The organism is Enterobacter sp. Y17 (assembly GCF_019730495.1).
Lineage (GTDB): Bacteria > Pseudomonadota > Gammaproteobacteria > Enterobacterales > Enterobacteriaceae > Enterobacter > Enterobacter asburiae_B.
Genome location: NZ_JAASKP010000001.1, coordinates 56,190 through 517,562, shown reverse-complemented (window position 1 = coordinate 517,562; position 461,373 = coordinate 56,190). Strand labels below are relative to the sequence as shown.

General features: G+C 55.9%; 389 protein-coding genes, 8 tRNA genes, 6 pseudogenes and 1 riboswitch (2 of these 404 running past the window's edge). Of the genes and pseudogenes, 142 read left to right on the top strand and 261 right to left on the bottom strand.

The genetic code is table 11. The features are described from left to right. The 7 genes in view from hisD to hisIE are tightly spaced (each overlapping or abutting the next) and all read left to right on the top strand, a layout consistent with a single transcriptional unit that may run on beyond the window. Positions 1-262 carry the 3' portion of a histidinol dehydrogenase gene (gene hisD, locus HCH49_RS02295; protein WP_221702112.1) on the top strand. It extends 1,043 nt beyond the left edge of the window, so only the last 262 of its 1,305 coding nucleotides appear in the window; the start codon falls outside the window, past its left edge; its stop codon occupies positions 260-262. Next, positions 259-1,320 carry a histidinol-phosphate transaminase gene (gene hisC, locus HCH49_RS02290; RefSeq protein ID WP_221702111.1) on the top strand — a complete coding sequence of 354 codons (1,062 nt, stop codon included), beginning with the start codon at positions 259-261 and terminating at the stop codon, positions 1,318-1,320. The genes hisD and hisC overlap by 4 nt, the downstream gene beginning before the upstream one ends. Continuing rightward, positions 1,317-2,384: a bifunctional histidinol-phosphatase/imidazoleglycerol-phosphate dehydratase HisB gene (gene hisB / locus HCH49_RS02285; protein ID WP_221702110.1), complete on the top strand. Its 1,068-nt coding sequence runs from the start codon at positions 1,317-1,319 to the stop codon at positions 2,382-2,384. The genes hisC and hisB overlap by 4 nt, the downstream gene beginning before the upstream one ends. Then, the gene (gene hisH / locus HCH49_RS02280; RefSeq protein ID WP_032636077.1) at positions 2,384-2,974 is read left to right on the top strand and encodes an imidazole glycerol phosphate synthase subunit HisH; all 591 of its coding nucleotides are present in this window, start codon (positions 2,384-2,386) and stop codon (positions 2,972-2,974) included. Before hisB ends, hisH begins: the two co-directional genes overlap by 1 nt. Continuing rightward, complete coding sequence (gene hisA / locus HCH49_RS02275; RefSeq protein WP_221702109.1) at positions 2,974-3,711, top strand: 1-(5-phosphoribosyl)-5-[(5-phosphoribosylamino)methylideneamino]imidazole-4-carboxamide isomerase; 738 nt, start codon at positions 2,974-2,976, stop codon at positions 3,709-3,711. Before hisH ends, hisA begins: the two co-directional genes overlap by 1 nt. Continuing rightward, a complete protein-coding gene (hisF, locus tag HCH49_RS02270; RefSeq protein WP_023330862.1) occupies positions 3,693-4,469 on the top strand; it encodes an imidazole glycerol phosphate synthase subunit HisF in 777 nt (258 codons plus the stop codon). The genes hisA and hisF overlap by 19 nt, the downstream gene beginning before the upstream one ends. Then, positions 4,463-5,074 carry a bifunctional phosphoribosyl-AMP cyclohydrolase/phosphoribosyl-ATP diphosphatase HisIE gene (hisIE, locus tag HCH49_RS02265; protein ID WP_039263829.1) on the top strand — a complete coding sequence of 204 codons (612 nt, stop codon included), beginning with the start codon at positions 4,463-4,465 and terminating at the stop codon, positions 5,072-5,074. The genes hisF and hisIE overlap by 7 nt, the downstream gene beginning before the upstream one ends. A gap of 39 nt (positions 5,075-5,113) precedes the next feature. Here hisIE and wzzB read toward each other — a convergent pair whose 3' ends face one another. Continuing rightward, on the bottom strand, positions 5,114-6,094 hold the full coding sequence (wzzB, locus tag HCH49_RS02260; RefSeq protein ID WP_143346779.1) for an LPS O-antigen chain length determinant protein WzzB: 981 nt from the start codon (positions 6,092-6,094) through the stop codon (positions 5,114-5,116). 192 nt (positions 6,095-6,286) lie between these two features. On the opposite strand from wzzB, the gene HCH49_RS02255 reads away from it, so the two are divergent. Continuing rightward, positions 6,287-7,291, top strand: coding sequence for an NAD-dependent epimerase (locus HCH49_RS02255; RefSeq protein WP_064672784.1), 1,005 nt, complete (start codon positions 6,287-6,289; stop codon positions 7,289-7,291). A 52-nt stretch (positions 7,292-7,343) separates the two neighbouring features. Here HCH49_RS02255 and ugd read toward each other — a convergent pair whose 3' ends face one another. The 36 genes from ugd to HCH49_RS02075 form a co-directional block, all read right to left on the bottom strand. Continuing rightward, positions 7,344-8,510, bottom strand: coding sequence for a UDP-glucose 6-dehydrogenase (gene ugd, locus HCH49_RS02250; RefSeq protein ID WP_039263831.1), 1,167 nt, complete (start codon positions 8,508-8,510; stop codon positions 7,344-7,346). A 225-nt stretch (positions 8,511-8,735) separates the two neighbouring features. Next, positions 8,736-10,142, bottom strand: coding sequence for an NADP-dependent phosphogluconate dehydrogenase (gndA, locus tag HCH49_RS02245; RefSeq protein ID WP_028013772.1), 1,407 nt, complete (start codon positions 10,140-10,142; stop codon positions 8,736-8,738). A 167-nt stretch (positions 10,143-10,309) separates the two neighbouring features. After that, positions 10,310-11,680, bottom strand: a complete 1,371-nt coding sequence (gene cpsG / locus HCH49_RS02240; protein WP_055703382.1) for a colanic acid biosynthesis phosphomannomutase CpsG — start codon at positions 11,678-11,680, stop codon at positions 10,310-10,312. Between the two features lie 18 nt (positions 11,681-11,698). After that, positions 11,699-13,126 (bottom strand): mannose-1-phosphate guanyltransferase, encoded by a 1,428-nt coding sequence (cpsB, locus tag HCH49_RS02235; RefSeq protein WP_039262644.1) that lies wholly within the window; start codon positions 13,124-13,126, stop codon positions 11,699-11,701. An 8-nt stretch (positions 13,127-13,134) separates the two neighbouring features. Continuing rightward, on the bottom strand, positions 13,135-14,244 hold the full coding sequence (locus HCH49_RS02230) for a glycosyltransferase (protein ID WP_039262630.1): 1,110 nt from the start codon (positions 14,242-14,244) through the stop codon (positions 13,135-13,137). After that, complete coding sequence (locus HCH49_RS02225; RefSeq protein ID WP_039262632.1) at positions 14,245-15,300, bottom strand: glycosyltransferase family 1 protein; 1,056 nt, start codon at positions 15,298-15,300, stop codon at positions 14,245-14,247. Next, on the bottom strand, positions 15,297-16,571 hold the full coding sequence (locus tag HCH49_RS02220) for an oligosaccharide repeat unit polymerase (RefSeq protein ID WP_221702108.1): 1,275 nt from the start codon (positions 16,569-16,571) through the stop codon (positions 15,297-15,299). Before HCH49_RS02220 ends, HCH49_RS02225 begins: the two co-directional genes overlap by 4 nt. A gap of 17 nt (positions 16,572-16,588) precedes the next feature. After that, the gene (locus tag HCH49_RS02215) at positions 16,589-17,482 is read right to left on the bottom strand and encodes a glycosyltransferase family 2 protein (protein WP_039262635.1); all 894 of its coding nucleotides are present in this window, start codon (positions 17,480-17,482) and stop codon (positions 16,589-16,591) included. Between the two features lie 18 nt (positions 17,483-17,500). Further along, the gene (locus tag HCH49_RS02210) at positions 17,501-18,958 is read right to left on the bottom strand and encodes a flippase (RefSeq protein WP_221702107.1); all 1,458 of its coding nucleotides are present in this window, start codon (positions 18,956-18,958) and stop codon (positions 17,501-17,503) included. A 2-nt stretch (positions 18,959-18,960) separates the two neighbouring features. Beyond that, positions 18,961-19,785, bottom strand: a complete 825-nt coding sequence (locus HCH49_RS02205; RefSeq protein WP_039262637.1) for an NAD-dependent epimerase/dehydratase family protein — start codon at positions 19,783-19,785, stop codon at positions 18,961-18,963. Next, the gene (gene rfbC / locus HCH49_RS02200; protein WP_039262638.1) at positions 19,778-20,338 is read right to left on the bottom strand and encodes a dTDP-4-dehydrorhamnose 3,5-epimerase; all 561 of its coding nucleotides are present in this window, start codon (positions 20,336-20,338) and stop codon (positions 19,778-19,780) included. Before rfbC ends, HCH49_RS02205 begins: the two co-directional genes overlap by 8 nt. 26 nt (positions 20,339-20,364) lie before the next feature. Then, positions 20,365-21,240, bottom strand: a complete 876-nt coding sequence (gene rfbA / locus HCH49_RS02195; RefSeq protein ID WP_039262639.1) for a glucose-1-phosphate thymidylyltransferase RfbA — start codon at positions 21,238-21,240, stop codon at positions 20,365-20,367. Positions 21,241-21,272: 32 nt separating this feature from the next. Next, on the bottom strand, positions 21,273-22,355 hold the full coding sequence (gene rfbB / locus HCH49_RS02190) for a dTDP-glucose 4,6-dehydratase (RefSeq protein ID WP_219939900.1): 1,083 nt from the start codon (positions 22,353-22,355) through the stop codon (positions 21,273-21,275). Between the two features lie 32 nt (positions 22,356-22,387). Then, positions 22,388-22,972 carry a DapH/DapD/GlmU-related protein gene (locus HCH49_RS02185; RefSeq protein WP_039262641.1) on the bottom strand — a complete coding sequence of 195 codons (585 nt, stop codon included), beginning with the start codon at positions 22,970-22,972 and terminating at the stop codon, positions 22,388-22,390. Next, the gene (locus HCH49_RS02180; RefSeq protein WP_221702106.1) at positions 22,972-23,565 is read right to left on the bottom strand and encodes a CatB-related O-acetyltransferase; all 594 of its coding nucleotides are present in this window, start codon (positions 23,563-23,565) and stop codon (positions 22,972-22,974) included. The genes HCH49_RS02185 and HCH49_RS02180 overlap by 1 nt, the downstream gene beginning before the upstream one ends. Positions 23,566-23,884: 319 nt before the next feature. Then, positions 23,885-24,778, bottom strand: coding sequence for a GalU regulator GalF (gene galF, locus HCH49_RS02175; RefSeq protein WP_023312389.1), 894 nt, complete (start codon positions 24,776-24,778; stop codon positions 23,885-23,887). Between the two features lie 176 nt (positions 24,779-24,954). Beyond that, positions 24,955-26,346 carry a colanic acid biosynthesis protein WcaM gene (wcaM, locus tag HCH49_RS02170; protein ID WP_047741609.1) on the bottom strand — a complete coding sequence of 464 codons (1,392 nt, stop codon included), beginning with the start codon at positions 26,344-26,346 and terminating at the stop codon, positions 24,955-24,957. 12 nt (positions 26,347-26,358) lie between these two features. Continuing rightward, a complete protein-coding gene (wcaL, locus tag HCH49_RS02165) occupies positions 26,359-27,579 on the bottom strand; it encodes a colanic acid biosynthesis glycosyltransferase WcaL (RefSeq protein WP_033145971.1) in 1,221 nt (406 codons plus the stop codon). Then, complete coding sequence (gene wcaK, locus HCH49_RS02160; RefSeq protein WP_221702104.1) at positions 27,576-28,856, bottom strand: colanic acid biosynthesis pyruvyl transferase WcaK; 1,281 nt, start codon at positions 28,854-28,856, stop codon at positions 27,576-27,578. The genes wcaL and wcaK overlap by 4 nt, the downstream gene beginning before the upstream one ends. A 17-nt stretch (positions 28,857-28,873) precedes the next feature. Continuing rightward, on the bottom strand, positions 28,874-30,352 hold the full coding sequence (gene wzxC / locus HCH49_RS02155) for a colanic acid undecaprenyl disphosphate flippase WzxC (protein ID WP_221702103.1): 1,479 nt from the start codon (positions 30,350-30,352) through the stop codon (positions 28,874-28,876). 1 nt (position 30,353) lies between these two features. Then, positions 30,354-31,748 carry an undecaprenyl-phosphate glucose phosphotransferase gene (wcaJ, locus tag HCH49_RS02150; RefSeq protein ID WP_033145973.1) on the bottom strand — a complete coding sequence of 465 codons (1,395 nt, stop codon included), beginning with the start codon at positions 31,746-31,748 and terminating at the stop codon, positions 30,354-30,356. A gap of 46 nt (positions 31,749-31,794) precedes the next feature. Beyond that, on the bottom strand, positions 31,795-33,165 hold the full coding sequence (gene cpsG, locus HCH49_RS02145; protein ID WP_023312395.1) for a colanic acid biosynthesis phosphomannomutase CpsG: 1,371 nt from the start codon (positions 33,163-33,165) through the stop codon (positions 31,795-31,797). A gap of 111 nt (positions 33,166-33,276) precedes the next feature. Then, positions 33,277-34,713 (bottom strand): mannose-1-phosphate guanyltransferase, encoded by a 1,437-nt coding sequence (cpsB, locus tag HCH49_RS02140; RefSeq protein WP_221702102.1) that lies wholly within the window; start codon positions 34,711-34,713, stop codon positions 33,277-33,279. A gap of 3 nt (positions 34,714-34,716) precedes the next feature. Then, the gene (gene wcaI, locus HCH49_RS02135) at positions 34,717-35,940 is read right to left on the bottom strand and encodes a colanic acid biosynthesis fucosyltransferase WcaI (protein ID WP_167819271.1); all 1,224 of its coding nucleotides are present in this window, start codon (positions 35,938-35,940) and stop codon (positions 34,717-34,719) included. After that, positions 35,937-36,416 carry a GDP-mannose mannosyl hydrolase gene (locus HCH49_RS02130; RefSeq protein ID WP_033145977.1) on the bottom strand — a complete coding sequence of 160 codons (480 nt, stop codon included), beginning with the start codon at positions 36,414-36,416 and terminating at the stop codon, positions 35,937-35,939. The genes wcaI and HCH49_RS02130 overlap by 4 nt, the downstream gene beginning before the upstream one ends. Before the next feature lie 2 nt (positions 36,417-36,418). Next, on the bottom strand, positions 36,419-37,384 hold the full coding sequence (locus HCH49_RS02125) for a GDP-L-fucose synthase family protein (protein WP_013097874.1): 966 nt from the start codon (positions 37,382-37,384) through the stop codon (positions 36,419-36,421). A gap of 2 nt (positions 37,385-37,386) precedes the next feature. Next, on the bottom strand, positions 37,387-38,508 hold the full coding sequence (gmd, locus tag HCH49_RS02120; RefSeq protein WP_014884502.1) for a GDP-mannose 4,6-dehydratase: 1,122 nt from the start codon (positions 38,506-38,508) through the stop codon (positions 37,387-37,389). 155 nt (positions 38,509-38,663) lie between these two features. After that, positions 38,664-39,224, bottom strand: a complete 561-nt coding sequence (gene wcaF / locus HCH49_RS02115; RefSeq protein WP_033145979.1) for a colanic acid biosynthesis acetyltransferase WcaF — start codon at positions 39,222-39,224, stop codon at positions 38,664-38,666. A 15-nt stretch (positions 39,225-39,239) separates the two neighbouring features. Continuing rightward, complete coding sequence (gene wcaE / locus HCH49_RS02110; RefSeq protein ID WP_023312400.1) at positions 39,240-39,986, bottom strand: colanic acid biosynthesis glycosyltransferase WcaE; 747 nt, start codon at positions 39,984-39,986, stop codon at positions 39,240-39,242. Between the two features lie 16 nt (positions 39,987-40,002). Further along, positions 40,003-41,223 (bottom strand): colanic acid polymerase WcaD, encoded by a 1,221-nt coding sequence (gene wcaD / locus HCH49_RS02105; RefSeq protein WP_029742034.1) that lies wholly within the window; start codon positions 41,221-41,223, stop codon positions 40,003-40,005. Continuing rightward, positions 41,198-42,415, bottom strand: coding sequence for a colanic acid biosynthesis glycosyltransferase WcaC (wcaC, locus tag HCH49_RS02100; protein ID WP_221702100.1), 1,218 nt, complete (start codon positions 42,413-42,415; stop codon positions 41,198-41,200). Before wcaC ends, wcaD begins: the two co-directional genes overlap by 26 nt. After that, positions 42,412-42,903 carry a colanic acid biosynthesis acetyltransferase WcaB gene (wcaB, locus tag HCH49_RS02095; RefSeq protein ID WP_032642828.1) on the bottom strand — a complete coding sequence of 164 codons (492 nt, stop codon included), beginning with the start codon at positions 42,901-42,903 and terminating at the stop codon, positions 42,412-42,414. Before wcaB ends, wcaC begins: the two co-directional genes overlap by 4 nt. Continuing rightward, positions 42,903-43,745, bottom strand: a complete 843-nt coding sequence (gene wcaA, locus HCH49_RS02090) for a colanic acid biosynthesis glycosyltransferase WcaA (protein WP_023312403.1) — start codon at positions 43,743-43,745, stop codon at positions 42,903-42,905. Before wcaA ends, wcaB begins: the two co-directional genes overlap by 1 nt. 151 nt (positions 43,746-43,896) lie before the next feature. Beyond that, entirely contained in the window at positions 43,897-46,059 is a 2,163-nt protein-coding gene (gene wzc, locus HCH49_RS02085; protein WP_048980161.1) for a tyrosine-protein kinase Wzc, read from the bottom strand. Between the two features lie 2 nt (positions 46,060-46,061). Beyond that, positions 46,062-46,505, bottom strand: coding sequence for a low molecular weight protein-tyrosine-phosphatase Wzb (gene wzb / locus HCH49_RS02080; RefSeq protein ID WP_023312405.1), 444 nt, complete (start codon positions 46,503-46,505; stop codon positions 46,062-46,064). A gap of 6 nt (positions 46,506-46,511) precedes the next feature. Beyond that, positions 46,512-47,651 carry a polysaccharide export protein gene (locus HCH49_RS02075; protein ID WP_221702098.1) on the bottom strand — a complete coding sequence of 380 codons (1,140 nt, stop codon included), beginning with the start codon at positions 47,649-47,651 and terminating at the stop codon, positions 46,512-46,514. Positions 47,652-48,343: 692 nt separating this feature from the next. Here HCH49_RS02075 and HCH49_RS02070 point away from each other — a divergent pair. Next, the gene (locus HCH49_RS02070) at positions 48,344-49,927 is read left to right on the top strand and encodes a TerC family protein (RefSeq protein WP_213787863.1); all 1,584 of its coding nucleotides are present in this window, start codon (positions 48,344-48,346) and stop codon (positions 49,925-49,927) included. Positions 49,928-50,036: 109 nt separating this feature from the next. Here the strand turns inward: HCH49_RS02070 and asmA are convergent, their stop codons facing one another. From asmA to udk, 3 genes are all read right to left on the bottom strand, one after another. Continuing rightward, positions 50,037-51,887: an outer membrane assembly protein AsmA gene (gene asmA, locus HCH49_RS02065; protein WP_048980158.1), complete on the bottom strand. Its 1,851-nt coding sequence runs from the start codon at positions 51,885-51,887 to the stop codon at positions 50,037-50,039. A gap of 22 nt (positions 51,888-51,909) precedes the next feature. Further along, positions 51,910-52,491 (bottom strand): dCTP deaminase, encoded by a 582-nt coding sequence (gene dcd, locus HCH49_RS02060; protein ID WP_023312408.1) that lies wholly within the window; start codon positions 52,489-52,491, stop codon positions 51,910-51,912. A gap of 91 nt (positions 52,492-52,582) precedes the next feature. Continuing rightward, a complete protein-coding gene (udk, locus tag HCH49_RS02055) occupies positions 52,583-53,224 on the bottom strand; it encodes a uridine kinase (protein WP_033145985.1) in 642 nt (213 codons plus the stop codon). Between the two features lie 343 nt (positions 53,225-53,567). On the opposite strand from udk, the gene HCH49_RS02050 reads away from it, so the two are divergent. Further along, a complete protein-coding gene (locus HCH49_RS02050) occupies positions 53,568-56,897 on the top strand; it encodes a diguanylate cyclase (protein ID WP_221702097.1) in 3,330 nt (1,109 codons plus the stop codon). Here HCH49_RS02050 and alkA read toward each other — a convergent pair. Continuing rightward, positions 56,862-57,734 carry a DNA-3-methyladenine glycosylase 2 gene (alkA, locus tag HCH49_RS02045; protein ID WP_087823003.1) on the bottom strand — a complete coding sequence of 291 codons (873 nt, stop codon included), beginning with the start codon at positions 57,732-57,734 and terminating at the stop codon, positions 56,862-56,864. The two genes, HCH49_RS02050 and alkA, sit on opposite strands and share 36 nt — an antisense overlap. A gap of 255 nt (positions 57,735-57,989) precedes the next feature. On the opposite strand from alkA, the gene yegD reads away from it, so the two are divergent. From yegD to baeR, 7 genes are all read left to right on the top strand, one after another. Beyond that, the gene (yegD, locus tag HCH49_RS02040) at positions 57,990-59,342 is read left to right on the top strand and encodes a molecular chaperone (RefSeq protein WP_087823004.1); all 1,353 of its coding nucleotides are present in this window, start codon (positions 57,990-57,992) and stop codon (positions 59,340-59,342) included. A gap of 200 nt (positions 59,343-59,542) precedes the next feature. After that, a complete protein-coding gene (locus HCH49_RS02035; protein WP_221702096.1) occupies positions 59,543-60,745 on the top strand; it encodes an MdtA/MuxA family multidrug efflux RND transporter periplasmic adaptor subunit in 1,203 nt (400 codons plus the stop codon). After that, entirely contained in the window at positions 60,745-63,867 is a 3,123-nt protein-coding gene (locus HCH49_RS02030; protein ID WP_221702094.1) for an MdtB/MuxB family multidrug efflux RND transporter permease subunit, read from the top strand. The genes HCH49_RS02035 and HCH49_RS02030 overlap by 1 nt, the downstream gene beginning before the upstream one ends. Continuing rightward, a complete protein-coding gene (mdtC, locus tag HCH49_RS02025; RefSeq protein WP_047060484.1) occupies positions 63,868-66,945 on the top strand; it encodes a multidrug efflux RND transporter permease subunit MdtC in 3,078 nt (1,025 codons plus the stop codon). Further along, entirely contained in the window at positions 66,946-68,361 is a 1,416-nt protein-coding gene (locus tag HCH49_RS02020; RefSeq protein WP_213729962.1) for an MFS transporter, read from the top strand. Continuing rightward, entirely contained in the window at positions 68,358-69,761 is a 1,404-nt protein-coding gene (baeS, locus tag HCH49_RS02015; RefSeq protein WP_023312417.1) for a two-component system sensor histidine kinase BaeS, read from the top strand. The genes HCH49_RS02020 and baeS overlap by 4 nt, the downstream gene beginning before the upstream one ends. After that, positions 69,758-70,480, top strand: coding sequence for a two-component system response regulator BaeR (gene baeR / locus HCH49_RS02010; protein WP_023312418.1), 723 nt, complete (start codon positions 69,758-69,760; stop codon positions 70,478-70,480). The genes baeS and baeR overlap by 4 nt, the downstream gene beginning before the upstream one ends. 55 nt (positions 70,481-70,535) lie before the next feature. On the opposite strand, the gene HCH49_RS02005 is transcribed toward baeR, so the two are convergent. Next, complete coding sequence (locus HCH49_RS02005; RefSeq protein WP_048976170.1) at positions 70,536-71,537, bottom strand: hypothetical protein; 1,002 nt, start codon at positions 71,535-71,537, stop codon at positions 70,536-70,538. Positions 71,538-71,956: 419 nt separating this feature from the next. On the opposite strand from HCH49_RS02005, the gene yegQ reads away from it, so the two are divergent. Then, the gene (yegQ, locus tag HCH49_RS02000; RefSeq protein ID WP_023312421.1) at positions 71,957-73,318 is read left to right on the top strand and encodes a tRNA 5-hydroxyuridine modification protein YegQ; all 1,362 of its coding nucleotides are present in this window, start codon (positions 71,957-71,959) and stop codon (positions 73,316-73,318) included. Positions 73,319-73,479: 161 nt separating this feature from the next. Here yegQ and HCH49_RS01995 read toward each other — a convergent pair whose 3' ends face one another. Further along, on the bottom strand, positions 73,480-73,980 hold the full coding sequence (locus HCH49_RS01995) for a DUF523 domain-containing protein (RefSeq protein WP_221702092.1): 501 nt from the start codon (positions 73,978-73,980) through the stop codon (positions 73,480-73,482). A gap of 141 nt (positions 73,981-74,121) precedes the next feature. On the opposite strand from HCH49_RS01995, the gene yegS reads away from it, so the two are divergent. Continuing rightward, on the top strand, positions 74,122-75,021 hold the full coding sequence (yegS, locus tag HCH49_RS01990) for a lipid kinase YegS (protein WP_033145995.1): 900 nt from the start codon (positions 74,122-74,124) through the stop codon (positions 75,019-75,021). Between the two features lie 68 nt (positions 75,022-75,089). Here yegS and fbaB read toward each other — a convergent pair whose 3' ends face one another. After that, the gene (fbaB, locus tag HCH49_RS01985) at positions 75,090-76,142 is read right to left on the bottom strand and encodes a class I fructose-bisphosphate aldolase (protein WP_221702091.1); all 1,053 of its coding nucleotides are present in this window, start codon (positions 76,140-76,142) and stop codon (positions 75,090-75,092) included. Between the two features lie 250 nt (positions 76,143-76,392). On the opposite strand from fbaB, the gene HCH49_RS01980 reads away from it, so the two are divergent. Genes HCH49_RS01980 through HCH49_RS01970 form a run of 3 tightly spaced genes read left to right on the top strand, consistent with a single transcriptional unit; the run spans position 76,393 to position 79,621 of the window. Beyond that, a complete protein-coding gene (locus HCH49_RS01980) occupies positions 76,393-77,670 on the top strand; it encodes a nucleoside permease (protein ID WP_221702087.1) in 1,278 nt (425 codons plus the stop codon). Further along, positions 77,667-78,671: an ADP-ribosylglycohydrolase family protein gene (locus HCH49_RS01975; RefSeq protein WP_221702081.1), complete on the top strand. Its 1,005-nt coding sequence runs from the start codon at positions 77,667-77,669 to the stop codon at positions 78,669-78,671. The genes HCH49_RS01980 and HCH49_RS01975 overlap by 4 nt, the downstream gene beginning before the upstream one ends. Further along, positions 78,668-79,621, top strand: coding sequence for a PfkB family carbohydrate kinase (locus HCH49_RS01970; RefSeq protein ID WP_033145999.1), 954 nt, complete (start codon positions 78,668-78,670; stop codon positions 79,619-79,621). The genes HCH49_RS01975 and HCH49_RS01970 overlap by 4 nt, the downstream gene beginning before the upstream one ends. On the opposite strand, the gene HCH49_RS01965 is transcribed toward HCH49_RS01970, so the two are convergent. The 3 genes from HCH49_RS01965 to thiM are packed head-to-tail and all read right to left on the bottom strand — an operon-like array spanning position 79,595 to position 81,951. Then, positions 79,595-80,341 carry a GntR family transcriptional regulator gene (locus HCH49_RS01965; RefSeq protein ID WP_221702080.1) on the bottom strand — a complete coding sequence of 249 codons (747 nt, stop codon included), beginning with the start codon at positions 80,339-80,341 and terminating at the stop codon, positions 79,595-79,597. The genes HCH49_RS01970 and HCH49_RS01965 overlap by 27 nt on opposite strands. Before the next feature lie 42 nt (positions 80,342-80,383). Continuing rightward, the gene (thiD, locus tag HCH49_RS01960; protein WP_167819284.1) at positions 80,384-81,184 is read right to left on the bottom strand and encodes a bifunctional hydroxymethylpyrimidine kinase/phosphomethylpyrimidine kinase; all 801 of its coding nucleotides are present in this window, start codon (positions 81,182-81,184) and stop codon (positions 80,384-80,386) included. Further along, on the bottom strand, positions 81,181-81,951 hold the full coding sequence (gene thiM / locus HCH49_RS01955) for a hydroxyethylthiazole kinase (protein WP_221702079.1): 771 nt from the start codon (positions 81,949-81,951) through the stop codon (positions 81,181-81,183). Before thiM ends, thiD begins: the two co-directional genes overlap by 4 nt. Positions 81,952-81,986: 35 nt before the next feature. Beyond that, positions 81,987-82,083, bottom strand: a riboswitch (TPP riboswitch). Positions 82,084-82,715: 632 nt separating this feature from the next. On the opposite strand from thiM, the gene HCH49_RS22155 reads away from it, so the two are divergent. The 4 genes from HCH49_RS22155 to HCH49_RS01935 all read left to right on the top strand — a co-directional run bounded on the left by HCH49_RS22155 (position 82,716) and on the right by HCH49_RS01935 (position 87,411). Then, positions 82,716-83,591 carry a YadA C-terminal domain-containing protein gene (locus tag HCH49_RS22155; RefSeq protein WP_260454017.1) on the top strand — a complete coding sequence of 292 codons (876 nt, stop codon included), beginning with the start codon at positions 82,716-82,718 and terminating at the stop codon, positions 83,589-83,591. Between the two features lie 210 nt (positions 83,592-83,801). Then, positions 83,802-84,236 (top strand): hypothetical protein, encoded by a 435-nt coding sequence (locus tag HCH49_RS01945; protein ID WP_087823014.1) that lies wholly within the window; start codon positions 83,802-83,804, stop codon positions 84,234-84,236. A 313-nt stretch (positions 84,237-84,549) separates the two neighbouring features. Next, entirely contained in the window at positions 84,550-85,926 is a 1,377-nt protein-coding gene (locus HCH49_RS01940; protein WP_014884533.1) for a diaminobutyrate--2-oxoglutarate transaminase, read from the top strand. A gap of 18 nt (positions 85,927-85,944) precedes the next feature. Beyond that, positions 85,945-87,411: an aspartate aminotransferase family protein gene (locus HCH49_RS01935; protein ID WP_167819176.1), complete on the top strand. Its 1,467-nt coding sequence runs from the start codon at positions 85,945-85,947 to the stop codon at positions 87,409-87,411. A 36-nt stretch (positions 87,412-87,447) separates the two neighbouring features. Here HCH49_RS01935 and HCH49_RS01930 read toward each other — a convergent pair whose 3' ends face one another. The 4 genes and pseudogenes from HCH49_RS01930 to HCH49_RS01915 form a co-directional block, all read right to left on the bottom strand. Next, entirely contained in the window at positions 87,448-87,963 is a 516-nt protein-coding gene (locus HCH49_RS01930; protein WP_193139682.1) for a protein disulfide oxidoreductase, read from the bottom strand. A 76-nt stretch (positions 87,964-88,039) separates the two neighbouring features. Then, a pseudogene (locus HCH49_RS01925) lies at positions 88,040-90,218 on the bottom strand (polysaccharide biosynthesis tyrosine autokinase). A 14-nt stretch (positions 90,219-90,232) separates the two neighbouring features. Continuing rightward, positions 90,233-90,667, bottom strand: a complete 435-nt coding sequence (locus HCH49_RS01920; protein WP_260454016.1) for a protein tyrosine phosphatase — start codon at positions 90,665-90,667, stop codon at positions 90,233-90,235. Continuing rightward, the gene (locus HCH49_RS01915) at positions 90,667-91,806 is read right to left on the bottom strand and encodes a polysaccharide export protein (RefSeq protein ID WP_221702073.1); all 1,140 of its coding nucleotides are present in this window, start codon (positions 91,804-91,806) and stop codon (positions 90,667-90,669) included. The genes HCH49_RS01920 and HCH49_RS01915 overlap by 1 nt, the downstream gene beginning before the upstream one ends. 485 nt (positions 91,807-92,291) lie before the next feature. Here HCH49_RS01915 and HCH49_RS01910 point away from each other — a divergent pair, with 485 nt between their 5' ends. Beyond that, positions 92,292-92,624 (top strand): RcnB family protein, encoded by a 333-nt coding sequence (locus HCH49_RS01910; RefSeq protein ID WP_023336316.1) that lies wholly within the window; start codon positions 92,292-92,294, stop codon positions 92,622-92,624. Further along, positions 92,575-93,054, top strand: a complete 480-nt coding sequence (locus HCH49_RS01905) for a GNAT family N-acetyltransferase (protein ID WP_033146561.1) — start codon at positions 92,575-92,577, stop codon at positions 93,052-93,054. Before HCH49_RS01910 ends, HCH49_RS01905 begins: the two co-directional genes overlap by 50 nt. Positions 93,055-93,149: 95 nt before the next feature. Here HCH49_RS01905 and apbC read toward each other — a convergent pair whose 3' ends face one another. After that, complete coding sequence (apbC, locus tag HCH49_RS01900; RefSeq protein WP_033146008.1) at positions 93,150-94,259, bottom strand: iron-sulfur cluster carrier protein ApbC; 1,110 nt, start codon at positions 94,257-94,259, stop codon at positions 93,150-93,152. Between the two features lie 166 nt (positions 94,260-94,425). Between apbC and metG the strand changes: the two genes are divergently transcribed. Then, complete coding sequence (gene metG, locus HCH49_RS01895) at positions 94,426-96,459, top strand: methionine--tRNA ligase (protein ID WP_064672824.1); 2,034 nt, start codon at positions 94,426-94,428, stop codon at positions 96,457-96,459. 108 nt (positions 96,460-96,567) lie between these two features. Here the strand turns inward: metG and HCH49_RS01890 are convergent, their stop codons facing one another. Genes HCH49_RS01890 through HCH49_RS01880 form a run of 3 tightly spaced genes read right to left on the bottom strand, consistent with a single transcriptional unit; the run spans position 96,568 to position 99,483 of the window. Beyond that, positions 96,568-97,038, bottom strand: coding sequence for a DUF1456 family protein (locus tag HCH49_RS01890; RefSeq protein WP_023312442.1), 471 nt, complete (start codon positions 97,036-97,038; stop codon positions 96,568-96,570). A 46-nt stretch (positions 97,039-97,084) separates the two neighbouring features. Continuing rightward, complete coding sequence (gene btsR, locus HCH49_RS01885; protein WP_023312443.1) at positions 97,085-97,804, bottom strand: two-component system response regulator BtsR; 720 nt, start codon at positions 97,802-97,804, stop codon at positions 97,085-97,087. After that, positions 97,798-99,483, bottom strand: a complete 1,686-nt coding sequence (locus HCH49_RS01880) for a sensor histidine kinase (protein ID WP_023312444.1) — start codon at positions 99,481-99,483, stop codon at positions 97,798-97,800. Before HCH49_RS01880 ends, btsR begins: the two co-directional genes overlap by 7 nt. 217 nt (positions 99,484-99,700) lie before the next feature. Between HCH49_RS01880 and mlrA the strand changes: the two genes are divergently transcribed. After that, positions 99,701-100,441 carry an HTH-type transcriptional regulator MlrA gene (gene mlrA / locus HCH49_RS01875; protein WP_033146010.1) on the top strand — a complete coding sequence of 247 codons (741 nt, stop codon included), beginning with the start codon at positions 99,701-99,703 and terminating at the stop codon, positions 100,439-100,441. Between the two features lie 69 nt (positions 100,442-100,510). Continuing rightward, positions 100,511-100,624 (top strand): protein YohO, encoded by a 114-nt coding sequence (locus tag HCH49_RS01870; RefSeq protein ID WP_008500895.1) that lies wholly within the window; start codon positions 100,511-100,513, stop codon positions 100,622-100,624. On the opposite strand, the gene HCH49_RS01865 is transcribed toward HCH49_RS01870, so the two are convergent. The 5 genes from HCH49_RS01865 to bglX form a co-directional block, all read right to left on the bottom strand. Continuing rightward, positions 100,599-101,336 (bottom strand): ABC transporter permease, encoded by a 738-nt coding sequence (locus tag HCH49_RS01865; RefSeq protein WP_033146011.1) that lies wholly within the window; start codon positions 101,334-101,336, stop codon positions 100,599-100,601. The two genes, HCH49_RS01870 and HCH49_RS01865, sit on opposite strands and share 26 nt — an antisense overlap. Continuing rightward, positions 101,320-102,270: an ABC transporter ATP-binding protein gene (locus HCH49_RS01860; RefSeq protein ID WP_221702072.1), complete on the bottom strand. Its 951-nt coding sequence runs from the start codon at positions 102,268-102,270 to the stop codon at positions 101,320-101,322. Before HCH49_RS01860 ends, HCH49_RS01865 begins: the two co-directional genes overlap by 17 nt. Then, positions 102,263-103,420 (bottom strand): ABC transporter permease, encoded by a 1,158-nt coding sequence (locus tag HCH49_RS01855; RefSeq protein ID WP_214579552.1) that lies wholly within the window; start codon positions 103,418-103,420, stop codon positions 102,263-102,265. The genes HCH49_RS01860 and HCH49_RS01855 overlap by 8 nt, the downstream gene beginning before the upstream one ends. Before the next feature lie 12 nt (positions 103,421-103,432). Continuing rightward, a complete protein-coding gene (locus tag HCH49_RS01850; RefSeq protein ID WP_221702071.1) occupies positions 103,433-104,350 on the bottom strand; it encodes an ABC transporter substrate-binding protein in 918 nt (305 codons plus the stop codon). Between the two features lie 145 nt (positions 104,351-104,495). Beyond that, entirely contained in the window at positions 104,496-106,793 is a 2,298-nt protein-coding gene (gene bglX / locus HCH49_RS01845) for a beta-glucosidase BglX (RefSeq protein WP_033146014.1), read from the bottom strand. Positions 106,794-106,982: 189 nt separating this feature from the next. On the opposite strand from bglX, the gene dld reads away from it, so the two are divergent. Together dld and HCH49_RS01835 are read left to right on the top strand one after the other, a co-directional pair. Further along, positions 106,983-108,731, top strand: a complete 1,749-nt coding sequence (gene dld, locus HCH49_RS01840; RefSeq protein WP_064672831.1) for a D-lactate dehydrogenase — start codon at positions 106,983-106,985, stop codon at positions 108,729-108,731. A 112-nt stretch (positions 108,732-108,843) separates the two neighbouring features. Then, the gene (locus HCH49_RS01835; RefSeq protein ID WP_033146016.1) at positions 108,844-109,398 is read left to right on the top strand and encodes a GNAT family N-acetyltransferase; all 555 of its coding nucleotides are present in this window, start codon (positions 108,844-108,846) and stop codon (positions 109,396-109,398) included. Between the two features lie 94 nt (positions 109,399-109,492). Here HCH49_RS01835 and pbpG read toward each other — a convergent pair whose 3' ends face one another. Continuing rightward, entirely contained in the window at positions 109,493-110,416 is a 924-nt protein-coding gene (gene pbpG / locus HCH49_RS01830; RefSeq protein ID WP_023312453.1) for a D-alanyl-D-alanine endopeptidase, read from the bottom strand. 167 nt (positions 110,417-110,583) lie between these two features. Continuing rightward, on the bottom strand, positions 110,584-111,171 hold the full coding sequence (locus HCH49_RS01825; protein WP_023312454.1) for a Yip1 family protein: 588 nt from the start codon (positions 111,169-111,171) through the stop codon (positions 110,584-110,586). Positions 111,172-111,328: 157 nt separating this feature from the next. Here HCH49_RS01825 and HCH49_RS01820 point away from each other — a divergent pair, with 157 nt between their 5' ends. After that, entirely contained in the window at positions 111,329-111,901 is a 573-nt protein-coding gene (locus tag HCH49_RS01820) for a DedA family protein (RefSeq protein WP_039263154.1), read from the top strand. Positions 111,902-111,995: 94 nt separating this feature from the next. On the opposite strand, the gene HCH49_RS01815 is transcribed toward HCH49_RS01820, so the two are convergent. Further along, positions 111,996-112,760 (bottom strand): SDR family oxidoreductase, encoded by a 765-nt coding sequence (locus HCH49_RS01815; RefSeq protein WP_221702070.1) that lies wholly within the window; start codon positions 112,758-112,760, stop codon positions 111,996-111,998. Between the two features lie 50 nt (positions 112,761-112,810). Beyond that, positions 112,811-114,229, bottom strand: a complete 1,419-nt coding sequence (gene mdtQ, locus HCH49_RS01810) for a multidrug resistance outer membrane protein MdtQ (RefSeq protein ID WP_221702069.1) — start codon at positions 114,227-114,229, stop codon at positions 112,811-112,813. A gap of 203 nt (positions 114,230-114,432) precedes the next feature. Between mdtQ and yohP the strand changes: the two genes are divergently transcribed. Further along, on the top strand, positions 114,433-114,516 hold the full coding sequence (gene yohP, locus HCH49_RS01805; protein ID WP_000698460.1) for a small membrane protein YohP: 84 nt from the start codon (positions 114,433-114,435) through the stop codon (positions 114,514-114,516). Between the two features lie 39 nt (positions 114,517-114,555). Here yohP and HCH49_RS01800 read toward each other — a convergent pair whose 3' ends face one another. From HCH49_RS01800 to HCH49_RS01775, 6 genes and pseudogenes are all read right to left on the bottom strand, one after another. Continuing rightward, positions 114,556-115,950 carry a glycoside hydrolase family 1 protein gene (locus HCH49_RS01800; RefSeq protein ID WP_221702067.1) on the bottom strand — a complete coding sequence of 465 codons (1,395 nt, stop codon included), beginning with the start codon at positions 115,948-115,950 and terminating at the stop codon, positions 114,556-114,558. 12 nt (positions 115,951-115,962) lie between these two features. After that, positions 115,963-117,929: pseudogene (gene bglF, locus HCH49_RS01795) on the bottom strand (PTS beta-glucoside transporter subunit IIABC). Between the two features lie 24 nt (positions 117,930-117,953). After that, complete coding sequence (gene licT, locus HCH49_RS01790; RefSeq protein ID WP_023616723.1) at positions 117,954-118,787, bottom strand: BglG family transcription antiterminator LicT; 834 nt, start codon at positions 118,785-118,787, stop codon at positions 117,954-117,956. Positions 118,788-118,953: 166 nt separating this feature from the next. After that, complete coding sequence (locus HCH49_RS01785; protein WP_221702065.1) at positions 118,954-120,300, bottom strand: carbohydrate porin; 1,347 nt, start codon at positions 120,298-120,300, stop codon at positions 118,954-118,956. Between the two features lie 301 nt (positions 120,301-120,601). Next, positions 120,602-121,534, bottom strand: coding sequence for a tRNA dihydrouridine(16) synthase DusC (gene dusC / locus HCH49_RS01780; protein ID WP_045888710.1), 933 nt, complete (start codon positions 121,532-121,534; stop codon positions 120,602-120,604). A 41-nt stretch (positions 121,535-121,575) separates the two neighbouring features. Then, positions 121,576-122,373, bottom strand: a complete 798-nt coding sequence (locus HCH49_RS01775) for an AraC family transcriptional regulator (protein WP_221702064.1) — start codon at positions 122,371-122,373, stop codon at positions 121,576-121,578. A gap of 59 nt (positions 122,374-122,432) precedes the next feature. Here HCH49_RS01775 and HCH49_RS01770 point away from each other — a divergent pair, with 59 nt between their 5' ends. From HCH49_RS01770 to HCH49_RS01745, 6 genes are all read left to right on the top strand, one after another. Beyond that, entirely contained in the window at positions 122,433-123,149 is a 717-nt protein-coding gene (locus HCH49_RS01770) for a type 1 glutamine amidotransferase (protein WP_221702063.1), read from the top strand. A gap of 191 nt (positions 123,150-123,340) precedes the next feature. After that, complete coding sequence (locus HCH49_RS01765; RefSeq protein WP_023312463.1) at positions 123,341-123,736, top strand: CidA/LrgA family protein; 396 nt, start codon at positions 123,341-123,343, stop codon at positions 123,734-123,736. After that, on the top strand, positions 123,733-124,428 hold the full coding sequence (locus HCH49_RS01760; RefSeq protein WP_029740398.1) for a CidB/LrgB family autolysis modulator: 696 nt from the start codon (positions 123,733-123,735) through the stop codon (positions 124,426-124,428). Before HCH49_RS01765 ends, HCH49_RS01760 begins: the two co-directional genes overlap by 4 nt. Positions 124,429-124,557: 129 nt before the next feature. Continuing rightward, positions 124,558-125,442 carry a cytidine deaminase gene (gene cdd / locus HCH49_RS01755; protein WP_029740399.1) on the top strand — a complete coding sequence of 295 codons (885 nt, stop codon included), beginning with the start codon at positions 124,558-124,560 and terminating at the stop codon, positions 125,440-125,442. 126 nt (positions 125,443-125,568) lie between these two features. Then, complete coding sequence (sanA, locus tag HCH49_RS01750; protein WP_008500918.1) at positions 125,569-126,285, top strand: outer membrane permeability protein SanA; 717 nt, start codon at positions 125,569-125,571, stop codon at positions 126,283-126,285. Positions 126,286-126,409: 124 nt separating this feature from the next. Next, positions 126,410-127,798, top strand: coding sequence for a glutamine synthetase family protein (locus HCH49_RS01745; protein WP_221702877.1), 1,389 nt, complete (start codon positions 126,410-126,412; stop codon positions 127,796-127,798). Positions 127,799-127,847: 49 nt separating this feature from the next. Here HCH49_RS01745 and mglC read toward each other — a convergent pair whose 3' ends face one another. The 7 genes from mglC to HCH49_RS01710 all read right to left on the bottom strand — a co-directional run bounded on the left by mglC (position 127,848) and on the right by HCH49_RS01710 (position 136,041). Then, positions 127,848-128,858 carry a galactose/methyl galactoside ABC transporter permease MglC gene (gene mglC / locus HCH49_RS01740; RefSeq protein WP_008500921.1) on the bottom strand — a complete coding sequence of 337 codons (1,011 nt, stop codon included), beginning with the start codon at positions 128,856-128,858 and terminating at the stop codon, positions 127,848-127,850. A gap of 15 nt (positions 128,859-128,873) precedes the next feature. Continuing rightward, complete coding sequence (gene mglA, locus HCH49_RS01735) at positions 128,874-130,394, bottom strand: galactose/methyl galactoside ABC transporter ATP-binding protein MglA (protein WP_023312467.1); 1,521 nt, start codon at positions 130,392-130,394, stop codon at positions 128,874-128,876. A 79-nt stretch (positions 130,395-130,473) separates the two neighbouring features. Then, positions 130,474-131,472 (bottom strand): galactose/glucose ABC transporter substrate-binding protein MglB, encoded by a 999-nt coding sequence (gene mglB, locus HCH49_RS01730; RefSeq protein ID WP_023312468.1) that lies wholly within the window; start codon positions 131,470-131,472, stop codon positions 130,474-130,476. A gap of 294 nt (positions 131,473-131,766) precedes the next feature. Further along, complete coding sequence (gene galS / locus HCH49_RS01725; RefSeq protein ID WP_029740403.1) at positions 131,767-132,789, bottom strand: HTH-type transcriptional regulator GalS; 1,023 nt, start codon at positions 132,787-132,789, stop codon at positions 131,767-131,769. A 155-nt stretch (positions 132,790-132,944) separates the two neighbouring features. Continuing rightward, positions 132,945-134,102: a DUF418 domain-containing protein YeiB gene (yeiB, locus tag HCH49_RS01720; RefSeq protein ID WP_193139708.1), complete on the bottom strand. Its 1,158-nt coding sequence runs from the start codon at positions 134,100-134,102 to the stop codon at positions 132,945-132,947. A gap of 19 nt (positions 134,103-134,121) precedes the next feature. Beyond that, positions 134,122-134,790, bottom strand: a complete 669-nt coding sequence (folE, locus tag HCH49_RS01715; RefSeq protein WP_023312471.1) for a GTP cyclohydrolase I FolE — start codon at positions 134,788-134,790, stop codon at positions 134,122-134,124. A gap of 102 nt (positions 134,791-134,892) precedes the next feature. After that, positions 134,893-136,041 (bottom strand): YbfB/YjiJ family MFS transporter, encoded by a 1,149-nt coding sequence (locus tag HCH49_RS01710; RefSeq protein ID WP_039263162.1) that lies wholly within the window; start codon positions 136,039-136,041, stop codon positions 134,893-134,895. A gap of 138 nt (positions 136,042-136,179) precedes the next feature. Here HCH49_RS01710 and fghA point away from each other — a divergent pair, with 138 nt between their 5' ends. Beyond that, positions 136,180-137,007, top strand: a complete 828-nt coding sequence (fghA, locus tag HCH49_RS01705; protein ID WP_221702061.1) for an S-formylglutathione hydrolase — start codon at positions 136,180-136,182, stop codon at positions 137,005-137,007. Between the two features lie 111 nt (positions 137,008-137,118). On the opposite strand, the gene cirA is transcribed toward fghA, so the two are convergent. From cirA to yieE, 3 genes are all read right to left on the bottom strand, one after another. Next, complete coding sequence (cirA, locus tag HCH49_RS01700; RefSeq protein WP_058841517.1) at positions 137,119-139,089, bottom strand: catecholate siderophore receptor CirA; 1,971 nt, start codon at positions 139,087-139,089, stop codon at positions 137,119-137,121. A gap of 224 nt (positions 139,090-139,313) precedes the next feature. Continuing rightward, on the bottom strand, positions 139,314-140,783 hold the full coding sequence (locus tag HCH49_RS01695) for an amino acid permease (RefSeq protein WP_023336352.1): 1,470 nt from the start codon (positions 140,781-140,783) through the stop codon (positions 139,314-139,316). A gap of 180 nt (positions 140,784-140,963) precedes the next feature. Beyond that, positions 140,964-141,830 carry a DNA-binding transcriptional regulator YeiE gene (gene yieE, locus HCH49_RS01690; protein ID WP_023312476.1) on the bottom strand — a complete coding sequence of 289 codons (867 nt, stop codon included), beginning with the start codon at positions 141,828-141,830 and terminating at the stop codon, positions 140,964-140,966. Between the two features lie 97 nt (positions 141,831-141,927). Between yieE and HCH49_RS01685 the strand changes: the two genes are divergently transcribed. Together HCH49_RS01685 and nfo are read left to right on the top strand one after the other, a co-directional pair. Beyond that, positions 141,928-142,974, top strand: a complete 1,047-nt coding sequence (locus tag HCH49_RS01685; protein ID WP_193139712.1) for a YeiH family protein — start codon at positions 141,928-141,930, stop codon at positions 142,972-142,974. A gap of 64 nt (positions 142,975-143,038) precedes the next feature. After that, positions 143,039-143,896 carry a deoxyribonuclease IV gene (gene nfo / locus HCH49_RS01680; RefSeq protein WP_045354228.1) on the top strand — a complete coding sequence of 286 codons (858 nt, stop codon included), beginning with the start codon at positions 143,039-143,041 and terminating at the stop codon, positions 143,894-143,896. Between the two features lie 75 nt (positions 143,897-143,971). Here nfo and fruA read toward each other — a convergent pair whose 3' ends face one another. From fruA to fruB, 3 genes are read right to left on the bottom strand one after another with little or no spacing between them, the layout of a single operon-like run. Next, complete coding sequence (gene fruA / locus HCH49_RS01675) at positions 143,972-145,657, bottom strand: PTS fructose transporter subunit IIBC (protein WP_048975798.1); 1,686 nt, start codon at positions 145,655-145,657, stop codon at positions 143,972-143,974. 16 nt (positions 145,658-145,673) lie between these two features. Next, entirely contained in the window at positions 145,674-146,612 is a 939-nt protein-coding gene (gene fruK / locus HCH49_RS01670; protein ID WP_014170919.1) for a 1-phosphofructokinase, read from the bottom strand. Then, on the bottom strand, positions 146,612-147,742 hold the full coding sequence (gene fruB / locus HCH49_RS01665; RefSeq protein ID WP_069303088.1) for a fused PTS fructose transporter subunit IIA/HPr protein: 1,131 nt from the start codon (positions 147,740-147,742) through the stop codon (positions 146,612-146,614). Before fruB ends, fruK begins: the two co-directional genes overlap by 1 nt. A gap of 361 nt (positions 147,743-148,103) precedes the next feature. Here fruB and setB point away from each other — a divergent pair, with 361 nt between their 5' ends. Beyond that, positions 148,104-149,285: a sugar efflux transporter SetB gene (gene setB / locus HCH49_RS01660; RefSeq protein WP_210867558.1), complete on the top strand. Its 1,182-nt coding sequence runs from the start codon at positions 148,104-148,106 to the stop codon at positions 149,283-149,285. On the opposite strand, the gene HCH49_RS01655 is transcribed toward setB, so the two are convergent. After that, a complete protein-coding gene (locus HCH49_RS01655) occupies positions 149,282-149,536 on the bottom strand; it encodes a YkgJ family cysteine cluster protein (protein ID WP_033146563.1) in 255 nt (84 codons plus the stop codon). The two genes, setB and HCH49_RS01655, sit on opposite strands and share 4 nt — an antisense overlap. 164 nt (positions 149,537-149,700) lie before the next feature. On the opposite strand from HCH49_RS01655, the gene yeiP reads away from it, so the two are divergent. Next, positions 149,701-150,273, top strand: a complete 573-nt coding sequence (yeiP, locus tag HCH49_RS01650; RefSeq protein WP_008500940.1) for an elongation factor P-like protein YeiP — start codon at positions 149,701-149,703, stop codon at positions 150,271-150,273. 117 nt (positions 150,274-150,390) lie between these two features. Here the strand turns inward: yeiP and uxuA are convergent, their stop codons facing one another. Then, positions 150,391-151,581, bottom strand: coding sequence for a mannonate dehydratase (gene uxuA, locus HCH49_RS01645; protein WP_045888643.1), 1,191 nt, complete (start codon positions 151,579-151,581; stop codon positions 150,391-150,393). 205 nt (positions 151,582-151,786) lie between these two features. Between uxuA and HCH49_RS01640 the strand changes: the two genes are divergently transcribed. The 9 genes from HCH49_RS01640 to yejF all read left to right on the top strand — a co-directional run bounded on the left by HCH49_RS01640 (position 151,787) and on the right by yejF (position 163,380). Next, positions 151,787-153,253 carry a mannitol dehydrogenase family protein gene (locus HCH49_RS01640; RefSeq protein WP_213787831.1) on the top strand — a complete coding sequence of 489 codons (1,467 nt, stop codon included), beginning with the start codon at positions 151,787-151,789 and terminating at the stop codon, positions 153,251-153,253. A 124-nt stretch (positions 153,254-153,377) separates the two neighbouring features. Next, positions 153,378-154,364, top strand: coding sequence for a GTP-binding protein (locus tag HCH49_RS01635; RefSeq protein WP_069303091.1), 987 nt, complete (start codon positions 153,378-153,380; stop codon positions 154,362-154,364). Positions 154,365-154,397: 33 nt separating this feature from the next. Beyond that, on the top strand, positions 154,398-155,111 hold the full coding sequence (locus HCH49_RS01630; protein ID WP_221702059.1) for a phosphatase PAP2 family protein: 714 nt from the start codon (positions 154,398-154,400) through the stop codon (positions 155,109-155,111). 415 nt (positions 155,112-155,526) lie between these two features. Continuing rightward, complete coding sequence (gene mepS, locus HCH49_RS01625; RefSeq protein ID WP_008500946.1) at positions 155,527-156,096, top strand: bifunctional murein DD-endopeptidase/murein LD-carboxypeptidase; 570 nt, start codon at positions 155,527-155,529, stop codon at positions 156,094-156,096. A gap of 127 nt (positions 156,097-156,223) precedes the next feature. After that, positions 156,224-157,780 (top strand): cyclic di-GMP phosphodiesterase, encoded by a 1,557-nt coding sequence (locus HCH49_RS01620; protein WP_039263175.1) that lies wholly within the window; start codon positions 156,224-156,226, stop codon positions 157,778-157,780. A gap of 74 nt (positions 157,781-157,854) precedes the next feature. Continuing rightward, a complete protein-coding gene (locus HCH49_RS01615; protein WP_143346726.1) occupies positions 157,855-159,660 on the top strand; it encodes an extracellular solute-binding protein in 1,806 nt (601 codons plus the stop codon). A 9-nt stretch (positions 159,661-159,669) separates the two neighbouring features. After that, positions 159,670-160,764, top strand: a complete 1,095-nt coding sequence (locus HCH49_RS01610) for a microcin C ABC transporter permease YejB (protein ID WP_024908182.1) — start codon at positions 159,670-159,672, stop codon at positions 160,762-160,764. Further along, on the top strand, positions 160,764-161,789 hold the full coding sequence (locus HCH49_RS01605; protein ID WP_033146047.1) for an ABC transporter permease: 1,026 nt from the start codon (positions 160,764-160,766) through the stop codon (positions 161,787-161,789). The genes HCH49_RS01610 and HCH49_RS01605 overlap by 1 nt, the downstream gene beginning before the upstream one ends. 1 nt (position 161,790) lies before the next feature. Beyond that, positions 161,791-163,380 (top strand): microcin C ABC transporter ATP-binding protein YejF, encoded by a 1,590-nt coding sequence (gene yejF / locus HCH49_RS01600; RefSeq protein WP_221702055.1) that lies wholly within the window; start codon positions 161,791-161,793, stop codon positions 163,378-163,380. Between the two features lie 3 nt (positions 163,381-163,383). Here the strand turns inward: yejF and HCH49_RS01595 are convergent, their stop codons facing one another. The 3 genes from HCH49_RS01595 to rsuA form a co-directional block, all read right to left on the bottom strand. Beyond that, on the bottom strand, positions 163,384-163,728 hold the full coding sequence (locus HCH49_RS01595) for a YejG family protein (RefSeq protein WP_028013883.1): 345 nt from the start codon (positions 163,726-163,728) through the stop codon (positions 163,384-163,386). Between the two features lie 278 nt (positions 163,729-164,006). Then, positions 164,007-165,203, bottom strand: a complete 1,197-nt coding sequence (locus tag HCH49_RS01590) for a Bcr/CflA family multidrug efflux MFS transporter (RefSeq protein ID WP_008500953.1) — start codon at positions 165,201-165,203, stop codon at positions 164,007-164,009. Between the two features lie 15 nt (positions 165,204-165,218). Next, positions 165,219-165,926, bottom strand: coding sequence for a 16S rRNA pseudouridine(516) synthase RsuA (rsuA, locus tag HCH49_RS01585; protein WP_221702054.1), 708 nt, complete (start codon positions 165,924-165,926; stop codon positions 165,219-165,221). Between the two features lie 281 nt (positions 165,927-166,207). Here rsuA and HCH49_RS01580 point away from each other — a divergent pair, with 281 nt between their 5' ends. Continuing rightward, on the top strand, positions 166,208-167,968 hold the full coding sequence (locus HCH49_RS01580; protein WP_221702053.1) for a DEAD/DEAH box helicase: 1,761 nt from the start codon (positions 166,208-166,210) through the stop codon (positions 167,966-167,968). Positions 167,969-168,093: 125 nt separating this feature from the next. After that, positions 168,094-168,378, top strand: coding sequence for a 50S ribosomal protein L25 (gene rplY / locus HCH49_RS01575; RefSeq protein WP_029740955.1), 285 nt, complete (start codon positions 168,094-168,096; stop codon positions 168,376-168,378). A gap of 52 nt (positions 168,379-168,430) precedes the next feature. Here rplY and yejK read toward each other — a convergent pair whose 3' ends face one another. Then, positions 168,431-169,438, bottom strand: coding sequence for a nucleoid-associated protein YejK (gene yejK / locus HCH49_RS01570; RefSeq protein ID WP_221702052.1), 1,008 nt, complete (start codon positions 169,436-169,438; stop codon positions 168,431-168,433). 134 nt (positions 169,439-169,572) lie between these two features. Here yejK and HCH49_RS01565 point away from each other — a divergent pair, with 134 nt between their 5' ends. From HCH49_RS01565 to HCH49_RS01555, 3 genes are all read left to right on the top strand, one after another. Then, on the top strand, positions 169,573-169,800 hold the full coding sequence (locus HCH49_RS01565) for a YejL family protein (protein WP_008500958.1): 228 nt from the start codon (positions 169,573-169,575) through the stop codon (positions 169,798-169,800). Between the two features lie 19 nt (positions 169,801-169,819). Further along, positions 169,820-171,580 (top strand): LPS biosynthesis-modulating metalloenzyme YejM, encoded by a 1,761-nt coding sequence (gene yejM / locus HCH49_RS01560; RefSeq protein WP_047060568.1) that lies wholly within the window; start codon positions 169,820-169,822, stop codon positions 171,578-171,580. A 72-nt stretch (positions 171,581-171,652) separates the two neighbouring features. Further along, positions 171,653-171,729, top strand: a tRNA-Pro gene (locus tag HCH49_RS01555). A 36-nt stretch (positions 171,730-171,765) separates the two neighbouring features. Here HCH49_RS01555 and HCH49_RS01550 read toward each other — a convergent pair. After that, positions 171,766-172,953, bottom strand: coding sequence for an MFS transporter (locus HCH49_RS01550; RefSeq protein WP_211438285.1), 1,188 nt, complete (start codon positions 172,951-172,953; stop codon positions 171,766-171,768). A gap of 138 nt (positions 172,954-173,091) precedes the next feature. Beyond that, positions 173,092-173,352, bottom strand: a complete 261-nt coding sequence (locus HCH49_RS01545) for a DUF2534 family protein (RefSeq protein ID WP_008500962.1) — start codon at positions 173,350-173,352, stop codon at positions 173,092-173,094. Positions 173,353-173,561: 209 nt separating this feature from the next. Here HCH49_RS01545 and eco point away from each other — a divergent pair, with 209 nt between their 5' ends. Beyond that, entirely contained in the window at positions 173,562-174,065 is a 504-nt protein-coding gene (gene eco, locus HCH49_RS01540; RefSeq protein WP_221702051.1) for a serine protease inhibitor ecotin, read from the top strand. A 135-nt stretch (positions 174,066-174,200) separates the two neighbouring features. On the opposite strand, the gene mqo is transcribed toward eco, so the two are convergent. Then, entirely contained in the window at positions 174,201-175,850 is a 1,650-nt protein-coding gene (gene mqo / locus HCH49_RS01535) for a malate dehydrogenase (quinone) (RefSeq protein ID WP_221702047.1), read from the bottom strand. Between the two features lie 187 nt (positions 175,851-176,037). Between mqo and HCH49_RS01530 the strand changes: the two genes are divergently transcribed. Continuing rightward, entirely contained in the window at positions 176,038-177,327 is a 1,290-nt protein-coding gene (locus tag HCH49_RS01530; protein WP_221702044.1) for a SulP family inorganic anion transporter, read from the top strand. Here HCH49_RS01530 and mgtE read toward each other — a convergent pair. The 6 genes from mgtE to HCH49_RS01500 all read right to left on the bottom strand — a co-directional run bounded on the left by mgtE (position 177,290) and on the right by HCH49_RS01500 (position 184,657). Beyond that, positions 177,290-178,726 (bottom strand): magnesium transporter, encoded by a 1,437-nt coding sequence (gene mgtE, locus HCH49_RS01525; RefSeq protein ID WP_021241530.1) that lies wholly within the window; start codon positions 178,724-178,726, stop codon positions 177,290-177,292. The two genes, HCH49_RS01530 and mgtE, sit on opposite strands and share 38 nt — an antisense overlap. Before the next feature lie 148 nt (positions 178,727-178,874). Further along, positions 178,875-180,518 carry a multidrug ABC transporter permease/ATP-binding protein gene (locus HCH49_RS01520; RefSeq protein ID WP_221702043.1) on the bottom strand — a complete coding sequence of 548 codons (1,644 nt, stop codon included), beginning with the start codon at positions 180,516-180,518 and terminating at the stop codon, positions 178,875-178,877. 69 nt (positions 180,519-180,587) lie between these two features. After that, on the bottom strand, positions 180,588-181,244 hold the full coding sequence (gene alkB, locus HCH49_RS01515; RefSeq protein ID WP_221702039.1) for a DNA oxidative demethylase AlkB: 657 nt from the start codon (positions 181,242-181,244) through the stop codon (positions 180,588-180,590). After that, on the bottom strand, positions 181,244-182,302 hold the full coding sequence (ada, locus tag HCH49_RS01510; protein ID WP_221702038.1) for a bifunctional DNA-binding transcriptional regulator/O6-methylguanine-DNA methyltransferase Ada: 1,059 nt from the start codon (positions 182,300-182,302) through the stop codon (positions 181,244-181,246). The genes alkB and ada overlap by 1 nt, the downstream gene beginning before the upstream one ends. A 72-nt stretch (positions 182,303-182,374) precedes the next feature. Next, positions 182,375-183,430: an FAD:protein FMN transferase ApbE gene (gene apbE / locus HCH49_RS01505; RefSeq protein ID WP_048975364.1), complete on the bottom strand. Its 1,056-nt coding sequence runs from the start codon at positions 183,428-183,430 to the stop codon at positions 182,375-182,377. Between the two features lie 114 nt (positions 183,431-183,544). Then, complete coding sequence (locus tag HCH49_RS01500; protein WP_033146057.1) at positions 183,545-184,657, bottom strand: porin OmpC; 1,113 nt, start codon at positions 184,655-184,657, stop codon at positions 183,545-183,547. A 744-nt stretch (positions 184,658-185,401) separates the two neighbouring features. Between HCH49_RS01500 and rcsD the strand changes: the two genes are divergently transcribed. Continuing rightward, entirely contained in the window at positions 185,402-188,074 is a 2,673-nt protein-coding gene (gene rcsD, locus HCH49_RS01495; protein WP_058841535.1) for a phosphotransferase RcsD, read from the top strand. Between the two features lie 16 nt (positions 188,075-188,090). Next, positions 188,091-188,741: a response regulator transcription factor RcsB gene (gene rcsB, locus HCH49_RS01490; protein WP_003859405.1), complete on the top strand. Its 651-nt coding sequence runs from the start codon at positions 188,091-188,093 to the stop codon at positions 188,739-188,741. A 90-nt stretch (positions 188,742-188,831) separates the two neighbouring features. Here the strand turns inward: rcsB and rcsC are convergent, their stop codons facing one another. Both rcsC and gyrA read right to left on the bottom strand, forming a co-directional pair. Next, positions 188,832-191,678: a two-component system sensor histidine kinase RcsC gene (rcsC, locus tag HCH49_RS01485; protein WP_033146061.1), complete on the bottom strand. Its 2,847-nt coding sequence runs from the start codon at positions 191,676-191,678 to the stop codon at positions 188,832-188,834. 135 nt (positions 191,679-191,813) lie between these two features. After that, entirely contained in the window at positions 191,814-194,450 is a 2,637-nt protein-coding gene (gene gyrA, locus HCH49_RS01480) for a DNA topoisomerase (ATP-hydrolyzing) subunit A (RefSeq protein ID WP_039263204.1), read from the bottom strand. A gap of 146 nt (positions 194,451-194,596) precedes the next feature. Between gyrA and ubiG the strand changes: the two genes are divergently transcribed. From ubiG to yfaE, 4 genes are all read left to right on the top strand, one after another. Next, positions 194,597-195,325, top strand: a complete 729-nt coding sequence (gene ubiG / locus HCH49_RS01475) for a bifunctional 2-polyprenyl-6-hydroxyphenol methylase/3-demethylubiquinol 3-O-methyltransferase UbiG (protein ID WP_058841537.1) — start codon at positions 194,597-194,599, stop codon at positions 195,323-195,325. Positions 195,326-195,672: 347 nt separating this feature from the next. Next, entirely contained in the window at positions 195,673-197,958 is a 2,286-nt protein-coding gene (gene nrdA / locus HCH49_RS01470; RefSeq protein WP_023312513.1) for a class 1a ribonucleoside-diphosphate reductase subunit alpha, read from the top strand. Positions 197,959-198,007: 49 nt separating this feature from the next. Then, the gene (gene nrdB / locus HCH49_RS01465) at positions 198,008-199,138 is read left to right on the top strand and encodes a class Ia ribonucleoside-diphosphate reductase subunit beta (protein ID WP_023312514.1); all 1,131 of its coding nucleotides are present in this window, start codon (positions 198,008-198,010) and stop codon (positions 199,136-199,138) included. Further along, positions 199,138-199,392 (top strand): class I ribonucleotide reductase maintenance protein YfaE, encoded by a 255-nt coding sequence (yfaE, locus tag HCH49_RS01460; protein ID WP_023294104.1) that lies wholly within the window; start codon positions 199,138-199,140, stop codon positions 199,390-199,392. Before nrdB ends, yfaE begins: the two co-directional genes overlap by 1 nt. 105 nt (positions 199,393-199,497) lie before the next feature. Here yfaE and glpQ read toward each other — a convergent pair whose 3' ends face one another. Both glpQ and glpT read right to left on the bottom strand, forming a co-directional pair. Beyond that, positions 199,498-200,556 carry a glycerophosphodiester phosphodiesterase gene (gene glpQ / locus HCH49_RS01455; RefSeq protein WP_221702037.1) on the bottom strand — a complete coding sequence of 353 codons (1,059 nt, stop codon included), beginning with the start codon at positions 200,554-200,556 and terminating at the stop codon, positions 199,498-199,500. An 11-nt stretch (positions 200,557-200,567) separates the two neighbouring features. Further along, positions 200,568-201,920 carry a glycerol-3-phosphate transporter gene (gene glpT, locus HCH49_RS01450; protein ID WP_045888627.1) on the bottom strand — a complete coding sequence of 451 codons (1,353 nt, stop codon included), beginning with the start codon at positions 201,918-201,920 and terminating at the stop codon, positions 200,568-200,570. A gap of 252 nt (positions 201,921-202,172) precedes the next feature. Here glpT and glpA point away from each other — a divergent pair, with 252 nt between their 5' ends. Genes glpA through glpC form a run of 3 tightly spaced genes read left to right on the top strand, consistent with a single transcriptional unit; the run spans position 202,173 to position 206,195 of the window. Continuing rightward, the gene (glpA, locus tag HCH49_RS01445) at positions 202,173-203,801 is read left to right on the top strand and encodes an anaerobic glycerol-3-phosphate dehydrogenase subunit A (RefSeq protein WP_167818407.1); all 1,629 of its coding nucleotides are present in this window, start codon (positions 202,173-202,175) and stop codon (positions 203,799-203,801) included. Next, positions 203,791-205,008, top strand: coding sequence for a glycerol-3-phosphate dehydrogenase subunit GlpB (glpB, locus tag HCH49_RS01440; protein ID WP_143346673.1), 1,218 nt, complete (start codon positions 203,791-203,793; stop codon positions 205,006-205,008). The genes glpA and glpB overlap by 11 nt, the downstream gene beginning before the upstream one ends. Continuing rightward, a complete protein-coding gene (glpC, locus tag HCH49_RS01435; RefSeq protein WP_221702035.1) occupies positions 205,005-206,195 on the top strand; it encodes an anaerobic glycerol-3-phosphate dehydrogenase subunit GlpC in 1,191 nt (396 codons plus the stop codon). The genes glpB and glpC overlap by 4 nt, the downstream gene beginning before the upstream one ends. Positions 206,196-206,228: 33 nt before the next feature. Here the strand turns inward: glpC and HCH49_RS01430 are convergent, their stop codons facing one another. From HCH49_RS01430 to HCH49_RS01385, 10 genes are all read right to left on the bottom strand, one after another. Beyond that, positions 206,229-207,428, bottom strand: a complete 1,200-nt coding sequence (locus HCH49_RS01430; RefSeq protein WP_221702034.1) for a nicotinamide mononucleotide deamidase-related protein YfaY — start codon at positions 207,426-207,428, stop codon at positions 206,229-206,231. Between the two features lie 93 nt (positions 207,429-207,521). After that, positions 207,522-208,061 carry a YfaZ family outer membrane protein gene (locus HCH49_RS01425; RefSeq protein ID WP_045354282.1) on the bottom strand — a complete coding sequence of 180 codons (540 nt, stop codon included), beginning with the start codon at positions 208,059-208,061 and terminating at the stop codon, positions 207,522-207,524. A 124-nt stretch (positions 208,062-208,185) separates the two neighbouring features. Next, a complete protein-coding gene (gene menE / locus HCH49_RS01420; RefSeq protein WP_033146070.1) occupies positions 208,186-209,547 on the bottom strand; it encodes an o-succinylbenzoate--CoA ligase in 1,362 nt (453 codons plus the stop codon). Further along, the gene (menC, locus tag HCH49_RS01415) at positions 209,544-210,509 is read right to left on the bottom strand and encodes an o-succinylbenzoate synthase (RefSeq protein ID WP_064672880.1); all 966 of its coding nucleotides are present in this window, start codon (positions 210,507-210,509) and stop codon (positions 209,544-209,546) included. Before menC ends, menE begins: the two co-directional genes overlap by 4 nt. Next, complete coding sequence (gene menB, locus HCH49_RS01410) at positions 210,509-211,366, bottom strand: 1,4-dihydroxy-2-naphthoyl-CoA synthase (protein ID WP_023312524.1); 858 nt, start codon at positions 211,364-211,366, stop codon at positions 210,509-210,511. Before menB ends, menC begins: the two co-directional genes overlap by 1 nt. Then, positions 211,363-212,139: a 2-succinyl-6-hydroxy-2,4-cyclohexadiene-1-carboxylate synthase gene (gene menH / locus HCH49_RS01405; protein WP_219939966.1), complete on the bottom strand. Its 777-nt coding sequence runs from the start codon at positions 212,137-212,139 to the stop codon at positions 211,363-211,365. The genes menB and menH overlap by 4 nt, the downstream gene beginning before the upstream one ends. Beyond that, entirely contained in the window at positions 212,136-213,806 is a 1,671-nt protein-coding gene (menD, locus tag HCH49_RS01400) for a 2-succinyl-5-enolpyruvyl-6-hydroxy-3-cyclohexene-1-carboxylic-acid synthase (protein ID WP_048975386.1), read from the bottom strand. Before menD ends, menH begins: the two co-directional genes overlap by 4 nt. An 88-nt stretch (positions 213,807-213,894) precedes the next feature. Next, positions 213,895-215,190 carry an isochorismate synthase MenF gene (gene menF / locus HCH49_RS01395; protein ID WP_087823054.1) on the bottom strand — a complete coding sequence of 432 codons (1,296 nt, stop codon included), beginning with the start codon at positions 215,188-215,190 and terminating at the stop codon, positions 213,895-213,897. Positions 215,191-215,276: 86 nt separating this feature from the next. Further along, positions 215,277-215,582: a stress response protein ElaB gene (gene elaB / locus HCH49_RS01390; RefSeq protein WP_008500219.1), complete on the bottom strand. Its 306-nt coding sequence runs from the start codon at positions 215,580-215,582 to the stop codon at positions 215,277-215,279. A 53-nt stretch (positions 215,583-215,635) separates the two neighbouring features. Beyond that, positions 215,636-216,097, bottom strand: coding sequence for a GNAT family N-acetyltransferase (locus tag HCH49_RS01385; RefSeq protein WP_033146075.1), 462 nt, complete (start codon positions 216,095-216,097; stop codon positions 215,636-215,638). A gap of 71 nt (positions 216,098-216,168) precedes the next feature. On the opposite strand from HCH49_RS01385, the gene rbn reads away from it, so the two are divergent. Then, a complete protein-coding gene (rbn, locus tag HCH49_RS01380) occupies positions 216,169-217,086 on the top strand; it encodes a ribonuclease BN (protein ID WP_221702032.1) in 918 nt (305 codons plus the stop codon). Positions 217,087-217,150: 64 nt separating this feature from the next. Continuing rightward, positions 217,151-218,155, top strand: coding sequence for a chemotaxis protein (locus HCH49_RS01375; protein ID WP_033146077.1), 1,005 nt, complete (start codon positions 217,151-217,153; stop codon positions 218,153-218,155). A gap of 198 nt (positions 218,156-218,353) precedes the next feature. Here the strand turns inward: HCH49_RS01375 and nuoN are convergent, their stop codons facing one another. The 14 genes from nuoN to lrhA all read right to left on the bottom strand — a co-directional run bounded on the left by nuoN (position 218,354) and on the right by lrhA (position 234,864). Next, positions 218,354-219,811, bottom strand: a complete 1,458-nt coding sequence (gene nuoN / locus HCH49_RS01370; RefSeq protein ID WP_029740937.1) for an NADH-quinone oxidoreductase subunit NuoN — start codon at positions 219,809-219,811, stop codon at positions 218,354-218,356. A gap of 6 nt (positions 219,812-219,817) precedes the next feature. Then, positions 219,818-221,347, bottom strand: coding sequence for an NADH-quinone oxidoreductase subunit M (nuoM, locus tag HCH49_RS01365; protein ID WP_023312532.1), 1,530 nt, complete (start codon positions 221,345-221,347; stop codon positions 219,818-219,820). A gap of 76 nt (positions 221,348-221,423) precedes the next feature. Beyond that, positions 221,424-223,265 (bottom strand): NADH-quinone oxidoreductase subunit L, encoded by a 1,842-nt coding sequence (gene nuoL, locus HCH49_RS01360; RefSeq protein ID WP_014884634.1) that lies wholly within the window; start codon positions 223,263-223,265, stop codon positions 221,424-221,426. After that, entirely contained in the window at positions 223,262-223,564 is a 303-nt protein-coding gene (nuoK, locus tag HCH49_RS01355) for an NADH-quinone oxidoreductase subunit NuoK (protein ID WP_003861496.1), read from the bottom strand. Before nuoK ends, nuoL begins: the two co-directional genes overlap by 4 nt. Next, positions 223,561-224,115, bottom strand: a complete 555-nt coding sequence (gene nuoJ, locus HCH49_RS01350; protein ID WP_023312534.1) for an NADH-quinone oxidoreductase subunit J — start codon at positions 224,113-224,115, stop codon at positions 223,561-223,563. The genes nuoK and nuoJ overlap by 4 nt, the downstream gene beginning before the upstream one ends. Before the next feature lie 10 nt (positions 224,116-224,125). Further along, entirely contained in the window at positions 224,126-224,668 is a 543-nt protein-coding gene (nuoI, locus tag HCH49_RS01345; protein ID WP_003861491.1) for an NADH-quinone oxidoreductase subunit NuoI, read from the bottom strand. Positions 224,669-224,681: 13 nt separating this feature from the next. Continuing rightward, positions 224,682-225,659, bottom strand: a complete 978-nt coding sequence (nuoH, locus tag HCH49_RS01340; protein ID WP_008500211.1) for an NADH-quinone oxidoreductase subunit NuoH — start codon at positions 225,657-225,659, stop codon at positions 224,682-224,684. Continuing rightward, positions 225,656-228,379, bottom strand: coding sequence for an NADH-quinone oxidoreductase subunit NuoG (gene nuoG / locus HCH49_RS01335; RefSeq protein ID WP_221702031.1), 2,724 nt, complete (start codon positions 228,377-228,379; stop codon positions 225,656-225,658). Before nuoG ends, nuoH begins: the two co-directional genes overlap by 4 nt. 55 nt (positions 228,380-228,434) lie before the next feature. After that, positions 228,435-229,772 (bottom strand): NADH-quinone oxidoreductase subunit NuoF, encoded by a 1,338-nt coding sequence (gene nuoF, locus HCH49_RS01330; RefSeq protein WP_023312536.1) that lies wholly within the window; start codon positions 229,770-229,772, stop codon positions 228,435-228,437. Further along, positions 229,769-230,269 carry an NADH-quinone oxidoreductase subunit NuoE gene (gene nuoE, locus HCH49_RS01325; RefSeq protein ID WP_006176513.1) on the bottom strand — a complete coding sequence of 167 codons (501 nt, stop codon included), beginning with the start codon at positions 230,267-230,269 and terminating at the stop codon, positions 229,769-229,771. The genes nuoF and nuoE overlap by 4 nt, the downstream gene beginning before the upstream one ends. A gap of 2 nt (positions 230,270-230,271) precedes the next feature. Beyond that, positions 230,272-232,074 (bottom strand): NADH-quinone oxidoreductase subunit C/D, encoded by a 1,803-nt coding sequence (gene nuoC / locus HCH49_RS01320; RefSeq protein WP_023312537.1) that lies wholly within the window; start codon positions 232,072-232,074, stop codon positions 230,272-230,274. 89 nt (positions 232,075-232,163) lie between these two features. Beyond that, positions 232,164-232,838 (bottom strand): NADH-quinone oxidoreductase subunit NuoB, encoded by a 675-nt coding sequence (gene nuoB / locus HCH49_RS01315; RefSeq protein ID WP_003861482.1) that lies wholly within the window; start codon positions 232,836-232,838, stop codon positions 232,164-232,166. 15 nt (positions 232,839-232,853) lie between these two features. Then, positions 232,854-233,294: an NADH-quinone oxidoreductase subunit NuoA gene (gene nuoA / locus HCH49_RS01310; protein WP_014171000.1), complete on the bottom strand. Its 441-nt coding sequence runs from the start codon at positions 233,292-233,294 to the stop codon at positions 232,854-232,856. Positions 233,295-233,925: 631 nt separating this feature from the next. Continuing rightward, entirely contained in the window at positions 233,926-234,864 is a 939-nt protein-coding gene (lrhA, locus tag HCH49_RS01305) for a transcriptional regulator LrhA (RefSeq protein ID WP_029741933.1), read from the bottom strand. Positions 234,865-235,801: 937 nt separating this feature from the next. Here lrhA and alaA point away from each other — a divergent pair. Both alaA and yfbR read left to right on the top strand, forming a co-directional pair. After that, the gene (gene alaA / locus HCH49_RS01300; protein ID WP_008500204.1) at positions 235,802-237,016 is read left to right on the top strand and encodes an alanine transaminase AlaA; all 1,215 of its coding nucleotides are present in this window, start codon (positions 235,802-235,804) and stop codon (positions 237,014-237,016) included. A gap of 94 nt (positions 237,017-237,110) precedes the next feature. Continuing rightward, a complete protein-coding gene (gene yfbR / locus HCH49_RS01295) occupies positions 237,111-237,710 on the top strand; it encodes a 5'-deoxynucleotidase (RefSeq protein WP_221702030.1) in 600 nt (199 codons plus the stop codon). Between the two features lie 81 nt (positions 237,711-237,791). Here the strand turns inward: yfbR and HCH49_RS01290 are convergent, their stop codons facing one another. The 4 genes from HCH49_RS01290 to yfbV form a co-directional block, all read right to left on the bottom strand. Next, positions 237,792-239,624 (bottom strand): SLC13 family permease, encoded by a 1,833-nt coding sequence (locus HCH49_RS01290; protein ID WP_221702029.1) that lies wholly within the window; start codon positions 239,622-239,624, stop codon positions 237,792-237,794. 75 nt (positions 239,625-239,699) lie between these two features. Next, on the bottom strand, positions 239,700-240,359 hold the full coding sequence (locus HCH49_RS01285) for a sugar phosphatase (RefSeq protein WP_213787812.1): 660 nt from the start codon (positions 240,357-240,359) through the stop codon (positions 239,700-239,702). A gap of 11 nt (positions 240,360-240,370) precedes the next feature. Then, positions 240,371-240,865, bottom strand: a complete 495-nt coding sequence (locus tag HCH49_RS01280; RefSeq protein ID WP_008502874.1) for a YfbU family protein — start codon at positions 240,863-240,865, stop codon at positions 240,371-240,373. A 92-nt stretch (positions 240,866-240,957) separates the two neighbouring features. Beyond that, the gene (yfbV, locus tag HCH49_RS01275; RefSeq protein ID WP_023312543.1) at positions 240,958-241,413 is read right to left on the bottom strand and encodes a terminus macrodomain insulation protein YfbV; all 456 of its coding nucleotides are present in this window, start codon (positions 241,411-241,413) and stop codon (positions 240,958-240,960) included. Between the two features lie 337 nt (positions 241,414-241,750). Here yfbV and ackA point away from each other — a divergent pair, with 337 nt between their 5' ends. Together ackA and pta are read left to right on the top strand one after the other, a co-directional pair. Next, positions 241,751-242,953, top strand: coding sequence for an acetate kinase (ackA, locus tag HCH49_RS01270; protein WP_033146081.1), 1,203 nt, complete (start codon positions 241,751-241,753; stop codon positions 242,951-242,953). Between the two features lie 76 nt (positions 242,954-243,029). Beyond that, complete coding sequence (gene pta, locus HCH49_RS01265; protein ID WP_023312545.1) at positions 243,030-245,171, top strand: phosphate acetyltransferase; 2,142 nt, start codon at positions 243,030-243,032, stop codon at positions 245,169-245,171. A gap of 74 nt (positions 245,172-245,245) precedes the next feature. Here pta and HCH49_RS01260 read toward each other — a convergent pair whose 3' ends face one another. The 5 genes from HCH49_RS01260 to HCH49_RS01240 form a co-directional block, all read right to left on the bottom strand. After that, positions 245,246-246,199 carry a transketolase family protein gene (locus HCH49_RS01260; RefSeq protein ID WP_221702028.1) on the bottom strand — a complete coding sequence of 318 codons (954 nt, stop codon included), beginning with the start codon at positions 246,197-246,199 and terminating at the stop codon, positions 245,246-245,248. Continuing rightward, the gene (locus HCH49_RS01255; RefSeq protein WP_033146083.1) at positions 246,192-247,022 is read right to left on the bottom strand and encodes a transketolase; all 831 of its coding nucleotides are present in this window, start codon (positions 247,020-247,022) and stop codon (positions 246,192-246,194) included. The genes HCH49_RS01260 and HCH49_RS01255 overlap by 8 nt, the downstream gene beginning before the upstream one ends. Then, the gene (locus HCH49_RS01250) at positions 247,019-248,410 is read right to left on the bottom strand and encodes a PTS ascorbate transporter subunit IIC (RefSeq protein ID WP_023312548.1); all 1,392 of its coding nucleotides are present in this window, start codon (positions 248,408-248,410) and stop codon (positions 247,019-247,021) included. The genes HCH49_RS01255 and HCH49_RS01250 overlap by 4 nt, the downstream gene beginning before the upstream one ends. Before the next feature lie 21 nt (positions 248,411-248,431). Beyond that, positions 248,432-248,704 carry a PTS sugar transporter subunit IIB gene (locus tag HCH49_RS01245; protein WP_003861447.1) on the bottom strand — a complete coding sequence of 91 codons (273 nt, stop codon included), beginning with the start codon at positions 248,702-248,704 and terminating at the stop codon, positions 248,432-248,434. Between the two features lie 80 nt (positions 248,705-248,784). After that, a complete protein-coding gene (locus tag HCH49_RS01240; protein WP_033146084.1) occupies positions 248,785-249,228 on the bottom strand; it encodes a PTS sugar transporter subunit IIA in 444 nt (147 codons plus the stop codon). Positions 249,229-249,462: 234 nt separating this feature from the next. Here HCH49_RS01240 and HCH49_RS01235 point away from each other — a divergent pair, with 234 nt between their 5' ends. After that, positions 249,463-250,482: a LacI family DNA-binding transcriptional regulator gene (locus HCH49_RS01235; RefSeq protein ID WP_029741925.1), complete on the top strand. Its 1,020-nt coding sequence runs from the start codon at positions 249,463-249,465 to the stop codon at positions 250,480-250,482. A gap of 3 nt (positions 250,483-250,485) precedes the next feature. Here the strand turns inward: HCH49_RS01235 and yfcD are convergent, their stop codons facing one another. From yfcD to yfcF, 3 genes are read right to left on the bottom strand one after another with little or no spacing between them, the layout of a single operon-like run. Next, positions 250,486-251,040, bottom strand: coding sequence for an NUDIX hydrolase YfcD (yfcD, locus tag HCH49_RS01230; RefSeq protein ID WP_023312551.1), 555 nt, complete (start codon positions 251,038-251,040; stop codon positions 250,486-250,488). Positions 251,041-251,095: 55 nt separating this feature from the next. Next, a complete protein-coding gene (gene yfcE / locus HCH49_RS01225; protein ID WP_032659187.1) occupies positions 251,096-251,647 on the bottom strand; it encodes a phosphodiesterase in 552 nt (183 codons plus the stop codon). A 56-nt stretch (positions 251,648-251,703) separates the two neighbouring features. Continuing rightward, on the bottom strand, positions 251,704-252,348 hold the full coding sequence (yfcF, locus tag HCH49_RS01220) for a glutathione transferase (protein WP_214538576.1): 645 nt from the start codon (positions 252,346-252,348) through the stop codon (positions 251,704-251,706). A 141-nt stretch (positions 252,349-252,489) separates the two neighbouring features. Between yfcF and yfcG the strand changes: the two genes are divergently transcribed. The 4 genes from yfcG (at position 252,490) to HCH49_RS01200 (ending at position 255,024) form a co-directional block, all read left to right on the top strand. Then, the gene (gene yfcG, locus HCH49_RS01215; protein WP_023312554.1) at positions 252,490-253,119 is read left to right on the top strand and encodes a GSH-dependent disulfide bond oxidoreductase; all 630 of its coding nucleotides are present in this window, start codon (positions 252,490-252,492) and stop codon (positions 253,117-253,119) included. Positions 253,120-253,194: 75 nt separating this feature from the next. After that, entirely contained in the window at positions 253,195-253,563 is a 369-nt protein-coding gene (gene folX / locus HCH49_RS01210; protein WP_023312555.1) for a dihydroneopterin triphosphate 2'-epimerase, read from the top strand. A 13-nt stretch (positions 253,564-253,576) separates the two neighbouring features. After that, entirely contained in the window at positions 253,577-254,470 is an 894-nt protein-coding gene (locus HCH49_RS01205) for a TIGR01777 family oxidoreductase (RefSeq protein ID WP_033146089.1), read from the top strand. 44 nt (positions 254,471-254,514) lie between these two features. Further along, positions 254,515-255,024: a GNAT family N-acetyltransferase gene (locus HCH49_RS01200; protein WP_221702026.1), complete on the top strand. Its 510-nt coding sequence runs from the start codon at positions 254,515-254,517 to the stop codon at positions 255,022-255,024. Between the two features lie 150 nt (positions 255,025-255,174). On the opposite strand, the gene hisP is transcribed toward HCH49_RS01200, so the two are convergent. The 15 genes from hisP to pdxB all read right to left on the bottom strand — a co-directional run bounded on the left by hisP (position 255,175) and on the right by pdxB (position 269,247). Next, on the bottom strand, positions 255,175-255,948 hold the full coding sequence (gene hisP, locus HCH49_RS01195; protein ID WP_023312558.1) for a histidine ABC transporter ATP-binding protein HisP: 774 nt from the start codon (positions 255,946-255,948) through the stop codon (positions 255,175-255,177). Positions 255,949-255,956: 8 nt separating this feature from the next. Next, a complete protein-coding gene (locus tag HCH49_RS01190; protein ID WP_008502590.1) occupies positions 255,957-256,673 on the bottom strand; it encodes an ABC transporter permease in 717 nt (238 codons plus the stop codon). Next, on the bottom strand, positions 256,670-257,356 hold the full coding sequence (locus HCH49_RS01185; protein ID WP_221702025.1) for a histidine ABC transporter permease HisQ: 687 nt from the start codon (positions 257,354-257,356) through the stop codon (positions 256,670-256,672). Before HCH49_RS01185 ends, HCH49_RS01190 begins: the two co-directional genes overlap by 4 nt. An 88-nt stretch (positions 257,357-257,444) precedes the next feature. Next, entirely contained in the window at positions 257,445-258,227 is a 783-nt protein-coding gene (gene hisJ, locus HCH49_RS01180; protein WP_023336423.1) for a histidine ABC transporter substrate-binding protein HisJ, read from the bottom strand. Positions 258,228-258,453: 226 nt separating this feature from the next. Beyond that, positions 258,454-259,236, bottom strand: a complete 783-nt coding sequence (argT, locus tag HCH49_RS01175) for a lysine/arginine/ornithine ABC transporter substrate-binding protein ArgT (RefSeq protein ID WP_023312560.1) — start codon at positions 259,234-259,236, stop codon at positions 258,454-258,456. A 291-nt stretch (positions 259,237-259,527) separates the two neighbouring features. After that, complete coding sequence (locus tag HCH49_RS01170) at positions 259,528-260,097, bottom strand: UbiX family flavin prenyltransferase (protein ID WP_221702024.1); 570 nt, start codon at positions 260,095-260,097, stop codon at positions 259,528-259,530. Between the two features lie 89 nt (positions 260,098-260,186). Beyond that, positions 260,187-261,704: an amidophosphoribosyltransferase gene (gene purF / locus HCH49_RS01165; protein WP_024908947.1), complete on the bottom strand. Its 1,518-nt coding sequence runs from the start codon at positions 261,702-261,704 to the stop codon at positions 260,187-260,189. 33 nt (positions 261,705-261,737) lie between these two features. After that, positions 261,738-262,226, bottom strand: coding sequence for a colicin V production protein (gene cvpA, locus HCH49_RS01160; protein WP_000262116.1), 489 nt, complete (start codon positions 262,224-262,226; stop codon positions 261,738-261,740). 228 nt (positions 262,227-262,454) lie between these two features. After that, positions 262,455-263,141, bottom strand: coding sequence for a cell division protein DedD (gene dedD / locus HCH49_RS01155; RefSeq protein WP_033146091.1), 687 nt, complete (start codon positions 263,139-263,141; stop codon positions 262,455-262,457). Continuing rightward, positions 263,131-264,399 (bottom strand): bifunctional tetrahydrofolate synthase/dihydrofolate synthase, encoded by a 1,269-nt coding sequence (gene folC / locus HCH49_RS01150; protein WP_221702023.1) that lies wholly within the window; start codon positions 264,397-264,399, stop codon positions 263,131-263,133. The genes dedD and folC overlap by 11 nt, the downstream gene beginning before the upstream one ends. 70 nt (positions 264,400-264,469) lie before the next feature. Next, positions 264,470-265,375, bottom strand: coding sequence for an acetyl-CoA carboxylase, carboxyltransferase subunit beta (gene accD / locus HCH49_RS01145; protein ID WP_003861408.1), 906 nt, complete (start codon positions 265,373-265,375; stop codon positions 264,470-264,472). A 154-nt stretch (positions 265,376-265,529) separates the two neighbouring features. Then, positions 265,530-266,189 (bottom strand): DedA family protein, encoded by a 660-nt coding sequence (locus HCH49_RS01140; protein WP_039263236.1) that lies wholly within the window; start codon positions 266,187-266,189, stop codon positions 265,530-265,532. Between the two features lie 28 nt (positions 266,190-266,217). Continuing rightward, positions 266,218-267,030, bottom strand: a complete 813-nt coding sequence (gene truA / locus HCH49_RS01135) for a tRNA pseudouridine(38-40) synthase TruA (protein WP_023312566.1) — start codon at positions 267,028-267,030, stop codon at positions 266,218-266,220. Next, on the bottom strand, positions 267,030-268,043 hold the full coding sequence (locus HCH49_RS01130; RefSeq protein ID WP_033146095.1) for an aspartate-semialdehyde dehydrogenase: 1,014 nt from the start codon (positions 268,041-268,043) through the stop codon (positions 267,030-267,032). Before HCH49_RS01130 ends, truA begins: the two co-directional genes overlap by 1 nt. Positions 268,044-268,110: 67 nt before the next feature. Continuing rightward, the gene (gene pdxB / locus HCH49_RS01125) at positions 268,111-269,247 is read right to left on the bottom strand and encodes a 4-phosphoerythronate dehydrogenase PdxB (protein WP_182931016.1); all 1,137 of its coding nucleotides are present in this window, start codon (positions 269,245-269,247) and stop codon (positions 268,111-268,113) included. A 113-nt stretch (positions 269,248-269,360) separates the two neighbouring features. Here pdxB and flk point away from each other — a divergent pair, with 113 nt between their 5' ends. After that, positions 269,361-270,365 carry a flagella biosynthesis regulator Flk gene (flk, locus tag HCH49_RS01120; RefSeq protein WP_029740201.1) on the top strand — a complete coding sequence of 335 codons (1,005 nt, stop codon included), beginning with the start codon at positions 269,361-269,363 and terminating at the stop codon, positions 270,363-270,365. 90 nt (positions 270,366-270,455) lie between these two features. Here flk and HCH49_RS01115 read toward each other — a convergent pair whose 3' ends face one another. After that, positions 270,456-271,634: an MFS transporter gene (locus HCH49_RS01115; protein WP_221702022.1), complete on the bottom strand. Its 1,179-nt coding sequence runs from the start codon at positions 271,632-271,634 to the stop codon at positions 270,456-270,458. A 208-nt stretch (positions 271,635-271,842) separates the two neighbouring features. After that, on the bottom strand, positions 271,843-273,060 hold the full coding sequence (gene fabB / locus HCH49_RS01110; RefSeq protein WP_023336433.1) for a beta-ketoacyl-ACP synthase I: 1,218 nt from the start codon (positions 273,058-273,060) through the stop codon (positions 271,843-271,845). Positions 273,061-273,218: 158 nt separating this feature from the next. On the opposite strand from fabB, the gene mnmC reads away from it, so the two are divergent. Continuing rightward, entirely contained in the window at positions 273,219-275,216 is a 1,998-nt protein-coding gene (mnmC, locus tag HCH49_RS01105; RefSeq protein WP_221702021.1) for a bifunctional tRNA (5-methylaminomethyl-2-thiouridine)(34)-methyltransferase MnmD/FAD-dependent 5-carboxymethylaminomethyl-2-thiouridine(34) oxidoreductase MnmC, read from the top strand. 97 nt (positions 275,217-275,313) lie between these two features. Here mnmC and HCH49_RS01100 read toward each other — a convergent pair whose 3' ends face one another. Genes HCH49_RS01100 through prmB form a run of 6 tightly spaced genes read right to left on the bottom strand, consistent with a single transcriptional unit; the run spans position 275,314 to position 279,862 of the window. Beyond that, a complete protein-coding gene (locus HCH49_RS01100) occupies positions 275,314-275,589 on the bottom strand; it encodes a YfcL family protein (RefSeq protein ID WP_032659220.1) in 276 nt (91 codons plus the stop codon). Between the two features lie 13 nt (positions 275,590-275,602). Further along, the gene (locus HCH49_RS01095; protein ID WP_033146101.1) at positions 275,603-276,148 is read right to left on the bottom strand and encodes an elongation factor P hydroxylase; all 546 of its coding nucleotides are present in this window, start codon (positions 276,146-276,148) and stop codon (positions 275,603-275,605) included. Beyond that, positions 276,148-276,957 carry a sulfite exporter TauE/SafE family protein gene (locus HCH49_RS01090; RefSeq protein ID WP_038417370.1) on the bottom strand — a complete coding sequence of 270 codons (810 nt, stop codon included), beginning with the start codon at positions 276,955-276,957 and terminating at the stop codon, positions 276,148-276,150. The genes HCH49_RS01095 and HCH49_RS01090 overlap by 1 nt, the downstream gene beginning before the upstream one ends. After that, positions 276,957-277,781, bottom strand: a complete 825-nt coding sequence (mepA, locus tag HCH49_RS01085) for a penicillin-insensitive murein endopeptidase (protein WP_024908935.1) — start codon at positions 277,779-277,781, stop codon at positions 276,957-276,959. The genes HCH49_RS01090 and mepA overlap by 1 nt, the downstream gene beginning before the upstream one ends. A gap of 2 nt (positions 277,782-277,783) precedes the next feature. Next, positions 277,784-278,869: a chorismate synthase gene (gene aroC / locus HCH49_RS01080; protein WP_029742149.1), complete on the bottom strand. Its 1,086-nt coding sequence runs from the start codon at positions 278,867-278,869 to the stop codon at positions 277,784-277,786. A 60-nt stretch (positions 278,870-278,929) separates the two neighbouring features. Further along, a complete protein-coding gene (gene prmB / locus HCH49_RS01075; RefSeq protein ID WP_039023972.1) occupies positions 278,930-279,862 on the bottom strand; it encodes a 50S ribosomal protein L3 N(5)-glutamine methyltransferase in 933 nt (310 codons plus the stop codon). 145 nt (positions 279,863-280,007) lie between these two features. Between prmB and smrB the strand changes: the two genes are divergently transcribed. After that, the gene (gene smrB, locus HCH49_RS01070) at positions 280,008-280,559 is read left to right on the top strand and encodes an endonuclease SmrB (RefSeq protein ID WP_033146105.1); all 552 of its coding nucleotides are present in this window, start codon (positions 280,008-280,010) and stop codon (positions 280,557-280,559) included. A 46-nt stretch (positions 280,560-280,605) separates the two neighbouring features. On the opposite strand, the gene sixA is transcribed toward smrB, so the two are convergent. The 4 genes from sixA to HCH49_RS01050 form a co-directional block, all read right to left on the bottom strand. Then, positions 280,606-281,091, bottom strand: coding sequence for a phosphohistidine phosphatase SixA (sixA, locus tag HCH49_RS01065; protein WP_032659231.1), 486 nt, complete (start codon positions 281,089-281,091; stop codon positions 280,606-280,608). Positions 281,092-281,300: 209 nt separating this feature from the next. Continuing rightward, positions 281,301-283,448, bottom strand: coding sequence for a fatty acid oxidation complex subunit alpha FadJ (gene fadJ / locus HCH49_RS01060; protein WP_221702020.1), 2,148 nt, complete (start codon positions 283,446-283,448; stop codon positions 281,301-281,303). Next, positions 283,448-284,758, bottom strand: a complete 1,311-nt coding sequence (fadI, locus tag HCH49_RS01055; RefSeq protein ID WP_221702018.1) for an acetyl-CoA C-acyltransferase FadI — start codon at positions 284,756-284,758, stop codon at positions 283,448-283,450. The genes fadJ and fadI overlap by 1 nt, the downstream gene beginning before the upstream one ends. 238 nt (positions 284,759-284,996) lie before the next feature. Next, positions 284,997-285,281 (bottom strand): YfcZ/YiiS family protein, encoded by a 285-nt coding sequence (locus HCH49_RS01050; protein ID WP_023336445.1) that lies wholly within the window; start codon positions 285,279-285,281, stop codon positions 284,997-284,999. 372 nt (positions 285,282-285,653) lie between these two features. Between HCH49_RS01050 and fadL the strand changes: the two genes are divergently transcribed. Continuing rightward, entirely contained in the window at positions 285,654-286,937 is a 1,284-nt protein-coding gene (gene fadL / locus HCH49_RS01045; RefSeq protein WP_033146109.1) for a long-chain fatty acid transporter FadL, read from the top strand. A gap of 44 nt (positions 286,938-286,981) precedes the next feature. On the opposite strand, the gene mlaA is transcribed toward fadL, so the two are convergent. Continuing rightward, positions 286,982-287,734 carry a phospholipid-binding lipoprotein MlaA gene (gene mlaA, locus HCH49_RS01040; protein ID WP_023312585.1) on the bottom strand — a complete coding sequence of 251 codons (753 nt, stop codon included), beginning with the start codon at positions 287,732-287,734 and terminating at the stop codon, positions 286,982-286,984. Between the two features lie 315 nt (positions 287,735-288,049). On the opposite strand from mlaA, the gene HCH49_RS01035 reads away from it, so the two are divergent. Both HCH49_RS01035 and HCH49_RS01030 read left to right on the top strand, forming a co-directional pair. Further along, the gene (locus HCH49_RS01035; RefSeq protein ID WP_221702014.1) at positions 288,050-288,979 is read left to right on the top strand and encodes a formate/nitrite transporter family protein; all 930 of its coding nucleotides are present in this window, start codon (positions 288,050-288,052) and stop codon (positions 288,977-288,979) included. A 75-nt stretch (positions 288,980-289,054) separates the two neighbouring features. Continuing rightward, a tRNA-Arg gene (locus tag HCH49_RS01030) sits at positions 289,055-289,126 on the top strand. Between the two features lie 49 nt (positions 289,127-289,175). Here the strand turns inward: HCH49_RS01030 and HCH49_RS01025 are convergent. From HCH49_RS01025 to HCH49_RS00895, 27 genes and pseudogenes are all read right to left on the bottom strand, one after another. After that, entirely contained in the window at positions 289,176-290,507 is a 1,332-nt protein-coding gene (locus tag HCH49_RS01025; protein WP_126327511.1) for a VasL domain-containing protein, read from the bottom strand. 103 nt (positions 290,508-290,610) lie between these two features. Next, the gene (locus tag HCH49_RS01020) at positions 290,611-291,081 is read right to left on the bottom strand and encodes a hypothetical protein (protein WP_221702013.1); all 471 of its coding nucleotides are present in this window, start codon (positions 291,079-291,081) and stop codon (positions 290,611-290,613) included. 14 nt (positions 291,082-291,095) lie between these two features. Further along, entirely contained in the window at positions 291,096-291,551 is a 456-nt protein-coding gene (tssE, locus tag HCH49_RS01015; RefSeq protein ID WP_126329846.1) for a type VI secretion system baseplate subunit TssE, read from the bottom strand. Continuing rightward, positions 291,551-292,096 carry a type VI secretion system lipoprotein TssJ gene (gene tssJ / locus HCH49_RS01010; protein WP_221702012.1) on the bottom strand — a complete coding sequence of 182 codons (546 nt, stop codon included), beginning with the start codon at positions 292,094-292,096 and terminating at the stop codon, positions 291,551-291,553. The genes tssE and tssJ overlap by 1 nt, the downstream gene beginning before the upstream one ends. After that, positions 292,074-293,159, bottom strand: a complete 1,086-nt coding sequence (gene tssG, locus HCH49_RS01005; protein ID WP_221702011.1) for a type VI secretion system baseplate subunit TssG — start codon at positions 293,157-293,159, stop codon at positions 292,074-292,076. The genes tssJ and tssG overlap by 23 nt, the downstream gene beginning before the upstream one ends. Further along, positions 293,123-294,877: a type VI secretion system baseplate subunit TssF gene (gene tssF, locus HCH49_RS01000; protein WP_221702009.1), complete on the bottom strand. Its 1,755-nt coding sequence runs from the start codon at positions 294,875-294,877 to the stop codon at positions 293,123-293,125. Before tssF ends, tssG begins: the two co-directional genes overlap by 37 nt. A gap of 63 nt (positions 294,878-294,940) precedes the next feature. Then, positions 294,941-295,213 (bottom strand): annotated as a pseudogene (locus HCH49_RS00995) (PAAR domain-containing protein); the annotation flags it as partial. Positions 295,214-295,244: 31 nt separating this feature from the next. Continuing rightward, complete coding sequence (gene tssA, locus HCH49_RS00990) at positions 295,245-296,846, bottom strand: type VI secretion system protein TssA (RefSeq protein ID WP_221702007.1); 1,602 nt, start codon at positions 296,844-296,846, stop codon at positions 295,245-295,247. Next, the gene (locus HCH49_RS00985; RefSeq protein ID WP_221702006.1) at positions 296,846-300,283 is read right to left on the bottom strand and encodes an ImcF-related family protein; all 3,438 of its coding nucleotides are present in this window, start codon (positions 300,281-300,283) and stop codon (positions 296,846-296,848) included. The genes tssA and HCH49_RS00985 overlap by 1 nt, the downstream gene beginning before the upstream one ends. Next, on the bottom strand, positions 300,280-301,404 hold the full coding sequence (locus HCH49_RS00980) for a hypothetical protein (protein ID WP_221702005.1): 1,125 nt from the start codon (positions 301,402-301,404) through the stop codon (positions 300,280-300,282). Before HCH49_RS00980 ends, HCH49_RS00985 begins: the two co-directional genes overlap by 4 nt. Positions 301,405-301,979: 575 nt before the next feature. Beyond that, positions 301,980-302,279 carry a hypothetical protein gene (locus tag HCH49_RS00975; RefSeq protein WP_221702004.1) on the bottom strand — a complete coding sequence of 100 codons (300 nt, stop codon included), beginning with the start codon at positions 302,277-302,279 and terminating at the stop codon, positions 301,980-301,982. A gap of 89 nt (positions 302,280-302,368) precedes the next feature. Continuing rightward, complete coding sequence (locus tag HCH49_RS00970; protein ID WP_221702003.1) at positions 302,369-302,647, bottom strand: PAAR domain-containing protein; 279 nt, start codon at positions 302,645-302,647, stop codon at positions 302,369-302,371. 63 nt (positions 302,648-302,710) lie between these two features. Further along, positions 302,711-303,799: pseudogene (locus tag HCH49_RS22335) on the bottom strand (T6SS immunity protein Tli4 family protein). A gap of 78 nt (positions 303,800-303,877) precedes the next feature. Then, complete coding sequence (locus HCH49_RS00960) at positions 303,878-304,969, bottom strand: T6SS immunity protein Tli4 family protein (protein ID WP_221702002.1); 1,092 nt, start codon at positions 304,967-304,969, stop codon at positions 303,878-303,880. After that, the gene (locus HCH49_RS00955) at positions 304,966-306,552 is read right to left on the bottom strand and encodes an acetyltransferase (protein ID WP_311775710.1); all 1,587 of its coding nucleotides are present in this window, start codon (positions 306,550-306,552) and stop codon (positions 304,966-304,968) included. The genes HCH49_RS00960 and HCH49_RS00955 overlap by 4 nt, the downstream gene beginning before the upstream one ends. A gap of 177 nt (positions 306,553-306,729) precedes the next feature. Beyond that, a pseudogene (locus HCH49_RS00950) lies at positions 306,730-308,334 on the bottom strand (DUF2345 domain-containing protein); the annotation flags it as partial. A gap of 29 nt (positions 308,335-308,363) precedes the next feature. Then, entirely contained in the window at positions 308,364-309,461 is a 1,098-nt protein-coding gene (locus tag HCH49_RS00945; RefSeq protein ID WP_221702001.1) for a T6SS immunity protein Tli4 family protein, read from the bottom strand. An 11-nt stretch (positions 309,462-309,472) separates the two neighbouring features. Continuing rightward, positions 309,473-311,002, bottom strand: a complete 1,530-nt coding sequence (locus tag HCH49_RS00940) for a lipase family alpha/beta hydrolase (protein WP_221702000.1) — start codon at positions 311,000-311,002, stop codon at positions 309,473-309,475. Between the two features lie 2 nt (positions 311,003-311,004). Continuing rightward, positions 311,005-313,506: a type VI secretion system Vgr family protein gene (locus tag HCH49_RS00935; RefSeq protein WP_221701999.1), complete on the bottom strand. Its 2,502-nt coding sequence runs from the start codon at positions 313,504-313,506 to the stop codon at positions 311,005-311,007. Continuing rightward, on the bottom strand, positions 313,496-316,156 hold the full coding sequence (gene tssH / locus HCH49_RS00930; protein WP_221701998.1) for a type VI secretion system ATPase TssH: 2,661 nt from the start codon (positions 316,154-316,156) through the stop codon (positions 313,496-313,498). Before tssH ends, HCH49_RS00935 begins: the two co-directional genes overlap by 11 nt. 158 nt (positions 316,157-316,314) lie before the next feature. Then, the gene (gene hcp / locus HCH49_RS00925; RefSeq protein ID WP_023325816.1) at positions 316,315-316,806 is read right to left on the bottom strand and encodes a type VI secretion system effector Hcp; all 492 of its coding nucleotides are present in this window, start codon (positions 316,804-316,806) and stop codon (positions 316,315-316,317) included. 5 nt (positions 316,807-316,811) lie between these two features. Next, positions 316,812-318,518, bottom strand: a complete 1,707-nt coding sequence (locus HCH49_RS00920; protein ID WP_221701997.1) for an OmpA family protein — start codon at positions 318,516-318,518, stop codon at positions 316,812-316,814. After that, positions 318,515-319,204, bottom strand: coding sequence for a type VI secretion system protein TssL, short form (tssL, locus tag HCH49_RS00915; RefSeq protein WP_221701996.1), 690 nt, complete (start codon positions 319,202-319,204; stop codon positions 318,515-318,517). Before tssL ends, HCH49_RS00920 begins: the two co-directional genes overlap by 4 nt. Next, a complete protein-coding gene (gene tssK / locus HCH49_RS00910) occupies positions 319,201-320,541 on the bottom strand; it encodes a type VI secretion system baseplate subunit TssK (RefSeq protein WP_047060680.1) in 1,341 nt (446 codons plus the stop codon). The genes tssL and tssK overlap by 4 nt, the downstream gene beginning before the upstream one ends. A 17-nt stretch (positions 320,542-320,558) precedes the next feature. Then, on the bottom strand, positions 320,559-322,103 hold the full coding sequence (gene tssC / locus HCH49_RS00905) for a type VI secretion system contractile sheath large subunit (protein WP_033146134.1): 1,545 nt from the start codon (positions 322,101-322,103) through the stop codon (positions 320,559-320,561). A 32-nt stretch (positions 322,104-322,135) separates the two neighbouring features. After that, a complete protein-coding gene (gene tssB, locus HCH49_RS00900; RefSeq protein ID WP_221701995.1) occupies positions 322,136-322,633 on the bottom strand; it encodes a type VI secretion system contractile sheath small subunit in 498 nt (165 codons plus the stop codon). A 632-nt stretch (positions 322,634-323,265) separates the two neighbouring features. Continuing rightward, the gene (locus HCH49_RS00895; RefSeq protein ID WP_162531704.1) at positions 323,266-323,406 is read right to left on the bottom strand and encodes a hypothetical protein; all 141 of its coding nucleotides are present in this window, start codon (positions 323,404-323,406) and stop codon (positions 323,266-323,268) included. A 12-nt stretch (positions 323,407-323,418) separates the two neighbouring features. On the opposite strand from HCH49_RS00895, the gene lpxP reads away from it, so the two are divergent. Then, positions 323,419-324,339 (top strand): kdo(2)-lipid IV(A) palmitoleoyltransferase, encoded by a 921-nt coding sequence (gene lpxP, locus HCH49_RS00890; RefSeq protein WP_024907634.1) that lies wholly within the window; start codon positions 323,419-323,421, stop codon positions 324,337-324,339. 357 nt (positions 324,340-324,696) lie between these two features. Next, entirely contained in the window at positions 324,697-324,768 is a 72-nt protein-coding gene (ypdK, locus tag HCH49_RS22290; RefSeq protein ID WP_099458937.1) for a membrane protein YpdK, read from the top strand. A gap of 52 nt (positions 324,769-324,820) precedes the next feature. On the opposite strand, the gene alaC is transcribed toward ypdK, so the two are convergent. Continuing rightward, positions 324,821-326,059 carry an alanine transaminase gene (gene alaC / locus HCH49_RS00880; protein ID WP_023308710.1) on the bottom strand — a complete coding sequence of 413 codons (1,239 nt, stop codon included), beginning with the start codon at positions 326,057-326,059 and terminating at the stop codon, positions 324,821-324,823. A 386-nt stretch (positions 326,060-326,445) separates the two neighbouring features. Between alaC and HCH49_RS00875 the strand changes: the two genes are divergently transcribed. Continuing rightward, positions 326,446-328,152 (top strand): sensor histidine kinase, encoded by a 1,707-nt coding sequence (locus HCH49_RS00875; protein WP_221701994.1) that lies wholly within the window; start codon positions 326,446-326,448, stop codon positions 328,150-328,152. Positions 328,153-328,155: 3 nt separating this feature from the next. Then, entirely contained in the window at positions 328,156-328,887 is a 732-nt protein-coding gene (locus HCH49_RS00870) for a LytR/AlgR family response regulator transcription factor (RefSeq protein WP_033146137.1), read from the top strand. Between the two features lie 35 nt (positions 328,888-328,922). Here HCH49_RS00870 and glk read toward each other — a convergent pair whose 3' ends face one another. Continuing rightward, positions 328,923-329,888, bottom strand: a complete 966-nt coding sequence (gene glk, locus HCH49_RS00865) for a glucokinase (protein ID WP_023308713.1) — start codon at positions 329,886-329,888, stop codon at positions 328,923-328,925. Between the two features lie 205 nt (positions 329,889-330,093). On the opposite strand from glk, the gene HCH49_RS00860 reads away from it, so the two are divergent. Then, positions 330,094-331,329 (top strand): ion channel protein, encoded by a 1,236-nt coding sequence (locus HCH49_RS00860; protein ID WP_047060687.1) that lies wholly within the window; start codon positions 330,094-330,096, stop codon positions 331,327-331,329. Here HCH49_RS00860 and ipdC read toward each other — a convergent pair whose 3' ends face one another. Continuing rightward, positions 331,330-332,988 carry an indolepyruvate decarboxylase gene (ipdC, locus tag HCH49_RS00855; RefSeq protein WP_221701993.1) on the bottom strand — a complete coding sequence of 553 codons (1,659 nt, stop codon included), beginning with the start codon at positions 332,986-332,988 and terminating at the stop codon, positions 331,330-331,332. Positions 332,989-333,172: 184 nt separating this feature from the next. On the opposite strand from ipdC, the gene mgrA reads away from it, so the two are divergent. Continuing rightward, on the top strand, positions 333,173-334,171 hold the full coding sequence (gene mgrA, locus HCH49_RS00850; RefSeq protein WP_221701992.1) for an L-glyceraldehyde 3-phosphate reductase: 999 nt from the start codon (positions 333,173-333,175) through the stop codon (positions 334,169-334,171). 127 nt (positions 334,172-334,298) lie between these two features. Then, positions 334,299-334,652, top strand: coding sequence for a DUF2502 domain-containing protein (locus HCH49_RS00845; protein WP_023308717.1), 354 nt, complete (start codon positions 334,299-334,301; stop codon positions 334,650-334,652). A 32-nt stretch (positions 334,653-334,684) separates the two neighbouring features. On the opposite strand, the gene HCH49_RS00840 is transcribed toward HCH49_RS00845, so the two are convergent. After that, positions 334,685-335,923 (bottom strand): Nramp family divalent metal transporter, encoded by a 1,239-nt coding sequence (locus HCH49_RS00840; protein ID WP_221701991.1) that lies wholly within the window; start codon positions 335,921-335,923, stop codon positions 334,685-334,687. Positions 335,924-336,271: 348 nt separating this feature from the next. Between HCH49_RS00840 and HCH49_RS00835 the strand changes: the two genes are divergently transcribed. Continuing rightward, positions 336,272-337,459, top strand: a complete 1,188-nt coding sequence (locus tag HCH49_RS00835) for a NupC/NupG family nucleoside CNT transporter (RefSeq protein WP_008501591.1) — start codon at positions 336,272-336,274, stop codon at positions 337,457-337,459. 44 nt (positions 337,460-337,503) lie between these two features. Here HCH49_RS00835 and HCH49_RS00830 read toward each other — a convergent pair whose 3' ends face one another. The 3 genes from HCH49_RS00830 to HCH49_RS00820 form a co-directional block, all read right to left on the bottom strand. Continuing rightward, positions 337,504-339,696 (bottom strand): EAL domain-containing protein, encoded by a 2,193-nt coding sequence (locus HCH49_RS00830; RefSeq protein ID WP_221701990.1) that lies wholly within the window; start codon positions 339,694-339,696, stop codon positions 337,504-337,506. 213 nt (positions 339,697-339,909) lie between these two features. Continuing rightward, positions 339,910-339,985: transfer RNA gene (locus HCH49_RS00825), tRNA-Ala, on the bottom strand. A gap of 41 nt (positions 339,986-340,026) precedes the next feature. Further along, positions 340,027-340,102 (bottom strand) — tRNA-Ala (locus tag HCH49_RS00820). A gap of 217 nt (positions 340,103-340,319) precedes the next feature. Here HCH49_RS00820 and HCH49_RS00815 point away from each other — a divergent pair. Further along, entirely contained in the window at positions 340,320-340,682 is a 363-nt protein-coding gene (locus tag HCH49_RS00815; RefSeq protein WP_033146143.1) for a YfeC-like transcriptional regulator, read from the top strand. Between the two features lies 1 nt (position 340,683). Next, positions 340,684-341,067, top strand: coding sequence for a YfeC-like transcriptional regulator (locus tag HCH49_RS00810; protein ID WP_033146144.1), 384 nt, complete (start codon positions 340,684-340,686; stop codon positions 341,065-341,067). Between the two features lie 53 nt (positions 341,068-341,120). Here the strand turns inward: HCH49_RS00810 and gltX are convergent, their stop codons facing one another. Then, a complete protein-coding gene (gltX, locus tag HCH49_RS00805) occupies positions 341,121-342,536 on the bottom strand; it encodes a glutamate--tRNA ligase (protein WP_033146145.1) in 1,416 nt (471 codons plus the stop codon). 258 nt (positions 342,537-342,794) lie between these two features. Here gltX and HCH49_RS00800 point away from each other — a divergent pair. The 5 genes from HCH49_RS00800 (at position 342,795) to HCH49_RS00780 (ending at position 343,699) form a co-directional block, all read left to right on the top strand. Beyond that, a tRNA-Val gene (locus HCH49_RS00800) sits at positions 342,795-342,870 on the top strand. 41 nt (positions 342,871-342,911) lie between these two features. Next, a tRNA-Val gene (locus tag HCH49_RS00795) sits at positions 342,912-342,987 on the top strand. Positions 342,988-343,016: 29 nt separating this feature from the next. Then, positions 343,017-343,092: transfer RNA gene (locus HCH49_RS00790), tRNA-Val, on the top strand. A gap of 4 nt (positions 343,093-343,096) precedes the next feature. Next, positions 343,097-343,172: transfer RNA gene (locus HCH49_RS00785), tRNA-Lys, on the top strand. A 188-nt stretch (positions 343,173-343,360) separates the two neighbouring features. Beyond that, positions 343,361-343,699, top strand: a complete 339-nt coding sequence (locus HCH49_RS00780; protein WP_047060695.1) for a FlxA-like family protein — start codon at positions 343,361-343,363, stop codon at positions 343,697-343,699. On the opposite strand, the gene HCH49_RS00775 is transcribed toward HCH49_RS00780, so the two are convergent. Beyond that, complete coding sequence (locus tag HCH49_RS00775) at positions 343,696-344,631, bottom strand: LysR family transcriptional regulator (RefSeq protein WP_033146568.1); 936 nt, start codon at positions 344,629-344,631, stop codon at positions 343,696-343,698. The genes HCH49_RS00780 and HCH49_RS00775 overlap by 4 nt on opposite strands. A gap of 89 nt (positions 344,632-344,720) precedes the next feature. Between HCH49_RS00775 and HCH49_RS00770 the strand changes: the two genes are divergently transcribed. After that, positions 344,721-345,716 (top strand): bile acid:sodium symporter family protein, encoded by a 996-nt coding sequence (locus tag HCH49_RS00770; protein ID WP_221701989.1) that lies wholly within the window; start codon positions 344,721-344,723, stop codon positions 345,714-345,716. On the opposite strand, the gene HCH49_RS00765 is transcribed toward HCH49_RS00770, so the two are convergent. The 3 genes from HCH49_RS00765 to zipA all read right to left on the bottom strand — a co-directional run bounded on the left by HCH49_RS00765 (position 345,713) and on the right by zipA (position 348,998). Continuing rightward, the gene (locus tag HCH49_RS00765; RefSeq protein ID WP_003861328.1) at positions 345,713-345,928 is read right to left on the bottom strand and encodes a DUF3820 family protein; all 216 of its coding nucleotides are present in this window, start codon (positions 345,926-345,928) and stop codon (positions 345,713-345,715) included. The genes HCH49_RS00770 and HCH49_RS00765 overlap by 4 nt on opposite strands. Before the next feature lies 1 nt (position 345,929). Next, a complete protein-coding gene (ligA, locus tag HCH49_RS00760) occupies positions 345,930-347,945 on the bottom strand; it encodes an NAD-dependent DNA ligase LigA (RefSeq protein ID WP_039263696.1) in 2,016 nt (671 codons plus the stop codon). 69 nt (positions 347,946-348,014) lie between these two features. After that, on the bottom strand, positions 348,015-348,998 hold the full coding sequence (gene zipA, locus HCH49_RS00755; protein ID WP_064673719.1) for a cell division protein ZipA: 984 nt from the start codon (positions 348,996-348,998) through the stop codon (positions 348,015-348,017). A gap of 230 nt (positions 348,999-349,228) precedes the next feature. On the opposite strand from zipA, the gene cysZ reads away from it, so the two are divergent. From cysZ to crr, 5 genes are all read left to right on the top strand, one after another. Further along, on the top strand, positions 349,229-349,990 hold the full coding sequence (gene cysZ / locus HCH49_RS00750; RefSeq protein ID WP_039263698.1) for a sulfate transporter CysZ: 762 nt from the start codon (positions 349,229-349,231) through the stop codon (positions 349,988-349,990). Between the two features lie 163 nt (positions 349,991-350,153). Continuing rightward, positions 350,154-351,125: a cysteine synthase A gene (gene cysK, locus HCH49_RS00745; protein ID WP_014884739.1), complete on the top strand. Its 972-nt coding sequence runs from the start codon at positions 350,154-350,156 to the stop codon at positions 351,123-351,125. A 317-nt stretch (positions 351,126-351,442) separates the two neighbouring features. After that, the gene (gene ptsH / locus HCH49_RS00740) at positions 351,443-351,700 is read left to right on the top strand and encodes a phosphocarrier protein Hpr (RefSeq protein WP_000487600.1); all 258 of its coding nucleotides are present in this window, start codon (positions 351,443-351,445) and stop codon (positions 351,698-351,700) included. 44 nt (positions 351,701-351,744) lie between these two features. Next, on the top strand, positions 351,745-353,472 hold the full coding sequence (gene ptsI / locus HCH49_RS00735; RefSeq protein WP_023332954.1) for a phosphoenolpyruvate-protein phosphotransferase PtsI: 1,728 nt from the start codon (positions 351,745-351,747) through the stop codon (positions 353,470-353,472). 40 nt (positions 353,473-353,512) lie between these two features. Continuing rightward, positions 353,513-354,022, top strand: coding sequence for a PTS glucose transporter subunit IIA (gene crr, locus HCH49_RS00730; protein WP_003861316.1), 510 nt, complete (start codon positions 353,513-353,515; stop codon positions 354,020-354,022). Positions 354,023-354,066: 44 nt separating this feature from the next. Here crr and pdxK read toward each other — a convergent pair whose 3' ends face one another. The 10 genes from pdxK to HCH49_RS00680 form a co-directional block, all read right to left on the bottom strand. Beyond that, on the bottom strand, positions 354,067-354,903 hold the full coding sequence (pdxK, locus tag HCH49_RS00725) for a pyridoxine/pyridoxal/pyridoxamine kinase (protein WP_033146151.1): 837 nt from the start codon (positions 354,901-354,903) through the stop codon (positions 354,067-354,069). Between the two features lie 5 nt (positions 354,904-354,908). Continuing rightward, positions 354,909-355,820, bottom strand: coding sequence for a cysteine synthase CysM (gene cysM / locus HCH49_RS00720; RefSeq protein ID WP_045355358.1), 912 nt, complete (start codon positions 355,818-355,820; stop codon positions 354,909-354,911). A 113-nt stretch (positions 355,821-355,933) separates the two neighbouring features. Next, entirely contained in the window at positions 355,934-357,028 is a 1,095-nt protein-coding gene (gene cysA, locus HCH49_RS00715) for a sulfate/thiosulfate ABC transporter ATP-binding protein CysA (RefSeq protein ID WP_008501607.1), read from the bottom strand. Then, positions 357,018-357,893, bottom strand: coding sequence for a sulfate/thiosulfate ABC transporter permease CysW (gene cysW, locus HCH49_RS00710; RefSeq protein ID WP_221701988.1), 876 nt, complete (start codon positions 357,891-357,893; stop codon positions 357,018-357,020). Before cysW ends, cysA begins: the two co-directional genes overlap by 11 nt. Beyond that, the gene (cysT, locus tag HCH49_RS00705; protein ID WP_004123378.1) at positions 357,893-358,726 is read right to left on the bottom strand and encodes a sulfate/thiosulfate ABC transporter permease CysT; all 834 of its coding nucleotides are present in this window, start codon (positions 358,724-358,726) and stop codon (positions 357,893-357,895) included. The genes cysW and cysT overlap by 1 nt, the downstream gene beginning before the upstream one ends. Then, positions 358,726-359,739, bottom strand: a complete 1,014-nt coding sequence (locus HCH49_RS00700; protein ID WP_023308734.1) for a sulfate ABC transporter substrate-binding protein — start codon at positions 359,737-359,739, stop codon at positions 358,726-358,728. Before HCH49_RS00700 ends, cysT begins: the two co-directional genes overlap by 1 nt. Positions 359,740-359,911: 172 nt before the next feature. Beyond that, complete coding sequence (locus HCH49_RS00695; RefSeq protein ID WP_039263701.1) at positions 359,912-360,811, bottom strand: Dyp-type peroxidase; 900 nt, start codon at positions 360,809-360,811, stop codon at positions 359,912-359,914. A 92-nt stretch (positions 360,812-360,903) separates the two neighbouring features. Beyond that, the gene (locus tag HCH49_RS00690) at positions 360,904-361,479 is read right to left on the bottom strand and encodes an RpoE-regulated lipoprotein (protein WP_211438343.1); all 576 of its coding nucleotides are present in this window, start codon (positions 361,477-361,479) and stop codon (positions 360,904-360,906) included. Positions 361,480-361,542: 63 nt separating this feature from the next. After that, the gene (locus tag HCH49_RS00685; RefSeq protein ID WP_029739985.1) at positions 361,543-361,992 is read right to left on the bottom strand and encodes a DUF2919 domain-containing protein; all 450 of its coding nucleotides are present in this window, start codon (positions 361,990-361,992) and stop codon (positions 361,543-361,545) included. After that, the gene (locus HCH49_RS00680; protein WP_023308738.1) at positions 361,979-362,404 is read right to left on the bottom strand and encodes a GNAT family acetyltransferase; all 426 of its coding nucleotides are present in this window, start codon (positions 362,402-362,404) and stop codon (positions 361,979-361,981) included. Before HCH49_RS00680 ends, HCH49_RS00685 begins: the two co-directional genes overlap by 14 nt. Before the next feature lie 212 nt (positions 362,405-362,616). On the opposite strand from HCH49_RS00680, the gene amiA reads away from it, so the two are divergent. Further along, on the top strand, positions 362,617-363,492 hold the full coding sequence (amiA, locus tag HCH49_RS00675) for an N-acetylmuramoyl-L-alanine amidase AmiA (RefSeq protein ID WP_023308739.1): 876 nt from the start codon (positions 362,617-362,619) through the stop codon (positions 363,490-363,492). Continuing rightward, complete coding sequence (hemF, locus tag HCH49_RS00670; protein ID WP_029739984.1) at positions 363,492-364,391, top strand: oxygen-dependent coproporphyrinogen oxidase; 900 nt, start codon at positions 363,492-363,494, stop codon at positions 364,389-364,391. Before amiA ends, hemF begins: the two co-directional genes overlap by 1 nt. A gap of 35 nt (positions 364,392-364,426) precedes the next feature. Here hemF and maeB read toward each other — a convergent pair whose 3' ends face one another. Then, positions 364,427-366,706, bottom strand: a complete 2,280-nt coding sequence (gene maeB, locus HCH49_RS00665) for an NADP-dependent oxaloacetate-decarboxylating malate dehydrogenase (protein ID WP_221701987.1) — start codon at positions 366,704-366,706, stop codon at positions 364,427-364,429. A gap of 289 nt (positions 366,707-366,995) precedes the next feature. Here maeB and tal point away from each other — a divergent pair, with 289 nt between their 5' ends. Both tal and tkt read left to right on the top strand, forming a co-directional pair. Next, positions 366,996-367,946, top strand: coding sequence for a transaldolase (gene tal / locus HCH49_RS00660; protein WP_221701986.1), 951 nt, complete (start codon positions 366,996-366,998; stop codon positions 367,944-367,946). A gap of 19 nt (positions 367,947-367,965) precedes the next feature. Beyond that, positions 367,966-369,954, top strand: a complete 1,989-nt coding sequence (gene tkt / locus HCH49_RS00655) for a transketolase (protein ID WP_221701985.1) — start codon at positions 367,966-367,968, stop codon at positions 369,952-369,954. A gap of 4 nt (positions 369,955-369,958) precedes the next feature. On the opposite strand, the gene HCH49_RS00650 is transcribed toward tkt, so the two are convergent. From HCH49_RS00650 to aegA, 3 genes are all read right to left on the bottom strand, one after another. Next, entirely contained in the window at positions 369,959-371,002 is a 1,044-nt protein-coding gene (locus HCH49_RS00650; RefSeq protein ID WP_143346626.1) for a DUF1176 domain-containing protein, read from the bottom strand. A gap of 101 nt (positions 371,003-371,103) precedes the next feature. Further along, positions 371,104-371,697, bottom strand: a complete 594-nt coding sequence (gene nudK, locus HCH49_RS00645) for a GDP-mannose pyrophosphatase NudK (protein WP_033146160.1) — start codon at positions 371,695-371,697, stop codon at positions 371,104-371,106. 66 nt (positions 371,698-371,763) lie between these two features. After that, complete coding sequence (gene aegA, locus HCH49_RS00640) at positions 371,764-373,740, bottom strand: formate-dependent uric acid utilization protein AegA (protein WP_221701984.1); 1,977 nt, start codon at positions 373,738-373,740, stop codon at positions 371,764-371,766. A 152-nt stretch (positions 373,741-373,892) separates the two neighbouring features. Here aegA and narQ point away from each other — a divergent pair, with 152 nt between their 5' ends. Together narQ and acrD are read left to right on the top strand one after the other, a co-directional pair. Continuing rightward, positions 373,893-375,587 (top strand): nitrate/nitrite two-component system sensor histidine kinase NarQ, encoded by a 1,695-nt coding sequence (gene narQ / locus HCH49_RS00635; RefSeq protein ID WP_221701983.1) that lies wholly within the window; start codon positions 373,893-373,895, stop codon positions 375,585-375,587. Between the two features lie 142 nt (positions 375,588-375,729). Then, positions 375,730-378,843, top strand: a complete 3,114-nt coding sequence (gene acrD, locus HCH49_RS00630; RefSeq protein ID WP_221701982.1) for a multidrug efflux RND transporter permease AcrD — start codon at positions 375,730-375,732, stop codon at positions 378,841-378,843. A gap of 109 nt (positions 378,844-378,952) precedes the next feature. Here the strand turns inward: acrD and ypfM are convergent, their stop codons facing one another. Next, positions 378,953-379,012: a protein YpfM gene (gene ypfM, locus HCH49_RS00625; protein WP_015572204.1), complete on the bottom strand. Its 60-nt coding sequence runs from the start codon at positions 379,010-379,012 to the stop codon at positions 378,953-378,955. A 387-nt stretch (positions 379,013-379,399) separates the two neighbouring features. Between ypfM and HCH49_RS00620 the strand changes: the two genes are divergently transcribed. Genes HCH49_RS00620 through HCH49_RS00610 form a run of 3 tightly spaced genes read left to right on the top strand, consistent with a single transcriptional unit; the run spans position 379,400 to position 381,110 of the window. Then, the gene (locus tag HCH49_RS00620) at positions 379,400-379,750 is read left to right on the top strand and encodes an ArsC family reductase (RefSeq protein WP_033146164.1); all 351 of its coding nucleotides are present in this window, start codon (positions 379,400-379,402) and stop codon (positions 379,748-379,750) included. Between the two features lie 10 nt (positions 379,751-379,760). Continuing rightward, positions 379,761-380,888: a succinyl-diaminopimelate desuccinylase gene (gene dapE, locus HCH49_RS00615; protein ID WP_033146165.1), complete on the top strand. Its 1,128-nt coding sequence runs from the start codon at positions 379,761-379,763 to the stop codon at positions 380,886-380,888. Between the two features lie 24 nt (positions 380,889-380,912). Then, complete coding sequence (locus HCH49_RS00610; RefSeq protein WP_014171111.1) at positions 380,913-381,110, top strand: YpfN family protein; 198 nt, start codon at positions 380,913-380,915, stop codon at positions 381,108-381,110. A gap of 78 nt (positions 381,111-381,188) precedes the next feature. Here the strand turns inward: HCH49_RS00610 and ypfH are convergent, their stop codons facing one another. The 6 genes from ypfH to dapA all read right to left on the bottom strand — a co-directional run bounded on the left by ypfH (position 381,189) and on the right by dapA (position 387,646). Beyond that, positions 381,189-381,884: an esterase gene (gene ypfH / locus HCH49_RS00605; RefSeq protein ID WP_033146166.1), complete on the bottom strand. Its 696-nt coding sequence runs from the start codon at positions 381,882-381,884 to the stop codon at positions 381,189-381,191. A gap of 73 nt (positions 381,885-381,957) precedes the next feature. Beyond that, complete coding sequence (locus HCH49_RS00600) at positions 381,958-383,904, bottom strand: tRNA(Met) cytidine acetyltransferase TmcA (protein WP_033146167.1); 1,947 nt, start codon at positions 383,902-383,904, stop codon at positions 381,958-381,960. Continuing rightward, complete coding sequence (locus tag HCH49_RS00595; protein WP_033146168.1) at positions 383,904-384,773, bottom strand: neutral zinc metallopeptidase; 870 nt, start codon at positions 384,771-384,773, stop codon at positions 383,904-383,906. Before HCH49_RS00595 ends, HCH49_RS00600 begins: the two co-directional genes overlap by 1 nt. Positions 384,774-384,893: 120 nt before the next feature. After that, positions 384,894-385,607 carry a phosphoribosylaminoimidazolesuccinocarboxamide synthase gene (purC, locus tag HCH49_RS00590; protein WP_023332985.1) on the bottom strand — a complete coding sequence of 238 codons (714 nt, stop codon included), beginning with the start codon at positions 385,605-385,607 and terminating at the stop codon, positions 384,894-384,896. Between the two features lie 109 nt (positions 385,608-385,716). Beyond that, complete coding sequence (gene bamC, locus HCH49_RS00585) at positions 385,717-386,751, bottom strand: outer membrane protein assembly factor BamC (protein ID WP_033146169.1); 1,035 nt, start codon at positions 386,749-386,751, stop codon at positions 385,717-385,719. Positions 386,752-386,767: 16 nt separating this feature from the next. Beyond that, the gene (gene dapA / locus HCH49_RS00580; RefSeq protein ID WP_033146170.1) at positions 386,768-387,646 is read right to left on the bottom strand and encodes a 4-hydroxy-tetrahydrodipicolinate synthase; all 879 of its coding nucleotides are present in this window, start codon (positions 387,644-387,646) and stop codon (positions 386,768-386,770) included. A 145-nt stretch (positions 387,647-387,791) separates the two neighbouring features. On the opposite strand from dapA, the gene HCH49_RS00575 reads away from it, so the two are divergent. Then, on the top strand, positions 387,792-388,361 hold the full coding sequence (locus HCH49_RS00575; protein ID WP_045888584.1) for a glycine cleavage system transcriptional repressor: 570 nt from the start codon (positions 387,792-387,794) through the stop codon (positions 388,359-388,361). After that, complete coding sequence (gene bcp / locus HCH49_RS00570; protein ID WP_032659360.1) at positions 388,361-388,831, top strand: thioredoxin-dependent thiol peroxidase; 471 nt, start codon at positions 388,361-388,363, stop codon at positions 388,829-388,831. The genes HCH49_RS00575 and bcp overlap by 1 nt, the downstream gene beginning before the upstream one ends. 96 nt (positions 388,832-388,927) lie before the next feature. On the opposite strand, the gene HCH49_RS00565 is transcribed toward bcp, so the two are convergent. Further along, positions 388,928-389,992, bottom strand: a complete 1,065-nt coding sequence (locus HCH49_RS00565) for an AI-2E family transporter (RefSeq protein WP_033146172.1) — start codon at positions 389,990-389,992, stop codon at positions 388,928-388,930. 221 nt (positions 389,993-390,213) lie between these two features. On the opposite strand from HCH49_RS00565, the gene bepA reads away from it, so the two are divergent. Next, a complete protein-coding gene (gene bepA, locus HCH49_RS00560; RefSeq protein ID WP_033146173.1) occupies positions 390,214-391,677 on the top strand; it encodes a beta-barrel assembly-enhancing protease in 1,464 nt (487 codons plus the stop codon). 18 nt (positions 391,678-391,695) lie between these two features. Next, complete coding sequence (gene arsC, locus HCH49_RS00555; protein ID WP_023308762.1) at positions 391,696-392,052, top strand: arsenate reductase (glutaredoxin); 357 nt, start codon at positions 391,696-391,698, stop codon at positions 392,050-392,052. Here the strand turns inward: arsC and HCH49_RS00550 are convergent. Beyond that, positions 392,049-392,873, bottom strand: a complete 825-nt coding sequence (locus HCH49_RS00550; protein WP_087823086.1) for a helix-turn-helix domain-containing protein — start codon at positions 392,871-392,873, stop codon at positions 392,049-392,051. The genes arsC and HCH49_RS00550 overlap by 4 nt on opposite strands. Positions 392,874-393,019: 146 nt before the next feature. On the opposite strand from HCH49_RS00550, the gene celB reads away from it, so the two are divergent. From celB to HCH49_RS00535, 3 genes are read left to right on the top strand one after another with little or no spacing between them, the layout of a single operon-like run. Continuing rightward, on the top strand, positions 393,020-394,339 hold the full coding sequence (gene celB, locus HCH49_RS00545) for a PTS cellobiose transporter subunit IIC (protein ID WP_024907562.1): 1,320 nt from the start codon (positions 393,020-393,022) through the stop codon (positions 394,337-394,339). Positions 394,340-394,342: 3 nt separating this feature from the next. Next, complete coding sequence (locus tag HCH49_RS00540) at positions 394,343-395,299, top strand: N(4)-(beta-N-acetylglucosaminyl)-L-asparaginase (protein ID WP_087823087.1); 957 nt, start codon at positions 394,343-394,345, stop codon at positions 395,297-395,299. After that, entirely contained in the window at positions 395,299-396,720 is a 1,422-nt protein-coding gene (locus tag HCH49_RS00535; protein WP_221702876.1) for a M17 family metallopeptidase, read from the top strand. The genes HCH49_RS00540 and HCH49_RS00535 overlap by 1 nt, the downstream gene beginning before the upstream one ends. An 89-nt stretch (positions 396,721-396,809) precedes the next feature. On the opposite strand, the gene HCH49_RS00530 is transcribed toward HCH49_RS00535, so the two are convergent. From HCH49_RS00530 to HCH49_RS00515, 4 genes are all read right to left on the bottom strand, one after another. Further along, positions 396,810-397,511 carry a DnaA inactivator Hda gene (locus HCH49_RS00530; RefSeq protein ID WP_211438414.1) on the bottom strand — a complete coding sequence of 234 codons (702 nt, stop codon included), beginning with the start codon at positions 397,509-397,511 and terminating at the stop codon, positions 396,810-396,812. A 96-nt stretch (positions 397,512-397,607) separates the two neighbouring features. Then, positions 397,608-398,897, bottom strand: coding sequence for a uracil permease (gene uraA / locus HCH49_RS00525; RefSeq protein WP_029739962.1), 1,290 nt, complete (start codon positions 398,895-398,897; stop codon positions 397,608-397,610). Between the two features lie 83 nt (positions 398,898-398,980). Next, entirely contained in the window at positions 398,981-399,607 is a 627-nt protein-coding gene (gene upp / locus HCH49_RS00520) for a uracil phosphoribosyltransferase (protein WP_023308769.1), read from the bottom strand. Positions 399,608-399,834: 227 nt separating this feature from the next. Next, positions 399,835-401,265, bottom strand: coding sequence for a 6-phospho-beta-glucosidase (locus HCH49_RS00515; protein WP_221701981.1), 1,431 nt, complete (start codon positions 401,263-401,265; stop codon positions 399,835-399,837). A gap of 266 nt (positions 401,266-401,531) precedes the next feature. Between HCH49_RS00515 and purM the strand changes: the two genes are divergently transcribed. The 4 genes from purM to ppx all read left to right on the top strand — a co-directional run bounded on the left by purM (position 401,532) and on the right by ppx (position 407,016). Then, positions 401,532-402,569: a phosphoribosylformylglycinamidine cyclo-ligase gene (gene purM / locus HCH49_RS00510; protein WP_221701980.1), complete on the top strand. Its 1,038-nt coding sequence runs from the start codon at positions 401,532-401,534 to the stop codon at positions 402,567-402,569. Then, positions 402,566-403,207, top strand: coding sequence for a phosphoribosylglycinamide formyltransferase (purN, locus tag HCH49_RS00505; protein WP_196354959.1), 642 nt, complete (start codon positions 402,566-402,568; stop codon positions 403,205-403,207). The genes purM and purN overlap by 4 nt, the downstream gene beginning before the upstream one ends. A gap of 206 nt (positions 403,208-403,413) precedes the next feature. Continuing rightward, on the top strand, positions 403,414-405,474 hold the full coding sequence (gene ppk1 / locus HCH49_RS00500) for a polyphosphate kinase 1 (RefSeq protein ID WP_033146179.1): 2,061 nt from the start codon (positions 403,414-403,416) through the stop codon (positions 405,472-405,474). 3 nt (positions 405,475-405,477) lie between these two features. Next, positions 405,478-407,016 carry an exopolyphosphatase gene (gene ppx, locus HCH49_RS00495; RefSeq protein WP_023308773.1) on the top strand — a complete coding sequence of 513 codons (1,539 nt, stop codon included), beginning with the start codon at positions 405,478-405,480 and terminating at the stop codon, positions 407,014-407,016. 4 nt (positions 407,017-407,020) lie between these two features. On the opposite strand, the gene HCH49_RS00490 is transcribed toward ppx, so the two are convergent. After that, entirely contained in the window at positions 407,021-409,261 is a 2,241-nt protein-coding gene (locus tag HCH49_RS00490; RefSeq protein WP_087823089.1) for an EAL domain-containing protein, read from the bottom strand. A 352-nt stretch (positions 409,262-409,613) separates the two neighbouring features. Between HCH49_RS00490 and HCH49_RS00485 the strand changes: the two genes are divergently transcribed. After that, positions 409,614-409,802, top strand: coding sequence for a YfgG family protein (locus tag HCH49_RS00485; RefSeq protein ID WP_029739958.1), 189 nt, complete (start codon positions 409,614-409,616; stop codon positions 409,800-409,802). Here HCH49_RS00485 and HCH49_RS00480 read toward each other — a convergent pair. Continuing rightward, positions 409,799-410,689 carry a LysR family transcriptional regulator gene (locus tag HCH49_RS00480; RefSeq protein ID WP_221701979.1) on the bottom strand — a complete coding sequence of 297 codons (891 nt, stop codon included), beginning with the start codon at positions 410,687-410,689 and terminating at the stop codon, positions 409,799-409,801. The two genes, HCH49_RS00485 and HCH49_RS00480, sit on opposite strands and share 4 nt — an antisense overlap. A 97-nt stretch (positions 410,690-410,786) precedes the next feature. Here HCH49_RS00480 and HCH49_RS00475 point away from each other — a divergent pair, with 97 nt between their 5' ends. From HCH49_RS00475 to HCH49_RS00465, 3 genes are read left to right on the top strand one after another with little or no spacing between them, the layout of a single operon-like run. Beyond that, positions 410,787-412,016, top strand: coding sequence for an MFS transporter (locus tag HCH49_RS00475; RefSeq protein ID WP_221701978.1), 1,230 nt, complete (start codon positions 410,787-410,789; stop codon positions 412,014-412,016). 50 nt (positions 412,017-412,066) lie between these two features. Then, positions 412,067-412,534, top strand: a complete 468-nt coding sequence (locus tag HCH49_RS00470) for a DUF6130 family protein (RefSeq protein WP_039263723.1) — start codon at positions 412,067-412,069, stop codon at positions 412,532-412,534. An 11-nt stretch (positions 412,535-412,545) separates the two neighbouring features. Beyond that, the gene (locus HCH49_RS00465) at positions 412,546-413,289 is read left to right on the top strand and encodes an alpha/beta fold hydrolase (RefSeq protein WP_221701977.1); all 744 of its coding nucleotides are present in this window, start codon (positions 412,546-412,548) and stop codon (positions 413,287-413,289) included. Positions 413,290-413,299: 10 nt separating this feature from the next. Here HCH49_RS00465 and HCH49_RS00460 read toward each other — a convergent pair whose 3' ends face one another. Further along, complete coding sequence (locus HCH49_RS00460; protein ID WP_247604354.1) at positions 413,300-413,743, bottom strand: helix-turn-helix domain-containing protein; 444 nt, start codon at positions 413,741-413,743, stop codon at positions 413,300-413,302. Between the two features lie 115 nt (positions 413,744-413,858). On the opposite strand from HCH49_RS00460, the gene HCH49_RS00455 reads away from it, so the two are divergent. After that, a complete protein-coding gene (locus HCH49_RS00455; RefSeq protein ID WP_260454010.1) occupies positions 413,859-415,073 on the top strand; it encodes an MFS transporter in 1,215 nt (404 codons plus the stop codon). Here the strand turns inward: HCH49_RS00455 and iolB are convergent. The 10 genes from iolB to HCH49_RS00405 form a co-directional block, all read right to left on the bottom strand. Further along, a complete protein-coding gene (gene iolB / locus HCH49_RS00450) occupies positions 415,039-415,863 on the bottom strand; it encodes a 5-deoxy-glucuronate isomerase (RefSeq protein WP_221701976.1) in 825 nt (274 codons plus the stop codon). The genes HCH49_RS00455 and iolB overlap by 35 nt on opposite strands. A 9-nt stretch (positions 415,864-415,872) precedes the next feature. Next, a complete protein-coding gene (gene iolE / locus HCH49_RS00445; RefSeq protein ID WP_087823096.1) occupies positions 415,873-416,763 on the bottom strand; it encodes a myo-inosose-2 dehydratase in 891 nt (296 codons plus the stop codon). An 11-nt stretch (positions 416,764-416,774) separates the two neighbouring features. Further along, positions 416,775-418,679, bottom strand: a complete 1,905-nt coding sequence (gene iolC / locus HCH49_RS00440) for a bifunctional 5-dehydro-2-deoxygluconokinase/5-dehydro-2-deoxyphosphogluconate aldolase (RefSeq protein WP_221701975.1) — start codon at positions 418,677-418,679, stop codon at positions 416,775-416,777. A 12-nt stretch (positions 418,680-418,691) separates the two neighbouring features. Next, complete coding sequence (locus tag HCH49_RS00435; RefSeq protein ID WP_221701974.1) at positions 418,692-419,825, bottom strand: Gfo/Idh/MocA family protein; 1,134 nt, start codon at positions 419,823-419,825, stop codon at positions 418,692-418,694. A gap of 8 nt (positions 419,826-419,833) precedes the next feature. Continuing rightward, positions 419,834-420,862: an ABC transporter permease gene (locus HCH49_RS00430; protein ID WP_013098254.1), complete on the bottom strand. Its 1,029-nt coding sequence runs from the start codon at positions 420,860-420,862 to the stop codon at positions 419,834-419,836. An 11-nt stretch (positions 420,863-420,873) separates the two neighbouring features. Further along, positions 420,874-422,421 carry a sugar ABC transporter ATP-binding protein gene (locus tag HCH49_RS00425; RefSeq protein ID WP_023308787.1) on the bottom strand — a complete coding sequence of 516 codons (1,548 nt, stop codon included), beginning with the start codon at positions 422,419-422,421 and terminating at the stop codon, positions 420,874-420,876. A gap of 48 nt (positions 422,422-422,469) precedes the next feature. Next, entirely contained in the window at positions 422,470-423,399 is a 930-nt protein-coding gene (locus HCH49_RS00420) for a substrate-binding domain-containing protein (RefSeq protein ID WP_033146190.1), read from the bottom strand. 31 nt (positions 423,400-423,430) lie between these two features. After that, on the bottom strand, positions 423,431-424,417 hold the full coding sequence (gene iolG, locus HCH49_RS00415; RefSeq protein ID WP_221701973.1) for an inositol 2-dehydrogenase: 987 nt from the start codon (positions 424,415-424,417) through the stop codon (positions 423,431-423,433). A 304-nt stretch (positions 424,418-424,721) separates the two neighbouring features. Then, positions 424,722-426,647 (bottom strand): 3D-(3,5/4)-trihydroxycyclohexane-1,2-dione acylhydrolase (decyclizing), encoded by a 1,926-nt coding sequence (gene iolD, locus HCH49_RS00410; RefSeq protein ID WP_221701972.1) that lies wholly within the window; start codon positions 426,645-426,647, stop codon positions 424,722-424,724. An 11-nt stretch (positions 426,648-426,658) separates the two neighbouring features. Continuing rightward, positions 426,659-428,164, bottom strand: coding sequence for a CoA-acylating methylmalonate-semialdehyde dehydrogenase (locus tag HCH49_RS00405; RefSeq protein WP_221701971.1), 1,506 nt, complete (start codon positions 428,162-428,164; stop codon positions 426,659-426,661). A gap of 292 nt (positions 428,165-428,456) precedes the next feature. Here HCH49_RS00405 and HCH49_RS00400 point away from each other — a divergent pair, with 292 nt between their 5' ends. Continuing rightward, a complete protein-coding gene (locus tag HCH49_RS00400; RefSeq protein ID WP_123923540.1) occupies positions 428,457-429,290 on the top strand; it encodes a MurR/RpiR family transcriptional regulator in 834 nt (277 codons plus the stop codon). A gap of 736 nt (positions 429,291-430,026) precedes the next feature. Here the strand turns inward: HCH49_RS00400 and HCH49_RS00395 are convergent. The 4 genes from HCH49_RS00395 to guaB form a co-directional block, all read right to left on the bottom strand. Next, the gene (locus tag HCH49_RS00395) at positions 430,027-430,710 is read right to left on the bottom strand and encodes a RelA/SpoT domain-containing protein (RefSeq protein ID WP_221701970.1); all 684 of its coding nucleotides are present in this window, start codon (positions 430,708-430,710) and stop codon (positions 430,027-430,029) included. Between the two features lies 1 nt (position 430,711). Then, positions 430,712-431,809, bottom strand: a complete 1,098-nt coding sequence (locus tag HCH49_RS00390; RefSeq protein WP_221701969.1) for a ParA family protein — start codon at positions 431,807-431,809, stop codon at positions 430,712-430,714. A gap of 269 nt (positions 431,810-432,078) precedes the next feature. Beyond that, positions 432,079-433,656 (bottom strand): glutamine-hydrolyzing GMP synthase, encoded by a 1,578-nt coding sequence (guaA, locus tag HCH49_RS00385; protein WP_033146195.1) that lies wholly within the window; start codon positions 433,654-433,656, stop codon positions 432,079-432,081. Between the two features lie 67 nt (positions 433,657-433,723). Next, positions 433,724-435,190, bottom strand: a complete 1,467-nt coding sequence (gene guaB, locus HCH49_RS00380; RefSeq protein ID WP_023333022.1) for an IMP dehydrogenase — start codon at positions 435,188-435,190, stop codon at positions 433,724-433,726. A gap of 158 nt (positions 435,191-435,348) precedes the next feature. Here guaB and xseA point away from each other — a divergent pair, with 158 nt between their 5' ends. From xseA to HCH49_RS00365, 3 genes are read left to right on the top strand one after another with little or no spacing between them, the layout of a single operon-like run. Then, a complete protein-coding gene (xseA, locus tag HCH49_RS00375; protein ID WP_221701968.1) occupies positions 435,349-436,722 on the top strand; it encodes an exodeoxyribonuclease VII large subunit in 1,374 nt (457 codons plus the stop codon). A gap of 58 nt (positions 436,723-436,780) precedes the next feature. Further along, positions 436,781-437,800 carry a M4 family metallopeptidase gene (locus HCH49_RS00370; RefSeq protein WP_221701967.1) on the top strand — a complete coding sequence of 340 codons (1,020 nt, stop codon included), beginning with the start codon at positions 436,781-436,783 and terminating at the stop codon, positions 437,798-437,800. After that, a complete protein-coding gene (locus HCH49_RS00365; RefSeq protein ID WP_006811517.1) occupies positions 437,801-438,151 on the top strand; it encodes a protealysin inhibitor emfourin in 351 nt (116 codons plus the stop codon). On the opposite strand, the gene HCH49_RS00360 is transcribed toward HCH49_RS00365, so the two are convergent. From HCH49_RS00360 to HCH49_RS00305, 12 genes and pseudogenes are all read right to left on the bottom strand, one after another. Then, positions 438,148-438,369, bottom strand: coding sequence for a zinc ribbon domain-containing protein (locus HCH49_RS00360; RefSeq protein WP_058841764.1), 222 nt, complete (start codon positions 438,367-438,369; stop codon positions 438,148-438,150). The two genes, HCH49_RS00365 and HCH49_RS00360, sit on opposite strands and share 4 nt — an antisense overlap. A 55-nt stretch (positions 438,370-438,424) precedes the next feature. Next, positions 438,425-439,956, bottom strand: a pseudogene (locus HCH49_RS00355) (peptide MFS transporter). A 300-nt stretch (positions 439,957-440,256) separates the two neighbouring features. Next, complete coding sequence (gene der / locus HCH49_RS00350) at positions 440,257-441,729, bottom strand: ribosome biogenesis GTPase Der (protein WP_023308811.1); 1,473 nt, start codon at positions 441,727-441,729, stop codon at positions 440,257-440,259. Between the two features lie 112 nt (positions 441,730-441,841). Then, entirely contained in the window at positions 441,842-443,020 is a 1,179-nt protein-coding gene (gene bamB, locus HCH49_RS00345; RefSeq protein WP_032659420.1) for an outer membrane protein assembly factor BamB, read from the bottom strand. Between the two features lie 10 nt (positions 443,021-443,030). Further along, positions 443,031-443,651 carry a YfgM family protein gene (locus tag HCH49_RS00340; protein ID WP_033146211.1) on the bottom strand — a complete coding sequence of 207 codons (621 nt, stop codon included), beginning with the start codon at positions 443,649-443,651 and terminating at the stop codon, positions 443,031-443,033. A 13-nt stretch (positions 443,652-443,664) separates the two neighbouring features. After that, on the bottom strand, positions 443,665-444,939 hold the full coding sequence (gene hisS / locus HCH49_RS00335) for a histidine--tRNA ligase (protein WP_032622984.1): 1,275 nt from the start codon (positions 444,937-444,939) through the stop codon (positions 443,665-443,667). Between the two features lie 80 nt (positions 444,940-445,019). Beyond that, a complete protein-coding gene (ispG, locus tag HCH49_RS00330; protein ID WP_023308814.1) occupies positions 445,020-446,138 on the bottom strand; it encodes a flavodoxin-dependent (E)-4-hydroxy-3-methylbut-2-enyl-diphosphate synthase in 1,119 nt (372 codons plus the stop codon). Positions 446,139-446,164: 26 nt separating this feature from the next. Continuing rightward, positions 446,165-447,178: a cytoskeleton protein RodZ gene (gene rodZ / locus HCH49_RS00325; protein WP_033146213.1), complete on the bottom strand. Its 1,014-nt coding sequence runs from the start codon at positions 447,176-447,178 to the stop codon at positions 446,165-446,167. A 293-nt stretch (positions 447,179-447,471) separates the two neighbouring features. Next, a complete protein-coding gene (locus tag HCH49_RS00320; RefSeq protein ID WP_014171168.1) occupies positions 447,472-448,638 on the bottom strand; it encodes a bifunctional tRNA (adenosine(37)-C2)-methyltransferase TrmG/ribosomal RNA large subunit methyltransferase RlmN in 1,167 nt (388 codons plus the stop codon). A gap of 169 nt (positions 448,639-448,807) precedes the next feature. Next, positions 448,808-449,239 (bottom strand): nucleoside-diphosphate kinase, encoded by a 432-nt coding sequence (gene ndk, locus HCH49_RS00315; RefSeq protein WP_003860625.1) that lies wholly within the window; start codon positions 449,237-449,239, stop codon positions 448,808-448,810. 156 nt (positions 449,240-449,395) lie between these two features. Continuing rightward, complete coding sequence (gene pbpC / locus HCH49_RS00310; protein WP_221701966.1) at positions 449,396-451,720, bottom strand: peptidoglycan glycosyltransferase PbpC; 2,325 nt, start codon at positions 451,718-451,720, stop codon at positions 449,396-449,398. Position 451,721: 1 nt separating this feature from the next. Next, the gene (locus HCH49_RS00305) at positions 451,722-456,674 is read right to left on the bottom strand and encodes an alpha-2-macroglobulin (protein WP_221701965.1); all 4,953 of its coding nucleotides are present in this window, start codon (positions 456,672-456,674) and stop codon (positions 451,722-451,724) included. 286 nt (positions 456,675-456,960) lie between these two features. Between HCH49_RS00305 and HCH49_RS00300 the strand changes: the two genes are divergently transcribed. From HCH49_RS00300 to HCH49_RS00285, 4 genes are all read left to right on the top strand, one after another. Further along, positions 456,961-458,505, top strand: a complete 1,545-nt coding sequence (locus tag HCH49_RS00300) for a PTS transporter subunit EIIC (protein WP_033146216.1) — start codon at positions 456,961-456,963, stop codon at positions 458,503-458,505. 12 nt (positions 458,506-458,517) lie between these two features. Further along, positions 458,518-459,885, top strand: a complete 1,368-nt coding sequence (locus tag HCH49_RS00295) for a 6-phospho-alpha-glucosidase (protein ID WP_221701964.1) — start codon at positions 458,518-458,520, stop codon at positions 459,883-459,885. 90 nt (positions 459,886-459,975) lie between these two features. Next, positions 459,976-460,824, top strand: coding sequence for a 3-mercaptopyruvate sulfurtransferase (sseA, locus tag HCH49_RS00290; protein WP_221701963.1), 849 nt, complete (start codon positions 459,976-459,978; stop codon positions 460,822-460,824). After that, on the top strand, positions 460,824-461,373 hold the 5' portion of the coding sequence (locus tag HCH49_RS00285; protein ID WP_045888294.1) for a MurR/RpiR family transcriptional regulator. The gene runs 221 nt beyond the window's last position; only the first 550 of its 771 coding nucleotides appear in the window; its start codon is at positions 460,824-460,826; the stop codon falls past the right edge of the window. Before sseA ends, HCH49_RS00285 begins: the two co-directional genes overlap by 1 nt.

Here is a 461,373-nt window from a genome sequence, read left to right as displayed (position 1 = left end):
GTTCCTCGGCGACTGGTCACCGGAGTCCGCGGGCGATTACGCCTCCGGCACCAACCACGTGCTGCCCACGTATGGCTACACCTCAACCTGTTCGAGCCTGGGCCTGGCGGATTTCCAGAAACGCATGACCGTGCAGGAGCTCTCCCGCGAAGGGTTTGCGTCACTGGCGTCTACTATTGAAACCCTGGCTGCCGCCGAGCGGCTGACCGCCCACAAAAATGCCGTTACGCTGCGCGTTGCAGCCCTGAAGGAGCAAGCATGAACATTGAAGAGTTAGCCCGCGAAAATGTCCGTCGCCTGACGCCTTACCAGTCGGCGCGTCGTCTGGGCGGTAAAGGGGATGTCTGGCTGAACGCCAACGAATTCCCGACGGCGGTGCAGTTTGAACTGTCGCAGCAAACGCTGAACCGCTATCCGGAGTGTCAGCCAAAGGCCGTTATTGAAAACTACGCGCAGTACGCGGGCGTGAAGCCAGAGCAGGTGCTGGTCAGCCGCGGCGCGGATGAGGGTATTGAACTGCTGATTCGCGCCTTCTGCGAGCCGGGCAAAGACGCGGTGATGTACTGCCAGCCTACCTACGGCATGTACAGCGTCAGCGCGGAAACCTTCGGCGTAGCGTGCCGCAACGTGCAGGCGCTGGAGAACTGGCAGCTGGATTTGCAGGGCATTGCCGACAATCTCGATGGTGTAAAAGTGGTATTTGTCTGTAGCCCGAACAACCCGACCGGACAGATTATCAACCCGCAGGATATCCGCACCCTGCTGGAGATGACGCGCGGTAAAGCGCTGGTGGTTGCCGACGAAGCCTACATCGAGTTCTGCCCCCGGGCGACGCTGGCAGGCTGGCTGGAAGAGTATCCGCACCTGGTGGTGCTGCGTACGCTGTCGAAAGCCTTTGCCCTTGCGGGTCTGCGCTGCGGATTCACCCTGGCAAATAAAGAGGTCATCGACCTGCTGCTGAAAGTGATCGCCCCGTACCCGCTCTCAACGCCGGTTGCCGATATTGCGGCACAGGCGCTGACGCCGCAGGGGATCAACGCGATGCGCGAGCGCGTGGCGCAAATCCTGGAGGAACGTCAATATCTGGTGACCGCCCTGAAGGATATCCCTTGCGTGGAGCAGGTATTCGACTCGGAAACTAACTACATCCTGGTGCGCTTCACCGCATCGAGTGCCGTATTTAAATCTTTATGGGATCAGGGCATTATCTTACGAGACCAGAATAAACAACCTTCTCTGAGCGGCTGCCTGCGCATTACCGTAGGCACCCGCGCAGAGAGCCAGCGCGTGATTGACGCCCTGAAAGCGGAGAAAGTATGACCCAGAAGATCCTTTTCATCGATCGTGACGGCACCCTTATTTCGGAACCACCAGCCGATTTTCAGGTCGACCGATTCGACAAGCTGGCTTTTGAACCGGACGTGATCCCGGTGCTGCTTAAGCTGCAAAAAGCAGGCTTTAAGCTGGTGATGATCACCAACCAGGATGGTCTGGGTACCGACAGCTTCCCGCAGGCGGACTTTGACGGCCCGCATAATCTGATGATGCAGGTGCTGACCTCTCAGGGCGTGGTATTTGATGACGTGCTGATTTGCCCGCACATGCCGGCCGACGAGTGCGACTGCCGTAAGCCAAAGGTGAAGCTGGTAGAGCGCTACCTGGCTGAAGATGCGCTGGATAAAGCCAACAGCTATGTCATCGGCGATCGCATCACCGATATCATGCTGGCGGAAAATATGGGCATCGCGGGGCTGCGCTACGACCGCAACAACCTGAACTGGGCGAAGATTGGCGAGCAGCTGACAAAACGCGACCGCTATTCCCACGTAGAGCGCAACACCAAAGAGACGCAGATTGACGTGAAGGTCTGGCTGGACCGTGAAGGCGGCAGCAAGATCCACACCGGCGTCGGTTTCTTCGATCACATGCTGGACCAGATTGCCACCCACGGCGGTTTCCGCATGGAAATTACGGTAAAAGGCGATCTCTACATAGACGATCACCACACCGTGGAAGATACCGGCCTGGCGCTGGGTGAAGCCCTGAAGCTGGCGCTCGGCGACAAGCGCGGCATTAACCGTTTCGGCTTTGTCCTGCCGATGGACGAGTGTCTGGCGCGCTGCGCGATGGACATCTCCGGCCGTCCGCACCTGGAATACAAAGCTGATTTCACCTACCAGCGCGTGGGCGACCTGAGCACCGAAATGGTGGAGCACTTCTTCCGCTCCTTGTCCTACACCATGGGCCTGACGCTGCACCTGAAGACCAAGGGCAAGAATGACCACCATCGTGTGGAGAGCCTGTTTAAAGCCTTTGGCCGTACCCTGCGCCAGGCAATTCGCGTGGAAGGTGACGCCCTGCCTTCATCGAAAGGAGTGCTGTAATGAACGTGGTCATTCTGGATACCGGATGCGCCAACCTGAACTCCGTGAAATCGGCCATTGCGCGCCACGGCTATGAGCCGGTGGTAAGCCGTGACCCGGACGTGGTGCTGCGCGCCGACAAACTCTTTTTGCCGGGCGTGGGCACCGCGCAGGCGGCGATGGATCAGATTCGCGAACGCGAGCTGGTCGACCTGATCAAAGCCTGTACCCAGCCGGTGCTGGGCATTTGTCTGGGCATGCAGATCCTGGGCCGCCGCAGCGAAGAGAGCAACGGCGTTGACCTGCTGGGCATTATTGATGAAGACGTGCCGAAAATGACCGATCGCGGCCTGCCTCTGCCGCATATGGGCTGGAACCGCGTCTACGCCAAAGCGGGCGACCGGCTGTTTCGCGGCATCGAAGACGGCGCGTATTTTTACTTCGTGCACAGCTACGCCATGCCGGTGAACGTGAATACGATCGCCCAGTGCACCTACGGCGAGGCGTTTACGGCGGCCGTACAGAAAGACAATTTCTTCGGCGTGCAGTTTCACCCGGAGCGCTCTGGCGCCGCTGGCGCGCAGCTGCTGAAAAACTTCCTGGAGATGTGATGATTATTCCCGCGTTAGATTTAATTGACGGTACGGTTGTCCGTCTGCATCAGGGCGATTACGGCCAGCAGCGCGACTACGGAAACGACCCGCTTCCGCGTCTGCAGGATTATGCCGCCCAGGGTGCGCAGGTACTGCACCTGGTGGATTTGACGGGCGCGAAAGATCCGGCGAAGCGCCAGATCCCGCTGCTTAAACAACTTGTTGCGGGTGTTGATGTGCCCGTCCAGGTCGGCGGCGGCGTGCGTACGGAAGATGACGTCGCGGCGCTGCTGGACGCTGGCGTGGCCCGCGTGGTGGTGGGCTCAACCGCCGTGAAAGATCCTGAGACGGTGAAAGGCTGGTTCCGCCGCTTTGGTGCCGATGCCCTGGTGCTGGCGCTGGACGTGCGTATTGACGAACAGGGTAATAAGCAGGTGGCCGTTAGCGGCTGGCAGGAAAACTCCGGCGTGACGCTGGAAGAGCTGGTCGATATCTACCTGCCCGTTGGCCTGAAGCACGTGTTGTGTACGGACATCTCCCGCGACGGGACGCTGGCGGGCTCCAACGTCTCGCTGTATGAAGAGGTCTGTACGCGTTATCCGCAGGTGGCGTTCCAGTCTTCGGGCGGTATCGGTGATATCGGTGACGTGGCTGCGCTGCGCGGTACCGGTGTGAAGGGTGTGATTGTGGGTCGGGCCCTGCTGGAAGGTAAATTTACTGTGACGGAGGCGATTCAATGCTGGCAAAACGGATAATCCCCTGCCTGGACGTACGCGATGGTCAGGTCGTGAAAGGCGTGCAGTTCCGCAACCACGAGATCATTGGAGACATCGTCCCGCTGGCAAAACGCTATGCCGATGAAGGCGCCGACGAGCTGGTCTTTTACGACATCACCGCCTCCAGCGATGGCCGCGTGGTCGATAAAAGCTGGGTGGCACGCGTGGCGGAAGTGATCGACATTCCGTTCTGCGTTGCGGGTGGGATTAAGTCCGCTGACGACGCGGCCAAAATTCTCTCGTTTGGCGCCGACAAGATTTCGATTAACTCCCCTGCCCTGGCCGACCCGGAGCTGATCACCCGCCTCGCCGATCGTTTTGGCGTGCAGTGTATTGTAGTTGGGATCGACACCTGGTATGACGCCGCAACGGGCAAGTACCACGTGAACCAGTACACCGGAGATGAAAGCCGCACGCGCGTGACGCAGTGGGAAACGCTCGACTGGGTGCAGGAAGTGCAGAAGCGTGGCGCGGGCGAGATTGTCCTCAACATGATGAACCAGGACGGCGTGCGTAACGGGTATGACCTCGAGCAGCTGAAAAAAGTCCGTGCGGTCTGCCACGTTCCGCTGATCGCCTCCGGCGGCGCGGGCACCATGGAACACTTTCTTGAAGCCTTCCGCGATGCGAACGTGGACGGCGCGCTGGCCGCGTCCGTGTTCCACAAACAGATTATTAATATTGGTGAGTTAAAAACGTACCTGGCCGACCAGGGCGTGGAGATCAGGGTATGTTAACAGAGCAACAACAGGCGCAGCTGGACTGGGAAAAAACGGACGGGTTACTGCCGGTGGTTGTCCAGCATGCCGTCTCAGGCGAAGTGTTGATGCTGGGGTATATGAACCAGGACGCGCTGGCGAAAACGATCGACAGCGGCAAAGTGACCTTCTACTCGCGTACGAAACAGCGCCTGTGGACCAAAGGCGAGACCTCGGGTCATTTCCTGAATGCAGTGAGCATAACGCCTGACTGCGATAACGACACCCTGCTGGTGCTGGCAAACCCAATCGGCCCAACCTGCCATAAGGGCACCAGCAGCTGCTTTGGCGAGGCGAGCCACCAGTGGCTGTTCCTGTATCAACTGGAACAGCTGCTGGCAGAGCGTAAAACGGCGGATCCTGAAAGTTCCTACACCGCGAAGCTGTACGCCAGCGGAACCAAGCGCATCGCACAGAAGGTAGGAGAAGAAGGCGTTGAGACAGCGCTGGCCGCAACCGTGCATGACCGCGAGGAGCTGACGAATGAAGCGTCTGATTTGATGTATCACCTGCTGGTGCTGCTGCAGGATCAGGAGCTGGATTTGACGGCGGTGATTGAAAATCTTCGCAAACGTCACAAATAATAAAACCGGGGAATATCCCCGGTTTTTTTAATCTGCAAATCAGACTTTTGGTTTGTAGTTGCGCAACGCGTTGCGGCCAAGCACAAAACCGGAACCAAGCAACCCGCCCAGCAGTACAGCAAGAATAAGAGTAATTGCTTTTTTCGGGCTGTCACGTCGCACAGGGAGTTCCGGCTTCATGACATAACGGTAAACGTGGATCGTGTCCGGGTTAACGCTCAGATTCTGGATGTCCAGCAGATTTCGCCTGGTCTGGTAATAAGCTCTGGGAAAGACCAACGGGAGAGAAGCTTCGTTGTCAATCATGGATTTCAGCCCCTCACTTCCCAGCAAGAACATCGTTTCCTGAGTCACCTCCTGGGTTTGCTGGAGGCGCGGCGAGGTAATTTTCGCTGCTTCAGCGTTCTTGAGTGCCTCAGCAATCTGTTTGATACGCAGATCTTTCTGTTCCTGAGCGACCTTCTCCTGGTTTTGCAGGGAATCATTCAGGGTCTTTATCTGCGCTTTGATGTTGTCATTAAGGTCAGCGGCGAGTTCTTTAGCCGTTTGCTCATCTACCTGCTGGATGAACTGTGCCAATTGCTTTTGCGCAGCTTCTGCAGATGTACTGGTATACGATACTATTAGCGGGAGCGGCTGCTCTTTAACCGTGGGCTCGATCGTCAGTTTTTCAGGCACTGCCTGGTTTTCAAGAGCCTGCGACAACGCCGAGAATGAGGAGCTAAAACGACCGATAGCGCGCGTTTGGTTGTCAAGCATTGTAGGTGCTGCGGTACCATAAAGGATGTTCAATGCATTAGAATAACTGGCAATCTGGGCCGCATCTGGTTGCGTAATAATCGCACTTGAGGTCCATTTTTCCTTTGCGACAGAGAGATATCCAATTGCCAGGGCGATACAAACAACAACAAAGGCGGCTATCACCCACTTCCCACGCCACAGCTGCAGCATTAAATCAAGTAAATCAATTTGCTCCGGGTCATTGCCTCGGCTGACCTGGCTATTGTTATTTTGCGTCATACAATCCCTAACTGATAAAAAAAGGGCAAACATAATTTTGTTTGTATAGTTTATCCATTACTGGCGATTTTTCTATAAGAATCCGATGAGTAATATCGGAAAGATGGGTTATGTAACTTACACCCTTCGCGCTATCATAGACGCCATGTGATGCGTTACGGCATCTATAGAATAGGGTTTATGAGGGAAGCTATGAAATTTTTAGTCACGGGCGCCGCAGGTTTTATCGGTGCGAATGTCAGTAAACGCCTCCTTGAGGCTGGTCATCAGGTTGTTGGTATCGATAACCTCAATGAATACTACGATGTCAACCTGAAGCTGGCGCGCCTGGAACTGTTAAAATCTGAGAGTTTCACCTTCCACAAGCTGGAATTAGCTGACCGGGAAGGTATGGCCACGCTTTTCGCCAGTGAGAAGTTTGATCGTGTGATTCATCTGGCCGCGCAGGCGGGTGTACGCTACTCTCTTGAAAACCCTCACGCGTATGCAGATGCCAACCTTATCGGCCATCTCAACGTGCTGGAAGGCTGCCGCCATAATAACGTGCAGCACCTGCTTTATGCCTCGTCCAGCTCAGTATACGGCCTCAACCGCAAGATGCCCTTCTCCACTGACGATTCCGTGGATCACCCGGTCTCACTCTATGCCGCGACCAAAAAAGCCAATGAGCTGATGTCGCACACCTATTCGCATCTGTACAACTTGCCGACCACCGGCCTGCGCTTCTTCACCGTGTACGGTCCGTGGGGACGCCCGGACATGGCGCTATTTAAGTTTACTAAGGCGATCATTGAAGGCAAAAGCATCGATGTCTATAACTACGGTAAAATGAAGCGCGACTTCACGTACATTGATGACATCGCTGAAGCAATTATTCGTCTGCAGGATGTTATTCCTCAGTCAGACACAAACTGGACCGTTGAGACCGGCTCCCCGGCAACCAGCTCAGCGCCTTACCGGGTCTACAACATCGGTAACAGCTCGCCAGTCGAACTGATGGATTACATTACCGCGCTGGAAGACGCGCTGGGTAAAAAAGCAGAGAAAAACATGCTGCCTCTCCAGCCAGGCGATGTTCTGGAAACCAGTGCCGATACCCAGGCGCTTTATGAGGTGATCGGATTTAAACCGCAAACCTCGGTTAAAGATGGGGTGAAGAACTTCGTCGGCTGGTACCGCGATTTCTACAAGGTTTGAAAATAAAAAACCCGGCAATTCAGCCGGGTTTTTTACAAAATAACGCAGAGAATCAGTCGCTACCAAACAGATCGCGGGTATAAACCTTATCCGCCACGTCAGCCAGCTCTTCCGCCATGCGGTTTGAAATGATGACATCGGCTTCTTTCTTAAAGGCATCCAGATCGCGGATCACCCGGGAATTGAAGAACTGATCGTCCGGCATGGCAGGCTCATAGATTACAACCTCAACCCCTTTCGCCTTAATGCGCTTCATGATCCCCTGAATGGAAGAGGCGCGGAAATTATCGGAGCCACTCTTCATGATCAGACGGTATACGCCGACCACTTTCGGTTGACGCGCAAGGATGGAATCGGAGATGAAATCTTTACGTGTACGGTTAGCGTCAACAATCGCCGAAATGAGGTTGTTCGGCACAGCCTGATAGTTTGCCAGCAATTGTTTAGTATCTTTTGGCAGGCAATAGCCGCCGTAGCCAAATGACGGGTTGTTGTAGTGGTTGCCAATACGCGGGTCGAGACACACACCTTCAATAATCTGGCGGGTATTCAGGCCAAGACTCTCTGCGTAGCTGTCGAGCTCATTGAAATAAGCCACTCGCATTGCCAGGTAGGTATTCGCGAAGAGCTTAATCGCCTCAGCTTCGGTGGAGTCGGTGAACAGCACCTGAATATCTTTCTTCACTGCGCCTTCCTGCAGCAGCGCAGCAAAGCGTTCAGCGCGCTCAGAACGTTCGCCAATAACGATACGAGAAGGATGCAGGTTATCGTAAAGCGCTCTCCCCTCACGCAGGAATTCAGGCGAGAAGAAGATATTATCAATACCGAACTTTTCTTTAATAGATTTGGTAAACCCAACAGGAATGGTCGATTTAATAACCATCACCGCGTCAGGGTTAATCGCGATAACGTCTTTGATAACCGCTTCTACAGTTGAGGTGTTGAAGTAGTTGGTTTTAGGATCGTAGTCAGTAGGCGTCGCAATGATGACGTAATCCGCATTGCGGTATGCATCTTCTTTATCTGTTGTGGCGCGGAAATTCAGCGATTTATTGCTGAGATAGTCCTGAATTTCTTTATCCACAATCGGCGATTTTTTCTGATTGAGCATATCCACTTTGGCCTGCACGATATCCAGCGCAACCACTTCATGATTCTGGGCAATCAGAATGCCGTTAGAAAGACCGACATACCCTGTTCCGGAGATTGTTATTTTCATTCGCTAATGACTTCTGTGAGTTAACTGTACTGATGGCCGCCAGACCATCGCGATAAATATAACTGTTGGGCTTTGTACCTCCTGGCAAACTGAACTGTCAAGGCAAACCAGGAGTAATCACTACGAGCGGGGCGAGATTCAGACTACTTCGAATAACAGGCGACACTTTTTGCATAAAAAACCCGGAGGCAAGCTCCGGGTTTTGATTACAGCGAGTAAGTTAACTTATTCCATCCATTCGGTATGGAACACGCCTTCTTTATCGGTACGTTTGTAAGTATGCGCACCGAAGTAGTCACGCTGTGCCTGAATCAGGTTAGCTGGCAGCACAGCAGCACGGTAGCTGTCATAGTAGGCTACTGCAGCAGAGAAGGTCGGAACCGGGATACCGTTCTGGACAGCGTAGGCAACCACGTCACGCAGCGCCTGCTGATATTCATCCGCAATTTTCTTGAAGTACGGTGCCAGCAGCAGGTTGGCGATACCGGCGTTTTCAGCATAGGCATCGGTGATTTTCTGCAGGAACTGCGCACGAATGATGCAACCCGCGCGGAAGATCTTCGCGATCTCACCGTAGTTCAGATCCCAGTTGTTCTCGTCTGACGCTGCACGCAGCTGAGAGAAGCCCTGCGCGTAAGAAACGATTTTACCCAGGTACAGTGCACGGCGCACTTTTTCAACGAATTCGGCTTTATCACCCGCTGGTTTAGCCTGCGGACCAGACAGCACTTTAGATGCCGCGACGCGCTGCTCCTTCAGGGAAGAGATGTAACGCGCGAAGACGGATTCGGTGATCAGAGACAGCGGTTCGCCCAGATCCAGAGAGCTCTGGCTGGTCCATTTACCGGTACCTTTGTTCGCAGCTTCATCCAGAATCACATCAACCAGGTATTTACCCTCTTCATCTTTCTTCGTGAAGATATCTTTGGTGATGTCGATCAGATAGCTGTTCAGCTCGCCTTTGTTCCACTCGGTGAAAGTTTCCGCGAGTTCTTCATTGGAAAGGTTCAGACCGCCTTTCAGCAGGGAATAAGCCTCAGCAATCAGCTGCATGTCGCCGTATTCGATGCCGTTATGAACCATCTTCACATAGTGACCTGCACCGTCCGGACCGATGTAGGTCACACACGGCTCGCCATCTTCGGCAACGGCAGCGATTTTAGTCAGAATAGGAGCAACCAGTTCGTATGCTTCTTTCTGGCCACCAGGCATGATGGATGGGCCCTTCAGCGCGCCCTCTTCACCACCAGATACCCCGGTACCGATGAAGTTAAAGCCTTCAGCAGACAGCTCACGGTTACGACGAATGGTGTCCTGGAAGAAGGTGTTACCGCCATCAATGATGATGTCACCTTTTTCAAGGTAAGGCTTCAGGGAGTCGATAGCTGCATCGGTACCTGCGCCTGCTTTCACCATTAACAGGATACGACGAGGCGTTTCCAGAGACTCAACGAACTCTTTCACCGTATAGAAAGGAACCAGTTTCTTGCCTGGGTTCTCGGCAATCACTTCTTCGGTCTTATCACGGGAGCGGTTGAAAACGGAGACGGTATAACCACGGCTTTCGATGTTGAGCGCCAGGTTGCGCCCCATCACTGCCATACCGACAACGCCGATCTGTTGCTTGGACATTACATACTCCTGTCAGGTGTGGTCACCACGGCTTATGCGCGGCTTGAAATGTGGTTGAGATGTTAACTCAGTATTAGGTGACATGAATAGCTTTTGCTGATCTATGTCACACTGATTGCACAATCCAGGTACAGTCAAGCCGCCAGAAATACGCCGGCGGCAGACCCTCACTTCCTGAGCAAAGCCAGAATTTCTTGCGTTTTCTCTTCCATCAGCGCCGTGTCAGCACGGGACTCCACGTTCAGGCGCACCACCGGCTCGGTGTTGGACGAGCGCAGGTTAAAGCGCCACTGCGGGAACGCCATACTGATCCCGTCCGTACGGTCAATTTCCAGCGCGTGGATCGCAAAGTGCTGCTCCACGCGGGCAATGGCCTCGGCCGGCTGCGCCAGCTTGCTGTTGATCTCCCCGCTCGCCGGGAACGCCGCCATGCGGTCGCGCACCAGCTCGCCCAGTGTCTGCCCCTTCAGGCACAGCAGCTCGGTCACCAGCAGCCACGGGATCATCCCGCTGTCGCAGTAGGCAAAATCACGGAAGTAGTGGTGGGCACTCATCTCGCCGCCGTAGATGGCGTCTTCTTCGCGCATACGCTCTTTGATGAAGGCGTGGCCGGTTTTGGACATCACCGGCGTGCCGCCTGCGGCAGACACCACGTCGACGGTGTTCCAGGAAAGGCGCGGGTCATGAATGATTTTCGCGCCCGGGTTTTTCTCGAGGAACGCTTCCGCCAGCAGGCCGACAATGTAGTAGCCCTCGATGAACTGCCCTTTCTCGTCGAACAGGAAGCAGCGGTCGAAGTCACCGTCAAAGGCGATGCCCATGTCCGCGCCGTGCTCAATCACCGCGTTGCGGGTGTCGTCGCGGCACTCCGGCAGCAGCGGGTTAGGAATACCGTTCGGGAAATTGCCGTCCGGGGTGTTGTGCACCTTGACGAAGGTCACCGGCACGTTCAGCGCCTTAAAGCGCGCTTCCAGCGCATCGACAACCGGACCGGCCGCGCCGTTACCGGAGTTGATGACCAGCTTCAGCGGCTTGAGGTTCGCCACGTTGATGTAGCCCAGCAGGTGGTCGATGTACTCTTTCTGCAGGTTGATTTTTTTGTAGCTGCCGCGCTTCGCGTCGTTCACCGGCGGGAAGTCGTTGGCTTCCGCCAGGCGCTGCACGTCACGCAGGCCGGTGTCGCCGCTGATAGGACGAGCGCCCTTGCGCACCAGCTTCATCCCGTTGTAGTCCATCGGGTTGTGGCTGGCCGTCACTTCGATACCGCCGTCCACGCCCAGGTGGAAGGTGGCAAAGTAAATCTCCTCGGTCCCGGAAAGGCCGATATCCAGCACGTCCACGCCCGCGTCCTGCAGCCCTTTCGCCAGGGCCAGCTTGAGGGATTCACTGGTCAGACGCACGTCGCCGCCCAGCACGATGGTCTGCGGTTTTAAATATTCGCCGTACGCGCGGCCAATGCGCCACGCGATGTCTTCATTCAGCTCTTCGCCCAGCTTGCCGCGAATATCGTAGGCTTTAAAACAGGTTAATTTTTCCATGATAATTTTACCGTAATCTCAAACACGACCATACCTGTCAGCAAAACGTACAATATCATCCTCTCCAAGATAAGAGCCTGAGCGAACCTCAATCAATTCCAAAGGGATCTTTCCAGGGTTCTCCAGACAGTGCGTTGCTCCAACAGGAATATAAATAGACTCATTTTCACCGAGGAGTTTGGTTTGCTCGTTAATTGTAACTTGTGCAGTTCCTGCGACGACAATCCAATGCTCAGCACGATGGTGATGCATCTGAAGAGAGATACCTTCGCCCGGCTTTACGGTCAATCGCTTAACTTGATAGCGGCTTCCCGTATCAATCGAGTCATATTTACCCCAGGGACGATAAACTTCGCGGTGAGTATGATGTTCATGACGGCCGTCTGCTTTGATCGATTCGACAATTTTCTTCACATCCTGGACGGCGTTACGATCGGCAATCAATACAGCATCCTTGGTCTGCACAACGACCAAATCTTTCACCCCAACAGTAGTCAATAGCCCGGATTCAGAATACAGGAAACTATTTTCGGTATTATAGGACAAGACGTCACCTGTAACGACGTTACCCTCTGGAGTCTTATGGCTAATATCCCAAAGCGAAGACCATGAGCCGACATCACTCCAGCCAGCATCCATTGGCACAACAACAGCATCTGAAGTCTGTTCCATCACAGCATAATCAATCGACTCATCAGGACAAGCTCTGAAAGCTTCCTCGTCAACGCGAATAAAGTTAAGGTCAGGATCAATAGAGCTCATGGCCTTTTCGCACGCCTTAAGAATATCCGGACGATATTTTTTCAGTTCCTCAAGATAGCGATCGGCGCGGAAGAGAAACATCCCGCTATTCCAGTAGTATTCACCGCAGGCAACATAGGCTTCCGCCGTTTCAAGATTAGGTTTCTCAACAAATTGCGCGACCTCAAATGCATCTGCATGCTCAACATCAACGCATGGCACACCTCGACAAATGTAACCATAGCCAGTCTCTGGTTTATGCGGGACGATGCCAAAGGTCACAAGCTTTCCATTTTCAGCATAAGGTAGTGCCTTACGAACTGAATTACGGAAAGCTTCTTCATCCTGTATGACGTGATCGGCGGCCAGAACCAGCATGAGCGCATTACCCTCGTGCTGGGTACGAACTGCAGCAAGTGCAGCCAACGCTATCGCCGGAGCTGTATTACGACCAACCGGTTCGAGGATGATATTCTCAGTGAGTTTATTCATCTGGCGCAGTTGCTCGGCAACGATAAAGCGGTGCTGTTCGTTACAAATGACGACGGGACTTTCGCATTCAATGCCCTGTAATCGGTTAATTGTCGCTTGTAACATTGTCAGTTCACCTTCCAGACAGAGAAATTGTTTTGGATAGAGAACACGAGAAAGCGGCCATAAACGACTACCGGAGCCCCCGGCCATAACAACAGGAAATAATGACATGATTGAACTCACTTTAATGATGAATATAAATTAATTATATTCTTAACCATCAACTCTTTAGTAAACATAGTATCAAATCTGGCTTTCGCGCCTTTACTATATGTCTCACTGCTTTGAATAACAGAAACAATTCCTTTAGCAAGTGCTTTAGCATCATTCGGCTCAACAACGATGCCAGTCTCGTTATGCTGATTAACCCAGGCCACACCACTTCGTGGAATATTTGTCGACACAAGCGGTCTGGAGAAACTCATAGCTTCTAACTGAACCACACCAAAAGCTTCAGATTCATGAATAGATGGCAGACAAAAAACGTCACATGCTTTATAATAAGAAGCCAAATCCGAATAATTGATACTACCAAGAAGAATTACTTTATCTGACAATCCATCATTAGCAATTTTTTGCATTAATGAATCAATCAATGGGCCAGTACCGCCAATAAGAACAATGTAATCTTCAGGAAGTTCTTTCGCAGCATCAATCAGGTATTCCATACCCTTATAATAAACAAGACGCCCCAAAGAAAAAATTATCTTTTTATTTTGATAACGTTGCTTGATACTTTTTTCAAGCTCCTCATTCAATGGCATAACACGGGTATCAACCCCAATTGGGATACAAACAATTTTATCCTGATAAGGCTGTAAAGTTGGAGAAGACTGCCCATACACAGGGCTAGTAACGATAATTCTGGTACACTTATCTAAAATCCATTTTTGTAGCGGAGCAAAAAGCATCAATAATTTTTTTTGCTTAACAATATCGCTGTGCCAATGGAGAACTATCTTACCTTTGGGCGGGAATAAAAACAGTGCCAAAACAGCCAGTGGATTTGGAAGATGGACATGGATAACATCATAATTATTTCTTATTGCTCTCCATCGGGATATTAAGGAAAATGACAGCGGTGTCGAAAAAAGCTGTGCAAACAATTTCTGACGGTAAACTTTATAACGGAGTTTGTCGTCATTCTTTCTTTCTCCAATTGGATCAACACAGAGTACATCAACAGGTTGGTCATTACTTTTTGCGATACCTTCACTTATATCGAATGCTACCTGTTCGATTCCACCATGTACTGGAGGGTAAAATTTGCTAAACTGTAAAACCTTCATTCAAATATTCCTTTGAGAGATCACATCCATAAGTTTCGATGCAACATCACGTACGTCAAATTTTTCTAACCTATGATATCCATTGCGAATCAATACAGGACTGAGCTCATCATAATTTTCAATCAATTCACGTAACTTAGAACTAAAATCTAATGAGTCCTCTGGATTAAAATAATATGCCGCATCGCCACAAACTTCAGGGATACTTGCGCGGTCAGAAGCCATTACAGGACAACCGCGTTGCATTGCTTCCAGAGGAGGAAGTCCGAAACCTTCATATAATGACGGATAGACAAAAATAGAAGCATCTCTGTATTTTAACTCTAAATCGTCATCTGATAGATATCCACAGAATACAATGTTCTCATGCTGTGAAAACGTCACTTTTGAGAAAGCTGTCCCTAACCCTCCCACCACGATGAGTTTATAATCTTCGATTTTTGAATTCAAAAAAGCATTAATAACAAACTCGATATTTTTTCTCGGCTCTAAGGTACCAACCAATAAAATCTCTTTATGCTTAACCGCTTCGCTTGCAATATGATTCTTGAGGTTAATAGATGTATCTACGGAGTTTGGCAATACAGTGATCTTATCTGGATCAACCGCCAGATATTTCTCTATCTCTGATTTTGAAAAGTCACTAACCGTAAAGATACCTCTCGCAATTTTCGACTGAATGGCATAGTTAACCTTGTATACAGCACGGTATAAGAAACGAAACCACTTTGGATATGCGTACAATGACATATCATGGATAGTAAAGTAACAGTTCTTGTAAAACGCAGGTGATAACCCAGTGAAGCAGAGCAGTAACGGGCTACCGACGCTTCTTAGATAACGAGGTAATTCGATTTGTTCCCAGAAGTGACCGTTACGATTTCCTATTTGAAGGATATTAAATTCCTTCCTCCATTTCTCATCAATGAGGTCAGTTTTCGGTGTCAAAAAACAGATATCAGGAACGTGTTTAACGAGTTCCCGACATAGTACCAATGCATATTGCTGTACACCAGTTTTACGTTGAGTCAAAAATCTCGCATTAATATAGATCATTTATTACTCGGCATTCTATAGATGTAACACTGAAACATAAAGAAGGAATAAAAAAGGATAAATCTAAAAGGTAATGTAAAAAGCATCGAAGCAACAATATACATTAGAATGATAAAGTGATTCTTATTTGCTTTAAGTCTGGCTGACAACAAACATATACCCAGGACAAATATGAGCAAGCCCGGCAGGCCGAAACTTAAAATAATAAAACTTAAGACATCTTTTGGTGCAAAACTTTCATAGGCACTGGGATCCGACGAAGATAAATAAGATGTCATCTCATTACAGTTTACGTCCAAACCAGAAAGAGCCTGACAATAGTCATGTATAAAAGGTGATAGCGTGCTCTTGAAACCATATACGCCACTGCCAAGTGGATAATCACTAAGATGCCATATGCTGACAATAGGGAAACCCAGACGAGTTACATACGTCATCGTTGCAGAATTTGACAAATTCGCTGCAATGAGTGCAAAAAGGTCATAATAGATGAATGCAAGACTGACAAAAAGAACAATAAAAGATAACGGAATGAGTTGGTATGTATAATTATAAAAGCCCTTCACCTTGAAAAAATAGACTAGCCCAAGGAGTACTGGAATTATCAGGAATGAAAATTTAGCACCTGAAATATAGGTGGTAATGGCAAACATACACGCAAGGATTAGTCTGTACTTTTGATTAGACAACATCACCATCAAGAACATTAGGCCATAAAAATAGCCATTTAAACTTGGCTCTGCAAAAGTGCCTGCAAATCGAAAGTTTTCATCATATAACCAAGCCCCACCTAATACTTTAACATGAAAACCAAACTTCGCCATGATGTAAAGTATCAGCGCCACGCCAAGAAATAAACTTGATATTTTGACACTAAAACGATATATATTAAAGTTACTTTCAAGTTCTTTAGCATAACTAAATATAACAATCCATAAGAGCATATTTAGTAAAAGTGCGAAGATTTTATCATATTCTGCACCATGATAGAATGCACCAAGCGCAGCACCTAAGAGAAGGATAAAGGCAGAAAAGAGTATCTTTGCAAGGTTAAGACTGCGAATCCTGAAAAGTAGGAGCAATACGATTACAAGGATGATCTTCAGGCCAAAATCAGCAATACTTGAAAGGCCTTTCATCAACCCAATCTGAGAAAAGTCAACACCACTAAAAAGCGAATTAATTAATAACAGTCCAACAAGTGATTTGACAATAAAAGTTGTAGATAAATTATAGTTATTGACAAGTGTGCTACTGGAAATTTCGCTCACCTTAACCTCTTAGTCATTTATTTTTTTAACATTAGTCCGTCGATAATCCCCCTGACAAAAGCCTTATAAACTTTATATGGCGTTTTGCGACAAAGTGGATAGACCAACCGGGTAACAATGGTAAAGAAAACGCTAACAATATAATAAGGAGCTTCAATATTTTTTCTGGCGAAAAATATACGGTTCCTTGTCAAATAATATGCACCAAATAGACTTAACCCCCCCCCAGTAGAAGTACTAACCTTATGAAACACTAGAGGTTCATTAATGATTCTAACTCGGCTGCCAGCTATGTTTGCACGATAGAGAAAATCAGTATCATCGTAATAAGCAAAGTAACGAGCATCCATCATACCTATAGTGGCAAACATCGAAGCATGTACAAGTAAAAAACATGTTGGTGCATAATCGCACTCTTCTGGAATATTAGCGTAAATTTCATCGTAGTCGGCTCCCTCAAAAAGATGAGGGGCAATAGCTTTTTTCTTATTAAAAAAAGCGCCTGCGTACCAGACTTTTTTTTCTGGATAACTGAATATTACAGGTGAAACAAGTTTGTATTGTCCCTCCTCAGCAACACTCATCATTTTGCTGAGGGTATCTTCCTGTTCAAAAAGTAGGTCGTTATTAGTGAGTAATATATACTCACACCCATCCTTTAAAGCTTCTTCAATGCCTTGGTTGTTGGCCTGCGCAACCCCAACATTGTTTCCGTCATTATTAATATAGGTATACTCTATGTCTTTCCTCAAGAGAATTTCTTGCGTTAAGTTAAAAGAATCCTGATTTGTACTGTTATCCACAATATAAAGGTGCTTGTTCTGATATTTTTGTTTTTCAACACTCGAATAAAAGTCAGGCAGCACACCTGGAGAATTGAACAAAACAGTAACGAGTCCAACTTTTTTCACACTTTCACCTAAGCAATATTAGTATTGATTTAACAGATTCTTGATGCTTTTTACTTGTTTTATTATGAAGACAGTAAATACAACTATAAAAGCCACCTGGATGCCATAAATAACACAATGGATAGTTACCGACTGAGTCATCACCAGACTGACCAGGCAGATGGCTATCATCACAGGTATTACCAGAAACGAGACAAATATCAGCTTTGACTTATACTCAGCTTCAGCCCGATACTTGCATGCGTAAACCGCCATGATTAATACGCCTGAAATAAACGTCGAATAGGCAATTCCAATCGCGCCATAGATACGAACAAAGAAAATCGACAACGCAAAGTTCAATAGTCCTTCGAGCACCGGCAGCCAGGCGATTGATAATTGTTTGCCGTAGGCGACTAACATAAGCCCGTAGGGCGCTGCAATCATTCGGATAAGATAAGCCGCAAGCAGCAAAGAAAACATTACGTGCAGGTTCGTCGCTTGCTGATAGCCCAACCAGACGCCAAGGATATGCACAGAAGCAAACCAGGCAATAAAGACACCGATAAAAACAATCATCGAGAAAATGAAGATAAGTTTGTTAACCAAGAATTCAACATGCTGGTTATTCCCGTGATTGTGCATCCTTATCATAGGTTGAATTATAGGATTAATCATGGCTCCCAAAATTCCCACTCCAGCATTAACAAGCGTCATTAATACGGCAAAACCAGCTAGTTCCTGAAATGAGTATTTACCGACGGTAAAGGTGCCTATACCGGAAATTAAGAACTGGGCTATATTCCATACTAAGAGCCCACTGAAAAAGACAACTATTGTTTGAAATAAATTTTTATCCAACGATAACTTTGTTCTTTGCGATGTATTTTTTAATTTATATAAAATATAAAATGCAATTTGATTAAAACTGTTTATTGCAAAATAAACCCATGCAATAACATCGAGACCATGGTGAACAAGCAACAGAATCGACGTACCCAGAATCACTTTAAAAAATATATTTATGCCAGCGGTAATATCATTGCGCTCTATACCAGTAAAATAACCAACAAAGGGTGAGAATACGTTATTAATGACAAATGAACTGCCAATTAATATAAGAATTAGTTTAGCATTAGCGTTGGTTTCTGAAACTTCAGGGAAAAATGAGAAAAAGAATTTTGCTAAAATAAATATTCCGCCCAAACATACCATGTTGAGCAGTAACGCAAAAAGCAATGACTGATGCATTGCCTTTTGAAGTTTCTGTGGGTTACTTAAATGAAGGGCGACAAAACGCCCTACCGTAACCTGAAGACCAATTCCAAAAATTCCGATCAAAACCCCGACCTGAAGTGTAAGGGACCAAATCGAAAAATCTACCTTTGAAAGATTGTGTAGTAAAACTGGAGAGATAACTATCCCAAGTATTACATTTGAGAAGCCATTTATTATGTTAGATAAAGAGTTTTTAAGTAACCGCTTAAAACCACTCATATTTATCTCGCCAGTTCTTCTTTATAACTAGCTATCATAATTTTCAAATCATCAAGCACATGTTGTGGTTTATAATCCGGAATTTCAGTAGATAACTTATTTATGCTGGTTACGGGGAACTCTTCACGAGGAAAATTACCGTCATGCCAGTTAACTTTACAAGCCGTCTCTTTTTCAATGACATCAGCGATTTGCTTAGCTGTTACGTTAAATCCAGATGCGACATTGTATATTTCTTTATTAGTGTTTTGGTTTTCAGCCAACCACACACATGCTTTAGCGACATCATTGACCGAAACATAGTCCTTAGCATATTCAGGCGCAACAAACATGTTGATTTCACCATTATTAATGGCATGACGAATAATGGACGGCAGGAATAATGTACTATTGAGCGCTAAACCATAGACATTGCTAGGTCGAACTACAGTAACATCACGTTCGCTCTTAAGGCACAATTCTTCTGCTACCAGTTTGGTCAGATTAAACAGCTTCCTGTTATCATCCGCAGTTACTACCAGATCGTCAGTTTCATTCGCGCTATGATGGTTCATATAAACTCGAGTTGAGGATATATATACCAGCTTTTCAAACTGTGCATCCTGCAGTAACTTTGCCAACAAAACTGTATTTGCTTCCAGCACAGAAAAATAGCTTTTGGCACAATCACCATTACCAGCACAATAAATGACTTTGCCCAACTCACCATTGAGAGAATTGCAGCTGTTGCGATCAGGAACAACGACATCATGCCCTTGCTCTTTAAGCAATGTAACGATATGTGAACCAATAAAACCGTTACCCCCAATAACTGTATACTTAGCCATTTGTCCAGCCTTTAAGAATCTGTTCTTTGATACTTGCAAGTGAAGGTAAAATACAATCTTTAGCAGAAACTACAGGATTAGAAACTGGCCATTCTATACCCAGATCTGGATCGTTCCAGATAAGACCACCTTCATCGGTTGGATCATAATAATCTGTGCATTTGTACTGGAAACTAGCAGTATCACTTAATACGCAGAAACCATGAGCGAAACCAGGAGGAATATAAAACTGAAGAAAATTATCTTCGGATAGAATGACTGAATGATGCTGACCAAATGTTGGTGATTCTGGGCGGAGATCAACGGCCACATCAAAAACAGAACCCTGGGTTACTGAGACTAACTTACCCTGAGGCTTTGTTTTCTGAAAATGAAGCCCGCGCAGAACATTTTTCGTCGATTTAGAACGATTATCCTGAACAAAGTCCAGACCAAATCCTAATTCCTGGTAACGTTTTTTCTGATATACTTCGAAGAAATAGCCACGTTCGTCACCAAAAACTTTAGGTTCAATAATTACAGCATCTTTTAAAGGCGTTTCAATAATTTTCATACTTTTTAGTACTTTATGTTGGATTTTCAGTCTTTAGCTAAATGCTGCAAATATTTGCCATAGTCATTTTTATTGAGTTCTTTGGCTAATTTTGCTAACTGTTTCTTATCAATGAAACCTTTGCGATAAGCAATCTCTTCCGGGCAAGAAACTTTGAGACCTTGACGTGATTCGATCGTCTGAATAAAGTTACCTGCCTCAATTAGACTCTCATGCGTTCCTGTATCAAGCCAGGCATATCCACGCCCCATAATAGCAACTGAGAGCGAATTTTTTTCCAGGTAGAGTCGGTTAATATCAGTGATCTCTAATTCACCACGCGCTGACGGTTTCAGCTGTTTAGCCATCTCAATGACGTCATTATCATAAAAATAGAGACCAGTCACAGCGTAATTACTTTTTGGCTTCAGTGGTTTCTCTTCTAAAGAAAGCGCTTTGCCATTCTCATCGAAATCTACCACGCCATAACGTTCAGGGTCTTTCACATGATAGGCAAAGACTGTAGCTCCTTTTTCCTGATTCATTGCCATTTCAAGTTCTTTTGGCAAATCGTGACCATAGAAAACATTGTCTCCAAGGACTAAAGCACAAGAATCGTTACCGATAAACTCTTCACCAATGATAAATGCCTGAGCAAGACCATCAGGACTTTCCTGGACTTTATATTCAATGTTCAGTCCCCATTTTTTACCGTTACCCAGTAATTGCTCAAAGCGCGGGGTATCCTGAGGTGTGCTGATGATGAGAATATCCCGAATACCCGCAAGCATCAGCGTGCTTAACGGATAATAAATCATCGGCTTATCATAGATTGGCAGCAGCTGTTTACTAACCGCCATCGTCACAGGGTAAAGGCGAGTACCTGAACCACCGGCTAAAATAATTCCTTTTCTTTTTGACATGTTCAATGCTTCTTATGACGGGGTTGAAAAGATTAGCGTTGCTCGTAATTTTTATTGATCCAGTCCTGATAGGCACCACTCATAATATTTTGGACCCAATCCTGGTTATCAAGATACCAATGAATCGTTTTCTTAATACCAGATTCAAAGGTCTCTTGAGGTTTCCAGCCGAGTTCCAGAGTGATTTTACTGGCATCGATTGCATAGCGTCGATCGTGGCCTGGACGATCGGCAACATAAGTGATTTGTTGACTATACGAGGTATTCTTCGGTTTTATTTCGTCAAGAATATTGCAGATAGTTTGTACTACTTCAATATTCTTTTTCTCATTATAACCGCCAATATTGTAGGTTTCACCTACGATACCTTCCGTAATAACGGTATAGAGTGCACGGGCATGATCCTCAACGTACAACCAGTCACGGATCTGATCACCTTTGCCATAAATAGGCAACGGTTTACCTTGTAATGCATTGAGAATTACCAACGGGATTAACTTTTCTGGGAAATGGTAAGGTCCATAATTGTTTGAACAGTTAGTCACAATAGTTGGGAAATTATAAGTCCGATGCCACGCGCGTACTAAATGATCGCTTGATGCTTTAGAGGCAGAGTACGGGCTGCTTGGAGCATAGGCGGTATGCTCAGTAAACAATGGAAGACTTTTGTTATTATCCCATTCATCAGGATGAGGTAGGTCCCCATACACTTCATCGGTTGAAATATGATGGAAACGAAATCCCTGTTTCTTTTCACCTTCCAGGTTTTGCCAGTATTTTCTGGCTGCTTCAAGCAAGACGTAGGTTCCAACAATATTCGTTTCAATAAACGCAGCCGGACCGGTGATTGAACGGTCAACGTGACTTTCTGCTGCCAGATGCATTACTGCATCAGGTTTATGAGTTGAAAAAATTGCGTCTAATACCTGTGCATCGCAAATATCAGCATGAACGAAAGCATAACGATCGCTGTTTTCAATATCTTTTAAAGATTGAAGGTTACCTGCATAGGTTAACTTATCAACATTTACCACAGAATCAGTTGTTGAATTAATAATATAACGCGCTAATGCCGAACCGATGAAGCCGGCAGCACCAGTAACTAATATTTTCATTTTTTATCTCAAATAAGTTAAAATGGATTGCATTAAGAAACACTGATCCATTCATTTCGTTCGAAACAGTATTTTTTGATAACTTTTGCAGGTACACCGGCACAAACAGAATAATCGGGGATATCTTTCGTAACTACAGAATTTGCTGCGATCACACTATTTTTACCAATGCAAGCACCTATGATGGAGACATTTTCCCCTATCCAAGCACCTTCTTTAATAACCACATCCCCTTTGAATATTACAGGTTGTTGGCTTACTGGAATATGAATATTTTTGTATTCATGAAGATTATCTGATATATATACCTTATCGGCGATAAGAACATTTTTTTCGATAATTACACGGCGCACACTTACGATATGTAAAAAGCGACCGATATAAACGTTATCACCTATATTCAGAATCGGATTATGGTTATCAATTTTTAATGCCAATGCCCACAACCCCGGTTGGATTACCACTCTATCTCCAACCTCTATATATCTCACCCCTTGCAATATATCAGGTTTAAAAATACCGCTTTTAATTCCGAATTTTTTAAATGAAATACGAAAAATTAATGAAGAAAAAAGAGTGGCTATTTTACGCCTGACCTTGAACATCAATTCGTACATTATAATCCCTTTTTAAAATTTGAGGAAAATTCTACAAGGGTATCTACATCAAACTCCCACCAGGAACATTTTATGTTATGCCTGTCCCTAATAAATTTCGCAGGAACACCACCTACAATTGTATAAGGTTGTACATCTTTGGTAACAACCGAACCTGCCCCAATGACGGCTCCATCGCCAATAGTCACACCATCCATTACGATGGCATTAACGCCAATCCAAACATCATTGCCTATGATGATTTTCTCGGATTCAGTAATAGACTCAATCACTTTTTTACTAACTCTGTGATTTTTCAATCTATAAGGGAAGCATGTATTTTCAGAGTAAAATATTGGATGTGTAGAAAATAAATCAACTGGATGTTTTCCAAGACCTATTTTGACACCTTCTGCAATCGAACAAAATTTACCGATCTGACAATTGTTGACAGAGGCGGCACCTGCGAAATACGTATAATCACCAACTATAGAATTAGTTATATTTGCACGACGAAATAAGACAGTGTAACGACCGAATTGTGTAGACCGATTTTTTCTTTTATAAAAATATGATAACAATTTTATTTTCATTCTCGATAAAGCTTGCTTCATATAGTGACCTACACTGTTTAATATCAATTTAGTTTGGAAAATCAACGCTACCGCCCCTGGCTCAACAGCTACCAGTTCACTGAAACCATGGGCAAATTGTTCAAAATCTATCTTTCTTACACATTGAGTATGAAAGATTTAATCTGATATTGTGGTCCTAATTGCACATCAAAACAAGAAAAAAACCACAGTTTAACTTAATGGCGTTTCTTAGCATCAGCACGTGACCCGCTGATTTTTAAATAAAAAACGGCAGAGAGCGATGAGAATGTATCATTTGCTCTTCTGCCGCCATTGTGTTTGTCTAATAACTAAACAGCTACTCAGCTAACAGTTGCTCGATTTTCTTACGGAACTTCGCCCCTTCCTTCAGGTTACGCAGTCCATAGTTCACGAACGCCTGCATATACCCCATTTTCTTACCGCAGTCATAGCTGTCGCCGGTCATCAGCATCGCGTCAACGGACTGTTTTTTCGCCAGTTCGGCAATCGCGTCAGTCAGCTGAATACGATCCCAGGCGCCTGGCTCGGTTTTTTCCAGCTCTGCCCAGATATCAGCGTTCAGAACATAACGGCCAACCGCCATCAGGTCCGAATCCAGCGTCTGTGGTTGATCCGGTTTTTCGATGAACTCAACGATGCGGCTCACCTGCCCTTCCGTTTCCAGCGGTTCTTTAGTCTGGATAACGGAGTACTCGGAGAGATCGCCCTTCATGCGTTTCGCCAGCACCTGGCTACGGCCGGTTTCATTGAAACGCGCCACCATTGCCGCCAGGTTGTAACGCAGCGGATCGGCAGAAGCGGTATCGATGATGATGTCCGGAAGAACAACAATGAATGGGTTATCACCCACAACCGGACGAGCACACAGGATAGAGTGGCCCAGGCCCAGCGGCTGCGCCTGACGCACGTTCATGATGGTCACGCCCGGCGGGCAAATAGACTGCACTTCCGCCAGCAGCTGGCGTTTGACGCGCTGCTCAAGCAGCGCTTCGAGTTCGTAAGAGGTGTCGAAGTGGTTTTCTACCGCATTCTTGGAGGAGTGCGTAACCAGGACGATTTCTTTGATCCCTGCAGCAACAATTTCGTCGACAATGTACTGAATCATTGGCTTGTCGACGATCGGCAGCATCTCTTTAGGAATGGCTTTTGTGGCTGGCAGCATATGCATGCCCAGGCCTGCTACCGGAATGACTGCTTTCAAATTAATCATTATTTCTTCCACCTTAAAATGGTTGACGAATTATAGCTCTTAAACCTGTTTTCGCCAGCATGATTTGCCGTAATCCTTGGGCAATGTTACGCCTTAGCATCACAAATTTCTGTAGTTGTAATCTGATTAGATCGCGCTTTTATGCCAGGAATAGTCTCAAAACTGATGATTGTCGATTATCTGTGCGGAAGCGCAAAGTTAAGCCTTTCCACATTCACTACCTGCTGGTCGACCCGGTCAATATCGACCGAGCTTTGCCCCTTCTCATTCACTGCTTTTATGTTCGCCAGCGACAGCAACGTCTCGTCTTTCGCCATGAATTTACCCCGCACATCCTTGCGCAGGTCGAAGTTGATTTTCAGGGCGGGCCCCACAGCGGCTTCCTGCATCACATTGATATTGCGTAAAAAAAGATGTTGCGGCTTGTTGTGCAGTTCCAGCGTCGCCCGCTGCATCTCCACGTTGGTTATCGCCACAAACGAGGTGGCGTTACCGGATGAAATCTGTATTCCGCGCAATTTATACGCAAGCTGACGATTATCGAGATGAATATTGTTGAGCTTGAAGTTCTGCGGGATGGACAAATAATCGCCTTTTATCACCCCATAGCCGATTAACATTCCCGCACTGTTCACCATATCGACATTATCAATAATGAAATTATCACAGCCATAGATGGCCACCGTGGCGTTGTCTATACCCGCCTTTTTACTGAAATCGGGGGTAATATTTTTGGCCTTGATATTGCGAATAACAAAATGTTTACCGTTTTCAACGTGCACCAGCTGGCGACAGTTGCTGCCGGTGATGTTTGCCACCACGAAGTTCTTGACGGTTTGCTTCTCCGGATAGTCATTATCGTAGGTGCTGCCGGCGAGGCCAATACCGATGCCCCAGTTGATCTTGCCGTTGGTGCAGTTGATGTTGTCGATGACATGGTCAGAGATCAGGATATTGCGATCGTTGATGGCGACGTTCCACTCGATCGCATCCCCCTGGAGATGGCTAAATTTGCTGTTGGTGATGCGGGCTCCGTCCACCTGGTTGTGGAAACCCTGGCGCAGGATGGCGTAGTTGGCCTGGCTTACGCTGATGTTATCAATCAGCAAATTGCGCATTACGCTCGGTTTCTTGCCGCCGATGTAGATCTGCGTCACCGGGCCAAAACCGCTCATGGCCAGCCCTTTGATAACGCAGTCAGATCCGCGAACGTCGAGCGTGATGTTCTCCGTGCGGCCAGCACCTTCGCCTATCACTTTGCTGCCTTCCTGCAAAACAAAGCGGCCGCGCCCGTTGCCGGTTAACGCCCCGCGGATCAGCAAGGTTTTACCGTCGGGAATGAAAATACCGGTATTGATGTTTTCGCAGGTGAGCCCGGCCGGGACCACGACGGTGTCGCCGTCATTAAACGCCTGCTTAAAAGCGGCGATCCAGTCGTTGTTATTGTACTGATTAACAGAGACCGTTCTGCCGCTTGCCGCCCGCGCGATGCGTGACGACAGCAGCGGCGTGGCCGCCAGAACGGAGAGAGAAGAGACAAAGGTGCGTCGGGTAATCTTTTTCAGCATACATCCTCGGCGTTACAACGTTTGCAGCAGGCTCGCTAACTGGCGGTTAATTACCTGCTGGTTAAAATCGGTTTCCACTTTTTGTCGGGCGTTCTGGAGCACGGGCTCCAGCGCCTGCTGGTCAATATCGCTGAAGGCTGCTAATCGGTCCGCAAGGGCCATCGCGTTATTCTCCGGCACCAGCCAGCCGGAGTGGTCAGACTTAATCAGCTCCGGGATCCCGCTGTGCAGGGTTGATACCACCGGAATACCTACGGCCATCGCCTCCATCAGCGCCACCGGAATGCCTTCCATATCGCCATCTGCGCCCGTTACGGAAGGCAGCAGAAAGACATCCGCCTCGTCGAGCATGGCCTTGACCTCGTGGCTCGGCTTGAAGCCCGGCATCTCTACGACATCTTCCAGCTGATACTGTTCGATAAGCGTGCGCAGACGACGCTCCCACGGCCCAATGCCGAGAATGCGATAGTGGAAATCCACCCCGCGCGCTTTCAGCTGGCGGCAGGCTTCAATGGCCACATGCAGGCCTTTCTTCTCGGTCAGGCGAGCAACGGAGATGATCTGCAGCGGTTTTCCCGGCACCTTGACAGGACGGCGAGTGAAGCGCGTTAAGTCCACGCCCATACGCGAAACGGCAATTTTCTCTCCCGGGCAGCCCATGTTTTTCAGGCGTCCGGCCCACAGGTCGCTGATAGGCAGCATCATGTCGCCGCGCCTGAACAGCTGCTGATACTCCGGCGTGTAGTGGTTCAGCACTTCGCGGCTGGAGATATCGATACCGTGGAAGATGGTCGCAATTTTGCCGTCAATCACGCCCAGCTCGCGCAGCTTGGCGGCGGTGACGCCCGCCGGGCCAAAGTGGGCGATAAACACGTCGGCACGATACGGCTGCGCGGTTTGCCCGCAGATGGCCGACAGGATCAGATTGCGGGATTCGGAACCATAGCGGGAAACATTCAGCGCCCGCCACGTCGACGCGCGGTGGATCCCGCGCAAGGTCTGGCTGGCCCGGTGGCGCAGCTTGCTCAGTCTCCCGGACGGCTCATCCTGCAGCCAGCGGGTTTTCGCCTCCAGCCCATACTGGGTATACGCCGCATGGGTATTTTTGGTATCGCCCTTTTGCAGGGCGATAATCTCCACGTCATATCCCATATCGATAAACGCGGTGATTTGGTTCAGGACAAACGTTTCAGACGACAGCGGAAATTTCAGTAAGAAGAAACCAACCTTCATTTCCCCTCCCGTACGCGGTCAAGTACCGATTTCACCATCCCAATGCCCTTCTCGCGCTCGGCTTTCACCGCCACCGCCAGGCGTTCATTGATCGCAGGCAGCTGGCCGAGCGTGTCGCCCACCATCGCACCGAGCGAACCATCGAGCAGATGACGGATATCCACGGCCATTTCCGGCATACCGAGCTGCTGCATGATGCCTGCTGATTTGTGTTCGTAGTTGATGGCAATGGCCGGCGTGCCAAAGTTCATGGAGATAATGGCGGAGTGCAGGCGCGTGCCGACGGTCAGGTCGCAGGCGGAGAGCAGCTTGCCCATCTCCAGATCGTTCAGTTCGTCCATCACCACGTGGTAGCGGGACGGATCGTTCACCAGGCTGCGCAGGTTCAGCGCCACCATACGGTCGTCTTTGTTGTAGCTGTCGATGCCGGTGCAGGTTGAGAGCGCCAGCACCTGGTACCCGCTGTCCAGCACGCGGTTCACCACGTCGGCGAAGGCTTTCTCATACGCCGCCTGGGTCGTACCTAAACGCTTATCGAAGGGCGCCAGCTCGCGCAGGGTAATCGCGACGGTTTTCTGTTTCGCCGCCACGTCGAGCCAGTGCTGCACCGCGTAGCTCGGCTGGAAGCTGTCGTCCTGGTGATCCACCAGCCACGCGGTGTCCACGCCGTGCTCAACTTTTGAGGTGTCAATTTCGCTGCGCTTCATCATGTCGAGGCTGACCGACTCGCGCAGGATCAGCGCGTCGCAGTGGCCGAACACGTAGTTTGCGAGCTGGTTAAACTGCGAATCCTGGAATGGCCCGACGCTGTGGCCAATCATAAACAGCGGCTTTTTCGCCATGAACGTACAAAGCGCATGCTCAAACTGCGGCACGCCGTAGAGATCGACGAAGAACGAACCGCCGACCTGAATAATCGCGTCATAGCCCGACAGCAGACGAACGAAATCGGTAAAGCCCTGCGCGATAGCAATATTGCGCAGCTTGCCGGTGTCGGTCACGCGGGAAAGCAGCACCTGGTGCTGGTAGCGACGGCGCAGCACTTTCTTCACGCGCCCCATCACGCCCGCGGCGTTGTTATGCTGTTTCATCTGGCTGTAGAGCGGGTCGCCCATCACCGGACGGTTCAGTAACCAGGATGAGCTGACCGGATAACGGCTCATCACGTCCACTTCGGTCTCAGGCTTAAGGGTGTTAATCGCATCCAGTAAACCGCGCAGGATGGCGCTGTCGCCACGGTTGCCGCAGGTATGGTTGCCAAGAATTAATAATTTCATAATGGCCTCTTAAATAACTAGCCTGCGCGAAGCAGCGTTTTCATTTTTTCGTTACGGCAAAACTGGCGCTTCATCTCTACCACCAGCGCATTGCGCGACAGCACAATCATCACGACGAAGGCCAGCGCGCCCGCGGCGACCTGCACCGCCAGCAGCGCGGCCAGCGGCAGATGGCCGCTGAGGATAATGCCCAGGCCGTAGCTCACCGCCAGGGTCGGCAACGAGAGATAGAACGGCAGCCACAGGCTCAGGATGTACTGACGGTAGCTGGAGCCCAGCACCGGCTTGATCATGATGAAGTAGCTCAGAACGGTATTGATTATCTGCACCAGCAGGAAGCCCAGCGTGACGCCGATGGCGCCCGCCATATGCCCGCCGACGATAATCGCCGGAATAAACAGGAAAGTTTTGAACACGTTGAACTTAAAGCTAATGTCGACGCGCGCTTTTGCCATCAGTAGGGAACCAATCGGATTCCCCACGGAGCGCAGCAGCCCCACCACGCACAGCAGCTGCAGGATCGGGATGATGCCGTTCCACTTCTCGCCAAACACCAGCGGCACGAAGTTGCTGGAAACCACCATCAGCCCCAGCAGCACCGGGAAGTTAATGATCCCCACAACGGAAAGCAGCTTGTAGAAGTTAATGCGCAGCTTCTCGGTGTCGTCCTGAATCTTGGCGAACGCCGGGAACAGGACGCGGGTGATGATCGGGTTCAGCTTCATCGGCGGCACCACCGCGACGTTGTAGGCCAGGTTGTAGCCCCCCGCCACGCTCGCGCCAAGAATACGCGCCAGCACCAGCGTCGACAGGTTGGTATTCACGTAGTTGATGATGCTGTCCGCCGTCAGCCACGCGCCAAAGCGCAGGTTGGACGAAACGGACGCGAGAGAGAAATGCAGCCCGGGACGGTAGATCTTGCGGCCAAAGTAGCCGAACAGCAGCGTACGCACGGCAGAGTTAACCAGGTATCCGAGGATAGCGGTCATCGCCAGCGGCCAGAAATGAGCGCTCACCACGGTGAAGGTAAAGCCCGCCAGCACCGCGCTGGTCTCGATCATGCCGATCTTGTTGAACTCCAGCTCTTTCTGCATCAGCGCGCGGAACTGCTGCCCGTGCGGGATCACCACGAAAGCAAACGACAGCGTGCGCATCAGCGGAGCCAGATCCGGGTTGTGCAGCACGCTGGCGATGGTATCGCTCAGCAGGAACACCAGCACGAACACGAAAATCCCCAGCCCCACGTTCAGCCAGTAGAGGGTGGTCAGCTCAAGATGGCTGATCTCTTTGCGCTGGATAATCGAATTGGCGATACCAAAATCAGACAGCGTATCGGCCAGCGCGATAATCACCAGCGAGACGGTCAAAAGGCCGAACTGGTGATTATCAATAATGCGCGCCAGCACGGTCATCTGCACCAGACCGAGGCCAATGATGACGATGGTCGCCATCGCTGACCACTTCGCCCCGCTGATGGTTTTTTCACGTAAGCTCATCTTAGTACGCCGCTTTGTTCACGAAACCTTTGAAGATGGTCAGAAAAACAATCTTGATATCGAACCAGATACTCCATTCACGGATGTACTCCAGATCGAATTCGATACGTTTTTCCATTTTTTCCAGCGTGTCGGTTTCGCCGCGCCAGCCGTTGATCTGCGCCCAGCCGGTAATGCCCGGCTTCACCTTATGGCGCAGCATGTAGCCTTCAATCAGCGAGCGGTACTGCTCGTTGTGCGCCACCGCGTGCGGACGCGGGCCAACAATCGACATGCCGCCGGTGAAGACGTTGATAAACTGCGGCAGCTCGTCCAGCGAGGTGCGGCGCAGGAAGTTCCCCACGCGGGTGACGCGCGGATCGTTCTGCGTTGCCTGGGTCACCACCTTGTCGTTTTCCATCACCTTCATGGAGCGGAATTTCCACACCATAATCGGCTTACCGTCCATACCGTAGCGGGTCTGGCGGAAGATAACCGGGCCGGGAGAGCTCAACTTCACCGCGAGGGCAATGCAGCACAGCACCGGGGAGATGAGCAGTAAAATCAGCGAAGAGAGCACGATATCTTCCGCGCGCTTCAGCACGCGGTTAATGCCCGACAGCGGGGTGTCGTACAGCGGTACCACCGGCACGCCGTTCACTTCTTCAATGCGTGAATGGAGGATGTTGAAGGTAAAGACGTCCGGGATCAGGATCACCGAACAGGTGGTGTCCGCCAGCTCGCGCATCAGTTGCTTAATGCGGGATTCGTCTCTCATCTGCATGGCGATGTAGACGTTGTGAATTTTACCGGCTTTCGCGTCTTCAATAAGCTGTTCGTAATTGCCCGCCCAGTCCGACGGCACGCCGCCCGGCTTCGCGTCGTGATAAATCCCGACCACTTCAAACCCTAACCACGGCTCTTTGCGGAAGCTGTCGAGCAGAACCTTACCAACCGGCAGATCGCCCGCTACCGCAACGAAGCGACGGTTATAACCGCGGTTACGCAGCCAGCCCGCACCGAAACGGATCAGGGAACGGCACACCACCATGCCGACGCTGGTGATCAAATACCAGCAGAGATAGGTGACGAGGCGATTATCAAAATCATGGCTGAAGGCCACCAGGCCTGCGCTGAAGATCAGGCTCAGGGTCCAGTTCTGCAGCAACAGCATCAGTTCGGTGGTCATTTTCACGCCGCGCCACGAGCGGTAGAAATCGGTCATCCCGCCGATCATCTGAAACACGACCAGCGCAATGAGTGCCATCAGCAGATGCATATATAAGAACGGCAGCCCGCCGATCCGACACACCGCCCACAATCCACCGACCATGATGGTGATATCAGAAAAACGCTGCACCATAGAGATTAACGATGCATTCGTTCTCGCTCGTTCGCGTTTTTTTAGATTCGTCATCGTTGTTCCTGTATTCGGTTCCCCCTCCCGCCGGGAGGGGCAATTGTTACTGATTCAACAGCGCCAGAATGTCCTTCGTTCGGGCTTCCATCAGCGCCGTGTCAGCACGGGACTCCACGTTCAGGCGCACCACCGGCTCGGTGTTGGACGAGCGCAGGTTAAAGCGCCACTGCGGGAACGCCATGCTGATGCCGTCCGTACGGTCAATTTCCAGCGCGTGGATCGCAAAGTGCTGCTCCACGCGGGCAATGGCCTCGGCCGGCTGCGCCAGCTTGCTGTTGATCTCCCCGCTCGCCGGGAACGCCGCCATGCGGTCGCGCACCAGCTCGCCCAGCGTCTGCCCCTTCAGGCACAGCAGCTCGGTCACCAGCAGCCACGGGATCATCCCGCTGTCGCAGTAGGCAAAATCACGGAAGTAGTGGTGGGCGCTCATCTCGCCGCCGTAGATGGCGTCTTCTTCGCGCATACGCTCTTTGATGAAGGCGTGGCCGGTTTTGGACATCACCGGCGTGCCGCCCGCCGCGGAGACCACATCGACGGTGTTCCAGGAAAGGCGCGGGTCATGAATGATTTTCGCGCCCGGGTTTTTCTCGAGGAACGCTTCCGCCAGCAGGCCGACAATGTAGTAGCCCTCGATGAACTGCCCTTTCTCGTCGAACAGGAAGCAGCGGTCGAAGTCGCCGTCAAAGGCGATGCCCATGTCCGCACCGTGCTCAATCACCGCGTTGCGGGTGTCGTCGCGGCACTCCGGCAGCAGCGGGTTAGGAATACCGTTCGGGAAGTTGCCGTCCGGGGTGTTGTGCACCTTGACGAAGGTTACCGGCACGTTCAGCGCCTTAAAGCGGGCTTCCAGCGCATCCACCACCGGACCGGCCGCGCCGTTACCGGAGTTGATGACCAGCTTGAGCGGCTTGAGGTTCGCCACGTTGATGTAGCCCAGCAGGTGGTCGATGTACTCTTTCTGCAGGTTGATTTTTTTGTAGCTGCCGCGCTTCGCGTCGTTCACCGGCGGGAAGTCGTTGGCTTCCGCCAGGCGCTGCACGTCGCGCAGGCCGGTGTCGCCGCTGATAGGACGAGCGCCCTTGCGCACCAGCTTCATCCCGTTGTAGTCCATCGGGTTGTGGCTGGCCGTCACTTCGATACCGCCGTCTACGCCCAGGTGGAAGGTGGCAAAGTAAATCTCCTCGGTCCCGGAAAGGCCGATATCCAGCACGTCCACGCCCGCGTCCTGCAGCCCTTTCGCCAGGGCCAGCTTGAGGGATTCACTGGTCAGACGCACGTCGCCGCCCAGCACGATGGTCTGCGGTTTTAAATATTCGCCGTACGCGCGGCCAATGCGCCACGCGATGTCTTCATTCAGCTCTTCGCCCAGCTTGCCGCGAATATCGTAGGCTTTAAAACAGGTTAATTTTTCCATGATGACCCCTTTTTCAGGCAACAGTCGGCCCTGACCACGTAATGGCCAAATTGATTTTTTTGTCATTCGCAGGCCCGGTAAGCACAGCGCCACCGGGCATAATGCAGAGTGCTACACCCGCCCGTAGCGGTCCTGGAAGCGCACGATATCGTCCTCTTCCAGATACGACCCGGAGCGCACCTCAATTAAGTCGAGAGGAATTTTCCCCGGGTTCTCCAGACAGTGCGTCGCCCCCAGCGGAATATAAATGGACTCGTTTTCACCGAGCAGTTTGACTTCACCGTCGATAGTGACTTTAGCGGTACCCGCAACCACCACCCAGTGCTCGGCGCGGTGATGGTGCATCTGCACCGACAGCCCCTCGCCCGGCTTCACGGTGATGCGTTTCACCTGATAGCGGTCACCGGAGTCAATGGAGTCATATTTCCCCCACGGACGGTAGACTTCGCGGTGAATATGGTGCTCGTGACGGCCATCGGCCTTGATCTGCTCCACCACTTTTTTAACGTCCTGCACGGCGTTACGGTCGGCAATCAGCACGGCGTCCTTGGTCTGGACAACCACCAGATCCTTCACCCCGACCGTGGTCACCAGGCCGGATTCGGCGTAGACGTAGCTGTTTTCCGTTTTGTGGCTAATAACATCGCCGTGGTGGACGTTACCCTCCGGGGTATGGGCGCTGATCTCCCACAGGGAGGACCAGGAGCCGACATCGCTCCAGCCCGCATCCATCGGTACCACGACGGCATCCGCCGTGCGTTCCATCACCGCATAGTCAATGGACTCTTCCGGGCAGGCGAGGAACGCCTCTTCATCCACGCGGATGAAGTCGAGATCCGGGTCCACCACCGCCATCGCTTTCTCGCAGGCATCCAGAATATCCGGGCGGTATTTGCGCAGCTCTTCCAGATAGCGTCCGGCGCGGAACAGGAACATCCCGCTGTTCCAGTAATACTCCCCGCTGGCGACATACGCCTGCGCGGTTTCCAGATTCGGTTTTTCAACAAACTGCGCCACGTCAAACGCCACGCTGTCGCCTTCACCCGGCGTCACGCTGCCGCGACGAATATAGCCATAGCCGGCTTCCGGCAGATCCGGCACGATGCCGAAGGTCACCAGCTTGCCGCTCTCGGCGTAAGGGATCGCCGCACGCACCGCATCGCGGAACGCGTCTTCCTGCTGGATAACGTGGTCTGCCGCCAGGACCAGCATCAGCGGGTCACAGTCCGGGCTGCTGCGTTTTGCCGCCAGCGCCGCCAGGGCGATCGCAGGCGCGGTGTTGCGTCCGGCAGGCTCCAGGATGATATTTTCGGTGAGCTTATTCAGCTGGCGCAGCTGCTCGGCAACAATAAAGCGGTGCTGTTCGTTACAAATCACCACCGGGCTTTCACACTCCACGCCGTGCAGACGGTTTACCGTCGTCTGCAGCATGGTGAGATCCCCTTTCAGGCAGAGGAACTGTTTTGGATAGAGCACGCGGGACAGCGGCCACAACCGGCTACCAGAGCCACCAGCCATCACAACCGGATACAAAGTGGTTTGACTCATGATTTATCCCCGTATATCTGCAATAAATTGGCTCAGCACGTTCTCTTTCTCGAGCGTGCGTTCGGCATATTCACGTGCCACCGTGTTCACTTTTGGCATGGCAAGTGCCTTCTCAATTCCGGTTACCAGCGCCGGGACCGATTCCGGCTCCACGCACACGGCAATTCCCGGATAGCTGTCGCACAGCTGGCCTAATTCTGTTTCGGCTTCTGCCGTGATCACCGCGTTACCGCCCACTGCCAGAATGTTGGTCAGCTTGGACGGCAGCACCGCGTCCGCGGCGCCGCGTTTTTGGACCACCAGATGGCAGTCGCCCATCTTCAGCAGCGCAGGCAATGTCTCGTAAGACTGAAGCGGGAAAAATTTCACGTTGGTCAGGCCGCGTTCCCCGGCCATTTTTTCCAGCCGCGCCTTTCCACCGCCCTGCCCGACAATCACAAACGTCCACGGATGTTCACTCAGCAGCTGGGCCGCTTCAATCACGCTTTCCAGCCCCTGCTTTTCGCCGATGTTGCCTGAGTAAAGAATGATTTTTTGATCTTCAGGCAAACCGAGCTGCGCGCGCAGGGCCTGAGCGTCTTGCTCAGTTACATCGCGAAAACGCGCCACTTCGGACCAGTTCGGGAAGAAGATCACCTTCTCTGCCGGAACGCCCTTCTCCTGCGCCTTGTTCATCATTGAGCGCGAGATAGTCGAGACGTAATCCACGTTGTGCAGGCCGCTGCGCTCAAACGCGCTGGCGAGCTTCGCCACCTTGCCGCCCTTGCTTTTGCCTGCCATCCCCAGGCCCAGCATGGCGTCAACTTCATAATCCTGAATGTGCAGCAGAGTGCGCGCGCCGGAGAGTTTGCCCAGCAGGCGCATGCCCGGCGTGCAAAACAGCGTCGGCACCACGCCGATGATGCGATCCGGCTTCCAGCGACGCTGCGCCATCAGCGGGAAGAAACTGCTCAGGGCAAAGCTGCCCAGATGAAGTAACCGCTTCAGCGTCGAGGGCTGCTTAGGCACATACAGCGGGCAGCGCCAGACGGTCGCTGCGCCCTCTTCGCGACGGTAGCGCCAGCTTGAGTAGCGCTCCCCGACTTTCCACTCCGGGTAGTACGGCGGCGCGGTAATGACCCGCACGTCATGTCCCTGGCTCGCCATCCACTCGACCATCTCGCCGGTGTATTTCCCGATGCCGGTTAGCTCCGGCGAGTAGTTGATTCCGTACACTAAAATTTTCATAAGCCCGGCACTCCGGACTGACGATCGGCCAGGAAATAGGCACGACTGTTGTCATGCACATTGTCGCTGGCAAGCAGCGCCTCTGGCGTCTGCCAGCGGTAGTCGTCATGCTGAGAATCAGGCAGACGCAGGTCTGCCTCACTCACCTTCAGGCGGAACCCCAGCACGATGTAGTGCGTGGTGAACCCGGTGCCTGAAAAGTTATCGTCATAGAAGTGCTGCCAGACCCCGTAAAACTGGCCCGCTGCCATCGGCAGCTGCAGGCCCAGTTCCGCCAGAGTGAGACGCTCAAACGCATCGCTGAGCCGCTCATCCTTCTGCACGCGCCCGCCGGGCACGAACCAGAAGCCCTGTGCAGGACGGTTGGTTCGTTTCCCCAGCAAGAACTCGCCGCGTTCGTTCTCCACGATCAAATCAATTGAGATGAGCGGAGTGGAACGCACTACCGTGGCAAAATCTTCCTGACTTAAAAACATCGTTACCCCCGGAAGCGGTGCTGGTTTTCCAGGAACCACTGGTAGGTACTGGCCAGCCCCTGCTCCAGTGACACCTCGTGATACCAGCCCAGCTGATGCAGACGGGTCACGTCCAGCAACTTGCGCGGCGTGCCGTCCGGTTTCGTCGCGTCAAACACCACGCGGCCTTTGTAGCCCACTACCTGCGCGATGGTTTGCGCCAGCTCGCGAATGGTGCAGTCCACGCCGGTACCGACGTTGATGTGCGACAGCATCGGCTCGGTGTTCTCCTGCCACACCTCGCGATCCAGCTCCATCACGTGAATGCTGGCGGCAGCCATGTCGTCCACGTGCAGGAATTCACGCATCGGCGTACCGCTGCCCCACACCACCACGTCCGGCGCGTTCTCGGCGGTCGCCTCGTGGAAGCGGCGCAGCAGCGCCGGGATCACGTGCGAGTTGCTCGGGTGGAAGTTGTCGTGCGGTCCGTACAGGTTGGTCGGCATCACCGAACGATAGTCGCGGTTGTACTGACGGTTGTAGGACTCGCACAGCTTGATCCCGGCAATCTTGGCAATCGCGTACGGCTCGTTGGTCGCTTCAAGCGTGCCCTGCAGCAGTTCGCTCTCGGCGATCGGCTGTTTCGCCATTTTCGGGTAAATACAGGACGATCCGAGGAACAGCAGCTTATTCACGTTGTGCAGATGCGCCGCGTGAATGATGTTGCTCTCGATCATCATGTTTTCGTAGATGAAATCCGCCGGGTAGGTGTTGTTAGCGACAATGCCGCCCACCTTCGCCGCCGCCAGATACACCTGGTCAATGCGTTCGTTAGCAAAGAAGTCCTGTACCGCGCGGCTGTCGAGCAGGTTCAGCTCGTCGCGCGTGCGGACAACCACTTCCACGTCACCGCGCTGCTCGAGCTGGCGAACAATCGCGGAACCCACCATTCCGCGATGACCGGCGACAAAAATACGTTGTTTTGTCATTCTCAGGACTCCAGCGCGATGGCAACCTCGTAGCCATGAGACTTGAGCAGGGAGTGTTTTTTCGCTGCTTCAAGATCTTTGGCTACCATCTCGGAAACCATTTCCTGCAGAGTGATTTCTGGTTTCCAGCCCAGCTTCTCGTGCGCTTTGGTTGGGTCGCCCAGCAGGGTTTCCACTTCAGCAGGACGGAAGTAGCGCGGGTCAACCTGGACAATCACGTCGCCTGGCTTCACGCCCGGTGCGTCGTGGCCGGTCACGGAAACCACGATACCCTTCTCTTCCACGCCGGTACCTTCGAAGCGCAGCTTGATGCCCAGCTGTGCCGCGGCCATTTCAACGAACTGACGTACGGAGTACTGCACGCCGGTTGCAATCACGAAGTCTTCTGGCTGTTCCTGCTGCAGCATCATCCACTGCATTTTCACGTAGTCTTTGGCATGGCCCCAGTCACGCAGGGAATCCATGTTGCCGAGGTGCAGGCAAGACTCCAGACCCTGCGCGATGTTGGCGATAGCGCGGGTGATTTTGCGGGTCACGAAGGTTTCGCCGCGACGCGGAGATTCGTGGTTGAACAGGATGCCGTTACAGGCGTACATGCCGTAGGATTCACGGTAGTTCACGGTGATCCAGTAGGCGTACAGTTTTGCTACCGCATACGGAGAGCGCGGGTAGAACGGCGTGGTCTCTTTCTGTGGGATTTCCTGCACCAGGCCGTACAGCTCGGAGGTGGACGCCTGGTAGAAGCGAGTTTTCTTCTCAAGGCCGAGGAAGCGGATCGCTTCCAGCAGACGCAGCGTACCCATGGCATCAACGTCGGCGGTGTATTCCGGGGATTCGAAGGAGACCGCTACGTGGCTCATCGCGCCCAGGTTGTAGACTTCATCCGGCTGAACTTCCTGCAGGATACGGGTCAGGTTGGAGGTATCGGTCAGGTCGCCGTAGTGCAGGTGGAATTTCGGGTTCGCCGCGTGAGGATCCTGATAAATATGATCCACACGTTCGGTATTGAAAGAAGATGCACGACGTTTAATACCGTGTACTTCATACCCTTTTTCCAGCAGGAACTCTGCCAGGTAAGAACCATCCTGCCCGGTAACGCCGGTGATGAGAGCGACTTTAGACATGTTTTATTCCTCTACTTATGAATTTAATCAGAGCCGTTAAGTAGGCTATCTTTTTTGTCATTTTGAACGTGGGCTGTGCTCGAAATCCTCACGTACCTAAGTACGTTCCGGTTTCTCCGCGCAGTCCGCGTTCAAACTGCCTGCAACGATTACGCCTACTTAACAAGGCTCTTCGTTTCAACGCGTTCGCGTATCACCACTGCGGGGTTGCCACGGCAAATTTTATTTGCCGGTAGCGATTTAAAAACGCTGCTGCGGGCACCGACTACCGTGCCATCGCCAACAGAAACACCCGGTGCAACAAAAACATCCGTTGCCAGCCAGCATTTTTCGCCAATCACAACAGGCGAAGCGGTAATATCAAAATGCTGACTCATAAAATCGTGGCTGCCGGTGCACAAATAACATTTCTGTGAAACCACCGAATTTGCGCCAATCGTAATTTCGCCCAGGGTATATAACACCGCGTCATCCCCAACCCATGCGTAATCCCCAAGCGTTAATTTCCACGGATAGGTAATTTTTACAGAAGGTCGGATGACTACGTTTTTTCCGATTTTTGCGCCAAACAGGCGCAATAAAAAAGCTCGCCAGCGGTACATTATTTGCGGCGACCAGGCAAATAACGTTGCCTGAACGGCCCACCACAGCTGTACCTTAATACCGTTCCCGCCCCGAAAACCTTTCGGCACGGAGAAACCTTTTAAATCCTGCATTGCGTTTCCTTATATTCAGGCTTTGTTATATAAGGTTTTCGTTTTGCCTGTGGTACGCAGGCGTAATAAATAGGACAATTCCGCCCAGAACCCCGGCACGCGTAATATTTTACGCTGCACGTTTTTGGCATCCTGGCACAATTCCAGATTATTAGACGTTGACACGCCGCCCATTGAGAATTCAGACACCAGCCCTTTAATTCGACGGAACGGGTAACCTGATTTATACAGGCTGGCTGCCAGCGCATAATCGGAAGACACTTTATACTGCAAATCGTAAGGCTGTTTTTTCAGACCTTTTACCGGGAAGAAAATGGCCTGATGGCTGGCCGGCAGGCTGTGATAGATATACCAGCCTGGCTTCGCGCTGCGGCACACTTTATGCCCGTCGCCAAAATCGAGCAGCGCGTCGCCAATATACATGGCGTCCTCTTTCTGGCGAGCCAGCTGACGGGCAAACAGCGCCACGTCTTCATGGAAAATATCGCCCGAGTTCAGGAAGATGGCATAACGGCCTTGCGCCATGCTGATGCCTTTATTCATCGCATCGTAGATGCCTTTATCTTTCTCGCTGATGTAGCGTAAGTTGAACTCACCGTTGAGTTTTTCCAGAAACTCCGCCGTGCCATCGTTCGAGCCGCCGTCGACCACAATCCACTCAAAGGTGAGGCTTGGATCGCGCGCCAGGTTGCGCAGCGAGCGCCAGGTTTTTACCACCCCTTCGTAATTACGAAAAGCGACAGTAATGACGCTAAGAAACATAAATCACCTCATTTCGTCATACGTTCGTAATATTAAGCGCCTTGCGCAGAATAAACGGACAGACAATCAAGAAAGCATATTCCGGGCTAAATATTGACCCGGTAAAAAACAGCGACACCGGAGTAAACAGATAAAGCTGAACGCGAAAGTTCTGGTTATCACCAAACGCGTTAATCATCATTTTGAAAACTTTAAACAGATACCACAGGGTCAACAGTACGGCAAACCACGAAAAATAAATAATTAACAGATACAGACCATTGTCTATGGTTTTACCGACATCCGCACCGTTAAAGATTCCGAATGATGCAACATATTCGTAAAGTGAGCCGAATCTTACTACCCCATCAATATGGGTTAAGGAATAACCCACCATCACCAGTGGCCCAATGATGCGATAATAGGATGAAGACCCTTCCGTTCCCAAATCTCCCAGACGTTCTGAGATGTACGGGAAGGCAAATATCACGCCTACCATAAATACCGTCAGGGAGATAATCGCCAGCGGCAGTTTTTTCTTAATCGCATCTTTGTTCAGGTACTGGAACGCCCACTCCAGCAGGTAAAACAGGATAAATGTCATTACCCCTGAGAACGATCCAGACAGAACAATTCCTGCAAGAATCATAGCATCGGTCTTAGGCGTTTTGATACCAAACTGTTTGATGCTGAGCCAAATTGAGATTAACGCCAGAGCGAAAAACGCCGGTTCAAAATAGAGGGCTGTAGTACGCTTCCCGCCAAACTTGATGAAGTTCAATACATAGCTGTTACTGTAAATGAGATATTTCGAAATTATCTCCATCAGGCTGCTGCCGCCGGTGAGAATAATTTGCGCCATCTCCAGTGCGGCAAGCATAACAATTAACGCAACGGCAATATAAAAGAACCTAAGGATTTTCCGATAATTGTGCGGAGAAATAGTTTTAAACCGAATACTCCAGACCATACCGATAATAATGACAATATAAACAAACAGCATGGTCGACGTGACGTATTTACTCGCATCCAGCGACTGGCCAAAGATGTAGTTAAACAGCGTCAGGCCCGTGCCCAGCCCTAAGGCAATCATCAGCTTCTTGAGGTTGATTTTATCGACATACAGCAGAAGCAGAACGGGCAGGAAGGTCACGATGGTTATCGGGAAGCTTTCGCCGAGCTGGGCAATTTTGACGTTGACCAGCAGGTAGATCAGCGGCAGCAGCAGATAACTACAGATTCTGATAGAACGAGACATATTCCTCCAGCATCTGTTGTCCACTGTAGGCCTTGCGGCTGCGGTTGCGGAACGATTCCAGGTCAGTGCCAAAAACGATCTCAGCAATCTGCGCCTTCGGCAGCTGTACCAGCGGCAGGACCTCCTGCTCCGTGAAGGTTTTCCCGCCGGACTTTTCCAGCACTTCGCGCGCCGCATCGCTGTGGGTGGCGATCACCGGCACGCCGATTGAGAGCGCTTCGCAGAGGATCAGCGGGTAGTTATCCACGCGGGAGCTGAACACCAGCGCGTCCATTTCATTCAGCGCGCTCATCAGCTTGCGCTTGTCGGTTTCAAACCCGTGGTTCACCACGTTGGTCCCTTCGAACGGCGAAAACTTGCCGAAGGTGTGAAGCTCTATCTTGTCACCCAGCGCCATCATGTCGCGCACCAGCTGCTGGTTGGTTTTACCGTCGTAACGCAGGTCATGCGCAACGATAGCGATTTTCGGTTTGCCCGCAGTTTCGGCCACCGGGGTTAGCTCGGCAAGAATGGCTTCCGTCGCCACGTCGATGCCGTTGTTGATAATCTGACAGCGCCCTGTCCCGTACAGGCTGTTGAAGGCATCGGCCACGTGCTTGCTCGGGGAGATAAACGTACAGCCGAGCGAGAGCATGTCGCGGAACAGCTGACGCTTTCCGGCCACCAGCTGATGCGCGCGATCCACCTTCACCGGCGGGTAGTTGCTTAACGTCGGGCACTTCTGGCAGTTATCTTTCCAGCCTTCACAGCCGTCGGTAAACGCGCAGCGTCCGGTCACGCTCCAGTGATCGTGCAGCGTCCAGACAAAGCGGGTATCGGGCTTGTGGGCCTGCACCTTCTGACAAAACGCCACCACCTCTTCCAGATTCAGCCAGTAGCTGTGCAGCACGTGAAAATGCAGCACAACCGGGCCCGTGGTGCGGGTAACCGTGCGATACAGCGTGTTCAGGTTGCCAAACAGGTCGCGGTTAAACAGACGGAACAGCGCAATGTTGGCCATCGAGGTCAGACGCGGCGTGTGCTTGTGCACCTGAGGGAAGTTATCGTGGCTGACGCTTTTCTTGCCGCCTTTGCCGTAGCCGTAAATAAACCGAGACTGAAGTCCTTTTTGCAGCGCGCGCTGGTGCAGATCCAGGGCCACGCCTGCCGCTCCGCCTTCTGCGAGGCGTACGTTAAATTGCAGAATGTTCATTTAATCACCTTCACGCGGGCTTTTTCTCCCACCACCAGCGCGTTATCCGGAATGCTGTCCAGCACCACGCTGCCAGCACCAATCGTGACGTTATTACCAATCGTAATGTCACCGACGATCACCACGTTCGCGCCCAGCTCGACGTTATTGCCGATGACCGGGCAGGCAAGGCTGTCAGGCCCGCGGTTGCCAATGGTGACCGCATGACGAATGGTGAAATCATCCCCGGCGACCACAAACTTGTTGATCACCACCGCATAGCCGTGATGGATGGTAAAGCGGCGGCCAATGGTGGCAGCGGCCTGAATTTCATAGCCAAAAAAGCATTCGGTGATGATGCGGTACAGCACCAGCACGGGCGCCGCCCAGATATTGTTCAGCACGTTTTTCTTACGCCACACCGAGCAAAAATGCGCGATGCGGTACGCCAGAACCATGCAGCACGGACGCAGGCTCCAGCTGTTAGCGCGGCAATCTTCCAGAAACATTATTTCCCCCGAAGTCCATCAGCCAGGCGCTTGCCGTTACGCACGGAAAGCAGCGTCAGCAGCGTGCGCCAGTTCATGCGCTTATTGCGGATCTGATAGAGGGTAAAGAGCTGATATTTACGGCTGGCACGGTCAAACTTGTCCTTGTGCTTGCGGTAAAAATGGAAGTAGCCGGAGAACTTCTTCGGCGAGGAGGTGATTTGCATCTCCCCGTGGTTGATGTGCAGGATCTGGGTGGCCTCTTCCACTTTCCACGGCTCGCCGTATTCCACCACCATGCGCAGGAAGATGTCGTAATCCTGCGCGGCCTTGAGTTCGGTATCGAACAGGCACTCTTTGAAGCGCCACGCCCAGGTGAAGACCTGGTTACCAATAATGTTGCGCTTGTAGAACAGGCGGCGAGAGTACGGCGATTTCGGGTACAGCGGCAGACTCGCGGGCTGCGAGTAAACCTCGCCCTGGCAAACATAGTCGTTGGCATACAGGAAAGCGTGCGTGACCAGCTGTTCTTTATGCGACAGGAAGATAGACAGGCGGTTCGGCGTCCATTCGTCATCGTCGTCGATCCCGGTCAGATACTGCCCTTTGGCCTGCATAATCGCCTGATTACGCACCGCGCACGCGCCGGAGTTAATGGCGTTATGCGTATAGACCACCCGCGGGTCGTTGAGGTCAGTCACAAACTTTTGCAGCTGTTCATACGAGGAAGAGCAGTCATCAACGATGATAAGCTCCCAGTTATCGTAATCCTGTCGCAGGACGGATTTGATTGCGCGGATCGCCAGCTGCTGACGATTCCATGTCGGCATATAGATTGAAACTAAAGGGCGTTGTGTGGTCATCTTTTCCCCTCACCCCGGCCCTCTCCCCAAAGGGGAGAGGGTGAAAGGCAGCCAGTGGTTATCATTACGTTCGTCCCCCACATCCAGCACCGAACAGTCCCCTCTCCCCTTTGGGGAGAGGGTTAGGGTGAGGGGTGTGGGGTATGTTTTGTTATTTACTGTCAGACTTATATTCGTACTCGTAATAGCCGTAATCCTGGTACCCGGTCGCGCGGCGGAAGATGGAGTTCAGGATCACCCCTTTCACCTCAATCCCGTTCTGCTCGAAGCGGCTCAGGCTGGTTTCCACCTCTTTCAGGGTGTTGACCGCGTAACGCGCCACCATCAGCGTGGTGCCAGCGTGGCGGCCAACAACCGCTGCGTCGGTCACGGCCAGAATTGGCGGCGTATCGATCAGCACCAGGTCGTAATTTTTGCTCGCCCACTCCACCAGCTCGGTAAAGCGCTCGCTCATCAGCAGCTCGGACGGGTTAGGCGGCACCTGACCGCGTGGGATCAGGTCAAATTTCGGCACCGTTGTAGGTTTCGCGCTCTGGCTGATTTCACCTTTGCCGAGCAGGATTTCCGACAGGCCGTTCACGTTGTTGGTGCCCAGCAGCTCGTGGGTGTAGCCCTTACGCATATCGCAGTCGATCAGCAGCACGCGCTTGTTGGTCTGGCTGACCACCGCCGCCAGGTTGGCGCAGACGAAGGTTTTACCGATTGACGGGCTTACGCCGGTTAACATCAGGACGTTGTTTTTGGCCTGCATCATGGCGAAGTGCAGACTGGTACGCAGGCTACGGATCGCTTCGATGGCGAGGTCGGTCGGGTTACCCACCGCCAGAAGCTGGCTCTGTTTGTAACGCTTGACGCCCTTGATGGTTTTGACGCTGTCGCGGGATTTTTGCCACTCGGACAGCGGAATGCTGGCATAGACGTTGATACCGCTCTCTTCCAGCACCTGCGGGCTTTCGATACCGCGGTTGAACAGGGAACGCAGCAGCACGCCGACGATGGAGAGCATCAGGCCGAGAATAATGCTGCCGAGAATAATCAGCGCTTTCTTCGGCTTCAGCACGCCAGGCTGGGTAATGGCCGGGTCGACGATGCGCACGTCACCGACGGTACTGGCTTCGGTGATTTTCAGCTCCTGCTGCTTGTTCAGCAGCTGCATGTAAACCTGCTGTCCTGACTCCACGTCGCGGGTCAGACGCACGATCTCCTGCTGCGTTTTCGGCATCGCGGTCACGCGGTCATTGAGCTTCGCCTTCTCTTCTTCCAGGGTACGGCGTTTCTCCAGCAGCGTGCGGTAGGCCGGGTGACGTTTGGTATAAAGCTTGGAAATCTCCGCCTCTTTGAAGGTCAGCTCGTTGAGCTGCGCATCAATGTTGACCATCGAATCGAGGACCGATTTCGCCTCCAGCGGCAGGTCAACGGAGTCTTTATCCTGACGATAGGCGTTCAGCTTGTTCTCGGCATCATCCAGATGGGCGCGCACTTCCGGGAGCTGTTTGGCGAGGAAGGCCAGGCTTTTCGCCGCTTCCGCCGACTTACGCTCAACGTTCTGCTCAAGATAGTTGCGGGTAATGCTGTTCAGGATGTCGCGGATTTGATCCTTATCTTCACCGGTAAAGGTCATGCTCAGCACGCCGGTGTCCTTACCGTTTTCGGTGACGGTCAGGTTGTTTTGCAGATTGTTGATCATCCCCAGGGTGGAGAATTTGGTGACGGTGAATTCGCCGCCCTCCTGGGCGTTAATCGCGCTGACCATCATGCTGACGCCGTCTTTGGTCAGCATCTGCCCCACTTCACCGCGGGCGCTAAAGCCTGCGTCGCTGGTTAGCTGGTACTGTTTCGGGCCTAGCACCGTCAGGGTAAACGTCTGATCGGCCGCCCCTTTCGGCAGCACGAAGTCAGTGACTTTCACCGTGTCGTTGTTGCGCCCCATCAGCCGATCCCAGCCGGCACCAAAGACTGGGAAGGTATTTTTGGTGACGGAGATATCGAGCCCGAGGTCGTGAACCGTTTTACCCAGCACCAGGCGTGACTGGATGAGCTGAATTTCGGCGTCGGATGCCGGCGGCTTGTTCGCCAGCGCGGAACCAATGTCCTGCACCAGCGAGTTGCCGGTATTCTGCTCGATCTGCACCAGCGCATCGGCGCTGTAGATAGGGGTGGCGAACAGCGTATAGACGACGGCCGCCGCGGCGAACACGGCGGTAATGCCCAGCACCCACCACTTTGCCTCTACAACAGTGCCGACCAGGCGCCCAATATCAATTTCATCACTGCCCGAAGTCGGGGCGGCAGAAGGTCTTGTTTTTTCTGTCATTGTTATCCCTGCTGAACTTTCAGTGCCTGCGCCCACTGTTGGGCAGACTGGTCAAGTAAGGTGTAAACCGCCTCAAAGGCCTCATGGCTTTTGCGATACGGATCGGGGATTTCACGTTCATTGTCCCAGTGACCAAACAGCATCACCTTGCCGCGCATCTCCGGAGCGATATCGCACAGCGCATGAATATGGCGTTTTTCCATCGTCAGGATCAGGTCATACTCCCGGCACATGCGGCCAGTGACCTGGCGGGCCACGTGGCCGTCGAGAGAGAGGTGATGATCCCGCGCCACGCTCGTTGCGCGCTCATCGGCACCCTTACCGACCAGTGCACCCAGCCCTGCCGAATCAACGGTCAGTTCGGGCTGGTAGTGTTTCAACAACCGTTCAGCCGTAGGGGAACGGCAAATGTTCCCCACGCATACCACCAGAATTTTGTTAAACATCGCGGATTACCAGGTATGAATGTCGCGCGCCGTATCCGTCATGTAGCGAACGCCACTGATGGTTGGCAGCAACTGGTTGATCAGACGGTTCCAGCGGGCAACCGGCGCGGTGGTGACATACACCACATCGTATGGCTGGAGACGGAACTCCGTTGCCATCACCAGAGAGGTCGCATCGGACATATCCAGCTGGTAGATGTTGGCAATCTTGCCTTTCGAACTGCCCTCACCTTTCAGCGGACGGATAACGAAGATACCGGTCGCGTTAGAGGTCGTCAGATCGATACCCTCAGCATTGCCCAGCGCTTCGGTCAGCGTCATACCGCTGAAGTCCATTTTGAGGGTGCTCTGTTTCTTCACTTCACCCATCACGAAGACTTTCAGATCGTCATTGCGCGGCACGTAGAGAATGTCGCCAGGATAGAGCAGGCGGTTCTGGGTCAGATCGCCGTTTTGCATCAGCGCCTGCAGCGAAATACGCTGCTCCTTCCCGTTGTGGGTGAGCACCACGTTGCGCCAGTCGGCACCGTCGGTTAACCCGCCCGCGGCGTTGATGGCATCCAGTACGGTCAGAGGAACGTTGGTGATGGCCTGCTGGCCGGATTTGTTCACCTGGCCGGAGATATAGGCTTTTTGCGAGCGGAATGCGGCGATATTAACGTCCACCTGCGGATCGGCGATGTACTGCGCTAAGCGGCCGGTAATATCACTACGGATCTCGGCAAGCGTTTTGCCTGCAACATGGACTTTACCAATGTAGGGATAGAACATAGTGCCATCTGACTGCACCCAGTTACCGGTATCGCTTGAGCTACGGTACTGGCCCGCTGGCGTGGTCAGTTCAGGGTGGTCCCAGACGGTCACGTTGATCACGTCACCCGGCCCCACGCGATACTGGTAGGACGCAATTTCCTGGTCCAGCGACATATTCGGCTGGGCAACATTCGGACGTGGACGTAATTGTTCGACCAGACGAGGCGTAAGTGGATAAACATTCACCATTTTGTCGAGATCAAAATCGGCATCCTGTTGCTTGATCACATCCTTACCCATTGTTGACATATTGCTGCCGGGAAAGACCGTGCAACCACTCATCAAGGTCACAGACACCAATAATGGCATCAATTTCATTTTGGATTTCATCATTGATTATTTATCACTTTGGCAGAGTAATTATCCTGTGCAATTTAAATAAGCTCGAGTCGTATTGGGTTTCAGCATGCAGTTAATCAAATAGAAATATAACTGGCATCAGTCCTAAAAAAAGCTTATTCATCCATTGGCTATTGACAGAATAATCGAGGCTGATTCACACGCTTTCAGGCACGCTACCGCCCTTGGCTTTCAGTTACCAATCCACTGACTAAACAATGTGTTATGGATAGACACCCTCTTGAGCAAGGTCTTCTGGAAATATATCAGTCGCTTGAGAAACCCGACGGATAATGAATAACCTTCCCTGAAGACCGAACATTAATAGCAACACCGAGATTTAACATTTGATGCTGGGAGAATTGTTGCAGCTAACCTAATAGCAGGCAAGGAGACAACCGTCCTAATATCGGTTTTTAAGATTAATATTAAGAGCAAATTTTTGACCTTTTAGGAATTTCTTTATATTGACAAAATGAGAGTAAAAATCATCACCTGCGATATATCCTAAAATGCATTCCTTGTAATTAAATATACGTATTTCGCTTATTTACACCCTATTGAGAATGCTCTCTTTTTTACCCGTCGTATTAAGAGAAATCTCAGCCCGGCATTGCAATTTCCCCCAGCTTTATCCATGATCGAAGTGTGACATTCGTCATATAACAGAAGGTATTGCTATTACTATGGAATGGATTGCCGATCCCTCAATCTGGGCCGGGCTGGTTACGCTGGTCGTCATCGAGCTGGTGCTCGGGATTGATAATCTGGTCTTTATCGCCATCCTCGCTGAAAAACTGCCCCCTTCCCAGCGCGACCGCGCGCGCGTGACGGGTCTGCTGCTGGCGATGGTGATGCGTTTACTGCTGCTGGCCTCTATCTCCTGGCTGGTGACGCTCACTCAGCCTCTGTTCTCCATTCACGGGCTAAGCTTTAGCGCCCGCGATCTGATCATGCTCTTCGGCGGGTTGTTCCTGCTGTTCAAAGCCACGGTGGAGCTCAACGAGCGGCTGGAGGGCAAAGACAGCGAGAACCCAACCCAGCGCCGCGGGGCGAAATTCTGGCCGGTGGTGGCGCAAATCGTGGTGCTGGATGCGGTCTTCTCCCTCGACTCGGTGATCACCGCCGTCGGGATGGTCGACCACCTTGCGGTGATGATGGCCGCGGTGATCATTGCCATCACGCTGATGGTGATGGCCAGCAAGGCGCTGACCCGCTTTGTGAACAGTCACCCGACTATCGTGATCCTCTGCCTGAGCTTCCTGCTGATGATTGGCTTTAGCCTGGTGGCCGACGGTTTTGGCTTCCATATTCCGAAAGGCTACCTGTACGCCGCCATCGGCTTCTCCGTCATGATTGAAGCGCTCAACCAGCTGGCGATATTTAACCGCCGCCGCTTCCTGTCCGCGAATCAGACCCTGCGTCAGCGCACGGCCGACACGGTTATGCGCCTGCTAAGCGGTAAGAAAGAGGATGCGGAGCTGGATGCCGAATCCTCCGCCATGCTGGCCGATCGCAGCGACGGGCTGATCTTCGACCCGCAGGAACGACGGATGATCGAGCGGGTGCTTAATCTGAATCAGCGGACGGTCAGCAGCATCATGACCTCGCGGCACGACATTGAGCATATCGACCTGACGGCACCGGAAGAGCACATTCGCGCCCTGCTGGATAAAAACCAGCACACCCGCGTGGTGGTGACCGGCGGTGAAGAGGAAGAGGAGCTGCTGGGCGTGGTGCACGTTATTGACCTGCTCCAGCAGCAGCTTCACGGCGAGGCGCTCAACCTGCGCGTTCTGGTGCGCCAGCCGCTGGTCTTCCCTGAGGGGCTACCGCTGCTTTCCGCCCTTGAGCAATTCCGTAACGCGCGCACGCACTTTGCCTTTGTGGTGGATGAGTTTGGTTCGGTGGAAGGGCTGGTCACGCTCAGCGACGTCATGGAAACCATTGCCGGTAATCTGCCTAACGAGGTGGATGAGATTGACGCCCGCCATGACATTCAGAAAAACGCAGACGGGTCGTGGACGGCTAACGGCCACATGCCGCTGGAAGACCTGGTGCAATACGTGCCGCTGCCGCTGGATGAAAAACGGGAATATCACACGATTGCCGGCCTGCTGATGGAGTATTTGCAGCGTATCCCGCAGCCGGGAGAAGAGGTTCAGGTGGGCGACTATCTGCTCAAAACGTTGCAGATTGAAAACCATCGCGTGCAGAAGGTTCAGCTCATTCCGCTGCGGGATGAGGAAGAGCTGGATTTTGAGGTTTAGGTAAAACAAAACGGCAACCCGGTTGCCGTTTTTAGTGTTTGCGCCCTCTCCCGTGGGAGAGGGCCGGGGTGAGGGCATCAGGCCGCAACGCCACCCGGCGCAACGGACATCAAAGCTTATCCAGCAGCTTCTTCACATCCTTACCGTCCTGTGAATCTTTATTACGATCCGCCCAGCCGCTAAGCCGACGTTTCGCTTCATCCTGCAGATGCTTGCGCAGGATCTGATCCACCTGCAGGCTGTAATTCAGGGCCTGCCATTTGCCGTATACGGTCAGCGGGACCGGCGTCTCTTTCAGGAAGTCGATGAGCTTGCTTTCACCCTGCCAGCCGGAAAGTACCCGCACGTTAAAGCGCGTATCCGCCGTCTCTTTCACCAGATCCAGCTTACCTTCACCGGTCATTGATAACAGTGAAGAGGCGCCCTGCATTCCGTCGAGAGTAAGTTGTCCGTTGTCCAGCGTCAGGTCCGTGGTGAAGCTGTCGAGGCGCGTGGCGCTGTCGTAGTTATCCTGGGCTTTTACATCGCTGCTGCGCTCAACCGCCTGCTGCACCAGCTGCTGGAAGTTAAGCCCTTCCATACGGGAATTCTTCAGATCAAGATGCGCCTGCCCCTGCCACTCGCGGCGGAAAGCATCGGCATCAATTTTCGTGCCTGAGAAGTCACCCGCGAGCGTCAACTGCCCCGTCAGGGATATCGGATAGTTAAACGCGTTCAGGATGGTGCCTATCTCAACGTTATCGAGACGCGGCTGGAATTCGGCGCTGGCAACGTCTTTACGGACGTCCAGCGTGCCGGGCAGCGAGAGGTTTCCTGCGCCCATCTTCCCGCTCAGTTCGGAGATCACCAGCAAACCGTTATGGTTAAACATCTGGCTGCTCACGTCGGTAAAATCAATGCCGCGCCAGCGCAGACTATTGGCTTTCAGCAGAATATCCGCCGTGAATCCGCGCAGCGCGTTATAGTCAGGCTGATCGAGATTAGACGAGATAACCGGACGTGATGCCGGTGCCTGGCTTTGCCCCGTCTGGGTAGCATCGTTGTCCGTGGCGCTGGCCGGCAGAGGCGGCAGCAGGTTTTCCAGATTGAGCTTGTCAAACTGCAGATTCAGCACCCACTTCGGTTTCTCTTCGAGCGTGACGCTCGCCTGCCCCTTCAGGCTACTGTCATTTGCCTGCAGGTTGAGATTATCCAGCTCGAGCTGCTTTTGCTCTTCGCGCCACACGGCCTGCAGCGTTCCCTGCCCGGTTATTCCCTGGGTGGGGAGATCGGCACCCGTCAGCTGCCAGTTCAGCTGCTGGATGTCGGCCGTGAGCTGATGCGGGTAGTCCGAGGCGTTCACATTAGCATTCAGCGACAGGGTCAAATCGCGCTGATCGCGGTTCACGCGCCCGCTAAATTCCAGCGACGCAAGATGGTGAGCATCCTGTTCCATCTGCAGGTTAATGTTGCGAATGGTCACCTGCTCCTGGTGCTCATGCTGGAAAACCAACACGCTGTCGGCAACTTTCAGCTTGCCGATATCAAAGGACCAGCCGGTATCGGACGGTTCATCGGGCAGAGTATTTTCGCGCGGCGCAACCGGCGCACTGGCATCACGCACGGCTTCGGTTTGCGGGGTGAGCTGAATCACCGCGCCTTTCAGCATCACCTGCTTAACCTGCAGCTGATGGGAAATGAGCGGGATCAGCGCCACATCGAGACGCATGTTGTCTGCGGACACCAGCGGCTGGGACGCCCCCGGTGCCGTGAGCGACATGCGGCCAGAGAGAATGCTGAGCTGCGGCCAGACGTGCCATCGCAGCGGCCCGTCAAGCTTCAGTTGATAACCACTGCGCGCCTCGACCTGCCGCACCATGTAAGCGCGGAAATCGTTGGGGTTAACCAGCAGAACCAACGCCGAAAGGCCAGCCACCAGCACCACCAGCAAAATCATCAGCGTCGTCAGAACTCTTCTCATGGCATCCTCAATGGACTAACGATCAGTCTTTATCAATACGGCTGGCAACCGCGCCCTGCTGGTCGCGATATTTTGCGTCCTGCCGACGGTTATAAGGACGATCTGCCGGGCCTGACAGCGGTTCAAAGCTTAACGCGCCGATCATCATGCCCGGACGCAGCGCCAGCGGCAATTTACCGGCATTGAAGAATTCCAGCACGATACGCCCCGACCAGCCTGGATCGATACGGTGCGCGGTCACGTGAACCATCAGCCCCAGTCGCGCCAGCGAAGAACGACCATCAAGCCAGCCGACCAGGTCCGGAGGCAGAGTGACGGATTCAAACGTCACCGCCAGGGCCAGTTCACCCGGATGCAGATAAAAAGCTTCGCCCTCGTCGATTACGATTTCGTCACTCATCACGCGATCGAGCGCGGCGCTGACTTCGTCCTTCGGCCCGCTGAGGTCAATGAACGGCGCAGTGTGGCCACTAAAGGTGCGGAATTTATTCCCCAGGCGGACATCAACGGTCACGCCATTGATACGCTCAACGGGTGGGCGCGGGGTAATAGACAAACGGCCTTCATCCAGCCAGGCTTCAATATCGCGATCGCAAAGACGCATGCCACTTTCTCCTTTCATGCATCGTACCCTGAGGCGGTAAGCGCTCAGGGTAAAACCAGGTTATCTCTGAACGGTACACAATTCACGCGGGTTATTCAAAAAACTGGCTGATTTTCGCTTTTAAGATATCAATAGCAATGCGGTTTTTACCCCCGCGCGGCACGATGATATCGGCGTATTGTTTGGATGGCTCAATAAACTGCAGGAACATCGGGCGGACCGTTTTCTGGTATTGAGCCATGACGGAGTCCATCGAACGGCCGCGTTCATTCACGTCACGCTTGATGCGGCGCATCAGGCAGATATCCAGCGGGGTATCGACGAAAATCGAGAAGTTCATGGATTCACGCAGGCGGGCGTCGGTCAGCAGCAGGATCCCTTCAAGGATAATGACCTTTTTCGGCTCGATGCGGATGGTTTCCCGGGTGCGGGTGTGTTCTACGTAACTGTAAACGGGCAGCTCAATCGCCTGGCCGCTCTTAAGCGCTTCTAAATGCTGGAACAGCAAGCTGTGATCCATTGCATTTGGGTGGTCATAGTTGGTTTTGACGCGCTCTTCCATCGACAGATGGGATTGATCTTTGTAATAGCTGTCTTCGGGAATGACGCCGATATGCTCATCACCTACTTGTTCACGCAGTTCGCGATAAAGCGTACTGGCAATTAGACTTTTACCTGAAGCCGATGCGCCGGCGATGCCTATAATGACGCATTGATGAGACTTATCAGTCATAAATTTAGCGACCTGATTAACCTGGATGTTAAGGAAGGACGACGCCGGAGCGTCAAACGCGGCAATTATAGGGATTTCGCGGGCGTGATACCAGTCGAAAGCACAGGTTCTGCGAGACTGGCCGAAAAGTGACGTCTTATTCCCTGAGTGAAATTTAAATGAACGTTTTTTCAGCGTTTAACCGTTTTTTTTCACGGAGCCTCTATTTAATAAGTCTGTCGTGTCAAATTCTGAGCGGTCACCATATGAATTGTAAATTGTTTGTACTAGCATAAACCAAATTATCAAATTCACGCGTTCGGACATCTTCCCTGACGGCATGGCGTCTCTGGATAAAGCGGTAATGAATAAACAATACCAGCGGGTTTTGGTTACCACCCCACATCCTTTAATACGACTTGTCTGTCTGGGCCTGGTCACCTTTATCTTTACCTTATTTTCCCTGGAGCTTACCCGGTTCGGCACCCTGCTGGCCCCGCTCTGGTTCCCCACCGCCATTATGATGGTGGCGTTTTATCGCCATGCAGGAAAAATGTGGCCGGGAATTGCCCTGGCCTGTTCGTTCGGCAATATTCTGGCCACCTGGATGCTCTTTTCGTGGGGATCGATAAGCCTCGCCTACACCTCGATTAACGTGGTTGAAGCCTTTACCGGCGCGCTATTGCTGCGCAAATTGCTCCCGTGGTACAACCCGCTGCAGAATCTGAATGACTGGATCCGCGTGGCCATCGGCAGCGCAGTGATCCCGCCGCTGGTGGGCGGCTTGCTGGTGTCCCTGCTGGCTCCCGGCCCTGAACCCCTGCGTAATTTCTTCGTCTGGGTGTTGTCCGAAGCCATCGGCGCGCTGGCGGTGGTTCCGTTGGGGCTGTTGTTTAAACCGCATTATCTGCTGCGCCACCGTGACCCGAGACTGCTGCTGGAAACCCTGACCACGCTGGCCGTAACGCTGGCCCTCAGCTGGGCAGCCATCACCTGGCTGCCGTGGCCTTTCACCTGCGTTATCGTTTTGCTTATGTGGAGCGCCGTGCGCTTGCCGCGAATGGAAGCGTTCCTGGTGTTTCTGGTCACCGTGATGGTTGTGTCGCTGATGATTGCCCGAAATCCTGTGGCGCTCACAACCCAGCACGTCGGGGCGATGCTGAACGCCCCCTGGCTGCCGTTCCTGATGCTGCTCCTGCCTGCCAACGTGATGACCATGGTGATGTATGCCTTCCGCGCCGAGCGCAAACACATCACCGAAAGCGAGGAGCGTTTCCGCAATGCGATGGAGTATTCCGCCATCGGTATGGCGCTGGTCAGCATTGAGGGCAAATGGCTGCAGGCTAACAAGGCGCTATGCAATTTCCTCGGTTACAGCCAGACGGAGCTCCAGTCGCTGACCTTCCAGCAGCTCACCTGGCCGGAAGATCTGCACACCGACCTGGAACAGCTCGAACAGCTGGTCAACGGCGACATCAATACCTATACCCTTGAGAAGCGCTATTACACTCGCGACGGGGAAGTGGTCTGGGCGCTCCTTGCCGTCTCCGTCGTGCGCCATGCCGACGGCTCGCCGCTCTATTTTATCGCCCAGATTGAAGACATTAACGACCTGAAGCAGACCGAGTGGGTCAACAAACGCCTGATGGAGCGCATTACGCTGGCTAACGAAGCGGGCGGCATCGGCATCTGGGAGTGGGATCTGGAGCCAGACATTATCAGCTGGGACAAGCGGATGTTTGAGCTGTATGAAATCCCGCCGCACATCAAGCCTACCTGGCAGCTCTGGCATGACACGATGCTGCCGGAAGATCGTGCCCACGCTGAGCAGGTGCTGCGGGACTCGCTGATTTCCCGTCTGCCGTTTAAGCTGGAATTCCGCATCCGCGTGAAGGAAGGCGTGCGCCACATTCGCTCCCTGGCGAACCGGGTGCTCAATAAGCAGGGTGAAGTCGAACGGCTGCTCGGGATCAACATGGACATGACCGAGGTGAAGCAGCTCAACGAGGCCCTCTTCCAGGAAAAAGAGCGTCTGCACATCACCCTCGATTCTATCGGTGAAGCGGTGCTGTGCACCGATATCAACATGAACGTCACCTTCATGAACCCGGTAGCCGAGAAAATGAGCGGCTGGCTGCAGACCGAGGCTATCGGCCAGCCGATCCTCAAGGTGTTGCACATCACCTTTGGTGAAAAAGGGCCGCTGATGGAGAATATTCACAGCGGCGATATGTCCCGTTCCGATATCGATCAGGACGTGGTGCTGAACTGCCGGACCGGCGGGAATTTTGATATTCACTACAGCATTACGCCGCTCAGCACGCTGGATGGGCAGAATATTGGCTCGGTTATCGTGATTCAGGACGTGACCGAGTCGCGCAAAATGCTGCGTCAGCTGAGCTACAGCGCCTCCCACGATGCCCTGACCCATCTGGCAAACCGGGTCAGCTTCGAAAATCATCTTAAACGCCTCCTGCAGACCGTTCGCGAAACGCGCCAGCGTCATGCTCTGGTCTTTATCGATCTCGATCGCTTTAAAGCCGTCAACGATACGGCAGGCCATGCGGCGGGGGATGCCCTGCTGCGGGAGCTCTCCTCCCTGATGTTGACCATGCTCCGCTCCAGCGACGTGCTGGCGCGTCTGGGCGGAGATGAGTTCGGGTTACTGCTGCCGGACTGCAATATTGAAAGCGCGCGCTATATCGCCGGGCGCCTGATCCACACGATCAATGACTATCACTTTATGTGGGAAGGCCGCCTGCACCGGATCGGCGCCAGCGCAGGCATCACGCTGATTGATGAAAATAACCATCAGGCGTCGGAGGTGATGTCGCAGGCGGATATAGCCTGTTATGCCTCGAAAAACAGCGGGCGCGGCATGGTGACGGTTTACGAACCCCAGCAGGAGCGGGATCACAACACGCGCAGCATGATGTCGCTTGATGAACAGTGGCACATGATTAAAGACAATCACCTGATGATGATTGCCCGCAGCGTCGCCTCCCCGCGCATCCCGGAAAGCAGTAATTTCTGGCTGCTCTCGTTACGCCTGTGGACCAGCCAGGGCGAAGTCCAGGAAGAGCATGCCTTCCGCTCGGGTCTGGCCGAGCCTGAGCTTTTGCACGCCCTCGACAGGCGTATTTTTAATGAGTTTTTCCGCGCCTCTGCCGCACAGGTCGCCAGTAAAGGCATGGGGGTGGCGCTGCCGCTTTCTGAGGCCGGTTTAGCCAGCGTAACGCTGGTCGATGAGCTTCTCGACCTGCTGGATAAAAGCCCGATGCCGGGTCGTCTCCTGCATCTGGTTATCTCTGCCGACGTGGTGTGTAGCCCGGATAAAAACCTGCAGCGGAGTCTGCAAAAGCTTCGCCAGGCGGGTTGCCGCGTGATCTTCAGCCAGGTGGGCCGCGACATGAACGTCTTCACCCACCTGACCGCCAATATGGCCGACTATCTGATGCTGGACGCAGAGGTGGTAAGCAACGTGTATGGCAACCTGATGGATGAGATGATGGTGACCATTGTTCAGGGCCACGCCCAGCGTCTGGGGATGAAAACCATCGCGGGCCCGTGCAATCAGCCCATCATGATGGATACGCTCTCCGGCATCGGCATTGATTTCATCTATGGCGACACCATCGCCGAGCCGCAGCCGCTGGATCTACTGCTCAACACCAGCTATTTCGCCATCAACTGACGGCGTCCAGCCGTCGGTATACCAGATGTGCAGCAGCGCGTAAGAGCGCCACGGCTGCCAGCGTTCGGCATAACGCCGAATCTGCGCGGGCGTCATCCCGGCAAAGCGTTGCTTAATCAGATAATCATCAGGCAGAAAGACATCTTTCGCCTGCCAGCCGCGCAGGGCCAGGTAGTTTGCCGTCCAGCGCCCTATCCCCGGCCGCTGCTGTAGCGCCTTCATCCCGGCCTCAATATTCTCGGGTGGGAAAAGCGGAAACGTCCCGTCGATGACCGACTGCGCCAGGTGAATTAACGACTCCGCGCGTTTTACCGGCATGCCCAACGCTTTCATCGCCAGCGGGTCCGCTGCCGCCAGCGCGTCCGGCGTGGGGAAACAGAGATACCCCGGACAATCCGCGATCGGCTCACCGCACAGCGCCACCACGCGCGACGTCAGTTTCGCCGCCATCGCCACGCTCACCAGCTGCCCGAGGATCGCCCGGACACCCTGCTCGTACGCATCCATCGCCCCCGGCAAACGCAAGCCTGGCCGGGCAGCGCCGAGATCGCCCAGCGTATCCGCAATGTGCTGCGGGTTACAGGTGAGATCGAACAGGCGTTCGATGCGTTCAAGGCACGTCTGCGCAACCGGGATTAACCCCGGACTGAGCGTCACGTTCAGCGTATGGGTAGCGATATCCGGCGTCACGCGAAATATCCCCTGATACCCTTCGCAGGCAAAACTGCGCTCGTAGTAGTCGTGCGTGACGGTTTCAATGCCCGTCACCGCACGCGCGCCAAGAAAGCCAAACATCCACTGCCAGTCGTAAGGGGGTTGCCAGTTCAGGGTGTACATCGTTGCTCCTTTTTCATTCTTATACCCTAAATAATTCGAGTTGCAGGAAGGCGGCAAGAGAGCGAATCCCCAGGAGCATAGATAACTATGTGACTGGGGTGAGCGAGCGCAGCCAACACACCTGCAACTTGAAGTATGACGGGTATATCAGCATAAACGGAAAGACCTTGTATTGCCTTGCTTTCATATTCCTGTTGTCGCCATGCGGACATTTCGTTAAAGTCTCGCCCCTTCTCACTGGCATGGGGATTAATCGTGTTTATTGGATTCGACTACGGTACGGCAAACTGCTCGGTTGCGGTTATGCAAGACGGGCAGCCACAGCTTCTGAAAATGGAAAAAGAGAGCACGCTGCTGCCCTCAATGCTCTGCGCGCCGACGCGTGAAGCGGTAAGCGAATGGCTGTTCCGCCACCATCAGGTTCCGGCCACGGCGGCGGAGACCCAGGCGCTGCTGCGCCGGGCGGTCAGCTTTAACCGCGAGGAAGACATCGACGTTACGCCCTCCAGCGTGCAGTTCGGCCTCTCTTCGCTCGGGCACTACATTGAAGATCCTGAAGAAGTTTACTTCGTTAAGTCGCCAAAATCCTTCCTCGGCGCCAGCGGCCTGAAGCCGCAGCAGGTGGCGATGTTCGAAGACCTGGTGTGCGCGATGATGCTGCATATTCGCACTCAGGCGCAGACACAGGTCTCCGATGCGATTACCCAGGCGGTCATTGGCCGCCCGATCAACTTCCAGGGGCTGGGCGGCGATGAGGCCAACCAGCAGGCGCAGGGGATCCTTGAACGCGCGGCGCACCGGGCAGGCTTCCGCGACGTGGTGTTCCAGTACGAGCCGGTTGCCGCGGGGCTGGATTTTGAAGCCACGCTGACGGAAGAGAAGCGCGTATTAGTCGTGGATATCGGCGGCGGCACAACGGACTGCTCGCTGCTGCTGATGGGACCGCAGTGGCATAACCGTCGCGATCGCGAAAATAGCCTGCTCGGGCACAGCGGCTGCCGCGTAGGCGGTAACGATCTCGATATCGCGCTGGCATTCAAGAGCCTGATGCCGCTGCTCGGCATGGGCGGTCAGACGGAAAAAGGCATCGCCCTGCCGATCCTGCCGTGGTGGAACGCGATTGCCATTAACGACGTACCTGCGCAGAGTGATTTTTACAGCACCGCGAATGGCCGCTTCCTGAACGATCTGGTGCGCGACGCGCAGGACGCCGAAAAAGTTGCCCTGCTGTATAAAGTGTGGCGTCAGCGCCTGAGCTACCGCGTGGTGCGTACTGCCGAAGAGAGCAAAATTGCCCTTTCCGATCGTACCGAGCATGCGGTCTCCCTGCCGTTTATCAGCGACAATCTGGCCACCGCGATTTCGCAGGACGGGCTGGAGACGGCCCTCGCGCAGCCGCTACAGCGTATTCTGGAGCAGGTGCAGCTGGCGCTGGAGAACGGTAAAGAGAAGCCGGACGTTATCTACCTGACCGGGGGTAGCGCCCGTTCGCCGCTGATCAAGAAAGCACTGGCGGAACAGCTGCCGGGCATTCCGATTGCCGGTGGCGATGACTTTGGCTCCGTTACCGCTGGTCTGGCGCGCTGGGCGCAGGTGATGTTTAGCTAGCGTTGTTGCGGTGCGGTCTGGTGCCCTCTCCCACAGGGAGAGGGAGAAAACACCAAAAACGGCAACGGATGTTGCCGTTTTGCGTTTACCTCCATTCAGACCATTCCTGACAGTCTTCCATATTTCCTCCATTTTTCCGCTGTGTTAGCTGACTAAACTAGTATCATTCCCCGAAGTCTTCAGGATGAGAACGTACAACGATGAAAGGCAGTAACAAATCCCGCTGGGCAATCGCCGCTGGCATCATTGTGGTGGTCCTTGCCGCCGCCTGGTACTGGCACAGTCAATCCGCGAACACCGCAGCCCCCGCCGGTGCCAATAGTCAGGCACAGCGCCCGGCAGGCGGAGGGCGTCACGGCATGCGCGGCGGCGCGCTGGCGCCGGTACAGGCGGCGACGGCAGTGAATAAAGCCGTTCCTCGCTATCTAACGGGCCTTGGGACCATTACTGCCGCCAACACCGTGACGGTACGCAGCCGCGTCGACGGTCAGCTTCAGGCCATTCACTTCCAGGAAGGTCAGCAGGTCAAAGCGGGCGATCTGCTGGCGGAAATCGACCCGAGCCAGTTTAAGGTCGCCCTCGCCCAGGCGCAGGGGCAGCTCGCGAAGGACAAAGCCACGCTCGCTAACGCCCGTCGCGATTTAGCGCGCTACCAGCAGCTGGTGAAAACCAACCTCGTGTCTCGTCAGGAGCTGGACACCCAGCAGTCGCTGGTCAGCGAAACGCAGGGCACCATCAAAGCCGACGAGGCCGCCGTGGCCAGCGCACAGCTGCAGCTGGACTGGAGCCGCATCACCGCGCCGATTGACGGGCGCGTGGGCCTGAAGCAGGTCGATATCGGCAACCAGATCTCCAGCGGCGACACCACGGGCATCGTGGTGATCACCCAGACTCACCCGATTGATTTAGTCTTTACCCTACCGGAAAGCGACATTGCGACGGTGGTGCAGGCGCAAAAAGCCGGTAAAGGCCTGGTGGTGGAAGCCTGGGACCGCAGCAACAAGCAGAAACTGAGCGAAGGCTCCCTGCTCAGCCTGGATAATCAGATCGACACCACCACCGGCACCATCAAGCTGAAGGCGCGCTTTAACAACCAGGACGATGCCCTCTTCCCGAACCAGTTCGTCAACGCGCGCATGCTGGTCGCCACCGAAGAGAACGCGGTGGTGATCCCAACGGCTGCCCTGCAGATGGGTAACGAAGGTAACTTCGTCTGGGTACTTAACAGCGACAATAAGGTCAGCAAGCACCTGGTGAAAACCGGTATCCAGGACAGCCAGATGGTGGTCATCGCCGCCGGCCTTTCCGCAGGCGACCGCGTGGTCACAGACGGCATTGACCGTCTGACCGAAGGGGCTAAAGTGGAAGTGGTTGAACCTGCGAAACAGGGAGAGAAATCCTGATGCAGGTTATGCCCCCAGGCTCTACAGGCGGGCCGTCACGCCTGTTTATCCTCCGTCCTGTCGCCACCACGCTGCTGATGGTGGCGATCCTGCTCGCCGGGATTATCGGCTATCGCTTCCTGCCCGTGTCGGCGCTACCGGAGGTGGATTACCCAACGATTCAGGTTGTCACACTCTATCCCGGCGCCAGCCCGGACGTGGTGACGTCCGCCATTACCGCGCCGCTGGAGCGCCAGTTCGGCCAGATGTCCGGACTAAAACAGATGTCCTCCCAGAGTTCCGGCGGGGCATCCGTCGTGACGCTGCAGTTCCAGCTGACGCTGTCGCTGGACGTCGCCGAGCAGGAAGTACAGGCCGCCATCAACGCCGCCACCAACCTGCTGCCGTCCGACCTGCCCAACCCGCCGGTCTACAGCAAGGTGAACCCGGCTGATCCGCCGATCATGACGCTGGCCGTCACCTCCTCCGCCATGCCGATGACCCAGGTCGAAGACATGGTCGAAACGCGCGTGGCGCAGAAAATTTCTCAGGTCTCCGGCGTCGGCCTCGTCACCCTGGCGGGCGGCCAGCGCCCCGCCGTACGCGTGAAGCTTAACGCGCAGGCGATTGCCGCGCTGGGGCTGACCAGCGAAACCATCCGCACCGCCATCAGCAGCGCCAACGTTAACTCGGCAAAAGGCTCGCTGGACGGCCCTACCCGCGCCGTGACGCTCTCTGCCAACGATCAGATGCAGTCCGCCGATGAATACCGCCAGCTGATAATTGCTTACCAGAACGGCGCGCCGGTGCGTCTGGGCGACGTGGCGACCGTGGAACAAGGTGCTGAAAACAGCTGGCTCGGCGCCTGGGCCAACAGGCAGCAGGCGATCGTGATGAACGTGCAGCGCCAGCCGGGCGCTAACATCATCGAAACCGCCGACAGCATCCGCACCATGCTGCCGCAGCTGATCGAAAGCCTGCCGAAATCGGTCAGCGTGAAGGTGCTTTCCGACCGCACCACGAACATTCGCGCGTCGGTCACCGACACCCAGTTTGAGCTGATGCTGGCGATTGCGCTGGTCGTCATGATCATCTATCTGTTCCTGCGCAACGTTCCGGCCACCATTATTCCCGCCGTCGCCGTGCCGCTCTCGCTGGTCGGGACCTTTGCGGTGATGGTGTTCCTCGATTTTTCGATTAACAACCTGACGCTGATGGCGCTCACCATCGCCACCGGGTTCGTGGTGGACGACGCCATCGTCGTTATTGAGAACATTTCGCGCTATATCGAGAAAGGTGAAAAACCGCTGGCGGCCGCGCTGAAGGGCGCGGGCGAAATCGGCTTTACCATTATCTCGCTGACCTTCTCGCTGATTGCGGTGCTGATCCCGCTGCTGTTTATGGGCGATATCGTCGGGCGGCTGTTCCGCGAGTTTGCCGTGACGCTGGCGGTCGCCATTTTGATCTCCGCCGTGGTGTCGCTGACCCTGACGCCGATGATGTGCGCCCGCATGCTGAGCCACGAGTCCCTGCGCAAGCAAAACCGCTTCTCGCGCGCCTCCGAGCGCATGTTCGAGCGGATTATTGCCGCCTACGGTCGCCTGCTGGCGAAAGTCCTTAACCATCCGTGGGCCACGCTCGGCGTGGCGCTGGGAACCCTGGTGCTCAGCGTGATGCTGTGGATTTTCATTCCGAAAGGCTTCTTCCCGATTCAGGACAACGGCATTATTCAGGGCACGCTGCAGGCCCCGCAGTCGGTCTCCTTCGCCAGTATGGCCCAGCGCCAGCAGCAGGTGTCTGAAATCATCATGAAGGATCCGGCGGTTGAGAGCCTGACCTCCTACGTGGGCGTCGACGGCACCAACCCGTCGCTCAACAGCGCGCGTCTGCAGATCAACCTTAAGCCGCTGGATGAACGTGACGATCGCGTCAACGCCGTCATTGAGCGTCTGCAAAACGCCGTCGCGCGCGTGCCGGGCGTTGAGCTTTACCTGCAGCCGATTCAGGATTTGACCATTGATACCCAGGTCAGCCGCACGCAGTACCAGTTCACGCTGCAGGCCACCTCGCTGGACGCGCTCAGCACCTGGGTGCCGCAGCTGGTGAATAAGCTTAACACCCTGCCGCAGCTCGCCGACGTCAGCAGCGACTGGCAGGACAAAGGGCTGGCGGCATACGTGAACGTCAACCGCGATACCGCCAGCCGCCTGGGCATTACCATGTCGGATGTGGACAACGCCCTGTACAACGCCTTCGGTCAGCGCCTGATCTCCACCATCTACACCCAGGCGAACCAGTATCGCGTGGTGCTGGAGCACAACACGGAGAATACGCCCGGCCTGGCGGGGCTGGACTCGGTGCGCCTGACCAGCAAAGACGGCGGCATTGTGCCGCTGAGCGCTATCGCCACGGTGGAAGAACGCTATACCCCGCTGTCGATTAACCATCTGGATCAGTTCCCGTCCACCACCATTTCCTTCAACGTGCCGGACAATTATTCTCTCGGCGAAGCGGTGGAGGCCATTCAGGCTGCTGAAAAAGAGCTCAGCTTCCCGTCCGATATTCAGACCCAGTTCCAGGGCAGCACGCTGGCGTTTCAGGCCGCGCTGGGTAACACCATCTGGCTTATCGTCGCGGCGGTCGTGGCGATGTACATCGTGCTCGGCGTGCTATACGAAAGCTTTATCCACCCGATCACCATCCTCTCTACCCTGCCGACGGCGGGCGTGGGGGCGCTGCTGGCACTGATGCTGGCGGGCAGCGAGCTGGACGTCATTGCCATCATCGGCATTATCCTGCTTATCGGGATCGTGAAGAAAAACGCCATCATGATGATCGACTTTGCCCTGGCCGCCGAGCGCGAGCAGGGCATGTCGCCGCGCAACGCCATCTTCCAGGCCTGTCTGCTGCGTTTTCGTCCAATCCTGATGACGACGCTGGCCGCCCTGCTGGGCGCGCTGCCGCTGATGCTCAGCACCGGCGTCGGCGCGGAGCTGCGCCGTCCGCTGGGTATCGGCATGGTCGGCGGTCTGCTGGTAAGCCAGGTGCTAACGCTCTTCACTACGCCGGTTATCTACCTGCTGTTTGACCGCCTGGCGCTGTGGACCAAAAGCCGCTTCCCGAAACGTGAAGAGGAGGCATAAGTGAAGTTTTTCGCCCTCTTCATTTATCGCCCGGTGGCGACGATTTTAATCTCGCTCGCCATTACCCTCTGCGGCGTGCTGGGCTTCCGGCTGCTGCCGGTAGCGCCCCTGCCGCAGGTGGATTTCCCGGTGATCATGGTCAGCGCCTCGCTGCCGGGCGCGTCACCGGAAACCATGGCCTCGTCGGTTGCCACGCCGCTGGAGCGTTCCCTTGGGCGAATTGCCGGGGTCAACGAGATGACCTCCAGCAGCTCGCTGGGCAGCACGCGCATCATTCTGGAGTTCAGCTTCGACCGGGATATTAACGGTGCAGCGCGCGACGTGCAGGCGGCCATCAACGCCGCACAAAGCCTGCTGCCGAGCGGGATGCCGAGCCGCCCAACCTACCGCAAGGCCAACCCGTCCGATGCGCCGATCATGATCCTGACGCTGACCTCGGATACGTACTCGCAGGGGCAGCTTTACGACTTTGCGTCTACCCAGCTGGCGCAGACCATCTCACAAATTAACGGCGTCGGTGACGTGAGCGTCGGCGGGAGCTCCCTGCCCGCCGTGCGCGTGGGCCTAAACCCGCAGGCGCTGTTCAACCAGGGCGTGTCGCTGGATGACGTGCGCTCCGCCATCAGCACGGCCAACGTCCGCAAGCCGCAGGGGGCGATTGAGGACGGTAGCCACCGCTGGCAGATCCACACTAACGACGAGCTGAAAACCGCCGCGGAATATCAGCCGCTCATTATTCACTACAACAACGGCGCGGCGGTGCGCTTAAGCGACGTTGCCAGCGTCACCGACTCGGTGCAGGACGTGCGCAACGCCGGGATGACCAATGCAAAACCGGCCATTCTGCTGATGATCCGCAAGCTGCCGGAAGCGAATATTATTGAGACGGTGAACAGCATTCGCGCCCGTCTTCCGGACCTGCAGGAGACCATCCCGGCAGCAATCGATCTGCAAATTGCCCAGGATCGCTCCCCGACCATTCGCGCCTCGCTTGAAGAGGTGGAGCAAACGCTGATTATCTCCGTCGCGCTGGTGATCCTGGTGGTCTTCCTGTTCCTGCGATCCGGCCGCGCGACGCTTATTCCGGCGGTGGCCGTGCCGGTCTCGCTGATCGGTACCTTTGCCGCCATGTACCTGTGCGGGTTTAGCCTCAACAACCTGTCGCTGATGGCCCTGACGATAGCGACGGGCTTCGTGGTGGATGACGCCATCGTGGTGCTGGAAAACATTTCCCGCCACCTGGAAGCGGGCGTGAAGCCGCTGCAGGCCGCGCTGCAGGGCACACGCGAGGTGGGCTTTACGGTGCTCTCCATGAGCCTGTCGCTGGTGGCGGTATTCCTGCCGCTGCTGCTGATGGGCGGGCTGCCGGGCCGGCTGCTGCGCGAGTTTGCCGTCACCCTCTCCGTCGCCATCGGGATTTCGCTGGCGATCTCCTTAACGCTGACGCCGATGATGTGCGGCTGGATGCTCAAGCGCAGCAAGCCCCATTCGCAGCCGCGCCGCAAAGGCTTTGGGCGCTTACTGATGGCGATGCAGGAAGGCTACGGCAAATCGCTGAAGTGGGTGCTGAACCATACCCGGCTGGTCGGCCTGGTGCTTATCGCCACCATTGGGCTGAACGTCTGGATGTACATCACCATCCCGAAAACCTTCTTCCCGGAGCAGGACACCGGCGTGCTGATGGGGGGGATTCAGGCGGACCAGAGCATTTCGTTCCAGGCGATGCGCGGCAAGCTGCAGGACTTTATGAAGATCATTCGTGAAGACAAAGCCGTGGATAACGTCACCGGCTTTACCGGCGGGTCACGCGTTAACAGCGGGATGATGTTTATTACCCTGAAACCGCGCGGCGAGCGCAACGAAACCGCCCAGCAGGTGATTGACCGCCTGCGGGTGAAGCTCGCCAAAGAGCCGGGGGCAAACCTGTTTTTGATGGCCGTTCAGGATATCCGCGTCGGCGGCCGTCAGGCGAACGCCAGCTATCAGTACACGTTGCTCTCGGACGATTTAGCCGCCCTGCGCGAGTGGGAGCCGAAGATCCGCAAGGCGCTGGCCGCCCTGCCGGAGCTGGCGGACGTCAACTCCGATCAGCAGGACAACGGCGCCGAGATGGCCCTGACCTACGACCGCGAAACCATGTCACGTCTGGGCATTAACGTTGAAGCCGCCAACAGCCTGCTGAACAACGCCTTCGGCCAGCGCGAGATCTCCACCATCTACCAGCCGATGAACCAGTACAAGGTGGTGATGGAGGTTGATCCGCGCTACACCCAGGACATCAGCGCCCTGGACAAAATGTTTGTGATTAACAACGACGGCAAGGCGATTCCGCTCTCCTACTTTGCCAGCTGGCAGCCTGCCAACGCGCCGCTGTCGGTGAACCATCAGGGCCTTTCGGCGGCGTCGACCATCTCCTTTAACCTGCCCGCCGGTTCGTCGCTTTCAGAAGCCAGCGACGCAATCAACCGCGCGATGACGCAGCTTGGCGTGCCGTCCACCGTGCGCGGCAGCTTTGCCGGCACCGCGCAGGTGTTCCAGGAGACGATGAACTCGCAGGTGATTTTGATTCTGGCCGCCATCGCCACGGTCTATATTGTGCTGGGCGTGCTGTACGAGAGCTACGTTCACCCGCTGACCATTCTCTCGACGCTGCCGTCGGCGGGCGTTGGGGCGCTGCTGGCGCTGGAGCTGTTCGGCGCGCCGTTCAGCCTGATCGCGCTCATCGGGATCATGCTGTTGATCGGCATCGTGAAGAAAAACGCGATCATGATGGTGGATTTCGCCCTGGACGCCCAGCGCAACGGCAATCTGTCGCCGGAAGAGGCCATCTTCCAGGCCTGCCTGCTGCGTTTTCGTCCGATCATGATGACCACTCTGGCGGCGCTGTTTGGCGCGCTGCCGCTGGTTATTTCGGGCGGCGACGGCTCGGAGCTGCGCCAGCCGCTGGGGATCACCATCGTCGGCGGCCTGGTCATGAGCCAGCTGCTAACGCTCTACACCACGCCGGTGGTCTATCTGTTCTTTGACCGCCTGCGGCTGCGCTTCTCGCGTAAAAACAGAACCACGGTGACCGAGTAAATGACCGATCTTCCCGCTAACGTTCGCTGGCAGCTTTGGATAGTCGCTTTCGGCTTCTTTATGCAGTCGCTGGATACGACCATCGTCAACACCGCCCTCCCCTCCATGGCGAAAAGCCTGGGGGAGAGCCCGCTGCATATGCATATGGTGATTGTCTCCTACGTGCTGACGGTGGCCGTCATGCTGCCAGCCAGCGGCTGGCTGGCGGACAAAGTGGGCGTGCGGAATATCTTCTTTACCGCCATCGTGCTGTTTACCACCGGCTCGCTGTTTTGCGCCCAGGCCAACACCCTCGACCAGCTGGTGATGGCACGCGTGCTGCAGGGCGTCGGCGGGGCGATGATGGTGCCCGTCGGGCGGCTAACGGTGATGAAGATCGTGCCGCGCGAGCAGTACATGGCGGCGATGACCTTTGTGACGTTACCCGGTCAGGTGGGGCCGCTGCTGGGCCCGGCGCTCGGCGGCATTCTGGTGGAGTACGCCTCCTGGCACTGGATCTTCTTAATCAATCTTCCTGTTGGCATCATCGGCGCCATCGCCACCCTGATGCTGATGCCGAACTACAAAATGCAGACGCGGCGCTTTGATTTCTTCGGCTTTATCCTGCTGGCGGCGGGCATGGCCACGCTTACCCTGGCGCTCGACGGGCAAAAAGGGCTGGGGATTTCCCCCCTGACGCTCGGGCTCCTGATCGCGCTCGGCGTTACCGCCATACTGTGGTATCTGCGGCATGCCAGAGGTAACGATAAGGCGCTGTTCAGCCTGAACTTGTTTAAAAACCCCACCTATCGCCTTGGCCTGTTCGGCAGCTTCGCCGGGCGCGTCGGCAGCGGCATGCTGCCGTTTATGACGCCCGTTTTCCTGCAAATCGGAATGGGATTTTCGCCGTTCCACGCGGGCCTGATGATGATCCCGATGGTGCTCGGCAGCATGGGAATGAAGCGCATCGTGGTGCAGGTGGTGAACCGCTTTGGTTATCGTCACGTGCTGGTGACCGCCACGCTGGGGCTGGCGCTGGTGAGCCTGCTGTTTATGGCCGTGGCGCTGATGGGCTGGTACTACGTTCTGCCGCTGGTGCTGTTCTGCCAGGGGATCGTCAACTCCATGCGCTTCTCGTCGATGAATACCCTGACGCTGAAGGATCTGCCGGACGATCTGGCGAGCAGCGGCAATAGCCTGCTGTCGATGATCATGCAGCTCTCGATGAGCGTCGGGGTGACCATCGCGGGTTTACTGCTCGGCATGTACGGCCAGCACCATCTCAGCGTCGACACGCCGGTGGCGCATCAGGTCTTTTTGTATACCTATTTAAGCATGGCGGTCATCATCGCCCTGCCCGCTTTCATCTTCGCCAGAGTGCCGGATGATACCAGCAAGAACGTCGTGATTAGGCGCGGCAAAAGGAGTGGCTCATGAAATTCTGGCGTCCGGGCATTACCGGCAAGCTCTTCGTGGCGATATTTGCCACCTGTATCGTCCTGCTGATCACCATGCACTGGGCGGTGCGGATTAGCTTCGAGCGCGGTTTTATTGATTACATCAAGCATGGCAATGAACAGCGTTTACAGGGCTTAAGCGATGCGCTGAGTGAACAGTACGCCCAGCACGGCAACTGGCGTTTTCTGCGCAATAACGACCGCTTTATTTTCCAGATCCTGCGCTCGCTGGAGCACGATACCGGTGACGATCGCCCGGGGCCGGGCATGCCGCCGCACGGCTGGCGCACACAGTTTTGGGTGATTGACCAGGACATGCGCACGCTGGTGGGTCCGCGTGCGCCGATCCCGCCGGACGGCACCCGTCGTGCGATCAAAGTCAACAATGCGACTGTCGGCTGGGTTATCGCCTCTCCGGTGGAGCGCCTGACGCGCAATACCGACATCAACTTTGACCGCCAGCAGCGCCGGACAAGCTGGCTGATTGTCGCCCTCTCCACCCTGCTCGCCGCGCTCGCCACCTTCCCGCTGGCGCGCGGTCTGCTCGCCCCGGTGAAAAGACTGGTGGAAGGCACGCACAAGCTGGCCGCCGGGGATTTTACCACCCGCGTCGATACCCGCAGCCAGGACGAACTGGGCAAGCTGGCTCAGGATTTTAACCAGCTTGCCAGCACGCTGGAGAAGAACCAGCAGATGCGCCGCGACTTTATGGCCGATATTTCCCACGAGCTGCGCACGCCGCTGGCGGTGCTGCGCGGCGAGCTGGAGGCCATCCAGGACGGCGTGCGCCAGTTTACGCCTGAATCGGTGGCCTCTCTGCAGGCGGAGGTGGGCACGCTCACCAAGCTGGTGGACGATCTCCACCAGCTCTCCATGTCCGATGAAGGCGCGCTGGCCTACCAGAAGGCGCCGGTGGACGTGATTAACATTCTGGAAGTGATCAGCGGCGCCTTCCGCGAGCGGTTTGCCAGCCGCAACCTGAAAATCGATCTCTCCCTGCCGGACAGCGCGGTGGTGTTTGGCGACAAAGACCGGCTGATGCAGCTGTTCAATAACCTGCTGGAAAACAGCCTGCGCTACACCGACAGCGGCGGCGGGCTGCATATCTCCGGCAGGCAGGAAAACGGGCGCTTTGCCCTCACCTTCGCGGACTCCGCCCCCGGCGTGCAGGACGCGCAGCTGGAAAAACTGTTTGAACGTTTCTACCGTACCGAAGGCTCCCGTAACCGCGCCAGCGGCGGTTCCGGACTGGGGCTGGCGATTTGCGTTAACATCGTCGAGGCGCATAATGGCACGATCCGCGCCGCCCATTCGCCTTTTGGCGGGGTTAGCATTACAGTAGAGTTACCTCTGGAACGGGATTTATCGAGAGAAGTATGACCGAGTTACCGATTGACGAAAACACGCCGCGCATTTTGATTGTGGAAGACGAGCCGAAGCTTGGGCAGCTGCTGATCGACTATTTACGTGCGGCCAGCTACGCTCCATCGCTGATAAGCCACGGCGACCAGGTGCTGCCATACGTGCGCCAGACCCCGCCGGATCTGATCCTGCTGGATTTGATGCTGCCGGGCGTTGACGGTCTGACCCTGTGCCGGGAAATTCGTCGCTTCTCCGACGTGCCGATCGTCATGGTCACCGCCAAAATTGAAGAGATTGACCGCCTGCTGGGGCTCGAAATTGGTGCGGACGATTACATCTGCAAACCCTACAGCCCGCGTGAAGTGGTCGCCCGCGTGAAAACCATTCTTCGCCGCTGCAGGCCGCAGCGCGAGCTTCAGGTGCTCGATGCCGAAAGCCCGCTGATTGTCGACGAAAGCCGCTTCCAGGCGAGCTGGCGCAGCAAGCTGCTGGACCTGACGCCTGCGGAGTTCCGCCTGCTGAAAACCCTCTCCCACGAGCCGGGAAAAGTGTTCTCCCGCGAGCAGCTGCTGAACCACCTGTATGACGATTACCGCGTCGTGACCGACCGCACCATCGACAGCCACATCAAAAACCTGCGCCGCAAGCTGGAGGCGCTGGACGCCGAGCAGTCGTTTATCCGCGCGGTGTATGGCGTAGGGTATCGCTGGGAAGCGGATGCGTGCAGGATAATGTGAGAATATTGCCCCGCAGCACTGCGGGGCAGAGACTCCAGACATTAAAACTGTGGCCTTACCAGGAACGAAAAGGTGTAGCATAAGCAAAAAGTCGCGCTAATACATCGCGACGCTCGGTGCCAGTTATCATCGCCAGGAAAGCGAAGCTAATAACGTTCAAATCTTGCTGAGAAGGATGTTTATGCATTTTCTTCAAAATAGCATTAACCTTTTTATCATCAAAAAAACTCCAGATAGCCAAAAGTGCCCATCGTTTCCCGGCGGATAAATTTATTATATCGTCTGAAGTATCCCAGTCCGGTGGTAATTCATTAATATTGCTTACACTGTTAATACCGGCAGCAGGGATAATGAAATAATCTGAAAACATATGGACGGCATCTTTCCATGCCTGCAAGAACATAGGTTCATGGATATCATTCATCGCCTTCTCATTTGCATACTGTGCAGCTAAATTAGCATTACAGGCGTAGACCCGTGGCTCGTAGTCACTATAAACATCCGGGACTATCCAACCTGAAGAATGACGCACTGCGTCACAGGATGTGAAGGTGGGCAGTAGAGCAATAAATTGTGGTAATATATTTTGTACTGAACGAGGAAAAAAACGCTTTGCTAACTGAAAGCCCGCATGATTTTCCAGTAATAAGGTTTCAATATCCTCTGAATTATAAATCTGGTACAAAATCCCTTTTTTAGCTTTCAGTCGCTCCAGTTTTTGCTCAAGTCCGGACGATGCAATGGTGGAATAAAATCCAACAAACTCATCACATTCAAATTCAGCAAGTCTGTCCTGAATGTCCTCTTCATCACTGCGACCAACGGACTTTTTAGAAGGAGCGTAGTGTTTGCAGCTAACAAGTTTGGCAATTCGACATCCGGCAATATCAAACTCAACCCGTATATCTATGCCACCATCCGCCCCCCGGCTTGGGCCTTTAGTTACAATCCCTCCCAAAATTTTTTCCATGAATATTTTTGCGAACTTCTCAAATTGGTCGCTATCTGCAGTATCTGCGCTTGCAGAAGCAAGTTCACAGAAATCCAGCCTCGCCATACTCTTCCCCTGACAAATGGTAACGGTTCATAAACAGATTCCGTCTTTTTCTCTTCATTAATCAAGCTACGTATTCAGATAGGTTCCTGAACAGACGACTTGATGACGCTCAAAAGTTATACACGATCTCAATATCAGTTAGTTTTCCTGTATCTGGTTGATTCGAATTAAGCAAAAGCAATGACGTTCAGTCCACGCTTGTACTGAAAGCGGGAAACGGCATTGCCTCGGTCTTTCAAGCCAGATGGTAAAGACAATACCTAAAAATATGCGTACACGCCGGATGGGCGGTGATACGACTCGACGCTTTACCTCCCTGCCCCGCGGCGCTACAATGCCCGCCCTTAAAGTGGGGGATCTCCCCTTACCGCTGCACCTGGTGCACGCGGATCTGACCTGTCATCAGAACGAGAACAAACATGTTTAAACCGGAACTCCTTTCCCCGGCGGGAACGCTGCAAAATATGCGTTACGCTTTCGCCTATGGTGCCGACGCCGTTTATGCGGGCCAGCCGCGCTACTCGCTGCGCGTGCGCAACAACGAATTCAACCACGAGAACCTGCAGCTCGGCATCAACGAAGCGCATGCCCTGGGCAAAAAATTCTACGTGGTCGTGAACATCGCGCCGCACAACGCCAAGCTGAAAACGTTCATCCGCGACCTGAAGCCGGTGGTGGATATGGGGCCGGACGCGCTGATCATGTCGGACCCGGGTTTAATCATGCTGGTTCGGGAGAATTTCCCGGAGATGGATATTCACCTCTCCGTCCAGGCTAACGCCGTCAACTGGGCAACGGTGAAATTCTGGAAGCAGATGGGGCTGACCCGCGTCATCCTGTCCCGCGAACTTTCTTTGGAAGAGATCGAAGAGATCCGCACCCAGGTGCCGGATATGGAAATCGAAATCTTCGTTCACGGCGCGCTTTGCATGGCCTACTCCGGCCGCTGCCTGCTCTCCGGCTATATCAACAAGCGCGACCCGAACCAGGGCACCTGCACCAACGCCTGCCGCTGGGAATATAACGTCCAGGAAGGCAAAGAGGATGACGTCGGTAATATCGTGCACAAGCACGAGCCTATTCCGGTAACCAACGTTGAGCCGACGCTGGGCATCGGCGCGCCAACCGACAGCGTGTTTATGATTGAAGAAGCCAAACGTCCGGGCGAGTACATGACCGCCTTTGAAGACGAGCACGGCACCTACATCATGAACTCGAAAGATCTGCGCGCCATCGCCCACGTCGAGCGTCTGACCCAGATGGGCGTGCACTCTCTGAAGATCGAAGGCCGCACCAAATCCTATTACTACTGCGCGCGTACCGCACAGGTGTACCGCAAAGCCATCGACGACGCGGCGGCAGGTAAACCGTTCGATACCAGCCTGCTGGAAACCCTGGAAGGCCTGGCGCACCGCGGCTATACCGAGGGCTTCCTGCGTCGTCATACTCACGATGACTACCAGAACTACGAGCACGGCTACTCCGTTTCCGAGCGCCAGCAGTTTGTCGGTGACTTTACCGGCGAGCGCAAAGGCGCGCTGGCGGCCGTCGCGGTGAAAAACAAATTCACCAAAGGCGACAGCCTGGAGCTGATGACCCCGCAGGGCAACATGAACTTTACGCTGGAGCATCTGGAAAACGGCAAAGGCGAGGCGATTGACGTGGCGCCGGGCGACGGGCATACCGTCTGGCTGCCGGTTCCGGAAGAGGTGGAGCTGAAGTTTGCGCTGCTGATGCGTAACTTCAACGGTGAAAGCACCCGAAACCCACACGGCAAATAGTTAATCAGGTAAATTTTTTCGCGCTGGGATAATTCTTAGAATCGGATCACATACCGCTTCGTTCAATACGGGTATTATCCCCCCGCTGAAAAACATAACCCATAAATGCTAGCTGTACCAGGAACCACCTCCTTAGCCTGCGTAATCTCCCTTACGCGGGCTTATTTTTTGCCTTCTCTCTCCTCAATCCAGGCAATAAGCTCGTCGATTTGCCCCTCAGAGAATACGGCTATCCCATGCTCCGCGAGCAACGATGCAGCCACACCCCTCCCCGCTTTATGGATCCCGCGAAAAGATCCGTCATAAATAAACTGACTGCCGCACGTGGGGCTGCCATCGGTTAATAGCGCTGCGCTACACCCCGACACCTGAGCAGCGCGTAGCGCGAGCCAGGCTGCAAGCTGATACTGCTCAGTCACATCCTGCCCTGTATTTTCAGTAATTCTGGCTTGCCCGTGCATTACGTCTTTGCCATCAGCGGACATAATCTCTGCCGGAGGACGAGGTACAGGCATCCCGGCCGCAAGTTCAGGGCAGTGGATAACCAGACGTTGTTCCTGCTGCCAGCGAGCGAGCAGCTCGTTCATTCGCGCTTTTTCACTTCCGTTATAACGAACCTTAAAGCCCATAAGGCACGCGCTTACCAAAATTTTATTCATCATCACTTTCCTGTGATTACGTTACTACCATCGCTGGAGTGTAACGCGCTTTCGGGCATATTTTGTTCCTTTCATCCTGTTCTTACCCGCTTTTTTCCTCTCTGCTATACACTCTTACTAACGCTAAAAAAGGGAGCAGCGCGGATGGCAACCTATCCAGACAGTTTATTGATTCTCAATGGCAAAAGCGCGGGCAACGATCTGTTGCGTCAGGCAATTCAGGGTTTGCGTGACGATGGCGCGCGCATTCACGTCAGGGTGACGTGGGAAAAAGGCGACGCGGCACGCTATATCAATGAAGCCCTCGGGCTTGGCGTCAGCACCATCATTTCCGGCGGCGGCGATGGCACCATCAATGAGATTGCGTCAGCGCTTATCGACCTGCCCCCGGCAAACCGGCCGGTGATGGGTATTTTACCGCTCGGCACCGCCAATGATTTTGCCACCAGCGCCGGGATCCCGGAAGAGCTGGAGAAAGCGCTCCAGCTGGCGATCCTCGGCAAGGCCACCGCTGTGGATATTGCGCAGGTGAATGATAAAACCTGCTTTATCAATATGGCGACGGGCGGGTTTGGCACGCGCATCACCAGCGAAACGCCGGAAAAGCTGAAGGCGGCGCTGGGCGGCGTGTCATACCTGATCCACGGCCTGATGCGCATGGACACCCTCAAGCCTGACCGCTGCGAAATTCGCGGCGAGGATTTTCAGTGGCAGGGTGATGCGCTGGTGATTGGGATTGGCAACGGGCGTCAGGCGGGCGGCGGACAGCAGCTCTGCCCGGAGGCGCTGATTAATGACGGTCAGCTCCAGCTGCGTATTTTCACGGGCGACGGCCTGCTGCCCGCGCTGTTTACCACGCTGACGCAGCCGGAAGAGAGTCCAAATATCATCGCCGGGAAATCGGCGTGGTTTGAAGTGAATGCGCCGCACGGGATGACCTTTAACCTCGACGGAGAGCCGCTGAGCGGAACGCAGTTCCGCATTGAGGTGTTGCCCGGCGCGCTGCAGTGCCGGCTACCGCCGGACTGCGTGCTTTTGCGCTGATGTATCACACGGTGAGCAATGATGCCCTCACCCAACCCTCTCCCACCGGGGAGAGGGAGATGGAGCCGTCAGGCAATCGTGACTTTGCTGTCCAGATAGACGTCCTGAACCGCATTGAGCAGCTTCACGCCGTCGGCCATCGATTTCTTAAACGCCTTGCGGCCAAGGATCAGGCCCATGCCGCCCGCGCGTTTGTTGATCACCGCCGTACGCACCGCGTCTGACAGGTCGGTATCACCGCCCGCCGCGCCGCCGGAGTTGATCAGCCCCGCACGGCCCATGTAGCAGTTCGCCAGCTGGTAGCGCACCAGGTCGATCGGGTTATCGCTGGTCAGCTTGCTGTAGACGCGATCGTCGGTGTAGCCAAAGTTCACCGCTTTGTAGCCGCCGTTATTCTCGGCCATTTTCTGCTTCACGATATCCGCGCCGATGGTCGCCGCCAGGTGGTTCGCCTGCCCGGTCAGGTCGGCGGATACATGGTAATCCACGCCGTCTTTCTTGAACGCGCTGTTGCGCAGATATGCCCACAGCACGGTGACCATGCCCAGCTCGTGCGCGCGCTCAAACGCCGCGGAGATCTCTTCAATCTGACGACGGGACTGTTCGGAGCCGAAGTAAATCGTCGCCCCTACCGCCACCGCGCCCATGTTGAACGCCTGCTCGACGCTCGCGTAGAGGGTCTGGTCATATTCGGTTGGGTAGCTAAGAGTTTCGTTATGGTTCAGCTTCACAAGGAACGGAATGCGGTGGGCATAGCGACGCGAAACCGAGGCCAGCACGCCGTAGGTGGACGCCACGCAGTTACAGCCCGCTTCAATCGCCAGCTCAACAATGTTCTTCGGATCGAAGTAGAGCGGGTTCGCCGCAAAAGAGGCGCCCGCAGAGTGTTCCACGCCCTGGTCCACCGGCAGAATAGAGAGATACCCGGTGCCGCCGAGCCGCCCGGTGTTGTAAAGCGTCTGCATATTTCGCAGGACCGCAGGCGGACGGTTGTTATCGATCATCACGCGGTCAACGTAGTCGTGACCAGGCAGATACAGCTGATCGGCTGGAATGGTCATACAACGATGCTGTAAAAGGCTGTCGGCGTCTTTGCCAAGCAACTGCGCAATATCAGTCATGTGATACTCCCGTAAGTCCGACGTCGTGTCGGTGTGTGTTTATCCAGTCCCATCTTTTATGGGCAGACTAAGCCTGGTACCGACTTAACAGATTTTCCACTCTTTGCTTTTTTTTTCAGCACAATCTGCTGGCTCGATTCGTGTACAACAAAACTGTTACATTGATCAAACAATCGCCACAAAGGTATTTAAAAGGTATTATTGAGTGGTATGTTAAAGGCGTACCCTCTCTGACATGCAGGATTAAAAAATGAAAACGAAAGTCCAACTGTCATTCATGATGTTTGTTGAATGGTTTATCTGGGGCGCGTGGTTTGTGCCGCTGTGGCTGTGGCTGAGCAAAAGCGGTTTTACCGCCGGGGAAATCGGCTGGTCTTACGCCTGTACCGCTATTGCCGCGATCCTCTCCCCGATTCTGGTCGGCTCGCTGACGGACCGCTTCTTCGCCGCGCAGAAAGTGCTGTCAGTGCTGATGTTCGCCGGAGCCATTCTGATGTACTTCGCCGCGCAGCAAACCCAGTTCAGCACCTTCTTCCCGCTGCTGCTGGTTTACTCCCTGACCTATATGCCAACCATCGCGCTGACCAACAGTATCGCCTTTGCCAACGTGGACGACGTTGAGGCCGATTTCCCGCGCATCCGCGTGATGGGTACCATCGGCTGGATCGCCTCCGGGCTGGCGTGCGGTTTCCTGCCGCAGATGCTGGGCTACAGCGATATTTCCGACACCAACATCCCGCTGCTGATGACGGCAGCCAGCTCCGCCCTGCTCGGCGTGTTTGCCCTGTTCCTGCCGAATACGCCGCCGAAAAGTACCGGCAAGCTGGATTTCAAAGTGATGCTCGGGCTGGACGCGCTGATCCTGCTGCGCGACAGAAACTTCCTGGTGTTCTTCTTCTGCTCGTTCCTGTTCGCCATGCCGCTGGCCTTCTATTACATCTTCGCCAACGGCTATCTCACCGAAGTGGGGATGAAAAACGCCACCGGCTGGATGACGCTCGGCCAGTTCTCCGAAATCTTCTTTATGCTCGCCCTGCCGTTCTTTACCAAACGCTTTGGTATTAAGAAGGTCTTACTGCTGGGCCTGATTACCGCCGCCATCCGCTACGGGTTCTTTGTTTACGGTGGAGCGGAACAGTACTTCACCTACGCCCTGCTGTTCCTCGGCATTCTGCTGCACGGCGTGAGCTACGACTTCTATTACGTCACCGCGTACATCTACGTGGACAAAAAAGCGCCGGTGCACATGCGCACCGCCGCGCAGGGCCTGATTACGCTGTGCTGTCAGGGCTTTGGTAGCCTGCTGGGTTACCGCCTGGGCGGCGTGATGATGGAAAAAATGTTCGCATACAAAGAGCCGGTGAATGGGCTGACCTTCAACTGGGCCGGAATGTGGACGTTTGGTGCAGTCATGATTGCCGTGATTGCCGTGCTGTTTATGCTGTTTTTCCGCGAATCGGATAAAGAGATCGCCGCCATTGCGGTGGTTGATGGCGATGCCGCGCTGACACAAGGGGAAGTTAAATGAAACAAGAACGTGTTCTCGGTGCCCTTTACGGGCAGGCGTTAGGGGATGCGATGGGCATGCCGTCGGAGCTGTGGCCGAGAAAGCGCGTCAAGGCGCATTTCGGCTGGATCGACCGCTTTTTACCCGGCCCGGCAGAGAACAATGCGGCCTGCTATTTCAAACAGGCAGAGTTCACCGACGATACCTCAATGGCGCTGTGCCTGGCGGACGCGCTCATCGAGTGCGACGGGGAGATTAACGCGGACGTTATCGGCAAGCATATTCTGCGCTGGGCGCTCGATTTCGACGCGTTTAATAAGAACGTGCTCGGCCCGACCTCCAAAATCGCGCTTAACGCGATTCGCGACGGCAAGCCGGTTAGCGAACTGGACAACAACGGCGTGACTAACGGGGCGGCGATGCGCGCCTCCCCGCTGGGCTGCCTGCTTCCGGCCACGCGTCTGGAACACTTTGTTGAGCAGGTAGCGCTGGCCTCCAGCCCGACCCATAAATCCGACCTCGCCATTGCCGGCGCGGTGGTGATTGCCTGGGCGGTTTCCCGCGCTATCGACGGCGAAAGCTGGCAGAACATCGTCGATGCGCTGCCGGGTATCGCCCGCTATGCGCAGGAGGCGAAAACCACCACCTTCAGCGCATCGCTGGCGGCACGTATTGAGCTGGCGCTTAAGACCGTGCGGGAAGCCAACGGGGTTGAGTCCGCCAGCGAGCAGGTGTACCAGCTCGTGGGGGCCGGAACCAGCACCATTGAGTCCGTTCCGGCGGCCATTGCGATGGTCGAACTGGCGGGAACCGACCCGAACCGCTGCGCGGTTTTATGCGCCAATCTGGGCGGCGACACCGACACCATTGGCGCGATGGCGACGGCCATCTGCGGCGCGCTCCACGGCGTCCAGGCCATTGACCCGGCGCTGAAGGCCGAGCTCGACGCCGTTAACCGGCTCGATTTCGGCCACTATTGCGCGAAACTGCTGCACTACCGGGAGCAAAGGGAGGGCGTATGAATTCGTTTGCCCAACGTCTCGACACTCTGCACGCCGCGCGGCCGGTGACGGTGCTGGGCGCGGCGGTGATTGACGTCATCGCCGACGCCTACGCCCTGCCCTGGCGCGGGTGCGATATCGAACTCAAACAGCAGGGCGTGAATATCGGCGGCTGCGCGCTGAACATTGCCATCGCCCTGAAACGGCTCGGCATTGCGTCGCAAAACGCCCTGCCCGTCGGCCACGGCGTCTGGGCGGATATTATCCGCAACGCGATGGCGAAGCAGGATCTGCACAGCGCCATTGAGGCCGAAACCGGCGACAACGGCTGGTGCCTGGCGCTGGTGGAGCCAGACGGCGAGCGCACCTTTATGTCCTTTAGCGGCGTGGAGAACCAGTGGCAGCAGCGCTGGCTTGATGTGCTTAACATCCCGTCGAACAGCCTGGTCTATTTATCCGGCTATCAGCTCGCCTCGCCGTGCGGCGAACTGCTGACACGCTGGCTGGAGGGATTACAGGACGTGACGGCCTTTATCGATTTCGGCCCCCGCATCGCGGATATTCCCGACGCTCTGATGGCGCGGATTATGGCCTGCAGGCCGATCGTGTCGCTTAATCGTCAGGAAGCAGAGATCGCAGCCGAACGACTGGGCGTAGCGGCTGACAACCTGGGTGCGGAGTGGCAGCAGCGCTTCGGCGCCGCGCTGATTGTGCGTCATGATAAAGACGGTGCCGCGTGGTATGACGGCGACGATGCGGGCGTTGTTCCGGCGTTCCCGGCGACGGTTGTGGACACCATTGGCGCTGGCGACAGCCACGCGGGCGGCACGCTTGCCGGGCTGGCGGCGGGATGGCCACTGGCAGACGCCGTTCTGCTGGGGAATGCCGTGGCGTCCTGGGTAGTCAGCCACCGCGGCGGGGACTGCGCCCCGACTCGCGAGGCGCTACTCCTCGCACACAAAGACGTATAGATCGCTGCGACAGTAGCTGATGCTGTACTCAATCGGCCGGTGCTGTTGGTCAAGCGCGACCTGCTTGATCACCAGCACCGGTATTTTTTCGTCCATCTTAATGTGCGCCTGAAACTCGCTGTCCGGCATGCGGGCGCTAACCCGTGAACGGGTGCGCTGCGGGAAAATATTCTGACTACGGAAGTAATCGTACAGCGAAATGCCAATCGCATCCGGATCGGGAATGAGGCCAACCGGCACCCAGGACTCTTCAATCGACACCGCATCGTCATCCACATAGCGAATGCGCTTGAGCAAAAAGACCTCGCTGTCCGGAGGGACCGACAGATGGTTTGCGACCTCTTCCGGGCACTTCACCACCCGCTTGTTGACCCACAGCGTATTAGGCTTTTGGCCGCGCAGCACTACCTGCTGGGAAAAACCGCGCGCCTCTTTCAGCGAATATTCAAAGATATTGTTGATTTGCGTGCCGTAGCCACGAGAGCGCGTAACTACGCCCTCTTCCTCCAGCGCCTGCATCGCCTTTCGTACGGTGATGCGCGACACACCGGTTAACTGGCTCAGATCGCGCTCGCCGGGCAAAATATTCCCGTGCTCCAGCACCCCGCTGCGCACCGCGCTTTTTACCGTTTCGGCAAATTTCAGGTACAGCGGCGTGTTGTCAGGCGCGGCGATCCGTTCATTCAGTTGAGCGATTAACCGGGTATGCGCTTGTTCCATCTCTGTTTTCTCAGGCGTGGTGTTTCCTGCCAGTATACTGGGTTACCACCATGCATGAAAATGATGAACCGGCCCAATACCGTGACCCACTTCCAGAGTATCGGCTTTTGCCAGCGCCGCCGAGAGCCAGGTTTTCGCTTCGCACACCGTATCGGCCCAGCCTTCATGCCGCGGGCGCAGTGCCGCCAGCGCGGCGGAGAGCGTGCAGCCCGTGCCGTGGGTGTTTTTGGTCTGCACGCGCGGCGCGGTAAAACGTACTTCGCCGTCGCGGGTAAAGAGCCAGTCCGGGCTTTCAGCATCATCCAGATGACCGCCCTTCATCAGCACCGCCCCGCAGCCCATCGCCAGCAGCGCGTTTCCCTGCGCTTTCATCTCGCGTTCAGTTTGCGCATGCGATGTGCCTAACAGCGCGGCGGCTTCCGGCAGATTGGGCGTGATAAGCGCCACCTGCGGCAGTAGCTTTGTACGCAGCGTCTCCACGGCGGAGGCGGAGAGCAGCGGGTCGCCGCTTTTTGCCAGCATGACGGTATCCAGCACCACGTTTTGCACCTGATAGCGTTTAAGCCGCTCGGCCACCGCCTCCACAATATCCGTCTCGGCCAGCATGCCGATCTTGGTGGTATCGATGCGCACATCGCTGAACACTGAATCCAGCTGCGCGGCAACAAAATCCGGCTCGATACGGTAGACCGACTGCACGCCGCGCGTGTTTTGCGCCACCAGCGCGGTAATGACCGAGCAGCCGTACGCGCCAAGGGCCGAGAAGGTTTTGAGATCGGCCTGGATACCCGCGCCGCCGCTGGGATCGGTGCCGGCAATGGTCAGGGCGTTAATCCGCTTCATGCCTGCTCCTCCAGCGTATAGAGCGCATCCAGAAACGCGCTGGCAAAACTGCCAGGCCCACGCGACTGCGCAACGGCCACCGTTCCGGCCCGCTTCATCCATCCGCAGCCGGCAGCGACGTTATCCATCCGGTCGCCCGGCAGCGAGCAGCTCGCCGCCACAACGGCAGAAAGCGCGCATCCGGTTCCCACTACGCGCGTCATCAACGGATCGCCGCCCGTTACCGTGCGGGTGCGTTGCCCGTCAGTGATGTAATCCACCTCGCCGGTGACGACCACAACGGCATTGGTCTGGCGCGCCAGCGCCTGTGCAGCGGGCACCGCGCTGGCTGCGGTATCGGTTGTATCGACGCCGCGCCCGCCCGCGCTCATTCCGGCAAGGGCAAGAATTTCAGAGGCATTGCCGCGAATGGCGGCCGGTTTCAGGGCAAGAATTTGATGGCAAAAGCGGGTGCGGAACGTCAGGGCGCCCACGGCAACCGGGTCCAGCGTCCAGGGCTTGCCTGCCGCCACCGCGCTTTCTATTGCCCGACGCATCGACTGGGCGCGCGGCGAGGTCAGAGTACCGACGTTAATCAGCAGCGCATCGGCGATGCCGGCAAACTGTTCAGCCTCTTCGGCCTCAATCACCATCGCGGGTGATGCGCCAAGCGCCAGCAAAACGTTGGCCGTAAAGATCTGTACGACATCGTTGGTCATACAGTGGGTCAGTGGAGAACGGGTTCGGAAGTGGTGTAAAACGTGTAAATCGAGCAGGTCAGGCTGCATGGGTTCGCTCCTGCCTTGCGTGAAGAAGCGATGACCTGGAAGGCATCTGACTTCCCTACGCTGGCATTATCCAGATCAGGTAATACGGGTATTTCTCAGCCTTCACAAAGAAGGGCACCCCGAGTCAAAATACTTTTAAAACAGTGAGTTATAAAACTCATTAACGTTATGTAGTGTAACCGCGCCCCCAGGCCAGGCGCAAGGAGTTTCGATTTATCACACCGTTTGTCACAGCGGAAATCTCCAGGCGCTCTTTCCCGTCATTTGCCAACATTTATTACGCTTTAGTTAATTCTGGTTCAGTAATTGTTAATGCGTTATTGAAAAACTTTATTACGTACTTTTGCTGAGACTATTATTTTTATTTTTTATTACGTGCTCATTCCGCTTTTATAAGATAGATAAACTTCTTTCGCATGAAAGAATAAGACAGTATTAATTTATTTAACTCTATTAAACATTTGTACTTTCATCAATAGCTTAACGCTTCCCTTGATTTATCGCACAATCCATAAGTTAATGTATACATTAAATAAACCTCCTCGATACAGCACCCTGCCCTTTCATTTATTCATATCATTTATGATTTAGATCAAAATCATCAATTTGGGTTTAATCGATAGTTTATTCACGCCACTAAAAAAGGTCCGGGCATTGAATATTCTGTTTTGACATACGGAAATACAGATATCCACATGCCACTAAAGCCAAAACTGTTCTGATTAATTTTGTTTTTTAATACGTTAATGATGTGAGTCCTTCGAATGAAAATTTTCAATAAATCTGTTATTTTTGTTTTTATATTTGGGGTGGTCGCCGGTAGCGCCATGAATATTACCAACGCTGCTGCTGCCGTTTGGGATGACGCATCAATCACAGATATTGTGAATGACCATCAAGACCAAATTACGCAAAACAGGGTCGATAGCATTGCTCGCGATCTCTCAACTGAAAATCGCTTAACGCAGGTGGATAGCGACCTTCAATCCACTAAATTAGGTGTTTTGGTTATTGAGCAAGCCACAAATGACGCTTACCAAAAAGCCTTGCTTGCTGGTGCGCTTGCAGATACCGCCAATCAAAAAAGCGATGCGGCTTTACAGGGCGTTATGACGAACGGCACAGAAATTATCAATATGGAAAACGTTAACAAAGTGCAAGATAACCGTCTTGACAGCCTGGAAAATGCCCCTAAACCCACTAACGGCGTAGATGGTAAAGATGGCGTGACGACCACCGTGACGCACATGCAGGTAGACGCAGTAACACAAACTAAAGTGGCTAATAATACCCAGGCAGTTACCGCCACCGCACAGGATCTGCTGGCAACGAAACAGACGTTACAGGCAATGAATAACAATACCAACCAGCAATTTAAATCACTGCACGATGAAGTAGATAATAATAAGAAGCAAGCCAACGCCGGCATTTCAGGTGCCATGGCGATGGCAGGATTACCGCAGGTACAAACGAATCAGCATGTTATGTTCTCTGCTGGCGGAGCCACATACAATAGTGAAAGCGCCCTTGCCGTTGGGGCATCCGTTAACTTTAGTTCACATGTGATCGCGAAAGTGAGCTTCTCTGATGATACCGCCAATAATATGGGAGCGTCAGTTGGCGTCGGAATGGGCTTTTAACGAAATACAACTTAAGCATTATTAACTTACGCCATTAAGTTAATAACCTGCTTGCCTCCGGCAAGAATAGCGATGACAGAAAAAACATGCTCAGACATATCATTATTTCAGCGACCCTGTATCTGATGCTGATTGGCGTCGGTATTTGGATCGGCATGATGTACGTCTCCTATTATCTGTGCGTTTTATAAAGTGAACAAAAGTTTAGCCATGAAAACTCAATTAATATGGATTGCACTGATGTTGACGGTAGCGACAACACCGGCTCATGCGATTAACGCGCACTATCGTGCTCAATTAGAGCGTTCAGGATGTACTGAGATGAACGCGAATGACGGCTCTTGTGATATCCACAAAACAAAAGCCCAAAATGCGGCGCAGCACGCAACAGCTGCGGGCCACGACCCTTTGCGTGAAGCCACTTTTACATCGGATGCGGTTAACGCCACGATTTCAAATGGCTTTTTTAACGCCACCATTAACGGCAAAAAGGCCACCGTTCAGCGTCTGAATGCTCATTTCTATGAGATTCACGGTAATGGTTTTGTTATATCGCTAAGCCTTAATGAGAACGGCATTACGGCGGCGTCCTGGAATAAGACGACGGGGCGTAACCACGGCATTTTGCAGGTGTCGCAGAAATAAAGCGAACAAGGAGGCAGTCTGCCTCCTTTTCGGTCAGCGAATGGCACGATTTGTCACACTCTTTTTTATGAATTTACAGTCAGGGCAGAACACACGTAACAGTCTGTTTTTCTTTACCATAAAGTGCAATTTTCTTTCTTAAAAAGGGGATATCCCCTCCCCTGAGCGCCATGTCACAAAACAGTAAACAAATTAACCATTGAGCCCCGTGGCAAAAGGCTCTATATTGGCGGCGTTTTTTTCAGGCCCCCATCTGTTTTTTAACTTTTTATTCAATCGTGGCTCATAACGAAGCGGCGGTTGTAGGAGTGATATGATGACGGATAAAGTCCGTATTGACACCGTAGATGCCCACAAAAGCAACGAAACCTATCTGGCCCGTCAGGCCGAGTTTGAATCTAACGTCAGGAGTTATCCGCGCAAACTGCCTTTAGCCATCACTAAAGCAGAAGGCGTGTGGATCACCGATGCAGATAATAAAGAATACCTTGACTGTTTAGCAGGCGCTGGGACCCTTGCGCTTGGCCATAACCATCCTGATGTGCTGAAAAGCATCCAAAATGTCATTACCAGCGGCTTGCCGTTACATACCCTGGATCTGACTACGCCTCTGAAAGACGCGTTTTCTGAATACCTGCTCTCTCTGCTGCCTGGTCAGGGCAAAGAGTACTGCCTGCAGTTCACCGGTCCATCCGGTGCTGACGCCGTTGAAGCGGCGCTGAAGCTGGCGAAAAAAGTGACCGGTCGTAGCGGTATCATCAGCTTCTCTGGTGGTTACCACGGTATGACCCACGGCGCGCTGTCCGTGACCGGCAACCTGTCTCCGAAAGAAGCGGTTGACGGTATGATGCCAGAAGTGCAGTTCATGCCTTACCCGCACGAGTACCGTTGCCCGCTGGGTATCGGTGGTGAAGCGGGCGTGAAAGCGCTGACGTACTACTTCGATAACCTGATCAACGACGTTGAAAGCGGCGTGCGTAAACCTGCTGCGGTGATTCTGGAGGCCGTTCAGGGCGAAGGCGGCGTGAACCCGGCTCCGGCTGAGTGGCTGCAGCGCATCCGTAAAGTGACTCAGGAACACGGCATTCTGCTGATCCTCGACGAAGTTCAGGCTGGCTTTGCCCGTACCGGTAAATTCTTCGCCTTCGAGCATGCGGGCATTGAGCCAGACATCATCGTGATGTCTAAAGCCGTAGGTGGCGGTCTGCCGCTGGCCGTGCTCGGTATCAAAAAGCAGTTCGACGCATGGGCGCCAGGCCACCACACCGGTACCTTCCGCGGCAACCAGCTGGCGATGGCAACCGGTCTGACGACGCTGAAAATCCTGAAAGATCAGAACATCGCGGGCAAAGTTGCCGCTCAGGGCGAATGGCTGAAAGGCCAGCTGAAAGAGATGGCGAAACGCTATCCTGTTATCGGCCACGTGCGCGGTCTGGGCATGATGATCGGTATTGAGATCGTTAAGCCACACGAAGCCGCTGACCACATGGGCTGCTTCCCGGGCGACGGCGAGCTGTCTGCTCTGATTCAGAAGAAGTGCTTCGAAGCCGGTCTGATTCTGGAGCGCGGTGGCCGTAACGGTATCGTTCTGCGTCTGCTGCCGTCTCTGCTGATCAGCGACGAAGAGCTGAAAATCTTCCTGGATAAATTTGAGCAGGCACTGCTTGCTGCGGGCGTTCGCCCGGCGTAACCGGAGTTATTGATTACGATGTCTGATTCAAACCCAATTTTGTTCTCCTCTGCGCAGAGCATTGAAGCTTACCAGCAGGCGATCGAACAAAGCACTCAGGCTGTGATGCAGTGGCTGAAACAGCCTGAGATGTACCAGGGCAAAACGGTCGCAGAGCTGCGCGACCGCATTAAGCTGGATTTCAACCCGAAAGGGCTGGGCAACGAAGCGGCGATTGAACGCGCCGTGGAGTTCTTCCTGAAAGACAGCTTGTCCGTTCATCACCCGCAGTGTGTGGCGCACCTGCACTGCCCAAGCCTGGTCGTAAGCCAGGCGGCGGAAGTGCTGATCAACGCCACTAACCAGAGTATGGACTCCTGGGATCAAAGCCCGTCCGCAACCATTATCGAGATCAAGCTGATCGAGTGGCTGCGTACCCGCGTGGGTTATCAGGCCGGCGACGCAGGTGTCTTCACCAGCGGCGGCACCCAGAGCAACCTGATGGGCCTGATGCTGGCTCGCGATGCGTTCTTCGCGCGTCAGGGTCACTCCGTTCAGCAGGACGGCCTGGTCGGCGATCTGCGTAAAATTCGCGTGCTGTGCTCTGAAAACGCACACTTCTCTGTGCAGAAAAACATGGCGCTGATGGGTCTGGGCTACCAGTCCGTCGTGCAGGTGAAAACGGACGAATTCTCCCGCATGGATCTGACCGATCTGGCAGCGAAAATTGAGCAGTGCAACGCGAACGGCGAGCAGATTCTGGCGATCGTCGCAACGGCAGGTACCACCGATGCCGGTGCTATCGACCCGCTGCGTGCGATTGCAGAGCTGGCCGCGAAGCAGAACATCTGGGTACACGTTGATGCGGCCTGGGGCGGCGCGCTGCTGATGTCTGAGCAGTATCGTCACTACCTGGACGGCATCGAGCTGGTGGATTCCGTCACCCTGGACTTCCACAAGCAGTTCTTCCAGACCATCAGCTGCGGCGCGTTCCTGCTGAAAGAAGCGCGTCACTATGAGCTGATGCGCTATCAGGCGGCCTACCTGAACTCCGAGTTCGACGAAGAAGCCGGCGTGCCTAACCTGGTGTCCAAATCTCTGCAGACCACCCGTCGTTTTGACGCGCTGAAGCTGTGGATGAGCCTGGAAGCGCTGGGTCAGGAGCAATACGCGGCGATCATCGACCACGGCGTGACCCTGGCGCAGCAGGTTGCAGCCTACGTGAAAGAGCAGCCTGCTCTGGAACTGGTTATGCAGCCACAGCTGGCAAGCGTTCTGTTCCGCTTCCGCGGAAAGGTGCAGATGGATGACGCGGGCATCGCCCTGCTGAACCAGAAAATTGGTGATGCGCTGCTGGAATCCGGCCGTGCGAACGTTGGTGTGACCGAGCACAACGGCGTCACCTGCCTGAAGCTGACGCTGCTGAACCCAACCGTGACGCTGGAAGATATTAAAATCCTGCTGTCTCTGGTTGAGCGCACCGCGCAGGAAGTTCTGGCTAAGTAATACAGCACCCCTCTTCCGCCGGGAGAGGGGTTATTTTTATACGCCTGCCCACCACATCCTTAATTTTAATCCCCAGTAACTCGTCCAGCCCGTCGTGGTGCTGACCACATTACCCTTCGACACAATGACCAGCGTCGGCGTTACGCTCACCTGCCACTGCTGCGACAACGCACCGTTTTCATCGTTGATCACCGGCATTTTCAGCTGTTTCTTTTCAACCCAGCGCGCAAGCTTTGCGTTATCGCCGGAACGCATGGCAATGCTTACGACGTTGCCCCCCTCTTTCGCCAGTTTATTGACCGAAGGCGTCGTGTAACGGCATATACTGCACCAGGTGGCCCAGACGTAAATCAGCAGCGGGCGTTCCTGGCTCAGCGCCGCGATATCGTGAATATTGCCGTCGATGCTCTGCATCGGTGTTGCACTAAAACTGGCGGGGAGTGTCGGTTTTCGATACCGATCAACACCCCACACTACGGCCAGCATCAGCAGAACGAGTATGATCCCTTCCCGCGCCCAGCGGCGCAGTCGACTGATTTTGCGGTTATCCATTGTGACCTCATGTTTCAACGAAGGTCATCTTAACGGGCAATACGCCATCACGCTGTAAAGAAATGTCGCGTCAGGTTTACTCCTGGGTATAACCGTAGTCGTAATGGCTATATCCCGAGTTGTAATAGAGCGCAGCCGATTTCACGATATCATTGAGGATCGCGCCATTCACCTGCACACCCATCTGCTGCAGACGCTTCAGGCAGTTCTCGATCTCCTTGACGCTGGTTTTACCAAAGCGGGCGACCAGAAGCGTGGTCGCCCGCTTTGGCTATCAGCAAGGCATCCGTTACGGCAAGCACGGGTGGGGTGTCGACAATCACGATGTCATACAGTTTGTCTATCTGCGACATTACGGCCTGGAAGCGTTCACTCATGAGCAGCTCAACGGGATGTGAAGGTTGGGGTCCGCAGGTCAATACATCAAAACCGCCTTTTTCAACGCGTTGAACCGCCTCCTGCCACTCAACGGCTCCTCCGAGCACGCAGGATAATCCCCGATGATTGCGCAGTTGGAAAACACTGTGGACATATCCCTTGCGCATATCAGCGTCAATAAACAGCACTCGCTGTCCGGCCTGAGCGGCAATCGACGCCAGTGAAGTACTGACCAGCGTCTTTCCGCAGTCCTGCGTGGGGCCAGACACCACGACGATCCGGTTTGTAGCATCCATCATGGTAAAATGCAGACTGGTGCGCAGCCCGCGCACTGCCTCGACAAACATATCTGCCGGGCGGTCAACGGGCAAAAAAGGAACATTCGACGTCCTGTGCTTCCATCGGGAAGCAAACAGGGTTTTCCTGCGCAGGTGCGTTTTTTTCCAGAGCCATACCGAGCGCGGAAGCGTCGCCAGAAGCGGTATCCCCTGCGCTTCCAGTTGTTCAGACGAGGTAATGCCCTGCCTAAAGGCTGAGCGCACTAAAACCGTTCCGGCAGAAAGCATCAACCCGATCAGCATGCCCAGTACGATAATGAGTGCTTTGCGCGGTTTGATCGGCTCTGGCTGCGTCATGGCGGGGTCAATGATCCGCACGTTCCCGATAGCGCTGGAGCGCGATATACTCAGCTCTTGCTGACGCGTCAGCAGCTGCAGATATATGGTACGCCCGGATTCAACGTCACGACTCAGGCGTAAGATTTCCTGCTGCGTGGAAGGCATGGATGAAACGCGATTGTTCAGGCGCGCACGCTCCCGCTCAAGCGTTTGTTTCTTCTCCCGCAAGGCACGGTAAGTGGGATGGTCCTTTTTGAAAAGCTGGGAAACCTCTGCTTCGCGAAACGTCAGCTCGTTAAGCTGGTTTTCCACGTTAACCACCTGATCAAGCACTGACTTAGCCTCCAGAGATAAGTCGACAGAATCGCGTTGCTCTCTGTAGGCATTCAGTCTCGCTTCGGCTTCATCCAGCTCCCGGCTGATCTTAGGTAATTGCTCCTGTAAGAACGTGAGGCTGCGGGAATCTTTCGCTTCCTGGCGCGCAATATTCTGGCTGAGAAAATTTTCAGTAATGGTATTAAGTACCGTGGCGATCCTGGCGGGGTCTTCACCCATTAACGTTAATGCGATCATACCGCTTTGTTTCGCCGACTCAACAACCGTAAGCCTGTTCTGAATGGCGTTGATGGCGTCAAGCCTTGAGACGGTTTCGAGGGTAAATTGGGTGCCTGGTTCTGCGCTGAGGGATGTCACCAGAAGCGATAATCCATTTTTAAGCAGCGTTTTCCCCACGATGCCGTCTGCTTCAAGCGTTTTTCCCTCAAGACGATATCGCCCTTTTTCCCGTACGGTGAGTAAAAGCGTTTGTGGCTTACCTTCCAGAATGGGAATAGTCAGCGCGCCAATCGTTATTTCAGCGGATTTACGTCCCTGCACGTATTCTAACAAAGGCCCGATGACGGGAAACACGCGCCGCCTGACGTAGTACGTCAACCCTAATTGATCGATGGTTTCTCCCAGGATCATCCGTGATTTAAGGAGTAAAAGTTCCGGCGCGACGTCAGGTGAGAGATCGGGCCCGAACGGAGTCAGGTTCTTGAGCAGTGAGTTATTCTGCTTCGCTTCAACCTGTATCAGGGCATCAGCCTGATAAACTGGCGTGGCGCTGAACGCATAGATCCCCGCACATACCGTGAGCAGGAGCGTGACACACGCGATCGTCACCCGGTGATCAAACATCTCAGCAAGCAACTGAAGAAGATCGATCTCATTATTCTGCGGTGTCGCAGCCTTATATTTCTCTGATTTAGAAGACGACATAACGGCTTCATTCCTTATTGACTCAAACGACGAGCCCATTCCTGACTGGCTTTTCCCAATTGCTCGAAAACATATTCATAGGCTTCACGACTTTTGTTGTAAGGGTCGGGAATGTCCCTGATGTCCAGCCATTGTCCAAAGAGCAACGATTTTCCCCGGTTCTCCGGGGGCATTGTGGCAATGAAACGGAGATGTTCCGGCCCCATAACCAGGATCAAATCGGCTTGTTGCAACAGGTTACGCGTCACCTTGCGGGCAATATGCCCCTCCAGCGAAACACCATGACGCCGGGCCACAGCCTGCGCAGCCGCATCCGCCGGATGCCCCTCAAGCCCCAAAATACCTGCCGAGTTCACCTGCTTGCCGGGTAATTGCTGTCGCAACAGCCGCTCACCAATCGGTGAACGGCAAATATTGCCGGTGCAGACCACTAAGATTGACTGGAACATTACTGCGGCCACGATCTGATGTAACGAACGGTTTCGGTCAGGTCATGGACGCCGCTGATGGTAGGCACCAGCTGGGAGATCACGCGATTCCAGCGTGATAACGGTGCCGTGGTGACGTAGACAATGTCATACGGTTCCAGCTGGAATTCCGTAGCCAGCACCATGGCAGAGGCATCTTCCGCATTGAGTTGATAGATGTTGGCAATTTTTCCCGTGTCGCCTTTTTCCGTTACCTGCCTGATAACAAAAATGCCGGTTGCATCAGCCATATTTTGGTTAAGCCCCCCGGCATTGCCCAGGGCTTCGGCCAGCGTCATGCCGCTACGATCCATCTTAAGCGTGCTCTGTTTAACCACCTCGCCCATCACGAACACTTTCAGCGCGTCGTTTCGGGGAATAAACAGGATATCGCCCGAATAAAGCAGCTTATTTTGCATCAAATCGCCATGCTGCATCAGTGCATAGAGCGAAAGGCGGGAGTCCTTGCCATCATGCGTCAGCACGACGTTACGCCAGTCGGCATCAGCAGAAAGACCGCCAGCGGCGTTAACCGCATCCATCACCGTCAGCGGAATATTGGTTATGGGTTGCTGGCCTGATTTTTCGACCTCTCCGGTGACATAGGCTTTTTGGGAACGGAAGGCGGCAACGCTGACGTCCACCTGCGGGCTCTCAATGACTTTATCCAGTCGAGATGTAATCTCTTCACGTACCTGTGAAACCGTTTTTCCCGCCACCCGCAGCTTACCGACGTAGGGATAAAAGAGCGTACCATCGGCGTTGACCCAGTTGCCGGCATCGCTCGCACTACGATATTGTCCCGCGGGCGTCGTTAATTCAGGGTGATCCCAGACGGTGACCGTCAGGATGTCGCCTGTGCCAATACGGTATTCCCAGTTTTTGATCTGCTCATCCAGATTAGGATTTGCCTGAGATTTCGACACGGTCGGAAGTAGTTTTTCAATTAATCCCGGCGTCAGTGGAAAAATCTCCACGCGCTTATCAAGCTGATAATTGTTCTCTTCCACAGAAATGACTTTTTTCCCGGATACGCTTAAGTTCTGACCTGAGGAAAAAACACACCCTGCCAACTGACTAACAGTAAGAAATAAAAGAGAAAATGCAGTTATATTTTTCATTTATATAAATATTAGTTTTTTAACGTTATGTTTATTGTTAAACCTGCAAAGAGATTCGAGCTAACACCATGAAATTTAATTATTTATTTTCCTTAACATGAGTTTATGGCATAATTAACCGCAACCCATCAGCTCTCTAGTAAAAACAATGAGAATACTCAGCCTTCTAAAAAGTAAGTGAGTACGTTTCACCCGACGACGATATTAAATCTTGTTGAGTGAGAAAGCATTCGTATAGAAGTCCAATTTTGACTTAGAAAGTTATTTTTAGAATTGATGGATTAAATAATAAATATTAAAAATACATAACACAGAAAATATTCACCACAATGATAAACATCATCCAGTTTGACTACACAAAACCGTCCACTTTTGTTACATTTTTTTTCAAACATACCCTGCGTTGATACTTAAAATGGACTGTCTGCTCCGCTTTGCACGACCTGCAGACGAAAAGTATCTGTAACGATATCACTGGAGAAAAAATGGCTAAGCGTAAATTGCTGCTTCTGGGTGTATTACTGTCTCTGGCGGGATCTGCATTCGCTGCCCCGCAAACGGCCGCTGCGCCATCGGGCATCAAGGCCTATGAAGAACAAGAGTTCATCGCTGACTTTACGAAATTCAAGATTGGCGACACGGCGCCGGCGCAGTATCAAACGCCGGAGTACACCATCAAACAGTACCAGCTGCGTAACCTGCCGGCTCCGGATGCCGGAACCCACTGGACCTACATGGGTGAGAACTACGTACTGATCGGCGATGCTGATGGCAAGATCTACAAAGCCTACAATGGAGATATTTTCTATCACCGCTAACGCAATTCTGATTCGCCCCTGGCAGGAAAGCGACCGCCCTTTCCTGCGCACGCTCTACCTCCACGCCCGGCGTGAAGCCTGGCCATGGCTGGACAGCGCGGACTGGCAGCTTGAAGACTTTGACGCGGCAACCTGCGACGAAGTGATTTGGGTTGCTGTTCAGAACGGTCATCGCCTGGGTTTTGCCTCCGTCTGGACGAACGATAATTTCCTGCACAACCTGTTTGTCGATCCGCAGTATCAGAGCCTGGGCGTCGGGCATGAGTTGCTTGAACACGTACAGAAGACGTTTACCAGTACGGGTTCACTTAAGTGCCTGGTGAAGAATGCGCGGGCTATTGCGTTTTACCAGCGACACGGCTGGCACATAGAGGCGACGGGTAATTCTCCGGACGGAGAGTATTATTTGATGCACTATCGGTTGAGTTAAAGTCGGGTGGCGGCTTCGCCTTACCCAACCTACGTGATGGTGCCATTTGTAGGCCGGGTAAGCGAAGCGCCACCCGGCAATTAGGAGCTGAGGAATTACACCGCGCGGAACGCGATTTCCCCCGGGATGATTTCGCCCTGCCAGTAGAGCTGCGCCGCAACGCGTCCCGCCAGCTGGCGATACATTTCCGCAAATTCGCTGTCCGGACGGCTGACAACCGTGGGCTTTCCGCTGTCCAGATCTTCACGCAGGGTAATGTGCAGCGGCATCTGCCCCAGCAGCTGGGTGTGATACTTCGCGGCCAGTTTTTCTGCACCCCCCGTACCGAAGATAGGTTCGTGGTGACCGCAGTTGCTGCAGATGTGCACGCTCATGTTCTCGACGATACCGAGCACCGGCACTTCCACCTTCTCGAACATCACGATGCCTTTTTTGGCGTCGATCAGCGCGATATCCTGCGGCGTAGTCACGACGACCGCCCCCGTGACCGGAATGTTCTGCGCCAGCGTCAGCTGAATGTCACCGGTGCCCGGCGGCATGTCCAGCACCAGATAATCCAGATCAGGCCACATCGTCTCCTGCAGCATCTGCAGCAGCGCTTTGCTGGCCATCGGGCCGCGCCAGACCATGGCGTTATCGTCAGTCACCAGGTAACCGATGGAGTTGGTCGCCAGACCGTGCGCCATAATTGGCGCCATGTGGGTCCCGTCCGGCGAGGTGGGGCGCTGGTTTTCCGCGCCCAGCATGTTAGGAATAGACGGACCGTAGATATCCGCATCCAGAATACCGACCTTTGCCCCTTCCGCTGCCAGCGCGAGCGCCAGGTTAACGGCGGTAGAAGATTTCCCTACCCCGCCCTTGCCCGAGCTGACGGCAATGATATTTTTCACGCCGTTCACGCCAGGCTGGTTTTTCACGCGCTTCAGCGTGGCGATGCTGTGGCTCAGCTTCCAGTCGATCGCCTTCGCACCGGTAATACGCAGCAGCTCAGAGCTGGTCTGCTCTTTCAGCGCGTCAAAAGCGCTGGTCCAGACGAACGGCATCTGCAGCTCAATGTGCAGGGTATCGTCCAGCCAGGCAACGTGGTGTAACGCTTTCAGCGTAGTGAGATTGTGCTTCAGGGTTGGATGCTGAAAGTTAGCCAGCGTCCCGGCGACCATTGCTCGTAAGGCTTCCGGTGATTTGGCCTGGGATTGAGAACTCATCCCGACTCCTTTGTAGTTGTTCTGAAAAAAGACGTGTAATTACCAAGTTTACCCCAGAGGTAACAATTATTCATTTATGGATTAATGCCCTTATCACTTGGCGTAGTTATTACCTTTCGGGTAACATCAAAAACCCTTTTCACAGTTAAAAGAAGTAATGCCTACTATGACTCAAGTCGCGAAGAAAATTCTGGTAACGTGCGCACTGCCGTACGCCAACGGCTCAATCCACCTCGGCCACATGCTGGAGCATATCCAGGCTGATGTCTGGGTCCGTTACCAGCGAATGCGCGGCCACGAGGTTAACTTCATCTGTGCGGACGATGCTCACGGCACGCCGATCATGCTGAAAGCGCAGCAGCTGGGGATTTCCCCGGAGCAGATGATTGCCGAAATGAGTCAGGAGCATCAGACTGATTTTGCTGGCTTTGACATCAGCTATGACAACTATCACTCCACGCACAGCGACGAAAACCGCGAGCTGTCGGAGCTAATCTACACCCGTCTGAAAGAGAACGGTTTTATCAAAAACCGCACCATCTCTCAGCTGTACGATCCGGAAAAAGGCATGTTCCTGCCGGACCGTTTCGTCAAAGGCACCTGCCCGAAATGTAAATCCCCGGACCAGTACGGCGATAACTGCGAAGTGTGCGGCGCAACCTACAGCCCGACCGAGCTTATCGAGCCAAAATCCGTGGTTTCCGGCGCCACGCCCGTCATGCGTGACTCCGAGCACTTCTTCTTCGACCTGCCGTCCTTCAGCGAAATGCTGCAGGCGTGGACCCGCAGCGGCGCGCTGCAGGAACAGGTGGCGAATAAAATGCAGGAGTGGTTCGAATCCGGCCTGCAGCAGTGGGATATCTCCCGCGATGCGCCGTACTTCGGCTTTGAAATCCCGAACGCGCCGGGCAAATACTTCTACGTCTGGCTAGACGCGCCAATCGGCTACATGGGCTCCTTCAAAAACCTGTGCGACAAGCGTGGCGACACCGTCAGCTTCGACGAATACTGGAAGAAAGATTCCACGGCCGAGCTGTATCACTTCATCGGTAAAGACATCGTTTATTTCCACAGCCTGTTCTGGCCGGCGATGCTGGAAGGAAGCAACTTCCGCAAGCCAACCAACCTGTTCGTACACGGCTACGTGACGGTGAACGGCGCGAAGATGTCCAAGTCTCGCGGAACGTTCATTAAGGCCAGCACCTGGCTGAACCACTTCGACGCGGACAGCCTGCGCTACTACTACACCGCGAAGCTCTCTTCCCGCATCGACGATATCGACCTGAACCTGGAAGATTTCGTGCAGCGCGTGAACGCGGACATCGTCAACAAGGTGGTGAACCTGGCCTCCCGTAACGCGGGCTTTATCGCCAAGCGTTTTGACGGCGTGATGGCGGCTGAACTGGCTGACCCTGCCCTGTACAAAACCTTTACCGACGCGGCAGCCACCATTGGCGAAGCCTGGGAAACCCGTGAGTTCGGTAAAGCCGTGCGCGAAATCATGGCGCTGGCCGACCTGGCAAACCGCTATGTGGACGAACAGGCACCGTGGGTTGTCGCCAAACAGGAAGGTCGCGATGCCGATCTGCAGGCCATCTGCTCCATGGGCATCAACCTGTTCCGCGTGCTGATGACGTACCTGAAGCCGGTTCTGCCGCAGCTGGCATCCCGCGCTGAAGCGTTCCTGAACACCGAACTGACCTGGGATGCCATGGCGCAGCCGCTGCTCGGCCACAAGGTGAACACCTTCAAGGCGCTGTACAACCGCATCGAGATGAAGCAGGTTGAAGCCCTGGTTGAAGCGTCTAAAGAAGAGGTTAAAGCGGCTGCGGCACCGGTGACCGGCCCGCTGGCAGACGATCCGATTCAGGAGACCATTACCTTTGACGATTTCGCCAAAGTCGACCTGCGCGTGGCGCTGATCGAAAACGCGGAATTCGTGGAAGGTTCTGACAAGCTGCTGCGCCTGACGCTGGATCTGGGCGGCGAGAAGCGTAACGTCTTCTCCGGCATCCGTTCAGCCTACCCGGACCCGCAGGTGCTGATCGGTCGTCAGACCGTGATGGTGGCGAACCTGGCGCCGCGCAAAATGCGCTTCGGCATCTCTGAAGGGATGGTGATGGCCGCAGGCCCTGGCGGGAAAGATATCTTCCTGTTAAGCCCTGATGAAGGCGCGAAGCCTGGCCAGCAGGTGAAATAACAAAAAAGCCGGAGATAATCTCCGGCTTTTTTTTGCCCGGCGGCGCTACGCTTGTACGGGCTTACGGGTTTTGTAGGCCGGGTAAGGCGAAGCTGCCACCCGGCTAAATCACGCTTTCGGGTGATGCACCCGGTGGGTCAGCCCGCGCAGGAAATTACGCAGAAACTGGTCGCCGCACTCGCGGTAGTTTTTGTGGTCCGGCGCGCGCATCATGGCGGTCACTTCCGGCACGGATACGCGGTATTTTTGCTCGGTCATGATCGCCACAATATCGTCCGTTTTCAGCGAGAACGCGATGCGCAGCTTTTTCAGCACCGTGTTGTTGTTCACGCGACGCTCCAGCGCCAGCTCCGGCGCGGCCGGATCCTTGCCACGTTTGTCGTAAATCAGGCCATTCAGGAAACCCGACAGAATGATGTCCGGGCAGCGAACGAAGCCCTCTTCGTCTTCTTTGGTCATCCAGGTATCGAAACCGGCAGACGTGGATTCCATGTCCGACAGCGCAAGAATGCGCACCATGTCGTTGTTGTTTGCTTTCAGGGTGTAGCGCAGGCTACGAAGAATGTCGTTACTTAGCATAGAGCCTTCGAATGTCGATGATGCAATGGCGCGCAGTGTACCAGTTTTACAGGCCAATCGCCTCTTTCAAACTCTTGAGATAGCGACGGCTGACGGGTACCGTTTGCCCGGCACGCAGCACCAGCTCGGCCTGGCCGTTATCTTCCAGGCGGATCTCCTTCAGGTGCGCCATGTTCACCAGATACTGGCGATGGCAGCGGATCAGCGGCGTGCGGCTCTCCAGCGTGCGCAGGGTCAGCTCGGTAAACCCTTCGTTCCCTTCGGCGCTGGTGACAAACACCCCGCTCAGGCGGCTGCTGACAAACGCCACATCATCCATCTGCAGAAGATAAATTCGGCTGTGCCCGGTGCAGGGGATAAACTTCAGCGGCTGCTGGTTTTCCGGCAGCAGCGTGACGTCCTGTACGGTTCGCTCCTGGCGTAAACGGGTGAGCGTTTTTTCCAGACGCTTCTCTTCAATCGGCTTGAGTAAATAGTCAAACGCGTGCTCCTCAAAAGCCTTAACGGCATATTCGTCGAACGCCGTCAGAAACACGATATAGGGGCGATGCGCCGGGTCGAGCATGCCGACCATCTCCAGCCCGCTGATGCGGGGCATTTGAATGTCGAGGAACAGCACGTCCGGGCGCAGCTTGTGCACCGCGCCGATGGCCTCAATGGCGTTCGCGCACTCCCCCACAATCTCAATATCAGGCTGCTCCTGCAGCAGAACGCGCAGGTTTTCTCGTGCCAGCGGCTCGTCATCCACGATCAGCACTCTTAACATGCGTTTTCCTCCAGCGGCAGTCGTACGGTAATACGGGTAAATCGGTCTGGCTCACAGGCGACGGTAATGCCGCAGTCGTCGCCAAAATGGGCGCGCAGGCGTTTATCCACCAGGCTCATCCCTAAACCGCCCGAGGCGGAAGGCTGGTAAAGCCCGGCATTATCTTCAATATCCAGCACCAGATGGTGGTTGAAACGGCTGGCGGCAATGGTTATCTCCCCCGTTCCCAGAAGCTGTGACGTGCCGTGTTTAATGGCGTTTTCGACAATAGGCTGCAGGGTAAAGGCCGGGAGATGCTGATACGCCAGCTCGTCCGGAACGGAGAGCGACACCTGCAGGCGCGACTGGAAACGCGCCTGCTCGATCTGCAGATAGGCATTCACGTGCTCAATCTCATCGGCGAGGGTCACGATCTCAGACGGCCGTTTCAGGTTCTTACGGAAAAAGGTCGACAGAAACTGCACCAGCTGCGCGGCCTGATCGCTGTCGCGGCGGATCACCGCTTTGAGCGTGTTGAGGGCATTAAACAGGAAATGCGGGTTGACCTGAGCATGCAGCAGCTTAATTTCGGACTGCGTCAGCAGGGCTTTCTGCCGCTCATACTGCCCGGCGAGGATTTGCGCGGACAGCAGCTGGGCTATCCCCTCCCCCAGCGTGCGGTTGATGGAGCTGAACAGACGGTTTTTGGCCTCATACAGCTTGATAGTCCCCATCACCCGCTGATTTTCCCCGCGCAGCGGAATCACCAGCGTGGAGCCCAGCTTGCACTGCGGATGCAGCGAACAGCGGTAAGGCACTTCGTTACCGTCGGCATACACCACCTCACCGGTTTCAATGGCGCGCAGCGTATAGGCTGAGGAGATCGGTTTACCCGGCAGATGGTGATCGTCCCCGGTGCCGGTAAAGGCCAGCAGCCGCTCGCGATCGGTTATGGCCACCGCGCCGATATCCAGCTCCTTGTAGAGCACCTGCGCGACCTTCATGCTGTTCTCTTCGTTAAACCCCTGGCGCAGGATCCCTTCGGTCGAGGCGGCGACCTTCAGCGCCGTGGCGGAAAACGCCGAGGTGTACTTCTCAAACATGGCGCGCTTGTCGAGCAGAATGCGCATAAACAGCGCCGCACCCACGGTGTTGGTGACCATCATCGGAGCGGCAATACTGCTGACCAGGTGCAGCGCATCTTCAAACGGACGGGCAATGAGCAGAATGATCGCCATCTGCGCCACTTCGGCCACAAAGGTAATGGCACCGGCGGTAAGCGGGCTAAAGACTTTATCCGGGCGGCCGCGTTTGATCATGTAGCTGTGCACCAGGCCGCCGAGCAGCCCTTCCACGATCGTTGAGATCATACAGCTGAGCGCCGTCATTCCGCCCATGGAATAGCGATGCAGCCCCCCGGTTAAGCCAACAAGGCCACCGACGACGGGACCGCCCAGCAGCCCGCCCATCACCGCGCCGATAGCGCGCGTGTTGGCAATAGAGTCTTCGATATGGAGGCCAAAATAGGTCCCCATAATGCAGAAAATAGAGAAGGTAACGTAGCAGAGCAGCTTATGCGGCAGACGTACGGTAACCTGCATCAGCGGGATAAACAGGCGCGTTTTGCTCATCAGCCAGGCAATGACAAGAAACACGCACATTTGCTGAAGCAACAGCAGCACCAGATTAAACTCGTACATACTCAAAACCGCACACGCTAAAAACGCGTAACATACACTGATGCGGGTTTACTTTCTTTGAAGCATCCCAAAAAAGCGCAAAATTGTGTCCGTTATCACACCTTTTTCTGAATATCGCGCATGCTTCGCATTGTTTGTTCAAAAATCAATCAATCCTTCCTGGTTCGCCAAAGTGGGTCTACAGTTAAGCTGGGAACGCGTAAGCCAGGGGGCGAATATGGCGCTTTACACGATAGGTGAAGTGGCACTCCTTTGTGATATCAATCCCGTTACCCTACGGGCGTGGCAGCGACGGTATGGATTGCTTAAACCGCAGAGGACCGACGGTGGGCATCGCCTTTTCAATGAGGCCGATATCGACCGCATCCGCGAAATTAAAAGCTGGATCGACAACGGAGTGCAGGTCGGCAAAGTGAAGTCCCTGCTGAGCCATGATGACCCGGACACGCAACACCTCTGGCGCGAACAACAGGAAACCCTGCTGCGGCTTCTGCAGGCGGGGAATCTTCAGCGCCTGCGCGCATGGATAAAAGAGCAGGGCCGCGACTATCCGGCACAGACGCTGATCTCCCATCTTTTCATTCCGCTCCGTCGACGTCTGCAATGCCAGCAGTCCACCCTGCAGGCGCTGCTCAGCATGCTCGACGGGGTGCTGATCAACTATATTGCCGTCTGCCTTGCCTCAGCGAAGAACAAGGCCGGAAAAGATGCGCTGGTGGTCGGCTGGAACGTGCACGATACCACCCGCCTGTGGCTGGAAGCGTGGATTGCGACCCAGAAGGGCTGGCGCGTGGATGTCCTGGCGCACTCGCTGGCGCAGCTTAAGCCCGAGTTTTTCGACGGTCAGACCCTGCTGGTCTGGTGTGGAGAAGTGCCGTCCGCCACGCAGCAACAGCTGCTGACGGAATGGCGAGAGAATGGTTACCCGGTTTATTCCCTTGGCCCGGATGAGCCATAACGGCATTTAATGGTTCATTAACAGCTGCGCTTCACCGTATAATTGTTCCGTTAACAACAGGAGCACATGATGAAGGCAACCAAACTGGCCATTATTACCCTTTTTGTCCTGATGGCCGTGAGCGGTATCGGCGGCGTGATGCTGGCAGGATACTCGTTTATTGTTCGCGGCGGTGTCGGCTGAGGTACAGCGCCAGCCGCTCAAAAAGGCGATCGACGACGATTGCCGCCAGCGCGACCAGCACCGCCCCCTGCACGATATAAGCCGTATTAAACCCGCTCAGGCCGATAATAATCGGCGTTCCCAGCGTATTGGCACCGACCGTTGACGCAATGGTCGCCGTCCCGATGTTAATAATCACCGACGTGCGGATCCCGGCAATGATAACCGGCGCCGCAAGCGGCAGTTCAACCTTGCGCAGCCGCTGGCCGCGACTCATCCCCATCCCTTCTGCCACGCTCAGCACCGACGCCGGTACCGCCGCGAGGCCCGCCAGCGTGCCCTGCAGCACCGGCAATACGCCGTATAAAATCAGCGCAATAATGGCGGGTTGCTGACCAAAACCCATCACCGGCACCGCTATCGCCAGCACCGCCACCGGGGGAAACGTCTGGCCAATCGCCGCTATCGTCTCCACCAGCGGACGAAATTCTTTGCCCGCAGGCCGCGTGACCGCGATGCCTGCCCCAACCCCCAACACAACCGCGATGGCGCTTGAGAGCGCCACCAGCCAGAGATGCGCCAGAGCGAGATTAATAAAGCTCTCCTGCTGATAAACCGGCCGCGGCAGCCCAGGGAAAAGAGCGTTAAACAGCGCCGCGCTGTGGGGCATCAGAAACAGTAAGGCGACAAAGAGCGCTACCAGCCAGAGGAGCGGATCACGCAGTGCCTTCACGCGTCACCTCCCCGGCCAGCAGATCGCGAAAATGTAAGGTTCCGCACGGCGTACCGCGGGAGTCCGAGACGGGCAATACCTCGCACTGGCGCGCGACAAACGCCGAGAGAGCATCCCGCAGGCTCATCTGCGCCTGCAGCGGTTCGCCGCTCACCGGTACCTCCTCCCGACGCATATAGTCGCTGACCGTCCGCAGGGAGAGCAGCCTCACGCCCAGCTCGCTGCGGCCAAAAAACTCGCGCACAAAGTCGTTCTTCGGCCATGTTAATAGCTCAAGCGGCGAGCCCTGCTGCACCACTTCGCCATGATCCATCAGCACCAGATGGTCGGCCAGGCGCAGAGCTTCATCAATATCGTGCGTCACGAGAACGATCGTGCGTCCGAGAATGCGGTGAATGCGGGTCATCTCCGCCTGCAGCGCCCCGCGCGTGACCGGATCCAGCGCGCCGAAGGGTTCATCCATCAGCAGTACCTGCGGGTTAGCCGCCAGCGCGCGCGCCACGCCCACGCGCTGTTGCTGGCCTCCGGAAAGCTGGTGAGGATAACGATCGCGCAGCGCGGGCTCCAGCCCCAGGAGCGACATGAGTTCTTCCACCCGGTCAGCGATTTTTGCCCGCGACCATTTATCCAGCTGCAGCACGGTGGCGATGTTCTGCGCCACCGTCCAGTGCGGAAACAGGCCGATAGACTGAATGGCATAGCCCATCCGGCGGCGCAGCTCCAGCACCGGCAGGCTGCGGATCTCTTCCCCGGCAAAGCGGATCAGCCCGCTGTCATGCTCAACCAGGCGGTTGATCATCTTCAGGGTGGTGGATTTTCCCGAGCCGGAGGTGCCAATCAGCACGGAAAACGCGCCCTCGGCAAAGTTCAGGTTCAGGTGGCTCGCCGCCGGGCGACCGGCAAAGGTTTTACTGACATCATGAAATTCAATCATTGGCTCTTCTCCTGAGCAGCGCGAGCCATAAGGCAAACAGCGCGTCGACGACAACCGCCAGCGCAATCGTGGGCACCACGCCCAGTAACACCAGATCGAGGGCACTGCTGAGCAGCCCCTGAAACACCAGCGCGCCAAAGCCGCCCGCACCAATCAGCGCCGCTATCACCGCCATGCCGACGGTTTGTACCGCCACCACCCGCAGGCTGCGCAGCAGCAGGGGCAGCGCCAGCGGCAGCTGAATTTTCCAGAAACACTGCCGCGCGCTCATCCCCATCGCATGGGCGCTTTCAAGCACATCCGGCGCGACCTGACCCAGCCCCGCGACCACGCCGCGCACCAGCGGCAGCAGCGCATACAGCACCAGCGCGATAAGCGCGGGCGTTAACCCCGTTCCGGCTATGCCGAGCGTACCCAGCACCGGAAATGACTTCACCAGCCCCGCCAGCGGGGCAATCAGCAGGCCAAACAGCGCGACGGAAGGTATGGTCTGGATCACGTTGAGCACGGCAAACACCCCACCCTGGCGTGAAGGATGACGATAGCACCACATGCCGAGCGGTATCCCGATCAGCAGAGCCGGGATCAGCGTGCCAAAAAGGATCGTCAGGTGTTGCGCCAGGGCATCATCAAACACCTCCTGACGGTTGGCGTACTCTTTCAGCAGCGAGAGATTGTTCAGCTCACCGCTGAACAGCAGGAACAAGGGAATGCACCATATCTGCGCGTTGAGCACCCAGCGCCAGACGCCGCTGGTGATGAGTCGACGAATGGCGTCGCTGCTGGCCAGCAGACACAGCGCCAGCCACAGCCAGAGGCCGCTGCCCACCGTGGTTCTCGCCAGCGGGCTTTCCGCCGACGCCATATGCGTCGCCGCCTGCCCGGCCCCCCAGAACAGGATGATAAACAGCCCTTCAGCGAGGAGCAGCGTCAGCCACTGCGCCGTGCGCCCTTGCCAGAATGAAAGAGCAACCCACGCGGCCAGCGCCGCCGTCAGCCACCACGGCGTAAAGGACCAGACGTCCCAGAGAGAGCGCCCCTCCCCTGACATCAGGCGGTTAGGGGCGACATTCACAAACGGCAGCGCGACTGCCGCGATGGCCACGCAGGCCAACAGCAGCAGTACGCGGTTATGACATTTTATTGGCACAGCCCTTTCCCGTTACTTCACAAGCCCTTGTTGTTTCAGGAAGTCGGCGGCCACTTTTTTGGCATCCAGCCCCTCGACGGCAATGCTGGCATTCAGCTGTTGCAGCGTTTTTTCATCCAGTTTTTCGAAGACCGGCTTGAGCCATTCTGCAATATCCGGATAGGCTTTCAGCACCGCCTCGCGCACGACCGGGGTCGGGGCGTAAATCGGCTGTACGCCTTTAGGATCGGTCAGGGTTTGCAGGCCGAGCGCCGCCACCGGGCCGTCGGTGCCGTAGGCCATTGCCGCGTTAACGCCGGAAGTTTGCTGCGCCGCCGCCTTAATGGTTACCGCCGTATCCCCGCCCGCCAGCGAGAGCAGCTGCGCCTGGTCGAGCTTGAAGTTGTAGGCTTTTTCGAAAGCAGGGAGCGCGTCAGGACGCTCAATAAACTCCGCGGACGCTGCCAGCTTAAAGTCGCCCTTCTCTTTCAGATAGCGGCTGAGATCCGTAAGCGTAGTCAGCTTGCCTTTCTCCGCCACGTCCTTGCGCACGGCGATAGTCCAGGTGTTGTTGGCCGGAGCAGGCGTCAGCCAGACCAGCTTGTTCTGTTCCGCGTCGAGTTTTTTGACTTTCTCATACCCGGCTTTGGCGTTTTTCCATGCCGGATCGTTTTCATCTTTGAAGAAGAATGCCCCGTTGCCGGTGTATTCCGGATAGATATCCAGCTCGCCGGAGGTGATCGCCCCGCGCACGACGGGCGTGGTGCCCAGCTGAACTTTATTGACGGTTTTCACGCCGTGGCTTTCCAGCACCTGCAAAATAATATTGCCGAGCAGCGCGCCTTCGGTATCGATCTTTGAGCCCACTTTTACCGGCTCCGCCGCCTGTAACGGCAGGCTTAGCGCCGCCAGCAGCACCGCAGATCCCAACATCCCCTTTGCAATCGTCATTCCGCTATCCTCATTTTTTTATCGCCTTTTTCAGAGGCTTGAGAGAAAAGCGTAGCTTAAAACAGCGGATTTACCCGGCAAAATGCCTTTTTAGCATAAGGTAAGACGCATCCCCCGGAAGTCGGGGGATGCAAAGGGAGGAAGGTTACAGCAGCTCGAACTCGCCTTTATTCACGCGGGCGGAATCCACCCCGATAAAGACGTTAAACTTGCCCGGTTCCGCATCGTATTTCATCTGCTGGTTCCAGAACTTCAGCGCCTCCACGTCAATCGGGAAGCTGATGGTTTGGGTTTCGCCAGGCTTCAGATTGACCTTCTCGAAGCCGCGCAGCTGCTTAACAGGACGGCTCATCGAGGCGGTGACATCCTGCACGTACATCTGGATCACCGTTGCCCCTTCGCGCTTGCCGGTGTTGGTCACTTCGACGCTGGCGGTAACTTTGCCGTCACGCTTCAGGGTCGGCGCCGACATTTTCACGTCAGAAACCTTGAAGCTGGTGTAGCTCAGACCGTAACCAAACGGATACAGCGGGCCGTTAGCTTCGTCGAAGTAACGGGACGTGTACTTGTTCGGCTTGTCGGCGTTATACGGGCGACCGGTGTTCAGGTGGCTGTAGTAGACCGGGATCTGCCCGACGGAGCGCGGGAAGGACATCGGCAGCTTGCCCGACGGGTTGTAATCACCAAACAGCACGTCGGCGATGGCGTTACCGCCTTCGGTACCGGCGAACCAGGTTTCCAGAATGGCGTCAGCCTGCTGGTCCTCTTTCACCAGCGCCAGCGGACGACCGTTCATCAGCACCAGCACCAGCGGCTTGCCGGTGGCTTTCAGGGCGGCGATCAGATCGCGCTGGCTCTGCGGAATGGTGATGTCGGTACGGCTGGAGGCCTCGTGCGCCATACCCTGCGCTTCGCCCACGACCGCGACAACCACGTCAGACTGTTTCGCGGTATTCACCGCCTCGTCGATCATCTCCTTCGGCGTGCGCGGATCGACCTTCACCGCTTCCTCGTACTGGTTGAGGAAGGTGACGATGTCTTTATCGTTGGTGACGTTCGCCCCTTTGGCGTACACCACTTTCGCGTTATCACCCACGGCACTCTTAATCCCGGTCAGCACGGTCACGGACTGATCGGCTACGCCTGCCGCAGACCAGCTGCCCATCACGTCGCGCTTGCTGTCGGCCAGCGGGCCCACTACGGCAATGGTGCCGGATTTTTTCAGCGGCAGCGTGTCGAGGCGGTTTTTCAGCAGCACCAGGCTTTCGCGCGCCACGTCACGCGCTTCTTTGCGGTGCAGACGGCTTTCAGCGTTGGTATCTGCCGGGTCAGAATCCTTCGGCCCCAGATGGCTGTACGGATCGTTAAACAGCCCCATGTCGTATTTCACGTTCAGCACGTGGCGCGCGGCATCGTCCAGCTCCGCCATCGTGACCTTGCCGCTCTTCACCAGCCCCGGCAGGTATTTGCTGTAGTACTCGTCGCTCATGCTCATGTTGATGCCCGACTTGAGCGCCACGCGCACCGCGTCTTCCGGATCGGAGGCGGTACCGTGCTTAATCAGCTCTTTAATCGCGCCGTGGTCGGAAACGGTGATGCCCTTAAAGCCCCACTGGTCGCGCAGCACGTCTTTCAGCAGCCATGAATCGGACGTCGCAGGAGTACCGTTCAGCGAGTTCAGCGCCACCATCACCGCGCCGCTGCCCGCATCCAGCCCTGCCTTGTACGGCGGCATGTAGTCGTTGAACAGGCGCTGCGGGCTCATGTCGACGGTGTTGTACTCTTTCCCGCCTTCAACCGCGCCATAGGCCGCGAAGTGTTTGACGCTGGTCATCACCGAGTAGCGATCCGCCGGGCTTTTGCCCTGCATCGCTTCCACCATGGTTTTCCCCATCGTGGAGGTTAAATACGTATCTTCACCAAAGCCTTCCGAGCCGCGGCCCCAGCGCGGATCGCGCGAGACGTCCACCATTGGCGCCCAGGTCATGTTCAGGCCGTCGTCCGCCGCTTCATAAGCCGACACGCGCCCGACGGTTTTCACCGCGTCAAGGTTAAAGGAGGAGGCTAAACCGAGGCTAATCGGGAAAACGGTACGCTGGCCGTGCACCACGTCATAGGCAAAGAACAGCGGAATTTTCAGGCGGCTGAGATCCATCACCTGATCCTGCATCTTGCGGATATCCTGGCGGGTGACGGTATTAAAGATGGCTCCAACCTGCCCGTCTTTGATCATCTCGCGGATGGCCTCTTTCGGGTTATCCGGACCGACGCTGATAAGACGCAGCTGGCCGATTTTCTCATCAACCGTCATTTTCTTGAGCAATTCCGTGACAAACGCGTCCCGTGCTTCAGGCGTGAGCGGGTGATTACCAAACAAATCCTCTGCCAGCGCAGGTTGCAGCGCCAGGCTGACGGCGACACCTACAGAACATAGCCATTTCATGTCGTTTTACTCTCTCATCAATAACCGCCGGACGATCTCGGCCATACCGTGCGAAAAGCGCAGTGTGCCACAAACCCTCGAAACGTTGCAGGGTTATTCTCTGATTTTTCTCGTGAATACTCGACCGCTTAACAGTTAATCGCGCTATGCTTTACAGCGAGAAATTTGCCCCACCACAAGGAGTGGAAGATGACTTCTGTTCGAACAAACGATAACACGACTTTTATTAACGAACTGTCGCGCCTGGTTGGCTCCTCTCACCTGCTTACCGACCCGGCCAAAACCGCCCGCTACCGCAAAGGTTTCCGCTCCGGTCAGGGCGAAGCGCTGGCGGTGGTCTTCCCCGGCACGCTGCTGGAGCTGTGGCGCGTGCTGAGCGCATGCGTCGCCGCCGACAAGATTATTTTAATGCAGGCCGCCAATACCGGCCTGACCGAAGGCTCCACGCCGAACGGCAACGATTACGATCGCGACATCGTGATTATCAGCACCCTGCGCCTCGACAAGCTGCACCTGCTGGACAAAGGCGAGCAGGTGCTCGCGTTCCCCGGCACGACGCTCTACTCCCTGGAAAAAGCGCTTAAGCCGCTGGGCCGTGAGCCGCACTCGGTGATTGGCTCCTCCTGCATTGGCGCCTCGGTGGTCGGTGGGATCTGCAACAACTCCGGCGGTTCGCTGGTGCAGCGCGGCCCGGCCTACACCGAGATGTCGCTGTTTGCCCGTATTGACGAAAACGGCAAGCTGACGCTGGTGAACCATCTGGGAATCGATCTCGGCGCGACGCCGGAACAGATCCTCAGCAAGCTCGACGACGATCGCGTGAAGGACGAAGACGTGCAGCACGACGGTCGTCATGCGCACGATCACGACTACGTGACCCGCGTGCGGGATATCGACGCCGATACGCCGGCGCGCTACAACGCCGATCCGGACCGCCTGTTTGAATCCTCCGGCTGCGCCGGGAAGCTGGCCGTTTTTGCCGTGCGTCTGGATACTTTCCCGGCGGAGAAAAAGCAGCAGGTGTTTTACATTGGCACCAATCAGCCCGAGGTTCTGACCGAAATTCGTCGTCATATTCTGGGCGAATTCACCCATCTGCCGGTGGCGGGCGAGTACATGCACCGGGACATTTACGACATCGCCGAGCGTTACGGCAAAGATACGTTCCTGATGATCGACAAGCTCGGCACCGACAAAATGCCGTTCTTCTTCACCATGAAGGGCCGCACCGACGCGATGCTGGAGAAGGTGTCGCTGTTCAAACCCCACTTCACCGACCGCTTTATGCAGAAGCTGGGCAACGTTTTTCCGGCGCATCTGCCGGAGCGAATGAAAACCTGGCGCGATAAGTACGAGCACCACCTGCTGCTGAAAATGGCCGGGGACGGAATTGCCGAAGCGCAGTCCTGGCTGACCGAATTCTTCAAAAACGCCGAAGGGGATTTCTTTGCCTGTACGCCTGAAGAGGGCAGCAAAGCGTTCCTGCACCGTTTTGCCGCCGCAGGCGCCGCCATCCGTTATCAGGCGGTGCATTCGGAAGAGGTGGAAGACATTCTGGCGCTGGATATCGCCCTGCGACGTAACGACACCGAGTGGTTTGAGCACCTTCCGCCGGAAATCGACAGCAAGCTGGTGCATAAGCTCTATTACGGCCACTTTATGTGTTATGTCTTCCATCAGGATTACATCGTCAAAAAAGGGGTCGATGCACACGAACTGAAGGAGCAGATGCTCGCCCTGCTGCGTGAACGCGGCGCACAATATCCTGCGGAACATAACGTCGGGCATCTTTATAAAGCCCCTGACGCACTTAAGCAGTTTTATCGCGAGAATGACCCTACAAACAGCATGAATCCCGGCATTGGTAAAACAACGCGGAAGAAATACTGGAAAGAGAGCGCGGACGCGGAGCAGCGCGTAACGCAAGCGTCTGATTAATTCCTATAGCCAAATTTGAGAGATTGTTTAGCGCGCCTTAATCGTAATAGAGTAACCGTCTGACGCCGGAGGAACGTTTCTCCGGCTTTCTATAACGAGGAGCAGGCACATCATGTCGGCTGTTGATGTTTTATCCGAGACCGAACTGGAAGTGCGCGATGCCCTTCCCGATGATGTGCATGCCATCGCCGCCATCTATGCATGGCATGTGCTGCACGGGCGCGCGTCATTTGAAGAAGTCCCCCCTACCATCGACGAAATGCGTCAGCGTATGAAAAGCGTGGCTGAGAGCGGTTTGCCGTGGCTTATCGCGCTGTATCGCGGCATCGTGGTGGGCTACTGCTACGCCACGCCTTACCGCCCGCGACACGCCTACCGCTATACCCTGGAAGAGTCGATTTACGTGGATGCCAGCATTACCGGGCGCGGTTTTGGTTCGGCATTAATGGATGCGCTGATCGCCCGCTGCGAGCAAGGCCCGTGGCGGCAGATGATTGCCGTTGTGGGCGATGGCAACAATAATGCCGGCTCGCTGCGGCTGCATAAAAAGCACGGCTTCGAGATTGTCGGTCAGCTGCGCAGCGTGGGGTATAAGAAAGGCGACTGGCGGGATACGGTGATTATGCAGCGCTCGCTCAACGATGGGGACTGGACGCTGCCGGAATAAACGCAAAACGGTAACCTGGGTTACCGTTTTTAGTGTTTTTTCCCTCTCCCTGTGGGAGAGGGTCGGGGTGAGGGCATCAGCGCGCACAAACGACTCAGTCGTTCTGCGCCGTCGCCATCTGTTCCGCTTTCTGCTTTTTATACGTCAATGCTGCGGCCGGAACGGGCTGCACTTTCCCGGTTTCAATCCAGGTACGCAGGCGGCTCGCGTCCGCGAAGTGGGTATATTTGCCGAAGGCATCCATCACCACCAGCGCCACCGGCTTACCGTTAAACACGGTGCGCATCACCAGACAGTGTCCTGCCGCGTTGGTAAAGCCGGTTTTGGTTAACTGAATATTCCAGTTATCGCGGTATACCAGATGGTTAGTGTTGCGGAACGGCAGCGTATAGGCCGGGTTCGCAAAGGTCGCCATCTCTTCACGGGTGGTGCTGAGCTGACCAATCAGCGGATACTGTTTGCTGGCAATCAGCAGTTTCGTCAGATCGCGGGCCGTGGAGACGTTGTTGATCGACAGTCCCGTCGGTTCAACATAATGCGTATTGGTCATCCCCAGCGCTTTGGCTTTCGCGTTCATCGCGCGGATAAAGGCGTCATAGCCGCCCGGATAGTGGTGCGCCAGGCTCGCCGCCGCACGGTTTTCAGACGACATCAGCGCCAGCAGCAGCATATTTTTACGGCTGATTTCACTGTTCAGCCGCACGCGGGAGTAGATCCCCTTCATCTCCGGCGTGTGGCTGATGTCCACTTTCAATTTTTCGTCCAGCGGCAGATGTGCATCAAGCACCACCATCGCGGTCATTAATTTGGTTATTGAGGCAATCGGGCGCACCAGGTCCGGATGGCTGGCGTAGATCACCTTATTGGTGTTGAGATCGACAATCATCGCGCTGCCGGACGCAATTTGCGGCTGAGCAGCAGCGGCGGTCACCGCGGGCGTTTTAGCGACGGCCGGCACGGCAGCGGACGCGCCCAGCAGCAGCGCCAGACTAAGTAAAGAGACTCGGAATTTCAGCATGGTGAGACTTCTGATAATTATTCACGCACGTCATGACGTACACCGCCTGTATCAACGGATAAACACAGGCTGGCTTCGGCATCATAGCGGTCACCGGGCGTTGTCGCCAGCGGATAATCGTGAACAGATGCTGCATTGCTGGCATTTACGCCAGCAATGCAGTGAACTCAGAAGAGACGGTATCCGTAACCCCAAAGAATAACCGTCAGCGCCAGTAGCGCCTCCAGCACCAGCACCCCAATAGCGAGTGTTGAACTGGAAAAACTCAGGCCTTCTTCTTTATTGATATTCAGGAAGGTTGGAACCCCCAGATACAGCAGATATCCGGTGTAAAAGAGGGCAATAGTACCGATCAGCGCGCACAGCCAGACCAGTGGATAGAGCGCAACAATACCGCTTAAGAACAGCGGGGTCGCGACGTATCCGGCAAAGACCATACAGTGCGCCAGCGATGGACGTTGCGGGTAGTTACGCGCCATCCAGTGAATGACACGCCCCATTACCGCCACACCCGCCAGCATCAGGCCATAAAAAACGATGGCCAGATAGAGCCCGGTAAACCAGGAAAGCTGAACCACGGTGCCGTCACCGAAGTTCCAGCCGATTTGTGTTGTTCCGATAAAGGCGCATATTACCGGCACCGCAGCCATCAGCAGCACGTGGTGCGTGTAATGATGCGAGACCGTTTCGTTCTCACTTTTAATGACATGCATCTCACGATCGGGATGGGAGAAAAGTCCCCAGACATGGTTCATAGCGCCCCCTTGTTGTCGGCCCGTCAGCGATACCTTAAGTATAATGCAGGCTTTAGATTATTTTATGTACAGTGGGAAATTTCCGTTGATTTCCCCGCTGTTGATTCATGGGGTATATGATTAAACGAGGTACGCTGAGGGAGATAACATTTACGTAATGGATATTAACGCACTTATTGAACAATATGGATATGCCGCGCTGGTCGTCGGTAGCGTGGCAGAAGGTGAAACCATCACGCTGTTAGGCGGCGTCGCCGCGCATCAGGGATTGCTGAAATTCCCGCTGGTCGTCGCAGCGGTCGCGCTCGGCGGAATGATTGGCGATCAGCTGCTCTACTTTCTCGGGCTGCGCTTCGGGCCAACGCTGCTTAAGCGTTTCGCAAAGCATCAGAAGAAAATCCGCCGCGCTCAACGGCTCATTCAACGTCATCCCTATCTGTTCGTCATCGGCACGCGCTTTATGTATGGCTTTCGCATTATCGGGCCGATACTGATTGGCGCCAGCCATCTGCCGCCAAAAATTTTCCTGCCGCTCAATGTTCTTGGTGCGATAGCCTGGGCGCTGATCTTTACGACGCTCGGCTACGTCGGGGGCGAAGTGATTGGCCCGTGGCTGCATAATCTCGACCAGCACCTGAAGCACTGGGCGTGGTTGATTCTGGTGGTTGCGGCGGTGATCGGGGTCAGGCTGTGGCTGAAGCACCGGGATAAGACGCGGGATGAGGAGTGAGTGCGGTCTCCTCCCCTCACCCCGGCCCTCTCCCAAAGGGAGAGGGTGTTTTTAGTTCCCTCTCCCTTTGGGAGAGGGTTAGGGTGAGGGAAAACTACCCCTCCGGCTTAAACTGCGGGTTCGCCAGCATAAAGCCCCCGTCGACAATAAACGATTGCCCCGTCGTGTAGCTGGCGTCGCTGTCGCACAGCCATGCCACCAGGCTGGCAATCTCTCTGGTGTGGCCCGGTCTTGCCAGCGGGATTTCCGGCATTGAGCCTTCCTTCACTTCACTGTCGTCCATGTCGTTCATCGGTGTGGCAATGGCGCCCGGCGCGACGGCGTTCACCAGAATGTTGTGCTTAACCAGTTCCATCGCCATGGATTTAGTTAACCCGCCGAGCGCGTGTTTTGCCGCCGTGTAGGCGCTGGCCTCCGGCAACGGCGTGTGCTCGTGTACTGAGGTGATATTCACAATCCGCCCCCCTTCCCCCTGCTTCACCATCTGCCGGGCGGCAATCTGCGAACAGAGAAACGCGCCGTCCACGTCGACGGTGAAAATGTTCCGCCAGTCGTCAAACGGCATCTCAAGGAACGGCGCTTTGGTCATCGCTCCGGCATTGTTAACCAGCACGTCCAGCCGACCAAAACGCGCAATCAGCGTTTCAATAGCCTTTGCGCCTTCCGGCAGCGTGCTTAAATCAAGATGGATAGCCTCTCCGCGCTGCCCCTGCGCTTCAACTTCGCGGCAGGTTTCCAGCGCCCCTTTTTCATCCGAGTGCCAGGTGACGCCAATATCAAACCCGCGCTCTGCGAGCATCAGCGCCGTGGTTTTACCAATCCCGGAATCCGATGCGGTCACTATCGCTACTCTGGTCATACTCACCTCCTGAAAAACTGCAAAGAGGTAAGTATAGATAATGACCATTTTTAGCCATGATGATAGCCGCCGCCCAGCGCCGACGTCAGCTGCAGCGTGGCGTCGACATACTGGCCTTTCAGCAACAATCCGGCGAGGTCTTCCCTGAGGGCCGGGATCCTGGCTTCACTGACCCGCGAGCCCGCAACGATCCCCGCGCTGAAACGCGCCTGCGCCAGCGCCACAACCCGCGCCGCATCTTTTTCAACCTGCTGCTGATGGTGGTTCTTCGCCGTCAGCGTTTCGACTTCACTGGCCGTGCGCGCCACCTGATTGACCGCTTCGACCACCGCTTTGTTGTAGTTCGCGACCGAGAGATTGTTCTGCGCCTGGGCGATATCCAGGCTGGCGTTCAGCCTGCCGCTGTCGAAGATCGGCAGCGTAAGCCCGGCGGTCACGCCCATCTGCTGCGCTGAAGCGCGAAACAGATCGCTCAGATGGAGGGCATCCTGCTGTAAGAACGCCATCAGGTTCACGTCAGGATAGAAAGCCGCTCTGGCGGCCTCCACCTCGCTCATGGAGGCTTCGATATACCAGTGCGCCTCCTGAAGATCCGGACGGCGTGCCAGCAGTTCATAACCGAGCGTCGGCGGTAGCGCGGCGTCAACCGTCGGCAGCGCATGCCGCGTAAGCGTTACGGAGGAAGAATTCGTCAGCGCGACCAGACGCGCCTCAACGGCTTTCATCTTCCCGTTGACTTCTGCCAGCTGTTCTTCGGTTTTGTTGGCGTCGATATCGGTTTCCACCCCTTCAACGGAGGAGGTGATCCCGTGCTGATACAGTTCGCGATCGGCGCCGATTATGTTGTCCTGCTCATGTTTGATCTGCGCGAGAACCTCCCCCGCTGCGGCCTGAGTTTGCCACTCCCAGTAGAGCCGCGCCACGCTGCTGGCCAGCAGCTGGCGGGTCTGCTCCAGCTCCGCTTTTTGCGCATTCACTTTGCCAATCCGGGCCTCGACCCGGGCGCGATTTTTTCCCCACAGATCGAGATCCCAGCCTGCGGTCAGCCCAAAGGTGCCGTTGGTGTACCACGGCCCGGTGGTGCCTGCAGCCGGGTCGGTAAGGGCGAAAGGCCCCATCAGCCCTTCGGCGGACATTTTCTGGCGTTCCGCATCGGCGGAAAAATCAATCTGCGGACCGTCAGCGGCCATTGCGGCTTTTGCCTGGGTTTCGGCAAGCGTAATGCGCTGACGGGCAATCTGCATATCCGGCGCATCGCTCAACGCTTTCGCAATCAGCCCGTTAAGCTGGGGATCGTTATACGCTTTCCACCACTCATTCTTCGGCCAGTCCTGATGATTCAGAACCGTATTCACCGACGCCGCAGCGGTTTGCGTTTTAATGGGAGACACCGTGGCATGTTCAGGCGCACAGGCTGCCAGAATAAAAGCGAAGGGTGCGCTCAGAGATAAAATAAGAGAACGTTTCATGACGCCATACACTCAAAAAATAAAGGCGCACGTTACGCTCGATATCGTTCATTTTTTTAGTAACGCGTGGCAATCCGCAAATTGTCATACATTTTAATACCCGGAAATTTATTCCCGAAGAGAGTGATTAAATTCAATGCATTCACGCCAAATATAAATACGCTGCTACACTTATTCAGGACATACATGAGCGGGAGAAAGGAATGAAAATATTACTGTGGGCTATTTTAATTATATTTCTGATAGGGCTCTTAGTGGTTACCGGCGTATTCAAGATGATTTTCTAATCTATTTGCCCGGCTCAGAGCCGGGCAACGTCATTAATATCAGGCTTTCAGCGAAGCCCCTTTCGTGGCAATCACCTCTTTATACCAGTAGAAACTTTTCTTACGGCTGCGCGCCAGCGTGCCGTTACCGCTGTCATCGCGATCGACGTAAATAAAGCCGTAGCGCTTGGAGAGTTCAGCTTTAGACGCGCTCACCAGGTCGATTGGCCCCCAGCTGGTATACCCCATCACCTCAACGCCGTCATCAATCGCTTCACGCACCTGCACCAGGTGGTCGTTAAGGTAGCTGATGCGATAGTCATCCTGCACCACGCCGTCCGCATCCGGTTTATCCTTCGCCCCCAGGCCATTTTCCACAATAAACAACGGCTTCTGATAGCGATCCCAGAGCACGTTCAACAGGGTACGCAGGCCGATGGGGTCAATCTGCCAGCCCCATTCGGAACTTGCCAGATGCGGGTTTGGCACCATGCTCAGGATATTGCCGCGCGCCTGCTGGTTGAGGGCCTCATCCGCGGTAACGCAGCCTGTCATGTAGTAGCTGAACGAGATAAAATCGACGGTCGATTTCAGCGCCTCGCGGTCGTCATCCGTGACCTCAAGCTGAATACCATTGTCGCGGAAGAAGCGCTGCATATACCCCGGATAGGCGCCACGGCACTGCACGTCGCCAAAGAATTGCCACGCGCGGTTTTCCTGCAGCGTCTCCAGAACATCTTCCGGCTTGCAGGTCAGCGGGTACATCAGGCCGCCCAGCAGCATGTTGCCGATTCTGGCATCCGGGATAATCTCGTGGCAGGCCTTCACGGCCAGCGCGCTGGCCACCAGCTGGTGGTGGATCGCCTGGTACACCTCACCTTTGCTGCTGGTTTCAGGCAGGCCCACGCCGGTCATCGGCGCGTGCAGAGACATATTGATCTCGTTGAAGGTCAGCCAGAGCTTCACCTTCTCCTTGTAGCGCGCAAACACGGTGCGGGCGTAGCGCTCGAAGAACCCAATGGTCTGGCGGCTGCCCCACCCGCCGTACTGCTTCACCAGCCCCCACGGCATTTCGTAATGCGAGAGCGTTACCAGCGGGGTAATGCTGTGCGCGGCCAGCTCGTCAAACAGCCGGTCGTAAAACGCCAGCCCCGCTTCGTTAGGCTGCAGCTCGTCGCCGTTCGGAAAAATGCGGGTCCAGGCAATGGAGACGCGCAGGCAGTTAAAGCCCATCTCAGCGAACAGTTTGATGTCTTCCGGGTAGCGGTGATAGAAGTCGATGGCGACGTCCTTGATGCCGCTGTCGCCCGCCACGCGCTCAACCACCGGGCCGAAGACACCCTGCGGCTGAACGTCCGAGGTGGACAGCCCTTTCCCCTCCTCCAGATACGCGCCTTCTACCTGATTCGCGGCAACCGCGCCGCCCCATAAAAAATCGTCCGGGAAAGTTTTCATCACGTTCTCCTGTTATTGATGGCTTACGCTGAGTAACGGAGCACCGGCGCTGACGGACGTTGCCGCCACGGTCACCACGTCACGATACTCATCGCTGTTACTGATAATGATCGGGGTCGCCAGGTCGTATCCGGCATCGATAATCGCCTGTCGGTCAAACTCCAGCAGCAGATCGCCGGGCTGCACCCTGTCGCCCACCTTCACGTGGGCGGTAAACGGCTTGCCGTCTAGCTTCACGGTATCGATACCCACGTGGATTAACACTTCTATCCCGCTGTTGCTGAGCAGGCCGATGGCGTGTTTGGTCTGAAACAGCGAGGCCACCACGCCGGCAAACGGGGCCACCACTTTGTTATCCGAGGGAATAATCGCGGCACCGCTGCCCAGCAGGCCGCTGGCAAACGTGGTATCCGGCACCTGGTCGAGCGCCAGAACGGTCCCGGTCATCGGGGATAAGACATCGTTTTCCCCTGCCGTAACCGCAGCTTCCGCCGCTGCGCGTCCCGGCATACCTGCCACCAGCGTCAGGCCACAGCTCAGCACCAGCGCTACCGCGGTGCCGATCACGCCGCCCCACAGCGTGGCGTTTACCCCACCCGGCGGAATTATCTGGGCGATGGTAAAGATATTGGCGAAGCCGAAGGAGTAAACGTGGGTATCGCTGAAGCCGACAATCGCCCCGCCGATAGCTCCCGCCACGCAGCCAAAGATGAACGGACGACGCAGCGGCAGGTTTACGCCATACACAGCGGGTTCGGTGATACCAAATATCCCGGCCGTTACCGATGAACCCGCCAGCATCTTCTGACGGGCATCGCGGGTACGCAGGAAGATCCCCAGCGCTGCCCCCACCTGGCCAAACACCGCGGGCAATAGCATTGGCAGCATGGAGTCATGCCCCAGCACCGCCAGGTTGTTAATCATCAACGGCACCAGCCCCCAGTGCAGGCCAAAAATAACGCAGACCTGCCACAGCGCGCCCATCGCCGCGCCCGCCAGCCACGGTGCCAGAACGTAAATGCTCTGATAGCCGTTCGCCAGCATCTGGCTCAGCCAGGTCGCCAGCGGCCCGATAACGAGGAAGGTCAGCGGCACGGTTAATCCTAAGCAGATCAGCGGCGCGAAGAAGTTTTTCATCGAGGAAGGCAGCAGCCTGGTGCTATGCTTTTCCAGCCAGCAGCTGACCCACGCGGCGAGAATAATCGGGATCACCGACGAGCTGTAGTTAAACCAGGTGACAGGAATGCCCAAAAAAGCGTCCGATACCGCGCCCGGCTGCTGGCTGGCGTTAAACGCTGCAATCATCATCGGATGGGTGAGCGCCCCGCCGATGACCATGGTAATAAACGGGTTGCCGCCGAATTTTTTCCCGGCGGTATAGCCCAGCACCAGCGGGAAGAAGAAGAACAGCGCGTCGCTGGCGGCGAACCAGATTTTATAGGTGCCGCTCTCAGTGCTGAGCCAGCCGCACACCACCGCCAGCGCCAGCAGCCCTTTCAGAATACCGGACGCGGCCAGAATGCCGATAAACGGAGTGAAAATCCCGGAGACGATGTCAATCAGGCGGCCCAGCAGGTTGCCCTTTTCCCCCCTCTCTTCCACGGCGGGCGCGTCATCGGTAAGGCCTGCCTCATTGCGCACCGCCTGCCAGACGTCGTGGACGTGGTTGCCAATCACTACCTGAAACTGGCCGCCGCTTTCGACCACCATGATCACGCCCGGGTTTTTCTTCAGCCCTTCCGCATCCGCCCGTTGATTCTCTTTTAGTTTGAAGCGAAGCCGGGTCGCGCAGTGCACAAGACTGACGATGTTCTCTTTTCCGCCAACGTGGCCGAGAATATCCTTCGCTAAAGCCTGGTATTCCATCTCGATTTCCTTACATCCGATGCCTGCAGGCACCTGTTGACTGAGTACAAAAAATAAAAAAACCCGAGAACGTCCTTCTGACGAAGGCCGCGCTCAGGTTTTGCCTGCGTGATGCAGTAACAATCCTGTTTTGAGGCTTAACGCCCCTCTTTTCTCACCCGCTCGATATGAATGGCGAGGAACATAATTTCTTCGGTCGTCAGCTCGCGCTGATAGCTTTTGTTCAGGTGCTGGGCGATTTTCTCGGCGCATTTCCACGCTTTCGCGTAGTTGTCTTTTACTGCCGTATGCAGCGAGACATCGTCATCTTCCACCACGGTGCGGGTCAGCATCCGCTGGGCAAAAAACTTCAGGTGAGTGACGAAACGCTGATAGCTGAGCGACTCTTCATCGTACTCAAGCTGCAGCTGATACTTCACCAGCTGCAGGATCTCCTGCATCACCCGCGTCACGTGCATCACTTCCGGCATTTCGCTGTTCAGCTGCGCGGTGACCAGATGCAGCGCGATAAACCCGGCCTCATCCTCTTCCAGCTCGACGTTCAGGCGTCTGGCAATAATGGCCCGCGCCTCCTGCCCTAATTCGAACTCCTTCGGATACAGCCGTTTAATATCCCACAGCAGCACGTTTTTGATGGCCAGCCCGTTCTTCTGCCGCTCAATCGCAAAGTAGCAGTGGTCGGTGAGGGTGATATACAAACTCTCCTGCAGCTTGCCCAGCCGCTGCGCCGCCAGCCCGATGATACGGTCGCAGGTGGTCATCACCTCCAGCGGAATTTGACTCAGCAGCTCTCCGAGTCGACGCACCAGTTCATCGCTTTGTAACGCAAACACCTTTTCAACCAACGCGGTATCCAGCGCTTCGCCGACGCGCTTCTGAAAGGCCAGCCCACGGCCCATCACCACCTGTTCGCGCCCGCGCTCATCCTGAACAACCACCACGTTATTATTGAGTATCTTGGCGATTTTCATCTGAACCCCAGAAACAAAAAAACCTGACCTCCGGCAGATGCCAGAAAATCAGGTTTTGCCTGCCTAAGCAGTAACAATCCAGTTCTGGCACTCTATCAGTTTCATTCATAGCCTCAATGCATCACGCGTCAGAAACGTGACGCGGATCGAACTTGCTACGGTGATATCAGAAGCTCACCACCGTTTTCAGCTCGGTAACCCAGGCATCCTGGGTGCGACTGACCCCGCCGGGATGGTGCCAGTACTGAATGCCCGGCTGCAGCTCCAGCCACGACACCGGACGGAAGCGATAATAAAACTCACCGTTCAGGGAGTGGCCTGGCTCCGGGTGATACGCCGGATCGTTATAGTCCGACACGCCGCTCAGGCTGTTCATATAGCGCTGGTTGCGGGCGTACTGGCTGCTCATATCAATCCAGGTTAGCCCGAAGCCAATCCAGTCTTCCGGCCGCGCGTCAAAAAGCCCGCGGTAGCGCAGCGAGGCGGCGTAAACCTGGTGCATGTAGTTGGTACTCTGATCCGCAAGGCTCATGCTGAAAGAGGTGCTCAACCCGCGATTCGGGTCATCCTGATGCTGCGTAAGCTGCTGGTTCAGCCCGGCGTACATGAACCAGGTCCGGCTGTGGGTATCAAAGCCGTTCGGGTCCGTCGCGCCCGCACCGCCGGATTTGCCGCGATAAAGATCGGTTTGCGGCGCGTTGGTAAACACCACGCCCAGGTTGTACGCCCCCGGCAGGCCGTTAATCAGCGGACGCGCTTCGATTTCAACCGGCAGTAAGACCCCTTTGCTGCCCTTCGTCGACCAGCTCCACGCGTGGCTGCGGCTGGAGGCTTCGGGATTTTGCTCCATCACGCCGCCCTTCAGGGTCAGCGTCGGCGTTAATTTATACGCAAGCGTGGTGCCCCAGGTGTGAACGTTCCAGTTGTTCCACGTCAGCGAGTTGGCTGACTTCCCGCCGCACTGCGACAGGAGCTGGAAATCACAGGGGATGATTTGATCGAAGGTCTGCACCTTGTTCATCATCCCGATGCGCCAGGTCAGACGCCGGTCGTCAAAGCTGCGGGCAAAGGTCAGCCAGCCCAGACGGGTAATCGACTGCCCGCCCCAGCTCTCCTGGGTCAGATCGTTAAAGTTAACGCGCGGGTCCTGTACGCGTTTAGTGGTGAGGTCGTCATTGTGGTTACGGTTGACGATATTCCCCTCGATACGCGCGTCCGGGATACCGGTCCAGCGCTCCAGGTCCTGGTTGAAGGTCAGCGCAAACTGGTCAATATAGGCCACGTGGGAGTCGTGGTTATATCCGCCACCGCCGTTCCAGCCAATTTCATTCAGGTATCCGAGATTCCAGGTAAAACCGTTATCGTTGAGGATTTTACGTATGCCGAGCATTTCGCCCAGAACAGGCTCCGGTGGATCTTCAAAACCTAATACCGTTCCGTTCCAGTCTTGCGCCACCGACAGCGGGGATATCGCTAATAAGGCGAGCGCAAAGAATTTATTTTTATATGCCATAATAACAACCTGTGATTGAGTATTTTGTGCGTAACCGGCCGCAGGAAATTTTTCTATTTCCTGTCGATATTTCATTTTTTTAAATCAGTAAAAAGCGCTAAGCCAAATTTCTCTCCTGCGTAAACGAGAGGCAAAAAAAAACCTAAGCGCTCCACAGCGAAAATGCTGTGAAACGCTTAGGTTTTGCCTGTTAACCAGTAACAATCCTGCGTTGAAAACAGTGGCACCTTAACACCGTCGCGCCACGTTGAAAACCTGAACTGTTTTCTGATTTAAAAAAGTGTGAGCAATTTAACGCTTATTATTTTGACTGAATCACCCGGGCAATATCAGACGAAGTCTGTAATGTCCGAATCTCCTGAAATAATCCCAGCGCTTCATCGTACTCTTTGCGTAAATAACTCAGCCACTGTTTAATTCGCGCGACGTGATACAAGCCGGTGTCGCCCTGCTTTTCCAGTCGGCTGTATTTTTGCAGCAGCGTAACGACGTCTGCCCACGGCATTCGCGGCTCGTTATATTTCACCACCCGGCTGAGGTTCGGCACATTCAGGGCGCCGCGACCGATCATCACCGCATCGCAGCCGGTGGCCTTCAGACAGGCCTGCGCGCTCTCATAATCCCAGATTTCACCGTTGGCGATCACCGGAATGGTGAGGCGCTTGCGGATCTCACCGATCGCCTGCCAGTTAATGCGCTCGGCCTTGTAGCCATCTTCTTTGGTGCGGCCATGCACCACCAGCTCGGTGGCCCCGGCCTGCTGCACCGCATCGGCGATTTCAAACTGCCGCGCGTCGCTGTCCCATCCCAGGCGCACCTTCACCGTCACCGGCAAATGCGAAGGCACGGCCTCACGCATGGCTTTCGCGCCGCGGTAAATCAGCTCAGGATCTTTCAGCAACGTCGCCCCGCCGCCGCTGCCGTTCACCAGCTTCGACGGGCAGCCGCAGTTGAGATCCACCCCGTAAGAGCCCAGCTCAACCGCGCGGGCGGCGTTTTCCGCCAGCCATTCGGGATACTGGCCGAGCAGCTGAATACGCACCAGCGTGCCGGAAGAGGTCCGGCTCTGGTTGTGCAGCTCGGGGCACAGGCGGAAGAAGGATTTTACCGGCAACAGCATATCGACCACGCGCAGAAATTCCGTCACGCAGAGATCGTAATCGTTCACCTCGGTCAGAAGCTCGCGCACGAGGGAGTCGAGCACGCCTTCCATTGGGGCCAGTAAAACACGCATAGCAGTACCTGTGAAAAAAGACGCGCTATAGTAGCCGCTCTCTATATCGCTGGGAAGCGCTTCTGTTCAGGGAGAAAGTCAGCCGGCGTTGCCCCCACAATGGCGCGAAACGCCGCCGCAAATGCCGCCTGCCCGGAAAACCCCAGCATCCAGGCCACCTGCTTAACCGGGTATCCGTTGGCGAGCAGGTCCAGCGAGGCACAAATCCTTGCGCGCTGTCGCCAGGCCCGGAAGCTAAACCCGGTATCTTTGATAAAGGCGCGTGAGAATGTGCGTTCAGACATCGCGACCTGTTCCGCCAGCCTTTCCATCGAAACGTCCCAGAGATTGCTGGCAATGATGTCACAGGCAACCCGATGTAACCGCTCATCCACGGGCATCGGTAATTCGGCCGAAATCTGCTGCGCCTCGCTGAGGATTTCGAGCAGCAAAACGGCCATGCTGCGCTGGCTGGCTGGCCGGTATTGCGCACTGAACAGCCCGGCAATCAGCTCTTTGAACAACGCCGTCGCCATAATCACGTGAACCTCTTCTTTCCGTTTAAAAGATCGGCATTGCGATATCAGCGCGGGGCTAAACCAGACCGCGCGGAGCTCCGTTGCGGATAACACGCTGTAGGTATGCTCCTGAAAGGGAGGGATCCAGAGCGCGCGCTGTGGCGGTATGACCCAACGCTTATTGCCGGTTTCGACCAGCATCACCCCTTTGATGGCAAACAAAAGTTGCCCCTGTGGATGCCGGTGAGGGGGATCCACTTCGCCGCGCGTATAGCTAATAGCCCCTCTGGACCATCCGATGGCATCGTCGTGAATTGGCGTTTTATCGATAACGGTTGGCATTTCACATTCCTCCCTTCCTCTTATGATGCTGCTTGTACACGTAACCGGAGAGAGACGCAATGCACATTCATTTTATCATTCATGAACATTTCGAAGCGCCAGGCGCATATGATATCTGGGGGAAAAATCGCGGCTGTAGTATGAGCTACTCCAGAGTTTATCAGGGCGATCCGTTACCCGAGGATCTGCAGAGCACAGACTTGCTTATCATCATGGGAGGCCCGCAGTCACCTGCCACCACGCTTCAGGAGTGCCCCTGGTTTGACGCGCAGGCGGAAATGCGGCTCATCGGCCGCGCAATAGAGGCAGGTAAAACGGTGATTGGCGTTTGTCTGGGCTCGCAGCTTATCGGTGAAGCGCTGGGCGCAGCGTTTTGCCATAGCCCGGAAAAAGAGATCGGCAAATTTCCCGTCAGGCTCACAGATGCAGGCAAGGCGAACCCGCTGTTTGAGGATTTTGGCCACGAGCTGAACGTCGGACACTGGCATAACGACATGCCAGGGTTGACGCCGCAGGCTAAAGTGCTGGCTTACAGCGAGGGCTGCCCCCGTCAGATCGTGCAATATGGCGAACGGGTTTACGGTTTTCAGTGTCATATGGAACTGACGCCGGAGGTGGTTGAGCTGCTGATTGAACATTCGCAGAACGATCTCCGCCGCGCGGCTGAATTTCGTTTTGTCGAAACGGCGGAAAAACTTCGCTCGCATGATTATCGCGAAATGAACCAGGTGCTGTTTTCTTTTCTGGATAAACTCGCCGCCCAACGCGAGGCCTGACTCAGAGGCATTTCTCTGGCTCGTCACTTCGCCACCGCACGCCCTTTCCTCTAAACTGTAGCCTGCCCCTGTGCGGTGATACCAGACGTTCCATTCTGGAATGTCTGGTATGCTCAAATTTCATGATGTGATCCGTGGCACATTTTTAGGTTTAATTGTATGATGAATGCGTTTCAGCAAGGACTATCACCATGAGCAAATCATTGAATATTATCTGGCAATATCTGCGCGCATTCGTCCTGATTTACGCCTGCCTGTACGCCGGGATTTTCATCGCGTCGCTGCTGCCGATCGTCATTCCCGGCAGCATTATCGGTATGCTGATCCTCTTCGTTTTGCTGGCGCTGCAAATCCTGCCCGCAAAATGGGTCAACCCCGGCTGCTTCGTCCTCATTCGCTATATGGCGCTGCTTTTCGTGCCCATCGGCGTCGGGGTCATGCAGTATTTTGATTTGCTCAAGGCCCAGTTCGGCCCGATTGTGGTCTCCTGCGCGGTCAGTACGCTGGTGGTTTTCCTTGTGGTGAGCTGGAGTTCGCATCTGGTGCATGGCGAACGTAACGTGGTCGGGGAGAAAACAAAAAAATGATGGCCAATATCTGGTGGTCGCTGCCGTTAACCCTGGCGGTGTTCTTCGCCGCGCGCAAGCTTGCCGCACGCTTCAAAATGCCATTGCTGAACCCGCTGCTGGTGGCGATGGTGGTGATTATTCCGTTCCTGCTGCTCACCGGCATTCCTTACGAACGCTACTTTGCCGGCAGCAAAATTTTAAACGACCTGCTGCAGCCTGCCGTTGTGGCGCTCGCCTTTCCTTTATATGAGCAGCTCCACCAGATCCGCGCCCGCTGGAAATCCATCATTACCATCTGTTTTGTGGGCAGCCTGGTGGCGATGATCACCGGCACGTCGGTGGCGCTGTTGATGGGGGCCTCCCCGCAAATTGCCGCCTCTATCCTGCCTAAATCGGTAACTACGCCTATCGCGATGGCGGTCGGCGGCAGCCTCGGCGGGATCCCGGCCATCAGCGCGATGTGCGTCATTTTCGTCGGTATTCTCGGTGCGGTGTTTGGTCACACCCTGCTGAACGGGATGCGTATTCACACTAAAGCGGCACGGGGACTGTCGATGGGAACAGCTTCCCACGCCCTGGGCACCGCCCGCTGCGCGGAGCTGGATTATCAGGAGGGGGCGTTTAGCTCCCTGGCGCTGGTGATCTGCGGGATTATCACCTCCCTGCTGGCCCCGTTCATTTTCCCGCTGATTCTGGCGGTGATGGGCTAAAATTTGCGATGCGTCGCGCAAATTTCATTTTGATTTCATAAGTTGCATACATAATGAGAATTGGATCACATATAAAGCCCTGACGGCTCCGTAAACTACCGATCCATTAACCTTTATGAGGCAAACGCCATGCACCCACGTTTTCAAGCTGCTTTCGCCCAGCTTGCAGAGAATTTGCAGTCAGCCCTGGCTCCCGTTCTGGCAGATGCACACTTCCCCGCCCTGCTGACCGCGGAGCAGGTCACGATGCTGAAACAGGCAACGGGACTGGACGAAGACGCGCTGGCTTTCGCACTGCTTCCTCTGGCTGCCGCCTGCGCGCGGGCCGATCTCTCCCACTTTAACGTCGGGGCCATTGCGCGCGGCGTCAGCGGAACCTGGTACTTCGGCGGCAATATGGAGTTCCTGGGCGCGACCATGCAGCAAACGGTTCACGCCGAGCAGAGCGCCATCAGCCACGCCTGGCTACGCGGTGAAAAAGCCCTGAGCGCCATTACCGTTAACTACACCCCCTGCGGCCACTGCCGTCAGTTTATGAACGAGCTGAACAGCGGGCTGCAGCTGCGCATCAACCTGCCGGGCCGCGCGCCGCACACGCTGGGGGATTATCTGCCTGACGCGTTTGGCCCGAAAGATCTGGAGATCAAAACGCTGCTGATGGACGAGCAGGACCACGGTTACGCCCTGTCCGGCGATGACCTGAGCCAGGCGGCCATTCGCGCGGCCAACAAAAGCCACACGCCGTACAGCAAGTCTCCGAGCGGCGTGGCGCTGCAGTGCCGCGATGGCCGGATCTTTAGCGGCAGCTACGCGGAAAACGCCGCGTTTAACCCAACCCTGCCACCGCTGCAGGGCGCGCTTAACCTGCTGAGCCTGAACGGCTATGACTATCCGGACATTCAGCGCGCTATTCTGGCAGAAATTGCCGATGCGCCGCTGATTCAGTGGGATGCGACCGCCGCGACGCTTAAAGCGCTGGGCTGCACGACGATTGACCGCGTACTGCTTGCGTAATCCTTCCGGCGGGCAGAAATGCCCGCCAGTTTGCTGAAAAACCCCTCAGTTGAGTCGCTGTTTCTTGCGCTAACCAGGCGGGTAAAGTAGCCTGAGTTAAATTTCATCCACGAACGAGCCATCTCCATGTTAAAGCGCGTTTTTTACAGCCTGTCTGTCCTGGTCGGCATACTGCTGTTGATCGTGCTGGGTCTCGATCGCTGGATGAGCTGGAAAACCGCCCCGTACATCTTTGACGACCTGCAGGACCTGCCCTATCGTCAGGTTGGCGTGGTGCTCGGCACCGCCAAGTATTACCGCACCGGCGTGATCAACCAGTATTACCGTTACCGCATTCAGGGCGCGCTGAACGCCTACAACAGCGGCAAGGTGAACTACCTGCTGCTGAGCGGCGATAACGCGCTACAAAGCTACAATGAACCGGTGACGATGCGTAAGGACCTGATTGCCGCGGGCGTGGACCCTGCCGATATCGTGCTCGACTACGCCGGATTCCGCACCCTGGACTCCATCGTGCGCACGCGTAAAGTCTTCGATACCAACGACTTCATCATCATTACCCAGCGCTTCCACTGCGAGCGCGCGCTGTTTATCGCGCTGCATATGGGCATTCAGGCGCAGTGTTACGCGGTGCCGTCGCCAAAAGATATGCTGAGCGTGCGCGTGCGCGAGTTCGGCGCGCGGTTTGGCGCCCTGGCCGATCTGTATATCTTCAAACGCGAACCGCGCTTTTTAGGCCCGCTGGTGCCGATTCCGGCGATGCACGAAGTGCCGGAAGACGCGCAGGGTTACCCGGCCGTCACGCCCGAGCAGCTGCTTGATATGCAGAAAAAGGAGAAATAACAGGACCGCCTTTATACTTTCTTTACGCCGGGCCTGACGCTTTTTATCCCCCCTTTACGTCGGCTCTTTTAAGCTGAGTTCACTGCCGCTACGGCTTCATTGAAGAATGACTATGAACTCAATAATGAATGCGTTTTTCCTCAAAAGTCTCCGTCCGTATTTTAACTTTCCCGGTTTATCACTTCCTGGCGCACTCAATTCCGGTCTCTGGCTTGATGAAAAAATTGACGCCCTGCAGCACAACATTTCAGTGGAAGTAGCGGATTATCTGGAACGTTCCCCGCAGACGAAACACATTGACGTTTACCTGAACGATATCAACGGCACGATGCGCGGCAAGCGTCTGTCGGTGGAGAGCATGCTGAGCCTGGAAAAAGGCTGTTATTTTCCCCTTTCGGTCTACTCGATGGATCAGAAAGGAAAAATCGCCGCCCCGCTGCATGATGAGCCGGACCGACTCTGCGTTCCTGTCGCCGGCTCCCTGCGCCCCTGCCCGCAAGATCCGCAGCACAACGCGCAGATCCTGCTGACGATGAAAGACAGCGACGACACCCCCTGCCCGCTTGAGCCGCGCGTGATACTGCAGAACGTGCTGGCCCGCTTCCACCAGCACGGCCTCTTCCCGGTGATTGCCCCGGAAATCGAGTTCTATCTGACGGGGCATGAAGATCGGGATCCACAAAATCAGGGCTGTTTTCACATGGATACTACGACGGCCCACGCGGCGTTGTTTGACGAGCTGGAACAGCTGGCGCACCTGCAGCACATCCCGATGTGCGGGATCGTGGCGGAAGCCGAGTCCGGTCAGTACGAATTAAACCTGAAGCACAGCCATCGTGTCGTTGAGGTCTGCGATAACGTGCTGGCGCTTCGTCGCCTGACCCGATTCGTTGCCGAAAAGCATGGCCTGCAGGCCAACTTTATGGCGAAGCCTTTCAGCCAGCTTTCCGGCAGCGGCCTGCACTTCCATTTCAGCCTGAACAATCGTCACGGCGAAAACGTCTTTGCTTCCCCGGTGAACGCGCTTAACAGCATGATGCGTTTGTGCATCGCGGGGCAGCTGGCGCTGATGCCCGCCTCTGTCGCCATTCTTGCGCCGGGCGTTAACGCGTTTCGTCGCCTGCGTAAAAACCTGACGGAGCCCGTATTTAACTCCTGGGGCTATAACACCCGCTCCGCCGCCCTGCGTATTCCCTGCTCGGATGACCACAACCGTCGTATCGAGTACCGGCTGGCCGGGGCCGATGCCAATCCCTATCTGGTGGCAGCAACTATCCTGACCGGCATGCTGTACGGGCTGGAAAACATCGACGACGAGGATTTGCCCGAACCGCAGCATGATGAACCCGCGCTGCCGCTGTTTCAGCAGGAGGCGATTGAGACCTTTGCCCGCTGTCAGTACCTCACCGACAGCCTGGGCGACGCTTTTTCCGAACAGTGGGTCGCCTGCAAGCTCTCTGAACTCGACTGGTTTGAGCGCATCGTGACCCGAGAGGAGTCGCATCTGGCATAAGGCATAAAAAAGCCCGCTCGATGAGCGGGCCGGATAACGCGAGGAGCAATTACTTCTTACGCGCGTACTTCAGTGAATCCAGCGCAACCGCGAAGATAATGATGGCGCCTTTGATGATGTACTGCCAGTACGGGTTCACGCCGATATAGGTCAAGCCGTAGTTGATGACGGTGAAGATAATCACACCGGTCACCACGCCCAGTACCGTACCCACGCCGCCGCTGAAGGAGACGCCGCCCACCACGCAGGCTGCGATTGCATCCAGCTCGTACATAAAGCCAAGGTTGTTGGTTGCAGAGCCGATACGGCCCGCTTCCAGCATCCCGCCGAAGGCGTAGAACACGCCGGACAGGGCATAAATGATGAGCAGGTTCAGGGCAACATTCACGCCGGACACTTTCGCCGCTTCCGGGTTACCGCCGATAGCGAAGATGTTTTTACCAAAGCGCGTTTTGTTCCACAGGATCCAGACGAAGGCCACCGCAATCAGCGCATAGAAGGTGATATACGACAGGCGGAAGCTGCCCAGCGCGATGAACCCTTGCGTAAAGGTCGAGAAGCCGCTGTCAAAACCCGAGATGGGGGAAGCACCGACAAAGTCGTAGTACAGGGAGTTGATACCGTAAACGATGATCATCGTACCCAGCGTGGTGATAAACGGCGTCACGTTCAGGTAGGCGATAATAATACCGTTGATCAGACCAATCACCGCACCGATGGCGCAGACAATCAGGATCACCACGAAAATCGGCATGGTGGCCATTTCCGGGAAGACCTTGTTGGCATTTTCCATCGACTGCAGCAGGGTTGCCGCGATAACCGCCGCCAGACCCACCTGACGACCGGCAGAAAGGTCCGTCCCCTGGGTCACGATCAGGCCCGCCACGCCCAGCGCAATGATAATACGCACGGAGGACTGGGTCAGAATGTTACTCAGGTTCAGCAGGCTTAAGAACGTAGGGTCCTGGAAAATGATGATAGCCAGCAGTACTAAAAGAACAACGTAAATACCGCCTTCTTTCAGGTAAGTGAGAAAACTTTTTTTATTTAACGCACTCATGAGGAGCCCCTGATCTTAAAGGTGCAAAGACGCAAGACGCAAAATTTCGTTTTGCGTTGTCGTTTTGGTGTCAACAATACCGGCAACGAGACCATTGCTCATAACCAGAATACGATCCGTGATCCCTAACAATTCCGGCATTTCGGAAGAAATAATAATGATCCCTTTATTCTTTTTCGCCAGCTCGGCAATCAGCTGATAAATTTCAAACTTCGCGCCGACGTCAATACCGCGGGTCGGTTCATCCAGCATCAGAATTTCTGGCTGGGTTAATAACCAACGTCCAATAATGACTTTCTGCTGGTTACCGCCTGACAGCGAACCAATTTGGGTGCGGTGTCCCGGCGTTTTCACGCGCATGGAGTCAATAACCCATTGGGTATCGCTCTTCATGCGAGAGTTATCCAGCAGCCCGACTTTGTTTTTGTAATTGCGAATGTTAGAAATTAACGAGTTAAAGTTAATATCCAGATAGGCATAAATACCGGTCGAACGACGCTCTTCCGTCACCAGAGCAAAACCATTATTAATGGCTTCGTTGGCGTTGTGGTTGTTAATTTTCTTACCGTGCAGCGTAATAGTGCCTTCGGCTTTCTCACGGATACCGAACAGGGTTTCCACGATATCGGTACGCTTAGCCCCGACCAGACCGGCAATCCCCAGGATTTCGCCCTTGTGCAGGTCGAAGGAGACATCGCGAATAGACGGCTGGCGTAACGAGGTCAGATTACGTACTTCCAGGATCACTTCGCCCGGCTTGTTTTCTTTGTCCGGGAAGCGCTGGTTAAGGGAACGGCCGACCATCATGGCGATGATCTTGTCCATGTCCAGCCCTTCCAGCGGCTGCGTGGCAATCCACTGACCGTCGCGCAGAATGGTAATCTCATCGCACAGCTGGAAGATCTCTTCCATTTTGTGGGAGATATACACAATGCCGCAGCCGCGATCTTTTAGCTTACGAATAATGGTAAAAAGGTGATTAACCTCTTTTTCCGTTAATGACGATGTCGGTTCGTCCATGATGACGATTTTCGCATCATAGGAGAACGCTTTGGCGATTTCGATCATCTGCATCTGGGAGACGGATAATGTTCCCACGCGGGCGCGCGGGTCGATATCAATATCCAGCTCATCAAAAATCGCTTTGGTGTCGCGATACATTTTGTCCTGATCGACAAAGACACCCTTGGTTGGATAACGCCCCAACCACATGTTATCCATGACTGAACGCTGCAGCACCAGGTTTAATTCCTGGTGAACCATCGAGATACCGTTTTCCAGTGCTTCTTTCGCTGAATGGAAATCGATCTCTTTCCCCTGAAAAAGAATGCTGCCAGAATCTTTTTGATAGATCCCAAAAAGACATTTTAATAATGTTGATTTACCCGCACCGTTCTCCCCCATCAGGGCATGAATAGAGTGAGGACGAACTTTTAAATTAACATTATCGAGTGCCTTAACGCCGGGAAATGACTTGTTGATACCGCTCATTTCCAACAGGTATTCACCGGATGACTGAGTATTTGTGCTGACCATAATTATACCTTGTTGGCCTCGCATATCGCGTTATAAAAGGGCGCAACGAATTGCGCCCAGTGGAGACAGTACCGCTAACTTATTTACCGATAAACTCAGCCAGGTTGGACTGGTCTACGCCCACGTAAGGTACGCGAACGATTTTGTTTTCAATTTTCCAGCTGGTGCCATCAGCCGCGCCTTTGCCATCGGCCAGGTTTTTCGCCAGATCGAAGGTCGCTTTCGCCTGGTTGTTGGCATCGTTCAGAACGGTACCGGCCATCGCACCGGATTTAACCAGCGCCAGCGCTTCTGGCAGTGCATCTACGCCGAACACAGGAATGGAGGATTTGTTGTGCGCTTTCAGCGCTTCTACCGCACCCATTGCCATCGCATCGTTGTTGGCGATAACCACTTCGATTTTGTTCGCGTTAGGGCCGGACAGCCACGCGTCCATTTTATCTTTCGCCTGAGCGGTATCCCACATCGCGGTATCTAACGCCAGCTGCTGGGTTTTCAGACCCTTGTCGTTCAGCTCTTTGATAACGTAGGTGGTACGGGCTTCAGCATCCGGGTGGCCGGGTTCGCCTTTCAGCAGCACGAACTGAATCTGACCGTCTTTGTTCAGGTCCCAGTTCGGGTTCGCCGCCCAGTGTTTCGCGATCAGATCGCCCTGAATAATACCGGACTCTTTGGAGTCGGTACCGACGTAATACGCTTTGTCGTAGCTATCCAGCGCTTTACGGGAAGGTTCTTTGTTGAAGAAGACGATTGGCACGTTCTGGCCGCGCGCTTTTTCAATAACCGTGCCTGCTGCAGCCGGGTCAACCAGGTTGATGGCCAGGGCTTTCACGCCTTTCGCCAGCAGAACGTCGATCTGGTCGTTCTGTTTGGACTGGTCGTTCTGGGAGTCGTTCATCAGCAGCTGAACGTCTGGCGCTGCTTTCGCATCTTTCTCAATCGCTTTACGTACAACAGACATGAAGTTGTCGTCGTATTTATAGATGGTCACACCAATACGGGTATCCGCAGCGTGCGCTGCTGCACCAAAAAGCATGCTTGCCATTACGGCAGACAGGGTCAACACCTTCTTATTCATGGTATCTCCGGTTTTTTTATGCAGGGTAGTTCTTGTGAATAACGATCGGCGGGCAGGTGTTAATAAAACGTTACTGACAGCCGAAGTTCACTTATAAAATTTCTATCTTCCGTGTTCGGTAACGCTCCAGAAATGCGTTTTATTCGTTGTTTGCGGCACATTGGCTATAGTGAAAGTGAATAATCACCGTTACATAGCGTTTCAGCCCCTAAAACGCTGACATCATAGTCAGCGCCTTGTTAAGATACTGTGAATTTACTCACAGATTGAAAACGGTTACATCACCTCACGTTATCAGTTAGTGATCGGAACCACAATTTGCCGGGCCGCGACGGAGTGCCGACGCACTAAAGTCGGCATGAAACAGTGCGTTGCGCCCGGATCCAGCAGCCCTGCAGCCCCCTGTAACGCCAGCTCAGTCGCCAGTTTCGCCATAGAGGCAATGGGGTAACGCACCGTTGTCAGCTGCGGGTCGGTGTAACGGGCAATCGGAATATCATCAAAACCAATGAGTGACAAATGCTGTGGCACCGCAATGCCGTTATCTTTCAGCGCCGTCAGGGCGCCTGCCGCCATGCTGTCGTTATAGGCAAACACCGCAGTAAGCTGCAGGTTGCGGCCCAGCAGCTCCACCATCGCCGCCTCACCGCCCTGCATGTCAGGCGTACCGGTGCCTGTCCAGCTTTCTGACGGCGTAATGCCGTGCTCTTTCAGGGCGTTTTGCCACCCCTCGCGCCGCAGGTCGTCATCTTCAATATGATGGCTGGAGGCCAGATAGCCGATCCGCTGATGCCCGTTGTTGATGAGCATTTTCGTCGCCATCATGGCGCCGCTGACGTTATCCAGCCCGACGCAGCGATGGGCATAGCCGGGGACGATGCGGTTGATCAACACCATGCCCGGGATCTGATCCATAAAGCCGGTTAGCTCTTCATCGCTCAAGGCTTTTGAATGGACAATCAAGGCGTTACAGCGCTGGCGGATCAGCACTTCGATGGCATGGCGCTCCTTTTCCGCCTCATGATAGCTATTGCCGATCAGGACATATTTCTGATGCTGCTGGGCGACCACGTCGACCGCTTTGACCAGCGCGCCGAAAAAGGCATCCGATACATCCATCACCACCACGCCGATGGTGTCGCTGACCTGCGTCGCAAGCGCCTGGGCATTGGCATTTGGCCGGTACCCGAGCTGGGTCACGGCTTTCATTACGGTTTCACGGGTTTCAGGGCTGACCAGCGCGCTATTGTTCAGCACGCGTGAGACGGTAGCCACAGAAACGCCCGCCTGACGGGCGACGTCACGAATGGTGATCATATTCACCATCCTTCAAAGGATTGCAGCAACTCACAGACACCCCCTGTGTTTAGCAAGGTGGCTATTTTGGCAGCGAGAGAAAGGGGACTACGTGAAGAAGCTCACACTCATGAAAACGCTTACATCCGTTTTGTTAATGATTGTGATCCAGATCGTTATCTGGATGTGTTCCTCAATGATACCCCTGAAGCATGTGCGGTTAACTGACGCCACACCCACTCCAGCGGTCCCTGGCGGAAATAGCGTAGCCAGAGAACAGAAAACGCCAGGTTAATCACCCAGACCGGAATAACAAACGCCAGCAGCGTGAGGCGGTCGAATTTCATAAACAGGCCAAAGCGATAGAAAAGCGTGGTGCATATCAGCGTTTGCAGGAGGTAATTGCTCAACGCCATGCGGCCCACGCAGGCGATAGCGCTGACGATCCACAGGCGGGAAAGCGTTGGCCAGAAGCCATAGATCAGCGCCGCGTAGCCGATGGTCTGGAACGGCGCGCTCAGTTCGCGCGGCACCTGGAGCAGGAACGCGCACCAGCGGTAATCCCAGTGGATATGCCACTGCGTGATTACCGCCGGGAGGTTAATCAGCACGCCGATCAGCACCAGCCCGACACCCGTTCGCCGATAGTGACGCAGGCTAAACTCCCCTTTCAGCCAGCCGGTGCGCATCAGTGACGCGCCCATCAGCATCATGCCCGCCAGCTGCCAGCCGTATTGCGCGCCCAGCGCAAGGAGGTTATCCCCCAGCATATCCGCGCGGTTGCTTATCGCTTCCGTACCGCCCTTCAGCTTCCAGTACTGTTCGTACTGCAGGTTGGCGGCATCCGGGATCCAGGAACGGTTCGTCGCCTCGCCGGAGATCATCCCCAGCAGCAGCAGGACCCCAAGCCCCATGACATAGAGCATCACGCCGGTGTTAAACAGGCTTTTTACGCTGTGCGCATCGCGAATCAGACGCCAGCAGATGAGCCCGACTAGTCCATACGCGAGAAGAATATCGCCGTCCCAAAAGAACAGCCCGTGGATAAAGCCGAGGAGAACCAGCAGCGTCAGGCGCGACTGGATCCAGCGCGTACCGCGTTTGAGGAGGAGTTGCAGACCTGCACCAAACAGCAGGGCAAACAGCGTGAGGAATTTAACCTGCGCGAAGAGATCGAGGACAGCCCAGGTCCAGGCATCACTGCGCGTGATATCGCCATACCAGGCAGGATTGAGATAAGCCGCCTTCGGCAGGCCGAAGGCGCTGATATTAAGCAGCAGGATACCGAGAATGGCGACGCCGCGAACAAAATCGAGCGTGACGTTTCGCTCCATGGTTCCTGCCCTGTAAGACTTAGTTGTGGTGACGTACGGCGCGCAGGAACTCCTGGCGGGTATTCTGGCTCGATTTAAACAGGCCGCCCAGCGACGTGGTGGTCGTTGCACTGGTCGCATCACGCACGCCGCGCGCCTTCACGCAGTAGTGAACCGCGTCGATAGAGACGGCCACGTTATTGGTGCCCAGCAGCGTTTGCAGCGCGGTCAGGATCTGCTGCGTCAGACGCTCCTGCACCTGCGGACGCTGAGCAAAGAACTGCACGATGCGGTTGATTTTCGACAGGCCAATCACCGTATCTTTTGGGATATACGCCACGGTCGCTTTACCGTCGATGGTCACGAAGTGGTGTTCGCAGGTGCTGGTCAGCGTGATATCGCGTACCGTCACCATCTCGTCCACTTTCATCTTGTTTTCAATGACGGTGATTTTCGGGAAGTTGGCGTAATCCAGCCCGGAGAAAATTTCGTCGACGTACATTTTCGCGATGCGGTGCGGCGTCTCCATCAGACTGTCGTCACTCAGATCGAGATTCAGCAGCTCCATGATCTCGGTCATATGACCGGCAATCAGACGCTTGCGGGTTTCATTGTCCAAATCCTGTACGGGCGGACGCAGTGGCGTTTCAAGACCGCGCGCAACCAGGGCTTCGTGGACCAGGGCAGCTTCTTTACTGAGTGATGACATTTTGTTCTCCTGCAGGTGTGGCGTCTTTTGCCCTCGTTGTGGCAAAAGTATGCGCTCATTGTGCGTGAGGCGGCGCACATAATCCAGTATTCACGACGATAATTATTGCAATTGCTGTTGCCTTTCAGCGTGACGATTCCAGACCAGCGCTCCGCCGACGAACAGCGCAACGCCCGCCAGCCCCAGCGCGGGCTCCAGCCGGTGGGTAAGCCAGGTTGATAACGCCGAGGTCATCGGGCCAATCAATTGACCAATCGCATACCCGGTGGTGAGCAGGCCTGCCATATAGCGCGTATGGTTTGGCGCCAGTTCGCGACCGTATAAAAGAGAGAGCTGCACGGCACACAAAAAACCGCCGCCCACCAGCAGCCCGCCCGTCAGCAAACCGCCAATCCCCGGCAGCAGCCAGGCCGCCAGCACGCCAGCCCCCTGTAACCACAGCACGATAGCCAGCCTGCGGTTCGCCGTTGAGGTGTGGCGTAAAAGAATACTGAGCGCAATGCCCACCACGGCGGCGATACCAAAAATCGGCCAGACAAACTGGGCGAACAGGCTGCCGGGAAAACGCACCGCAGCCATTTGCGACAGAAAGGTCGCCGGGAGGATATAGCCAAACCCGGCCAGGCTGTAGCTCCAGACCAGGCGCTTTAAATCCGCCGTCAGCACCAGCGGCTCCGGCGCGGTGCCGGGGCGATGGAGCTGGCCGGATCGCGGAAGGTAGCGCGCCACCAGCGCAATCAGCACCAGCGCCAGCACGCCGTAGATTTGCCATGCCGCCCCGGCCGAAAGGGATTTCGCCTGGATATAGACGGCGAGTAGCCCGCTCAGGGCAATACCCGCTCCCGGTCCGGCAAACACGGCGGCGCTCAGGCCCGGTTTACCCAGCTGCCCCAGCCGTTCGTTGGTCCAGGCGGCAATGAGTACCATCGACCAGCCGCTCATGCAGCCAATCACGAAGCGCAGCAGGCCGTGCACGACGGCGTTATCCGCCGCCGCGGAGAGCAGCGTCAGCGCAACCGCGCCGGTGATGCCAAGCCAGAGGCGCGTTTCCACAAAGCGGTGCGCGCGCATTGCATCCCATGCGCCCACCAGATAGCCCAGATAATTCATCGCCGCCACCAGACCCGCGCTGGTCAGCGTAAGCTGCCCGGCAGCAATCATGAGCGGCACCTGAGGCGTAAAGGCAAAGCGCCCTATTCCCATCGCCACCACCAGAACGACAAATCCACTGAGCGCAATACGCAGCGCCATGACCGCTCCAATTGTTAAAGAAAAGTAAATTTATGATGCAGCATCTCGCCGTCTGGCGAAAGTGAAAGTTACTCACAGGTCAATGAAAAGGCTGTATTATGGTTTTTATGAATACGCATTCTCATTAAGGAGCCCTGCATGGAACTGCTCGAAGAGCACCGTTGTTTTGAAGGTCGACAGCAGCGCTGGCGGCATGACTCCACCGTCCTGAACTGTGCGATGACGTTCAGCATTTTCCTGCCGCCGACGGAAAACCCGCCGGTTCTGTTCTGGCTTTCGGGCCTGACCTGCAACGACGAAAACTTCACCACCAAAGCGGGCGCGCAGCAACTTGCCGCCGAGCTGGGTATTGCGCTGGTGATGCCTGATACCAGCCCGCGTGGCGATGATGTGGCCGACGATGCAGGATACGACCTGGGTAAAGGCGCCGGGTTTTATCTCAATGCGACCGAGCAGCCGTGGGCAGGCCACTACCGCATGTATGACTACATTCGCGACGAGCTGCCCGCGCTGATTCAGTCCGGGTTTGCGGTAAGCGACCGCTGCGCCATCAGCGGACATTCTATGGGCGGTCACGGGGCGCTGATCATGGCGTTAAAAAATCCGGGAAAATACGTCAGCGTGTCGGCATTTGCGCCAATTGTGAACCCAACGCAGGTGCCGTGGGGGCAAAAAGCCTTCACGAACTATCTGGGTGAAGATGAAGCAAAATGGCAGGAATGGGACAGCTGTGCGCTGATGCTGGCCAGCAGCTCGGCAAATGCGATCCCGATGCTTGTCGATCAGGGCGATGCGGATCAGTTCCTCGCCGGACAGCTACAGCCTGCGGTGCTCGCAGAAGCGGCACGCCAGAAGGACTGGCCGCTGACGCTGCGCATCCAGCCGGGGTATGACCACAGCTATTACTTCATCGCATCCTTTATTGAGGATCATCTCCGCTTCCATGCGGAGCATTTGTTTGGGTAAGTGCGGCTACGTGCGCTCTGATTCCCTCACCCTGGCCCTCTCCCACAGGGAGAGGGAACAAATACTAAAAACGGCAACTTACGTTGCCGTTTTGCTTTTACCCTGGCCGCATCAGAACTTGTAATCCACACCGACAAAGTAGCGACGGCCATCTTCCGTATAGCTGTAATCGTCGCGGCTCAGATCTTTATCCAGCAGGTTCTGCACGCCCGCGCGCAGCTTCACGCTTTTCGTCGCCTGCCACGCGGCGCCGGTATTCCAGATGACATAGCCACCCGGCGTTGGTGCACTGCTGGTCAGCGCGCGTTTCTCACCGGTGTAGTTGCCCTGAACGTAGAACGACCAGTCCTGCGTCGCCTTCCAGTCAACGGTACCGTTGGCGGTGTGGAACGGCAGATCGGACAGCGGCTTGTTGCCGCCGTTGCTGATGTCACGGCCGTCGTTGTAGGTGTAGTTCAGGGTCAGTTTCCAGTCGTCCGCCAGCGGGAGTTTCAGCTCGGTCTCCACCCCGCGGATACGCGCCTTGTTAACGTTGTAGTAGCGGAAAATTGGTTCACCGTCCGCATTCAGGCCAACGTAGTTAGGGTAGCCCTGCGCCTGTTTCGCATTGGCCGTACGGCTGATGCTGATGCGATCATCCACGTTATTCTGGAAGGTGGTAACGCTGGCCTGCACGCCCTCTAACCAGCCCTCTTCCCCGCTGTAGTACAGACCGAATTCAAAGCTTTCGCTGGTTTCCGGTTTCAGATCCGGGTTACCGACAATCTCACAGGCACCGCGACACGAGCCGGTGACCCAGTCCGGGCTCAGCTGGAGCAGTGACGGCGCTTTAAACGCGGTAGCCCAGCCCCCTTTCACCGTTACGGTATCGGTCGCGTTGTAAACCAGATAGGCTCGCGGGCTCCAGTGGTCGCCGTAGGTATCATGGTCATCCATACGGATGCCGGTGGTCAGCGCCAGAGGTTCAAAGATACGCCACTCATCTTCAAGGAACAGGGCATACTGGCTTGTCGAGGTACTGCTGCTGGAACCGCCCGTCAGGTTGACCGGATCCTTCAGCTTATCGTGACGCCATTCCCCGCCGAAGGTCAGCAGCTGGTTGATTTCGCCCAGAGGCAGCACGTATTTCCCGTCCACCGCGTTGCTCTCGGAAGTGATCGGATTGCTGTTGCCCGGGTTTTTGTTATCCACCTTTTCGCCGTAAACCTTCAGCTCGCTGTTGCCGACGCCCCAACGGCCGTTGTGGCTGAGAGAGTAGTTCTGACGCTCAAGGCGGTTTTTATCGAGGGAATCCGAGTCGCGATCCTGACGGTCGAAGCCGTAGCCCGCCGTAAAGTCGTGGTTTTCAGACGGTGTCCAGGCGAACTCCACATTCGCATCGCGGCTGGTGAAGCCCTCAATGCGCGGCGTTTCACCACTCGCCGTGGTAGAGGACTTCTGCTGACCGTCTTTCTCACGCTTCGCGAGGCTACCGTAGGCTTTCAGCCCCAGCAGGCCGTCCACCAGCGGACCGCTGGTATAGAACTGACCGTTGTAGGTGTCTCCACGGTCGCGGTGCTCCTGAATCGTGGAATCGGCGCTCAGGGTGCCCGTCCATTTCTGGCCGATTTTTTTGGTGATAATGTTCACCACGCCGCCCAGCGCATCGGAACCGTAAAGAGAAGACATCGGTCCGCGCACCACTTCGATTCGTTCGATGGCGTCAACCGGCACCCAGTTGAGGTCGAAATCATTATGGCGGAATACCGCGTTACGCGAGTTGACGCGCTTGCCGTCGATCAGGATCAGCGTATAGCTGCTGTCCAGTCCACGAATACTTACCCCTTTACGGTTGTCCCCTTCGCTCGTGAGCTGAACGCCAGGCACCTCCCGTAACACATCTTTCAGATTCTGAACGGGTTTGCGCTGCAAATCTTCCTGGGTAATCACGCTGATGCTTGCCGGGGCGTCTTTCAGGTTTTGCTCGGTCGCGGAGGCCGTTACAACCATTGTGTCGCCGGATTCCGCTGCGATAACAGGCAGGGCCAGGGACATTGCGGACGCACAAAGTCCTCCCCTGACGAAGGGATTCAACCTAAACATTCCATATCTCCATGAGGTAAATACAACTAAATCAAATCATCATTGCTCACAGCGTCTTCCTTGCCGCCCACATCTGAGGTGGGTCGGTGACACGCTTATTTTTGATAACGATAAAGCAAACGATAATTATTATCAATTAAATTGTTAAGAAATATATCTTTGTATCAGAATGCGGGAATAAAAAAACCCGCTCGATTGAGCGGGTTAAAAGAGAGGAAGTGCGGTTATTGTTTAAATCGTTCCGGGAATTCCATTTCACTGTAGCGAACGAATTTTGTTCCTTTCGTCAGCTTGTAGCCAAACCAGATGACGAGGAACAGCGGAATACCAATGTAGGTCGCCGTCACGGCGCCCCAGTCAATGGTGTCCGCCAGGAACGCTTCATAGTTCTGTCCCAGCGTAATGATCAGGCACAGAATGAAGGCGAAAATAGGACCCAGCGGGAAGAAGCCGGAGCGATACGGCAGCGAGTTAATATCGTGACCCTGCTTGACGAAACCGCGGCGGAAACGGTAGTGGCTAATAGCAATCCCCAGCCAGGCAATAAAGCCCGTCATCCCGGACGTGTTAAGCAGCCACAGGTACACCGTCTGGTTGCCAAACATGGAGGTCAGGAAGCACAGACCGGCAATCACCGTTGTGGCGTACAGTGCGTTACGCGGTACGCCGCCACGGGACAGCTTCGCGAAGATACGCGGCGCTTTACCGTCACATGCCAGCGTGTAGAGCATACGGGTGGACGCGTACATCCCGGAGTTACCCGCTGAAAGCACTGCGGTCAGGATAACGGCGTTCATCACCGCCGCGGCCGAAAGCAGACCGGCGTGCTGGAAGACCAGCGTGAACGGGCTGACGCTAATGTCTTTTACGTCATTACGCAGCAGGCTTGGATCGGTGTACGGGATGATCAGGCTGATAATCAGGATCGCGAACACATAGAACAGCAGGATACGCCAGAAGACCTGACGGACCGCACGCGGAATATTTTTCTCCGGGTTCTCTGACTCACCGGCGGCGATACCAATCAGCTCGGTACCCTGGAACGAGAAGCCGACAATCATCGCCACGCCAATCATCGCCGAAAGGCCACCGGCAAACGGCGCATCGCCTATCGCCCAGTTACTCCAGCCCGCAGGTTCTGCGCCTTTGAAAATACCAACGATCATCGCCACACCGACGACGATAAAGATGATGACGGTTGCCACTTTGATCAAAGAGAACCAGTATTCCGCTTCGCCGAAACCGCGCACGGAGATGTAGTTCAGCAGGAAGATGACGGCGAGGAACAGGGCGCTCCAGATCCAGCCCGGCGTATCCGGGAACCACCAGTTCATCACCAGCTGTGCGGCGACAAGGTCAACGGCGATAGTGACCGCCCAGTTGTACCAGTAGTTCCAGCCCAGCGCGAAGCCGAAGCCTTCTTCAACGTATTTTTGACCGTAGGTCGAGAACGAACCGGATACCGGCATGTACGCGGCCAGTTCGCCAAGACTGGTCATCAGGAAGTACACCATCAGGCCAATCAGGATATAAGAGAAGAGTGCCCCACCCGGGCCGGCTGCCGAAATCGTTGCGCCAGAGGCAACGAAAAGACCTGTTCCGATTGAGCCGCCAATGGCGATCATCGTCAGGTGACGCGCCTTGAGTTCACGACGTAGCGTGGGCGCTTCTGTGGTTTTAATTTCTGAAACCATATGAAAATGCTGTCCATTCAATAAATGAGGCGCGATTGTAGCAGACGATCCGCGTTCCTTCCGGCAGAAATACTCAGTTATAAGAGAGCTTCATGACTCGGCCAGGATTATAAGTAAAGCATAAAAACGTGGGGTGACAGGCGCGCGTAGCCCCGGTAAGCGAAGCGCCACCGGGAAACGTTAAATGGCGCAGTAGCGCAGAAAACGCTGCAGAGAGCTGGAAAGGTGTTTCTGACGATGATGGATGCACCATAGCGTGCGCACCAGTTTCGGCAACGGAACCGGGATTTCAACCAGCGACCCCGTCTCAAGCTGTTCGGCAATGACGCGCCGGGAAAGACAGCTGATCCCCAGGCCATGACGCACCGCGTGCTTGATAGCCTCAGAGTTCCCAAGCTCCATCCCTAACTGGAAATGCGGCAGATGGGAAAGCAGCAGATAATCGACAATTTCACGCGTGCCGGAGCCCTGCTCGCGCAGGATCCACTGCGCCTGTGCCAGGCGCTCCAGCGTCACCTCGCCCTGCAATAACGACGAGGCCGGGGACGCAAACACCACCAGTTCATCTTCCAGCCAGGGCTCGGCAATGATATCGACGTTATGGCAGGGCCCTTCGATGAGGCCGATATCCACGCGGAAATCGATCACCGCATTGATAACGTCCTGGCTATTGCCCACGCTCATCTCCAGCGGCAGGGTCGGGAAATCCCGGCGGTAGCGGGCAATCACTTCCGGCAGGATATAGTTCCCAATGGTGCTGCTGGCGTAGACGCGGATCGCACCGTTGTCTTCGCGGAACAGCTGTTCGATTTCGATAGCCTGCTCCAGCAGCGCCAGCGCGCGTGGATAAAGAAGACGGCCGTGCTCGTTGACTACCAGTCGCTTCCCTACCCTGTCGAACAGCTGCACGCCCAGCTGTCCTTCAAGATCGGTCAACGCCGCGCTGACCGCAGACTGCGAGAGCGCCAGCATTTGTGACGCCTGGGTCGTCGAGCCGCTTTTCAGCACCTCGGCAAACACTTCCAGCTGACGCAATGTAATGTGCATGGTTGCTTACCACTTATATAGATTGATTATAAGTATATAATCAATTTTATTTTTAAGCCAGAGCGCCGTAACCTTTAGCCAGACAAAGGAGAAGGTTATGTCAGAAATCACCTTACAACATCATCGTACAGTGTGGCACTTCGTGCCGGGCCTTGCGCTTAGCGCAGCAGTGACCGCCGTAGCGCTATGGGGCGGCAGCATCCCGGCTATCGCGGGCGCAGGTTTTAGCGCGTTGACGCTGGCCATTTTGCTGGGCATGGTCGTGGGAAATACCGTTTACCCACACATCTGGAAATCCTGCGACGGCGGCGTGATCTTTGCCAAACAGCACCTGCTGCGTCTCGGGATCATCCTTTACGGCTTCCGTCTCACCTTTTCGCAGATTGCGGACGTGGGCGTGAGCGGAATTGCCATCGACGTCCTGACCCTGACCAGCACCTTTTTACTGGCCTGCTTTATCGGCCAGAAAGTCTTTGGCCTGGATAAGCAAACCAGCTGGCTGATCGGTGCCGGGAGCAGTATCTGCGGGGCCGCGGCGGTGCTGGCAACAGAGCCCGTCGTTAAAGCCGAAGCCAGCAAGGTAACCGTGGCGGTGGCGACGGTGGTGATCTTCGGTACGCTGGCGATCTTCCTCTACCCGGCGATGTATCCGCTGGTTGCCCACTGGTTTAGCCCGGAAACCTACGGCATCTATATCGGTTCGACCATGCACGAAGTAGCGCAGGTGGTGGCGGCAGGACATGCCATTAACCCGGAAGCCGAAAACGCGGCGGTGATTGCCAAAATGCTGCGCGTAATGATGCTGGCGCCGTTCCTGATTTTCCTCGCGGCGCGGGTTAAGCAGCTGGCACCGGCAGGCGGCAGCGAGAAAAGCAAAATCACCATTCCGTGGTTTGCGATCCTGTTCATCGTGGTCGCTATCTTTAACTCCTTCCACCTGCTGCCGAAAGCGGCGGTGGATATGCTGGTGACGCTGGATACCGTGCTGCTGGCGATGGCCATGGCGGCGCTGGGGGTGACCACACACGTCAGCGCGCTGAAAAAAGCCGGTGCCAAACCGCTGCTGATGGCGCTGGTGCTCTTCATCTGGCTGATTGTCGGGGGCGGAGCGATTAACCTCGCGGTCCATAGCCTGATGGCATAAACCATCTCGTCCTTCTCCTGCTAACCCGCTATCATAAGCGTTTCGGGTTAGCAGGAGTTTTTTTATGAAATATGTTGGAGCGCACGTCAGCGCTGCAGGTGGCCTTGCGAATGCCGCCATTCGCGCCGCCGAAATCGAGGCGACCGCTTTCGCCCTGTTCACCAAAAACCAGCGCCAGTGGCGCGCCGCGCCGCTCACCGCTGACGTGATTGATGATTTCAAAGCCGCCTGTGAGAAGTACCACTACGGGCCAGGCCAGATCCTTCCCCACGACAGCTACCTGATCAACCTCGGTCACCCGGTTGAAGAAGCGCTGGAAAAATCCCGCGAGGCGTTTCTTGATGAAGTACAGCGCTGCGAACAGCTGGGGCTGACGCTGCTGAACTTCCATCCGGGCAGCCATCTGATGCAAATCGATGAAGATGCCTGCCTGGCGCGCATTGCCGAATCCATTAACATCACGCTGGACAAGACCAAAGGCGTCACCGCGGTAATAGAGAATACCGCCGGTCAGGGCAGCAATCTCGGCTTTAGGTTTGAACATCTGGCGGCGATCATCGACGGCGTGGAGGATAAATCCCGCGTTGGCGTGTGCATTGATACCTGCCACGCGTTTGCCGCCGGATATGACCTGCGTACAACCGAGGCAACGAAAAACACGTTCGATGAGTTCGAGCGCATAGTGGGCTTTAAGTACCTGCGCGGAATGCACTTAAACGATGCGAAAAGCGCCTTTGGCAGCCGCGTTGACCGCCACCACAGCCTGGGTGAAGGCAACATTGGCCACGATGCGTTCCGCTTCATTATGCAGGACGCCCGCTTCGACGGTATTCCGATGGTGCTGGAAACCATTAATCCGGACATCTGGGCAGAAGAGATTGCCTGGCTGAAGGCACAGCAAACCGCTGAACAGGCGGCATAAAAAAAGCCGGGTGCATAATGCAACCCGGCTTTTTTTGTAGGTCGGGTAAGGCGAAGCCGCCACCCGACACCTTGTTTACGCTGTTTTCGCCACAACTTCCGCTTCAGGACGTTTCAGCACCGCGTATGACAGACCCGCCACCAGCGTACCGGCAACAATGGCCAGCAGGTAGCCCAGGACCGGGGTGATGGCGCCTGGGATCAGCAGGACAAACAGACCGCCGTGTGGTGCCATCAGCTTCGCGCCAATCGCCATGGAGATCGCCCCGGTCACTGCACCACCCGCGATACAGCACGGCAGTACACGCATTGGGTCACGAGCCGCGAACGGAATCGCCCCTTCGGTGATGAAGCACAGACCCAGAACCAGCGCCGCTTTGCCGCCTTCCTGCTGCGCTTTATCGAACTTACGACGGGCAATAATCGTCGCCAGGCCGAGCGCCAGAGGAGGCACCATACCTGCCGCCATGATCGCTGCCATCGGTGCGTAGGTCTGGGTACTCAGCAGGCCAACACCAAAGGCGTACGCCGCTTTGTTCACCGGACCACCCATGTCGGTACACATCATGCCGCCGAGAATTGCGCCCAGCAGAACCGCGTTCGCGGTGCCCATGGTTTGCAGCCAGTGGGTCAGACCCGCCAGGATGCCCGCAACCGGCTTACCAATCAGGTAAATCATCGCCAGACCGACCACCAGGCTGGAAATCAGCGGGATGATCAGAATCGGCTTCAGCGCTTCCATACTCTGCGGCAGCTTGAGCTTCGAGCTGATGAGCTTCGCGACGTAACCGGCCAGGAAGCCCGCGATGATACCGCCGATAAAGCCAGAACCGGTGCTCACGGCCAGCATACCGCCGATAAGCCCCGGCGTCAGGCCTGGACGGTCAGCGATGGAGAAGGCAATAAAGCCTGCCAGAACGGGAACCATCAGTGCGAACGCGGAACCGCCGCCAATCTGCATTAACGCAGCGGCCAGCGTGCCTTGCTCTTTAAACGCGGTAATACCAAATGCGAACGAGAGGGCGATACACAGACCACCCGCAACCACCATCGGCAGCATGTAAGACACACCGGTCAACAGATGGCGATAGGCGCCTGCAGACTCTTTCTTACCTTCCGTCGCGGTTTGACGCGCGCCGGTTGCCTGATACGGCTTCGCTTCCACCAGCGCTTTATCAAACTCCTGCGCGGTCTTTTTCAGCGCCAGGCCGGTAGACGTGCGGTACATTGGCTTACCGGCAAATTTCGCCAGGTCCACTTCGATATCCGCCGCCACGATCACCAGGTCGGCCTCAGCCACTTCTTCAGGGGTGATAGCGTTGCCGGCACCGACGGAGCCGCGCGTTTCAACTTTAACCCACCAGCCGCGTTTTTTCGCTTCGGTTTCGATGGCCTCAGCTGCCATAAAGGTGTGAGCCACGCCCGTCGGGCAGGCCGTCACCGCAACAACGCGTTTCGGCCCCGTGGCCGCAGCCGGTGCCGTCGCGACAGGCGCGCTGTAGACAGACGCGTGCCCTTTCGCTTCGCTCAGGAACAGTTCCGGATGTGCCACCGCGCGATTAATATCGCCCAGCCACACTTTTTTGCCGTTCAGCGCACTGTCAGCCGGGATGTTGTCGCCCAGGACAATGACCAGTTCGGCATCGCCCGGGTTATCAATGATCTCGAGATGTGCTTTGTTCGCCGCCGCTCCCAGCAAGGTCTTCGCCATATAGGCGCGAGCCTGTCCGAGACCGGAGTCAATGATCAGCAGCGTTTTCATTATTCCTCTCCTGCTGTTAGTTAAAAGGTTTTAAGTCAACGCGCGCCATCATCGCGGCTAACTGGGTACGATCGGTAATACCGACATTGCTCTGGCTTACGGCCAGGGCAGCAACGGCAGTGGCAAGACGTAAAGTATGTTCACTGGATTCACGCATCAGCAGACCATAAATCAGGCCGCCAACCATGGAATCCCCTGCGCCAACGGTGCTGACAACGTCAACCGACGGCGGTTTGGCGATCCATTCGCCAGAAGCGTTAACCCACAACGCTCCTTCTGCACCAAGCGAGATAACCACGTGAGCGATACCCTGCTCGCGCAGCGCATGGGCAGCGTCAATCACATCTTTTAATTCCGGCAGCTTACGACCCGCCCAGATCTCCAGCTCGCGGCGATTCGGCTTCACCAGCCACGGAGAGGCTTTCAGACCCGCAACCAGCGCGTCGCGGCTGCTGTCAAAAATGATGCACGGGCACTGGCTGCGCAGGCGCGTCATCCAGTCGGTAAACGCTTCCGGACTGACGCCGGACGGCAGGCTGCCGCTGACGCAGACCATGTCAAACTGACCGAGCCAGGTCAGAGAGTCGTTAACAAAACGCTCCCAGTCAGACGGCGTCACTTCGAAGCCAGAGAAGTTCAGATCGGTCACTTCACCGTCTTTCTCCGTCAGCTTGACGTTGATGCGGGTACGGCCCTGAACAACCTGAAAACGGTTGGCAATGCCCAGCTCGCTGAACAGCTGCTGGAAACCATCCTGGTTATCTTTACCGAGGAATCCACCCACGGTGACATCGATACCGAGATCCTTGAGCACTTTCGCGACGTTGATCCCTTTGCCCGCAGCATGCAGGCCAGTGGTACGCACGAGGTTGACTTCGCCGCGCTCAATTTCCGGGCAAAATCCTACCAGGTCATAAGCCGGGTTCAGCGTAATAGTCGCAACACGTCTGCTCATTATGCGCCCTCCCCCAGACCTGCCGCGATGGCGTCGCCAATCGCTTTCAGCGCCTGTTCAGCATCAGCACCCTGCGCGGTGAAACGCAGACGGTGGCCTTTCTTCACGCCCAGCGCGACAACTTTCATCAGACTACGGCCGTTGGCCGGTTTGCCCGTGCCATCCAGATTCGCCACGGTGATCTCACTCTCGAATTGTTTAATGGTATTCACCAGCATGGTGCCCGGACGGGCATGCAGGCCGTGCTCGTTGCGTACCACGAACTCCGCGGTCTGCACGTCTTCGGTCTGCACATCATCGCTGGTCAGCAGTGCCAGCACGGTAGAGGCATCAGCGTTCAGCAGTTTTTCAGCTTGGTTGTTCAGCAGCAGATCGCCAAGACGCTTGAGCACGGAAACCGGCTGCTCATCGTTCATTGCCACGGTCACCAGCATGGCCGCGCGCTCGCCTTCTACGTCAAACGCATTAGCCGCGCGGCTCACGGCGATAGCGCTGCGCAGGTTGCCTTCAGCACTGTCATTCAGCCAGATACCCTGACCCAGATTCAACGGCTTATCGTTAATCACGCGCGTCACAAACGTGGCATCCGCCGCGCCGGCTTCTTTCAGACGACCCGCGTTCAGCGCCTGCAGCGTTACCAGATCGGAGGCAACCACGTCCAGCGTCAGCGTTTCGTTATCCAGCTTCAGCGCTTCGCTCTGTTTTTCGCCCATCAGCAAGGCGCGCAGCTCTTCAGCTGTGGTCGCGGACTTCAGCTGTTCAGCCACATCGTCATCGCTCAGGACATGCGTCAGCTGACGCAGCAGACCTAAGTGTTCGTCGCTGCTGGCCGCGATACCGATAGCCACATACGCCACCTGACCGTCGCCCCAGAGCACGCCCTGCGGGAACTGATAAACCTGAACGCCGGTTTTCAGCACCTGATCGCGGGTGTCGGTTGTGCCGTGCGGAATGGCAATGCCATTGCCGAGGAAGGTTGAGGTCTGCTGCTCGCGGGCCAGCATGCCGTTTACATAGCCGTCCGCGACGTTACCCGCCTGCACAAGCGCAGCGGCAACCTGGCGAATAGCCTCTTCTTTATCCCCGGCCTGAGCGCCCGGGTGGATATCCTGAACAGATAACTGGAACATGGTTCTCCACTCCTGCTGAACTTGAATCGTTTCAGCTTTAATGAGAAAAAATGCGCTAGCCTGCTCCGTTTGTTAAAACAAGATAGCGCTGAAACGTTTCAAAAAGTCTTGCGCTTTCTGCAATGTCTTGCAAGTAAACTCGTATTTGCGATATCAGAATTTAGAGATACAGCACATTTCTTCTTCGTTCAGCTGAATTTTGCTGAAGTTCAGCAAGAAAGTTTCAGCTAAGGTCAGCCGGGTGGGACGGAAGTTGAAATGCCATTTTGATTTTTCGTGGCATCATTGACCACACCCACTGTTTATTTTTTAGCTGACGGCGTAAACTCCGCCCCTCTCTGCTACTCGCTAATTATAAAACATGCATAACACCCCTGCGGCCGTCTCGCCGAAGCCCTTTGATTTGACCTCAGCGGCATTCCTGGTTGTTGCCTTCTTCACGGGCATTGCCGGCGCGTTACAGACGCCAACATTGAGCCTATTTCTGACAAATGAGGTTCACGTCCGTCCGGCAATGGTCGGCTTCTTTTTTACCGGAAGCGCCATCATCGGCATCCTGGTCAGCCAGTTTCTGGCGGGACGATCCGACAGAAAAGGCGATCGCAAAAGCCTGATCGTTTTCTGCTGTCTGCTCGGGGTCATGGCCTGCGTTCTGTTTGCCTGGAACCGCAACTATTTCATTCTGCTCTTCGTCGGGGTATTCCTGAGCAGCTTTGGCTCAACGGCGAACCCTCAGATGTTCGCCCTTGCCCGCGAACACGCCGACCATACCGGACGTGAAGCGGTGATGTTCAGCTCTTTCCTGCGTGCTCAGGTGTCGCTGGCATGGGTGATTGGCCCGCCGCTGGCCTACGCGCTGGCGATGGGTTTTGGCTTTACGGTGATGTACCTGAGCGCGGCCGTCGCGTTTGTGGTGTGCGGCGCGCTGGTGTGGTTCTTCCTGCCGTCCATGCGCAAAGAGCCAAAAGTGGCAACGGGCGTGCTGGAAGCGCCGCGACGCAACCGCCGCGATGCCCTGCTCCTGTTTGTTATCTGTACGCTGATGTGGGGCACCAACAGCCTGTATATCATCAATATGCCGCTGTTTATTATTGATGAACTGCACCTGTCGGAGAAGCTGGCGGGCATCATGATGGGCACCGCGGCCGGGCTTGAGATCCCGACGATGCTCATTGCGGGCTATTACGCAAAGCGCTTCGGAAAGCGTTTTTTAATGCGCATCGCCGCCATCGCCGGTCTGCTGTTTTATATCGGTATGCTGACGGTACATACGCCGGGGCTGTTGCTGGCTTTACAGCTGCTGAACGCCATTTATATAGGCATTCTCGCCGGGATAGGCATGCTCTATTTCCAGGATCTGATGCCGGGCCAGGCAGGCTCTGCCACCACCCTTTATACTAATACCACCCGCGTGGGCTGGATTATCGCGGGCTCAATGGCCGGTGTCGTTGCAGAAATCTGGAACTATCACACGGTGTTCTGGATTGCGCTGGTGATGTGCTCGCTGACGATCGGCTGTCTGGCGAGGATTAAAGACGTTTAGGGCGCGGTGAGCGCTTCCAGCTCAAGAAGGTACGTCATCGCCTGCCCTCGCGTGCTGCCACACATTTCTGCCGTGGGCTGAAGCCCGGAGCAGACTTTCGGGCGCATCGGCGAGCCAAAGATCATGCACAGATTCGTTTCCGAGAGCTGAACGCAGCGGGTATTGGCAGGCTTGCCCTCCGGCATTCCTGGAATGGGGCTTGAAATGGACGGTGCAGTACAGCACGCGCCACAATCGGGACGGCAATCCATAAATGCTCTCTTTCGCTGACGATCGCCCGCGCAGTCGGGCATCGCGCGCACAGTAACACCTTTTGCGTATTGATAGCAAAAGCCACGAATTCCTCTTGCCTGAAAGGCCGCGCGCGAGTAATTTGGCGCGATATTTTTTACCTCCCGTAAACAGGATTACCGCAATGCCAAGAGCGAACGAAATTAAGAAAGGTATGGTGCTGAATTACAACGGCAAACTGCTGATTGTGAAAGATATCGACATTCAGGCACCCAGCGCCCGTGGTGCAGCAACGCTGTATAAAATGCGTTTCGCCGATGTGCGTACCGGCCTGAAGGTGGAAGAGCGCTTTAAAGGTGACGATATCGTCGATACCGTGACCCTGACCCGTCGCTACGTTGATTTCTCCTACATCGACGGCAACGAATACGTGTTCATGGACAAAGAAGATTACACCCCGTACATCTTTACCAAAGATCAGATTGAAGAAGAGCTGCTGTTCATTCCTGAAGGCGGCATGCCTGACATGCAGGTTCTGACCTGGGACGGCGTGCTGCTGGCGCTGGAGCTGCCTCAGACCGTCGATCTGGAAATCGTGGAAACCGCACCCGGCATCAAAGGCGCATCCGCAAGTGCGCGCAACAAACCGGCTACCCTGACCACCGGCCTGGTTGTGCAGGTGCCGGAATACCTCTCCGCTGGCGAGAAGATCCGCATCCATATCGAAGAAAAACGCTATATGGGTCGCGCTGACTGATTGCGGCGTTTGTCGGGTGGCGGCTTCGCCTTACCCGACCGACAAAAACACAAAAACCGGCTCTCAGGCCGGTTTTTTTGTAGGCCCGGTAAGCGTAGCGCCACCGGGCAACAGCGCTTACAGAAGCTCCGGATACTTCGTCATCTTCAGCGCCAGCTCGACGCCGCGCACTTCCGCCATCCCTTTAAGACGGCCAATCGCCGAATAGCCCGGGTTGGTTTTCTTACGCAGATCGTCCAGCATCTGGTGGCCGTGATCCGGACGGAACGGGATAGGACGCACATCGCCCGCCTGCTTGCGACGCGCCTCTTCCGCCAGAATGGCGTCTACCACCGCTACCATGTTCACATCGCCGCCCAGGTGCGCCGCCTCGTGGAAGGTTTTTGGGTTCTCTTCACGGCAGGTCGCACGCAAGTGCGTAAAGTGAATGCGATCGCCAAAGGTTTCAATCATCCGCACCAGGTCGTTATCCGCACGCACGCCGTAGGAGCCGGTACACATGGTGAAGCCGTTATAGATGCTGTTTACCGTCTCTTTCAGCCACTGCATATCTTCAATAGTGGAAACAATGCGCGGCAGGCCGAGTATAGGACGCGGTGGATCGTCCGGGTGCACCGCCAGACGCACACCAGCTTCTTCAGCAACCGGCACGATAGCGCGCAGGAAATACGCCATGTTTTCACGCAGCTGCTGCTTATCAATATCGCCGTATTCCGCCAGGCGCGCGCGGAACTGATCCAGGGTATACCCCTCTTCCGCGCCCGGCAGGCCCGCAATGATATTACGTGTCAGCTTTTCGATGTCTGCGTCACTGGCGGCGTTAAACCACGCGAGCGCCTGCTGCTGCTCTTCCGCGGTGTAATCCGCTTCGGCGCCGGGGCGCTTCAGAATGTGCAGCTCAAACGCCGCGAAGGCGATCTGGTCGAAACGCAGGGCTTTCGAGCCGTCCGGCATCTGATATTCAAGGTCAGTACGCGTCCAGTCGAGGATAGGCATGAAGTTATAGCAAACCGTATCAATGCCGCAGGCCGCCAGGTTGCGAATGCTCTGCTGATAGTTAGCAATCCAGGTCTGGTACTCCCCGGAATGGGTTTTGATGTCTTCGTGAACCGGGATGCTCTCTACCACAGACCAGGTTAACCCCTTCTCCGCCAGCAGCGCCTGACGCTGTTGAATTTCTTCAACCGGCCATACCTGACCGTTAGGAATATGATGCAGCGCCGTGACGACACCCGTTGCGCCTGCCTGGCGCACATCATCAAGAGAAACCGGATCGTTCGGCCCGTACCAACGCCAGGTTTGTTCCATTGCCTCACCCTCTTAAGTTGTTATACCAATATGCGTTACTGCAATGACGACTACCATACATGTTTACCGCTAAGGGTCAACATACCGCCACACATTGATTGATCAAACTCACAGAACGGGGATATTTACGGCTCACCAATTTTATTTGCTGTCATATAACTTTACACTGACATTGTTAATTAATGGTTAATCAGGTGTGTATCTCATGAAGACAATTGCCTCCACCGCCCTTCCTGCCCAGGTTCAACAGCCTCGCTACGATCGTCAGCAACTGCGCTCCCGCATCGTCCATTTTGGCTTTGGCGCGTTTCACCGTGCGCACCAGGCATTATTAACAAACCGGGTGCTGAATGAAAAAGGCGGCGACTGGGGTATTTGTGAGATTAGCCTTTTCAGCGGCGACGTGCTGATGAGCCAGCTGCGCGCGCAGGATCACCTGTTCACCGTGCTGGAGAAAGGGGCAGAAGGCAATGAGGCGATTATCGTCGGTGCCGTCCATGAATGCCTTAACGCAAAGCTGGACTCTCTGCCCGCCATTATTGAGAAATTTTGCGAGCCTCAGGTCGCAATTGTGTCGCTCACCATCACGGAGAAAGGCTATTGCATCGATCCCGCTACCGGGAAACTCGATCTGCACAACGCCCGGATAATCCACGATCTTGAAAACCCCTCAGAGCCGCATTCCGCACCCGGGATCCTGGTCGAAGCGCTTCACCGCCGCCGCGAGCGCGGCTTGCCTGCGTTTACCGTGCTCTCCTGCGATAATATCCCTGATAACGGGCACGTGGTGAAAAACGCGGTGCTGGGCATGGCGCAAAAGCGTTCCGCGGCGCTGTCTGAATGGATTGATAGCCACGTGAGCTTCCCGGGGACGATGGTTGACAGAATTGTTCCCGCCGCGACGGACGCCTCACTGGCTGAAATCACCGACGCGCTCGGCGTTGAAGATCCGTGCGCCATCAGCTGCGAGCCGTTTATTCAGTGGGTGGTGGAAGATAATTTTGTCGCCGGCCGTCCGGAGTGGGAAGTCGCGGGCGTTCAGATGGTGCAGGATGTTCTGCCGTGGGAGCAGATGAAATTGCGCATGCTCAACGGCAGCCACTCTTTCCTGGCGTATCTGGGGTACCTCGCGGGCTACGCCCATATTAATGAATGCATGGAGGACGCAGCGTTCCGCGAAGCCGCCCGTCGGCTGATGCTTGACGAGCAGGCGCCCACGTTACGCATTAAGGATGTCGACCTCACCGCCTACGCAGATAGCCTGTTGGAGCGCTTTGCCAACCCGGCACTTCAGCATCGGACCTGGCAAATCGCGATGGACGGTAGCCAGAAGCTTCCGCAAAGAATGCTGGACGGGATCCGCGTTCATCTCGAGCGAAAAACACCGTGGTCGCTGCTGGCCCTGGGCGTGGCCGGCTGGATACGCTACGTCAGCGGTACCGACGACCGTGGCAACGCGATTGATGTTCGCGATCCCCTCAGCGATAAAATTCGCACGATGGTCAATGCCAGCAGCGACGCCGACCGCGTTAACGCCCTGCTGGGGCTGAGCGAGGTCTTTGGTCACGATCTCGCGCAAAACAGCGCGTTTGTGGAGGCTGTCAGCCAGGCATACCAGCGCATCACCCGCCACGGCGCGCGTCAGGCTGTTATCGAGACGTTAAATATTTAACGATTATTGCGCTTAACGCGAACGGATGAAGCCTCCGTTCGCCCTCCCCCTTCTCACCAGTCACGTTTTTCGCCAGGATAGAGAGATTAGTGTTATAGCATCACAATCCTCATCTGGAGCGCACGTGACCAAAACCAACCTCATCACCGGTTTTCTCGGCAGCGGTAAAACCACCTCAATTCTCCACCTGCTGGCGAATAAAGATCCTGCCGAGAAATGGGCCGTGCTGGTCAATGAATTTGGCGAGGTAGGCATTGACGGAGCGTTACTGTCATCCAGCGGCGCGATGATTAAAGAGATCCCCGGCGGGTGCATGTGCTGCGTCAATGGCCTGCCGATGCAGGTCGGGCTCAATACGCTGCTGCGTCAGGGCAAACCCGACCGCCTGCTGATTGAGCCCACCGGGCTGGGCCATCCGAAGCAGATCCTCGATTTACTGACCGCCCCGGTTTACGAGCCGTGGATCGACCTGCGCGCCACCCTGTGTCTGCTCGATCCGCGTCAGCTTCTGGATGACAAAGCGGTGGCCAATGAGAACTTCCGCGATCAGCTCGCCTCGGCTGACGTTATTGTCGCGAATAAAGCAGATCGCGCCACGGCTGAAAGCCAGGCCGCGCTGGACGCGTGGTGGCAACATTTCGGCGGCAACCGCACGCGGGTGCAGACCACCCAGGGGAATATTGATAGCGCCCTGCTTGACCTTCCTCGTCTGAACCTCACCGAGTTGCCTGCCAGCGCGGATCATTCGCACAGTCATCCGGTTAAGCAGGGTTTAGCCGCTCTCAGCCTGCCGGAACATCAGCGCTGGCGTCGTAACCTGAACAGCGGCCAGGGATATCAGGCCTGCGGATGGATATTTGATGCTGAAACCGTTTTCGACACCATCGGGATCCTGGAGTGGGCCCGACTTGCTCCCGTCGATCGCGTGAAAGGGATCATGCGCACGCCAGACGGGCTGGTGCGGATCAACCGTCAGGGTGACGATTTCTTTATTGAAACGCAGAATGTGGCGCCGCCTGACAGCCGAATAGAGTTAATTAGTGCGGTTAACGCCGACTGGAATGCCCTCCAGTCCAGCCTGTTGAGGATTCGTTTAAGTTCGGGCGGCTAACGTTGCCCCAGTTTTCACTCTATGCAGAACGTTATGACAACTCGATTTCCCCTGATATTACTGCTTAATGTCGCCGGTCTGGCGCTTTTCTTCTCCTGGTATATCCCGGCGGATCATGGTTTCTGGTTCCCGCTGGATTCTGCCATTTTTCACTTCTTCAACCAGGAGCTGGTGAAGAGCAACGCGTTCCTGTGGCTGGTGGCAATTACCAACAACCGCGCCTTCGACGGCTTCTCGCTGCTGGCCATGGGCTGCCTGATGCTCTCTTTCTGGCTGAAAGAGGATAAAGCCGGGCGTCGGCGTATTCTCATTATCGGTCTGGTAATGCTGCTGTTTGCCGTTGTCATTAACCAGCTGGCAACTGCGATTATTCCGGTTAAGCGTTCGAGCCCAACGCTATTCTTCACTGATATTTATCGCGTCAGCGAACTGCTGCATATTCCAACAAAAGATGCGTCGAAGGACAGTTTCCCCGGCGATCACGGCATGATGCTGCTTATTTTTTCCGCAATTATGCTTCGCTATTTCGGCAGAAAAGCCTTTGCCATAGCCCTGATTATTTTTGTGGTTTTTGCCTTCCCGCGCGTAATGATTGGCGCTCACTGGTTTACCGATATTGCCGTCGGTTCGCTCTCCGTGGCGCTGATTGCGCTGCCGTGGTGTTTGATGACCCCACTGAGCGACAGGATAATAGCGCTGTTCGATCGCTATCTTCCCGCAAGAGCGCAACAACAATTAAACAAATAACTAACCTAAATTAACGTGAGCTATCAGGGATCGACATGATCCCTGATAGCATTCTCGCCGCGATCTTTCCCCACTGTCATATTCTCGTCATCATATTCATGATAAAAATGAAGCAATTGCATACTGGCGCAGCGGATCCGTCGCTATTTTGAGCAATTCTATGTTTTTACTTTCTGTATCACATTTTCTTATAAAAAAAAGGCTTTTTTTTCTCGCAATACCCCAGGCAATCGGTTAATCTCGAACTCGTTTTGCCCCATAGAGATAATTATTTCACTGGCGAATAATTTTGTGCGCTGTGCCACAAATGTGACCAGAAAGAATTGTCTCAATGTGAACAGATAATTAGTCTCGTCACGTTTGGCATTTTTATAACGATATTTGTCGTTAAGGACTTCAAGGGATAATAAACAAAATGGTCAAATCTCAACCGTTTCTGAGATATATCTTACGGGGGATCCCGGCGATAGCAGTCGCGGTACTGTTGTCTGCATGTAGTACATCGAACACCGCAAAGAATATGCATCCTGAGACGCGTGTTGTGGGAATGGAAGATTCCTCGTCACTGCAAGCCTCTCAGGATGAATTTGAAAATATGGTACGTAATCTGGACGTGAAGTCCCGCATTATGGACCAGTATGCTGACTGGAAAGGCGTGCGCTATCGCCTTGGTGGCAGCACAAAAACAGGTATTGATTGTTCCGGTTTTGTACAGCGTACGTTCCGTGAGCAATTTGGGTTAGATCTTCCGCGTTCAACCTATGAACAGCAGGAGATGGGCAAGTCGATTTCACGTACCAAACTGCGCACCGGTGATTTAGTCCTGTTCCGTGCCGGTTCTACAGGTCGACATGTTGGCATCTACATTGGTAATGACCAGTTTGTACATGCCTCCACCAGCAGCGGTGTGACCATTTCCAGCATGAATGAACCGTACTGGAAGAAGCGCTACAACGAAGCACGCCGCGTACTGACCCGCAGTTAATATGACTATCGTATCGTTGGTTATCCCTTGGCTGGCGATATGATGAAAAAAAGCACTGCTTCGGCAGTGTTTTTTTTTGCCCGTTACACTGAATACATCCAGCGGCATTTCAGGAATCACGACGTCTATGTTCACCCGCTATTTCTCCAGCAATCGCAAAATACTGATCCTCAGCATCATCACAGGCCTGATCGCCGCCCTGCTCCTGGGTTCGTTGCAATTTTTCTGGAGCTACCACAAGCGGGAAGTCAAATTCGACACCCTGATCCACGATGTGAGCATCTATATGGAGAGCTACTTCGATGAGTTAAAAAATTCTATCGATGTGCTCCAGCCGCTCACGTTAAACAACTGCCACGACGTCAATCAGGAACTTACCTCGCGCGCTGCCTTTAGCGTTAACGTTCGCGCATTCCTGCTGGTCAGAGACAAAATGGCGTTCTGCTCTTCTGCCACGGGGCCGATGAATGTCCCCATGGAGGAGCTGATCCCCGAGCTGCACATCGACAAACAGATTGATATGGCGTTACTTCCCGGCACCCCCATGTTGCCCAACAAGCCCGCGATTGCCATCTGGTACCGTAACCCGCTAGTGAAGGACGGCGGCGTGTTTACCTCGGTGAATCTCAATCTGACGCCTTACCTGCTCTACACCGCGCGCCAGGACGAATTTGCCGGCATTGCCATCATTATTGGCGATCATGCGCTGTCAACGCGGTCCAGCACGCTGGTCCTTGCGCATGATCTACATGAAACGCCGGCCCGTACCGCGACGCTGAAAGACGTGCCCCTGACCATCAACCTGTATGCTGACGCATGGACCAGCGATGAAATTCTCTACGCCCTGTTCTTCGGGCTGGTATGCGGCATTTGTGCCGGATCGCTCAACTACTATATCCTCAGCATTCGCCTCAATCCGGGTAAAGAGATTTTAAGCGCGATTAAGCGCGGTCAGTTTTACGTGGTTTATCAGCCCGTCGTCGATGCTAAATCGCTCCAGATGACCGGGCTTGAAGTGCTGATGCGCTGGAAACACCCGACGATGGGGGAAATTCCGCCGGACGCGTTTATCAACTTTGCCGAAGCGCAGAAGCTGATTGTCCCGCTGACGCTGCATCTCTTCGACCTTATCATTCACGATGCCCCCGTGTTACAAACCCTGTTACCTCCGGGAGCAAAGGTGGGCATCAACATTGCGCCGGGGCATCTGCATGCGGAAAGCTTCAAAGACGATATGCGCACCTTCAAAGCGCTACTGCCGCAGGATTACTTCCAGATCGTGCTGGAAATTACCGAGCGCGACATGCTCAATCATCGGGAAGCCAACAGCCTCTTCGAATGGCTACACAACGAAGGGTTTGAGATAGCCATTGATGATTTTGGTACCGGCCACAGCGCGCTGATTTATCTTGAGCATTTCACCATGGACTACCTCAAGATCGACCGCGGCTTTGTTAATGCGATTGGCACTGAGACCGTGACGTCGCCGGTGCTGGATGCCGTCCTGACGCTGGCAAGACGACTGAATATGTCGACCGTCGCCGAAGGGGTGGAAACGCCGGAACAGGCCGCCTGGCTGCGCGAACACGGCGTTAATTTCCTGCAGGGATACTGGATTAGCCGCCCGATGCCGCTGGCGCAGTTCCGCGAATGGCGGCCTGATATTTCGCCCGAGGGCGATTAATTTCACATTGCCCGTGACGTCACTTATTATTCAGCTTAACCGAGCCGGTCTGTAAAAGAGGGAGCCGCCGCAAGATGCTTATGCGCTTCATGTTGCTGATGTTGGCACTAACGAGCCTGTCCAGCCAGGCGCAGGCCATCAAAGAAAATATCGCCTTCGCGGTGATTGGCGAGCCGAAATATGCGGTCAATTTTACGCACTTCGATTACGTTAACCCTGCCGCGCCGAAGGGCGGAAAGGTCACGCTTTCCGCCACGGGAACATTCGACAACTTCAACCGCTTCGCCCTGCGCGGCGTGGCGGCCGCGCGAACGGAATCGCTTTACGATACGCTCTTCGTCACGTCGGATGATGAGCCCGGCAGCTATTATCCGCTGATTGCCGAGAACGTGCGTTACGCCGATAACTTCGCCTGGGCGGAAATTTCGCTGAATCCGCGAGCGCGTTTTCACGACGGCACGCCGGTGAAGGCCAGCGACGTCGCGTTCACCTTCCATAAATTCATGACCGAAGGCGTCCCCCAGTTCCGCATCGTGTATAAAGGGGCTTCCGTCAGAGCCATTGCGCCGCTCACCGTGCGCATCGAGCTGAGCGAACCGAACAAAGAGAATATGCTCAGCCTGTTCTCGCTGCCGGTGATGCCTGAATCGTTCTGGAAAAACCATAAGCTAAGCGACCCGCTTTCCACGCCGCCGCTGGCAGGCGGCCCATACCGCATCACCGACTGGCGCATGGGGCAATATGTCGTTTACTCTCGCGTGAAAGACTACTGGGCGGCAGACCTGCCGGTAAACCGCGGGCGCTGGAATTTCGACACCCTTCGCTATGATTACTACCTCGACGATAACGTGGCGTTTGAAGCGTTCAAAGCCGGCGCTTTCGATTTACGCGTCGAGAGCAGCGCCAAAAACTGGGCGACCCGCTATATCGGCAAAAATTTCGCCAAAGGCTATATCGTCAAAGACGAGCACAAAAATGAGTCTGCCCAGGACACCCGCTGGCTGGCGTTTAATATTCAGCGTCCGGTATTTAATGACCGCCGGGTGCGCGAAGCCATTTCCCTGGCCTTTGATTTTGAGTGGATGAACAAAGCGCTGTTTTACGGGGCCTACAGCCGTGCGAATAGCTATTTCCAGAACACCGAATACGCCGCGCGCGATTACCCGAAAGCCGACGAGCTGGCACTGCTGGCGCCGCTGAAAGCGGAGCTGCCGCCGCAGGTGTTCACCACCGTGTTTCAGCCACCCGCGTCGGACGGTGACGGTTACGACCGCGACAACCTGCTGAAAGCCAGTAAACTGCTGGATGACGCGGGCTGGCACCTGAAAAATCAAAAGCGTGTCGATGCCAAAACGGGTAAGCCTCTCAGCTTTGAGCTGCTGCTCTCGTCCGGGGGCAACGATCAGTGGGTACTGCCGTTTAAGCACAACCTTGAGCGACTGGGCGTGACCATGAACATTCGCCAGGTTGATAACGCGCAGATCACCAGCCGCATGCGCAGCCGTGATTACGACATGATGCAGCGCCTGTGGCCCGCCCAGCCGTGGCCCAGCTCCGACCTGCAAATTTCCTGGGCCTCCAGCTACATCGACTCTTCATACAACGCGCCCGGGGTAAAAAGCCCGGCGATTGACGCGCTGATTGCGAAAATAGTGGCGGCGCAGGGGGATAAAGAAAAGCTCCTGCCGCTCGGGCGCGCCCTCGACAGGGTCCTGACCTGGAACTACTACATGCTGCCGATGTGGTATATGGGCGAAGATCGCCTTGCGCGCTGGGACAAGTTCTCCGTGCCTGCCGTGCGCCCTGTCTACTCCCTGGGCTTTGATACCTGGTGGTATGACGTTAACAAAGCCGCCAGACTTCCCGCTGAGCGGCGATAAGGAATCATCATGGGTGCCTATCTTCTCCGTCGTCTCCTGCTGGTCATCCCCACCCTGTGGGCCATCATCACGATTAACTTTTTTATCGTGCAAATCGCCCCCGGCGGCCCGGTCGATCAGGCAATTGCCGCCATTGAATTTGGCAACAGCGGCGGCATGCCCGGCGGCGGCGGTGAAGGGATGGGCGCGAGCCATGCGCGAACCGGCGTAGGGAATATCAGCGAAAGCCATTATCGCGGCGGACGCGGGCTGGATCCGGAAGTGATCGCCGAGATCACCCACCGCTACGGCTTTGACAAACCGATTCACGAACGCTATTTCAAGATGCTCTGGGATTACATCCGCTTTGATTTTGGCGATAGCCTGTTTCGCAGTGCGTCAGTGTTAACGTTGATCAAGCAAAGCCTGCCGGTTTCGATAACGCTGGGGCTGTGGGGAACGCTGATTATCTATCTGGTCTCTATACCGCTTGGGATCCGCAAAGCGGTGTATAACGGCAGCCGGTTTGATATCTGGAGCAGCACGTTCATCATTATCGGCTACGCCATACCGGCGTTTCTGTTTGCCGTCCTGCTGATTGTCTTTTTTGCCGGGGGAAGCTATTTCGACCTCTTCCCGCTGCGGGGGCTGGTCTCCGCCGATTTTAGCTCCCTGCCGTGGTATCAGAAAATCACCGACTATCTCTGGCATATCACGCTGCCGGTGCTGGCCACGGTCATCGGCGGGTTTGCGGCCCTGACCATGTTGACCAAAAACGCCTTTCTCGATGAGATTCGTAAGCAGTACGTTGTCACGGCCCGCGCCAAGGGCGTGAGCGAGAAGCAGATTATGTGGAAACACGTGTTCCGCAACGCCATGCTGCTGGTGATCGCCGGATTTCCGGCCACGTTCATCGGCATGTTTTTTACCGGCTCGCTGCTGATAGAGGTGATGTTCTCGCTCAACGGCCTGGGGCTGCTGGGCTATGAGGCTACCGTGTCGCGCGATTATCCGGTGATGTTTGGCACACTTTATATTTTCACCCTGATTGGCCTGCTGTTGAATATCATCAGTGATATCAGCTATACGCTGGTCGATCCCCGAATCGATTTTGAGGGCCGCTGATGCCGCGTTTAAGCCCCGTCAACCAGGCCCGCTGGGCCCGCTTTCGCCACAACCGCCGCGGCTACTGGTCGCTGTGGATTTTTGCCGTGCTGTTTGCCTTAAGCATGTGTTCGGAGCTGATCGCCAACGACAAGCCGTTGCTGGTGCATTTTAACGACCGCTGGTACGTGCCGGTTATCGCCAGTTACAGCGAAAGCGACTTTGGCGGCCCGTTTGCGACACCGGCGGAGTATCAGGATCCGTGGCTTCGCCAGCAGATTGAGCAGCACGGCTGGGCGCTCTGGGCGCCGGTACGCTTTGGCGCAAACAGCATTAACTTCGCCACCACAACTCCCTTCCCTTCTCCGCCCTCCGCGCAAAACTGGCTGGGAACGGATGCTAACGGCGGGGACGTGCTGGCACGCATCCTGTATGGCACGCGAATTTCTCTTCTCTTTGGGCTGATGCTGACGATCTTCTCAAGCGTAATGGGCGTCGTGGCGGGCGCCGTTCAGGGCTACTACGGCGGGAAAATTGACCTGTGGGGCCAGCGGGTTATTGAAGTCTGGTCAGGTATGCCAACGCTGTTTCTGATCATCCTGCTTTCCAGCGTGGTGCAGCCTGGCTTCTGGTGGCTGTTGGGCATCACCGTCCTGTTCGGCTGGATGGCGCTAGTGGGCGTGGTGCGCGCGGAGTTCCTACGCACCCGCAATTTCGACTACATTCGCGCCGCGCAGGCGCTTGGCGTGAGCGACCGGGGGATCATCTTCCGCCACATGCTGCCCAACGCGGTCGTGGCAACGCTCACCTTCCTGCCGTTTATTCTGTGCAGCTCCATCACCACCCTCACCTCACTGGATTTTCTTGGTTTCGGGCTACCGCTGGGTTCCCCGTCGCTCGGCGAACTGCTGCTGCAGGGCAAGAACAACCTGCAGGCGCCGTGGTTAGGCATCGCCGCCTTTCTTTCCGTGGCCGTGCTGCTGTCGCTGCTGATTTTTATTGGCGAAGCCGTGCGCGATGCCTTCGATCCGAACAAGGCGGTATAAAATGACCCAGCCTCTTCTCAGTATTGATAACCTGTCGATTGCTTTTTCTAAGCAGGACGAGACGCGCACCGTGGTCACCGACCTGTCGCTGCAGATCCAGACCGGGGAAACGCTGGCCCTGGTGGGCGAGTCGGGTTCAGGCAAGAGCGTTTCGGCACTCTCCATCCTGCGCCTGTTGCCGTCCCCACCGGTGAGCTACCCGCAAGGGGATATTCTGTTTCACGGCAGCTCGCTGCTGCATGCCGACGAACATACCCTGCGCGGCATACGCGGCAACAAAATCGCGATGATCTTCCAGGAGCCGATGGTTTCCCTCAACCCTCTGCACAGCCTGGAAAAACAGCTCTATGAAGTGCTCTCCCTGCACCGGGGGATGCGCAAAGAGGCCGCGCGGGGAGAAATTCTGGACTGTCTGGAACGAACGGGCATACACAATGCGGCCAAACGGCTGAATGATTTTCCGCACCAGCTCTCCGGCGGCGAACGACAGCGCGTGATGATCGCTATGGCCCTGCTCACGCGACCCGAGCTGTTGATTGCCGACGAGCCCACAACGGCGCTGGACGTGACGGTACAGGCGCAAATACTGACGCTGCTGCGGGAACTGCGTGACGAGCTGAACATGAGCCTGCTGTTTATCACGCACAACCTGAGCATTGTGAGAAAGCTGGCCGACAGCGTCGCGGTGATGCAAAACGGACGATGCGTTGAACAGAATAGCGCGTCCACGCTGCTGAGCGCGCCGCAGCACCCCTATACGCAGCGTTTGCTCGACAGCGAACCCTCCGGCGACCCGGTTCCGCTCGCGGCTGACAGCACACCGCTGCTGCGCGTTGAGGATTTGTCCGTCTCGTTCCCGATCCGCAAAGGTATTCTGCGGCGCATCGTCGACCAGAATCCGGTGCTGAAAAACATCCGCTTCTCGCTGCGCCCGGGAGAATCTCTGGGGCTGGTGGGCGAATCCGGTTCCGGCAAAAGTACCACCGGTCTGGCGCTGCTGCGCTTAATTGCCTCCCAGGGCGAGATCCTCTTTGACGATATGCCGCTGCACCGCTGGAACCGCCGTCAGATGCTGCCCGTGCGGCCCCGCATGCAGGTTGTGTTTCAGGATCCCAACTCCTCGCTTAACCCACGGCTTAGCGTGTTACAGATTATCGAGGAAGGTCTGCGCGTGCATCAGCCCGGCCTGAGCGCTCAGCAGCGCGAGGAGGAAGTTATGCGGGTGATGGCCGAAGTGGGCTTAGATGCCGGGACGCGCCACCGCTATCCGGCTGAATTCTCCGGCGGGCAGCGCCAGCGTATCGCCATTGCCCGCGCGCTGATCCTGAAGCCGGAGCTGATTATTCTGGATGAACCGACGTCGTCGCTGGACAGAACCGTTCAGGCGCAGATCCTGGCGCTGCTGAAAGGGCTTCAGGAAAAGCACCGGCTGGCCTATATCTTTATCAGCCACGATCTTCAGGTGGTGCGGGCGCTATGCCATCAGGTGATTGTGTTGCGACAGGGAGAAGTGGTCGAGCAGGGAGAGTGCCAGCGCGTATTTAGCGCGCCAACGCAGCGCTACACGCGCCAGCTGTTGTCGGCAGACTAGCGGTCAGAACGGGTACTGGCCGGAGAAAGGCTCCGCGATGGCAACGCCAAAATTCTTCAGACGGCAGGTGGCGGCAAACTCGTCCTGGCTCTTCACGAACAGGCACGGCTCACCTTCACACTCCAGCACGGAGCTGTCCACTTCGATATCCGTCAGGGCCTGACTGAGACGCTCCATCACCCGCCATGCATTTTCGTCGCTCGGGCTCAGCAGCTTGAGTGCCACCAGGCAGTTTTCACAGCCCGCGACGCTTTGCGGAATCGGTTCAACTTTCGAACCTGCAAAACCCGCCGACCAGCGATAGCTCTGGGGCAAGCGATGGACAATGGAGAGTTGTAATGTATTCACGTTCGTTCCCCGGAAGCAAAATTTACTTCACAATTTATTTACATTTATAGTAACACATCATCGCCAGCCTGCACTATTCAGCGCTTTTTTATCGATATCCAGGCTTGCGTCGGCGCTATATGTACCCGTTTCTGCGATCTAACTCAACCTTTTTGAATACAATGATGTGACTTTTTACACAAATAGATTTTACATAAAATAAACAAACACGGAATAAACGAACGGGGGTTTGGTTGATATGCATCAACAAAAAAGGCCCTGCCGGGCCTTCTCTTATTTTAGTGGGCCGCTTTTCGCGGTCGACTGGCGTAAAGATAGAAAAGTATCGAGCTGGTTGCGCAAAAAGCCATCGCCCACAGCATGGGCCATGCCGTCGTAAAGGTGGCCATCGAAAGCAACGCCCCGACGATAGCGCCAATACCGAAGCGGAACGTCCCCGCCAGGGAAGAGGCGGTGCCCGCCATATGCGGAAACTCATCCAGGATAACCGCCATCGCATTAGATGACACCATCGACACGCAGCCGACAAAGGCCGCCACGCCGACCACCAGCGCCCAGAAGCCCACGCCCAGAAACGCGCTCACCACCAGCCAGATAGCCATCACAAACTGGATCCACAGCCCGGCGCGGAACATGTTCAGCGCCCCCACCCGCCGGACAAAACGGCTGTTGATGATGGTCATGATGAACAGGAAGACGATGTTAAGCGCGAAATAGTAGCCGAAGTGCTGCGGCGAAACGTGGTTCAGCTCAATGTAGACAAACGGCCCGGCGCTCAGGAAGGAGAACATCCCGGCGAAGCTGAACCCGCTTGCCAGCATATAGCTGAGCACGCGCTTGTGGCGAAACAGCGAGGCAAAGTTGCCTATTGTGGTTCGGATGTGGAATTTCTGACGGCGCTCGACGGGAAGCGTTTCATCAATAAAGAAGAAGATCATCGCCGAGGCCAGCAGCGCGGCCAGGGCCAGGATCCAGAAAATCACATGCCAGCTAAACCACACCAGCACCGCACCACCGGCCATCGGGGCCACCAGCGGCGCAATCGTCGTCACCAGCATCACGAACGACATCATGCGGGAGAACTCTTCTTTAGGGTAGATATCGCGCATCAGGGCGTTAATCACCACGCTTGCCGCTGCCGCCGCCAGACCGTGGAAGAAGCGCATGATAATCAGATGATCGATGGTCTGCGCCAGCGCACAGGCAACCGCTGCGGCCGCAAATACCAGCGTCCCGCCCAGAATAACGGGCTTGCGTCCAAGGCTGTCCGCCATCGGGCCATAAAACAGCTGGCCGAGGGCAAAGCCGAGAATATAGGTGCTGAGCGTCATCTGCGCGCTGCCCGCCGGAACGCCAAACTGCGCGGAAATGACCGGCAGCGCGGGCAGGTACATATCAATAGACAGCGGCATCAGCATGGCCAGCAGGCCAAGAATGAAGACGATTTTGAACGACGAGTGTGGCCTGGTGGTCACAGAGCTCTCCTGAAATTAGTGCGAAGGCAGACCGACGCTGGCGATCTCTTCTTCCGTTAACGGGCGATATTCGCCTGGCGCCAGGTCGGGATCGAGTTCGATCGCACCAATCCGCTCACGATGCAGGCCAACAACGTGGTTCCCCACCGCGGCAAACATACGTTTCACCTGATGGTAACGCCCCTCGCTGATGGTCAGACGGACTTCCGTCGGCGTGATCACCTCAAGCACGGCGGGTTTGGTCAGATCTTTTTCATTATGCAGCTGAACGCCTTTCGTGAATTGCTCTGCCGTGTCATCCGACACCGGCAACTCCAGCGTGACCAGATAGGTTTTCTCGCAGTGGTGACGCGGGGAAGTAATGCGATGCGACCACTGTCCGTCGTCGGTCATCAGCACCAGACCCGTGGTGTCGATGTCGAGGCGGCCTGCGGCGTGCAGCTTGTGCGCCACCGGTTCGTCGAGGAAATAGAGCACCGTCGGGTGATCGGGATCGTCCGTTGAGCAGACGTAGCCTTCCGGCTTATTGAGCATGAAGTAGCGCGGACCGTGCTGCTGGGTCAGCGGATTGCCGTCATACTCAACCTGATGGTCAGGTTGCAGTTTGAACGCGCTGTCTCTCACAATGTCACCATCCACGGTAACGCGGCTGGCGCGAATTTCGCGCCCGGCAATAGCGCGGCTTACGCCGAGTTGCTGAGCGATAAACTTATCAAGTCGCATGAAATCTTTTTAGCCTTAATGGTGCTGGAAGTCGGACAACAGGTCCGAAAAAAGAAGCAGTCTGGAACGGTTCAGTATAATGGTCTGGTTGCGCCACTCAAGGGAAAAAGTTTCGTGGCATACTATCTATACCCTAAATAATTCGGGTTGCATGAAGGCGGCAAAGGAGTGAATCCCCGGGAGCTTACATAAGTAAGTGACCGGGGTGAACGAGTGCAGCCAACGCACAGGCAACTTGAAGTATGACGGGTATATGTGCGGAATAACGAAACCGAGACCCTATGACTTTTACACTTCGTCCCTATCAGCAGGAAGCCGTTGACGCCACCCTCGCCTGGTTCCGTAAACATCGCGAGCCGGCGGCGATTGTGCTACCGACCGGCGCAGGCAAAAGCCTGGTCATCGCCGAACTGGCGCGTCTGGCCCGTGGTCGCGTGCTGGTGCTGGCACACGTCAAAGAGCTCGTCGCGCAAAACCATGCCAAGTATTGTGCGCTTGGGCTGGAAGCCGATATTTTCGCCGCCGGGCTAAAGCGCAAAGAGAGCCACGGCAAAGTGGTCTTCGGCAGCGTGCAGTCGGTGGCGCGCAATCTGGAGCTATTTCGCAGCGAATTTTCGCTGCTGATTGTTGACGAGTGTCACCGCATCAGCGATGACGACGACAGCCAGTATCAGCAAATCCTGGCTCACCTGAAAGCGGTGAACCCTCACCTGCGCCTGCTGGGCCTGACGGCGACCCCGTTTCGCCTGGGGAAAGGCTGGATCTATCGCTACCATTATCACGGCATGGTGCGCGGCGATGAGAAGGCCCTGTTTAGCGACTGCATTTACGAACTTCCGCTGCGCTACATGATTAAACATGGCTACCTGACGCCGCCTGAACGGCTGGATATGCCGGTGGTGCAGTACGATTTCAGCCGTCTGCAGGCGCAGAGCAACGGCTTATTCAGCGAAGCGGATCTCAACCAGGAGCTGAAAAAGCAAAAGCGTATTACGCCGCATATCATCAGCCAGATTGAGGAGTTCGCCGCGACGCGCAAAGGGGTAATGATCTTTGCCGCCACGGTTGAGCACGCGCGAGAGATCACCGGGTTACTGCCCGCCGGCGACGCGGCGTTAATCACCGGCGAAACGCCCGGTTCGGAGCGCGACGGCCTGATTGACGACTTTAAAGCCCAGCGGTTCCGCTATCTGGTAAACGTGTCGGTATTGACCACCGGCTTTGACGCCCCGCACGTCGACCTGATCGCCATTTTGCGCCCGACCGAATCGGTCAGTCTGTATCAGCAAATTGTTGGCCGCGGCCTGCGCCTGGCCCCGGGAAAAACCGACTGCCTGATTCTGGATTATGCCGGTAACCCGCACGATCTCTATACACCTGAAGTCGGCGCGCCAAAAGGGAAAAGCGACAACGTGCCCGTACAGGTCTTTTGCCCTGCCTGCGGGTTTGCCAACACCTTCTGGGGGAAAACCACCGCCGACGGTACGCTGATCGAACACTTTGGCCGCCGCTGTCAGGGCTGGTTTGAAGATGATGGCGGGCAACGCGAGCAGTGCGATTTCCGCTTCCGGTTCAAAAACTGCCCGCAGTGCAACGCCGAAAACGACATTGCCGCTCGCCGCTGCCGGGAATGCGACACGGTGCTGGTTGACCCGGACGACATGCTGAAAGCGGCGCTAAAGCTGAAAGATGCCCTGGTGCTGCGCTGTTCCGGCATGGCACTGCAGCCCGGCGCCGATGAAAAAGGCGAGTGGCTGAAAATCACCTATTACGACGAAGACGGGGCGGACGTCAGCGAGCGTTTCCGGGTTCAGACGCCTGCCCAGCGAATGGCCTTCGAGCAGCTGTTTATCCGCCCGCATACCCGCACGCCGGGCGTGCCCCTGCGCTGGATAACCGTGGCCGATATCGTGCGCCAGCAGGTGTTATTGCGCCATCCGGATTTTGTCGTCGCCCGTAAGAAAGGCCAGTTCTGGCAGGTGCGCGAGAAGCTCTTTGACTATGAAGGTCGCTTCCGTCGCGCCAACGAATTGCGCGGTTAGCGGGACTTTTCATTGATGTGAGGGGCATTTGAGTATAAAATGCCGCCCGCTTCACATCCGTGAGGCAGAACACTCACCTGCTGCTGGGTCGCCTGTAGCAGGGTTTTAAATACAGAGAGAAATCAATGTTCACTATCGAAGCAGAAGTACGTAACGTGCAGGGTAAGGGTGCGAGCCGCCGCCTGCGTAACGCTAACAAGTTCCCGGCTATCGTTTACGGTGGCGAAGCTGCTCCAGTTGCAATCGAACTGGATCACGACAAACTGTGGAACCTGCAGACCAAAGCTGAATTCTACAGCGAAGTTCTGACCATCGTTGTTGGCGGTAAAGAAGAAAAAGTGAAAGTTCAGGCTGTTCAGCGTCACCCGTTCAAGCCAAAACTGTCTCACATCGACTTCGTTCGCGCGTAATCGCAAACACGTCGAAAAAAAACCCCGCTTCTGCGGGGTTTTTTTATGGCTGTTATTTCCCGCCCGAGGTGCGGCGCTGAAGCTGATCGCGCAGGTTCGGCGGCGTACCTTTAATGGTCAGCGTATCGGTGGCCGGATCCCAGAAGATGCGTTCACCCAGCAACATCGCGTCAAAGTTGATGGTTAACCCACCGCCGCTGCCGGCAAACTTGGTTAACTGACGCAGCGTACTGCGATCCGCCGGGAAGCTCTCTTCAAGCTCATAGCCTTTTTCCGCGGTGAATTCCTGGAAGCTGACTTCGCTGACGCCCGCCAGCTCTTTTGACAGGGACTCCAGCTCGATCTCCTCCCCTGCCTGCAGCTGTTCGTTGCAGTAGCTGTAAACCTGCTGACGCACGGTCTGGCGCTCAGATTTATCGAGCTGCGCTTCAGCCGTGAAGTCGTCAACCGCCTGCAGCAGCCCTTTGTTCTGCGCTTTGGCGTTAAGACCTTCGCTGGCACCGAGGAAATCCATAAAGAAATCCGCCACTTTGCGGCCCACGCGCCCTTTCAGGAAAGTCAGGTAGCGGGTCGACTCCGGGTTGGTTTCCCATTCGGTCAAATCAATACGCGCCACGATATCCGCATGGTTGATATCCAAATAATGCGTTGAGCTGATATCCAGCTGCTCGTTCACGCGCATGCTGCTTAAGTTATTCAGCACGGTAACCAGCAGATACTCGACCGCCAGGTAGCGATAGTGGCAGAACAGCACGATCCCGCCGTCGGCGAACTGATATTTCGCCAGCTCGTCGCGCAGACGCCCTGTTGCGGCGCGGCTAAACGCCAGGAAATCCTCTTCGCCCTGACGCTGCAGGCGCAGGCTATCGGCCAGTTCACTCTCTTCGCTGAACAGGCCATAGGCTTTATTTTTGGCACTGTAGACGCGATGCAGCTCTGCCATCATCTCCACCACGGTCGCCGTGGGTTCCAGTAACGAATCGCGCAGCACCACTTCAAGGGTTTGCTCATCACGCTTGATAAGCTGGTGCAAGGCAATCTGGTTGATTTCCAGACTCATGATAAACTCTCCTTTTAGACCGGGCGGTATTCAACCACCACCAGGACATGTGTGCAACAACAGATAAAAAAGGGGAAAAAAAGCTGTTGCTACGGTAATATGTTGCCCTTTCATCAACAAACTGATTTTGATTTATGCCACAACATTCCCGCTACAGTGATGAACACGTTGAACAACTGCTCAGTGAGCTGGTCAACGTACTGGAAAAACATAAAACGCCGACCGATCTCTCCCTGATGGTTTTGGGAAATATGGTCACCAACCTGATTAACACCAGCGTTGCTCCGGCTCAGCGTCAGGCGATCGCAAAATCGTTCGCCCAGGCTTTACAGTCGTCCGTCAGCAACGACCCGGCCCATTAAGGGATACGAACAACAGTTTATGGTGACGAATCGTCAGCGCTACCGTGAAAAAGTCTCCCAGATGGTCAGCTGGGGGCACTGGTTTGCCCTGTTCAACATTCTGCTGGCGACGGTCATTGGCTGTCGTTATCTGTTTGTCGCAGACTGGCCAACAACGCTAACCGGGCGTATCTACTCCTGGATAAGCGTTGTCGGTCACTTTAGCTTTTTGGTTTTCGCCACCTATCTGCTGATCCTGTTCCCCTTGACGTTTATCGTCATGTCGCAGCGTCTGATGCGGTTCTTGTCCGCCATCCTTGCGACGGTGGGGATGACGCTGCTGCTTATCGACAGTGAAGTGTTCACCCGCTTCCACCTGCACCTCAACCCTATCGTCTGGGAACTGGTGATTAACCCCGACCAGAACGAAACGGCCCGTGACTGGCAGCTGATGTTTATCAGCGTCCCGGTGATCCTGCTGATTGAGATGCTGTTCGCCACCTGGAGCTGGCAAAAGCTCCGCAGTCTGACCCGGCGACGCCATTATGCGAAGCCCGTCGCCGCGCTCTTCTTCGTCTCCTTTATCAGTTCGCACATCATGTATATCTGGGCGGATGCGAACTTCTATCGCCCTATTACCATGCAGCGCGCGAACCTGCCGCTCTCGTACCCGATGACGGCCCGTCGCTTCCTCGAGAAACACGGTCTGCTTGATGCGCAAGAGTACCAGCGCCGTCTTATCGAGCAGGGTAATCCGGAAGCCGTCAGCGTTCAGTATCCTCTGAGCGACCTGAACTACCGCGATATGGGGCGCGGGCAAAACGTCCTGCTGATCACCGTCGATGGCCTGAACTATTCCCGCTTCGAGAAGCAGATGCCGGCGCTGGCCGCTTTCGCGAGTCAGAACGTCTCGTTTACTCAGCATATGAGCTCCGGTAACACAACCGATGCGGGCATCTTTGGCCTCTTCTATGGCATTTCAGCCGGCTATATGGACGGCGTACTGTCTACCCGCACGCCTGCGGCGCTGATCACCGGGCTGAATCAGCAAGGCTATCAGTTAGGGTTGTTCTCCTCCGATGGCTTTAACAGCCCGCTCTACCGCCAGGCGCTGCTGTCCGATTTCTCACTGCCGACGGCACAAAATCAGTCCGATGCGCAGACCGCCAGCCAGTGGATAAACTGGCTGCAGCGCTACGCCCAGGAAGATAACCGCTGGTTCTCATGGGTTGCCTTTAACGGTACAACGCTTGCCAACAGCAATAAAAGTGATTTTGCGCGCCGCTACGGCCGCGCGGCTGGCGATGTTGATGCGCAGATAGGCCGCGTGCTTGACGCGCTTCGCGAGTCGGGCAAGCTGGACAATACCGTGGTGATCGTGACCGCGGGCCATGGCATCCCGCTAGGTGACGAGACGAAGAGTATGAGCTGGTCTCGCCCGAATCTGCAGGTTCCGCTGGTGATCCACTGGCCAGGCACCCCGGCGCAGCGCATCAATATGCTCACCGAGCATAAAGATGTGATGACCACCCTGATGCAACGCCTGCTGCACGTCAGCACGCCAGCAAACGAGTATTCGCAGGGGCAGGATCTCTTCAGCGCCGCGCGCCGCCACAGCTGGGTGACGGCGGCGGGGAATAATACGCTGGTAGTCACCACGCCGAAGCTGACGCTGGTGCTGAACAGCAACGGGAATTATCAGACGTACAATCTGCAGGGTGAACGGTTGAAAGACCAGAAACCGCAGCTGAGCCTGCTGCTTCAGGTTCTGACGGATGAGAAGCGCTTCATCGCTAACTGATTAATAATAAACCAGTTAGCGACAGATTCCCTTGCATTCAAAACGGAATCGAGTAGTATTCTTTTTATGCGTCGGCACGTAGCGCAGCCTGGTAGCGCACCGTCATGGGGTGTCGGGGGTCGGAGGTTCAAATCCTCTCGTGCCGACCAAAAACATATTGAAAACCAGCCTGATGGCTGGTTTTTTTATTTCGCCTCGTCCGGCGTTTTGCGCAGATACACAAGCGTAGTCAGACAAATCACCGCTCCGGCATAAAACGTATATTCCGCGCCAAACGTTTCCCATATCGCGCCGGCTCCCACGCTGGCGATTAACAATCCCACGCCGCTGACCAGACTAAAAATACCGAAAGCCGTACCGCGCAGATCGGACGGTGCGGTTTTAGCGATCATTGCCGCCAGTAGTCCCTGGGTCATACCCATATGTATTCCCCAAAGCGCGACGCCTAAAAGGACTCCCATCCAGTGGCTGCTCAGCGCCAGAACAATATCTGCAACAATCAGCACCATTAGCCCCCACTGCAGAAGCCGGGTGTGGCTCATGCCATCAGAAAGTTTGCCAAAAGGGTATGCGGAAAGGGAATAGAGTACGTTCATGACCACCATCACCAGCGGAATAAGGGCCAGAGGAACGCCCGACTGCTGCGCACGAAGGACGAGAAAAGCCTCGCTAAACCGGGCAAGCGTGAACACTGCACCAAGGCCAATCACCCACCAGCACGCTTTACCCAGCCGCCTTAAATTCTCTCGTTTAATGGGATTAGTACGTTTATGTTCGAGGGGAGTTTTCGGCTCCTGAAGGCCAAAATAGAGCAAGGCAACTGAAAGCAGACCGGGGATAAGGGCTATCCAGAAAACAGTGCGAAAGTCGTTGTCCAGCAATAGCATTAAGCTTACGGCCAGTAATGGGCCAAGAAATGCGCCTGTGGTATCCATTGACTGACGCAGACCATATGCCGCACCACGCATTTCCGGCGGCGTGACGTCTGCAACCAGTGCATCCCGCGGTGCGCCCCGTATCCCCTTCCCCGTACGATCTATCAGACGTGCGCCTAAAACCATCCCGGAAGAGGAGGCTAATGCGAAAAGAGGTTTGCTTAGCGCCCCCAGGCCATACCCTAGCAGGGCCAGCCCCTTACGTTGACCCAGGTAGTCGCTTATCGCCCCCGAAAAGACCTTAATAAAAAGCGCAGTGGCCTCCGCCAGCCCTTCAATCAGGCCGATAAACAGCACGCTCGTACCGAGGGTGGTCATCATAAAAAGTGGCAGCAGGCTGTGAATACTCTCTGACGAGATATCCATCAACATACTGACGCCTCCCACAACCCAGACGCCTTTGGGGATCTGGCTGAGCACTGGAAATCTGGAACGCATCTACTGCTCCTGCTTTAAAAACAGTTGCCTGAATGCTTACAGGATAGGATATCGCGGATTAAAAAAACCTGAGGAGAGTGGGATGAGACCATAAAAAAAGCCATCCGGCAGGATGGCTTAGTTATCGCAGGTCGACGCCTAATGCTTCTCACGTCCGCCCAGGAAGAAAATGCCCAGCGGGATGGCCAGCAGAACGGTGAACACCAGGCTGTAGACGAAGATCATCGCCGACTGCAGGACATACATGCTGGTTGTCCAGGCTGAGAGGGGAATATTGTACTGTTCGATAACGCCAACAATGGTTGCCCGCCCCACGCACGCGGCGGCAATCATAAATACGACCAGCAGCGCCAGGAGGAACTTGCGGCCTTCAGGCGTTTTCAGTTTTGCACGAACCATCTCTCTTCCCTTTTACAGATGAATAACAATATATAGGGTCTAAAATAACACGAACTGGCACCCGACTCCACACCAGCACAAACAACCACTAAACAGGTAAATTAAAAGCGCATAACGCTACCTATAGTGAAAATGTAAGTAAATAACACCAATCATTCATCGTTGTTATGTTAACCTGCGCAGGATCGTTTTGACATAAAGGAATGACAATGAAAAACGCACCTAAATTTGCCATCGCCCTCATCGCCGCCGCGTGCGTCAGCAGCAGCGCTTTCGCCAGCGAAACCCCAAAACAGCAGCCGCTGGAAAAAGTGGCTCCGTACCCGCAGGCGGACAAAGGGATGAAGCGTCAGGGGATTCAGCTGCCGGTTCAGCAGGATGAAGCGAACTTCAAAGTGGAACTGTTAATTGGCAAGACGCTGGAAGTGGACTGCAACCAGCACCGTCTGGGCGGTCAGCTGGAAAGCAAAACCCTGGAAGGCTGGGGTTACGACTATTACGTCTTTGACAAAGTGACCTCTCCGGTCTCCACCATGATGGCCTGCCCGGACGGCAAGAAAGAGAAGAAATTTGTAACGGCGTATCTGGGCGACAACAGTCTGTTGCGCTACAACAGCAAGCTGCCGATCGTGGTCTATACGCCTGAAAACGTGGAAGTGAAGTATCGCATCTGGAAGGCTGATGAGAACATCGGACAAGCCGTAGTACGTTGAAATTAAGTCGGGTGGCGGCTTCGCCTTACCCGACCCGGAAAGGGTGCGCTCTGGTGCCCTCACCCCACCCCTCTCCCACTGGGAGAGGGAGAAAACACTAAAAACGGTAACGGATGTTACCGTTTTGCTTTTATCTTACAGCGCGATATCCGCAACCGGTTTGTTTTCCGGCTGAGGCTTCAGCTCCGCTTTTGGCGCCGCATCCGCAGCCTGTGGCTTGATGTACTGCAGCTGCAGTACGCGGCTGGTGTATTCCAGCTCCTGCTCCGTCGCGCTCACGTTGCCGTTCAGCTTCGTGCCGTAGGATGGAATAATGGTTTTCAGCTTCGCCTGCCATTCCGGGCTGGCGACTTTATCTTTAAACACTTTTTCCATCAGGTGCAGCATGATTGGCGCAGCGGTAGACGCGCCCGGCGACGCACCCAGCAGCGCGGCGATGGTGCCATCCTTATCGCTTACCACTTCGGTACCCAGACGCAGCACGCCACCCTCTTTCGGATCGCGCTTGATGATCTGTACGCGCTGACCCGCCTGCCACAGACGCCAGTCTTCTTTTTTCGCCTGCGGATAGTACTCTTTCAGCGCCTCGAAACGGTCGTCGTCAGAGAGCATCACCTGGCTAATCAGGTATTTCACCAGGTCGAAGTTATCCAGACCCACATCCATCATCGGCTTGACGTTAGAGGTGGTCGTGGCGTTGAGCAGATCCCACAGGGAGCCATTTTTCAGGAACTTGGTGGAGAAGGTCGCGAACGGCCCAAACAGCACCACGCGTTTGCCGTCAAGCATACGGGTGTCGATGTGCGGAACAGACATCGGCGGTGCGCCAACGGAAGCCTGGCCGTACACTTTTGCCAGATGACGATTCACCACTTCCGGGTTATCGGACACCAGGAACTGGCCGCCCACCGGGAAGCCCGCGTAGTCGTCAGCTTCCGGAATACCGGACTCCTGCAGCAGCTTCAGCGCCGCGCCGCCCGCACCGATAAAGACAAACTTCGCCTTGATGACGTGCTCGGCTTCGTTGTTTTTCAGATCGGCGACGGTCACGCTCCAGCTGTTATCCGCGTTGCGCTTGAAACCGCGTACTTCGGTGCTGAGCTGCAGGTTGAAGTTCTCTTTTTTCTTCAGAGACGTCACCAGCTGACGGGTAATTTCGCCGTAGTTAACGTCGGTACCAATTTCGGTACGGGTTGCCGCCACTTTCTGGTTCGGGTCACGACCTTCCATGACCAGCGGAGCCCACTCTTTAATCTGCGCGTGGTCTTCAGAGTATTTCATCCCGCGGAACAGCGTGCTCTGCTGCAGAGCGGCGTAGCGCGCGCGCAGGAAGTTAACGTTCTGCTCACCCCACACAAAGCTCATGTGCGGCACGGTGTTAATGAAGGAGTGCGGGTCGTGCATCACGCCGCTGTTGACCTGATGAGACCAGAACTGGCGAGAAACCTGGAATGCTTCGTTGATCTCGACCGCCTTCTCGATACTAATGGAACCGTCCTTTTTCTGCGGCGTATAGTTCAGTTCCATGAGTGCCGAATGTCCGGTACCGGCGTTATTCCATCCGTTCGAACTCTCCTGCGCCACGCCATCAAGGCGCTCGACCATGGTCATAGACCAGTCCGGCTGCAGTTCTTGCAGATAGGTTCCCAGCGTGGCGCTCATGATACCGCCACCAATTAAAAGGACGTCCGTTTCCTGCTCTTTTGGTGCGTCAGCTTTCGCCGCCATGGAGACGGTGTTAAGCCCCACGGCCAGAGAAAAGAGCATGGCAGTCATTTTTTTCATAATTTATGCCTTAGTGTAAAAGTGCTTGATGCGTGGAAATTGCAGGTGAAAAAAGCTGCGGGGGCACGGTAACAACTTTTAAATATTGTTTAAAGGTTACGAAATTATTGTAATTGTGAAATTTAATGATGGATTGTTTGTGAGGAATTATCGATGCGTCTGGTAAAGCGCGGTTTTACTGGCTAGTATGTTGCGTTTTGTGATCGCGCGCACGGAAGCCTGCCCTAACCAGCGAACTGTTATGTCCCTACCCCATTCTGCTGTATCCCCCGAAGACCGCGTAGCCAACGTGCTGCGTTCCCCAAAGCGGCTGACGCGTGAAACGCTGGCTGGCGTGATTACCGCCCTGGCGCTGATCCCCGAGGTTATCTCATTTTCGGTTGTGGCGGGCGTTGACCCGAAGGTCAGCCTGATCGCCTCCGTGGTGCTGTGTCTTGCCCTGTCTGTACTCGGAGGCCGTCCGGCGATGGTCACGGCAGCGGCCGGTTCCGTGGCGCTGGTCATTGGCCCGATGGTGCATCAGCACGGCGTACAGTACATACTTCCCGCCGTGCTGATGGCGGGCGTGATTCAGATTCTGTTTGGCGTGCTGGGCATGGCAAGGCTGATGCGCTTTATACCCCAGTCGGTCATGACCGGATTTGTTAACGCACTGGGCATTTTGATCTTCTTCGCTCAGGTGCCGCATTTCTGGAGCCGAAGCCCGCTGATTGTGGGCCTGTTCGTCCTGACGCTACTGATTGTGCTGTGGGTGCCGCGCTATATCAAAAGCATCCCTTCCCCGCTGATTGCGATTGTTGTGCTTACCTTGTTCACCGTTTCAACCGGTCAAACCCTGCCGACCGTGGGCGATGAAGGCTCCATGAGCGGCGGTTTGCCGGGTCTTACCGAGCTGCTGGTCCCGCTCAATGTGCAGACGCTGAGCATTATCTGGCCGTGCGCGCTGAGCATCGCGTTTGTCGGCCTGCTGGAATCCCTGCTGACGGCAAAGCTGGTGGATGAGCTGACCGCGACACCGTCAGGTAAACGCCGCGAAAGCATTGGACTAGGCGTCGGCAATATTCTGGCCGGATTTTATGGCGGGATTGCAGGCTGCGCGATGATCGGACAAACCATCGTCAACGTGGAGATGGGGAAAGGTCGAAGCCGCATTTCAACCTTTGCGGCGGGCATTGTGCTGCTGATCCTGGTGACGGTGCTCAGCGACGTGATGGCCAACATCCCGATGGCGGTGCTGGCGGGTATTATGGCGATTGTCGCCGTCAAAACCTTCAGCTGGCACAGCCTTCAGCCAGCCACGGTGAAAACGGCCCCGATAGCAGAAACGGTCGTCATGCTGGTCACCGTTGCCGCCACGGTATCAACCGGCAATCTGGCGATTGGCGTGCTGGGCGGGATTATCGTCATGGCACTCTTCCCCGCCCGCATTAAGCGTCGGGCTACAGAAGAAAAATCGTCGCCAGCCCAAGAAAAATAAAGAAACCGCCGGTATCGGTGATGGCGGTGATCATCACGCTCGACCCCACCGCGGGGTCGCGCCCCAGTTTGGTCATCGTCAGCGGGATAATGACCCCCATCATTGATGCCACCAGCAGGTTCAGCACCATCGCCAGCATCATCACGCCGCCCAGGGCCATATCGTCGTACAGCCACCAGGTTATGCCGCCCATAATCCCGCCCCACACCAGGCCGTTGATCAGCGCCACGCCCATCTCCCTGAAGATCAGAAAGGCGAAGTTACCGGGCTGAATATTTTCCAGCGCCAGGGCGCGGACGATCATGGTGATGGTCTGGTTTCCGGTGTTGCCGCCAATTCCGGCCACAATCGGCATCAGCGAGGCCAGCGCCACCAGCTGCGAAATGGTGTGTTCAAAACCGTCGATCACGCGGGAGGCGATAAACGCGGTACACAGGTTAATGGCCAGCCACGCCCAGCGCGTTTTCACCGCCTTGCCGACGGAGGCATGGACGTCATCTTCGGCGCTGATCCCCCCGAGCGCGCGAAGGTCGTTGTCGGTTTCTTCGTAGACCACATCAACGATCTCATCGATGGTCAGACGCCCCATCAGTTTGCCGACTGAATCCACGACGGCGGCACTCACCAGGTCGTCACGCTCGAAGGTACGCGCCGCTTTTTCCGCGTCGTCTTCCGGAGAGAAGACCATCGGCTCGTTTTCCATCACCTCGCTCACCTTCCGCTGGGTGCTGTTGAGCAGGATGGTTTTCAGCTCCAGCTCGCCAAGCAGGGTTTTATCCCGGGAGGTGACAAAGAGTTTATCGGTGTTGTCCGGCATTTTGCCCAGGCGACGCAGATAGCGCTGCACGGTACCGAGCGTCACGTCCGGTCGCACCGTGATAACGCCGAACTCCATGATCGCGCCGACGCTGTTTTTCTCGTAGTGCATCACCTGGCGCACGCGCGCGCGTTCATCGGCAGGCAGCGACGCCAGCAGGCGGCCGGTCAGGTTTCGCGGCAGGTGCTGAACGAGGTAAATCTGCTCGTCGATATCCAGGGTTTGCAGAGCGTCGAGAATATCCCGATCGCTCATCTCGTCGATCAGGTCGTCCCAGACGTTTTCGGAGGCCTCAAGCAGCACCTGCCCGCGCTCGTGATCCTGCACCAGACGCCACAGGGCGTGGCGTTCTTCCGAGGGCAGCGCTTCAAGGGTATCCGCCAGATCCGGCGGGGGTAAATGAGCAACCAGCGCACCTACCTCAGCAATATCGTCGGCCAGGGTGCCGACATCATATTGCTCAGCCAGGGTGAGTTTGCCTAAAAGCGTAGAAGTGACCGCTTTATCGGTCGTGAGAAGCCAGATGAGTCGCGCGCGCTCCTGGTCACGCTGTCTGGCGCTGTTTTTCTTTAATACCGACATCAATCATAAATCCATTAAATGAGTTGGGGTTAAGCATAGCGCGGGGATATGTAAATAAGAATAAACAACGGGACGGGATGGAGAAAAAAGCGGCATCGCGGCCACGATTTATCCCCTCTCCCAGTGGGAGAGGGCCAGGGTAAGGGCATCAGGCCGTGCGCGCTACCGCGTCACGCGAGGCCGCAACGCGCTCTTCACCGGTCAGCTCGCTCAGCTTGCCGTCACGCATCTCCAGCAGGCGGTCAGCATGAATGAAGTAGTGATCGTCGTGGCTGATGGCGAAAATGGTTTTGCCCATCTCCTGCATCAGCGGCAACAGCACCTGATAAAACTCGCGGCGGAAATGCGGGTCCTGATCCGCAGCCCACTCGTCCAGCAGGATGATGTCACGCTCTTCCGCCAGCGCCAGCAGCAGCGCCACGCGCTTTTTCTGCCCTTTGGAAAGCTTCAGGTTGAGGATCTTCCCGTCCTGTAACGCCAGCTTGTGCGACATCTGCAGCTGCGCCAGCCATTTTTCCACCAGCGCAGGATTGGCCGGTTGCCCTTCCGGCCCCAGCAGTTGGTCAAACAGCCAGACGTCGGTGAACACCGCCGAGAAAAGCTTGCGGTAATCCTCGGGCTTCTCCGCGCTCAGCGCCCTGCCATCCAGCAAAATCTCGCCCGACTGCGGCTGATAGAGTCCGGTCAGCAACATCGCCAGCGTAGATTTACCGCTGCCGTTGCCGCCGATGAGGAACAGCAGTTCACCGCGGCGGATCGTCAGGTTGACCGGCCCCACGGAGAAGGCGCTGTCCTGATAGCGGAACGTGACGTTACGCAGCTCCAGCGTCTGCCAGTTAGGGAAGGCCTGCGGGCGCGGGAATTCGGCTTTAAACGGCGCGAGATCGAATTTTTTGAGCTTATTAAAGGCCACCTGCGCACTCAGCAGGGTGGGCAACGCACCGACCGCCGAGAGCAGCGGCGTGCGTAAAAACAGCAGCGTCAGCGAGTAGGTTGCCGCTACGTTGGTGTCAGCCCAGCCCAGGCCGTTCGCCATCCAGAATACCAGGCCAATGGCACCCAGCATCATGATGTTTGACCAGTTCACCGCGCTCAGGTGGAAGGTATCGGCGCGAATAATATGATGACGGTATTCGCGCGCGTCCGGGATATAGAGATGATTAAAGATATGCTCGGCGCGCTCGCGGTTCAGGGTGAGCTCTTTGCGCCCTTCCAGCACCGTCTGGTAATCGTTGTAGAGCTTATCTTCGGTTTCGCGCAGCACCGCCATATGTTTATAGACGCGCGACACCAGCATAAAGCCGCCCCAGATGGTAATGGCAATCCACAGGGCGGTCACCGCCAGCATTTTGCTGGAGAGCCAGGCGAGATAGGCAGCCGAGCCAAAGGTCAGAACGATCCCCTGCACCAGCTCCGGCAGCCGAACGAACGCGATGGTGATGGCGCGCACGTCGCTGGTCAGCCCCGCCAGCAGGGATGCGCTGCCGAGCTGCTCAACGCGCTCAACCTGGGTGTCCAGGATCCGCTTGATAAACTCACTGCGCAAACGGAAAACGAAATGGTGCCCGAGCGTGGTCAGCGCCAGCTGGGAACCGAGCGTAACCGCCATCAACAGGAGCAGCAGGCCGAGAAACTCCGGCAGAACGGAGAGCGAGGTATCGACCATTTCAATCAACCGCACGTTAATAAACGCGATCAGGCCAATACCCAGCGCGGCGCTGGCGAGGCTTAACGCCATTACTGCAATGAAGGGCCAGCGATACTGACGCCAGACGAGGAGAAGTAGTTGCATGCAGGCAATCCGGACAATAAAAATCAGCCAGCAGTGTAAACTGCCCTGCGTGTACATCAAGAATAATTCTTATTTTAGTTTACCGTGCCCCGCCTGACGAAAGGTCAGGTTATAACGGTACTCGCCCGTGAGCGGGTGAACCCCGGGCTTCAGCGGCTGAATGCCATGATAATACAGCCGCGACTCCCTGCCCCACACCACCACATCGCCATGTTCCAGCATGATGCGCTTGAGCGGGTCGTTGCGGCGTAATCCCCCAAACTGGAAGACGGCAGGCAGACCTAACGATACCGAAACGATAGGCGCGCGCAGATCGGGTTCATCCTTGTCCTGATGCAGCGAGAGCTTCGCGCCAACGGCGTAGCGGTTGATCAGGCAGGCATCCGGCCGGAAGTCAGGATACTGCGCTGCTACGGCGGCCTCGTGGCAGAGAGCCTGAAAAACCGCAGGCATCGGGGGCCACGGCTGGCCGGTAGCGGGATCGTTCGGGGCATACAGATAGCCCCGCTCGTTCGTCGCCCAGCCCAGTTCCCCGCAGTTGGCCATGGCTATCGACATGGTGTAGCCGCCCGGCGTCACCATATGGCGAAACGGCGAAACCGCCGTCACCTCGTCGATACCGGCCAGCAGCGCCGCCGCACGGGAGAGCGCAAAGCGGCGCAGGATCACCGCCCCCGGCGCAAGCGGCTCCTGCCAGGGTTCAGCATCCGCAAAAAGATCGAGCATTATCCCTCCTGGCGTTTCGCCTCACGTTTCAGTAATAGCGCTTTTCGCGCCGTCCCCCAACGGTAACCCGACAGCGCGCCGTCGCTACGAACCACGCGATGACAGGGGATCACAATCGCCAGCGTGTTTGCCGCACAGGCTCCGGCAACGGCGCGTACCGCACTGGGCTGGCCAATCGCCTGCGCCACCTGCTGGTAACTTGCCGTTTCGCCGCAGGGAATGTTGCGAAGGGCCTGCCAGACGCGCTGCTGGAAAGCGGTTCCGCGAATATCCAGCGGCAGCGCAAGCGGTACGTCGCGGTTATCAATACTGGCAATCACCTGCTGGACCCGCTGCGCGAAATCCTCTTCCAGCGGCGCATGTGCTGCTTTTGGAAATTGCGCGGCAAGCTCTTCGGCTAATTCTTCATCGCTGTCACCCAGCAGGATCGCGCAGATCCCCCGCTCGCTTTCTGCCACCAGACAGCGTCCTAACGAACAGTCGCTGATGGCATAACGCACCGCCACATCCCCTTTGCGGTACTGCTTCGCCGTCATGCCCAGCGCATCGTTGGCTTTACGATAATAGCTGCTGCTGTCGGGAAACCCCGCTGCCAGCACGGCGTCGGTAATTTTGTCTCCCTGTGCAAGCGCGGTGCGCAGGCGCTGGCCTCGCGCCGCCTGCTGCCAGGCTTTTGGCGTCATGCCGGTCACGGACTTAAACAGACGGTGGAAATGGAAAGGGCTCATGGCCACCTGCTGCGCCAGCCCTTCAAGGGTTAGCGTGGGATCCTGCTCCAGAAGACGGCAGGCGTGTTCCACTTTTGCCAGCTTCTGCTCCTGCGGATCGCGTTTGTCCGGCATGCAGCGCTTGCACGGGCGAAATCCTGCCTGTACGGCATGGTGGGCATCGGGATAAAAGCGGACGTTTTTACGCAGCGCGTGGCGGGCACGGCATGACGGGCGGCAGAAAATTCCCGTAGTCTGTACGGCGAAGACAAACCGCTCGTCAGCGCGCGGATCGCGGGCCAGCACGGCCTGCCAGCGATCCTCATCGGTAATAAAGGTCGGGTTTCTCATTATCGGCTCCTCATGTAAGCATACATAGAGCGTGCCTGAGCGCCAGTGATAAAAAACCCGCAACCTTGCTTTTTAATTTTTGTCGTGCACCAGGAAACTCTTGAACTGCGGCGAGCTCCAGGTTTTGAACCCGTCGCCCTCTTTGGTGATCATATAAACCGCCAGTCCTTCCTGGCGAACCACCTCTTTGGCTTTTTCCGGGCCGAGAACCATTAATCCGGTATCCCAGGCATCCGCTTCCAGCGCGGTGGGGGCAATGACCGTCACCGAGACCAGATTATGCGTGATGGGACGGCCGGTCTGCGGATCGATAACATGCGAAATACGCTTCCCGTCAAGCTCGTAATAGTTACGGTAGCTTCCGGAAGTACTGATGCCGTGACCGTTGATATCCACTATCGCCTGCACGGCATTTTGCCGATCGGTCGGTTTTTGAATCGCTACGCGCCACGGCTTATCGCTGGCGTTCATCCCCCGGCTGACTAACGCGCCGCCCACGGAGACCAGATAGCGGGAAATGCCTTCCTGGGCCATCAGCGCAGCAAGATGATCCGCCGCATAGCCTTCCCCAACCGTCGACAGATCGACAAACAGATCGGGGATATCTTTTTGCAGGTACTGTTGCCCGTACTGATTGATCACCGTCAGATGCTGCAGCCCTGTCCGGGCGCGGGCGTCATCAATGGCCGCCTGTTCAGGCGTGGTCATCGGCTGTTTGTTAGGGCCAAATCCCCAGAGGTTCACCAGAGGTCCGACGGTCACATCCATCGCCCCGTTGGTTTTGTAACCCACGCGTATGGATTCGGTCACGATATCGGCCATCGCTTCGCTCACCGGCCACAGGGAGGTACTGGTGGAGAGATTAAAGCGCATCAGCGCCGAATCATTTTTATAGGTTGAGAGCAGCTGGTCGTCGGCATCCAGCTGAGACTGGATTTTGCCGCGAAGTTCATCTGTACGCGTTTTATCGAGGTTCATCACGCTGACGCGCCAGAAGGTGCCCATCGTTTTGCCTTCGAGCACCGTCGCGGCGGGTGCGTCGGTTTTCGCCACGGGAGTGGGATCGTTACACGCGGTCAGGAAAAAAAGCATAGCCAGAAAGATGGCGCGTAAAAAAGTCATGTCCATTCATTATTATCCTCATGCCAGGGCGGCAAGAGTACACCAAAACGGGTGAGTTGTGAGAATCCGGGAAGCACAAAAAAGGGGCCATCAGGCCCCTTACGTCACACGGTGAAGCGATTAGAACTGGTAAACCAGGCCCAGCGCTACGATATCGTCAGTACCGATACCCGCCTGACGGGTGAATTCATTTTCATCAACCAGGTTGATTTTGTAATCCACGTAGGTGGACATGTTTTTGTTGAAGTAGTAAGTCGCACCAACATCAACATATTTCAGCAGATCCTGATCGCCGTAACCTTCGATGTCTTTCCCTTTAGACTGCAGGTAAGCCACGGATGGACGCAGGCCGAAGTCGAACTGGTACTGAGCAACCACTTCGAAGTTCTGCGCTTTGTTAGCGAAGCCGTAAGCGGTAGTCGGGCTGTCGCCGTTAGAGGTACCGAAACGGGTTGCGTTGTAGGTCTGGGAGTACTGCGCTGCCAGATAGATGTTGTTGGCATCGTATTTCAGGCCGCCAGAATAGACTTCTGCGTTATCGCCATGACCGTAAACGCTTGCGCCGTTCTGATCGGCGGTACGTTTGGAGGAGGACATTGCGCCACCCACGCTGAAACCTTCGCCCAGGTTATAGGTCACGGATGCACCGTAGCCGTCGCCGTTCTGTTTCAGCAGGCTACGGCCACCTACGTTTTCACCGCTTACGCTGCCGTTTTTACCCTGATACTGCAGGGCAAAGTTCAGACCATCTACCAGACCGAAGAAGTCCTGGTTACGGTAGGTCGCTACGCCGTTAGCACGGGACTGCAGGAAGTTGTCTGCGCCGTAGGTATCGCCGCCAAATTCTGGCAGAACGTCAGTCCAGGAGGTTACGTCGTAGATTACGCCGTAGTTACGACCGTAATCGAAAGAACCCGCGTCACCGAATTTCAGACCCGCGAACGCCACACGCGTCCAGGCATCGTTTTCGCTTTCGGAGGTGTTGCCCTGGATCTGGTATTCCCACTGGCCGTAACCGGTCAGCTGATCGTTAACCTGAGTTTCGCCTTTGAAGCCAAGACGCATGTAGGTCTGGTCGCCGTCGGCACCCTTGTCGTCAGAGAAATAGTGCAGACCATCGACTTTGCCGTACAGATCTAATTTGTTGCCATCTTTGTTATAAATTTCGGCCGCATTTGCTGCGCCTGCCACCAGGAGTGCTGGTACCAGGAGGGACAGTACTTTAACTTTCATTTTATTAACCCTCTGTTATATGCCTTATAATTGCCACTGCTTACTGGTTAACCCTCATTAACCAGTCGGCAATTTCATTCTCCTCAAAATTACAGAATAATCCAATGCGAATATGATACGAAAACTTTGAAGATGTTTCATTTATCTATCAACATGTTTCAAAATGTAAATACCAAGGAACTTTTACAAAGCACAAATAGCTTATAAAATTAGCACTTATAATCAAACGAAAAAATCAACCCATAAACATCAGTAAGTTACAATAAAATACGTTACAGCACTGAATGACAAAACAAGATCGCAGCTAATCTCTAAAATAACTCTCGCTATCATCATTAACTTTATTTATTACCGTCATTCAGTTTTGAATGTCTGTTTATCCCTAATTGAACCGGATGCTTCGCATTCGGTTTTTTTTTACCTTTCTTTACGTAACTTCTCTTTTTTTGTGCTACCGCACCGTAATTGTAACGACTATTAACTAAATTCTCGTCGGGTATTCTCCGAAGTCCATAAATTGGTGCAAAAACTTAATTTCTTGTTAATTCGTGCTATTTATTGACGGCGTGGGTCGATTATTTGTACGTGCATGGCGAGTTTGTACATGTTTTCTGCACTCCCCGCCGCCGATATTGTCCGGAGAAAAAGTCGCCTCTTCCCGGACAGTCGCGCTGGAAATTCAGTTATTACCCTTTATACTGCCCTATCGCCACAGAGCACGACCATAACGGGTTAAATATATCAATGAGTCAGACTGAAACTACCGCCCCGAGCAAATTCTCCCTCCTCCCCGGGAGCATCACCCGTTTCTTTCTTCTTTTGATCGTTGTGCTGTTAGTCACCATGGGGGTGATGGTACAAAGCGCGGTTAACGCCTGGCTGAAGGATAAGAGCTATCAGGTCGTTGATATCACCCATGCCGTGCACAAGCGCATAGACACCTGGCGCTACGCCACCTGGCAGATTTACGACAATATCGCGGCAGCCCCGACCTCCTCATCCGGGGATGGACTTCAGGAGACGCGGCTTAAGCAGGATGTCTATTATCTCGAAAAACCGCAGCGTAAGACCGAGGCCCTTATCTTTGGCTCTCACGACAGCGCGACGCTTGAGATGACGCAGCGTATTTCGACCTATCTGGATACCCTCTGGGGTGCCGAAACGGTACCGTGGTCGATGTATTATCTGAACGGTCAGGATAACAGCATGATCCTGATCTCAACGCTGCCGTTAAAAGATCTCTCGTCCGGCTTTAAAGAGACAACCGTGGGCAGCATCGTCGATTCCCGCCGGGCAGAGATGCTGCAGCAGGCGAACGCCCTTGATGAACGTGAGAGTTTCTCTTCCCTGCGTCGTCTGGCCTGGCAAAACGGCCATTATTTTACCCTGCGCACCACGTTCAACCAGCCCGGACATCTGGCGACGGTAGTGGCCTTCGATTTACCGATTAATGATTTAATCCCGCCGGACATGCCGCTCGACAGCTTCCGCCTGGAGCCAGACAGCAGCACCCAGAACATGCGTGCGGCGTCTGACAAAGAGGCCGCAGAGAGCGTATCGATCTCCTTTAACGGCTCGAAAATCGAAATTGCCTCATCGCTGAACTCGACCGGTATGCGCCTGGTGTGGCAGGTACCGTTTGGCACGCTGTTGCTCGACACCCTGCAAAATATCCTGCTGCCTCTGCTGCTGAATATCGGTCTGCTGGCGCTGGCCCTGTTTGGCTACAGCACCTTCCGTTTCCAGACGGGTCGTCAGAGCGACGCCTCTGCGGTTCCGGCCGGCACCAGCAACGAGCTGCGCGTATTGCGTGCACTGAATGAAGAGATTGTTTCCGTGCTGCCGCTTGGGGTCCTGGTTCACGACCAGGAAGCGAATCGTACGGTGATGAGCAACAAAATTGCCGACCATCTGCTGCCGCATCTTAACCTGCAGAACATCACCACCATGGCGGATCAACACCAGGGGGTGATTCAGGCAACCATCAACAATGAACTGTACGAGATCCGTCAGTTCCGCAGCCAGGTGGCTCCCCGCACGCAAATCTTCATTATTCGCGACCAGGATCGCGAAGTGCTGGTCAATAAGAAGCTCAAGCAGGCGCAAAGGCTGTATGAGAAAAACCAGCAGGGGCGCGCCGCATTTATGCAGAACATTGGCGATGCCTTCAAGCAGCCGTTAAAAACGCTGGCGACCCAGGCGGCGGCGCTAAACACCTCTGAAAGCCACCAGCTTGCCTGCCAGGCCGATTCGCTGGTCAGAATGGTTGATGAGATCCAGCTGGCGAACATGCTGGAGAATGATTTCTGGAAGGGAACGCCAGCCCTCTTCTCCATTCAGGATTTGATCGATGAAGTGGTGCCGGAAGTGCTGCCCGTCATCAAGCGCAAAGGGCTGCAGCTGCTGATCAATAACAATCTCCCTGCGAATGACGAACGCCACGGCGATCGCGAAGCGCTGCGCCGCATTCTGCTGATGATTATTCAGTACGCCGTGACCACCACGCAGATCGGCAAGATCACCCTTGAAGTCAGCACCGAGGAGTCAGCAGAAGACCGTCTGACGTTCCGCATCCTGGACACCGGGGAAGGCGTCACAACGAGTGAAATTGATAATCTGCACTTCCCGTTCCTGAATGACACGCAGAGCGATCGCTACGGCAAGGCCAATGCCCTGACCTTCTGGCTGTGCGATCAGCTGGCGCGTAAGCTCGGCGGCCACCTGAACATCAAAGCACGTGAATCCCTCGGCACCCGCTATTCTCTGCACGTGAAAATGGCGGCCAATCCGCAGGAAGAAGATGAGGAACGTCTGCTGGATGATGTCGTGGTGATGGTCGACGTGACCTCGAACGAGATCCGCAATATTGTCGTTCGTCAGTTAGAAAACTGGGGAGCGGCCTGCATCACGCCGGATGAAAGACTTGCAAGTCAAGAATTTGATCTGTTTTTAACTGATAATCCGTCTAATCTTACTGCCTCCGGCTTGCTTTTAAGCGATGATGAGTCAGGCGTGCGGAAAATCGGCCCTGGCCAGCTGCGCGTCAACTTTAATATAAGCAATGCGATGCAGGAAGCTGTACTACAACTAATAGAAGAGCAGCTGGCGCAGGAAGAGATAACGGAGTCACCGTTAGGCGGCAATGAAAATGCCGAGCTTCACGCCAGCGGATACTATTCACTCTTTGTTGATACAGTACCAGATGATGTTAAGCGGTTGTATACTGAGTCCGCTGCGAATGATTTTGCAGCGCTGGCACAGACAGCACACCGGCTTAAAGGGGTGTTTGCCATGCTTAATCTGGTTCCCGGCAAGCAGTTATGTGAAACGCTGGAACATCTAATTCGTGAGAAAGATGCCTCTGGCATTGAAAAATACATCAGCGACATTGACGCCTACGTCAAAAGCTTGCTGTAGCAAGGTAGCCTTATACATGAACAATATGAACGTAATTATTGCCGATGACCATCCGATTGTACTGTTCGGTATTCGCAAATCACTTGAACAGATCGAGTGGGTGAATGTAGTCGGTGAATTTGAAGACTCTACAGCACTGATCAATAACCTCCCAAAGCTTGATGCGCATGTGCTCATTACCGATCTCTCCATGCCTGGGGACAAATACGGTGATGGGATCACGCTCATCAAATACATTAAGCGTCACTTCCCGGATATCTCGATCATTGTTCTGACCATGAACAACAACCCGGCGATCCTGAGCGCGGTGTTGGATCTGGACATCGAAGGGATTGTGCTGAAACAGGGTGCCCCGACCGATCTGCCAAAAGCGCTCGCTGCGCTGCAGAAAGGCAAGAAGTTCACGCCTGAGAGCGTCTCTCGTCTGCTGGAAAAAATCAGCGCGGGTGGCTACGGTGACAAACGCCTGTCCCCGAAAGAGAGTGAAGTTCTGCGCCTGTTCGCAGAAGGTTTCCTGGTAACCGAGATTGCCAAGAAGCTGAACCGCAGCATTAAAACCATCAGCAGCCAGAAGAAATCAGCGATGATGAAGCTGGGCGTGGACAACGATATTGCTCTGCTGAACTATCTCTCCTCCGTTACGCTGAGCGCAACGGACAAGGATTGATCCCGGACGGGTGTGCGGCCTGATGCCCTCACCCCGTCCCTCTCCCGCGGGGAGAGGGTGAAAAAACGAAAAGGCCCTTACGGGCCTTTTTTATATTCTGGTTTTTCTCACGCGATCCGCGTAAATCGACAATGTCTGCTTCAGCACGTCCAGCGTCACCGGTTTCGACAGACAGCTGTCCATGCCTGACTCCAGACAACGCTGTTTCTCTTCCGCCAGCGCGTTCGCCGTTACGCCCACTACCGGCAGCGTCAGGCCAAGCTGTCGGATGCGCTGCGTCAGACGGTAGCCGTCCATGTTTGGCATGTTGACGTCGCTAAGCACGATATCAATATGATTTTTACTCAGCACATTCAGCGCATCCACGCCGTCATTGGCGGTTTTGCACTGGTAGCCCAGCGATCCAAGCTGGTCAGCCAGCAGGCGACGGTTAATCGGATGGTCATCCACCACCAGAATCATCATATCGTCATTCACCGACGCCAGAGACTCCGGTGACGGCAATCCGCCCGTGCCGTCGCGCTCTTCCAGCTCCACTTTGTAGATGCGCGCCAGCAGGCTCAACAGCTCGTGCGGCGTTGCAACACTGTGTACCCATTCCCCGGGTGCACGCTCGACAGGAATGCCGATGTGGCGACGGCAGAAGAGCACTGCCCCTCTCCCCTGCCACGGCTGCTCCGGCATCTCGTCGGCAATCAGCACATCGTCCACATCCGGTGTTTGACCTTCATAGAGACACACCCTCACGCCGCTGTGGGCAAGCAGCGCCGTCAGGTAGTCATTCAGCGAGGCGTTATGCACCGCCAGCCAGCAGCGCTTGTCGCTCAGCCCGTCCACCGTCGCTTTTGCCGGATACTGCGCCGAATAGAGCGGAATACGGATGGTGAACTGGCTGCCCATGCCGGGCTCGGTATCCACAGAGATATCGCCGTCCATCATGCTGACGAGCTTCTCACAAATCGCCAGCCCCAGTCCGGTGCCCTGGAAGTTACGCTGCACGCCGGTCCCGACCTGGAAGAACGGGTCGAACAGGCGAACCACTTCCTTCGCCGGGATGCCGACACCCGTGTCGCGCACGCGAATGCTCAGGTAATCCCCCGCCCGGCAGACGTGCAACACGATACAGCCAACGTCGGTGAATTTGATGGCGTTGCTGAGCAGGTTAGAAATGACCTGCTGCAGGCGCATCGGATCGCCGTGCAGCGTCAGCGGCACGTCAGGTTCAATAAAGCAGTAGAGCCCCAGCTGTTTACGCACCACCAGCGGCAGATAGTTGGCGCTGATGTGGTTCATCACCTCGCGCGGCGAGAACTCCCGCGGTTCGATTTTCAGCTGCTCAGACTCAATTTTAGAGAAGTCGAGAATATCGCTGATGATTTTCAGCAGCAGGCTGGAGGAGTTGTTCATTGCCGTCACCAGCCTGTCGACCCCTTTCGGCAACTCTTTGGTCTGCAGCAGGTCGAGGTTACCGATGATCCCGTACAGCGGCGTTCGCAGCTCGTGGCTGACGGTGGCAAGGAACATGGATTTCGACTGGCTGGCCTGCTCCGCAGCCTGCGCCATCTCCTGCAACGACTCTTCCATCTTCACGCGCGCGGAGACATCCACCAGCACGCAAATCGCCACGTTTTCATTGCGATAGCGGGAATGCACAAAGCTGATCTGCAGGTTGGTGTGCGTGCTGGTGAGCACATCGACAAAGTTAACCTGCTGACCGCAGATAATTTGCGTCAGCCTCTGTCGATCTTCGTGCGTCAGCATGTTCAGGTAGTTATGCGCCAGCTCGTTACTCAGGATGTTGGTTCCGTCCTGGGTACGCAGAATACAGATCCCCACCGGCGCCGACGCGACAATCTTCCGGTTAAACTGCTCGTGTTCCTCCAGCCGCTGGGCGTCGCTTTCGGCCGGAATAAAGATTTTCCGCTCATACATGCGCGCCAGGGTAAACAGCGCCCCGCCCGCGATCAGGTTCAGCAGAATCGCATTCATGATGAGAATACGTATCCGCTCAAGCACCATATCTACCGGCAGCGAATAGACAATACTCAGCGACGAAGGCGGCAGGCTCTTCTTCAGCACCAGCTCGCGGAAGCCCGAGGTATAGCCAAACCACGACCGCTCCTGCATCCAGTGCGGTTCAACGTTTAACCGGTTATCCGGCCCGGCGAGTGAGATCAGCTGATGACCGTTTTCATCCAGAATGGTCACCCCCATAGGCAGGCTGCCCGGAGTGAAAAAGTTTTCCATACGAATGGTCTGCTCAATCCCCAGCAGCGCCTGCAGGCGATTGCCCAGATACACCGGCGTCAGGGCGTAGAAATAGCCCACGCCCGGGCGCGGGCCCTGGCTAACCCAGAAGATGTTATTCCCGCGCTCGTCCTGCGGCGCATTGCGGTATTTCACAATACGTTCATGCAGGCTTTTCAGCGCATCGTCACGCTCAACGGGCACGTCGCGCAGGCCAAAGTCAGCCATGCAGAGATTTTCACTGCCAATCAGGAATACGCGGTTCAGGTCATAGGCGGCGGAGAAATTGTCGCGCCAGTAGCGCATAAACCAGGCAAGGGATTCCAGCGACCCGCGCCAGGTATTGCTCATGGTGGAGCAATCGGAATCCGGGAACAGCGGCTGGAAGTCCGGGACTTCGGTTTTGTCGTTACGCCCGCGAAGCGCAAGGATGCCGTTTTCCGCCGTCAGACGATTTTCGGCAATATACTTCAGCTCCTTCATCACGTCAGACGTTCGCTGAATGTAGCGCTGGGCCTGGTCGGAGCTTAAGTTAAACTCCTGGCGGATCTCCGCTTCTTTCTGGTGTAGCGCGTTAACGATGTAAAACACCGAGAACAAGGCCACCAGCAGCCAAAGCAAGAGCGCCAGCGCCCGAAACAGATAGCGAGAAACTTTCAGCGTAGTACGAAAGGAGACGAGGTATTTCAAGGGGGCGAGGCTCCGCCGTCGGGGTCAAAAGAATGTGGTTAAGGTAGCGGTAAACGCGCCAGGTCGCAACGTTGACTTATCTGCTTGTGCAAAAGAAAAGGGCCGGAATCCGGCCCTTTTTTGCATCAGGAGACATTACTCGTCAGCGTCATCCGCTACATCATCGTCAGTGTCGGCTTCCGGCGCGATATCATCATCGCCTTCCGCAACGCTACCGTCGATGGAATCGAGCTCTTCGTCATCCACCGGCTCAGCAACGCGCTGCAGACCCACCACGTTTTCATCTTCCGCTGTACGGATGAGGATCACGCCCTGGGTGTTACGCCCCACCACGCTGATCTCAGAGACGCGGGTACGCACCAGCGTACCGGCATCGGTGATCATCATGATCTGGTCGGCATCGTCTACCTGCACCGCGCCCACAACGGAACCGTTGCGCTCGGTCACTTTGATAGAGATAACGCCCTGCGTGCCGCGAGACTTGGTTGGGTATTCCCCTTCCGCCGTACGTTTACCGTAACCATTCTGCGTCACGGTCAGGATAGCCCCTTCACCGCGCGGAATAATCAGAGAAACAACGCTGTCTTCGCCAGCCAGTTTGATACCACGAACGCCCGTAGCGGTACGACCCATTGCACGAACGGCGTTCTCTTTAAAGCGCACCACTTTACCGGCCGCAGAGAACAGCATCACTTCATCAGAACCGGAGGTCAGATCCACACCGATCAGCTCGTCGCCTTCGTTCAGGTTCACCGCGATGATCCCGGCAGAACGTGGGCGGCTGAACTCGGTCAGCGCGGTTTTCTTCACGGTACCGCTGGCGGTCGCCATAAAGACGTTCACGCCCTCTTCGTACTCGCGTACCGGCAGGATGGCGGTGATACGTTCATTCGCTTCCAGCGGCAGCAGGTTAACGATTGGACGGCCACGCGCGCCACGGCTCGCTTCCGGCAGCTGATAGACTTTCATCCAGTACAGACGACCGCGGCTGGAGAAGCAGAGGATCGTGTCATGGGTGTTCGCCACCAGCAGGCGGTCAATAAAGTCTTCTTCTTTAATACGTGCCGCAGATTTGCCTTTACCGCCACGACGCTGTGCTTCGTAGTCGGTTAGCGGCTGATACTTCACATAGCCCTGGTGAGACAGGGTGACCACCACGTCTTCGCGGTTGATCAGATCTTCAATGTTGATATCAGAGCTGTTCGCGGTGATTTCGGTGCGGCGCGCATCGCCGAACTGATCGCGGACCAGCTCCAGCTCTTCACGGATCACTTCCATCAGACGCTCTGCGCTGCCCAGGATATGCAGCAGTTCAGCAATCTGTTCCAGCAGCTCTTTGTATTCGTCGAGCAGTTTTTCGTGCTCAAGGCCGGTCAGTTTCTGCAGACGCAGATCCAGAATCGCCTGAGCCTGCTGTTCAGTCAGGTAATACTGACCGTCACGCACGCCGAATTCAGGTTCCAGCCACTCAGGACGCGCTGCGTCATCGCCCGCACGTTCCAGCATCGCGGCGACGTTACCCAGATCCCACGGACGGGAAATCAGGGCGGCTTTCGCCTCCGCCGGGGTTGGCGCACGACGGATCAGTTCGATGATCGGGTCGATGTTGGCCAGCGCAACCGCCAGCGCTTCAAGAATGTGCGCACGGTCGCGCGCTTTGCGCAGTTCGAAGATGGTACGACGGGTCACCACTTCACGGCGGTGACGCACGAACGCGCTCAGGATCTCTTTCAGGTTCATGATCTTCGGCTGACCATGGTGCAGCGCAACCATGTTGATACCGAAGGAAACCTGAAGCTGAGTCTGGGAGTACAGGTTGTTCAGCACAACCTCACCCACCGCGTCGCGTTTGATCTCAATCACGATGCGCATACCGTCTTTGTCAGACTCGTCACGCAGCGCGCTGATGCCTTCAACGCGTTTTTCTTTTACCAGCTCGGCGATTTTTTCAATCAGACGCGCTTTGTTCACCTGATACGGGATCTCGTGAACAATGATGGTTTCACGGCCGGTTTTAGCGTCCGCTTCCACTTCGGCGCGGGCACGGATGTAAATCTTGCCGCGGCCGGTGCGGTACGCTTCTTCAATACCGCGACGACCGTTGATAATCGCCGCCGTTGGGAAGTCCGGACCCGGGATGTGTTCCATCAGCCCTTCAATGCTGATGTCTTCATCGTCGATATAGGCCAGGCAGCCGTTGATCACTTCGGTGATATTGTGCGGCGGAATGTTGGTTGCCATACCGACCGCGATACCGGAGGAACCGTTAACCAGCAGGTTCGGGATCTTGGTTGGCATCACATCAGGGATGCGCTCGGTGCCGTCGTAGTTATCGACGAAATCAACGGTCTCTTTTTCCAGGTCGGCCATCAGCTCATGAGCGATTTTCGACATACGGATTTCCGTATAACGCATCGCCGCAGCGGAGTCGCCGTCGACTGAACCAAAGTTACCCTGACCATCTACCAGCATGTAACGCAAGGAGAATGGCTGCGCCATACGAACGATGGTGTCATACACGGCGGTATCACCATGCGGGTGATATTTACCGATGACGTCACCGACGACGCGGGCAGATTTTTTATAGGCTTTATTCCAGTCATTGCCCAATACGTTCATGGCGTATAGTACGCGACGGTGTACCGGCTTAAGGCCATCGCGGACGTCCGGCAGCGCACGGCCAACAATGACCGACATCGCATAGTCCAGATAGGAGCTCTTCAGCTCTTCCTCGATGTTAACCGGTGTAATTTCTCTCGCAAGGTCGCTCATCTAACCGCTATCCCTCTACTGTATCCCGGATTCAAAGGTCGCAAATTATAACACAGCCGAGGTGATTGAGGTAAACCTATACGCTTTATTCACGGGGATTGCCTGATATACTCCTTTGTCTTGCTAAATAAGGAGTAAAAGCGCCCATGAATGCCGAAAAATCCCCGGTGGTTCACAACGTTGACCACGAAGAGATTGCCAAATTTGAAGCGGTGGCGTCCCGCTGGTGGGATCTCGAAGGTGAGTTCAAACCGCTGCATCGCATTAACCCGCTGCGTCTGGGCTATATCGCGGAGCGTTCCGGCGGTCTGTTCGGTAAGAAAGTGCTCGACGTCGGCTGCGGCGGCGGCATCCTGGCTGAGAGCATGGCGCGCGAAGGGGCGAATGTTACGGGCCTGGATATGGGCTTTGAACCGCTGCAGGTGGCCCGCCTTCACGCGCTGGAGTCCGGCATTCAGGTGGAATACGTGCAGGAAACCGTGGAAGAGCACGCGGCAAAACACGCCCATCAGTACGATGTGGTGACCTGCATGGAGATGCTGGAGCACGTTCCCGATCCGCAGTCGGTGGTGCACGCCTGTGCAAAACTGGTGAAACCGGGCGGCCAGGTCTTCTTCTCAACCATCAACCGTAACGGTAAAGCCTGGCTGATGGCCGTTGTCGGCGCGGAGTATGTGCTGCGCATGGTGCCGAAAGGGACGCACGACGTGAAGAAATTCATCAAGCCTGCGGAGTTGTTAAGCTGGGTTGACCAGACGTGGCTCAAAGAGCAGCACATCACCGGCCTGCACTACAATCCGTTGACCGATAAATTCAAGCTTGCACCGGGCGTAGATGTTAACTATATGTTGCATACCACCGCCAAAAACGACTAACGTCATTCGTTATTCTTATAAAGATTGCGCGACATCATGTTGCGCAATTCTGACCTCCCGTTGAAGAAATCAGCACTCGATCAAATTTTGAATTTTTTTTCTTAATTATTGACATGTCTTCCAGGCCTTATGGTACGAGGACTTAGCCTTTTTTACCCTTTCACAACCTCAATTTAACGCCAAAATCAACCCTTGTGCTGAAAAGATTCGATACTAGAATACTCACCATATAGCGTTTTTCTTATCGCAAACCCCCTACATGTAGTATTTATCCACAGAGTTAGTCACAAGGCGGATCTGTGGATAAACGGGGGATATTTTTTATTTCACGGACAGGTAAAACCCACATGAATCAGAGTCTGCTGGTGACAAAGCGCGACGGTACTACCGAGCGTATCAATCTGGACAAAATCCATCGAGTTCTCGACTGGGCAGCAGAAGGACTGAACAACGTATCTATCTCCCAGGTTGAACTGCGTTCCCACATTCAGTTCTACGACGGCATCAAAACGTCTGATATCCACGAAACAATCATTAAAGCAGCGGCAGACCTCATCTCCCGCGAAGCACCGGATTATCAGTACCTCGCTGCACGTCTGGCGATTTTCCACCTGCGTAAAAAAGCCTACGGCCAGTTTGAGCCGCCGAAGCTTTACGATCACGTAGTGAAAATGGTTGAGCTGGGCAAATACGACACGCATCTGCTGGAAGACTATACGGAAGAAGAGTTCGAGCAGATGAACGGGTTTATCGATCACTGGCGCGACATGAACTTCTCCTACGCGGCGGTGAAGCAGCTCGAAGGCAAATACCTGGTTCAGAACCGTGTAACCGGTGAGATCTACGAAAGCGCCCAGTTCCTCTATATTCTGGTGGCCGCCTGCCTGTTCTCTAACTACCCGCGTGACACCCGTCTGGAATACGTAAAGCGTTTCTACGATGCGGTATCCACGTTCAAAATTTCTCTGCCGACGCCAATCATGTCTGGCGTGCGTACCCCAACCCGTCAGTTCAGCTCCTGCGTACTGATCGAGTGTGGTGACAGCCTGGATTCCATCAACGCCACCTCCAGCGCCATCGTGAAATACGTCTCCCAGCGTGCCGGTATCGGCATCAACGCCGGTCGCATCCGTGCGCTGGGCAGCCCGATTCGCGGCGGTGAAGCGTTCCACACCGGCTGTATCCCGTTCTATAAACACTTCCAGACGGCAGTAAAATCCTGCTCTCAGGGCGGCGTGCGCGGCGGTGCTGCGACCCTGTTCTACCCAATGTGGCACCTGGAAGTGGAAAGCCTGCTGGTTCTGAAAAACAACCGCGGCGTGGAAGGCAACCGCGTGCGTCACATGGACTACGGCGTGCAGATCAACAAGCTGATGTACACCCGTCTGCTGAAAGGCGAAGACATCACCCTGTTCAGCCCGTCAGACGTTCCGGGCCTGTATGACGCGTTCTTTGCCGATCAGGACGAGTTCGAGCGTCTGTACACCAAATACGAAAAAGACGACAGCATCCGCAAGCAGCGCGTGAAGGCGGTAGACCTGTTCTCCCTGATGATGCAGGAACGTGCCTCTACCGGCCGTATCTACATCCAGAACGTGGACCACTGCAACACCCACAGCCCGTTTGATCCAGTAGTTGCGCCAGTGCGCCAGTCTAACCTGTGCCTGGAGATCGCCCTGCCGACCAAACCGCTGGAAGACGTGAACGACGAAAACGGTGAAATCGCGCTGTGTACGCTTTCCGCGTTCAACCTGGGCGCAATTAAGAGCCTGGACGAGCTGGAAGAGCTGGCGGTGCTGGCGGTTCGCGCGCTCGACGCTCTGCTGGACTACCAGGATTACCCAATCCCGGCCGCTAAACGCGGTGCAATGGGCCGCCGTACCCTGGGTATCGGCGTGATCAACTTCGCCTACTGGCTGGCGAAAAACGGCAAGCGTTACTCCGACGGCAGCGCTAACAACCTGACGCACCAGACGTTCGAAGCGATTCAGTACTACCTGATGAAAGCCTCTAACGAGCTGGCGAAAGAGCAAGGCGCGTGCCCGTGGTTCAACGAAACCACCTACGCGAAAGGCATTCTGCCAATCGATACCTACAAGAAAGACCTGGATGCGATCGTCAGCGAACCGCTGCATCTCGACTGGGAAGGCCTGCGCGAGTCCATCAAGACCCATGGCCTGCGTAACTCCACGCTCTCTGCCCTGATGCCGTCCGAGACCTCTTCGCAGATCTCTAACGCCACCAACGGTATTGAACCGCCGCGCGGCCACGTGAGCATCAAAGCGTCGAAAGACGGCGTGCTGCGTCAGGTGGTACCGGATTACGAAACGCTGGGTAATAACTACGAGCTGCTGTGGGAAATGCCGAACAACGACGGCTACCTGCAGCTGGTGGGTATCATGCAGAAGTTTATCGACCAGTCGATCTCTGCCAATACCAACTATGACCCGACGCGCTTCCCGTCCGGCAAGGTACCGATGCAGCAGCTGCTGAAAGACCTGCTCACCGCCTACAAATTTGGCGTGAAAACGCTGTACTATCACAACACCCGTGACGGTGCGGAAGACGCGCAGGACGACATGGTACCGTCAATTCAGGACGATGGCTGCGAAAGCGGCGCATGTAAGATCTAATGAAGGGCGGGGATATCCCCGCCTTTATTTCGTAAGACAGGACACACTCATGGCATATACCACCTTTTCACAGACGAAAAACGACCAGCTCAAAGAGCCGATGTTCTTCGGCCAGCCGGTCAACGTGGCACGCTACGATCAGCAAAAATATGACATCTTCGAAAAGCTGATTGAAAAGCAACTCTCCTTCTTCTGGCGCCCGGAAGAAGTGGACGTCTCCCGCGACCGTATTGACTACCAGTCGCTGCCGGATCACGAAAAACATATCTTCATCAGCAACCTGAAGTACCAGACGCTGCTGGACTCCATTCAGGGTCGAAGCCCGAACGTGGCGCTGCTGCCGCTGATCTCCATTCCTGAGCTGGAAACCTGGGTGGAAACCTGGGCGTTCTCCGAGACGATCCACTCCCGCTCTTACACCCACATCATCCGCAACATCGTGAACGATCCGGCTGTGGTGTTTGACGATATCGTCACCAACGAGCAGATCCAGAAGCGCGCGGAAGGCATTGCCCACTACTACGACGAGCTGATCGAGATGACCAGCTACTGGCATTTGCTGGGCGAAGGTACGCACAACGTGAACGGTAAAACCATCACCGTGAACCTGCGCGCGCTGAAAAAACAGCTGTACCTGTGCCTGATGAGCGTCAACGCGCTGGAAGCGATCCGCTTCTACGTGAGCTTCGCCTGCTCCTTCGCCTTTGCAGAGCGCAAGCTGATGGAAGGCAACGCCAAAATCATTCGTCTGATCGCCCGCGATGAAGCCCTGCACCTGACCGGTACCCAGCACATGCTGAACCTGCTGCGCAGCGGGACGGACGATCCGGAGATGGCGGAAATTGCCGAAGAGTGCAAGCAGGAGTGCTACGACCTGTTCGTGCTGGCGGCTCAGCAGGAGAAAGAGTGGGCAGACTACCTGTTCCGCGACGGCTCCATGATTGGCCTGAACAAAGACATTCTGTGCCAGTACGTTGAGTACATCACCAACATCCGCATGCAGGCCGTCGGTCTTGACCTGCCGTTCCAGACGCGCTCTAACCCGATTCCGTGGATCAACACCTGGCTGGTGTCCGATAACGTGCAGGTTGCGCCGCAGGAAGTGGAAGTCAGCTCTTATCTGGTCGGTCAGATTGATTCTGAAGTCAACACCGACGACCTGAGCAACTTCCAGCTCTGATGTCACGCGTCACGCTACGTCTTTCCGGCACTGAGGTACTGTGTCGGGAGGAGCACCCTTCTCTGCTGGTGGCGCTTGAGGCGCATCAGGTAGAAGTAGAGTACCAGTGTCGTTCCGGCTACTGCGGCTCCTGCCGCTGCCGTCTGGTCGCCGGCCAGGTGGACTGGCTGACCGAGCCGCTGGCCTTTATCAACGAAGGGGAAATTTTGCCCTGCTGCTGCCGGGCAAAAGGTGATATAGAGATCGAAATGTGATGTTGTCCTTATCCCCTCTCCCGGTGGGAGAGGGTTAGGGTGAGGGTATCAGGCCGCAGAGCCTGATTGTCGGGTGGCGGCTTCGCCTTACCCGACCTGCCAAACCTACTTCCGGTGAACGAATTCGACCGCTTTATCCGGGAAATCCGTAAACAGTCCGTCCACGCCCGCCTGGTTATACAACACCTCATAAAGCTGATTCACGTCCGTGGCATACGGCGGCAGCTGGTCTGCACGCACGGTATACGGATGCACCTGCATCTTGCTGGCGTGCGCCTCTTTCACCATCGCCGTCAGCTTCACGTGGCCCGGCGTTGAGCCTTCCGCCACCAGCATGTGGTAATCCGGCCCGATGCCGTCGGCGTACTGCGCAATCTGCTTCATCGCGCCCGGCTTAAACATCCAGTCGTAGCTGTAGTTCACCCACTTGCCGTCCGGCTGCTTCTCCTGGGTTTCATTCCAGTCGGTATAGGCAATCAGCTGCACCAGATTGAGGTTCATCCCCATCTTCGGCTCCAGCTCGGTTTTGATGCGCTTCAGCTCGGCGGCGTCAAAACACTGCAGGTAGACTTTGTCCTTCTTGCTGGTGTAGCCGTACTGTTTCAGCACCTCCAGCGTCTTCGCGGCAATGTCTTTGCCTTCCTGATGGTGGAACCACGGCGCTTTGATCTCCGGGTAGATGCCGATATTTTTACCGGTTGAGTGGTTCAGCCCCTGAACAAACTCAATCTCTTCCTGGAAGGTATGGATCCGGAAGTCAGACTTGCCCATCGGGAAACGTCCCGGATAGACCTGCACCTTCTTGCCGTTTTCAATCTCAAAGCCTTCGGTAAACTTCAGGGAACGGATCTCCGCCAGCGTGAAATCAATGGCGTAGTAGCGACCATCTTTGCGCGCGCGGTCCGGGAAACGCTCCGCCACGTCCGTCACGCGGTCCAGATAGTGGTCATGCAGGACGACCAGCTGGTCGTCCTTGGTCATTACCAGATCCTGCTCCAGATAATCCGCGCCCTGGGCATAGGCCATCGCTTTCGCCGGGAGCGTATGCTCCGGCAGATAGCCGCTGGCGCCGCGGTGGGCGATAACGATTTTATCCGCCGCCAGCGCGGAGCCTGTCATCAGGCCCGCCAGCAGCAGGCCGGTTGTTACGTAAGATAATTTCATCGCAATGCTCCTTATTGACGACGCGCCAGCACTTCCGCGTGGTGACGTTTCTCACCGATCATGACCACAATGAGCAGCAGTACCGCCAGCACGCTGCCGCCGATCATCACCATAAACCCGCCGTCCCAGCCGAAGAAGTCTACGGTGTAGCCCACGATGGCGCTCGCCGCGACCGAACCGCCCAGGTAGCCGAACAGACCGGTAAAGCCTGCCGCCGTGCCTGCCGCTTTTTTCGGCGCCAGTTCCAGCGCGTGCAGGCCGATCAGCATTACCGGACCATAAATCAGGAAGCCGATAACGATCATGCAGGCCATGTCTACTGATGGGTTGCCCGGCGGGTTGAGCCAGTAAACGACGGTCGCGATGGTGACCAGGGTCATAAAGAACACGCCCGTCGCGCCGCGGTTGCCTTTAAACACCTTGTCCGACATCCAGCCGCAAAGCAGCGTGCCCGGGATCCCGGCATATTCATACAGGAAATAGGCCCAGGACGATTTATCCAGCGCGAAGTGCTTCACCTCTTTCAGGTAGGTCGGGGACCAGTCCAGAATGCCGTAGCGCAGCAGGTAAACGAACACGTTCGCCACCGCGATGTACCACAGCAGCTTGTTCGGCAGGACGTACTTCATGAAGATCTGTTTTGCGGTCAGCTCTTCTTCGTGCTCCTTGCTGTAATCATCCGGATAGTCGTTTTTGTACTCTTCAATCGGCGGCAGGCCGCAGGATTGCGGCGTATCGCGCATCAGCGCGAAGGCGATAATCGCCACGACGATGGCGCCAAAGGCAGGCATATAGAGCGCAGCGTGCCAGTCGTTGAACCAGGCCATCCCCAGCAGGAACAGCAGCGGCGGGATACCGCCACCGACGTTATGCGCGCAGTTCCACACCGACACGATGCCGCCGCGTTCCTTCTGCGACCACCAGTGCACCATGGTACGTCCGCACGGCGGCCACCCCATCCCCTGGAACCAGCCGCAGAGGAACAGCAGCACGAACATGACGGCGATGCTGGAGGTTGCCCACGGCACAAAGCCCATGAACAGCATGACCGCAGCCGCCAGGATCAGGCCGGCGGGCAGGAACACGCGCGGATTCGAGCGATCCGATACCGACCCCATGATGAATTTGGAAAAACCGTAGGCGATTGAGATCCCCGACAGCGCGAACCCCAGATCGCCGCGGGAGAAGCCCTGCTCCACCAGATACGGCATGGCGAGCGCGAAGTTTTTACGTACAAGGTAGTACGCCGCGTACCCGAAGAAGATCCCCAGGAAAATTTGCCAGCGCAGACGGCGGTATAGCGGATCAATTTCTGCCTCTGGCAGACGCGCCCTGTGCGGCGCAGGTTTGAAGATACTGAGCATAACAGCCTCCGTGGCCTTGAATTGAATGGGCAGGTGGCTCGCACCTGAATTCCAGAGGCGGGGATGTTAAGAAATCACGGTGATTGTTACTGTGAATCAACGCACAGATTGTTACAGAAATATGACAGAATGCGCAAAAAAGCGCATGAAATCACGCTCCAGTTTCGAATTTCGCGCGTTTATGTTCGAAATCAAACAAACCACACTATTGATATGGCTAAATGATAAAAAAACGAACATAGAGGGTAAACAATGACCATTCACGATCCTCGCTACAGCGATGTGATAATCATTGGCGGTGGCGCAACCGGCGCCGGGATCGCACGCGACTGCGCCCTTCGCGGCTTAAGCGTCACGCTGCTGGAGCGCCACGATATCGCCACGGGCGCAACCGGGCGTAACCATGGCCTGCTGCACAGCGGCGCGCGGTATGCGGTTACCGACGGTGAATCCGCACGCGAATGTATTGCTGAAAACCAGATCCTCAAGCGTATCGCCCGCCACTGCATTGAGCCGACCGACGGCCTCTTTATTACTCTTCCCGAAGATGACCTCGCCTTTCAGGACACCTTTATTACCGCCTGCACTGCGGCGGGCATTCAGGCTGAGGCCATGGACCCGGCGCTGGCGCGGCGGCTGGAACCGTCGGTTAACCCGGCGCTTATCGGCGCGGTGAAAGTGCCTGACGGCACCGTTGACCCCTTCCGCCTGACCGCCGCCAATATGCTGGACGCCCGCGAGCATGGCGCGCAAATCCTGACCGGGCACGAAGTGACCGGGCTTATCCGTGAAGGTCATCGTATCTGCGGCGTGCGGATCCTTGATACGCAATATAACGAACACAGCGAGCTGTATGCCGCCGTGGTGGTTAACGCGGCGGGGATCTGGGGGCAGCGCATCGCGGAATACGCGGACCTGTCGGTGCGCATGTTCCCGGCGAAAGGCTCGCTGCTGATCCTCGACCACCGTATCAATAACCACGTGATCAACCGCTGCCGCAAACCGTCTGATGCCGATATCCTCGTCCCGGGCGACACCATTTCGTTAATCGGTACCACCTCAACCCACGTCGACTACAGCGAGATTGACTACAACCGCGTGACCGCCGAAGAGGTCGACGTCCTGCTGCGCGAAGGGGAAAAACTGGCCCCGGTGATGGCGCAGACGCGTATTCTGCGCGCCTACGCGGGCGTGCGTCCGCTGGTCGCCAGCGACAACGACCCGAGCGGACGTAACGTCAGCCGGGGCATCGTGCTGCTCGATCACGCCGAGCGCGACGGCATGGACGGGTTTATCACCATCACCGGCGGCAAGCTGATGACCTACCGCCTGATGGCCGAGTGGACGACCGATGCCGTCTGCCGCAAGCTGGGCAATACCGAACGGTGCGTGACGGCAGAACAAGCCCTGCCCGGCTCGCGTCAGTCCACCGAAAAAACGCTGCAAAAAATTATCTCCCTGCCCGCGCCGCTGCGCGGATCCGCTATCTACCGCCACGGCGACAGAACGCCGCAGTGGCTCGGTGAAGGACGCCTGAGCCGCAGCCTGGTGTGCGAGTGTGAAGCCGTCACCGCCGGTGAGGTGCAGTACGCGGTGGAGAGCCTGACGGTCACAAGCCTGCTCGATCTTCGTCGCCGCACCCGCGTGGGAATGGGTACCTGTCAGGGCGAGCTGTGCGCCTGTCGTGCCGCCGGGCTGCTGCAGCGTTTTCACACCACTACCGCCACCCAGTCGCTCGATCAGCTCAGCGCGTTTTTAAACGAGCGCTGGAAAGGCATTCAGCCTGTCGCCTGGGGCGATGCCCTGCGCGAAAGCGAATTTACCCGCTGGGTCTACCAGGGGCTTTGCGGTCTTGAGAAGGAGCAACGCGATGAAATTTGATACCGTAATCGTCGGCGGCGGGCTGGCAGGCCTGCTCTGCGGCATCAAGCTCACGAAGCAGGGGCTGCGCTGCGCCATTATCACCCGGGGCCAGAGCGCCCTGCACTTCTCGTCGGGCTCGCTGGATCTGGTGGACGACGCGTACCGCGATAAGCTGCCGCCGGAGCACCCGTATCACCTGATTGGCGCCCAGCATATTGACCGCTTTGCGCTGGAAACCGAAGCGCTGCTGGCAGACTGCGGCGCGCGTCTGAAGGGAAGCGCCCGGCTCAATCACCAGCGCGTCACGCCGCTCGGCACCCTGCGCTCTGCCTGGCTCAGCCCGGAAGAAGTGCCCGTTGCTCCCTTCAACGCCGCGCGCGTGCGGGTCGTGGGCATTAGCGGCTTTCTGGATTTTCAGCCCCATCTCGCGGCGGCGTCGCTCTGTCGCCAGGGCGTCAATGCCGAAACGGCAGAGATAGAGCTGCCTGAGCTTGATGTCCTGCGCGACAACCCGAGCGAATTTCGCGCGGTGAATATCGCCCGTTTTCTGGATAACGAGGACAAATGGCCGCTGCTGTATGACGCACTCAGACCGCTCAGCGACAGCTGTGACGCCCTGCTGATGCCCGCCTGCTTTGGTTTACGCGACAACCGGCTCTGGCGCTGGCTCTCGGATCGTCTGCCCTGCTCGCTTGGCCTGCTGCCAACCCTGCCCCCTTCCGTCCCCGGCATTCGCCTGCATACCCAGCTCCAGCGCCAGTTTGTCGCGCAGGGCGGCGTGTGGATGGCGGGTGATGAGGTGAAAAAAATCACCCTGACCGACGGCGCGGTCAGCGAAATCTGGACGCGCAACCACGACGATATTCCGCTTCGCGCGCGCTTTACGGTTCTGGCAAGCGGCAGCTTCTTCAGCAACGGGCTGCTGAGCAGCCGGGAGGGCATCCGGGAAGCCATTATGGGGCTGGATGTTCGCCAGCGTGCCTCCCGTGCGGACTGGTATCAAAGTGATTTCTTCTCGCCGCAGCCCTGGCAGCAGTTCGGCGTGATTGTCGATAACCAGCTACATCCGCAACTTTCCGGTAAGCCCGTCAGTAATCTTTTTGCCATCGGCTCGCTGCTGGGCGGGTACGATCCCATTGCCCAGGGATGCGGTGGCGGGGTCTGCGCCGTCACGGCGCTGTATGTGGCAGAGCAGATTAGCCAGCGCACGGAGGCTGAACAATGAACGACACCCGTTTTGAAAGCTGCATTAAATGCACGGTGTGTACCACCGTCTGCCCGGTGAGCGGCGTGAACCCACGCTATCCCGGACCAAAGCAGGCCGGGCCGGACGGCGAGCGTCTGCGCCTGAAGGACGGCAAGCTGTACGACGAGGCGCTGAAATACTGCATCAACTGCAAACGCTGCGAAGCCGCCTGCCCGTCGGACGTTAAAATCGGCGATATTATCCAGCGCGCCCGGGCGCGCTACAGCACGCAAAAGCCGACGCTGCGGGACGCTATTCTGAGCCATACCGATCTGATGGGCAGCGTCTCGACGCCGTTTGCCCCGCTGGTGAATGCCGCGACCTCCCTCAAACCGGTGCGTCAGCTGCTGGATGCCACGCTGAAGATAGACCATCACCGCAGCCTGCCGAAATATTCTCACGGCACCTTCCGCCGCTGGTACAAATCCGTCGCGGCGGAGCAGGCGCAGTACGCCGACCAGGTGGCCTTTTTCCACGGCTGCTATGTGAACTACAACCACCCGCAGCTGGGCAAAGATCTGCTGAAGGTGATGAACGCCATGGGAACGGGCGTTCAGCTGCTGAACAAAGAGAAGTGCTGCGGCGTACCGCTGATCGCCAACGGGTTTACCGATAAAGCGCGCAGGCAGGCTCAGAGCAACGTCACCTCCCTGCGCGAAGCGATTGTCGATAAAGGTATTCCGGTGCTGGCGACCTCGTCCACCTGTACCTTCACCCTGCGCGATGAGTACCCGCATCTGCTGGACGTGGATAATAACGGCCTGCGCGAGCACATCGAGCTGGCGACACGTTTCCTGTGGCGCAAGCTGGACAGCGGACAGACGTTGCCGCTGGGGAAATTGCCCCTGAAAGTGGTGTATCACACGCCGTGTCATATGGAGAAAATGGGCTGGTCGCTCTATACGCTTGAGCTGCTGCGGTTAATTCCGGGCCTGGAGCTGACGGTGCTGGATTCGCGCTGCTGCGGGATTGCGGGAACCTACGGCTTTAAGCGTGAAAACTACGAAACGTCACAGGCGATTGGCGCCCCGCTGTTCCGCCAGATTGAAGAGAGCGGCGCGGATATCGTGGTAACGGACTGCGAAACCTGCAAGTGGCAGATTGAGATGTCCACCAGCAAGCGCTGCGAACATCCAGTCACCCTGCTGGCGAAGGCGCTGGGCTGAACATGGCCGGGGCGAAACGCCCCGGCCATGGTTTTACTCCACGAACAGCGACTCGACAACGTTAATCCAGCCGTGCTCGCTGGCAACCTCTTTGCCATTCAGCCAGCGGCGCAGCATGTTCAACGCCATCATGGCGCAAACCTCCTGACGCACCGCTAGGCTGTGGCGGGTAATGCTCATTTTTACCCGCAGGGCCCAGGTGCCTTCCGGCGTCGCCAGCGCGAAGTTAAGGTGTTCCTCATCCAGCCCCCCGACAAACAGCGCCAGACCGGCAAAATGCTTCACCCTTCTCTCGGAAGCCCAGCGGGCGGTTTGCGCCAGGGTCTCCTGCTGGAACGGCACCACTTCGCTGGCCAGCAGCGGCGCGTTGACGCGCGACAGCTGCAGCGCTAGCAGGCCACCGGTGAACTGCTCGCTTAAGGTCACGCTCAGCTGACGCGACTGCAGATGCGTCGCAATCTGCGCGGGCAGCCCTTCCGTCCCTTCAAAGATCAGGCTTTCGCCCGCCACGCGCTGCACCTCGGGCCACAGGGCCAGCATCGCCTCTTTCTGTTCGGCCGGACCTGTCAGCTTGAGCTCAATGATCGGCATGGAGGAGCGGTAGCCCATGGAGACGCCCGGCGGCAGCGGGAGAGGGTCAAGGCTCTGGGCCAGATCGCTTTCCGAGCGGCCAAAGGTGGTCAGACGCAGACACAGCGGCGGTTCAGGCAGGGTAAAACGATCGCGAAGGCGCGGCAGGATCTGCTGCTCGACCATCACTTTAAATTCTGAGGGCACGCCCGGCGTGAAGAACATCAGGCAGCGGTTCAGCTGCATGGCAAACCCGCACGCGGTACCCACCGGGTTATCGACCAGCTCGGCGCTGGCGGGAATTTCAGCCTGTTTGCGGTTGCTGGGGGCCATGACGCGACCACGTTCGGAGAAAAAGCGCTCCATCTGCGAAAGCCACGCCTCGTGCAGCACCAGCCCTTCGCCTTTTGCGGTCGCGGCGGCCAGCGCGCTGAGATCGTCACCGGTGGGGCCGAGTCCGCCATTCACAATCAGCACGTCGCAGTGTTTGCTGCGCTCGCGCAGAATAGCGACCAGCGACTCAAGATTGTCGCCCACCGTATTGCGGCGCGTTAACGGTAATCCTTGCTCAAAGAAAAGATCGGCAAGCCAGGCAGCATTGGTATCAATAATTTGTCCATGCAGCACTTCGTCGCCGGTGGATAACATCTCCACGTTAATCATTATGTTCTCCCGCTTATTTGGTCAAAACACTATAGCGCAAACGCGGGGTGGAGAAGAGAGAAACTGGCGCGACAGAACGCCGCGCCGGAGTGATTAGAAGCCTGCGCTGACGCCCACGTACGGGCCGTCGGCCAGCGCGTTGTCGCGGTTGCCGTCTTTGCCGGCCAGGTTCAGATAGCGATAGCCCGCTTCGATGGTAATCGGACGCATGATGGTCCAGCGCGCGCCGGCGTTGGCCTCTTCATAGCTTTCGATACCGCTTGAGAGGGAGTCCGGCGAATAGTAGTACTCACCAAACAGGCCGAAGCTGTCGCCAATTTTCCACTGCAGGCCGCCGCCCACTGCCGCCGCGTACCCTTCGTCACCGTCATTTGGGTTGGTGTAGATACCTTTACCGCCGACGGTGGCCAGGAACGGGCCAAGAGGAACGTTCAGACCCAGGCCGAGGCTCGCCGCGTCGCCGTCGTCATCGTTATGCGTCCAGCCGCCGGTCATCGCCAGACCGGAAGTCTCGGTACCCATGCCAAAGCCCAGGTGGGTATAATCCTGACCCGCCGATCCGTTAATGCTGATGGCGTTAGCCGCCGCAGATACAACCATCAGGCCGAAGCCCACGAATGCCACTTTTTTCATTGTCGTGATCCCACACAATTATTATAAAGAAGTCCCAAAACCGCGAGATTTTAACCGGAGTCTTCCGGGGATCAAGCACTCTGCGTGCGGCAGGTCAGTAGATTGTAATTATTTGAAACGGCTATTATCCCTTCAGCGAGGCGTTCACCCACTGCTGCAACGCGCGGCGTGAGACTTTAATGCCGCCATTTTTGAGTTCGGTCGGCAACAGCAGCCAGCGGACGGGTTGTTCAAAACGCGCCACCTTATCCCTGACCCAGTCAGGTAAACAGGTGATATCCGTTCCCGGCTCGCACTCCACCACCGCCACCGGACGCTGTCCAAACTCGGCGTCGTCCAGCGGGACGATAAACACCTGGTTAATCTGCGGATGGCGGGCGATAACGCGCTCAAGGCTTTCCGGCTGGATCCCTTCTCCGCCGCTAAAAAAGAGGTTGTCCATGCGGCCCAGGATCGTCAGGCGGCCGTCATGCCATTCCCCGCGATCGCGGGTAGCGAACCATCCCTGCGCGTTGGTCAGCGGAACCAATTCGCCGTCCCGCCAGTAGCCTGAGGCCATACTCTCTGCCCGGATCCAGACTTCACCGTCAACCACCTGCACCTCTCTGCCCGGCAGCGCATAGCCTACGTCCGGCTCGCCGTCCGCCGCTTTCGCGCAGACGGTAGAGGCAAACTCGGTCAGGCCGTAGCCGCAGAAGGTGCGAATCCCCTGCTCGCGCGCCTGCTGCGTCAAGTCAACAGGGATGGCGGCCCCGCCCAGCAGCACCGCTTTCAGTGCAACAGGCTGGTGGGTATTAAGCAGACGCCAGAGCTGGGTCGGCACCAGCGAAGCGTGCGTACAGCCGCGCAAAGCCTGCGCCAGCGGCTGTTTCTCGCGCACGGTTAACCGCGCGCCGGCCTGCAGCCAGCGCCATAAAATCCCCTGCCCGGAAACGTGAAACAGCGGCAGCGAAAGCAGCCAGTCGTCGTCTTCGCCGTAGGGCATCAGCGCCAGCACGCCGCGCGCGCTGGCGAGATGGGCGTCGCAGGTATGCACCGCTGCTTTCGGCAGCCCGGTAGAGCCGGAGGTCAGCGTCATGGACGCCAGCCGCGCCGGCTGCCACGCAACGCGATATTCCCCGGCGCGCTCGCGCATGCTCAGGGCAGGAAGACCGTCACAGGTACCGTCCAGCGCCAGCGCAAAGCGCAGCGTCATCTGCGGGAGCAACACGTCCAGCAGCGGGCGCGGCAGCTGCGGATTGACGGGAAGAATGCGCGCCCCGCACTGGAGCAACGCCAGCCACGCCAGCAGGGTTCGCGGATGATTATGGGCCAGCAGCAGCACGCCGTTGCCCTCCTCCACGCCCTGCAGGTGAAACTCTGCCGCAAGGCGGTCGACGCGGGCGCACAGCTGTTGCCAGCTGAGCACCTCGTCGTTCAGCCTGAGGGCCGGTTTATCAGCAAACTGCGCGCGCCAGTGCCGCCACGGCCAGTCGGTAAAACTCATAACAACGGCTCCAGCGCCGCGACGTTGAGGCACGGCAGCGCGCTGTCCGGCCACCTGCGGATAAGCTGAGCCTGCATCAGGTTCAGCGTGTCGAGGCCAGGGATCGTATCCGGCGTTAGCCAGGCGGCAATGCGCGCCAGCTGGGTCAGCCCAAGGCTGGACTCAATCGACGAGCTGATGACCGCCGTCAGCCGTGAGGCATGCGCTGCCGCGACCTGCTCTCGCACCTTCGCCAGGCTGCCGGTCAGCGTTGGTTTAATCACTACCGCGCTGACGCCGGGCTCGGCGACAAATTCAAAATCGTCCTCGCGCAGGCTTTCATCCCAGGCGATGGCAATCCCCGTTTCGCGGGCGAACGCGCGCGAATCGTCGCGGGTTTTGCACGGTTCTTCGAGGAAGGCAATGCGGCTGCGGTACGCCGGGTTGACGTACTTTGCAAACTGCTGCGCCTTGAGCGGCGTCCAGGCGCGGTTAGCGTCCAGACGCAGATGAAGGTCGGGGATCGCCTCCAGCAGCAGGTTGGCGACCATGCCGTCGCGCACCGCTTCGTAAAGACCGACTTTAATTTTCGCCACTTTCTCGCCCGGCATGGCGGTGAGCAGCGCGAACAGCTCGTCAGGATCGCCCGTACAGAGCGGTGCCGCGCGGTAGTTAGCCTCTTCAGGCAGGCAGCCGTCGAGCTCCGCCAGCGCGCAGCTGATGCCAAAAGCCGCGGAAGGCACGTCCGGCAACGCCGGATCCGCGCCCTCACGCCACGCGTCTGCCCACGCCAGCAATACAAACTGCGCGTCATCCAGCGACTCCAGGCTAAAGCCCGGCAGCGGCGAAATTTCGCCCCAGCCTTCCCGCTCGTCCTGCTGCAGATGCACGAAGAAACCGTCACGGGTTTTTAACCGCCGTTCACGCAGCACCACGCCCGCGTCCATCGGTATCTGCCAGCGGTAAACCTGCGCGCGACGCATTACGGGTTCCGTTTGTATTTGCTGAAGTCCGGCTGGCGTTTTTCGTTAAACGCGTTGCGCCCTTCCTGACCCTCTTCGGTCATGTAGAACAGCATGGTGGCGTTGCCAGCCAGCTCCTGCAGACCCGCCTGACCGTCACAGTCGGCGTTGAGAGCGGCCTTCAGGCAGCGCAGCGCCATCGGGCTGTTTTGCAGCATTTCGCGACACCAGCGAACGGTCTCTTTTTCGAGATCGGCAATCGGAACCACGGTATTCACCAGGCCCATATCCAGCGCTTCCTGGGCGTTGTACTGACGGCACAGGAACCAGATTTCGCGGGCTTTTTTCTGCCCGACGATGCGCGCCATGTACGAGGCGCCCCAGCCGCCGTCGAAGGATCCCACTTTCGGACCGGTCTGGCCGAAGATGGCATTTTCTGCGGCGATGGTCAGATCGCACATCATGTGCAGCACGTGACCGCCACCGATGGAGTAGCCCGCTACCATCGCCACTACCGGTTTCGGACAAGTGCGGATCTGGCGCTGGAAATCGAGGACGTTCAGGTGGTGGGTACCCGCATCGTCCTGGTATCCGCCGTAGTCGCCGCGCACTTTCTGATCGCCGCCGGAGCAGAACGCTTTATCGCCTTCGCCGGTCAGGACAATCACGCCGATGTTATCGTCGTAGCGCGCATCCGCCAGAGCCTGAATCATCTCTTTCACGGTCAGCGGACGGAAGGCGTTACGCACCTGCGGACGGTTGATGGTGATTTTGGCAATGCCGTCGGTAGATTTGTGGTAGCGAATGTCGGTGTAGCCTTCGGAGCAGTCCTGCCATTCAACCGGGGCGTAAAGCATGTTTTCATCAGGGTAGATCATAGAGTGTCCTTTATTCGATAACGCAGTATCTGAGCCAGACTCGCGATAACCGCATCGGGGTTTTCCCGGTGGGCGTTGTGTCCGGCGTCTGGAATGGCATGGCGAACGGCGTTCACTTCCGCGGCAAGGGCCGCGAACTTCTCATCCCGTTCGCCATAGAGATAGTCAAAAGAGAAATCGCGTGCGCTAAGCGCGGCACGCAAATCCGGCTGCACGGCCAGCGAGGTCGTCTCAAGCATCATCGCCAGCGTCGCGCCGTTGTTCTGGCTTCGCAGGGTAATAAGCGCATCGCGCTGGGCGTCCGTGAGGGAGGCGAACACGGGCTGTTGGTACCAGTCAGCGAACACCTTCTCCATCGGTTCGGTGCGAAAACGCGTTGCCCAGCGGCGGTCGGACGCCAGCCGCGCACTTCGCGCATCGGCATCCTGCAGGCCCGGGTGTCCACCTTCAACAATCACCCCGAGCAGCCCCTTCGGCTGCTGGCAGGCATGGAACATCGCAATGCGGCCGCCGAGGGAGTACCCGATGAGCCAGAATTTAAGTATGTTGTAACTAAGAAGGGTTCGGGTGAGCAACGTGCTCATCTCGTCAAACCCCGTCACGCCCAGATTCCGGGATCCGCCGTGCCCCGGCAGATCCAGATACAGCCGGGGATAATCGCTGAGCCCTTCACCGACCCTCTGCCACTCGCGGCAGTCGCCGGAAAAACCGTGCAAAAAGACCAGCCAGGGATAGCCCGGTTTGCCAGCCTGCTGCATGCCAGAGAGGATCACAGCTGGCTCACCTGCGCCAGCAGGCTTTGCAGGGCCTGCGCACCGTCAGCCTCGTTCACCACCAGCTCAATCAGCGTCGCGCCCGGCTGTTTCCAGGCGCTGCTTAACGCCGCGTCCAGCTGTTCCCAGCTTTCCGGGCGATGGTATTTCAGGCTAAACATCGCCGCGGCGTGTTCGAACTGCACGTTCTGCGGCATCAGATAGAAGCGCTCGCGCTCGCTCTGAGGCGTTGGCAAGAGGGAGAAAATCTGCCCCCCGTTGTTGTTGACCACAATCAGCACAAACGGGGCTGACGCCTGACGCAGCAGCGCCAGCGCGTTGAGATCGTAGAGCGCGGAGAGATCGCCCACGATCGCCAGCGTCGATTTCGCGCTGGCGCGCTGCACGCCCGCCGCCGTGGAGATCAGCCCGTCGATGCCGCTGGCACCGCGGTTGCTGTACACCGGGTAGCCCGCGGGCAGCTTCGAGAAAGCGTCAATCAGCCGCACGACGAGGCTGTTGCCGACAAACAGCTGCCCCTGTTCAGGCAGGTACTGGCGAATGCGGTGCGCCAGCCCGGCTTCGCTAAACGCTTCGCAGTGCGCTTTGGTCAGTTCCCACGCCTGGCGCGAAAGGTCCGGTATAGCCACCGCCCAGGGCTTGCGTTTCTCAGCCGGATGAAGCGTCAGCCAGGCGTCGATACTGCTGACCAGACGACGGCCGCGGTGGTGCGCCGGGTCAAGCCGTCCTTCCAGCGAATCCACCAGCCAGTACTCTTCCGGCGTGCAGGTGGCCTGCCACTGCAGTAACCGTTTGCCGGTCAAACTCGATCCAAGCTGGACCACAATCTGCGCCTGCGCAAGCTCGGTGACCGCTTTCGCGTTACCCAGCCAGAGATCGGCGCACGGCAGCGGCTGACCGGTCTGCGAAAGCACGTCGCCAATCAGCGGCCAGCCGAGGGTTTGCGCCCATTCGGCAACCAACTTGCCTTCGGCGGCGCTCATGCGCCCGGCAATCACCACGCCGCGCTTCTGCCGCCAGAAGAACCAGTCGCGCTGCTTCGCGCTCTCAAGATGCGTCTGTTCGCGCAGCCACGGTTTTTCACTCTGCCACCAGTCGCCGAGGGACTGCTGCCAGTCAAGACCGGTGTCGTCCAGCTCGCCGTAGAGCGGCTCGGCAAACGGGCAGTTGATATGCAGCGCCCCGCTGCGCAACGTCTCCATGGCGTGATCGACAGTGGAGACCAGCCAGCTTGCCGGAATATCCTGGGTGGGACGCGGTAACGAAATCGTCTGCGAGGGATGCGAAGAAAAGAGCCCCGGCTGGCGAATGGCCTGATTGGCGCCGCAGTCGATAAGCTCAGGGGGACGATCGGCCGTCAGTAAGATCAGTCTTTCACCCGTTAACCCGGCTTCTATCAGGGCCGGATAGAGGTTCGCCACGGCGGTACCGGAGGTGACGATCACCGCCACAGGTTCTTTGCTGACTTTCGCCAGACCCAGCGCCAGATGCCCGAGGCCGCGTTCATCAAAGTGGGTGTGGTGAATCAACGCCCGGTTTTCTGCGGCCGCCAGCGTCAGCGGCGTTGAGCGAGAACCCGGTGCAATACACACGTGCCTGACGCCATGGCGCGTCAGGGCTTCAAGGATCACCGCCGCCCAGCGTCGGTTAAAAGAACTTACTGACATGAGATTGTCCGGTATCAAGAATGCGACACAGTATAAATAATAGAAAAAATTGGAATTTTGATATGAATCGGGATTGCGCGAATCTGTATTAATCCCTTAGGAGCAGAGAGCGCAATCCGGCGGCTTTGTTTTCAATCTCCTGCCACTCCTGCTCCGGGTCAGATCCGCTGACAATACCGGCGCCGGCGTAGAGCCGCAGGGAGTCCTCCTGAACGCGCGCGGAGCGCAGCGCCACGCAGAACTCACTCTGTTCGGGGGATAAGTACCCGGCCGAACCGGCATACCACTCGCGGTTAAAGGGTTCAACCTTCTGGATGAACTCGCGCGCGGGCTGTCGGGGTAATCCGGCAACGGCCGCGGTCGGCTGTAACATGAGCAGACACTGCTCGTCGTCGGCCTGTTTCAGCTCGGTCCAGATACAGCGGCGCAAATGCTGCACCTTACGCAGGCGTACCACCTGGGGGGGCAGTACCTCAAGCGTCCGCGTAGAGCGCTGAAGACGCTGGCAGATATCTTCCACCACCAGCATATTTTCGCGCTGGTTTTTATCATCGTTCAGCAGCCACTCGCCGAGACGCTGCGCCTGGCTATCATCGATATGGCTGGCGACGGTGCCAGCGAGCGCTTCCGTGCGCAGCAGCTTGCCGCGCCGCCGCCAGAGACGCTCGGGCGTAGAGCCGAGAAACGCGTTGCTGGCATCGAATACCATGCAGAAATGATAGCAATGTAAATTGAGGGCGCGGCTGGCGGCCATCAGCGCGACGGGGTTAACGCGCTGCGTGAACTGAAGATCGGTTGCCCTGGCGAGCACCACTTTTTCAAACTCACCGCGCGCGATGGTCTCCGTCGCCCTGCGGATAAGTTTCAGCCATTCGGCCTGCTGCGGCTGATGGGTTTCGTGCTCAACCTGCACGGAGAGCGGACGGATAGATTTGGCAGGACGAAGCCGCTGTAAAAAATCCAGCGCAGCGCGGGCATCCTCCACAAGCGAGCGGTCGCTCCAGAGCTGCAGGCGCAGCGTGGCGTTGCCGGCGGTACGTCGCCAGAGCAGTCGCGGTAAAAAGAGGCTCCCCTGTTCGGGATTAAAGGCGTTCAGGCCGCAGACGCGAGTATCTTGCGCCGCATTTTGCTCGCGCAAAAACTGCGAGGCTAATGCCAGAGAGGAAAATTGGTTGACCGCCCCCAGCGCGGCCAGCTCTTCATCGCCGTTACGCTGCTGCCAGTAAAACTGCGGATAACACTGCTGCTCGCCCAGCCAGGCGAGGGGATCGAAGGCGTCGTTTAACGGGAAAGAGACGTCGAAATGACGTATGCCGGGTGCTGCGGGTAACGCTTGCGATAGCTGGGTACGCAGTTGCTCCAGCGCGAGGAAAATCGAATTCACGCGAACCTCTCCCTGTTAAAACCTCGTATTATACGGGGTACTGACCATAAATAGCAGTACCCACGTATAGGGAGTGGTTAAGCGGCTTAACGACGGGCTAACAGCAGCCCCAGCACCAGGCCCACGGCAGCACCCACCCCAATACCCTGCCACGGTTTTTCATGCACGTAGTCATCGGCACGATACACCGCTTTTTTGGCACGGTAGTAGTAAGTATCTGACGCATGGCTGACACGGTTTTTCACTTCATGCAGCGCCTGCTCGGCACGGGCTTTTAGCTCAATATATTTCTGATCGGCAGGGTCGCCCGAGGAACGTAGCACCTCTTCCAGCGTTTCGCTCAGCAAGGCCAGGTCGTCGTCGATACGGGTATCCCAGGATTGAAATGACATATTTTTCTCCATGTTAGTACACCAGTCCGCTAACTATAGCCAACGAGATGCCATTACGCCTGTTTCACTTCTCGCGCCATGCCGACGTGCGGAATGCCATCTTCATCGTATACCTCCGTCACTGGCGCAAAGCCAAAGTGCCCGTAAAAGGACTGAAGGTGCGCCTGCGCGCCGAGGTATAACGCCTTGTCCGGCCACTGTTTCCGGCACGCCTCCAGCGTTTTTTCCATCAGCTGATAGCCCAGTTTTTCCCCTCGCGCTTTGCCGCTAATGATGACGCGGCCAATGACGACGGGCTCAAAATCGTCTTCGCTTTTCAGAATCCTCGCATACGCCACCAGCTCGTTATCCCGCCAGCCGAGGATATGGCGGTTCTCACCGACAAGGTCATCACCATCGATGTCCTGATACGGGCAGGTCTGTTCCACAACAAACACTTCACAGCGCAGCTTCAGCAGGGCGTAAAGTGAATGAACGGTGAGGTCGCTATGATGTAAATCTTGCCACTGAATCATGTCAGTCTCCTTCCTGGGGTTCATCACGTTATACTAAACCCCTCCCCGTTCGGCAAAGGGCTGATTGCGTTATGGAACTGATTTTTCTGGGTACGTCCGCTGGCGTGCCAACCCGCTCACGAAACGTGACGGCGATCCTGCTGGATCTTAAGCATCCCACCCGCGGCGGGCTGTGGCTGTTTGACTGCGGTGAAGGGACGCAGCATCAGCTGTTACACACCGCTTACCACCCCGGCAAGCTGGATAAAATTTTTATTACCCATCTGCATGGCGACCATCTGTTTGGCCTTCCCGGCCTGCTGTGCAGCCGCTCGATGGCCGGTAACGCCAACCCGCTGACGATTTACGGGCCAGCGGGTATTCGTGAATTTGTCGAAACTACGCTGCGCCTGAGCGGGTCATGGACAGATTATCCGCTGGAGGTCGTTGAGATTGCCGAAGGCATGGTATTCGACGACGGGGATTATCGGGTTACCGCTCAACCGCTCAATCATCCTGTCGAGTGCTATGGCTACCGCATTGAGGCGCATGACAAACCAGGCGCGCTGGATGCCGCCGCGCTGATGGCCGACGGCGTAAAACCCGGGCCGCTGTTCCAGCGTCTGAAGCACGGAGAGACCGTCACGCTGGAGGATGGACGCGTCATTAACGGCCAGGATTATCTCGCCGCACCGCAGCCCGGCAAAAAACTGGTGATTTTTGGCGATACGGCCCCGTGCCCGGCGGCGCTCACGCTGGCCCAGGGCGTGGACGTCATGGTGCATGAAGCGACGCTTGAAACGGCGATGGAAGAGAAAGCCAACAGCCGGGGCCATAGCTCCACGCGTCAGGCGGCACAGCTTGCCCGTGACGCGGGCGTCGGGCGGCTCATCGTCACTCATGTCAGCTCGCGCTACGACGCGCGGGGATGCGCAAACCTGCTGGCAGAGTGCCGCGCGCTGTTTCCGGAATGTGAGCTGGCCGAAGATTTCGCTCAGGTTAGCGTTTAGTCCTTCATTTTTCCCTGAGGATGCCGATAACGATTAAAAGGTCAGCATTTCTCTCGAGGGTAGAATGGATAATTTCCAGAAAGATATTGATGACAGGGCGAATCTGACCCTGTCGAACCGTTTTGAACTGTTGCTGTTCCGTCTTGGCACCTCTCTGAACGAAAATAAATCCGAGCTGTTTGGCATTAACGTCTTTAAGCTGCGTGAAATTGTGCCGATGCCGGAGTTCACGAAACCCGCCGGGATGAAGTCACCTCTGATGGGAATGGTGAATATACGCGATCAGGTGATCCCGGTGATTGACCTGGCCGCCGTGGCGGGCTGTAAGCCAACCACCGGGCTGAACATCCTTCTGATCACCGAGTATGCGCGCAGCGTGCAGGCGTTTGCCGTGGAATCGGTTGAGAACATCATGCGTCTGGACTGGAAGCAGGTGCATGCGGCGGAAACCGCCGTCAGCGGTCGCTACATCACCAGCATCGCGTGTCTTGACGAGAAGACCGATACCAACGATCTGGCGATGGTGCTGGACGTTGAGCAGATCCTGTATGACATCACCCCGGCCAATCACGATCTGCACGCCACGAACCTGAAGACCACCAAATTCCATATCAAACCGGGCGCTGTCGCCATCGTCGCGGAAGACTCCAAAGTGGCGCGCTCGATGCTGGAAAAAGGTCTGCAGGCCATGGAGATCCCGGCACAGCTGCATATCACCGGCAAAGACGCGTGGGAAAAAATCGGCGTGCTGGCGGCGCAGGCCCAGGCTGAAGGGGTTCCCATCACCGATAAGATCGCTCTGGTGCTGACCGACCTCGAAATGCCGGAGATGGACGGTTTTACGCTGACGCGCAAAATCAAAACCGACCCGATATTGAAGGACATTCCGGTCGTGATCCACTCTTCCCTTTCCGGCAACGCCAACGAAGACCATATTCGCAAGGTGAAGGCGGACGGGTATGTGGCGAAGTTTGAGCTGAACGAACTGTCGTCGGTGATTGAGGAAGTGCTGGACCGCTCGATGAAGAAGATTGACGGACCGTTGATTAGCCGGAAGCAGCTGGCTTAGTCGGGTGGCGCTACGCTTACCCGACCTACAAAACCCGTAGGCCCTGCAAGCGTAGCGCCGCTGGGCAAACCATAAAAAAACCCGCCGAGGCGGTTTTTTTCGTTACGTGCGGGCTGGTGCCCTCACCCCGTCCCTCTCCCACCGGGAGAGGGCGCAAACATTAAAAAAGGCAACTTTCGTTGCCTTTTTGCTTTCACCTTACATCAGCGGCATCGCGCGCTGCACGATATCAATCAGCGGCTGCGGATAGATACCGAAGATCAGCACCAGCAGTGCGGAGATAAGCACGACAATACCACCGGCGCTGTACTGCCAGTTGGTTGGGGCATCACGATTGAGCTGCTGAGGCGCGCTCAGGTACAGGCTCACGGCCACGCGCAGGTAGTAGTAGAGGCCAATCGCGGAGCCGATAACCACGCCCGCGGTCAGCCACCACAGGTGCGCCTGCACACCGACGGCCAGCACGTAGAACTTACCGATAAAGCCGAGCGTCATCGGGATACCTGCCAGAGAGAGCATCATCACGGTCATTACCGCGGACAGGATCGGACGGTGCCAGAACAGACCACGGTAGGAGAACAGTGAATCGGCATCCGGGCCACGGTACGGGCTGGACATCAGGCTCACCACGCCGAAGGCGCCGAGGCTGCTGAACAGGTAACCGGCCAGATACACGCCCACGGCTTCCATCGACATCTCACCGCTCTGCAGCGCAATCAGCGCCACCATCAGGTAGCCCAGATGAGAGATAGACGAGTAGCCCAGCAGACGCTTGATGTTGGTCTGGCTCAGCGCCATCAGGTTACCGAAGATGATGGAGACGAACGCGATAATGCCCAGCACCACGCGAACCGCTTCGCTGTCACCCACAGGCGCGTACAGGAACAGACGCATGACCACACCGAAGATAGCGATCTTGCTCGCCGTCGCCAGGAAGGTCGATACAGGAGCCGGGGCGCCCTGGTATACGTCTGGCGTCCACAGGTGGAACGGCACCAGAGAGAGTTTGAAGCCGAGGCCAACAATCATCATGCCCAGACCCGCCAGCAGCAGCGGCTCATGCAGCATGCCGTCACCGAGGCTCTTGCCGAGCGCCATGAAAGAGAGGTTACCGGACTGTGCGTACAGCAGCGCAATACCAAACAGCAGGAACGAGGATGCCGCAGCAGACAGAATGGTGTACTTGATGCTTGCTTCCAGGGAGCGCTTCTGACGGAAGGCGTAACCAATCAGGCCGAACAGCGGCAGAGAGATCAGCTCAATACCGAGGAACAGAGCGGCCAGGTGGTTCGCATTCGCCAGCAGAATGCCGCCCAGCGCGGCAATCAGAACCAGCAGGTAAAACTCTTCTTTGTTGTCGTTGTAGCCTTCGAGCCACGGGTACGCAAAGGTACAGGTTGCCAGGCTCGCCAGCAGCACCAGACCGGTATACAGCATGGCGTAACCATCAACGCGCATCAGCGGGGTGACGTCCATCGCCCCACCCTGGCCAACAAACCAGAGAGAGACTAACGCGGCGTTCAGGCCGATGACCGACAGCGTGGCATTCAGGAAGTGATTGCGTCGCCACGCAATGGAGAGCATCACAACCACCACCGTCAATCCGACGATCAGCAGCGGTAGCAGCGCGATCAGTTGTTGTGGAGTTATTGTCATGGCGAATTACGGCCTTGTAGTAGAAGCAGAATTAACAAACCACTGCTGGATGTTACCCATCGCGCTATGCGAGGTATCCAGAATCGGCTGCGGGAAGAAGCCCAGCAGCACCAGCAGTACGACCAGCAGCAGGATGATGAACAGCTCACGCAGCGACATCCCCGGCAGTTCTTGTGCAGCAATTTCGCTCTTCGCTTTACCGAAGTAGGCGCGGTGCAGCATCGCCAGCGAGTACACGGAAGCGAACACCAGACCAAAAGTGGAGATCACGGTAATCACCGGAACCACTTTGAAGCTGCCGAACAGAATCATAAATTCGCCGACGAAGTTACCGGTACCCGGCATCCCCAGGGTAGCCACCGCGAAGAACATGGACAGCGCTGGCAGCCATTTAATTTTGCTCCACAGGCCGCCCATCATGCGCATGTCGCGGGTATGCAGACGTTCGTACAGCTGACCGCACAGGATGAAGAGGCCGGCTGCGGACAGACCGTGCGCAATCATCTGGATCACCGCGCCCTGGTACGCCAGCTGGCTGCCGGTGTAGATAGCAATCAGCACGAAGCCCATGTGGGAAACGGAGGTGTAGGCAATCAGACGCTTGATGTCGTACTGCGTGAAGGCCATCCAGGCACCGTAGAAGATACCGATCACACCCAGCCACATGGCAATCGGTGCGAACTCTGCGGAGGCATTCGGGAACAGCGGCAGTGCGAAACGCAGCAGACCGTAGGCCGCCGTTTTCAGCAAGATACCCGCCAGGTCAACGGAACCCGCCGTTGGTGCCTGAGAGTGCGCGTCTGGCAGCCAGCCGTGCAGCGGAACGACCGGCATTTTCACCGCGAACGCGATGAAGAAGCCCAGCATCAGCAGGTATTCAACGCCGTGGGACATTGGCGTTTTCAGCAGATCTTCGTAGTTGAAGGTCCAGGTTCCGGTCGCGTTGTGGTGAACAAACACCAGCGCCAGAATAGCAATCAACATCACCAGACCACTCGCCTGGGTATAGATGAAGAACTTGGTTGCCGCCGTGATACGCGTTTTACCGTCGGACGCCTTGTGGCCCCACAGCGCGATCAGGAAGTACATCGGCACCAGCATCATCTCCCAGAAGAAGAAGAACAGGAACATGTCGATGGCAAGGAACACGCCGATCACGCCGCCCAGGATCCACATCAGGTTCAGGTGGAAGAAGCCCTGGTATTTTTCGATTTCTCGCCAGGAGCAAAGTACCGCCAGAACGCCGAGCAGACCGGTCAGCACCACCATCAGCAGCGACAGACCGTCAATCGCCAGGTGGATCGTAATGCCGAAACGCGGGATCCACGGCAGGATGAACTCAGACTGCCACTGCGGAATGCCCGCAGACTGGGTCAGTGAGTAACCGCCCTGCAACCACAGTTGCAGGCCAAGCGCGAGCGTCAATCCCATGGTGATCAGCGCGATCCAGCGCGGCATCTTCACGCCAAAGCGTTCAGTCTGCCAGCACAGGAAACCGCCGATGAAGGGAATTAATATTAGCCAGGGTAGTAACATGGCGATTTACATTCCTTTTTAAGGCCCCCAGCAGGGGCCTGATTTTCAACGAATTCGAATAAAATTCACTTAACGATCAACGCAACACCATCAGCAGCGCCAGCACGACAACCGCACCGATGCTCATGGACGCCACATACCAGCGCAGGTAACCGTTCTCGCTGTACAGCAGGCCTTTACCTGCAAAGCGGGAAAGGATCGCCGGGATATTCATCAGGCTGTTCAGCGGGTCGCGCTTCAACAGCCACGCAATGCCCAGGAACGGCTTAACGAAGATCATGTCGTACAGCCAGTCGAAGCCCCACGCGTTGTACCACCAGGTGCCCAGCAGACGGCCCGGCGCACTGTTGGCAACGGCAGTCACCAGCGTACGTTTGCCCAGCCACAGCCATGCTGCAATCAGGATGCCCGCGATAGCGACCACACCGGAGGTGATTTCAAGCGTCAGAACGCGACCGTGCTCAAGCTCGGTGGTGTCTGGCAGTACGCCCTGCAGCGGTGGCACAATCATCGCGCCAACGAAGGTGGACAGTACCAGCAGCACAATCAGCGGCAGGTGGTGGGTGATCCCCTTCCCTGCGTGAGCGTGAATTTGTTCTTTACCGTGGAATACGATGAAAATCATACGGAAGGTATACAGGGAGGTCATGAACGCACCGACCAGACCCGCAACCATCAGATTGATATGACCATTCGCCATGGCACCCGCAAGGATTTCGTCCTTACTGAAGAAGCCCGCGGTGATCAGCGGCAGTGCCGCCAGCGCCGCGCCGCCCACCAGGAAGCAGACATAAACCAGCGGAATGGACTTACGCAGTCCGCCCATCTTGAAGATATTCTGCTCGTGATGGCAGGCCAGGATCACGGAACCGGATGAGAGGAACAGCAGCGCTTTAAAGAACGCGTGCGTCATCAGGTGGAAAATGGCTGCGTCCCACGCCTGAACGCCCAGCGCCAGGAACATGTAACCAATCTGGCTCATGGTGGAATACGCGAGAACACGTTTGATGTCGGTCTGCACCAGCGCGGCAAAGCCTGCCAGCACCAGCGTGACCGCACCGACGATACCCACCAGATGCAGAATTTCCGGGGTCATCAGGAACAGGCCATGGGTACGCGCAATCAGGTAGACACCGGCGGTTACCATGGTCGCGGCGTGGATCAGCGCGGAGACAGGGGTTGGACCAGCCATCGCGTCGGCCAGCCAGGTCTGCAACGGCAGCTGCGCGGATTTACCCACGGCACCACCCAGCAGCATCAGCGTAGCCCACCACAGCATGTTGTTGCCTGCAGCGAAGTGTGCCGGCGCCAGTTCCACCATTTCGCGGAAGTTCAGCGTGCCCAGTTCGTTGTAAAGAATGAACAGCGCGAAAGCGAGGAAGACGTCACCCACGCGGGTCACGACGAACGCTTTCATGGCCGCTGCGCCATTCTTCGGATCGGTGTAGTAGAAACCGATCAGCAGGTAAGAACACAGACCTACGCCTTCCCAGCCCAGATACATCAGCAGCAGGTTATCGGCCAGCACCAGAACAACCATGCTGGCGATAAACAGGTTGGTGTAGGCGAAGAAGCGGGAGTAACCCTCTTCACCGCGCATATACCAGGAGGCGAACATGTGGATCAGGAAGCCCACGCCGGTGACCACGGAGAGCATGGTCAGCGAGAGGCCGTCCAGCACCAGGTTGAAGCCGATATTGAAATCACCGACCGACATCCAGGTCCACAGCGGCACGCTGAAAGGCTGACGCCCGTTGTTAAAGAAGTCGATACCCGCATACGCCGTCACCAGCGCAGCCAGACCGATGGAGCCAATGCCCACGGTCGCAGACAGATTCTCAGACCAGCGGCCGCGAGAAAACGCCAGCAGCACGAAGCCAATCAGCGGAAAAATAATGGTTAAGGCAAGCATGTTCATCCACGCAACTCACTTACTGAATCGATGTTCAGGTTCTGGCGGCGACGATGGAGCTGCAGCAACAGCGCCAGGCCAATACTCGCTTCGGCAGCCGCGAGGCTGATGGCGAGAATGTACATCACCTGACCATCGGTCTGGCCCCAGTAGCTTCCGGCGACCACGAAGGCCAGCGCGGAGGCGTTAATCATGATTTCCAGACCGATCAGCATAAACAGCAGATTGCGGCGGATAACCAGACCGGTCAGACCCAGAACGAATAAAATCGCAGCGAGGATCAGTCCATGTGTTAAGGGGATCATGCGCGCTCCTCCGTTTTTCTTTTCGCGCGGTCGTCAGTGCGGTTGCTCAGCACCTCGCCAGCACGCTCTTCGCGGCCAACGTGGAAAGCAACAACCAGACCTGCCAGCAGCAGCATTGAGGCCAGTTCAACCGCCAGAACGTATGGGCCAAAGAGGGTAATACCGACCTCTTTAGCGCCGATCGGCGTGCCGTCGATGCCCTGATCGTTGACGCCCAGAATGGCGTAAACAATCACCGCCAGCATGATGGCCGACAAAATTGCCGGGCCAATCCACACCTGCGGTTTTAACCACTGACGTTCCTGCTCAATTTCAGAGCCGCCCAGGTTCAGCATCATCACCACGAACACGAACAGCACCATGATGGCCCCGGCGTAGACGATGATTTCCAGCGCACCGGCGAAGTGCGCGCCCAGTGCGAAGAACACCCCGGAAATGGCCAGCAGCGAGATGATTAAGTACAGCAGCGCATGCACCGGATTGGTGTGCGTAATCACTCGCAGCGTAGCCAGGATGGCGATAAGGCCACAGATATAAAAAGCGAATTCCATTGCCCTCTCCTTACGGTAACAGGCTCTTGACGTCGATAGGCTTAGCTTCGTTCTCTGCTTCGCCCTTATCTTTGCCGTCGATTGCCATACCCGCCATCCGGTAGAAGTTATATTCCGGGTATTTGCCCGGACCGGAAATCAGCAGATCCTCTTTCTCGTACACCAGGTCCTGACGCTTGTACTCACCCAGCTCGAAGTCTGGAGTCAGCTGAATCGCCGTGGTTGGGCACGCTTCTTCACACAGACCGCAGAAGATGCAGCGTGAGAAGTTGATGCGGAAGAACTCAGGGTACCAGCGGCCGTCTACCGTCTCTGCTTTCTGCAGAGAGATACAGCCGACCGGACACGCTACCGCACACAGGTTACAGGCAACGCAGCGCTCGGAACCGTCCGGGTCGCGCGTCAGCACGATACGGCCACGGTAGCGCGGCGGCAGATATACCGGCTCTTCCGGGTACATCCGGGTTTCGCGTTTGGCAAACGCGTGCAGGCCGATCATCCAGATACTGCGTACCTGGGTACCAAAGCCTACCAGTAATTCTTTTAAGGTCATGGTCTATAGCCCCTTATGGCTGCTGCCAGAGAATGACAGCCGCCGTTACCAACAAGTTGACGAGCGTCAGCGGCAGGCACACTTTCCAGCCGAAGGACATTACCTGGTCATAACGCGGACGCGGTAACGCTGCGCGAATCAAAATGAACATCATCATGAAGAACGCGGTTTTCAGCGCGAACCAGATGAACGGCGGTAAGAACGGGCCATGCCAGCCACCGAAGAACAGCGTTACCATCAACGCGGAAATGGTGACGATACCGATGTACTCGCCCACGAAGAACAGACCGAATTTCATACCGGAATATTCGATGTGGTAACCGTCGGCCAGTTCCTGTTCGGCTTCTGGCTGGTCAAACGGGTGACGGTGACACACCGCCACGCCCGCGATAGCAAAGGTAATAAACCCAAAGAACTGCGGGATAACGTTCCAGATGTCAGCCTGGTTATTGACGATGTCGGTCATGTTGAATGAACCGGCCTGCGCCACCACGCCCATCAGGGAGAGACCCAGGAACACTTCGTAGCTCAGCGTCTGCGCGGAAGCACGCATCGCACCCAGCAGCGAGTATTTGTTGTTACTGGACCAGCCTGCGAACAGCACCGCGTACACCGCGAGGCCTGCCATCATCAGGAAGAACAGAATGCCGATGTTCAGGTCAGCGACCACCCAGGTCGGGCTGACCGGAACGATAGCAAACGCCAGCAGCAGCGAGGTGAAGGCGATCATCGGTGCCAGAGTAAAGATCACGCGGTCAGAGAAGCGTGGGATCCAGTCCTCTTTAAAGAACATCTTGATCATGTCCGCGACCAGCTGGAGTGAACCACCCCAGCCCACGCGGTTCGGTCCGTAACGGTTCTGGAACAGACCGAGCAGACGACGTTCACCAAAGCTCATGAACGCGCCGCAGGTGACCACCACCAGCAGGATAACGATCGCTTTCAGAATGCTCAGCAGGATGTCGATAAGATCCGGCGTTAACCAACTCATGCTTTTGCCTCCTGCAGATTATCAAGACGCGCACCCGCCAGAACCGGCGCGATGCCAGGCATACCCATCGGCAGACCCACCTGCCCTGCTGTCAGACCTTCGGAGATAATCAGCGGCAGGCTGATTGTCTGGCCGTCATAGCTAAAGGCGATGTTCGCGCCCGCGTTTACGCCAAGCTTCGCGGCATCCGCCGGGTTGAGCTTGATGTAAGGCTGCGGCATACGGGTCTGGAAGACAGGCGAACGCTGAGACAGCTCGTCGCTACCGAACAGATGGTAGTACGGCGCGATACGCCAGCTGCCATCCTGCGCCTGGAAGCTCGCCGGTACGGCGGTGAAGAAGTCCAGACCGGTTTCGGAGGCTTCAATCAGACGCACGCCCGGATCGCCGTGACGCAGGGAGCCACCCACTTCAGCCTGGAATTTGTTCCATGCCTGCGGGGAGTTCCAGCCCGGCGCCCATGCGAATGGGATTTGCGAACGCGGCGCAGACGGCTGGTTGTTCCCTTCCATAGAGAAGGCGAACATGGTGTCTTTATCCTGCGGCTGGCGCGGTTCGTGCACGCTGATATTGGCGCGCATCGCGGTACGGCCGCTGTAACGGTGCGGTTCACGCGCCAGTTTCTGGCCGCGAATGCGGAAGCTTGCTTCAGGTGCGGCATCTTTAATGCCTGCCAGCTGAGGCAGTTTTTCCACTACCGCGTCGATAACGTGGTCGAGCTGCGTCCAGTCCACTTCACGGCTCTGCACGGTGCTGTGCAGGGAGTGCAGCCAGCGCCAGCTTTCCAGCATCACGGTGTTGCTGTCGTAGTACGCCGGATCGTAAACCTGGAAGAAACGCTGGGCGCGACCTTCGTTGTTGATAACGGTACCGTCGCTTTCTGCGAAGCTTGCCGCAGAGAGCACCAGGTGCGCTTTGTCCATGATCGCGGTGCGCTGATGGTCAATGACCATTACCAGCGGCGCTTTGGAGAGCGCGGCGTCAACGCGAGCGGCAGAGGCGTGGCGATGCAGATCGTTTTCCAGCACCACAACGCCGTCAGCGGCACCGGACTCCAGTTCGCTTAACGCTGCTTCCAGCGAGCCGCCGCCGATCATGCCCAGACCAATGCTGTTCACCGCACGGGCAATCATGGTCACACCGACATCAGCACCGCGGCCTTTCAGGGCTTTGGCAACGTTGGCTGCCGCCTGAATGATCTCCGCGCTGCCGGCGTTGGTACCGGAAATAATCAGCGGTTTTTTCGCACCCGCCAGGGCCTGAACAATCACGTCGACCTTGTTCTGCAGGTCGCGATCCAGTTCAACGGCCGGCGAGCTGCTGTCCAGCGCGTGGGCAATGGCAAAGCCGAGGCGCGCCTGATCTTCAACCGGCGCGCAGTAGGTCCACGCGGCGATATCGTCCAGACGGGTGTTGTCGACGTTGGTCACAAACAGAGGATGCTTCGCGCGCTGGCCGATGTTCAGGATCGCCGCAATCTGCCAGTCAGCCACTTTCTGCGCCGCTGCCATTTCACGTGCTTTCCCCTTCACCGCCTGACGAACCGCCAGAGCCGCGCGTGCGCCCGTCTGCGTCAGGTCTTCACCCAGCACCAGGACCGCATCATAAGATTCGATTTCGCGCAGCGCAGGGGTATGAATACCGCCTTCACGCAGCACTTTCAGTACCAGCTGCAGACGTTCCTGCTCGCCCTGAGCGATACCGGTATAGAAGTTTTCCGCTCCAACCAGCTCGCGCAGCGCGAAGTTGCTTTCGATGCTGGCGCGCGGGGAGCCGATACCGATCACTTTCTTCGACTGGCGCAGAATATCTGCCGCGCCCTGCATCGCCTGTTCAGCGTTCAGGGTAATGAAGTCGTCGCCACGGCGCTGAACCGGCTGACGCGGACGGTCTTTCAGGTTCACATAGCCATAGCCGAAACGACCGCGGTCGCAGAGGAAGTAGTGGTTAACGGTGCCGTTGTAACGGTTTTCGATACGACGCAGCTCGCCGTAACGCTCACCCGGGCTGGTGTTACAGCCGAGGGAACACTGCTGGCAGATGCTTGGCGCAAACTGCATGTCCCATTTACGGTTGTAACGCTCGGAGTGAGTTTTATCCGTGAATACACCGGTCGGGCAGATTTCTACCAGGTTACCGGAGAATTCGCTTTCAAGCGTACCGTCTTCCGGACGACCGAAGTAGACGTTATCGTGCGCGCCATACACGCCCAGATCCTGACCGTCTGCGTAATCTTTGTAGTAACGCACGCAGCGGTAGCAGGCGATGCAGCGGTTCATTTCGTGAGAGATGAACGGCCCCAGGTCCTGATTACGGTGGGTACGCTTGGTAAAGCGATAGCGACGGAAGCTGTGGCCGGTCATCACGGTCATATCCTGAAGGTGGCAGTTACCGCCCTCTTCACAGACCGGACAGTCGTGCGGGTGGTTGGTCATCAACCATTCCACAACGCTTTCGCGGAACTGTTTAGCTTCTTCGTCATCAATCGAAATAAAAGTGCCTTCGGTGGCTGGCGTCATACAGGACATCACCAGGCGACCACGCGTGTCTTCCGCGTTTTGATATTGCTTCACCGCACACTGGCGGCAAGCACCGACGCTGCCCAGCGCCGGATGCCAGCAAAAGTACGGAATATCGAGGCCAAGAGACAGACAAGCTTCCAGCAGGTTGTCCGCCCCGTTGACTTCGTATTCTTTGCCGTCTACATGAATCGTAGCCATTAGCATGCTTCCAGTTGGCTCGGTCGAAACCGAGCGTTAATCAAAATTCTTGTCGTTACCAGCGCGCTTTAAGCAGGTTCGGCTGAATCCCATTGATGGCATGGGTATTGCTGAACGGCTGCTTGATGCCTGCTTCGAACTCGTCGCGGAAATATTTGATCGCGCTCTGCAGAGGTTCGACGGCACCCGGTGCGTGGGCACAGAAGGTTTTACCCGGGCCTAAGAATCGACACAGTTGCTCAAGCGTCTCGATATCCCCAGGCTGGCCTTCACCACGTTCGATTGCACGCAGGATCTTCACGCTCCACGGCAGGCCATCACGGCACGGTGTGCACCAGCCGCAGGACTCGCGGGCGAAGAACTCTTCCAGGTTACGCACCAGCGAGACCATGCCGATCTCGTGGTCGACGGCCATCGCCAGCGCCGTACCCAGACGGCTGCCTGCTTTACCAATGCTTTCGAATTCCATTGGCAGGTCAAGATGGGCTTCGGTCAGGAAGTCGGTCCCTGCCCCACCCGGCTGCCAGGCTTTGAATTTCAGGCCATCGCGCATGCCGCCAGCGTAGTCCTCAAGAATTTCACGTGCGGTGGTACCGAACGGCAGTTCCCAGACGCCAGGATTTTTAACGCGACCAGAGAAGCCCATCAGCTTGGTACCGGCATCTTTGCTTGAGGAGATGCCCTGATACCACTCCACGCCGTTGGCGAGGATAGCCGGAACGTTACACAGGGTTTCAACGTTGTTTACGCAGGTCGGTTTACCCCATACGCCGGAACTTGCCGGGAACGGTGGCTTGGAACGCGGGTTCGCGCGGCGGCCTTCCAGGGAGTTAATCAGCGCGGTTTCTTCGCCGCAGATATAACGCCCTGCGCCGGTGTGCACGAACAGTTCAAAGTCAAAGCCGGTGCCCAGGATGTTTTTACCCAGCAGGCCCGCTTCGGTGGCTTCGGCAATCGCGCGACGCAGGTTTTCCGCTGCTTCGATGTACTCACCGCGCAGGAAGATGTAGCCACGGTACGCTTTCAGCGCAAACGCGGAGATCAGCATGCCTTCCACCAGCAGGTGCGGCAGCTGTTCCATCAGCAGGCGGTCTTTATAGGTACCCGGCTCCATTTCATCGGCGTTACACAGCAGGTAACGGATGTTCATGGATTCGTCTTTCGGCATCAGGCTCCACTTCAAACCGGTGGAGAAGCCCGCACCGCCGCGCCCTTTTAGGCCGGAGTCTTTCACCGCATTAACGATGTCGTCCGGTGCCATGCCGCCAAGGGCTTTACGCGCGCCGGCATAGCCGTTTTTGCTCTGGTATTCGTCGAGCCATACCGGCTGTTTGTCATCGCGCAGACGCCAGGTCAGCGGATGCGTCTCAGCAGTACGAATTACAGTTTTCATTTGTACTGCTCCAGCAGGTCAGGAATCGCTTCCGGCGTCAGATGGCTGTGAGTATCCTCATCAATCATCATGGTCGGCCCCTTGTCGCAGTTACCCAGGCAGCAGGTTGGCAGCAGGGTAAAGCGTCCATCGAACGTGGTCTGGCCCGGCTTGATATTGAGCTTTTTCTCAATCGCAGCCTGAATGCCCTGATAACCGGTGATGTGGCAGACAACGCTGTCACAGTAGCGGATCACGTGGCGGCCTACCGGCTGACGGAAGATCTGGCTGTAGAACGTGGCTACGCCCTCTACGTCACTTGCTGGAATACCCAGCACTTTCGCGATCTCATAGATCGCCCCATCCGGCACCCAACCACGCTGTTTCTGTACGATTTTCAGCGCTTCAATGGACGCCGCACGCGGGTCTTCGTAGTGGTGCATCTCGTGCTCAATCGCGGCACGTTCTGCTTCACTCAGCTCAAAAGCCTCGGTTTGTGGTTGTTGATTCTCGTGCATAATTAGCGGTCCACATCTGACATAACAAAATCGATACTACCCAGATACACAATCAGGTCGGAGACCAGACTGCCGCGGATGGCGGACGGGATCTGCTGCAGGTGCGCAAAGCTCGGCGTACGCACGCGGGTACGGTAGCTCATGGTGCTGCCGTCACTGGTCAGGTAGTAACTGTTAATACCCTTGGTCGCTTCAATCATCTGGAAGGATTCTTGCGCCGGCATGACCGGACCCCAGGAAACCTGCAGGAAGTGGGTGATCAGGGTTTCGATATGCTGCAGCGTGCGCTCTTTCGGTGGCGGCGTCGTCAGCGGGTGATCCGCCTTGAACGGGCCTTCCGGCATGTTGTTGAGGCACTGCTCAAGGATGCGCAGACTCTGGCGCAGCTCTTCCACTTTCAGCATCACGCGGGTGTAGCAGTCGGAAACACCGCCGCCCACCGGGACTTCAAAGTCGAAGTTCTCGTAGCCAGAGTAAGGACGGGCTTTACGCACGTCGAAATCAATACCGGTCGCACGCAGACCTGCACCTGTTGTACCCCACTCCAGCGCTTCTTTCGCGCCGTAGGCAGCAACGCCCTGGGAACGTCCTTTCAGGATGGTGTTACGCAGCGCGGCTTTCTCATAAGACGCCAGACGTTTTGGCATCCAGTCGAGGAATTCACGCAGCAGACGGTCCCAGCCGCGCGGCAGATCGTGTGCCACGCCGCCGATACGGAACCAGGCAGGGTGCATACGGAAACCGGTAATCGCTTCCACCAGATCGTAGATTTTCTGACGGTCGGTAAAGGCGAAGAAGACCGGGGTCATCGCGCCGACGTCCTGAATGAACGTGGAGATGTACAGCAGGTGGCTGTTGATACGGAACAGTTCTGACAGCATAACGCGAATCACGTTAACGCGATCCGGCGTAACGATACCCGCCAGTTTCTCAACGGCCAGCACGTATGGCATTTCGTTGACGCAGCCGCCGAGGTACTCGATACGGTCGGTATACGGAATGTAGCTGTGCCAGGACTGACGCTCGCCCATCTTTTCAGCGCCACGGTGGTGGTAGCCGATGTCCGGAACGCAGTCGACAATCTCTTCGCCATCAAGCTGAAGGATAATACGGAATGCACCGTGCGCAGACGGGTGGTTTGGACCGAGGTTGAGGAACATGAAGTCCTCGTTGTCGGTACCGCGCTTCATGCCCCAGTCTTCCGGCTTGAAGGTCAGCGCTTCCATTTCCAGGTCCTGTTTGGCTTTGGTCAGCTCAAACGGGTCGAATTCGGTTGCACGCGCAGGGTAGTCTTTACGCAGCGGGTGGCCGGTCCAGGTCTGCGGCATCATGATGCGCGTCAGATGCGGGTGGCCGTCGAAGGTCATGCCGAACATTTCCCAGGTTTCACGCTCATACCAGTTCGCGTTCGGGAAAAGTTTGGTGATCGTCGGCAGATGCATGTCGTTTTCAGACAATGCCACCTTGAGCATGATATCCGTATTACGGTCTATTGAGATCAGGTGGTAGAAAACGGAAAAATCCGCAGCAGGGAGACCCTGGCGGTGGGTACGCAGACGTTCATCCATGCCGTGTAAGTCAAACAGCATGACGTACGGTTTTGGCAATTTCTTAAGGAAATCGACAACTTCCAGCAATTGCTCACGCTTCACCCAAACAACGGGTACCCCGGTGCGGGTAGCCTGAACAGTAAAGGCATCCGGCCCAAAACGGTTGCGCAGTTCGCCAATGACTGGGTCATCCAGATGATCCCGGGTCTGCCAGGCGGCTTCTTGCGCGGTTAAGTCGGTCATATTGTTCACCATTGCAAATGGTCCGTGGTGACTGTTGAGCCTGGCTTCGCGCTATTTGAGTAGTGATATGCGAAGGTGTTCTCCAGGCCTACAGGCGCAAATTAAATTTCGTCAGGCGTACGCAGATTGGTGACGGCAATACGTTCACCACGTTTACGCTCGCGCTCAGACTGCATGTTCGCGCGATACACACCCTGATCGCCAACAACCCACGACAGTGGGCGACGTTCTTTACCGATAGATTCCTGCAGCAGCATCAGCGCCTGCATGTAGGCTTCCGGACGTGGCGGACAACCCGGGATGTACACATCCACTGGGATAAATTTATCTACGCCCTGCACGACGGAATAAATGTCGTACATACCGCCAGAGTTTGCACATGCGCCCATGGAGATAACCCATTTTGGCTCCAGCATCTGGTCATACAGACGCTGAATAACAGGTGCCATCTTGGTAAAGCACGTACCGGCTACCACCATCAGGTCAGCCTGACGCGGGGAAGCACGGAGTACCTCGGCCCCAAAACGCGCAACGTCATGCACCGCAGTGAATGACGTCACCATTTCAACGTAGCAGCAAGAAAGGCCAAAGTTGTAAGGCCAGATGGAGTTCTTACGACCCCAGTTGACCATATCGTGCATGGCATGTTCGAGTTTGCCCATGTACACGCTTTTATTGACTTCTTGCTCCAGGGGGTCGGTTACGATCTCCTGTTTTTGCAGGGGGTAACGGTCATTCTCACCGTTAGGATCTATGCGGGTGAGCGTATAATCCATCTTATTGCCTCGCTGTTACTGCTGACGATTAGAGATACTGTTTTCCGGGTTGATGTGTTCACGACGTGAACGCGCAGGCGTCCAGTCAAGCGCGCCAATACGCACCAGATAAACCAGACCGGCCAGTAGCACTAAAATGAAAATTGCGGCCTCGACAAAGCCCACCCAACCACTTTCGCGGATGGACGTTGACCATGCGAAAAGGTAAAGCGCTTCCACGTCGAAGATGACGAAGAACATGGCTACCAGATAGAACTTGGCAGACAGGCGTAAGCGAGCGGAACCTACTGAATCAATACCTGATTCGAAAGGTGTGTTTTTGTGCCTTGCACGGGCGCGACCGCCCAGGAACCAGCCGCCGACTAACATCAGGCAGCACAGGCCAATGGCTACAATAAGAAAGATTGCGAATGCCCAGTGATGAGCGATGACTTCTGTGGATGTTGACATACTCATTGCTTACTCATCAAAAGTGATACCAACGACACTGCTCTTGCTGGCAGATGGGCATCACATCGATTCATGGGGAGGAACAAATAACCTTACACTAACTGTCAGAAATGAGACGTAGACAGCAAAATGATGGGGTTTTTTACTCCTTTCTATAACCTATTGTCAACTTTAACAAAGGTTTCTTCACATTAAATTACATCGAGCGATTCTCATTAACATTTGGTGCCCTTTAACCCTGGTGGGTGCATGACTTTCCGTCAAATGTATGTTGTTGAATCGTGTCCGTTTCGGAAGTAAAAAAAATAACCCTCCTATTTTGACAGGATTTGCCAACGATTCCTCCCCCCAAATAGGAGTATTTTCTTGATCTGCGACACGCTTTTGTTAATTCAACATGGAAAACGGCAACATATTTCCTGTTTTTTTAACATGAGAGGGATATGGGCGAAGTTAGAACGGAAAACGGACAAGTTTTAAGCAAAAGTATTCAGCTTATTGATAAATAAGAGAGTATCCTGAAAACCCTTGCGCCATAAGCGGGTATTATTGCGTAAAAAAAGCCACTGCATGTGAAAATCACACGAGTGGCTGTTTTTTACACTTACATTTTGTTACCAGAATATTGAGCTATCGATCACTCAAAATCCCCTTCGACGATCAGGGAGTCATCCCCCCCTTCGGAGGTAACGCGCTCGAATTGCCACGGGTTATGGTAGTTTTCCATCGCCTCGAACACCACTTTGGCCAACTCGTTATGGCTGGACGAATTGTGGCAGAGCAGATACTCCGTATCCGGCAGCGCAGGAAGACCGTCGGATTTCCCCAGAACGCGCAGATCGGGGCTCATCATCTCTACCGGACGGGCCGTTACGCCCAGACCGGCCTTCACGGCGGCACGAACCGCTGGCAGCGTGGAAGCCACATACGCCAGACGCCACGGAATGTTGGCCTCATTCAGCGCCGTGAGCACCATATCGCGGAACGGGCTCGGGTCATCCAGCAAGACCAGCGGAACCGGCTCCCCTTTTTGCAGCACGTACTCGGCTGCGCAATACCAGTGTGTAGGTGATGTGCGCAGCGTCAGGCAATCAAACTGCCCGGGACGATGCGTCGTCACCACAAGGTCGACTTTGTGCTCATTTAACATCTCAACCATAAAGGCATTACGTTTTACGCTAACGTCCAGCGCAAGCTTCGGATAAACCGAACTAATACGGTTGAGAAGAAACGGCAATATAGTATCCGCTGACTCATCAGATGCACCTAACGTTAGCACCCCTTGAAGGTTGCTAAACATTAATGACATACATGCTTCATCATTAAAGCGAAGAATTTTCCTGGCATAACCCAGTAGCTGAATACCGTGTTCCGTTAAGAGCTTATTACGCCCGTGACGTGCAAAAAGCTCTTTACCAACCAGTTGCTCCAGGCGCTGCATTTGCTGGCTAACGGCGGACTGAGTTCGGCAAACGGCGGCAGCAGCTGCTGCAAAAGTGTTGAGATCGGCGACCGCAACAAACGTTCTCAGCAGATCGAGGTCGAGATTCATTATCGGACGATTTGCATTTATCATATCTATTCACTTTCAGGTTGCTCGTGCGGAGCTGCCCGGGTTGAAGCTGTGTGTAACAGTTAAGCAATTCCCTCTGAAGGTTTTCCCTCGCATCCCGGCCCGGCAGACTGCCTGACAGATAGTTATTGTGCTGCTTTATATCAACAGTCAGAAAGCACGTTTCATGACGTTATTTTTATTCTCTTAAACGTTCAGGATATTTAGATGTTCGCAGGTTTATGTAAATTACATTAAAGGTATAACACCTTTTCTGCCATCTTTATCGCAGCGCTGTCAACGTAGCAGGAGATGTGCGACACATTCCAGCCAGAGATAACTCCAACAATAACAATCAATTAATTCGAAAAGTCAGTGCCAGATATACAAAATTTTTGCATCTGTCCTCTGCTTTCCTGAAAGACATCTTAACCCAAATCCACTTTATTTATAAGTCTTATTGCAATATTGAGGATTAAAGAAGAATGTTAAGCTTCTAAACTAATTTTATTAAAATTAACTAAAGTTGCATTTTATAGGTTAATAATAAATAAATTTTAATTTAGATTAAGACCATTCATTAATGGCACTTAACATTAATTTCACATGAGTAACTTTTAGCCACATTATGCTTTTACAGGAACATTTATCAAGCATTCAGGTTTTACGAAAAGTCACGCAGGGTGATTGCTACCGTTGTCAGGTTCAACACTTATTTTTACCAGCACAATATACAGAATTCTGACAAATGAATAGCACATTTAACCTATCATCGTGCCATGCGCACAACTTTAAGACAGTAAAAAAGCTAACGCACAGCGAAAAAGATTTATCAAAATTTTGCTCCAGGCACAAAATCTTCTACTGCACACCCTTCAAAACGAAGCGAGGGGGGAGTACATTATTCCGTGCTGACTTCCACGGCAGGGAGCGGCAATAATAGCGAAAAGGTTAAAGGTTCATGTCCCCTATCGAAAAATCCAGCAAGCTAGATAACGTCTGTTATGACATCCGCGGCCCGGTTCTGAAAGAGGCAAAACGCCTTGAAGAGGAAGGCAATAAGGTTCTGAAACTCAACATTGGTAACCCTGCGCCATTTGGTTTTGAAGCGCCGGATGAAATTCTGGTTGATGTGATCCGCAACCTTCCAACTGCACAAGGTTATTGCGATTCAAAAGGACTTTACTCCGCACGTAAAGCCATCATGCAGCACTACCAGGCACGCGGTATGCGCGATGTTACCGTTGAAGATATCTATATCGGCAACGGCGTTTCCGAACTGATCGTGCAGGCGATGCAGGCGCTGCTGAACAGCGGGGACGAAATGCTGGTGCCCGCGCCGGACTATCCGCTGTGGACGGCTGCCGTATCACTGTCGAGCGGGAAAGCCGTGCACTATCTGTGCGACGAGTCCTCCGACTGGTTCCCGGACCTCGATGATATTCGCGCAAAAATCACGCCCCGCACGCGCGGCATCGTGATCATTAACCCGAACAACCCGACGGGTGCAGTGTACTCAAAAGAGCTGCTGATGGAGATCGTCGAGCTCGCCCGCCAGCACAACCTGATCATCTTTGCCGACGAAATTTACGACAAGATCCTGTACGACGCGGCACAGCACCACTCAATCGCTGCGCTGGCACCGGATCTGCTGACCGTCACCTTTAACGGCCTGTCTAAAACCTACCGCGTGGCCGGTTTCCGTCAGGGCTGGATGGTACTGAACGGCCCGAAAAAGCACGCCAAAGGCTATATCGAAGGGCTGGAGATGCTGGCCTCGATGCGTTTATGCGCCAACGTGCCGGCGCAGCACGCAATCCAGACGGCGCTGGGTGGTTATCAGAGCATTAGCGAGTTCATCGTTCCCGGTGGTCGCCTGTACGAACAGCGCAACCGCGCGTGGGAGCTGATCAACGATATCCCAGGCGTCTCCTGCGTGAAGCCGAATGGCGCGCTCTATATGTTCCCGAAAATTGACGCGAAGCGCTTTAATATTCACGACGACCAGAAAATGGTGCTCGATTTCCTGCTTCAGGAAAAAGTGCTGCTGGTTCAGGGGACGGCGTTTAACTGGCCGTGGCCGGATCACGTGCGCATCGTGACGCTGCCGCGCGAAGATGACCTCGAAATGGCCATCAGCCGCTTCGGGCGCTTCCTCTCCGGATACCATCAGTAATCTTAAAATCAGGCTACTTCGGTAGCCTGATTTGCATCTTCCCTCCCCTCCCCGCACAATGAACGCCTGTCGCAGTGAAGACAAAAGGTAACCTATGAGTCAGAGTCATTTCTTCGCCCACCTCTCCCGCCTGAAACTCATCAACCGCTGGCCGCTGATGCGCAACGTGCGCACTGAGAACGTGTCAGAGCACAGTCTGCAGGTTGCCATGGTTGCTCATGCGCTCGCCGCCATTAAAAACCGCAAATTCAACGGCCAAGTCAATCCAGAGCGCATCGCCCTGCTGGCGATGTACCACGATGCGTCAGAAGTGCTGACCGGCGACCTGCCCACGCCGGTGAAATATTTCAACTCGCAAATTGCGCAGGAATATAAGGCCATCGAGAAAATTGCCCAGCAGAAGCTGATTGACATGGTGCCGGATGAGTTGCGCGACATTTTTGAGCCGCTCATCGATGAGCATCAGTACACGGAAGTTGAAAAGTCGCTGGTCAAGCAGGCCGACGCGCTCTGCGCCTATCTGAAGTGTCTGGAAGAGCTGTCTGCGGGGAATAACGAATTTTTACTGGCGAAAACGCGTCTGGAAAAAACGCTGGAATCTCGCCGCAGCGAAGAGATGGACTATTTTATGCAGGTGTTTGTGCCGAGCTTCCATCTGTCGCTGGATGAGATTAGCCAGGATTCACCGTTGTAATCTGTTTGCCCAGCGGCGCTGCGTTTGCGGGGCCTGCGGGTTACAGGCCGGGTAAGGCGCAGCCGCCACCCGGCAAAATTATCAGAACGGGAACAGGACCGGTATCAACACCACGCACACCACCATCACCAGCACGGTGAACGGCACGCCCAGCTTCACGAAATCACTGAACTTATAATGCCCGGGCCCCAGCACCAGCGTATTCACCGGTGAAGAGACTGGCGTCATAAATGCCGCGGAGGCCGCCATTGCGACCATCATCGCAAAGGGATACGGCGACACGCCCATGGATTTGGCCATCGCCAGCGCAATCGGCGCCATCAGTACCGCCGTCGCGGTATTGGAGATAAACAGACCGATGGTGGCGCACATAATGAACAGACAGACCAGCATCATGTACGGCCCATACCCGCCGCCAACGTCCATTAAGCCTTTAACAATCAGATCCACCCCGCCGGTTTTTTGCAGCGCCAGGGCGAAGGGCATCATCCCGACGATCAGGATAATGCTCGGCCAGTGAATGGCTTTATAGGCGCTTTCGGCGTCAATGCAGCGGAATTTGCCCATCAACAGGCAGGCGATGATTGCCGCGACCGGATTGGGAATTTCATCGGTCAGCATCAGCGCCACCATCAGCACCAGACAAAAAATCGCGTGGGGCGCCTGGCTGTGCGCAGGCGACGCGTCGCTCTCCTCGACAGGCATGTTGAGCACCACAAAATCGCGCCCTTTTTGCCCAAGCTGGCTAATCAGCTTCCAGTTACCGACAACGAGGAAGATATCGCCCAGCAGGATCGGCTCATCCACCACCGCCCCTTCCATCGCTACGCCATCGCGCTTCAGCCCCACGACATTCAGGCCATAGCGGGTTCGGAACCCCATTTCCCGCACGGTTTTGCCCAGCAGTTCCGATTCCGGGATCAGCGATACTTCGGCCATGCCGACATCCAGCGCCTGATCCGAAAAATACTCCCCGCGCAGCACCATCGGTTCCAGCAGCTGTTCGCTGCAAAACTCGCGCAGATCCACGTCCGCGGTGGACATATCAATCAGCAGGACATCCCGCGCGCGGAATTCCGACACCCCGTTGACGTTGACAATCACCCGGCGAAAACGACGCCAGCGCTCAACGCCGATCACGTTCGCGCCATAGCGCTCACGCAGCTTCAGGTCGTCAAGACGCTGTCCCACCATCGGCGAGCCGGGGCGAATAGCCAGACGGCGCGCGCGCCCGGTGAGACGGTACTCTTTAATCAGATCGCGGAAGGTGCGTCGCTTCCACCCTTCTTTATTTTTGTCCTGTTTTTCACCTTTCAGGGCAAACCGGGTCAGCAGCATGTAGACCACCCCCAACACCAGAATGACCAGCCCGAGCGGGGTGACGCTGAAAAAACTGAAGCCCTGGAATCCTTCCCGGATAAGCTCGCTGTTGACGACCAGGTTCGGCGGCGTTGCTACCAGCGTCATCATTCCGCTGATCAAACCTGCAAAACTCAGGGGCATCATCAGGTGCGACGGCGAGATCTGCATCCGCATGGAGACGCTCAGCACCACCGGGATAAAGATGGCGACCACGCCCGTTGAGCTCATAAACGCTCCCAGCCCGGCGACGGTCACCATCAGGTAGATCAGCATTTTGGTTTCGCTGCTACCCGCTACCTTCACCAGCCACGACCCCATGATGGTCGCCACGCCGGTACGCACCAGCCCATCACCAATAATAAACAGGGCGGCAATCAGGATAACGTTGGGATCGCTAAACCCGGAAAACGCTTCCGGCAGCGTGAGCGTTCCGCTCAGCACAAACGCGACGATGACAAACAAGGCGACGGCGTCCATGCGTACCTTGCCCGTTGCAAAAAGAAGGATGGCGATTAAAAGCAGGCTCAGGACCCAAATCAGTTCACCGTTCACAACATGTCCTTGTCAGTGGGAGATGAGGAATTTTGCCATAAAAAAGCCCCAGCAATGTGGGGCTATATCATGTGATTACATTTTTAGCGAGACGGTTACAACCCCGTCAGAGGCTTTCGAAACAGCCAGCGCCGTCAGCGAATCCAGCACAAAGTCTGCCTCCTCCAGGCGGGGAGATCCCGCCGGAACATTCACCGCAATAACGTAGCTTCCGGCGTTCAGCCCGGCCAGTACGCCAGCGGCCGCGTCTTCCACCACCACGCACTCTTCAGGGGCGAGGCCCAGCAGTTCAGCGCCCAGTAAAAACGCGTCGGGCTCCGGTTTACCGCGCTTTACGCGCTCCGCCGTGATAAACACTTCTGGCGTCGGCAGACCAGCCGCCTTGTGACGGGCGTGGGCGACGGGAATGGAGCCTGAGGTAACGATAGCCCACGGAATCTGCGCCTCGTTCAGATGCTCAAGCAGCTCGAGCGCGCCCGGTAAGGCGGTGATGCCGTCCGTATCCGTGGCTTCAATATGTTCCAGGTATTTGAACTCCGCCTGAATTTCGTCCTCAGAGCGTCCCGCCAGGAAGTGCCGTAGCGAGGTGATGGCCTGTTTGCCATGGATAAAATTCAGCACGTCCTGATGGTCGATGCCATGTCTGTCAGCCCAATGGCACCAGGAACGCTCCACAACCGGCAGCGAATCCACCAGCGTACCGTCCAGATCAAACAGAAAACCTCTACACTGCACACGCACCTCCGTCAGGCATTAATGATTTGTTGAATTTCGTTGCTGCTTAAATGGTACTGGCGCGGGCAGGCGTGCCACGCGCTTAGCATTCGCTGATATTTATCCCACATAGGGGTCTGCGCGTTGAAGCCGTGGGTGCCCGCGTCAAAGTGGGTGTAGCGCCCTTCTGTATTCACCATAAAGCGAACATAGCTCAGATAACGCGCTTCCGTTGCGGCATCAAAGCCTAAGAAGGTCACGCGGCGCTCGTCGATGGACTGCTGATCTTTGAGATTCGTCCAGGACACGTGCAGGGCGTGATACATCTCCATAATGTCGATCACGATGCGACAGGTTTCTTCTTTCAGCTCGCCAAACTCGCGGTCCAGTTCGCGCATTTGCAAACCAAAACCGCGTTCAACGATGGTTTGCAGGCGGCTGTAGCGCGCAGCGTTATCGGGATCAAGCATAGTCATCATCTTGTACTGGTTGGACAAAATCAGACGTTGAGCATGGGTCATTTCCATCTTTCGACTCCTGTAGCGCATTGCACTTTAAAAAAAAGACACGGTAACTGATTGTTACTGTGCCTTCTTTTCGTCGTCGTTTCGATGATCAATCACAAATCATCGAGGAATGTTTTATCGAGTTGCTTAAAAGCGCGCTTTAACGTGTCCGCCAGCGCCTGGTAATCCGGCTTGCCTTCGACCGGGGCGAGCGCCTGTCCGGCCTCCTCCAGTTTTCCGCGCACTTCATAAAACCAGTGTAAAATAGAAGGGGGAAGCGGAGTGATGGAGCGTTTACCTAACCACCACAGGCCCTGCATCGGCAGGCTTAAGGCGAAGAGCGCCGTCGCGACAGCAGGGCCAAGCTGCCCGCCCAACGCAATCTGCCAGCACAGCGTAAAGACAGCGACAGGCGGCATAAAGCGAATCGCATAGCGCGTGGCGCGGATAGTGCGATTCTCAATGAACATCGGCGCAAGGCGCTTTTCCATCGGCCACGTCTTTGCGTAATGCTGTCCCCGACGAAACAGACTAAAGAAATTTACGGACGGGTTCTCTGGTGTCGACATGGCTGTACCTCAACTTCACATATAAAAATTAAAATTTTCGTGCAAAACCACAACAAGCTATGACAACGTTCAAAATATTTTGTCATCTCTACCCCGTATCGGGTATCCTGTGCCAGCCTGATAGGGCCATAGACGAGAATCATTAACTCGTCAAATTATTGCATATTATGCCATTGGCTGAAAATTGTGCAAAATGGCATAAAATCATAGTTATTTCTTCCATCATGCCACAATGTTCGTTTGGCATGATGTTAATCATAAATGTCTGAGTCCTCATGCGTTACGCTGTTAGACTCACTGACGTTTTTTTAGCCACGTATCAATAATAGGTACTTCCATGTCGAGTAAGTTAGTACTGGTTCTGAACTGCGGTAGCTCCTCACTGAAATTCGCCATCATCGATGCGCTCAACGGTGACGAATACCTCTCTGGTTTGGCCGAATGTTTCCATCTGCCTGAAGCACGTATCAAGTGGAAGATGGACGGCAGCAAACAAGAAGCGGCTTTAGGTGCAGGCGCCGCTCACAGTGAAGCGCTGAACTTTATCGTTAACACTATTCTGGCACAAAAACCAGAACTGTCTGCTCAGCTGACTGCGATTGGTCACCGTATCGTCCACGGCGGCGAAAAATACACCAGCTCCGTCGTGATCGACGAATCTGTGATCCAGGGCATCAAGGACTCTGCGTCCTTCGCACCGCTGCACAACCCGGCTCACCTGATCGGTATCGCTGAAGCGCTGAAATCCTTCCCGAATCTGAAAGACAAAAACGTGGCCGTATTCGACACCGCGTTCCATCAGACCATGCCGGAAGAGTCTTACCTCTATGCCCTGCCATACAGCCTGTACAAAGAACACGGCGTACGTCGCTACGGCGCGCACGGCACCAGCCACTTCTATGTAACTCAGGAAGCCGCAAAAGTTCTGAACAAGCCGGTTGAAGAACTGAACATCATCACCTGCCACCTGGGCAACGGTGGTTCTGTTTCTGCTATCCGCAACGGTAAATGTGTTGATACTTCCATGGGTCTGACCCCGCTGGAAGGTCTGGTGATGGGTACCCGTTCCGGTGACATCGACCCGGCGATCATCTTCCACCTGCACGACACCCTGGGCATGAGCGTTGACCAGATCAACAAAATGCTGACCAAAGAGTCTGGCCTGCTGGGTCTGACCGAAGTCACCAGCGACTGCCGTTACGTTGAAGACAACTACGCAGAGAAAGAAGACGCTAAACGTGCAATGGACGTTTACTGCCACCGTCTGGCGAAGTACATCGGCTCTTACACTGCGCTGATGGACGGTCGTCTGGACGCGGTTATCTTCACCGGTGGTATCGGTGAGAACGCGGCAATGGTTCGTGAACTGTCCCTGGGCAAACTGGGCGTTCTGGGCTTCGACGTTGATCACGAGCGTAACCTGGCTGCCCGCTTCGGCAAGTCTGGCTTCATCAACAAAGAAGGCACCCGCCCTGCTCTCGTTATCCCAACTAACGAAGAACTGGTCATTGCGCAAGACGCGCACCGCCTGACTGCCTGATTCCACACCGCCAGCAATGCTGGCGGTGCTGTTTTGTAACCCGCCCAATTGCGGCGGTAACGAAAGAGGATAAACCGTGTCCCGTACTATTATGCTGATCCCTACCGGAACCAGCGTCGGCCTGACCAGCGTCAGCCTTGGCGTTATCCGTGCTATGGAACGCAAAGGCGTTCGTCTGAGCGTCTTTAAGCCAATCGCCCAGCCACGTGCCGGTGGCGATGCGCCAGACCAGACCACCACCATCGTTCGCAAGAACTCCAATCTGCCAGCGGCTGAACCGCTGAAGATGAGCCACGTTGAGTCTCTGCTGTCCAGCAACCAGAAAGACGTGCTGATGGAAGAGATCATCGCCAACTACCATGCTAACGCGCAAGACGCGGAAGTGGTGCTGGTTGAAGGTCTGGTCCCGACGCGCAAACACCAGTTTGCCCAGTCTCTGAACTTTGAAATCGCGAAAACCCTGAACGCAGAGATCGTTTTCGTGATGTCTCAGGGCACCGACACCCCAGAGCAGCTGAACGAGCGTATCGAACTGACGCGCAGCAGCTTCGGCGGCGCGAAAAATACCAACATCACCGGCGTGATCGTGAACAAGCTGAACGCACCGGTGGATGAGCAGGGACGTACTCGCCCTGACCTGTCCGAGATTTTCGACGACTCTTCCAAAGCGAAAGTCATCAAAGTTGACCCGGCTAAGCTGCAGGAATCCAGCCCTCTGCCAGTACTGGGCGCGGTGCCATGGAGCTTCGATCTGATTGCAACCCGTGCAATCGATATGGCGCGTCACCTGAACGCTACCATCGTTAACGAAGGCGACATCAACACCCGCCGCGTGAAGTCCGTAACCTTCTGTGCGCGCAGCATTCCGCACATGCTGGAACACTTCCGCGCAGGTTCCCTGCTGGTAACCTCCGCAGACCGTCCTGACGTGCTGGTTGCCGCCTGCCTGGCCGCGATGAACGGCGTGGAAATCGGTGCGATCCTGCTGACCGGTGCCTACGAGATGGACCCACGCGTCAGCAAGCTGTGCGAACGCGCGTTTGCGACCGGCCTGCCGGTCTTCATGGTGAACACCAACACCTGGCAGACCTCCCTGAGCCTGCAGAGCTTCAACCTGGAAGTGCCGGTTGATGACCACGAGCGTATCGAGAAAGTTCAGGAATACGTTGCGGGCTACATCAACGCAGACTGGATCGAATCCCTGACTGCAACCTCCGAGCGCAGCCGCCGCCTGTCTCCTCCAGCATTCCGTTATCAGCTGACCGAGCTGGCGCGTAAAGCGGGCAAACGCGTTGTTCTGCCAGAAGGCGACGAACCACGTACCGTTAAAGCGGCTGCTATCTGTGCAGAGCGCGGCATCGCGACCTGCGTGCTGCTGGGTAACCCGGATGAGATCACCCGCGTTGCGGCGTCTCAGGGCGTTGAGCTGGGCGCTGGCATCGAAATCGTTGACCCTGAAGTGGTTCGCGAGAGCTACGTTGCTCGTCTGGTTGAGCTGCGTAAGAGCAAGGGCATGACCGAAGCCGTTGCGCGCGAACAGCTGGAAGACAACGTGGTGCTGGGCACGCTGATGCTTGAGCAGGACGAAGTTGACGGTCTGGTTTCCGGTGCGGTTCACACCACGGCGAACACCATCCGTCCACCGCTGCAGCTGATCAAAACCGCGCCAGGCAGCTCTCTGGTTTCTTCCGTGTTCTTCATGCTGCTGCCTGAACAGGTTTACGTTTACGGCGACTGCGCGATCAACCCGGATCCAACCGCAGAACAGCTGGCAGAAATCGCTATCCAGTCCGCGGACTCCGCGATTGCCTTCGGTATCGAACCGCGCGTAGCAATGCTCTCCTACTCCACCGGTACCTCTGGTGCTGGTAGCGACGTAGAGAAAGTACGTGAAGCGACCCGTCTGGCGCAGGAAAAACGTCCTGACCTGATGATCGACGGCCCGCTGCAGTACGACGCCGCCGTGATGGCCGACGTTGCGAAATCCAAAGCGCCGAACTCGCCGGTTGCAGGTCGCGCTACCGTGTTCATCTTCCCGGATCTGAACACCGGTAACACCACCTATAAAGCGGTGCAGCGTTCAGCAGACCTGATCTCCATCGGGCCAATGCTGCAGGGCATGCGCAAACCTGTGAACGACCTGTCTCGTGGCGCGCTGGTTGACGATATCGTCTACACCATCGCGCTGACCGCGATCCAGTCTTCGCAGCAGCAGTAATGTTAAAAAGCCCGGTGGCGCCAGCGCTTACCGGGCAACAAAAAGGCGACCACTTAACGGGTCGCCTTTTTTATTTACAGCAGCTCTCGCGCCGCCGATACAATGTCATGTGCCGTCAGGCCATACTCCTTCTGCAGGAAATCCTGTGTCCCCACCTGGCCGTAACGCTCCTTGACGCCCACCCGCCGCATCGGTACCGGGCAGGTTTCCACCAGCACCTCCGCCACCGCCGATCCCAGCCCGTTGTGAATGCTGTGGTTTTCACAGGTGACGATGCGACCGGTTTTTTCGGCGTAGTTTTTCACCAGCATCCGGTCGATGGGCTTCAGGGTAAACATGTCGATGACCGCCGCGCTGACCCCCTCCTGCTCAAGCTGGCGCGCCGCTTCCAGCGCTTCCGCCACCATGATGCCGTTGGCAATCAGGGTGATATCGGTTCCTTCGCGCAGCACGTTGCCTTTACCAATGGTGAAGGTTGACCCCGGCGCATACACGCTCGGCGCCTGCTTACGGATGGTGCGTACCCAGTAGAAGCCTTCGAGGTCGATAAGCTGGCGCAGCACGTCCTCAAACATCACCGCGTCGGTCACCTCCAGCACCACCGAATGCGCCAGACCGCGTACGATGCCCATATCCTCAAACGACATATGCGTTCCGCCGTTGTGGCAGGCCGTCACGCCCGCATCCGAGGCAATCACCTTCACGTTGTTGCGCTGATAGTCCAGGGACATAAACAGCTGGTCGAAGCAGCGACGGCTGGCAAACGCGGTGAAGGTATGAACGAACGGTATACGCCCGGTAAGCGACAGCCCCGCCGCGGTGCCGATGACGTTGGCCTCCATAATGCCGCAGTTAATCACGTGCTGCGGATAATCACGCGCCACGCCGTCCATCGCCATCGAGCTCATCAGATCCGCTTCCAGGGCGATAATCTCGTTTCCCGCCTCAATCTGCTTTGCCACAAAGCCCGCGTAGACCTTACGCATCTCAACGGCGTCTTTCTCTCCTGCCGGTGCAACCTTAATCATGTGAAGCCTCCAGTTGGCGAATCGTCTCGTTGAGGGCCGCTTTGCTCTCCGCGGTCAACCGCAGGTGGTGCGAGTTGCTGAGCTGTTCCAGGTACGGCACCCCCTGCCCTTTGATGCTGTCGAGGATGACGACTATCGGACGCGCGTCGGCAGCCGGGACCCGCGACGTCACCGCCAGCAGTCCCGGGATGTCGTCGCCCTTCACCGTCGCCACGTCAAAGCCAAAGGCGCGGAATTTCCCCTCCAGGTCAAACGCGCTGATGATTTCGTCCAGCTCGCCGTCGAGCTGCTGTTTGTTCCAGTCCACGAACACCGTCAGGTTGTTAAGGCGATGATGAGCGATAAACTGGAAGGCTTCCCAGCACTGCCCCTCGTTCAGCTCGCCGTCACCGACGATGCAGAAGACGCGGTTCGGTCGCCCCGCCAGCCTGTGCGAGAGCGCCATACCGCCGGCAATTGAGATCCCCTGCCCCAGCGAACCGGTGGTGGCGTCCACGCCGCGCGTTTTCAGACGGTCCGGGTGGCTTGGCAGGCGCGTGCCGTTCTGGTTCAGGGTGCTCAGCTCTTCCACCGGGAAGTAGCCCTTGATCGCCAGCGTGCTGTAGAGCGCCGGGCCCGCATGGCCTTTCGACAGAACAAAATAGTCTCGCTCCGGCCAGTCCGGATCCGCCGGGTCGATTTTCATTACCGCGCCGTACAGCACGGCCAGGGTTTCGACCACCGACATACTGCCGCCATAGTGTCCAAAGCCCAGCTGCGTCAGGGATTTCAGCGTCTCTAGACGGATCTGACGCGCGAGTTCGGTTATCTCTTTCTCATTCATGATTTGGCTCCGGTGTTTTCCTGCGCGTTACCGCCCGCAGGTTTGTTTTTCGCGAAGACGTTGTACGCCACCAGCAGCGCGAACAACGCCACAACCAGTCCGGTGATGGCAAGCGGCGACAGGAAGCGCGCCAGGTTGCCGAGGACAATTCCGACCGCGCCGAAGTCGGCGTCCGAGAAGGTAGTGTTGGCAAAGCCAATGGCGCCCAGCACCGGCAGCAGCAGAACCGGCAGGAAGGTGATCAGCAGGCCGTTAGCAAAGGCGCCAATCATTGCCCCGCGGCGTCCGCCGGTGGCGTTACCGAACACGCCCGCCGTTGCGCCGGTGAAGAAGTGCGGCACGACGCCCGGGAGAATCAGCACCCAGCTAAACTGACCGCAGATGAACAAGCCTACAATCCCGCCGAGGAAGCTGAACAGGAAGCCAATCAGCACCGCGTTTGGCGCATACGGATACACCACCGGGCAGTCCAGCGCAGGACGCGCGTTCGGCACCAGTTTTTCCGAGAAGCCGGTAAAGGCCGGAACGATTTCCGCCAGAATCAGGCGTACGCCCTGCAGGATGATGAACACGCCCGCCGCGAAGGTGATCGCCATGATGATGGCGTAGACCAGGTAGTTCTGACCGCCGCTGAAGGTAGCCTCCACGTACTCACGTCCGGCGCTCACCGCCATGATCAGGTAGATAATCATCATGGTCAGGGAGATCGAGATCGAGCTGTCGCGCAGGAAGCTCAGGTTCTTCGGCAGGTTCATCTCTTCGGTTGAGCGGGAGCCTTTGCCAACCTTGCTGCCAATCCAGCCGGACAGCACGTAGCCCAGCGTGCCGAAGTGCCCGAAGGCAATCTCATCGTTGCCGGTAATGCGCTTCATGTAGCGCTGGGCAATCGCCGGGAAGAAGGCCATGATCAGGCCGAGGATCAGCGAGCCGGTAAAGACCAGACCCACGCCCTCAAAGCCCGCTACCGTCAGGATCACGCCAATCATGCACGCCATATAAAACGTGTGGTGCCCGGTCAGGAAGATGTACTTCAGGCGGGTAAAGCGCGCGACGATAATATTCGCCACCATGCCGAAGGCCATAATAAGCGCGGTCGCTGCACCGTATTTTTCCAGCGCAATTGACACAATCGCTTCATTGTTTGGAATAATGCCCTGAATCGTAAAGGCGTGCTCAAACATACCGCCCAAAGGATTTAATGACCCCACCAGCACCGTGGCACCGCCGCCCAGCACAATAAAGCCGAGAATGGTTTTAATCGTCCCTTTCACCACGTCCGAAAACGCTTTTTTCTGCGCAACCAGACCAATAAGCGCAATTAAGCCGACCAGCACCGAAGGGACTTTTAAAATATCAACAACGAAATTCAGCGTTTCAAGGATAAACATATCCACCTCGCCTTATCAGGGTTATTGTCTTTCGAACCAGGCGCGCAGCTGCGCTTCAAGTTCGTTGATGTCGATGATGTTGTTAATCACCACCAGCTGGCTTTCCGGCACGCTGGCGCTGGCCGCAATGTCTTTTGCCATCACGAACAGATCGGCTGCGCCCGGCGTGGCCGAGGAGAGATCGGAATGTTCAACCTCAGCCTCAATCTCCAGTTTTTTAAGCACCTTTTTAATATTCATTTCGACCATAAAACTGCTGCCCAGGCCGGAGCCGCAAATAGCCATGATTTTCATTGTTGTCCCCTTATTTTGAGTAGAGCACGCCCCATCACGCTGTCGCGTAATGTTGTGAATAATCGGATTAAAGAATTAAATCAGAAGCGGTCAATAACCGTTTTAATTTCCTCCAGGGTATTCGCCTGATGCAGTTTCTCCATATCCTCGTCGCTGGAAAATAATTCTGCGAGTGCGGATATCATTTCGATATGGCTATGTTTATCCGGTGCCGCGAGCATAATAATGACATCGACAGGGTCAAACTCACCGGCACCAAACGAGACGCCCTGTTTTAGTTTTAATAAAGACAACCCCAGTCCTTTGGCGCCTTCCTCCGGCCGCGCGTGCGGCATCGCCAGCCCTGGTGCCAGCACATAATAGGGTCCTAACGTGTGGTGCTGCTGGATGATGGCCGTGACGTATTCAGGCTCAATCACCTGCAAATCCAGAAGCGGCTTCGCGCACAGCTCCAGCGCCTGCGGCCAGTTTTCCACGCTGTCCTGCAGCGTGATGGTTGTATCATATATCCATTTTTTGAGCACTTTTCACTCCCGCTACACGCTAAAGATGAGCAAACTTTATTCAACACATCGCTGGATGACTGCGATCGGGATCACAAAGATAGCGCTACCAATGCTTAACATGCAGAAATGTGATAGCGCTATCAAATTGCGATCACGGTGCTAAATCACAGCAAAAAAAGGGATTTAAGGCGTATACTGCCTGTCACGTGAAGCGAAGGAAATGAAGAACGCGTCTGGTCAGCAGGAAGGTGTATGTCTCTAACCCGAAAACGGCGCAGTACCGGTAAAGTGACACTCGCCGATGTCGCACAGCTTGCCGGTGTGGGCACGATGACCGTGTCCCGTGCACTCCGCACGCCCGAACAGGTTTCCGATAAACTACGAGAAAAAATTGAAGCTGCCGTGCAGGAGCTGGGCTATATGCCTAATCTTGCCGCCAGCGCGCTGGCCTCGGCGTCGTCATGGACGATCGCCATGGTGGTGCCTAACCTCTCCGAAGCCGGCTGCTCGGAGATGTTCGCCGGGCTACAGCAGGTGTTACAGCCTGCCGGGTATCAGATCATGCTGGCTGAATCCCAGCATCGTCTTGAGCAGGAGGAGAAATTGCTGGAGACGCTGCTGGCGTCGAATATTGCCGCCGCTATCCTGCTCAGCGTTGAACATACCGATACCGTTCGCCACTGGCTGAAAAATGCCTCTATTCCGGTGATGGAAATGGGTGCCATGCGCGCCGACCCGATTGATATGAATATCGGGATTGATAACGTAGCGGCCATGTATGAACTTACGGAAATGGTGATTAAGCGCGGCTACCAAAATATTGGCCTGCTGTGCGCCAACCAGGAGCAGTGGATTTTCCAGCAGCATCTGCAGGGCTGGTACAAAGCCATGCTTCGCCACCATATGTCGCCGAACCGGGTTATTAACGCGGCGATGCCGCCGAGCTTCTCGACCGGCGCGGCACAGCTGCCAGAATTCCTGCTGGCGTGGCCGGAGCTGGATGCGCTGGTATGCGTCTCTGACGAGCTGGCCTGCGGCGCGCTGTACGAGTGCCAGCGCAGGCGAATCAAGGTGCCGGACGATCTGGCGGTGGTAGGCTTTGGCGATAGCGACGTGAGCCGCGTCTGTCAGCCGCCGCTGACGACGATGGCGGTGCCGCATCGTAAGATTGGAATTGAAGCCGGGAAAGCGCTACTGGAGCGTCTGAATGACGGGGACTGGCGCGATCAAAAGCCCATCGCGTCCAGTCTGTGTCTGAGAGAGAGTTGCTGACGCTTACTCAGCTTCTTCCTCTTTCTCTGATTTGGTCGATTCGTTTTTGGCGTTGCGGGTCATCCACAGCGCCAGCGCTTTTAACGAATCCGGCGTGAACTCGTCGCAGCGCGCGGTGATCTCTTCCGGCGTCATCCAGCTGACTTCACTCACCTCTTCTTCCTGCAGAGCGAACGGGCCGTGGGAGACGCAGCTAAACAGCCCGCCCCAGACGCGGCAGTTTTCGTCTTCGAAATAGAACTGACCGTGCTCGGCAAACGGCACACCGGCGATGCCTAACTCTTCTTCTGCTTCGCGACGTGCGGAATCCAGCAGCACTTCATCTGCCTGAACAACACCGCCAGCGGTGGCATCCAGCATACCCGGGAGAAAATCTTTGGTGTCCGTGCGGCGCTGGACCAGAATTTTGCCCATACCGTCGTGCACAACGATGTATGTTGCGCGGTGGCGCAGACGCTCCGCACGCATTTGTTCGCGGCTGGCCTGCGCGATCACTTCATTCTCTTCGCTGACAATGTCAACCCACTCTGTACTTGCCAAATGACTCTGCTCCACCATCGGGAAACCTTCTCTTCTAAGCGCTCTTTCGGCGCGTTTGCAGTTGAGGTGTAACTTACGGATTAATCGCTACCTGCGCAATAACTTGCTGATCATTAAGTGCGATAACGCTCAGGGTATTTCCATCCAGCATGCCATAGCTCGCAGGATAACCGCCTTTCGGTATGCTGACCGAACCCGGATTGAAGTGATAAATCTCACCGCGTTTTTCAGCAACCGGAATATGAGTATGACCGTAAACCAGGACATCGCCAGCCGCGAGCGCCGGGAGATTATCAGGGCTAAAAAGATGCCCGTGCGTCAGGAACAGGCGGCTTTGTTCCAGCAGCACCTGTTGCCATGGCGCGGTAAGGGGAAAATGCAGCAGCATCTGGTCCACCTCGCTGTCGCAGTTGCCGCGAACGGCAATGATGCGCGAGGCGTACGGGTTGAGCTTTTCCGCGACCTGCGCCGGGGCGTAGCCCTCCGGCAGCGCGTTGCGCGGGCCGTGGTTGAGGACATCCCCCAGAATAATCAGCCACTGCGCGCCGCTTTGTGCAAACAGGGAAAGGACACGCTCGGTAGCGGGCAGCGATCCATGGATATCCGACGCAAACATCAGTTTCATCAGTCACTCCTCGGGAAAACAGACTGCCCCCATCATACCTGAAGCGTCAGGGCTTATCAGCCCGCGCGCTTAGCCGAGAGTGCCACATAGCGCTGCACGGAGGCGCGCTGCCACTGAAACGCGGCATAATCCACCAGCTGCTGCGGCACCTCATCGCCGTTGAGGATCAGGCGGTTTAGCATCAACGCCAGATCGGCGTCGGCGATGCACCACTCGCCGAACAGGTTCGGGTTGCCGTGTGCGAGGAGCGAGGTGGCGGTTTCAATCAGTTTTTGCGCGCTTTCACGGCCTTCTGCGCTGAGCGCTGGCTTTTTGACCCCGGCAAACACGACGTCCGTTGAGCGTTCCACGCGAATTGGCACCAGATCGCTTCGCAGCCACGCCTGGATCTGCCGCGCCCGCGCGCGTTTTTGCAGGTCGTGCGGATAGATCCGCTCCCACTCGGGCGGCGCGAACCTATCTTCCAGATATTCATCAATCGCCGACGATTCGCTCAGGGCAAAACCGTCGATCTCCAGCACCGGCACGCGTCGGGTCAGGTCGTAACCCTGCCACTGTGGCTTGAGATGCTCACCGCCGTCGAGATCAACGGTCTTCAGCGTAAAAGTGAGTCCTTTTTCGGCCAGCGCAACGTATACGCTCATAACATAGGGAGAAAAGAAATTCGCATCGGACCACAACGTGATTACGGGCTGGTTCATAACATCCTCATCGGCTGATCGGGTTTTTACTCAACATATAATCTCTTTGCCTCGCTGTCACTTGATGAAAACTCACGATTTACAACAACCACCTATACTCATTTGTCATGGCACCACTATTCGCATGGACAGGAGTTGAGAATGATCGACCTTTATTACGCCCCTACCCCAAACGGCCATAAGATCACCCTCTTTCTTGAAGAAGCCGAGCTGGATTACAGGATCATTCGCGTGGATATCAGCAAAGGCGAACAGTTCAGCCCTCTCTTTCTGGCTATCTCGCCGAATAATAAAATCCCGGCCATTATTGATAACCAGCCGGCGGACGGGGGCAGGCCGCTGAGCCTGTTTGAATCCGGTGAAATTTTGCTCTACCTGGCGGAGAAAACCGGCAAACTGCTGAGCGGCGAACTGCGCGAGCGTCACCATACCCTGCAATGGCTCTTCTGGCAGGCGAGCGGGCTGGGGCCCATGCTGGGGCAAAATCATCATTTTACCGCTTACGCCCCGCAGCCCATTCCCTACGCGATCGAACGCTATCAGGTTGAGACTCAACGGCTGTATGACGTTCTGAACCGTCGGCTGAAGAAAACGCCGTGGCTCGGGGGCGATCATTACAGTATTGCCGATATCGCCTGCTGGCCTTGGGTGAATACGCATGAAAAACACCGAATTGACCTGGCCGCTTACCCGGCGGTGAATAACTGGTTTGAGCGCATTCGGACCCGCCCGGCCACCGAGCGGGCGATGCAAAAAATCCAGCAGATTTAACCCTCTATGAGGCTGGGTGCCCGCGAGCCTCTCATGTATGATGAGCAGGAAATACTGACACGGAGAAGACCTGCAATGTCACAGCCAGACGCTATTATTCGCATAAAAAATTTACGCTTGCGCACCTTCATCGGCATCAAAGAGGAAGAGATCGCCAACCGTCAGGATATTGTCATTAACGTGGTAATTCACTATCCCGCAGACAAAGCGCGGGCCAGCGAAGACATCAACGACGCGCTGAACTACCGCACAATTACCAAAAACATCATTCAGTACGTGGAGAATAACCGCTTCTCTCTGCTGGAAAAATTAACTCAGGATGTGCTCGATATCGCACGCGAACATCACTGGGTCACTTATGCTGAAGTTGAGATCGATAAACTTCACGCCCTGCGCTACGCCGATTCCGTCTCCATGACGCTAAGCTGGCGACGCCAGGCGTAATCCTGGAGGTTGTATGAAGATTTTGCTGACCGGCGGCACGGGCCTTATTGGTCGTCACCTCATTGCGCGTCTGCAGGCCTTGCATCACGACATTACCGTGGTCACGCGCAGCCCGGAGAAAGCGCGCCAGGTGCTCGGGGCGGGTATCGATATCTGGAAAAATCTGGCCGAGCAGCAAAATCTGGACGGCTTCGACGCCGTCATTAACCTCGCGGGGGAACCCATCGCCGATAAGCGCTGGACGGAAGAGCAAAAACAGCTGTTATGCAGCAGCCGGTGGAACATCACCGAAAAGCTGGTCGAGCTGATCCGCAATAGTCACACGCCGCCTTCGGTGCTGATTTCAGGTTCAGCGGTAGGCTATTACGGCGATCTCGGCGAGGTGGTGGTGACCGAGGAAGAGCCGCCGCATAACGAGTTTACCCATAAGCTCTGCGCCCAGTGGGAGCGTATCGCCTGCGCGGCGCAGAGCGATCGTACCCGCGTCTGCCTGCTGCGGACCGGCGTCGTGCTTGCGCCGAAGGGCGGCATTCTGGCGAAGATGCTTCCCCCTTTCCGGCTTGGACTCGGTGGGCCGATCGGTAATGGCCGTCAGTATCTGGCCTGGATCCATATCGACGATATGGTCAACGGTATTCTCTGGCTGCTGGATAACGATCTGCGCGGGCCGTTTAACATGGTTGCGCCGTATCCGGTGCGTAACGAACAGTTCGCCCACGCGCTGGGTCATGCCCTGCACCGCCCGGCGATTTTGCGCGTGCCTGCCACGGTCATTCGCCTGATGATGGGGGAAGCCTCTGTGCTGGTATTAGGCGGACAGCGGGCGCTGCCAAAACGGCTGGAAGCGGCCGGGTTTGCGTTCCGCTGGTATGAATTAGAAGAGGCGCTGGGGGATGTGGTGCGGTGAATATGTTACAGTGACAGGCCATGTTCCGAAGATATGGCGTAACAATGGCAACCATCACCACACCCCGGCTTCACCTCACTCCTTTCGAACCCACTGACTGGGCCTTCTTCCGCTCGCTGCGTGAAGACCTCAGCATCATGCGCTACATGGCCGCCATCGCGCCGGAAAAAGAGACCCGCCGCGTGTTTGCCGCGCGACTGATGGCGGAGCATGTCTTCGTGATCCGCTCTCTGGAGGACGATAAGCCGCTGGGCGATATTGGCCTGCAAATCAGCCCTGAGAATCGTGAAGAGGCCGATATCGGCTATACGGTTGTGCCTGCCGCGCAGGGAAAAGGGATTGCCAGCGAGGCGCTGCGCGCGGTGTGCGATTACGCGTTTAACAAGACCAGCGTAAAAGCGATTAACGCATATGTGCTGGCGGACAACGGCGGTTCGGTGCGCGTGCTGGAGAAAGCAGGGTTTGTGCGTACGCAGGTGCTGGAAAAGGCGTATGAAATTGACGGCGTGCGCTATGACGACTGGGTGTATCGGCTGGAGTGCAGTGCGGCCTGATGCCCTCACCCCAACCCTCTCCCACAGGGAGAGGGAGAACACCCAGTCCGTAGGCCCGGTAAGCGAAGCGCCACCGGGCGATTGGGCTGCACTGCGGTCTGATGCCCTCACCCCGCCCCTCTCCCACAGGGAGAGGGGGAAAGGCAAAACCTACTTCAACGACCCTTTCAGGAACTGCTGCAGGCGCGGGCTTTGCGGGTTCGCCAGCACCTCGTCCGGGTGCCCCTGCTCTTCAATTTTCCCCTGATGCAGGAAGATAACGTGGTTCGAGACGTTACGGGCGAAGCCCATCTCGTGCGTCACCACCACCATCGTTTTGCCCTCTTCGGCCAGCTTCTGCATGATGCGCAGCACTTCGCCAACGAGTTCCGGGTCCAGCGCGGAGGTCGGTTCGTCGAACAGCAGCACCTCCGGTTCCATCGCCAGCGCGCGGGCGATGGAGACGCGCTGCTGCTGACCGCCGGAGAGATGCACCGGGTATTTCATCTGCTGGCGCTCGTCGATACCCACTTTCGCCAGGTATTTCACCGCGCGCTCGCGGGCTTCCTGCTTGCTCAGGCCCAGCACCTGAATCGGTGCTTCCATCACGTTCTCCAGCACCGTCATGTGGCTCCAGAGGTTGAAGTGCTGGAACACCATCGTCAGGCGCGTACGCAGCAGGCGCAGCTGGTGCTTATCCGCGACCTTCAGCTGGCCGTCTTTGTCACGGACCAGGTTAATATTCTGCCCGCTCACCACAATCGAGCCTTCGCTCGGTTTTTCGAGGAAGTTAATGCAGCGCAGGAAGGTACTTTTACCCGAGCCGGATGAGCCGATAATACTGATCACGTCGCCCGCATTCGCCTGCAGCGACACCCCTTTCAGCACTTCATGTTCGCCGTAGCGTTTGTGCAAATCAATAACGTTTAATTTGTTCTCAGCCATCATCTTTCTCAGTGCGTCGAAGAAGGTTTTATATGCTGCAACCAGCGTTTTTCAGCCTTACGGAACAGGCTAATCAGAACATAAGAGATAATTAAATAGAGCACCGCCGCAATGCCAAACGCGGTAAACGGCTGATAGGTCGCGGAGTTAATATCGCGCGCGATTTTGAGCAGATCCGGCACCGTCGCGGTAAAGGCGAGCGCGGTGGAGTGCAGCATCAAAATCACTTCGTTACTGTACGCCGGTAACGCGATACGCAGTGCCGACGGCAGAATAATGCAGCGATAAAGTTTCACCGAGGAAAAGCCGTACGCGCGCGCCGCTTCAATCTCACCGTAAGGGACAGAGCGAATTGCCCCGGCGAAAATCTCGGTGGTGTAGGCGCAGGTGTTGAGCGTCAACGCCAGCACCGTACAGTTCAGACCGCTGCGGAAGAACGCATTCAGCATCTCAGTGCCTTTTACGATCTCAAGCGTATACATCCCCGAATAGAACACCAGCAGCTGCACGTACAGCGGCGTACCGCGAAACACGTAGGTAAACAGCCAGATCGGGAACTGGATAAATTTATTGTTCGACACGCGGCCAATGGCAAGAAACACCGCCAGAATGCCGCCCATCACCACGGAGGAGATCAGCAGCCAGAGCGTAATTGCCACGCCGGTAAAGCGGTAGCCATCCGTCCACAGCAGCGATTTCCAGTATTCCTGAATAATCTCAATCACAGGTCAACCCTCTTCACACCCACGGAGTAGCGACGCTCGAGCAGAAGCAGCACACCATTGGAGACGGTCGTAAAGACCAGATAAATCACGCCACAGACCACCGCAAAGTAGAACGGCTCCCAGGTGCTCTTGCCCGCCAGCTGAGTCGCTTTCACGACGTCTTCCAGACCGAGCAGCGAGACCAGCGCGGTGGCTTTGAGGATAACCTGCCAGTTGTTGCCGATGCCCGGCAGCGCATAGCGCATCATGGCCGGGAACATAATCCGACGAAACGTTTGTGAAGAGGTAAAACCAAATGCGGTTGCCGCCTCAATGTGGCCTTTCGGCACGGCCATGTAAGCGCCGCGGAAGGTTTCAGTGAAGTAGGCACCGTAGATAAAACCGAGGGTAATAATACCGGCCACCATCGGGTCGATATCAATTTGTCCCATGCCCATCGCGTCCGTTACGCTGTTAAGCGCAATCTGCAGACCGTAAAAGATAAGCAGCATCAGCACCAGATCGGGAACGCCGCGAATAAGCGTGGTGTAGCCTTCAAATATGAGCGCCAGCGGTTTGTTAGCTGAAAGCTTCGCCCCTGCGCCCGCCAGACCTATCAGCACCGCCAGCACCACGGAGCTGATAGCCAGCTCAAGGGTGACAAGCGCGCCCTGTAAAATAACGCCAGAAAATCCGTACAGCATACCGCGAGCCCTGTCGTATCGTGAGTGGTGGAACCGTGTCTTTTCCCCTCCCGCATCGGGAGGGGCCGCACGTTATTTGACGGGGCGATTAGCCGCCGTAAACATTAAAATCAAAGTACTTTTTCGCCAGCTTGTCGTAGGTGCCGTCAGCGCGCATTTCAGCAAACGCTTTGTTCAGCGCCTCACGCAGCTCGTTGTCTTCTTTGCGAAGGCCCATGCCGGTGCCCACACCAAACAACTTCACGTCCTTAATGGACGGGCCGCCAAACTTGTAATCTTTACCCACCGGCGTTTTCAGGAAGCCTTCGCTTGCCGCGACTTCATCCTGGAATGCCGCATCAATTCGGCCTGCCGTCAGGTCAGCGTAGATATTTTCCTGGCCCTGATAGGAGACGATTTCAATCCCCTTCGGCGCCCAGTGTTCGTTGCCGTAGGTTTCCTGCGTGGTGCCCTGCAGCACGCCGACGCGTTTGCCTTTCAGGGACTCCAGCGTTGGCTGAATGTCAGAAGCTTTAGCCACCACCAGACGAGAATCGGCCGCGTAGAGTTTGTCGGTGAAGGCAATCTCCTGCTGGCGTTTTTCGGTGATGGAGAGCGAGGACATAATCACGTCGATTTTTTTCGCTTTCAGGGACGGGATCAGCGCATCCAGCGGGTTCTCAACGTAGGTACACTGTGCTTTGATGCGTTTGCACAGCTCATTGGCCAGATCGATGTCAAAACCGACCAGTTCACCCTTTGAATTCTTCGATTCGAACGGCGCATAGGTTGGATCGGTACCAATCCGAATTTTCTGCGGAATGGCTGCGAATGCCGCGGTGGCGCTGGAAAAGGCCAGCACCAGAGATAGTGACAACACGAGTTTTTTCATATTTGTCCTCAACAAACTGTCTTCATACGGGATTTTTACGACGACGGGGTGGTGCTAATGTGCCATTAATCCCCTCTTTCAGGCAAAGACTAATGCCCTTCAGGCGGGAATTTTTGCATTATAAATGCGTAAGTATGCACAAAGCGATCCAATACGGTGCAACAAATGCACCGCATTGGGTCAACCGCTCCCGCAACGCACCTTTGCGGTGCGTTAGCGTCAGGCATTATTCACCGTATACGTTGAAGTCGAAGTATTTCTTCGCCAGTTTGTCGTAAGTACCGTCTTTACGCAGCTCTGCAAAGGCTTTGTCGAAGGCGGCTTTCAGCTCGGTATCATCCTTACGCAGGCCAATACCGGTGCCGTCACCAAAGTATTTTTTGTCTTTTACCGACGGGCCCGCAAACGCATAGTCTTTACCCGCAGGCTGTTTCAGGAAGCCTTCGCTCGCGGCGACTTCATCCTGGAATGCCGCATCCAGACGGCCTGCGGCCAGGTCAGAGTAAATCAGATCCTGGTTCTGGTAAGCCACCACGTCTACGCCCTTCTCACGCCAGGTCGCATTGGCATAACCTTCCTGCGTCGACCCCTGAAGCACGCCAACATGCTTGCCTTTCAGCGAGTCGATGGTGGGCTTAATCGGGGAGCCTTTCGGCGCAATCAGGCGAGAATCCGCGGCGTAGAGCTTGTCAGAGAAGGCAATCTCCTGCTGGCGTTTTTCGGTGATGGAGAGAGAAGAGATAATGGCGTCGATTTTCTTGGCTTTCAGCGACGGGATTAACGCGTCAAAGTCGCTGCCCACCCATGTGCATTTCACCGCAATGCGTTTGCACATTTCATTTCCCAGATCGATATCAAACCCCACGAAATCGCCTTTCGCATCCTTGGAAGAGAATGGCGCGTAGGTTGCGTCTGTACCGATACGAACCGTCTGTGGAAGCGCTGCGTAGCTACCTGCTGCCGCACTTAACCCCACGAGCAAAGACAGAGCCAGAACCGTCTTCTTCATACATTTACCCTCAAGTACCGTGATTTTATTATGTATTGTGTTGTGTGTTGTGTTGCAGGCTTCATCTTGCAGGTCTTATGCCACATTGCCGTCTGGTCAAAACTTCGACGTTAAATATGTTAATAAAACGTTGCGATATTGCCTTAATGGTGAAAGATAGCAGGTCTGCCGAACGAACCGGAAAGAGAAAAAGGGAAAAAACGAATTAAATGTCGAGGATATGATCGCCGTTGCATAATTGCCCTGAAACAGGGCAACGTCTCTTTTCATGCACTCTGTTTGTGCACAGAATCAGGCCCCTTGCCAGCGGGTGAAGAGATCTTCAGGCAGGTCGATGTCAAACTGATCCAGCACGCGGTTAACGGTCTGATTGATCACGTCGTCCAGCGAGGTCGGGCGATGATAAAACGCCGGAACCGGCGGCATGATGATGGCCCCAAGCTCGGCGGCCTGGGTCATTAAACGCAGATGGCCGAGATGCAGCGGCGTTTCCCGCACGCAGAGCACCAGAGGACGACGCTCCTTCAGCACCACATCCGCCGCGCGCGTCACCAGGGTGTCGGTATAGCTGTTCACAATGCCGGAGAGCGTTTTAATCGAACAGGGCAGGATAACCATGCCGGCCGTTTTAAACGAGCCTGAGGAGATGCTGGCGGCGATATCACGGGCATCGTGAACCACGTCCGCCAGTGCCTGAACATCGCGCAGGGAGAGATCGGTTTCAAGAGAGAGGGTCTGCCGCGCCGCCTGGCTTATCACCAGATGGGTCTCGACTTCCGCCACATTACGCAGAACCTGTAACAGACGTACACCGTAAATCGCGCCGCTGGCGCCGCTGAGCCCAACAATGAGTCGTTTCATGATTTTCGCCCTTACTGATTTCAGGGCAGACTGTGCAGGATTTTGCGGGGAGTTGCAAGTGAGGGCATAAGCCCTCACCTGCCGGAGCATCAACCTTCGTTGTGCATCTCTAAGCTTTCAAGATCGTTCTGCATCTGGACGGCTTTCGCATCGTCGTTGCGCAGCGAATCAAGATAGTCGAGATACTGCTGGTCAACGTCTTTGGTCACGTAAATACCGTTGAACACGGAACATTCAAACTGCTGGATTTCCGGGTTCTCGGCGCGCACCGCGTCGATGAGATCGTTCAGATCCTGGAAAATCAGGCCGTCGGCACCGATGATCTGGCGAATTTCATCCACTTCACGGCCGTGAGCGATCAGCTCGTTGGCGGTTGGCATATCGATGCCGTACACGTTCGGGAAGCGAATCTCCGGCGCTGCAGAGGCCAGGTAAACTTTCTTCGCACCCGCTTCGCGCGCCATCTCGATAATCTGCTCAGAGGTGGTGCCGCGAACGATGGAGTCATCCACCAGCAGAACGTTCTTGTCGCGGAATTCCGCGCGGTTGGCGTTCAGCTTGCGGCGCACGGACTTACGGCGCAGGTGCTGGCCCGGCATGATAAAGGTGCGGCCAACGTAGCGGTTCTTCACGAAGCCCTGACGGTATGGCTTGTCCAGGATGCGGGCGATCTCCAGCGCGATATCGCAGGAGGTTTCCGGGATAGGAATAACCACGTCGATGTCGAGATCGTCCCACTCGCGGGCAATCTTCTCGCCCAGCTTGGTGCCCATGTTGACGCGCGCGCTGTAGACGGAAATCTTGTCGATGAAGGAATCCGGGCGGGCGAAGTAAACGTATTCAAACAGGCACGGGTTGCTGACCGGGTTATCGGCACACTGGCGGGTAAACAGCTGGCCCTTCTCGGTGATATAGACCGCTTCGCCCGGCGCAACGTCACGCAGGAACTCAAAGCCCAGGGTATCCAGCGCCACGCTCTCAGAGGCAACCATATATTCGGTACGGCCATCGCCAAGGTCGCGCTTGCCGAGCACCAGGGGACGAATGCCGTTTGGATCGCGGAAGGCCACCATGCCGTGACCAATGATCATCGCCACGCAGGCGTACGCGCCGCGGATCTGGCGGTTTGTCGCGGCAATGGCAGCAAAGATGTTGTCTGCTTCCAGCGGGTAGTGACGGAAGTTATCCAGCTCGCTGGCGAACACATTGAGCAGGATTTCAGAATCAGAGGTGGTGTTAATGTGGCGACGTTTCTCTTCGAACAGCTTTTTACGCAGCTCATGCGCGTTGGTCAGGTTGCCGTTATGAGCAAGGGTGATGCCATACGGTGAGTTGACGTAGAAAGGCTGTGCCTCGGAGGCGCTGGAACTGCCAGCAGTAGGATAACGAACGTGACCGATCCCCATATTACCTTGCAGACGCTGCATATGGCGGGCTTCAAACACATCGTTTACCAGGCCATTCGCCTTGCGTAAACGGAAGCAGTTGTTTGCATCAATGGTGATGATACCCGCAGCATCCTGCCCACGGTGCTGAAGCACCGTTAACGCGTCATAAATCGACTGGTTTACCGGCATGAAACCGGCGATACCGACAATACCGCACATTCGTCTTTTCCTCGTTAAGCCACATCTCAGGGTTTATGCCCTGGGCAAAAAACTCGACGAGCTTTGCAGATAGTCAAAGAACCATCTGATGATGAAGCTGAACTCTGGAATGAGCTGCGATTTCTGCCAGTCTTCGCTTTTGGAGAACCCGGTGAAGGTATCCAGGAAGAACAGGATCGCGGCCACAATCAGCACGCCTCGTAACGCCCCGAAACAGATCCCGAGCACCCTGTCCGTTCCTGACAGACCGGTTTTCTCGACCAGCTGACCTATCACGTAATTCACGATAGCGCCGACAATCAGCGTTGCGATAAACAGCACCGCGATGGCAATTCCGTTTCGGACCAGTTCATCTTCAAAGCCCGTGAACCAGACAGACAGGTAAGTGTAGTAATGACTGGCAACAAAGAAAGCACAACCCCAGGTTACCAGCGATAACGCTTCACGAACAAAGCCACGGATCAGGCTAACCAGACAGGAAAAACCAATCACCGCAATGATGGCGTAATCAATCCAGACCATATGTGTCCCACGATTTAACGCCCTGTCATCCAGTTCGGGGCGAATTCTAACAGAAAAAGAAAACGTTTGCGTAGGGATTTCCTTCCCGCGCGTAAATAAAAAAGGCGCTGAAAAAATGTTCAACGCCACGGTCCATTTGACGTCTCTGTGGACGTCTGCTCCCCCTCACCCCGGCCCTCTCCCTCAAGGGAGAGGGAGCAAACCACTCCGAGGTTGGGTAAGATCTTATCAGTTCGCGCTGTAGCCCATCACCACACCGCTCAGGCCGGAGATCTGCTTCAGCTCGCCGAGCGAACCTTTAAGCTTATCTTTGGACGCTTCTGGCCCCACGAGGATACGGGTAATTTTACCCTGCACCGGCGTGGAAGGTGAAGTGTAAACACGATATCCCGCACTGCGCAGTTTGCTCACGACCTCGTTAACTTTGTCGGCGTTTTTCAGCGCGCCGAGCTGCACAACGTACGCTTTTCCGGTCGGTGCCGCGTCTTGTTTTGTCGGCGGTGGGGTTTCTGATGCGGCAGCCAGCTGCTCTGCGGCTTTATCCCGCTGCGGTTTCGGCTGCGGCTTCTCAACCGGCTTCGGTTTTTCAACGGGTTTAGGCTGCTCTACCGGCACCGGATCGATATCGCTGCTGCTCGCTGCCGCCAGACGAGACGGATCGAGCGACGGTGCGGCGGCATCGCCTGCACGCACCTCTTCCGCCGCGCCTTCCGGCGGCTGAGCAGGCAGCGCCTGCGTCGCCGCTGGCAGCATATCCGGCTCATCGCGGTCACCCGGTTTCGGCACCAGCGGAATAGCGGCAAACTCGTCCTGATAATGCTTTTTCTGCCCGTCGAGCAGACCCGGGAGAATAATCACCCCGAGCGCGACCAGCACAATGGTTCCTGTTAAACGGTTCTGAAACTTACTCGCCACCGGTTCTCCCCGCGTCCATCACTTCCATGACATGTGCCACCGTGTGGAATGAACCACACACCAGCACGGTATCTTCTGGTTTAGCATCCGCCATCGCGGCATGCCAGGCCTGCGCCACGCTACTATAGATTGCGCCTTTGCCGAGATGTTCCATCAACTGCTCAGCCGTCGCGCCGCGCGGCCCCTCCAGAGGAGCACAATACCAGCTATCGACCACAGTCTCCATGCAGGCCAGCGTCCCGCCGATATCTTTATCATGAAGCATACCGATAACCGCCAGCACGCGCCCGGTTTTTGGTAACGATTTGAGACGTCCCGCGAGATACGCCGCCGCATGCGGGTTATGCGCCACGTCCAGAATCAGGCGCGGTGACTCGCTGACAATCTGGAAACGCCCGGGCAGAATTGCGCTCTGAATGCCGTCGCGAATTGCCTGCTCGCTGACCGCTAATCCGCTGGCGCGCAGTGCCGCCAGCGCGGTGGCCGCGTTCGGCTGCGGCACCTGCGGCAGCGGCAGGTTGTCCAGCGCGCCCTGGGCATCGCTGAAGCGCCAGCCGTTATCCTGAACCTCATACTGCCAGTCAACGCCGCGGCGCAGCAGACGCGCGCCCTTCTCGTTTGCCACGTCAGCAATGGTGTGCGGCATGTCCGGCTCGCCGACCACGGCGGGTTTACTCGCCCGGAAAATACCGGCCTTCTCGCGGCCAATGCTTTCACGATCCGGTCCCAGCCAGTCGATATGGTCCAGCGCGATGCTGGTGACCACCGCCACGTCCGCATCCACCATATTGGTGGCATCAAGACGTCCGCCGAGGCCAACCTCAAGGATCACGACATCCAGCTGCGCCTGTTTGAACAGCCACAGCGCCGACAGGGTGCCGTATTCAAAATAGGTTAATGAGATCTCACCGCGTGCGGCTTCAATTTCCGCGAACGACGCCGTATGCGCCGATTCCGGCAGCTCGCTGTTCTGCACGCGAACCCGCTCGGTGTAGCGTACCAGGTGTGGAGAGCTGTAAACGCCTACCCTGTAACCCGCAGCCATCAGGACAGATTCCAGCGTGCGGCAGGTTGTGCCTTTACCGTTGGTACCCGCGACGGTAAATACGAATGGTGCCGGTTTGAGCACATCAAGACGCGCGGCGACCTGGCTTATGCGCTCAAGCCCCATATCGATGGTTTTACTGTGCAGGTTTTCCAGATAAGAAAGCCACGCGGCCAGGGGCGACGTGGCTTGGGGAATGCTTTTATTTTCCATAATGCCCGGTTGTCATTAACAGATTAGAAAGCAAAAGGGCAGCGCCAACCGGCCCTGCCCTTTTCAGTTATCAGGCCTCGGGTTCCTGATCCGGTACCACCACGCCTTCGCGCGGCTCATCCGGGTTCGGCGCTGGCAGATTCATCAGCTTCGCCAGAATGCTCGCCAGCTTCAGGCGCATTTCCGGACGGCGGACGATCATATCGATAGCGCCTTTCTCAATGAGGAACTCACTGCGCTGGAAGCCAGGCGGCAGCTTTTCACGAACGGTCTGCTCGATAACGCGAGGACCCGCAAAGCCGATCAGCGCTTTTGGCTCAGCGATGTTCAGGTCGCCCAGCATCGCGAAGCTCGCGGAGACGCCGCCCATGGTTGGGTCGGTCAGCACGGAGATGTACGGAAGACCGCGCTCCTGCATTTTCGCCAGCGCAGCAGAGGTTTTCGCCATCTGCATCAGCGACATCAGCGCTTCCTGCATACGCGCGCCGCCGGAGGCAGAGAAGCAGATCAGCGGACAGTTGTCTTCCAGCGCCTGCTCAACGGCACGCACGAAGCGCGCACCGACCACGGAGCCCATTGAGCCGCCCATAAAGGAGAACTCAAAGGCAGCGGCGACAACCGGCATCTCATGCAGGGTGCCTTTCATGACGATCAGCGCGTCTTTCTCGCCGGTCTCTTTCTGTGCAGAGGCCAGACGATCTTTGTATTTTTTGGAATCGCGGAACTTCAGCACGTCTTTTGGCTCAAGTTCGCTACCCAGCTCTACCAGAGAGCCTTCGTCCAGCAGGCTATGCAGGCGGTTGCGCGCCGACATACGCATATGGTGGTCACACTTCGGACACACCTCAAGGTTGCGCTCCAGCTCTGCGCGATACAGAACCTGACCGCAGCTATCACACTTCGTCCATACCCCTTCAGGAATGCTCGCTTTGCGCGTTGGGGTAATGTTGCTTTTAATTCGTTCAATCCAGCTCATTGATAACCTTTCTGCCTGAACCTGGTCGTATGCCAGTTTTGCTATAAGAGGCGAATAATGCCATTTTTGCCTCCAACAGACCATGAATGTTGCACATTAAAACATAACAGCCCGAAACTTTGGATAAAAAAGTGGTCGAACCGCCAGTGTGCATTTACTTCGCTTGTTTTGCCGCCGCACGTTTGTGGCGAATGATTTCGATAACGCCAGGCAGTACGGAAAGCACAATAATCGCTACAATCAGTAACTTAAGGTTTTCCTGCACCACCGGAAGATCGCCAAACAGATAGCCTGCGTAGGTAAACAGCAGTACCCACAGCAGCGCGCCAACCACGTTGTATGCCGCAAAATGACGATAGGACATATGCCCCATTCCCGCCACAAACGGTGCAAATGTGCGCACAATAGGCACAAAACGCGCAAGGATAATGGTTTTCCCGCCATGGCGTTCATAAAACGCATGGGTTTTGTCTAAATAGCTGCGACGGAAAATTTTCGAATCAGGATTGCTGAAAAGCCGCTCACCGAACACCCGTCCAATCGTATAGTTGACCGCATCACCGACAATGGCGGCAATCACCATCAGCACAACCATAAGATGCACGTTCAGATCGTTAGTGGGTAACGCCGATAGCGCCCCGGCAACGAACAGCAGTGAATCCCCTGGCAGGAATGGGGTAACGACCAGACCGGTTTCACAAAACAGAATGAGGAACAGAATGGCGTAAACCCAGACGCCATACTGCGCGACCAGCTCTGCCAGGTGAACATCAATATGCAGAATGAAATCAATCAGAAAACGTATTACGTCCATATTGTCTAAGCCCTAATTGCACCTTTGTTTAGTCCGCTAAAAACAGCGGGCCCATTGGCGGTTTCGGCAGGTCAAATCGATCCGGATAGTCTACTGAGACCAGATACAATCCTTCCGCTTTCGCCGTGGCTGCCGCAAGCGTTCTGTCCTTCGCTGCCAGCAGGTCTGCAATCCAGCTCTCCGGCTGGTGTCCGGCACCCACTTCCATCAGGCTGCCTACAATATTCCGAACCATATGATGTACAAAGGCATTGGCTTTGATATCCACCACCACATATGCGCCAAAACGGCTGACGTTTATGTGCATGACGTTGCGCCACGGCGTGCGGGACTGACACTGCACCGCACGAAACGACGTAAAGTCATTTTCACCAATCAGACACTGCGCCGCGCGATGCATACGTTCTGCATCAAGCGGTTCATAAAAATGCGTGACGCCCTGGCTTAACACCGCCGGACGCAGGCGCTGGTTGTAGATGACATAACGGTAGCGACGCGCCGTGGCGCTGAAGCGCGCGTGAAAATCATCCGGCACAGCTTTTACCCAACGCACCGCAATGTCACCAGGCAAATTCGCATTTACACCCAGCGTCCAGGCGGCATCCTTACGCACGGCGGTGGTTTCAAAGTGCACCACCTGTCCCGTGCCGTGAACTCCCGCGTCCGTACGTCCCGCGCACAGGACGTTAATCGGCTCGTTTGCCACCTGAGAGAGCGCTTTCTCCAGCTTCTCCTGGACGCTGCGCACCTCGTTCTGACGCTGCCAGCCATAATATTTACTGCCGTCGTACTCAATTCCGAGGGCAATTCTATGGACCGGCTTTTGTTCCACGTCTGACATCAGTACAGGTACTCCTGCACCAGTTTTTCAGCGATTTTGACCGCCATCAGCGCGCCGCCGAAGCGAACGTTATCGGCAACGGACCAGAACTGAACCTGTTCCGGCATGCCGTAATCGTTACGCACGCAGCCAACGGAAAGATGCGCGCTGCCGGTGGCATCGCCAACCTGGGTCGGGAACTCGCTCTCTTCAGAGAGCACGATGTCTTCACCGCGGCCAAACGCGTCGCGCGCCTCTTCTGCCGCCAGCGGACGCAGGGCTTCAAAGCCAACCATCTGCGCGTGGCCGTAGAAGACTGGAGACTGCACGACGTTCGCGGAAATCATCAGGCCATCGTCCTGCAGAATTTTACGCACTTCATCGACGATACGACGCTCTTCGCGTACAGACCCTTCGCGATCCGGCAGCAGCGGCAGCATATTGAACGCCAGCTGGCGGCCAAAGAAATCGTCTTCGTCAATCGGGATACCGTTCAGCAGCTTCGCGCTCTGCCCGGCCAGCGCGTCAACGGCCTTTTTGCCGTTCGCGGACGCGGACAGCAGGCTGGTGACGGTAATGCGCGACAGGCCGCCGTCGTCGATCAGCGGTTTCAGGGCGGTCAGCAGCTGGCTGGTGAGGCTGTTCGGGACCGAAATGACGTTACGGTTGCGGTAGTCAGCCAGCACAAACGGGTTCACGTCCGGCACCACCAGCGGCACATCCGGCTCCATTGAGAACAGACCGCTCAGGTCGATCACCAGGCAGCCAGCGTTAGTCGCCTCTTCAACGTACGCAGCCGTCGCTTCAGCGCCCGCGGCGAAAAACGCCAGTTGCGCCTGCGTCCAGTCGAACGCGGCCGCGTCCTGAACCATGACGGATTTACCGTTAAAACGCAGATGCTCACCTGCGCTGTCGGTACGGGCCAGCGCATAGATATCGCCCACCGGGAACTGACGCTCAGCAAGGGTTTCGAGCAGGGCTTCGCCCACGGCACCCGTGGCACCTAAAATGGCAATGTTCCAGCCTTCAGACATGGTGGTTTACTCCAGAAATAAAAAAGCGTCCCTGCCGGAGTATCCGACAGGGAGCATTAAGAAGACATTAATGCGCCGGGTGATGAACGGCGTTAAACCCCAGCTTATGCAGCAGCGTCGCCGCCGGGGCGTCGTCGCATATTACATACAGGGAAGACCACTCGCGGCGCTCAACGTAGTTCTTGCGCAGCTTATCAAACTCACCCGGGATCCCCGCCACTTTACGCAGCAGCGCATCATCGCGGCGCACATCATACACCAAATGCACCAGCCTTTTCAGCGTTGCCTGATCGAGCGGGCCGTGCAGGGTAATGCGGCCAAATTCAGGCGCGGGGAGTAAGGTATCCAGCGCCACCTGCTGCGGATGGCCAATAAAGGCGCTGTAGGCTTCAAAGACCTGCGTGGTACCGCGTGCTTTGCCTTCCAGGGTATAACCGGCGATATGCGCCGTGCCCACATCCACCTTGTTAAGCAGCTCAACGTTGAGATCCGGCTCCGGCTCCCAGACGTCCAGCACCACGCTGAGGTCTTGTCCTTCGTTCAGGCATGTCAGCAGCGCGGCGTTATCTACCACCGGACCACGGCAGGCATTTATCAGAATAGTGCCAGCCTTCAGACGACGGATCAGCGCCTCGTCAGCAAGATGCAGCGACTTATACGGCCCCTCTTTAAACAGCGGCGTGTGAAACGTCAGCACGTCACACTGTTCAACCAGTTCATCCAGCGAGCGGAAATCCCCGTCATCGCCGTTATCTTTACGCGGCGGATCGCACAGTAACGTGCGGATCCCTAACGCTTCCAGGCGCTTTTGCAGGCGCCCGCCGACGTTACCCACGCCGACAATCCCCACGGTGCGGTTCTTCAGCGCAAACCCGTCGCGCTCGGCCAGCATCAGCAGGGAAGAGAAGACGTATTCCACGACGGCTATGGCGTTACAGCCCGGGGCGGCGGAAAAACCAATTCCGGCCTGCTTCAGCCATTTATCATCCACATGATCGGTCCCTGCCGTTGCGGTTCCGACAAACTTAATCGCTTTACCGGCGAGCAACGCCTCATTTACTTTGGTCACCGAGCGCACCATCAGCGCGTCTGCGTCATCCAGTTCGTTGACCGGGATCGGGCGACCAGGGACAGCCTTAACGTTACCCAGGCGGCTAAAAAGCTCACGGGCGTAAGGCATATTTTCATCAACGAGGATTTTCACGTCTGAGTACCTGTTTGAGAGGAAGAAAACCTGCCAAGTGTGCCATAATCTGGCCGCCAGGCATATATGTATGCCTGGTTTACGCTGAGTTTTGACTTTAAGGATTTTTGACGATGCAGCCCATTTCAGGTACGCCGCCACGCCCTCCGGGTGAAGGCCCCGTCACGCCAAACGTTGCCGGTGAACAACCGCTATCCACGCAACAGCGCACCGTGCTGGAGCGACTGATCACGCGCCTGATTGCGCTGACTTCACAGCAAAACGCGGAAGTCTGGGCCGGGGTAAAGCATGATTTAGGCGTGAGGAACGACGCACCGCTGCAGTCGCGCCATTTCCCTGCGGCCGAGCAAAACCTGAACCAGCGTATTAATACCGCGCAGCAGAACCACACCACGCGCCAGATTGTCGCTCAGCTGACAGAGCTGCTGGGCCAGGGTAATAACCGGCAGGCGGTGAGCGATTTTATTCGCCAGCAGTATGGTCAGACCGCGCTGGGCCAGCTGACGCCCGACCAGCTCAAAACCGTGCTGACCCTGCTGCAGAACAACGAGCTGTCTATCCCGCAGCCTCAGGTGCGCCCGGCGACCGAGCGTCCGCTGCTGCCTGCCGAGCACAACACGCTCAAGCAGATGGTGACGAAGCTGGCTGCGGCCACCGGCGAACCGACGAAGCTTATCTGGCAATCCATGCTGGAGCTGTCCGGCGTGAAGGCGGGTGAGTTAATACCGGCCAAACAGTTTACGCATCTGGTGACCTGGCTCCAGGCGCGCCAGACGCTCAGCACCCAGAATGCACCTACCCTGCATACCGTCCAGGCGGCACTGAAGCAGCCGCTTGAGCCGCACGAGTTTGAAGTCATTCGGGATTACGCCCAGCAAAACTGGCAGGCCACGCCGCAAACGGTTCTGACCACCGCGCAGGTGCAGGATCTACTCAATCAAATCTTCGTTCGCCGCGCCGAGCGTGAGGGCGGCGTGCCGGAGGTGAGAAACATTCAGCCGATCTACAGCCCGCTGTTTGCGCCGGTCGTGGAGACGTTCAGAACGCTCTCTGCGCGTCCGGGATTGATGTTTATTGCGTTACTGATTGCGCTGGCGATTTTCTGGCTGGTTGCCTGAGGTTTTGCCCGGTGGCGCTACGCTTACCGGGCCTAAAGCGGCTCGAACCGTAGGCCGGGTAAGGCACAGCCGCCACCCGGCAATAACGGCTCAAGTCCTGCGAAACGCCACCAGCGTCACCACGATCCCCACCACTGCGGAAACCGCACCGGCCAGAAAGACGGACGGATAACCAAACGAGGTGGCTAACACCCCGGCCAGCGGCCCGGTTACCCCGTATGAGATATCCTGAAAGGCCGCATAGCCGCCCAGCGCCGTACCGCGCACCTGTGGGGCCACGCGCTTCACCACTTCAACGCCCAGGGCCGGGAAGATCAGTGAACAGCCGCACCCGGTCAGCGCCGCACCAAGCAGCGCAACGGAGGCCACGGGTGCATTCCACAGCAGCAGCAGACCGATGGTTTCAATCACCAGCGACGCCACCGCCACCTTCACGCCGCCAAAGCGATCCGGCATCCAGCCGAAGAAAACGCGCATCAGCACAAACGCGCCGCCAAACGCGGTGAGCGTAAAACCGGCCATCGCCCAGCCGCGGCTCATAAAATAGAGCGAGACGAAGGTACCAATCACCGCAAAACCCACGCCCTGCAGCGCCAGGCCAAGTCCCGGCTGCCAGATTTGGCCGACCACGCTCCACAGGGAAGGACGCTCGCCTTTGTGCGCGGGCACCTTACGCACCGAGCCGTTAAACGCCCACGCCAGCAGGGGTAAAACCATGGTGGTGGCAGCCAGCGCCGCAAATCCAAACTGGCTATTGATCAGCAGCCCAAGCGGTGCGCCTGCGGCCAGCGCGCCATAGATGGCCATACCGTTCCAGGACATCACCTTGCCGGAGCGTGCCGGCCCCACCAGACCCATTCCCCAGGTCAGGGTGCCGGTCAGCAGCTGGCTTTCACCAAAGCCCAGGATTAAGCGGCCCAGCACCAGCAGCGCAAACTTATACGCGGCGTCTACCGGCAGGAGAGAAGCCAGCAGCCATGCGCCGCCCGCCAGCCCACAGGCAAACATCCCCTGTAGCGCCGAGCGTTTTGCACCGTGCTGATCCGCCAGCCGTCCGGCGTAACCGCGGGTCAATACCGTGGCTAAAAACTGAATGCCCACGGCAATGCCGACCATGGTGTTGCCATAGCCCAGCTCCTGATGAACGAACAGCGGGATCACCGGCAGCGGCAGGCCGACGGTCATATAGGTCAGAAATACCGCAAAAGCGATACGGAACAGCGAGACGTTCGCTGAAGGGGGTGTTTCTGTTTGAGTTACTGCAGTCATGCTTTACTCCGAAATGAAGAGTAAGGCGGGGAAATGCCACGCCCCCTCTACCTGATGATCAGGATTAAGGTGCGTTGGTTGACGTTAAACGCTTACGCATTATCGTGAGGATAATGTTGAGGGGTGAAGTTTGCCTGTGAGATCAGCCGCTTGTCAATGCATAAAAAAAGGGAGCCTTATGGCTCCCTTCCGGAATCAAACGTAAAACTTATGCTTTCAGCTTACGCATAACCAGCGTGGCGTTGGTGCCACCGAAGCCGAAGCTGTTTGACATGACGGTGGTCAGCGTCGCTTCCGTTGGTTTGGTCACGATGTTCAGGCCAGCAGCCTGCTCGTCCATCTCATCGATGTTGATGCTTGGCGCGATAAAGCCGTTTTCCAGCATCAGCAGAGAGTAGATCGCTTCCTGCACGCCAGCCGCACCCAGAGAGTGACCGGTCATGGCTTTGGTCGCAGAGATTGCCGGGCTGTTGTCGCCGAAGACTTCACGGATCGCACCCAGCTCTTTCACGTCGCCTACCGGAGTAGAGGTACCGTGGGAGTTCAGGTAGTCGATTGGGGTGTCAACGCCGTGCATCGCCATCTTCATGCAGCGCACCGCGCCTTCGCCGGATGGCGCAACCATGTCGGCGCCGTCAGACGTTGCACCGTAGCCCACGATTTCAGCGTAGATGTGCGCGCCACGTGCCAGGGCATGCTCCAGCTCTTCAACCACAACCATACCGCCGCCGCCAGCGATAACGAAACCGTCACGGTGCGCATCATAGGTACGGGAGGCTTTATCCGGGGTTTCATTGTACTTGGTGGACAGTGCGCCCATCGCGTCGAATTCACAGGCCATTTCCCAGCCCAGCTCTTCGCCGCCGCCAGCAAATACGATGTCCTGTTTACCCAGCTGGATCTGCTCAACAGCATTACCGATGCAGTGTGCGGAAGTCGCACACGCGGAGCTGATGGAGTAGTTCACACCGTGGATTTTGAATGGGGTCGCCAGGCACGCGGAAACCGCAGAACCCATAGCTTTGGTGACCACGTACGGACCTACAGCTTTCAGACCACGCGGGCTACGCATTGCGTCAGCGCCGAATACCTGCGCTTTTGATGAGCCGCCGGAACCGGCGATCAGACCCACGCGCGGGTTGTTCTGATAAACCTCTTCGCTCAGGCCGGAATCTTTGATCGCTTCCTGCATGGAGAGATAAGCATAAATAGAGGCATCGTTCATGAAACGAACCACTTTGCGGTCAATCAAACCGGTGGTGTCCAGTTTGACGTTACCCCATACGTGGCTACGCATACCTGAATCTTTAAACTCTTCAGAGAAAGTGATCCCGGAGCGTCCTTCACGCAGAGATGCCAGGACTTCCTGCTGGTTATTACCGATGCTGGAAACAATGCCCAGGCCAGTAATCACTGCACGTTTCATTCAATACCTCTGTAAGTCGCACTATAGTAAGTTTCGAGTCGCACAATAGCGTACACTTGTACGCCGAACAAGTCCGATCAGACATTTTCTGCGGAAATTTGCACCGATGGACTCACATCGTTAAGATCGTGCCACTGCCTGTCAGACGAGTAACTTACGTGAAACAAAACGCTATACAACCCGCCAACCTCGAATTCAACGCTGAGGGTACACCTGTTTCCCGAGATTTTGATGACGTCTATTTTTCTAATGATAACGGACTCGAAGAAACTCGCTATGTTTTCCTCGACGGAAACCAGCTCAGCACCCGCTTCCCGGAGCATCCGCGGAGCCTGTTTGTGGTCGCGGAAAGCGGATTCGGTACCGGGCTCAATTTTCTGACCCTCTGGCAGGCGTTTGACCAGTTTCACGCTGCCCACCCTGAGGCTACGCTACAAAGATTACATTTCATCAGTTTTGAAAAATTCCCGCTCACCGCGCACGATCTGCGGCTCGCTCATCAGCGCTGGCCAGAGCTTGCAGCCTGGGCGGAGCAGCTTCAGGCGCAGTGGCCACCCCACATCGGCGGCTGCCACCGTCTGATTCTGGACGGCGGACGCGTGACGCTGGATTTATGGCTTGGCGACATCAATGACCTGACCGATACGCTCGATGATTCGATGAATCAGACGGTGGACGCGTGGTTCCTTGACGGCTTTGCCCCCGCCAAAAACCCGGACATGTGGAGCCAGCATCTGTTTAGCGCGATGGCGCGGCTGGCGCGCCCGGGCGCAACGCTTGCCACCTTCACCTCGGCAGGCTTTGTCCGCCGCGGGCTGCAGGAGGCGGGCTTTACCATGCAGAAAACCAAAGGTTTTGGCCGCAAACGCGACATGCTGGTCGGCAGAATGGAGCAGACGCTGGATATCCCCGCAAGTGCCCCCTGGTTTGCACGCGGCGCCAGCGCATCCCGTGAGGTGGCGATAGTCGGCGGGGGGATCGCCAGCGCTCTGCTGTCTCTCGCGCTTCTCCACCGTGGCTGGCAGGTCACGCTCTACTGTGCTGACGACGCGCCAGCAAGCGGCGCATCCGGCAACCGCCAGGGTGCGCTCTATCCGCTTTTAAGCGCGCACGACCCGGCCCTGTTCCGGTTTTTCCCGGCGGCGTTTACCTTCGCTCGTCGCCTGTATGACGCCCTGCCGGTGGCGTTCGATCATGACTGGTGCGGCGTGACGCAGCTCGGCTGGGATGAAAAGAGCCAGCAAAAAATCACGCAGATGCTGTCACTGGGCCTGCCTGACGAGATTGCACGCGCGGTAAGTGCGCAAGAGGTGGCAGACACCGCTGGCGTGGAAACCGGGTGTGGGGGCATTCAGTATCCGCTCGGCGGCTGGCTGTGCCCGGCTGAACTGACCGCGGCGGTCATTGCGCTGGCGCAGTCGCGCGGGCTGACGGCGCATTATGCCCACAAGGTTGAATCGTTGAGCCGGACAGAACGCTGGAATCTGCGTTTTGCTGATGGCAAAGAGGCGAGCCATGCCAGCGTAGTGCTGGCAAACGGACATAACATCAGCCAGTTTATCCAGACAGAGTCATTGCCGGTTTATCCGGTCGGCGGCCAGGTAAGCCATATTCCTTCCGCGCCCAAACTGAGCAAACTGCGTCAGGTGCTGTGCTATGACGGCTATCTGACGCCGCAAAATCCGTCTAACGGCCACCACTGCATCGGGGCCAGCTATCATCGTGGCGAAACGGATATGCGCTACAGCGACGCGGATCAGACCCAGAACCGCCAGCGCCTGATTGACTGTTTCCCGGATGCGGCGTGGACGAGAGAGGTTGACGTCAGCGAGGGTGACGCGCGCTGCGGCGTGCGCTGCGCCACCCGCGATCATCTGCCGATGGTGGGAAATGTGCCTGACTACGACGCGACGCTTGAGGCCTACCAGGATATTGCTGATAACCGGGATAACGCGGTAAGCGCGCCGGTTTATCCGGAGCTGTTTATGCTGGGTGGATTAGGATCTCGCGGGCTCTGTTCCGCGCCGCTGCTGGCGGAAGTGTTAGCCGCGCAAATGAGCGGCGAGCCGATCCCGCTGGACAGGGTTACGCTTGCAGGGCTGAATCCGAATCGCTTGTGGGTACGGAAACTGCTGAAGGGGAAGAAGGTCAAGTAGGGTGCGGTCTGGTGCCCTCACCCTAACCCTCTCCCACAGGGAGAGGGGATATTCACAGGCCCGGTAAGCGCAGCGCCACCGGGTGAAATACGATGACTTAGCGTTTAGCCTGCTGGAACAAAGTGTCCCACATGCCTAACACCAGAGACTGATCGCGCGGCGAGAGCTCTCCGGCCTGAATGGCTTTCTCCAGACTGCGGGCCACTTCGGCGTGAACGGCGTCGGCAGAGTGATCGTCCCCCGCTTCCAGCTCGGCTACCGCGAGCGTCAGGTGACCACGCAGATAACCGCTGGCGAACAGCTCATCATCACTGGCGTGTTCCACCATGTCATCAATTAACGCCAGAATGCGTGATTCAAATTCTGCGATCATCTTCTTTCCTCTGTTAAAGATCTTCCGGCCAAGGGAAGCATTCCGCCGTGATAACCGGCGTGTGGTAATAATTCTGTAAGGCCTCGATCAGGCGTGCCGGACGTTCGGGGATGCCTTTCTCAAGATATTCCATCACCTGCGCGTGAACGCGGCGCTGGAAGACGATACGATCTGGCTCGAAGTCGCCTTCGAGGTTGTCACAGCTGACGTTGAACGGGAAACCCGCCGCGACGCAGAATAGCCATTCCAGCGCCTGCGGCTTCACTTCCACATCTTCAAACTGGCCCTGAGTGGCGGCATCACGTCCGTCCGGGCAGTACCAGTAGCCGAAGTCCACCAGCTCGCGCCGCGCTTTCCCCGCAATGCACCAGTGCGAAATCTCGTGCAAGCCGCTGGCATAAAAGCCGTGGGCAAAGACGATGCGGTTATACGGAACCTCCGCATCAGCAGGAAGATAGATCGGTTCGTCGTCGCCTTTAATCAGACGGGTATTAAAATCGTCAGCAAAACAGCCGTCGAAAATCTCAATCAGCTGTTCGTATTTATGCGTACTGTTCATTAGTGCATCCCCAACCAGGTGAGGATCTCCTGTCCATGGCTGTCATAAAGAAGTTTGGCGCTCATTACGGCCGAGACGATGACGATCATCGGGCGAATAAGTTTTTGTCCTTTGCTTAATACCAGACGCGAGCCCGCGCGCGCGCCCAGGAACTGCCCTGCCATCATCACAAATCCGGTTGCCCAGATAACCTTGCCGCCGATGATAAATAGCAGCAGGCCGCCGACGTTTGAGGTCGCGTTGAGCACTTTGGCATGGGCGGTGGATTTGGCGAGGTTAAAACCGGCCAGCGTCACGAACGCCAGCGCATAAAATGAACCCGCCCCCGGCCCGAAGAAACCGTCGTAAAAACCCACGCTGCCCCCGGCAATCAGGGCAAACGGCAGGCCGTACAGGCGACGCTGGCGGTCTTCTTCACCGAGCTTTGGCATCAGCAGGAAGTAAAGCCCGATGCAGATGACCAGAATCGGCAGGATCTGGCGCAAAATATCGGACTGCACGTGCTGAACCAGCAGCGCGCCCGACGTGGAGCCGATAAAGGTCATCAGGATATTGAGCTTCTGATCGGCAAGGCTCACCACCTTGCGGCGGATAAAATAGAGCGACGCCGAGAGCGAACCGCCGCAGGCCTGCAGCTTGTTGGTGGCAAGCGCCTGCGCCGGGCTCATGCCCGCCGCCAGCAGCGCGGGCACGGTTAACAACCCGCCGCCGCCCGCGAGCGCGTCGATAAAACCGGCCAGCATGGCCACAAAGAACAACACCACCAGCAGCAGCGGCGACACCATAAACAGATCGACGAAATTATCCATTAAAGTACATGCTCATCCAGTAGCGCCTGGCAGGAAGGCGGCAACGGAGGCGGTGTCTTCTTCTCAGGCTTAGAGGTTCCAGGTTTTGCCGGCTCAAACCAGCTTTGCAGTTCCGCACCGCAGCCATCGCCTGGCGGAGGTAGCGGCTGATCTTCACATTCCAGGCTATTCGCCGGGCAGCGCAGACGAACGTGCATGTGCGCACGATGCTGGAACCACGGGCGCACTTTGCGCAGCCAGTCGCGATCGGTTCCGGCGTCCAGGCAGAGCTGCTGCTTGATGGCCGGGTTGACGAAAATACGCGTGACGTCGTTATCTTCCGCGGCCAGCTTGATCATGCTGGATACGTCCCGCGTCCACAGGGACGGCACAACGCGCTTACCGTCGCTCGCCACCAGATCCAGCGCCTGCGGTTTCAGCAGTTGGGCGGAGGTCCAGCGCGTTTTCGGCAGCTGCAGGAAGATATCGACATCCAGTCCGGTCTGGTGGCTGGCGTGTCCACCGTTAAAGCGACCGCCGGCAGGCATCCCCATATCGCCAATCAGCATCGTGCCCAGCCCAAGGTTATGCACCTGGTTTCCCAGACGCTGGATGAACAGCACCAGATCCGGGTGGCCGAAATAACGTCGCTGATCGGTGCGCATCACCTGATAGGTATCAGACTGGAGAGGAAGCTCCTGGGCACCGACGATACAGCCGTTGGAAAAGGCGCCAATGGACTGCGCGCTCCCCGCCACCGGGTGGGTGATTTTTTGCCATGGCGTCGCGGCCAGACTGGCTCCACTGGCAAGCAGCGCCAGCAGAGCAATTGCGGTTTTTTTCATGTTTACCAGCGTGGAATGGTGGTCGTCACATCCGCATTCTGCGCGCGCTGGCGCAGGAAGTGATCCATCAGCACGATCGCCAGCATCGCTTCTGCGATCGGCACCGCGCGGATCCCCACGCACGGATCGTGACGTCCTTTGGTGATCATCTCAACTTCTTCGCCATCGCGGTTAATCGTGTGGCCCGGCACGGTGATGCTGGAAGTTGGCTTCAGCGCGATGTTGGCAACAATCTGCTGCCCGCTGCTGATACCGCCCAGGATGCCGCCCGCATGGTTGCTCTGGAAGCCCGCTTTCGTAATCTCATCACGGTTTTGGCTGCCGCGAAGCTGAACCACGTCAAAGCCGTCGCCAATCTCAACGCCCTTCACCGCGTTGATGCTCATCAGCGCGTGGGCAATGTCGGCGTCGAGACGGTCGAATACCGGCTCGCCCCAGCCAGCCGGGACGCCGTCTGCCACCACGGTCACTTTCGCGCCAATGGAGTCGCCCTCTTTTTTCAGGCCACGCATCAGTTCGTCCAGCGCCTCAAGCTTGTCGGCATCGGCGCAGAAGAACGGGTTTTGTTCAACCTGATCCCAGTCTTTGATCGCCAGCGGAATGTCGCCCATCTGGGTCAGACAGCCGCGGATAACGATGCCAAATTTCTGCTGCAGGTATTTCTTAGCAATCGCCCCTGCCGCCACGCGCATCGCGGTTTCACGCGCGGAAGAACGTCCGCCGCCGCGATAGTCGCGGAAGCCGTACTTTTGTTCGTAGGTGTAGTCGGCGTGGCCCGGACGGAAGACGTCTTTGATGGCGCCGTAGTCCTGGGAGCGCTGATCGGTGTTTTCGATCAGCAGGCCAATGCTGGTCCCGGTAGTGCGCCCTTCAAAGACGCCGGAGAGAATTTTGACCTGGTCCGGCTCGCGACGCTGCGTGGTGTAGCGAGAGGTGCCCGGGCGACGACGGTCGAGGTCGTGCTGTAAATCGGCTTCGGTCAGTTCGATGCCTGGCGGTACGCCATCAACGATACAGCCCAGCGCCAGCCCGTGCGACTCGCCAAAGGTGGTCACGCGGAATAACTGTCCAATACTGTTTCCTGCCATCACGGCTCCGATGTTGTAGTTTGTGTTTGAGCGTTGTGAAACGGGCCGAAGCCCGCTGGATTAATCTTTATAGATGCTGAAGTGTTCGCGCGCGTCGAGCAGCTGCGCTTTAGTCAGCATAAAGACGCCGTCACCGCCGTTGTCGAACTCAAGCCAGGTGAACGGCACATCCGGGTACTGCTCTATCAGATGTACCATGCTGTTGCCCACTTCACAAATCAGAACGCCGTCGTCGGTCAGGTAATCCGGCGCGCAGGCCAGAATGCGGCGGGTCAGCTTCAGGCCATCAGAGCCTGACGCCAGACCCAGCTCCGGCTCGTGACGGTATTCGTTCGGCAGATCGGACATGTCTTCAGCATCGACGTACGGCGGGTTGGTGACGATCAGATCGTACTGCAGCGTCGGCAGATCGCGGAACAGGTCGGAGCGAATTGGCGTAACGTGATGGATGAGCCCATGCTCTTCAATGTTGTGCTCGGTCACGGCCAGCGCGTCGGTAGAGATATCGACGGCGTCCACTTCCGCTTCCGGGAAGGCGTACGCGCAGGCGATGGCGATGCAGCCGCTGCCGGTACACATATCGAGAATGTGCTGCGGCTGATGGCCAATCAGACCGTCAAAGTGGTTGTTGATCAGCTCGCCAATCGGCGAGCGCGGCACCAGCACGCGTTCATCGACATAGAACTCGTGGCCGCAGAACCAGGCTTTGTTGGTCAGATAGGCGACCGGAATGCGCTCGTTCACGCGGCGGATCACGCGCTCAACGATGCGGTGTTTTTCGCTGGAAGTCAGGCGCGCGGTGCGCATGTCTTCCGGAATATCCAGCGGCAGGTAGAGAGACGGCAGCACCAGCTGCACGGCTTCATCCCACGGGTTATCGGTACCGTGACCGTACCAGATATTAGCGGCGCTGAAGCGGCTAACCGACCAGCGCAACATGTCCTGTATGGTATGCAGCTCGTTTACTGCTTCATCGACAAAAATTTTATCCACTCTTTCCTCCAGGGCATGCTCGCATAATTTTCGGCGGCTAGTTTGCCATGAAGACGGCGATAAATCAGCAATGACGCGTCTCGCTTGAGGTTAAAAAATGCGTTTAGTCGGGTACACTGTCGGAAATACGAGATGAGAATGACGAATGAAAAAGAAAACATCGCTCAGCGAGGAGGATCAGGCGCTCTTCCGTCAGCTGATGACCGGGACGCGTAAAATCACGCAGGACACCATCGTCCATCGCCCGCTGCGTAAAAAAATCAGCGAAGTACCGGTCAAGCGTCTTCTGCAGGAGCAGGCCGATAACAGCCACTATTTTTCAGATGAATTTCAGCCGCTGCTCAACACGCAAGGGGCTGTGAAGTACGTACGCGAAGACGTCAGCCATTTTGAGCTGAAAAAATTACGCCGCGGGGATTATTCGCCGGAGCTGTTTCTCGATCTGCACGGTTTAACGCAGATGCAGGCGAAACAAGAGCTGGGGGCGTTGATCGCCGCCTGTCGCCGTGAACATGTTTTTTGCGCCTGCGTGATGCACGGCCACGGTAAACATATCCTCAAGCAACAAACGCCGCTGTGGCTGGCTCAGCACCCACACGTAATGGCTTTTCATCAGGCACCGAAAGAGTACGGCGGAGATGCCGCGTTGCTGGTGTTGATTGAAGTGGAAGAGTGGCAGCCGCCAGAGTTGCCCTGACAGAATGGCGGGAAGCACATTGCGCCCCGCCATATCGCACGTCACGTCAGATAGCTTTTGCCATCTTCAGGTTGCACGGACTCATTTGCCAGTTGAAGACACCTTTGCCCGTTTCGTCGAGAGAAACATTGGCAATGGCGGATGTCGTGAACATCGGCGGGGTCTCGCCCGGGCACAGCTCAGAAACCAGATAGCCAACCAGTGGCAGGTGGGAAATGACCAGCGCGGAAGCGACACCTTCATTGCACAGCGCCTGAAGATAAGCGCTGACAAGGCCTACATCGCCACACGGGGTGAGTTCAGGGAGAACATCTACACTGGTCGGCAGGTTCATACACTCCCCTACCACATCCAGCGTCTGTTCTGCACGCAGGAACGGACTCACCAGAACGCGTTCGATGTCCACTTTTTGACCGTTAAGCCAGGTCGCCATCAGACGAGATTCGTCGCAGCCACAGACGGTCAAAGGACGTACTGAGTCACTGGCGGCATCGAGTGCCGCGTCGCCGTGACGCATGATAAAAACTTGCATATTGCACCGCTTTTGTTAACCAGAATCACCGGCGTTAACTACCCGCGATAAATGCTAAGAGGTAGAAAACCCGATGGCCGGGCATTGTGCCTGATCCATTCGGTGAATGAAACGCTGTTTTTTACCTCAATGGCGTAAGTATAGTCAATCTCTGTTTACAAAATCGCCAGAACAGGTCCATTCACTTCAGGATTTACCCTTCTTTGACCTCAGCTTACGAGGACAGTTTCCCTTGCAGGCCAAAATGTCTGGCCGCGTTCCGCCATCTGCAATAATTGGTCACACGGTGTAAAGCGTGGACCATATTGCGAAGCCAGACGTTGCAAGATAGCAACCACTTCACCCGCGCCGAGCGTATCCATGTAACGGAACGGGCCGCCAAGGAACGGCGGGAAACCAATGCCAAATACCGCGCCGATGTCACCATCGCGTGCACTCTTAATCACCTGCTCATCAAAGCAGCGCGCCGCTTCATTGAGCATCATCATCACGCAGCGCTCAGCGCACTGAACGGCGGACAGTTTTCCCTGACCTGTGGTCGAAATGAGTCCATATACCGAAGGGTCGACCTGTTTCCTGCTTTTACGCCCTTTCGCGCCGTAAAGATAGAAACCGCGTTCATTTTTTCTGCCTTTGCGATCGTCCTTCAAAATCGCAGAAACAATGTTTGCAGGTGGGCTAAAACGATCGCCATATGCAGCTTCCAGCACTGGTATAATTTTAGTGCCGGTGTCTATTCCCACCTCATCCAAAAGTTGGATTGGGCCAACGGGGAAACCAAACTTTACCAGCGCCTCGTCGACGTGCTCAATCTTCTCCCCTTCCGTCAGCAACCGCATTGCTTCATTAATGTAGGGAGCCAGAATGCGGTTGACGTAGAAGCCAGCTTTGTCCGCTACCACAATCGGGGTTTTGCCCTGTTTTTTCGCCAGCTTCACCACGGTGGCAACAGTTTGCGGGCTGGTAGTCGCGTGTGGAATAACTTCCACCAGCGGCATTTTTTCAACCGGGCTAAAGAAGTGCAGCCCAATCACCTGCTCCGGGCGGGCGGCTTTCGCAGCGATATCGCCAATCGGTAATGACGACGTATTGGAGGCAAAAATGGTATGCGGGGCGCAATGTTGCTCAACGTCTGCCACCATCTGCTGCTTAAGCGCCAGATCTTCAAACACGGCTTCAATCACCAGATCGCGGTGCGCAAAACCGCTGTAATCCGTCGTACCGGATATCATCGCCAGGGTTTTATCGCGCTCGCTTGCCTTGATATGGCGGCGCTTGACCTTTTGATCAAGGTTCTGCCAGCTGTACTGCAGCGCGTGGTTGATCCCCTTAGGATTAATGTCTTTGATTCGTACAGGCAATTTGCCTTTGCTGGCGGTAACAAAAGAGATTCCGCCACCCATGAGCCCCCCACCCAGTACGCCAATCGCACGCAGCGGCGCAGGCTGCGCCTCGCTGCCCGGATCCTTTTTCACGTCCGTGCTGGCGAAGAAGATGCTGCGCAGCGCCTGCGACTGCGGCGTCATCGCCAGTTCGCCAAAGGCTTTGGCCTCCGCGGCATAGCCGCTGCTGCTTCCCTGCGACAGCCCGGTCTCGATCACTTCGAGGATCCGCTTTGCCGCCGGGTAATTGCCTTTGGTTTTTTGTTCGGTCTTTTTGCCCACCATGTTGAACAGGAGCGTTCTTCCCAGCGGGCCGGCCAGCACGCGCTCACGTACCGGCAGGAGACGTTTTGCCTGACGCCCTTTCAGCGCAAGCTCAACGGCGGCCTCCAGCAAAATGGACTGCGGCACGACGTCATCGACCAGACTGGCTTTCAGCGCCTGACGGGCGCGCAGCTGTTTACCGGTTAATATCATCTCCAGCGCCGTGCTGACGCCGACCAGGCGCGGCAGCCTTTGCGTTCCGCCGGAGCCAGGCAGCAGGCCCAGCTGCACTTCCGGCAGACCCAGAATCGTTTTCGCATCGTCGGTGCAAATCCGGCTGTGACAGGCCAGCGCCAGCTCAAGCCCGCCGCCCAGACAGGCACCGTGGATCGCGGCAATGACCGGGATCGGCAGACCGTTGATCTCCGCCATCACCTGCTGGCCCTGACGCGCAAGCTCTTCGGCTTCCAGAGCGCTTTGCGCCCGGGCGATCATGTTGATATCCGCGCCGGCGATAAAGTTATCCGGCTTGGCAGAGATAAAGACCAGACCACGAATCGCTTTGTTGTCGCGGATCTGCTTTAGCATCGCGCGCACCTGAACACCAAATTCGGCCTTCAGGGTATTCATCTTTTCATCAGGCACATCGATCGTGATAACGGCCACGTTATCGAGGCGAACCGTCAGATTAAATGCAGATGGCATATCCATTATTCAGCCTCCAGAACCATTGCTGCGCCAAGGCCACCCGCCGCACAGGCGGTAACGAGGCCAAACCCGCCGCCACGGCGACGGAGTTCATGTAAAGTTTGCGTGATCATCCTCACCCCTGTGGCGGCAAATGGATGACCGTAGGCGATAGAGCCGCCCAGCACGTTAAATTTACTTTGATCCACTTCGCCTGTGGCATGGGCGCGGCCCAGCACATCGCGCGCGAAACGCTCGCTTGCCAGCAGCTGTACGTTTGCCAGGGTTTGCGCGGCAAACGCTTCATGCATATCAATCAGGGTTAAATCAGCCAGCGTCAGCCCCGCGCGCTCCAGCGCCAGCGGCGTGGACCACGCCGGACCTAACAGCATGTCCTGCCAGACATCAATGGCGGTGAAGGCATAGCTGCGTAGATAGCCCAGGGGAGTGATGCCCAGCTCCTTCGCGCGGGATTCGGTCATCAGGATCACGGCGGCGGCGCCATCCGTCAGCGGCGTACTGTTCGCCGCCGTCACCGAGCCGTGTTTGCGGTCAAACGCCGGGCGCAGTTTGGCGTAATCCGCCAGCGTTGAGGTGCCGCGAATATTGTTATCTTCCGCAAGCGGTTCACGGTAGGGGGGAATATAGGCGGTCATGACCTCGTCGGTCAGCTTGCCTTCCGACCAGGCTTTTGCCGCAAGCTGATGCGAGCGATGCGCCAGGGCATCCTGCTGTTCACGCGTAATGCCGTACGTTTTCGCCATCTGCTCGGCGGTATCGCCCATGCGCAGGCCGGTGGAGTATTCCGCGACGGCAGGTGGTACAGGCATGAGGTCGCGCAGGCGTAAACGCGAGAAGAGTTTGAGTTTCTGACCCGTCGTGCGGGCTTTATTGGCATCCACCAGGATGCGCGCCAGCTTTTTACTGACCCCAATTGGCAGCACCGAAGAGGAGTCCGCTCCACCCGCAATCCCGGCGCGAATAGTGCCCGCCATCAGGCTTTCAGCGACGTTAGCCACAGCCTGGAAGCTGGTTGCGCAGGCGCGGCTGACGCTGTAGGCATCGGTATGCACGTTCATCCCGGTACCGAGGACGATTTCACGCGCAATATTGGGGGCTTCAGGCATCTGCACGACCTGACCGAATACCAGCTGTTCGATGACCTCAGGCGGAATTTCGCTGCGAGCCAGCATCTCCCCCACTACCATTTTCCCCAAGTCGACGGCCGGTATGCCATGAAACGCCGTTGCCTGACGCGCAAATGGCGTGCGCAATCCACTGACTATGGCAATGCGATCGCCCTGACGGGTAATAAGCGGTAATGCCTGACTCATAACACTCCCCTGTAAAAAATTTTCGCAAACATAAAGTGGTCTGACCTGATAATAGTCTTAACCATTTTTTTACATTCAGCCAATCGGGGAAACGAAAAAGTGCGAGCTAAAACACAGAGAAGAAAAAGAAAATGCCCCCAAGGAAAAAGCAAAACGGTAACCCACAGGTTACCGTTTTTAGTGTTTGCACCCTCTCCCGTGGGAGAGGGCTGGGGGGAAGGGCATCAGGCCGCAGAGATTAACGCAGGCCCAGCTGGAAAATCAGCGTTTCTGCTTCGCAGGCGAAGACAAAGTCGATGTCCAGCTTCACGCCACCTTCCACTTCGGTAAAGGTCGACTTGATTTCACACGGATCGGATTCAACGTCACGCGCACGCTTGCTCAGCGCGGCCAGGGTCTCTTCCGCTTCGGCACGGTTGGTGAATACACGGCTGTAAGAGGCGGTGCAATCGGTGTTGTCCATGATGGTCCCAACATCCATACAGCAGCAAACCGGGGTTTCATCAGCACTGCATTTACTCATAGCTCAATTTCCTCTGTATTCGCGCAGCGCGCGAGATAGACACGATGCTGATATTTTACGCCCCGGCGCGGGCGCTCTCCAGCCGTTAATGGCGCAAAATCGGATAAGTGACCAATATCACACTAAAAAATGATCTAAAACAAAAACCACCCTTTTGGGTGAGTCGTGATGGTCACAATTTTGCCAACCAGATCTCGTTTCACGAAACATGTTTGAAAATATTAATAAACAAACTTGCAACATTCCGGCTGGTCAGACCTATACTCTGGCCACTGGTCTGATTTGTCTGTCATACCTCAGACCCTACACTTCGCGCTCCTGTTACGGTATGTAACAATTATTGAATAAAAATAACTCAATGAGGTTATGGTCATGAGCCAGAAAACCCTGTTCAACAAGACTGCGCTGGCAGTCGCAGTGGCACTCGTCTCCACTTCCGCCTGGTCAGCGGGCTTTCAGTTAAACGAATTTTCTTCCTCTGGCCTTGGCCGTGCGTATTCCGGGGAAGGCGCTATCGCTGATGATGCGGGTAACGCGAGTCGTAACCCCGCGTTGATCATGATGTTCGATCGTCCTACTTTCTCTGCCGGTGCGGTTTATATCGATCCTGATGTCAACGTTTCTGGTAAGTCGCCTTACACGGGTGCGAGCCTTAAAGCGGACAATATTGCCCCAACAGCATGGATCCCAAACCTGCACTTCGTTGCGCCTATCAACGAACAGTTTGGCTGGGGTGCATCCGTAACGTCTAACTACGGTCTGGCTACCGAGTTCAATAACAACTACCCGGCTGGTGAATACGGCGGTAAAACAGACCTTACTACGCTGAACCTCAACCTGAGCGGTGCGTATCGCCTGAACGATAACTGGAGTTTTGGCCTGGGCTTTGATGCCGTCTACGCTGATGCCAAGATCGAACGTTATTCCGGGGAACAGACTGCTCGCCTGCCTAAAAACAGCAATAAAATTGCCAGTCTTGAAGGTGATGAGTGGGGCTATGGCTGGAACGCCGGTATCCTGTACGAGCTGGACAAAAACAACCGCTGGGGCCTGACCTATCGTTCCGAAGTGAAAATTGACTTCGACGGCGACTACAAGAGCGGCATCCTGAAGCCTGTGAACAATCTGGTTCCAGGTGCGGGCACCACTATTCCTTGGGGAACGTCCAACCAGACCGTTCCGGGTTCACTGTCACTGCATTTGCCAGAAATGTGGGAAGTCTCCGGTTACAACCGCGTTGCACCACAGTGGGCTATTCACTATAGCCTGGCCTATACCAGCTGGAGCCAATTCCAGGAGCTGAAAGCGACCGGAACCAATGGTCAAACGCTGTTCTATAAGGACGAAAGCTTCCACGACGCCTATCGTATCGCGTTGGGTACCACCTACTACTACGATAAGAACTGGACTTTCCGCTCCGGTATCGCATTTGACGACAGCCCGGTTCCGGCAGACAAACGTTCCATTTCCATTCCGGATCAGGACCGCTTCTGGTTAAGTGCTGGTGCGACCTATGCGCTCAACGAAAATGCATCCATCGATGCGGGCGTATCTTATATGCACGGTCAGAAAGTAACGTTCAAGGAAGGTCCGTACGAGTTTACCTCTGAAGGTAAAGCCTGGCTGTTCGGTACGAACTTCAACTACGCGTTCTAATCGCGCTGGAATCAAAAAAGGTGAGCATTGCTCACCTTTTTTATTTACTCCGAATCGATATCTTTTAGTTCGTTTTCGATCGCCTTCGCGTTTGGATTCTCTTCCGGCTTCAGCTTACCGCCGTTGGCAATAAAGTCATGATTCTGGAAGTACGCTTCACGCACCATAATGTACGGATCAGAAGACTGGCGCAGCAGGCCATCAGAGTCGAGCAGTTGCGCGCGGGTTTCAATCCCTTCCACCGTCCATTTACCCACCGACAGCGGCCAGGTGAGCCACGACAGGACCGGATAGAGCGTATCCACCATATCGCCGCCATCATCACGGAGGGTGAAACTACCGTAGAACGGTAAATGCACGTACGGACCATACCCGACGCCATAGTGTCCCATCGTGCTGCCGAAACGGTGCGGTTGTTCACGCTGCAGTTTCTGGTTAGCCATACCTGCAACATCAATAAAGCCCCCCATACCCAGAATGGAGTTCAGGAAGAAGCGGGTAAAGTGGACCATCCCCTGATACGGGTCGCCCTGCAGGAAGTAGTTCACCATTACCGCAGGCTCTTCGAGGTTGCTGGTAAAGTTACTTAACCCGTTACGCGCAGGTTGTGGAACATAATCGCGCCATGCTACTGCCACCGGACGAACCACATACGGGTCCAGTACGTTGTAGTTGAAGCTATACATTGAGCGGTTAAATCCTTCGAGAGGATCGGAGCGTCCCGTTTGCTCACCGGAGCTGGCGCAGCCCACAAGCATCGTCGCGCCAAGCGCAAGCGCCGACAGCCGAAGTTTCATAAATATCTCCCTGTTCAGTATGGCTATCGTTGATTGCCATCCGTAACGGAGCCGTTGACGCTCCGTCTGTAAACGTGCAAGCGATTGTAACAGCACGTTTACCGATGTCTATGAGCACAATTACGGGCAGTAACCACCGTGACTCTGATCTCAGCATAGCCTGGCTTTTGGAATTCGTTTCGCTGGCAATTTTATAATGACTTTGAAAGAGATGTATCACCTTTGTTGTCATTGCCGCCAAATTAAGAGCATCCCCACAGGCATCCCGATAAAAGCCGCTACGCTTAACAGAAAGATCAACCTCCGGGAGCAGATATGAAAGATGTAGGCGAAGAAAAAATTGGCGAGAGCACTGAGGAGCTTGAAATTGAAAGCGAGGAGAAAGCGCGCGGCGAGAAGATAGAAATCGATGAAGATCGCCTCCCCTCCCGCGCAATGGCCATCCACGAGCATATACGCCAGGACGGTGAAAAAGAGATGGAGCGCGACGCGATGGCCCTCTTCTGGTCAGCCATCGCTGCCGGGCTATCAATGGGCGCATCTCTGCTTGCAAAAGGGATATTTCATGTACAGCTGGAAGGCGTACCCGGTGGATTTTTACTGGAAAACCTCGGCTATACCTTCGGCTTTATTATTGTCATCATGGCCCGCCAGCAGCTGTTTACCGAAAACACGGTGACCGCCGTTCTGCCGGTGATGCAAAACCCCACACTTGGTAATTTCGGTTTATTGATGCGGCTCTGGGGCGTGGTTCTGCTGGGTAATATCATCGGCACGGGCATCGCGGCATGGGCGTTTGAATATATGCCGATCTTTGATGAACCCACCCGGGATGCGTTTGTGAAAATCGGCATGGACGTAATGAAAAACACGCCGGTCGAGATGTTCTCAAACGCCATCATCTCAGGCTGGATTATCGCCACGATGGTCTGGATGTTTCCTTCAGCGGGAAGCGCCAAAATTGTGGTGATCATATTGATGACCTGGCTGATTGCGCTGGCGGACACCACGCATATTGTGGTCGGAACCGTTGAAATCCTCTATCTGGTCTTTAACGGTACGCTTCACTGGAGCGATTTCTTCTGGCCGTTTGCCCTTCCGACGCTGGCGGGAAACATTTGCGGCGGAACGTTTATCTTCGCGCTGTTAAGCCATGCCCAAATTCGTAACGACATGTCGAACAAACGCAAAGCTGAGCTTAAGGCACGGGAAAATGATGATAAATCGACAAAAAAATCGACCTGAATGGTGACTCTTTGAGCAGTCAGGCGGCGATGTGCTTAACGCAAAGTGTAAATAAGGCTATACTCGTGCCGCCTCGTCCCCTTAGTTAAATGGATATAACGAGCCCCTCCTAAGGGCTAGTTGCAGGTTCGATTCCTGCAGGGGACACTTTAACCTCCCGCTTTTTCCAGCACATTCGTCTGTCTACCGCCAGAATTCACTGAGCAGAAGAATCCTGTTTTATTTGAGCGTAACGCGTTGCCAGCTGTTTAAGACGCAACTCCAGTTGAGTCTTTTCTGCTTCAGGAAGCGCATCTCCTGCTGGATGCTGTGACAGGCGTCTGAGTTGTTCTTCAGCCGGTATCGTCTGGTTAAATGACTGTATAGTCGAAAAAACTACCGATTTAAGCTCGCTTACCGTGATGTATTTTCCTTTTTGCTCGTCCAGACTACTCAGCCGATGACTCAGTTGCTGAAGCGTCATCATTCCCTGATACCAGCTGTTCATTGCGTCGACAGGTAACGCTGCCGCGTTAAATTTTTGCTGCCACTGCATTGTGAGCGGTTTCGCCTCCTCCGGCCATAATGTCTGGAGCTGCTTTAACAGCTGAAGGCTGTAGGAAAGATTCCAGTCAGGAGGCAGTTTATCCAGGCGGGCAAGCTGCTGCTGCGTGTCTGTGATAAACGTGGACGGTAAAGTACCTCGCAGTGTTAACGCGTCTTGCTGCACAGGCGTGAGCACTTCAGGTAACGGAGCCAGAGAGGCAAAAGCCTGAGTCGCCAGGGGGTCGGGTCTGGACAAAGAAGCCCATCCCCACGCCACAGCGAAGCACACCACCAGTGTGGAACACATCCCGGTAATAAAGGGCTTCCACTGTCTGACAGGCACGGGGGCTGTCGTACGATCCTCCCCATTCGGCTGATTTTCCTGATGCACAACATATACCCATTTCACTTCTTCGATCGGTTCGGCTTTCTCCAGAGTCGATTCGCTATCGGGCTTCATGTTCACATTCAAATCGGACGTGTCATTACTGCTTTCCAGCCGTTCAGCACTTGAACGTATCAACGTTCGTAACGTATCGAACTGGCTAAGGTGTTTAAGCTCAAGGCGCTGGAGCACCGCGCTCAGGCTGGTAAGTAACGCTTCAGCACGATAAAGCTCACTAAGATGGCTGCTGTTGAATGGCAGCATACGCATGCGCTGCTGCAGGCGCTGGCTAAGGCCGCTAAGGATTTCCATACGAGCGTGTTGCGTCTTCGGCCATAAGATGTCCCACTGGTGGCTAATCAGGGCCTCCAGAATCGCCAGCCCTTCATTCAGGCCAGCTAATCCAGACAGGTGAGTACGAGCAAGGGTGTACCAGGCTGCTGTCTGCAACTCCACACCGTTCTGTTCAAACATTGAGAGACAGAGTCTTTGGACATATTGCCAGTTCACATCAGGGCGAGCAGGATGTGTAAGCTTACTGAGTTCGTCGCGGAGGGCGGCATAATCTGGCAGCGTACGCGGGTCGCCGCCGGTTTTTAACGTTATATGTGTGGTCATTCTGCAGGGCCTGCATATCCGTGTCGGTTAATTTCGTCAGTTGATGTGTAAGGCAGTTTTGCGTGTAGAAACGCAATGACGAATAAAGGAATGAATGTTATTGCTATGACAGCAGCGCTAAAATCAGATCGAAAAAAACACCTTCATCAAATAATTTTCCTGACTGAGGTAATGTATCAGGGGGAGTAAACATCCAGTCATTTACGCTCCCCACCCGCATGAACAGGCGTCCTTGAGAAATCGCGCTGTACCCGGAAAAAAAAGTCACCTCGACACAGCCTGCAACTCCCTGTCCATACAGAAATATCGGCATAAACTTAACCGCCCGGTTACCATAACGCAGGACAATACCGGAAATATCAAAAGCCCCGCCCTCCACTAGCAGGTCAGGAACGTATACCGTCAGTGGCTCTGCATTCAGTCCGGTATCTGACAGCCACGCGTCCATTTGCTCCTGAAGCTGAGCCATTCGCATGCGAAACTCTGCAATATCGGCCTGACTCTTGCTAACTGCGGGAACAGGTGAAGGTTGTCGCGCCTGCAACTTCTTCATGAACTGTGATTTTACTGACATGGTGTTAACTGACCTTATATACGAAGTGTTGTGTCGAGATACTGTTGCTGCCTGAGATGCCGCAACAGGACCCGTCCTTCGGGCATAAACTCAGTCCCATAGCGCACCAGGCCAATCCCTTTAAGTTCAGCGTCAATGGCATAGCGCAGCTCGCCGGGAATGTTCTGCTCCAGCAGAACAACGTCTATCTTTTTCAGGCGCGGTTCATACTTGAGCAGGACGGCAGACAATGTGCCCATGAGCTCATGGGCCGTTCCCGGCATGCCCTGCAGGATTTTTGTCATATCGGGCAGCCCGTAATCAGGCAGGTGCGCCAACGTGCCGGCGCGACAGTTGAGAACGCGCTGCATGTTGTCCAGAACCGAAAGGATGACCTGATTTTCTTCACTGACCTGTTTAAGGTCGAGACCACCGCTAAAATTTCCGGTTAGCATTTCATACAGCGAAGGCGTGTTATGTCCCTGGGGCATCAGTCTTCCTTAAGCGGTTGCAGCGTCAGATGGTTCTCGCCGGCTTCCAGAATGCGCGGTTTATCGGGATCCAGATCGCTGCGCTTGATAACCTGCTTCCAGGTGTCGTTGGTCATGTCCGGATGGCGGAACAGCCCTACCACCGCGACAAACTGCGCCTCTTCTTCCATCGGCATATCAAGGCTTGCATCCCCCCCCGGTTTTACCACGATATTACGACTGGCCAGCATGTCGTCTTTCAGAATGCTGACATCATCCTGAAGCAATTGCTGATAAACCGTCTTATCAAAGGTTTTGCGGTCTTTGAGTTGGTAAACCCTAACCACGACAGGCTCAGACAGCGAGTTATTTTCGCGAGAGTCGGTGTTCAGAGCTTCGCGCGCGGTGAAATCCAGATGCAGGATTTTAATTTTTTTATAGAACACAGAATTAAACGCCGATTTGGTACCGTCGGTAACGCTCTGCGTCACCCCGCAACCGGTCAGAATAAGCGCCATGAGAGGCATCATCCAGCGCGCGGTTTTAGTTAAACTTGTACGTGACACGTCGGTTTCCTTGTTGTGGTTTCGCGGGCTCCAGCCCGCTGTAATAGCCCAGTTCTGTCGTAAAGGTTTCAGGAATGTCATCAGGATGGCTATCATCTTCTGCTCCCAGCACGCCGTTCATTCCCAGCCAGAAAGGGTTCTCACCCAGCGGAGGTACGGCCAGCAGTCGAACAGACGTCGTCAGGGTTATTCTGGCCTTAAACCGCCAGCCCAGATACACCCGCAGCATCACCAGGAAATCCATGTATAACTGGCCATCCGGTTTCCAGCCTTGCGCCTCATGTTCGTTGTCCGTCGCAAGCGCAATCAGCAGCTGGCTGCCGGCATCCATCGCTTCGTCACCCAGCGGCGTATTGCCATCAAGCAGAAAATCTTCGTCACCGTAAAAACCCAGCGGCCTGTCGATCTCTACAGGCCGCAGACAATACGGACTCACCTGCACCGTCGTATCGGGGGCAAGCAGGCTCACCAGTGCCTGCATCCCTTCCTGAGTTTTGCCCGGTTGTTGCAGAACTCCCAACAGGGCCAGAAAGCGCGACACTGGCGTGGCAATGTGATTTGCCGTGCCCGGTATTCCAAGCCCCACCAGACCCAATAACGACTGCGAAATGCTGTCGGTTCCGCCGGGCTCAAACGTGGCCGGATAGGAGTATTTACGCCAGACGCGGTAAAACTGCGTCAGGATGCGATGACTGAAAATATCCAGAAAGCCCTGCAGCGCCTCATGCCCTTCGCGACGCTGGGTGATGTCATCGAGATACGCCGTTGGTAATGGGGAATCGACCCCGTACATCCCCATAAAGGTCGTACGGATAACCGGCGGCTTGCTGTCATCCTCTTCATCATATTCGACAGCCTTCAGTTCACTGACCGGAAACCCCATTCCAGGGTGCGGTGCAAAGCGTACCGGGTCATCTGCGGGGTGGCTGGTCGATCCCATCAGCGGCCTGCCAGGATTGTTTTTCTCCAGCAGCTGACATAATCGATAGAAGTTAATGCGGTGAAGGTCGGCTTCCAGCCGCGGTGTCAGCCGGGAATGCGGCGGTTGTGCTTCTCTTCCCATTCCAGGCGCTCTCCGGTTGGTTGCAGGATAATAATCAGGCGGTTAAACAGATAGATATCGGTGTAGAGCGCGAAGAAGCGGCTTAGCATCTCGCCGAACAGACAGATGTCGCCGCGCCCGGCAAAGCCGTAGCTGTCTAGCGTCACTTCAATCTGCACGCCGCGCACCAGGTATCCCTGCTCAAATCGCTCAGTTTCACTGTGCTTCACGTCGATGATGGCTTCCAGACGACGGCGGTTCATCTCGCTGTCGGTCCACTCGTACAGCGCGAGGGTACCGCGCAGCACATCGGCGTTATCCATCATCGACAGGAACCCGCTGCCGAGGTGACTCAGCACGCGCCAGTGGAAACGGTCTTGCGCAGGTGGATAACAGGGCAGTGTCGGCGCACACAGGTTACGCACGACGATGCTGGCCGACGTAGTTTTCATCACCGTATCGAGCACGGTACTTTGCAACGCCCGTCGCGGCAGCTGGCCGTTGGTACCGGTGAGCGTCAACGACAAGCTTTCATCTTCAGGAACGGTGTGATTATCAAATGCTTCGCCACCCAGAATAAGCCAGGTATTGTACAGCCCTGACGAACCTCGCCGCACGCGGGTGTGGTAGTAATATTCCGGGGCTTCATGGCGCATCATTCCGCCTTTGTGGCGAAAGCTTGAAAACGGTACGTAGGTATGCTGGCTCGATGACATCACCGAATCCACCGCATATATTTCGGTGTGACCATCCTGCACGCGCATCGGGCGCAGCATGTATTCGGTCTGCAGAGAGTTAAGCGTCAGCGGGTCAGATTCCAGCGGGAACAGGTTAATCACCGGCACGCAGTTCAGGCGCAGGTGTTTTTCGGTAAAGTTAAAGTCATGCTCCCAGCGTTCTGCCAGCACCACGTCGATTTCAAACCAGGGAAGCTCAGCCGGGAAGTTGACGCCATCCAGTCCACGCAGGCCAGTGAACATGAATTTTTCGCGAAAGGTGAAGTACTCCAGCAACAGCTGATATCCGCTAAAGCTGCTGTTGCCCTTCGGCCACAGGTCATCATCATCGCCAAATCCCAGCGCGGCGAAGTACCCGTCGAGCGGTCTTCTGTCCATTTCACCCGGCATCCGCAGCCACAGGCGAGCAACATTCATGGTGAAGGCTTCGTGCATGGCGCAGGCGAGAGGTGCGTCAGCATTCAAGTAGAACGGGATCTGGCTGAGATCGACACGGCTCCAGTCCGCCAGATGGCTGCAGTTAAAGCGCAGGTTGATGACCGAACGCCCGTCAGGGTCAGTAGACAGGCGAGCGTGTTCCAGCGACAGCGGCTGGAGAGTTATCTCTTTAGTTGTGGTGTACCGACAGCGCGTACCCTTTTCACCGATCGGCCGCGAGTTAATCTCGAAACCTTTGACAATACGCATCTGCTCTTTCATTTCTCGCCAGTCAGGGGTGAACTCCACCACCGACATCGACGGTATGGTGCGCAGGTAATGCGGCCACAATAGACTGACCAGCCCTTCGGTCAGTTCAGGAAGGTCATCATCAAGCTTCTCTCGAAGCCGCCCCATCAGGAAGGCAAAGCCTTCGAACAGGCGCTCGACGTAAGGATCGCGCGCGCCGGCTTTATCGAGATTGAGCATTGCTGCCTGCTCGGGGTGAGCACGGGCAAACTCTTCACCGGCTTCGAGCAGGTAGCGCATTTCAGCGTCATAATAACGCAGGGTTAAATCGTCCATAAGAACCTGAGTGTTGTGTGACCATCCGGCTAAGCGTGCCGGTGAAGAGTGAAGGCTTTAAGCTTCGTAGGTGCGTTCCCGATGGGAGGGTATTAACGTCGCCGCACACGGGCATCCACTTTTACTGTGTAACGTGCCCGCAAACTTCCGACCATTCACTAAGTTTTGTGGAATAGCGCCAATAATTTTATAAGTGCCGGCATGTTTCCCACACGTCACACTGTCCTGTTCGCGTGTAACTGGGATCCCCTCAATCGTGTTAGTTGGATCGCCCTCGAGGATCTTCCCTCCACAGGTGGTTTTATCCCCCTGCACCAGATAGTAACCTTTCGCCATTTGTCATCCTCCTTGCAAAATTCAGTTCACGCTAACCACACAGCACCGCAGCACTGGCAGGATCAAGTACGATAAGACCAGCCAGAAGCAACTCCATCTCTGGCTGAAGCCGTGCTTTGTCGGTTTCACTGCGGGTGGCTTTTATACGCAACAGTCTGAGGCGACGCGATTTCACTTCAAACAGCAGCGCCGGTGTCCATTGCGTAAGGGTGATTGATTCCGCAGCACCATCAAGTTCACCCAGCAGATGCAGCGCCAGTTCATTCCTGCCCTTCTGCTCGGCCACGCGGGCCATCAGCAGACGCAGCAGCCATTTGTCTTTCGTGGAGTCAGTACCCGGGCGTGTCTGCAGCCAGTGGAGTGTGGCGTCCAGACCGTCAGTGTCCGCTTTTTCCAGCGCTTCCGGCTCGAGGGCCAGAATGTCGTTGCCCGTCTCACTGACAGCACTGACCTGCTCATCACGCCAGCCGGACATATCGTCCAGCACGCTCTGATTTATCCAGTTCAGAGTGACCTCATCGGCAAACGGCGTACCGTCATTAAAGGCCAGCGTTTCAAGCCCGGTGAGGCGTCGCAGCAGCCCTTTCAGATCGGCGATGATAATGTCGGCCAGCACATCTTGCCCCAACTTCACCAGAGCCTGATGGATATACCACTGCAAATCCAGCCAGAGGTGGTTGGCGCCACGCGAGAAGGTGCTGTCCGCATGTTCCAGTATCTCCAGCCAGCTCTGCTGCAGGTACAACCGTTTGAGCATGGCCCTTTGGTCAGCACGCGGCGGTTCAATGCGCGTTTTCCCCTCGGCATCAGGTGCGGGGATCGCTCTCAGCGTGTCATGACGCAGGCTTTTCATCAGCCGGTGTGCGGAAAGCCATCCATCGGGTTGTTCACGCAAATACCCCGCAAGGGTACGGGCCTGAGTCAACAAATCCTGACCGGACGTGATGCGGCTCAGGGCTGGAGCGTCATGCTCTGTCGTGTGTGCAGAGGTCTGTGACTGAGGGGTGTTACTGGCGTTCTGTGGAACCAAAGCATCCACGCCACCGGCCTTCATCAGGCGGGACTCCAGCGCGCTGTAAAGCGCATTCAGTTCCGGACAGGACGCTTCTGGCTCAGCGTCCAGACTGCTGTGGATGAGCAGCAGCGCACCGGTAGTGCGCATAGCATCGTCGCGTACCACTTCAGGCCACAGGGACAGGCTATCAAGCAGACGAGAGCCTGCAAGCCACTCCAGCGCCGGCTTACGGCTTCGCTCCCGCTGCGGATAAAGCTGCGCTCCGTAGCGTTGCAGTAATCCCGCCAGCAGTTCAAGCCCTTCGGCAAAGCCAGCTTCTCCGTCCTGGTGCAGACGGGCCCAGCAGTAATAGGTCGCAATACGAATATCTTTGGCGGTGGTGGTCAGCAGTTTTTCGGCAAGCGTACAAATCAGCCCGGTATCGATGCCGGAGAGTTTATTGACCTCCTCTCTTATACGCTGGAAATCATCGTCATATCCCGGCTCCTCCCCAGCAGGACGGGTATCGCTGATAGGCGAAAGCCATGGATGCCAGCGTTCCGTGCGCGCCTGCGCCTGCTGCTGCAGCTCAGTTTCGTCCGCCTGACAGGCGGCAACCAGATTCTGAATAGTGCTCATTATTCGATTCCATCCATGTCACTGATTTCCGTATTGGCCATCAGAGCCTGAGCCGTGGCCGCGCTGTCAACGCTGAAAATCTGGTCCGGCAGCGTGAAGCCGCGCAGTGCCAGTAATGCCAGCGGCCCGCTGCCCAGCTGTGAACGCAATACCCACTGCAGCGTACTACCATCCGGGGCGGTGAAACTCACCATCCACTGACTGCGGTCAAGCTGCTGCCGTTTGCCCTGATCCAGCCAGCGAATAAAGCCCCAGGTCCCTCGGTAATCCCCGAACAGACGCGCGCCTGCATTGACGGAGGTCCATGTCAGCATCGTTCCTGGTTTGTAAGTGTCTCCCGGCCAGCGGAAGCTTTGCCAGTCGGCCATCTGGTTGAAGTAGTGCAGTTTTTGTCCATCAATTGTTAGCTGCGTCTCCACTACCTGCGGCACAGGACGCGCCTGCAGATCAAAGCTGATACCCTGACTGCCATCGGTAAACAGAATGTCTGACAACTCGCTCAGCTGGTTAATGGCCCGCAGGAAGGCCGGGTTAAAGCTCAGCCCCTGGCTGTTAACCTTATCCGGTACCCACTGGCTGCCTTCTTTGTGAAGCACTCCATTGAGTTCTGTGGTCAGGAATCGATCTATGCGCCCACTGTCTTTACGGATGAACTCTGCCAGCATCGGCAAAGAGGCGTCACTCTTGCTCGCAGCGAACGGGAAGCGCCCGTCAAAGGCGGTGCGCCAGTTTGCCACCACGGAGCGGCTCCATTTGTCATTCAGGCTCGCCGCCGACGGCTGGAGTACGGTCTCCCAGGCCTGGGTCAGCGGCTGCACAAACATCGTGCTACCAAAACCACTCCACTCTTCACCAAGGCTTGCCGAAATCAGACTGCCATATTGCTGGGTGTCGGTCAGATCCACACTTTTTCCCTGAAATACGGTCTGCGCCAGGGTTTGCATCATCTCCTGCGGATCTGAGGCGCTGGCCACCTGCTGCAAGCGAAGACGCACGCGGGTAATACGGGTCAGATAGGTCTGCAGGCTCAGTGAGTTGTCAGCCGACATGACGTTGCTGCCCGTGTTTTTGCCGAGAAGCTGAAGCAGCGGACCGAAAGTTTCATCCAGTGGTCCCTGTGGACCTGTCGCAGACTGGTCAATTGCGGGTTTGTCTTTTCCACCAACCAGATCTTTTGCCGATTTGATAATGGAGTCCGAAAGGCCTTCGCTTTGCTGGCCGGTCTGCCCCTGCCAGGCGATAGTGTTCATCAGGGCAATCAGTGGAGACTGGCGGATATCACTCATCAGCGTCAGCTGGTCGGTCACATCAGCAATATTGTTCGCAGAATTCCAGCGCAGACTGTTAAGGAAGTTCAGCCAGCTGCCGGCAAAGTCAGTGAAGTAACGCTCTGTCAGGCGTGCTTTGAGCGCTTCCGGCGACATGTCCGCCGATACGGCTTTACGGGAATCGCTCAGCACCCAGTCGATTTCATCCCGTCGGGAATTTGCGGCTTTCTCAATGGCCTGCTGAATCCCCCCTTCCCATGCCTGACGGGTGAACATGCCCGGCACCACTTCCTCGGCGGTGAACAGTCGCCGCGCATCGGTACCGCTGGTCATGTCTTCAAGGGACACATCGGCAAAGTTACGGCGTACCGATTTGAGCATGTTCTCGTACAGCGTGCTTTCTGCATTGCGGCGGCCAATCTGCTGCAACAGCACCTGGCGGCTCTGGCTGACCAGCTGTTCATCCGGCTTGATTTTCCACTGCGGTTGCTTTGGCAGTTCAGAGATATAGAAGGACCATAAATCCGGCGACAGGCTTTGCCACAGACTGGTGGAAACACCCATTCGTGTCGGCTGCACGGTTTTCATAGCTTGTGCATAAAACGCGCCGTCGACTTTATCCGGACGGGCCATCATCAGCCAGGCTTTAAGCTGGTCATAACCTGGTTTCGCCAGTTGTGCACGCTGGTCGCTGTTTGGCGCTGAGTTGATCAGGGCGGTGAGCTTTTGCGCCAGGGCAGCATTTGCCGGGTCGCGTATTAGCCAGTTATTCGCCACGCCGTACCAGGGCAGCATTGCGTTGAGCAACTGCTGATTATGGTCAAGACCGAAGCGCTGATACCACGGAGCACCGTCACGAACATGATGCTGCAGGCGACTCGCGTCATTGTGCAGGGCATGCAGGGCTGCCAACTGATAATCCGAGACCGAGGGATGCTCCACCAGATTGTGGGCCTGATCTGCCACAGAGGAAATCTGACTGTAGTTCAGGGCAAAAGAGAGCAACAGCCCGACTCCCCAAATCCCGATAATGGTCATCAGCGTCCAGGCGAGGGTCTGTTCCCACGCCATGCCCACGCGACGACCACGCACGCGAGTGCAATCGTCGAAAACGCCCTGCCAGCTGGCCGGGAAAGTCAGCGCGTGTTTATGCGAAGGAAGCGATGCCACTTTAAGGACTTCGGCGGAAGGATCTTCTTTCCCGTCCAGGCTGAATACTAGTCCACGCAGTGGCACCCGCTGCTGCGAACTGAACAGCCACGGCGTCAGCCGGGCGGCCCACCCTGTGCTGGACCCTTGCTCAAACTGCTGCGCCAGACACAGTAAAAAATCGTAGCGGTTGTTATCCGCAATTTGTGACAGCCCCTGCTCACGCAGCTGCGGCAGCAGGCTGTTGAGCTGAGCCGTCACCTCTTCCGGTATCGCCCGCAGCGGCAGCATCACGCCGACAGCCTGAGGCTGACGTGCCGCCTGCGACCATGCGCTGTCGCACAGTTGCCAGAGATAAACCGGTGCGGAATAGCGCAGCGCCTCGCTGATTTTCTCCAGACCGCGAAGATCGTTGTCGCTCATTTGCGGGGTAAGGTTCTGGCCTTCGCCTATTACCCGGACGATACCGTCCAGAGGACGACAACGACGCAATTTGCGAAGTGAGGCATATTTTTCCGCATCAATATCTGCCGCAAGGCTGCCGCCGTAAATCAAGACCGTACGGTTACCTTCCAGCCACTGGCTGGCCTGCAGGTTGGGTACTAACTGATTGATGGCAGTTTCGTCGCCGGTAACGAGCAGGAGACGGACTTTGTTGCGCCAGAAAAATCTGTAACGAATTCGAAGATAATTTTTAAGACTGGAGAATAATTGACCACTGTCACCGCTCACAACTGAGGAAGGAGCGAGCTTTTCCCCTGACATCTGCGGCTTATAGACAGCCTGATTTCTTCTCTGCTTCCATCGCCACCAAACAGGTGAACCAATCAGGCCAAAGAGCAAAACAGCAAACGCAACTCCCCAAATCGTCCAGATTTTTTGAGCTGAAATCCCAAGTTCGTTCAAACTCTCCTGATTGATAAAAATTAAAAATGCGATTATCCCCGCCAGACCGACAATCAGAAGGAAGTACCCCCATGAGCCATAGCGTGCATTTGGCATTATTTTTTGTTCGGTCATGCGTAAAGCTCCCTGGCAATCAAGCAAAGTGTCCCTGTTTTCTGCGGCATCTGATTTACCAGCAGTTGATCCTTACCCGTTTTATTGGCGGCCTCGGCCAGCATCGCGAGGGAAAGTGGCAAGGCCATCTCTCCGGGAGGTCCAAAGGAGAGATCGATAGAATGCAGAGGTCTTTTCTCCGGCAGCGGCCAGTGATGAAGAGTTGCATATTGCATTATTTCTGTAGCAGCTTTTTGAGCCGCTCCCAACAGCCAAACGTATTCCAGACTCTGCTTATCGGGCTGAACATATTCGAATAACATATCTAACTCATTGTTAAGCTTACCCTCTTCCAGTGGCATCGTACGAGTTATGCCAGCGATAACAGGCAATGAATGCTGATGAGCATAAGCAGATGACGTAAAGAGCTGAGCAGAAATAAACTCACTTGACTGCCCGCTGCGCCGATGAGGCCAGTCCTGAAGACAAAGCATTAATACCAGCCCATCAAAATTCTTTTCATCATAGAAAGAATCTAGAGTCTTCATGGAATAGATTAAATTGGGAATGAGATCCCATTGTTGAGAAATTAACTCAATGCGTTTTTCATCAACCCTATCTGGCGACTGGTAAACATAAATAGAGTGCAGGGAATAACGATATCCGGGGTGTTGTAACTCCAGCTTTCTGTCTGTTTCCTTCATAAAATCTTGCAAGCTATGCTGGGAGTTGAATAATGGGCGAGCTTTTTTAGGAAATGCAGGAACCTTTTCCAACTCGTCCAGTAGTGCCTCCATTCCTTTCTCTTCCGGAGAAAACAAAACATTACCAACCACGGCAAGCTGCTGTCGACTCCAGTTGCGCCATTCAGCTTTGGTTTGTTCTCTTTCGAAATCCCAGGCCCGACTAGCTTCGACAGACTGCTCGTAGCGATTAAACAGCACCCCGAATAAGCATAACCAAATCAACAATGCGGGGAGAGCACCGTAGAAGAGAACTTCAGCATAAGTTGCCTTATTCCAGATCCATAAGCTGGAAATAGCCCCCACTATCAACATCAGTACCAATACTATTATCCAGAACCAGAACTTTGGTGGTGGAAGAGATTTTTTATCAGGAATATCAGGTATAGGCCATGCCATAGTAAAACTCGATATTTGTATGTTTTATTAAAGACTAAAAAAGAATTTAAAAAAATCATGCACAACGTTTCAGATTAACTGAATTTCATGCCATTCATTAAAAACTCAAATAAAATATTAACCATACGTTATTTTAGAGCTAGCGCTGTAGCGTTTCATTTTTCAGAGTAAGCCATTCTTTCCTGTAAATTATCTTGAGAATATACACGAGAAGCTTATGCTTACACATTTCGGCAAAACCGTTTTATTTCTATAGTCGCAAATATCAATCAATAACGCTTTTTTATCAAACCCACTCCATACCGAAGGTTCTGGGATCATAAGATTCGTGAAGCAAATGGGGCAACTTATTCAAATAAAAGCCCTTCAATTATAGTAACAGGGAAATTTTTCGCCATTGAGGAAATGTATTTGAAATCAACTTAGTTATCTAAAAATGTACCTGATAGTGCGCCACATAAATCGAAGTAAACTAGTTTATACTCCACGTTGTAAACTTCTCATTTTCCTTCAACGGACTACCTGCCGCTCAGTACGGATCTCTGCCCTGCTCATTACTTGACTGCCAGTGAACATTAGATTCCTTTTTCTCTGCAATCTCTATCATTTAATAATCTCAAGCTAATTTTGATATCTTTATTTTCAATTTCAGGAATTTGTAATGGATGACCATATTTATCCAGACGACCATAATAATCTTTATTTTCAGCAGTTATTTTATAGCATTGCCCATCAGGGCTTGAACCCGAGAATGGATTAACTATCTGAATGTTTTTATTACGTTCAACGGTGACCGCTTTCGTTTGACAAGCAGTAATGAAAATCAGAGACATCAGGCCGGCAAGCAATAAGCCACATTGAGATTTATCCTTCATTAATCATTCCTTTTTATCTTCTACCTTAGAGGGATGCATTGTTTTAATTTTTTCAGTGGCGATGTTTTTTCTAATTCCCCATACCTTCCTTAGGCCTTAGAATAGCTATCCGGAATACCAGGTATAAATTTCGCGTGACATGGGCAGGAACTAAAGCTGTCAAGTGACCCTGCCAGAACCTGTCCTCCATCGAATGTATCTGCAGCTCCGCCTAAGATTTTGTACGTTCCCGGATGCTTACCGCAGTTAACCAGATCTCCTTCTCTGGCAGCAGAAACGCCATACCATTGAAATGTTGGATCGCCGGTAAGGATCTTCCCACCACAGGTGGTGCTATCACCGACTCTTAAAAAATAACCGACACTCATTGCGCATCCTCTATTTTCAAATATTGTGGCTGTATACGGAAAGCATGACTAATTTTACCAGCGCTACTTATAACGAAGGGAATTCACTAGCCTGTCCCAGATTTCAATCATCTGCGCTTCGCTGTAACGCGTTTTTTTATACTCGCTGGTGAGTCCAATACCAAACCTTGGCTTATCTGCTGTAGCAGCATGCTCATTGGCTTTAAAATCAAAATCATAAAATGTATTTTTTTCATCCTGCCCCGTCGCCGGATTTCTAATGGTTTGGATACCACCAAACAACCATGATTCCGCCGGAATACCGTTCGGAGAAAGAGCTATTTTCTTTATGGTGTACTGATTTGAGGTTTTAAGCGCTTCATTAATTTGTGCGCTACGATTAAACAGGGTGTCCTCAGAACCAGGATATTTATTGTTTGTATATACACCTAAAATAAAGTCGTCATTTTCATAACTAAATGTAATTTTTTCCAGATGTTTTCCGCCATCATCCCGGATAAACCCATTCGGTATACACACACCTTTAGCAGATGGAATATCCTCATCTTTTCTGCCGCTTAACCGTGATATCAAAGACTGCATGGCCGCCAGCTTGGCTGGCTTCTCATTCATTTGAGCCTCGGTAAAACCAGCTTTAGTGTATGTTTTTTCTTTCACTATATTCAGGACTGGATAAATCAAGTATTTCCGTCGTAATAATAAAAGCTGTTGCATTTACAAATACATGTGCCTCTAAAACTCTTCCGAGGTCATCTTCCCCTGAAATATTCTGTCAAAAATACCCCCCTTACCATCAGGCAACTCAATTTTTTCTTTTATAAACGGTGCATTTACAGACTCATCTTCAGGCTTATTTATAGCATCACGCAGTTCCTGCTCTCTTAATTGCACCCGCTGTTTAAATGCAGGCGGATAGAGAGGTTTACTTTCAATTTTAAAATCATCGATAAAAATCATATCATGAAGCCGGTTGTTAAACGACTCGGGAACGTCAATCACATAGCGCCCGATGCACTGTGGTTTGGTTTGCGCAAACAAAGTATTTATCACTGGACTATCCTCCTGCACTAGCGTTGATGCCGTTACAGGGGTAATACAAAGCATCCCGGCAGCCACAAGCGCTAAGGCCATACGTTTACAAATACATTGCATGGTGAGAACTCCTTTTCTGTACGCCTGGCGGGCTCTTCGGAAGAGACGAATTGAAACGCCAGGCTCCATCTTTATCTGTCATTTATAGCGCAGGGAATTTACCAGCCGGTCCCAGATTTCAATCATCTGCGCTTCGCTGTAACGCGTTTTTTTATACTCGCTGGTGAGTCCAATACCAAACCTTGGCTTATCTGCTGTAGCATCACGCTCATTGGCTTTAAAATAAAAATCATAAAATGTAGTCTTCTCATCCTGCCCCGTCGCCGGATTTCTGATGGTTCGGATACCACCAAACAACCATGATTCCGCCGGAATACCGTTCGGAGAGAGAGCTATTTTCTTTATGGTGTACTGATTTGAGGTTTTAAGCGCTTCATTAATTTGTGCGCTACGATTAAAAAGGGTGTCCTCAGAACCAGGATATTTATTGTTTGTATATACACCTAAAATAAAGTCGTCATTTTCATAACTAAATGTAATTTTTTCCAGATGCTTTTCGCCATCATCCCGGATAAACCCATTCGGTATACACACGCCTTTAGCAGGCGGAATATCCTCATCTTTTCTGCCGCTAAGACGTGATATCAGAGACTGCAGGGCGGCCAGTTTGATGGGCTTAGTGTTAGTTTCCATCTCGGAGAAACCAGCATTGAGATATGTTTTTTTCTCCTCCTCATACTTAGCAGCAGACAAGTCCAAAATCTTGGTAGTAATAATAAATGCAACACCATTTACATAAACATGCGCTTCCAGATGTCGGAATGAATCCGCAGAGCCTGAATCATTTCGATCAAAAATGACGCCTTTATTGCCCTGCAGTTGAATAATTTGTTTGATATAGGGTGCATTTTCTGGTTTGTTCCCTGGTATAGTTATTGCACCGTTCAGCTCTTGCTTTCTTAACTGCACCCGCTGCTTAAACGCGGGTGGATAGAGCGGTTTGCTTTGAATTTTAAAATCATCGATAAAAATCATGTCGTGAAGCTGATTGTTAAACGACTCTGGAACATCAATTACATAGCGCCCGATGCACTGCGGTTTGGTTTTCGCAAATAAATTATTTATCACTGAACTGTCCTTCTGGACTGGCGTGGATGCCATAGTCTGGGCAATAAAAAGTATGCTGCTCGCCATGAGAGATAACGCAGTAAGCTGCCGAATTGCATTCATGGGATAGGGATCTCCTGAACCATTTTCACAATAGCCCTGAGGGTGAACTGCAGGGCTGGCCTGTCTTTTATATCCTTCAGGCTGCTGACGTCGTAGGCTCCTTGGTGGTCCACACTGGTTGCCAGAACGCTTTTGATTTCGCTGTTGCGGCAAATGGCGCTCAATGATTCCACCGGCACCGTGCCATCCCCCGGCGTTTTTGATGAGGTAACCTCATACATCTGAGATCGATTAAAAGGCAGGGAAATCTCCCGGTAGTTATTGGGCAGTTGCCTGTCACTCTCATGTATATTTTTCGGGTAATGGATGGAAGTTTTTCTCCACGTAAGGGTACCGTCGGAGTCGATTTTATGGCCGTAAAATACGTAAGTATTTAAGTGATATTTATTATCCAAGTCAGTAATAAAAGGACGTACTTTATCTTTCATCATCTCGAAATATTCCTTCCAATTTTGATTATAGATCTTTTCAACCTTATCGATAATGTCGGATTCATACAGGCGGTACCAGAGAGTTTTATTCAGATATATTTCACCGAAAGGATCGCGAGTCTGCGGCAGTTTTACATCACAACCGTCTTCGCCAGCCCCTTCCACGATCAGCCAGGGAGCCCCGGCAAGGTATTTCGCCGAGGGCAAGAGCTGAAGCGGCGCGGGAGCCCTGGCCAGGACCGGCATCAGCTCTTCCGCCGTATTGCCAAGCACGGCCCCGGCCATGCCTTCCTGTTTCGCGCCAACCTTCATGCGGCGGTACGCCGCCGGTGAGCCAAGGTCGGGGATCACCCCATGCACTATCCCTAAAATTTTATCTTTTGCTCCGCTGACCTGGGACGCGTAGCGCGCCACCAGCCCGCCCATGGAATGGGTGACGATAATGACTTTTTCCTGTCCGGGAGGAAAAGGCATGCCGTGGCCGCAGTGATTGTTATAGAGCTTTATCATCCTGTCGATAAAGGCGACCAGCCCTTCCGCCGAGGTTTTATTATCCTGCAGCCAGTTATAGCCATAAACGTGAACCGGGAATAAAAAGTTCTGAAAATGGTTCAGTTCTTCCTGGGTCATAACAGATTCACCGGTAATTTCGGCATCTTTTCCCCCAGACAGAGATTTGCCGACCAGCTGGCTTAGTACCCCCTTTTTATCAGGCGCTGATTTGCCGTAGTTAACAAGATCCTGCTGCCAGTCATCCAACAGCGCACCTTGTAAAACACTTAAAAACTTACCGTAGCTGAAGGATAAAACCTCCCCCCAGCCCCGCTCCCGGCGGGTTGTAAATAATTTCCCATCATCGGAAATCGGAGAATAGATGGTCTGGTTAATATCCCCACGGTCATCCACCTTTGTGGTGTCGGGATTAAGCAACTCTCTTCGTTCAGTACCATCCTTGCGTGCCCATTTAAGAAATACTCCTCCCAAACTATCGCCACGCCAGATATCATTTTCCTTTCCTTCGTCAGTACCCATCAAATTAGTCCCCATCACCCCAGGCAGGAAGATAACGGGGATCGCTTTGACAGGCGGCTGAAGCAAAACGGCTTTAGCATTCTCTGATTTTCTGTATGCCGGGCCAGTAGACCTTTCCACTGTCATCCCATTCTGGTTTTATACGGGTCATAGAGAGGCTGCTGTTATTACCTGTGGTATTTTCATTCGCCATAAATTCCGTCCTTTTTCCGTTCAGGAAAATACTTTTCAGAAAGACATTCGGGGCAATCAACCTTGTGCTTTCCCTGAAGATATATTCCGAAATAACAGAGCGCCTTATGTTTTATCCAGCAAAGAGGCGTTGAGAGAATCGACATTTACATTATTCTGCACCGCTGTGGTCCCTGAAGCGAAGGTCGCTAAACTTTGCTGCGTGCCATCCCGCCTGTTAAACCCAGCTTCAGACCGGCCACCGGCGAGTCATCCGATAACCTTCTGACTTCAGGCGTTATGGCAAAATCAGTGTTTTCCCAGCTCTGCACTGCCTGGCTTATACTCTGTCCACCAAACTTCTGCCACACCGCAGCCCGCTGGATAATTTTGTCCGGCGCCGCACACTCCACCGTTCCGTCCGCTATCCGGATATAACCGCCTCCGCTGGTGAGAATGATTTCCTGCTTCGCGCTGATGATGAGTTTTCCCTCACTGCTGCTGATGCGGATATCCTTCAGCGCATCCAGCGTCATCTCATCCCCCTGCGCCTGGATCTCCACCTTCCCTTTGCCGGCAAACATTTTGATGCCCAGCTTTTGCGCATACAGACTTACCCGCTCCCCGGCCGCCACCGTGAATCTTTTCAGTGCACTGAAGTCTGTGTGCCCGCCGCTGGTGCTGATGATGTTGTCTCCCGCCGACTGCTGCAGGCTTTTCCCCGTCACCTGCGCTATCCCTTCCGGCGCCGAGACCAGCAGCGCCGCTTTCTTTAAATCCGTCAGCGCGTCTGACAGCAGCGCCTTCTGCATCTGCACATCTGCCAGTTCAGCTCTCGCCGCTTCTGCCGCGCTGCGTAACGATTCAGCCAGGGACCGCGCCTGCTCCAGCTGGCTCATCGCTGCCTGCATCTCCAGCACCTGCCCCTGCGCCCTGGCCTGCCCGTCCGCACTGATAAACAGCCCTTTCTGCGCACGGATGGCACCCCAGCTGTCTGTCCGGAGCTCAAAACCCTCGCCTCGCTGCTGTTTCTCGCTGTCGACCAGGTGCCCGAGATTCAGCTGGCTCTTGCCGCCATACTCCGTCGAGACCTTGATATGCTCTTTCCCGCGCTCGTCATCAAGGCGGATTTTGTTGTTCGCCGGGGTGCGCAGGACGTTGCGTTTGTAGTTGCGGATGGTGACGTGGTCGCCGTGGGCCGAGTCGTGCAGCACGCCGGAGATGTACGGCCTGTCCGGGTTACCGTCCTCAAAGCCAATCGCCACTTCGGTGCCCGCCAGCAGCGGCAGGTGCAGGCCGTAGGTGTCGCCGGCATACGGGCGGGACTGGCGCACCCACAGGCTCTCGAACCCGGTCTCCCAGCTGTCCCTGTCAAACAGCATATTGACGCGGTAACGACCGTCCTTATCGATGTGGCCATAGGTGTCATTTTCGGTGGTGCTGGTGACGCGTGCCGGCAGCGTCCCGGCCATCACCGGGCGTGAGCCAGGTTCCGGGCGGAAACCAAAATCGGTGCTGTCCGGAATGCCGTAAAAATCAACCGCAAAGTCCTTATCACGGCGGGCATATGTGTGCATCGCCGTGATGACCACGCCATGCGCAAACACGTCAGCCACTTCATACCCGCCGGTGACTTTCAGCAGCATCCCCGGAGAGAGCGCCGGACTGCTGGTGAAGGCCCTGCGTCCGGATCTGGCCCTTCAGGTAGCGTTCATGACGAATGCGGTCATATTTAGACCTCTCTCTTATTGAAGATACATTTATTGCTTGGTGTTTACCGGAGCTGATCCAGTTCGATACCTGAACGTTCTTGTGATTCTGTCCCAGATATCAACCAGTTGTGAATCCGTATAGTTTTTTGTTTCCAAACCAGAATTATTCAACTCAACGGAAAATACCGGATGTCTTAAGTCGGCTATATCCTCATTCCCATAAAAAGCGAATCTGTAGGCAGGAACTATTTTCTCTTTCGGTTGATAAATATCCTGCTTACCTTTCATCAGCCACTCTTCTGCATTTATCTCCGGTAGTTTTACTGCCCCTTTCTTCAGAGTGTGTGCGCCAACTCTGATGAGGGTAGCATTGATTTCATCAGACCTTTCTAAGAGCGGTTCAGATTTTCGAAGCGTATTATCACTGTTAACAATAAGGCCAAAGTCATCACTGTTATATATAATGTTGATGACATCATTCGAAATCACTCCCGAATCATTAATAAAACCTTCCGGAATACAGATACCAGGCTGTGTTGGCACTTCTTCATCATTTCTTCCCTTTAGTCGGGATAGAAGGCTTTGCATTTCTGCCAGCTTCTGAGGCTTATTATTTAGGCTAGATTCACTCAACCCCGCATTTTTTAACATCTTTTTCTTTTCAAAATATTTAGGGTTTGTATGATCTAAGAATTCTAAATACACAATGAATGCAACTCCTTTGCTATATAGATGCCCTTCAAGAACCCGCATTCCTCCTGCCACACTTTCATTTACATTGCGATCAAAAATGACTGCATTGTCATTTATCCGGTATACCTGTTTCAGATAAGGAAGGTCCAGGGGATCAACTGCAGGACTATTTTTTAACTCCTGTTCACGTAACTGGATACGTTGTGCAAACGCCGGAGGATACAGCCGCTTGCTGATAATTCTCATTTCATTAATCTTTACCTGCCCCATCGCAGCGTTGTTAAATGAAACGGGCACATCAAAAAGATAGCGGCCAATACACTGAGGTTTGGTCTGTTCAAATAGTTTATCCGTCATTTGTTTTTCCTTTGCCGTTAAAGGAGCTACTGGCCACGAACGGGTGAGCAACCAGAAAACTGTAGAGAGAATAAGGACGACAACAAGTAATCCCATCCATAAATGCCTTACCCGCATGAGGTGACCTCCCCGGCCATTTTTACAATCGAGCGTAACGTGAACTTCATCGCAACGGAAAGACCGTTTTCCGCACTGGTATCCCCCACGGCATAGGCACCTTCATGATCGACTTCAGTCGCAAGCAAAGAGCGGATCCCGGAAAATCTGATACGGCCGGCTCGTACAGGTACGGTACCGTCCCCGGCGCTGCCGGAGGAGGTCAATTCAAACGTGTTCCCTGCTGCATGGCGATAAACGGGACGTTCCGGCGGTACGCCCATAACCGGCCTCGGTGCCGGGATCTGCTGCCATATCAGATGATCGTCTGAAGGATATTTTTCACTGGCACCATAAAATGCATAGGTATTGGGATGATATTTGCCGTTTAATTTTTCAATAAAATCATAAATCGTATAAGTAACGCGATTAACATAATTACTCCATTCAATTTTTATATCATCCAGCAGTAATTCTTTCTCACACAGCCGCCACCAGTCACTTTCATTCAGATAAATTTCCGTGTAAGGGTCAGACTCCGGCTTATACGCTGTTTCCGTTCCGCCGTTAATTTTCAGCCAACCCGGCCCGTAGGCTTTACCCGGCAGCAGCTGCAGCGGACCGGGGGACTGGGCCAGTACCGGCATCAGGTTTGCTGCGTCAGCGCCAATTACCGCTCCGACAATGCCCCGCTCCCCGGTCTTCATTCGGCGATATGCCGCCGGCGATCCCAGATCAGGCATAACGCCGTGAACGATGCCCAGAATATTGTCTCTGCCGTTCATTTGTTCTGAATAATGTCGGGCCACCAGGCCGCCCATGGAGTGGGTGACCAGAATGACTTTATTGGTGGCAAGCCTGCCGTGATAAGTGCCTAACGTCTCACTGATATATCGCTCGAGAAAGGCGGCCGAATCGGCGTTTGACTGCAGCCAGTTATAGCCAAAAACATGCACGGGAAAAAGGTAATCATAACTCCGCCTGACCTCAGACTCAGTCAGCGCATCTTCTCCTTTCTCTGCACCTAAATTTTTACCAATCAGTAACTGCCGCGGCGTTCGCCTGCTGGTGCCATTGATCAGGTTATCAATCAGAATATGACCGTCATTAAGCATGCACTGAAGCACATGGAGAGGTTCACCATAGCTTTTGTAAAGCGCACTGCCCCAGCCACGGGCAACTCTGGAGGGAAACCCTCTGCCGTCAAGATCGTCGTAAAGTACCTTTCCCGTTAAATCGACTTCGGTGGTAAGAGAATCCAGCAAGGCTTTTCTTTGTTCTTTAGACTTATACAGCCATGCCAGCGCATCTGAGCCCTGAAACATGTCAGCATGCCAGACTTTTTCAGGGGATTTTATCTTTTTGAGATTCGTTCCCATGACTCCCGGCAGAAAAATAACCGGGATCACCTTTTCCGCCACCTTAGGACAGGCAACCACCAAATTGTCTTCCGCTCTGCCATTAGGCAGACTGTAGTACACTCGCCCATTTTCATCATATTCTGGTCGGCTCACGATCTCGTTTTCTGCTGCTAGAGTCATGGCTATTTTTCTCCCTCGAACCGCAGTTTGTCCGTCACCACATTAACCTGCTTCATTAAATCGCCTTTTCCATCTTCAGAGGTTGAGACGGTTTGACTCGCTGCATCCTCACCCTGAATGGCCATTTTCTGCGCTGCCAGAGCTGACCCATCATAGGCATCAATCGCCTTAGGCGTATAAGAAAAATTCGCGTTTTCCCAGCTCTGCACTGCCTGGCTCATACTTTGCCCGCCAAACTTCTGCCACACCGCAGCCCGCTGGATAATTTTGTCCGGCGCCGCACACTCCACCGTTCCGTCCGCTATCCGGATATAACCGCCTCCGCTGGTGAGAATGATTTCCTGCTTCGCGCTGATGATGAGTTTTCCCTCACTGCTGCTGATGCGGATATCCTTCAGCGCATCCAGCGTCATCTCATCCCCCTGCGCCTGGATCTCCACCTTCCCTTTGCCGGCAAACATTTTGATGCCCAGCTTTTGCGCATACAGACTTACCCGCTCCCCGGCCGCCACCGTGAATCTTTTCAGTGCACTGAAGTCTGTGTGCCCGCCGCTGGTGCTGATGATGTTGTCTCCCGCCGACTGCTGCAGGCTTTTCCCCGTCACCTGCGCTATCCCTTCCGGCGCCGAGACCAGCAGCGCCGCTTTCTTTAAATCCGTCAGCGCGTCTGACAGCAGCGCCTTCTGCATCTGCACATCTGCCAGTTCAGCTCTCGCCGCTTCTGCCGCGCTGCGTAACGATTCAGCCAGGGACCGCGCCTGCTCCAGCTGGCTCATCGCTGCCTGCATCTCCAGCACCTGCCCCTGCGCCCTGGCCTGCCCGTCCGCACTGATAAACAGCCCTTTCTGCGCACGGATGGCACCCCAGCTGTCTGTCCGGAGCTCAAAACCCTCGCCTCGCTGCTGTTTCTCGCTGTCGACCAGGTGCCCGAGATTCAGCTGGCTCTTGCCGCCATACTCCGTCGAGACCTTGATATGCTCTTTCCCGCGCTCGTCATCAAGGCGGATTTTGTTGTTCGCCGGGGTGCGCAGGACGTTGCGTTTGTAGTTGCGGATGGTGACGTGGTCGCCGTGGGCCGAGTCGTGCAGCACGCCGGAGATGTACGGCCTGTCCGGGTTACCGTCCTCAAAGCCAATCGCCACTTCGGTGCCCGCCAGCAGCGGCAGGTGCAGGCCGTAGGTGTCGCCGGCATACGGGCGGGACTGGCGCACCCACAGGCTCTCGAACCCGGTCTCCCAGCTGTCCCTGTCAAACAGCATATTGACGCGGTAACGACCGTCCTTATCGATGTGGCCATAGGTGTCATTTTCGGTGGTGCTGGTGACGCGTGCCGGCAGCGTCCCGGCCATCACCGGGCGTGAGCCAGGTTCCGGGCGGAAACCAAAATCGGTGCTGTCCGGAATGCCGTAAAAATCAACCGCAAAGTCCTTATCACGGCGGGCATATGTGTGCATCGCCGTGATGACCACGCCATGCGCAAACACGTCAGCCACTTCATACCCGCCGGTGACTTTCAGCAGCATCCCCGGAGAGAGCGCCGGACTGCTGGTGAAGGCCCGGGTCTGCGTCTGGCCATTCAGGTAACGCTCATGCCGGATGCGGGCATAAAACGCACCGGACTCGGGCGCCGGATTGAGGTCATACGCGCTGCCCGGCGTCAGATAATTATCGGCATAGTGGTACGCTTCCCCGTACGTGGTCGCGTCCCCCCGGGTGACGTCAACCAGAGTATTCATGTTCTCCGTGGCCTGACGGTAGTTGTAGTCGCGGGTGCTGACCTGCTTCTGCACCACGCTGTGATGGCTTTCCATCCCCCACACCGAGTCCACACCCTGCGAGTGCTGCCCGGACGGCGGCACCGACGGCAGCGTCAGGCCTTTCTCGTAACCCTGCTGGCTGTCGTAAAACTCCACCACATCAATATTCAGGCGCGTGTCGGTGGTGAAGCGAAACCAGATGCCCACTTCGCCCAGCAGGCGGGTGATGAAGTGCAGATCGTCCTCGCCGTACTGCATCACCTGCTCACGGCGCGGATACTCTTTTGTGAGCGAGAACAGAAAATCCTGACCGCGCATGCCGTGACGCTCGCGCAGGATTTTCTCCACAATTTGCGGGACCGACATGTCCTGGTAAATCGCGTTCTGGTGCGAACGGTCAAGCAGTGCCAGACGGGGCCGGAGCGTCAGGGCGTAATGCGTTTCATCTTTTGAGGTGCCGAGACGTTCAAAACCGGTCACCACCCCCTGAATCACCCGCAGCGGCTGCTGGATTTTGATGCCGTACCCCTGGTCAACCGGGGCCTGCAGCGTCAGCGAGCCGGGCTTCATCAGCATCATCTCTTTGCTAATGCCGTGGTCGCGGCTGGTGAACTCAACACGGTAGCTGAACGGTCGGCTCAGGGCTTCGTCGCCAACAAAAGCCAGCACATCGGGTTCGGCTTCACAGCCTTTCACCACGAGCAGGTGGTGGTTGTGGCTGTATCTGATCGGAGGATTAGTGCTCATACGTTACCCCCTGACTCCATTCAAATTCCAGGCCGATCCCTTCTTCATCATCCCAGCCAAGGCGTAACGACGCTGGTTTCTGTTTTGCGGCCATGTGGGTGAGCAATTGCTGACTCAGCACCGGCAGAATTTGTTGATTCAGCAGACTGTCAACGTTACGCGCCCCCGTATCCGGCAGCAAGCAGGCTGTGGTCAGCGCGTCATAGAGACTCTCGTCAATTTGCGTGGTCAGCCCGTAGTGGCGGTGCAAGCGCTTGCTGACCTGTGACAGTTTCATTTCCACAATGGTACGCATGGCTGCTTCAGCCAGCGGACGGTAAATCACCGTCTGGAAGCGTGCGAGCAGCGCGGGCTGGAAATGATCGCGCAGGATTGGGCGCAGCAGTTCGTGTAGGTCTGCTTCTGTAGCTTCCGGGTTTTCATCCAGCAACTGCATCAGGTGGTCGCTTCCGAGGTTAGAGGTCATCAGGATGACGGTGTTGCGAAAGTCGATTTCGCGCCCTTCGCCGTCGCGCATAAATCCGCGGTCGAAGACCTGATAGAAGAGGTTCATCACGTCGCGGTGCGCTTTTTCCACTTCATCCAGCAGCACCACGCTGTACGGACGCTTGCGCACAGCTTCGGTGAGGATACCGCCCTGACCGTAACCCACGTAGCCCGGCGGCGAGCCCTTCAGCTGGGAAACCGTGTGCGGTTCCTGGTATTCAGAAAGGTTAATCGTAATGAGTGATTTCTCGCCGCCGTACATGACATCGGCCAGCGCAAGCGCGGTTTCGGTTTTCCCCACGCCGCTCGGTCCTACCAACAGAAATACGCCCAACGGACCGTTCTCGGACGTGAGACCCGTTTTTGCCGCACGCAGACGTCGGGCGATAGCCTCAAGCGCCACATCCTGCCCAACCACACGTTTACCGATTTCATTTTCCAGAGTCAGCATTTCGGTCTGCTCGTCCTTCATCAGTGATGACAACGGCACGCCTGTCCAGTCGGCAATCACGTTGGCAACGGTGCGGACATCCACATCCAGGGAGAGCAGCGGGTTGCTGCGCTGCATCTCGTTAAGCTCCTGTTGCAGCCTGTGAGTCTCACGCTGGCGTGATATATCCTGACGGCTTTCGCGTAGCTGCTCGGTAAGTTTCATCTCCTGACCGTACTGGGTTTCCAGTTCGTCGAGTGTCACTATCTGGCGCACCTCTTCCTGCTCAATCTCGCTCAAACGCTCGGCATGACACTGATTGCCAATGGCGATATCTTCCAGTAACGCCTGCTTCTCCATGTCGAGCGCAGCGATACTCGCGCGAAGGCGGGTTAGCTGTTCCGGTACCGTATCGAGACTCATACGCACGCGAGCGGCAGCGGTGTCCAGCAGATCGACCGCTTTATCAGGAAGCTGACGCCCGGTCAGATAACGACGTGAAAGAGTAACTGCCGCACGAACCGCATCGTCGGTGATATGCACATTGTGGTGTTCGGCATAGCGGGATTTCAGGCCACGGAGCATCAGGCAGGCAGTGTCATCGTCAGGCTCATCCACTTTTACCATCTGGAAACGACGTTCCAGGGCGGCGTCACGCTCGAAGTATTGTTTGTATTCAGACCAGGTGGTGGCCGCAATAGTACGCAGTTCGCCACGCGCCAGCGCCGGTTTCAGCAGGTTGGCCGCATCTGCACCACCCGCCTGATTACCTGCGCCAATGATGGTATGCGCTTCATCAATAAAAAGCAGAACAGGTACAGGCGATTGCTGCACCGCGTCGATGACGTTTTTCAGACGCTGTTCGAACTCACCTTTCACGCCCGCGCCAGCCTGCAGCAGACCCAGGTCAAGGGTGCGGAGAGTGACCGTTTTGAGGGATTCCGGCACATTACCCTCGGTTATACGCAACGCCAGACCTTCAACCAGTGCAGTTTTCCCCACGCCCGGCTCGCCGACCAGGATCGGATTGTTTTTACGGCGGCGGGAAAGGATGTCCACCATCTGGCGGATTTCTGTGTCGCGGCCAAACACAGGATCGATCTTCCCTTCCTTCGCTTTGGCAGTGACATCGAGGGTGAATTTATCCAGTGCGTTCTGCAGCGCAGGGCTCAGTTCCCCCTCTTTCATTTCCACACCAGCCGGACGCCCGACAAATTCCACCTCACCACCGTGGCTCTGCGCCAGTTCTGCTTCGCGCTGCATTTCCAGACGTTCATCCGATTGTGCATCCAGCAAAGGCCGCAGGCGCTCCAGCTGGCTTTGAGCAAGCGTTAACAACGGCCAAAGGCCGTCACAACGTGCCAGTTTTGGTTTTTCCACCAGGGCCATCAGCAGATGGACGCTGCGAATGTGCTCTTCGCTGTTAAGGGAGGCAATCATCCAGGCTTCCTGCATCAGCGTCTGAATGGCATCAGACAGCTGGGGGCGATGGCGCACGGAGCGAGGTTGTCTGTCGAGCCAGCCAAGCAAATCCTGCCAGATGCCATCCATATCCCATTCATAGCGACGCGCCAACACCGTCAGGTCACCTTCCCCCTGCTCCAGCAGTTTTAGCAGCCAGTGCTCCGGCAAAATTTCCGCATGGGCGCGGGTCTGGCAGAGCGACGCCGCGCCTTCCATCGCACGGGCACAGTAAGGGTTCAGACGACGTAACAGGATGGCTGGATTTTCCATGAGATTCTCTCTTTGTCGGTTCCTGGACACGCTACCGCCCCTCGCTGTTCACCAAAGCGCATAAGGTCAGGCAGGCAGATTGTTTTTTCTTTGCTGAGTGCCCGCATCTCAGGCATTCAGCAAAAAACTGCGGACAGGAAAACCTGCCCGCATCAGGATTACGCCGTGGCGCGTTCGTTCCAGGAGTCGGAATGAATGATGTTGCCGTCTTTGTAGGTCCAGGTGATTTTTTCGTAACGCAGTTCAACGCGTTCAAGGTGGTTGTGCTTCTCTTTAGAAGGATCCTTGATGTCATACATTTCAGGATTCACTTTCACTACCTTCACGTTTTCCAGTTTGGTGTTGAAGTACTCCACTTCCTGGCCCGCGTCGTTGATTTTGTACCACTTGAACTCAGCGGATTTTAGGGTCTGACCCGTGGTCACCGCCTTGTACAGATACGGGCTGGAGGAATCGATTTCCTTCGTGAACAGGAACGGCGTGTGGATGCGGGTGCCGGTCAGCTTGCCGGTATTGTTGTCGGTCGGGATGTACAGGTTATGCTCCTGTGCAACCACTTCGATGCTGCCTTCACGATCCTGAACGTCAACAGACCCTTTGATGTCCGCGCCGCCGTCGTCCTTCAGCCAAAGATAAACAGGAATTGCCATGTTAATTACTCCGTTTTATTTTCTGAGACGCCATCATCCTGCGATGGCGCCATGTGTTTGCCGGGTATCTGACAGGCACTTGCCTGCGGTACCAGACTGATTTCGACACGGCGGTTAAGCGCACGCCCTTCCGGGGTGTCGTTGGTTGCGACAGGGCGGCTTTCGCCATAGCCCTGCACCGCAAAACAGCTTTCCGGCACGTCGCCGGTGTCACGCATCCAGCTGCGCACCGCTTCGGCACGTTTCAGAGCCAACGTCTGGTTTAGTTGCGGATTGCCGGTGTTATCGGTATGCCCTGACACGACAATCAGCCAGCCGGGCTTCGCTTTGATGCCAACCAGTGAATTCACCAGCATTTTGGTGGAACCCGCCTTCAGCTCGAACTTGCCGGAATCGAACAGTGACATGCTGTCGAGCCTCACAATTTTCGGCACCGGTTTTGGGGTTGGCTGCGGTTTAGGAGGCGGCGGCATATACGAGCGGATCGCTTCCAGAAGGGGCATCCGTAGACGTTCCCCCTGATAAAGTCCCAGACCCAGTCGGGCCGGTACGCCGTTACGTGCATAGTCATCCAGCAGCGCCGCATTCTCACGAAGGGCCGCTACGGCGCTAGCCTTCGGGCCGTAGTCATCCATGGAGAGGCTGTCATAACGGGCTATATCGAAGCTCACGCTCAGCAGCAGCTGGCGATTGTTCCAGCCACTGCTGAGCAGCGCGGCGATGGCCGCCAGGGTGAAAAGACCAAGGGCACAGCGCCAGGTGCGGGCCTGGGGAGTGAGTCCACTTCCCTCCGGTAGCAGCGGCAGGATGAAATCCGGTAAGGGTGAGATCACCGTACTGTCCGTCCCCCTGGGCTGCCAGCCGGTCACCTGCTGCATGGCAGTATGACGCGATAACCACGACGTCCAGGCTGATGATGCAAGGCTTCCGGCAAGAATCGGTCCCATTCCCCACAGCAGCGCTGCAGGTGCAATGGCCGGAACATCAGGATTATCATCGATGAATACCGCCTGGACATGCTGATGGAACCAGCTCATCAGGCTGTTCATCAGCACCTGCTGCTGCATCACAGGCGCACCGCCAGTGGAGACCCACGCGGCAATTGAACAAGGCGCACTCGACTCACGCCAGACGGTCCACCCTTCACCCGGCATAGCGGCCTGCCAGAGCATGTCATCCGTCATCGCGCTGCCGATCTGACCATTCAAAATCAATGGCACAGAATGTCCCGTTTCTTTACGCAACTGGCTGATTTGCCAGCGCAGAGCCAGCAGACGACTTGTCAGGGCTTCACTGTCAACGTGTTTCTGCGGGCAGACACTGACCATCACTGACATCTGACGTCCCCAGTCCGGACGCTGCCACAGTACCTGACGGGCAACCTGCTCCAGATCCTGATGATCCTCAACGCGGATCCAGCATCCCTGCGTGACGATGAGTACTGATGACTGCTGCGGCCAGGTCAGCGGCAGATCGCCACAAACCAGCACCACGGGCTGACGGTAAGTGGCTTCAGGAAGGTCATCCAGAAGCAGGGTGACGTCATGCTCCGCACGAGGTTTGGTGATATACCAGAACACGAAGATAACCCCGAGCATCGCCAGCAGAACGAGCACTGAAGCCAGCCGGGATACCGGCAGAAAAGCCAGACAGACCACCGCACTCAGCAGGGCTGCCCACAGCGCAAGCCCGCGCTGTTGTGCAGGACTCATTTTATGGCTCCCGGCAGCAGGGTCAGCAGCATCTGATCGAGCCAACGATCCAGTCCCCACCAGAGCGCGGCAAGAACAATCACGCTTAGTCCAATACGTGCAGGCCATGATGCGAGCCATCCGCCCATTCCCCACCCGGCACGGCTTTCTGCCAGAACAGGGTGGGTCTGCGGATAGCTGAACGGCGCGACATGTTCACTGAGCGCGCTGACCAGCTTCTGGCGTTCAGGATCGTTCAGCGCGCGATAGCCCCCCAGAAATCCGAGCATCATTACCCGCTGGAAGCAGGTCAGTACGGCAATGTCTGGTGCTGGTTCGCGCAGCACATCGCGCATCCTGTCACACAGGGTGTCACCCGCGTCCATCGTGCCGAGGAAGTGTCCCTGCAGGGGAATGTCATACCACTGCACACAGGCGTCATCATCCACACCTCGTCCTTTGACCGCCTCGTCAAGCAATGCACATTGTGCAGTGAGGATATGCTCACAGCTGGCTTCGTCGAGTTCACTCGCTTTCAGTTCGCGCTGAACGCGCTCCACGTCAGCAATACAGCGCTCCCACAAAATCCGACCTTCACCTTCCTGAAACTGCGGTCCATGGCGAAGGCTAATGACCTGCAGCCAGGTATCCTGCAGCAGTGCGTCAATATCAACAGATACGGCAGCGCCGTGTTTACGTTCACTCATGTTCTCAGTACCGCAAAGAGTTCAAGTTCAGGCTCGCCCAGCATGCCCGGGACGTAAAACATACACGTCCCACTCTGGAGCATCTCAGTCGCCAGAGGATGGGAGAGATCGAGACTGAAATACTGATTTTCCAGGCGCAGCGGAATGGCGGCTGGTACATGGCGCAATGGCATCAACGGCACGCCCACGCGGGAAGAGTTGACGATCCCCCGCACATGGTCAGGACTGCCCACCTTACACTGACGCGGGAACTGTTCCTGCAGTTGCGCTACTGGGATCGGCGAGCGCACAGAAAGATAGTAATCAGCCCCTTCGCGCAGACGCGGGTCATGCAGTCGAGCCTGCCAGAAGTGCAGCCGTGGGTCATAGTCGAGTGACAGGGCCACCACGCGGGATGGCAGGCTGGCTTCAAGCAGATCGCCAAGCAAATCAAACAGCGGCGGAAACACCGTATTGAGTTGCTCGTGGTGCCAGATCGGTATAGCGCTCACCTGATGTTCCAGAGAGAAAGTCAGCAGGCTCCCTGCCAGTCGAGAAAGTTCCGGATACAAACGCTCCGGCGGGCTTTGCAGGTTACGCTGGAACTGGCCAAGCACGGGCTCAGCGCTGTTCAGCGCGTTGAGCAGCCAGAACAGTGATACATCGGCCACGGCGAAGTCTGCCATGCGCTCATTGCTTTCACGCCGCATCGCCATCAGACGGCACAGACGGGCCCGCAGTTGAGTCATGAGTTGTTCAAGCTGGGTAACCAGCCAACGGCTGCCCTGGAGAGTCAACAGTGGAGGAAGAAACGTCTCATCTAATTGCCATGTACCCTGCGAGTCTTGCTGCAGTCGGGCGACCGGACAAATCAGGTAATCGCTGTTGTTCTGATGCGCAAAACGCAGGGTCAGTTCGGGCTGCATTACGGCAATCTGACGGGTGTCATCTCCATAGGCATTGCGCACATCCCGCCAGCGCTGACGATATCGCACCGGACGCTCGGCCACTTCTTCGGGTTTCAGACAGTTGCCGCCGTTCGACCGCAGCAGAGGTAGTGCCAGTACCACCGTCACCTCCTGCGATTCGCTTTCAAGCGACAGGACCGGAGGCAGAGTATCGGCATTATCTGTATCAATCAGCGTACCGTCCTGAAAACGGACATGCAGATGATGGGCCTGCAGACGTCCAAGCCTGAGAGCTTCCGGTTCGAAGGTGGCATTAATTACCCCCCATGGACAGGAGAGGCCCAGCCGGGCAATACATTCGGCAGACCAGGCCGCATACGCGACCTGTTGCTGAAAATGCTGGGGAGAGACCATAATGCCCCTACCCCATAACGGTTGTTCCGTTTTCATCGGCTTCCTGCCTGTTTTTACGATTTCGCTTTCGGCATCTGGGAAACCAGCGACAGATTGACGTCCATGCCCTCCACCTGGAAGTGCGGCACGGCGTACAGCTTCACGCGGAAGAAGCCCGGGTTGTCTTCGATGTCTTCCACTACCACCTTCGCGTCGCGCAGCGGGTGAGAAGCCTGCAACTCGTCGCCCGGATCGGTCATTTCGGTCACCAGGCTGCGGACCCACGTGTTCAGCTCCAGCTCCAGCAGTCGGCGGTCCTTCGTGGTACCAATGTTCTCGCGCTGAATCAGCTTCAGGTAATGGGCGATACGCGACAGCAGGAAGATGTACGGAAGACGGGCGTTGATGCGGCTGTTAGCCGTCGCATCAGCGGTGTCGTACAGCGCCGGTTTCTGAGTTGAGTTGGCTGAGAAGAAGCACGCGTAGTCGCGGTTTTTGTAGTAGGACAAAGGAATGAAGCCCAGATTCGCGAATTCGAATTCGCGGGTTTCGGGAATCATCACTTCGCTCGGGATTTTTACCTGATTGCCGGTACCGAGATCGTACAGATGGATAGGCAGGTCCTGAACCGCACCACCAGCCTGCGGGCCACGGATTTGTACACACCAGCCATTATTGATAAAGCTGCGCACCATGTTGGACGCGAAGGCAAACGATGCATTGGTCCACAGGTATTTGTCGTGATCGGGACCTTTGACTTCTTCGACATAGTTGAAGCTGCGAACCGGAACGGTGTCCGGGCCATACGGTAAACGTCCCAATACGCGCGGCATGACCAGGCCGATGTAGCGAGCGTCATCAGTATCGCGGAACGATTTCCACTTGATGTACTCTGCGCGGTCAAAATAATTACCAATATCTTTAATCGCCGCGACGTCTTCCATGGACTCTTTAAGGAAGAATTTCGGGCCTGCTGAGCCGATAAACGGCATATGTGCAGCAGCGGATACTTTGGAGATGTTGCGAAGCAGAGCGACATCCTGCGCTGAAGCATCAAACTCGTAAGCGGAAATCAGTGCCGCAATCGGCTCGCCGCCTGGAGTATCATATTCATCAATGTAGGTGTGTTTATACAGACCACTCTGGATGATTTCCGGGGTATCTTCAAAGTCCTGCCGCAGGTCTTCTTTGGACATACTCAGAAGCTCAATTTTCACGTTCTGGCGAAAATCTGTTTTATCAATCAGTGATTTCACCCCACGCCACAGGCTTTCGACCGCCTGAAACTCGTCATGGTGCATAACCGCGTCCAGCTGGCGGCTGATCTGGTAATCGAGCTCAGCGATGTGATGATCGATAAGGCTTTTATCCAGTTTTTCGACCTTCGCGCCTGCTTTGGTCAGACATTCCAGAAAGACCTGCATACCTGCAGTCAGACGCTCATCAGCGGTTGCATCTGACATCGCCTGCGCATCTTGCCAGAGGTCTAACGCGCTCAACTCGGAGACCGGATTCAGATTGATTTTCTCAAACAGAGAGGCGTAAACCCCACCCGCAGCAGGACGTTCCAGCACCACGCTTTCACTACCGGCAATATTATTTTGTACAGACATGAGCATTCCTTGTTTAATCCGTTAAAACAGCATGATGGTTACGATTTTCTTGATGTCAGTGCGGATAGTTCATTTCGCAGTTCAGCACTAAGGGACTGGTCCAGAAGGATTTTTTCCAGCTCTTTTCGGAAAGTCTGGTTATCCAGCAAATTGGCCTTCAGATCGCGAAGCAAGTTGCGCATCGCCAGCATCGCCTTCAGCTGCGGTATCTGAGCAGCCACCTGCTCTGGCGTGAAATCTTTCATGCTCTGGAAAGTCAGCTGAACATTTTCCTCACCACCATCATCAGAGAGCGTATTTTTAACGGTTAGATTAAGTTTTGGGGAGTATTCAGAAAGAACACTGTCGAAATTATTTTTCGTGATGTTAACTTTCTCACGCTCAGATATTTGAGCAGACTCTTGCCCATTACTGAAATCACCCGCAACCAGTAATTTCAGCGGTAATTCCATTTTCTTGCTTGCCCCGCCTGTATGCAGGTCAAGCTTCAGGTTAATACGTGCCTTAGGCACCTCATTCTGAAAACTGTCAGCCATCTCATCATCCCTCTTTGTTTTTGCTACGCCAACTTCACGGTATCGTTCTTGATGCGCAATATTAGAATAATGATCGATGCAAAATCAAATACACAGATCATTTATCCGCAATGAGAAATTTCTTAAGAATTTTCCACTAAGATATTATTACGGATTATCCGTTCATCTCAGGGAAAGACACTGCTTTTTTCACACAAAGCGAATATTTGCACCGTAAAAAGGATCGCAGCCAGAGAGATGCTAATAAAACCATCTTGTTTTGATTTGCATCACAACATGATATTAAAAAAAGATGAAGGAACGGCAACAGGTTATTGCAAGCAGATAAATGACAGAGGTTAATGAATGAAGAAGAGTGACGAATTGATTGATAACATGAATAATAAATAAGAATTTTCACAAAGAAAATTCTTATTTATTATTCGAAGGAAAATAAAATGTAGATGCGGGTCCGAAAATAAACACTGCTGCTCTTTTGTCGGCCCACTCCTCTTTGCGCAAAGACTTCAGTTCTCCTCTCAGGCATGAGAACTGCTCTCCCTTCTGGAGTTTATACAGTGTAAAATCAAACACCTCCCGGATCGCCGCTTTTTTAATCAAAAACGAGTAATAGCACATATCGTATAACGGTGCTACATTACGCCGCCCGCCCAAATCAGCAGTGGCCAGGCAACGCCGCCGTAAAGTTCGGTAAAGCCTGCAACCATCACCTTGAAGAACGGTCTTATCGGCACGTCGTATCGCAAACTCTGCGCTACCTTTACAGGCTTCACATAGGTTCTACTATTTTGTCTCAATCCAAATTTCAACGTGCGTTTTTACACCCGCGTTACTGGTTTACATGGTTTGGCCTTGGCGTACTCTGGTTGCTGGTTCAACTTCCGTACCCTGTCCTGCGCTTGCTGGGGTCAAAACTGGGCAGCGCTTCCCGCGTTTTCCTGAAACGTCGCGAATCCATCGCGCGTAAAAATATTGAGCTTTGTTTTCCGCAGTACAATGCAGAGGAGCGTGAGAAACTCATCGCTGAAAACTTCAAGTCTATCGGCATGGCGCTGCTTGAAACCGGCATGGCATGGTTCTGGCCAGATGAACGTGTCCGCAAATGGTTTGACGTGGAAGGCCTGGATAACCTTAAACGCGCGCAGATGCAAAAACGCGGTGTGATGGTCGTCGGCGTTCACTTTATGTCGCTGGAGCTGGGCGGCCGCGTGATGGGGCTTTGCCAGCCAATGATGGCAACCTACAGACCGCACAACAGTGCGCTTATGGAATGGGTGCAGACGCGAGGCCGTATGCGTTCCAATAAGGCGATGATCAGCCGTAATAACCTGCGCGGTATGGTCGGTGCTCTCAAGAAAGGAGAAGCCGTCTGGTTTGCACCCGATCAGGATTATGGACGTAAAGGCAGCAGCTTTGCGCCTTTCTTTGCGGTGAAAGACGTTGCTACGACTAACGGCACCTTTGTCATTTCGCGTCTGTCTGGTGCCTCTATGCTGACCGTGACGATGGTGAGAAAAGCAGATAAGTCAGGCTACCGCCTGCACATCTCCCCTGAAATGGCTAACTATCCGGAAAACGAGTGCGAAGCGGCAGCGTTTATCAATAAAGTCATCGAAACTGAAATCATGCGCGCGCCAGAGCAGTATCTGTGGATGCATCGTCGTTTCAAAACCCGCCCTCTTGGCGAAGCCTCGCTCTATATTTAGCCCTTCATGAAGGTTAGTTTCGCTAAGAAACTAACCTTTTCAATCACCTGTCTTCCCGATGAGTAACTATCTTTTAATGCGTCGCCCAAAGTGAATTTATTGCGAAGTGAAATCAAACTGTCGCCGTTCCACGACACTCGTAAGTGACGGAAATTATTTAAAAAAATCCCTCTTGTCACCCCTCATTTTTAAGCGTACATTAGCGCCGTCTGGCAACAGGAAAGCACAGAATTCTGAGCTGGAGTTAACGGCATAACGGGAAAATTCTCATTTCCGTTTTGACCGGATTTCAGTTCTCTATAATCAGGTGGACTCTGTTTTTAAATGCGTACCACAAGATACGCGGAGCGATGAAACGTGAAATATTTCTTTATGGGCATTTCGGTGATTGTTTTAGTCTGGGCCGGAACCTTTGCCCTGATGATCTAGTGAAGAACATGCAGTCAAAAAAACAGGAGCCGTTGGCTCCTGTTTTTTTATGTCATGACGACGCGGGATGTTCAGCGACGCTCTTTGAGGTCAGAAGACCGTCGGCCCGGAACATACTCTTGATGCCCCTCACCGCCTGACGAATACGGTCGCTGTTTTCAATCAGGGCAAATCGCACATGGGTGTCGCCATAATCACCGAATCCAATGCCAGGCGAGACACACACCTTTGCATCCTGAAGCAGCTTTTTAGCAAACTCCAGCGATCCCATCGCCGCATAGGGCTCCGGAATTTTCGCCCAGACGTACATAGACGCCTTCGGCATTTCCACCATCCAGCCCGCTTCATGCAACCCCTTTACCAGCACGTCGCGGCGGCGCTTATACTGGGCGGCAATCTCGTGGACGCACTGCTGGTCGCCTTCCAGGGCAGCGATAGCGGCGACCTGCAGCGGCGTGAAGGTACCGTAGTCGTGGTAACTCTTAATGCGCGCCAGGGCACTCACCAGCGTTTTGTTACCCACCATAAAGCCAATACGCCAGCCCGCCATGTTGTAGCTTTTCGACAGGGTGAAGAACTCTACCGCCACATCACGCGCGCCCGGGACCTGCATAATCGACGGGGCTTTCCAGCCGTCATAGACGATATCTGCATAGGCTAAATCGTGAACCACCAGCACGTCATAACGCTTGGCCAGGGCGACAACTTTCTCGAAGAAATCAAGCTCCACGCACTGCGCCGTTGGGTTCGACGGGAAACCGAGGATCATCATCTTAGGTTTCGGATAGCTTTCGCGAATCGCACGTTCCAGTTCGTTAAAGAAATCGACACCTTCCACCAGCGGCACAGAACGGACCTGCGCCCCGGCAATTACCGCACCGTAGATATGGATCGGATAGCTTGGATTAGGCACCAGCACCGTGTCGCCATGATCCAGCGTGGCCAGCATCAGGTGTGCCAGCCCCTCTTTCGAGCCGATGGTGACAATCGCTTCACTTTCCGGATCGATATCAACCTGATAGCGATCCTGATACCAGCGCGAGATCGCGCGACGTAACCTGGGAATACCGCGAGAGGTCGAGTAGCCGTGCGTATCCGGGCGCTGGGCAACCGTGCAGAGCTTTTCAACGATATGCGGTGGCGTTGGGCCGTCAGGGTTACCCATGCTGAAATCGATAATATCTTCGCCACGCCGACGCGCAGCCATTTTCAGTTCAGCAGTGATATTGAAAACATAAGGGGGGAGACGATCGATACGCGTAAAACGGCGTTCAGGACTGAATTCAGCCATAGATTCCTCAGATTAACGTTAGCGCCCGGACCGTCCGAGCGACGCTGCCACTGATGTGGCATGTTTAGAAAATAACCTGAAAAAAATCATGCTGTCGAGAGGGAAATGAAAAAAAAGCGCTCGACTAAAAACCGGAACTCGGCTGCGCCTAAAAGCGGAAGCCCCTGTTTCGGGAACGGCTGTCTGATAGCTGTTATTTAACAGGTTGATATCAAACCAGTTACCTGACGATGCGCCGGTAAGAAAAAAACAGGACGCCTCGGTCATCGCCAGATAATCCCCTTTCAAAATTATGGTTTTTCCTCATTTGATAAACCTGACGGATAGCTGGTCAATACGCGCCAGGTTTTTTATCATGGTTCTTTCCCGTTTTCCCAGGTCTACTCGTGCACGAAATATTCACTATGCTGCTGGCGGTTTTTGACCGTGCGGCATTAATGCTGATTTGCCTGTTCTTCCTCATTCGCATTCGCCTGTTTCGCGAGCTGCTGCACAAATCAGCCCACTCGCCAAAAGAGCTGCTGGCCGTTACCGCCATCTTTTCGCTGTTCGCCCTGTTCAGCACCTGGTCCGGCGTGCCGGTAGAGGGTTCGCTGGTTAACGTGCGCATTATCGCCGTCATGTCCGGCGGGATTTTGTTTGGTCCGTGGGTGGGCGTCATCACCGGTCTGATTGCCGGGACGCACCGCTATCTGATTGATATCGGTGGCGTAACGGCGGTGCCGTGCTTTATCACCAGCATTATCGCCGGGGTGCTTTCCGGCTGGATCAGCCGCAAAATCCCGAAAAAACAGCGCTGGCGTGCCGGGATCGTCGCAGGCATGGTGTGCGAAACGCTGACCATGATCCTGGTCGTCGTCTGGGCCCCCACCACCGCGCTGGGGCTGGATATCGTCTCGAAAATCGGTATTCCGATGATCCTGGGCAGCGTATGCATCGGTTTTATCGTGCTGCTGGTGCAAAGCGTTGAAGGGGAAAAAGAGGCCAGCGCCGCCCGTCAGGCCAAGCTGGCGCTGGATATCGCCAACAAAACGCTGCCTCTCTTCCGCCACGTTAACGCGGAATCGTTGCGTCAGGTCTGCGAGATCATTCGCCATGACATCCACGCTGACGCCGTCGCCATCACCAATATTGACCACGTGCTGGCCTACGTTGGCGTCGGGGAGCACAACTATCGCGACAACGATGACACCATAAGCCCGACCACCAGACAGGCGATTAACTACGGTAAAATCATTATTAAAAACAATGATGAAGCCCACCGAACGCCGGAAATTCACTCGATGCTGGTCATCCCGCTGTGGGAGAAAGGCGTCGTGACGGGCACGCTGAAAATTTATTACTGCCACGCGCATCAGATCACCTCCACGCTGCAGGAGATGGCCATCGGCCTGTCGCAGATTATCTCCACCCAGCTTGAGGTTTCGCGGGCGGAACAGCTGCGCGAGATGGCAAATAAGGCAGAACTGCGCGCGCTGCAGAGTAAAATTAATCCCCATTTCCTGTTTAACGCGCTGAACGCTATCTCCTCGTCCATTCGCCTTAATCCGGACACCGCGCGCCAGCTGATTTTTAACCTGTCGCGCTATCTGCGCTACAACATCGAGCTGAAAGATGACGAGCAGATCGACATCAAAAAAGAGCTTTATCAGATCAAGGACTACATCGCGATTGAGCAGGCGCGCTTTGGCGATAAGCTCACGGTCATTTACGATATTGATGAAGAGGTCAACTGCGAGATCCCGAGCCTGCTTATCCAGCCGCTGGTTGAAAACGCGATTGTTCACGGTATTCAGCCCTGTAAAGGCAAAGGCGTCGTCACCATCAGCGTCACCGAAAGCGGCAACCGGGTGCGGATTGCCGTGCGCGATACCGGCCACGGGATTGATCCAAAAGTCATTGAGCGCGTGGAGTCTAACGAGATGCCGGGGAATAAAATCGGTCTGCTGAACGTGCACCACCGGGTCAAGCTGCTTTACGGCGACGGGCTGCATATTCAACGTCTTGAGCCGGGTACCGAAATTGCTTTTTACGTCCCGAATGAGCGCTCGCGCGCGCATACGACGACATCACTGTTGCCCCAGGTGGAGTAACCCATGAAAGTTATCATTGTAGAAGATGAATTCCTGGCTCAGCAGGAGCTCACCTGGCTTATCAAAACCCACAGCCAGATGGAGATTGTGGGCACGTTTGATGATGGTCTGGACGTACTGAAATTTTTGCAGCATAACCGGGTCGATGCGATTTTCCTGGATATCAATATCCCGTCGCTGGATGGCGTATTGCTGGCGCAAAACATCAATCAGTTTGCCCATAAGCCGTTTATCGTTTTCGTTACCGCCTGGAAAGAGCACGCCGTAGAGGCCTTCGAGCTGGAGGCGTTTGACTATATTCTTAAGCCTTATCAGGAGTCGCGGATTGTCAGCATGCTGCAAAAGCTGGAGGCCGCATGGCAGCAGCAGACCGCTCCCGCTAGCGCCACCCCAACGGTACGCGAAAACGACACCATTAATCTGGTCAAAGACGAGCGCATCATCGTGACGCCGGTCAACGATATCTATTACGCCGAAGCGCACGAAAAGATGACATTTGTCTATACGCGGCGGGAATCGTACGTGATGGCGATGAACATTACCGAATTCTGCAGCAAGCTCCCGGCTGCCCACTTTTTCCGCTGCCACCGGTCGTTTTGCGTGAATTTAAATAAGATCCGCGAGATCGAACCGTGGTTTAACAACACCTACATTTTGCGTCTGAAGGATCTGGATTTTCAGGTGCCGGTAAGCCGCAGCAAGGTAAAAGAGTTTCGTCAGCTGATGCACCTGTAAAGAAAACGCCCTCTCCCGCGGGAGAGGGCTCTGCATCAGAGGATTTGACCGAGAACCTGACGCAGATGGGCCCCGGAACCCAGCAGTCCCGGGTTATCATGCACGATCAGATAAACCGGAATGTCCTGCACGTAGCTTCTGAAACGCCCTTTATCTTCAAACCCCCCGCGGAAGCCCGAGGCTTTAAAGAAGTCGAGGAAGCGCGGTACGATCCCGCCCGCGATATAGACCCCACCGAAGGTGCCCAGCGTCAGCGCCAGGTTGCCGCCGAAACGTCCCATGATCACGCAGAACAGCGACAGGGCACGACGGCAGTCAATGCAGCTGTCCGCCAGCGCGCGTTCGGTGACGTCTTTCGGCTGCAGGTTTTCCGGCAGACGACCGTCTGATTTCACAATCGCGCGGTACAGATTCACCAGCCCCGGACCTGAAAGGACGCGCTCGGCGGAGACGTGGCCGATCTCAGCGCGTAACTCTTCGAGGATAATCCCCTCTTCTTCGCTATTAGGCGCAAAATCTACGTGGCCACCTTCACCCGGCAGGCTCACCCAGCGCTGAGCAACATGCACCAGATGCGAGACGCCGAGGCCGGTACCGGCCCCGTAAACCGCAATCGGCTTGCCTTCGACCGGTTCAGCGCCGCCAAACTGGATCAGATGCTCTGGCTTCAGCATTGGGATCGCCATGGACACCGCGGTAAAGTCATTGATGATTTCAAGATGCGAAAAACCGAGGTTTTTTTTCATCTCGGCGATGGAGAATGCCCAGGTATGGTTGGTCATTGCGACCCAGTCGCCGGTTATCGGGCAGGCAATAGCGATGCAGCCGTCTTCAACGCTCACCTGATGCTCTTCCAGATAGACGCGGACAACGGCCTCAAGGCTTGGATAATCCAGCCCGGAATAGGTTTTCGCCCGGGAAATCTCACCGCTACTAACATCGCACAATGCGAGACGCGCGTTCGTGCCGCCCACATCACCTACCAAAGCATACTTTGTCATTCTTCTACTGCTCCGCTAAAGTCAGAATAAATCTTTGGGACACTGTAAATTCAAGGCGTGATAACAACAACGGCCATAAGGTGAATGCCCATGGATTATCGATCTTCGTCACAGAATAACTTTACCGTTTCAGCACCTTTTGCACTATTGCCATAAAGCTTAATGTGCAAAGTAACGTAATGCCGTTTTGTACAAGGAAATCATCATGCTCCACCCGCGAGCCAGAACCATGCTGTTGCTGGCAATTCCGGCGCTAATTATTGGCGTGGCCTCAAGTCTGGTGCTCATTGTCGTGATGAAAGTCGCGTCGGTGCTGCAAGCCATGTTATGGACAGCGCTTCCGACAAAACTGGGCGTCAATGCTGATTCTCCTGCCTGGATCGTTGTGATGCTGACGTTAACCGGTATTGCGGTAGGCCTGGTGATCCGTTTCAGTCCCGGCCATGCCGGCCCCGATCCGGCGCAGGAACCGCTGATTGGCGCCCCGGTTCCCCCTTCGGCACTGCCCGGACTGCTCATTGCGTTGATTATCGGTCTGGCCGGCGGCGTCAGCCTGGGGCCGGAGCATCCGATTATGGCGGTGAATATTGGCCTGGCGGTTTTCCTCGGTTCACGCATTTTGCCCCGCGTCGGCGCGCTGGACTGGACCATCCTCGCCTCCGCAGGCACCATCGGGGCACTTTTCGGCACGCCTGTCGCTGCCGCACTGATCTTTTCTCAGACGCTCAGCAGCAATAACGACGTCCCGCTGTGGGATAAACTCTTTGCTCCGCTGATGGCAGCAGCCGCTGGCGCGCTGACGACCAGCCTGTTTTTCCATCCCCACTTCTCACTCTCTCTCCCCCACTACGGCCAGATGCAGATAGCCGATATTTTCAGCGGCGCCATCGTCGTCGCGATCGCCATCGCGCTGGGAATGGTAGCGGTATGGTGTCTTCCTCGCCTGCACCGCCTGATGCATAAACTCAAACACCCGGTGTTAGTTCTGGGGGCAGGAGGTTTGATCCTCGGTATTTTAGGGGCAATCGGCGGGACGGTGACGTTGTTCAAAGGTCTGGACGAGATGCAGCAGCTGGCCTTCAGCCAGGTGTTTAGCGTCTCCGACTATCTGCTGTTTGCCGTGATTAAGCTGGCCGCGCTGGTGGTGGCTGCAGCCTGCGGTTTTCGCGGTGGACGCATCTTCCCGGTGGTCTTTGTCGGCGTAGCGCTGGGGCTGATGTTGCACGAACACGTCGATGCGGTGCCTGCGGCCATTACCGTCTCCTGCTCTATTCTGGGGCTGGTTCTGGTGGTCACGCGTGACGCCTGGCTCAGCCTGTTTATGGCGGCGGTAGTGGTACCCGATTCGACGCTTTTCCCCCTGCTCTGTATCGTGATGTTGCCCGCCTGGCTCCTGCTGGCGGGCAAACCGATGATGATGGCCTGGCGAAACGACAAGTAATCAGGCGCTATTGCGCGCTTCCAGCGCTTTAGTAATCGCCCCCAGCAGCGGCGGGATATCGGCTTTCGGCAGCATCACCTCAATTAGCGAGAGCCGCTCGTGGTGCGCCACTTTCTCAAGGACATCCGCCAGCTGCTCCGCTTCACTGACCCGCCAGCACTGGGCCTGAGGATCAAGGCTCAGGGCCTGCGGGATTTGCGTCCAGTTCCATAGCGCAATGTCGTTATATCGCTGTTCCGGCCCGTGGATCGCTCTTTCCACCGTGTACCCTTCGTTGTTAAGGACCAGAATAATCGGGTGTTGTTTATCGCGCAGCATCGAGCCAAGCTCCTGGATGGTGAGCTGCGCTGCGCCATCCCCAGTCAGCACAATCACGCGCCGGTTTGGGCAGGCGGTTTGCGCGCCAAACGCTGCGGCCAGGGTGTAGCCGATCGATCCCCACAGCGGCTGGACGATAAAATTCACATCAGCCGGAAGACGAAGGTCGATCGCGCCGAAGGCCGAGGTGCCCTGATCCGCAAGGATGATGTCTCCCGGGCGGATAAACGTCTGCAACGTTTTCCAGAAATTCTCCTGCGTCAGCGAGCCATCCGGCTGCGGATATTCCATCGCGCTTTGAGACGACGGTACCGGCGCATCGTGCACGTGCAGTTTACACAGCTCTACCAGCGTTTCGATTGCCTGAAGCATGGGGATGCCGGTAAACCAGACGTCACCGACGCGTGACGCATGAGGCTGAACTTCAATTGTTTGTGACGGGGTTAGCTGATGCGTGAAGCCGGCGGTCAGGGTATCGGTAAATCGCGTCCCGATGCACAGCACCGTGTCTGCCCCTTCAATCGCCTCTTTTACCGCACCGGCGCTCGCCGAACCGCTGTAGGTGCCGTAAAAACCGGCGTGACGCTCGTCAAATATGCCTTTACCCATCAGCATGGTGGCGTGTGCCATCGGCACGTCCTTGACCCATTTCTGTAGGGCATGCTTCAGGCCATGGCGCAGGACAAGGAAATCGGCCAGCAGCGCAGTACGCTTGCTCATGGCCAGCCTGTTCTCAGCGGCATCCCGGAACGCCTTCAGGCAGGCGCTATCGGCATGCGCGTGTTTGAGAGTGAGAGCGTTTACAGGAGGCGTGGCGGCTTTTTTTGCCACATCCGCAGGCAGCATCAGATAGCCGGGGCGACGCTCCCGGAGCATGGTAGTTAATACCCGGTCAATCTCATAACAGGCGTTTTGTTCGGTCAGGATCGCCTGTGCAACGGTGATCGGTTCGCTCATATGGTAAAAATGACGAAACTCACCGTCGCCCAGCGTATGGTGCAGCAGCTCCCCTCTTTGCTGTGACGCCGTACCCGGCGCGCCCACAATATGCAGTACCGGAACGTGCTCAGCGTAGCTGCCCGCAATGCCGTTCATCGCACTTAACTCTCCTACGCCAAATGTCGTCAGCAGCGCGGCAAAGCCCTTACATCGGGCGTATCCGTCCGCGGCATAGGAGGCGTTTAACTCGTTGGCACAGCCCACCCAACAGATATCCGGGCTGTCTATCACATGGTCGAGAAACTGCAGGTTATAGTCGCCCGGCACGCCAAACAGATGATCGGCTCCACAATCTGTAAGACGGTCCAGCAGGTAATCGGCGACGCAGTATGGGGTACGCATGAACAGGTATCCTTCTAATGTTGACCTCACCTTGAGTATTAAATAAGCGTGATGACTGTCCAGAATTGGCGATAAGAAGAGCATGGAAAGAATGCTTTACAAAAAAGGCTGCGCTATGCTGTTTTTTTTCGCGTTAATGTAAACGCATACACTGATTTTTTCTTCAGCGCCAGAGGTCATGAGAATGGGTTATCAGCCGGACAAAAATCGTTATCGGACAATGGAATATCGTCGCTGCGGGCAAAGCGGACTCAGGTTGCCCGCCATCTCGCTTGGGCTGTGGCATAACTTTGGCGACACCACGCTTATCGAAAACAGCCGTCAACTTTTACAGCGCGCGTTCGATCTGGGCATTACGCATTTCGACCTTGCCAACAACTATGGCCCGCCACCGGGATCGGCCGAAAGTAATTTCGGCCGTATTTTGCAGGAGGATTTCCTGCCCTGGCGCGACGAGCTGATCGTCTCTACCAAAGCAGGTTATACCATGTGGGATGGCCCTTACGGCGACTGGGGGTCACGCAAATATCTGCTGGCAAGTCTGGATCAGAGCCTGAAGCGCATGGGGCTGGAGTATGTGGATATCTTCTATCATCACCGTCCTGACCCACAAACGCCGCTGCTGGAAACCATGAAAGCGCTTGACCATACGGTGCGCCAGGGAAAAGCCCTGTACGTCGGGTTATCCAACTACCCTGCAGAACTGGCTCGCAAGGCGATTGATATCCTTGACGATCTCGGTACGCCCTGCCTAATCCATCAGCCGAAATACTCCCTTTTTGAGCGTGCGCCGGAAGAGGGGCTGCTAAACGTGCTGCAGGAAAAAGGGGTCGGCTGCATTCCCTTCTCGCCGCTGGCCGGTGGACAACTGACCAACCGCTATCTGAACGGCATTCCGGCAGACTCACGCGCGGCAAGCGGCAGTCAGTTCCTGAACCCTGACCAGATCACCGAAGAGAAGCTGCAGAAGGTAAGAAAGCTGAACGCCATGGCGGAAGAGCGCGGCCAGAAGCTGTCCCAGATGGCGCTGGCCTGGGTATTACGCCATGAGAACGTGACGTCAGTGCTGATTGGGGCAAGTAAAACGGCCCAGATTGATGATGCCGTGGGGATGCTGGAAAACCGCCATTTCTCTGCGGAAGAACTTGTCCGTATTGACACGATCCTGAACAGCTCAAAATAGAATCACTTTTAGCAAAAAGTGCTCTCGCTCAGGAATTCGGAGTTGAGGCGATGAAACGAGGCTTTACCAACTCGTAATATTGCGTTAACAGGCCCCGCAAGGGCCCCGATCGTGAAGGAGAAAGAGTATGTTCAGGTCACTGATTCTTGCAGCGGTATTACTGGCTTCAGCCCCGCTGATCGCCAATGCGGGCGAAATCACCCTGTTGCCATCAGTAAAATTACAAATTGGCGATCGTGACGACTACGGCAGATACTGGGACGGTGGCTACTGGCGCGACCGTGACTACTGGAACCGTCACTATGAGTGGCGCGGAGACCGCTGGTGGAAACATGATAACGGCAGACACCGCGGCTGGTATAAAGACAACGCGTATGAGCGCGGCTACCGTGAAGGCTGGAACGATCGTGACGACCGTCGCGGCGGCTGGGATCGCGGCGGGAAAGGACGCGGCCACGGTCATGGCCACGGTCACCATTAATGCAAAAAGGAGCCTCCCGGCTCCTTTTTCTTTTAGAGCCCCAATGCGGTGCCAATAAGCAGCCACAGGTTCAGTGCCACTACCACCACCACGATTGCCCACCCGGTCCGTTTCACCAGCGTTGAGTTAACCAGTTCGCCCATCAGGGTTTTGTTGCTGGTAAAGATCAGCAGCGGCACCAGCGCCAGCGCGATACCAAAGCTCAGCAGCACCTGGCTCATGACCAGAATTCTCGTAGGATCAAGCCCCATCAGAATCACGATAAATGACGGGAGCATGGTGACGGAGCGACGAACCCACAGCGGAATATGGAAGCGGACAAACCCCTGCATCACCACCTGGCCTGCCAGCGTGCCCACTACCGTAGAAGAGAGACCGGCAGCCACCAGGCTGAGACCAAATATCGTGGCGGCAGCATGGCTCAGTAAGGGCTCCAGCGTGAGATAGGCCTGGTCGAGATCGGCAATACCGGTGTGGCCGTTAAAGTGGAAAGCGGCGGCTGCGGTAGCCATCATCGCCAGATTGACAAACCCCGCGATGGTCATGGCAATCGCCACGTCCCATTTGGTGGCGGAGTAACGCTCTTTGCGCGTTCCACCGTGGAGATGCTGGGTCAGCGAGGAGTGCAGGTAAATCACATGCGGCATGATAGTCGCCCCCAATACCCCGGCGGCCAGGAACACCGCTTCCGAGGTTGGCAGGCTTGGGATTGCCATACCTTTGCCGAGCTGCACCAGATTCGGCTGTGAGAAAATCAGCTCGACGATATAGGCCGCCGCGACAAACAGCAGCAGACCGCCGATAACCTTCTCCAGCGGCTTTTGACCCCGACGCTGCAGCATCAGGATCAGGAAAGTGGCAATCCCGGTCAGTACCGCCCCCTGCAACAGCGACACGCCCAGAATCAGCTTAAAGCCGATCGCTGCACCGATAAATTCAGCGAGGTCAGTGGCCATGGCGATAATTTCCGCCTGGACCCAATAGAGCCAGACGGCCGGACGCGGATAATGGTCGCGAATTTGCTCCGCCAGGTTTTTACCCGTGGCAATCCCCAGCTTTGCGGAGAGCATCTGAATCAGCATCGCCATCAGGTTAGCCCAGACGACCACCCACAGCAGCTTATAGCCGAAGCTGGCCCCGGCCTGAATATTGGTCGCAAAGTTACCTGGATCGATATAGCCAATGGCAGCGATGAACGCAGGTCCCATTAATGCGAACCGCAACTTGCGCACGGCTCTGCCACTGCTACCCTCTACGCGACTGTTTGTCATTTCTGCCTCTGAAATATAGCCTTTGCTATGTTTAATGCTATCAAAATGAGAATGATTATCAAGATCATTTGTGATGTTTACAGTGATTTCTCTGATAGCTTTGAACGATAGACGGGCGGGTAAGTGGGGCGATCTAACAGAAACTAAAATCGCGCGCGCTTTTGTGAAGACTAGCACACAAACTTAACTTTTCACTCATTTACCTAACATAACAAAAATGTATTGTGGATCACTATTTTTGAGACTCGTCACAGGATGTAACTATAGTGTGTCCTCGATCTCGTTTTCTTTTCGCTTGTTACATAGAATGTGCACGAAAATTAAACCTGCCTCATATTTGGAGCAAATATGGACCGCGTCCTTCATTTTGTCCTGGCACTTGTTGTCGTTACTGCACTTGCATTGCTGGTCAGCACAGACCGCAAAAAAATTCGTATCCGTTATGTTGTCCAACTGCTGGTCATTGAAGTTTTACTTGCGTGGTTCTTCCTGAACTCCAACGTAGGCCTCGGCTTCGTGAAAGGCTTCTCCGAAATGTTCGAAAAACTGCTCGGATTTGCCAATGAAGGGACCAACTTTGTCTTCGGTAAAATGAACGACGAAGGTCTGGCGTTCTTCTTCCTGAAGGTTCTCTGCCCTATCGTCTTCATCTCCGCGCTGATCGGTATCCTGCAGCACATCCGCGTTCTGCCGTTCGTTATTCGTGGAATTGGTTTCCTGTTATCCAAAGTGAACGGCATGGGCAAGCTAGAATCCTTCAACGCCGTCAGTTCCCTGATCCTCGGTCAGTCTGAGAACTTCATCGCGTATAAAGATATTCTCGGCAAAATGTCCCGCAACCGCATGTACACCATGGCGGCAACCGCAATGTCTACCGTTTCCATGTCTATCGTGGGCGCGTATATGACCATGCTGGAGCCAAAGTATGTTGTTGCAGCGCTGGTTCTGAACATGTTCAGCACCTTTATCGTTCTGTCGCTGATCAACCCGTACCGCGTTGACGCAAGCGAAGAGAACATTCAGATGTCAAACCTGCACGAAGGTCAGAGCTTCTTCGAAATGCTGGGTGAGTACATTCTGGCGGGCTTCAAAGTAGCGATTATCGTTGCCGCCATGCTGATCGGCTTCATTGCGCTGATTTCTGCACTGAACGCCCTATTCGCCGCGGTGCTGGGTATCTCCTTCCAGGGTATTCTGGGCTACATCTTCTACCCGGTTGCCTGGGTAATGGGTGTTCCGGCTCACGAAGCGCTGCAGGTGGGCAGTATCATGGCAACCAAACTGGTTTCTAACGAATTCGTTGCGATGATGGATCTGCAGAAAATTGCCAGCACGCTTTCTCCGCGCGCGGAAGGCATTCTGTCCGTGTTCCTGGTCTCCTTCGCGAACTTCTCGTCCATCGGGATTATCGCGGGCGCGATTAAAGGTCTGAACGAAGAACAGGGCAACGTGGTTTCTCGCTTTGGCCTGAAGCTGGTTTACGGCTCTACGCTGGTGAGCGTCCTGTCTGCTTCTATCGCGGCACTGGTACTCTAACGTTTAGCGTTAAACAAAAACCGGGAGCCTGGCTCCCGGTTTTTTTATGCCCGCAATTCTTCCAGCGGTTTGGGTTTGCCTATCAGGTAGCCCTGCAGGTAATCCACGCCGAAGCGAAGCAGCATCTCCCGCTGCGCCGGTGTTTCGACGTATTCCGCTACGACGCACAGCGATTTCGTCTTCGCCAGATTACACATCGACTGCACGATCATCGCATCCATATCATCGGTACAAATGTCTTTAATAAAGCAGCCGTCAATTTTAATGATGTCTGCCTGCAGGCGTCTGAGGCGCTCGTAGTTGGCGTAGCCGGTACCAAAATCATCTATAGCAATCCGGAAACCGTAATCCCGCAGTTGCTGAATATTGTGGATGCTGCTGCCTGAATTTGAGAAGGCCTGCTCTTCGGTAATCTCAATCACGACGGACTGAGGCGCAACGCCGTAGCGTTCAAAGAGCGCACAAATCTCGGACGCCACCTCTTTTTGCATCAGCGTAAGCGGCATCAGATTAACGGAGAAACGAGCGCCAGCCTGCGTTGAAGGGTGATCGCGCAGCCACAGCAGTAATTTCTCCATGACGCACATATCAAACCGGTGGCTGAGGTTGAACTGGGCAATCAACGGAATAAAGCGGTCAGGAGTGAAGATCTCGCCCTCGCTCTCCATACGCGCCAGAATTTCGTAGTAGCCGCTCCCGTCCTCCTTCTGGATCGGTTGCGCGTATAAATGGAACTGGCCCGCCTCCAGGGCATGCTTAATCCGCGCCAGCATCAGGACTCGCTCTGTCGTTTGCCCTGATGCCGCCTCGAGGCTATTCGTGAGCGCAAGCACGTTGTTTGTTGTTCCGCAGGATTGCTCGGCCAGCCAGCTCAGCTGCCCCAGCGTGTGGTGCAATTTTTCGCCGTTTTCGACCATTCCCCAGGACGCACCGAATTCAATATCCAGCCCGGTGTTGTTCCAGAAAATCTTACGGCTGTTCAGCCGATCAACCATATGCAGGAGGCGCTCAGCGGTTCCCGGCCCCAGTAATACCAGCACAAGCTCGCTTCCGGGGAGCTGGAAGAGCGTCTCATCTTTTTGCAGGAGAGGCTGCAGCGACGTTGCGATCGTACGTTTGCAATGGACCCGCATGAGGATCCCATAGTGGCGGCTCAAAAATTCCAGGTTATCCATACGCAGAATGCTCACTTTTGCATCCGGGTGAATCTCAAGATAATCCTCCAGCGCACGAATATTGGGCAATCCGGTCAGCGGATCGGTGAGCGCCCTGCCCTGCCAGCCCCGCTTAAGCCACTCGCTGCGCTGATAAATGCGCGACATGTAAAGCAGACAGATCGCGAATGAGATAAGCACGGACAGAATAAAAGAGAGCGAATGGCCCGATTCCACCCCGTTAAGGAAGTTGTAGTTGTAGGTCAACAGCAGCAGCGCAGATACAGCCCACAGCAGAGAAATCAACGCATAGGTCAGTCGGCTTATCGCTAAGGTAAAAAGAATAAAAATCAGCGGCATCAAATAGCCCGCAATGACGGGAGATTCAAAAGGACCACATAAAATGACGAGAATGAAACTTAATAGCACCAGCCAGGCAAAAATATATAATGAATTCTTGTGAAAAAACACGGGCTTCACGCTTCGTCGCCAGAAATTTATTGCATAACGAGGATTAATTATCATTCTTAACGGGTAATAGAACATCATGGTAAAAATCAATGCCGCACATATCAGGCTTTGTATATCCACAACGTTATAAATTACCGTCCCTTCGCCGAAAAAGGTCGAAATTGTCACCGGAAAATCAAACAAATAGCCCGCCAAATACATCGACAGCTTAATCCCTATTGGCACCATAAAACCGAGCCAGAATATCCGCAATCCGATGTGCTTGTTAGGGATGGAGTGGCGCCAACGCTTACCCAGCATGATACGCAGAAGGCCGCACGCCGCGAACAACGCAAAGGTCTGACAGAACAGTAATACTGAATATTGTAGCGGTGCTAAATTTACATAGAATAAATTAGTGACAGTAAAACCTAACAAAATGGGAAGAATAGCCCTACGCCCAAATAGCAGAATTACCGCCAGCATTACGCTTAAAGGTAACCATGCTAAATAAACGTCGTGACCATTAATAATTGCGCGGGGAGAGAGATAACGGGAAACAGGTACCGCAATCAGGCATAAAGCCAGAGCAATCATAAATATCTTTACATTATTGTAAGTTTTTCTATTCATTAACCTGGGCGTTATTTTCCGAGAGAATTATTGACCGGATGGATAATAGGTTTATTAATTGCGCGAATCAAGTTCAAGTCTATTTTTAGACTGGTTTATTGATGTCGATTGAGGTGAGGTACGGGAATACCTTCTTTTTGATAACAAAATACGGTGGCGAGTGTTACAAACACATAAAAAAAACCCTCGTCTTTTGACGAGGGTTTACAATTTTGGTGGAGCTAAGCGGGATCGAACCGCTGACCTCTTGCATGCCATGCAAGCGCTCTCCCAGCTGAGCTATAGCCCCACATGTGACTTTACTGACCGCACTCTGTTGGGTTCAGAGTTTGGTGGAGCTAAGCGGGATCGAACCGCTGACCTCTTGCATGCCATGCAAGCGCTCTCCCAGCTGAGCTATAGCCCCATCGTAAAGCTGTCATGTTGACGGGCGGCATAATATGAATTCCACCGCGGAGTGTCAACGGCAAAATCAATCCCAGCCATTCAATCGCCGAAAATTCATGCAAATGAATCACTTTGCGAGCCTGCTCGCAGTCAGGAGTTAAGCCTGTCACGTTTTCACGTAAAACGGTGCTATAAAATGAGCCGTTAATTAACCCCACTGATATTCAGGAAATTGTATGATCAAGGAACGAATGACGCCAGAAGAGTTAGCCCTCCTCACTGGCTATAGCCGCCAGACCATCAATAAATGGGTACGCAAAGAGGGTTGGATTACATCACCAAAACCAGGCGTCCAGGGCGGGAAAGCTCGCCTGGTACATGTGAACGAAAAAGTCCGTGACTTTATCCGCAGCGCACGTCGGGCAACTGAAACGTCCGAACTGCCAGAAGGCGTCAGTCATGATAGTTCGCTTCACACGCTGCTCCTGACGCTGGCCAATGAAATGACGCCGGAAGAGCAGAAGCAGATGACATCGCTGTTAATGCGGGAAGGGATTACCGGATTGTTGCAACGTTTAGGAATTCGCGATCAGAACTGATATGAAAAAATTACGCAGCAAAATGACCACGGAAGAGCTGGCGGAGAGTTTGGGCGTTGCCAGACAAACGGTTAATCGCTGGATACGCCAGCAGGGATGGAAAACCGAAGGCCTCAACGGCGTGAAGGGTGGTCGCGCGCGGCTCATTCATATTGATGCGCGCGTGAAGGAACATATTATGAGCCTTCCGGCGATCCGTAACCGTCAGGCGGTTTACCATCTCGCTGAGGTCACCGCTTCATACAGTGAACCCTCTTCAAACCTGTCTCCGGGCATTATTGAGACGCTGGAGAGTATGACTCAGCCAGAGCAGAGGCGTCTGGACGCCTTATTGAAACGCGAAGGCATACACGGCTTTCTGACGCGGCTCGGTCTCACGGAATAAAAGGCATAAAAAAAACGGCAGGTTACCCTGCCGTTTTTTTATCTGAGGCCTAATTACTGCTGATTTTCACGTTCAGCGATAAAGTCCAGCGCCTTGTTAATACGCGCCACGCTGCGTGACTTGCCGATGGCGTGAACCGTCACATCCAGTGCCGGAGACTGACCCGCCCCGGTCACCGCAACGCGCAGTGGCATGCCGACTTTACCCATACCGACTTCCAGCTCGTCTGCCGTCGCCTGAATGGCGTGATGCACATTCTCAGCGGTCCACTCGGTAAGGGCCGCCAGCTTGTCGCGCACCACTTCCAGCGGCTGACGCGCAACCGGACGGAGGTGTTTCTTCGCGGCGTCCGCGTCGAACTCTTCAAACTCTTCATAGAAGTAGCGGCAGCTTTCGGCAATCTCTTTCAGCGTTTTGCAGCGCTCGCCGAGGAGTTTCACCAGGTCCGCCAGCTCAGGGCCAGTGCGGGTATCAATATTTGCCTGCTCAATATGCCACTGCAGATACGTCGCCACATATTCTGGCTGCATGGTGTTGATGTAGTGATGGTTCAGCCACAGGAGCTTGTCGGTATTAAAGGCGCTCGCTGATTTGCTTACAGAACTCAGAGAGAATAGTTCGATCATCTCTTCGCGACTGAAGATCTCCTGGTCACCGTGAGCCCAGCCCAGACGCACCAGATAGTTCAGCAGCGCTTCCGGCAGATAGCCGTCATCGCGGTACTGCATAACGCTTACCGCACCGTGACGTTTAGACAGTTTTTTCCCGTCATCGCCGTTGATCATGGAAACGTGCGCATAAACTGGCACAGGGGCATTCAGCGCCTTCAGGATGTTGATCTGACGTGGCGTATTGTTGATATGGTCTTCACCACGGACAACGTGAGTAATTTCCATATCCCAGTCGTCAACCACAACGCAGAAGTTGTAGGTTGGAGAACCGTCGGTACGACGGATGATCAGATCGTCCAGCTCCTGGTTGCTGAATTCAATTGGGCCACGGATCTGGTCGTCAAAGATCACCGAGCCCTCTTGCGGGTTAGCAAAACGCACCACGCAAGGCTCATCTGCAGCATGCTCGCTATGGTCGTGGCGGCAGCGGCCGTCATAACGCGGCTTTTCACCGTTCGCCATCTGCGCTTCACGCAGTTCATCCAGACGCTCTTTAGAGCAGTAGCACTTATACGCCGTGCCCGCGACCAGCATCTCATCAATGACGGCGTTATAGCGGTCAAAGCGTTTGGTCTGGAAGTAAGGACCTTCATCCCATTCCAGATTCAGCCAGTTCATCCCATCCATAATGGCTTCAATTGCTTCTGGCGTGGAGCGCTCAAGATCGGTGTCTTCAATACGCAGCACGAACTCACCTTTGTTGTGGCGTGCGAAAAGCCAGGAATAGAGAGCGGTACGTGCACCACCGACGTGCAGATAGCCTGTCGGGCTCGGCGCGAAGCGAGTTTTGATTTTCATGAAATGGCCTTACGTTATAAAGATGCCGGCAATCGGCAAATCCTGGGGAAAAAACGATGGGCAATATTCTATCACTGTGGGGGGATTCCTCAATGTTGATCCCTTTATCGTGACCGAGTTTGCGATTTTTGTTTAGAAATCATGCGTCATTGCCCGTTTCGCGATCGTTTTGTTTAATTTTACGACGAACGAATAAAAACTTTAGAAAATGCGTTGACTCATTTTCAACTCTCCCTATAATGCGACTCCACACAGCGGGGGTGATTAGCTCAGTTGGTAGAGCATCTCCTTTACACGGAGGGGGTCGGCGGTTCGAGCCCGTCATCACCCACCATCTACTTCGGTAGACCCGCAGTGTAGATAAGAATTGAGATTGGGCGATTAGCTCAGTTGGTAGAGCATCTCCTTTACACGGAGGGGGTCGGCGGTTCGAGCCCGTCATCGCCCACCATTCTCACCTTATCGCAGCAGTTCCGAAATGGGCGATTAGCTCAGTTGGTAGAGCATCTCCTTTACACGGAGGGGGTCGGCGGTTCGAGCCCGTCATCGCCCACCATTTCGGGTCGTTAGCTCAGTTGGTAGAGCAGTTGACTTTTAATCAATTGGTCGCAGGTTCGAATCCTGCACGACCCACCAATGTAAAAAAGCGCCCTAAAGGCGCTTTTTTGCTATGTGCAGTTTGTCTACTTCCGCCTTCCAGTACACTTTTACCTCATCATTAATACTGATTGTGCATCAATGTAACTCCCTGCCAGATATGGCAGTTTTGCTCAAGCTAATCCCGTTAGTGCCGATACCTCTGTTTTATAACGCGAGGAAAAAGTATGACGACCATTCAGGCTTCAACCCAACAGATTCAAACCAGCGGCGCGAGTGGAACTTCGAGCAGTAACGATATTGCTGCGCAAATCACCCGCATTCTCGACAAGATCAAAAAGCTGACTCAGCAGTTAAAAGAGCTGGCAAACAGTCCCGTCAGCACCGATGAGAAGAAAAAGCAGCAGGAACTTATTCAGACCCAGCTCAAAGTGCTGCAGGCACAGCTCGCCGCGCTGCAGCGCCAGCAGGCAGAAGAGGCCCAAAAGAAGCAGGATCAAAAGCTGGGCAAAGTGGAAGGTGTGAATACCCCTTCAGACAATAATCAGATTGATATTTACATCTAATCTTCTGATGCGTTAAACAGTGGGTCGCGTATGCGGGCTTCGGTTAATCGTTGTGCCTGGATACGCACCACTTCCCAGATAGCCTGCGCCGCCCCTGAGAGTGAGCGATTTTTTCGCCGCACCAGCATCAGCTTTCGCTCAACAACGGGCGTTAATCGCTTGACGGCCAGCCGGCTTCCCTGCGGCAGGGGAAGCGCCAGGGCGGGCAACACGCTGATGCCAATGCCGGCTTCCACCATGGGAAACAGCGTCGCCGGGTGACCAATCTCCTGCACGATCGTTGCCTTTACACCCTGATTCACCAGCGCGGAATCAATCAGCGGACGGCTGCCCGAGGCATAATCCTGTAAAACCAGGTTCGCGCCCGTCAGGGACTGCCAGCTGACCTCCGGCAACGTGGCCAGCGGGTCGTCGTCACGGCAGAGCAGCAAAAAGGGCTCGGAAAGTACGCTTTCACACGCCAGATCGCTCGCCTGGCCGGGATCGATAACAATACCAAAATCCACATCACCCTGACGGATGCTCTCCAGCACCCACTGCTGCGGCCTGTCATGCAGGACAAAATCAATGTCCGGGTAGCGATGACTTCCCTCGGCAATACATTGCGGGATAAGGTGTGCAGAGATTGTCTGACTGGCCGCGACGCGCACGGTCCCCGAAAGCTGCTGCCCCAGCCTCCCCACGTCTCTGAGCGTGCTGTTCAGCTCATCCAGCAATCGTTCAAGACGCAGGGCGAGCTGCTGCCCCGCTTCGGTCAGCACCACTTCACGGGTTGTGCGGTCAAGCAACTTCACCCCGGTCTGATTCTCAAGCTCTTTCACGCTGTGGCTGACCGCCGACTGGCTCAGGCCAATCATCTCCCCTGCCCGGCTAAAGCTGCGGGCGTGAGCGACGGTGACGAAAATACGAAGCTGGCGTAAGGAGTAATTCATCTGTTTCATTCATGAATGGATGCAATAAATCAATTTTATTTCTCAAATGGAAAAAAGCACAATAGCGACATCTGTTTTCAGGAGTCATTATGAAACTATTTCGTATTGTTGATCCGTTTACGCTCACCCTGGTGGTTACCGTTTTACTGGCCTCGTTCTTCCCCGCCCGCGGGGGCTTCGTCCCGTTTTTTGAAGGGCTGACGACGGCCGCCATCGCGCTGCTGTTCTTTATGCACGGCGCAAAGCTCTCGCGCGAAGCGATTATTTCCGGCGGTAGCCACTGGCGGCTGCATCTCTGGGTGATGTGCAGCACGTTCATTCTGTTCCCAATCCTCGGAGTGCTGTTTGCCTGGTGGGCGCCGGTTAACGTCGACCCGGCGCTCTACACCGGTTTCCTGTATCTCTGTATTCTGCCGGCTACCGTACAGTCCGCCATTGCCTTTACCTCTCTCGCCGGAGGGAACGTTGCGGCCGCGGTCTGCTCGGCATCGGCATCCAGCCTGTTAGGGATTTTCGTTTCCCCGCTGCTGGTGGGCCTGCTGATGAACATGCACGGCGCGGAAGGCAATCTCGAGCAGGTTGGAAAAATTTGCCTGCAGCTGCTGCTGCCGTTTGTCCTGGGGCATCTATCCCGTCCATGGACCGGGGCGTTCGTGGCTAAGCACAAGAAATGGATCTCAAAAACCGACCAGTCGTCGATTCTGCTGGTGGTCTATTCCGCCTTCAGTGAAGCGGTTGTGAACGGGATCTGGCATAAGGTGGGCGCAGGTTCGCTGCTGTTTATCGTGGTGGTCAGCATCGTCCTGCTGGCGATTGTGATTGCGGTAAACGTCTTTGTGGCACGCAGGTGCGGCTTCAGCAAAGCGGATGAAATCACCATTGTGTTCTGCGGTTCGAAAAAGAGCCTGGCTAACGGTATCCCGATGGCCAATATTCTATTCCCGACCTCGGTGATTGGGATGATGGTGCTGCCGCTGATGATTTTCCACCAGATCCAGCTGATGGTCTGCGCGGTGCTGGCGCGTCGCTACAAGCGCCAGACCGAAAAGCTGGCGCAGGAAGAGACCCGCGCCGCGAAGGCTTAAGGACGTTTCAGGGGCTGAACCAGCTGGGTCAGCCCCTCGGTTTTGATCAGTAACGTGATAGCCATCAGCTCGCCCAGTCGCCCTGCCGGGAATTCATCCTTGCGGGCAAACCACAGCAGATACTCCTCCGGCAAATCAATCAGCCTGCGGCCCTTGTATTTACCGAACGGCATCTCCGTATTGGCTATTTCAACGAGCTGTTCTTTCTCCACGTTACTCTCCTAACAGACGCATCATTTCCGCTTCGTCGATAACCTCAATGCCGAGCTCCTGGGCTTTCGCCAGCTTAGAGCCCGCCGCTTCCCCGGCGATCACCAGGTCGGTTTTCTTCGACACGCTGCCCGCCACTTTGGCCCCCAGCGCCACCAGGCGCGCTTTCGCATCGTCGCGTGAAAGCTGGCTCAGGCTGCCGGTCAGGACTACCGTTTTACCGGCGAACGGGCTGTCGATCTCTTCGGCGTTAACCACTACCGGCGCTGGCCACCTGATGCCCTCTTCCAGCAGCTTGCCGATAACTTCACGGTTGCTCTCTTCGGCGAAGAAGTTAAAGACGTGCGTGGCGACCACAATGCCTACGTCAGGGACTTTCTGCAGCTCGTCGATGCTTGCCTTTTCCAGCGCCTCCAGCGTACCAAAGTACGCCGCCAGGCCCGCTGCCGTTGCCTCACCCACTTCACGAATGCCCAGCGCGTACAGGAAGCGGGCAAAGGTGGTCTCTTTGGCGGCTTCCAGCGCGTTAACCACATTCTGGGCTGACTTTGGCCCCATGCGATCCAGGCCGGTCAGTTTACCTGCCGTCAGCCTGAAGAGATCCGCTGGCGTATGAACATACTCTTTCTCAACCAGCTGATCGATAATCTTGTCGCCCATGCCGTCGACGTCCATCGCCCGACGGGAGACGAAGTGCTTCAGCGACTCTTTACGCTGCGCGCCACAGATTAAGCCACCCGTGCAGCGCGCCACCGCTTCACCTTCCACACGCTCAACGTCGGAGCCGCACACCGGGCAGTGGGTCGGGAAGACGATCTCGCGCGTATCGGCAGGACGTTCTGACTCCACGACGTTAACCACCTGCGGGATAACGTCACCCGCGCGGCGAATCACTACTTTGTCACCAATGCGCAGGCCGAGGCGTTCGATTTCATCGGCGTTATGCAGCGTGGCGTTACTCACCAGCACGCCCGCAACCTGCACGGGCTCCAGACGGGCGACCGGGGTAATCGCCCCCGTACGACCGACCTGGAACTCCACATCACGAACGACGGTCATCTGCTCCTGAGCAGGGAACTTAAACGCCACCGCCCAGCGCGGCGCGCGCGCCACAAAGCCCAGCTGCTCCTGCAGCGCCAGAGAATTCACCTTGATGACGACGCCATCAATATCAAAACCGAGCGTCGGACGGTCCTCTTCCACCTTGTGGTAGAACGCCAGCACCGCTTCCGGCGAGTCGCAGAGCTGAACGCGGTTGCTCACCGGCAGGCCCCACGCTTTAAACTGCAGCAGGCGTCCGAGGTGCGTATCCGGCAGCTCGCCGCCCTCCAGAATACCGACGCCGTAGCAGAAGAAAGTAAGCGGTCGCTTCGCGGTAATACGCGGGTCAAGCTGGCGCAGAGAGCCTGCCGCCGCATTACGCGGGTTAGCAAACACCTTCCCGCCGGTGCGACGCGCCTCATCGTTAATTTTCTCGAAGCCCGCCTGAGGCAGGAACACCTCGCCGCGCACTTCCAGACGCGCGGGAATGTTGTCACCCTGCAGCTTCAGCGGGATCGCGCGGATGGTACGCACGTTGGTGGTGATGTCTTCGCCCGTCGTACCGTCGCCACGCGTTGCGGCACGCACCAGCACGCCGTTTTCGTAGAGAAGACTGACCGCCAGGCCATCCAGCTTGAGCTCGCAGCACCAGGTGAGGGAGTCGCTGCTTTTCAGACGATCCTGCACGCGCTTGTTAAACGCGAGGAAGCTCTCTTCATCGAAGACGTTATCCAGCGACAGCATCGGCACCTCATGGCGCACCTGGCTGAAAGCGCCAAGCGGCTCAGCGCCGACGCGCTGGGTAGGGGAATCAGGCGTGATAAGCTCCGGATGCTGCGCCTCTAATTCGCGCAGTTCGCGCATCAGGCGGTCATATTCCGCATCCGGGACTTCCGGCGCGTCCATAACATGATAGAGGTATTCATGATGGCGAAGCGTGGTTCGCAGTTCAGTGAGTTGTTGTTCGATTGAGTCCATATCGCACCATCAATGAGAAAAAACCCCCGACAGGCGGGGGTTGAGGAGGAGTTGAAGTAAACGCGACGATTACGCGTTAGCTTCCTTAACTTCGCGGATGCGGTCCTGATACTCGCGCAGCTTCTGCGGGGTCATCATTCGACGCTGATCGTCGAGCACCACGCCGCCGACTTCGTCAGCGATGTGCTGAGCGGACTGCAGCATCAGCTTAAAGTTTTGCAGTTCGTCGCCGTAAGAAGGCACCTGCATAAAGATAGTGACGCCCGGGGTCACGAAATCACCGGTCATTTCCGGATCAAAGGTGCCAGGGTTAACCATGTTGGCCAGGCTGAACAGCGCCGGACCGCTACCGTCAGGGCTCAGATGGCGATGGAAAATGTTCATATCGCCAAACTTGAATCCTGCCTGTTGAATACTGTTGAGCAGCACGTCACCGTTAAGATGGCTGCCGTGATGCGCGGCCACGTTCATGATGATCACCGCTTCTTTACGCTGCGGTTTTTCAACAACCGGCTCTGGTTCTACAACGGGCTCAGGCTCAACGTGCGGAGCCGGAGCAGGCTGAGGCGCAGGCTGTACGTGAACAGGCTGCTGCGGTTGTTGTACCGGCTGAGCAGGATGTTGCTGCACGGGCTGCTGCACCGGTTGCTGTTGAACCGGCTGTGGCGCAGCAGGCTGCTGATAGACAGGCTGTTGCGGCGGCTGGCGCACCGGTTCTTCCACAGGCTGCGGCGCTGGCTGGCGCGGCTGTGCAGAAGCATACGGCGGTTGATACTGGTGCTGCGAAGGACGAGGCGCTTCATGCTCCCCATGGCCTGCGCCGGGCGCAGTATTGACCCGATGAACACGAACTTCACCCACGCCGTCGTCATCGCTGCCGTCGATGTCATCTTCACTGTCATCGTCGTCACGACTGGACTTCATGCGCTTCAGTGGGCGATCGCGAAACATCGAGGAACGCTCTTTACGGCTGGTCCAGAAACCATGTACCAGTAAAGCGATTATGGCGATCGCGCCAACAATGATTAATATCAGACGCAAATCCTGCATCATTATATTCTCTGTTGTTCTAACACCTTGCCACCACGGCAAACATTTACTCACTAAGAGTATTTGCCGTTTACGTCAAGTGCAAGTGTGTGCAGAGCATTCACAGCATAAAGATGAAGGAAATCGTGCTTTTTGCTGGTTTTTCGAACATTTCCGAACTGGTCATTGCTCCGTAAGTGGATAATATAGGCGGGCAATTCCACTGGTTGTGTAAAAAGGAGTACAGCCTGGCTATGGTTTCAACATCTTCTTCTCCCCCGCGCAGCGGCGTCTGGTATTTTTCTCAGGGCTGGAAACTGGTCTCCCTGCCGGGGATTCGACGCTTCGTGATTCTGCCGCTGTTGATCAACATTATTCTGATGGGCGGCGCGTTCTGGTGGCTATTCACAAAGCTGGAGAGCTGGATCCCATCGCTGATGAGTTACGTTCCGGACTGGCTGCAGTGGCTTAACTACCTGCTCTGGCCGGTGGCGGTGATCTCCGTGCTGCTGGTGTTTGGGTACTTCTTTTCGACGATTGCCAACTGGATAGCCGCACCGTTTAACGGTCTGCTGGCGGAACAGCTGGAAGCGCGGCTTACCGGTGCGACGCCACCGGACACGGGCGTGCTGGGGATCATGAAAGACCTGCCACGCATCATGAAGCGCGAGTGGCAGAAGTTTGCCTGGTACCTGCCCCGCGCGGTCGTGCTGCTTATCCTCTATTTTGTGCCAGGCATTGGCCAGACGGTGGCGCCGGTGCTGTGGTTCCTGTTCAGCGCCTGGATGCTGGCCATCCAGTACTGCGACTATCCGTTCGATAACCACAAGGTGCCGTTTAAAGAGATGCGCACTGCCCTGCGAAGCCAGAAGGTCGCGAACATGCAGTTTGGCGCGCTAACCAGCCTGTTCACCATGATTCCCTTCCTGAATCTGTTCATCATGCCCGTCGCCGTCTGCGGCGCGACGGCGATGTGGGTCGACTGCTACCGTGCTAAGCACGCGTTATGGAAATAATGCAAAAATGTGTAAAGCAGGGGTGGCTTATGCCGCCCCTTATTCCATACTGATCCCCATTATTTCCTTGCAGTATATAGATATGCGAATTCCTTACTTCCCCCTACCTGCTCAACAGGTATGCTGGGTCGGTATCCCAATTTCATACAGTTAAGGACAGGCCATGAGTAAGATTTATGAAGACAACTCGCTGACTATCGGTCATACGCCCCTGGTTCGACTGAACCGTATCGGTAATGGACGCATTCTGGCGAAGGTCGAATCACGTAACCCGAGCTTCAGCGTAAAATGCCGTATCGGTGCAAACATGATTTGGGATGCTGAAAAACGTGGCGTACTGAAGCCTGGCGTTGAGCTGGTGGAACCGACCAGCGGCAATACCGGTATCGCTCTGGCCTATGTTGCCGCCGCGCGTGGCTACAAGCTGACGCTGACCATGCCAGAAACCATGAGCATTGAGCGTCGTAAGCTGCTCAAAGCGCTGGGCGCGAACCTGGTGCTGACCGAAGGCGCGAAGGGCATGAAGGGCGCCATTCAGAAAGCTGAAGAGATTGTGGCCAGCGATCCGGCGAAATATCTGCTGCTTCAGCAGTTCAGCAACCCGGCTAACCCGGAAATTCACGAGAAGACCACAGGTCCGGAAATCTGGGAAGATACCGACGGCCAGGTTGACGTCTTTATCTCCGGCGTAGGTACCGGCGGTACGCTGACCGGCGTGTCACGCTATATTAAAGGCACAAAGGGTAAAAAAGACCTGATCACCGTTGCCGTTGAGCCAACTGACTCACCGGTTATCACCCAGGCACTGGCGGGTGAAGAGCTTAAGCCAGGCCCGCATAAAATTCAGGGTATTGGCGCAGGCTTCATTCCGGGCAACCTGGATCTGAAGCTGATCGATAAAGTGGTGACTATCACTAACGAAGAAGCCATTTCTACCGCGCGTCGCCTGATGGATGAAGAAGGCATTCTGGCGGGTATCTCTTCCGGTGCAGCCGTTGCGGCAGCGCTCAAGCTTCAGGAAGATGAAGCCTTTACCAACAAGAATATTGTGGTTATCCTTCCTTCTTCGGGCGAGCGTTACTTGAGCACCGCACTGTTTGCCGATCTGTTTACCGAAAAAGAACTGCAACAGTAGTGCCAGCATGTTAATAACGCGTAAAAAAGCACCTTTTCAGGTGCTTTTTTGTGGCCTGCTTCAAACTTTTGCCCCTCCTGGCATTGCTTCACCCCGTTGGGTCTGGTATTTAAACCAGCAATTATTTTGATGCGTGAAATTAATCGGTGAATGAAATAGCCTTGCTGAATCGATTTTATGATTTGGTTCAAGTCTTGCTTTCGCTGCATAATGTTTAATGACGATCGAAACGTCAGCGCTAACAATACAGGCTAAAGTTCAGTCGCCAGGCTAGACTTTAGTTCCACAACACTAAACCTATAAGTTGGGGAAATACAATGTTCCAGCAAGAAGTTACCATTACCGCTCCGAACGGTCTGCACACCCGCCCTGCTGCTCAGTTTGTTAAAGAAGCAAAAGGCTTCACTTCTGAAATCACTGTGACTTCCAACGGCAAAAGCGCGAGCGCAAAAAGCCTGTTCAAACTGCAGACTCTGGGCCTGACTCAGGGCACCGTTGTCACCATCTCTGCAGAAGGTGAAGACGAGCAGAAAGCAGTTGAGCATCTGGTAAAACTGATGGCTGAGCTCGAGTAAGTTTCCGGGTTCTTTTAAATATCAGTCACAAGTAAGGTAGGGTTATGATTTCAGGCATTTTAGCATCCCCGGGTATCGCTTTCGGCAAAGCACTGCTGCTGAAAGAAGACGAGATCGTCATCGACCGGAAAAAAATTTCTGCCGACAAGGTTGATCAGGAAGTTGAACGTTTTCTGAGCGGTCGTGCCAAGGCATCTGCGCAACTGGAAGCAATCAAAACTAAAGCTGGCGAAACTTTCGGTGAAGAAAAAGAAGCCATCTTCGAAGGGCACATCATGCTGCTCGAAGATGAGGAGCTGGAGCAGGAAATCATAGCCCTGATTAAAGATAAAGGCATGACGGCCGACGCGGCTGCGCATGAAGTTATCGAAGGTCAGGCAACTGCCCTGGAAGAACTGGATGATGAATACCTGAAAGAGCGTGCGGCTGACGTACGTGACATCGGTAAGCGCCTGCTGCGCAACATTCTGGGTCTGGCCATTATCGACCTGAGCGCGATTCAGGATGAAGTGATCCTGGTTGCCGCTGACCTCACCCCGTCTGAAACCGCACAGCTGAACCTGAAAAAGGTCCTCGGTTTCATCACCGACGCGGGTGGCCGTACCTCTCACACCTCTATCATGGCGCGCTCTCTGGAACTGCCTGCCATCGTGGGTACCGGTAGCGTCACCTCTCAGGTGAAAAACGGCGACTATCTGATTCTGGATGCCGTAAACAATCTGGTTTACGTCAACCCAACCAATGAAGAGATCGATAAACTGCGCGCGGTTCAGGAGCAAGTTGCGACTGAAAAAGCGGAACTCGCTAAGCTGAAAGACCTGCCAGCCATCACCCTGGACGGCCATCAGGTAGAAGTGTGCGCAAACATCGGTACCGTCCGCGACGTTGATGGCGCTGAGCGCAACGGTGCGGAAGGCGTAGGTCTCTATCGTACAGAATTCCTGTTCATGGACCGCGACGCGCTGCCAACGGAAGAAGAGCAGTTTGCTGCCTATAAAGCCGTGGCTGAAGCGTGTGGTTCTCAGGCGGTTATCGTCCGTACCATGGACATCGGCGGCGACAAAGAGCTGCCGTACATGAACTTCCCGAAAGAAGAGAACCCGTTCCTGGGCTGGCGTGCAATCCGTATCGCGATGGATCGTAAAGAGATCCTGCGTGACCAGGTTCGTGCGATCCTGCGTGCCTCTGCTTTCGGTAAACTGCGCATCATGTTCCCGATGATCATCTCTGTTGAAGAAGTGCGTGCACTGAAGAAAGAGATCGAAATCTACAAACAGGAACTGCGCGACGAAGGTAAAGCGTTTGACGAGTCAATCGAGATCGGCGTGATGGTGGAAACACCTGCGGCGGCGACCATTGCGCGTCATTTAGCCAAAGAAGTTGATTTCTTTAGTATCGGCACCAATGATTTAACGCAGTACACCCTGGCAGTTGACCGTGGTAATGATATGATTTCACATCTCTACCAGCCAATGTCACCGTCCGTACTGAACTTGATCAAGCAAGTTATTGATGCTTCTCATGCAGAAGGTAAATGGACTGGCATGTGTGGTGAGCTTGCAGGCGACGAACGTGCTACACTTCTGTTGCTGGGTATGGGTCTGGACGAATTCTCTATGAGCGCCATTTCCATCCCGCGCATTAAGAAGATTATCCGTAACACGAACTTCGAAGATGCGAAGGTGTTAGCAGAGCAGGCTCTTGCTCAACCGACAACGGACGAGTTAATGACGCTGGTTAACAAGTTCATTGAAGAAAAAACAATCTGCTAATCCACGAGATGCGGCCCAAATTACTGCTTAGGAGAAGATCATGGGTTTGTTCGATAAACTGAAATCTCTGGTTTCTGATGATAAGAAAGACTCCGGAACTATTGAGATTGTTGCTCCGCTCTCCGGCGAGATCGTCAACATCGAAGACGTGCCGGATGTAGTGTTTGCTGAGAAAATCGTTGGTGATGGCATTGCTATCAAACCAACTGGCAACAAAATGGTTGCTCCAGTTGACGGCACCATCGGTAAAATTTTTGAAACCAACCATGCGTTCTCTATCGAATCTGATAGCGGTATCGAACTGTTCGTTCACTTCGGTATCGACACCGTTGAACTGAAAGGCGAAGGCTTCAAACGTATCGCGGAAGAAGGCCAGCGTGTTAAAGTTGGCGACCCGGTAATTGAATTCGATCTGCCACTGCTGGAAGAAAAAGCCAAGTCTACCCTGACGCCGGTTGTTATCTCCAACATGGACGAAATCAAAGAACTGATCAAACTGTCTGGCAGCGTCACCGTAGGTGAAACTCCGGTTATCCGCATCAAGAAGTAATTCTTGCCGCACAGAAAAATGGCGCCTTCGGGCGCCATTTTTGTTTATGCCGGTAGGATAAGCTCGTCGTAGCCCTTCGACTGGGTATAGAGCATCACGTCAGTCACCCGATCGCCGGCCATGCGAATGGCGTCGGCAACGGTTTTCCCCTCAACAATTCCGCTCACCAGCTCTGAACAGAACAGGTCGCCCGTCCCTTTCAGATCGGTTTCTACGCGCGGATGCGCGCTGACGGTCACGCCTTCATTCGTCACCAGCACCACGTGGATGTTTTCCGGGTCATCGGTCACCGGCGCGCTGGTGATCGCCACCCATTTCAGGCTATCAGAGAGCAGTCCCTGCGCCGCCGCGATGGCGCTTTCCGGCGTACGGCACGGTTTGCCGCTTAACACTTCCAGCTCATAGACGTTTGGCGTAATCCCCTGCGCCAGCGGCAGCAGGTGCTCCCGATACGCCTGCGGGATCTCGGGCTTGACGTACATACCGCTGTCGATATCTCCGATAACCGGGTCGACCAGCACCAGCAGGTCAGGATGCTGCGCTTTGACCGCCTTCAGCCATTGAGCCAGCAGGACGATCTGGCTTGCGCTGCCCATATAGCCGGTGGTGACCGCTTTAAGCTCGCGCAGGATCTCGCGTTCTTCCAGTGCCTTAAGATAGCCGCTGAACCACTCGTCGGGGATCACCCCACCATAAAACGTGTCGTAATGCGGCGTGTTGCTAAACAGAACCGTCGGCACGGCGGTGACGTTCAGCCTGTGGGTACGAATATTCGGTACCGCAATGCTGTTCCCCACGCTGCCGTAAACCACCTGCGACTGCACTGCGACAATGTCGGTTTGCTGCGCCCGGGTGTTATCCCGGAATAGAATCATCTCCATGACGCTTAAATCCCCGCCCCCTGCGAATAACTCTCTTCACCAAAGACGCCGGTAGACAGATAGCGATCGCCGCGATCGCAAATAATCGCCACTACTACCGCCCCCGGGTTTGCCTGCGCCACCCGAATCGCACCCGCTACCGCGCCGCCCGAACTGACGCCGCAGAAGATACCTTCGCGCACGGCCAGCTCACGCATGGTATTTTCCGCCTCGCGCTGGTGAAGATCCAGCACCTGATCCACCAGCTGCGCATTAAAGATGCCGGGCATATACTCCGCCGGCCAGCGGCGAATCCCCGGAATGCTGCTCCCCTCTTCCGGCTGGAGGCCAACGATGGTGACGGCTTTTTCCTGCTCGCGCAGAAAACGCGATACCCCGGTAATGGTGCCTGTGGTGCCCATGCTGGAGACAAAATGGGTGATACGCCCGTCGGTTTGCTGCCAGATTTCCGGGCCGGTGGTGGTGTAGTGCGCGTACGGGTTGTCCGGGTTGTTGAACTGATCCAGCAGTTTACCTTCACCGCGCCCGGCCATCTCCAGCGCTAAGTCTCGCGCGCCTTCCATTCCCTGCTCTTTGGTCACCAGAATCAGCTCGGCCCCGTAGGCACGCATCGCGGCGCGGCGCTCCTGGCTCATGTTGTCCGGCATCAGCAGCTTCATGCGGTAGCCTTTCAGCGCGGCAATCATCGCCAGGGCGATACCGGTGTTGCCGCTGGTGGCCTCAATCAGCACGTCGCCTGGCTTGATTTCTCCACGTTTTTCGGCCTGGACAATCATCGACAGCGCCGCGCGGTCTTTCACCGACCCCGCCGGGTTATTGCCTTCGAGTTTGACCCAGATTTCGCTGCCGTTGTCCGGACCCATGCGCTGAAGCTTGACCAGAGGAGTGTTGCCGATGGTGTGTTCTAGTGTATTCATGATCGCTGTCCAATAAAAAGCCCGGTGGCGCTTCGCTTACCGGGCCTACAGACGTCATATTGTAGGCCGGGTAAGCGCAGCGCCACCCGGCAAAACTACGTAATCCTAACCTATCAGGCTGACTCCGCCAGAGCAATATCCTCGCGCGTCTCGATGCGCTCCTTCCCGTGATAAATACGGGCGTGCTGCAACCCAACAAACAGGCGCTCACCCCGGTGCGGCGGCACGTCGTCGCGCATGACCACGGTCAGCGGCTCGGTATACCAGCCCAGCGGCTGTACCACCAATTGGGTGTAGTGACCTTTAGGGCTAGCTTCCAGCACCTGCACCGGCAGCGGTGAATCCAGGCTGGTTCGGCGGCTCACGTCCACTTCCCACGGACGCAGGAACAGATCGACCGGCCCCTGATGCGCGGAGGTATAGCCCAGCGGCCAGCGGTGCGCGCCAACGTGGAACTGTCCGCCGCGAATAGTGCCCTGCAGACGGTTTACCTCGCCCATAAACTCCAGCACGAAGCGGGTCGCCGGCTCACGCCAGAGCTGCTCCGGCTCGTCAACCTGCTCAATGTTGCCCTGGCTCATGACCACCACGCGATCCGCAACTTCCATCGCCTCTTCCTGATCGTGGGTCACGAAGACGCTGGTGAACTTCAGCTCTTCATGCAGCTGGCGCAGCCAGCGGCGCAGCTCTTTACGCACCTGCGCATCCAGCGCGCCGAAGGGTTCATCCAGCAGCAGAATTTGCGGCTCAACGGCCAGCGCGCGCGCCAGCGCCACGCGCTGTTTCTGCCCGCCGGACAGCTGGGCCGGGAAACGATCCGCCAGGTGAGCCAGCTGCACCATCTCCAGCAGTTTGGTCACTTTCGCCTTAATGGTTGCCGCATCCGGACGTTCGCGACGCGGCAGCACGGTCAGGCCAAACGCGATGTTGTCGAACACGGTCATGTGGCGGAACAGCGCGTAGTGCTGGAACACAAAGCCTACTTTACGATCGCGGGCGTGCAGACGGCTCACGTCGGTGCCGTGGAAGCGGATGTGCCCGCTGGTCTGATGCTCAAGCCCGGCGATAATACGCAGCAGCGTGGTTTTGCCCGAGCCGGACGGCCCCAGCAGCGCCACCATTTGTCCGGAAGGGATATCCAGCGAGATATCATTCAGCACCTGGGTGCGACCAAAAGACTTCTTAATATTGGCAATCTCAATGCTCATGATTTCCCTCCTGATGCTGACGTTTTTCCTGATTTTCTAAACGCCACTGCACCACACTCTTCAAAAACAGGGTCAAGATGGCCATCAGCGTCAGCAACGCTGCGGCAGTAAACGAGCCGATGGTGTTGTAGTCCTGCTGCAGCAGCTCAATCTGGAGCGGCAGCGACAGGGTTTCACCCCGGATAGAGCCGGAGACGACGGACACGGCACCGAACTCACCAATCGCGCGGGCGTTGGTCAGCACCACGCCGTAAAGCAGCGCCCAGCGGATATTCGGCAGCGTCACGCGACGGAACATCTGCCAGCCGGAAGCGCCCAGCAGCACCGCCGCTTCGTCTTCGTTGCTCCCCTGGCTTAACATCACCGGCACCAGCTCACGCACCACAAACGGACAGGTCACGAAGATGGTGACCAGCACCATGCCCGGCCAGGCGAACATGATCTGCAGGTTATGCTCGTCCAGCCAGCCGCCCAACGGGCCGTTGGAGCCGTAAAAGAGCAGGTACACCAGACCCGCCACCACCGGCGATACGGCGAAAGGAATGTCCAGCAGGGTCAGCAGCAGCTGACGTCCCGGGAAGTTAAAGCGGGTTACCAGCCAGGCCAGCAGGGTCCCGAACACGAGGTTCACCGGCACGGTGATCAGCGCAATCAGCACGGTCAGCCAGATGGCATGCAGCATATCCGGGTTCGCCAGGTTTTCCAGCGCGGGCATCAGGCCCTTGCTGAATGCCTGAACGAAGATATAAACCGTCGGCACGACGAGAATGAGGGCGGAAACCAGCACGCCCGCCCCAATCAGAAACCATTTACCCCAGTTAATGCGGGATGCATCGTATCGCTTCAATTGCGTAACTTCCGCCATCAGTGACCTACCACACGTCGACCAAAGCGACTTTGCAGAGTGTTAATCGAGTACAGCAGCAGCAGCGAGGCTGCCAGGATCACCGAGGCAATCGCGCTCGCCGCCGGATAATCAAACTCCTGCAAACGGATGAAAATCATCAGCGAGGTGACTTCTGTTTTCCAGGCGATGTTCCCGGCGATAAAAATCACCGCGCCGAACTCACCGAGGCTGCGGGTAAACGACAGCGCGACGCCCGCCATCAGCGCCGGAGAGAGCTCCGGCAGAACCACCTTGCGGAAGCTCTGCCAGCGCGTGGCGCCCAGCGTTTCCGCCGCTTCTTCGTATTCCGGACCCAACTCTTCCAGCACCGGCTGCACGGTACGGACCACAAACGGGATGCTGGTAAAAGCCATCGCCACCGCGATACCGAGCCAGGTGTAGGTTACTTTGATGTCGAATTTCGCCAGCCACTCGCCGTACAGCCCGTTCACGGAGAAGAGCGACGCGAGGGTTAAGCCCGCCACCGCCGTCGGCAGCGCAAACGGCAGATCCATCAGGGCGTCAAGCAGCGTGCGGCCCGGGAAGCGATAGCGGGTTAAGATCCACGCCATCAGCAGGCCAAACACGCCGTTAAAAATGGAGGCGACAAACGCCGACAGCAGCGTCACCTTATAGGCCGCCACCACCTGCGGGTTGGTGACCACGTCCCAGTACTGCGCCCAGCTCATCTGAGCAAGCTGCATCACCAGCGCGCTGAGCGGCAACAGCAGGATCAGGCAGACGAACAGCAGGCTGGTCCCGAGGCTTAAGGTAAAGCCCGGCAGCACGCGTTTTGTCGAAACTGCAAACATTACTTATGCCCCGCCGCCAGCAGTTTGTCTAACTCACCGCCGCTGGCAAAATGCGTTTTCATCACATCAGGCCAGGAGCCGAAATGATCTTCCACGCGGAACAAATCGGTCTGCGGGAACTTATCTTTCAGCTTGTTCATTACGTCCGGGTTATTCACGCGGTAGTAGTAATCGGTAATGATGGTCTGCGCCTGCGGGCTGTACAGGTAGTTGAGATAGGCTTTTGCCGCTTTCTCGGTACCGTTCGCCTGCACGTTTTTATCCACCCACGCCACCGGGAACTCGGCCAGGATGTTGGTTTTCGGGATAACGACCTCGAAGCCCTGCGCTTCGTACTGTTTGCGGATGTTATTCACTTCCGATTCAAAGCTGATCAGAACATCGCCGAGACCGCGTTCCGCGAAGGTCGTTGTCGCCCCGCGGCCGCCGGTATCAAACACTTCGACGTTTTTCAGGAACTGGGTCATGAACTGCTCGGTTTTGGCTTTATCATTACCGTCAGCCTTGTCCGCCGCGCCCCACGCAGCTAAATAGGTATAACGCGCGTTACCGGAAGTTTTTGGATTCGGGAAAATCAGCTTCACGTCGGAACGCACCAGGTCGCTCCAGTCGTGGATATTCTTCGGGTTGCCCTTACGCACCAGGAAGCCCATGGTGGAATAGAACGGGGAACTATTGTTCGGCAGTCGGCTCTGCCAGTCTGCCGGGATCAGCTTGCCTTTGTCGTGCAGGATCTGCACGTCAGTCACCTGGTTGTAGGTCACCACATCCGCTTTCAGGCCCTGCAAAATCGCCAGCGCCTGCTTGGACGACCCGGCGTGGGACTGCTTGATGGTCAGCTTGTCGCCGTTATTGTCTTTCGCCCACTGCTGTTCAAACGGTGGATTAAGGGCGGCAAACAGCTCGCGGGAGACGTCATACGAACTGTTTAACAGTTCAGTCGCCTGCGCCTGTGCCACCAGCAGTAAACCTGCCAGCGCCAGAGTTCCTTTTTTCAGTACAGTAACGGCCATTGCGCACCCTTATAAATGTGATGACTATCTTATAGTCATAATATTTATAACGGGGATGAAAGGAGTAACGGTTTTATATACCGTTTGGTGATTTAGAAGCAGAAAAGGGAATAAGGGGGAGGCCTGATGCCCTCACCCCGGCCCTCTCCCACAGGGAGAGGGAGAAAGGACATTACAGCGCCAGCAGACGCTCAACGGACGGCGCAAAGTAGTAGCCGCCGGTCACCGGTTTGGTGAAGCGCAACATGGCGTCGCGCTTGCCGTCGGTATCACCGAACATGCTCAGCAGCTGCTGCTCAATGTTATACAGGCGCGCGCAGTACGCGCAGAAGTAGAGGCCGTGCGTGCCGCTTGCCGTGCCGTAAGGCAGGCTCTGGCGGACAATCTTCAGCCCTTTGCCGTCTTCTTTCAGGTCAACGCGGGTCAGGTGAGAGGTCACAGGACGGTCGTCGCCGTCGATCTCTTCGTTGGCTTCTTTAGTGCGGCCAATCATCATCTCCTGGTCGTGCACGCTCATGCGGTTAAGCTGCTTGAGGTTGTGCTCCCAGCGCTGCACGAACACGTAGCTGCCGCCCGCGTCCACGCCGTCTTTGATTACCGCGACTTCACGACGCGTCTCTTCACCCGCCGGGTTTTCGGTGCCGTCGACGAAGCCGCTCAGATCGCGCTCTTCCACCCAGCGGAAGCCGTGAACCTCTTCCTGCACCTCAATGCTGTCGCCAAAGGCCGCTACTGCCGCCTGGGCAACGGAGAAGTTCACGTCGTGACGCAGGGAGAGAATGTGGATCAGCACGTCGTACTGGGTTGCCGGAGCCAGACCTTTGCCGTAAGGGATGAAGTCTTTCAGCTCTTCCGCCCCTTCGCCACCGCTCAGCTGACGCCAGACGTTATTGCCAAAGGCAACAACCGCGCCGAGGTGGGCTTCAGGGAATTTGGCCTGGAAGGTGGCCAGCTTATCAACAAACGCTTTACTGGCCGCACGCAGGGCATCCACGTCCCCTTTAACATTGGCTTCAATCCAAATCGCCGCGCGGCAATGTTCTGGCAAAATGCCACTCTGAACCTGAGACATCGCTCCTCCTGAAATAAAGATGCCACGTCAGCGTGGCATTGATGGCGGCTATTATACCCGGATTTCAGCGAGGCGGTTTGTTCAGGCGCAAATTACTGCTTCCAGAGTATTTTGCTCACTTTCCAGCTCCTGAGCGTGTCGTCAGACGGCATCAGACCTTCCGGGCCGCTCCAGGTTCCGGTGAAGACATAGCTGATGTGCTGGCTGCCTTCAGCCTTACATTCCACCGCGACCTTGTCGTCAGACGGCAGGCTGGTGCAGTTGCCAAAGGCCTGCTTATAAAGGTCGCTGAACGCCGTCCCCACCTTCACACCGCTCGCCGTCGGAATATCCTCATCCATCACAGCAATACGGTTTACGGTGCCTTTGTCACCGTTAATCACCAGCGCCAGCTTGTCGCCCTTCAGCGCTTCGTAATAGCGAACAATATTGCCATTCTCCGTTTTCATGCCGCTGCGCAGGCGGTAATCGCCGCTGAGCGCATCCTGAATGGCGTCCTGATCCAGCGACGTCGCGGCGGTAATTTTCCCCACGCCCTGCTCGGTCACTTCCGTTGATGAGCCAAACCAGTTCCACGGATACGCGGCGGACCAGTTAATGGAGGAGAGCGTCGAACAGCCGGTCAACGCCAGCGGGAGAGCGCATAAAAGTAAACGCAGCGATTTCATTGAAACGTCCTTTCTTGTTAAATCAACGCTTGTTGGAGTGCGACATCGGCAAAAAGTGCCGGATTAATCATCCTGATGCGCAAAACAGGCGCGAAGACGCGGGTTGGTCAGCAGCCACAGCAGCGCCACAATATCGGCAACCACCAGCGCAACGCCGGTGCCCGTCAGCGGCTCACCGTACCACCAGAGTACCGGCTGCCAGAAGAGCAGCGCAACCTGGGCGAGGATCAGCAGCCAGCGAAGCGCACGCCAAAAACGTGGTATCAAATGCCGCCGTCCGCTGACCAAAAAAGCCAGTACGGCCGGAATGCCCGGCAGTAATCCGATCCAGAATGCATCGTGATCGGGATAGAAGAGATTCAGCAGCGTATCGCCCTGCCCGCGCGACGCTCCGGCCATTACAAACAGCACCCAGGTGCGGGCCTGGAGCAGCAAAACGCACCAGAATAAAAAGGGCAGCCTGACGCGGCCCTGCGCGTCATAGTCTGCCGGGTGGATCTCAGTACTCTTCATCTTCGATCAGACGCTTTCCTAAACTCAGCACGTCGGAATGCTCGTAGCCCAGACGCTCATACATGCCCAGCACCACGTCGTTATCTTCCCGCACCATGATCTGGATTTTCGGGCAGCCGCGGGCAATCAGCTTCTTCTCGAGCCGGTTCAGCAGCGCATTGGCAATGCCGCGGCCACGGTATTCCGGGTGGACGCCCAGATAATAGGCCGAGCCGCGGTGGCCGTCGTAACCGCCCATGACCGTCCCCACAACCTCGCCATTGACTTCCGCGACCAGAAACAGACTGACGTCGTGATTCACCTTACGTTCGATATCCATTTCCGGATCGTTCCACGGACGCAGCAGATCGCAGCGCTCCCAAAGGGTGATCACCTCTTCGAAATCTTCCTGGCGAAAAACGCGTATCTCCATGGTATTAACCGCCTTTTCGGGTTTAAAAACAGTGATTATGGCGCGAAGCTCGCCTTTCGCCAATAACCGGGGAAAATCTCGCCAAAATTTGGCATAATGTCACTTTGTCACGTATTGAAATGAAAAGTAAAACAATTCTCAACATGGACTGTCGTAACGGGAAACACGATACGATATAACACCAGGACCCCATTTTTTAGTATTCAGGCCGCATGAGCACATTCAAACCATTAAAAGCACTCACATCGCGTCGTCAGGTTCTCAAAGCGGGGCTGGCGGCCTTAACGTTAACGGGCATCGCAAAGCAGGCTCAGGCAAAAGACGAGAGCACGCTCAAAACCAGTAACGGACACAGCAAACCGAAAACCAAAAAGCCGGGCGCGAAGCGTCTGGTAATGCTCGACCCGGGCCACGGCGGTATTGATACCGGCGCCATCGGCAAAAACGGGTCGAAAGAAAAACACGTCGTGCTGGCAATTGCAAAAAATGTGCGCGCAATTTTACGCAGCAACGGCATTGACGCCCGTCTGACGCGCTCTGGCGACACCTTTATTCCGCTGTATGACCGCGTTGAGATCGCCCACCAGCACGGTGCGGATCTCTTTATGTCGATTCACGCCGACGGCTTTACCAACCCTTCTGCGGCCGGCGCCTCGGTGTTTGCACTCTCTAACCGTGGCGCCAGTAGCGCCATGGCAAAATACCTTTCCGACCGCGAAAACCGCGCGGATGAAGTCGCCGGGAAAAAAGCCACCGACAAAGATCACCTGCTTCAGCAGGTGCTGTTCGACCTCGTGCAGACGGATACGATTAAAAATAGCCTGACGCTCGGCTCGCATATTCTGAAGAAAATTAAGCCGGTGCATCGTCTGCACAGCAAAGGCACCGAGCAGGCGGCATTCGTGGTGCTGAAGTCGCCGTCCATCCCGTCCGTGCTGGTGGAAACGTCCTTTATTACCAACCCGGAAGAAGAGCGGCTCCTCGGCACCACGGCGTTTCGTCAGAAGATCGCCAACGCTATCGCCTCCGGCATTATCAGTTACTTCAACTGGTTCGATAACCAAAAAGCGCACTCCAGGAAACGTTGATGAAACCCGATGCTCAACTGGTCAAAACCTTCCTGCTGCAGCTGCAGGATGAGATCTGCCAGAAACTGGCTGCCGCAGACGGCGGTGAATTTCAGGAAGATAACTGGCAGCGCGAGGCTGGAGGCGGCGGGCGCAGCCGCGTGCTGCGAAACGGCGGCATCTTCGAACAGGCAGGCGTGAATTTTTCCCACGTTCACGGCGACGCCATGCCCGCATCTGCGACGGCGCATCGTCCTGAACTGGCGGGCCGTAGCTTCGAGGCGATGGGCGTTTCGCTGGTAGTGCACCCGCACAACCCGTTCGTGCCGACGAGCCACGCCAACGTGCGCTTTTTCATTGCGGAAAAACCAGGCGCCGACCCGGTCTGGTGGTTCGGCGGCGGTTTCGATTTAACGCCATACTACGGCTTCGAAGAAGATGCCGTGCACTGGCACACCACCGCGCGGGATCTTTGCCTACCGTTTGGCGAAGACGTCTACCCGAAATTTAAAAAGTGGTGCGACGACTACTTTTACCTGAAGCACCGCGACGAGCAGCGCGGCATCGGCGGGCTGTTCTTTGACGATCTCAACACGCCTGATTTTGATACCGCGTTCAGCTTTATGCGCGCGGTAGGCGAAGGCTATACCGACGCCTATCTGCCGATTGTCGAGCGTCGTAAAAATACCGACTACGGCGTGCGCGAGCGTGAATTCCAGCTCTACCGCCGCGGGCGCTACGTGGAGTTCAACCTGGTGTGGGATCGCGGGACGCTTTTCGGTCTGCAGACCGGGGGGCGCACGGAGTCGATTCTGATGTCGATGCCGCCGCTGGTGCGCTGGGAGTACTGCTACGAACCAAAAGAAGGCAGCCCGGAGGCTGCCTTGCGTGAGTTTATTCAGGTTCGGGACTGGGTGTAGCCCTTATGCCCTCTCCCTTTGGGAGAGGGTAAAAATTACAGCGGCTGCGTCTGCGCCTCAACCACCGCCAGCGCCACCATATTCACGATACGGCGCACAGAGGCAATCGGCGTTAACACGTGCACCGGTTTCGCCACGCCCATCAGTACCGGTCCTACGGTCACCCCTTCAGAGCTGGAGACGCGCAGCAGGTTATAGCTGATACGCGCCGCTTCCACGTTCGGCATAATCAGTATGTTGGCCGATCCCTTCAGCGGGCTGTCCGGCATACGTTCGTTACGGATGCTTTCCACCAGCGCGGCATCGCCGTGCATTTCCCCGTCAATCATCAGCTCCGGCGCACGCTCGCGCACCAGCTCCAGCGTCTGACGCATTTTGCAGGCCGCCGCGGATTTAGACGAACCAAAGTTAGAGTGCGACAGCAGCGCCACCTTCGGCTCAATACCAAAGCGACGCACGGTCTCGGCGGCCATCACCGTGATTTCCGCCAGCTCGTCCGGGGTCGGATCGCCGTTAACGTAGGTGTCCGCAATAAAGGTGTTGCCGCTCGGCAGCAGCAGCGCGTTCATCGCCCCGGCGGTATGGACGCCGTCGCGATAGCCGAAGATCTCCTGCACCACGCTAAAGTGCTCGTGGTAATCGCCGATGGTGCCGCAGATCAGCGCGTCCGCCTCGCCGCGATGCACCATGATCGCGCCGATCACCGTCGTGTTGCTGATGACGGCCTTCTGCGCCTGTTCCTGGGTGATCCCCCGGCGCTTCATGATCGCGTAGTATTCGCTCCAGTACTCTTTGAAGCGCGGATCGGATTCGTTGTTAACGATCTCGAAGTCGACGCCCGGCTTAATCTGCAGGCCCAGCTTCTGGATACGCATTTCAATCACGCTCGGACGACCAATCAGGATCGGCTTCGCCAGGCCTAAGGTGATCAGCTCCTGGGTGGCGTGCAGCACGCGCGCCTCTTCCCCTTCCGCCAGCACCACGCGCTTCGCGTCGGCGCGGGCCTGAGAGAAGATCGGCTTCATGAACAGGTTCGTTTTATAGACAAACTCGGTGAGCTTATCGACGTAAGCGTCGAAATCATGAATCGGACGCGTCGCCACGCCGGAGTCCATCGCCGCTTTGGCCACCGCAGGGGCAATCTTGACAATCAGACGCGGGTCGAACGGTTTTGGAATGATGTAGTCCGGACCAAAGCTCAGATCCTGATCGCCGTACGCGGACGCGACCACTTCGCTCTGCTCGGCGTGCGCCAGCTCCGCGATGGCGTGAACGGCGGCAAGCTTCATCTCTTCGTTGATCGCCGTTGCGCCGACGTCCAGCGCACCGCGGAAGATGAACGGGAAGCAGAGCACGTTGTTGACCTGGTTCGGGTAGTCCGAACGGCCGGTACAGATGATGGCGTCTTCGCGCACCGCTTTCGCCAGCGGCGGCAGGATTTCCGGTTCCGGGTTCGCCAGGGCCAGGATCATTGGCGCACGCGCCATCTTCTTCACCATCTCCTGGGTCAGTACTTTCGGACCCGAGCAGCCGAGGAAGATATCCGCGCCGTCAATCACGTCGTCCAGGGTGCGCTTACCGTCGTCGTCGACCGCGTACGCCGCTTTGGTTTCCGCCATGTTCGGCTCGCGGTCTTTATAGATAACGCCCTTGGAGTCGCAGACCACAATGTTGTGTTTCTGCATACCCAGCGCCACCAGCAGGTTCATACAGGCGATGGCCGCGGCGCCTGCGCCAGAGACCACCATGCGCACGTCGGAGAGATTTTTCTCTACCACGCGCAGGCCGTTCAGAATCGCGGCGGTGCTGATAATCGCGGTGCCGTGCTGGTCATCATGGAACACGGGAATGTTCATACGCTCGCGCAGCTTCTGCTCGATATAGAAACATTCCGGCGCTTTGATGTCTTCCAGGTTGATCCCGCCGAAGGTCGGCTCCAGCGCGGCCACCACGTTGATGAATTTGTCAGAATCGAGTTCATCCACCTCGATATCGAACACGTCGATACCGGCGAATTTCTTGAACAGCACCCCCTTCCCTTCCATCACCGGCTTACCGGCCAGCGCGCCGATGTTGCCCAGCCCCAGCACCGCCGTGCCGTTAGAGATCACGGCGACAAGGTTGCCGCGCGCGGTATATTTGTAGGCCGCCAGCGGGTCTTTTTCGATTTCCAGACACGGGGCTGCGACGCCCGGCGAATAGGCCAGCGCCAGATCGCGCTGGGTTGCCAGCGGCTTGGTTGGGGAGACCTGGATTTTGCCCGGGACAGGGAACTCGTGAAAATCGAGGGCACTCTGTTTCAACTGCTCATCCATCTTATTTTTCCTTTCACGTATCGGTCAAAAGGGTGACGTAAGCGATCCTGATGCACACCCTGGTGTGCCGCCTAGTATCGCCTCAGGCCGCCTCCTAAACTTTGAAGGCAGCCAAACTCTCACCATCACACATTAAAAATTGTTATCAATTTATAACAGCCATGTTACCCGTCTCAAAAGCAATGCCTCCTCCGTCTGCTATGCTTTTTTGTTAAGTCCATCATGATTTTTCCAGAAGTGTGAACTAACGCACTCATCTAACTCTTTTATTTCCAAGGAGTAATTATTTATGAACCAGCTAGACGGCATCAAAAAATTCACCACCGTGGTTGCAGACAGCGGCGATATCGAGTCGATTCGCCACTATCAGCCGGAGGACGCGACCACTAACCCTTCGCTACTGCTCAAAGCTGCAGGGCTTGCCCATTTTAGCCATCTGATTGATGACGCCATTGCCTACGGTAAACAGCGCGGGAAAACGCAGGAGCAGCAGGTTGCCGAAGCCAGCGATAAGCTGGCGGTTAATTTTGGTGCGGAAATTCTTAAAAGCATCCCGGGCCGCGTCTCGACCGAAGTCGACGCCCGCCTCTCGTTCGATAAAGAAAAGAGCATTAATAAGGCGCATCGCCTGGTGGAACTGTACGAGGAGCAGGGGATCGATAAATCACGCATTCTGATCAAGCTGGCCTCCACCTGGGAAGGCATCCGCGCGGCAGAGGTGCTGGAAAAAGAGGGCATCCACTGCAACCTGACGCTGCTGTTCTCGTTTGCCCAGGCGCGCGCCTGCGCTGAAGCGGGCGTGTTCCTCGTCTCGCCGTTTGTCGGGCGCATCTACGACTGGTATCAGGCGAAACAGCCGATGGATCCGTACGTGGTGGATGAGGATCCGGGCGTGAAATCGGTCCGTAATATCTACGACTACTACAAACAGCACCGCTACGAAACCATCGTGATGGGGGCCAGCTTCCGCCGTACCGAGCAGATCCTCGCCCTGGCAGGCTGCGACCGTCTGACCATCTCCCCTAACCTGCTCCAGGAGCTACAGGACAAAGAAGAAACGGTGATCCGCAAGCTGGTGCCGACCTCCACCGTTCTGCCAAAACCGAAAGCCATGACCGAAGCGGAATTCCGCTGGGAGCACAATCAGGACGCCATGGCCGTGGAAAAACTGGCGGACGGCATCCGCCAGTTCGCCGTCGACCAGCGCAAACTTGAAGACCTTCTCGCCGCCAAACTTTAACCTTGCCACGGAGTGAACTATGTCCCGTAAAGAGCTAGCCAATGCCATTCGCGCCCTCAGCATGGATGCCGTGCAAAAAGCCAATTCCGGCCACCCCGGCGCGCCGATGGGCATGGCTGATATTGCCGAAGTGCTGTGGAACGACTTTCTGAAGCACAACCCCAATGACCCGACCTGGTACGATCGCGACCGCTTTATTCTCTCCAACGGTCACGCCTCAATGCTGCTCTACAGCCTGCTGCACCTTTCCGGCTACGATCTGCCGCTTGAGGAACTGAAAAACTTCCGCCAGCTGCACTCCAAAACGCCGGGACACCCGGAAATTGGCTATACCCCGGGGGTGGAAACGACGACCGGACCACTCGGTCAGGGGCTGGCCAATGCGGTCGGGCTGGCGATTGCTGAACGCACGCTGGCGGCACAGTTTAACCAGCCGGACCACGAGATTGTCGACCACTACACCTACGTGTTTATGGGTGACGGCTGCCTGATGGAGGGGATTTCCCATGAGGTCTGCTCCCTGGCGGGCACGCTGGGGCTCGGCAAGCTGATTGGCTTCTACGATCACAACGGCATCTCCATCGACGGGGAGACCGAAGGCTGGTTTACCGACGACACGGCAAAACGCTTTGAAGCCTACCACTGGCACGTGGTGCACGAGATCGACGGCCACGATCCTGAGGCGGTGAAAAAAGCGATTCAGGAAGCGCAGAGCGTGAAGGATAAACCGTCCCTGATTATCTGCCGTACGGTCATCGGCTTCGGCTCGCCGAATAAGGCGGGCAAAGAGGAGGCGCACGGCGCGGCGCTGGGCGAGGAGGAAGTCGCGCTGACCCGGCAAAAGCTGGGGTGGAAACATCCACCGTTTGAGATCCCGAAAGAGATCTACAGAGCCTGGGATGCCCGTGAGACGGGTGAAAAGGCCCAGCAGGCCTGGAACGAGAAGTTTGCCGCCTACAAAAAAGCGCACCCGGATCTCGCCGCCGAGTTTTCCCGCCGCATGAGCGGCGGTCTGCCGGAGGACTGGGACGACAGAACCCAGGCGCTGATTGAAAACCTGCAGTCCAACCCGGCGAAAATCGCCACCCGCAAGGCGTCGCAAAATACCCTGAACGCAATCGGCCCTCTTCTGCCCGAACTGCTCGGCGGCTCGGCGGATCTGGCGCCAAGTAACCTGACCATCTGGTCCGGCTCGAAATCGCTGAAAGAGGACATTGCCGGGAACTACATCCACTACGGCGTGCGCGAGTTTGGGATGACCGCCATTGCCAACGGCATCGCCCATCACGGCGGGTTTGTGCCGTACACCGCCACCTTCCTGATGTTCGTCGAGTATGCCCGTAACGCGGCGCGCATGGCGGCACTGATGAAGGCGAGGCAGATTATGGTCTACACCCACGACTCCATCGGGCTCGGGGAAGACGGGCCTACGCACCAGGCGGTTGAACAGCTGGCGAGCCTGCGCCTGACGCCCAACTTCAGCACCTGGCGTCCGTGCGATCAGGTCGAAGCGGCGGTGGGCTGGAAGCTGGCGGTGGAACGCCACAACGGCCCAACGGCACTGATCCTGTCACGCCAGAACCTGGCGCAGATTGAGCGAACCCCGGAGCAGGTGAAAAACATCGCCCGCGGCGGCTACATCCTGAAGGACAGCGGCGGCAAGCCGGACGTAATCCTGATTGCGACCGGTTCCGAGGTGGAAATCACGGTGAAAGCGGCGGAGAAACTGACTGCCGAAGGTCACGCGGTGCGCGTGGTGTCCCTGCCCTCAACGGACATTTTCGACGCCCAGGACGAGGCGTACCGGGAATCGGTCCTGCCGTCCAGCGTCGCGGCTCGCGTGGCGGTGGAAGCCGGTATTGCCGACTACTGGTACAAATATGTCGGGCTCAAAGGGGCGATTGTCGGCATGCGAGGCTACGGCGAGTCCGCCCCTGCCGATAAGCTGTTCCCGTACTTCGGCTTTACCGTTGAGAACGTGGTGGAGAAGGCGCTGAGCGTACTGTAGTGTTTTACCGCGTGATCCACAGCGTGGGCCAGGCATCTGGCCCGTTCCAGTTGTCGCAGCTGGGCTCCTCAGCGTAGCGCACCAGACGGAAACGCTGGCCGTCAAAACGCCAGCGCGTCTGGATCCCGCAATCGCCCAAACCGCGCCCCAGCGCGAGCGTTGTCAGCTCGCGCGTCTTTTCATCGAAGCTGGCATTCATCAACTCCATTTCGCTCCCGTCGCCTGACGGCGTAAACGGCAGACGCAGCCTGACGCTGCGCGCGGTGAACGGTTTTTTACGCGATACCAGCCACGCCAGATCGACCGTGTTATAGGCCCCCGCCTCGCAGCTGACGATCAGCAGCGCTTTGTCATCGGTTAACGCGGTGACGCGCACTTCCCGGCGGTTAGGATCCAGAGAGCACTGGCTGGCGTTCATCCGTCCGGTACCATAGTCCAGCAGGTCGTTCAGTTCGGCGTGGGAGAGCGGCGTCGGGGTCGGGTTGACGACCGCCACCTTTTTAAGGGCAGGAGCAGGCGGAACGCTTAATGGCGGATCGTCACCTTTCTTGATCCACGCGGTTTCACTGCCGACGCGCTTTTGCTGCGCATCAATGAACAGCAGCGCGGCCTTAAGCCCGGTCAGTGAAATAACCTGCTTACCGTCGCGCAGGGTCAGAGCCTTCCCTTCCTGGATGTTTTTCAGAAAGGCGGTGATGGTAGCCGCATCGTCCGTTTTAAGATGCCAGGGCGTGAGCTGCCAGCGCTGTTTGTCCAGCTTCAGGGGAACGTTATCCAGCAGCAGCCGGGGGGCAATCTCTGGCTCTTTTACCGAGGGCGTATCAAGGCCGCCGAGATCGATACGCAGCGTGGCGTCCGTTTTCGCGCCGGCGCTACGGGTGAGCGTCATGACCAGACCACGGTGTTCACCCGTGTTGCGTGCGAGGCAAAAATTCTGGTTGTTGCAGGTTACCTGCCAGTCGGAGAAGGCTTGCTGGGCAGGTGCAGCCCGCACCTGCGGCGCGAGGAGCACACAAAACAGGTAAAACAAAAAGACGCTGTAGCGCATGAATGACACAATCCCGGAACGAAAACGCTTAACTGGGCAGTATCTTCGTGTTCCCGCCGGGGTTGCTCAATCGGATTTATCAGATATACCCGAAAAACAGGCTATATCCGTTCGAAAGTGGTGTTCATCAGCCCGGTTGTCTGTAAATACTGCAGTAATATCACCGCTTTACCATCCCTGATTTCGCCTGAACGCACCATCTCCACCGCCCGGGCAAAAGGAAGCTCCAGCACTTCGATATCTTCATCCTCCACGCCACCGCCCCGGTGAGTGCGCTGCGCGTCGCTGTATTCCGCAATGAAGAAATGCACAATTTCCGTTACGCCGCCCGGCGACATAAACAGCTCGAAGACCTTTTTGACCTCGCCCACTTCGAAGCCGGTCTCTTCCACGGCCTCTTTGCGGATACAAACTTCCGGCTCATCATCATCGAGCAGGCCCGCGCAGGTTTCAATCAGACGTCCGTCAGGGTTGCCATTAACCCATGTCGCCACCCTGAACTGACGGATCAGCACCACGCTCTGCTTTTCACGGTTATAGAGCAGAATGGTTGCCCCGTTGCCGCGGTCGTAGACCTCGCGTTTGTGCCGGATCACCTCACCGTTGTTACGCGTAAGATCATAGGTGATGTTACGCAGGACAAAGTAGTTTTCAGAGAGAATTTTGTCTTTGATAACGTCAATTTTCAGGGTCATACGGGCTCCACAACACAATGAGTCGTCCTATACTACGCCGTGAATCCCGCTTTGTCGCCCGCCGGTTTAATGATGTTTTGGGGCGTTAACCCCAAGCCAGTCGAGTATCCCCTGCGCCGCATGACGCCCTTCCGCCATTGCGGTCACCACCAGATCCGCGCCGCGAACCGCATCGCCCCCGGCGAAGATCTGTGGGTTAGTCGTCTGGTAACGGTAGCGGCTCTCGACGGAGGCAACGATCCGCCCCCGGTCATCCGTTTCGACACCCTGCGCCTGCAGCCACGGCATCGCGTGCGGGTTAAAACCAAACGCCATGATGACCGCATCAGCGGCCATCACGAACTCGCTGCCCGCCACGGGAACCGGTCGACGCCGTCCCTGCGCGTCCGGTTCACCGAGCTCGGTACGCAGCATCCGGATACCGTTGATCTTACCGTTCGGATCCAGCGTCAGCTCAACCGGCTGGACGTTAAATTCAAACGCCGCGCCCTCTTCTCGGGCGTTCTTCACCTCTTTCTTCGAGCCAGGCATATTGGCCTCATCCCGACGATAGGCGCAGGTCACCTTTGCCGCGCCGTGGCGTAACGCGGTGCGGACGCAGTCCATCGCGGTATCGCCCCCGCCAAGCACCACCACGTTTAAGCCCTGGGTATCGATAAACGGTTCGCTGGCCGTCGACTCCAGCCCCATAACGTGTCGCGTGTTGCCCACCAGGAAAGGCAGCGCGTCATAGACTCCAGGCGCGTCCTCGTGCGGGATACCCGCCTTCATCGAGCGGTAGGTTCCCACGCCAATAAACAGGGCGTCGTACTCGTGCTTTAACTGCGACATCGACACGTCCTGGCCCACCTCGCAGTTCAGCTCGAAGCGGATCCCCATCGCGGTAAATATCTCTCTGCGCCGCGCGAGCAGCGATTTGTCCAGCTTGAATGCCGGGATGCCAAAGGTCAGCAATCCGCCAATTTCCGGATGCCGGTCATAGACCGTCACACTCGCGCCGCTGCGCGCCAGCACGTCGGCGCACGCCAGCCCGGCGGGGCCCGCGCCGACGATCGCAACACGTTTACCTGTCGGCGTGACGGCGGACATATCCGGCCGCCAGCCCATCGCCAGCGCCCGATCGGAGATATAGCGCTCGATGTTACCGATGGTCACGGATCCCGCCTCTTCACGTATTGTGCAGGCACCTTCGCATAATCGGTCCTGCGGACAGACTCGGCCGGTAATTTCAGGTAAACAGTTGGTCTGATGTGAAAGCTCGACCGCGCCGGCGATATCGCCCGCGTTGATACGCTCGATCCACTGCGGGATATGGTTATGCAGCGGGCAGGTCCATTCGCAAATGCTGTGCTCGCCGCATTTCAGGCAGCGCGACGCCTCGCGGGCGGCCTGCTCGTCCCGGAACGGCAGGTAAATTTCGTTAAAATGGCCCACGCGTTCTGCGGCAGCCAGCTTGTCGGGCTCGCCGCGTGGCGGGGTTGTTTGCATCTGATGCAGTTTGGTGCGCGAAGCGTCCTCTCTGACGGCTTCCGCATGCCAGGGCTGCGCTTCCAGGCAGGCCGTGCGCTGGCGGCGCGATTTCGCCAGATTATCAAGGACAGCAGGCGTCGCCAGTGAGAGGACATCTGCCGGGCAATTTTCGATACAGGCCGGGCCGTGTAGCCGCGTCAGACAGAGATCGCATTTATTCGCCGAGGCCTTCACGTCGCCGCTGTCGAGCGGGGTGACGATAATCTCCATCGTGCCAAACGGGCAGGCCACCACGCAGGCCTTACAGCCGATGCATTTTTGTTGATTCACCTGTACGCTGTCATCGCATTTGCTGATGGCGCCGTTCGGACAGCTTTGCGCGCAGGGCGCATTTTCACAGTGATGGCAGGTGACGGGGCTACTCTTCTCGCCGGACCTCAGGACCGTAATGCGGGGATGAAAATCGCGCTCGTTCAGGACGTGCTGCTCATCGTTGTGCGCCATCACGCAGGCCACTTCGCAGGCGCGACACCCGATGCACTGCTGGCTGTTAGCCATAATAAAACGATTCATAACCACACCTGTTTTTGGTTCAATAACCTTATTCTTTGTATGAATATGGTATTTACGCATCACGGCGCGATCGGGCAATGTTCAAATGCCCGGAATGCCGAATTATTTACAGTGAACCTGTAGCAGATCAATTTTATTCAGAGAGCCGTTCTGTGACCGTCAAACGACCCGTTTCCGGAAGCCTTGCCTGGGCTTTCTTTTCGATAATTGCCTTATCGGTGCTGACCAGTACCGTCGCGCTGCTGACGCTAGCCAGCAGCCAGCGTGACGCCGAAGCCATTAATATCGCGGGTTCGCTGCGCATGCAGAGCTATCGTCTGGGCTACGAGATGCAGCGCAACAGCCATGCCCTTGCCGCGCATCGCGACAGCTGGCAACGGACGCTGAGCGCGCCTGCCCTGCAGAAGCTGAACCGCTGGTACGTCCCGGACAATGTTAAAGCGCGCTACCAGCAGCTGCACGTGGCCTGGCTGGAGATGGATGCGCGCATCGCCCGCGGCGACAGCGCGTGGTATCAAACCCACATTGAGGATTTTGTCGGCCGTATTGATGCCTTTGTGCTCGTCCTCCAGCACTACACCGAACATAAAATTCAGACGGTGACCCTGCTCTCGCTGGCGGGCGCTCTCGGGATCCTGCTGCTGACGCTATTTACCCTGCGAGGCATCCGTCGCCAGGTGGTGTTGCCGCTTAACAATCTGGTGGCGGCCAGCGAACGGGTTGAGCGAGGGGAATTTGCAACCCCGGCGCCCGATACCGCCCTGCCGAACGAGCTGGGCCAACTCTCCCGCGCCTTCAACCACATGTCCGCCGAGCTGGCTACGCTCTACCGTTCGCTCGAAGCCTCGGTCGCGGAAAAGACTCGGCATCTGCATGAAGCCCACCAGCAGCTCGACATGCTGTTCAAATGCTCGCAGGCGCTGAATACCGGCCAGATAGACAGCCACTGCTTTCGGCATATCCTGCAGATTGTCCATGACTATACGCAGATGAATTATCTCGAACTGCGCACCAGCGACGACTGGCGGCAGTCTGAAGGGACGGAGTCACATGGCATTCCTCTGCAGCACCTGCCGGTACTGATGCAGGACACCCTTTACGGCGAGCTGCGCTGGCAAAGCGAGACGGACAGCGTTCCCCTTCCGCTGATGAGAAGCGTGGCGACCATGCTCGGGCGCGGGCTGTACTTTAACCAGGCGCAAAAACATTACCAGCAGCTGCTGCTGATGGAAGAGCGCGCCACCATTGCACGCGAGCTGCACGATTCGCTGGCGCAGGTGCTGTCGTATCTGCGCATTCAGCTTGCGCTACTCAAACGCGCCGTGCCCGAGGAAAATACCCCGGCGCAGACCATCATCACCGACTTCTCCCGCGAGCTGAACAATGCCTGGCAGCAGCTGCGCGAGCTGCTTACCACCTTCCGCCTGACGCTGAACCACGCGAACTTACCCGCGGCGCTGCAGGAGTCTCTCGACGTCCTGCAGAGCCAGACGCAGGCGAAGCTGCATCTCGACTGCCGCCTCTCCTCGCTGGCGCTGGACGCGCAAAAGCAGGTGCATTTGCTGCAGATCGTGCGTGAGGCCGTGCTGAACGCCATTAAGCACGCGCAGGCCAGCGAGATCACCGTCAGCTGCGTGACCGCCGTGGACGGTACGCATAGCGTCAGCATACGCGATGACGGCATCGGGATTGGCGAAGCCAGCGAGCCGCCGGGACATTACGGCCTGAACATTATGCGCGAACGCGCGCAACGGCTCGGCGGGATGCTGCACTTCTCGCAGCCGCAAAACGGCGGCACGCTGGTCAGCGTGACGTTCCCGGTGCCCGCGCCGTTAACGGGTAAATAACGGTAAAGGAGGACGCGCGGGAAAAAGCGCATGATAATTTACATTATCTCCTTTATTTCTCCACGTTTGACCTGGGCCTTACCGCTAAAGTTATGCGGGCAATAAACAATAATGACGTGCAGCAAAACGAGGTCACTCTTTCATGGCGAATTTTTTCATCGATCGCCCCATTTTTGCCTGGGTGCTTGCCATCCTGTTGTGTCTGACAGGTGTCCTGGCGATTACTTCACTTCCTGTTGAGCAATACCCCGATCTGGCACCGCCTAACGTGCGCGTAACGGCAAACTACCCCGGCGCTTCCGCACAAACGCTGGAAAACACCGTGACGCAGGTTATCGAGCAGAACATGACGGGTCTGGATAACCTGATGTACATGTCCTCGCAAAGTAGCGCCACGGGCCAGGCGACGGTTACCCTGAGCTTTAAGGCGGGCACGGACCCGGACGAAGCGGTGCAGCAGGTGCAAAACCAGCTGCAGTCGGCCATGCGCAAGCTGCCCCAGGCGGTGCAGAATCAGGGCGTGACCGTGCGTAAAACCGGTGACACCAACATTTTGACCATCGCGTTTGTCTCGACAGATGGCTCGATGGATAAACAGGACATTGCGGACTACGTCGCCAGTAATATTCAGGATCCCATCAGCCGTATCAACGGCGTCGGGGATATCGACGCCTATGGCTCACAATACTCTATGCGCATCTGGCTCGACCCCAAAAAGCTGAACAGCGTCCAGATGACGGCAACCGACGTGACGAATGCCATCAAGGTCCAGAACGCCCAGATTGCGGTGGGGCAGCTGGGGGGAACGCCGTCCGTCGATAAGCAGGCCCTGAACGCCACCATCAATTCGCAATCCCTGCTGCAGACGCCGGACCAGTTCCGCAACATCACCCTGCGCGTGAATCAGGATGGGTCGGAAGTGCGTCTGGGCGATGTCGCCACGGTGGAAATGGGGGCGGAAAAATATGACTACCTGAGCCGCTTTAACGGCAACCAGGCCTCCGGTCTGGGGATAAAGCTTGCCTCCGGCGCAAACGAAATGGCCACGGCAAAACTGGTGTTAGACCGTCTGGACGAGCTTTCACAGTATTTCCCGCACGGGCTGGAGTACAAAGTCGCCTACGAAACCACCTCCTTCGTTAAAGCGTCGATCGAGGACGTGGTGAAGACCCTGCTGGAAGCCATCGCACTGGTATTCCTGGTGATGTACCTGTTCCTGCAAAACTTCCGCGCGACGCTGATCCCTACCATTGCCGTTCCCGTGGTGCTGCTGGGGACCTTTGCGGTGCTTTACGCCTTCGGGTACAGCATTAATACCCTGACGATGTTTGCGATGGTGCTGGCGATTGGCCTTCTGGTGGATGATGCCATCGTGGTGGTTGAAAACGTCGAGCGCATCATGAGCGAAGAAGGACTCTCCCCGCGCCAGGCGACGCGAAAATCCATGGGGCAAATTCAGGGGGCGCTGGTCGGTATTGCGATGGTGCTGTCGGCCGTCTTTATCCCGATGGCCTTCTTTGGCGGCACAACCGGGGCGATTTACCGTCAGTTCTCAATAACCATCGTCTCGGCGATGGTTCTCTCCGTGCTGGTGGCGCTGATCCTTACCCCTGCGCTGTGCGCCACTATTCTGAAACCGCTGCACAAAGGGGAGCAGCACGGGCAAAAAGGGTTCTTCGGCTGGTTTAACCGGATGTTCAACCGCAATGCCGCGCGGTATGAATCTGCCGTCGGTGGCGTGCTCCATCGCAGCCTGCGCTGGATGATGATTTACGTTGTGCTGCTGGGCGGCATGGTCTGGCTGTTTATGCATCTCCCCACCTCGTTCCTGCCTATGGAAGACCGGGGCATGTTCACCACCTCGGTGCAGCTCCCGAGCGGCGCAACGCAGCAGCAGACGCTGAAAGTGGTCCAGAAAGTGGAGCAGTACTTCTTCACCAAAGAGAAAGATAACGTTGTGTCGGTCTTCTCCACCGTGGGCTCTGGCCCGGGCGGAAACGGGCAGAACGTCGCCCGCATGTTCGTCCGCCTGAAGGACTGGGACGAGCGCGATACCCGAACGGGAACGTCATTTGCCATTATTGAACGTGCGACCAAAGCCTTTGCGCATATTAAAGAGGCGCGCGTCTTCGCCAGCAGCCCGCCGGCGATAAGCGGTCTGGGCAGTTCCGCCGGGTTTGATATGGAGCTGCAGGATCACGCCGGCGCGGGCCACACGGCGCTGATGGCGGCACGCGATAAGCTGTTAGCGCTGGCGGGCAACGATCCTGGCCTGACCCGCGTTCGCCATAACGGTCTTGACGACAGCCCGCAGCTCCAGGTGGATATCGATCAGCGTAAGGCGCAGGCGCTTGGCGTGTCGATCAACGATATCAACGATACCCTGCAGACGGCGTGGGGCTCGAGCTATGTGAATGACTTTATGGATCGCGGCCGCGTGAAAAAAGTGTATGTCCAGTCCGCCGCGCCGTTCCGCATGCTGCCGGATGATATAAACCGCTGGTTTGTCAGGAATAACGCTGGCGGCATGGTGCCGTTCTCCGCGTTTGCCACCTCGCACTGGGAGAGCGGTTCGCCGCGTCTGGAGCGCTATAACGGCTACTCTGCGGTTGAAATCGTCGGGGAAGCTGCGCCGGGCGTCAGTACCGGTACCGCTATGGATACCATGGAAAAACTGGTCCAGCAGCTGCCCGCCGGTTTTGGTCTGGAGTGGACGGCCATGTCCTACCAGGAGCGTCTCTCCGGGGCACAGGCTCCCGCACTTTACGCGCTCTCTCTGCTGGTGGTCTTCCTCTGCCTAGCCGCACTGTATGAAAGCTGGTCGGTACCGTTCTCGGTCATGCTGGTCGTGCCGCTTGGCGTCATCGGTGCGCTGCTGGCGACCTGGATGCGCGGCCTCGAGAACGATGTTTACTTCCAGGTGGGTCTGCTCACCGTGATTGGGCTATCGGCGAAAAACGCCATTCTGATCGTTGAATTTGCCAACGAGATGAATGCCAAAGGCCACGAGCTGATGGCCGCCACGCTGCACGCCTGCCGTCAGCGCTTACGCCCGATCCTGATGACGTCGCTGGCGTTTGTCTTTGGCGTACTGCCGATGGCAACCAGTACGGGTGCAGGCTCCAGCAGCCAGCATGCCGTCGGGACGGGGGTGATGGGCGGCATGATTTCGGCAACCATCCTGGCCATTTACTTCGTGCCGTTGTTCTTTGTGCTGGTGCGTCGTCGCTTCCCGCTAAAGGAACGGGCTGAGTAAGTGATTGAAATAAAAAAAGGCGGCTTTATCGGCCGCCTTTTTATTGTGTGATTAATTCACACTATGGTTATTTTACTTATTTTAGTGCTCTTGCAATTCTTACTGAATGTCATTTACGAAGCATGCCTTCGATAAAATCTTTCCAGTTCCCCAGTTCACGTTCAATCATAACAACCTCTCTTATTATTATGCGCATTCTACAAAAACGGACCATCATTGTGAAGACTATTTAACCAATTGCTGTGATTGTACCCCACGTCCTGCGGGGATTTATGATAAATATGAACGGAGAGGCCTCAATTTTTTGTGACGGCTAGCAATATTTTGAAATAACCCTCCGAACGGGTGAGTTTTATTTTACCCGCTGAGTTTATTCGAAATTTAAACTTTATGGACATCTATGCTTAAAGGGTGAAAGAATATTCAGCGTACAGATGTGAGTTGAATTAAGAAGAAGCGTAAATCCAGACGATTCCTGAATGTGTTATATTCTACTTAAGGATATATCTTCGAATTTACTGAACATTTAATCATCATTAGGTCAAAAGGATTCACCATGGTTGTGATGTACGGCATTAAAAATTGCGACACCATCAAAAAAGCCCGCCGCTGGCTGGAAGCAAACGGCGTGGAGTACCGTTTCCACGATTACCGAGCCGACGGGCTTGATGCAGAATTTCTGCATAGCGCGATCGGCGAACTGGGGTGGGAAGCCCTGCTGAACACGCGCGGCACCACCTGGCGTAAGCTGGATGAATCTCTGCGTGCCAGCATTAACAACGCCGACAGCGCGGCAAAACTGATGCTCGACATGCCGGCAATTATCAAACGCCCATTGCTCTGCGCGCCAGGGCAGCCTATGCTGCTGGGTTTCAGTGAAACCCTTTATTCCGACTTTTTTCGTTGAGGTGTAGTTTATGTCATGCCCGGTCATTGAGCTGACTCAGCAGCTTATTCGCCGTCCTTCCCTTAGCCCGGACGACGCAGGTTGTCAGGCACTTATGATTGAGCGCCTGCGTGCCATCGGTTTTACCGTTGAACGCATGGATTTTGGCGATACTCAGAACTTCTGGGCGTGGCGCGGACAGGGCGAAACGCTGGCCTTTGCCGGGCATACTGACGTCGTTCCCGCCGGTGACGCGGATCGCTGGATTAACCCGCCGTTTGAGCCGACCATCCGCGACGGCATGCTGTTTGGTCGTGGCGCGGCAGACATGAAAGGCTCGCTGGCGGCGATGGTCGTGGCGGCAGAGCGCTTTGTGGCTCAGCATCCAAACCACAAAAACCGTCTGGCGTTTTTAATCACCTCCGACGAAGAAGCCAGCGCCCATAACGGTACCGTGAAGGTCGTTGAAGCGCTGATGGCGCGTAACGAGCGTCTCGACTACTGCCTGGTCGGTGAGCCGTCCAGTACCGAAGTGGTGGGTGATGTCGTCAAAAACGGGCGCCGCGGCTCGCTGACCTGTAACCTGACCATTCACGGCGTTCAGGGGCACGTTGCTTACCCGCATCTGGCCGATAACCCGGTCCATCGCGCTGCGCCAATGCTGAGCGAACTGGTGGGCATCGAGTGGGATAAAGGCAACGAATTCTTCCCGCCAACCAGCATGCAGATCGCGAACGTCAAGGCCGGGACCGGCAGCAACAACGTGATCCCGGGTGATTACTTCGTCCAGTTTAACTTCCGCTTCAGCACCGAACTGACCGATGAGATGATCAAGGCGCGCGTTATCGCGCTGCTGGAAAAATATCACCTGCGCTACACCGTGGAGTGGTGGCTTTCCGGCCAGCCGTTCCTGACGCATCGCGGTAAGCTGGTGGATGCGGTGGTGAACGCCATCGAGCACTATAATGAAATTAAGCCACAGCTGCTGACAACGGGTGGCACCTCAGACGGACGCTTTATCGCCCGTATGGGTGCCCAGGTTGTCGAACTGGGTCCAGTGAACGCAACCATTCATAAAATCAATGAGTGTGTCAATGCGGCAGATTTGCAACTGCTGGCCCGTATGTATCAACGTATTATGGAGCAACTCGTCGCCTGACGAACGCTCTGAGAGGAATAGCGAATGGATTGGCTTTCAAAGTACTGGTGGATTCTGGTGTTAGTTTTTCTGGTTGGCGTACTGCTGAACGTGATTAAAGATCTTAAGCGCGTTGACCATAAAAAATTTCTCGCCAATAAACCGGATCTTCCCCCGCACCGTGATTTTAACGACAAGTGGGACGATGACGACGACTGGCCGAAGAAGGACCAGAAGAAGTAATCCCCTCACCCCCAGCCCCTCTCCCCAGAGGGGCGAGGGGAGCCATGTTCCCTCTCCCTTAGAGGTGAGGGGAAATAATCACATAAACTCTACAATATCATCGTTATCCGGCTTGCCGCCGCTGAGCGCTTCATCAAAGTAGTGCTTCGGTACGGTATAGCGCAAACGATCGAGCGCGAACTGCATGCTACGGTCGTCAATCGCGTGGCCCAGATCGTCAACGATATCCAGCGTCACGTCTCCACCTTCGCGAATCAGCGCTTCCTGAGCGGCAACCGCATGCGAGAGCTCAATCACCCGGTCTTCGCCACCGTGGATCAGGTGGATCGTGGTCTGCGTGGTCGCGCTTGTCGGTAACGTCGCAAAACGACCGTTAAACGCAATGACGCGTGACGCCAGACCCGGCTGCGCTTTTACGCTTTCCAGCGACATGATTGACCCCTGCGAGAAGCCAATCAGCGCGGTCGCGTCAGCACCCACGCCGCTCTGCTGCTGCCAGTAGCGGACGACGTCGATAAAGGTGGGCATGATGGCGTCGATGCGAGCCTGACGATTCTCTTCCGTCACGCCCTGAACAGAGAACCACTGGCGTCCGTTCGGACCACATGGCTCTACGCCACCGATGCTGACAATCAATGCTTCCGGAAACACGGGCGCAAACCAGCTGCCAATCTGACCCATATTGACGGCATTATCGCCAACGCCATGAAACAGAAGCAGTAACTGTTTAGCCGGTTTGTCAGGGCTTTGAACAACAAAATGGTCGTGTTTCATGGTGGTCTCCTTAATAGATGACCTGGATTCTACGCCTCCCGACGTGAATGACCATGCCACTTTACTGAAGAAGTCATTGAAAAAATTGCCATTGCAAAATGTCTTCTTTCAACTGCTGGCTACGGAGATAATCAAGACTTTCAATCGCTTGCGCGGTTTCATTTCGCAACGTTGCCAGCAACGCTTTTCGCCCGACGTCTTCCGTTTTTCCGTCCATTTTCCCGCGCAGGGCCGGAAGCGGCATATCCACGGTTAACAACAGCCGCGTCAGTGCGGCAACCGAGGTTGAAAACGCCCGATGAGCAAAAGCAAACCCCGCCAGCTCCAGCCAGTCGTCATTATTAAGGGTAGCTTCCCAGCCGTCTTCCACGGGGATCTTTTCACCGTTCCAGGCCGATAGCACCCGCGCATCGCGCTTCAGACGCTGCTGCGCCTGCTCGCACAGCTGACGCCCGGCCTCGCTCTGCGGCAGCAAGGCCATCGCGGTGAAGCAGCCGCTGCTGGCTTCACGATGGCTGCCCATCCGCACCAGCTCAAACCCACATTGCTGCCAGAAACGCCACAGCTCATCGGTATAACCAAAGCTCACCGACAGATAGTCTTCGCCGCTGGCGCCGCGAACAAGCGCCTGGCCAATCCCTTCCCGCTGACGGTGAGGATGTACGGCAATGCGGGTCACCCGTCGTCCTCTGAGCGTCGCCGCCAGCGGAGAGCCGCCGTGCGCCGCAAGAGACTGCGCCACCAGGTTACCGCGCGGACGCCGGTATCCTGCCCACACGGCGCGGCTAAGCTCAGGGGAGAGCCCGCCCTCCTCCACCAGCCAGAGCGCCCCGGCGATAACCGGATTCGTTTCGGCAACGGCAAACTGCTGCCCGGGCGCGTCCATCATGCGGCGTAAATCGAGCGGCGAGGTGCGATAATGCGCCGCGCAGAGAAGCTCGTATACGCTCGCTGCAAGCGCCGGGCGGCTTTCCCATGCCGTCGGCGTCAGAGACGTTAAACGCACCTCCCCTTCCGGGCGTCGGTCAATCAGCGTATCGTCAAACAGCAGCGCGCTGGCAACAACCCGCTCAAGCGGGCAGCCCGCCGCCCAGCGTACCGGTGTAGATAAGCTGTAGCGCTGCAGCCCGGCAAACCGACCGCAGAATTTAAGCAAGAATCCCCGGCCCGTCCCCTCATATCCCTGCACCGTGGTGGTCAACAGCACGCGAGGGAAACGGGCAACTAGCTTTTCAAGCAGAGGTCCGGGGATCGCAGCGGCTTCATCGACAATTAGCCAGTCAGCCCGGTGTGAAGAGGCAAGCAGCGCGTCCGGGGCCATAAAATGAAAACGCTCTCCGGCAAAGCGGGCGATGATATCCGTCGCCCCCTTCGACGGCGCGGTAACCACGGCGCTGCCCGCAATGCGGTTTAGCAACATGCCCGCCAGGGCTGATTTTCCGCGCCCGCGCGCGGCGGTGACGGCCACGATGCCCTCCGCCATCCCCTGCAGCACATCCAGGATCTCAGCCTGCTCGCGCTGCGGGGCGCCGCTGGCAGGCTGCCAGTCAGGCGCGTCGGGTAAAGGTGGAAGAGATAACGCACGGCCCTGATGCCAGACAATCGCGTCGGGGTCGGCGGCAATCGTCCGGCAGAAATGGCGTACAAAATGCGGAGTGGCTATCGCTTCGGCGCTGTCGCTCCAGCGCAGTGAATCGCTGTCTGGCAACCCGGGCCACGCGTCGAGCGGCGGAACCCGCAGCACCAGAAGGCTTCCGGCGCTCAGCGTTCCGCTCAGGGCGGCAAACGCGGCGACATCAAACCCGGCGCTGGCGTCAAAAACAGCGTGCCGGTACTCGCGTCCCAGCAGGCCGCCGATGGCTTTTGAAGGGTGTTCGTCAAGCCTTACCCAGTCTCCGGGCAAGGCGTCACGCAGGGTCAGCGCCTGGGTTAACGTCCACTGCGCCTCACCGCTGAGCACCACCAGCCGACGATGGCCGGTGCGCTCAAGCTCGCTTATCAGCTCTTCAAACTGCAGCATTACATCGCTTTGCCGAAGGTATTACACTGCGCCGGATCGCCGCTGTCGAAGCCGCGTTTGAACCAGCTATAGCGCTGCTGTGAAGTACCGTGAGTGAAGCTGTCCGGCACAACGCGCCCCTGGCTCTGCTGCTGAAGGCGGTCGTCACCGATAGCCTGAGCGGCATTTAACGCCTCTTCAAGATCGCCGGATTCCAGCACGCCCTGCTGCTGCATGCTGTGGCCCCAGACCCCCGCGAAGCAGTCCGCCTGCAGTTCCATTTTAACGGAAAGGCGGTTCACGTCAGCCTGAGACGCATTTTGCTGAAGCTGGCGCACTTTGGGCTCAATCCCCAGCAGCTTTTGCACGTGATGACCGACTTCATGCGCGATCACGTAGCCCTGGGCAAAATCACCGTCAGCGCCAAGCTTGCGTTTCATGTCATCGTAAAAAGAGAGATCGATATAGACGGTGCCGTCTGCCGGGCAGTAGAACGGCCCCATCACAGATTGCCCGGTACCGCATCCGGTGCGGGTTGCCCCCCGGTACATCACCAGTTTCGGCTGCTGGTAGGTACGCCCCATCTTCTCAAACAGCTGACCCCAGGTGTCTTCTGTTGTGGCGAGAATAACGGAGGTAAATTTGGCCGCTTCATCTTCATTCGGGCTGATGGAGCGCTGAGAATGCTCCTGCTGCTGCAGCGGCTGACCGGTCATCAACCCGGTGAGGTCAACGCCGTAATACCCCGCAACCAGCACGACAATCAGCAGGATTATCCCGCCCTTGCCGCTGGGTAACCGGAAGCCGGGCCCTCCCATTGAAGGACCGCCGCCGCCATCACTGCGTCTGTCTTCTACATTGTCACTTTCACGACGCCCTTGCCAGCGCATAACCACCTCGAACTATTCCATTTATAATAGCTATGATCGTAGGCGGTTAACGGCAAGATTACCATAGGAAACAAGGGTAAGACGCCAAAGGATGGGAACATCCTTTGGCAAGTGAGGGAGTTAGTCGAGCTTAACGCCTAAACGGTGAGCAACCGCTTCGTACGCTTCAATCAGGCCACCCAGGCTCTGACGGAAACGGTCTTTGTCCATTTTATCCAGGGTTTCTTTATCCCACAGGCGGCTACCGTCTGGTGAGAACTCATCGCCCAGCACCACTTCGCCTTTGAACAGACCAAACTCCAGCTTGAAGTCGACGAGGATCAGGCCCGCGTCATCAAACAGTTTTTTCAGCACATCGTTGGCTTTGTAGGTCAGCTCCTGCATACGCGCCAGGTTCTCTTTGCTCACCCAGCCGAAGGTTTCGCAGTAGGATTCGTTGACCATCGGGTCGTGCATGGCATCGTTTTTCAGGAACAGGTCGAACAGCGGTGGATTCAGTTCGATACCTTCTTCAATGCCCAGACGCTTCACCAGGGAGCCCGCCGCACGGTTACGAATAACGCACTCAACCGGAACCATATCCAGTTTTTTCACCAGACATTCCGTATCGGACAGCAACGCTTCCATCTGGGTCGGGATGCCCGCTTCGGCCAGTTTGGTCATAATGAAGTGGTTGAACTTGTTGTTCACCATGCCTTTACGATCGAACTGCTCAATGCGTGCGCCATCCCCTGCTGACGTATCATTGCGGAACTCGAGCACCAACAGATCCGGGTTTTCCGTGCTGTATACGGTCTTCGCTTTGCCACGATACAACTCAGCTTGCTTCTGCATCTTCATTACTCCTGGTGTGATGATTTGTGTTCAAAACTGGGGATATTATGCCACGCACACGTTTGCGTAGCACTAAAATAAAAAGGGCTGGATTCACCAGCCCTCGTATTTATTTGCTGAATGCTGCCTGGAAGACAGCGACCAGCGCATCGTTCTGCGACTGGGTCAGCGTATGACCTTTTGGATCGATAAACTGCAGACTGCTGCGGTTATCAAGGTCGCCTACCTGAATCTTGTAGTCACCGGAGGCAAGCTGAGGATCTTTCGCGCCCAGTTCCTGCCATGCGCTGTCGGAGAGCGGCTTATACGTTGCCGTCATGCTGCCGGTTGAACGCGTGCTGTCGGTCACTTTCATGCCCACTTTTTCCAGCGTCGCTGGCAGACGCTGCCAGGTCTGGTTAAACGGTGCACGCACCACCAGCATTGGCAGGCCGGTATCATCCGCACCGCTTTGCACATCGAAGGTCGCGCCGTTGCGGCTCTGCGCGGCGTTGGCGGCATCGGTAGCGGTCTTATCCAGACCCGCGGCAATCACGTTCAGCATTTCGGTGCTGTAACGCTGCAGGGACGCGGCATCCGCAACCGGTTTACCCGCCTGCTCCAGGTTCAACAACTTAACGTTAACCGCCTGCTGGTAACCCTGTGGTTTAACGGAGACTTGATAACGACCGCGGTACTGCTGGTCTTCATCCAGGCGGTTCCATTCGATCCAGTCGGTGGTTAACGTCTGGCTGGCGTCATCGCGTTTATCGATGGTGTAGTTCTTCGACTGAATGACGCTGACAACCTGCGGCCACAGCGTGCTACCGCGCGCGCTCTCAACCATCAGAGACGCCGTATCACCGGTGAACTGGGTACGCGCCCCGCTGACCAGCGCCAGAGGCTGTGCTGGCGGACGAATATCAAGCGCTTTACCGACCAGGCCGCTGCCGTTGGTCACGGGAATATTATAATCGCCGTTCTGAATCGGCAGGATCATACCAGCCGGTGCGTGAAGTTCAGCAAGCGGGGTCGCATCCAGATAGGACTCATCACCGCTCACCTGGCGCTTGTAGCGCGAATCTGAACTACAGGCAGCGAGCAGCATAACAAGCGAAACACTCGCAACCTTCGCCAGGCGCGACTTCTGTACTGAATAAGCCATCAAATCTCCCTAAACTCTACAGCAAACCGGCATGCTTCAGCGCCGCCCTGACGATGTCACGACCGTGGTCGGTAATCGGTGTCATTGGCAGACGCAGCGTATCGGTTGCTACAAGCCCCAACTCCTTACATGCCCATTTCACTGGGATCGGATTGGGTTCGACAAATAATTTATTGTGCAGCGGCATCAGACGCTGATTAATGACGCGCGCTTCATCAAAGTGACCGGCTGCGGCCAGTTTGCACATTTCAGCCATATCGCGCGCCGCAACGTTTGACGTTACGGAGATCACGCCATGACCACCGAGCTGCATAAAGTCCAGCGCGGTCGCATCATCACCACTCAACAGGATAAAGTCGTCTGAAACCAGCTCTTTGATCTGATGAACGCGGCTTAAGTTCCCTGTCGCCTCTTTAATACCGATAATATTTTTTACTTCCGAGAGACGACCAACGGTTTCCGGCAGCATATCGCAACCGGTACGGGACGGCACATTATACAGAATTTGTGGCAAGTCAGTATGTTCAGCGATGGCTTTGAAGTGCTGGAACAAACCTTCCTGAGTAGGACGGTTGTAATAAGGGGTCACCGTCAGACAGCCCACGATGCCGCTGTCGTTAAAACGCTTGGTCAGGCTGATAGCTTCTGCGGTTGCATTAGCCCCTGTCCCCGCGATGACCGGAATACGTCCGTCCGCCAGTTCCAGGGTCAGCATCACCACATCGCCGTGCTCGTCGTGGCTCAGCGTTGCGGATTCACCGGTAGTCCCTACCGAAACGATCGCCGAGGTTCCGTTGGCGACATGGTAATCAATGAGCTTCTTCATGCTTGACCGGCAGACATTACCTTTTTCATCCATCGGTGTAACAAGCGCGACAATACTTCCCGTGAACATGAGCCATCCTCTGTGCGAACAAGAGCCTCAATGTTACGTTTGGAACTGTAATAAAAGCAAGCGACCTGAGGCTCGCAGGCGGTTGTATGCATGTTTTTTTTATGCTTTCCTTAGGAAGACTTAACCATGCAAAGGAAGAACAGGTTTGACAACCTCATCACAACATTACCTGGTTATCACTGCGCTGGGTGCCGACAGGCCGGGTATCGTGAACACCATCACCCGTCACGTAAGCAGCTGCGGCTGTAATATCGAAGACAGCCGTCTGGCGATGCTTGGCGAAGAGTTCACATTTATTATGTTGCTTTCCGGGACATGGAACGCCATTACGTTGATTGAATCGACCCTGCCGCTGAAGGGGGCCGAACTGGATTTGCTGATTGTCATGAAGCGCACCACTGCGCGTCCGCGTCCGGCACTGCCTTCTACCGTCTGGGTGCAGGTTGAAGTGCCTGATTCACCGCATCTGATTGAGCGTTTCACCGCGCTTTTTGACAATCATCAGATGAATATTGCCGAACTGGTTTCCCGTACGCAGACAAGCGATGACCAGGGTCTTCCGGTGCTGTTTATTCAAATTACCGCGCACAGCCCTGCCTCACAGGATGCGTCAAATATCGAGCAAGCGTTCAAAGCCCTCTGTACAGAATTAAACGCGCAGGGCAGTATAAGCGTCGTCAATTATTCGCAGCACGAACAGGATGGAGTTGAGTAATGAACCCACTGAAAGCCGGTGACATCGCACCGAAATTTAGCTTACCGGATCAAGACGGCGAGCAAGTAAATTTGACCGACTTCCAGGGACAGCGTGTTCTGGTCTATTTCTACCCGAAAGCCATGACCCCCGGCTGCACCGTACAGGCCTGCGGCTTACGCGACAACATGGACGAGTTGAAAAAAGTCGGTGTGGAAGTGCTGGGTATCAGCACGGATAAACCAGAAAAGCTGTCACGATTTGCTGAAAAAGAGCTGCTGAACTTCACGCTGCTTTCTGATGAAGATCATCAGGTGTGCGAGCAGTTCGGCGTCTGGGGCGAGAAGACGTTTATGGGTAAAACCTACGACGGCATTCACCGCATTAGCTTCCTGATTGACGCTGACGGTAAAGTTGAACATGTGTTTGACGACTTCAAAACCAGCAACCACCACGACGTGGTGTTGAACTGGCTGAAAGCAAGCGCCTGATAAACAGCAAAACGGCAACCCAGGTTGCCGTTTTTAATGTTTTCCCCCTCTCCCCGTGGGAGAGGGTCGGAGTGAGGGCATCAGGCCGCACATAAACTACTTCTCTTCCACCGCCGGCACATCCGGCCACGCGTGGACCACAGCCTTAATTAGCGTCGCCAGCGGAATCGCAAAGAACACGCCCCAGAATCCCCACAGCCCGCCGAAAATCACCACGGATAAGATAATCACCAGCGGATGCAGGTTCACAGCTTCGGAGAACAGCACCGGTACCAGCAGGTTACCGTCCAGGCCCTGAATAATCAGGTACACCGCAAAGCAGCTCCAGAACTCTGTCCCCAGCCCAAACTGGAACAGCGCGACGCCAACAACCGGAATGGTCACCACAAACGCGCCGATGTACGGAATCAGGACCGACAGCCCCACCAGCACCGCCAGCAGCAGCGAGTAGTTCAGGCCGAAAATCAGGAAGCCAATCCAGGTGGCGACCCCCACGACAATCATCTCCAGCACCTTGCCGCGAATGTAGTTGGTGATCTGCTGGTTCATCTCTTCCCAGACCTGCCCTGCCAGCCCGCGGTTGCGCGGCAGAATACGGCGCACGGCGTTGAGCATCTGATCTTTATCTTTCACCAGGAAGAAGACCATCAGCGGCACGAGCACAAGGTAAACCGCCAGCGTCAGCAGCCCGACCAGCGAGGCCAGAGAGTACTTCACCACCGAATCGCCCATCGTCATGATGCGGGCGCGCATATTTTCGGCCATCGCGTCAATAATCCCGGCATCCATCAGGGCCGGGTAACGGCGCGGCAGCGTGGCGGCAAAATCAGACAGCTTGTTCAACATGCCGGGCATGTCGCGGATCAGGTTAATTCCCTGCTGCCAGGCGACCGGCATTACCACAAAGGCCATTAGCAGCAGGATGCCGACAAACAGCACCAGCACGATGCTGGTCGCCCACCGGCGGGAACAGCCGATGTGTTCCAGGCGCGCCGTCGGCCACTCCAGCAGGTACGCCAGCACAATCGCCACCAGCAGGGGAGCGAGCAGGCCGCTGAAGAAGAACAGAATACCGAACCCGGCAACCAGAATAACCAACAAAGCAATGGCTTCCGGGTCGCTGAACCGACGCCGGTACCACTGCATTAACATTTCGAGCATACAACCCTTCCCTGAATCGAATGGCGGGAGTGAGACGGTGGATTGTATCTAACTGTCACAAAAAAGACTTTCGCTTTTTGTATCCCGATCGCAATCCGCAAAAGCCTGATGAATGGGATTTTCTTCATGCTGTAACACGGCTACACTCGCAGAGCAGCAGAGATGAACGTTATGCCGGTTCATCGGTCAAATTAGCACATCCAACATACAGGACAGTGGTTATGTTCAGGCAGTTGAGAAAAACACTGGTTGCAACACTGATTGCCGCGGTGACGGTCGGTCAGGTGTTGCCCGCTTTTGCTGACTCGTCCGATTCATTGCCGGACATGGGCACCACAGCAGGAAGCACGCTCTCTATTGGGCAAGAGATGCAAATGGGGGATTACTATGTTCGCCAGCTGCGCGGCAGCGCCCCGCTGATCAACGATCCTTTGCTGGTACAGTACATTAACGGGCTGGGGATGCGTCTGGTTTCGCACGCCGACTCGGTAAAAACGCCCTTCCATTTCTATTTAATCAATAATGACGAAATCAACGCCTTCGCCTTCTTTGGCGGAAACGTGGTGCTGCATTCGGCGTTATTCCGTTATTCCGACAACGAAAGCCAGCTGGCCTCGGTAATGGCGCACGAAATTTCGCACGTCACCCAGCGCCACCTGGCGCGCGCCATGGAAGACCAGAAACGTAACGCCCCCCTCACCTGGGTGGGCGCGCTGGGCTCCATTCTGCTGGCGATGGCCAGCCCGCAGGCCGGGATGGCAGCTCTGACCGGTACGCTGGCGGGAACGCGCCAGGGGATGATCAGCTTTACCCAGCAAAACGAACAGGAAGCGGACCGCATCGGGATTCAGGTGCTGCAGCGTTCGGGCTTTGACCCGCAGGCCATGCCGAGCTTCCTCGAAAAACTGCTCGATCAGGCGCGTTACTCTTCCCGTCCGCCGGAAATTCTGCTGACCCACCCGCTGCCGGAAAGCCGCCTGTCGGACGCGCGTAACCGTGCCAACCAGATGCGTCCGGTGGTGGTCCAGTCTTCGCAGGATTTCTACATGGCGAAGGTGAGAACGCTGGGGATGTACAATTCCGGGCGTAACCAGCTCACCAGCGATCTGCTGGATACCCTGGCGAAAGGCAACGTGCGTGAGAAAAACGCCGCGCAGTATGGTCAGGCGCTCCAGGCGATGGAAGCCAGCAAATACGACGAGGCGCGCAAAGCGCTGCAACCGCTTCTGGCTGCAGACCCGAACAACCCGTGGTACCTCGATCTGTCGACGGATATCGATCTGGGCCAGAAGAAAACGGCCGATGCGATCAACCGTCTGAAGGGGGCGAAAGACGTCCGTACCAACCCGGTGCTGCAGCTTAACCTGGCGAACGCTTACTTACAGGGCGGTCAGCCTGGCGAAGCGGCGACCATTCTGAACCGCTATACCTTTAACAATAAAGACGATCAAAACGGCTGGGATCTGCTCGCTCAGGCGGAAGCCCAGCTCGGCAACCGCGATCAGGAGCTGGCGGCGCGTGCCGAAGGTTTTGCCCTGGTGGGCCGCCTCGATCAGGCGATTTCCACGCTCAGCAGCGCCAGCGCGCAGGTCAAACTCGGCAGCCTCCAGCAGGCCCGTTACGACGCGCGTATCGATCAGCTGCGCGGCCTGCAGCAGCGCTTTAAGCCGTACGAGAAGATGTAATAAAGGAGAATTCACGTCATGACAGACGCCGTAAAAATTTATCACAACCCTCGCTGCTCCAAGAGCCGCGATACCCTGAGCCTGCTGAAGTCTAACGGCGTTGAGCCGGAAGTCGTGCTGTACCTCGACACCCCACCTGACGCGCAAACCCTCCGCCAGCTGCTGCACATGCTGGGAATGGGCAGTGCAAGAGAGCTGATGCGTCAGAAAGAAGATCTGTATAAGTCGCTTAACCTGGATGACAGCCGTCTCACCGAGGCTGAGCTGATCCAGGCGATGGTTGAAAATCCAAAGCTGATTGAGCGCCCGATAGTGGTGGCGAACGGCCAGGCGCGCATTGGACGCCCGCCGGAAGACGTGCTCGAGATCCTCTAGTCCTTATGCCGCAGCGCTTCCAGAAAGGCCTGCGGCGTACTCTCTCCCAGCTTTTTCTGCGCTTTTCCGCGGTTGTAAAATTCGCACAGCTGGATCAACAGCTCGCCTGCCGGTTCACTGTTCAGACGTGGGATGATTTCACATAGCGGTAGATCAACCTGAACGGCGCGGTATTGCTGTGGATGCGCTGTCACGGTGATATTACGCTCCTCAAGCTTCACCTCGAAACCAAAAGTCTCAACAGATTGAATATCAGCCGGACAGGCTTCCAGAGCGTCATTCGTCCAGTGGGCCAGCAGCTGCGGAGAAATGCCCGCGTACAGCCGGGCGTAGCACCAGCCGCTCACGGGTTCACGCGCCCACAGCAGATGCTGTTCCCCGCCATCGTCCATATGCAGCGACAGAGGCTGATGATGTAACAGGAGTTTTTGCGGCACGATACCAGCCTTCAGCGCCTTTTTTCCCTGCAACGTCGCGCCCTTCTGCTTTATCGAAGCCGGTTTGAGGTAGCGGTTCAGGGTCGCGCGGGACACGGCGATCCCGAGTTCGCTATTGACCATCTGCAGCAGTTCGTCCAGCGGGGCGCCAGTGATATCCCGCAGGGCATTGACCAGCGCAACCTGCTCCTGTCTCAATGCTTTGTGTATCACTTTTGGCGTCGTGTGATTATCCGAAACCTGCTCGCGGTTGCGCCAGCGCCTGACGGTAGTGACCGAAATACCCAGCTCGGTAGCCAGCTCCCTGTCGCTTTTATCTGACTGCTGTAGATAGCGACGGATGCGCGGCGTCGTGGTGGCATTAGCATGCAGTTTAATTTCCATCGCAGAATCCTCGGAACTAATCTTATGAGATTTATATTACACCAGCGATTGCTTTGTGACCGATTTCACCTTTCGCTCGCCGCGCTTCACTGATAATCCACAGACATAACACAAACAACACCCCTCAATCTTGTACGGAGTTCACAATGAACAATGTTCTGGGATTTCTCGAAGCAAAACTGATGCCGCTGGCGGCCAAAACGGCCCAGCAGCGTCATCTCGGGGCCATTCGCGGCGCCTACGTCTCCTTCATGCCGTTTATCATCGTCGGCTCTATTCTGCTGGTGATCTCGTCGTTCCCGAATCAAGCCTATCAGCAGTTTATGTCTCAGGCCTTTGGTGAGAGCTGGAGCGCCATTATCGAAATCCCGTTCAACGCGGTGTTCTCCACCATGTCGCTGTTCATCAGCTTCCTGGTCGCCTTCCGCCTGGCGGAACACTACGGTGAAGACCGCATCTCCTGCGGTATCCTGGCGCTGGTCGCCTTTCTCATCCTGACGCCCTTTATCAAAGTGGCGGAAAACGGCGGTATTACCGTCATTCCGGTGGAGTGGATTGGCAGCAAAGGGCTGTTCGTGGCGATGATCGGTTCCCTGCTGTGGACGGAACTGTTCTGCTGGCTCAAGCGCAAAAAACTGGTGATCAAAATGCCGGACGGCGTGCCTCCGGCGGTGCAGGAGTCGTTCGCCGCGCTGATCCCGGCCCTGCTGGTGATGATTCTGGTGCTGGGTATCCGCATCGTGTTTGAAAACACCCACTACAACACCATCCACCAGTTTATTTACGAAGTGGTTGCCACGCCGGTGCGCCACTACGGCACCTCTTACTTTGGCGCGCTGATGACGGTGTTCAGCATCACCATTCTGTGGTCAGTGGGCATTAACTCCGGCTCGATGATCAACGGCATCATTCGCCCGCTGTGGATGGAGAACCAGACCGACAACATCGCCGCGATTCAGGCAGGCACGACGCCGCCGCACATTATCACCGAACAGTTTTTTGACATGATCTGGATGGGCGGCGCGGGGGCCACGCTGTCGCTGGTGATTGCGATGCTGATTTTCGCCCGCAGCAAAAACATGCGTGAAGTGGCGCGCCTCGGCGCCGGGGCATCGGTGTTTAACATCAACGAACCGATCCTGTTTGGCCTGCCGGTGATCATGAACCCGATCATGCTTATCCCGTTCAACCTGGTGCCGCTGGTGCTGGTCACCGTGCAGTATGCGGCGATGAAGATTGGCGCGGTTGCCGTCACCACCGGGGTGTTTATTCCCTGGACGCTGCCGCCCGTTATCAGCGGCTTTATCGTTACCGGACACCTGAGCGGCAGCGTCATGCAGCTTATCAACCTGCTGATTGGCGCCATGCTGTACCTGCCTTTTATGCGTATCGTGGACAAACAGTACCGCGCGGCGGAAATGGCCACCGTTACGCAAACCGACACCACCCTTGCAAAACAGGAGTAAAGCATGTGGGGAATTATCGCGACCTGGAGAATGGCGCTTGAAGGCGTTACGGAGTCTGCGTCTGCGCTGGCTGCGGGTAAACAGGTCTCTGCAGCGGTGGTGGATGCCGTCGCCGCCGTCGAAGACTTTCCGTTTTATAAATCCGTCGGCTACGGCGGGCTGCCCACCGAAAATGGCGAAGTAGAGCTGGACGCCGCCTACATGGACGGCGATACGCTGGCATTTGGTGCCGTGGGCAACCTGGTGGATATCGCCAACCCGGTGCGGGTGGCGCATGCGTTAAGCCGCCAGCGCTACAACAGCCTGCTTGTCGGCCAGGGCGCGCGGGAATGGGCGCTGAGCCAGGGCTTCGCCGACAAAACCATGCTCACTGACCGCGCCATGCAGCACTACCGCAAACGCTGCCGCGAAACGCTGGATAAGGGCTTAAGCCCTTACGACGGGCATGACACCGTCGGCATTATCGGCCTTGATAAACAAGGGTCAATGAGCGTCGCCACCTCCACCAGCGGCCTGTTCATGAAAAAACGCGGTCGACTCGGGGATTCACCCATTATTGGTTCCGGCTTTTACTGCGACAGTGAAACCGGCGCGGCCACCGCAACGGGCGTCGGTGAAGATCTGATGAAAGGCTGCACCAGCTACGAAATTGTCCGCCGCATGGCGCAGGGTATGACGCCCCAGCAGGCGGCGGATTCGGTGGTGTTCGAGCTGGAAGACAAGCTGATGTCGCGCTTTGGCCGCGCGGGCGATCTTTCCGTGGTGTGCATGAACAACAGGGGCGAATTCGGGGCCGCCACCAACATAAAAACCTTCTCGTTTGTGGTGGCGACGGCTCGCCAGCCCCTCACCGTTTTTCGTACTGAACGCCTGCGGGAGAAAACGCATTATCACGCCGTAGACGATGAGTGGATGCAGGCCTATGCCGCGCGGATCCGCGCGCCGATTGAGGAGTCATGATGATTACGTATCAGTTTATCACCGCGCTTTCTGACGCGGCTCCGCAAAGCCATTTAATTGCCTCCGCCTCCTGTACGCATTTGCCCGAAACAGCGCTGGTCGCGGAAATGCGCGAGTCTGCCAGCATCGCTGACACCCGCTTTGGCTGCGCGCCTTTTGCCCGGATCACCCTCCTGCCGGATGCCCTCTGGCAGGACAGCCTGACCGAAGGATTACTGACGGCGCTGCGCCCGCTGCTGGCCTCGCCCGTCAGCCCCGAGCTGATACTGGACGTTACCGATATCGACGATGTGGTGCTGGCGCAGGTACTGCGCTTTCTCTTTAATCAGGCGCACAGGCTGAGCGACCTGAAGCTGAAGAAAACGGATGAATCGGCGGTGCGCCTTACGCACATCACCGCCCTCTGCCTGCCGGAACAGCAGGCAAAACTGGAGGGTGTCTTCCGCCAGCAGCAGGCCATCGCCCGCGGCATGGTCGCGGCGCGACGTCTGGCGGATATGCCGTCCGACCGATGCACGCCGCAGTTTGTGGTGGAAGAGGCGCAAAGGCTCTGTGCCGCCTTCCCCGCCCTGCGCTGCGAAGTGCTGAACGAAAAGGCTATTGCTGAGCAGGGTCTGGGGCTGCTGCACGCCGTTGGCAAAGGGGCGACCTGTCCGCCGCGCCTGCTGGCGATCCATTATGACGGCGTCAACGACGGCCCGGTGCGCTGCTATGTGGGAAAAGGCATAACCTTTGATACCGGCGGCCTGTGGCTGAAGGAAGGCGCGGGCATGTACACCATGAAATACGACATGTGCGGTGCGGCTAACGTGCTGGGCCTGATGCTGACCGTCGCAGAGCTGGCGCTGCCCGTACGCATCATGGGCGTGCTGGCGCTGGCGGAAAACGCCATCGGCCCGGACGCCATGCAGCCCGGCACGGTGGCGACGGCCTGCAACGGCACCACGGTTGAAATCAACAACACCGATGCCGAAGGCCGACTGGTGCTGGCGGACGCCATCGCCTGGGCCAGCCTTCGTCATCCGCAGGCGCGCTATATTATTGATATGGCGACCTTAACCGGTGCGGTCGTGAAGGCGCTGGGGTATGAGCTGAGCGGGCTGATGACGCAGGATGAACCGCTGGGTGCGGCGCTGACGCTGGCGGGTAAGCAGAGTGGCGATGAAGTGTGGTCCCTGCCGCTGGATGCGCGGCTGAAAAAACAGACCGACAGCGCCATCGCCGATCTGTGCAACACGCCGACCAACAATGCGGCAATCAGTGCGTCGGCGGCGTGGCTGCTGCACCACTTTTGCCCGCCGACCATTCCGTGGGCGCATCTGGATATCAGCGGTACGGCGCTGTGGCGAGAGAGCGGCAGGAGCGTGGCATCGGGAAGACCGATCCCGATGCTGGTGGAACACCTGATGGGAGATCTTTAGCCGGGTGGCGGCTACGCCTTACCCGGCCTACAAAGGGCGGCAGGTTTTCGTAGGCCCGGTAAGGCGCAGCCGCCACCGGGCGAACAAACTCAAAGCTTGAGAATATCTTTCACAAACGGAATGGTCAGCTTGCGCTGGGCGGTAATGGAGGCGCGATCGAGCTGATCGAGCGTGTCAAACAGCGTGCGCATTTCGCGATCCAGACGCTTGAGCAGGAAGCGCCCCACGTCCTCCGGCAGCTCAAACCCGCGCTGCTTTGCGCGCAGCTGTAACGCCTGAAGCTTATCTTCATCTGACAGCGGCTGGAGCTTGTAGATTTGCCCCCAGTCCAGACGAGATGCCAGATCCGGCAGCCCCAGATTGAGCTGTCTCGGCGGACGATCGCCGGTGATCAGCAGCCGGGTTTTGCCCGACTCCAGAATGCGGTTGTAGAGGTTAAAGATCGCCATTTCCCACGGCTCGTCCCCCGCCACGCATTCGATATTATCGATGCAGACCAGCGAGAGATGTTCCATTCCCTCCAGCACCTCAGGCACGAACCAGGTGCGTTTATCCAGCGGCACGTAGCCTACCGCATCACCGCGCGCCGAAAGCTCCGCGCAGGCGGCATGCAGCAGATGGCTGCGCCCCGCGCCTTCGCGTGACCAGATATAGATGTATCCGCTGTGATCCTGGCGCAGCACGTTTTGCAGTGCAGCCAGTAAAGAGGGGTTATCACCCGGCCAGAAACTCGCGAAAGTTTCGTCGTCAGGGAGATAGAGTGGCAGAGAGAGCTGTGCCGGTCCGTTCAGAAATACCTCAACCAGAGATCCTACGTAAAATCGGAATGGAGTTTAACACGGAACCTGCAAGGAGAGAACCGGGCGATCCCTCGCCCGACTTTTCGATCAATGTGGTGCTTTTTCGCTGTCGTCTGCGTCGAGAATTTCTTCTTCCGGGCGGATGACCGAGATCAGCTTGAAGATCAGGCTCAGGCCCACGCCGACGATGGTCGCCAGCGCCATGCCCTTCAGCTCGGCCGCACCGATGTGTACCTTCGCGCCGCTCACGCCGATGATCAGGATAACGGAGGTCAGGATCAGGTTTTGCGCCTTGCTGTAATCCACTTTGGATTCAATCAGCACGCGAATACCGGAGGCGCCGATCACGCCGTACAGCAGCAGAGAAACGCCGCCCATTACCGGCACCGGAATGATCTGAATCGCTGCCGCCAGTTTACCGACGCAGGAGAGCAGAATGGCGATAATCGCCGCGCCGCCGATAACCCAGGTACTGTAGACGCGGGTAATCGCCATCACGCCGATGTTCTCACCGTAGGTGGTGTTTGGCGTCGAGCCGAAGAAACCGGAGATGATGGTGGAGAAACCGTTCGCAAACATGGAGCGGTGCAGACCCGGGTCGCGGATTAAATCGCGCTTAACGATGTTCGCCGTCACCACCAGGTGGCCGACGTGCTCCGCAATCACCACCAGCGCCGCAGGCAGAATGGTGAAAATAGCAAACCATTCAAAGCGTGGCGTATAGAAGGTTGGCAGCGCGAACCAGTGGGCCTGTGCGATCGGGGTGGTATCCACCACGCCCATCGCGAAGGAGAGCGCATAGCCCGCCAGCACGCCGATCAGGATCGGGATAATCGCCATGAAGCCGCGGAACAGCACGGAGCCAAACACCGTCACGCCCAGGGTTACCAGCGAGATGATAATGGTTTTGGAATCCGGTGACTGGCCGTCAGCAGGCAGCAGACCGGCCATATTCGCCGCGACGCCCGCCAGCTCAAGACCGATGACCGCAACGATGGCGCCCATCGCCGCAGGGGGGAACATCACGTCCAGCCAGCCGGTACCGGCTTTCTTCACAATGAAGGACACCACGCAGAACAGGACGCCACACATGATAAAGCCGCCCAGCGCGACTTCATAACCCAGCGGCAGCAGCAGCAACACCGGCGAGATAAAGGCGAAGCTCGACCCGAGATACGCCGGAATTTTGCCTTTACAGATAAAGAGGTACAGCAGCGTACCAATGCCGTTGAACAGCAGCACGGTGGCCGGGTTAATGTGGAACAGGATTGGCACCAGCACGGTTGCGCCAAACATGGCGAACAGGTGCTGCAAACTAAGCGGGATAGTCTGTAAAAGCGGCGGTCTTTCACTCACCCCGATAGCACGGCGCGTCATAGTGTTTTCCTCTGTGTAGTATTGTTGGTGTTTTATTCAAAAAAAAGCCGACTATCAAAGTCGGCTTATTTATCGTTATTCGATTATTTCGTACCAAAGATCTTATCGCCGGCATCGCCGAGCCCCGGGATGATGTACCCATGCTCGTTCAGGCCCTGGTCGATAGAGGCGGTATACAGCTCAACGTCCGGGTGCGCTTTTTCCAGCGCCGCGATCCCTTCCGGAGCGGCAACCAGTACCAGCACCTTAATGCTGTTACAGCCCGCGTTTTTCAGCAGGTCGATGGTGGCGATCATAGAGCCACCGGTCGCGAGCATTGGGTCAACCACCAGCGCCATGCGCTCATCGATGTTAGAGACCAGCTTCTGGAAGTAAGGAACCGGTTCGAGGGTTTCTTCGTTACGGTAGATGCCCACCACGCTGATACGCGCGCTTGGCACGTGCTCCAGCACGCCTTCCATCATGCCGAGACCGGCACGCAGAATTGGCACCACGGTAATTTTCTTACCTTTGATCTGCTCAACCTGCACCGGGCCGTTCCAGCCTTCGATGGTGACTTTTTCTGTTTCCAGATCAGAGGTCGCTTCGTAAGTCAGCAGGCTGCCGACTTCAGATGCCAGTTCGCGAAAACGCTTCGTGCTGATGTCATGCTCACGCATCAGGCCCAACTTGTGTTTAACGAGTGGGTGTTTCACTTCCACAATCTTCATTCTCTTTCTCCTCTGAGGTGGCGTCCGCAAAAAAATCGCGGGATTATACCGCTTTTTTCGGATTAGGCCATACCCATGTTGCTTGACGTATATCAAGCAAAGTGATTTAGAGACAAAAAAACCGGAGGCGAGACTCCGGCTTGGGTGCGGGGTTCTGCCCGGTGGCGCTGCGCTTACGCGGGCCTACGTGTAGTGTAGGTCGGGTAAGCGTTAGCGCCACCCGACAATTACAGGTTCTCGCCGTTGCTCGCAATCACCTGCTTATACCAGTCGAACGATTTCTTTTTACTGCGGTTCAGCGTGCCGTTCCCTTCATTGTCTTTATCCACAAAGATAAAGCCGTAGCGTTTTTTCATTTCGCCCGTACCGGCAGACACCAGGTCGATGCAGCCCCACGGGGTGTAGCCCATCAGCTCCACGCCATCTTCCACCACCGCTTTTTTCATCTCGCGGATATGGGCGGCCAGATAATCAATACGGTACTGGTCGTTCACCGTGCCGTCGCTCTCCTGCACGTCGATCGCGCCAAAGCCGTTCTCAACGATAAACAGCGGCAGCTGGTAGTGATCCCAGAACCAGTTCAGGGAGTAACGCAGCCCGACCGGGTCAATCTGCCAGCCCCAGTCGGATTTCTGCACGTACGGGTTAGAGACCAGGCTCTTGCTTTCGTCGTAATCCAGCTGCGGGTTGTCCGCCGTCGCCTTGGTGGCGAAGGACATGTAGTAGCTGAAGCCGATGTAATCGACGCAGCCCTGCTTCAGCGCGGCTTTATCTTCTTCGGTGATATCCAGCGCGAAACCGCGACGTTCGAAGTAGTTGAGCAGGTGCTGCGGGTACCTGCCGCGCACGTGTACGTCGGTGAACCAGTAGCGGCGGTGCATGGCGTTCATCGCCATCATCATATCGTCCGGCGCACAGGTCAGCGGGTAGATAGGACACATGGCAATCATGCAGCCGATCTGCAGCGACGGGTTAATCTCGCGCCCCGCCTTCACCGCCAGGGCGCTGGCCACGAGCTCGTAGTGCGCCGCCTGGAACATCACCGGTTCACGGTCTTCACCCGGCGCGTACTTCAGCCCGGAGTTCGTGAACGGCGCAAAGTCTTCGTGGAAGTTAGCCTGGTTGTTGATCTCGTTGAAGGTCATCCAGTACTTCACCTTATGCTGGTAGCGCTGGAACACCACTTTTGCAAAACGAACGAAGAAGTCGATCAGCTTACGGTTGCGCCAGCCGCCGTATTCCGTAACCAGATGGAAAGGCATCTCGAAGTGAGACAGGGTGATAACCGGTTCGATGCCGTACTTCAGGCATTCGTCGAACAGATCGTCATAGAATTTCAGGCCAGCCTCGTTAGGCTCAAGCTCGTCGCCTTTCGGGAAGATCCGCGTCCAGGCAATAGAGGTGCGGAAGCATTTGAACCCCATCTCGGCAAAGAGTCTGATGTCTTCTTTATAGCGGTGGTAGAAATCGATGGCTTCATGGTTAGGATAATTTTTCCCCTCCAGCACGCCGTTGGTGATTTCACGCGGCACGCCGTGCGCCCCCGCGGTCATCACATCGGCGACGCTCACGCCCTTGCCGCCCTCTTTCCAGCCGCCTTCCAGCTGGTGCGCCGCAACGGCCCCGCCCCACAGAAAATCTGCTTTAAATCCCGACATTCGCTTTCCCTCATTCTGCGTTATTTTCTGCAAAAACAATTACAGAAACCGGTTTCATTTCGATGATGTGCAAAGGGCGTAGCTGTTGCAAGCAGTTCTCAGAAACCGGTTTCATTTTCGTGAACAGAGTCAAGTTTGGCTGCATTCACGAGGTACACCGAAAAAAAGATCCCCACGTCCAGAATAGGCTCGCAAACGTTTGCCTGGACTGTTAGAATTGCGCCGATTTTTCTTACTAGCTATGCAATCGCGTGGGGATTTAAGCCGTGAACAACAAAACTTCTCTCAGCTACAAAGATGCCGGTGTTGATATTGACGCAGGTAATGCGCTGGTTGACCGAATCAAAGGTGTGGTGAAAAAAACCCGCCGCCCGGAAGTGATGGGTGGTCTGGGTGGATTCGGCGCACTGTGCGCGCTGCCGCAAAAATATCGTGAACCTGTTCTGGTCTCGGGTACTGACGGTGTAGGCACCAAACTGCGCCTGGCGATGGATTTAAAACGTCACGACACGATCGGTATCGATCTGGTCGCGATGTGCGTGAATGACCTGGTGGTACAGGGCGCAGAGCCGCTGTTCTTCCTCGATTACTACGCAACCGGCAAACTGGATGTGGATACCGCTGCCAGCGTGATTAACGGTATCGCCGAAGGCTGTCTGCAGTCCGGCTGTGCGCTGGTCGGTGGTGAAACCGCGGAAATGCCGGGCATGTATCACGGCGAAGATTATGACGTCGCGGGCTTCTGCGTCGGCGTAGTAGAAAAATCAGAAATTATCGACGGCAGCAAAGTGGCCGATGGCGATGTGCTGATCGCGCTGGCCTCCAGCGGCCCGCACTCCAACGGCTACTCCCTGGTGCGTAAAATCCTCGAAGTGAGCGGCTGTGACCCGCTGACCACCGAGCTGGACGGTAAACCGCTGGCTGACCATCTGCTGGCGCCGACCCGCATCTACGTGAAAAACGTGCTTGAGCTTATCGAGAACGTCGACGTTCACGCTATCGCTCACCTGACCGGCGGCGGCTTCTGGGAAAACATCCCGCGCGTCCTGCCGGACAACACCCAGGCGGTGATCGACGAATCCTCATGGCAGTGGCCAGCCGTGTTTAACTGGCTGCAGACCGCGGGCAACGTGAGCTCTCACGAAATGTACCGCACCTTTAACTGCGGCGTAGGTATGGTTATCGCCCTGCCGGCAAGCGAAGCGGATAAAGCGGTTAAGCTGCTGACTGAAAAAGGTGAAAACGCGTGGAAAATCGGTACGATTAAAGCTTCCGATTCCGAACAGCGTGTGGTCATTGAATGAAAAACATCGTGGTGCTCATTTCCGGCAACGGAAGCAATTTGCAGGCCATCATAGACGCCTGCAAGCAGAAGAAAATCAATGGCACCATTCGGGCAGTTTTCAGCAACAAGGCCGACGCGTTCGGCCTTGAGCGCGCGCGGGATGCGAACATTCCCGCGCACGCGCTGGAAGCCAGCCAGTTCGCCGGGCGTGAAGCCTTTGACCGCGAGCTGGTGCATGAGATTGATGCCTACGCGCCGGACGTGGTCGTGCTGGCGGGCTATATGCGTATTCTGAGCCCGGCCTTCGTCGAACACTTCGCCGGTCGTCTGCTGAATATCCACCCTTCTCTGCTGCCAAAATATCCCGGCCTGCATACCCATCGTCAGGTTCTGGAAAACGGCGATGAGGAGCACGGTACCTCCGTGCATTTCGTTACCGACGAGCTGGACGGCGGTCCGGTGATCCTGCAGGCGAAAGTTCCGGTCTTTGACGGCGACAGCGAAGAAGACGTGACCGAACGCGTGCAGACCCAGGAACACGCCATTTACCCGCTGGTGGTCAGCTGGTTTGTCGACGGGCGTCTCGAAATGCGCGACGGCGCAGCCTGGCTGGACGGCGTGAAGTTACCCCCGCAGGGTTATGCGGCCGAAGAGTAGTTTGTTACGTCGGGTGGCGCTGCTGCGCTTACCCGACCTGTTCATTGCATTACCCGATATTCCCTTCTCCAACCTTCTAAAATCCCCAACAAAAAAATAACTGTCATACTTTTCTGGCACTGTTGGACATATCGTGGAAATGCTCGCCATAATAAGGACGAGACGGATTTACCACGTCCTGTGATTGAACTGGAGTGTGAGCTGTAATGGGTCAGGAAAAGTTATATATCGAGAAAGAGCTAAGCTGGTTAGCATTTAACGAACGTGTACTCCAGGAAGCGGCAGACAAAAGTAACCCGCTTATCGAGCGCATGCGTTTTTTGGGCATTTATTCCAACAACCTGGATGAGTTCTACAAGGTTCGCTTTGCCGAGCTGAAAAGACGCATCATCATCAGCGAAGAACAGGGCTTAAACTCGCACTCGCGGCATCTGCTGGGCAAAATCCAGTCCCGCGTACTGAAAGCCGATCAGGAATTTGACGGCCTGTATAACGAACTGCTGCTGGAGATGGCGCGCAATCAAATCTTCCTGATTAACGAACGCCAGCTTTCCGTTAACCAACAAAACTGGCTGCGCCACTACTTCAAACACTATCTGCGCCAGCACATTACCCCGATTCTGATCAACCGCGAAACCGATCTGGTTCAGTTCCTGAAGGATGATTACACCTACCTGGCGGTGGAAATTATTCGCGGTGAGTCTATCCGTTACGCGCTGCTGGAGATCCCGTCCGACAAGGTGCCGCGCTTTGTGAACCTGCCGCCGGAAACCCCGCGCAGACGCAAGCCGATGATCCTGCTCGATAACATCCTGCGCTACTGCCTGGACGACATCTTCAAAGGCTTCTTCGATTACGATGCGTTAAACGCCTACTCGATGAAAATGACCCGTGACGCCGAATATGACCTGGTGCACGAGATGGAAGCCAGCCTGATGGAGCTGATGTCCTCCAGCCTGAAACAGCGCCTGACGGCCGAACCGGTACGTTTTGTTTATCAGCGCGATATGCCGGACGCCATGGTGGAAATGCTGCGCGAAAAGCTGACCATTTCGCGCTATGACTCCATCGTGCCGGGCGGTCGTTACCACAACTTTAAAGACTTTATTGGCTTCCCGAACGTCGGCAAAGCCAATCTTGTGAACAAGCCGCTGCCGCGCCTGCGCCATCTGTGGTTCGATAAATTCCGCAACGGATTCGACGCCATTCGCGAACGCGATGTGCTGCTCTACTATCCGTATCACACGTTTGAGCACGTGCTCGAACTGCTGCGTCAGGCCTCGTTCGATCCGAGCGTGCTGGCGATCAAAATCAACATCTACCGCGTGGCAAAAGATTCCCGCATCATCGACGCGATGATCCACGCGGCGCACAACGCCAAAAAGGTCACCGTGGTGGTTGAGCTGCAGGCGCGCTTCGACGAAGAGGCCAACATCCACTGGGCGCGCCGTCTGACGGAAGCCGGTGTGCACGTCATCTTCTCCGCGCCGGGGCTGAAAATTCACGCCAAGCTGTTCCTGATTTCCCGTAAAGAGGGCGACGATGTAGTGCGTTATGCCCACATCGGTACCGGGAACTTTAACGAGAAAACGGCGCGAATTTATACCGACTACTCGCTCTTAACCGCCGATGCCCGCATCACTAACGAAGTGCGCCGGGTCTTTAACTTTATCGAAAACCCGTATCGTCCGGTGAGCTTTGACTATCTGCTGGTCTCGCCGCAGAACTCGCGCCGCCTGCTGTACGATATGATCGACAAAGAGATCGCCAATGCCCAGAAAGGGCTGTCGTCCGGCATCACGCTGAAGCTTAACAACCTGGTCGACAAAGGGCTGGTGGACAGGCTGTATGCAGCGTCCAGCTCCGGCGTGCCGGTTAACCTGCTAATCCGCGGCATGTGCTCGCTGATCCCGGAACTGGAAGGCATCAGCGACAATATTCGCGTGATCAGCATCGTTGACCGTTACCTGGAACACGATCGGATCTATATTTTTGATAATGCGGGTGATAAACAGGTCTATCTCTCTTCGGCAGACTGGATGACGCGCAATATTGACTACCGTATTGAAGTCGCGGCACCGCTGCTGGATCCGCGTCTGAAGCAGCAGATCCTCGACATCATCGAGATTCTGTTCAGCGATACCGTGAAAGCACGCTATATCGACAAAGAACTCAGTAACCGCTATGTACCGCGCGGTAACCGCCGCAAAGTGCGGTCGCAACTGGCGATTTACGACTATATCAAATCACTCGAGCAACCCGATTAACCTATGCCGATAAATGATAAGACCCCACGCCCGCAGGAATTCGCCGCGGTCGACCTTGGCTCTAACAGTTTCCACATGGTCATCGCCCGTGAGGTGGATGGCGCGCTGCAGATCATCGGTCGTCTGAAGCAGCGCGTACACCTGGCGGATGGTCTTGATGAACGCAGCATGCTCAGCGAAGAGGCGATGGAGCGCGGGTTAAACTGCCTGTCGCTGTTTGCTGAACGCCTGCAGGGCTTCTCGCCCTCCAGCGTGTGCATCGTGGGCACCCACACCCTGCGCCAGGCCCTGAACGCCCCGGAGTTCCTCAAGCGGGCCGAAAAAGTGATCCCCTACCCGATTGAGATCATCTCCGGCAACGAGGAAGCGCGTCTGATTTTCATGGGCGTTGAGCACACCCAGCCGGAAAAAGGACGCAAGCTGGTTATCGATATCGGCGGTGGCTCAACGGAGCTGGTGATCGGCGAAGACTTTGAGCCGCGCCTGGTGGAAAGCCGCCGTATGGGCTGCGTCAGCTTCGCGCAGATGTATTTCCCGGGTGGCACCATCACCCGCGAGAACTTCCAGCGCGCGCGTATGGCCGCTGTCCAGAAGCTGGAAAATCTGGCCTGGCAGTACCGTATTCAGGGCTGGAACGTGGCGCTGGGCGCGTCGGGCACCATCAAGGCGGCGCATGAAGTGCTGCTGGCGATGGGTGAAAAAGACGGGTTTATCACGCCCGAACGCCTGACGTTGCTGACCGAAGAAGTGCTGAAGCATAAAAGTTTTGACGCCTTAAGCCTGCCGGGTCTTTCCGACGAGCGTAAAGCGGTATTCGTGCCGGGGCTGGCTATTCTCTGCGGCGTGTTTGATGCCCTCGCCATAAAAGAGCTGCGTCTGTCGGACGGCGCGCTGCGTGAAGGCGTGCTGTATGAGATGGAAGGCCGTTTCCGCCATCAGGATATTCGTAGCCGCACCGCGCAAAGCCTGGCCAACCAGTACAACATCGACCGTGAACAGGCGAAGCGCGTGCTGGACACCACGGTGCAGATGTACGAACAGTGGCAGGAGCAGAATCCGAAGCTCGCGCACCCGCAGCTTGCCGCGCTGTTGAAATGGGCCGCGATGCTGCACGAGGTGGGGCTGAACATCAACCACAGCGGGATGCACCGCCATTCGGCCTACATTCTGCAAAACAGCGATCTGCCTGGCTTCAACCAGGAGCAGCAAACCATGATGGCGACCCTGGTGCGTTATCACCGCAAGGCCATCAAGCTCGACGACCTGCCGCGCTTTACGCTGTTCAAGAAAAAACAGTTTCTGCCGCTTATTCAGCTGCTGCGTCTGGGCGTGCTGCTCAATAACCAGCGTCAGGCCACCACCACGCCGCCCACGCTGAAGCTTAAAACCGACGACCACCACTGGACGCTGAGCTTCCCGCACGACTGGTTTAGTCAGAACGCGCTGGTCCTGCTGGATCTGGAAAAAGAGCAGCAGTACTGGGAAGCGGTCACCGGCTGGCTGCTCAAAATTGAAGAAGAGAGCGCCGACGTCGCCGCGTAACGGCTCAGGCGTCCGCAGTGGACGCCTCTGCTTCCAGCAGCGACTCAAGCGGTGCCGGTCTGCCAATCAGATAACCCTGCACATAATCGATGCCTAGCGCGTGAACCGCGCTACGTATCTCTTCGCTTTCGACATACTCCGCCACCACCAGCATTTTCTTCATGCGCGCCAGATGGCAGATAGACGCCACAATCTGATAATCCAGGCTGTTGTTGACGATATTGCGAATAAAGCTGCCGTCAATCTTGAGAATATCCGCGTCCACGCTTTTCAGCCGCGCATAGCTCGCATAGCCGGTGCCAAAATCATCAATTGCAATACGTACCCCCATTTTCTGCAGCTGCCGGAGGATGTGTAGCGCCTGTTCCGCATTGCAAAAAGTGCTGCACTCCGTCACTTCAAAGATTAGCTGCCACGGCTCAATGGCGTATTTCGCCAGCAGGCGATTCACCTCAAGCGGAAACTGCACCCGACACACGGTCGACGGGGCAAGATTAATGGCAAAGCGCTGGCCGGGCAGTCTTTCGCGATGCGCGGCGAGAAAGCGCAGGGTGTGCTCGAGCACCCATAAATCTACCCGCGAGGAGAGACCAAACTCCTGCGCGACGGGCAGGAACTGGTCGGGGGAGATCAATAGCCCGTTTATATCCGGCATCCGGAGCAGGACTTCGTGATAGCAATCGCCACGCATGCCGCGAACGGGTTGAACCAGCAGGGTGAATTCGTCGTTATCAAGCGCCTTTTGCAGGCGGCTCATCATCGCGACTTTATCCTTCAGGTTGCGCTGCAAATGGACGGCCCCACGCTGCTGAAGGTTTTCCGGATGGTTGGAGGAGAGCGACAGGTCGGCAACCACGCCCAGCTCGCCCAGCACCAGATAAAGATGGTTAACCGGGGACCGGACATAGCAATAGCTCACGCCCACCTGCGGCTGCAGCGGCATGCCGTCCCAGACAAAGCGGAACTGCTTGATGTGCTCGTCCAGGGCTTCAATCCGCTGCTGGTGCAATTCCGCGTTGAGCCGTACCGCCAGGTCATACCCGGTCAGGTGATACACCAGCTCATTGGGCTGGAGAATGCCATTCACCCACTGCGCCAGCTGCTGCTTGTACTGAATCCTCAGCAACACGCCGTAATTTCGGCCCAGAATTTCCAGCTCCGGAATGCGCAGCAGGCAGAGCGCCGACCACGGGTTTTTCGCCAGATCGCGCGACAGCGCCCGCAGATTAGGCATATGGACGACCGGGTCGAGCAGCGCCAGCCTGCGGGAGCGTTTGTTCGCCGCGCGCTGCCGGGTCGCCAGCATCGACATATAAATCACCACGAACGAGAAGACCAGGTAACTGGAAGAGGTGATCGCCAGCTGAATGTCATACCCCGGGTTCACCGGGATATAGCGGTAAAAATAGTGAATAGACACCAGCAGTATCGGCGTCCAGATAAGCGAAATCAGCTTATAGCCAAAACGCATCGCGCCCCAGAGCATCACCGGCATCAGCAGGGAAAGAGTATAGTTGGTGGTGAAAATGGAGCTGTTCTCATTCATCGGAAGCAGCAGCAGCGAAAGCAGCCCGCCAAGCGCGATAGCCCACACCAACAACTCAACGACCGTCACCTTTTTGTCTATCTCGGAACGGATCTGCGAGAGAAGGCTTTTGATATAGCGCGGATGACGAAGCAGGCGGATCAGCAGATAGCTCAGCGGCACGCCCGTCAGGCCGCTGACCAGCAGCGTCTGATAGTTGATGAGCGTGCGAATATTGAGGGGATTTAATCCCGCAAGGCTCTGACGGCTCTCATACACGCCTAAATACACCGCAAACTGAAACAGCACCAGAAACAGCGTCGCGGGGCAGAACGCCTGCCAGAAGATGCGCTGCGCCATCAGCCGAACGTCGCCGTACGCGGTCATATTCCGTCTGGGCGCAAACACCCGGTAGCCACCCCAGCTGAGCACTAAAGGGACGACAAAATGGAGGATCCCCGCGACGGTTTCAAACATACCGACCGACGGGTAATAGCGGATAAACAGCGACAATACGATCCCGGGCAGCGCTTCCAGGCCAAAGAACATCATCAGCGAAAGCAAAAATGAGAGGGGTAAATAATAGAGTGCCGCAATGCCGTCGCCCAGCTGCGTGAATGTATTCGCGATGCTCAGCACGGGAAGTAAAACCACAGGCAAAATAAGCGGTAATGCCCACCAGCGGTTTTCATTTTTTTTCAGGAAAGCCAGAATGTTCATAGATGCCCGGTTAAACCCCTTTCGCTCCAGAGGGAAAATAAAGACAGGCATCCAACCTGACGTACGCGCCGCCCGGCAAGGTGAGGGGCGAACTGTATGGAGGAAAGATTTTAAATATCAGGGCCGGGAAGCCGTTGACTTAAATCAAACTACTTTACGCAAATAACTTTTTGCGGCGTTTTTTTGAAATTATTTTCTTCATATTATCAATATGGTAAATGCATTAATTAATTTCAATAACATTAATCAATGTAAACATTGACGGTTATTTACACACAGCAGAATTGACCCCGCCTTCCCGCTGTGCCTTAATATCCTTGTCGCCCAAAAGGGCTTATCCAGGAAAAACAGAGTGAGTCAGGTCACGCGTATGCGCAAACGACATCAATTTAATACCCGAATGACCCGCATCATACTGCTCATCAGCTTCCTGTTTTTCTTTGGCCGCTTCGTTTACTCTTCAATTGGCGCCTGGTACCACCATCAGGACAAAACCCAGTCGCAGCAATCCAGCCTGACCGTCGACACCGCCGATCGCTAAACAGCCGCAGGATGTTGCACGAGCCGAATAATGGCCGCGATCCCTTTGCTGAGGATTTTATCCTGCCGCATTACGATCGCCAGCTGCCGCTGCAGCATGGGCGTAAGCGACATCACACATAGCCCTTCGCGATCGGCATCCTGTTCGACCGCCATTCGCGGCACAATACTGTAGCCCAGACCCGCACGAACCATGCGTTTGATCGCCTCGATGCTGCCAAGCTGCATCACCGGTGCGATCGCTAATCCATTCGCCGCAAACCAGCCATCGATCAGCGCCCGGGTACCGCTGCCTGATTCAAAGGCAATCAGCGGCTGAGCGTGCAGCGCCTCCGGGGTAAAACCCCTGAAAGCATCCTGCTGCTCCCGCGACGCGATAAAAACAAACTCTTCGTCCATTACCGGCATGACGTCCAGCGCTCTGCCGCTCACCGGCAGCGTCACCAGCCCCATATCGAGCCGGTTCTCTTCGATGGCCCTGACGATGTCGAGGGTGTTGCCCGTCGTCACCCCCACGCTCAGAAGCGGATAGTCCTGGCGCAGCTTCTCCAGCAGCGGCGGCAGAAGATGGATGCAGGCCGTTGCCCCCGTGCCAAGCGTAATGGTGCCGCTCACATCGTGGCTGAATGCGCTCACGGACCGGATAGCGTCATCCACCGCCTGCTGAATACGCTCCCCATGCGCCAGCAACGCCTGCCCGGCAGCCGTAGCCTTAATCCCCCGCCCGGTACGCTCCACCAGCCGCGTTTGCAGAAACTGCTCCAGCTGACGTATTTGCAGGCTGACGGCGGGCTGGGAAATACCCAGCACATCCGCTGCCGCTGAAAAGCTGCCGCGCTGGATCACCAGACGGAAGGTGGCGAGATAGCCCAGATTAAGCGTTGTCATTCAAAGTTTCTCTTATACCGCGCATAAGGTTGCTGCCCTGCCAGCACAATAGCGCGCGAGTTATGCTCAGGACAACTGCATAACGGAATGAAAAACAATGGAAACACCCGCCCTGCCTCGCCGCCTCGCCCTCATGGCGGGATGTAATCAGCTTATCAACTGGGGGATCTCGTTTTATATGCCCGGCACCTTTGCGCTGGCGATTTCAGCCGACCGGGGGTGGTCATCACCGCAGATTTACCTCGGCCTGACGCTGGCGATGCTGGTGATGGCGGCGGTTTCTCCGTTTGTCGCCCGCCTGCTGGCACGCTTTGGCGGTCAGAAAGTGGTGATGAGCGGCACGTTGCTGATCGCCGCAAGCTGCGCAGGGATGGCGTATACCCAGACGCTTTTTGGCTGGTACTGCGCCTGGCTGATCGGCGGCGTAGGGATGCGCCTGTCGCTGTACGACGCGCTGTTCGCCGCGCTGGTAAACCTCTACGGGCAGCAGGCGCGAAGAACAATCTCACGCGTCACGCTGGCGGGCGGGCTGGCCTCCGCCGTTTTCTGGCCGCTGGGCGATGCTCTGCTTCAGGTCATGAGCTGGCAGGAGGCGCTGCGCGTCTACGCGCTCTTCGGCCTGCTGAGCGCGATGCTGATTCGAACGCTTCCCCGCCAGCGGCTGACGGTGACGACAAAGGTCACCGCGCCGCCTCTTAACAACGAGCGGCATAACGGCTGGCTTTATGCCGCCTTCATTGCCCTCATCACCTTTGTCTCTAGCGGCACGTCCACCCATCTGCCGGAGTTTATTGCCCACTTTGGCCTGCCGGTCGCCATCGGCATGCTGTGGGGAGTCGGCCAGACGGGCGCCCGCTCGCTGGAAGTGCTGGCGGGTGCCCGCTTAACCCCCTTCAAACTCACGCTTTTTACCGCGCTCGCCATGCCGCTCTGCTTTCTTCTGGGGATGAGCAGCGCCCTGTTTGCGTGGTGTGCGGCCGGGTTTGTGCTGGGCTACGGCGCCATCAACGGGCTGGTCACCATCGTAAAAGCCACCCTGCCGCTGGAGCTGTTTAGCCCCGAAAGCTATGCCCGCCGCACCGGCATGCTGCTTATCCCCGGCCAGCTGATGGCGGCAGCCTCACCGTTTGCCTATGCGTGGCTGAATAAAACGCTGGGGATCGCAGGTGCAATGTGGGTATCAACGGGGCTGACGCTGGTGATTGCCGGGCTGGCGATAGCGATTGTGCGTCGTCCAGGCAGGCAAACCGTATCGCACTGTATCCAGAGCGCCACGCTGACAAACGGGTACAAAACGCCGCCTCCGGCAAATATCTCCGATACATAAAAATGGTTTTCTTTCCCTGTCGTCATTCACAACCGATAAGGAGAGAACCCATGATTCGTCGCTATGCACTTTTCCCCCTGCTAGTCCTGGCATCTGTAGCCCATGCCCGGACCACGCCGCTGGATAACCTGAGCGCAGAGGACGTTAACGGCCCCGCCGCCGTTGCGCCACTGGCGCAGCCGCAGCCGCCCGCAAAGCTGATAGTCGATCCCCCGCTTGCCGGGCCGCTGAGCAAAGGCGCGGTGTTTATCCAGTACCGTGCCGAAAACCTGCGTATCGAGCCGGTATTCGGCCCCGAGGCGCTCAAGGTCACGCCGCGCATCGGTCACATTCACGTGGTGGTGGATGACGCGCCGTGGCACTGGGCTGACGCCAGCGGAGAGCCGGTGATCCTGGTGGGGCTGCCCGCCGGTAAACACAAGGTGACGATTATTCTGGCCGACCCGACGCACAAGCCGCTCGACCACAAAACCGTTGAATTCACCGTCCCGCCCCACGCGACGGTCCACCACTTTTAAGGAGTCTGAAGATGAAAGCACTGTCTGTAGTGACGGCAGGCCTGCTGGCGGTTTCCGCCAGCGCCTTTGCGCAGAGTAAAACCAGCGTCGTGCTGGTGCACGGCGCGTTTGCCGACGGCAGCAGCTGGAATAAGGTGATTACCCTGTTGCAGAAGCAGCACGCCGAGGTCATTGCCGTCCAGCTCCCGCTCACGTCGCTTAAGGATGACGTTGCGGCCACGCGGCGGGCCATCGCCCGCGCCCAGGGTGACGTGGTGCTGGTGGGCCACTCCTGGGGCGGCACCGTGATTAGCGAGGCGGGCAACGATGCGCGGGTAAAATCGCTGGTGTACGTGGCGGCGTTCGCGCCGGATTCCGGCCAGTCGACGGCGGATCTGGCAGGAAGTTTCCCTGCCCCGCCGGGCAGCGCGGGCATTGCTAAAACGGCGGACGGCTATTTATACCTGCCGACAGGAGCCGTCAGAAAGGACTTCGCGCCTGACGTGAAGCCAGACATTCAAAACACCATAGCAGCCACGCAGGGGCCGATTAAGGCCGAGGCGTTTGGTGAAAAGGTCGCCCACGCGGCGTGGCATGATAAACCGAGCTGGTATGTGGTCAGCAAGAATGACCGAATGATCAACCCCGATCTTGAACGGGCGATGGCGAAGACGATCCATGCGAAAACCGCCGAGGTGGCGGCAAGCCACGTGTCGATGGTGAGCCAGCCGCAGATCGTTGCCCGGACGATTGAGCAGGCGATAAGCGGTAATTAACCGGAGTGACTCATTCGATCTTCTGCACTTCCGTATCCACCGGCAGCAGCGCAGTGCCGTCATGCGCTGCTGGCGCCATAAAGGGAACCGGCCTGCCCGTCCGCCTGTCGACCAGCAGCGAGTGACGCTCGCCCTGTGAAAACAGATTTTGCTCTCCCCACTGACGCAGCGCCACGATCACGGGGAAAAGACGTTCGCCTTTGTCGGTCAGAACATATTCCTGATAAGCCGTGCCGTCCGATGCCCCCTGTAACGTCAGGATGTCCGCCTCAACCAGCTTGCGAAGCCGGTCAGAAAGGATGTTGCGCGCCACCCCAAGGCTGCGCTGAAAATCCCCGAAGCGCGTCATGCCGTCAAACGCATTACGCACAATGAGAAGCGACCAGCGATCCCCGAGCAGGTCAACGCTGCGGGCAACGGGACAATATTCCTCTTTTACCGTATTTCGGGACATCACCTGTTTTCCTCGCAAAGGCCACCCCATAACTGGTTGCATTTTAAAACTGCATAGCCTAGCATTCAACCAGTTTCTTTTCGAAACCAGGTTATCACAGGCGAGGATTTTGAATATGTCACTGACGTCAGCCCTTCCTTCAGCCGACATGCCGCGCAGCATGGTCTGGCTGTTCGCCACCGCCAGCGGCCTAAGCGTGGCAAACGTCTATTACGCCCAGCCTTTGCTTGACGCGCTGGCGAACGATTTCGGCATCAGCCATGCGGCCGTGGGGAGCGTGGTGACCGCGACACAAATTGGCTGTGCGCTGGCTCTTTTGCTCGTCGTTCCTCTGGGTGACAAAGTGGATCGTCGACGACTCATGGCAGTACAGCTGATTGCTCTGGTGGTGGCGCTGGTTTCCGTCAGCATGGCACAGTCCTCTTCAGCGCTGCTTATCGGTATGCTTGCGACAGGTATGTTGGGCACGGCCATGACGCAGGGGCTGATCGCCTACGCCGCCAGCGCCGCGTCGCCCCATGAACAGGGACGCGTTGTCGGCGCGGCACAGGGCGGCGTGTTCACAGGTTTGCTGCTCGCTCGCGTCTTTGCCGGTGGCATCAGCGATATCGCGGGCTGGCGCGGGGTTTATCTTTGTGCTGCCGCGCTGATGCTCATGATTGCGTTACCTCTGTGGTGGCGACTCCCCGCCCTGCCAGCCGTCACTGCCACGATGAGCTATCCGCGGTTGATTGGCTCAATGCTCACGCTGCTGCGGCAGGAAAAAGTGCTGCAGATACGCGGCGTGCTGGCGCTGCTGATGTTTGCATCGTTTAACATTTTCTGGAGCGCGCTGGTGCTGCCGCTGAGCGCACCGCCGTTTAACTTTTCGCATACAGCGATTGGCGCGTTTGGACTGGCTGGCGCGGTGGGCGCGCTGGCTGCTGGCCGGGCAGGACGCTGGGCCGATCGGGGATATGCCCAACGCACCAGCGCGGCGGCGCTGAGTATCTTACTGTTAGCCTGGTGGCCCTTGTCGCTGATGGACCGTTCAATCGGGATTTTGCTTATCGGCATCATACTGCTCGATTTGGGTGGTCAGGCGCTGCACGTCACTAATCAGAGCATGATTTTCCGCACCCGTCCCGAGGCGCACAGCCGGCTGGTCGGGCTTTACATGCTGTTTTATGCCGTCGGCAGCGGGCTCGGTGCGCTCGGCACAACGATGACGTATGCCTGTGCCGGCTGGCCGGGCGTCTGCCTGCTTGGCGCCTCGGTCAGCCTGCTGGCGCTGGTGTTCTGGTGGCTAACCCGCGCTAGCCACCGCTGTTCGCAGGATAATCCCGATTAATCCACGCGTGGTCCTCTTCCCAGGTGAACATCCATTTACGCATCGGGCCGGCCATCACGTTGAGGTAGTAGCTATCATACCCGGCCATCGTCGCGACCGGGTGGTAGCCCTTCGGCACCATCACCACGTCACGGTTATAGACCGCCATACACTCATCCAGCGTTCTGTCATCGGTGTAGACGCGCTGCATGCAGAACCCCTGCTCCGGGTTGAGGCGATGGTAGTAGGTCTCCTCCAGATAGGTCTCCTGCGGCGGGTTATCCGTGTCGTGCTTGTGGCTCGGGTACGAGCTGGTGCAGCCCTCACTGGTCCACACCTCCACCACCAGCAGGCTGTCGGCGGGCCTGTCTTCCGGCAAAATGTTATGCACGTAGCGCTGGTTGTGACCTTTGCCGCGCGCTTCACCGTCGATATCCTGCGGCGCAATCAGCCGCGTCGGATACGTGCCTTTGCCCGGCGCGGCGCAGACCGCCAGCTCCAGCGTCGTCAGCGCCTTTACCTGCACCGTCTCCTGCGGGGTGACGTACACCGCCCACGGCTTAATGCGCTCGAAGGGGCTCATCCGCTCGCCGATATCGTTAAACTGCGCGGAAGGCGTGCTGATGGAGGCCCGCCCGGCGACCAGCACCAGGCAGCGCTCTTCGCTGACGGCGGGCAGCGTCAGCGTCTGCCCCTCCTGCAGCTCATACGCCTCAAAGCCGACGTAGCCCCACCCTGCGCTTTCCGGTGTAACACACTGGGTGCGCCCCTCCGCGTTCGGCTGTTGCCAGCGTGATAACAGACGTGACATGTTCCCTCCTCAAATCAGTCCGGCGTCGCGCGCCAGGCGGCTCAGGTTGTTATACCCCAGACGGGCGTAGGTCAGCGGATGGGCAATCGCCGGATCCTGCTCGGCCTCGACCACCAGCCAGCCGTGATAATCCTGCGCCTTCAGCAGCCGCATAATAGGTGGGTAATCGACGCAGCCGTCGCCCGGCACGGTAAACACGCCGCTCAGCACCGCATCGAGGAAGCTGGTTTTGCGGTTTTTGACGTCCGCCAACACGTCGGCGCGCACGTCTTTGCAATGAACGTGGTTGATGCGCGACGCCCAGCGCTGCGCCACCGCCAGCGGATCGGCCCCGGCAAAGGTCAGATGGCCGGTATCCAGCAGCAGTCCGACCGCCTCCCCGGTGTGAGTCATCAAGTTGTCCACGTCCTCGGCGGACTCAATCACGGTGCCCATATGGTGATGGTAGGCAATCTGCACGCCCTGCTGCTGCGTATAGCGGGCAAATTCGGTGAGCTTCTCGCCGTACTCCTTCCAGCGCTCCTGCGGGAAGCGCGGGCGCAGATGCACCGGGGTCTGCTGCTCGCCGTGAATGCAGCCGCTCACTTCCGCAAACACCAGCACCTTCGCCCCCAGCTCGCGCAGCAGCGTCAGGTGCGGCTGCACGGCGGCGATCTCCTCCTCCACGCTGCGCTCCAGCAGGCGGCCGGAGTACCAGCCGGAGACCAGCTGCAGGTCGTGACGCTGCAGGATGGGGCCAAGCAGGCGCGCTTCGCGCGGGAATTTATTGCCCAGCTCGAAGCCGGCAAAACCGGCCTCTTTACCTTCGCTCAGACAGGTTTCCAGCGAGGTTTCCGCGCCGAGAGAAGGCAGATCGTCGTTCGTCCACGTCAGCGGGTTAATGCCTAATTGCACACTCATTGTCGTCTCCATTATGCATGTCCGCGCTCGCGCCACCAGGCGATAAGCTGCAGGTAGTTGTCCCGGATGCGCGCCACCAGCTGCGCATCATCAATATCGTGCTTTAGCCACGCGCGGGAGGCATCGCCAAACAGCGTGCGCCCCACGGCGAAGCCTTTCACTACCGTCTGCCCCGCTGCGGCTTTGAAGTCGGCGCGCAGCTGTTCCGCCGGGGCGTCCAGGCCGAGGATCACCACCCCGCGGCAGTGCGGGTCCCGGCGTTCGATAATCTCGCTCAGCGCCGTCCAGCCGTCGGCGGAGAGCGGCGGTAGCTTCCACCAGTCGGGGTAAATGCCGAGGTTGTAGAAGCGGGAGATGGCGCGCAGGTAGAGCTCGTCGCTGCGCGGCATGCTGGCAGGCAGGATCACCTCAAGCAGCAGCTCGTGCCCGGACCGGCAGCAGGCGTGGTACACCTCGGCGATTTTCTGCTCCTGCTCCAGGCGCAGGCCGTGGGCATCTTCCGGGTGGAAAAAGACCAGGCACTTCACCACGTGCTCCTGCGGCCAGCTGATAAGCTGGGTGCCGATGTTGCCGTGCTCCATCTCCAGCGGCCGGGATCCCGGCAGCTCAATGGGACGACCAATCCACCACCCTTCCCCGGTGATTGCGTTCAGCGCGTCCTGACCAAAGGTGCCGTCGCACAGAAGACCGGCTTTGCCCTCCAGCCCGGCGCGGCTCGCCGCCTCGCGGCTGGCCTGCAGGATCAGCTGCTTCAGCGCCGGAATGCGCTTAAGCGACGCGCCGCACTGCATCGCCATATCCTCAAGCTGGCTGCGGTGGTCGAAGGCCATCACGCACAGCTCCGGCCATTCGCGGCGGCGAGTGGTCACCCGGTGGAGATGGTTAAGACGCGGGTCGAGATCCGGGCGCGGCACCATCGCGGCGCGGGAAAGATAATCATCCAGCTCGATTTTGCTCGGCATCGCCGGGGCGCAGCCGTGGCGCGAAACCACCAGCGCGCCGCAGGCGTTGGCGTAGCGGCATGCCTGCTCCCAGCCTTCGTCGTTCAGGTAGCCGCGCAGCAGGCCGGACATAAACGCGTCCCCCGCCCCGAGGACGTTCAGCACCTCCACGCGCACGCCGGTCACCGTCAGGCCGTCGTCCAGCCGGGGCGGAATGGCGTCGGTATAGACCGAGCAGCCGAGCGCGCCGCGCTTGCAGACCAGCGCTGCGTCACTGACGGCACGCACCTGTCCCAGCGCCTGCAGGGTATCCGTGCTGCCGCCCGCAATGTGAAACTCCTCCTCGGTGCCGACAATGACGTCGAAGAGGTGCAGCACCTCCTGCAGCTCGCGGGTGACCTTCTCGGCGGCGATAAAGCGCGTTTCGCCGTCGCCTAAGGAGGTTAGCCCCCACAGCACCGGACGATAGTCGATGTCCAGCACCGTGCGCACGCCGTGACGGCGGGCATAGCCCAGCGCCGTCAGCACCGCCTCGCGGGTCTGCGGATGAGAAAGGTGAGTCCCGGTGATGGCAAGACAACGTGCGGAGGCAATGTAGCTTTCGTCCACATCGCTGGCGGTAATCGCCATATCCGCGCAGTTATCGCGATAAAAAATCAGAGGAAAGGTGTCCCGGTCTTTAATGCCGAGGAGCACCAGCGCCGTAAGGCGTTGTTTATCGGTAATCAGATGGCTGGTATCGCAGCCCACCTGGTTGAGCTCTTCCCGCAGGAAGCGGCCCATATGTTCATCGCCGACGCGCGCCAGCATCGACGAACGTAAACCCTGACGCGCGGTGCCGTAAGCCACGTTGCCCGACGACCCGCCGAGATATTTGGCGAAGCTCGACGCGTCCTCCAGACGGGCACCAATCTGCTGACTGTAGAGGTCTACCGCCACGCGGCCCATGCATATCACATCAAACTGCTTTTCCACGTTGATACCTCATCAGACAATGTCGTTCACGTTCAGCCAGCGGCCTTCCCGGTGCGAGAGCGCAATCGCGTCCAGCACGCGCGACACCTTCCAGCCCTCTTCGAAGTCCGGCCACATCGGCGCGTCGGCGGCAATCCCGTCCACCAGGTCGCGCACCTCCACCGTTTTTTGATCGTTAAAGCCAATCCCGTGTCCCGCGCCCATGCAGAACGCGGCGTAGTCCGGGTGCGCCGGGCCGACGAGCAGCGTGCGGAACCCCTGGCGGTTCACAGGATCGTCATGCAGATAAAGCTTCAGCTCCGCCATGCGCTCCTGGGTGAAGCTGATGGCGCCTTTCGTTCCGGTGATGACGTACGACAGCCCCATCTTGCGTCCGCAGGCAACGCGGGAGGTTTCAATCACGCCCTGCGCCCCGCCCGCAAAACGCACCATCGCGTGGGCCTGATCCTCGTTTTCGACGGCAATCATCTCTGACGATCCGGCCTTCGCCGGGCGCGCTGGGACCACGATCTTCAGGTCGCCGCAGACCTGCTCGATATCCCCCACCAGGTACTGAGCCATGTTGACGATATGCGCCGCGAGGTCGCCCAGCGCCCCCAGCCCGGCGGTCTCTTTGAAGCAGTGCCAGTGAATGGGCGAGCGCGGGTCGGCCATATAGTCTTCGTTGTGGGTGCCGTAGAAGTGGATCACCTCGCCAATCTCGCCTCGCGCGATAATCTCCTTCGCCAACTGCGCCGTCGGGTTTTTCATGTAGTTGAACCCCACCAGGGTTTTCACTCCTGCCCGCTGTGCAGCCTCAACCATTTCACGCGCGTCGTGGGCGTTCAGCGCCAGCGGCTTTTCCGAGTAGACGTGCTTGCCGTGGCGGATCGCCTCCAGCGCCATCTCTTTATGCAGATGGTTGGGAGAGCAAATATCCACCACGTCAATGGCCGGGTCGGCCACCAGCGCCCGCCAGTCCCCGGTGGAGCGGTTGAAGCCAAACGCCTGCGCGCGCGCTGCCGCCAGCTCCGGCGTGACTTCCGCCACAATCTCGCGCACCAGCCTGCCGCGCAGGTTGAAGACCGTCGGGGCCTGGGCATAGGCGATAGCGTGCGCCTTGCCGATATACCCGGTGCCAATTAATCCAATACGAACCTCTTTCATCGTGATCCTCACAGTGCGCCGCGACGGCTTTTGGCATAGGTATCGAATGCCACCGCCAGAACGATAATTAATCCGGTGATAATCTGCTGGTAGTAGGCCGAGACGTTCATCAGCACCAGGCCGTTAATCAGAATGCCCATGATGATGGAGCCGATAATGGTGCCGCCGATGCGCCCGTAGCCGCCCATCAGCGAGGTGCCGCCGATCACCACCGAGGCGATGACGCGCAGCTCAAAGGAGATCCCGGCTACCGCCTCGGCGCTCCCCAGACGCGCGCTCAGGATGAAGCCCGCCAGCCCGGCCAGACAGCCGATCAGCACGTAGACGCTGACCAGCACGCGCTTGACGTTGACCCCCGCCAGCCGCGCCGCCTCCGGGTTGCCGCCGATGGCGTAGACGAAGCGTCCCCAGCGGGTTTTATGCAGCGCCAGATAGCCGCCGACGGCGACGATGGCGAAGATCCAGATAGGAATAGAGATGCCGAGCAGCTCCCCGCGTCCCCACCAGCGGTAGCCCTGATCGAAACCGGCGATCGGCGCGCCGTCGTTAATCACCAGCGTCAGGCCGCGCCAGATTGTCATCCCGCCGAGGGTGACGATGAACGGCGGCAGGCGCAGGCGGGTGACGCCCAGGCCGTGCAGGAAGCCAATCGCCGTGCCCATCGCCAGACAAATCCCCAGCCCAATCAGCCAGCTCATGCCGCCCCAGGCGTTCGGGTCGACGGTGGTGAAGTTGTCGCCCTTAATGACGTACGCCGCGGTCATGGCGCACACCGCGAGAATGGAGCCCACGGAGAGGTCAATCCCGGCGGTCAGAATGACGAAGGTCATCCCCACGGCCATGATCCCGTAGATGGACACTTCGGTCAGGATGTTGAAAATATTGCGTTCAGAGAAAAAGTTGCTGTTCTGCGACTGGAAGAAGATCAGCAGCAGGATCATGAAAATCAGCACCCCGAAGCGCTCGAAGAAGGCGATGGGATCGATGCGTCCGGCGCGTTTGACCGGGGCCTGCGTTTTAGAAATCATCTGCGTCATGAGAAACTCCGTTATGCCGCGTTCAGGGCGTTGTGGTTGATGGCCATCATCGTCATCAGCCGTTCTTCGTTAGCGTCGTCGCCGTGGATCTCGCCGGTCACCCGGCCTTCGCTGAGGGTGATGATCCGGTCAGACACCGCCATCACTTCAGGCAGATCGGAGGAGATCACGATCACCGCCACGCCCTTCTTCGCCATGTCAAACAGCACCTGGTGCACTTCCGATTTGGTCCCCACGTCGATGCCGCGCGTCGGCTCATCGACGATCAGCACCCGCGGGTTGAGCGCCATGCAGCGCGCGAGGATCACCTTTTGCTGGTTGCCACCGGAGAGCTTGCGCACCTCCTGCGCGCTGTTGACCATTTTGATCTGCAGCGCCTTGCGGTAGGACTCAATCAGATCGTCCTCTTTGCGGGTGTTCACGAACCAGCGCCACTGCAGCAGCGAGGAGAGACAGGAGAGCGACAGGTTGTCGCGAATCGACAGCCCCAGCACCGCCCCCTCTTTTTTGCGATCTTCCGGCACCAGCGCCACGCCCTGATCGAGGGCATACAGCGGGTCGCGCGGCTGGTACGGCACGCCGTCCAGCTCAAAGCTCCCGGAGGTAAAGGCGTCTGCGCCAAACAGGCAGCGCGCCACCTCGGTACGTCCCGCGCCCACCAGCCCGGCAATGCCCAGAACTTCCCCGGCGTGGACGTGGAAGCTGATGTCGTGCAAGGCGATGCCGTGCGGATCCAGCGGCGGCTTTTCGCGGCTCAGCCCCTTCACCGCCAGGCGGACGGGTTTGTCTTCATGATGCGTTTCGCTGGCCGGACGGCGGTTAAAGGCCACGTCGCGCCCGACCATCAGGCGGATCAGCTGTTCGACATTGGTCTCCGCCACCGCGCCGGTGCCGGTAAAGCGGCCGTCCTGGAAAACGGTGAAGCGATCGCAGAGCTGGAAAACTTCGTGCAGACGGTGGGTAACGTAAATAATGCTCACGCCGCGGTTTTTAAGCTCCCGCACCACGCGGTGCAGGCTTTCCACCTCGCTGTCGCTCAGCGCGGCGGAAGGTTCGTCCATAATGATTAACCGGGCGTTGAGGGTCAGCGCCCGGGCGATCTCCACCATCTGCTGCTGGGCGACGCTCAGGCGGGCGACCGGCGTGGTCGGCGCAACGTTCAGCTGGAGGTAATCGAGAATGACCTGCGCCTCCTGGTTGACCGCCCTTTCGTCGACGATCAGGTTACGCCTGCGCGGCTCGCGCCCGAGAAACATGTTTTCCGCGACGGTCATGTTGGGCAGCAGGTTGAATTCCTGATAGATGGTGATAATGCCCTTGTTCTGGCGTTCCACCGGGGAGTCGTCCACCGGCAGCGTTTCGCCGTTGAACCAGATATCCCCGCGCGTTTGCGGCTGCGCGCCCGCGAGCGCCTTCAGCAGCGTGGATTTTCCCGCCCCGTTTTCCCCCAGCAGGGCGTGAATTTCGCCGCTGCCGACGGTCAGCTGAGCGCTGCTCAGCGCCCAGACGCCGGAAAAGCTTTTTGCCAGATCGGTCACTTTCAGTAAGGGTTGCGACATCAGTCTGCTCCTCCTCATGATGAGCCGCCAGAGGCGGCTCGGGACATATTAGTTACCGGCCTCACCGATACGCTCAGCCTGCTGCAGGTTCTCTTTGGTGATCAGCGTCGGCGGGTAATCGGCCCCGGTGATGGCTTTCTTCTCGCGCACGTTAGCCACCAGCTGGCTCATCGCCGTCTGCACCGCAAAGCCCGGACGCTGATCCGCCGTTACCGCCAGCCAGCCGTCGCGCACGCGGGCCAGCGCTTCCGGCACCGCATCAAACCCGGTCACGAGGATTTCGCCCGGCTTCACGCCCTGGCTCTGCAGCGCTTCAATCGCGCCCAGCGCCATATCGTCGTTGGCGGAGAGGATCACCTGCGGACGTTTCGGCAGCGAAGGCAGAACGCTTTCAACGATGCGCATTCCTTCAGAACGCATCCAGTTGCCGGTCTGATCGGCGACGATCTTGTACTTATCCCCGCCCGCCTTCAGGCTGTCGCGGATCCCTTTGGTGCGTTCAATGTTGGAAGAGGAGCCCGGCTGGCCGGTGAGGAGAATGATGTCCGCGCCGTCGGGGAATTTGGTTTTAACGAAGTCGCCAACCGCCTGGCCGCCCTTGTAATTGTTGGCGCCGAAGTGCGGCACTTTCTTCTGGCTGTCGACGGAGCGGTCAAGGGTGACGATCGGCAGCTTCGCATCCTGAATTTCATCCACCGCGCTGGAGACCGCGTTCACGTCATTCGGGGAGACGATAAAGCCCTGCGCCCCGCGGGTGATGGCGTTTTCCAGGTCAGCTACCTGCTTCGGCGAGCTGCCCTGCCCGTCCAGCACCTGAAGCTTCACGCCCATCTCTTTTGCGGCTTTCACCGCCGTGCGCTGCATGTGAACTTCAAACGGCATGGCCAGGTTTGGCGTACTGAAAACGATTTGCTCGTTTTCGGCGAGGGCGGCCCCGGACGTCATGGCGATGAGGGCGGCTACGATCAGTTTTTTCATTATTATGTCTCTCTGTGTAGGGTTGTTGTGTTTAGAGGACGATCTCGCGCTGGCTGCGCAGTGACTCCAGCGCTTTATCCGCAAGGTACAGCGCACGTTCACCATCATCGCCGCTGCAGTCAGGCACCGCTTCGCCGCGCAGGACCGCAACAAAGTGTTCCCATTCCGCGGCGTAAGCGGATTTGTAGCGCTGCAGGAAGAAGTGTTCCGGCAGCGCGCTGGTGCAGCCCTGTTTGCCGTAGTGCTGCACCTGGTTTTCCAGAATGTTGCCCGCGCACAGCAGCCCTTCGGAGCCGTGCAGCTCCAGGCGCTGGTCGTAGCCGTAAGATGAACGGCGGCTGTTGACGATGGTCGCCATCGCGCCGGAGGCATATTTCAGAACGATAAACGCGGTATCGATATCCCCCGCCTCGCCAATCGCCGGATCCACCAGGTTGCTGCCCTGGGCATACACCGACACCGGCTCTTCGCCCATGATGAAGCGCGCCATGTCAAAGTCGTGAATGGTCATATCGCGGAACAAGCCGCCGGAGACGCGCACGTACTCAGCAGGCGGCGGAGACGGATCGCGGGAGATGATGAGCAGCGATTCCGGTTTGCCTATGCGCCCGGCCTGCGCGTCGGTTTTCACGCGGCGAAACTGCGGGTCAAAGCGGCGGTTAAAGCCAATGAACAGCGGCACGTCGTACTCTTTGACCACCTTCAGGCAGTCGCGCACGCGGGCGAGGTCAAGGTGTACCGGCTTTTCGCAGAAGATGGCCTTGCCGTGGCGGGCGGCCATTTCAATCAGATCCGCGTGGGTATCGGTGGCGGAGGCGATCAGCACGGCGTGAACGTTAGGGTCGGTCATCGCCTCGTTCAGGCTCTGCTGGCGGGCCTGATACTGCGCGGCGAGACGGGTGGCAAATTCCTGATTCGGGTCAACCACGGACCAGAGCGTGGTCACGCCGTGGCTGGCGATGTTAGCTGCATGTACCTGGCCGATTCGGCCAGCGCCCAGTAAAGCAATGTTAAACATAACGGCTCCCGGTGTTGGTGAATGCTGTGAACTAACGACCCTATAAATAAAACATTTATTTCATTTTTATAAATAGTGAAAATTATGTTTTTGAGTACGGGTTAACACTTTTGAGATGAATGAGATAAATTTTGTTATCAATCTCACAACATGAGTGGACGTGCGGCAACTCCCCTCACCCCGGCCCTCTCCCTCAGGGAGAGGGAGTAAAAAACCGCACCGATCCGTCCCCTCTCCCTGTGGGAGAGGGTTAGGGTGAGGGGAAAACAAAAATGAAATGAAAATTTCGTTACGGCAGGAAAACTCAATACTGACGGGCTTTTTTCACCTGCGCCTGCGTTTGCTCAGCGGCCTCACGCACGGCAGAAGACGCCGCCACCTGCGCATCACCGGTTCGCCACCAGGAGGCGTAGTCGTGGGTCATGGTCTTCGGCAGCACCTTGATGTCCAGCAGCGTCGGGCCCGGATGCGCCCGCGACGCCTCCAGCGCCGCCAGCAGGCTTTGCTCATCGTTCACCCGCCAAGCGCGGCAGCCGTAGCTTTCCGCGTTTTGCGCAAAGTCGACCTTCACCAGCGGCCCGTCAAGCCGCCCGGTTTCCGGGTTGCGGTGGCGGTTTTCGGTGCCAAAGCTGCCCATGCCGTGCCCCATCTGCAGGTTATTAATGCAGCCGAAGCTGGCGTTATCAAACAGCAGAACGGTGACCTTAATGCCCTCCTGAACGGCGGTTTGCAGCTCGGAGTGCAGCATCATGTAGGAGCCATCCCCCACCATGGCGTACACCGGCTGCTCGGGTCTGGCGAGCTTCGCGCCGATGGCCGCCGCAATCTCGTAGCCCATGCAGGAGTAGCCGTACTCCAGGTGATAGCTGTCCGGCGTTTTGACCTGCCAGAGGCGCTGTAAATCCCCCGGCAGCGAACCGGCCGCGCCCACCACGATGGCGTTATCTTCAACATGCTGGTTGATCAGCCCCAGCACCCGCGTCTGGGTCAGGCGGGTGTTAAGCGCCTCGCCGTATTCCGCCAGCTGCGCATCCAGGTGCCCCGCCACTTCGGGCGCGTCGTCAGGACACCACTGGCGATCCCACAGGCGGCGGCACTCGTCGCGCCAGGCGGACTTCGCCTGAGCGATCGCCTCTCCCCAGCCGCTGCGGTAATCCCCGAGCGCGTGGGTCAAGGCCTGGAGCCCGGTTTGGGCATCGGCAATCAGCGCGGTGGCGTCCAGCTTCAGGGCGTCAAACTCAGCCACGTTCAGCAGCAGAAACTCAACGTCCGGGTGGGAAAAGAGCGCCTTGGAGCCGGTGGTAAAATCGGTAAGGCGCGTGCCGACGCCAATCACTAAATCGGCCTGCGGCGCGAGCTGGTTGGCGGCCATTCCGCCCGTCACCCCTATGCCGCCCAGGTTAAGTGGGTGGTCACTTACCAGCGCTCCCTTTCCGGCCTGGGTTTCGGCAAACGGCAGCCGCAGCGTTTCGACAAATTCGCGAAACGCCTCATGCGCGCCGGAATAGCGCACGCCGCCGCCGCACACCACCAGCGGACGACGCTTGCGGGCGATCAGCGCCCGCGCCCGCGCCAGACGCTGCGGATCGGGCGGACGGCGTTCGATGTGATGCACGCGACGCGCGAAGAAGCTCAGCGGGTAGTCCCAGGCCTCTCCCTGCACGTCCTGCGGCAGGCAGATGGTCACCGCGCCGGTATTGACGGGGTCAGTAAGCGTTCGCATCGCGCTTAGCATTGCGCTCATCAGCTGCTCGGGACGGTTGATGCGGTCCCAGTAGCGGGAGACCGGACGGAAGCAGTCGTTGGTGCTGATGCTGAGATCGTGATACTGCTCGATCTGCTGCAGCACCGGGTCCGGCTGGCGGCTGGCGTAGATATCGCCCGGCAGCAGCAGGAGCGGGATGCGGTTTGCCGTGGCGGTGGCCGCCGCGGTCACCATATTGGCGGCGCCCGGCCCGACGGAGGAGGTGACGGCAAAAATGCGCTGACGGCGGTGCTGTTTGGCGAATCCCGTCGCCATATGGGCAATTCCCTGCTCGTTGCAGCCCTGCATCACCTGCAGATGGCCCGGGTCCTGCTCCAGCGCCTGGCCGATACCCAGCACGTTGCCGTGCCCAAAGATGGTGGCCACGCCCTCCACGAAGGGCGTTTCGTTGCCGTCCACGCTGACGTACTGTTGATTGAGGAACCGGACCAGCGCCTGGGCCATGGTCATACGTTCGGTTTGCATAAAACCTCCTGTCAGCCCAGCGTCGGCATGGAGAACGCAGCGCCTGTCTCCTGCTGCATTTCCGGCCAGCGCGCGGTGATGGTTTTCATTCGGGTGTAGAAGCGCACGCCGTCGCTGCCGTGAACGTTGAGCGCGCCAAAGATGGAACGCTTCCAGCCGCCGAAGCTGTGGAACGCCATCGGCACCGGGATCGGCACGTTGACGCCCACCATGCCCGCCTGCACCTCTTCGCAGAAGCGGCGCGCGCAGCCGCCGTCGCGGGTGAAGATCGCCGAACCATTACCATATTCATGGCGGTTAATCAGATCCACCGCGCTGGCGTAATCTGCTACGCGCACCACAGAAAGCACCGGGCCGAAGATCTCTTCTTTATAGATGGTCATCTCCGGAGTGACGTTATCGAACAGCGTCGGCCCGACGAAGTAGCCCTGCTCGTGGCCCTTCACGCTGAAGCCGCGACCGTCCACGCGAAGTTTCGCTCCCTGCGACTCGCCGCTGTCGATGTAGCCCAGCACCTTGCTGCGGTGTACGGAGGAGATGAGCGGCCCCATTTCGTTTTCCGGCGACTGGTCCAGGCCGGGCCCGACGCGCAGCGCTGCAATCTGTTTCTCCAGCCGGGCGCAGAGGTCATCGGCGGTTTTATCCCCCACCACCAGCACCACCGAGAGCGCCATGCAGCGTTCGCCCGCCGCGCCGTAGGCCGCGCCCATGATGGCGTTGGTCGCCATCTCCATGTCGGCGTCCGGCATCAGGATGCAGTGATTTTTCGCGCCGCCCAGCGCCTGGCAGCGCTTTCCGTGGGCGGACGCGGTCTGGTAAATGTATTCCGCAATCGGCGTGGAGCCGACAAAGCTCACCGCCTGCACGCGCGGGTCGGTCAGGAGCACGTCAACGGACTCCTTATCGCCCTGCACCACGTTGAACACGCCGTCCGGCAGGCCGGCCTCTTTCAGCAGCTGCGCCAGCGCCAGCGCCAGGGAAGGATCTTTTTCCGACGGCTTCAGCACGAAGGTGTTGCCAGTCGCCAGCGCAATCGGGAACATCCACATCGGCACCATCGCCGGGAAGTTAAACGGGGTGATCCCGGCGCAGACGCCGAGCGGCTGCATCAGCGAGTGGCTGTCGACGCCGGTACCGACGTTCGCCGAGTGTTCACCCTTTTGCAGATGTGGGATGCCGCAGGCAAATTCTACTACTTCCAGGCCGCGGGTCAGTTCGCCCACCGCATCGGAGAAGACCTTGCCGTGCTCTTCGCTGATGATGCGGGCCAGTCGCTCCATGTTCTCTTCCAGCAGCGCCTTGAAGCGGAACATCACGCGCGCGCGCTTAAGCGGAGCATGGCGCGCCCACGCCGGAAACGCCTGCTGCGCGGCGGCAATCGCCTGCTCCGTTTCCTGCGCCGTACTCATCACCACCTGGCGGATCTGCTCGCCGGTGGCCGGGTTGAAGATCGCCTGAACGCGCTGGCCTGAACCGGTGACACATTCGCCGTGAATAAAATTCGCTACCGTCTCCATCCTTAACCTCTCGCTGTTGATACGTGACTGTTAACTGAACACTGTGTACTGAACACTATATATGAAACAAATATTCCATTTTAAGTTGAAATAAAATAAATGATGATTATTGTGATCAAGGATGGATTTTTATGTTAACAGCCAACAACACTGACGCAGCGTGCGCTATTAAGGGATTTCGGGCGAGGAAATGACTGAAGTTTCTGTTTCATTTTTGCTGCCAGATGGATGGCCGACATTTAAAAGACGCGGTTTTGCGTTTAGAATCATAAGACTGTATTTGGGGGATAACATGACGACAGCAACCAGCCTGAACGAACTGCAGCAGCAAATCCGCGATCGCTACGATAGCCTGAGCAAGAGGCTGCAGCAGGTCTCCCGCTACGTGCTGGATAACACCAACAGCGTGGCCTTTGATACGGTTGCCGTCATTGCCGAGCGCGCCGACGTGCCGCCCTCGACGCTGATCCGCTTTGCCAACGCCTTTGACTTCACCGGCTTCAACGAAATGAAACAGCTGTTTCGCATGAACCTGGTGGAGGAGACCGCCAGCTACAGCGACCGCGCCCGGCTGTTTCGCGAGATGGAGAGCGAGGCCGTGCCGGAAACGCCGCTCGATATCCTGCAGGAGTTTGCCCGCTCGAACGCGCAGGCGCTCCAGCAGCTGGCCGCCCGCGCCGAACCGGAAATGCTGGAGCGCGCGGTACAGCTGCTGGCCGACGCCGACACCATCTACATCGCCGGACTGCGCCGCTCCTTTAGCGTCGCGGCCTACCTCACCTACGCTCTGAGCCATCTGGAGTGCCGCCCTATCCTGCTCGACGGGATGGGCGGCATGCTGCGCGAGCAGATCAGCCGCATTAAAGCGCGCGACATCGTGGTGTCGATCAGCTTCTCACCGTACGCGGAAGAGACGGTGATGGTCAGCGAAACCGCCGCCAGCGTCGGCGCGCGGCAGATCGTGATTACGGACAGCCAGATCAGCCCGCTGGCGACGTTCAGCGATCTCTGCTTTGTGGTGAAAGAGGCGCAGGTGGACGCGTTTCGCTCCCAGTCGGCAACGCTGTGCCTGGTGCAGTCGCTGGTGGTGGCGCTGGCGTATCGGTTGGGTGGGAGAGAAAATTAGTTATCGTTAATTTTGATCACACCCTTTGAAATTTTCTTGTGTGTATCCTGCCCATCACTCAACAATAAGAGTAAATGTATTGAAGTATTCAAACATGTGTAAAACAATCTTTCCTTCAGTAATTGAAGCGGTTTTCCCTTTGTCAGCGAGGCCAACACCTCCATAGGTTTTCAAGTCAATACGGAAGGGGCGATTCTCAATATGATCACAGCGATGCAGAACAAAATCTGCTGGTTTTCATTATGTTTAATAAAAATCATTAGGTTGTTAAGTTTGATTGTTTGAATGAATAGATGAAAAGCTGAAGCATTAGATAGTCGCGCTGATATTGCCAAAAATATGATAAGTATTCTTTCGTAATAAAATTAAAAGAACATTAAATCTGTCCATTGAGAAGATTAACAGGAGAGCAAAGATAATGCACAACGATAAGTCATGAGTATTGCATATGAGAGGAATAGCATTTTACTAGACTAGTAAAAACCAAAATAATTTGAAGACTGCAAGAAAATGCTGATGAGCTTCAGATAAATATGCCACCACCAAGTCTAGCCTAGTAATATTAGGTGAGTTTACAAGAACTATTTTAAAACATTAAACAAGTTGATATAAATGACATTAGATAATTGCATAGCATGATGAGAACCAGTAAAAATTTATAACCTCTATTTTTTAATAGATAGAGGTTATAACTATATACCATACTACTCGTGTAATCCATTGAATTTTTAAACTATTATTTTTGTAACTTATTTAATTCATATATCGAATCAGATAGTCTTGTTCCAGCGCCAACAACTCTAGCTAAAACTTTAAGTTGTTCCTGTACAACTTTGCTTTCAGATTTCTCAGGGTAATTAAAAGAATGATCAATCTCTCCCCAGACCTCTTCAAAAAGAGTACGAACTTGAACCTCGCAAGTAATATCGCTATCGGCTCTAGGTTTGAAAACATAGTGTACACTAGTATAAAAGCTATCTTTTAACTTAGGTGCTACTCCAAGACGTTCAAATAATTTCGAATATTCAGGATCCCATGTATAAGCCTTGGGTGCTTCATAGAGTGCTAACTCACCCGAATCGACGTACTTCATCAAGGCTTTATGGATTTCCTCAAACTGACCTATATAGAGATGAAGAATTCTTATTCCACATATATCAGTAATTCTTTGTTTTATGTTATCACAAGTTATTGGTCCCTTTCGTTCTCCAAGAGGCAGTGAAAGGTCTTCTTGATTTTTCCTTTCTATTTTGCTTTTTAAGTGTTCTAAATCTTTAAATCTTGTTTTATAACTATGTACTAATTTTTTAAGTTCAGGGTCTCTTTTTATGTATGATAAAAACTTATCATGGAGTAATTCATATGAATGAAGATCATTCTTTATACAGCTTATTGCATCCTCGTTTAATTTATCATCCATTTTATAAAAGCTCCAATCTATCCAATACATCCTGAGCTAACTTAATATAGCCAGCCCTAGTACCATAATAATCTTTCGAATTTCCTTTTATCGTTCCTTTTTCCTCTTGCAAATTAGGTAAGTCAGGAACCTTCCACATAGGAGCTTTGTATTTTTGAGCCATCGTTGGGAGAGTTCCATGACCATGGATAACAGAGTTTTCCCCCATAGAGGTTTCAAAATAATCCTTACCATTATTGAGTAAGCAATTTTGTGGAACATATTTTTTTATTGTATCAGGAATTTTTCTTGCGAAATTATAATGGGCCAAAGCTACATTCAGCTCATTCGGCGCATCTGAACGTTTTTTTGCATTATAAATTGTATAACCTAAAAGTTTCACAAAATCATTAGGGAAGTATTTTCTCTTGCTATCTGAAAGCAAAGAATACATAGTTGTAAATTCTTTATACCAAACTGAAAGTGCATTACCTATATTTCTAATACCATAATCGGAGAACATATCAGGTGCACAAGGAATAATAATTGCATCCGCACTTGATATTATTACTTTGTTTAAAGCGCCTAAACTAGGTGAAGTATCTATGAGCACAACATCATAACCAAATTTATTAGTATACTCCTCACAAATCTTTCTAATAGAAGTCACAATTCTGACTGCTTGCGGCTCTCCGAGAAAAGCTTCACTCCAATGTTTAGCTAGTTTATTCTCAAAAAGGTGCAGCGTTAACCTGCCTGGAATTAAGTGTAAATTATCTCTTAGGCAAACAGGTGATGATAATATATTTTCATCAGACTCACCATCTTCAATGGGTTTCAGCAAATAGTGAATTGAATGATTTCTTTCATGAAAAGCTTTAAAATCCTGTCTTTCGACCTTAGATTTCGCAGCTTTATAATCATTAATGAAATCATCTTCGCAGTTCCAAATCTCTTCTAATCGCTCTTCCGTAACACCATATAACGTTAGATTTGATTGAGGATCCAAATCAATCAAGAGTACTTTTTTACCTTTTTCAGCTAATGCAGCACCTAAATGATAAGTCAAAGTGGACTTACCTACACCGCCCTTATTATTAAAAACTGAAATTATTTTCATATATATTCCTTTTATAAATAAAATCGATCCTGATAATTCTTTTCGCTTCTTGCCAGATTAACTTTTCAATAAAACTATATACAGACGCAAGAGTCAACAACTTATTTAAGCGCAACCTCAATCTTATAACTATAAACAAAAAAAGAAAGTAATGATATCTACAAATTTATGAAAGAATCACCGCTGTTAATTCATTTTGGTTATTAATCTTTCTTATTAAAGAAAAAACCCGCATAAATGCGGGTTTTGGCGCTAACTTAAAGGGTGGCTTATTCCCACTCAATCGTAGCCGGTGGCTTACCGCTGATGTCATACACCACGCGGGAAATACCATTCACTTCGTTGATGATGCGGTTAGACACGCGGCCTAAGAAGTCATACGGCAGGTGCGCCCAGTGCGCGGTCATGAAGTCGATGGTTTCCACCGCACGCAGGGAAACAACCCAGTCGTACTTACGGCCATCGCCCATCACACCGACGGAGCGAACCGGCAGGAACACGGTGAAGGCCTGGCTCACTTTGTTGTACAGGTCAGCTTTGTGCAGCTCTTCGATGAAGATAGCGTCCGCGCGGCGCAGCAGGTCGCAGTACTCTTTCTTCACTTCGCCCAGCACGCGCACGCCCAGACCCGGACCCGGGAACGGGTGACGGTAGAGCATGTCGTACGGCAGACCCAGTTCCAGACCGATCTTACGCACTTCGTCTTTGAACAGCTCGCGCAGCGGTTCAACCAGGCCCATCTTCATCTCTTTCGGCAGGCCGCCCACGTTGTGGTGAGATTTGATGACGTGTGCTTTACCGGTTGCGGAGGCCGCAGACTCGATCACGTCAGGGTAGATAGTGCCCTGCGCCAGCCACTTCACGTCTTCCAGCTTCAGCGCCTCTTCGTCGAATACTTCCACAAACACGCGGCCGATGATTTTACGTTTGGCTTCCGGATCGTTCTCGCCTTTCAGCGCGTCCAGGAAGCGCTGCTCGCCTTCCACGTGAATGATGTTCAGACCGAAGTGGTCGCCGAACATGTCCATAACCTGCTGGGCTTCGTTCAGACGCAGCAGACCGTTGTCCACGAAGACGCAGGTCAGGTTTTTACCGATGGCGCGGTGCAGCAGCATCGCGGTCACGGAGGAGTCCACGCCGCCGGAGAGGCCGAGGATCACTTTGTCATCGCCAACCTGCTGGCGGATACGCTCAACGGCGTCGTCGATGATTTTTGCCGGGGTCCACAGAGCTTCACACTGGCAGATGTCGCGAACGAAGCGCTCCAGCATGCGCATACCCTGACGGGTGTGGGTCACTTCCGGGTGGAACTGTACGCCGTAGAAGCGTTTTTCTTCGTTCGCCATGATGGCGAACGGGCAGCTTTCGGTGCTGGCAACGGTCACGAAGTCAGACGGGATGGCGGTAACTTTGTCGCCGTGGCTCATCCACACGTCCAGCAGCGGTTTGCCGTCTGCGGTCAGGGAGTCTTCGATACCGCGCACCAGCGCGCTGTCGGTGACGACTTCTACCTGTGCGTAGCCAAACTCGCGCTCGTTAGAGCCTTCTACGTGGCCGCCCAGCTGCATTGCCATGGTCTGCATACCGTAGCAAACGCCGAATACCGGCACGCCAGCTTCGAACACGTACTGCGGCGCGCGCGGGCTGTTCTCTTCGGTGGTACTTTCCGGGCCGCCGGACAGGATGATGCCGCTTGGATTGAATTCGCGAATCTGTGCTTCCGTGACATCCCACGCCCACAGCTCACAGTAAACGCCCAGTTCACGTACGCGACGCGCCACCAGCTGAGTGTACTGAGAACCGAAGTCCAGGATGAGAATGCGATGTTTATGAATGTTTTCCGTCATTGACGCTAATTCCGAGGCAAGTGAAACAAAAACAGAGCGCCCGGCAGAAGCCGGGCGCGGAAACTTATCAGGAGCCCAGACGGTAGTTCGGGGACTCTTTGGTGATCGTCACGTCGTGAACGTGGCTCTCCTGGATACCCGCACCGCTGATGCGTACGAATTCCGCTTTAGTACGCAGCAGGTCAATGGTACCACAGCCGGTCAGACCCATACAGGAGCGCAGGCCGCCCATCTGCTGGTGAATGATCTCTTTCAGACGGCCTTTATACGCTACGCGACCTTCGATACCTTCCGGCACCAGTTTGTCAGCGGCGTTATCGGTCTGGAAGTAACGGTCAGAGGAGCCTTTGGACATCGCGCCCAGGGAGCCCATACCGCGGTAAGATTTGTAAGAACGGCCCTGGTAGAGTTCGATTTCGCCCGGGGATTCTTCGGTACCGGCCAGCATGGAGCCTACCATTACGGCAGCTGCGCCCGCGGCGATCGCTTTGGCGATGTCGCCAGAGAAGCGGATACCGCCGTCAGCGATAACCGGAATACCGGTGCCTTCCAGCGCTTCAACCGCGTCAGACACGGCGGTGATCTGCGGAACGCCCACGCCGGTGACGATACGGGTAGTACAGATGGAGCCAGGACCGATACCCACTTTCACCGCGCTGCAGCCAGCGTCAGCCAGCGCGCGAGCGCCTGCGCCAGTGGCCACGTTACCGCCGATGATCTGCAGATCAGGGTATTTGGCACGGGTGTCGCGAATACGTTGCAGAACGCCTTCGGAGTGGCCGTGAGAGGAGTCAATCAGCAGGACGTCAACGCCAGCAGCAACCAGCGCGTCAACGCGCTCTTCGTTACCGGCGCCAGCGCCAACCGCAGCGCCAACGCGCAGACGGCCATGCTCGTCTTTACAGGCGTTAGGCTTACGTTCTGCTTTCTGGAAATCTTTAACGGTGATCATGCCGCGCAGGTGGAAGCTGCTGTCAACAACCAGCGCTTTTTCAACGCGTTTTTCGTGCATTTTTGCCAGCACCACGTCGCGGGTTTCACCTTCGCGAACGGTGACCAGACGCTCTTTTGGCGTCATGTACACGCTAACAGGCTGGTTCAGGTCAGTCACGAAACGCACGTCACGACCGGTGATGATACCGACCAGTTCGTTCTCTTCGGTCACCACCGGATAACCGGCGAAGCCGTTACGTTCGGTCAGGGCTTTCACTTCGTGCAGCGTGGTGGTTGGCAGAACGGTCTGTGGGTCAGACACGATGCCGGATTCATGTTTCTTCACGCGGCGAACTTCTTCCGCCTGACGTTCGATAGACATGTTTTTGTGAATAAAGCCAATGCCACCTTCCTGTGCCAGGGCGATAGCCAGGCGCGCTTCAGTCACGGTGTCCATTGCCGCAGAGAGCATAGGAATGTTCAGGCGAATGGTTTTCGTCAACTGCGTGCTGAGATCGGCAGTATTCGGCAGAACAGTGGAGTGAGCGGGAACGAGGAGGACGTCGTCAAACGTCAGTGCTTCTTTAGCGATACGTAGCATGGGCAATATCTCTGACCTGGGTGGTTAAATATTGCCGTGGCATTATACAGAGCGTAACCGATTGCATCTACACTTTTTTATAAAAAAGCTTGCGATTGCCTCTCAGCAGGTTACTATCGACTGAATAACTTGCTGATTTAGAATTTGATCCCGCTCACATGTTATCCTCTCAATCCCCCTCAATTTATACCGTCAGCCGCCTGAATCAGACGGTGCGTTTGCTGCTTGAGCAGGAAATGGGGCAGGTCTGGATCAGCGGTGAGATCTCTAACTTCACGCAGCCGTCCTCCGGTCACTGGTACTTTACCTTAAAAGACGACACCGCCCAGGTGCGCTGCGCGATGTTCCGCAACAGCAACCGTCGCGTGACGTTTCGTCCTCAGCACGGCCAGCAGGTTCTGGTTCGCGCCAATATCACCCTGTATGAGCCGCGCGGCGATTATCAAATCATCGTCGAGAGCATGCAGCCTGCAGGTGAAGGCCTGCTGCAGCAGAAGTATGAACAGCTAAAAGCCAGGCTCTCTGCCGAAGGGCTGTTCGACCAGCAGTACAAAAAACCGCTGCCCTCCCCCGCCCACTGCGTTGGGGTCATCACCTCGAAAACCGGTGCGGCACTGCACGATATTTTGCACGTGCTGAAGCGTCGCGATCCTTCCCTGCCCGTCATCATCTACCCGACCGCCGTTCAGGGTGACGATGCGCCGGGCCAGATAGTTCGCGCCATTGAGCTGGCGAACGCCCGTCAGGAGTGCGACGTATTAATCGTCGGGCGCGGCGGCGGCTCGCTGGAAGACTTGTGGAGCTTTAACGACGAGCGCGTGGCGCGGGCAATCTTTGCAAGCCTTATCCCCGTGGTGAGCGCCGTCGGCCACGAAACTGACGTAACGATAGCCGATTTTGTCGCGGATCTGCGCGCGCCTACGCCGTCCGCGGCGGCGGAAGTGGTCAGCCGGAACCAGCTGGAGCTGCTGCGTCAGATTCAGAACGGCCAGCAGCGTCTTGAGATGGCGATGGACTACTTCCTTGCCAACCGTACCCGCCGCTTTACCCAGCTTCATCATCGTCTTCAGCAGCAGCACCCGCAGCTGCGTCTGGCGCGTCAGCAGACCGTGCTGGAGCGCCTGCGTCAGCGCATGAGCTTTGCGGTGGACGCGCAGCTCAAGCGCGCGGTATCGCGCCAGCAGCGCGTAACCCAGCGCCTGAATCAGCAGAACCCGCAGCCGAAAATTTATCGCGCGCAAACGCGGATCCAGCAGCTGGAGTATCGTCTGGCGGAAACTGTCCGGGCGCGCCTGAGCACCACCCGCGAACGTTTTGGCAATGCGGTGACCCATCTTGAAGCGGTCAGCCCCCTCTCCACGCTGGCGCGCGGCTATAGCGTGACAACGGCGACGGACGGCAAAGTGCTGAAGCAGACCAAACAGGTGAATACCGGCGATGTGCTGACGACGCGTCTTTCAGACGGCTGGGTAGAAAGCGAAGTGAAATCAATTAAACCGGTGAAAAAGACGCATCAGCGTAAAACCGGATAATTCCTCGCCGGTTACTTACTATACTGCTGCTATTCCCTTTTTTAATAAGGAGAGCAGCATGCCCCATCTTCATAGCGTTATTCCCCCTTATATTCTTCGTCGTATTATCGAAAGCGGTTCCGAGCCGCAGCAGCGCTGTGCCCGTCAGACCTTAACCCACGTCCAGACGCTGATGGCCCACATGCCCGGCAAACCCGCCGCGCCGCACGTGAATAAAGCCGGGCAGCTGGAGCGCGATATTTACGACGCGAAGCATACCCAGGAGCTGCCGGGTACCCAGGTGCGTTACGAAGGCCAGCCATCGAACGGCGATGTGGCGGTGGATGAAGCCTACGATTATTTAGGTATTACCCATGATTTCTTCTGGAAAGAATATCAGCGCGATTCGCTCGATAATAAAGGGCTTATTTTGACCGGCACCGTTCACTATGGCCGGGAATATCAGAACGCCTTCTGGAACGGTCAGCAGATGGTATTTGGCGACGGCGACGGGGAAATATTTAACCGCTTTACCATCGCCATCGACGTGGTAGCGCACGAGTTGAGCCACGGCGTGACCGAGACCGAAGCCGGGCTTATCTATTTTGAACAGTCGGGCGCGCTGAACGAGTCTCTGTCGGACGTGTTTGGCTCGCTGGTCAAACAGTACCATCTGAAGCAAACCGCCGATAAAGCAGACTGGCTCATTGGTGAAGGGTTGCTGGCGAAAGGGATCAACGGCAAAGGGCTGCGCTCAATGTCTGAACCCGGCACCGCCTATGACGATCCCCTGCTCGGCAAAGACCCGCAGCCTGCGCACATGAAAGATTTCATTAAAACGCGCGAGGATAACGGCGGCGTGCACCTGAACTCCGGCATCCCCAACCGAGCATTTTATCTGGCCACGACGGCGATCGGCGGCTACGCCTGGGAAAAAGCGGGTTATGCCTGGTACGACACGGTTTGCGATCGCAAACTAGCGCAGGATGCGGATTTTGAGGCCTTCGCAAAGCTGACGATCGCGCACGGAGAGAAACGCTCCGGCAGCGACGCTGGTGCGGCCATTAAACAAGCCTGGGAACAGGTGGGAGTGTTGTAAATGCAGGTTCCGGAACTGACGGATGACGCCGTGGTTGAGCTGGCCCGGGAAGGCGGCGTCGCTTTTATTCCCAAGCTGAGCGGACAGCGCACCATCGCGCTCTCCTCGCTCAATGAGGCCCAGCGCCAGCGCCTGGTGAGCATCCTGGAGCAGGCTTTTCCACGCGGTCAGCCGCCGGGGCAAGCCTCTTCACCCGGCAGCGGCGACCAGCGCTATTTCCGCATCCAGATTATCTGGACCGGGCAAAATCAGGCGCACTACGCCGATATCATCGTGCTGGTGCCCGAGCAGGAAGCCCCCGAGTCGCTGGTCGAGCTGTGGCAGAAAGGCGAAGGCTGCGTCTGCGATTAACCTTCGGCCCGAACAAACTCCACGCGTTTTTTAGAGATAAGACCGTGGCCGTTCTGGCAGAAATAGTCCACCGCACCGCAGGCTTTTAATACCTGGAGTGGCTGATGGCACTCCGGGCAACGGGCTACAAGCGCAATATCTTTATTACAGCTGTCGCAGTGCGCTACGCCGTTCTGGGACTCCAGCGGTGCCTGGCATTCCGGGCAGGTAATCGACATATTCTCTCCTGTTGGGTTTTACCGGGGCATAACGCCGCCCCGGCAAGACCGAGCTTTATGAGGCGTTAGCAGCCGGTTTAGTCTGCGCATTTTCCAGCATGCGGCGCACCGGAACAATAAGGACGATCAGTACCGCGGCACAAATCAGCAGCGCGATGGAGCAGCGAGCAAAGAGATCCGGCAGCATATCCAGCTGGTCGGCCTTCACGTGACCGCCAATCAGGCCCGCCGCCAGGTTACCCAGAGCGCTGGCGCAGAACCACAGCCCCATCATCTGGCCGCGCATTCTTTCCGGCGCAAGCAGCGTCATGGTCGCCAGGCCAATCGGACTCAGGCACAGTTCGCCTAGCGTCAGCATCAGGATGCTGCCCACCAGCCAGAACGGCGACACGCCCGCTCCAGCGCTGCTCAGCACGTTCTGTGCCGCCAGCATCATCAGGCCAAAGCCTGCCGCCGCGCACAAAATACCAATAACGAACTTGGTGATGCTGCTCGGACGAATGTTTTTGCTCGCGAGCTTCGGCCATGCCCAGCTAAACACCGGTGCCAGCAGGATGATGAACAGGGCGTTGATTGACTGGAACCACACCGCCGGGATTTCAAAATCGCCAATCATGCGGTTAGTGTAGTCGTTGGCAAACAGGTTAAACGAGGTTGGCTTCTGCTCAAACGCGGACCAGAAGAACGCCGCTGAAATCAGCAGAATAAAGCAGACCAACAGCCTGGCGCGCTCTTTACGGTTCAGCCCCGCAAAGACAAACAGATAGCAACGGACGCCGCAATCACGTAGACCAGCACGCTGGCTACCGCGACCGGGTTAATCACAATCACGCCCTGCGCAATCAGCGTCACGATCGTTGCCACGCCAGCCGCCAGCGCCAGCAGCCAAACGCCCACGCCGTTACGCTTCACCACCGGGCTGTTCCAGGTAGAGTCGAGGCCGACTTCGCCGTCATAGCGTTTCATTGCCGGAACGGCAAACACGCGGAAGATAATCAGCGCCACCAGCATCCCGATACCGCCTATACCAAAGCCCCAGTGCCAGCCGTGGGTTTTGATCAGCCAGCCGGAAATCAGCGGCGCGATAAACGAGCCCATGTTGATGCCCATATAGAACAGCGAGAAACCGCCGTCACGACGCGCGTCGCCTTTTTTATACAGGGTGCCGACCATCACCGAGATACAGGTTTTGAACAGCCCTGAGCCAAGCACGATGAACATCAGGCCGATAAAGAACAGGTTGTTCCCCATCACCGCAGAGAGCGCGATCGACAGGTGGCCGAGCGCAATCAGGATCGAACCGTACCAGACGGCTCTCTGCTGACCGAGCCAGTTATCGGCCAGCCAGCCGCCCGGCAGCGCGGCCAGGTACATGGTACCGGCAAAGATACCGACAATCGCCGAGGCGTTTTCACGCGCCAGGCCCATCCCGCCGTCATAGACGGTGGCGGCCATAAACAGGATCAGTAACGGACGAATGCCGTAAAACGAGAAACGCTCCCACATCTCGGTGAAGAACAGGGAACCGAGCGGATACGGATGGCCGAAGAACGTTCGGCTCTCTTTTTGATTAACAGTGGATTGCATAATTCTCCCGAAAGGTATGTCGTCGTGCTTGTAAACACCAGCAGGTACGCCGGCCAGTTACGTATCTGGCCGATTTTTTACATGCGGCGAAAAGTTAGTTAACCATTTGATAACCAGGCGCTAGTTTTGTCTAGTACCAGACCCTGGACTTTAAGATGAAAATTCGACGATTGTCTACTTTCTTAGATTTAAACTTGGTTAAAAGTGAATAGTGATTGACTTCACACAGAGAAAACCGGCGGTATGATTTGGCAAAAAAAAGCCCGCGATAAACGCGGGCTTTCGTGAGGCAGGTAAAGATTATTTGCTTTTCTTAATATGCTTAATCAAGCGCTTACGCTTACGCATCTGGTTTGGCGTCAGGGTGTTGCGCTTGTTGGCAAACGGGTTTTCCCCTTCCTTGAACTGGATACGGATAGGCGTGCCCATTACGTCCAGCGATTTACGGAAGTAGTTCATCAGATAGCGCTTGTAGGAATCCGGCAGGTCTTTCACCTGGTTGCCGTGAATTACTACGATTGGCGGGTTGTAACCACCGGCGTGGGCATATTTCAGCTTCACGCGACGGCCGCGCACCAGCGGCGGCTGATGGTCTTCAGCAGCCATATTCATGATGCGGGTCAGCATCGCGGTGCTCTGACGACGGGTGGAGCTGTCGTACGCTTCACGCACGGATTCGAACAGGTTACCCACCCCGCTGCCGTGCAGCGCAGAGATAAAGTGCACGCGGGCGAAGTCGATAAAGCCCAGACGGAAGTCGAGGGTCTCTTTCACCTGCTCGCGCACTTCATTGCTCAGGCCATCCCACTTGTTGACCACGATAACCAGTGAGCGCCCACTATTGAGGATAAAGCCGAGCAGAGAGAGATCCTGATCGGAGATACCTTCGCGTGCGTCGATGACCAGCAGCACTACGTTGGCATCTTCGATCGCCTGCAGGGTTTTGATAACGGAGAATTTTTCCACCACATCGGTGATTTTCCCGCGCTTACGCACCCCGGCGGTGTCGATGAGGACATACTCGCGCTCGTCGCGCTGCATAGGGATGTAGATACTGTCACGGGTGGTGCCCGGCATGTCGTAAACGACCACGCGCTCTTCACCCAGAATACGGTTAGTAAGCGTAGACTTACCTACGTTTGGACGACCCACGATGGCCAGCTTGATCGGCAGATCCTGCGGGTTGAAGTCGTCTTCAGGCTCTTCTTCGCCCTCTTCTCCGTCTTCAAACTGCGCCCAGTATTCAGCGTCTTCGTCCACTTCTTCCGGCGGGTTTACTTCGTCAACCCACGGCAGCAGAACGGTTTCCAGCAGGCTGGTGACGCCACGGCCATGCGATGCCGCAATCGGGTAGATTTCACCCAGGCCCAGAGACCAGAAATCCGCGACGGCCTGATCGGCATCGATACCGTCAGTTTTGTTCGCCACCAGGAAGGTCGGCTTTTCGCGTGAACGCAGGTGTTTGGCAATAGCGGAGTCCGCCGGCATCAGGCCAGCGCGCGCATCCACCATAAACAGCACCACATCCGCCTCTTCAATCGCCAGCAGCGACTGTTCCGCCATGCGGGTTTCAACGCCGTCTTCTGTGCCGTCAATACCACCGGTATCAATACAGATGAACTCGCGTCCTTCCACCTCTGCACGACCGTACTTACGGTCACGCGTCAGCCCCGGGAAATCCGCAACCAGCGCATCACGGGTGCGTGTTAAACGGTTAAAAAGAGTGGATTTTCCAACGTTAGGGCGCCCGACAAGCGCGACCACAGGTACCATGTTTGAAGCCTCATAAAATTCAAAATAACGTCGCTTTCGCGGCGTTTTTAAAAATGTCAAAACGGCTCCTGAGTGAACAGGAGCCGTTTAGTATACTACAACCGCCGGGTAATTAACGCGTGATCGCGTACAGCGTGCCGTCTTTTGCCTGAATCAGCAGTTTGCCGTCGGCCACAACCGGATCGGTCAGGAAACCAGAACTGTCGACTTTTTGCTGTGCAACAAAGCGGCCGTTATCCGGATCGATCCAGTGCATATACCCTTCGCTGTCGCCAACCACCAGGCTACCGTTGTACAGTGCCGGAGCAGTCAGCAGACGGTGCAGCAGATCGCTTTGCGTCCACAGCGTCACGCCGCCTTCGGTGCTCAGCGCCAGCAGACGGTCGTTCTGGTCAACCATATAGATGCGGTTGCCCTCAACGATGAAATCGTTCACAGAGCCCAGCTCACGTTTCCACATGATTTGGCCGCTGCGCAGATCCATCGCGGTCAGGTTGCCGTTATAGGCCAGCGCGTAAACCACACCGTTAACGATGACCGGCGTTGTGTCTACGTCGCTCAGACGGTCAATTTCCGTTGAGCCAGTGGCCTGAGAGATACGCTGCTGCCAGATCATCTGGCCCTGCTGCATCAGCACTGCGCTCACGCGACCGTTGTCACCGCCCACAATGGCAGCACCAAATGCGGTAGCCGGTGCGGATTCGCCGCGCAGAGAGAGCGCAGGCATATCCAGGTTAACGGTCCATTTCACCAGACCGTCAGCTTCGTTCAGCGCCTGCAGCTGGCCGTTGCTGGTATGAATCAGCACCAGGCCGTCGCTCACCACCGGGCGAGACAGGGATTCACCCGCTACGGTTGTTTGCCAGGCAATAGAACCGTCGCTGCTGTTCAGCGCGTAAACCTGCGCTTTTTCGCTGCCCACGTAGACATGGCCACCGGCAACGGTCAGACCGCCAGACAGCAGTGCAGGTTTACGGGAGAACCAGCCGTCTTTTTCCGCCAGGTTAACGGACCATACTTCCTTCCCGTCATCGGCGTTCACCGCTTTCACGGTACCTTTGCGGTCAGCGGCATAGACAACGCTGTCTGCATACGCAGGATGAAGGTTGGAATAGAAATCACCAATCCCATTGCCCACGGAGACATCCCACGCGGTGGATGGGGTAAACTGGTTTTCAACCGTCGGCAGTGGGGACATTTTCACAACGTCTTCTTCGCCACTGAACAGTGAACAACCACTCAATAACGTAACAGAAAGCAGTCCTGGCAGAAGTAATTTACGCAATTGCATCGGGTCCCTCTCAGACGGACAAATTATTTATTTTCATCTGCATCATTTCGCTCAGCGCAGGTGAAGCATTGCTCTCTACGCCAGCTTGCCACGCTTTACGCGCGCCCGCTTTGTCACCTTTGCTCAGCAGTGCTTCACCGCGCAGATCGGCAACGATGGCAGCAAAACCTTCGCCTTTGATGGTATCAAGCGTTTTCAGCGCATCGTCAGCTTTTTTCTGCTGAACCTGAATACGTGCCAGGCGCAGATTGATCACCGCTTTCAGGTTCTCATCGCTGGCCGCAGCAAGGCTCTGCGAGAGCTGTGCAGCGGCTTTATCCAGTTCGTTCTTATCAACGTACTGCTGAGCCACTTCCAGCGCAGCCAGTGCACCGTAGGTGTTTTTGTTGTCAGCCGCAAATTTTTCTGCCGCCGTCAGCGTTTGCGGCTGATCGGCACGAATTGCGCTAACGGTATTTTCATAGGACAGGGACGCGCCGCGCGCGGAATCCGCCTGATGATTGTTCCAGTAACGCCAGCCTACCAGCGCACCGACACCTAAAATAACCCCAACAACCAGCGCTTTGCCGTTTTCAACAAAGAAGCGCTTAATCGCGTCGACCTGATCGTGTTCGTTCTCGTAAATTTCCACGCAGTCCTTCTCCTTAGCCCAATAGAGTGCGCAAGTGCGCCGCAACGCCGTCCTGCGTTACCGTTGTCTGCTCACCAGAGCGCAGGTCCTTCACCACCACTTCGCCGTTAGCCACTTCGGACTCGCCCAGCACCAGTGCAATACTTGCGCCCCACTTATCGGCACGAGCAAACTGTTTTTTAAAGTTGCCGCCGCCATGGTTGGTCATCAGCTTAACGCCCGGCAGCGCATCGCGCACGCGTTCGGCAAGCTGCATTGCCGCAGACTGCGTTTCCGCGCCTGAAGCTACCAGGTATATATCGACAACGGAATCTGCTTTAAATTCCGGATTAACTGCCTGAACCAGCAAAACAAGTCGCTCAAGGCCCATCGCGAAGCCAACAGCAGGGGCTGCGCGACCGCCAAGCTGCTCAACCAGACCGTCATAACGGCCGCCCGCACATACGGTGCCCTGAGAACCGAGGCTGGTGGTCACCCACTCAAACACGGTACGGTTGTAGTAGTCCAGACCGCGCACCAGGCGCTGGTTCACGGTATAGGCGATGCCTGCCGCTTCAAGCAGCTTGCACAGGCCCGCGAAGTGTTCGCGAGATTCTTCATCCAGGTAGTCACCCAGCGCAGGCGCATCGTTCAGCAGTGCCTGAACATCCGCGTTTTTGGAATCCAGAACGCGCAGCGGGTTACTGTACATGCGACGCTTGCAGTCTTCGTCCAGCTTCTCTTTATGCTGTTCCAGGAACGCCACCAGCGCATCGCGGTAGTTAGCGCGTGCTTCCAGAGAACCGATAGAGTTCAGCTCAAGGGAAACGTGATCGGCGATACCGAGGGCGCGCCACCAGCGGGCGGTCAGCATAATTAGCTCAGCGTCGATGTCCGGGCCCTGCAGGCCAAAGACTTCCACCCCCAGCTGATTGAACTGGCGATAACGACCTTTCTGAGGACGTTCGTGGCGGAACATCGGGCCGATATACCACAGGCGCTGCTCCTGATTGTACAGAAGACCATGTTCGATGCCGGCGCGTACGCAGCCCGCCGTACCTTCCGGACGCAGGGTCAGGCTGTCGCCGTTGCGGTCCTCAAAGGTGTACATCTCTTTTTCAACCACGTCGGTGACTTCACCGATCGCGCGTTTGAATAACGGGGTCTGCTCTACAATCGGCAAACGGATTTCGCTGTAACCGTAGCTGCCGAGCACCTGCTTCAGTGTGCCTTCAATGCGCTGCCAGATGGCGGTTTCGCCAGGCAGATAATCGTTCATGCCGCGGATGGCTTGAATGTTTTTTGCCACGTTTATTCTCTTTCTATATACAAAAAAAACCCAAAGAATGGGTTCAATCATACATGGGAAGCGGCACGCTTCCCATCACGTTATTTTTCAACCTGCTGAACGCTGATACGCTGTGTTTCGTCCATCATGGCGGCTTTGGCGCGGATGCGGGCTTCAAGCTGGTCGATCATGTCGCTATTATCCAGACGATCTTTACGAACGCCATCTTCATAGAGACCACTTTTCTTGTTACCGCCGGTCACGCCCAGAGTTGACACCAGTGCTTCACCCGGACCGTTTACCACGCAGCCGATGATGGAGACGTCCATCGGGGTGATAATGTCTTCCAGGCGCTGCTCCAGGGCATTCACCGTCCCGATCACATCAAACTCCTGACGCGAGCAGGTTGGGCAGGCAATGAAGTTGATCCCACGCGCGCGAATACGCAGTGATTTCAGGATATCGAAACCGACTTTGATCTCTTCGACCGGATCGGCCGCCAGCGAGACGCGCAGGGTGTCACCGATCCCTTCAGAGAGCAGCAGCCCCAGACCGATCGCAGATTTTACAGAGCCGCTGCGCAGGCCGCCCGCTTCGGTGATCCCGAGGTGCAGAGGCTGGTCGATCTGCTTTGCCAGCAGACGATAAGACTCTACCGCCAGGAACACGTCGGAGGCTTTTACGCTGACTTTGAACTGATCGAAGTTAAGACGATCGAGATGATCGACATGACGCATCGCGGATTCGAGCAGCGCCTGTGGCGTCGGCTCGCCGTATTTTTCCTGCAGGTCTTTTTCCAGTGAACCGGCGTTAACGCCGATACGGATAGGAATATTTTTATCGCGGGCGCAGTCCACGACCATGCGGATACGCTCTTCGTTACCGATGTTGCCCGGGTTAATACGCAGGCAATCAACGCCGTATTCGGCCACTTTCAGTGCGATGCGGTAGTCGAAGTGGATATCAGCCACCAGCGGAACGCTGACCTGCTGTTTGATCAGTTTGAACGCCTCAGCGGCATCCATGGTCGGCACGGAAACGCGAACAATGTCCGCGCCTACACGTTCTAATGCTTTGATTTGATTGACCGTCGCTTCTACATCGGTAGTGCGCGTGTTGGTCATCGACTGAACGGCGATAGGTGCCCCATCGCCGATTGGCACATTCCCAACGTAAATCCGTTTCGATTTTCTACGTTGAATCGGAGCCTGGTTATGCATGAAAAATCTCCCGCGTTGCCCGTCTGTTACTGTGCTGCTGATTGTTCGGCATTAACGGTAAGACGTGCAACCTGGTTAGTTCTGATAAAGCGGCTCAGGTCGACAGGTTTTCCTTGATACTGGATCTGTACCGCTGCCGGAGCGCCGATTTTAAGTTTATAGGGAGCCTGGCCGGTTAGGTTTAACGTGCCATCTTTACGCTGCAGGCCGCTGAACAGTTTTTTACCTGTCGCGTCAGTCACTTCCAGCCAGCAGTCGGCGCTGAAGTTCATCACCAGCGCGTTGGGATCGGCTGCTGTTGCCGTACCCGCCGGGTTGGTTGGCAGAGACGCTGCGCTATTGTCTGCAGGCTGAGTAGCCGCAGGCACGTTCGCTGCAGTATCAACATTCGCCTGAGAAGGGGCAACAACCGCATTTTGATCCTGAGCCTGCGGCGCAGCGGTGTTAGCCGTTGCTGACGGAGCCTGTGCTGCATCGGTCGCCGACGCGTCTGGCGCTGCGGTCTGTGGCTCGCTTGAGGACGCTGCACCGTCGTTATTCAGCGGCACGTTCTGGGCATTCTCACTTCCGGCCTGGTTGAGTTCAGCAGAGGATTGATCGGCCATGGTGGTGATCTCTTCCTGCTGGGCTTTGTGGTTTTGCCACCACCATGCGCCCGTCAGGCCAATCACCACAAACAGCACCAGCCAGGTAAAGCTCATCAGCCAGCCATCGCGTTTTTTACGACGTTTCCCCAGGGAGAAGGTCTGCATCGGCGCAACTTTTGCTGCACGGACCGGTGCCTGCTTCTCCATCATTGGCAGTAATTCATTTTCGGGGATATGGACCAGTTTTGCGTAAGAGCGGATATAACCGCGCAAGAACGTTGAAGCCAGATCGGCAGGTGCCTTATCTTCTTCAATATCGCGAACCGTGGAAACCTTCAGGCACAAGCGTTCCGCAACGGCTTGCTGGCTGAGTCCGAGTTGTTCACGGGCGTTGCGAAGACGAACGCCAGTGGAGAGTGCTTCATGTTGGTCGTGAGTGGCTTCAGTATTCATTCGCTACAACTACTGGTACGTGAAAAATAAGGGTTCAGGTGCCGGTGAGTCACAATGCCACCCGCACCGCGAAACTTCTGGTCAGTTAACCTTGAACAGAGAGTATAAGACTGTCAGCCCGGAGATGACAGTACAGCCCTGCCCGTACGGCTAAACTGTTGTTACGTCGTTACATACTGCCCGAAAGTCGGATGAAACGCACCGTAATTATTGTTCAGTCATCACGAATCTGACTGATTATTCAGTAAGACCAGGCTTCACGGCGCAGATAATGCGCCGTGAGTGCATAATAATCAAACAGCTTTAACCGCGATCGTCTCGCCCTGCATGCGTTTACGCAGGGTACGTTTGGTACGGTCAATAACATCACCTGCCAGCTGTCCGCATGCTGCATCAATGTCATCACCACGGGTTTTACGCACGATGGTGGTGAAACCATACTCCATCAGCACCTTGGAAAAACGGTCGATACGGCTGTTCGAGCTACGGCCATACGGCGCGCCCGGGAACGGGTTCCATGGGATCAGGTTGATTTTGCATGGCGTATCTTTCAGCAGTTCAGCAAGCTGATGCGCATGTTCGGTACCGTCGTTAACGTGGTCAAGCATCACGTACTCGATGGTGACGCGGCCCTGGTTGGCGTTGGATTTCTCCAGATAGCGACGCACCGCAGCGAGGAAGGTTTCGATATTGTACTTTTTGTTGATCGGCACAATTTCGTCACGAATTTCGTCGTTTGGTGCATGCAGGGAGATCGCCAGCGCAACGTCAATCATATCGCCCAGCTTGTCCAGCGCAGGCACAACGCCAGAGGTAGACAGCGTGACGCGACGCTTGGACAGACCAAAACCGAAGTCATCCAGCATGATTTCCATCGCCGGAACGACGTTGGTCAGGTTCAGCAGCGGCTCACCCATCCCCATCATCACCACGTTGGTGATAGGACGCGTACCGGTTACTTTTGCCGCACCGACGATTTTCGCGGCACGCCAGACCTGGCCGATAATTTCTGACACCCGCAGATTACGGTTAAAGCCTTGCTGCGCGGTTGAGCAGAATTTGCACTCCAGCGCACAGCCTACCTGAGAGGAGACACACAGCGTGGCGCGGTCTTCTTCCGGGATGTAGACGGTCTCAACGCGCTGATCGCCTACCGCAATCGCCCATTTGATGGTGCCATCCGCTGAGCGCTGCTCTTCCACCACTTCCGGTGCGCGGATTTCAGCCACTTCCTTGAGCTTGTTGCGCAGGACCTTGTTGATGTCAGTCATGTCATCAAAATTGTCGCTGCAGTAATGGTACATCCACTTCATGACCTGATCGGCACGAAACGGCTTTTCGCCCATCTCTTTAAAGAACTCGCGCATCTGCTGACGGTTCAGATCCAGCAGGTTGATTTTTCCATTTTTATTGGGAACCGCAGGAATGGCGACTTCGGAGGTATTAACTAATTCAGACATAATATTTTCCGGCCTCGTTGTTACACGTTATGGCCCATGGAGGGTTGAATAGAAACGCCCCGGAAAGCAGTCTGCTCGTCCGGGGCGTTGCATTGTACAAAGTCTGGCGCAGGGATGCCACGTCTGGACGCGGCATTTACGAAAATAATGTGTAAACGAAACCGTTAAATTAACGGGTGCGTGGACACACTTCGCCTTCTGCGAAGAAGAAAGCGATTTCGCGTGCAGCAGATTCAACAGAGTCAGAGCCGTGGGTACCGTTCTCGGTGAAGCTGTCTGCGTAGTCAGCGCGCAGAGTACCTGCCAGCGCGTTGTCCGGGTTGGTTGCGCCCAGCAGGTCACGGTGACGCTGTACTGCGTTTTCGCCTTCCAGCACGGATACCACGATTGGACCGGAGGTCATGAACTCAACCAGGCCGTCAAAGAATGGGCGACCTTCGTGCTCAGCGTAGAAACCGCGAGCCTGCTCAACGGTCAGGTGCAGCATTTTGGTGCCAACAATTTTGAACCCTGCAGATTCAAAGCGAGCGAAGATGCTGCCAATAACGTTTTTTGCCACCGCGTTTGGTTTGATGATGGAAAAAGTACGTTCAATAGCCATGATAACCTCTGTCAATGTTCTGTTGTTTTGCATACCTGAGTATGGTGTGGCGCGGATTATAATGAGCAATAGCGCCATTGCCTATGGATTCAGGTAACATTTTTTTAAAATAAGACGAGTTTTAGCAACAGCTCACATCAGAAAGCTATTTTCAGGTCACTGCAACGTAAAATTCACCGTCGCGACCTGACCGGTCTCATCCATAACGAGTAACTGATAATCGCCCGATTTATCAAGCTGTAATGTGTAAACTCTTCCCTTCACATTCAGCGGTTCACCGTTCAAAAACCACCAGCGCTCGCCGCTATTGCCGGTCGCCTGAAGCGGCAGCGAAACGCGGGATTCCCCCGGCAGACGTTTGATGACGGCCCCTTCACGCACGCCTGTCAGGATGAGTGGCGCAGGTGCGTCCTGCGATAGCGGAGGACAGGTGGTTGAGGAAGGAGGGACCCGTACCGCGCGACGCTCGGTTGCCGGCAGCCACGGCTCCAGCGGCAGCGGCCAGACATCCAGGACTTTTTCAGTTGCATCAGGGCAATCTGCCGCCACGCGTTTACCCGTTTTATCCAGCCAGACCGGGAAACGAATGCCGCGTATCCCTTCCTGTTCGGGCAATAGCAGCGTGGGCGGTTCACTCCCTTCCAGCAGCCAGGTCGACAGGCGACGCCGACAGTTTTCACTTCCTTCCGGCAGCGACTGGCCGCCCGGCCAGCAGATCACGCCCCGCCCGACGCTCTCCGGACGCGGGTCGCGCGGCAGGCGGGCTTCGTCTACCGTTGAGCGTGACTGAAGCAGGTTATTGACCTGATTTAAGAGTGGAACTGCGCTGGCGAAACCAAACTGCCCCGCTACGGGCGTGCCGTCCGGTCGGCCTGTCCAGATGCCTATTACGTAGCGGGCATTAAGACCAATAGCCCATGCATCACGGTAGCCGTAGCTGGTGCCGGTTTTCCATGCCAGCGGCGCGATCTGCGGTAATGCATTATCCGGCAGCGGCTGCGCCTCGTTCGCCAGAATACGGCGAATAATCCACGCCGAGCCTTGCGACAGCAGCGGACGTTCAATGAGCGGATCGCCCGGCTGTAACCGCAGCCTCCCCGCCTTACCGTGTCGGGCAAACGCGCTGTAGGCCGCGGCGATATCGGCCAGCCGGGCGCCTGCCCCTCCGAGGATCAGGGACAGATTTGGCTGCGCCCCCGCAGGCAGGATCAGCGGCAAGCCTGCGTTGCTCAACATCCCGGCAAAACGTTTTGGCCCGTAGGCTTCCAGTACCTGTACCGCGGGCAGGTTGAGGGAGCGCACCAGCGCTTCACTCATGCTGACCGGTCCGTGGAACCCACTGTCAAAATTCCCGGGGCGATAATCACCGGTTTTTCTGGGAACGTCCTGGAGAAGAGAGGCGGGATGGATCAGGCCATCGTCCAGCGCCATACCGTAAATAAAGGGCTTTAATACCGATCCTGGGGATCGGATCGCATTGACCATATCCACGTGGCTAAAACGCGTGTCATCGTTAATATCCACCGAGCCGACCCAGCCGCGCACTTTCATATCGGTGTGATCCACGACGATCATCGCCAGCGAGCTGCGTGCCGGCAGGCGAGATTTCCAGTTCATCGCCAGCTCTTCCAGCTGCCGCTGCAGTCCGGCATCCAGCGTGGTGACAATTTTTGCGTCGCGGCTTTTGCCGAGCATCATGCGCGCAAAGAGCGGCGCCAGCTGCGGCATCTGTCGGGGCGCCAGCCATACCGATTCTTCCCGTGATTCTTTAACCTGCTTCGCGGACCAGACGCCCTGCGTTACCATGCGGTCGAGCACTTTGTTGCGCGCCGCCTCGGCCCGTTCAGGCCAGCGGTCCGGACGCAAGCGGCTGGGTGCCTGCGGCAGTACCGCCAGCAGCGCCGCTTCGGAATAGCTGAGCTGCGACGGCTGTTTGCCGAGATAGGTCCAGCTTGCCGCCCCGACGCCCTGCAGCGTGCCGCCAAACGGAGCGCGGTTGAGGTAAAGGGTGAGAATGTCGCGTTTGGAAAGATGCCACTCCAGCTGCATCGCCCGCCAGAGCTGACGAACTTTGCCGCCAAAGGTGCGCGGATGCGGGTCCAGCAGGCGTGCCACCTGCATGGTGAGCGTGCTTCCACCAGAGACGACTTTACCAGAACTGAGATCCTGCCAGGCAGCGCGCAGGACAGAGAGCGGGTTTACGCCTGGGTGATCCCAGAACCAGCGATCTTCATACTGGATCAGCGCCTCAAGGTAGCGGGGAGAGACCTCTTCAATGGTAACCGGGTAGCGCCAGATCCCGTCGCTATCGGCAAAACGCCAGAGCGGCGTGCCCTTCTCATCTACCACCACCCGGGCGGGATTAACCTCTTTCAGAGGCAACGGCCACAGGCGGTCGGCGGCGACAATCAGCCCCCATAAAATGAGAAGCGCTCCCGCCAGCCATAGCCAGCGGGAGCGTGTCAGACGTGCCATTTGCATATTACGGAACAACAATCAGCGGGCCGCTGGCCGCCCCCGTTGCCCGCCACTGCGGAACGTACATAGACTCCACCATCGGGACCGGCACCTGATAGGTTCCCGGCGTCACGGCACGGGCCAGATAGACCAGCGTGACCGGCTGACCTTCGTTTACCGGCACGGCAGCCACAAAGCGGTCGTCACGGAATTCCATATGCTGAATGTCCGCCTGCTGCATCTGGCTGAGCAGGTTCTGTACCTCACTGCCGCTGTCCTGCAGGCTGGCGCTGCTGCTCGCCAGGTTCTGGTTTTCGAGCTCCAGACCCGCAGGGAGCAGATCCACCACCAGCGCATCCGGCACGTTCTGGCTGGCTTTAACGTCCAGCCACACCAGCACCAGTTCGCCGCTCTTCAGCGAAGAGAGCGATTTACTGCTGCCGTCGGTTGCCAGGATATGACGCTCCACCTGCAGCACGTTCGCGCTCGGCTGAGGGGCATATTCCGGATAACCGGTGCTGTCCAGGCGTACCCACAGCGGCGCTGTACCGGTGTTAGTCACCTGCAGCGCGCCAAGCTGGTCGCCGCTCACGTTTTGCACCAGTGACTTATCGCCGCCTGATGCGGTCTCAGACAGCGAAGTTTTCGCCTGCCACGCACCAGACAGGGTTTGCAGCGAGCGTCCGGCCAGGAACAGCGCATTGCTCTCCTGCGTTGACAGCCAGCGCTGGCTGAAGGCCTGTTCAGACAGGGCATTCAGCAGCGTATTTTGCGCATCAGGCAGCAGCTTGTACTCCTCCAGAAGAGAGAGCATCAGCGCGTTATCGCGAAGCTGGCTGCCGTAATCGGCCACCCAGTTTTTGCTGTCGTTGCGCGGGGTTTTGAGCGCCAGATCCAGCGCCTGCTGGCTGCGCGGCGCATCGCCCATCAGTTTGAGCGCCATGCCCAGCTGCATCAGCGGCAGCCCGGAAACCGCCTGCCCGTGGCGCTCCCAGATTTCACGCAGCGCGCCCAGCGGCGCTTTTTGCTGACGTGCCAGCACCAGCGCGGCATAGGCCTGCACGGCAAACTTGCTGGCCTGAGTATCGTCGCTGTAGCGAATGGACATCATGCCCGGATCCTGCAGGTAGCGCAGCAGGCGGTTATTGGCGTTATTCACCGCATCGACGGGTACGCTGTAACCCTGCTCGCCCGCGCGCACCAGGAAGTCGGTCACGTAGGCCGTCAGCCAGTACTCTTCCGGACCGTTTTTATCCCACAGCGCAAAACCACCGTCTTCACGCTGCATCTGCAGCAGACGGGAGATGCCAATATCAATCGCTGCACGGCGCTTGTCATCGGTGTCGCCCTTGATGCCAAGTGCAGTCAGCTGCGCCGCGTTGGTGTAGAGCGACGGGAACAGGCCACTGGTGGTCTGTTCCAGGCAGCCATACGGGTACGCCTGCAGTTCGCGAATATAGCGCGCCAGGTTAAGCGGTGGTTTGCCGCTCAGCAGCAGTTGCCCCTGCAGGGTAGCAGGAGAGAAACCGTTACTATGTTGCGCCGGTGCGGTCCAGGACTCGCCGGGGTTCAGCATGGTACCGGTATTCACCGTCTGCGCCGGGAATGCCGGACGCACGCCGATTTTCCAGCTCTTCTGCTGCGGTGCGAAAGTCTCGCCCGGAAGCTGTAGGCCCGTAACCTGTGCTGTCACCTCACCGTCACCATAACCCTCCAGCGCACGCACCGGAATAAACAGGGTACTGCGCGCGCCAGGAGACAACTGAACCGGCTGCGGCTGGCCGCCTTCCAGCGACAGTTTTCCTGTCGCGGTCAGGGCGACGTTAAGCGTTTGCGGCTTGTCCGTCAGGTTGGTGAGATCCAGCGTCAGCCGTGAGGTGTCCCCGCTTGCCAGGAAGCGCGGCGTGTTAAGCTCGGTAATGACCGGCGCAGCCACCACAACCTTGCTTTCGCTGCTGCCAAAATCGTCTTCCGTCCAGGCCTGCGCCATCAGACGCAGCTCGCCGTTGAAGTCACCAATCGGCAGCGTAATCGTGCCTTCTCCGTTGGCATCCAGCGTAACCGGCTGTGCCTGCTGGGCAATAATGGTGACGTGGTTCACCGGCGGCTTACCGCCGCGCTTCAGCTCATCACCGTCACCACCAAAGCGCAGCGCGGCCAGGCGGCCCTGCCCTTCGATGACCTGGCCGTAGATATCGTAGATATCCGCGCCGTAGCGTTTCTGACCGAAGAAAGCCTGCCACGGATCGGGCGTAACGTAATCGGTGATGTTCAGCACGCCGCTGTCAACCGCCGAGACCAGGACGTTCACTTTCTGCGGAACCGCACCCTCTTTCACGCTGGCTTTCACCTTCACAGAGAGCGTCTGGTTTGGACGCATTTTCTGCGGGTTATCGAGCGCAATGTTCAGACGACGATTTTCATCGCCCATCGGCAGATGCAGCAGGCCGACCGCGCGTTTCGGCGTGGCGGATTTCGATTTATCCCCAGGACGAACCACCAGCGTACTCAGGTAGAGATCGTGACGTTTCCAGGATTTGTCGACCGGGATAGCGAGATCAAGCCCGTTTGCCGGTACGTCGATCTCTTTCCACCACAGCGGCCCTTCGCTGGACTCGATCATCGCATAGCCCTTACCTGCTGCCGGCGCTGCAATGTGCAGGTTAATGGTATCGCCTGGCTGATAGGCTGGCTTATCCAGTTTCAGCGTCACGCGGTCAGGACGTGCAGCCCCGTTGCCGTCGCTGTTATCCTGCCAGCTGTAGCCTGCCCAGAAGCGCACGCTGCTGACCATCTCATCAGGCGCTTTAACCTCCAGACGGTATGAGCCCCACTCCACCGGGAAGGTGACTTTACCCGTCTCGTCGGCCTTGAGAGTCAGCTCCTGCTCGCCTTCAACCAGATCTTTCTGATCGAACTGAGACTGCCAGCCTTCGCTCTCAGACCAGTTCCAGAAGTAGTCGCGGCGCTCACGGATCAGGCGTACCTGTAAACCGGAAACCGCCTTTTTCGCTCCGCTGGCATCGGCATAAACGATGTCGAAGCTGGCGTTGCCGTTCTCGTCAACAATCGGTTGGTTGACGGTGGTATCGGTGCGGTAGTCGTAAACGGCTTTACTGGCGAACTGAGGGCGGATACCCGGCAGCTCAGCCGCTGGCCAGATGGCCTGCTCAGCGCGACGCGTCACCGGACGGCCGCCCGACTCCAGCAGGCTGGCCTGCAGGATCAGCTGTAGCGGAGAGTGGACCTCTTTCCACTGGCTTTCGGTGGTTACCTGCCCACGCCCCTGCTCATCCAGCGTAAGCTGTACTTCATCCAGACTGCGGCTCAGGTTCTCCTCAGCGATATCGCCAAACTGGAAGCCCGGCAGCGCAGCCACCGCGTCACGCAGCGGACGCAGGAAAAGCTGGCCCTGCAGAGAATTACCGTTGGCCGGTGCGCCATACAGGTAATAGCCCACCACGTTAAAGTCCACGTTATCCTGCGGTGGAACCGGCGATTTTTGTCCGCTCAGGTTCAATGCCATACGCTCGGGCATGAAGTCTTCGACGTGGAAGTCCCACAGGCGCTGCAGGTTATCGCCCGTGTTGGCACGGATATGCCACATACCGGTCTGCGCTCCACTGTCCAGCGGATAGTTAAAGCGATAGAGCCCGTTCTCTGGCTTGACGACAATCGTACGCGCGACCTGTCCATCCGGGCGCAGCACGTCAAGCTTCACGGGCTGATCGGGAAGCGGCTTACCGTCACTGTCGCGCAGTAAGCCGTTGAGGATCACCGTTTCACCTGGACGATAGAGATCGCGCGGGCCAAACATGAAGAATTGCTTGCTGTAGCCGGGGCTACCGGCAATATCGAACTCCGCCAGATCCAGCGCCGGAAGCTTGAGGTCAAGCAGCGTGGTCTGGCCGTCTTTGCTCGCCAGAATCAGCGCGGCTTCTTTGTCCGTTTCAAGCTTCGCATGACCGTCGGCATCGCTCTTCGCCTCGGCGAGAGTCTGGCCTTTATCGTTCAGCAGCGTGACGGTCACGCCGGACTGCGCCGCACCGTTTTCCAGACTCTGAGTGAAAATATCCAGGCGGTTATGGTAACGGTGAGCGGACAGGCCAATATCGCTTAGGGTAAAGAGCGTTGCGGCGTTGCTGTAGTTGTAGTGTCCAGCCTGGTTCATGACCGCGATATAAACGCCAGACTGCTGGAGCGGTTTAATATCCTTCAGGGGCAACAGCAATTTTTCGCGCGTGTTGCGCGCCGGATTAAGATCGAATCGACCGGTGTAAACCAGCTCCGCCATCTTCAGCAGGTTATCGGATTCCCAGTTGGTCAGCGAGTTACGGTACTCCCACTGGCTGACAAGGGAGGCCAGCGATTCCGGCTTCACGCGGTAAAAGTTGACATCAACATTGTTGACGTTGAGCGCCATCACCGGCAGACCTTCCACCACCTTGCCCGGCAGCAGCGAGCCGCGGCTGGCAAAACCAACGGTGGGTTCAATGTCCCGGGTGGTCAGGGCTTTTTCATAATCAATGCCGAACGTCGCCTTGTTCAGCGCCTGCAGGTCACGTTCAACGGTGACGACCAGGTTGCGGTTAGGCTCCAGATGACGCAGGCGAAGCTCTTTCAGGTTAGGCGCAAGTTCCCACGCCCCGTCAACCTTGCCGCTTTTCTTGTCCACGACATGCACCGTTTTGGCGAAATCCTGATCGGGATTCAGCGGAACAGAAAAGGTCAGCACCAGCGTGGCGGCACCGTCGAGCTGAACTTCTGAGGTATCCAGCAACGTCAGCGCTTTTCCCTGAGTCTGGGCAGCCAGTTTAGCCAGCGTTTCAGCATTGGGCTTTTCTGCAGCTTTCGGTGTGGATGCGGTGGATGCCGCGGGAGCCGCAGCCTGAGTTTTATCGTCGCTGTTATCACAGCCGACAAGCGTAAACGTGGTGAGCAGCGCAAGAGAGAGCGCGGCTAAGCGAAACGGTTTCATCCTTTGTCCCTGGCCCATGGAGCCTGTTGGTCGTCGTCCGGATAAGTATTATCCGCAAGTTTCATTAATTCAAAAAGGCCAATTTTAAAATCTGGAAAGCGTCTCGCAGAACGGCATCACGCCGCTACGCCGTGATGGAACCGCGATCACAGCACATAACGTCACATGTTACCTTTCAAGTCATTTGTTTTTAAAACAAGAAGATAGCTGGCTAAGCTCGCCCGAAGGCTGCTAGTTTTATGACCATGACGCACCCCGAGTGCGCGGTTCAAAAAGAGAGAAAGCCATGAAACGAGCCGTGAACGCCCTACAAAATTTCGGAAAATCATTGTACGGACCGGTACTTATCTTACCGATCGTCGGTCTGTTTATCGCCTTTGGTAACGTTCTGGGTAACGGTAATCTCGCTGAATACCTGCCGTTTCTGGGCCATCCGCTGATTCAGCACCTTGGTCAGCTTATCGCGAAATCTGCCGTGTCGGTGCTGGTCAACCTGGCGCTGGTGTTTGCCGTCGGGATCCCGATTGGTCTGGCGACGCGTGATAAAGGCTATGCCGCGCTGATTGGTCTGGTGACCTTTGTCGTGTTCATCAACGCCATGAACGTCACGCTACAGCTGCAGGGCGCGCTGGCGCCAGCGGCCCAGATGAAAGCGGCCGGGCAGACCATGGTACTGGGCGTGCAGGTGCTGGAGATGGGCGTTTTTGCCGGGATCCTGACCGGGGCGCTCTCCGGATATCTGTACAACAAATACTCCAGCGTACAGTTTAACGGCGCGATGGCGATTTACTCCGGCCACTGTTTTGTCGCCATCGTCATGCTCCCCGTCTCCATGCTGCTCGGCGTGGTGATGAGTGAACTGTGGCCGTATGCCCAGCACGGCATTAGCGCCCTGGCGCTGGCCATCAAAGGCTCCGGGCCGTTGGGCGTGGCAATCTACGGTTTCCTGGAACGTATTCTGGTCCCCACCGGCCTGCACCATCTGGTTTATACCCCGTTCCTCTATACCGAGCTGGGCGGCACGCAGGAGGTGTGCGGCGCAACCTATCAGGGCGCACGCAATATCTATTTCGCCGAGATGGCCTGCCCGGACGTGAAGCAGCTCAGCAGCACCGTGGTGTGGGACGCGCGCGGCATCAGCAAGATGTTCGGCCTGCCTGCCGCAGCCCTGGCGATGTATATGACCGCAAAGCCGGAGCGTAAAGCCATTGCGAAAGCCATTCTGATCCCGGCGGCGCTGACCTCGCTGCTGGTCGGCGTGACCGAGCCGATTGAGTTCTCCTTCCTGTTCGTCGCTCCGCTGCTGTTCGTGGTGCACGCGGTGCTGACCGGCATCGGCATGATGCTGTTCTCGCTGCTGGGCGTTCACGCCATCGGTGCCAACGGGATTATCGACTTCATCCTGTACAACCTGCCGCTCGGCACGGAGAAGTCCAACTGGCCGATGTACATCGTGGTCGGGCTGATCATGTTTGCCCTCTACTTCGTGGTGTTCCGCTTCCTGATCCTGCGCTTCAACATGAAAACGCCGGGCCGTGAGGATGACGATCGGGAAACGCGCCTCTACAGCAAGCAGGAGTACCAGGCGAAGGGCAATAACGACGGGCTGGGCGAATCCATCGTGACGGGTCTGGGCGGCCGGGAAAACATTGAGGTGGTGGACAACTGCTACACCCGCTTACGCGTCACGGTGAAGGACGTCGCCATTATCGACGAGCCGCGGCTCAAGGCGACCGGCGCGAAAGGGATTATCAAACAAGGTAACAACGTTCAGGTGGTCTACGGGCTGCACGTCAAAAAAATGCGAGAAGCCGTTGAGACGTTTCTCTGAAAGGAGCTAAAGATGTTTACACCCCCATTTATTCTGTCGATTGCCGGCGGCGGCAGCACCTACACGCCGGGCATTGTGAAAAGCCTGATGGTGCGCCTGCAGGATTTCCCGCTGGCCGAAATCCGCCTTTATGACATCGACGAGGCGCGCCAGAACACCATTGCGCCCGTCGTCGAAAAGGTCATTCGCGACCACAGCCAGAGCATCAAGTTCACCGTCACCAGTGACCCGGAAGTGGCGTTCAGCGGCGCGCATTTCGTCTTCGCCCAGATGCGCGTCGGCCAGTACAAGATGCGCGAGCAGGATGAGAAGATCCCGCTGCGCCACGGCGTGGTCGGCCAGGAAACGTGCGGGCCCGGTGGCCTGGCCTACGGACTGCGCACGATCCTGCCGATGGTGGAGCTTATCGATCTGGTCGATCGCTACGCGCACGAAAAAGCCTGGATCGTGAACTACTCCAACCCGGCGGCGATCGTCGCGGAGGGCGTGCGGCGGCTGCGGCCAAATGCGCGGGTGCTGAACATCTGCGATATGCCTGTCGCCGCGATGCGCAATATGGGGGCGATTCTGGGTGTCGATCGCCGCAGGCTGGAGGTGGACTACTTCGGCCTGAACCACTTCGGCTGGTTTACCCGCGTGCTGGTGGACGGCGAAGACAAGCTTCCCGAGCTGCGTAAACATATCGCGAAGTTTGGCCTGCTGACGGAAGATGCGGCTAAAACCGATCCGCAGCATTCCGATCCTTCGTGGGTCAAAACCTGGCGCAACATTAAGCCGATCATGGACAACTTCCCGGAGTATCTGCCGAACCCGTATCTGCAGTACTACCTGATGCCGAACCAGATCGTGGAGCATCAGAACCCGGACTATACCCGCGCCAATGAAGTGATGGACGGGCGCGAGAAAAAGCTGTTCGCCGCTGCCGAAGAATACAAGCGCACCGGGATCCTGCCGGACGCCTTCCACGTAGGCGTCCACGGCGAGTTTATCGTCGATGTCTCCTGCTCGCTGGCCTTTAACCTGCGAAGCCGCCATCTGGTGATGGTGGAAAACCGCGGGGCGATTACCAACCTGCCTTACGATGCCGTGGTGGAGGTGCCCGCTTATATCACCTCCGAAGGTCCGGAACCGATTCGCATCGGTCAGGTGCCGCTGTTCCATCAGACCCTTTTGCAACAGCAGCTCGCCTCTGAACAACTGCTGGTGGAGGCCACCATCGAGGGCAGCTATGAGAAAGCCCTGCAGGCGTTTACCCTCAACCGCACCGTGCCGACCATGGAACACGCGAAAGCGATTCTGGATGAGATGATCGAGGCCAACCGCGACTACTGGCCTGCGCTGCAAAAAGCCTGGCAGGACGGCGAAACGGTGAAAAAATAGGGGCTTGCTCGCGAGTTGAACGTGGTTTGCTTGTCGGTGTCAGAAAAAACACCGACAATCCTTTTTTACGGAAAAGAATGGAGGCAACCCATGTCCACCTCATATTTTGTCGCCGCCGACTGGCTGATTGAGCACGGTGACGATCCGGAAGTTCAGATTATTGACGCGCGTATGGCCCCGGCCGGGCAGGAACACCTTCGCGATATGGTCGCGGAATACCGTGCCGGACATCTGCCTGGCGCGGTATTATTTGATATCGAAGCCCTCTCCGATCGCAACTCTCCCCTGCCGCACATGCTGCCGCGCCCGGAAGCGTTTTCTGTGGCGATGCGCGAGCTGGGCGTCAGCAAAGACAAACACCTCGTTGTTTATGATGAAGGTAACCTCTTCTCCGCCCCGCGCGCGTGGTGGATGCTGAAGAACTTCGGCGTGGAAAAAGTCTCTATTCTGGCGGGCGGGCTGGCGGGCTGGAAGCGCGACGAGCTGCCGCTCCAGCAGGGTGACGTGACGCTGCCGGAAGGCGAGTTCGACGCCACGTTCGACGCGCACGTGGTGAAACGCCTGACCGACGTGCTGGTCGTGAGCCATGAAAAAACGGCGCAAATCGTCGATGCCCGTCCTGCTTCGCGCTTCAATGCCGAAGCGGATGAACCGCGTCCGGGGCTGAAGCGCGGACATATTCCGGGGGCGCTGAACGTTCCGTGGGGCGATCTGGTGTTTGAGGGCGAGCTGAAAACCACCGACGAGCTGCGGGCCATTTTTGACCGTGCTGGCGTGGATTTACATCGTCCGATTATTGCCAGCTGCGGCTCCGGCGTAACGGCCTGCGTGGCGATCCTGGCGCTCGCCACGCTCGGCGCGAACGACGTCACGCTCTACGACGGCGCCTGGAGCGAATGGGGTGCGCGGGACGATCTGCCGGTCGAACCCGCGAAATAATGGATAACCGCCTGGCCACGCTGTTAACGCGCGGGGCGTCGCTGACCCGCGCGGAGTATCGCGTCCTCGCCCACCTCACGGAGCACCCGCTGCTGGTGGGCAACATCACGGTACGCGAGCTGGCGCAGGCGACGTTTGTTTCTACCGCCACCATCATGCGGCTGTGTCAGAAGCTGGGGTTTAGCGGCTTTAGCGAGTTTATCTGGCACTGCAAGCAGCTGCTCTCCGACACGCCGCATATTGCCGCTCAGGGGCAGTCGCTTCCTGAACTCCCGGCGCTGTTTAATCAGTTTATCGCCAACTATCAGCACACCTTCCAGTGGGTCACGCAGGAGAAGCGCCAGCAGTTTGCCGACCTGCTGCGCGAGAAAGAGAGCTTCTTTCTCTACGGGGCCGGGTTTTCCTATCTGTTTGCGGAGTACCTGACCAAGAAGCTACAGGTGCTGGGCAAAACGGCGTTTATCTCCGGGCCGGGGGACAGCCGGAATATTTTCCTCAGCAACGCCGCCCGCTATCAGGTGTTTATTGCCGTCTCGCGCAGCGGCGAAA

Coding starts and splice junctions, on each gene's coding strand:
- hisC (WP_221702111.1), top strand. CDS start 259: ATGAACATTGAAGAGTTAGCCCGCGAAAATGTCCGTCGCCTGACGCCT.
- hisB (WP_221702110.1), top strand. CDS start 1,317: ATGACCCAGAAGATCCTTTTCATCGATCGTGACGGCACCCTTATTTCG.
- hisH (WP_032636077.1), top strand. CDS start 2,384: ATGAACGTGGTCATTCTGGATACCGGATGCGCCAACCTGAACTCCGTG.
- hisA (WP_221702109.1), top strand. CDS start 2,974: ATGATTATTCCCGCGTTAGATTTAATTGACGGTACGGTTGTCCGTCTG.
- hisF (WP_023330862.1), top strand. CDS start 3,693: ATGCTGGCAAAACGGATAATCCCCTGCCTGGACGTACGCGATGGTCAG.
- hisIE (WP_039263829.1), top strand. CDS start 4,463: ATGTTAACAGAGCAACAACAGGCGCAGCTGGACTGGGAAAAAACGGAC.
- wzzB (WP_143346779.1), bottom strand. CDS start 6,094: ATGACGCAAAATAACAATAGCCAGGTCAGCCGAGGCAATGACCCGGAG.
- HCH49_RS02255 (WP_064672784.1), top strand. CDS start 6,287: ATGAAATTTTTAGTCACGGGCGCCGCAGGTTTTATCGGTGCGAATGTC.
- ugd (WP_039263831.1), bottom strand. CDS start 8,510: ATGAAAATAACAATCTCCGGAACAGGGTATGTCGGTCTTTCTAACGGC.
- gndA (WP_028013772.1), bottom strand. CDS start 10,142: ATGTCCAAGCAACAGATCGGCGTTGTCGGTATGGCAGTGATGGGGCGC.
- cpsG (WP_055703382.1), bottom strand. CDS start 11,680: ATGGAAAAATTAACCTGTTTTAAAGCCTACGATATTCGCGGCAAGCTG.
- cpsB (WP_039262644.1), bottom strand. CDS start 13,126: ATGTCATTATTTCCTGTTGTTATGGCCGGGGGCTCCGGTAGTCGTTTA.
- HCH49_RS02230 (WP_039262630.1), bottom strand. CDS start 14,244: ATGAAGGTTTTACAGTTTAGCAAATTTTACCCTCCAGTACATGGTGGA.
- HCH49_RS02225 (WP_039262632.1), bottom strand. CDS start 15,300: ATGATCTATATTAATGCGAGATTTTTGACTCAACGTAAAACTGGTGTA.
- HCH49_RS02210 (WP_221702107.1), bottom strand. CDS start 18,958: ATGAGTGGTTTTAAGCGGTTACTTAAAAACTCTTTATCTAACATAATA.
- HCH49_RS02205 (WP_039262637.1), bottom strand. CDS start 19,785: ATGGCTAAGTATACAGTTATTGGGGGTAACGGTTTTATTGGTTCACAT.
- rfbC (WP_039262638.1), bottom strand. CDS start 20,338: ATGAAAATTATTGAAACGCCTTTAAAAGATGCTGTAATTATTGAACCT.
- rfbA (WP_039262639.1), bottom strand. CDS start 21,240: ATGTCAAAAAGAAAAGGAATTATTTTAGCCGGTGGTTCAGGTACTCGC.
- rfbB (WP_219939900.1), bottom strand. CDS start 22,355: ATGAAAATATTAGTTACTGGTGCTGCCGGCTTCATCGGTTCGGCATTA.
- HCH49_RS02185 (WP_039262641.1), bottom strand. CDS start 22,972: ATGTACGAATTGATGTTCAAGGTCAGGCGTAAAATAGCCACTCTTTTT.
- HCH49_RS02180 (WP_221702106.1), bottom strand. CDS start 23,565: ATGAAGCAAGCTTTATCGAGAATGAAAATAAAATTGTTATCATATTTT.
- galF (WP_023312389.1), bottom strand. CDS start 24,778: ATGATTAATTTGAAAGCAGTCATTCCGGTAGCAGGCCTGGGCATGCAT.
- wcaM (WP_047741609.1), bottom strand. CDS start 26,346: ATGCTGAAAAAGATTACCCGACGCACCTTTGTCTCTTCTCTCTCCGTT.
- wcaL (WP_033145971.1), bottom strand. CDS start 27,579: ATGAAGGTTGGTTTCTTCTTACTGAAATTTCCGCTGTCGTCTGAAACG.
- wcaK (WP_221702104.1), bottom strand. CDS start 28,856: ATGAAATTATTAATTCTTGGCAACCATACCTGCGGCAACCGTGGCGAC.
- wzxC (WP_221702103.1), bottom strand. CDS start 30,352: ATGAGCTTACGTGAAAAAACCATCAGCGGGGCGAAGTGGTCAGCGATG.
- wcaJ (WP_033145973.1), bottom strand. CDS start 31,748: ATGACGAATCTAAAAAAACGCGAACGAGCGAGAACGAATGCATCGTTA.
- cpsG (WP_023312395.1), bottom strand. CDS start 33,165: ATGGAAAAATTAACCTGTTTTAAAGCCTACGATATTCGCGGCAAGCTG.
- cpsB (WP_221702102.1), bottom strand. CDS start 34,713: ATGAGTCAAACCACTTTGTATCCGGTTGTGATGGCTGGTGGCTCTGGT.
- wcaI (WP_167819271.1), bottom strand. CDS start 35,940: ATGAAAATTTTAGTGTACGGAATCAACTACTCGCCGGAGCTAACCGGC.
- HCH49_RS02130 (WP_033145977.1), bottom strand. CDS start 36,416: ATGTTTTTAAGTCAGGAAGATTTTGCCACGGTAGTGCGTTCCACTCCG.
- HCH49_RS02125 (WP_013097874.1), bottom strand. CDS start 37,384: ATGACAAAACAACGTATTTTTGTCGCCGGTCATCGCGGAATGGTGGGT.
- gmd (WP_014884502.1), bottom strand. CDS start 38,508: ATGTCTAAAGTCGCTCTCATCACCGGCGTTACCGGGCAGGATGGTTCT.
- wcaF (WP_033145979.1), bottom strand. CDS start 39,224: ATGCAGGATTTAAAAGGTTTCTCCGTGCCGAAAGGTTTTCGGGGCGGG.
- wcaE (WP_023312400.1), bottom strand. CDS start 39,986: ATGTTTCTTAGCGTCATTACTGTCGCTTTTCGTAATTACGAAGGGGTG.
- wcaD (WP_029742034.1), bottom strand. CDS start 41,223: ATGTCTCGTTCTATCAGAATCTGTAGTTATCTGCTGCTGCCGCTGATC.
- wcaC (WP_221702100.1), bottom strand. CDS start 42,415: ATGAACATTCTGCAATTTAACGTACGCCTCGCAGAAGGCGGAGCGGCA.
- wcaB (WP_032642828.1), bottom strand. CDS start 42,903: ATGTTTCTGGAAGATTGCCGCGCTAACAGCTGGAGCCTGCGTCCGTGC.
- wcaA (WP_023312403.1), bottom strand. CDS start 43,745: ATGACCACACAACGCCCTTTAGTTTCAATCTATATGCCGACATGGAAT.
- wzc (WP_048980161.1), bottom strand. CDS start 46,059: ATGACAGAAAAAACAAGACCTTCTGCCGCCCCGACTTCGGGCAGTGAT.
- wzb (WP_023312405.1), bottom strand. CDS start 46,505: ATGTTTAACAAAATTCTGGTGGTATGCGTGGGGAACATTTGCCGTTCC.
- HCH49_RS02075 (WP_221702098.1), bottom strand. CDS start 47,651: ATGATGAAATCCAAAATGAAATTGATGCCATTATTGGTGTCTGTGACC.
- HCH49_RS02070 (WP_213787863.1), top strand. CDS start 48,344: ATGGAATGGATTGCCGATCCCTCAATCTGGGCCGGGCTGGTTACGCTG.
- asmA (WP_048980158.1), bottom strand. CDS start 51,887: ATGAGAAGAGTTCTGACGACGCTGATGATTTTGCTGGTGGTGCTGGTG.
- dcd (WP_023312408.1), bottom strand. CDS start 52,491: ATGCGTCTTTGCGATCGCGATATTGAAGCCTGGCTGGATGAAGGCCGT.
- udk (WP_033145985.1), bottom strand. CDS start 53,224: ATGACTGATAAGTCTCATCAATGCGTCATTATAGGCATCGCCGGCGCA.
- HCH49_RS02050 (WP_221702097.1), top strand. CDS start 53,568: ATGAATAAACAATACCAGCGGGTTTTGGTTACCACCCCACATCCTTTA.
- alkA (WP_087823003.1), bottom strand. CDS start 57,734: ATGTACACCCTGAACTGGCAACCCCCTTACGACTGGCAGTGGATGTTT.
- HCH49_RS02035 (WP_221702096.1), top strand. CDS start 59,543: ATGAAAGGCAGTAACAAATCCCGCTGGGCAATCGCCGCTGGCATCATT.
- HCH49_RS02030 (WP_221702094.1), top strand. CDS start 60,745: ATGCAGGTTATGCCCCCAGGCTCTACAGGCGGGCCGTCACGCCTGTTT.
- HCH49_RS02020 (WP_213729962.1), top strand. CDS start 66,946: ATGACCGATCTTCCCGCTAACGTTCGCTGGCAGCTTTGGATAGTCGCT.
- baeS (WP_023312417.1), top strand. CDS start 68,358: ATGAAATTCTGGCGTCCGGGCATTACCGGCAAGCTCTTCGTGGCGATA.
- baeR (WP_023312418.1), top strand. CDS start 69,758: ATGACCGAGTTACCGATTGACGAAAACACGCCGCGCATTTTGATTGTG.
- HCH49_RS02005 (WP_048976170.1), bottom strand. CDS start 71,537: ATGGCGAGGCTGGATTTCTGTGAACTTGCTTCTGCAAGCGCAGATACT.
- yegQ (WP_023312421.1), top strand. CDS start 71,957: ATGTTTAAACCGGAACTCCTTTCCCCGGCGGGAACGCTGCAAAATATG.
- HCH49_RS01995 (WP_221702092.1), bottom strand. CDS start 73,980: ATGATGAATAAAATTTTGGTAAGCGCGTGCCTTATGGGCTTTAAGGTT.
- yegS (WP_033145995.1), top strand. CDS start 74,122: ATGGCAACCTATCCAGACAGTTTATTGATTCTCAATGGCAAAAGCGCG.
- fbaB (WP_221702091.1), bottom strand. CDS start 76,142: ATGACTGATATTGCGCAGTTGCTTGGCAAAGACGCCGACAGCCTTTTA.
- HCH49_RS01980 (WP_221702087.1), top strand. CDS start 76,393: ATGAAAACGAAAGTCCAACTGTCATTCATGATGTTTGTTGAATGGTTT.
- HCH49_RS01975 (WP_221702081.1), top strand. CDS start 77,667: ATGAAACAAGAACGTGTTCTCGGTGCCCTTTACGGGCAGGCGTTAGGG.
- HCH49_RS01970 (WP_033145999.1), top strand. CDS start 78,668: ATGAATTCGTTTGCCCAACGTCTCGACACTCTGCACGCCGCGCGGCCG.
- HCH49_RS01965 (WP_221702080.1), bottom strand. CDS start 80,341: ATGGAACAAGCGCATACCCGGTTAATCGCTCAACTGAATGAACGGATC.
- thiD (WP_167819284.1), bottom strand. CDS start 81,184: ATGAAGCGGATTAACGCCCTGACCATTGCCGGCACCGATCCCAGCGGC.
- thiM (WP_221702079.1), bottom strand. CDS start 81,951: ATGCAGCCTGACCTGCTCGATTTACACGTTTTACACCACTTCCGAACC.
- HCH49_RS22155 (WP_260454017.1), top strand. CDS start 82,716: ATGAAAATTTTCAATAAATCTGTTATTTTTGTTTTTATATTTGGGGTG.
- HCH49_RS01945 (WP_087823014.1), top strand. CDS start 83,802: ATGAAAACTCAATTAATATGGATTGCACTGATGTTGACGGTAGCGACA.
- HCH49_RS01940 (WP_014884533.1), top strand. CDS start 84,550: ATGATGACGGATAAAGTCCGTATTGACACCGTAGATGCCCACAAAAGC.
- HCH49_RS01935 (WP_167819176.1), top strand. CDS start 85,945: ATGTCTGATTCAAACCCAATTTTGTTCTCCTCTGCGCAGAGCATTGAA.
- HCH49_RS01930 (WP_193139682.1), bottom strand. CDS start 87,963: ATGGATAACCGCAAAATCAGTCGACTGCGCCGCTGGGCGCGGGAAGGG.
- HCH49_RS01920 (WP_260454016.1), bottom strand. CDS start 90,667: ATGTTCCAGTCAATCTTAGTGGTCTGCACCGGCAATATTTGCCGTTCA.
- HCH49_RS01915 (WP_221702073.1), bottom strand. CDS start 91,806: ATGAAAAATATAACTGCATTTTCTCTTTTATTTCTTACTGTTAGTCAG.
- HCH49_RS01910 (WP_023336316.1), top strand. CDS start 92,292: ATGGCTAAGCGTAAATTGCTGCTTCTGGGTGTATTACTGTCTCTGGCG.
- HCH49_RS01905 (WP_033146561.1), top strand. CDS start 92,575: ATGGCAAGATCTACAAAGCCTACAATGGAGATATTTTCTATCACCGCT.
- apbC (WP_033146008.1), bottom strand. CDS start 94,259: ATGAGTTCTCAATCCCAGGCCAAATCACCGGAAGCCTTACGAGCAATG.
- metG (WP_064672824.1), top strand. CDS start 94,426: ATGACTCAAGTCGCGAAGAAAATTCTGGTAACGTGCGCACTGCCGTAC.
- HCH49_RS01890 (WP_023312442.1), bottom strand. CDS start 97,038: ATGCTAAGTAACGACATTCTTCGTAGCCTGCGCTACACCCTGAAAGCA.
- btsR (WP_023312443.1), bottom strand. CDS start 97,804: ATGTTAAGAGTGCTGATCGTGGATGACGAGCCGCTGGCACGAGAAAAC.
- HCH49_RS01880 (WP_023312444.1), bottom strand. CDS start 99,483: ATGTACGAGTTTAATCTGGTGCTGCTGTTGCTTCAGCAAATGTGCGTG.
- mlrA (WP_033146010.1), top strand. CDS start 99,701: ATGGCGCTTTACACGATAGGTGAAGTGGCACTCCTTTGTGATATCAAT.
- HCH49_RS01870 (WP_008500895.1), top strand. CDS start 100,511: ATGAAGGCAACCAAACTGGCCATTATTACCCTTTTTGTCCTGATGGCC.
- HCH49_RS01860 (WP_221702072.1), bottom strand. CDS start 102,270: ATGATTGAATTTCATGATGTCAGTAAAACCTTTGCCGGTCGCCCGGCG.
- HCH49_RS01850 (WP_221702071.1), bottom strand. CDS start 104,350: ATGACGATTGCAAAGGGGATGTTGGGATCTGCGGTGCTGCTGGCGGCG.
- bglX (WP_033146014.1), bottom strand. CDS start 106,793: ATGAAATGGCTATGTTCTGTAGGTGTCGCCGTCAGCCTGGCGCTGCAA.
- dld (WP_064672831.1), top strand. CDS start 106,983: ATGACTTCTGTTCGAACAAACGATAACACGACTTTTATTAACGAACTG.
- HCH49_RS01835 (WP_033146016.1), top strand. CDS start 108,844: ATGTCGGCTGTTGATGTTTTATCCGAGACCGAACTGGAAGTGCGCGAT.
- pbpG (WP_023312453.1), bottom strand. CDS start 110,416: ATGCTGAAATTCCGAGTCTCTTTACTTAGTCTGGCGCTGCTGCTGGGC.
- HCH49_RS01825 (WP_023312454.1), bottom strand. CDS start 111,171: ATGAACCATGTCTGGGGACTTTTCTCCCATCCCGATCGTGAGATGCAT.
- HCH49_RS01820 (WP_039263154.1), top strand. CDS start 111,329: ATGGATATTAACGCACTTATTGAACAATATGGATATGCCGCGCTGGTC.
- HCH49_RS01815 (WP_221702070.1), bottom strand. CDS start 112,760: ATGACCAGAGTAGCGATAGTGACCGCATCGGATTCCGGGATTGGTAAA.
- mdtQ (WP_221702069.1), bottom strand. CDS start 114,229: ATGAAACGTTCTCTTATTTTATCTCTGAGCGCACCCTTCGCTTTTATT.
- yohP (WP_000698460.1), top strand. CDS start 114,433: ATGAAAATATTACTGTGGGCTATTTTAATTATATTTCTGATAGGGCTC.
- HCH49_RS01800 (WP_221702067.1), bottom strand. CDS start 115,950: ATGAAAACTTTCCCGGACGATTTTTTATGGGGCGGCGCGGTTGCCGCG.
- licT (WP_023616723.1), bottom strand. CDS start 118,787: ATGAAAATCGCCAAGATACTCAATAATAACGTGGTGGTTGTTCAGGAT.
- HCH49_RS01785 (WP_221702065.1), bottom strand. CDS start 120,300: ATGGCATATAAAAATAAATTCTTTGCGCTCGCCTTATTAGCGATATCC.
- dusC (WP_045888710.1), bottom strand. CDS start 121,534: ATGCGTGTTTTACTGGCCCCAATGGAAGGCGTGCTCGACTCCCTCGTG.
- HCH49_RS01775 (WP_221702064.1), bottom strand. CDS start 122,373: ATGCCAACCGTTATCGATAAAACGCCAATTCACGACGATGCCATCGGA.
- HCH49_RS01770 (WP_221702063.1), top strand. CDS start 122,433: ATGCACATTCATTTTATCATTCATGAACATTTCGAAGCGCCAGGCGCA.
- HCH49_RS01765 (WP_023312463.1), top strand. CDS start 123,341: ATGAGCAAATCATTGAATATTATCTGGCAATATCTGCGCGCATTCGTC.
- HCH49_RS01760 (WP_029740398.1), top strand. CDS start 123,733: ATGATGGCCAATATCTGGTGGTCGCTGCCGTTAACCCTGGCGGTGTTC.
- cdd (WP_029740399.1), top strand. CDS start 124,558: ATGCACCCACGTTTTCAAGCTGCTTTCGCCCAGCTTGCAGAGAATTTG.
- sanA (WP_008500918.1), top strand. CDS start 125,569: ATGTTAAAGCGCGTTTTTTACAGCCTGTCTGTCCTGGTCGGCATACTG.
- HCH49_RS01745 (WP_221702877.1), top strand. CDS start 126,410: ATGAATGCGTTTTTCCTCAAAAGTCTCCGTCCGTATTTTAACTTTCCC.
- mglC (WP_008500921.1), bottom strand. CDS start 128,858: ATGAGTGCGTTAAATAAAAAAAGTTTTCTCACTTACCTGAAAGAAGGC.
- mglA (WP_023312467.1), bottom strand. CDS start 130,394: ATGGTCAGCACAAATACTCAGTCATCCGGTGAATACCTGTTGGAAATG.
- mglB (WP_023312468.1), bottom strand. CDS start 131,472: ATGAATAAGAAGGTGTTGACCCTGTCTGCCGTAATGGCAAGCATGCTT.
- galS (WP_029740403.1), bottom strand. CDS start 132,789: ATGATCACCATTCGTGACGTCGCCCGTCAGGCGGGCGTTTCTGTGGCT.
- yeiB (WP_193139708.1), bottom strand. CDS start 134,102: ATGGAGCGAAACGTCACGCTCGATTTTGTTCGCGGCGTCGCCATTCTC.
- folE (WP_023312471.1), bottom strand. CDS start 134,790: ATGTCATCACTCAGTAAAGAAGCTGCCCTGGTCCACGAAGCCCTGGTT.
- HCH49_RS01710 (WP_039263162.1), bottom strand. CDS start 136,041: ATGGCGCTGCGTATTGCGCTCAGTGGATTTGTCGTTCTGGTGGTGGCG.
- fghA (WP_221702061.1), top strand. CDS start 136,180: ATGGAACTGCTCGAAGAGCACCGTTGTTTTGAAGGTCGACAGCAGCGC.
- cirA (WP_058841517.1), bottom strand. CDS start 139,089: ATGTTTAGGTTGAATCCCTTCGTCAGGGGAGGACTTTGTGCGTCCGCA.
- HCH49_RS01695 (WP_023336352.1), bottom strand. CDS start 140,783: ATGGTTTCAGAAATTAAAACCACAGAAGCGCCCACGCTACGTCGTGAA.
- yieE (WP_023312476.1), bottom strand. CDS start 141,830: ATGCACATTACATTGCGTCAGCTGGAAGTGTTTGCCGAGGTGCTGAAA.
- HCH49_RS01685 (WP_193139712.1), top strand. CDS start 141,928: ATGTCAGAAATCACCTTACAACATCATCGTACAGTGTGGCACTTCGTG.
- nfo (WP_045354228.1), top strand. CDS start 143,039: ATGAAATATGTTGGAGCGCACGTCAGCGCTGCAGGTGGCCTTGCGAAT.
- fruA (WP_048975798.1), bottom strand. CDS start 145,657: ATGAAAACGCTGCTGATCATTGACTCCGGTCTCGGACAGGCTCGCGCC.
- fruK (WP_014170919.1), bottom strand. CDS start 146,612: ATGAGCAGACGTGTTGCGACTATTACGCTGAACCCGGCTTATGACCTG.
- fruB (WP_069303088.1), bottom strand. CDS start 147,742: ATGTTCCAGTTATCTGTTCAGGATATCCACCCGGGCGCTCAGGCCGGG.
- setB (WP_210867558.1), top strand. CDS start 148,104: ATGCATAACACCCCTGCGGCCGTCTCGCCGAAGCCCTTTGATTTGACC.
- HCH49_RS01655 (WP_033146563.1), bottom strand. CDS start 149,536: ATGGATTGCCGTCCCGATTGTGGCGCGTGCTGTACTGCACCGTCCATT.
- yeiP (WP_008500940.1), top strand. CDS start 149,701: ATGCCAAGAGCGAACGAAATTAAGAAAGGTATGGTGCTGAATTACAAC.
- uxuA (WP_045888643.1), bottom strand. CDS start 151,581: ATGGAACAAACCTGGCGTTGGTACGGGCCGAACGATCCGGTTTCTCTT.
- HCH49_RS01640 (WP_213787831.1), top strand. CDS start 151,787: ATGAAGACAATTGCCTCCACCGCCCTTCCTGCCCAGGTTCAACAGCCT.
- HCH49_RS01630 (WP_221702059.1), top strand. CDS start 154,398: ATGACAACTCGATTTCCCCTGATATTACTGCTTAATGTCGCCGGTCTG.
- mepS (WP_008500946.1), top strand. CDS start 155,527: ATGGTCAAATCTCAACCGTTTCTGAGATATATCTTACGGGGGATCCCG.
- HCH49_RS01620 (WP_039263175.1), top strand. CDS start 156,224: ATGTTCACCCGCTATTTCTCCAGCAATCGCAAAATACTGATCCTCAGC.
- HCH49_RS01615 (WP_143346726.1), top strand. CDS start 157,855: ATGCTTATGCGCTTCATGTTGCTGATGTTGGCACTAACGAGCCTGTCC.
- HCH49_RS01610 (WP_024908182.1), top strand. CDS start 159,670: ATGGGTGCCTATCTTCTCCGTCGTCTCCTGCTGGTCATCCCCACCCTG.
- HCH49_RS01605 (WP_033146047.1), top strand. CDS start 160,764: ATGCCGCGTTTAAGCCCCGTCAACCAGGCCCGCTGGGCCCGCTTTCGC.
- yejF (WP_221702055.1), top strand. CDS start 161,791: ATGACCCAGCCTCTTCTCAGTATTGATAACCTGTCGATTGCTTTTTCT.
- rsuA (WP_221702054.1), bottom strand. CDS start 165,926: ATGCGACTTGATAAGTTTATCGCTCAGCAACTCGGCGTAAGCCGCGCT.
- HCH49_RS01580 (WP_221702053.1), top strand. CDS start 166,208: ATGACTTTTACACTTCGTCCCTATCAGCAGGAAGCCGTTGACGCCACC.
- rplY (WP_029740955.1), top strand. CDS start 168,094: ATGTTCACTATCGAAGCAGAAGTACGTAACGTGCAGGGTAAGGGTGCG.
- yejK (WP_221702052.1), bottom strand. CDS start 169,438: ATGAGTCTGGAAATCAACCAGATTGCCTTGCACCAGCTTATCAAGCGT.
- HCH49_RS01565 (WP_008500958.1), top strand. CDS start 169,573: ATGCCACAACATTCCCGCTACAGTGATGAACACGTTGAACAACTGCTC.
- yejM (WP_047060568.1), top strand. CDS start 169,820: ATGGTGACGAATCGTCAGCGCTACCGTGAAAAAGTCTCCCAGATGGTC.
- HCH49_RS01550 (WP_211438285.1), bottom strand. CDS start 172,953: ATGCGTTCCAGATTTCCAGTGCTCAGCCAGATCCCCAAAGGCGTCTGG.
- HCH49_RS01545 (WP_008500962.1), bottom strand. CDS start 173,352: ATGGTTCGTGCAAAACTGAAAACGCCTGAAGGCCGCAAGTTCCTCCTG.
- eco (WP_221702051.1), top strand. CDS start 173,562: ATGAAAAACGCACCTAAATTTGCCATCGCCCTCATCGCCGCCGCGTGC.
- mqo (WP_221702047.1), bottom strand. CDS start 175,850: ATGAAAAAAATGACTGCCATGCTCTTTTCTCTGGCCGTGGGGCTTAAC.
- HCH49_RS01530 (WP_221702044.1), top strand. CDS start 176,038: ATGTTGCGTTTTGTGATCGCGCGCACGGAAGCCTGCCCTAACCAGCGA.
- mgtE (WP_021241530.1), bottom strand. CDS start 178,726: ATGTCGGTATTAAAGAAAAACAGCGCCAGACAGCGTGACCAGGAGCGC.
- HCH49_RS01520 (WP_221702043.1), bottom strand. CDS start 180,518: ATGCAACTACTTCTCCTCGTCTGGCGTCAGTATCGCTGGCCCTTCATT.
- alkB (WP_221702039.1), bottom strand. CDS start 181,244: ATGCTCGATCTTTTTGCGGATGCTGAACCCTGGCAGGAGCCGCTTGCG.
- ada (WP_221702038.1), bottom strand. CDS start 182,302: ATGAGAAACCCGACCTTTATTACCGATGAGGATCGCTGGCAGGCCGTG.
- apbE (WP_048975364.1), bottom strand. CDS start 183,430: ATGGACATGACTTTTTTACGCGCCATCTTTCTGGCTATGCTTTTTTTC.
- HCH49_RS01500 (WP_033146057.1), bottom strand. CDS start 184,657: ATGAAAGTTAAAGTACTGTCCCTCCTGGTACCAGCACTCCTGGTGGCA.
- rcsD (WP_058841535.1), top strand. CDS start 185,402: ATGAGTCAGACTGAAACTACCGCCCCGAGCAAATTCTCCCTCCTCCCC.
- rcsB (WP_003859405.1), top strand. CDS start 188,091: ATGAACAATATGAACGTAATTATTGCCGATGACCATCCGATTGTACTG.
- gyrA (WP_039263204.1), bottom strand. CDS start 194,450: ATGAGCGACCTTGCGAGAGAAATTACACCGGTTAACATCGAGGAAGAG.
- ubiG (WP_058841537.1), top strand. CDS start 194,597: ATGAATGCCGAAAAATCCCCGGTGGTTCACAACGTTGACCACGAAGAG.
- nrdA (WP_023312513.1), top strand. CDS start 195,673: ATGAATCAGAGTCTGCTGGTGACAAAGCGCGACGGTACTACCGAGCGT.
- nrdB (WP_023312514.1), top strand. CDS start 198,008: ATGGCATATACCACCTTTTCACAGACGAAAAACGACCAGCTCAAAGAG.
- yfaE (WP_023294104.1), top strand. CDS start 199,138: ATGTCACGCGTCACGCTACGTCTTTCCGGCACTGAGGTACTGTGTCGG.
- glpQ (WP_221702037.1), bottom strand. CDS start 200,556: ATGAAATTATCTTACGTAACAACCGGCCTGCTGCTGGCGGGCCTGATG.
- glpT (WP_045888627.1), bottom strand. CDS start 201,920: ATGCTCAGTATCTTCAAACCTGCGCCGCACAGGGCGCGTCTGCCAGAG.
- glpA (WP_167818407.1), top strand. CDS start 202,173: ATGACCATTCACGATCCTCGCTACAGCGATGTGATAATCATTGGCGGT.
- glpB (WP_143346673.1), top strand. CDS start 203,791: ATGAAATTTGATACCGTAATCGTCGGCGGCGGGCTGGCAGGCCTGCTC.
- glpC (WP_221702035.1), top strand. CDS start 205,005: ATGAACGACACCCGTTTTGAAAGCTGCATTAAATGCACGGTGTGTACC.
- HCH49_RS01430 (WP_221702034.1), bottom strand. CDS start 207,428: ATGATTAACGTGGAGATGTTATCCACCGGCGACGAAGTGCTGCATGGA.
- HCH49_RS01425 (WP_045354282.1), bottom strand. CDS start 208,061: ATGAAAAAAGTGGCATTCGTGGGCTTCGGCCTGATGGTTGTATCTGCG.
- menE (WP_033146070.1), bottom strand. CDS start 209,547: ATGAGTTTTACCGACTGGCCGTGGCGGCACTGGCGCGCGCAGTTTGCT.
- menC (WP_064672880.1), bottom strand. CDS start 210,509: ATGCGTCGCGCGCAGGTTTACCGCTGGCAGATACCGATGGACGCGGGC.
- menB (WP_023312524.1), bottom strand. CDS start 211,366: ATGATCTACCCTGATGAAAACATGCTTTACGCCCCGGTTGAATGGCAG.
- menD (WP_048975386.1), bottom strand. CDS start 213,806: ATGTCAGTAAGTTCTTTTAACCGACGCTGGGCGGCGGTGATCCTTGAA.
- elaB (WP_008500219.1), bottom strand. CDS start 215,582: ATGTCATTTCAATCCTGGGATACCCGTATCGACGACGACCTGGCCTTG.
- HCH49_RS01385 (WP_033146075.1), bottom strand. CDS start 216,097: ATGATTCAGTGGCAAGATTTACATCATAGCGACCTCACCGTTCATTCA.
- rbn (WP_221702032.1), top strand. CDS start 216,169: ATGGAACTGATTTTTCTGGGTACGTCCGCTGGCGTGCCAACCCGCTCA.
- HCH49_RS01375 (WP_033146077.1), top strand. CDS start 217,151: ATGGATAATTTCCAGAAAGATATTGATGACAGGGCGAATCTGACCCTG.
- nuoN (WP_029740937.1), bottom strand. CDS start 219,811: ATGACAATAACTCCACAACAACTGATCGCGCTGCTACCGCTGCTGATC.
- nuoM (WP_023312532.1), bottom strand. CDS start 221,347: ATGTTACTACCCTGGCTAATATTAATTCCCTTCATCGGCGGTTTCCTG.
- nuoL (WP_014884634.1), bottom strand. CDS start 223,265: ATGAACATGCTTGCCTTAACCATTATTTTTCCGCTGATTGGCTTCGTG.
- nuoK (WP_003861496.1), bottom strand. CDS start 223,564: ATGATCCCCTTAACACATGGACTGATCCTCGCTGCGATTTTATTCGTT.
- nuoJ (WP_023312534.1), bottom strand. CDS start 224,115: ATGGAATTCGCTTTTTATATCTGTGGCCTTATCGCCATCCTGGCTACG.
- nuoI (WP_003861491.1), bottom strand. CDS start 224,668: ATGACCTTAAAAGAATTACTGGTAGGCTTTGGTACCCAGGTACGCAGT.
- nuoH (WP_008500211.1), bottom strand. CDS start 225,659: ATGAGTTGGTTAACGCCGGATCTTATCGACATCCTGCTGAGCATTCTG.
- nuoG (WP_221702031.1), bottom strand. CDS start 228,379: ATGGCTACGATTCATGTAGACGGCAAAGAATACGAAGTCAACGGGGCG.
- nuoF (WP_023312536.1), bottom strand. CDS start 229,772: ATGAAAACTGTAATTCGTACTGCTGAGACGCATCCGCTGACCTGGCGT.
- nuoE (WP_006176513.1), bottom strand. CDS start 230,269: ATGCACGAGAATCAACAACCACAAACCGAGGCTTTTGAGCTGAGTGAA.
- nuoC (WP_023312537.1), bottom strand. CDS start 232,074: ATGGTGAACAATATGACCGACTTAACCGCGCAAGAAGCCGCCTGGCAG.
- nuoB (WP_003861482.1), bottom strand. CDS start 232,838: ATGGATTATACGCTCACCCGCATAGATCCTAACGGTGAGAATGACCGT.
- nuoA (WP_014171000.1), bottom strand. CDS start 233,294: ATGAGTATGTCAACATCCACAGAAGTCATCGCTCATCACTGGGCATTC.
- lrhA (WP_029741933.1), bottom strand. CDS start 234,864: ATGATAAATGCAAATCGTCCGATAATGAATCTCGACCTCGATCTGCTG.
- alaA (WP_008500204.1), top strand. CDS start 235,802: ATGTCCCCTATCGAAAAATCCAGCAAGCTAGATAACGTCTGTTATGAC.
- yfbR (WP_221702030.1), top strand. CDS start 237,111: ATGAGTCAGAGTCATTTCTTCGCCCACCTCTCCCGCCTGAAACTCATC.
- HCH49_RS01280 (WP_008502874.1), bottom strand. CDS start 240,865: ATGGAAATGACCCATGCTCAACGTCTGATTTTGTCCAACCAGTACAAG.
- yfbV (WP_023312543.1), bottom strand. CDS start 241,413: ATGTCGACACCAGAGAACCCGTCCGTAAATTTCTTTAGTCTGTTTCGT.
- ackA (WP_033146081.1), top strand. CDS start 241,751: ATGTCGAGTAAGTTAGTACTGGTTCTGAACTGCGGTAGCTCCTCACTG.
- HCH49_RS01260 (WP_221702028.1), bottom strand. CDS start 246,199: ATGATTAAGGTTGCACCGGCAGGAGAGAAAGACGCCGTTGAGATGCGT.
- HCH49_RS01255 (WP_033146083.1), bottom strand. CDS start 247,022: ATGAATGAGAAAGAGATAACCGAACTCGCGCGTCAGATCCGTCTAGAG.
- HCH49_RS01250 (WP_023312548.1), bottom strand. CDS start 248,410: ATGTTTATCCTTGAAACGCTGAATTTCGTTGTTGATATTTTAAAAGTC.
- HCH49_RS01245 (WP_003861447.1), bottom strand. CDS start 248,704: ATGAAAATCATGGCTATTTGCGGCTCCGGCCTGGGCAGCAGTTTTATG.
- HCH49_RS01235 (WP_029741925.1), top strand. CDS start 249,463: ATGTCTCTAACCCGAAAACGGCGCAGTACCGGTAAAGTGACACTCGCC.
- yfcD (WP_023312551.1), bottom strand. CDS start 251,040: ATGGTGGAGCAGAGTCATTTGGCAAGTACAGAGTGGGTTGACATTGTC.
- yfcE (WP_032659187.1), bottom strand. CDS start 251,647: ATGAAACTGATGTTTGCGTCGGATATCCATGGATCGCTGCCCGCTACC.
- yfcF (WP_214538576.1), bottom strand. CDS start 252,348: ATGAACCAGCCCGTAATCACGTTGTGGTCCGATGCGAATTTCTTTTCT.
- yfcG (WP_023312554.1), top strand. CDS start 252,490: ATGATCGACCTTTATTACGCCCCTACCCCAAACGGCCATAAGATCACC.
- folX (WP_023312555.1), top strand. CDS start 253,195: ATGTCACAGCCAGACGCTATTATTCGCATAAAAAATTTACGCTTGCGC.
- HCH49_RS01205 (WP_033146089.1), top strand. CDS start 253,577: ATGAAGATTTTGCTGACCGGCGGCACGGGCCTTATTGGTCGTCACCTC.
- HCH49_RS01200 (WP_221702026.1), top strand. CDS start 254,515: ATGGCAACCATCACCACACCCCGGCTTCACCTCACTCCTTTCGAACCC.
- hisP (WP_023312558.1), bottom strand. CDS start 255,948: ATGGCTGAGAACAAATTAAACGTTATTGATTTGCACAAACGCTACGGC.
- HCH49_RS01185 (WP_221702025.1), bottom strand. CDS start 257,356: ATGCTGTACGGATTTTCTGGCGTTATTTTACAGGGCGCGCTTGTCACC.
- hisJ (WP_023336423.1), bottom strand. CDS start 258,227: ATGAAAAAACTCGTGTTGTCACTATCTCTGGTGCTGGCCTTTTCCAGC.
- argT (WP_023312560.1), bottom strand. CDS start 259,236: ATGAAGAAGACGGTTCTGGCTCTGTCTTTGCTCGTGGGGTTAAGTGCG.
- HCH49_RS01170 (WP_221702024.1), bottom strand. CDS start 260,097: ATGAAACGACTCATTGTTGGGCTCAGCGGCGCCAGCGGCGCGATTTAC.
- purF (WP_024908947.1), bottom strand. CDS start 261,704: ATGTGCGGTATTGTCGGTATCGCCGGTTTCATGCCGGTAAACCAGTCG.
- cvpA (WP_000262116.1), bottom strand. CDS start 262,226: ATGGTCTGGATTGATTACGCCATCATTGCGGTGATTGGTTTTTCCTGT.
- folC (WP_221702023.1), bottom strand. CDS start 264,399: ATGGAAAATAAAAGCATTCCCCAAGCCACGTCGCCCCTGGCCGCGTGG.
- accD (WP_003861408.1), bottom strand. CDS start 265,375: ATGAGCTGGATTGAACGAATTAAAAGCAACATTACCCCAACGCGCAAA.
- HCH49_RS01140 (WP_039263236.1), bottom strand. CDS start 266,189: ATGGACGTAATACGTTTTCTGATTGATTTCATTCTGCATATTGATGTT.
- truA (WP_023312566.1), bottom strand. CDS start 267,030: ATGTCAGACGTGGAACAAAAGCCGGTCCATAGAATTGCCCTCGGAATT.
- HCH49_RS01130 (WP_033146095.1), bottom strand. CDS start 268,043: ATGTCTGAAGGCTGGAACATTGCCATTTTAGGTGCCACGGGTGCCGTG.
- flk (WP_029740201.1), top strand. CDS start 269,361: ATGCAGCCCATTTCAGGTACGCCGCCACGCCCTCCGGGTGAAGGCCCC.
- HCH49_RS01115 (WP_221702022.1), bottom strand. CDS start 271,634: ATGACTGCAGTAACTCAAACAGAAACACCCCCTTCAGCGAACGTCTCG.
- fabB (WP_023336433.1), bottom strand. CDS start 273,060: ATGAAACGTGCAGTGATTACTGGCCTGGGCATTGTTTCCAGCATCGGT.
- HCH49_RS01100 (WP_032659220.1), bottom strand. CDS start 275,589: ATGATCGCAGAATTTGAATCACGCATTCTGGCGTTAATTGATGACATG.
- HCH49_RS01095 (WP_033146101.1), bottom strand. CDS start 276,148: ATGAACAGTACGCATAAATACGAACAGCTGATTGAGATTTTCGACGGC.
- HCH49_RS01090 (WP_038417370.1), bottom strand. CDS start 276,957: ATGGATAATTTCGTCGATCTGTTTATGGTGTCGCCGCTGCTGCTGGTG.
- mepA (WP_024908935.1), bottom strand. CDS start 277,781: ATGAAAAAAACCGCAATTGCTCTGCTGGCGCTGCTTGCCAGTGGAGCC.
- aroC (WP_029742149.1), bottom strand. CDS start 278,869: ATGGCAGGAAACAGTATTGGACAGTTATTCCGCGTGACCACCTTTGGC.
- smrB (WP_033146105.1), top strand. CDS start 280,008: ATGAAAAAGAAAACATCGCTCAGCGAGGAGGATCAGGCGCTCTTCCGT.
- sixA (WP_032659231.1), bottom strand. CDS start 281,091: ATGCAAGTTTTTATCATGCGTCACGGCGACGCGGCACTCGATGCCGCC.
- fadJ (WP_221702020.1), bottom strand. CDS start 283,448: ATGGATATGCCATCTGCATTTAATCTGACGGTTCGCCTCGATAACGTG.
- fadI (WP_221702018.1), bottom strand. CDS start 284,758: ATGAGTCAGGCATTACCGCTTATTACCCGTCAGGGCGATCGCATTGCC.
- HCH49_RS01050 (WP_023336445.1), bottom strand. CDS start 285,281: ATGAGTAAATGCAGTGCTGATGAAACCCCGGTTTGCTGCTGTATGGAT.
- fadL (WP_033146109.1), top strand. CDS start 285,654: ATGAGCCAGAAAACCCTGTTCAACAAGACTGCGCTGGCAGTCGCAGTG.
- mlaA (WP_023312585.1), bottom strand. CDS start 287,734: ATGAAACTTCGGCTGTCGGCGCTTGCGCTTGGCGCGACGATGCTTGTG.
- HCH49_RS01035 (WP_221702014.1), top strand. CDS start 288,050: ATGAAAGATGTAGGCGAAGAAAAAATTGGCGAGAGCACTGAGGAGCTT.
- HCH49_RS01025 (WP_126327511.1), bottom strand. CDS start 290,507: ATGACCACACATATAACGTTAAAAACCGGCGGCGACCCGCGTACGCTG.
- HCH49_RS01020 (WP_221702013.1), bottom strand. CDS start 291,081: ATGTCAGTAAAATCACAGTTCATGAAGAAGTTGCAGGCGCGACAACCT.
- tssE (WP_126329846.1), bottom strand. CDS start 291,551: ATGCCCCAGGGACATAACACGCCTTCGCTGTATGAAATGCTAACCGGA.
- tssG (WP_221702011.1), bottom strand. CDS start 293,159: ATGGGAAGAGAAGCACAACCGCCGCATTCCCGGCTGACACCGCGGCTG.
- tssF (WP_221702009.1), bottom strand. CDS start 294,877: ATGGACGATTTAACCCTGCGTTATTATGACGCTGAAATGCGCTACCTG.
- tssA (WP_221702007.1), bottom strand. CDS start 296,846: ATGAGCACTATTCAGAATCTGGTTGCCGCCTGTCAGGCGGACGAAACT.
- HCH49_RS00985 (WP_221702006.1), bottom strand. CDS start 300,283: ATGACCGAACAAAAAATAATGCCAAATGCACGCTATGGCTCATGGGGG.
- HCH49_RS00980 (WP_221702005.1), bottom strand. CDS start 301,404: ATGGCATGGCCTATACCTGATATTCCTGATAAAAAATCTCTTCCACCA.
- HCH49_RS00975 (WP_221702004.1), bottom strand. CDS start 302,279: ATGAAGGATAAATCTCAATGTGGCTTATTGCTTGCCGGCCTGATGTCT.
- HCH49_RS00970 (WP_221702003.1), bottom strand. CDS start 302,647: ATGAGTGTCGGTTATTTTTTAAGAGTCGGTGATAGCACCACCTGTGGT.
- HCH49_RS00960 (WP_221702002.1), bottom strand. CDS start 304,969: ATGAATGCAATTCGGCAGCTTACTGCGTTATCTCTCATGGCGAGCAGC.
- HCH49_RS00945 (WP_221702001.1), bottom strand. CDS start 309,461: ATGGGATTACTTGTTGTCGTCCTTATTCTCTCTACAGTTTTCTGGTTG.
- HCH49_RS00940 (WP_221702000.1), bottom strand. CDS start 311,002: ATGACTCTAGCAGCAGAAAACGAGATCGTGAGCCGACCAGAATATGAT.
- HCH49_RS00935 (WP_221701999.1), bottom strand. CDS start 313,506: ATGAGCACTAATCCTCCGATCAGATACAGCCACAACCACCACCTGCTC.
- tssH (WP_221701998.1), bottom strand. CDS start 316,156: ATGGAAAATCCAGCCATCCTGTTACGTCGTCTGAACCCTTACTGTGCC.
- hcp (WP_023325816.1), bottom strand. CDS start 316,806: ATGGCAATTCCTGTTTATCTTTGGCTGAAGGACGACGGCGGCGCGGAC.
- HCH49_RS00920 (WP_221701997.1), bottom strand. CDS start 318,518: ATGAGTCCTGCACAACAGCGCGGGCTTGCGCTGTGGGCAGCCCTGCTG.
- tssL (WP_221701996.1), bottom strand. CDS start 319,204: ATGAGTGAACGTAAACACGGCGCTGCCGTATCTGTTGATATTGACGCA.
- tssK (WP_047060680.1), bottom strand. CDS start 320,541: ATGAAAACGGAACAACCGTTATGGGGTAGGGGCATTATGGTCTCTCCC.
- tssC (WP_033146134.1), bottom strand. CDS start 322,103: ATGCTCATGTCTGTACAAAATAATATTGCCGGTAGTGAAAGCGTGGTG.
- tssB (WP_221701995.1), bottom strand. CDS start 322,633: ATGGCTGACAGTTTTCAGAATGAGGTGCCTAAGGCACGTATTAACCTG.
- alaC (WP_023308710.1), bottom strand. CDS start 326,059: ATGGCTGAATTCAGTCCTGAACGCCGTTTTACGCGTATCGATCGTCTC.
- HCH49_RS00870 (WP_033146137.1), top strand. CDS start 328,156: ATGAAAGTTATCATTGTAGAAGATGAATTCCTGGCTCAGCAGGAGCTC.
- glk (WP_023308713.1), bottom strand. CDS start 329,888: ATGACAAAGTATGCTTTGGTAGGTGATGTGGGCGGCACGAACGCGCGT.
- HCH49_RS00860 (WP_047060687.1), top strand. CDS start 330,094: ATGCTCCACCCGCGAGCCAGAACCATGCTGTTGCTGGCAATTCCGGCG.
- ipdC (WP_221701993.1), bottom strand. CDS start 332,988: ATGCGTACCCCATACTGCGTCGCCGATTACCTGCTGGACCGTCTTACA.
- mgrA (WP_221701992.1), top strand. CDS start 333,173: ATGGGTTATCAGCCGGACAAAAATCGTTATCGGACAATGGAATATCGT.
- HCH49_RS00845 (WP_023308717.1), top strand. CDS start 334,299: ATGTTCAGGTCACTGATTCTTGCAGCGGTATTACTGGCTTCAGCCCCG.
- HCH49_RS00840 (WP_221701991.1), bottom strand. CDS start 335,923: ATGACAAACAGTCGCGTAGAGGGTAGCAGTGGCAGAGCCGTGCGCAAG.
- HCH49_RS00835 (WP_008501591.1), top strand. CDS start 336,272: ATGGACCGCGTCCTTCATTTTGTCCTGGCACTTGTTGTCGTTACTGCA.
- HCH49_RS00830 (WP_221701990.1), bottom strand. CDS start 339,696: ATGAATAGAAAAACTTACAATAATGTAAAGATATTTATGATTGCTCTG.
- HCH49_RS00815 (WP_033146143.1), top strand. CDS start 340,320: ATGATCAAGGAACGAATGACGCCAGAAGAGTTAGCCCTCCTCACTGGC.
- HCH49_RS00810 (WP_033146144.1), top strand. CDS start 340,684: ATGAAAAAATTACGCAGCAAAATGACCACGGAAGAGCTGGCGGAGAGT.
- gltX (WP_033146145.1), bottom strand. CDS start 342,536: ATGAAAATCAAAACTCGCTTCGCGCCGAGCCCGACAGGCTATCTGCAC.
- HCH49_RS00780 (WP_047060695.1), top strand. CDS start 343,361: ATGACGACCATTCAGGCTTCAACCCAACAGATTCAAACCAGCGGCGCG.
- HCH49_RS00775 (WP_033146568.1), bottom strand. CDS start 344,631: ATGAATTACTCCTTACGCCAGCTTCGTATTTTCGTCACCGTCGCTCAC.
- HCH49_RS00770 (WP_221701989.1), top strand. CDS start 344,721: ATGAAACTATTTCGTATTGTTGATCCGTTTACGCTCACCCTGGTGGTT.
- ligA (WP_039263696.1), bottom strand. CDS start 347,945: ATGGACTCAATCGAACAACAACTCACTGAACTGCGAACCACGCTTCGC.
- zipA (WP_064673719.1), bottom strand. CDS start 348,998: ATGATGCAGGATTTGCGTCTGATATTAATCATTGTTGGCGCGATCGCC.
- cysZ (WP_039263698.1), top strand. CDS start 349,229: ATGGTTTCAACATCTTCTTCTCCCCCGCGCAGCGGCGTCTGGTATTTT.
- cysK (WP_014884739.1), top strand. CDS start 350,154: ATGAGTAAGATTTATGAAGACAACTCGCTGACTATCGGTCATACGCCC.
- ptsH (WP_000487600.1), top strand. CDS start 351,443: ATGTTCCAGCAAGAAGTTACCATTACCGCTCCGAACGGTCTGCACACC.
- ptsI (WP_023332954.1), top strand. CDS start 351,745: ATGATTTCAGGCATTTTAGCATCCCCGGGTATCGCTTTCGGCAAAGCA.
- crr (WP_003861316.1), top strand. CDS start 353,513: ATGGGTTTGTTCGATAAACTGAAATCTCTGGTTTCTGATGATAAGAAA.
- pdxK (WP_033146151.1), bottom strand. CDS start 354,903: ATGGAGATGATTCTATTCCGGGATAACACCCGGGCGCAGCAAACCGAC.
- cysM (WP_045355358.1), bottom strand. CDS start 355,820: ATGAATACACTAGAACACACCATCGGCAACACTCCTCTGGTCAAGCTT.
- cysA (WP_008501607.1), bottom strand. CDS start 357,028: ATGAGCATTGAGATTGCCAATATTAAGAAGTCTTTTGGTCGCACCCAG.
- cysW (WP_221701988.1), bottom strand. CDS start 357,893: ATGGCGGAAGTTACGCAATTGAAGCGATACGATGCATCCCGCATTAAC.
- cysT (WP_004123378.1), bottom strand. CDS start 358,726: ATGTTTGCAGTTTCGACAAAACGCGTGCTGCCGGGCTTTACCTTAAGC.
- HCH49_RS00700 (WP_023308734.1), bottom strand. CDS start 359,739: ATGGCCGTTACTGTACTGAAAAAAGGAACTCTGGCGCTGGCAGGTTTA.
- HCH49_RS00695 (WP_039263701.1), bottom strand. CDS start 360,811: ATGTCTCAGGTTCAGAGTGGCATTTTGCCAGAACATTGCCGCGCGGCG.
- HCH49_RS00690 (WP_211438343.1), bottom strand. CDS start 361,479: ATGAAATCGCTGCGTTTACTTTTATGCGCTCTCCCGCTGGCGTTGACC.
- HCH49_RS00685 (WP_029739985.1), bottom strand. CDS start 361,992: ATGAAGAGTACTGAGATCCACCCGGCAGACTATGACGCGCAGGGCCGC.
- HCH49_RS00680 (WP_023308738.1), bottom strand. CDS start 362,404: ATGGAGATACGCGTTTTTCGCCAGGAAGATTTCGAAGAGGTGATCACC.
- amiA (WP_023308739.1), top strand. CDS start 362,617: ATGAGCACATTCAAACCATTAAAAGCACTCACATCGCGTCGTCAGGTT.
- hemF (WP_029739984.1), top strand. CDS start 363,492: ATGAAACCCGATGCTCAACTGGTCAAAACCTTCCTGCTGCAGCTGCAG.
- maeB (WP_221701987.1), bottom strand. CDS start 366,706: ATGGATGAGCAGTTGAAACAGAGTGCCCTCGATTTTCACGAGTTCCCT.
- tal (WP_221701986.1), top strand. CDS start 366,996: ATGAACCAGCTAGACGGCATCAAAAAATTCACCACCGTGGTTGCAGAC.
- tkt (WP_221701985.1), top strand. CDS start 367,966: ATGTCCCGTAAAGAGCTAGCCAATGCCATTCGCGCCCTCAGCATGGAT.
- HCH49_RS00650 (WP_143346626.1), bottom strand. CDS start 371,002: ATGCGCTACAGCGTCTTTTTGTTTTACCTGTTTTGTGTGCTCCTCGCG.
- nudK (WP_033146160.1), bottom strand. CDS start 371,697: ATGACCCTGAAAATTGACGTTATCAAAGACAAAATTCTCTCTGAAAAC.
- aegA (WP_221701984.1), bottom strand. CDS start 373,740: ATGAATCGTTTTATTATGGCTAACAGCCAGCAGTGCATCGGGTGTCGC.
- acrD (WP_221701982.1), top strand. CDS start 375,730: ATGGCGAATTTTTTCATCGATCGCCCCATTTTTGCCTGGGTGCTTGCC.
- HCH49_RS00620 (WP_033146164.1), top strand. CDS start 379,400: ATGGTTGTGATGTACGGCATTAAAAATTGCGACACCATCAAAAAAGCC.
- dapE (WP_033146165.1), top strand. CDS start 379,761: ATGTCATGCCCGGTCATTGAGCTGACTCAGCAGCTTATTCGCCGTCCT.
- HCH49_RS00610 (WP_014171111.1), top strand. CDS start 380,913: ATGGATTGGCTTTCAAAGTACTGGTGGATTCTGGTGTTAGTTTTTCTG.
- ypfH (WP_033146166.1), bottom strand. CDS start 381,884: ATGAAACACGACCATTTTGTTGTTCAAAGCCCTGACAAACCGGCTAAA.
- HCH49_RS00600 (WP_033146167.1), bottom strand. CDS start 383,904: ATGCTGCAGTTTGAAGAGCTGATAAGCGAGCTTGAGCGCACCGGCCAT.
- HCH49_RS00595 (WP_033146168.1), bottom strand. CDS start 384,773: ATGCGCTGGCAAGGGCGTCGTGAAAGTGACAATGTAGAAGACAGACGC.
- purC (WP_023332985.1), bottom strand. CDS start 385,607: ATGCAGAAGCAAGCTGAGTTGTATCGTGGCAAAGCGAAGACCGTATAC.
- bamC (WP_033146169.1), bottom strand. CDS start 386,751: ATGGCTTATTCAGTACAGAAGTCGCGCCTGGCGAAGGTTGCGAGTGTT.
- dapA (WP_033146170.1), bottom strand. CDS start 387,646: ATGTTCACGGGAAGTATTGTCGCGCTTGTTACACCGATGGATGAAAAA.
- bcp (WP_032659360.1), top strand. CDS start 388,361: ATGAACCCACTGAAAGCCGGTGACATCGCACCGAAATTTAGCTTACCG.
- HCH49_RS00565 (WP_033146172.1), bottom strand. CDS start 389,992: ATGCTCGAAATGTTAATGCAGTGGTACCGGCGTCGGTTCAGCGACCCG.
- bepA (WP_033146173.1), top strand. CDS start 390,214: ATGTTCAGGCAGTTGAGAAAAACACTGGTTGCAACACTGATTGCCGCG.
- arsC (WP_023308762.1), top strand. CDS start 391,696: ATGACAGACGCCGTAAAAATTTATCACAACCCTCGCTGCTCCAAGAGC.
- HCH49_RS00550 (WP_087823086.1), bottom strand. CDS start 392,873: ATGGAAATTAAACTGCATGCTAATGCCACCACGACGCCGCGCATCCGT.
- celB (WP_024907562.1), top strand. CDS start 393,020: ATGAACAATGTTCTGGGATTTCTCGAAGCAAAACTGATGCCGCTGGCG.
- HCH49_RS00540 (WP_087823087.1), top strand. CDS start 394,343: ATGTGGGGAATTATCGCGACCTGGAGAATGGCGCTTGAAGGCGTTACG.
- HCH49_RS00535 (WP_221702876.1), top strand. CDS start 395,299: ATGATTACGTATCAGTTTATCACCGCGCTTTCTGACGCGGCTCCGCAA.
- uraA (WP_029739962.1), bottom strand. CDS start 398,897: ATGACGCGCCGTGCTATCGGGGTGAGTGAAAGACCGCCGCTTTTACAG.
- upp (WP_023308769.1), bottom strand. CDS start 399,607: ATGAAGATTGTGGAAGTGAAACACCCACTCGTTAAACACAAGTTGGGC.
- HCH49_RS00515 (WP_221701981.1), bottom strand. CDS start 401,265: ATGTCGGGATTTAAAGCAGATTTTCTGTGGGGCGGGGCCGTTGCGGCG.
- purN (WP_196354959.1), top strand. CDS start 402,566: ATGAAAAACATCGTGGTGCTCATTTCCGGCAACGGAAGCAATTTGCAG.
- ppk1 (WP_033146179.1), top strand. CDS start 403,414: ATGGGTCAGGAAAAGTTATATATCGAGAAAGAGCTAAGCTGGTTAGCA.
- ppx (WP_023308773.1), top strand. CDS start 405,478: ATGCCGATAAATGATAAGACCCCACGCCCGCAGGAATTCGCCGCGGTC.
- HCH49_RS00490 (WP_087823089.1), bottom strand. CDS start 409,261: ATGAACATTCTGGCTTTCCTGAAAAAAAATGAAAACCGCTGGTGGGCA.
- HCH49_RS00480 (WP_221701979.1), bottom strand. CDS start 410,689: ATGACAACGCTTAATCTGGGCTATCTCGCCACCTTCCGTCTGGTGATC.
- HCH49_RS00475 (WP_221701978.1), top strand. CDS start 410,787: ATGGAAACACCCGCCCTGCCTCGCCGCCTCGCCCTCATGGCGGGATGT.
- HCH49_RS00470 (WP_039263723.1), top strand. CDS start 412,067: ATGATTCGTCGCTATGCACTTTTCCCCCTGCTAGTCCTGGCATCTGTA.
- HCH49_RS00465 (WP_221701977.1), top strand. CDS start 412,546: ATGAAAGCACTGTCTGTAGTGACGGCAGGCCTGCTGGCGGTTTCCGCC.
- HCH49_RS00460 (WP_247604354.1), bottom strand. CDS start 413,743: ATGTCCCGAAATACGGTAAAAGAGGAATATTGTCCCGTTGCCCGCAGC.
- HCH49_RS00455 (WP_260454010.1), top strand. CDS start 413,859: ATGTCACTGACGTCAGCCCTTCCTTCAGCCGACATGCCGCGCAGCATG.
- iolB (WP_221701976.1), bottom strand. CDS start 415,863: ATGTCACGTCTGTTATCACGCTGGCAACAGCCGAACGCGGAGGGGCGC.
- iolE (WP_087823096.1), bottom strand. CDS start 416,763: ATGAGTGTGCAATTAGGCATTAACCCGCTGACGTGGACGAACGACGAT.
- HCH49_RS00435 (WP_221701974.1), bottom strand. CDS start 419,825: ATGAAAGAGGTTCGTATTGGATTAATTGGCACCGGGTATATCGGCAAG.
- HCH49_RS00430 (WP_013098254.1), bottom strand. CDS start 420,862: ATGACGCAGATGATTTCTAAAACGCAGGCCCCGGTCAAACGCGCCGGA.
- HCH49_RS00425 (WP_023308787.1), bottom strand. CDS start 422,421: ATGTCGCAACCCTTACTGAAAGTGACCGATCTGGCAAAAAGCTTTTCC.
- HCH49_RS00420 (WP_033146190.1), bottom strand. CDS start 423,399: ATGAAAAAACTGATCGTAGCCGCCCTCATCGCCATGACGTCCGGGGCC.
- iolG (WP_221701973.1), bottom strand. CDS start 424,417: ATGTTTAACATTGCTTTACTGGGCGCTGGCCGAATCGGCCAGGTACAT.
- iolD (WP_221701972.1), bottom strand. CDS start 426,647: ATGCAAACCGAACGTATGACCATGGCCCAGGCGCTGGTCCGGTTCCTC.
- HCH49_RS00405 (WP_221701971.1), bottom strand. CDS start 428,164: ATGGAGACGGTAGCGAATTTTATTCACGGCGAATGTGTCACCGGTTCA.
- HCH49_RS00400 (WP_123923540.1), top strand. CDS start 428,457: ATGACGACAGCAACCAGCCTGAACGAACTGCAGCAGCAAATCCGCGAT.
- HCH49_RS00395 (WP_221701970.1), bottom strand. CDS start 430,710: ATGGATGATAAATTAAACGAGGATGCAATAAGCTGTATAAAGAATGAT.
- HCH49_RS00390 (WP_221701969.1), bottom strand. CDS start 431,809: ATGAAAATAATTTCAGTTTTTAATAATAAGGGCGGTGTAGGTAAGTCC.
- guaA (WP_033146195.1), bottom strand. CDS start 433,656: ATGACGGAAAACATTCATAAACATCGCATTCTCATCCTGGACTTCGGT.
- guaB (WP_023333022.1), bottom strand. CDS start 435,190: ATGCTACGTATCGCTAAAGAAGCACTGACGTTTGACGACGTCCTCCTC.
- xseA (WP_221701968.1), top strand. CDS start 435,349: ATGTTATCCTCTCAATCCCCCTCAATTTATACCGTCAGCCGCCTGAAT.
- HCH49_RS00370 (WP_221701967.1), top strand. CDS start 436,781: ATGCCCCATCTTCATAGCGTTATTCCCCCTTATATTCTTCGTCGTATT.
- HCH49_RS00365 (WP_006811517.1), top strand. CDS start 437,801: ATGCAGGTTCCGGAACTGACGGATGACGCCGTGGTTGAGCTGGCCCGG.
- HCH49_RS00360 (WP_058841764.1), bottom strand. CDS start 438,369: ATGTCGATTACCTGCCCGGAATGCCAGGCACCGCTGGAGTCCCAGAAC.
- der (WP_023308811.1), bottom strand. CDS start 441,729: ATGGTACCTGTGGTCGCGCTTGTCGGGCGCCCTAACGTTGGAAAATCC.
- bamB (WP_032659420.1), bottom strand. CDS start 443,020: ATGCAATTGCGTAAATTACTTCTGCCAGGACTGCTTTCTGTTACGTTA.
- ispG (WP_023308814.1), bottom strand. CDS start 446,138: ATGCATAACCAGGCTCCGATTCAACGTAGAAAATCGAAACGGATTTAC.
- rodZ (WP_033146213.1), bottom strand. CDS start 447,178: ATGAATACTGAAGCCACTCACGACCAACATGAAGCACTCTCCACTGGC.
- HCH49_RS00320 (WP_014171168.1), bottom strand. CDS start 448,638: ATGTCTGAATTAGTTAATACCTCCGAAGTCGCCATTCCTGCGGTTCCC.
- ndk (WP_003860625.1), bottom strand. CDS start 449,239: ATGGCTATTGAACGTACTTTTTCCATCATCAAACCAAACGCGGTGGCA.
- pbpC (WP_221701966.1), bottom strand. CDS start 451,720: ATGCAAATGGCACGTCTGACACGCTCCCGCTGGCTATGGCTGGCGGGA.
- HCH49_RS00305 (WP_221701965.1), bottom strand. CDS start 456,674: ATGAAACCGTTTCGCTTAGCCGCGCTCTCTCTTGCGCTGCTCACCACG.
- HCH49_RS00300 (WP_033146216.1), top strand. CDS start 456,961: ATGAAACGAGCCGTGAACGCCCTACAAAATTTCGGAAAATCATTGTAC.
- HCH49_RS00295 (WP_221701964.1), top strand. CDS start 458,518: ATGTTTACACCCCCATTTATTCTGTCGATTGCCGGCGGCGGCAGCACC.
- sseA (WP_221701963.1), top strand. CDS start 459,976: ATGTCCACCTCATATTTTGTCGCCGCCGACTGGCTGATTGAGCACGGT.